The following is a 461,373-nucleotide window of genomic DNA, read 5'->3' as shown; positions in this document are numbered from 1 at the left end:
TAACGACAAATTAAGTAAACAAATTAATGAGCTTAATACGAAGTATCAAACTGAAAAAAAACAGCAAGAAATCGCATTATTAAACAATAAAAACCTCATCCAAGGGCTCGAATTAAACAAGTCGAAACTAGAAATTCAAAACCAAGAACTAGAGAACGAAAGAAATGTTTTCAAGATTGGTTCTCAAACATTATTACTTCAAAAAAATAAAATCCTTTTGGATAGAAAACAATTAGAAGCAAAGGCAAAAGCACAACAAATTAAGTTATTAGCCTCACAAAATAACGTTCAAAAACTAGAGTTATTGAAGAGAAACATCTTTCTTGGAATTATTGCAGGAGCATTGCTCATTACTATATTATTGAGCTATCTGTTTTACAATCGCTATAAGCTAAAGCAAGAAGCTCGTTTGCACGAGGAAGTAATTACTCAGCAAGATTTGGCTACAAAGGCAGTGTTAAATGCTGAAGAGAATGAACGGAAACGTATTTCTGGAGAGTTACATGATGGCTTAGGCCAAATGTTTTCTGCTGTTAAATTGAATTTATCTGCTTTAACAGATGGCTTAAGTTTTAAAGATGAGCACACGAAGGAAATGTTTGGTAAAACAATGAATTTGGTTGATGAAAGCTGTAAAGAAGTTAGGGTAATATCACACCAAATGGCACCTAATGTTTTGCTGAAATCGGGATTAGCAGCTGCGGTTAGAGATTTCATTAATAAGATTGATTCTCGCAAACTAAAGATTAATCTAGAAACCTTTGGTCTACTAGAGCGCCTAGACCAAAATATTGAAACCGTTCTATACAGGGTGATACAGGAAACAGTAAATAACGTGATTAAACATTCTGGAGCAAACGCCTTGGATATTCAATTAAATAAAGATGAAGAAGGTATAAACGCAATGATTGAAGATAATGGAAAAGGTTTTGAAGCCAATCAAATAGAAAAATTTGAAGGCATCGGACTGAAGAACATTCGTACTCGTGTTACGTTTTTAAAGGGTACCGTAGATTTTTCATCAAGCCCTGGCCAAGGAACTTTGATTGCAATTTTTATCCCTTTTTAGCCTCAAAAAATACCTACAAATGGGTATATGTACTGAAGCTAAATAAGCTACATTTGATTGCTTAATCATCCTTAATGAAATTTGCGCTCACTCTCTTATTGTTTTGCTTTACAATGCCTTATCAAGTAGGTGCTCAAAATCAAAAGGTTTTGGATAGCTTGGAAAACGTGTATCGTTCATCAAATGATGATAAACATAAACTTAAAATTTCTGGAGATTTATGCTGGAGTTATGGCAGTACTAATTTTGATAAAGCTCTTTTTTATGGTAAGGCAGAGTTGCAATTAGCAGAGAAATTGAAAGATAGTGCCTCAATAGCATTGGCCTATAGTGATATCGGCAATACCTATACAAGGGTTAACAACTTAAAAGAAGCTTTAGCTTATCATTTAAAATCGTATAATTTAAGAGAGAAATTAGGCTTAAAAGCAAAAGCGGCGGGCTCAATTTCAAATATTGCAATTATATATAAGCAAATGGGCAATTTTAAAGATGCCTTGGATTATATGCACCGTTCTCTTAAAATTTATGAGGCAGCTAATGATGAATTAAGACAAGCCTTAGTTTTAAGCAATATTGGTAATGTTTACATGAATTATGAAAAATATAGCGCAGCCAAAGAAAGCTATGATCGTGTAATTATTTTGGCAAAAAAGAACAATTCAAGTTCATCATTAGCTAGTGCTTATTCTGGACTAATGAAATACTATTTTCAGTTAAAGCAATATGATAAGGCTTTGCAAAACGGTTTATTGGCAGCAAGGTATTTAAAACAGCTTGATATGAAAGCAGATTTAGCAGCGGTAGAGAATACAATTGGACAGGTTTATTTCGAAAAGGGTAAATATGTTGAGGCAATGAAATATTATAGCAATTCATTAGAGTTTAGATTGTTTATGAAAGATAAATTGGGAATCGCTTCTTGCTATAAAAACATAGGTGCTTGTTATGCAGAGCTGAAAGATTTTCCAACAGCAGAGCAGTACGTAAATCAAAGTATTGTACTTTTTAAAGAATTAAACTCTAAAGATTATTTACGGGAAGCCTACGATATATTAGGAGATATTTATGAAGCAAAACAAGACTACATTACATCATTAAAGTTCTTTAAGGAAAGTGCTGCAATGAAAGATAGCATTTACAACAAACAGTCTACAGACAAAATAAATGAATTGCAAATTGCTTATCAAACCGAGAAGAAAATGCAGCAAATCGTGTTGCTTAACCAAGAAAATAAAATACAGAAATTAGTTTTATTTAAGAGGAATATATTTTTAGGGGTTGCTTTGGCTGCATTAGTTATCACTATTTTGTTAGGGTTTTTGCTATATAACAGCATAAAATTAAAACAAGCGGCAAGATTGCAAGCGGAAGTAATCAAGCAACAAGATATGGCAACTAAAGCGGTCCTTAATGCTGAAGAAAATGAAAGAAAACGAATTTCTGGTGAATTACATGATGGTCTCGGTCAAATGTTTTCAGCTGTAAAAATGAACCTTTCAGCACTAACAGAAGATTTGAGCTTTAAAAATGCACAAAGTGAGAAAATGTTTAGTAAGACTTTAAATCTAATAGATGAAAGTTGTAAAGAAGTAAGATCAATCTCGCACCAGATGGCGCCAAATGTTTTGTTAAAATCAGGGTTGGCGACAGCAATTAGAGATTTTATCAGTAAAATAGATTCGAGGAAATTGAAAATCAAACTTGAAACATTTGGGCTTCAAGAAAGATTGGACAAGAGCATAGAAACTGTTTTATACAGAGTGATACAAGAGACAGTTAATAATGTCATTAAACATGCTGGTGCAAACTCACTAGATATTCAATTAACCAAAGATGAAGAAGGAATTAATGCAATGATAGAGGATAATGGAAAGGGGTTTGATATTACACAGCTTGAGAAGTTTGAAGGCATTGGTTTAAAAAACATTAGGAGCAGGGTTGAATATCTGAAAGGAACTGTTGATTTCTCTTCTTCTCCTGGTTCTGGTACGCTTGTGGCAATCTATATTCCTTTATAAATTAATAAAATGGAAAAAACGTTCTTAACAAATTTGTTCATTGTAGACGATCATCAATTAGTTGTTGATGGTTTACGCTCATTGCTTAACAATGAAGAAAAATATTCCATTGTTGGCTGTAGTAACCAACCTAAGGAAGTATTAACAATGCTAGATGAACTGAAAGTTAACATTCTTTTAACCGATATCAATATGCCAGAAATGTCTGGTGTTGAGCTGACAAGAAATGTGAAGAAGAAATATCCAAATATTAAGGTTCTAGCTTTATCAATGTTTGGAGAAAGGCAAGTAATTAAGGAGATGATCGATGCAGGTATTTCGGGATATATCCTAAAAAATACAGGAAAACAAGAATTGTTAGAAGCATTGGATAAACTATCTAATGGTCAAACTTTTTATGGAGAAGAAGTAACAAAAGAATTAATGAAATCTTTTAAAAATGATGAAGGAGGATCTCATTTAACAAATAGAGAGGTTGAAATTATTCGCTTAATTGAGTGTGAACATAGCAATAAAAAAATTGCTGACATGCTGTTTATTAGTGAGCGTACAGTAGAAACTCACCGAAAGAATATATTTAGAAAAACAGGAACGCAAAGTATAGTAGGATTGTTAAAATATGCCTATGAACATAAGATAATCTAACCTTCTACCTGCTGTTGGGTAGATGAATATACCCTAGCTAAGGTATTGTAAGATGAGGTGCTTTTTTCAACATTTGTTTAGATAAAAGAAAAATCAAAATGAAAAAAATCACGACTATTTTATTGGCATTCACAATTTTAACTGCTGTATTTGTTTCTTGTAAAAAGGATGACGAAACGGTAAAAGCAACTGGCTCTGCAAGTGCACAATTAACAGTGGCAAGTGCTTCGGCAACTACTTGGACAGCAACATCGGCAACTGCTGTAAAAACTGGAACTAGTTATACGATTACAGCTCCAGGGCCAAATAGTACAAATCTTGTTATTAAAGTGGATAATGTTTCTGCTATTGGAACATTTACTTTAACAACAGCCACAAGAGCAGCGACTTTTACAACTGGAGGTAAAACTTATGCCACAACAAACAATGGAGGTGGCAATGTAATTATTACGGCAATTAGTGCAGATAAAATTGAGGGCACTTTTTTATGTGAAATGTTTGATGCTACTACGGCAGGTGCGTTGTACTGCAGCTTGGGGTCTGGGAAATTCTCAGCAACTTTTTAAATGAATTAAATTAATTAACAATCTCAAACCAAAACGCTATGGATATGAAAACAAGTACTAAAGTAATTGATATTTTAAGCAGGCGTGAGGTAGAGATCATCAAGCTTATTACTCAGGAGTTTAGTAACGAAGATATTGCTGCTCATTTAGCGATAAGCAAGCGTACAGTAGAAACCCACCGTAAAAATATATTTAAAAAAACAAAGGTGAAAAGCATTGTGGGCCTAGTTATGTTGGCTATTAAAAATAAGCTGGTTTCTTAATCGTATTAGTAACTTTACAAAATTTACAAAAAAGATACAGACTAAATCTGTATCTTTTTTGTTTATTTAAAAAAATGGTATCATATTGGATGATGATTTTGTAAGAATGAATTTTAAACAAGTAAAAGAGATGTTGAGAAGAGTATTGATGATTACGTTTACTGCCGCAGCGTTGGCATGTAGCGCTTCGCCAAAGGCCCAAAAAGTGGTTGATGGTGTTCAAAATATAAAACCAGATGATCAACAAAGTTTGGTTATTAGACAAGTTGTTTCTTTAATCGAAAACTATAATTATAAGAAGATTCCCCTTAATGACTCTATCTCATCTATTATTTTAGACAGGTACATTAAGGCTTTGGATCCTTCTAGATATTATTTTTTGGAAAGTGATATTAAAGAATTTGATAAAAGTAGAACCACATTAGATGACGATTTTAGGATTGGAGATTTAAGTGTTCCGTTTTACATTTTTAATGTTTACTTAAAAAGATATAATGAACGTGTAGACTATTCTATTTCTCAAATTAAAAACAAGTTTGATTTTAATCAGAATGACACTTACGTTTATGATAGAGAGAAAATGCCTTGGGTTACTTCTACAGCTGCCTTAGATAATATTTGGAAAAGTAGGGTTAAATACGAATTAGTGAACTTGAAAATTGCAGGAACTGATCAGACAAAAAATATAGAGACTTTAACTAAACGTTACCAAAGTTTAAAAACTCAAGCTGCTAAATTTAATAATCAAGATGTGTTCCAGATTATAATGGATTCTTTTACAGAAGCCATTGATCCACACACCAATTACTTCAATCCAAGAAATGCTGAAGTATTTAACCAAGAGATGTCTCGTTCTTTGGAAGGTATTGGAGCTACATTACAGTTAGATAATGAGGTAACTAAAATTGTAAATGTTATTCCTGGCGGACCAGCTTTTAAGAGCAAACAAATTAATGCTGGAGATAGAATTGTTGCTGTTGCTCAAGGGGTAAATGGAGAATTTGAAGATATAGTGGGTTGGAGAATTGATAATTCAGTTTCGAAAATTAAAGGTCCTAAAGGAACTACAGTAAGATTAAAAATTATCCCTGTTGGACAAGAGCTTTCTTCTAAACCGGTAATTATTACACTGGTTAGGGATAAAGTTATCTTGGCAGACCAATCTGCGAAAAAGACAGTAAAAACTATCCAATCTGATGGCAAACCGTATAAGATAGGAATAATTGATGTTCCAGCTTTTTATGCAGATTTTAAAGCCTATAATGCGGGTGATAAAAATTATAAAAGCACAACTCGTGATGTTCGTTTATTAATAGATACCCTAAAAAACATTGATAAGGTTGATGCTATTGTAATGGATTTAAGAGCTAACGGCGGTGGTTCATTAGTTGAAGCTATTGACCTAACAGGATTGTTTATAGACAATGGTCCAGTAGTGCAGGTTAAAGATATTAGAGGGAATGTAAATGTTGATGAAGACAAAGATGCTGGCTTAGCATGGAGTGGTCCTTTCGGTGTAATGATTGATCGTTTAAGTGCCTCAGCTTCTGAAATTTTTGCTGGTGCTATACAAGATTACGGTCGTGGTATTATCATGGGGACACAAACTTATGGTAAAGGAACTGTACAATCTACTATCGATTTAAATAGGATTGTAGAACCATCTATTTTACAAAAAATGATGTCTGTTTTAGCCGCTAACAAAACCAAAGTACAAGATACTAAAGTAACAATAAAGGATGGTAAACCAGTTCCTGCAAGCTCGGTGATAGTTGATAAAGATGGTGTGCCTCAATTAGGTCAAATCAACTTAACAATGGGCAAGTTTTACCGTGTAAATGGTAACAGTACACAACACAAAGGCGTAATACCAGATTTTAATTTCCCATCTATTTATCCATTAGATAAAATTGGGGAAGATACCGAGCCTTCGGCCTTGCCATTTGATATCATTAAATCATCAAACTACAATAAGGTTGCCGATTTAAGTGGCGTAAAAGCTAGCTTGATGAAATTACACGAGCAAAGAATGGCCAGTTCTTTAGATTATAAAGTGTTGCAACAAGATATCTTAGATTCTAAGAAACGTGATAATGAAACTGCAATTACTTTAAATGAAGCAAAGCTTAAAGCAGAGCGTGATGCTTTGGAAACGAAAGCATTAACTAGGTTAAATCAATTACGAGCTTCGAGAGGGTTAGCTCCACTTAAAAAAGGTGATAAAACCACTAAGGAAGACAACTTTGATTTTATACAAGATGAAAGTTTAAGAATTATGGTTGATTTGATGAAATTAACTGAAAGCACAAAGCTGACTAGTAACACATCAACATTTAATAAATAGAAATTATTAATGCATAAAAAAGTCCGGGCAAATTGTCCGGACTTTTTTTTAAATCTCAATGCCGTCACTCTGAATTTTTCAGAAGCTCCTATTGATTTTTTCTTCAAGAGAGCTACGCTGTTTATTTCAGGGTCTTTCTAACATTCCGAAATGTTTTTATTTCTTACTACTATTATTTTTCTCCATCTGCATAGACATCATTTCTTTCATTGTCTTGTTCATGCCTTCAGTACTTCCATCTAAGAAAATCACGTTTCCATCACTATTCTCAGCAAAATGTTTAATCGATTCTGTCCACATAGTGAATAAGATTACTGAAATATCAAGGTTTGCTTGTTCCATTTCTTGAGCAGCTTTAGTCATACCATGAGCTACCTCTGCACGGAATAAAGCGATACCTTGTCCACGTAATTGAGCAGCTTCACGCTCTGCTGCGGCAGCAATTTTTATGGCGTTACCATCAGCCTCTGCGCCTTTAGTTTTGGTAATTAATAAAGCCTGACCTTCATTTTCAGCTGCTGCTTTTAAATTATTAGAAGCAACAACTCTACTCATCGAACGCATAATTTCTTCATCAAAAGTAATATCATTCAATTGCAAATCTTGTAAATGATAACCCCAACTTTCTAAAACTTGGTCAATTTGATGTTTTACATGCTCTACAATCTCATTTCTTTGTGCCAATACGTTAGCCTGCTTTTGTGTAGCAACATAAGCTCTAATTGAACCTTCAATGGTACGAATTAAAGCTTGCATCAAGTTATTTGCATCAACAAATTTAAAGGCCACATTTTTAATGGTTTCTTCATCATGGTTTAATACCGAATAAAGTAACATGGCCTTAAAATATACATTGGCTTGGTCATGTGTTACTGCCTGGAACGAAAGTTCAACAGAACGATTTTGGATTGAAATTCTAGAGTGAATAACTTCTATTAGCGGAATTTTTAAGCTTAAACCTGGTCTAAGTTGTCTGCGGTATTTGCCAAAAATGGTTATTACTGCTATTGTACCTTGTTTAACGGTTACAAACGAGCTAAATAGAACTATCAGCCCGAAAAAAAGCAAAATGTATGGAATGTACATCATAGGTGTTTGGTTTTAATTATATATCAATATTACTATTAATTGTGATGAATAATAAATAATTATTTAGGCAAAATAAAAACGATGAACATAGCTGAATTTTGCGACTTAAAGTTTTAAACACAGCTTACTATTAAGGTTGCCAAACAAAAAGTATAATTCGCTGTTATATTCCTGTAAAATCTAAAACTATGAATGTAAAACGAATTTTTGGAACAATCTTAACCATATTAGGTATAGTAGGATTAATATATGCTGGTTGGGGTTTTGTACAGCAATCAGCTGGCACTCGCGGATTAGTGGTAGCTGCTATTATAGGCGTAATTTTCTTTGTTTCAGGGATTAGCCTAGTTAGGAATACAAAGGACGAAGCTTAACTATTTTAAACTTATCCTGCCATTACCTTCAAACTTTAACTGATTTTCGGGAATATCGAGGTTGGTTAAAGTTTCTATTTTTTTGAAAGCAGCAAAGCTTTCATCAATCGTTAGTCGATTAATTTTATCCTGTTTAACAGAAATAATATCCGCATAAAGGAAATCGCCTTTGGCATTTATTTTTAGTTGTAATAGAGGTGCAATACCATTTGGGCCTTTTAAACCAAACATTCCGTAAGTACAAAAATTGCCTAAACTATACGCGATGAATTTGTTTTTATAAACTTCCATTGCCCTGGTAACATGTGGGCCGTGGCCTAGAACTACATCTGCTCCTGCATCTATCACACCATGTGAAAAGGCATAAACGTTACCTCGGTTCTCTTTGTAAAACACTTCCGTTTTACGTGTAATGTGTTCAAATTTAGCGCCTTCTCCGCCACCGTGAAAAGATACGATGACTATATCAACTTGCTTTTTAAGCTCGGAAACCAACATTTTAGCACTATCGATATTTTTGATAGAAACAGTGTTGTCATTTGGTGCAAAAGCACAGAAAGCATATTTTACACTATCTTTTTCAAAAATGGCAAAGGGCTTAGATTGTAATCCTGCATATTCAATTTGTAGGGAATCTAATATAGAAGTAGTTTTTTTCCTTCCTTTTAAACCAAAATCGCCGATGTGATTATTAGCAACGCTCAATACATTAAAGCCAGCGTTTTTGTAAATGCCTGCATATCTTTCGGGCATTCTAAATGCAAAACAACTGGTGCTATTTGGGTCACTGCATTTGGTTGATTTCCCTTTGTCTAAAAAACAGCCTTCCAAATTCCCAAAAACGATATCGCCTTTTAAAAATTCCTCAACAGCTACAAAGCTATTAACAGCGTCATCTGGCGGAAGATTAACTTTGCTTGGATAAGCAGAGCCCAACATCATATCGCCAACAGCAACAATGCTAATCGTATCTTTTAGTTTCCTAATTGGAGTATCCAGCTTTGTTTGGTTAACAAATGCAACACTTTTATTTTGGCAACTTATTAAAAGATAAGCTACAACCACAGTTAAGAAAGCAATGCTGAGTATTTTCTTCATTTTATTTTAATAAAAAATCCCTCCCGATTTATCGGAAAGGATTATATGTTTTTGTGTTAACTGAAAACCGTTAACTTATTTATTCTTCTACAAAATCTTTTTTATCACCGTCAAGGATTCTTCCACCCTTGTAAAAATAACGGCTGTAATAAAGGTCGTTTAAGCTACTTATTTTAACCCCGCCAGAACTTGAGTGTGCAAAACGGTTGTCGCCTAAATAAACACCTACGTGAGAAATACTACGGCTTTTAATTTTAAAGAAAACCAAATCTCCTTCTTTTAACTCGTCTTTAGACACAGGGTCTACCATGCTAAAAATATCACGAGAATTACGTAAAATGGTTGTGTTAAAAACTTTCTCGTAAATGGTTTTTGCGAAGGCAGAACAATCAATTCCTTTTTTAGTGTTACCACCAAAACGGTAAGGAGTTCCAATCCACTCGTAAATAAACTTGTATAATTTTAAGTTAGCGGTTGCGTCTACAGCAACACCCATAACTTGAGAAAAATATTGTGAAGCTAAATTATCAGGGTCTTCAACGTTTGTTTCTTTAGTCTTCTTTTGGGCAAAAACAGCCGAGAAGCTGCAAAGAACGATTAAAGTAGAGAACAAAAACTTTTTTATCATGTTATACTGTTAAGTTTGGGTTAGATAATACTTACACTTAAACGTACACCACTACGGGCTTATTGTCAGGTCACAAAAGTATGTGATTTACAAATGTTATCCAAATGTTTTAACTTAATTGTAAAAGTTGTTAACATTTAAACTCAAAATCGGAGTAATTGTATTATTATTTTGGCTAAGAAATTCAACTTAATTTCTAAAAAAATCTCATTCTATTGCTGTTAGGGTAAACAAAATTTAATTTCTTCATTATTTTCTAAGGATGCTAAAATTTATTGCAGATTGTTAAAAGAAAAAAATATTAATAACGTGTTAAAGACGATTACAAGTTTAATTATAATAACAAATTAGAATTTGGCGAGTTGATATTGATTTAACAAGGATATTTTTACACTAAATCATATCATAAATTGCATAAAAAAAATTAGATTTGCTCTCGTAAAATAAAAATCAATACCTCAACATGAGTGCAGTAGAAATAAATAAGGATACCTATTTGAAGTGGTTTGAGTCGATGTTGCTAATGCGCAAATTCGAAGAAAAAACTGGGCAGTTATATGGACAGCAGAAAATTCGTGGATTTTGTCACTTATACATAGGACAGGAAGCGGTTGTTGCAGGTGCAATATCAGCTATGCAAAAAGGTGATTCGATGATTACAACTTATCGTGATCATGCACACGCCTTAGCTTTAGGTGTAAGTGCAAATAGCATCATGGCCGAAATGTATGGTAAAATTACAGGTTGCTCTAAAGGTAAAGGTGGTTCAATGCACATTTTCAGCAAAGAGCACAACTTTTATGGCGGTCATGGTATTGTTGGTGGTCAGATTCCTTTGGGTGCAGGTATTGCATTTGCAGAAAAATACAAAGGAACTGATAATGTAAATATCTGTTATATGGGCGATGGAGCTGTAAGACAAGGTGCTTTAAATGAGACCTTCAATATGGCGATGTTATGGAAATTACCAGTAATTTTTGTTTGTGAAAACAACGGTTATGCAATGGGAACTTCTGTAGAACGTACCACTAACATGAGCGATATCTATAAGATTGGTTTAGGTTTCGATATGCCATGTGCACCTGTTGATGGAATGGACCCAATTGCTGTACACAATGCAATGGATGAAGCAATTCAACGTGCTCGTAAAGGTGAAGGACCAACTTTCTTAGAAATGAGAACTTATCGTTATCGCGGTCACTCTATGTCTGACCCTGCTAAATACAGAACTAAAGACGAGTTAGAAACTTATAAAGCTAAAGACCCAATTGAGCAAGTTAGAGAAGTTATCTTGAAAGAGAAATATGCTGATGAAGCTTGGATTACTTCAATTGAAGAAAAAGTAAAAGAGATTGTTGATGAGTCAGTGAAATTTGCTGAAGAATCTCCATTCCCAGATGCATCTGAACTTTATAAAGATGTTTATGTGCAAACTGACTATCCTTACCAAGAAATTTAATCAAAACGCATTTCAATAGATATATATAAATGGCTGATATAGTAAAAATGCCCAAAATGAGCGATACCATGACCGAAGGGGTAATGGCGAAGTGGCATAAAAAAGTGGGCGATAAAGTTAAAAGCGGTGATGTTTTAGCCGAAGTAGAGACTGATAAAGCTACGATGGATTTAGAATCTTACTGGGATGGAACGTTATTATTTGTTGGCGTTGAAGAAGGTAAAGCTGTTCCAGTTGACGCTGTAATTGCCGTTATCGGTAAAGAAGGCGAAGATTACAAAGCTGCTTTGGAGGCTGAGTCGGGAAGTCAGAAGTCGGAAAGTCCGAAAGAAGAAGCGCCAAAAGAAGAAGCAAAAACTGAATCTCCTGCTCAAGGTGGTGGCTTAAGCGAAGAAGAATTGAGCAAAAAAGGTGTAACGGTAATCCGCATGCCTTTATTAAGTGATACAATGACTGAAGGCGTTATCGCCGAATGGCATAAAAAAGTTGGTGATAAAGTTAAAGACGATGACATTTTAGCTGACGTAGAAACCGATAAGGCAACTATGGAAGTGATGGGTTATGCTACTGGAACTTTATTGCACGTTGGTGTTAACAAAGGTGAGGCCGCAAAAGTAAACGGCATCATTGCTATTGTTGGTCCAGAAGGAACAGATATTTCTTCTATTTTAGCAAATGGTGATGCACCTGCAAAACCTACTGCTGATAAAAGCGCTGATGCTCCTGTAAAAGAAGCTAAAACTGAAGCTGCTCCAGCTCAAGAAGAAGCTCCTGCAACAACAAATTCAAATGGTGGTCGCATCATTGCATCGCCTTTGGCTAAGAAAATTGCAAAAGATAAAGGAATTGATTTAGCACAAGTTGCTGGTAGTGCAGAAGGTGGTCGTATCATTAAAAAGGATATCGAGAACTATAAACCTGCTGCAGCACCTGCAAAAACTGATGCTCCTGCAAGTTCTGAAAAACCTGCTGCTGCGGCTCCGGTAATTCCAACTTATGTTGGCGAAGTTAAATTTACTGAACAACCTGTTTCGCAAATGCGTAAAGTAATTGCAAAACGTTTGGCAGAAAGTTTATTTACAGCTCCACACTTTTACTTAACTGTAAGTATTGATATGGATGGCGCAATGGCTGCTCGTACAGCAATTAACGCAGTTGCTCCAGTTAAGGTTTCATTTAATGATATTGTAATCAAAGCGGTTGCTATTGCATTGAAAAAACACCCTGCTGTTAACTCTTCATGGGGTGGCGACAAAATTCGTTTCAACGAGCATACTAACATTGGTGTTGCTATGGCTGTTGAAGATGGTTTATTAGTGCCAGTTGTGCGTTTTGCAGATGGTAAATCTTTATCTCACATTTCTGCGGAAGTAAAAGATTTTGGCGCTAAAGCAAAAGCTAAGAAACTACAGCCAGCAGATTGGGAAGGAAGTACTTTCACAGTTTCTAATTTAGGTATGTTTGGTATTGATGAGTTTACATCAATCATCAACTCTCCTGATGGGGCAATCTTGTCTGTAGGTGCTATCCAAGCAGTTCCTGTAGTTAAAAATGGTGCTGTTGTTCCAGGTAACGTTATGAAATTAACTTTAGGTTGCGATCACCGTGTGGTTGATGGTGCAACCGGAGCACAATTCTTACAAACCTTAAAAGGACTACTAGAAGAGCCAATTAGATTATTAGCATAGTTAATTCCCCTCCCGTGGAGGGGTGCCTGAAAGGCGGGGTGGCTTATTGCTACTCTTATATTTTTATTAAAAGCTTCCCGATTTATCGGGAAGCTTTTTTGCTTTTTAATAACGTGGGCCAAAAATTTAAAAATTGACCCACGTTTTTTTATATGGACAAAAAACCACAAAGTTGGCCCACGTATATCTTAATAAAACTACCTCAAAAGGGAAGCTTTTTTGCTTTCTACTGGTTATCAATTTCTTAAAAATAATATATCTTTAGTTAAAAAATCAACTCTCAAAATGGTAACATCCCTAAATCAACCCATTCAACAAAACCAAAGAACTATAATTGTAGATGTATTGAGAGGTTGGGCGCTTTTAGGTGTTGTTTTAATGAACTATTTTGATTTTTTCACCCTAGGTAGAAATTGGGAAAGCTTTAAACCAGATACATTAACAAATGTGCTAATGTATATCACCAATATCTTTTTCTCCGCAAAATCTTGGACTTTATTAAGCCTATTGTTTGGTTATGGCTTCGCTGTTTTAATGGATAACGTTAAGGAAAAAGGACATAATCCCTATGGGTTTTTCGCAGGGCGGATGTTCTGGCTTTTGGTTTTAGCATTTATAAACAGTGCCTTATTCTTTGGCGATATCTTAAAAGACTATGCAGTAATGGGACTTTTATTGTTGATATTTTACCGTAGTTCTGCTAAAACCACCTTTATTACAAGCGTAGTTTTACTATTAGCCGTACCACCAATTGCTGCATTTGTGGGCGCTTTAAAAGATACCTCGTGGGATGAGGTTGTTAAATTATTTCCCCTCTATCAAAGTCGCAATTTACTTGACGTGCTAACTTTTGGTTTAAAGGCAACCTACTTTGGCGAAATGATTTTGAAAGGCTATTTGTACACCGTTCATTTGGTCATGTTCTGCTGTATGTTATGGGGTTTCACTTTATATAAAATTAATTTTTTCGGAAAGCTAACAAACAATAAAAAATATATTGTGCGTGCCTTCTGGATATCATTGGGCATTGTTGTTTTTTTAAATGTATTCTTTTTAGCTTATGCTAACCAGAAATGGGTGTTTTTAAAACATTTTAAATTAAGGTATTATATGGTGCTAAGTTCCATGATATGTATTGGAAGTGGTATTTGTTGGTTATTTATAGCTGGCAAATTGAAAACACTTTTTGAGCACTTCGCCATAATGGGTAAAATGACGTTGACAAATTACATGACCCAAAACTTAATAGGGTTGCTAGTTTTCTCTGGCTTTGGATTAGGGATTTGGAATACCAAGCCACTTTGGTTTTACTTGTTGTTAGCTTTGGTAGTTTATATTTTGCAGATTTTTGTTAGCAAATGGTGGTTATCAAAATACAATTATGGACCAGTTGAATGGATTTGGCGACAGTTAAGCTATAGGAAGAAATTACCGTTGAGAAATGTTTAAGATTTGAAAAGCAAAAGCAGCGAATTTATTAAAGGATAGTCCCGCTTTTTGTTTCAATCTTTTTTGTCCTTCGACTCCCGAAGAAGTCGGGACAGGTCCGCTCAGGATGACAAAAAGATTTCCACGCCAATCGGGTTTAGTTTACGCAGGTCTGTGCAACTATGAGCGGTTTTCTTGCACAAACTTAAGTTAATTAGCCCTGACAGGAGCGAGCACGAATCCCGAATTTTCGGGAGAGTAAAGCGGATGGCAGGACTGACATTGTGATTTGCAATAATTTGCGCTTCAAATAAATTTTCAACAGTTAAGCTTCTCCAACCTTCCGCCTTTAAACCTTTTACCTTTCAGCATAAATAAGTATTTTTGCGCCATGTCTATTACCAAGCCAAGTTTACCAAAAGGAACAAGAGATTTTTCGCCCCAAGAAATGGTGAAACGTAATTATATTTTTGATACTATTAAAACGGTTTTCAAGAAGTATGGTTATGCCGAAATACAAACACCAAGTATGGAAAACTTGCAAACCTTAACTGGTAAATATGGTGATGAAGGTGATAAACTGATTTTTAAAGTTTTAAACAGTGGAGATTATTTGAAAGAAGCTGAAAGAAGAAAGACTAAAGACCAAAGCTTTGAGTACAATGCTAAAAATCTGTTGACTCTAATTTCTGAAAAAGCACTTCGCTACGATTTAACTGTTCCGTTTGCTCGTTACGTGGTGATGCACCAAAGCGAGATTTCATTTCCTTTCAAGCGTTTCCAAGTGCAGCCAGTTTGGAGAGCAGACAGGCCTCAAAAAGGCCGTTACAGAGAGTTTTATCAATGTGATGCAGATGTAGTTGGTTCACCATCTTTATTAAATGAGGCAGAATTTATTTTAATTTATCACGAAGCTTTAACCAACTTAGGCTTAAAGGATTTTAATATTAAAATCAATAACCGTAAAATACTTTCTGGTATAGCCGAAATTATAGGTAAACCAGAATTGATTGTCGACATGACAGTTGCCATTGATAAACTAGATAAAATTGGTTTTGAAGGCGTAACTAAAGAATTGATTGAGCGTGGATTTACCAACGAAGACATTCAAAAATTGGAGCCTGTAATCATGTTGAAAGGTTCTAATGATGAAAAGTTGGAAAGTTTGAAAAACGTTCTAGCTAATTCAGAGATTGGCTTAAAGGGTGTAGCAGAAATCGAAAGAGTTTTTGATTATGTTGCTAAGCTTACATCTTCCATTTCACATCTTACATCTTCCATTGAGCTAGATATCACTCTGGCTCGTGGCTTAAACTATTACACAGGCTGTATTTTTGAGGTTAAAACAAATGAAGTTGCCATGGGAAGTATTGGTGGTGGCGGTCGTTATGATGATTTAACAGGAATGTTCGGATTGAAAGATTTAACAGGTGTTGGAATTTCTTTTGGTGCTGATAGAATTTACGACGTTTTAGAGGAGTTGAATTTATTTCCTGCTTCTGCAGCACAAGGTACAAAAGTGTTGATTAGTAATTTTGATGAAGCAGCAGAGTTGTATGCATTGCCAATTTTGCAACAATTAAGAACAGCAAATATATCAGCAGAATTATATCCATCATCTGCAAAGCTGAAAAAGCAAATGAGTTATGCAGATGATAAGAACATTCCTTTTGTGATTTTAATTGGTGGAGATGAAATTGAAAGTGGTTTGTTAACCTTAAAGAATATGCATAGTGGCAACCAGCAAAAATTGGATATTACAACGATAATAACGCAGCTTAAGCAAGCTTAATATTATTAAATGTCATTTGTCCTACTCCTGCGTAGAAGGAATCTATTATGATTAAAAAATAGATTCTTCGCTCCCGAAGAAGTCCTATCGTGTGGACACAAATATTGGTTTATTTTTTTGCCTCTATGCCGGCAGGCATCAAACTTTTGAAGCATCAAAAGTATGCAAAAATGCTTGTCAATCCCGCTAGGTGCCTTTTCACGGGCCCTTGCTCATCAAAAAAACAGGGGCACTTTGTTTTGTTCGTAACTGATAAATGAAAGTCAGTAAAAGAATGAGCACAAAACCACTGCGTTTGAGGTTTGTTAGTGCTGGTTTTTCTATTGTGCTACTGTTTTTTTGATTGGGCTGGCACTGGGGATTGACGGTCGTGCTTGGCTAGAGGCACCAGTATTATGAACGGAACCTTGCATAGTCCAAAAAGCAATGAGCAAAAAAGATGTCTCCACACGATAGGAAGAAGTCGGGACAGGTGCGCTACCGATGTGAAATCGGTACACGTCTGAATGACAAAAACTCTTAGACTTTCGCTTTCATAAACCCATCCAGATTTTTCATTGCCTGAGCGGTAACTTTCTTTCTCAAAAATGTTGTCCAACCTAAAAGGAAACCTTTGATTCCTAAAGCTTGTGTAGACCAAGTGTGGAAATCGAAAGTATCTGTATGTTTAACAATTTTTCCGTTTTCAATTTCAAAACGGGCATCAATATTATTAACTACTTTTTTGCCTGTGGCAGAGAAGGTATAGTACGCATCCCAATGTGCTTTTACATTATTCCCATCGGAAGAGATATTGCTAAATTCAATCCTTAAATCTTTTCCTTTTAAAATTAACATTTCCCACATTGCTTTTACTTGCTCGGAATTGAGGTTTTTAAAAACAGCATCATTAAAGGTTGCATTATCTGCATAACAAGCTTGCATTGCCTTGTAGTCCTTATTATTAAAACTGGTATAAAAATTATGGATAAGTTGTTCGTTATCTGTCATCACATCTGGTTTTGCATAAATGTATGCAAAAATTTAGAAGTTCTTTCCAGCAAGAATACCTTCGATTTTATCTAACAAATCATCAATGTCAAAAGGCTTTGCTAAAAATCCATTAGGCTTGTGTGCTGTGTTTTGTTGAATGGTTTCTGAAGTATATTTGGCAGAAATCATTAAAACAGGAATGTTTGCGGTTTTTTCATTGGAACGTAGTTGTCCTAACAATTCGCGACCATCACCATCGGGTAACATGATATCTAAAATCATTAAGTCGGGCTTGAAATCATCAATATGTTTCATCATATCAACACTTTTATTTAAGCCAGCAACTTTATATGCTTCGCTCTGCAATATCAAGGTAATTACGTCTAAAATAGCGTGATTATCTTCGATAACTAAAATGTTTTTAAACTTGGATTTATTTGCCAAAGGGATAATTTTTGTAACACAAATATATTTAATGTAATGATAATCTGTGTAAAAAATATTTATGTTGTTAAAGCTGTAAATTTATTGTCAGATATAGAGTTTTGCTAAACAATTTTGTCTTATTTTACATTAGTAATTAAAAAACAATTTTAACATGAAAAGAAATGCAACTGCCGTTTGGAATGGCACCGGAAAAGATGGAAAAGGAACATTGACCACACAAAGTGGAACATTAAGTAATACACAATATTCTTTCAAAAGTCGTTTTGAAGAAGGTGTGGGTACAAACCCTGAAGAGTTAATTGCTGCAGCACACTCGGGTTGCTTTACCATGAAGTTAAGCTTTAATATCTCTGCAGAAAATATTTCTCCAGAAGATATTACAACTAAAGCAACAGTAGATTTGAATCCTGAAAAAGGTGAAATTGTAGGTATTCATTTAGAAGTTAAAGTAAAGGCAGAAGGTTTATCAAAAGAGAAATTTGATGAATTAGTAGCAGATGCAAAAGCGAATTGCCCAATCTCTAAATTAATGAATGCGCCAATTACCATCGAAGCGGAGTTGTTATAAACGATAATCCTAATAGTTAAACGCCAATCACTCAAAATGATTGGCGTTTTTTATTTCACAATTTTTAACACTAAAGCGGTTTAAATAATATTAACTTTGATTCTCATCTTATGCGATGATTATAAATTTTATGAAGAAAGCCTTTTTAGTAATTGCCCTGCTTTTAGTTAGCACCGTTGGATTTTCACAAAACGTAATTAGCCTATTTAACAAAACGAATTCGTTTTTCATTTATATGGCTGAAGCAAAATACGATACTGCACATCTATTTTTTGATGAAGCTGAAAAGGCAAAAATTACACCAGATAACTTAAAAAAGCTTTGGGATAATATTACAACCAACTTAGGCAAGCCAGAAGTTTTAGATGCTATCTCAAGTAAAGTTCAGGGAGATTTTTACGCTGTTACTGTAGAGGGAAAATTTGAAAAAGCAGAGCAAAATTTTGTTTTAATGTTTAACAAAGGAGAGAAAATAGTAGGCTTATTTATGCCTCCAAAAGCTGCAGTGTATACAAAACCTGCTTATGCAGACACTGCTTTGTACACCGAAAAATCTGTCTATTTGCAAACTCCAGGGCACCAATTAGCAGCAATAATAACTACGCCGAAAAATAGGACAAACTTCCCAGTTGTGGTATTGGTTCATGGTTCTGGTCCTGGTGATATGGATGAAACAGTTGGGCCAAATAAGCCATTTAAGGATATTGCAACAGGCTTGGCTTCAAAAGGTATAGCAAGCATACGTTACGTAAAAAGGACTTTAGTATACGCTGGTGAATTTAATAAAGCTTTTACAGTTAAAGAAGAAGTAACCGATGATGCACTTGCTGCAATTGCAATGGCTAAAACTATAACAGGAGCAGATCCAAAGAGTATTTATGTTTTAGGACATAGTTTGGGCGGAATGTTAGCGCCACGTTTAGCAACACTTGCTCCTAGCTTAAAGGGAATTATTTTAGCTGCTGCACCAGCTAGGAAATTGGGTGATATTATTATAGACCAAAACAAATATATTGTTGAGCTTGCAAAAGATACAACCAAAGCAACACAGGTAAAATTAGCTGAGGCTATTAATGAAATTGGAGCTGCTAAATTGGTGAAGTTGGCGCCAAATATGAAACCTGATTCGGTTATCTTAGGTTTACCTGCTGCTTATTGGGTTGATTTAAATGTTTATGACCAGGTTGCTACAGCGAAAAAATTAAAACAACGCATTTTGGTTTTCCAAGGCGGAAATGATTTTCAAGTAGCCACAGCAGATTATGATATTTGGAATGCTGCCTTGGGCAAGTCGGCAAATGCAAAAGTGAAACTTTATCCAGAGTTAAACCATTTGTTAAGTCCGCAAACAGAAAAAGCATATACACAACAATATCAAGTTCCAGTAAACGTATCTGAGCAATTGATTAGCGATATTGCACTTTGGATAAGTGGTAAATAACTATTAGTTAACCTTCTATTAGAATTCTACTTATTTAATTGTACCTTTGCACAAAAATTGTTTCCCTGTGGTTTGCGTTTTAATTATTTGCAATCGTTTCATAAACAATAACATATAAAATAAGTTTATGAAGAAGGTTGGAGATTACAGAAAGACATTAGGCGTTACTAAAGCTACAGAGCTAAAAGAAATCAAGAGTATTTACAGGGGCTTGATGAAAGATTGGCATCCTGATAAGTTCAGTTCAGATGCTGAAAAGCACTTAGAAGCTGAAGAAAAAAGCAAGGAAATTATTGAGGCTTATAACTTTTTGTTAAGCATTGCGCCAGAAACTTTGGAGCACGCTAAAGATGAGTATATCCAAACTACAACTACATCTAACATTCAAGATTTTCAGTTTAAAGATGCAATTTTACGTATCGATTTCTTCGACGGTAGTGCTTACGAATATTTTGATGTGCCAAGAGCAATGTACATCAAATTGGTAAATGCTGATTCTCCAGGAAGATTTGCAAGAAGACACATTTTTAATGCATTTCCTTATCGTAACGTAGCAAAATTAGCTACAGCGTAAATATAGGTTCATTAGTTCAATGGTTCAATAGTTCATTGGACCAACCCTGCGTTTATAATATTAAAATCAAAAAAGATGTCATCCTGAGCGTAGCCGAAGGAATCTTTTTTGATTTTATTAGTTAACAGGTCTTCGACTCCCGAAGAAGTCGGGACAGGTTCGCTCAGACTGACAGAACTTAATGTTTAATCTCAGCATACTCCATCCAATTTTCAATCTTAAATTGGTAAGCTAAAAACCTAGCTACATTTTTACTTTCTACCTGCTTCCAGTCTAATAGCTCGTCTATAAATTCCGGCTTTTCGAAACCACTGGACAAACAAGCTTTAGTATAAAACTCTTCTCTAGAAGGATGGCTTGGCGTCACGCCATGGTAAATATTGCCAAAAGCTTTTTGCTCAATAATTGCTTTTGTGATGCCTATGCAATCATCTAAATGAATTAAATTGATTGGTGCTAAGCCATTGGCGATATCAGTTTTACCTGCAAAATATTTGGCTAAATTTCTTTCTGGCCCAATTAATCCCGCAAAGCGGATAATGGTTGTTGTTAAAGCTTGATTTTCTTTTAGAACTTTCTCTGCAGCTAATAATACTTCTCCTGCGGTTGTATTTGGTTCTGGAATGGTTTCATCATCAACTATAAAATTCCCATTTTGGAAAATACCAGTAGAGCTAATGAAAATGATTTGTTTAACATTCGCTTTTTCAGCAGCTAATGCGATGTTTTTAATCTTGTTTGGATAATCTGCCTGCACATTTCTTTTTGGAGGAATGCTAATGATTAAAACATCGCAGTTAAAGAAAGATTCATCGTAATTGACAGACTCCCCATTAAAATTTATAAGGTAAGGTTTTATATTAAGCTTTTTGAAGGTTTCTAGCTTCTCTTCGCTAGTGGTAGAACCATTAACATGATATCCATCAGCAACGAGCGCTTTTGCCATCGCTAATCCATACCAGCCACATCCTAAAATACTTATTGATTTGTTTTTCATCTATAAAAAAGCCCCGTAGGATTTAACCAACGAGGCTTGCTTAAGTTTTTTAATATTATTTAACAGCTACTGGAACTGAAACTTTATCCCATTCTAAGGCAAAACCTTTTTTCTCGATTTTGTAAACCAATCTTTCTTGAGTTTCTTTTAAAGCTTTTACTTTTACATCAACTCTTAATTGGTCTTTTGCTGCTTCGTACTTATAAGCTCCCCATTGTTTTGGTTCCTTGTTAAAAATAGCAGTCCAAGTACCACTTTCTTTTGGGATTAAAAAGAAGCTATATTTTCCAGCTGGCAAAGTTTTTCCCTCTACCTTAATGTCTTTATCCGTTTCAAAAGTAGTTGCATCATTTGCACCAGCACGCCAAACTACTTCATATTTTTCTAATCCACCCCAAATGGTACGACCTTTTACTGCAGGGCTACTGTAGTTGATAGTAATTGTTGCATCACCAATTTTTCCTGTAGCTGTAGCCGCAGGACTTGCTGGAGCTTTTTTTTCTTGTGCAAATGCACTTACTGAAATTGTAGCTACAAATAATAAAGTAGCGATTGATTTGATTGTCTTTTTCATTAGAATATAGGTTTTAATTATTATTTGGTTAACAGAATCTGATTGCTATAAATCTAAGCTTTTAGCTTTAGAAATTTCTATTTGCTTATATTTCTTTACATTCAGTTAGCGATTTGATGTTTAAATTTTTATTGTTGTAAATTTAGACCGAAAAATAAAATCAAACAAAATGAAATTTACGACCAAAACAATGCTATTGCTTTTAGTTGCTTTAGGCATAAACAATAGCCTAAGTGCGCAAGTAAAGCTACCTGCACCAAGTAGTACACAAACCATTATCCAAGAGTTTGGATTAGGAAAAATTACTTTAACCTATGCTAGACCAAGCGTTAAAGGGCGTAAAATATTTGGCGGAATGGAGCCAATGGACAAGGTTTGGAGAACAGGTGCAAATGCTGCTACCATTATTACTTTTACTGATGCGGTTAAAATAGAAGGTCAAGATTTGCCAGCGGGCGAATATGGTTTGTTCTCTATTCCTAATGCTAGCGAATGGACGGTTATTTTTAGTAAAACTGCTAAACAATGGGGCGCTTACACTTACGATCAAAAAGATGATGTGCTGCGTGTTAAAGTGAAAACCAATGTGTTAAAAGATAAAGTAGAAACGTTAACGATACAATTTGCAAACGTAACAGAGAGTAAAGCTCAATTGCAATTAACGTGGGAGAATATGTCTTTTGCTGTAAACATAACAACGGATGTTGATGCAAAAGCAATGGCAAATATTGCAGAAGCAATGAAAGGCGAGAAAAAACCTTATATGCAATCGGCGATTTATTATTTTACCAATGGGAAGGATTTAAAAACTGCTTTAGGTTGGATGGTAGAAGCTGATAAAGCTGAGCCAAAAATGCCATGGACCAAATTATGGCTAGGCAAAATGCAGTTAAAATCTGGAGATAAAGCTGGAGCTGCTGAAAGTGCTAAAGCGGGTATTGCCTTGGCAACTACAATGAAAAATGATGAATACATCAGATTAAACACTCAACTATTGGCAGAGACAAAGAAATAGTCTTGAGTCGTTAGTCTAAAGTCTTGAGTTATTTTATATTAAGCCGCTTCAACTTTGTTGGGGCGGTTTTTTGATATAATGAAATCAATTCTAACCTATTCTATTGTCTTCTGTATGCTAGGATATGAGGTTTTGACTTCTAAGTAAGATTCGTAAAAATGTTTTTCTCCATTTATTGAAGGAGTTGGGAATAATATGCTGGTCAGATAATACGATTCTTCATCAAAATCAATTTTATAATAATAGAAATCATTACAGATGTTAAGCCACCATGAACCTAAATAGAATGGGGGATTGGCTTTATGGAAGGAAAATCTTTTGATGTCAGTGAATTTCTTTTCTAGCTGTTTACCATCTTTTGAAATTGAAATGGTTTTTTGATGATAGTCGATTTCTATATGCTGATAGTTGGTTGCTTTGAGGTACTGTAAAAACAAGTTTAGCTGCGGAAAACAAAACAAGAACCAAATAAAAATGAAGATTAAAGTGGCTATGTTCCCTTTTTGCGATTCCATAAATATTGCAGTGACTAAAACAGGAATCAGAAAACATGAAAATAATATTACCCATTTCAGACTAAATATCTTGCCTTTAGTAGAGACTTTGTAAATCATTTTTTAAAACTAATCAATTGAATTATGTAAGCAAAAAACACCACCAATAAACAGCCAATTACATTTAGCCATAAATAAGCAACCCATTCGTTAAAACCAATAATACATACTAAAGCTTCTGTTAAAATGGCGGCATAAAAAACGGCTTTGCCACCTACATTTTTAATGTAGAAAGCAACTATAAAAACACCTAAAATTGTACCATAAATAAAGGAACCTAAAATATTAACCGCTTCTAACAAGTTGCCGATTTTGCTGGTAAATAAAGCCATCACAATACAAACTGCACCCCAAATTAAAGTTGCCCAACGGGAAGCTTTCACATATTGTTTATCGGTTGCTTCTTTGTTAACTAGTCTTTTGTAAATGTCTACCACACTTGTAGATGCTAAGGAGTTTAAGGCGCTTGCAGTAGAACCCATCGATGCTAAAAAGATAATGGCGATAAGTAAACCAATTAGTCCCTTTGGTAAATATTGCGTAACGAAGCTTAGAAAGACATAATTATTATCGTTTGTGCTTGCTTTTGCATCATTCTTTAACATCAACTCTGTTAAGCTTTTGCGAATGGTTTTGGTCTCTTCATCGGCTTTTTTAACGGCAGTTCTTTGCTGATTAATTAAGGTTTCATCTTTTGCTTCAAGCGCTTTATCAAGTTTAATTACTTCTTGTTGTTTGCTTTCGAATGCTGAATTATAATCGGCTTTTATTTTATTCAGCTCTGCTTTATACGGACTTGCCTCTAATTTGTTTAGCTCGTAACTATTAAAAAAGATAGGCGCTTTATTGTATTGGTAAAAGGTAAAAACCAAAACGCCGATTAACAAAATCAAGAATTGCATTGGTATTTTAACCAAGCCATTCATCAATAAGCCCAGTCTACTTTGACTAACAGATGAACCTGTTAAATACCTTCCAACCTGACTTTGGTCGGTACCGAAATAAGAAAGCTGCAAGAAAAACCCACCTATTAGTCCGCTCCAAACGGTGTAAGGATTATTCCAATCGAAACTAAAATCTATCACGTTGGTTCTTCCCATTTTTCCAGCAATGCTGATGGCTTTTGTAAAACCAACATCTCCTGGTAAGAGATGAACAACCATGATTCCGGCAGCAAAAAGACCGCAAAAAATAATACTCATTTGTAAAAGCTGGGTATATGAAACAGCTTTTGTTCCGCCATAAACGGTGTAGAACACCACTAAGCTGCCAATAAATAAAGTGGTGTAAGTGGTATCGATATTTAAGATGGTAGATAGAATAATCGATGGTGCATAAATGGTTATTCCAGTTGATAATCCACGTTGGATTAAAAATAAAAATGCAGTTAAAGCCCTCGTATTTAAATCGAATCGTTGCTCTAAATATTCGTAAGCGGTATAAACTTTTAATCGATGAAATATGGGTACGAAGGTGATGCACAGTACAATCATCGCCAATGGCAAGCCAAAGTAGAACTGAACGAAACTCATGCCAGATGTATAAGCTAAACCCGGCGCCGAAAGAAAGGTGATGGCGCTTGCCTGAGTGGCCATTACGGAAAGGCAAACCGTATACCATGGCAAACTTTGGTTGCCCAGTAAATAGGCTTGCATACTTTGCGCACCACGACTTTTATAAACGCCGTAGCCAACGATAGCTAATATCGTGGTGAATAAAACGGCCCAATCTATATAGCTCATTCGAAATATTTAGTAAAGGCGTAAAACAAAGCGATAAGCAAAATGAGCCAAAAGCCTAATAAAAAGTAAAACTGTTTCCAGGTTTTTACAAATGGGGGTAAATCCTTTTCTGTTTGTTTATTTTGCATTTCTGGGGGCCAATAAATTTGCGATTAAACGATAAGCGCCGGGCACACCAGCAGGTAATTCTCTAAAGAAAACCAAAGAAGTGTAAACGAATTTTCCTTTGCCATAATCGGCGATTAATAAAGAACCATCGCTTTCAGTTTCACCGGTATCTTTCATGCTTAAAACGGTTGTATATTTTGGGTCAATATCTGTTGCAAAATATAATCCTCTTTCTTGTATCCAGCCCTCAAAATCCTTTTCAGTTATTTTGTTTGGATAATTTAAAGCAGCGCTTTTAGGATTAATGAAGTTAACTTTTGCATCTTCTTCGGTTACTCTTTTGTTAGCTAACTTAAAAGGGTAAGGGCCAATGTTCGAATATTTTAAACCATTGTTTACGTTGTATTGAATTAACAATGTACCGCCATTTTGAACGTAAGCCAATAGTTTAGGTTGAACAATTTTTGCATCATCACTAATGTTGTAAAAACGAACGCCAACTACAATTGCATCAAAAGTAGACAGGTCGCTATTTAAAACTTGTGCAGAGTTTAGGTTAGTAACCTGATAGCCCATTTCTTTTAAGGCATCTGCTGTTAAATCTCCAGCACCATCTAAATAACCAATTTTTTTACCTGCAATTTTTAAGTCTATCTTTTCTAGTCGGGCAGTTGCTTGAGGGAAAATTGTAATTGTTGGGATATGCTCATAACTAATAACTTTTAAGCCCTTATCGTCTGTTTTTCCATCTGTATTAACTTGCAATGTGATATTTCCACTGTTTACATCGCTGCCAGAAGTAATGCTAAAACTTATGTTTTGCTCATCACCTTTTCTGGCTAAGTTAAAATCTATTTTTTCTGGATTACTTTTCCATCCTTTTGGTAGTTGTGGCGTTACAAAACCTGTGCTGTTATTGCGAAAGCTCTTTAGTTGAACAGTAATTGTTTTAGGAGTATTGCTGCTGAAAATATAAGCTTTTTCGCTCATCGTTGCAGTTACTACAGGTGCAATAACTATGGGTTGATAACGCTCGCCTTTTACCGGATTTGTATTTTTATATAAAATCGGAATATCGAAACTGATGTCAGTTCCGTTTATAGTAACTGTTCGGTGTAAAGCAAATGGCTTTGGGTTTTCAGGATAGCCAATATCTGTTTGGTTATCCACAATATAACTTCCTATCGGATGATTTTTTTCGAGATAATAAGGTTGTGAAATTGCATTTGCCTTAGCGCTCATACTTAAGCTTTGCATCTTATTATTTTCAAGCGCAAAAACATTATCTACTTTAATTGTTAAAGGGAAATTGGTTTTAGCCCTATAAATGGTGTTTACTGAAAACTTAACACTATCGCCTATGGCATAAGCATTTTCGTTCGTAACAGCTTCAGTCCAAAATCCCGCAGTTGCCAAAATCAATTCGTTTAAAAGTTGATGATTAAAATCTTTTGAATCGGTTAGTTTTTTGAGTTGAAGTAGTTTTGGCAAAATCGCCTCTGGCGTAGCTACATTATATTCCTTTTTTATCTCACCTAATAAAAGCTCAACTGCTTTGTCTTTTAAGTTTAAATCTATACCATCAAAAATTGAAGTTTTTGCAGGTTCGCCAGCAACCGGAGTGAAAAATTCAAATGATTCGCCACGTTGTAAGGTAGAACCAAAACCTTGGCTTTTATGATTTGTTCTGCTGATTGCAGCTATTTCGCCATAACTTTTTCCTAATAAGGGATTGTATAAACCCACATCTAATTTCAGTTGTTCTGGCGAAGTAGTATTAGTTCCCCCAAAATTAAATGTGTTCCATAATATTCTTTTCGCTTGCCAAACCTTTACATATTTCAATTGCTCAGGGAAACGAGTTTTATCAGCCGCTGCTACAAAAGCTTCCCTTGCTAAAATTGCCGAACCAGCATGATGCCCGTGACCAGCTCTTGCATCTTCGGGGAAACGAGTGATGATAACATCTGGTTGAAACTTACGAATTACCCAAACCACATCTGATAAAATCTGTTCCCTGCCCCAAATTTTAAAGCTTTCATCTGATGTTTTAGAAAAGCCAAAATCGTTTGCTCTTGTAAAAAACTGTTCGGCTCCATCGGTTCTTCGGGCTGCTAACAATTCTTGTGTTCTAATTAATCCTAAAAGCTCTGCTTGTTCGTTGCCAATTAAGTTTTGTCCGCCATCACCTCTGGTTAACGATAAATAACCAGTTCTTACTTTTGCTTCTTTTGCTAAATAAGCCAACAGGCGAGTATTTTCATCATCTGGATGCGCTGCGATGTACAAAACGCTACCTTTAACATTCAGTTTTGCAAGGCCCAAAGCAATTTCTGCAGCATTCATTTGTTGCATTTGTGCTTTTAAAAAAGTTGGAGCAATTAAAAAGGCAATAAGATAGATTACACGTTTCATACAAGGTTTTAAATCACTAAATTAATTAAAATTTAGTACAACCAAGGGTGATGAATCTTCAATTGCGTAACAATTTAACTAAGCAAAAATAGTTTTGGTACCATAGTTGATTATACCTTTGTGTTTAAATAACCGTTATAAAATGATGAATAGATTTTTTCTAGGTTGCCTGTTAGTTGTAGGATTATCGGCGTGTAGTGTGAACAAACAAGCACAACAAATTAAAGCATTAGAAAAGTGCGATTATAAGCTTTTAAACGCAACAAATATTACAGTTGCAGGTACTGATGTACAGAAATTAATTAAAGGTAACGATATTGATTTGAGCAGTTTGCCATCATTAGCTTTAGGTTATTTGAGAAAGGATATTCCTTTAAAGGCAAAATTGAACCTGCAAATTTCTAATCCTTCATCAACTTTAGCAGCGATTAATAACTTCGATTATATCATCTTAATTAACAAGCAAGAAATTGCTAATGGAACTGTTGACCAAAAGGTGAGTATCGATGCTGGTCAAACCACCAATGTACCTGTTCAGTTAAACGCCAATATTTATAAATTTTTGGCTGATGGAACGATGCTTTCAGATATTACAGATTTTGTAAAGGCAGCTAATTCTGGAAATGAAAAGAAAGGGATAGTTACTTTGAAAATACGTCCTTCTATTATGGTTGGCGGCGGCTTGGTTAAATATCCAGGTTACATTACAATTGATAAAGAAGTAAGTAGTAAGATTTTGTTGTAAGCGTAGTTATTAACCGCAAAGGACGCTGAGAAAGCGCAAAGAAAAAAATAGAAAGTTTAATAGGATAGGAAATATGGCTTTTTAACTTTGCGGAAACTTCGTGCTCTTTGCGTTAAAGGAACCAAGTTAATATCCGTTTAACACCGATTAATTTCTGATAAACCCTTTCATAATTATTCACTAAATTGGCTTGTCTTTTTTAACTGATATTCTTTATGAAAACCAGCCAATCACTTTCCAAAATCATTTACCTATTTGCATTTATTTTTCTTATTTCTTTATCCGCCAATGCGCAATTATTGGTAGAAAAAGAAAAATATGGCAGGGCCGATTCGCTTCGCGGTTATCTATCGCCAATGCGAACTTGTTATGATATCAACTATTATCACCTCGATTTGAAAATAGATATCGATAAAAAAGCAATCAGTGGTTCTAACGAATTTAAGTTTACGGCAACTAGAGATTTTACCAAATTACAATTCGATTTATTTGCCAATTTTAAAATAGAAAAGGTGGTTTATCAAGGTAAGCCATTAACTTTTAAAAGAGAGATTAATGCTGTTTTTGTGAACTTCCCCTTAGTAAAAAAAGGAAATAAAAATAGTTTCACGGTATATTATTCTGGTAATCCAACCATTGCAAAAAGAGCGCCTTGGGACGGAGGTTTTGTGTTTTCAAAAGATGCTGCGGGCAAACCATTTATAGCAACTGCTTGTCAGGGTGTAGGCGCAAGCATTTGGTGGCCAAATAAAGACCATCAGGCAGATGAAGTTGATAGTATGTTAATCAGTATTAGTGTGCCAAAGGGATTAAAAGACATTTCTAACGGGCGATTAAGAAAAACAACGGAACTTAAAGATGGGTATACCTGTTTCGATTGGTTTGTAGCAAATCCAATTAACAATTACGATGTAGCCCTTAACGTTGGCGACTTTGTTCATTTTGATGATGTTTACGAAGGAGAGAAAGGCAAGTTAACTTTAGATTATTGGGTATTGCCAGAGAATTTAGAGAAAGCCAAAGTTCAATTTGCAGCAAATGTAAAACCGATGTTAAAGTCTTTTGAATATTGGTTTGGTCCTTATCCATTTTATGAAGACGGTTATAAATTAGTGGAGAGTCCACATTTAGGAATGGAACATCAAAGCGCCGTAGCTTATGGCAATAAATACCAAAATGGTTATTTAGGTAGGGATATGTCTACAACTGGTGTTGGTTTAAAATGGGATTTCATCATTGTGCATGAAAGCGGTCACGAGTGGTTTGGGAACAACATTACCTCGAAAGATTTAGCTGACATGTGGATTCACGAGAGCTTTACCAATTACTCAGAATCATTATTTACAGAAAGTATGTTCGGTAAACAAGCAGGGCAAGAATATATAGAAGGTACCAGAAAGGCCATTCAAAACCAAGCGCCCGTTCAAGGTATTTATAATGTAAACAGAGAAGGTTCTGGAGATATGTATCCAAAGGGCGGAAATCTGTTGAATATGGTAAGAACCATCATTGATGACGATGAAAAATGGCGTTCGATTTTGAGAGGATTGAACAAGGAATTTTATCATTCTACAGTTAATGCCGAAGATGTAATCGGTTATATCAATAAACAATCTGGTAAAGATTTTACTAAAGTATTCGACCAATATTTGAAGTATACGAATTTACCAATTCTGGAGATTAGAGTGTTGGATGGCAAAGCTAGCGCTCGTTGGATTGCCGATGTTAAAGGATTTGATATGCCTGTTAGGTTGAAAGTTAAAGGAGGAGATTTTAAGTTCTATAATTTAACAACTGTATTTAAACCTATTGAATTAGCAGGAGCAACAAAGGATAATATCGAAGTAGATTTTAACTATTACATTGGAAAGTTGGTTTATTAGTTTTAATGATTTAATAAGTTTCGTCATTGCGAGGGTCGGTTCTTCACCGCCCGAAGCAATCTCATACATTGATTTATACTAATCTGCAAGGAGATTGCTTCGCAAAATTCGCAATGACGAACATTCTATTCTATCCCATTTTTTCCTGTATTCATCTTTACTAAAATAATGAGCCATTCTATCTACGAAGAGTTTCGTAACAAAACTGTTAATGCATTATTTTTATTAACTATTTTTTTAGGTTTGATGCAACATTGCAAAAAGAGTTGTGTCTTTTATTTGTTTTATCCCATTTTATGAAGAGAATCTTACTATCCATCGCATTCGTTTTAACTGCTAATTTGTTGTTTGCCCAAAAGGGCAGCTTAACAGGCATTCTATTAGATAGTGCCAATCACAAAACTACTTTAAACTATGCTACCGTTTCTGTTTTTAAAGGAGCAGATACCATTTTAAGCACTTATAAATTATCAGATGATAAAGGAGTTTTTAAAATTAATAACCTTGAGATTGGCACAAAATATAGATTAGTAATTAACGCTTGGATGTATAATATTTTAAGAAAAGAAATCACAATCACAGCAGCTGAACCTAATCTAAATTTGGGGAACGTATTGCTATCTGAAAAACGAAACAACTTAAATGAAGTAGTTATCCTCTCTGAGCGACCACCAGTTATTGTACGTAAAGATACCATTGAGTTTAATACAGAATCTTTCAAAACTCTGCCAACGGCAGTTGTAGAAGATTTATTGAAAAAATTACCTGGAGTTACAGTTGGTGCAGATGGCACCATACAAGTTAATGGTAAGCCAGTGAGTCGGATTTTAGTAGATGGAAAAGAGTTTTTTGGTGGCGACCAGCAAATGGCAACTAAAAATCTACCGTCAAATATTATAGATAAAGTTTCCATAAGTAATGATGCTGAAGCAACGCGAAGAGACCCCGATTTAGTGGCAGGAAATACACCTCAAGTGATTAATTTAAAGCTAAAAAAAGCTATAAAACAAGGTGCGTTTGGGAAATTATATGCAGGTTTGGGATTAGATAAACGTTTTGAATCTGGCGGGATAATGAACTTTTTTAGAGACACCACTCAGGTTAGTGTATTGGGTTACGGCAATAATATCAATAAGCCAGGTTTTAGTATTGGCGACGTTTCTCGCATAGGCGGTTTTAGCAGGGCAGGAATTAACCAAGTTAATATTAATGGCGATTCTTATAGTTTAAACGGTATTGGATTTGGCGGCTCTGCTACAGGCATACAAAAATCTGCAGGTAGTGGCGCAAATTTTAATACATTAACCAAAAAAGGAATTAAAATTAATGGAAAATACTTTTTCGGGTATGTAGATAATTTAACCGAACAATTTACCAGTAATGATCAAAATTTAGGTAACGATAAACTATATACGCTTGCTAACAACGATAAGCGAAATAGGGGAACGAACCATAACTTCGGCGCAAAATTAGATTGGAAAATAGATAGCTTAACAAGCTTTACTTTCGAACCTACCGTAACCCTTAATTTATTAAAAAATTTAGATTATGAAGTAACTGATAGTAAAAATGGCAGTAATCAACTGGTTAATTCGAGTGTTAACTCTTCTAATTTTAGGAGTGATAATGCAGATTATTCTTTGTTACTAAGCTTATGGAAAGACGGTAAAAAAGCAGGCAGGACATTTAATACAAGTGTCAGCGTTACCCAAAAAGATAACTTAAGTGATAATTTCAACAATTCAATTACCAACTTTTTTAATCCGTCATCAACCAATACTTTAGACCAACTTCGTGATAATAACATACGCAATTTTGGAGTTTTTTTAACGGCTAATTATACAGAACCAATCAGTAAGAAACTGAGTTTAAGATTTATTTTAAACGGTAATTACATTGATAATGAAAACGCATTATACACATTTTATAAAAACCCATTAAACCAAATTTATGACATTGCTATACCAACATTATCACAAACTGTACAACAATCTGGATACAAGGCCAATGGACGAATTAATTTACGGTGGAAGGCTACTAAGGATTTAATTATCCAGCCAGGTATAGTTTTAAATACAATTAATTTAGAAAATAGCTTTAGTAGTTTTCCATCATTTAAGCAAAATTTCCAATTTATTGCAGGTTCATTAACCATAAATTATAAAGCATATAGTTTTAGCTACACACCATCGTTTAGAGAGCCTAGTGTTTCTTATATCCAACCGGTAACTAATAATACAAATCCTTTATTGTTGCAATTGGGTAATTCAAATCTCTTGCCAGCACGTTCACATCAAATGAACCTCAATGTTTATAAATACGATACTAAGCGAAATATGAGCTACAACATAAATGCCAACGGTTCATTACAAAATGATGGTGTGATTATGGAGCGTACAATTGTAAACGGTGTGCAAACCAACAGGCCAATTAATGCAGACGGCATTTTACAGTTTCACACAAACGGGAGTATAAATAAAGACTTTAAAACTGCAAAGCGACAATTTACGCTTGGTGGTGGTTACTATTTTAACTACAATAGAAACATTGTTTCAGTTAATGGAAACAGCAGTTTTTCGCATATTTACCAAGGCGCACCAAGAATTAATGGGCGAATTAATTTAAACGATAAGTTAGAACTTGGGCAAAGTTATAGTTTGGGCTTTAACAAGAGTAATTATGAAAATTCATTTTTTAACGATATTAGTTTCTTCACACACAACAGCGAAACAGAGTTAATTGTAAGGTTGCCAAAAAAGATGGTTTGGGAAACAAATTTCCGCTATATGTATAGTACACAAGAAATTGGTGGAGTTAGTAATAATCAGAAACTATGGAACGCTGGATTAACCTTCCTATTTATGAAAAATGACAGGGCACAGCTTAAATTCACTGTAAACGATATCTTAAATCAAAATTTCAGAAGATACATTTATATCACAGAAAATGCTGTTCGCGATTTCCAAACAAATAATTTGGGACGTCATGCTTTAGTAACACTTACTTACAACATCCAAAACTTCGGACAAAAAGTTGGTGGCAAGGATACAATGTTTAGGTTTTAAAAACTCTGACACTGCTTTTTCTAATTGTTTGAAAAGCAAGGACAGGGTTTCAATTTATGTTTAGTCCTGCCATTCGTTTCAATCTTTTTGCGTCGCTGTCATACTGAGCCTGTCGAAGTACAGCGATACAAAAAGGATTTCCACTGCTGTCAGGTTTAATTTACGCAGGTTCTTTTGAACTATTTACGGTTGGCAGTGCAAGGCAACCCTAAATAGTTGCACAAGCCAATTTTAGTAAACCCGATAGCAGCGAACACGTAGGGGCAACCCTTGCGGTTGCCCACGAAGTAAAGCGAATAGCGGGACAGAACCAATCCGATTGACCACAATATTGCTTTTCAAAAATTAATTGAAGTGTGTCTGTTAAAAACTTTTAGAAACGTGAGGTTTAAAAGTATCTGTTTTTACGGTTGCTTTTAGCTCATTCAAAATATTGTACAAGCCAAAATTTGTACGGTTAATGTAGATGAAATGTTTTACACCACGGGCTTGTTTAAACTCAGGCATTTTAGCAATCTTTTCACCGTAGTTGTACAGACCTTCAAAAAATTCATTCTGACTAAAATCAAAAGTTGGGGTAATGTATGGCTTAGCAAAAAGGCTAATCATTTCCTTGTAGGCTGTATAATAGAACTCGATTTGTGCTGGCGTATCATTTGGCAAAATCATTTCCAGCTTTCTAAAAGCCTTTATGGTTTGTTCTTTGTCTTCGAATAAATCTGTAGAAGTTAGCGAGAAAAAGGGCTCATAAAAATCATCTGGCATTTCTTTAATACAGCCAAAATCTATGGCACCTAACTTTTCATCTTTGGTAATTAAGAAATTCCCTGGATGTGGGTCTGCATGAACCTTTCTTAATTCGTGTTGCTGAAAATTATAGAAATCCCACAAAGCCTGCCCTATTTTATTCTTTAATTCTTGCGAAGGATTGGTCTTTAAAAACTCTTTCAAATGCATTCCTTCAATCCAATCCATGGTAATAATTCTATTGCTAGAAAGTGCTGGATAATAATTAGGGAAAACCACATTATCTAAGTTTTTACAAGCTTCAGCAAATTCGATAGAGCTACGAACTTCACGTTCATAATCTGTCTCTTCTAGTAGGCGTTCTTCAACTTCCTTGATGTAGATGTTTAATTCCTTTTCGCTCATTCCTAATAAACGGAATGCAAAAGGTTTTACCAATTTCAGGTCTGATGAAATGCTATCGCCAACGCCAGGATATTGGATTTTAACAGCTAGCTTTTTGCCATCTAATTCAGCTTCGTGAACTTGCCCAATTGAGGCGGCGTGGGTTGATTTGATGTTAAATTTATCGAATATTTTCTCTGGCGTTTTACCGAAGCTTTTCGTGAAAGTGCGGACAATTAGCGGTCCTGATAATGGTGGTGCATTGTATTGAGATTGCGTAAATTTATCTACATAAGCTCTTGGCAGGATGTTTTTATCCATGCTGAGCATTTGTGCAATTTTTAATGCAGAACCTTTTAGTTCGCTTAAAGAATTGTAAATATCTGATGCATTATCTTCATTTAATTCATCGCGGCTAAGCTCTGGATTGAAGATTTTTTTTGAATAATGTTTAATGTAATTTCCGCCAATCTGAAATCCTGTTTTTACAAATTTTGCAGAGCGCTCCACCTTTGTGGTAGGCATTGTTTCTTGTGCTTTCATTCAGCTTAAAATCCCATCTTTTCTTTCAACTTTCCGTTTTGCGAAAGGAATTTTCCGTATTCGAAAAGGTTGTCTATTGGAGAGCGTTGAAATAAATCGAACGTAACTTGAATCCCACGTTCAATGGCTTCATCGGTTTTTTCAAATCCATTGCTGTCATCATTAACCCAAAAGTTTAAGATGAATGCATATTGCACCCAAAGTGCATCTTTATAACGTTTGCTAAAGAATTTGCGTTCGGCCAGTTCGCCGCTTTCCAAGCCTTCATTGATAATTTGCTCTGCGAAGTTTTCGAAAATCGGCTTAGCTCCAGATAAAACTTCAGGAGTTGATAACCTGATGCCGTGTTTTTTTAGACTATAAATTACAAAGCTTCTTTGGTTTTTCAGCAACTCGACATAGCTGTAAAAGAAGGAAAGCATTTTTTCTCTCGAAGAATATTGTTCCCAAAGTTCTTGTTTCTGAATCTCATCAATGGTTTCTACAGTAAGCTCAAACCAAATGTTCTTTTCGATGCTTTCAAATGATGCATAAAAAGCATAAAAATCAGCCTCTGTTATTTTTAGCTTCTTAACAAAACTATAAACTGATTTAGGTTGCTCATCGTGTGTTAAAACGTAATCGATATAACCTTTTTTGATTTGCGCTTGAGTTGCCATTTTCTTTTTATTTAAAAACGTAAAAAATGTTGGTTTGGTTTCCGAAACCACTCAAAATTAAGACTTTATTTATCACGAATTTGCAATAAAATAGAGATAGAATTATTCTAATTTAAGCCGTCAAATCTCTCCAATTCGTTTATTCAAATAATTCTTAAATCTGCTATGCTTAGCTTCTCCAATTACTTGTTTGCCATAAATTCCGGTAGGGCCCGAAAGTAAATAAGAAATGGTGCAGGCAATGGCAACGTACACTCCACATTCGCTGCCAAATAATTCCATCGCCATAATTGTACAGGCTAAAGGAGTGTTGGTTGCACCAGCAAAAACGGCAACAAAGCCCATTCCAGCTAAAAGCCCAACTGGTAAAGGCAAAAATAAAGACAAAGCACTGCCTAAGGTTGCACCAATAAAAAATAATGGAGTTACTTCGCCTCCCTTAAAACCAGCGGCTAAAGTGAGTATAGTTAATGCCATTTTAATGGCGAAACTATAAGTTGGTAATTGATGGTTAAATGATTCAACAATGGTCGGAATACCTAAACCAATGTATTTTGTAGTGCCTGATGAGTAAATAATAACGACTAAAATTAAACCACCAATTAATGGTCTAAGTGGAGGATATTTTATTTTCGATTTAAAGAAAGCGCCTACAAACTGCAAGGTTTTACTAAATGTAGCAGCACATAAGCCAAAAATAATGCCTGCAACTATTGCATAAATAAGGTTTAAGAAAGAAACATTCGGAACAAAGTTGATGTGATAAACGGTATGGTGTGTGTTCCATAGCTTGGTTACCAGATCTGCAATAATTGCCGATGCAAATGCAGGAAAAATCGAATTGTATTTTAACTTTCCAATTAAAAAGACTTCCATTCCGAAAATTGCACCAGCCAAGGGTGTTCCGAAAACAGAACCAAAACCTGCAGCAATTGCGGCAATAATTAAAATCTTTCTTTCTTCTGGAGTTAGCTTAAACGGTTTGGTCAGCTGGTCTGCAATTGCGCCTGCCATTTGTAAAGCAGTACCTTCTCTACCTGCAGAACCACCAAATAAATGTGTAGCCATTGTGCCTAAATAAACAAAAGGCATCATTTTAAATGGAATAGTTTGTTTGGGCTCGTGAATGGTATCAATCAATAAATTGTTGCCAGCTTCAACATCTTTGCCCCAATAATAATAGAGCAAGCCAATAAGCAAACCTGCAATTGGTAAAAAGCCAATTATCCATAAATGATTTTCGCGGAAATTGGTAACCCATTCTAAAGATTGCAAAAATCCGGCAGATGCTGTACCAATTAAACCTCCTACAATTAAACTGATAAACAGCCATTTTAAGATGTATGGAACAGCAGGATATTTCCTGAAAAAAACTAAAATATTAAGATTGATTTTTTTGCTGACTGATTTTTCTTTCTTTAATGACATAACTCCCTGATTAAATGTTTTTACATTCATAACCAGGCGTCATCAGCTTTTTAGGGCGGTTCAAATAGGAAGACACCATTTCCTTACAACAAACTTAATATTAAATTATTATTGGACAAAATTTTATGATAATCATCCGATGAATATCTGCAATTCGCTTTATATTCATCGGATGACTAATTAGTCTTTCAAACCCAACCTATGTTTTCTTAATGTATCTTTTGCAATATCATAACCAGCATCAGCGTGACGGATTACGCCCATTGCAGGGTCGTTATGTAATACACGCTTAATGCGAATTGCTGCATCTTCCGTTCCATCTGCAACGATAACCATACCAGCATGAATAGAATAACCAATGCCCACACCACCACCATGATGCAAAGAAACCCAACTTGCACCACCAGCTGTATTAATCAAAGCGTTTAATATCGGCCAATCTGCTACGGCGTCAGAACCATCAAGCATAGCTTCAGTTTCGCGATTTGGAGAAGCAACAGAACCTGTATCCAAATGGTCGCGACCAATAACAATAGGTGCTTTTACTTTTCCATCTGCTACCAATTTGTTAAATGCTAGACCAGCTTTTTCTCGTTCGCCTTGTCCTAACCAACAAATTCTGGCAGGTAATCCCTGAAAAGCTATTCGTTCTTGTGCCATTGTAATCCACTGACGTAAACTTTCATTTTCTGGAAAAAGTTCTAAAATCAATTTATCAGTTTCATATATATCTTGTGGGTCGCCGCTTAAAGCTGCCCATCTAAAAGGTCCTTTTCCTTCACAAAACAAGGGACGAATATAAGCAGGTACAAACCCTGGAAAATCGAAAGCGTTTTTAACACCTGCTTCTAAAGCTCTTCCTCGTAAGTTATTGCCATAATCAAAAGTAATAGCTCCACGTTTTTGTAACTCCAGCATTTGCTGAACGTGTTTTGCCATGGTGGCATAAGAACGCTTGGTATATTCATCAGGATTTTCTGTTCTTAAAACATTTGCTTCAGCAACACTCAATCCCTCTGGGAAATAACCAATCAATGGGTCGTGTGCAGAAGTTTGGTCGGTTAATGTATCTGGAACAATATTTCTATCAATCAATCTTTGTAAAAGCTCAACTGCGTTGCAAACTACACCAATTGAAAGTGCCTTGTTTTCGTTTTTGTATTGCAATGCTTTGTCGATTGCTTCATCAATATCATAAGCAATCTCATCAATATATCTGGTTTCTAAACGCTTTTTGATGCGCCATTCTTCAACATCCGCCGCTAGGCAAACCCCTTGGCTCATGGTGATTGCCAAAGGTTGTGCGCCGCCCATTCCGCCTAAACCAGCCGTAACATTTAAAGTTCCTTTTAAATTGCTTTGAAAATGTTTTTTTGCAAGAGCCGAGTAAGTTTCGTAAGTGCCTTGAACAATTCCCTGCGAGCCGATGTAAATCCAAGAACCAGCGGTCATTTGGCCGTACATCATTAAACCTTTATCCTCTAATTCATCAAAATGTTGCTGTGTTGCCCATTTTGGAACTAATTGCGAGTTAGAAATCAAAACCCTTGGCGCATCTTTATGAGTCCGTAAAACGCCTACAGGTTTACCCGATTGAATTAATAAGGTTTCGTCATCTTCTAAGTTTTTTAAAGCTTTAATGATTAATTCTAGCGCTTCTTTGTTACGAGCAGCTTTGCCTCTTCCTCCATAAACAATTAAATCTTCTGGTCGTTCGGCAACCTCAGGGTCTAGGTTATTTAACAGCATTCTCAACGCTGCTTCTTGTACCCAACCTTTACAGGTTAATGTATTTCCGGTTGGTGTGTTCTTAACTTTTAGGTTTAAACCTTCGTTTATATTTGTGGTCATATCAAGGCAATGTTACAAGCCAAATGTAGAAAATTATTGTTATTTGTTTAGGTTTGCCATAGAAATTGAAAAAGCGACGTTTACATATTCAACGAATTTTAACCTTGGTTATGCTTTGGGTATTTTCCCTTGCCATCACACCTTGGAGCGCTTTGCATCATCATGTAGAAGTTGCTGCTAATTCTGTCGAAAAAAACTGTACACATAAGGTTCACGTTAAAACAAACGCTGATACCTGTCTGATTTGTAAGGCTCATTTCGAGAAGAATTATACACTTTCAAGCGCAAATTTTATCACTTATTTAAACAGTAAGTTGATGTCTAAGAATTTGCCAATTGTAACCAGTTCATACACCGAACTGATTTCTACCTCGTTACGAGGACCTCCAGTTTTTTCGTAATATCTCTATTACTTTGACAAACTTGTCGACAGCTGCTATATAGTTTGTCAAAGTTTATCATTTTGAACTTTGACAAAATAAAGGCTAAACGCATAAAATTTTGTCAAAGTAGAATTACAAAATCTTTATTATCTAATCGTTTGATAAACGATGGCTTTAAGCTATTCAGTTTATACTTAAATATATTAATATGAAAAAGATACACCTATTACTGGTTGTACTACTTATTTTTTTTACCGTCCCAACTTTTGCCAATGTTTTAGCAGAGTTTAAAGGGAAAGTTACTGATGCTAATACCAAAGAGCCTCTTTCTGGCGCTACTGTATATATTTCCGATTTAAAAGCTACCACTACCACCAACTCAAATGGAGAGTTTACTTTTACCAATGTACCTGCAAAAGGTAAGTTTTTGGTTGAGGTTAGATACGTTGGTTACAAAACCACTTCTCAACAAGTAGATTTGAGTTCAAACGCGACAGTTACGTTTGCTTTGGAAGCTTCAGTTATTGAAAGTGCCGAAGTGGTAATTACGGGAACTCCATATAGCTCTAACAACAAAACCAACAGTTTGGCCGTAGTTTCTGTAAATCGAGAAAAATTAGCTCAATCGGCCGGAACAAATATTATTGATGCCGTTTCTAAAGTCCCTGGAATTTCTCAAGTTACCACTGGAGGAGCCATTTCAAAACCTTCAATTAGAGGCTTGGGATATAACCGAGTTTTAACTATCGTTGATGGAGCAAGGGAAGAAGCGCAACAATGGGGAGATGAACATGGAGTAGAGGTCGACCAGTTTTCTGCCAATAGAATTGAGATTTTAAAAGGGCCTGCAAGTTTACTTTACGGTTCTGATGCTTTAGGTGGCGTTATCAATATTATTGATGATTTGGTGCCACCAGCAGGAGATTTTAATGGAAATTTCACGACCAGTTATGGAACTAACAACGGTTTAACTGCATCGTCTTTAATGTTGCAGGGCAATACAAACGGTTTTGTGTATCGTGGTCGTGTTTCTTATAAAAATGCTTATGGTTTTAGTTATAAAGACCATACTGTACCGAACTCTGGATTTAATGAAACCAATTTTAACACCATGCTGGGTTTAAATAAAACTTGGGGTTATGCTCATTTAAGTCTATCGAGATTTAACACGAATGTTGGCTTAGTAGAGGAAGGTCCAGATGCCAACGGCGATTATTTGGATGAAGATGGAAACGTGATTTCTAATAGCGATGCTAAAAAAAGAAAATTAGGATTGCCTTTTCAAAACATTAATCATTATCGTGCTGCGATAAATAGTAACATCCTTTTAGGCGGTGGACAATTGAAAACTACTTTAGCTTTACAGAGAAATATCCGTAAAGAATTTGAAGAAAGTAAAGACGAACCTGGATTAAATTTAGGGTTGAATTCTTATACCTATGATGTGAAATATTCTTTCGCAAATAGCGGAACTTGGGAGCCAACAATCGGTGTACAAGGAATGCATCAAACCAATGTTAACACTGGCGATGAGTTTTTAATTCCAGATTATGTGAGTGATAACATTGGAGTTTTCGCCTATTTGAAACGTAACTTTAAAAATGGGGCATTAAATGCTGGTGTGCGTTACGACTATAAAAACATAGATGGTAAGGATTTGTTTGAAGATGGAAACCAAGTGTTTACTGCCTTTAACAATAACTTCTCTAATGTTTCTGGTTCGGTAGGTTTTGCTTTTGAATTAGCTAAAAATTTAAACCTAAAAGGAAATGTGGGTTCTGGCTTTAGGGCGCCAAACATTGCCGAGCTGGGTGCAAATGGTAAACATGAAGGTACTTTTAGATACGAGGTTGGAAACAGCAATTTAAAACAGGAAACAAGTTTGCAATTTGATTTAGGTTTAGAATATAATGCTGAAAAAGTAACCTTAGGGTTGAATGCATATAGCAACCGCATATATAACTATATCTATCCCGGTAATTTTAACAACGAAACCATTCCGTACGATGAAGAGGATGGAACAGTTAGCATTTTACCTTTATATCGCTTTGTACAAACTGATGCCCAGTTTTTAGGAGGAGAAGCTTCAGTAGATTTCCATTTGATTAAGTCGCTACACTTTGAAAATACATTTGCTTATGTAAGAGCAAAAAATCTGGCTGATAACTCTGCATTGCCATTTATACCTGCAGCTAGTTTAAATAACGAATTGCGTTTTGAACCTACGATTAAAGGATTAAAAGATAGTTTTATTAAAATTGGGGTAACAAACGTGTTTAAGCAAAACCGCTTTGATAGTTTTGAGACAGAAACTGATGGTTATACTTTACTAGATGCAGGCATTGGGACTTCACTAAAAGTAAAAAACGGTAAAATCAATATTTGGTTAACAGGACAAAATTTAACTGATAAACTTTATTACAATCACCAAAGTAGATATAAACCAGCTGGAATTTATAATGCTGGAAGAAACGTGAGTTTGGGAATTAGCGTTCCGCTTTTGTAGTTCATTGGTTCATTAGTTCAATTGTTTCCCAAGAAATCGGGATTTCACTTCGCTTAACATTGGTTGTATAGTCTGAAGTCTATCGGTTGGTGTCTCACCGACCGAAACAAATTGCTGGCCGCAGATTCGCAGATTATTAATCTGCGAATCTGCGGCTATTTTATGCCTTTTGAAAACATCAAGGCCAATTATCTATGGTCTATCAAACATCATCCAAAATTTTTTTTCACAAATAATTTGGTGGTTTCAAAAATAGCACATACTTTAGTGTATTATTTAACTAATACAGTAGAGAATGATTAAAATTAACAACCTAAATTTTGGTTACAGCAAACATCAACTGTTATTCAAAAACTTGAGCATGCAATTAAGCAATGGTCATATATATGGATTGCTTGGCAAGAACGGTGCTGGTAAATCAACCTTATTAAAAAACCTAGCAGGATTAGTTTACGCTGAAAGCGGAAGCATGGACGTGTTGGGTTTTAATCCTGCAAAGCGTCAACCTGCTTTATTAGAGCAAATCTGTTTTATACCAGAGGAGTTTTATTTGCCATCGGTTAAAATAGATGCTTATGTAAAAGCAAATGCAGCTTTTTATCCAAACTTCGACCATCCTTATTTTACTGCTTTGTTAGCCGAGTTTGACATTCCAGTAGGACAGAAATTAATTAATATGTCTTATGGTCAGAAGAAAAAGGTAATCATCGCCTTTGGCTTAGCCACAAATGCCAAATTAATTATAATGGATGAACCTACAAACGGTTTAGACATTCCTTCTAAGGCTCAGTTTCGTAAAATTATGGCATCCGCTTTAACAGAAGATAAATGCATCATTATCTCTACACACCAAGTAAGAGATTTAGATAATTTAATTGATACGGTAATCATGTTAGATGAAAATAGTGTTGCATTAAAAGCATCGGTAGAAGAGATTACCGACAAATTGGTGTTTAAGCGTGTAAAAGAAATAGATGATAAAGTAATTTATGCTGAGCCTTCTTTGGCAGGTTTCAATGCTGTAATGCCAAACTTTCATCAAGAAGACAGTAAGCTCGACCTAGAGTTGCTATTCAATGCGGTGTTGGCAGAGAAAAATAAATTAAAACCAATTTTTAACTAAATCTTAAACAGACATGAACAACACATTTAACATACAACGTTTTGGTCTTTTGTTGAAGAGACAATGGCTAGAATTTGGCAAAATTTATTTAATCAGCTTAGTGGTTGCCTTAGGTGTAATAGTAGCATTTTATGGCTTTGCATTATGGAAAGACTTTACGTATGCAGACTCATTTTCTCCAAATGACTTGAATTTTAGAGAGCCTCTATTTTTGATTTTTGGCTTCATATTCATCAGTATTATTGCAAGTAGTTATTTTGCGCACTTAGGTCAAAAACCAAAGGCGATTATTGATTTATTGATACCAGCCTCGACTTTTGAGAAATTTTTAACTGGACTTTTCTTCACCTCGATTTTATCAATTTTAAGTTTTATTTTCTTGTTTTACATTACAGATTTAGCGTTTGTATCAAAACTAAGAGGGATGTACACTAGTGTAGAGCAAATTACACCTTATGTTCATAACGGTAAGGAAGTAACAAGTGTCGATAACATAGCTTACTTGTTCAGCAAATATAGCGGTCACGAGAAATTTCTTCCATTGTATTTCTTCCCATTTTTTGTAACCAGCGTTTTCTTACTGGGTTCAATCTTCTTTAACAAATTCCACTATATCAAAACAGCAATTTGTGTAATGATTTTCTCAGGAATCTGGACAGCAATCGTTATTAAATCGGGCGAGTGGTTGTTCGATGGAAAAATCATAATTGACCAAGAAAATAGAAACATGAACCATATGTCGCAGAACACTGCTGAATGGTTAGGTGTACTATTAATTGTAGCACTTACTGCAATATTTTGGAGCATCACTTATGTGCGCCTTAAAGAAAAAGAGGTTTAATTTTAAACGGTATAGATATGGAATTTAGAGATAATAAGGCAATATACCTTCAGATAGCCGCTTACGTTTGCGAGCATATTTTGCTTGGCAAATGGAAAGTAGACGAAAAAGTTTCTTCGGTTAGAGAAATGGCAGTAGAGCTAGAGGTAAACCCAAATACAGTAATGCGTACTTACGAATTATTGCAGAATAAAAATATAATTAGCAACAAAAGAGGAATCGGGTTTTTCGTGGCCGAAGATGCCTTGAAAAATGTTAAAGACTACCTAAAAACACAATTTATTGAAGAAGAACTTCCTGTAGTTTTTAGAAATGTTTACCTGTTAAACATCGGGTTTGATGAATTAGAAACTCGCTACAACGCTTTTGTTAAAGAAACTTTTAATCCTTAAAGAGATGAAACTAAGTAATAAATTATTAATCGCTTTTGCAGCTTCACTTATTTTAATCCCTGTTTTAGGGATGGTGATTGTATCTGCAACAATGTACAAAACTGGAACTTATAAAGATGTAGCTTACAAAATTGAAAGTTTTAGCACACCTACTAAAAACATGGAAAGCTTAGCTGTTTCATCTGCATTTGAATCTGTTAAGATTGACGCTAAAGGAATGGAGTTAAATGTTCAGTTTGTTAAAGACGAAAAGTTTGGTGTTAAAATCCAAAATGATTTAAAAGGTATAGTCACTGCAACCGTTGATGCAACCGGCCAGTTACAAATCGGAATTAAAGATAAACCAAAATCGGAAGAAAATAGACACAGATATTATGTAAACATTTATGTTTATTCTCCAACTATAAAAAGTTTAAATGTGTCAAATGCAATGGGCTTAAACATAAGTGCTGCTACCGATACCTTAACGTTAGATATTAAAAATTCAACTGGTATTTCACTTGGTTCCGAAACACATATAAAACTACTGAACATAAAAGCAGAAAATGTATCGGCAGTTAATTTCAGAAATGATGATGTTAAATCAATTAACTTAGAATTAATTAATTCAAACTTAACAAGTGAAACGAATTCATTTGAGAATGTTTCAATTATTACTAGTGGAAAGTGTGAAATCGAGTTTTATGGAGACCGTGATGTTCAGAACAAATACACCATTAACAATTTGAACTTAATTACAAATGGCATAGCCGATGTAAAATTAGAAAATATTAAGGTTGCTAATTGTTCAGGTAAACTATCGGATGAAACACAGGTTCAGATGCCTGCTATTAATTTGAATCAGATGTATAAGAAGTAATAGTAGACTCGTCATTGCGAGTGAAGCGAAGCAATCTTTCTTGCTAGATAGATTGCTTCGTCCTGAAAGGACTCGCAATGACGTAGTTACTTTATACTTTCCTACTTCTCATAAACTCAATACTCACTTTAATATCAGTCGATAAAATTCTATCAGCCTCATTAAAGGAAACAACTTTACGATAATCACTCACTAATTTTTCAATTTTAACCGATGATTTTTCTGGTAATCTTAATTCTAGTGCTTGGCTTGCTGTTAGGAGTTCTATAGCCAAAATCCTTTCTAAATTATCGCAAACGCGAAGACATTTTGTGGCTGCATTTGCACCCATGCTAACGTGGTCTTCTTGGCCATTGCTACTCACAATGCTGTCTACAGAAGCAGGTGTACATAATTGTTTATTTTCACTCGCAATTGAAGCCGCGGTATATTGGCTAATCATTAATCCAGAATTTAATCCAGCATTTTTAACCAAGAAAGGTGGTAATCCTCTCGTTCCTGAAATCAATTGGAAAATTCTTCGCTCTGAAATAGAACCTAATTCGGCCAATGCCAAACACAAAAAATCTAAGGTTAAAGCTAATGGCTGTCCGTGGAAATTACCAGCCGAAATAATCAAATCCTCATCAGGAAAAACATTCGGATTATCAGTCACCGAATTCATCTCTGTTTCAAATACAGATTTAATGTAATTGATGCTATCCTTACTTGCTCCATGTACTTGTGGCACGCAACGGAAAGAATAAGGGTCTTGAGTTTGTTTTCCTTTTCTGGCAATTAACTCACTTCCTTCTAGCCAATTGTTAATAATAGCAGCAGTGGCAATTTGTCCTTGATGAGGCCTAATGATATGACTTAATGTTAAGAATGGGTCAATTCTACAGTCAAAAGCATCAATAGAAATGGCGGCAATTGCATCAGCCCAAGCAGAAAATTTCTGAGCTTTTAATAAACAGAAAGTTCCATAAGCACTCATGAACTGTGTTCCATTTATCAAGGCTAAGCCTTCTTTGCTTTGTAGCGTTAAACTTTGCCACCCTAAGTTTTGATAAAGCTGTTTAGTGGTAATTTTATTGCCTTGATAATAAACTTCTCCTTCGCCAATTAAAGGTAATGCCAAATGAGCAAGTGGAGCTAAATCGCCAGATGCACCTAGAGAACCTTGCGTATAAATTATAGGTAAAACATCGTGGTTATAAAAATCTACTAACCTTTGTACAGTTGTTAAGGCAATAGCCGAGTGACCGTAACTTAGCGATTGTATCTTTAACAAAAGCATTAATTTCACTACCTCATTTGGTACTTCTTGCCCTGTTCCGCAAGCGTGAGATAACAATAAGTTATGCTGAAGTTGAGTTAGGTTTTCAGCCTCAATTTTTACGTTTTGTAGGTAGCCAAATCCAGTATTGATACCGTAAATCGGGTCTTCGTTATTGCTTAATTTATCATCTAAGTATTTTCTGCATTTTTCAATGCGTTCTATTGCTTGAGTAGATAATTTTATAGTCGAATTTTCTTCAATTATTTGCTCAATAGTGGTCAATGATAATTGGCCAGAACCGATTTCGTAAACTTTCATGTATTTCTATTTGGTGGCGCAAAAGTATAAATAATGGTTTAAATTTAACACAATCAAGAATAATCATTGTTTTGTTTTATCAACGTTTTAAAATATGAAGCCACTTTTTTTAGCCATAGCCCTTTTGTTTTTTGGTGTTTTTGTTAAAGCTCAAAAACAAGATACTTTATCCATCACTTTAGAAAGTGTAAAATATGCTTATCCAATCAAGTATTTCAACATTCAAGCCGAAGGTCAAGATTTAAAAATGGCTTACATGGATGTTGCACCAACTGCAACCGCAAATGGAAGAACCGTTATCTTATTTCATGGTAAAAACTTTGGTGGGTATTATTGGACAAACGTAATCAAGACCTTAGCTGCAGGAGGTTTCAGGGTTATTGTACCCGACCAAATTGGCTTTGGTAAATCTTCAAAAGCTTTTATACATTACAGTTTCCATCAAATGGCAAAATGGAATCAACAACTGTTGGATACTTTGGGCGTTCAAAAAGTAGCAGTTATGGGGCATTCGATGGGAGGAATGTTAGCTACTCGTTTTGCATTACTTTTTCCAGAAAAAACAGAGAAGTTATTATTAGAAAATCCCATCGGATTGGAAGATTACAAAACATTTCTGCCTTACACCAATACAGCGCAACAATATAAAACAGAGTTGAAAGCAACTGCAGAAAGCATCAAGAAATATTATCAGAATTCTTATTTCACAAAGTGGAAACCGGAATACGATGAGTTAGTTCGTGTTGCTGCTGGACCAACTTTTAGTGCCGATTTTCCTCGATATGCGAAAGTTGCCGCAATGACTTTTACCATGATTGTTGAACAGCCTGTAGTTTATGAATTTGCCAATTTAAAAGTGCCAACCATTTTGTTTATTGGTAAGGAAGATAAAACAATTGTTGGTAAAGCTTTATTGAGCCCTGAACTACATGCTAAACACGGCCAGTATAAAATTTTAGGCAAGGAAACAGCCGCAAAGATTCCGAACGCAAAACTGATAGAATTTGAAAACTGTGGACATATTCCTCATCTAGAAGTACCAAATGAATTTTTAGCAGCGCTGATGAAGAATATGTAGTTAATAGTTAATGGCCCATAGTTGATTGCTATGGGCAATATGCAATCAACATAACTGGTTGTTGGTCGAGATTTGTAATCTCGTCTTTAGTTCCTGCGGATTTTTAATCCGCAAATTCAGCTTTGCAAAATCTGCAATTGTGTTAAAATATCTTCCTCAGTAATTGGATAAGGTTTATCGTTAACAATATTTTGATACACTGCTTCAAAAATCGCAGGATAATTTCCCTTTTCTGATGCTATAAATTCTGTCGTTCTTCCGCCGTCTTCAGTTACCAAAGTTAGTTTTCCCGCATCGGCTGGATTTTCTATTCCATAACCTTCTTCAGTTGGTTTCATTCCTTTTAGCAATTGCGCTTCCTGAACATCAGCATGGTTTTTACTAAACGAACCCATCATTCCATTTACCACAAATGCCGATTGAATATCTGCTACCAACATACTCGCTGTAAGAAACACGTTCAGTTCATTCGGATAAGTCAATTGAATAGCAAAATAATCATCCACCTTTGTGTTAACACGATTTTTGCTCAGTATTTTATTGAACTTTTCTGGCTTGCCAAATAATGCAATAGCTTGGTCTAATAAATGTGGACCTAAATCATATTGCAAGCCAGTAGCTTCTACTAGTTCTTCTTTAAAAGCTTTCGGGCTTATCTCATTTCTATATCTGTCATACCGAAAATAAACTTCCACCAACTTGCCTAATTTGCCACTTTCAATTACTTTTTTTACTGCATTAAAGCCGCTATCAAATCTTCTGTTTTGATAAACCAAAGCTTTTTTACCTACGCTTTTAGCTAAGGCGAATAATTCTTTTGCTTGGTCTGTTGTAGCTGTAAATGGTTTTTCTACCAAGATATGCTTGCCTGCTTTTAAAGCTTGTTTGGCATATTCATAGTGTGTATTGTTTGGGGTATTGATAATTACTAGATCAATAGAATCATCATTAATTAATTCATCAACACTGTTATAACTTATAATTTCTGGATAATCATCTTGAGCTATCTTACGATTTCGTTCTACAATACCCTTTAAATTAAAACCTGAATGCGTACTTACAAATGGAGCGTGAAATACTTTGCCAGACATGCCATAAGCCAATAGGCCAGTGTTGATTTTATTGTTCATAACACAAAGCTAAAAATTTGACTTATATGTGCATTAAACTGTTTGTCATAAAAGTATATTTGTACCATGAAGCCAGCAGAAATACACGCTAAATGGAAAGAGTTACAGACTAAAATTTCTGAAGAATTTGATTCTGATACACCAGATTTGAAAGTGATTCTGTTTCTAATCGGCGTTCAAGAGCTAGGCAAAGGTCCAGGTAAATACAGCAAAAGGCAAAAGGAAGAGCTAATGCATATTGCAACTTGCCGCTTGTTAAGTGAAATGGGCTTTTACGAATTGGAAGGATTGGACCAAGATGGGTGGCCACATTGGAAGTTGGTAAAACCAGTTCCATCTTATGCCTTAATGGAGCAAGAGTTATTGCTTAAAGGATTGGCAATAGCTTATTTCGAGGATATTTATTCTTAAACTTGTTAGTCACCCTGAGCGTAGTCGAAGGGTTTATTTTTCGATTAATAATTGGGCGTTTTAATCCCGAATGTTCGGGATCCGCTGTATCTTTTTGGCTGTCCTTCGACTACGCTCAGGATGACAGCTAAAAAGGATGTCGCTTCCATCATTAACGCTACATTTAAAATTAAAAAACCCTGAAGCAAATTAATGCGACAGGGCTTTTAAGTTTATATAGGTAAATATAAATTTTATTATTTGCCTTGAGCGGCAGCTTCTTTTTTCAATTGGTCGTTTGCAACGATTACAATCTCAACTCTACGATTTGCTGCTCTACCAGCATCAGTAGCATTATCGCCAATTGGCTCTGCAAAACCTTTACCAACAGTAATTAAACGTGAAGATGGAACTCCTTGAGAAACTGCATAAGCTTTAACAGCAGCAGCTCTTTTTTGAGAAAGTGTCATGTTATATTCTTCTGTACCACGGCTATCAGTATGTCCGATAACTTTAATATCAGTACCTGGATATTGATTTAATGAAGTAGCTAAAGATTGAATGTTAGTTTTAGCAGCATCTTTTAAGGCAAACTTATCGAAGTCGAATAAAATACCACTGTCAAATTTAACGATGATACCTTCGCCTTCACGGATTACCTCTGCATTTGGAATTGCATTTTGAATCTCAGCAGCTTGTTTATCCATTCTTTTGCCAATGAAACCACCAGCAGTACCACCAACAGCAGCACCAATAATTGCACCTACTGCAGTATTACCTGCTTTTTTACCAATTATACCACCAATTACACCACCAGCAGCAGCACCAATACCAGCACCTTTTTGAGTGTTTGTTAAGCTATCACAACCTTGAAACGTCATTGCTCCTACTGAAAGGGCAATACCTAATGTTGCTATTTTGAATTTTGAAGTCATCATTTTATTACAATTTAATTTAGTAATAAGCGTTATTCAAACCTAGTGCCAAGAAGGAGGCGAAATAGTTAATTGCTCTAGAAAAGCTTGTTTTTTACTGTTTTACAATGTTTTAAATAGCTGATTAATATTAATGACGTTTCAATAAATCAAAAAAAATGGCCAATCTAACACCTCAAATTGGGTATCCGATTGACCATAATTCTATACAATATCTATATCTCCTTCTTTTCTGGAAAGAGGTTACTCCGCAAAATAAGCTTCTAATTCCTTCAACGTGTTTTCATCCGTATGGATATCTTTAATGATTAACCCTTTTTCTAAAAGGATAATTCTATCGCAAACATCAGTTACATGATTTAAATCGTGACTAGATATTAAAGTAGTTAAACGATGTGTAGCCTTTAATGACTTAATCAAAGTTTTCAATCTAATTTGTGTTGTTGGGTCTAAATTTGCAAACGGCTCATCCAACACCAAAAGCTCAGGTTTTTGCATTAATGCAGCAGCAATACCAACTTTGTTCTGGTTTCCTTTAGAAAAATCTCTAATGTATTTACCGCGATTTAAAATCTCGCCGTTAAAAAACTCATCGTATTGTTTTAAATAATCAGAAACATCAGCTACGCTTAAATTATGTAAACCGCCAATAAAAATGAAATACTCTTCTGGTGTTAAATAATCTATCAAAAAGCCTTCATCTAAATAAGAAGCCGTATAATCTTTCCAATGGTCATTATTTGCTACATTTTGGTCTTTTGATAAAACTTCACCGCTATCGGGTCTAATTAAATCAAGCAACATTCTAAACATAGTCGTTTTTCCAGCGCCATTATTGCCTACTAAACCAACTGTTTCGCCTGCACGAATGTTCAGGCTTCTAATGTCAACTACAGTGCGACCACCGTATGATTTTTGTAATTGTCTAATCTCTAACATATTTTACTCTCTAAAGCCTTCAGCTATTTTATAACGTTGTTTTTCAAATCTTTTCACTAATAAGTTTATCCAGAAATTACGCATCAATAAGGTAATTAATCCAAAAATTGCAATGGCTGCTAAACCCCAATAAGGCTTGTTTAATATCCCGAAAGGTAAATAGATAAATACTGGAATTAAAATAAATGGTAAGCCTAAAATCCACTGCGTGGCGCCAACTCCTTGCCAATTAAAACTCGCACTCTTGGTAATGTCTAGTCTTTTATAGTTCATTGTAGCAAAATAGAGCACAATTACTGTGGCAAAGCCGATGTTATATAGATAGGCTGCTAAGTGCATCAATAAAAGTTTATAACTCATAAAGCCATAAAAGCTTGCCAACACGGTAATGATGGTACAACTAATGGTAAACAATAGAAATTTAGCTTTGATAAAATTCTTAAAATCAATCTTGTTAACCAACAGGCCATCAAAATGGGTACTTTGCCAAGCAAACATAAACTGTCCGTAAGAAATGATGGTAATGCCTGTCATAAATAGTGCAGCGAAAAGCATCTTACCAAACTCATTGTTCGCAATCATCGGTGCTTTGTAAAAGATAAAGCCATAAGCGAGAAAGGCAAATCCCATAAATATGGAACCCCGAGAACGTTTGTGTCGTAAAATCAATTTCAATTCTAATGCCGCTAATTCGCCAACTTTACCAAATTGGTTAAGGAAAGCATAATCTGTACTTACCTTTTTATCATCTTTTGTACTTAATTCTTCTGTATATAAATTAGTGCGTAGATAAGTAGAATTGACATAGAATATTGCTCCTGCCGCCAACGTAAATGCCAGTCCTAAGAATGGGTATTTTACAACGACCATAAAAATAAAGTTTGATGCCGCTCTGATAGAAACTATGTTGTAATAATCTAGGCCAGCAAATACAGCTACAAAACCGATAATTAAACCGAAATAAGCAATATTATTTATTGATTTTCTCTTTAAGTACAGTACCAAATAATTATTAAAAACCGTAAGTGAAAGAATAGATACGATATACATTATTCCTGTTATTGCGCCATAGGTTGTTCCTATTTTAATGATGCTAAAGGGAATAAAAATAAACAATGGCAATAGATTAAAGAATGAGAACAGCGATTTAATGTTCAAGAAATTTACGATCGTCTTTTTACTGATATTTAAATGCAAATACGGAATTACACTAAGAGTGGGCAGTTCTTGCATTTGCGTTCTCATGCCCAAATCAAACAGGAAGTAATACAGAATGAATCCATTAAAAACCAATATTACATCTTTACCAGGAAAGAATTCTTCGATGAGATAAGTCATTCCAAAACCAAGCCCAATAGCTACAGCCAAGAAATAAAGCATAAAAAAACCAAGTAGAATTTGAGCAGCAATACTGCCGGCTTTGTTTCGGCTACGCCAAAAATCTTTCCATTGATGGCTTAAAAAAAGTGATAGCATATATTTATTTAAAAGGATTAATAATGGTTAAGGTCTCATCGATAACAATTCCGTGGTGCATATCTTCGGAATATAAAATTTTAGCATTAGCATATAAAGCTCCAGCTATGATGATGGCATCGAAAAGCTGAAAATCGTATTTTTTGATTAATCTAATTGCATCTTTTATTGTATGCTCATTAATTTCTGCGCAGCTGCAATCATTTATCAAATCAGACCAAAGTAAGGTTATTTGTTGTTTAGAAAAGCCAAATTTTCTTTTGCATACATTTCCTACTTCTACTAAAACTTGAGCATTTAAGGTAGGCTTTGCCGAGAGTAGTTCTTGCACAATTAGGCGTTTTGGCTCATTTGTATCAAAGAGGTAAAGGACGATGTTTGAGTCTATGAAAATATTATTCAAAGTCATTGGCATCACTTCGATTAAATTTGAAATCCGACAAATCTATCTTAGGATATTTAGAATAAATCTGTTGAATACTTTTAGCATTGCTAGTTTTGTTTTCGATTTCGTTTTTTTCAATAATAGCGATAAGCCTAACATTTTCACCAATAAAACTCTCTGGTAAATTAATTGTAATTGACTTTTTTTTCGGAATTATTGTTTTCGTAAACATTGTATTTAATTTATCCTACCTATCAAATTTAATAAAATTTGCTAATAGTTGTATTTGTTTTTCCAATTCTGTTTCAATTTCTCTCTCAATTTTTCTTCTGCCGGATTTTTGCCCGGGTCGTATAATTTTGTTCCGCTTAACTGCTCTGGAAAATATTCCTGTTCAGAGAAATTACCTTCATAACCGTGAGCATATTGGTAATCTTTTCCGTAACCAATGTTCTTCATCAACTTTGTTGGCGCATTGCGAATATGTAATGGGACTGGCAAATTACCAGTTTGTTTCACCAATGCCTGCGCTTTATTTATCGCCTCATAACTTGCGTTACTCTTAGCGCTTGATGCCAAGTAAGTTACGCATTGCGATAAAATTATTCGTGACTCCGGAAAACCAATTACATTTACCGCGGTAAAACAATTATTGGCTAAAAGTAATGCATTTGGATTGGCATTGCCTATATCTTCTGAAGCTAGGATTAATAATCTTCGAGCTATAAACAAAGGGTCTTCACCACCTTCAATCATTCTTGCCAACCAATAGACAGCAGCATTTGGGTCACTACCACGAATAGATTTAATAAAAGCTGAAATGATATCGTAATGCTGTTCGCCAGCTTTGTCGTATAAGGCTAGATTTTGTTGTGCATGGGCGAGGACATTCTCGTTTGTCAGCTCAATTTTATTGCCGCCAATACCATTTACCGCAATTTCTAATACGTTTAATAGTTTACGGGCATCGCCACCAGATAAGCGAATCAAAGCTTCGTGTTCTTTAATTTTTATTTTCTTTTCCTTTAAAACAATGTCTTTTTCAACGGCTGTTTGTAATAAACTAGCCAATTCATCTTCTGTTAAAGCTTGTAAAATATAAACTTGGCATCTAGATAGCAAAGCGGAAATAACCTCGAAACTAGGATTTTCAGTTGTAGCGCCAATCAAAGTCACTAAGCCCCGTTCTACGGCGCCCAATAAACTATCTTGTTGCGATTTACTGAACCGATGAATTTCATCGATAAACAAAATGGGTAAACCTAAAAAACTGTCTTTTAAGGCTGCCGCTTTATCAATTACTTCGCGAATATCCTTAACACCAGAGTTAATGGCACTAAGGTTAAAAAATGGCCTATCTAAATTTTGAGAAATAATCGAGGCTAAAGTAGTTTTGCCAACTCCTGGCGGTCCCCAGAAAATCATTGAGGGTAATTGTCCGCTTTCTATCGCCTTGCGTAAAACTGCATCAGGGCCAACCAAATGCTTTTGACCAACATATTCGTCCAGATTTTGAGGGCGCATCCGTTCTGCTAATGGCGGTAGATTTTGCATAACTAAAGATAGTGATTTAAGGATTAACCGCAAAGAAGCAAACCTGCCTGCCGGACAGGCAGGGGGCACTGAGAAAAAGGAAAGAGTTTTAACATTAAGGAGTTAAGCTTATTTTTCTTAATTCCTTAATGTTGTTTTAAGGTTTGCTTACAATCTAGATATGCAATACTAATTACCCAACACTAGGTTTTGGCTTCTTCTTAAAAAACTTCTTTTTCTTAACGTAAGGTTTTTGCTCTGCACCAGCAGGTTCATCTTTTGGTGCTTCGCCTAAATGTTCCGGCAATTGTATACGCTCAATCTGACGCTCAATTAACTTCTCGATATTGGCCAATTTTCGTTTATCCTTATTGTTTACAAACGTAATTGCAGTTCCTGTTGTTGCAGCTCTTGCCGTTCTTCCAATTCTGTGAATGTAATCTTCAGGGTCTTGAGGAGCATCAAAATTAATAACCAAATCAATTCCAGTCACATCAATTCCTCTACTTAAAACATCGGTTCCAATTAAAACATCAAGCTTGCTATTTTTAAAATCTAGCATGATCGCTTCGCGGTCTTTTTGCTCTAAATCGCTATGAAAAGCGGCAACTTTTTGACCAAGCTTTTTAAAAACCTTACCAAGTTCTTTTACTTTCTCTTTTCGACCAGCGAAAACAATAATGCGTTTATAGGTAGCTGGTTTAAGAATGGAGGTTAACAAAGGTACTTTTTGGTCGTCGTGCACCAAGTAAATTTGCTGATTAATCCCTTCTGCAGGTTTAGAAATGGCAAGACTAATATTTTCAGGCTCTTTTAACAGCGTTGCTGCCAACGATCTAATTTTTGGAGGCATAGTTGCCGAAAACATTACCGTCTGACGTTCCTTAGGCAGGTAGCCAACAATCTTCATGATGTCTTCGTAAAAACCCATGTCCAACATTCTATCAGCTTCATCAAGCACTAAGTATTGCAACTTGTCCATTTTAAGCAAGCCGCTAGAAAGGTGTGCAATTAACCTTCCAGGTGTGGCAATTATAATGTCTACACCTTCACGCATCGAACGTTTTTGTTGTTCATAAGCAATGCCATCGCCACCACCAAAAACCGTTAATGAACTGATATTGGTGAAATAAGAAAGTGCTTCAACCTGTAAATCTATTTGTTGAGCTAATTCTCTCGTAGGTGTTAAAATTAAGGTTGTATTGTGCCTATCGTGATTTTCGGTAAGCATGTTCATAATGGGCAGTAAAAAGGCACCAGTTTTCCCAGTTCCAGTTTGTGCACAAGCAATTAAGTCTTTTTTAGCTAAAATTAGCGGAATGGCTTGTTGTTGTATAGGCGTTGCGTTCTTGAAACCCATTGCCAGTAAACCCTCTAAAAGTTCGGGGTTAAAATTAAAATCTTTAAAATCCAATTTATTGTGTTGTAAAATGCTGTGTAAATTACCTTAAATTACGGCTAATTGCAAATTAGGGGTTTAAGCTGTTGTTTTGAAGTAATTTTTTTTGAAAATCAGGGTTCGGTTCTTTTGGCAAGTTCAACCCCGCTCTCACTTCAATCTTTTTTGTGCTGTCACACTGAGCGGAGTCGAAGTGCTCAGCATAACAAAAAAGTATTTCCGTTAAATCGGGTTTATTATTGAGAGCGAGAGGTTTTTGGAAATTTTTACCTTCGATCGTTAGAAAGCCTCATTCTGTCAAAGCATGGTTAATACCTCTGTCTGTTCAATCCCGCTTCTTCAGGAGAGGGAAACATAGGAACTGCGTTTTCATAGTAGCTTTAATAGGGTGAGGTTCTTAAAACAATAAAGCCCCGAATAATATCGAAGCTTTATCTTTTAACTAGGTTAATTTATGGTGTGCCTGCCCTTCACGGATCGCCCGTTCACAGGACTTTTTTATCAAATTGTGGTTCCTTATTTTTGATAGAACAAGCTAGCAATTCTTTAGTTTTAATTAGATAAAATTTTATCCACAAATCCACATTTATGTTAGTTATTTCTTAGTGTCAGCATAACCGAATACCTTTTGTAATAATCCAGTAGTACGAGCACTAATGTTATCTCTAATTTTAAGTTCTTCTTGTGCTACTTGAATAAACATTCCGTCAATGGCTTTTTGAGCCACATAAGAAGCTAAATCAGTATTTACAGGTTTAACTAAAGGTATTTTATTGTAGGCCGTTGCTGCATCTCCCCAATATCTGGTTGCACCAACTTTGCTTAAACTGGTTGTAATTACCGGTCTAAATTTTTCCATCAGCTGTGCTGTAGTTACACGTTTAAAATATTCTGTAGCAGAATTTTTATTGCCTAATAAAATATTTGTCGCATCGGCAATGGTCATTTGTTTAATGGCAGAAACAAAAATCGGCTTTGCTTCTTTAGCAGCATCTTCTGCGGCACGATTAATACTTAAAATTACATTGTCAGCAAGAGAATTTAAACCTACACTTCGTAGGGTTTTCTCTACTTTTTGTGCCTCTGTTGGAAATAATATCTTAACGGCCAAATTTCCAAAAAAGCCATCTTTTGCAGAAAGTCTATCAGCGCCTGCTGTAGTCCCAAACTCTAAAGCTTGTTTTAAGCCTGAGCTTATCTCTAAAGTTGTTGGTGTGCCGCCAGTAGGAATTTGCTTTAATATGCCGCCAATTGCATTCTGACTTTGAACATCGCAGCTACTTAAGCCAAGGATAACTAATGCGATAAGGTATAAACTGATTTTTTTCATCATTTCCATTTTACATTTTTAAACGGAAAGAAATTAAACTTTATCGTTTATTTTCTTCAATACCGTTACTATTTGCAATAGTAAGCAAATCCTTTGCCATTAATTGTGTTGATTTTGCCAATCTTAAAAATTCTGAACGATAGCCATCTTTATCTTTACCTAAAGAACCTTCAGCTAACTGTATAACCTGTTCAAAATTACTTTGTTGCTTATAATCAGATTGGCGCAAAAGCATTCCGAATTCAGCCACCGCTGCAGAAAAGTTGAAGTTGCTACTCACGGATGACTTATCTTTTGTTGTATTATCAATAACGGTTTCTTGGATTAGCTTACTTGTACTTTCATCAGGTTCTTTATATCGTAATTTGATGGTTAACATCTCGTCACTTGCATTTTCTACTGCATTTTTCTTGGTTTTTTGATATTTCAAAGGATCAACCGACCCAATAAATTCACTTTGTATACCTACAGGAATAATTTCATAAAGTGCAGTAACCGTATGTCCAGAGCCAATTTCGCCAGCATCTTTTTTGTCATCATTAAAATCTTCGCTGTTTAACATTCTATTTTCATAACCGATCAAACGATAAGCCTGAACTTTAGTAGGATTAAATTCTAATTGAAACTTTACATCTTTTGCAACTGTAAAAAGAGTGCCTCCAAATTCATTAACCAGTACTTTTTTGGCTTCGGTAATGTTATCAATATAGGCATAATTTCCATTTCCTTTATCAGCTAGCGTCTCCATTTTGCTGTCTTTGTAATTTCCCATTCCGTATCCCAAAACGGTTAAAAACACCCCTGTTTTACGTTTTTCTTCAATTAATTTTTGCATATCTAAATCACTGCTTTGACCAACGTTAAAATCACCATCGGTTGCTAGAATTATTCTGTTGTTGCCACCTTTTATAAAGTTTTCTGTTGCTATTTTATATGCCAAAGTCAAACCAGCTCCGCCAGCCGTAGAACCACCTGCATTTAATCTGTTTAATGCTTCTTTTATGGCAATTTTATTGTCGCCAGCAGTTGAGGGTAAAGCCAAACCAGAACTTCCGGCATAAACTACAATAGCAACCTTATCTTTCTCCCTTAGTTGGTCGGTTAGTAATTTAAGAGACGAAACTAATAAGGGAAGTTTGTTTGCATCGCTCATTGAGCCAGAAACATCAATTAAAAATACAAGATTGGATGCTGGTAGTTTTTCAGTTGAAACAGTTTTTGCTTGTAAACCAATGTGCAATAGCCTATGCTTAGGGTTCCAAGGTGCTGGAGCAATTTCAGTAACAATATTTACAGGGTCTTTTGCTGTAGGTTGTGCATAATCGTAATCAAAATAATTTACCATTTCTTCAATACGAACTGCATCTTTTGGAGGCAAACCTCCATTATTAATAAAACGGCGAACATTGCTGTAAGCCGCAGCATCTACATCTATAGAAAATGTAGAAAGGGGGGCTTTATTTGCTTTGCGAAAACCGATTTCACTAATGGCGCTATAACTTTCTGTGTTGTTAATGATTTGAGTAGAACTATTACCTCTTATTTTTATTGAAGAATTTGATTTAGCAGATAGCCCTGCAACCTTACCGGTTAATGCGGAAGGTGCATAAAAAGATTTAGCTTGAGTTATTTCCTTTGCTACTATGCTAGTAGAGTGGCTGCTTAGTTCTCTTCTTTTAACTTGTACACCAGCTGCCGTTACAACAACTTGGTCAAGTGTTTTTCTATCGGTAACCATCTCGATTTTATAAGAGTTGTTTTTAGTTAGCTTTATAGTTTGCGCTTGATAACCTAAATAAGAGATAACAATAGCAGTATCTGTAATCGGAATTTTTAAGGAGAATTTACCAGTCACATCCACTACGGTAGCTTTATTACTTGGCAAACTTTTAACATCTGCACCAGTCATTTGCAGTCCATCTGCTTTGTCTGTTACTAAACCTGAAATTATTCTTTGGTTTGCGGCTTTAAATCCTACAAATAAGAAGAACGCTAAAATGATGGTCAATATTTTTTTCATGAGTTTGGGTTTTAACTATTGATGTAAGGTTTATGAGATTTCCATATCCTTATCGGAAAATATTTTTTATACTTGAACAACATTTAGCCGATAACCCAATTTGAAGTTTATAAAGACCACATCTAAGATTAATGAGCAGGACGATTTATCGCTCATAGCCACTTATCAGCAAAGTGGTGATTTAGAAGTGTTGGGTACGCTTTATAATAAGTATATGCACTTGGTTTTTGGGGTTTGCTTTAATTATTTTAAGGATGAAGAGCAAAGCAAGGATGCAGTAATGCAAATTTTTGAAGAGTTGGTAGTGAAATTGAAAGTTCATCAGGTTCAAAACTTTAAAAGTTGGTTACACGTTTTGTCAAGAAACCATTGTTTAATGGCCTTAAGAAAGTCTGCAAAAAATCCGACAGTAGCTATGGAAGATAATTTTGTGGAAAATGGAGATTTTGTGCATCTAGATATTGATGATACAAAAGAAACCCAGTTAACGGTGATGGAAAAGTGCATGGAAACGCTGCCAGAAGAGCAAAGGAAAAGTGTAGATTTGTTCTACTTACAGGAAAAATGTTATAAGGAAGTGGCGGATATTACCGGATACGATATGCTTAAAGTAAAGAGTTATATCCAAAACGGGAAAAGGAATTTGAAAATTTGTATCGAGAAAAACAGTGAGCTATAACGAGTGGTTAGATATAGATGTATTGGAAGATTACCTTGATGGTAAGCTTGATGCCAAAACTATGCATAAGGTGGAACGTATTTCACTCGAAGACCCTTTTGTGGCCGAAGCTTTAGCTGGATTAAGCCAATCTCCAAAACGTTCGCAATCTTTATCGTTATTACAAAAACAACTACAAGAAAGAGTTGCTCAAAAACCAATTGAGAAAAAACGTTGGACACTTACTTCACATAGACTAAGTATTGCTGCTGCGGCTGCTGTTCTTTTCATATCGGTTAGTGTTTTATTCTGGATGAAGGAAAATAACCGCAGACAATTTGAAGCTCAACAAGCTAAAAAGGTTGATGTAGATATTGCTGCACAAGTTGCTGAAACAAAAACTGTAAAACCTACTCCTCCTGTACCACCATCACCAAAAGTAGAGCTAGAAATAGATAAAGCACTCGCAAATTCGAAAGCTAACAGCATTGCAAAAATAAATGAGAAAGAGCCATTGGTGCAAGAGCCAGAACCAACAGTTATTACTGCACCGGCTAAACCAGTTGTTTCTGCAGCAAGAGTTCCTGTGGCTACTCAATCTGCCGTGGTAAATGAGGAAATAAAGATAAACGAAGCATTAGCTAAAAAGAAAGAAGTTAAGGCTTTAAATGAAGTTTTAGTAAGTAAGGCAGCGGGTATAAAGTTTAACCCAAATATTAATGGTAAAGTTGTTTCAAAATACGACGGAATGCCAATTCAAGGTGCTGATGTAATATTAGCGGGTGGTGATGTGAGTACAATTACGAATAATAAAGGTGAGTTCCATTTAAGAGCAGATACTACACAGAATCAACAATTAGCTATTGGTTATCCTGGCTTTGCGTCTCAAGTAGTAAAAGTAAACGGTAACCAATCTTTTAAGGTAGAGCTTGAAGCTAACAAAAACGCTCAAAATGAGAACGTAGTTGTTGGTTATGGAACATACAAAAATACAAGCCCAATACCTTTTGAAGGTTGGTCGAGTTTTTCGAAGTATTTAGCTGAAAATAATAAGTTGCTTAAAAACGGGACCACCGCTACGGGTAAATTAGTGAAATTGACTTTTAAGGTCCAGAAAAATGGACGGCCAAGTAGCATTAAAATACTTCAAGGTTTAACCAAAGCCGAAAATGATGAAGCTATTCGTTTAATTCAAGATGGCCCTAAATGGACTTTACCTTCAACCTCAACTAATACTGTAGAGCTTAGCATTAAGTTTTAATTTATTTTTTTGCAACTATCATCCATAGCGCCTGCCTACGGTAGGCAGGTAGTCGAAGGATTTGTTTTAATAATTAAATAGTCTTCGACTCCCGAAGAAGTCGGGACAGGTTCGCTAAGACTGACAATCCTCATTTATGTATAAAAATTCTCAATTTGAAGAAAAAGATGCCGATAAAGTTTTGGCATTTATGAAAGCTCATTCTTTTATAACTTTAATTGGCTACGACGGAGAATTTCCCGTTGCAACGCAAATACCTGTTCATGTTTATCAAGATGAAAATGGCATTCGTTTGGTAGGGCATATCATGAAGAAAACGGACCATCATCTAGCTTATGCTAAAAATGAAAATGTAATGGCGCTTTTTACTGGAGCGCACAGTTATGTGAGTGCTTCGGTTTATGAAAATCCAGCAGTTGCCTCTACTTGGAATTACAGCTCCGTACAATGCAAGGGCAAAATAAAATTGATGAATGAGGAGGAAACTAGAATGGTCATTAAACATTTAACGGATAGTTTCGAAGACCCTAAAACTAGCCCTGCAGCATTTCATAAAATGGATGATGCTTAATCGAAAACAATCTAAAAGCAATTGCAGGTTTTGAAATTAAAGTAGAATCCATTCATAATGTATTCAAGTTAAGTCAAAATCATAGCCATCAAAATCGTACAAACATAGTTGAGGACCTATCTAAAAACGATAATCCTGATGCTCAAGAAATTGCTAAACAAATGAAAGAAATGCTATAGGTCAGTTTGCAGTTAACAGTTTTCAGACGGCAGTTTGCAGTTCCTCAAATTCCTACTTAATGAATACGCTTAGTAAGTAATAAATTAAAGCTGCTAATGCTGCTGAAACAGGAATGGTTAATACCCAAGCCCAAATCAGTTTTACTGTAACACCCCATTTTACTGCAGAAACACCTTTTGTTAAACCAGAACCAATAATTGAACCTGTAATGGTATGAGTTGTACTTACAGGAATTTTTAAATGTTCTGTAAAATATAAAGTTAATGCACCAGCAGTTTCAGCGGTTACACCTTCAAATGGCGTTACTTTAGTGATTTTAGAACCCATTGTTTTCACAATTTTCCATCCACCACTTAAGGTTCCAGCGGCAATTGCCCCATAACAAGCTAATGGTATCCACGTAGGCATTTGATAAGGAATTTCTTCGCCGTTTGGCCCTTTTGATGGTAATGAGACATGTAGCCAACTTGGTAATGCATCCATAGATACGCCACTTGTATGTATGTAAACCACAACAGCTGCGGCAATAATTCCCATTACCTTTTGCGAATCATTACCACCATGACCCAAGCTAAATGAGGCTGATGATAATAGCTGCATTTTCCTTAACCAAGCTGTAGATTGAGTTTGATTTAAACTGCTGAAAATTAAACAGAAGAAACTAATTGATAGCACAATAAATGCTACAAGCAACCACTTAATGTTGTGTGGTTCGCACATAACACTAAAAAAGTGAGAATCAAATCTAGGTTTCTTAATCTCTGGGTACCATAACATTTGGCTATAAACATACCATATTGTTAACGCCATTAAGGTAAGCGTAAAAACCTTGGGCCAAATACTCTTTTTGGATGAATGTAAGAGCCAAATGGATATGAAATAGGATATAATTGCTCCAATAAAAGGTGCGATTACAATAAATCCAATAATCACTAAAACGCCAGTAGGCATTTCTCCAGCTTTACCTTCTTTGTACCAATTAACAGCACTTAAACCAGCATGGGCAATTGCTGCACCAGCAAAACCACCAATTAAGGTATGTGAAGAACTAGAAGGAATGCCAAACCACCAAGTAAATAAATTCCAAATAATAGCCGCAATAACGCCAGCCAAAATTACGGTAAGGTTAATTTCCATAGTATTGGCGGTTTTCGCAACCGTATCGGCTACGCCAAAACCAAATACCCAATAAGCTAAAAAGTTAAAAAATGCCGCCCAAACAACTGCTTGAAATGGAGATAAAACTTTGGTTGCTACAATAGTGGCAATGGCATTTGCAGCATCATGAAAACCATTGATGTAGTCAAAAACTAGCGCTAAACCAATAATAACAAAAAGAAGGGTTAAAGTCATATTTAAGCGTTTTTAACCAAAATAGATTCTAATACGTTAGCTGCATCTTCACATTTGTCTGTTGCAATTTCTAAAGTTTGTAAAATCTCTTTTTGTTTAATCAATTCTATTGCATTGGTTTCAAATTCGAATAAACGGGCGATTGCTAAATTACAAACGTAATCAGCTTGATTTTCTGCACTGTTAATTCTAACGCAAGCATCAGCAATAACTCTTATGTTTTTAAAGCTTCTTAATTCTTTAATCGCTTTTTCTAAATCGCCACACATTTCTACTAAAAGCTCTGCCAGTTTAACCATGGCATCGCCTATGTTAGTTACGTTGTATAACTCAATATTTCCTGCAGATGCGTGGATATAATCAGCAATATCATCAATAGCTGCTGCTAAAGAGTGAATATCTTCTCTATCAAAAGGAGTGATGAAGTTTTTGCTAAGTTCAATAAAAATTGTGTGGGTAATGTCATCTCCAACATGTTCCAAACGCTCAACTTCCTTGATGGCTTCTTTTCTTTTTTCTAAATCATTGGTAGTTACTGCAACTAATAATGCTTCAGAGATTTTTACAACATTTGATCCCGCTTGTTCAAAAAGTGGTTGAAATTTTTTGTCTTTTGGAGTAAAGAAGCTAAATATACTATTCATACTAAATTAAATATGGTGCAAAGCTAAAGTTAGTATGTTAAGTTAATGTTAACTCTTTCAACTATTTTAAATTAATGGTTAATTACTTTTTTGTAAGGTAAAGCCAAAAGTGGTCCCAATGTTTGGTGTGCTGCGAACAGAAATAGTTTGTTCATGTGCTTCCAAAATGTGTTTAACAATAGCTAAGCCCAGTCCTGTACCACCTTCTTTTCTAGAACGATGTGAATCTATCCTATAAAAACGTTCAAATAATCTAGTGAGGTGTTTTTCTTCAATCCCAATTCCATCATCTGTAACCTCGATTAAAAATTGGTCATGTAATTCAAAAATCTTAATCGCAGTAGATCCATTCTCGTTGCCATATTTAATAGAATTTTGCAACAGGTTAATTAATATCTGTCTTATCTTCTCTCTATCTGCATAAACCATGGTTGGTCCTGTGTACTTATCTTTAAAGAAAAGCTTTATTTTATGTATTTGTGCTGTATCATCAAGGCTATCCATCACTTCCTTCGCCAAAACAACAAAGTCGAACTTTTCAAAATTGATGGGCATTTCTCCAGTTTCTAGTTTAGATATAGCATCTAAATCGTTAATGAGGTAACTCAATCTTTCAATATTTTTTTCAGCTTTTTTTAAGAATTTCATTGCCATTTCGGGGTCGTCAAGCAAGCAGTCTTGTAAAGTTTCTACATAACCTTGTATGGCAAATAATGGGGTTTTAAATTCGTGAGATACGTTTGAAAGAAACTCTCTTCTAAATTGCTCTTGTTTTTTAAGTAGATCTATTTCTTTCTTTTTTGCGCCAGCCCATTCTTTCACTTCAGCTTCTACATCATTTATAGGGTCAGAACTTACGTATTCTCCTAAAGCTTCCTTTAAATCTTTACCTAGTTTTAGATTGTGAATCAGTTTATATATAAGTTTTATTTTGGTGTAGATATATTTCTCAAAAAGATAATAGAAAACCAAAAAGCTGGTTACAAACGAAATACCGAAAGAAACAGCCAAATAATAAAGATCATGCTGGAAATAGAAATTAACTAATCCAATAGAAAGTGCCACAGCTAAGGCTGTAATTAAAACAAGTACGCTAAGCTTCATGAAGCTAATTTACGGTTTTAAGGTTAAATAATTGTTAAGAAGGGGGGAATAGAGAATGGGGAATAGTAAATAGAATTATACAAGACAAACACTCAATCAAGATTTGTCTATTTCCCATTTCCTATTTACTAAAAAGCTAGCCTATTTGCTTCTCAGTTAAATATTTCCAATACCTTTTCGGCACATGCCTGATGTGAAGTTTTGTATTTTTCCGCGAAACGATATTGGTGCTTTTAAAATAGTCTTTCCATAAGTGAGCATATAATTCTTCTTTTTCATTTAGCTGATGAGGGGCTGGCTGTTTTAAAGCTTGAGTATTAATGTCCATCGTAATCTCTTCAACTATGTTTAAATCGTAGAACAAGCCATAATGCCGTTTTAAATCATAAATAATCCATTTTTGGTCTGCATAACGATTTTTAAAATGATTGAGAATTAATGGCAATACATTAAAATCTGGGTCAATTCCACAATAATAAATACCCTCAGTGGTATGCTGAAATCTGATGAAAGCTTCCATTCTATGTTTTTCTCTTTCTACACTTCTGGCAGCTTTTGACAATGTCAAAACGTGTTCATTTCCATAGTTTTTTTCAGCACCTGCTGGATTTTGGAAAATATAAATAGTGAAGAGAAAAAGAGAATTAAAAATTTCTGGAATTTCTGATAAGTAAGCACAGTAAAATTTACGCATCCATTCCTTACTTAATTTTTTTTGCAAGCCCAGCCAAACTCTATCAGCTTTTGCCCTGTCGTTTTGTATAGCAAGTGATTCAGTAAAAGCATCTGGCTGATAAATTTTTTCTAATGATAAAGTTACCTGTCCAGGTTTACGCTCGAACCATTCAAAAACGGCAGTTAACAATCCTTCTAAACTTCCATCAAATACATATATCATTTAAAAAGTATCAGTTGGTTTGTGGCTGTTTTTAAATATTTGCTTTGGCTTTCTGCTAAAATGAACGCTTTGATTTGAGTGGCTTGGAAATCTTTCATCTGAAAAGGAGTGTCAGCACATTTAATAAAATGTTTAGCTCTACTATAAGCCACTCCAATATTTTTCAATTGATAAATGTGTAATTTTCCAAATTGCCTAGCTTGAACAATTTTTTGTGCAGAGGTAACACCAATACCAGGAATTCTTAAAATCATTCGATAGGGAGCTGTGTTAATATCAACAGGAAAATGTTGCAAATTTCTTAAAGCCCAGCTTAATTTTGGGTCAATATCAATATCTAAATGCGGATTGGCATCATTTAAAATCTCTTGAACCTTGAATCCATAAAAACGCATTAACCAATCTGTTTGATAAAGTCTATTTTCTCGTAAAAGGGGTGGTTGAGTGCCTAAAACAGGCATTCGAGTATCGTTACTAATTGGAATATAACCAGAATAGTAAACCCTACGCAAGGCGAAGTTTTTATAAAAAGCATCAGCAGTGTACATAATTTCTTTATCAGTTTCTGGTGTGGCACCAACTACCATTTGTGTGCTTTGACCAGCCGGAACAAATTTTGGGACACTTTTAATTAATTTTTTCTCCTCCTTAAATTGTACAATCTGATTTTGAACAAAACCCAGTGGTTTAATCACATCCTTATGACTTTTATCAGGAGCGAGCAACTTCAATCCAGTTTCTGTTGGCATTTCTAAATTAATGCTCATTCTGTCGGCATACAAACCTGCTTCATGAATTAATTCGTCACTTGCACCAGGAATTGTTTTTAAATGAATGTAGCCGTTGTAGTTTTGCTCCAAGCGAAGCTTTTTCACAACCCTTAAAAGCCTTTCCATTGTATAATCTGCATTTTTAAAAATGCCAGAGCTTAAAAATAAACCTTCTATGAAATTTCTTCGATAGAAATTCATTGTCAGCTCAACCACTTCATCAACCGTAAAAGCTGCTCGTTGTATGTCGTTACTTTTTCTCGAAACGCAATAAGCACAGTCAAAGATGCAGTGATTTGTAAGTAAGATTTTTAGAAGTGAAACGCACCTTCCATCTTCCGTATAAGTGTGGCAAATACCCGAATGGTGTCCGTTGCCTACGCCTTTATTAGTATTTTTTCTATCACTTCCACTTGAGGAACAAGAAACATCATATTTGGCCGCATCAGCAAGGATACTTAACTTTTCTCTTAATCTCTCCGACATCTTAATCTAATTTGCTATCAAAAATAGCAAACAAAAACTAAAATATTTAGTAAATTAATAGAGCTTTTTTGTGTTTTTATAATAATTGCCAACCCAAATGCTACCAAAACAAAAAAGGGAAATTATACGCCACCAGTCTATGCTTTTATCTGTAGTAAAATAGATAATGGGTACTGCAATTACTAGTATATAAAATAGCCATGTTATCATTCTTGCCCAAGTACTTTCGTAAAAACTCTTAGAGCTAATTAGGGTATTAGGATTCGATAGATTATATAAATCCTGATAATAGGTTAATTCATCAAAAAACTTTTCTGCATTTTCTTCTTCACCTTTTATAGCGCTAAAGTTGGCAGTAAAACTTGGGTTTTTGAAAGTGATTTGATAAAAATTACCTTGTTCATTATATGCGGTATCTGAAATGTTAGTTACGTTTTCCCAGCCAGAAAAAAAGTCATTGTACTTATAGAAAACATTCTTTTGCTCAAACTTAAAGCTTATTCCAGTTTCATCAACAAAGGTTTTGCAAGGTATGTTTAGATATTTTTTAATGATAAGCAACAAAGAAAGAACCAATATAATTAAAAAGAAAACGATTAGAATATAGATTATTAAGTCTGGCAAATCTTTTGGCAGATTAAGTAAAATGGCAAACATAACGCCCATTCCAGAAATTGGAATGAGAACCATTGCTAAGATAAGTACTGTGTTTTTGCTATATAAAAGCCTATATGGTAACATTTTTTCTTTAAAATTACCCAAAGCATTTTCGTCTAGCAATACCTATTCATGGGTATTTTTTTAGCGTTTACCTTGCCATTCGCTGTAAAACTGTTCAAGATAATTGAGCATAAATTGATGGCGTTGCTCGGCTATTTCTTTTCCTGCTTCTGTTTTCATTAGATCTTTTAACAACAAAAGCTTTTCGTAAAAGTGATTTAAAGTAGGCGCAGTAGTGTTTTTGTATTCCTCTTTACTCATATTTAAGTTTGCTGGAATTGCAGGGTCGTATAAAACTCTGTTTTTATAGCCGCCATAAGTAAAAGCCCTAGCAATACCAATTGCGCCAATTGCATCTAATCTATCGGCATCTTGTACTACATCTAATTCTTTTGATTTAAAAGTTATTTTTCCTAAGCTAGCTTTGTAGGATAAATTTCTGATGACTTCTTGTACGTGCAAAATAATTTCATCACTTATACCAATGCTTTTTAAGAAATCTCCAGCTTTTTGAGGGCCTATCTCTTCATCACCACCGTTAAATTTGCTATCTGCAATATCATGTAAAAGTGCAGCTAATGCCACGATTAACTCATCACCTTTTTCTTTGGCATTAATGGTTTGCGCAGTTTTATAAACTCGCTCAATATGAAACCAATCGTGTCCGGTTTCTGCATTGGCGAGTGTAATTTTAACAAAGTTGATGGTTTGGTCGATGATAGCTTGCATTTTAGAATTTTTGTGCAAGTTATCTCGAAAAAAATTAAAAAGGGAGTTTGTTGAAAAGTTAAGCCTAAGCCTACTTTTCGAAATCTGCTTTATTGAAGTAAAGTAATTGTGTTACTTCTACTTCTAAAATGATGGCAATATGAAATAACCTATCTAAAGTAATTTTGCTATATCCCAGCTCTATTTTACTATAGGCATTTTGTGATATATCTAGCTTTGCGGCTAAATAATCTTGTGTATAATTTCGATATTCCCTCACCTTCCGGATGTTGCCGGCTACTACCTGCATCTCTGCTTTTACTTTATCTTTCATTTTTACTTAGGTTGATGTAACCTATAAACGAAAAAGGAGTACTAAGAGTTTTGATTATTTACAAGTAGGATATTTGGCTCAGTATAAGCCCCATTCATCATCAAAGTCATCTTTCTCAAAATGACTTACCCATTCTTTAAAAAGTTCGCGAAAGGTTGCAATTTCTTTTACGATAATATCTTTATCTATTTCCCTGCAATTTTCAAATAATGCAGTTGCTTTAACTTGCACTTCTAATTCTCTGGCATTTGGTCTAATAATAGAAGCATTTTCCATTCTAAGAATATACATATCGCCGCCTTCGGCTCCAACTATTTTAGGGCAAAGCATCATTGCGTTTTGCATGATTAGTTCTTTAGACATGTCTGCCATTTCTCCTGTTAAAGTCTCACAGAATAATGAAGCATATTTGTATACCTGTCTGGCTTGGTTATATAGATTTTTTGCTCGTTCTAATTTCGGATTGTTTTTCCATTCTTCACCCTCTTGATCCTCACCTCTTGAAAAATTGAAATGATTCCAATCGGGTATGTGGTTTATGTCATCAAAATCTTTCATCTAATCTCTTGGCTTAGGTCTTTCGTCTTCAGGTCTTCTGGTTCCGTCATACAATTCGTATTCTAACATTCTACAATCTAGTTTCCCGTTGTAAAACTCTATTTTTTTATCTGCTTTTAAACCAATTTTTTTGGCTAAATCTGGGTTTCCTGTAAAAATATACCCAAAATAACCTTTGCAATTTTTCTTCATGAAATCGCCAATACGTTTGTATGTCAATTCCAATTTGCTATGTACGCCTAAACGTTCTCCATATTCAGGGTTGAACATAACAACTCCTCTGCCACCTTCAGGAACAGGGGTTTCTTCAAAATCACAAACTTCGAAAGTAATTAAGGTATCTACGCCAGCTGTTTTTGCATTTCTACGCGTTACTTCAACTGCATCTTCTGAAATATCTGATGCTATAATCTGCAGGTCTACATTTTTAATTACTTGGTCTTTTAATATTCTTCGCTCTGCAAAAAACACTTCTTCATCATAACCCAAAATATGCATGAAACCATAGTTCATCCTAAATAAACCTGGTCGGCGATTAGTGGCTAACAATGCGGCCTCAATTGCCAAAGTTCCAGAACCACACATCGGGTTTACAAATGGAGATTTTTGGTCCCATTGTGTAGCCATAATTGTACTTGCTGCTAAAGCTTCTAGCATAGGTGCTTTTCCAGGTATTTTACGATAACCATGCTTTGCTAAAGTTTCACCGCTGGTATCTATAAAAATATCAGCTTCATCATCTTTCCAATATAAATGCACAACAGTTTTATTGGCGTCAGAACCAGAGTTAGGGCGAATGTTTTTCTTTTCCCTAAACCGGTCCACAATTGCATCTTTTACCTTTAAGTTAGCGAAAAGCGGAGTAGTTATAGTTGGATTATCTACATTAGATGTTACTGAAAAGTAGCCTGAAAAATCTATCAATTCTTCCCATTCTATGGCAAGTAGAGCCGTATATAATTCATCAGGCGTGTTTGCCTTAAAGCTGTTTATGCAATATAAAATCTGACTAGCACATCTTAAATTCAAATTCAGTTTTATACATTCGGTTAAGGTAATATTTAACTCAACACCTGTTGGAAAAGACCTTACAATTTCATAGCCTAAAGCTGTAACTTCATCTTGTAAATAAGGCGAAAGCCTTTTATTGCAGGTAATAATTACCTTGCTTTTAGTTTGGAAAACTTGCATCATATTAAGGGCAAAGTTACCAATAAAAAACAGAATTAATTTTAAAGGAGTTTTAGCATATCATATCTAACAAATTATCGTTATTATTTAATTACTTAACTATTAATTGTGTGGAAAACTTGATGCAGAATTATCAAGAAAATTTTAGAGATTTGATTTAGGAACAAATATTAGTATCGAAATGGAAATTAAAGGCAAGGTGCACGAAATAGGTGCTTTACAACAAGTGAGTGAGACGTTTAAAAAACGTGATTTAATTATAGAATACGCAGAAAACCCAACCTATCCTGAGTTCATTAGGTTTGAGGCAATACAAGATAAAACAGCTTTATTCGATTCTTTAAAACCAGGTGATGAAGTTGAAGTTTCTTTCAACTTACGCGGTCGCCCGTGGACAAATAAAGAAGGCGTTACAACTTATTTTAACAGTTTGATAGTTTGGCGCTTAACAACATTAACTAATACTGCAGCAGCTCCTGCAGCTGCACCGCAATATGCTGCTCCAGTAGATTTAAATGCTAAAGCAGGCGAGGAAGATGACCTTCCGTTCTAATAAAAATCTTTTTTAAGAAAACAGGTTAATTGAGCTCCCGAATTATTTCGGGAGCTTTTTTGCTTTAATACATTGGTTGTTACTGTGTTAAAAAGTGTTAAAACAAGGCCATTTGCTTATTTCTTGCTTATTTTTGAATAGTTTAAAAATGAAGAAGAAAAGCCTTTGGTTAATTACCGCTTTAATGACACTAGCATTGCTAGGTGTATTTGTAATGCAATTGTATTACATCAAGGAATCTTATAAACTAAATTCTAAGCTTTTCGAACAAAATGTTAATCAGGCATTAAATGCGGTGGTTAATAAGGTGCAAAAACGAAATGTTGTTGGGCACATTGATAAGAAGGATGCGGAAATCCGTTCGCAAAAAGAAGAAGATCTAAAAAGACAAACAGACTCGATAGTTGCATTTAAAGTTAGATTTAGAGAAAACGAAAATTTAAGGAAGCTTAAACAAAAGCAGCAAGAAATTGACTACTTAAATCTTCAAGACAGTGCGATTAGAGCGGATTTTGTTAGTCCATTAATGATAACTGAAGCGGAATTTAAAATTCTTTCTAATCCAAAAACGAATGCCAACAGTTTAGGCCTCGAAGTTGTGGATACGAAAGATATTAATGGGAATTTATTGAAGCGAAATATCATTCCTCGATTACCAGGTCTAAAAAGAGAATTACAGCAAGGGAAATTGCCTGATACAATCCGGTATTTGGCTTTTAGTCCTGAGAATTTCTTGCCAAGATTTATTGTCTTTCCAAGTAAAGACGCCGATTTAATTGCAAAATTCAAGATAGAAGATGCAAAAGCAAATCGTAGATATGAGATGGAATTAAATCGATTGTATTCGGATACTTTAAATATTTTTAGTCCGAATAGCATTAACCTTGTTCAAGATGTTGCAAAGGAGATGCAAAATAGAGATGTGCCATTAGAAAAAAGATTGCCTTCGAAAGACGTTTTGGATACTTTAATCTATAAAGAACTATTGGGCAAGAATATTAATATACCGTTTGATTATTGGATAACATCAACAAGGTCGAAAGGGAATATTATCTTTCAAAATATTTCTAATTCATTTCCAACATCTCCAGATAAAAGTACTTACAGCCATATTTTGTTTAGTAATGATGTCGCCACAAAGGATGCAGGAATCTTAAACATCAGGTTTCCAAACCAGAATTCGCTAATATTTAGCAATATGTTTGTCTCTATGGCATCATCCGTTGCTTTGTTACTAGTACTTATCTCGATTTTTGCTTATACAATTTATGCCATCATCAGGCAAAAGAAATTATCTGAGATGAAAACAGACTTCATTAACAACATGACACATGAGTTTAAAACTCCTGTTGCAACTATTATGATTGCTAGTGAAGCCTTAAAAGATCCAGAGGTTACGGAAGATAAGAATAGAATCAGCCGGTTGGCTAATATTATTTATGATGAAAACGTACGATTAGGTAATCATATTGAACGAGTTTTAAGTGTAGCAAGATTAGAGAAAAAAGAAATTAAACTTGAATCAAATCCCGTAAATGTACACGATTTGATTAGTGCTGTTGTAGATAGTATGAGTTTACAATTGCAAAAGAGGAATGCAGTTTTAACATTAGATCTTAACGCTGCAGAGGATGTAATTGTGGGAGATGAGTTACATTTATCGAACGTGATTTACAACTTGATTGATAATGCGAACAAGTATAGTGCAGATACACCAAAAATCCATATCAGCACTAAAAGTAACATCAAAAATTTGTATATTGAAATTAGCGATGAAGGTATTGGAATGACCAAGGAACAGACTAAGCGCATTTTTGATCAGTTCTATAGAGTGCCTACAGGGAATTTACATGACGTTAAAGGTTTTGGTTTAGGCTTAAACTATGTGCAAGATATTGTTAACGAGATGGATGGCTCTGTAAAAGTGCATAGTGAGAAAGATAAGGGAACAACATTTGAAGTGATATTACCATTTAAACAAAGCAATTAATTATGATGAAGAAAATATTATTGGTTGAAGATGACCCTAACTTGGGGATGTTACTACAAGATTATTTGCAGTTAAAAGGTAAGTTTGATGTGGTGCTTTGTACCGATGGTGATGAAGGATTGAAAGCCTTTAGCAAGCAAAGCTTTGATCTTTGCATTTTGGATGTAATGATGCCTAAAAAAGATGGCTTTACTTTGGGTAAAGACATCCGTAAGGTAAACCAAAATGTGCCAATTATTTTCGCCACTGCAAAAGCAATGATGGAAGATAAAGCTTCGGCTTATGATTTGGGTGGCGATGATTACATTACCAAACCTTTCCGCATAGAAGAGCTTTTGTTACGTATTAACGCTTTGCTTAAAAGAGTTTCGAGTAAAGAAACTGCTAGTGAACCTGCACAAACTCAATTTGAAATTGGAAACTACAAATTTGACTATACTACACAACTAATTCATTTTGATGGAAAACAACAAAAACTTTCTACTAAAGAAGCTGAGCTTTTACAATTACTCTGTTTAAAGAAAAATACTGTTTTAACAAGGGAAGAAGCTTTATTGAGCATCTGGCACGATGATAATTATTTTAATGGTAGAAGTATGGATGTTTTTTTGAGTAAGCTACGCAAATACCTTAAGGAGGATCCAAAGGTTGAAATTTTAAACGTTCATGGAAAAGGCTATAAATTATTGATTAATTAAGTGCCATAAGTGGTTATAATAAAAGGTCGTTATCCAATTGGGTAACGACCTTTTATATTTTAAATCTTAATGGTTTCTAGCGTTAAAGTAGAAAGGCTTTCAATGCATCCTGCCCCCATTCTCCCCAATCTTTTGTTGCGGCTTTAAGTATAGTAGTTAGTTGCTTGGTGTCTACTGGTTTTCCTTTAATAGGGGCTTTTAATTTATCGTCTGTAACAGGCTGATCCAAAACCGAAGTTGCAAACCAAGTAATGTGTTCATAGGGTAAAGCTACACCCAAAATCATTCCAGGTAAACCTGAAAAAGTTTCCGGTCCGCCAGATACTGGGATTTCTTCTGTGTAAAAAGCAACAACATAGATAGAATCCATTATCAGCGCATTTGCTCTGCGACAATCATATCCAGCTATATTTCTCATTTCATTGGTAATTTTCCAATTGATTTTACGTGTGCTGTCTTTTAGCAAATAGGTCTGTTCAAATACTTTTTTCTGGGCAACACTTGTTCCCGCCGCAGCATTAGTAGAAATTATATTATTTTGATCTGAACTTGCAAAATCAAAAAAACCATTTCCAACCACATCTTCCTCAATAGGTGTAAACAAGGTTTGATCTTTCGAAAATTTTAGGGTGCTTTTTAAAACTTTAAACTGAGGATTTTTTTTCTGATAATCCTCAAATGCTTGGGCATAATAACTCCTGTCGGCATTCTTTTTAACCTGATCTTTGATTAATGCATACATATTAATCTTTTTCTCATATTCTATTACACCCTGAGTTGTAAATCGAGCATTTTGAGCAAAACTTGCTTGTGATCCTAAAAATAAACAGGCAATTATTATTTGATATATTTTCATCTTCATTGTGATCAGGATTATTTTTTTACACCCATTTTATTGAAGTCCCATGTTACAGAGAACATAAAATAGCGTTTGATGTTATTAAATTTTGTTTGAGTAATGGTGTTTGAGCTAGCGTATCTACTAAAACCTCTATTCTGATTCAAGATATCATTACCAGAAACACTTAACTTAAGATTATCAGCCTTCAGGAATGTTTTGCTAATGGTAGAGTTAATGATCATTTGCTCAAAACTTTGATCGAACGAAGCTGTTGCGGCATTGTATTTATAATTTGCATCACTGCTTATCTGTACCTTTCCTGGTAAGTAAACAGTAAACGAACCATAGCCACTTGTTGCTAAACCATTACTATTTATGTTTTCGTTTAATGATGATTCTTGTGTTTCATAGCTTGGACTGAAACGCAGATTGAAACTGAATTTTTTCTCAACATATTTATTTACACCTATAGTAAAGCCATAGCTATTGCTTTTTGTTTTATTTAGCGTATTATTAACGTAACTATAAGATGTACTTCCATCTAAATTTAGCCCAAAGTTTCCACTAAAACCCAGTTTTTTTATCTTTCTAGAAAACTCCAGGTATCCATAGAAGTTGTATGGGCTTTTACCATTTAAGTTAATAAACTGATAAGAAGATTTTCCTGTAGTATTATCAAAAGTTGTATTATTTACAATTTGATTGTTCACAAAACTTAAGCTAGCATAACCATACATATATTGATCAGAGATAACTTTATAAGAGTTATAGTCAATACTAAAATTGTTGTTGTATGATGGCTTTAGGTTAGGATTTCCTATAGGAATGTTTAGCAAATCATCATTTACCTTAACAGGTTGTAATTGAGAAACACTCGGTTGACTTGTGCGGCCATTATACCCTAAGGACAAGGATTTGTATTGGGAGAACTTATATTGATACCTAGCTTGTGGCATCCAATTAAAGAAATTTCTTTGATAGCGCACATCATTATAAACATCAAGTTGATCAAAATTAATATTGTTAACTTTTAAACCACCACTTAAAACAGTCTTTTTGTTTTTATAGCTAAATGTTGCTCCGCCTTGATTAGATAGCTGATCTGTTGTAAAGTTATTGCTAAACTGTAAATCAAGCACATCGTATCTTCCCGGAATTGATTGATTAAAAGATTTACGATCTGCCTTGCCGCTATTTAAACTTAAGCCATAATTAAATACAAGAGAAAGTTTTTTGTTAATTGGCTCTGAGAATGTAAAGTTGGCAGCATATAAACCTGTTTCTATATTATTATCTTTCAATTGATCAGTAACAATAGATTCTTTTATAGACTTATCTAGATTGTAAGCCACATTTTCAGAATATAAAAAACCTTCAATATCAGTTTCTGTTCTTGCAGCACTTAGGTTTAGTGAATAATTACGGCCTAATTTTTTTAACTTTTTAGTATATAAGGCTGATAAATTAAATATTTTGTCATTGCCTTCACTATTGTTAGATCGTATTTCAGTATTCAATAAGCTATTATCTTCTCTTCTTCCAGTAGTGTTAAAAACGCTTTCGGTTTCATTATTTTTCAATGTTCCACTTGCAGTAACTTTTAAATTGCTAGTTGTATCTAGCTTAATTTGATAAGTTGCATCTAACTTCTGTCTAAATATGTAGTTTTCAGTTGTCTGGTCATTATTTCTATTTACAAAGTTGTCTGGAATGTTTTGCTGTGAAAGTGTGTTTTTAATAATATTCACTTTTAAAGAACCAACTTTATAATTAGTGTTAATAGATTCTTTATCCTTATTCCATTTTGTTTCATAATGTGCGCCACCATTCCTTGCAACAGGAATTCCCTCATCGCGATAGGTTCCTCCCCATGAATCTAACTCATCCCTTCCTCCGCTACTAATCATCATACCGCCATCTATAAACTGTACATCGCCACCACCGCTACTGCCATACTTATCGCTATCTTGCCAGCTTAATCCTGTTTTTCCATTATTGCTGGCTGTTCCATAAAATGAGAACTTTTCTTTGCCTTTAAATTTATTAAACAATAGTTGGGCAGTGTAAAAATCATCTGTTCCTCCACCTAGGTCTACTTTGCCGAAATAACCGTTTTTAGCATCTTCTTTCAGTTTAATGTTAATTGTTTGAGTCTTCTGACCATCATCAACACCTGTAAAAGCAGCTTGATCACTTGCTTTTTCAAATAGCTGAACCTTATCAACCATATCAGCTCTAATATTTTTGGTTACGAGAGTAGGGTCATCACCAAAAAACTCTTCTCCATCTACCAATACTTTAGGAACAGTTTTCCCTTGAGCAGTGATTTTTCCGTCTTTATCTACTTGTATGCCAGGCAGCTTTTTAAGTAAATCCTCAACCTTATCATTAGGTTGTATGGTATAACTTGCGGCATTAAATTCGGTAGTATCCCCTTTAATTTTAATGGCGGCACCTTGTCCTTTAATAATGACTTCATTAAGTAGTTTGGCCTTAGATTTCATATTAATATGTTTAAAATCAAAGCTGCGGTTAACAGAGTCTAATACAAACTGTGATACATAATCTGCATATTCAGGATAAGTGAGAAGGAGTATGAAATTACCTTTCCTCATTGGGCTAATTGCAAATGTTCCATCTGCTTTTGCTCTTGTAAATTTATAAAGTGTAGAATCTTTAGCATTTAAAATGCTAATAGTTGCGTTTTGAAGCTTAGCATTACTAGCAGTATCAGCAACAATTCCTTTAATAGTATAAGGGTTTTGAGCAAACAGCATAGTAGAAAAGCATAAGGATAGCACAATTGCCAGGCTTATAGATTTCATTATTAGGTTTGTTTTTTGGTATTCTAAATGTATAACTAAATCTTTAATACTAAACGTTTAGTTGTAATATTTTTACATTATTTAACATATTTAACATTTGGTTAACCACAGTTATACAAGTAGTTTTTGGTGCAAATAAAAATATTCTTTGCTCAAATCTAGTTACGCAACTAAGCTGAAACAACCTACAACTAGTATTTAGGCAATTTGGCTGTGTATTTGGAAATAATAAGCCATTTAACTGTAAACATTAGAAATGGAAAATGTATATTGTACAACCTGTGATTTATAGCATAAAATGTTACAACCAATAGAAGAACTACAACCTGCCCAACTTGCGGCAAAGTTTATAAATTTAACTTCGAGACATATTTTTTTAACTGGTAAGGCTGGTACTGGTAAAACGACATTCCTTCGAAGTCTCATTTCTTTAACCCATAAAAAGGCTGTAATTGTTGCACCAACAGGTATTGCTGCAATTAATGCTTCGGGCGTTACTATTCATTCACTTTTTCAACTGCCGTTTGGAACTTATTTGCCGAAAGTTGCACCTACCAATAATGTAACGGAATACCAGCATTATAATACGCCCAAATCTATTATCAAACATTTAAATATGAATGCGACCAAGCGACGTATTTTGTTAGATTTAGAATTGCTGATTATTGATGAAGTAAGTATGTTAAGGGCAGATTTGTTGGATGCCATTGATATGGTTTTGCGTTATATCCGCAAAAATAATTCGGCAAGTTTTGGTGGTGTGCAAGTATTATTTATTGGGGATCTGCATCAATTGCCACCAGTTGTTAAAAATAACGAATGGAACTTGTTAAGTACATTTTATAAAAGTGCCTTCTTTTTTGATGCTCAGGTTTTACAAAGTAGTCCACCAGTTTACATCGAATTAGAGAAAATCTATCGCCAGGCTGATGAGACTTTTATCCATCTATTAAATAACCTGCGTAATAATCAAGTAACCGAACATGATATTGCTCTGCTTAAAACTTATTACAAAGAGAACTATAAGCCGATATTAACTGATAATTACATCACTTTAACCACCCATAATAATAAGGCTGATGCGCTAAATAAAAACAGTTTAAATGAATTAGTGGGCAAATCTTATTTCTACAATGCAACAATAGATAAAGAATTTGCCGAAGGTTCTTATCCGGCAGAAAAAACTCTTGAGTTAAAGGTTGGTGCACAAGTAATGTTTATCAAAAATGACCCAACTGGCGAGCAACGATTTTTTAACGGGAAGATAGCAATTGTGAAAAAATTAAGTGACGAGGTGATTGAAGTAGAGGCAGATGGTTCAAAACAGAATATAATTATCGAAAAATATACTTGGAAAAACATCAAGTACACCGCTAATAAAGTAACCAATGAAATAGAGGAAGAAGTTGCTGGAACGTTTACTCAATTTCCACTAAAACTAGCTTGGGCAATTACGGTTCACAAAAGCCAGGGTTTAACTTTCGATAAAGCTATTGTAGATATTGGTGATGCCTTTGCGCCTGGGCAAATTTATGTAGCACTTTCTCGTTTACGTTCTATGGAGGGTTTGGTATTAACTTCTTTAATCTCTGGAAGAGGAATTAGGCAAGATCAGAACGTAACTTATTTTGCCAAAACAAAAGAGCAACAGGAAGACTTAACTATACAGATTAAAAAGGAGAGTGATGCATTTTTAAAACATTCCTTACTGCAAAGCTTTAATTTTTCTGTATTGGATGTTTATGTATTTGAGCACGTTTTTAGCTACACAAAGGATGAAAAGCGGTCTACAAAACAGACACATTTACCTTGGGCAGTAAAATTGCAACAAGATTTAATGGCTTTGAAGGTTAATGCAGATAAGTTTTTGAAACAAATTGAACGCCTATTTATAGCTGGCAATGCCGAAAGTTTAAATTTGCTTTTAGAAAGAACTGAGGCTGCGGAGAATTATTTTAATCCGCAATTAGCGAAAATGAGCGATTCTATTTTCGAACTCATTGAAGTGGTTAAAACTCAAAAACAAACCAAAGAATATTTAGCCGAATTATTAGAGATGGAGGCGATGTTTTACGAACAATATAAAAGGATTCGTAAGGCAAAAGCAATGCTTGCAGCAGCAAATCAAGGGGTAGAGCTCACAAAAGAAGATGTACAAGCTTTGCATAATAGCGCTAAAAGAGCAGAGCAAATTAAAACAGCTTATACTTTGCCAAATAAGGAAGAATTTAAGCCACCTGGCGAAGATGTTTATAGCAGAATTAGAGCTGCCAAAAAAGTTAAGGAGCCAAAAGAGCCAAAGGAAGATACAAAAGAAATTACGTTAGCTTTGTTTAAGCAAGGCAAAAACATAACCCAAATTGCCGCAGAGCGGAAAATGTCTATCGGTACCATCGAAGGTCATTTGGCACATTTTGTAGCGAGGCAAGAAGTAAAAGCAACCGAGCTTGTGCCTGCTAAACGATTGGAAGAAATTACCGATGCAATTACAAAACTAAAATCTATTAAGCTTAATGAAGTGCGTGATGCTTTGGGCAAAAGTTATGGTTTTGGTGAGATAAAAATCGGCATTGCTGTTTATTTAGCAGAAGGAAATTAAAGGAGATGGAAAAGGGAAGATGGAAAAGGGAAGAGGTGAGTTTTACTTAGGCGATGCAAGTAAACCATTCATAGTAGCACAAGCATTTGTTAAATAAACCCGATTAAACGAAAAGCCCAGAAACCAATTTTTATTGGTTGAGGACTTGAAGAGAAAGCGGGACTGACAATAATCTGATTACTGCTTTTGCTTTTCTAATAAATAAGATTTTTCAGTGCTTCAAGACTTTGCGCTCTTCGCTTCTTTGTGGTTATATCTCTGATATTCTTTCCCGAAGAAGACAGGCTGCTACGCTCTGAATGACAAATTTATAATGACAATGAACCCTCAAAAACCTTTTCTGCTGGTCCGCATAAAAATACGTTTGTAAACTTAGCGCCATCATAATCAAAATTGATTTGTAGTTTACCTCCTAAAACTTCAATTGGAGTTTCGATGTGGCCTGGTTGTTTTTGTTGGGCCATTGCCATGGCAACAGCGGTTACACCAGTTCCACAGGCATAAGTTTCATCTTCAACTCCACGCTCAAAAGTGCGCACAAACAGATGGTCGCCTTTATCCTCTACAAAGTTTACATTAATGCCGTTGGTTTTATAGTTATTGTTATTTCGAATATCTTTGCCTTCGTTAAAAACATCAAGCGATGCTAAATCTTTAACTTCAGTAACGTAGTGAGGCGAACCAGTATTTAAGACAAAAGCATCCCCATCTATATTGATCTTTTCAACATCAATCATTTGCAGCTCAACCCAATTGCCTTCTGCTGTAATTTTGGCATAATGTGGGCCATCAACTGCCAAAAAATTAGTTTCATTTGTTATCACACCTAGATGTTTGGCAAAGGCAACGATACATCGGCCTCCGTTGCCACACATGCTACCAACGTTGCCATCTGAATTGTAATATACCATCTCAAAATCGTAATCCTTGTGATTGATTAAAAACATCAAGCCATCAGCTCCAATGCCAAAACGACGGTCGCAAAGTTGCGCTACAAGGTTATTATCAATGTTTTTTAATTCATTAACGCGATGGTCAATTAAAATAAAATCGTTACCAGCACCTTGATATTTTGAGAATTTAATGTTCATTATTTCTTCATTTATGCATCTAATATTTGTTTGTTGAAAATGCTAAATCGTTTGTTAAATTTGATTTAACATTTTTTAACAAAAAAACAGATGTGTTTCGCATACAAATATCGTTTATATGGTATTAAATTTGAGTAAATCATTCGTAAAAAAGAATAATATAAATATATAGCAATGAAAAAAATAGGATTAATGCTGTTAACTGCATTTGTTGGAGGTGCGGTTGCAATTGGCGCTTATAAAGTTCTGGAGCGCAACAACGATGGCTATACATTAACTGAAAAGCAGAATATGATGTTTGCCAGTAACCCAATTAAAATATCATCGGCAGGTACGGTAGATTTTGTGCAAGCTGCAGCGGCTGTTTCACCTGCGGTTGTTCATATTAAAACTACTTACGGAACTAAAACAGCTAGTTCAGATGAAGGTGGCTCAAGTATGGAAGATATATTTGGACAGATGTTTGGCGGTGGCAGAAGAGTGCAACGTCAGCCAAGTGCTGCATCTGGTTCTGGCGTAATTTTAACAGCTGATGGTTATATTGTAACCAATAACCACGTAGTTGATAACGCTGATAAAATTGAAGTTATATTAGCTAACAGACGTAAAGTAACTGCTAAAGTAATTGGTAAAGATGCAAATACTGATTTAGCCTTAATTAAAATTGACGTGAATGGATTGCCTTTTGTAAAAATGGGTAACTCAGACAATGTTCAAGTAGGTGAGTGGGTTTTAGCTGTTGGTTTCCCTTTAGATTTACAAACTACTGTTACTGCTGGTATCGTAAGTGCAAAAGCTCGTAATATTGGAATTTTAGATAGACAAAATCAATCTATGACCCAAGAAGAGTGGATGGAAATGCAACGTACTGGTAAAAGACCTGAACGTCCACAAAATACTTCTATTGAATCTTATATTCAAACTGATGCGGCTATTAACCCAGGTAACAGTGGTGGTGCTTTGGTTAATGCAAATGGAGAATTAGTTGGAATTAATGCTGCAATTGCTTCAGAATCTGGAAGAAATGAAGGTTATGGTTTTGCAATTCCTGTAAACTTGGCTAAAAAGATTTTGGAAGACTTTAAACAATATGGCGCTGTTAAACGTGGTTATATTGGCGTTTCATTTAGGGCATTAGATGCTGATGCGGCTGAACAATTAAATATCAATGAAATTAATGGTTTATACGTGAATGAAGTAGTGCCGAACGGTGGTGCAGAAGCTGCAGGTATTAAACAAGGTGACATCATTAAAAAGGTAGAAGGTGTTGAAATTTATGATTCGCCAGATTTGCAAGAAAAAATTGGTCGTATGCGCCCTGGTGATAAAGTAGCATTAACAGTTTTAAAAACAGATGGTTCAACTAAAAACGTAACTGTAACTTTAAAGCCAGAAAGTAAGGTTGCCTTAGCTTCTACTGCTGGTAAACCTACTGGTGCCTCTATTGGTAAATTAGGTGCAAGTTTTGCACCAGCCTCTACAACCGTTAAAGCTAAATATGGTGTAAACAATGGCGTAGTGGTAACTAATGTAGAACAAGGAAAATTGTTTGACAATTATGATGTGCCTAAAGGAATGGTAATTACTAGTGTAAACGGTAAGCCTGTAAATAGTGCAGCTGATATAGAAAAATCATTGCCTTCATCAAAGGATGGGATAACAACCATAATTGGTGTGAGCGAAAGAGGGACTTATAAGTTCTCATTCAACGGAAATAATTAATAAATACCTGTTATAACTGAGGGGAGCGATTTAATAATTGCTCCCTTTTTTTGTGCTTAAATTTTTTCTTAACCACTTCATTAGCTGATATTTTAAAATGAAATTCTCGATTTTTTTTAGAATGTTTCTAAATAACCACTTTATTATGATTTTATAGAAACAGGTCCCGTTTTATTTCATATTTTAAATACTTTTGCATTAACTGAATAAAAAATAAAAGCTAATGGGTAGTATCGCAAATGCTTTTTCCTCGTCAATAGGAAAAAAACTAATAATGGGCCTAACAGGTCTTTTTCTAATCTCTTTTTTACTTGTGCATTGTTTCTTGAACTGTTTTGTGTTTTTTGACAAAACGGGAGTGTTGTTCAACGAAGGCGCTCATTTTATGGCAACCAATTGGATCATTAGAGCGATGGAGGTTGTTTTAATGTTAGGGTTGTTGTTGCACATTATACAGGGTGCGAGATTAACATTCGAAAATCAAGCTGCAAGGCCTGTAAAATATGCCTATAACGATGGTAATGCTAATAGTAAATGGTATTCTCGTTCAATGGGTTTGTTAGGTACTTTGTTGTTAATTTTCCTAATTGTTCACTTAACAGATTTCTGGTGGGTTTCTCGTTTTAGTGGAATTGAAGAATTTAATGGTGGAACACCACTAGACGCTGCTGGACACGAAGATTTATATGCAGTCATGTTTGTTAAATTCAGAGAACCGTGGCGTGTAATTTTATACGTTTTGGCCATGATTTCCTTAGCCTATCATTTATTACATGGTTTTGCATCAACGTTTCAAACCATGGGTTGGAACCACAAAAAATACACACCTATCATTAAATCTTTGGGTGTTGCTTTCTCTATCATCATTCCTTTGCTTTTTGCCTTAATGCCAATTGCAATTTATTTTGGTTGGGGTCTATAAATAATTTTGAACGAATAAAGCTAAAATATAATGTCAGCAATAAATTCAAATATACCAGAAGGAGAATTAACCACTAAATGGACGAAATTTAAATCGTCTGTGCCTTTGGTTAACCCTTCTAACAAAAGAAGTTTAGAAATAATTGTAGTTGGTTCTGGTTTAGCCGGAGCATCAGCAGCTGCAACTTTGGCAGAAATGGGTTACAAAGTGAAATGCTTTTGTTTCCAAGATTCACCACGTAGAGCGCACTCTATCGCTGCTCAAGGAGGTATCAATGCCGCAAAAAATTATCAAAATGATGGCGATAGTACTTATCGTTTATTTTATGATACCATTAAAGGTGGAGATTATCGTGCTCGTGAAGCAAACGTTCATCGTTTAGCCGAGGTTAGTGCAAACATCATCGATCAATGTGTGGCTCAAGGTGTTCCTTTGGCTCGCGAATATGGCGGTTTGTTAGATAATCGTTCATTTGGTGGTACACAAGTTCAAAGAACTTTTTACGCAGCTGGTCAAACTGGTCAACAGTTATTGTTAGGTGCATATTCTGCTTTAGAGCGTCAAATTGGAATGGGTAAAGTAGAAATGTTTACTCGCCATGAAATGCTTGAAGTTGTTAAAATTGATGGTAAAGCTCGTGGTATCATTGCTCGTAATTTAATTACTGGAGAATTAGAACGTCACTTTGGTCATGCTGTGGTTTTAGGAACAGGTGGTTACGGAAACGTATTCTATCTTTCTACCAATGCAATGGGAAGTAACGTAACTGCTGCTTGGAAAGCGAACAAACAAGGAGCATTTTTTGCAAATCCTTGTTATACTCAAATTCACCCAACTTGTATTCCAGTTTCTGGAGATCATCAATCTAAATTAACCTTAATGTCTGAGTCGTTACGTAACGATGGACGTATTTGGGTTCCTAAAAAGAAAGATGATACGCGTAAAGCTTCAGAAATTCCTGAAGATGAAAGAGATTATTATTTAGAGCGCCGTTACCCTGCTTTTGGTAACTTGGTTCCACGTGATGTGGCTTCTCGTGCTGCAAAAGAAAGATGTGATGCTGGTTATGGTGTAGGTGCATCTAAACTAGCTGTATACTTAGATTTTAAAGCAAATACTGAACGTTACGGTAAAATTGAAGCAGCCAAAGCTGGTATTCAAAATCCTGATAAGGAAACTTGCATGCGCTTAGGAACTGCGGTAGTTAAGGAAAAGTACGGTAACCTATTCGATATGTATGCACAGATTACTGGCGAGAATCCTTACGAAACACCAATGCGTATTTATCCGGCAGTTCACTATACAATGGGTGGTTTATGGGTAGATTATAACTTAATGACAACCGTACCAGGTTTATATTGTACTGGTGAGGCAAACTTCTCAGATCACGGTGCAAATCGTTTAGGTGCATCGGCTTTAATGCAAGGTTTGGCAGATGGTTATTTCGTTCTTCCATACACTATCGGACAATATTTATCGAAAGAAATTTCAGTTAAGGCAATTCCAACAGATCATCCAGCATTTGCTGAAGCAGAAGCTAAAGCAAAAGGGATATTAGATACATTAATTGGAATTAAAGGGACTAAATCTGTAGATCACTTCCACAAAAAACTAGGTTTAATCATGTGGGATAAATGTGGGATGGCTCGTAATGCTGAAGGTCTAAAATCTGCAATTGCAGAAATTCAACAATTGAAAAAAGATTTTTGGAGTGACGTTCGTGTTCCTGGATCGGCGGATGAGTACAACCCAGAATTAGAAAAAGCTGGTCGTGTTGCAGATTTCATCGAGTTAGGTGAGCTAATGTGTATTGATGCATTAAATCGTAATGAAAGCTGCGGTGGTCACTTCCGTGAAGAATATCAAACAGAAGAAGGAGAAGCATTACGTGATGACGAAGGTTACGCTTACGTAGCAGCTTGGGAAAATAAAGGTGACGGAAATTTCGAGCTTCATAAGGAAGAATTGAAATTCGAAAATATTAAAATAGCACAAAGAAGTTATAAATAGATGTGAGAGAGGAGATATGAGAAACTAGATTTGAGATATGAGATAAGGCGACGTCCTCGATTCTCACATCTCACATCTCACATCTCACATCTCAAATCTAAGTCTTAATCTCAACAGAAATGAGTACAGGAAATATGAACTTAACGCTAAAGGTTTGGCGTCAGAAGAACACAAAAGACAAAGGGAAAATGGTTGACTATAAAGTTGCCGATATTTCTCCTGATATGTCTTTTTTAGAAATGTTCGATGTTTTAAACGAAGATTTAATTACCAAAGGTGATGACCCAATTGTATTTGACCACGATTGTCGCGAAGGTATTTGCGGTATGTGTTCAATGTTTATCAATGGTCGCCCTCACGGTCCAAAAGATGCAGTAACTACTTGCCAGTTACACATGCGTTCATTTAAGGATGGAGATACTATTGTAGTTGAGCCTTGGAGAGCGAAAGCATTTCCGGTAATTAAGGATTTAACTGTAGATAGATCTGCATTTGATAGAGTTATTGCTGCAGGCGGATTTATTTCGGTAAATACGGGTAATGCGCAAGATGCTAACAACCTGCCAATTCCAAAGGCACAAGCAGATGCAGCATTCGAAGCAGCAGCTTGTATTGGTTGTGGTGCTTGTGTGGCTACTTGTAAAAATGCATCGGCAATGTTATTTGTATCTGCAAAAATCTCTCAATTAGCTTTATTGCCACAAGGACAACCAGAGCGTTACAAACGTGTACAAAATATGGTTGCGCAAATGGATGCTGAAGGTTTTGGTAACTGTACAAATACAGGTGCTTGCGAAGCAGAATGCCCTAAAGGAATTTCTTTAGAGAACATTGCTCGTATGAATAGAGATTACTATTCAGCTAAATTCATCAGCGAAGAAGAAGGCTAGTAAATTTGTCAGTCTGAGCGTAGTCGAAGACTTATTTAATCCAAATTGTGAATAAAGAATAACTTGTTTAAAATAAGGACTTTGAACAAATTTGTTTTTCTCCTATTAAATTACTAGATTTAAATGTCCGAGACAAAGGAGTTTAATAATCGAAAAACCCCGACCAATTTGGTTGGGGTTTTTTGTTGAGTATTAATCAGTTAATGAGAATTTAATTGGAATAGCAAGAGTTGTTGCAATCTTTTCACCGGTTATATTAACAGCAGGCTTCCATTTCTTACTTAATTTTAAGACTCTAATGGCTTCTTCATCAAGCCCAAATCCTAAAGAGTCAAGAACTTTAATGTTGCTTAATGAACCATCTTTTCCAATATTAAAGGATAGTCTTACATTTCCTTGTATATTGGTTTCAATTGCATCTATAGGATATTTGATATTCTCTTCTAAGAATTGATAAAATTTATTCATACCACCAATATATAATGCTGGATTTTTGATTAAATCACTATCATTCACACCAGAATATATTTCATCATTAACAAGTTCGACTGATGTTTCTTTCTTTTCATCAGCTTTGCAAGACACAAATGTTATAAGCGCGATTAGTATATATAATATATTTTTCAATGCTATTTTGCCAAGTTAAATGAGATTGGAATATTATACTTCACATTAACTGGTCGGCCATTTTCTAGTCCAGGCTCCCATTTTGGAGAAAGTTTTAAAACTCTTACAGCTTCTTCGTCTGTGCCAAATCCAAGTTTTCTCATCACTTTTATGTCGGCCAAGCTACCGTCTTTTTGTACAGTAAAGCTTGCCAATACTTTCCCTTGTATCTTGTTCTCTTTCGCCTCTGTAGGGTATTTAATATTCTCACCTAAGAATTTATAAAGTTTAGCTAACCCTCCAGGATATTTTGGTGGATTTACCATTGATACGAAGTTATATATGGTGTTATCCTCAACAACTTGGGTTGTTGAATTAGCTGCATTCGTAGGTCTAGCAGTATTTGTGTTGGTATTAGCTTTCACTCCTGGCAAAGCAAATTTAACAGGTATATTGTATTTAACTCTTACAGGTCTTGCATCTTCAATCCCAGGATTCCAGTTTCTTGATAGTTTTAATACCCTAATAGTTTCCTCATCGGTTCCAGAGCCAAGGCTACGTTCAATTTTAATATCAGACAACGAACCGTCTTTTTCAACTACAAAAGAGACCAGAACCGTACCTTGCACATTGTTTTTAGCGGCCATTTCAGGGTATTTAATATTAGCGCCTAAAAACTTGTAAAATGCTTGCAGACCTCCAGGATAAGTAGGTGGGTTTTTTATAGAAACAAAATTGTAAATCTTATCATCATCTTGTGCAATAGCAGATTTTTGGCAAAACGTTAGTAGTAACACCGCAATTAGCGATGAATAAATTAACTTTTTCATATAGTCTTAGTTTAAGTTTAGAGATTTATTTTACAGTGTTTTTTGGAATGTAGTCTTTGGTTTGAATTATAATTACACCATTTTTGCCTTCTTCTCCATATTTAAGTGTAGATGCAGCATCTTTTAGAATAGAAATGGACTGAATATTATTTGGATTAACTGTATTCATTAAAGAATATTCAATAGCCTCATCATTAACTATTATTAATGGACGTTTACCATCTGGATTTTGTAGTGAGCCATGTGTAAAATTAATTTTGAAGCCATTCTTAGAATTTGCAGTATCTATGGCTCCAACTTTATTAGCTCCATAACCCATCACTACTAGTTTCAATTCAGCATATCCTTTCGGGATAATATAATGCTCGTTTTTTATTGGGGATTTAGAGTCTGAGATTCTGAATGAAGTTATCAAGGCATAATTGCCATCTTGGTTTTTATTAAAAGGCTTATAGTTAAAAAGGTTTTTTACCACTTCTTCATCGAAACCTAACTCTGGGTTAGCATTATTAACAGTAAACTTTTTTATAGCTCCATTGGTTACGGTTAATAAAATTACGCTGTTCCCTTGGGCATCAAGCATTTTAGCTTTTTCAGGATACTTAACATTGCTGCCTAGATATTTGTAGAACTTATCCCAGTCTATACCATTAGCAACTTTTTTTTCTTGTGCTATTACCACCGTTGAGCAGATGCTTAACAACAAAAAGTAAATAATCCTTTTCATAAGCTTAATTTCTATTAGTTAGGGTAGCCGTAATTAATTTTTGTTTTGGTTTTTTGGTAGTTACCATGATAACCCCATTCTTTCCTTCTTTTCCATATAATGCTATTGCATTTGCATCTTTTACAATACTTACGCTTTCAATTGTATTGGCGTCTATGGTTTTTAAGAAGTCGTCATCTTTAGTATCTCCATCAACAATAACCATTGGAGATTCTCCACTGTTATAATTTTTTGTACGTATTGTTGCAAATGAGACTGATTTTGACTCTTTCTTACTTGGGTCTAGTGCAAAGCTGATGGGAATATTGTACTTAACCCTAACAGCCCTGCCATTCTGAATACCAGGGAACCACTTTTTACTGGTTTTTAAAACTCTAACAGCTTCTTCATCAGTGCCGAAACCTAGTTTTCGTTCTACTTTAATATCTGATAGTGAGCCATCTTTCTCAACCGTAAAAGAAACAAGCACCTTTCCTTGAACATCATTATCTGACGCGAATTGAGGATATCTTATGTTTTTACCTAAAAACTCATAAAACTTTGCGAGTCCGCCTGGGTAAGTTGGTGGGTTAGACATGGCAACGAAGTTGTAAACAGTTTGATCTGTTACCTCTTCTTTTGGTGCGTAAGCTGTAATGACCAAATTAGACATTGATGTTCTTTCGGCATCAGTAGATACATTTTCGTTTTTCATTTGAGCATCAGAACCTTCAAGTTTGAATGTTACTTTTAAGCTATAGTCGCCATCTTTCTGAAAGAAATCATCATAGTTTGTGATTTGTTCAATTACCTCTTCGTCGCATCCTGATCCAAGTTCGTTTTGAACTACAATATCCATCGCTTTGCCTCGTCTAACAGAAAAATTTATCACCGTATTTCCCTGTACTTTTTTCTTTACTGCTTCAGTTGGATATTTGATGCCGTCTCCTAAATATTTGTAAAATGCATTCCAAGAATTAGTGGTTTCTTTTTCGTTTATGCTATTGTAACTTGAAGGTTTTGTTTCTGTGTTATTAACAACAATTGCTTGAACCTGTACTTGATCTAGTTTTGTAGTTCTAGGTGCAAGATTAACAACACTTAAAGGTTGTTCTATTACCTGTGTAAAAACTTCATTAGCTTCATTGAGAGGTATTTTATCTGCAACTGCTAGAATTTGATTGTTTTTACGAATGGTAGCGGATGATAAAACTAAAGTAATTGCAAATAGAGGAACGAACAAGCCATATTTTAAAATTGCTGCTTTTTTAGAACGTTGTTTATGCAACATGAAAATCCTCTTTTTAATCATTGATTTTGTTAGAAAACCATTGGTTAAACTATTGGGTTTTACCCCGAAAGCATGGCTTAACAATAACAATGCATAGGTCTCTTTATCTCCCTGAAACTTTGCTGCTGCCTCGTCTGCTAGGTATTCATGAATGTTTTTAATAGATTTTTTATATAGATAAATAATCGGATTAAACCAAGTTAATATTCCTAATACCTCAAAGAAAATTACATCTAGCGTGTGAAATTGTTTTACGTGAATATCTTCATGCAAGTCTACAGTAGCTCTTTCTGGTAAATTTTCGGCAACAGATTTTCTATTCAAAAACGAAAATGCCGAATTTGAATCTGTTTTGCCAAAAAGCTGGTTAATTGCAAATAGTTGATAGGCAAAGTGAAGCAAGAAAATAAACGTACCCACGATGTATATCATAACAATTAACCTACCCCAATCATATTGCTCTTGTGTTTGCGGCATAATAGCATAATTGCTTACTATGGTATTAATTTCGCTAACGCTGATGTATAGTTTATCACTAACTGCCTTTTCACTAAACATTTCGAATCTTAAAAATGGAATAGCCAAGGAGAATAACCCTGATAAAACAAGATATAACCTATTTAAAACAAAATAAGTTTCTCTATCTAAAAGCAGTTTGTAAAAACAATAAAATATAACTAGGTAAATGTTTACCTGCAAGAGATAATGTGCCCAACTCATTTTGGCTTATTTTTAAATTTGTTAATCATCTTTAAAATTTCATCCACATCACTTAAATCCAATTTCTCTTCCTTCACAAAGAAAGAGAACATGCTTTCTACAGAGTTCTCAAAGTAATTTCCTAATAACTTTTCAGTTGCATGTCTTTTGTATTCTTCTCTACTAATTAAAGGATGATATTTATGAGCTTTTCCATAAGCTTCGTGTCCAATAAAGCCTTTAACTTCTAATATTCTAATAATTGTAGATACCGTATTGTACGCAGGCTTGGGCTCTGGTAAGTAATCCATTACTTCTTTTACGAATGAACTTTCCAGTTGCCATACAATTTGCATGATCTGTTCCTCTGCCTTCGTTAAATCTTTAATTTCCATGATAATTGTTGTTTATGTATATATTGTGAGCGTTAGAGATAATAATAATTGATAAATTTTTAAAATGTTCATTATTTTTACATAAACTTAAAACTAATATTATAGTTTACAAAGCTTTTTATCAATTATTTTCTTAATATTAAAAAATAAACAAAAAACATATTTGAATTGTCTTTCATGGAGCCGCCCATATTGTTTAGGGAGGCAAACATTTAATTACCTAAACTTATAACTAATATTTTAGTTTGCAAAATGTTTTATCAATTTTTTCTTAAATATTAAAAATAAACCAAATATATATGAAGATTGCCTTTCATGGCGCTGCCCGTAACGTTACAGGAAGCAAGCACTTAATTACATTAAACAACGGAACTAAAATATTATTAGACTGCGGCATGTTTCAGGGAATGGGGCAAGAAACAGATGAATTAAATAATGAGTTTGGTTTTAATGCTGCTGAGGTAAATTTCTTAATTCTTTCTCATGCACATATAGATCATAGCGGCTTAATTCCTCGACTAATTTCACAAGGTTTTAGAGGTGTAATTTTTGGAACCCAAGCTACAAAAGAGTTAAGCAAGATTTTATTGCTTGATTCTGCTAAAATTCAGGCTGGCGATTTGAAATATGAAAATAAGAAAAGACAACAAAGAGGTTTACCTTTAGAAAAGGCTTTATATGAAGAGGAAGATGTTTTAACTGCTATGGAATATTTCGTGGCGGTTGAATATCAAAATCCAACAAGGGTAACTGATGAAGTTACCTTAGAGTTTATAGATGCTGGCCATATTATTGGTAGTGCATCTGTTAATTTAACAATTGTTGAGGATGGAAAAACAACACAGTTATGTTTTAGTGGTGATGTTGGTCAGTATGGCGATTTACTTTTAAAATCTCCTCAAGAGTTTCCTCAAGCAGATTATATTTTGTTAGAATCTACCTATGGAGATCGCTTACATAAGGATGCGCAACCAACAGAAGAAGCTTTTTTGCAAGCAATTTTAAAAACGTGCGTAGAGAAAAAAGGCAAAGTAATTATACCTGCGTTTAGTGTTGGCAGAACACAAGAATTGCTGTACATCTTAAATAACCTAGATTTAGAAGGTAAATTGCCAGCTATAAAAGTTTATGTTGATAGTCCATTGTCGGCCAAAGCCACCAAAATAATAGAAGAACATGCAGAAGGATATAATGATGAAGTTTTAGATATTTTAAAAATAGATGATAATCCATTTGATTTTAATGGATTGCATTACATAGAAGATGCCAACGAGTCTAAAGCTTTAAACAATAAACCCGAACCTTGTATTATCATATCGGCATCTGGCATGGCCGAAGCTGGGAGGGTAAAGCATCACATTAAAAATAACATCAGCGATAGCAAAAATACTATTTTAATGGTGGGCTATTGTGAACCAAGATCTTTGGGTGGTCGATTAAAAAATGGCGAAAAAGAGGTAAGTATTTATGGAGAACAATATCAAGTTGTAGCAGAAGTGCAATCTATTCAATCTATGAGTGCACATGGTGATTATGAAGATTTATTGAAATTTATGTCTTGCCAGGATGCAAGCAAGGTTAAAAAGGTGTTTTTGGTACACGGAGAATATGATGTGCAACAGGTGTTTAAAGAAAAACTGATTGCCAAGGGATTTGTTAATGTAGAAATTCCAGATAGGCATCAGGAGTTTGAATTGTAATCAGCACACTAATTGCCACTTTTTAATCCTCTAACCTTTCTCCTGTAGTCGCACTAATATCCCTTAGTCGTGTATCCTGCATGTCTCGTTCCTTAAACTTTGCATTTTAACAAAGGAATATAGGAGGAAGCTAAGAGAAGGGACGAATGAGGGTCGAAGAAGAGGTAGACTTGACGCGGAATTGAGGTGCACTTGATGTGGACTTGGATTCTGATGGATTTGATGCTGAGGCTAAACGTTGGATAAAAGACATATCCTTTTGATAAACTAATATACGAAAATTATAGTCGTAGAAACGTATTGCTATAATAAAGGGATTAGTTAAAGGATTATAATCTAAATCACAATCATATTATTTTTAATGCCATAAACTACCAAACCAGTTCTTGATTTTATATTTAATTTGGCAAAAAGAGATTCGCGGTAATTATCTACAGTTCGTGGACTAATATTCATTTCTGATGCAATTTCTTTATAGGTTAATTCTGTACTGCAAAACTGCAAGAATATTAATTCCTTTTCGGAAAAGATTGGTTTGTTATGGTCGTGTTTTAAAGAGACTAAAAGCCTGCCTGAGACCAAATCATTAATATAAAAGCTTTTTTCTATGGTGGTTTTTATTGCAGTTAAAAGCTCTGAAGGCTTGGACTCTTTTAGCATGTAACCACCTGCTCCAGCTTTCAACATTCCGATAATAGCCTTTTCATCTTCGAACATACTCAATGCTAATATATGAATATGAGGTAGCGTATCTTTAAGCCATTTTGTAGTGGTATACCCATCCATGATTGGCATATTGATATCCATTAATACGAGTTGGGTATTTGGATAGTTTATGATTTTTTCTTGAAGATCAACTCCATTAGTTGCCTCAAAAACAACACTAATTTCATTGTATTCTGATAAAAGGCTAGCTAAACCAGAACGAAATAATGTATGGTCATCAACAATGGCAATGTTTATAATTTCATTTTCCATGGTTTTATGGATAGGGTATGTCTATAGCTATTAATGTTCCACTTGTAGGCGATGAGGTTATCAAAATTTCGCCATTGATTAAAGCTACTCTCTTAAAAATAGAATTTAACCCCATGCCAGATTTCTTCATTTTCACGTTTTCGATATCAAAACCAACCCCGTTATCTTGTATTTTTAAAAATATTTTTTCACTGATCATATAAATATTAAATTCTAACCGTGTGGCTTTTGAATGTTTTATAATATTATTGATGATTTCTTGAAGCAGACGTAAAATAATAAGATCCTTGTTTTGAGAGTGAATTTCAATATTAATGAGTTCATTTTTAACCTTTAACTCGTAGTTGCCTAGTTTCTTTAAACGATCTAGCTCGTGTTTAATGACATTTCCTAAACCAGTCTGTACAATAAGTTCTCCGTGCATCAGCTTTGCTAAACCTCTTAATTCCTTTATAGAGCTATTAACTAGATTTAAAGATTCTGCGACTTTCTTTTCAAGGCGCTGTGGTTCGTTTAAATTAATTGAATTTAATGTAAGTGCTGTTAAACTAAGTAATTGTCCAATATTGTCATGAAGATCCGATGCGATAGTTTGCATAGTCTGCTCTTGCACTTCAATTTGAGTTTTGAGAAGTTCTGATTCGAATTGGTGCTTCATCATTTGTTTCTCAATTAAATGCTTTTTTCTACGTTGATTGTAAATAACTACAAGAAAAATGAGCCCCAGCGCTACAATAAAAAAAATGAGTGTAATTAAAATGAATGCTATGAAGAGGCTTGAGTTTTGTGAAGACATATAAATGATTTAATCCAACATCCGTACATCATAATATTTAAAAAATTCATGATAACATACCTTAAAGGAAATTTAATTTGCTTGCTGTATTCTACAATTTCTTTAAAAAAGGCGTTTGCCACACTACTTGTTACATAGAAAATTAGGCAGCCTGAAACAAACCAAAAAGCAGGTTCGCTTAAAATATCTTTTGCCTCTTCTTGTTTAAATAAACTGTAATAATATAATATTGATAATAGAATAAGAGCCCCACTAAATATAGTATTAGTTGTAGAAAAATATTTCATAAAACCTATATTATAAAAATCCCAACTGTAGAATCCTAGTATGAGAAGTAGACAAATTATGCAAATATTCTTTACATACGGAATGTCTATTATTTTATAAAAAATATAAATATGAAATACCGTATAAATTAATAAGAAAACATTATAAAGCCATTGAGTATCCACATTTAAAAATAAATATCTATTAACAAAGAAGCTATAGCTTTCAATAATGACTGTAATAGCAAGATATGGAATAAAATATCTCCAGTATTTGCTGTAAGTATTTCTAAGAAATAGAATGGATGCGATTAAACACATCCATTCTACTATTAATGAAAAGGGGAATTTAGTTAACCACATTAAATTATCGATTAGGAATCACTTCCGATATCATAAATTTCCTCATCATTGTTTGGAAAAGGCGGACAAATTTCTGCTTGATCAAGGCCATCGCCTGGGTCTGTTGGGCTTTTCGGCCTTGCAGACGCTATTAAGAGGCATTTGTGGTCTTCTAACATATCTTTAAATCCTTTAAAATTTACTGATGAAATAGCGCTATTTGCAAGATCTGTATTGCAAATTATGGTTGTAGTCTTTTTTAGATATTCCTCTGGTTTTAATCTTCCATTAGGAGGACAAGTTTTTAATTCTTTATGTTTTCCTAAGTAAATCTTTACTCCATAATCTTTATTATGTTGCTGCACATCTAGATCATTTTCTAAAAGGTCAATAATTTTACTGTGTAATACTCCATTTTTTACAAATAAATCCAAAATATCCTCCAATCTAAAATGAGCATATTTCAACTTTTTGCTTAATGCCACACCTCCTCTATGGTATTTTACCATTTTCTTAATGTCTTTTTTCTTAATTGCCCCTCTGTCTTTGCTTTTTTCATCTAGTTGTACTAACATAATTTTAAATTTAGATTGTTTGCGTTTAATTTTTACTAAAAGTCATTAATTACTAGTGAATTAGCAAGCGTAAAATGATCTTTTGTGCTACCGTAAAAATACCCTGTTAAATAGGGCGATTAGGCGTTTAAATTCGAAAAAATACCAAGCTAAATTTGATTGTATTAAAAGTTTAAACATTAAATCACCCTAAAAAACAATCATTAAATTAAAAATTATGAAAAATTACGCTCTCAAAATTGCAATTCTATTTTGTGCAATAATTGTATTCACTAAATGTAAACCTGAAGAAGATGTAACATCTTCGGCCTGCACTTTTAGCGATGCAGAATCGAACGCCTATTATAACACAGCTATGAAGTTTGCAAATAGCCCAACAAAAGGTAACTGCAATGTTTTAAAACAGTCATCTTTAGATCTAATTAAGAAATTTGAAAAATGTGACGCGGCAACAAAATCACAGATTGCTCAATTAACACAACAATGGAAAAGCATTGATTGCAATGCTTTCTAAAATATCAACCGATTAATAAGGTAGTCGCTTTTGCATACAAAAACTAGTAAATAAAGGAACCATTGTTTCTGAAGAATAAAAACCCACTAAAAATAAGGCATTATAGGTGCTTATAAAGTTTAAGAAAATTTATTATGACCTTAGAAATATCTTACGAAGCGAAACAAATTAGCCAACGGGAGTTAGAAATCTTGCATTTGGTATGTATGGGGAACAATAGTAAGGAGATTAGCGATCGGCTATTTATCAGTGAGCTAACCGTTAACACACATCGCAGAAATATGGTAAAGAAATTGGGCTTTAAAAATTCACATCAATTAGTAGTTTGGGCTTTTAAGGAGCAGGTGTTTACGTTCTAAAAAGAAAGCCTCCAGATTTTTGTCTGGAGGCTTTCTTTGTATGTAGTTTTATATAATTATGGTCTTGCAGGCGCTGGAGTAGGCATTGCTTTACGAGGCAATTTCTCAGCTCTTTCTGAAGTATGGTAAACAAAAGAAGCTACAATAGTTGCAGATTTTTTTAAGTCCTCAACATCTAAACGATCAAATGTATCCATGTTAGAGTGGTGAGTACGAGTGTTATAATCCATTGGGTCTTGAATAAACTGGAAGCCAGGCAAGCCAACACCATCATAAGCTTGGTGATCAGTACCGCCAGTATTGCTAATGGTAATTGTTTTAGCGCCTAAATCTGCGAATGGAGTTAACCAAGCTTGAAAAATGTCTTTTACTGCAGCATTTCCTTGCAAATAAACACCTCTAATTGTTCCTGTTCCATTATCTAAGTTGTAATAAGCAGATAATTTTTCGTGCTCAGGTTTAGCTTTCATGTCAGCCGGATCTGCAAAATGTTGTTTTACATAACCTCTTGATCCGAATAAACCTTGCTCTTCAGAACTCCACAAAGCAATACGAATGGTACGTTTTGGTTTAAAGTCGATAGCTTTTAAAATACGCATTGCTTCAATCATAACCGCTGATCCTGCACCATTATCAGTTGCGCCTGTACCTGAATGCCATGAATCGTAGTGGCCACCTAACATTACAACTTCGTCTTTTAGTTTAGGGTCTGTACCAGGGATTTCTCCAATTACATTATATCCTTTTGGGTCTTTATCATAAAATGAAGTTTTAACTTCAGCTTCTATCTCCACTTTTTCGCCACCACGTAATAAACGTAAAATGTGTAAGTAATCTTCGCTGCTAACTTCTAATTCTGGATTTACTGCTTTAGCATCTAATTTATAAGAAGCACCATTGCTAGTAAAGAAAGTACCGTGACTTCCACGAGCATAAGTTAATTTTAATCCAATTCCTTCTGCTAATAATACGCTATCAATTGCAGCTCTCATACCCATCATTCTCATCATCATCGCTCTTTGGTTGTTACCTGCACCTGGAGCACCTTGACGATTTCCTTGGCCACCACCGCCAGCAGCTGGAGGAGTAGCAGCAGCCATCTTCTCTAAATCTTCCTCTGTATAACGAACGGCATCTGCTTTATAGGTATTCTTTAGAGGTTGTACCAATGCAGATTCAATCATTACAATTTTACCTTTTAACTTGCCTTTATATTTGGCTAAATCAGTTATTGTATCAGCTTTAATTAAAATTACCTCAGATTTAATTGGGCCATTTGTACTTGGCGTCCAAGCTTTTGGAGAAGCTATAATTGGACGATAGAAAGGTTTGGTTGTAGCAGCATAATACTTATCAACTTGCCATCCTTTACCAAAATCGCCCCAAGCCTCTAAATGAACATTCTTTAAGCCCATTTCATTGAAATATTTAACCGCCCAGTCTTGTGCTCTTTTTAAGCCCGGTGAGTTAGATAAACGTGGTCCTGCAACATCAGTAATCTGGTAAGCAATTTCAGATGCTTTAGATTTATCCAGTCCTTCTGTTCTAATTTTTGCAACAGCGGCCGAGTTTACTGGCTCTTGCGCAAATGCAGAAAAGCATAAGCCTAAAGCCAATGCGCTAAAAGTAATTTTTTTCATCATAATTTAAGTTGTTTTTTAGTTGAGATGAAGCTATCTATCGCATCTATGTTGTTTGATATTTGTATGCGCTAGATGGTTTCATCATAATTATAGTTTTAAATAGTTGTTAAGCGATTTTAAGTATCATTATTGTTGGTCAATTTACAGTTAATCATAAATAATTGTACCTTTCTATTCAGATTTTTACACGCCCTATTATGATTAGCATGAAATATTTTAGAATCACTGCGTTTTTTATCCTTTTAGCTTCTGGAAAGCTTTTTGCTCAGCAAACCATTAGTCGAGACCCAGCCATAAGTACGTTAGTTAATGAAGTTTCGGCTTCAAATTTAGAATCAGTAATTAAAAAGTTAGTTTCTTTTCAAACTCGTCATACTTTAAGCGACACTTTGAGTAAAACCACAGGTATCGGCGCTGCCAGAACCTGGATTAAAAGTGAGTTTGAAAAATATGGTGTCGCTGGAGGAAATAGACTTCAAGTTTCTTATGATACTTTTACTCAACCTGCAGATGGTAGAAGGATAACTGCACCTGTTGTACTTAAAAATGTAGTAGCCATTTTGCCAGGTACCGACCCGAATGATAAAAGGATGTTAATGGTCTCTGGACATTATGATTCACGTGTCACTGACGTGATGAATATTAAAGATTTCGCCCCTGGCGCAAATGATGATGCCTCTGGTGTTGCTGCGGTTATGGAAATGTGTAGGATAATGAGCAAACAAAAATTCAATTGTACTTTAGTTTTTGTGGCGATGGTGGGAGAGGAGCAAGGTCTATATGGTGCCACAAATCTGGCCAAAAGAGCAAAGGAAGAAGGTTGGAATGTTCACTTGTTGATGAACAATGACATAGTTGGAAATTCTTACGGAATGGAAACCGACATTAAGGACAATAAAAGTGTACGTGTATTTAGTGAAGGAGTGTCGCCTTTAGAAACACCAGCACAAGTGGCAGCAAGACAATCGGCTGGAACCGATAACGATGGAAAAGCGAGACAAGCTGCAAGATACATTAAAGAGGTTGCAGAGCGATATGTGGACCAATTAGAAGTAAAACTGATTTATAGAAGAGACCGCTTTTTACGTGGAGGAGATCATACACCATTTTCTCAACAAGGTTTTGCCGCAGTACGGATTACCGAGATGAATGAAGATTTTAATAGACAACATCAAGATGTGAGGACAGAAAATGGTTTTAAGTTTGGCGATTTGCCAGAATATGTAGATTATAACTACCTGCAAAAGGTAACCAGAATGAACCTTTCGGTGATGTCTAATTTAGCATTATCGGCTCAAGAACCTGAAAATGTGGTGGTACTTACCGCTGGCTTAACCAATAAAACTGCTTTAAAATGGGATGCACCAAAAGGCAAAACGCCAGCAGGCTATTATGTGTTGATGCGTGAAACAACAAGTCCATATTGGGAGAAGAAATTTTTCGTGAAAGAAAACGCAGCAACGTTAGCCTACTCAAAAGATAATTATTATTTCGGTGTGCAATCTGTAGATGAGAATGGGCACGAAAGTTTGGTAATTATACCGAGGGCAGGGCGATAAAAATGTTCTCCTCTAATCAGTTTTGTCATTCAGAGCGAAGCGAAGAATCTATGAAATAAATCATCTTTATAGATTCCTCCAAAGTCGGAATGACAAAATTAATTCCTATTTCCTGCTTTAGCTTGTCTTGCGCCTTGGTTTTCTTTTAAGTTTAATTTATACACAAACGTTAAGCGATATCTTGCTGCATTCGGACTGTTAACCTGAACAAGTGAATAATTGTTTCCCGTTGTTGTAGTTTCAAATTTTCTTAAATTAAATAGGTTAGCTACATCAAACAATAAGGTTGCTTTATCTTTAAGAAATGTTTTACCTGCTCCAACATCCACATTGTGAATGCTTGCAGTTCTACTTTGCGCATTGCTTTGCGCTCCTGTAAAATTATATCGCCCTTGAAAACTCAACTTTTTAGGTAACTTAATTTGTGTGCTTATCCTACTGGTTAAAATGTTGCCATTGTAATAAAAATCCTGATTCGCATAAAACCCTTTTTGCGTAAAGTGATAAGCATTAACCTCTATGCTAAATTGTAAAAAACGGTAAGGGTTGTACAACAAAGAGAGTTCTAGTCCACTCCGTGTTTCGCCATCAATATTTATGGGAGTTGTGATAAAAACGCCATTTGAGTTTCTGTAGGTATAATCTTGAGTAATATCTTTATTGTTTTGATAGTATATCGATGGATTGAAAGTGACTTTATTCCAATTGCTCAAAAAGCTCAATTCTATAACATCAGCATAAGATGGATTTAAATTTGGATTACCAACATATTGCGAATTAAAATCCGTTAGCTCATTAAAAGGGTATAAAGCAAAAAGCGATGGCCTGTTAATGCGTTTACTGTAACTAGCCTGAACGGTTGTTTTGGTATTAATCTGATAAGATAAGTTGAGCGTCGGAAAAAATCTAGTGTAGTTTTTATCGCTATTAAATGTTCCTGCCCTGTCCTCTAAACCAATTTTAGTTAACTCAGTTCTCATTCCAAGTTGATAAGCTATTTTATTCCACTTACTGCCAAATTGCACATAGGCACTTCCAATTAATTCATCGTAAATAAGCTCATTATTAATTCCATCTAATATTTCCCAATTGGTATTATTTTGTCGCTCTGCTTTAAAGTCGCTCGTTACGCTGCGTTTTTCGGCTTTAATGCCAAACTCTAAATTTGCAATGCTATCTAATGGATGCACATAGTCTGTTTGCAACATAAAATCCTTGCTGGCACCTATAGAACTTGTTTTAACACTTGGAAAATTTGTAGCGATAGGCAAGGTTTTTTGGGTAGATAGGTTCCAGTCTTTATCACTGTTCCAAAAATCATATTGCATATCTACAGTGTATTTTTGGTTAGGCTTATTAAACGTTTTGGTGTAATTAAACTCCAGCTGGTTGTAGTTTCTTTTTTCCCAAGACTCGCCTTCACGCAACAATGCGCTATCTAATGTATTTCCCTTTTTTGCATAATCATATTGCAAACTCGTTTTATCGTGGTCGTTTGTGGTTTTATTTAAAAATGCAGCCGTTATGGTGTTGTGGTTGTTAATTAGAAAATCGCCACCAAAATATAACATCTTAGCATCGTCATGTCTATCCTCATCTTGTCGTTTATGCAGCAAGTTTGTAGTTCCAGCATCATTGGTAGATTGGTCTGAAATGTAGAGTCCATCATAATCTGAATAACGGAGACCGAAGGTAGAGAACAAGTTAATCTTTGCTGATTTGTAGTTTAAACTGGGTGTAATTCTAGTCTCATTTGGCACACCACCTACTAAACTTAATTGTCCATTTAATCCAGATTTTTTATTTTTCTTTAATATGATATTGATGATTCCTGCCGAACCAGCTGCATCATATCTCGATGATGGATTGGTAATCACTTCCACTCTTTCTATTTGGTCGGCAGGTAATTGGTCAAGTGCATTTCCTTGCGTAAAACCAGAACGTCTCCCATCAATTAATATCAAGACATTGCTGTTTCCTCTTAAACTCACAGCTCCTGCTGGACTTACGCTTACAGACGGAACGCCATTTAATACATCCAAGGAAGAACCAGTTTGAGATAACACATCTTTACCAACCAGAAATACTTTTTTATCAAGCTTTAAGCTAATGGATGGTTGCTCGCCATTAACTGCCACTTCTTTTAATAGTGTAGCATCTGGCTGAAGAATGATAACTCCCAAATTTATTACCGAGTTTGATTTGCTTAACTGTTTAGTCAAAGTTTGATAACCCACCAAGGAAAACTCTACGGTTAAACTATCAGATGAAATTCCTTCTAGTTTAAAAATTCCCTTTTCGTCAGTAATTGCGGCAGATAATAATTTGGCTGATTTGTCTTTTATACGAACTGTAGCATAAGCAATGGGCGTTTTATCTTGTTCTTGCACAATTCCAGCAACGGATATTGCAGTTTTGCCCGCTTGTTGGGCGTTAACAAATAAACAATTACATAGAATGAAGAGGAGGAAATAGATTTGTTTCATGGTACAAGTTTACAAGCGATGAACCATCATCTAATAGAAAACTATGTCAACTGCTCTATATCCTTTTGAAATGCATTTTTATGAAGAATGTATAGCCTATCTTTGGTAAATGAAGAATTGCCTTTTTCTTTTAGTAGCTATCCTTTTCCTGTCTTCTTGCAGGCCAGCAACCGATTTTAAGGATTATCCCCCATTATATAAAATAGGCGATAACCAATTATGGGCAAAAAAAGATTTTAATGATGTTGGTTGGGCAAGTGAACGGGGAAATGCGAAAAACAATGTTTTTTGGGTGCGAACTAAGGTTGATTTGGTAAAAAAACCAGTAGGACAACTAGGCTTAAAAATAGAAGCGTTCGGTGCTTTCGATGTTTACTGGGATGGGCAGATTATAGGAAGCAATGGGCAAGTTATCGGTCCTCAAAGAGCAGAAATCGCGGGTACTTCTTCAACTTATTACAGCATTCCAGATTCACTAGCACAAACTGGAAGTCATCTAGTGGCCCTTCGTGCTTCACAATCTTATCTACAACATGTTGAGCGAGATATTGGCTTAGGTTTAAGCACTTATGAAAGCTTACTTAGGGCACCGTTAATTATTACCGCGTTTATGAATTTGATGGCAGGTGCATTTTTAATCGCAGCTATTTACTATCTATTTTTATACATCAACAGTCGCCAGAGACAATACACTGTTTTAATTTTTGCGCTCATTTGCTTTCTGTTTTTTGCATTGCTGATTTTAGAATACATTAAGTTTTACGTAGAAATACCATACACACATTTCTTCTGGCGACTAGAAACCATAGGCTGGTTAACTTTTGCGCTCGCTATGTTGGTTCCGTTGTATTTTACCATTCAATTTAAGTTTAAATGGAAGAAAACATTAATGGCTTTGCTCTTAGTCATATTGGTAGCTATCTATATTTTAAACTTTGGCCATTATGATATTACTGCCTTCCGATACAGCCAAGTATTGTGGTTAGGCTCCTTATTAGTAGTTTTTACTGCAATTTATCAAAAAGAAAAAGGAGCAATAATTGTGTTAATTGGGCTGCTTGTAAGTGAGGTAATTAACCAATATTTATTTTACGATTTTAGTTTATTCATCAGTTTTAGCTTCATCGTTTTATGTATGCTTTATCTGCATACCATTCAAATGAAAGTGATAGAAGAACAATATCAAAACTCATTATTGCTTTCTTCTAAACTGCAGTTGGAGCTTATTAAAAAGAATATTCAACCTCATTTTATAAAAAACACCTTAACTTCTTTAATGGATTGGGTAGAAGAATCTCCCAAAGAAGGTACAGCATTTATTCAGGCATTGGCCGATGAATTTGATATCATGAACAGCATAGCTGAACAAGCTTTAATACCAATTAGACAAGAGATCGAGTTGTGTAAAAAACACTTGTCGGTTATGCAATTTCGAAAAGAAATCAATTATCAATGGGAAGAAAATGGAATTGATGAAGATGAGTTTGTTCCGCCTGCTTTATTCCATACCATTTTAGAAAATGGAATTACACATAGCAGTCCACTTGACGATGGAAGTTTGAAATTTAAGCTTTCATTCTCATCAGGAATTGAATACAAACAATATACTTTTGAGACTTTTGCAACTAATAGGGTAAAAACTAATTCGCGTGATGGAGGAAATGGATTCGTTTATATCAAAGCACGACTGACCGAAAGTTACGGGGATAAATGGGAGTTTACATCAAATGAAAGTGCTCAAGGTTGGATAACCACAATTAAAATTTATACCAAATGAGAGTATTAATAATTGAAGATGAAGCTAGAATTGCCAAGCGATTGGATAGAATGGCAAGTAATTACTTTGAGCAAAATTCTACCATTTCAATTTGTGATTCTGTCCAGAAAGGAATGGCTCACATAGATAATAATGAAATTGATTTGTTGTTGTTAGACTTAAATTTAAATGGAGAAAATGGCTTTGACTTATTAGAATCTGTTGTTTCCAGATCTTTCCATACTATTATTGTTTCTGCTAATACAGATAAGGCGATAATGGCTTTTGAATATGGTGTATTAGATTTTGTGCCTAAACCATTTGATGAAATTAGGCTAGCTCAAGCTTTCAAAAGAATAAATTACAACGTAAAACCAAGCGATGAGGCTCTTAAATTTCTTGCTGTAAAGAAAGCTGGTAATATTAAATTGATACCTATTGAAGATTTGCTTTACATTAAAGGAGCTGGGATTTATACTGAACTACATTTACGTAATGGAAAACAAGAGCTACATGATAAATCACTAGAAAGTTTAGAACTTTTATTGCCAGACTCATTCGAACGTATTCATAAATCTTATTTGGTTTCTTTAGAACTGGCAGAAAAGATTCTAATTCAGCCTGGCAGTAAGTATAGCTTGTTACTTAGAAGTGGAGAGCAATTGCCTATTGGGAGGTCGAAGTACAAAGATTTAAAGAATAAGATTATTTAATTGTCTATACTTTGGCAAACCTCTAGACGATTGCAAATGGTTTGTCAAAGTTTAAAAATGAATAACCAACACATTAAGAATATTTAATCACTTTGTGTCATTGTGCCTTGGTGGTTTAAGTTTTGTTGATTAAAGTCCATAAAAAAAGGGGTAGCATCCACCAACCCCATTTTTAACTAAAAACTAAACTAAAATCTTTATTTGATATTTCTTTTGGTCAAAATATAATAACCAAGTATAAATAGTACTAATGCATATATTAAACTTACCCAAACCTCTTGAGTGAAAATTGGGAATTGTTCGATATCTGTTTTTTTACTTGCCTTGGTTAATTGTAATGCCAATGTAGGGTTACTATATGTAATTAGATAAGCCCATTTCCATCCAACATTGGCGGTAATAATACCCATAATGATACCTACAAACCCAATCCCCATTGGCTTTAAAAAGTCTGACCATATCAAGCTAAATACAAACTGTAATGATAATATACCCAATGAAGCAAAAAATAGTTTGCTGTAAAATCTTAGCAGAGCTGGGATAGGGTTATAATCGTTAAAAGTGTATTTTGGAACAAGTAATTGAAGAATATGGCCACTAACGTAGGTAAGCGTTGCGAATAATGTTAAACAGATAAATAATAAAGAAACTGCGAATAGATATTTTGCGGCATAAATTGAAAACTTGTTGAGTGGTTGGGCAAATAATGTTTTCCAGGTATCATTTTTATGTTCAATATTGTTTACAGAAAAAGCCATAAACATTACATAGAAAGGCAAAATTAGCACACCCATTACGCCTAGTGTTGCTCCACTGAATTGACCCCAAAGGACCATCCCAGGATAGTTGTTCTTCAATACATCTTTAGATCCGAAATAAAATCCGATCATGATCAATCCGCAAATGGCGATAGGTAAAATAATTGCAGCCCAAAATGCTAGCGTTTTTCGTGATTTAAAAAATTCTGATTGTAGTGATATGAATAATGAGCGCATGTTAATTTTTTGAAGTAATGTCTAAGAATAAATTTTCAAGGTCTTTTCTTTCCTTGCCAATAGAAAAAACGGTTACACCGTTTTGAACTAACAATGTATTCATTGTTCCCATATCTGCTTTTGTCTTAAAAGTAACCGATACGGTTTGCACATCTTGCTGAACAATTTCTGCACCTGCATTTGTTAAAATTTCAATAGCTTTTTCTTGGTCGTCAGTTTCAATTTTTACTGATGGCTTGCTCAAGTCATGCAGTTCATTAATTGTTCCTTGAAACAATAACTGGCCTTTGTTGATGATGCCAACGTGAGTTGCAGTTCTTTCAATCTCTGCTAATAAGTGGCTTGATACTAAAATGGTTTTGCCATGTTTAGCTGTCAATTCGATCATCAAGTTCCTAATCTCAATAATTCCATTTGGGTCTAAACCGTTCGTTGGCTCATCTAACAACAATAATTCAGGGTCTGAAATTAAAGCTAATGCGATGCCTAGACGTTGTTTCATCCCTAAAGAATATTTGCCAGCTTTTTTGTTTGCGGCATCTGTTAAGCCAACTAAACTTAACATTTCGGCACATTTACTTCTTTTAATTCCTAAAAGGATGCAACGATTAATTAGGTTTTCTTTTCCTGATAAGTGCGCATATATTGCAGGTTGTTCTACTAAAGCACCCATGCGTTTTAAGCTCGCAATGCGATTTGAATTGATCTCCTTGCCAAAAATAAATACTTGGTCTGATGGAGATTGTAAAAGATTTAAAAGAATCTTTATGGTGGTGGTTTTTCCAGCGCCATTAGGGCCTAAAAATCCGTATATACTTCCTTGCGGTACTTGTAGCGATAAATCTTTAACAACGGTTTGTGAACCGAAGTTATAAGTTAACCCTACTGTTTCTATTGCGAAATTGCTCATGCTTATTTTAAGATTGCTGCAGTAGCTTTAACAATTGTGTTTGAAGTTGGAGTTGCTGTTTTTACAACTGCTTCATCATCTTGAACGTTATTTGTGCTTGTAGCAAATGCAAATAACATCATCACAAATACTGGAAATAATAAAAGTAAGAATGGCGATACGTTTGATAACTTTTTCATAACTCGTTTTATTTTAAGGTTCTTTTTGTTAGGTTGTTTTGTTTTGTTGAACAAATAGAATAAATTAAAATATGCTGCTAAAATGTTTTAGACCAAGTGCATTTTATCCTAGATAAACGGTTAAAAAGGCTATTTTGCAACTTATTGGTAGTTTTAGCCTTTTGGTAGAAAAAAAATGCCAGTTCGTCGAAAGTAAGCTCATAAAATAAATGATATATTTACTTTGGATGTAGTTAAGGCATATAAATAAATTAAATATGAAGAGTAAAGGTGCTATAATATTGCATGTTATTTTTTGGGTGATCATGTTGGGAGGTGCATTCGCAACATTGTTTTTATGGGAACATACAACAAAAGATATTATCTATTCGTATGGACTATTCAGTGTTTTAAATCTATCTGGTTTTTACATTAACTATATATTCTTAATTCCTGAACTTATACAAAAAAGGAAAAAATATTGGTTATATGTACTTAGCTTTATCTTTGTTTTAGCTGCCAGCGTTCTAATAAAAACAACAATAGCAGTGCTAAACCCAGATGACGTACTTGTTTCTATTAGAGGGAAAGATGTACATCACATAGCGGTTAATGACTATGTACTTGTCTCAACTTTCTTCTCGGGCTTTGTATTAGTGAGTAGTTGTATCATTAAGTTCTCTGTAGATTGGTTTTCTAACGAGAAAATTCAACGTAATTTAGAAAGTGAGAAAAAAGATATGGAGCTTCAGTTCTTAAAATCTCAATTAAACCCTCACTTTTTGTTTAACTCTTTAAATAATATCTATTCACTAGCCTATCAAAAATCTGATAAAACAGCAGATGCAATTTTGAAACTTTCTGAAATTATGCGTTACATGATTTATGAAAGTAATGATAGCTGGGTAGATTTAAGTAAGGAAGTTGAATATGTGACCAGCTTTGTGGAGCTTCAAAAACTAAGGTTTAAAGACGGAGCTTCGGTTGTAATTTCCATTAATGGTGAAATTGACGGGCAGAAAATCGTGCCTTTAATATTGATTTCGTTTGTAGAAAATGCATTTAAACATGGGGTTGCTAATGAGCCCGAAGATCCAATTAAAATCAATATTATTGCCAACCAAAAAATACTTCACTTTAGTGTGAGCAATAAAAAAAGTAAAACCAATAAAGACGCCATGGGCGGTGTTGGTTTAAATAACGTTGAACGAAGGTTACAGTTGCTTTATCCCGATAGGTATAAATTAAATATTGTAAATTCGGCTACCCATTACACTACAGAATTGATGCTAGACTTATGATATTAAAATGTATTGCTGTTGACGATGAGCCATTAGCGCTCGATATAATTGAGGATTACGTTTCAAAAGTGCCATTTTTGCAACTGGTAAAACGTACCGAAAATGCCATTGAAGCTTTGCAGTTGGTACAAGCTGGAGGAATTGATTTAGTATTTCTAGATATCCAAATGCCAGATTTAACGGGTATACAATTCTTGAAAATTGCTAGCGGAAAATCGAACTATATTTTAACAACTGCTTATTCTCAATATGCATTGGAAAGTTATGATTTGAACGTATCTGATTACCTTTTAAAACCAATTGCTTTTGACCGCTTTTATAAGGCTGTAGAAAAAGTTCACAACCAATTATTAAAGTCTGAACCTGCTGCGGTTGTAGTGCCAGAACCTGTTGCGCCACAAAACAACAATCATAATAATGGACCAGTTCAAGATTTTATCTTTGTAAAAACAGAGCATAAAATTCAGAAAATTGAATTGGATGATATTTTGTATATCGAAGGCTTAAAGGATTACATTTCAATTTTCACTAAAACAGAACGGGTAATTACTTTGCAGAATATGAAAAAGATGGAAGAAACCTTGCCAAAAGGAGAGTTCATCAGGGTTCATAAGTCATACATCATTTCGCTTGATAAAATTGAAAGTATTGAGCGTAGTCGTATTTCAATTGCTTCTAAAATTATCCCAATAGGAGATACTTATAGAGATGAATTTTTTAAGTTGATAGACGGGAAGAATATCTAGGGAGTGGTTGATGGACTATGGTCAATGGCCCATAGCTTAGTAGGGAATGAAGTTTAACTAGCTAACTTTGGCTAGGAACTATTTACGACAATAAATGTTTAGAAAGGTTGATGGACTATGGCTAATTGTCTAATCAGCTAAGCCACCTACTTAAGGCGTTGTGGCAATGAACCATTAACTATCAGCCATTAACCAAAGAACTAATTCGTCGCCACAGGTTTAACCGTGTAACCTTTGGCTTGAAAACCCTTAATCAACCCATCTTTACCCACTAAATGCCCAGCGCCGATAGCAATAAATAAACTTTTGTTTTGCATTAAACTCGGCAGTTTTTCTACCCATTTTACATTTCGATTTTTTAATAACCTATCGTTTTCTTCAGGAGTAAAATCATCCAGTTTGGAGAACCTTTTTTCTATTGCTTTAACGTTCTGGGAAATATAATCATCGTAAAGTTTTTGGCTTTCAGTTTTGTTTTTCTCTGCCTCTTTAACGTATTTGACCAATACTTCCTTTTGCCTTTCTAAACTGCTTCCAAATAGAATTTGAGCCTGTTCTTCAAGTGTCTCCAAACCAATTACTTCCTTGTTATTCGCTTTGCCATAATCCTGAAAGTATTGGTCGATGGCTGGATTAGTTTCTGTAAAAGTTGTAGGAGAGGTCATTTGAATAATCATTGTTTGTACTGCCATCGGACTAAACATATTGAACATTTTAAGCTCATATTTCCCCAAGCTTTTCAAGTAGTCATCAACTAATTTATAATCTGAAACATCGAGCAATTTATCCAAAGAATTATTTTTCAAAATCATGTAAGGCATTAGCTTAACCGCCAGTTCCTTGTCGATGATTAACTCGCCAACCACCATATCTGCTGCGGCTAGTTTTTCGTTTACAACCTTCATTGTATCTACAAATCCTTTATCGGCGAAATGATAAGTGCCAAAAAGATAGGATGGTTTTGCCAATCCATTGCCAGAGATTTCCCAAAGCAATGTGTTTTCTGCAATTTTCTTTTGTGCATTTGCACTCAGGCTAAAGCTTAAAAAACCAATTAAAAGGTATTTGATGATTCTCATTATTAATTTATACTAAGTGTTGGCGAGGACGCCAACCTCGGAATTCTTCGTTGGCGTCCTCGCCAACGTTGATTACTTAAGACTTGTATTTGCATCTATGTCTAGCAAACGAGTTGGCTGATTTAATTTTTCTCTAATTGCATTTTCGGCTGCTAAAACTATTTCTTCAGCATTCTTATCTGTTTTGTCGATAGGTTTTAAAACAGTCCACTTAACTGGATTGCCAACGGTTAAGAAGAACTTTCCATAACGCACAATTTTCCAAGAATTTTCAATGGCAATTGGAACAATTAAAGCATCGGGCACAACTTTTAGCAAGGTTGCAATGCCGCCAACATTAAAGGGTTTTATTTGGCCGTCTTTGGCTCTAGTACCTTCGGCAAATATCACAGTGCTCCAAGTATTTTCCTTCATTCTACGACCTAGTTTTATCAACTCAGAAACTGATTGTTTACTATCTTTTCGGTTAATGTTAGCACCACCACCAACTCTTAGGTTATAAGAGATAGAAGGGATGTTTTTTGTTAATTCTATTTTAGAAATAAACTTAGGATGATGTTTTCTTAAGAACCAAATTATGCCAGGAATATCATACATACTTTGGTGGTTGGCTACAAAAATAATCGGTCTATCAGTATGCAGGTTTTGTCCGTTTTTAAAAGTTACCGAGTTAAATAAAACCCAATTGCTGTAGGTTAAAAATAAGTTCAAGATATCTACAGAAATCTTGTGTGCTTTGTAACCAAATAAACGAAAGCAAATCCATTGTATGGGATGGAAAATGCATAAAAATAAAAAGAATACGATGTTAAAAATAGGGCCAAATATGTAGCCTAAAAATTTACTCATTGGTTTAAATTTTACCTTCTTGTATTAATATTTTGGTTTTTAAAATAGCTGCAACGCTTATGCTATCGGTAATTTCTCCATTTAAAACCATTTGATAAGCAGCCTCAAACGGCATTTTTTTAATAACTAGTTGTTCTGTTTCTTCTGGAGATGATTCTCCTTCCGTCAAACCTTGAGCTAAATATATTATCGCATATTCATCAGAAACAGAGTTAGACAAATGCATGCGCTGAATTTCTGTGAAATTCGCTGCTGTTAAACCACTTTCTTCTGCGAGTTCGCGTTTAGCACTTTCAATTGGGTCAGCATCTAGAGGTCCGCCACCTTCTATAATTTCCCAGCTATAGGTTTTTGTTGGGAAACGAAATTGCCCCACCAGCCACGTATTAAGGTCTTCATCTAAAGGCAAAATGCCAATCGCGAAATTTTTAAAATGAACTTCACCATAAATTCCTGCACCCCCAGACGGATTTAAAACTTGATGTTCTGTCAACGAAATCCAGTTATTGTCGTATATTTTTTGACTGCTTAAAACTTTCCAAGGGTTATCCGTACTCATGAACGCAAGATACAGAGAATTATGAAGTCTTAGTTCTAGTTTTTAAATTTTGAAAAACAATGACAGTAGTTCTTGGCTGATAGAGTCCTGCTTTCCGCTTTACTTCGGGTAACCGCAAGGGTTACCCCTACGTGTTCGCTTTAATCAGGTTTATATTTTAACGGTAGTGGTTCTTGGCAAATGCAACCAGACATAGCTGCACAGGCCTAAGTTATCTAAACCCGATTGTATGAAGGCCACATTTTTTCGTGGCCGTAAGAAAAGCGGGGCAGAACCTATGATTGAAATGCTGAAACTGCTTTTCAAAAAAAGAATTATTTATAAGTGTTAAGCTTTATTGTTTCGGCGCTGGCGGAATAACAACTTTATTAACTTTCACTTTTGTAAAACGATAGTTTAAGCTAAAGTTTACATTGCTAGAGTTGTTGGTAGAAAAACTTTGAGAAACGAAGTTTAAACCTTGATTAAATGATTCGTTATTCTTGTTTCTGAATGGGTCTTGTGTACTAATTCTTACGCTCAATGTGTTTTTAAAGAAACTTTTTCTAGCACCAAAACTGCTGTTTATAGAACCTTTGTTACGCCCTTGGGCTGTGATGTTATTCGCATAGTTTAAGTTAGATTCGAAGGCGGTTTTATAAGGCAATTGCATCGAAATACCTATAGAACCTCGTAAACTTAAACCATCTCTATTCAATGATGAATTTAATGTAGAACTGTATTTACTTTGGATAACGCTGAAGTTTCCATTTGTAGAGATTTTATTGGTAGGGCGGAAGTTCCCGATTAACATTAAGGCAAAAGATTGGTTTGTACCCACATTATCAAAAGTGCTTTCTGAAATACCATTCGGATTTACAATTCTATATCTTTCGATAACACCGCTACTGGTTGAGTAAGAAATACGTGGGGTAAACGACCATTTTAATCCGAAAGCACCAAAACTCAAATCCATTTGATGGGTGTAAGACGGAGATAAATCTGGGTTTCCGTAAGAGATATTTAAGGTATCTGCATTGTTAACCTGTGGATTTAGGGCAAACTCCCTTGGTCGGTTGATCCGCACACTATAAGTTGCGCCAAAATTATATCTCTTTTTAAAAAATCGATTGACAGAAACGCTGGGAAAAGCACTTAAATATGGTTTAACATTGTAGCTGGCACCAGTAGACAAGTCGAAGTTTACGTTTGTATATTCGGTCCTTATGCCACCTTTTAAGCCCCAACCACCTTTTCGATAATTATAAGAGGCATAACCTGATAAGATGTTTTCGTTGTAAAAAAACTTGTTGGTTAGCTTTTGGTTGGTGATGTATTCTTGTGTTTGATAATTAAAATTCTGGACCAATAAATCGTTATCGTTCTTGCGATAATTATAGGCAAGTCCGAATTCTAGTTGGTCGCGTTTTTTAAAAACAGGTTTATCATAATCTAAGTTAAAAGTTAAGCCGTCGTTACCAACTTGATTGTTGTTTTGCTGTAAACTCGGGTTTAGATTTGCTGGGAAAGCGTAAGTTCTATTGTATGAACGCAAATCGTTATTCGAATTGGTGTTAACGGTAACGCCAATAGTCATTTTGCCACCAACAGTATCAAGTTGTAAATTATAATCTGCATTAAAGACGAAGTTATTGCTATTGCCATTGCCAAGGTTTTGCTGGTTGCGCAGGCGAGTAGCAATCTGTTCTTCATTTAAATAATAAAAGTCGTTTCCAGAAATGCTATTGTTACTATTAATGTTATAATTCGTAGAAAGCCGAAGGCTTTGTTTTGGCGTAATATCCCAATCAAAACCTACCCTAAAATTACCACCTTCGTTTTCATTTCTATTGTTGTTAAACTGATTGTAATAGAAAGTAGTGTCAGGAAAAATATTTGTTCTATAACTTTGGCTATTACCCTTTCCAATGTTCTGACGATAAGAGCCACCACCATTTATGTTGTAATTTTTACCACGATAAGAAGCAAAAGCATTGGTGTTTGTATTGCCTTGTAAACCAGCATTTACCCCAATGTTCCCATTAAAGCCCACTTTAAAGCCTTTTTTCATTACAATATTGAGGATACCTTCTCCGTCTCCAGAATATTTAGATGGTGGATTTGTCATCACTTCGATTTTCTCAATAGCATCTGATGGAAGCACATTTAATAGATCGGCAATGTTTGATGTCATGTAATCTGATGGTTTCCCGTCAATAAAAACCCTGGTACTTCTTTTACCAGAAATGGTGGCATTTCCATCTATATCAACTTGTACCATTGGCACATTTTTAAGCACATCTGTAGCTGTACTTCCTTCGGCTAAAACAGAAGAGCCAACATTATAGGTAATTACATCGGCACCAAATTCTACCAAAGGTTTTTGGGCAGTAATAACAACTTCATTTAAATTACTTTGTTCGCTGGCCAGTTTTAAATTTCCAAGGTTTTTGTCGAAATCTTTCTCAGTAATAATAATTTCATTTACAAAAAGATTGGTATAACCAACATAACTAACCTTTATTCGGTAAGTGCCAACTTTTAAATTACTGATTTTGAAGAAACCATTTTCATCACTCTGTGTAATGGAAAGCGTTTGTTCATTTGTGCCTTCGTATAAAGAAACTGCCGCATAAGGAATGGGTAATGCGCCCACTTCTTCAATAACTTTACCTCTAATAATACCTTTTTCGGCAGCATTAGTGCTGAAGGAAATTAAGCTAAAAAAGGCAAAGGCTAAAAAAAGTTGGGACAATCTCTTCAAGGTATCGCTAATATAAATGTTTAAAATGACTCTTCATCAGGACGAGAACCTTGTTCGTCGGCTTTTTTAGTTTTCTTGAAGCTAAAATCGGTTTTACCAAAGCGATAAGAGAACGTTAGATTTGCTTGGGTGCCACCAAATAAACGACTAAAATCTACAATAGAAGTTGACCCAGTAGTTTGCATTTGCCATTTTCTGCTTGCAAAAACATCTCTTACATTAAGACTTAAACTTGCCTTTTTATTCAAATCGTATTTAGCACCAGCATCCACACCGTACATCGCTTTTCTTATGCCTTGCGCCATTACTTCTCTAGAGCGATATTCGCCTCGAAGTTGAAGTGTTACGCCGTAAGGTAATACAAAGTTGTTGGTTAGGTTGGTGTTATAGCTAAAGCCCGAGTTTTCTACTATACCAAATGCAGGTACTCCTTTTATTTTGCTTTGGTAAAGATTAACGTTTGCTGTAAAGTTCCAAGATTTAAATAAGTCGAATTTTCCAATTAACTCTAAACCGCTGTTGATACTTCTGGTTAAGTTTTGCGGAGTTGTAATGGTAATTCCGTTTGCGTCTGGTTCAGTTCTTATGCGTTGGATTACATCATTAGTTTGGCGCATATAAACTGATGATATCAACGAAAACTTTGTCCAAAACTTGCTATGGCTAAACTCAAATGCGTGTACATCTTCAGGTAATAAATTTACATTTCCTTGTCTGTAATTTAACGGATTAGAAACATCTAAGAAAGGGTTAGTATCCCAACCTCTAGGTCTGTTTACTCTACGGCTATAACTCAATTGTAATTGGTGTTCGCCTTTTAATTTCTGAGTTAAAAAAACGCTAGGGTATAGACGTGTATAAGCTACTCTGCCTGGAATGTAGTTAAGGTTAGAGTTAATGTCATAAGCTCCCAAACGTGTATCCAAGGCTGCATCTTCTGCCCTTAAACCAACTTGATAACCGAAATTATTAATCTGATTTTGATAATTAACATAAGCCGCATGAACTTGGTCTTTATTGTTAAACTCATTGCTCAAAGCGTAATTAAAATTAAACTGACCATTAACTGGGCTTAATTCATCGGCGTAGGTAGAACTTTTTGAAATACGAACTTGACTACGTAAACCGGCTTCAATTTTACCTGATTTGCCTACTGGCAATGTATAATCTAATTGGGCATTGTAGTTTCTGTTAAAGTTTGATCTATCGGTTTGTTGTATGTCTATATTATTAACTGCTGTTCCGTTGGTATTATAGATGTTTGTATTGTAAATTTGAAAACTATCATTATTACCCTGTGAAAAGCCTAAATTAACTGTAAGTTCTTCTTTAGGTTTTTTGAATTTTTGGGAGAAATCTACGTTCAAGTCAACACTTTTTCCATCTCCGTTTTCAGCATTTCTTCTTCTGCTTAATTCAAGTGGGTTTTTTGCAGCGCCCAATTTATCAATGTTCAAAAACTCGTTTTCATCTTCATTTCTAAGGTTAAAACCAGTTGAAAAGCTGACAACACTTTTTTCTGCTAGATAATAATCAATGCCTGCTTTTAAATTATGACTTTTATTTAAATCTTTAGAGTTAGAAAGTTGGTCGGCAAAACCAGTAGGAATGGAATTGATTGGGTTAATGTAATCGATGTTGTTGTAACCACCACCTATACGATTTCCGTAACGATAGCCGTAATTTCCGTAAAGATTAATTTTACTGTTTTGGAAACTTAAGCTGGTGTTAGCATTATAATTATCACGATTTCCCGCTGATAAGGCAAGTGAACCATTAAACCCAAGTTTTTTGTTTTTCTTTAAAACAATGTTGATGATACCAGACTGCCCTTCAGCATCATATTTTGCTGATGGATTTGTAATCAGTTCTACACTTTCAATTGAACTAGCAGGAATTGATTGCAGGATTTGAGCAACATTACCGCCAGCAATTAATGATGGTTTACCGTCTATTAAAACCTTAACACCAGCAGAACCACGTAAACTTACATTGCCTTCTATGTCTGTTTGTACAGATGGAACATTTTGCAATAAATCTGATGCAGAACCGCCTTCACTTACTAAACTTTGGTCTACCGAAAAAACTTTTTTATCAATACCCAATTGCATTGTGGTTTTTGGAGCCGTAACCTGCACCTCATTCAATAAATTGCCTTTAGCAGGTTTCATTTTAATGGTGCCAAAATCTACTGTTTTAACAGCGTCTGATATAGAAACAGAGTCTCTAACCATCGTTTGAAAACCAACATAACTTGCTTTAAACGTGTAAGTGCCTTTTGGTATATTGGTTAAAATGAAATTACCATCGGCATCTGTTTGTACTCCTTTAACAATAACTTTTGTTTTTTTATCTAATAGTACAGCTCCCGCAAATGGGATAGCTTGATTTGTTTCGGCTTCAATAATTTTTCCGCTAATCTTACCTTCGCCTGTAGTTTGAGCGAATATTTTTACAGTGATTATACAAAATGCAAGTGCAAATAGCAGAACTTTGTTAGTAAAGTGTCTCATCTTAAATTTTTCTTTCCGTTTTCCTTATGAATTGACAAAGGTCGGCTTTGATGGTTTAAAAAAACGAGGCGTAACTATTTTATTACAGCTATTTTATGCTCAATTACAGTAATATTTTTGATAACGGAATGGATTATTCGAGTTATCGCGAACTAATCAACACACTATTTTTAGAAAACAAAACTACAGGTGATGACCATTCGCTTGGAATGTTGCATTATACCAAAATGAACATCCAAAGAATGAACAGAGTTGAAAAAACTACTGTTCTAAATCCTGATTTGCTGGAGGCAATCTCAAATGTAAAAGCAAGCTATAATTTCTTGGTGATTAGCGAAGGATGGTGTGGAGATGCCGCACAGATATTGCCTGTGATAGAAAAAATTGTTGCAGCCTCAAATGGAAAAATCTCTTTAAAGGTTGTGCTGAGGGACAAAAATTTAGAGTTGATGGATAATTACCTTACCAATGGTGGAAGGGCAATTCCTGTGCTTTTGGTATTGGATGAAAATAAATCCCCCGCTTTACCAAAATGGGGACCAAGGCCTCAAATTTTGCAAACTTTACTGAAACAATGGAAACTAGAAATTGAAGATGCTGGTTTAGTTGCTGAACAGTTACACGGTTGGTATGCGAAGGATAAAACGCAAGCTACACAAGTAGAGTTAACTGAGTTGTTAGGGAAGTTGGGTTAGTTTTTGGTTTTTTACCATTAGTCTATTCGGAGGAACTTAGGCTAAAGAAAATTAGTGACTTCAATTAAAGAAATTAAAATCAAAAATACGTACGTTTTTATTATATTTGTCCGTATAAATTTAATTATTATGGATTCGAAATTAACATTAAAGCTTAATGAAAACATAATTGAGCGAGCAAAGAAATATGCATCAAATAAAAATTTGAGCTTGTCACGATTAATTGAAAATTATCTTGATTCCTTAACACGCGAACAGAGTGATGATTTTGAAATCTCACCTTTTGTAAAAAGTATTTCAAGCGGGAAAAGCATTCCTGTGGAAGCTGAATATAAAAAGTTAAGAGAGGAGTACGTCGACTCTTTAGACACAAAACACCAATAAATGCAAAAGATTTTTTTAGACGTAAATATTGTGATTGATTTTTTGGGTGAAAGGGAAACTTATTACAAGCCCGCAGCTAAGGTTTTGACTTTGGCAGATAAAAAGAAAATCAAAATTTATACTTCTCCCACTTCAATTTCTACAACATATTACCTGCTTACTAAATACGAAAATGCAAAGGTTGCGTTAGAAAAAATTAGACGGTTTAAATTGTTGTGTTCAATTTCTGCGATGGATGATGAAGTTATCGAAAAAGCAATCAATTCTGATTTTAAAGATTTTGAGGATGCAATGCAATACTTTAGTGCAGTCGCATCTAATTGCGACTTGATCATTACCCGAAATGAAAAAGATTTTAAAAGTGCTTTAATTCCAGTGATGAATGCTGAAAGTTACTTGCAAACACTTAAAAAGTAATTAAAATTAGGGTACATAAACCAACTGAAAATCTCTTCGTAAGCCTTTATGATTACAAATTGCTAGAAAAATTGGGAGATTGTCTTTAAAATAAAGTCATCAACTATGCTCAGACTGATATTGTTATAATTTAATCAACAGAAACTGTTAATCCTTCTTGTTGTAAAATCTTTCTGTAAACTTCCATTTCTGTAAAAGAACCTTCTAGTACAGCGCATTTGCCTTTGTTGTGAACTTCCCAAGCAATTTTTTCAGCTTGAGACTCGTTGTAATCTAAGTATTTCATCATGCACCAAATCACATGTTCGAAAGTATTTACATCATCGTTCCATAATATTAAACGATGAACAGTTTTTAAAGAGGTTAAAATCTCTTCGAGTGTAAATGTTTCTTCCTTTGTTTCTGTTGACATGGTACAAAAATAAACAAATTTTTAGTAGTTAATAGCCCATAGTTGGTAGGCAATGGCAATAGTTCGTAAGCAATTTATCTATCGACCATTAACCATAGACTATGAACCAAAATAATTACATTTGTTATCCAAATTAAAACTTATGCAAAGTTCCAAAATCGCCGGCATTGGTTATTATGTTCCTAAGAATGTGTATACCAATAATGATTTATCTCGTTTCATGGAAACAAATGATGAATGGATCCAAGAACGTACCGGCATAAAGGAACGTCGCTTTGCGGATAGATTGGGAGAAACCACCACCACAATGGGGGTTGAGGCAGCAAAAATTGCAATAGAAAGGGCTGGCATTACCACACAAGATGTAGATTTCATCATTTTCGCCACTTTAAGTCCAGATTATTATTTCCCAGGTTGTGGTGTTTTATTGCAACGGGAAATGAAAATGAAGGAAATTGGAGCGCTTGATGTTCGCAACCAATGCTCTGGATTTTTATATGCCTTATCCATTGCCGATCAATTCATCAAAACTGGAATGTATAAAAACATTTTGGTAGTCGGTTCAGAGAAACACTCGTTTGCCATGGATTTTGAAACCCGTAGCCGCAATGTATCTGTAATTTTTGGAGACGGAGCAGGGGCAGTTGTCTTACAGCCAGCAAAAAAAGAAGGACAAGGAATTTTAAGTACACACCTGCATAGCGATGGCGCTGATGCAGAGATTTTGGCGATGTTTTATCCTGGTGCAGCTGCAAATAAATGGATGCCCGAAAAACCTGGTTATCCTGAGCAAGAATTGGGCGGGTTATTTATGACAACCGAACAATTAGAGGGTGGAGCCGCCTTGCCTTATATGGATGGCCCGGCGGTGTTTAAAAAAGCAGTGGTAAAATTTCCTGAAGTAATTAGGGAAGCGCTAGCTGCGAATAATTTAAAAGCTGAGGATATTGATCTATTGGTGCCACACCAAGCTAATTTGAGGATTAGCCAATATGTGCAACAACTGTTAGGCCTAAGCGACGATAAGGTTTTTAATAATATTCAAAAATATGGAAATACAACAGCTGCATCTGTACCCATTGCCTTATGTGAAGCTTGGGAAGCTGGTAAAATTAAGGAAGGCGATTTAGTTTGTCTTGCTGCTTTTGGCTCAGGGTTTACTTGGGCAAGCGCACTGATTAGATGGTAGACCAATTTGCAGTATACAACAATAAAGCAATTTAACAATAAGACAATTTATGTTCAAGCTAGGTGATTTTGTTCGTTTTGTAGACGAAAAGAGAGAAGGATATGTTACTCGTGTAATTGATGCGTTAACATTAGGTGTAACGGATACAGATGGATTCGAAATTCCAGTGGCGATAAGTAATTTAACCCACGTACACGGGCATAATTCAACGGTTGTTTCACAGGGTGATAATCAAAAGCCTGTAATTGTTGATGAAGAATTTAAAGAGATTGGCGTTTTTTTGGCAGTTGCCGAAGATTCAAAAGCAAGTGCGGTTGCCCATTTCACGTTGATAAATAATACCTCTTACCAGCTATTGCTAAGTTTAAAAACTGATAAGAAAGGGATTTATAAGGGTGAATTTGCAAGTACCATACAACCCAAAACGAGTACGCAACTATACAGTGCTAACTTGGGAGATTTAGAAGTTTGGCCAGAATTCATTTTTCAAGTTTTATATTTCTCAACGGCTAATATTAAGCCGAAAGATCCGATAAACCTAACCAGAAAATTTAAGGCAAAGGATTTTAGTGGTGCTAAAAAACAAGTCCCAGAAATTAATAAATACGCATGGCTGATACAATTAGATGAGCCAGTTCCGCTAATTGATGCACAAAAACTAAAAGAAAGTTTTTTCAAAGCTCCGTCTACCAAACCTGTTGTTGCACAACCAAAAACAGAAATAGATTTACATATCGAAAAGCTAAGGGACGATCATCAATTTTTAGGTCAGGCTGAAATTATTGATATTCAACTATCATATTTTCAACAAATGCTGGATGCTGCAATAGTCCATCAAATGCCCTCAATTGTATTTATACATGGCGTGGGGAATGGAACATTAAGGCATCACATTCACAAAACCATAAGCAAACATCCGCAGGTGCGAACTTTTATGGATGCGCAAAAAGAAAAGTTTGGCTTTGGCGCAACGGAGGTAATTTTTAAGAGTTAATTTTCGCTTTTTATTAAGATTGATTTCTTTTTGGTCAACTTGAATGTTTTTCCGTTTAAAGTATATGAGCAGTTTATTCTTTGCGTTTTGTTAACATTGCTCCCATCAGTATATTCATCATCCGATGTGCCATTAATGCCACAATTACATCCTTGTGTTAAATCACTGGTATAATATGATATATATTTATTCTCCTGAGTTTTTTATCATAATTAATAACTGACGTTTCGTCATCATAATCGCTATTAGGAATGTTTGTATTATTGCTTCGAGTTCCTACTGAATAATTAAAATCTTTTATGAACTTCCCATTGTTATAATGCACAAAGTCAACATAGCTTCCAATACATGTTGTACACCCAACAACACTGCCTATTAATAGATATTTGACACCTTGCTTGGTATGCAATGTATCTATTGTGCCATAACCATCGGGGTTAAAGACATCGTCCCCTTGTTCTTTCGAAACGAATAAAGGTTTAAATTTTTGTTCTCCCTTATCGATATTGTAATAAATAATACTCAACATACTTCTATATGTGCCACCTGTTCTTTCATCAAATGAAAAACTATATAATTTATTATCTGGAGATTTGGCTGTTATTAAATGATTTTTTAACAAAAGACTTAAATCATATTGGCTGACATTTTTCCAATTTAATATTCGCTCAATATTTGAAAGGATATGATTAGAAAGTATTGCTGTAATTTCAAAACCATCTACACTGTCTTTCTCTATTGTTTTAAGTTCATCAATTAGTTTTCTATTCAGCTTTAGTTGATTTATAGAATAATTTTTAGAAAGATTAATGGTATCGTAAGTTGTAAAAAGATCTTCCGTTCCTTTTACAATTTTAGCTAGCTGTGGGTCTGCAAAAATAAGTGTATCTGTTTTTTTAAGCTTACCACTCTTACTAAGTAACTTCCAAGCATTTAATTTTGATTCTGTATGCTCTGTATTTTTTTTCTGTTGGCAGGCAACAATAAAAAGTGTTAATAATATATAAATGGTAAGCTTAGAAAAGCCTTTTTTAAAAACAGCTTGCGTAGATTTTTTCATCAATTGAAAATTTGGCTTTGGCGCAACGGAGGTAATTTTTAAAGTTTAAACCCCAAACTGGCGCAAGTGGTGATCGGTATGTTTCCATAACAAAACATCCCACTGCTGTGTGCTCATTTTACCAAAAATTGGATGTTTAATGGCAAGGTTATCTTTTTGAGCATCGAACTTGTTAATTAAGTTGATGAGGTTTTGTTTTTCGGCCTCTAAATTTGGATCGTAGCTCACTATAAAACTTTTGTGAGTTGGCAGGTTTTTCTCAAAAGGTTCTTCCTTCATTATTTTCTTTTTAATGATGGGGCCTAAGATTAAAAAGATTAAGCTGCTACTTAATTTCAATTCGCCAATACCAACTTTTATTGGGGCTTGTGCATGTACTAACATTTGCGATGCCGACATTTTGCCCCATTCTCTTTCACTATCTTCGCTTAATGATGCAATGCGATCTATGATTTCTTGACGTTCTTGAGGGTTGAATAAAGATTTCATGCTATTTAGATTCCGTTTTGTTGATGACTTTAATGATACTCTTTTGATAACCAAATCTACCAAATAAATCAATGCCTTCAATTTTTATGGTATAAGTGCTCGGTTTATCGGCTGTATAAAAGGATACTTTTGCTTTGCCATTTTCATCAGTAACCACATTAGCATCCCAAAAAATGGTTGAACGGTAATCTGCTGTTGAGTTATTTTGACTTGTATATTTTGGACTATAAAATTCTTTTGAAATATATAAGGGTAATGGTCTAAATACATATACACCATTGGCAGTGATAATCCAAGGCCCTTTTCCACTACGCGTTTTAATGTCTAAAAAATAATAAGCACAACCTTTATAAATATTAATCTCTACAATATCTTGTGCACTTAATCGGTTAAATATATAGTTGTTAACCTCAAATACTTCAGGGTATTTACTTGTTTTACTTATGCCTGTAACATTATAATCATCTTCCAAATATTGCGTAAGCGCCAAGGTATTTACATTATCAACAATTACGTGAGAAATGAGTTTACCACCAACCAAGAAATTACTAAAATTATGACGACTGGAGCCTGTGTCACAAAAGTTTGCCCAAATAGTTCCAATTGTAAATCCATCAATTTTATCCTTTAGCAAGTCCATCAAAGATTTTCGAGGCATTTTTTTTAGTTCTTCCTCATCAATTTTTAATTTTAGATTGGCGTCCCAGGCACTCGTTTGCATGAACGCTTCTGTTTTTGCTTTGCCTTTTATGGTAACCTCTTTTAACATGTTTCCCTCTAATTGAAGCCTTTCTGGGGTTTTGGCATTTAATTTTTCTGAAACCTTGTAATAATTCAAAGTTGTGCTATCCGTATTAACATACCAAGGTTTTACATTGTTAAAAGTGGTAATATCTGCTGCTGGTATAAATTCATCAAGCGCAATATTGGCAGATGATGTTTTACCCTTAGCATTTTTTATCTTAATGGTGTAAGAAACGCTATCTACAAGAGGTAAGTCTTTGAAGATAAATTTTCCTTCAGAATTACTAACTGTATCCATCACCAAAATATTTCTACCTAAAGAAAGTAAAGTAAGGTTAATATTAGGTACAGGTTTTTTTACCAAGTTGGTTAATATTCCTTCTATTGTATTTCCCTTTTCTGCTTTAAAAGATGGTATTAAGTTCTGCTTTAATATTTCGGGCCAATTATAACCAACCCATGCCTGAGTTAACAATAGTTGATCTAGCGCTTGTAGTGTTGCAGGATCATTATTTTTAAAATACCACCCAGGTTCTTCTATTAACCCCTTGATATCACTTTGCAACAAAAAATGGCTAATTATATTGTTTTCATCTTCAATTTGTTTTACCTGCCCATTATCGGTTACTGTTATGGCGAAACTACCGCTTAAGGGTAATCCATCTTCTTTAGTGGTTAAAATCTCTAACGAAACACTATCTTTTTGAGTAAATGTGCCCTTGTTTGGTGTTATAGAAACATTTATTTTTTGATTTCTATTAATAAATACTTGTCGTTCATTTAAAGGTTGTTGATCTGGAGAGAATAAGGTAAAATGAATAATTCCGTCTGGAAAGTCTTTTTTTGGAACTTTAAAGGCAATAAAACCATTTTTTAAACTTAACGTAGTGGTCATTACGTTTTCATTGCCAGCTTGAGCCAATAATGTGTAATTTTCCACTCTTTTTGTCTCGCTTGCCTTGATATAGATGTATAGGGAATCTTTAATGGAAAATGGTTCAATTCTTAATGTAGTCCCTTCATCTCTCGCAATAGGTAGTAATTGTTTCTGTTCCTTACCAGACTGGCTATAGATTGCGAAATAACTTTCTCCTTTTTGTGGCAATAGATAAAAACTTCCCATTCCTTTATGTGAGGATTTTAATTCTGCTAACAATTCATTTTTGCTATTCACAATTTTACCCATGATATCTTTGCCAAAGCCATCAGCATTTATTGCCTTAAATGCAATCTTTCCAAATATATCATTAACCATATAGCCTCCTTCTGGCATAAATTGCAAATCAACCTGGTCAAGGTCTTGTATGATTAGTGGTAGTGTTAATTTTCTTGAATTATCTTTTTTATCAATGATGATGAAGCTATATTTCTCATTTAATTTATTATCACCTAATGGAATTTGTGTTTCAATTAATCCATCAATGCTCGTCTGAAAATCAGCTTTCATTAATCTTTTTTTTCCATTCATTAAATGAATCTCAACATCTTTTAGCCCAGCGGCCTCATTTTTAATATTTGTAATTCTTAATTTTAAATCTATTGTTGATTTTGATGTGGAGATATTCAGTTTTTGATATGAATCTAATAGCCAAGTTTTTTCATCGGCTTTGCCTATGTATAAACTTTTTTGAAAATAGTACCGACTACCAAAATTCTGTTGCCAATTGCTGTAAGCCCTAATGGTATAAGTGCCTTCCCTGAATTTTTTCTGTAGGGCAAAATCACCATAGCCCAAACCATTGTTTAAGGCAATCACCCTGCTTTCCACAAATACTAAACTATCATTAAATAGCTCTACATATATTTTATCGGTACGATTGTTTAGGGTATGATCTCCATTTAGCAAAAAGCTTTTAAACCAAAGTGTATCTCCGGTATTGTAGTACGGTTTATCAAAAGAGAGGTAAAGCTTTTCTATGGGCAATTTTTCACTATGTGATTTAATTTTTTCTAATAAGGGAACAGCCTGTTGAGCTTGTACGCCACTTATGATAGTTATTAAGATAATGAAGTTAATAAGGAGCGTTTTCATAAGAGCGGGTTTATAATTATTTTGAATCTGATTGATTGGCTATCTTAATGTTACTTTTTTGGTAGCCAAACCTGCCAAGCAAATCGGTCCCCTCAATTTTTATGGTGTAAGTGCTTGGTTTATCTGCTGCATAAAATGATATTGTGGCTTTTCCATTCTCACCCGTTACCACATTTGCATCCCAAAAAATGGTAGAGCGATAATCTGGAGTTGAAATGTTTTTATTTGCGGTATATTTCGGACTGTAAAAATCTTTTGCCCTGTAAATTGGTAGTGGTCTATGTACATAAATTCCTTGCGTGGTAACAATCCAAGGGCCCTTTCCACTTCTGGTTGTAATGTCTAAATAATAATTACTAGCACCTCTGTACACGTTGATGTGTTTAATGTCCTCTGCGCTTAAAGTATTAAATATGTGCTTGTTGGTGAAGAAGACCTCTGGATGAAGCGCAGTTCTACTTACTTGAAATTGATTTGACTGATAAGGGACATTACCGATTTGATCGTCTGTACCAATAGCGACAAAATGTGTGTTTATACCATCAATCATTACATGAGAAAGTAGGAATCCACCAATCATGTAATTATAAAATTCATGTCTACGTGGCCTAGAAGGTGGAGGATATTTCACTCCGTCTATTTCATATGGTTGAATTCCAAAAGGTCCGTCGGCATAGTAATTCCCAACCGTTAATGCTGGTATTTTCTCGTTTAGCAGATCCAGTAATGTTTTTCTTGGGATCTTTTTTAATTCTTCCTCAGTAATCTCTTTTATGAATTTTGAGTCCCATGCTGTTTTTTGCTTGAAAGCATTAAGTTTTAACTGTCCTTTTATTTCCACTTCCCTAAGCATATTACCTTCTAGTTTAAGCCTTTCATTTTTTGCGGGTGCGATTAATTTCTCTGCATTTTTGTAATAACGTAAAGTGGTACTGTCGGCATTTACATACCAAGGCTTTATTCTGTGTACGTAGGTAATGTCCTTTGCAGGTTCAAATTCTTGTACAACTATGTTAGCCAATGCAGTTTTGCCCTTTGCATTTTTTATCTTGATAGTGTAGGTTGCGCTGTCTAGGTAGGGAAGGTCTATGAATTTAAATATTCCATCGGCATTGCTGGTGGTATCCGTAACAAATATATTCTTGCCCAAAGACATGAGTGTGACGTTTATGTTGGGAACTGGGTTTTTTAGGAGATTGGTGAGGCTTCCTTCTATACTGTTTCCTTTTTCTGCCTTAAACTTTGGTTTTAAACTTGCCTTAGTTATGTCGTCCCATTGATAGCCAATCCACCCTTGTGCCAACAATAAATTATCAAGTGCTAACAGTGTTGATGGTTCTTCGTTACTGAAGTACCAAGCTGCATCCTCGATGTTTCCCTTGATGTCGCTTTGGAGAAGGAAATAACTTGCAATGTTTTCGCTATTTGTGTCTTTTATCTGCCCGTTGTCTGTAACCGAAACAGAGAAGCTGCCACTTACTGGGCTGCCATCCTCTTTTGTAGCAACTAGCTCTAGAGATACGCTGTCCCTTAGTGAATAGCTGCTTTTATTGGACTTTACCTGCAGGTTAATCTTCTGCTTCCTATTAATAAATACTTGTCTTTCATTTAAGGGTAGCTGATCGGGCGATATTAGCGTAAAATGGATAATCCCATCGGGGAAATCTATTTTTGCAAGTTTTAACAGCCCGAAGCCTAGCTTAAGGTTTATGGTTGCGGATATGATGGTTTCATTTCCTGCCATTGCTAATAATTGATAATTCTCAAGTCTTTTTTCTTCGCTTGCCTTTATGTAGATGTATATTGAATCCGGTTTAGAAAACCGGTCAATTCTTAATGTCGTTCCTTGAGATTTAACAGGTGGCAACTGTACTTTCTGCTCCTTTCCGTTTAGGTTAAACTGGGCGAAATAAGTTTCCCCTTTTTTGGGAAGTAAGTAGAAACTGCCCATACCCTTGTGTGTTGTGGTAAAGTCAGCGACAGCTTCATTTTTATCATTCGTGATTTTGCCAGAAATATTTTTTCCCAAGCCATCTGCACCGATAGATTTAAAAGCGACCCTGCCAAAAATATCATTAACCATAAAACCTCCTTCTGGCATAAACTGCAGATCTACTTGATCTACGTCTTGCAAGATGATTGGTAGCGCCGATTGAATGGATTTGTCTTTTTTGTTGATAATGAGAAAATTATAATTGCCCATTATCTTATTTTCTCCTAATGGGATTTGAGTTTCTATCACACCACTTACTGAAGTTTGAAGGTCGGCCTTCATTAGCCTTTTTTTATTGTTCATGAGGTAAACCTCCACATCCTTTAAGCCCGCTGCTTCATTCTTCGTATTTGTTATTCTTATCTTTAAATCAAGCGTTCTTTTAGCATTAGAGGTGTTTAGCTTCTGATAGGAGTCCAAAAGCCAAGTCTTGTCGCCAACATTGCCTATATAAAAGCTTTTTTGGAAGAAGTAGTCATTCCCAAAGTTCTGTTGCCAGTTGCTATAGGCTCTAATGATGTAGGTGCCGTCCGCTAATTTGTTGTTCAACGCAAAATCTCCATATCCAAGCCCGTTATTCAATGCAATTACTCTTTTTTCGATTAAAATTAGGCTGTCATTAAAAAGTTCTACATAGATCTTATCGGTTCTTTTGGTTGCATTTAAGTCGCCGTTAAGCAAAAAACTCTTGAACCAGAGTGTATCGCCAACGTTATAATAAGGTTTGTCAAAAGATAAATAAAGCTTTTCTGTTGCAAATATTTTTTGATATGCCTCAACCTTGTTAATAAAACTGTTTGATGCCTGTGTTTGACCTCTCAAGTTGATGGAGATAAAACCAAGCAAAATAAAACTGAAAAGATTGAAAGCTTTCATTCTAATTCAATTGAGTTAGCTCCCTTTAGCAGATCTTGTCATTTGTTCAAGCATATCCCACATTTCATTTGGAATGGCTTCCAGTCCATTCATTTGTCCTGCACCTTGTAACCATTCGCCACCATCAATAGTTATCACTTCACCATTAATATAGCCTGAAAAATCACTGATTAAAAATGCTGCTAAATTAGCTAGCTCTTGGTTATCTCCAACTCGTTTAAGTGGCACTCGGTTTTTAAAATCAAATTTCTCTGCCAAATCTCCAGGCAACAATCTATCCCAAGCGCCTTTTGTTGGAAAAGGACCTGGTGCAATTGCATTTGTTCTAATCCCATATTTACCCCATTCTACGGCTAAAGATCTGGTTAAAGCTAAGACTCCACCTTTTGCACAAGCAGAAGGAACTACATAGGCAGAACCAGTAAAGGCATAAGTTGTAACAATATTTAAAACAGTTGCAGGTTGTTTTTCTTTTATCCAATGTTTACCAAAAGCTAGGGTGCAATTAACAGTTCCTTTTAAAACGATATCTATTATACTAGAAAAAGCATTGGCTGATAAGCGTTCTGTCGGAGAAATAAAATTACCCGCAGCATTATTTAATAAACCATCAACTTTACCGAATTTTTCTAAAGTTTTTGCCAATACATTTTCAACTTGGTCATAATCCCTTACATCACATTGTACAGCTAAAACTTGTCCGCCAGTATTTGCCGCCATTTCATCAGCAGTTTTCTGCAATACTTCTAATTTTCTACTTGTGATAACCAAATTGGCACCAAGTTTTAGAAAATAAATACCCATTGCTTTTCCAAGCCCTGTACCACCACCAGTAATAACTATTGTTTTGCCTTTTAAAGCATCGTCTCTTAACATTGGTTGATTAAACATTTTAGTAAAAATTAGATTGAGATATGAGAATTGTGAACTGCAAATTGCCAACTGAAAACTATAAGTTGTTCTAAAAGCTTTTTATGAGTTTGTGGTTTTTCTTTGAAGACTATCGATTATGGTTTTTAGAATAGCTCTTGTGCTTGGCGACCACCATTGCTTAAGCATGATTTCTAGATCAGCGCTTTGATCAGCGCTTGTACTTGCAATTAATTCTTTGCGGATATTTAATTTGCTTTGTGACCAAGTATTGCTCTCATGAGCCATATATTTTCTGGCTTTTCGCTCGGCAGCGGTTAGGATACTTTCCGGTTTTACCAGCTCATCAACTAATCCGATTGTTAAAGCTTCCTCTGGATTAAACAATTTCCCTTCTAGCAAACTTCTTGTGGCATCGGCCTTACCCAACCAAAAAGAATAAAGATCGAAAATGCAAGTAGGCACAATTATGCCTACTGGAACTTCATTTAAACCTATGATGTATTTCCCTTCTGCCATTACTCGTGCGTCGCAAGCTAAGGCGATTACACAACCACCAGCAGGACTATGGCCATTTATTGCTGCTATTAAGGGTTTTTTGAATGCTGTTATTTTAGCAACAAAAGTTAAGAACAAATTCCAAAAGCTTTTGGCTTCTTCTTCATTGTAGTTATATATTTCTATAAGGTCTAAGCCAGCGGAGAAAAAATGATCTTTACCAGTTATCATTACTCCTGCAATATTTGAGTCAGCGTCAATGTTGGTTAGTATATCTGTTAATTCTGTAACCATTTCGCGGTTTAAAGAATTTGATTTTCCTCGATTTAAGGTAATTATTGCCAACCGATCTTTAATAGTTACTTCTATTGTTTTCATAAGTTTTGTTTTACTTGGTAAGTATATACTTTTCTGCCAATATTTCCATAAGTATCCATTCCTTCTACAGTAATTCTGTACGTGCCTGGTGTACTTGCGTTAAAGAAATTGAAAGTTGCTTTACCATTTCCATCTGTATTTAAATTAGGCTTCCAATAAATTGTACTACGTAAGTCTAGCATTTCTTGATTGGTTTTAGGATCATCATAATCAGGCGAATAAAACTCTTTAGTTGCAGTAAAACCGCGGTTGCTAATTTTAACCAAATTTGTTTGAACATTGGTTGAAGGTCCGCCCCCCATTTTAGTAGTAATATAAACAATACCCCAAGCTCCATCAGACCCGTAAACGGATAAATTAAACATAGAGGTTAAAACTTCTATCCCTGCTATATCTTGTGGATTCATTGCTTGTAATATGCCTGGAAAATCCCTTTGATTAATTTGAACGCCATCAATAATTAATAACATGGGCGGTTGGCTAGTTATGGACAATGATGATCTTCTAACCGCAGCTTGTTTAACCATATTATTTACCACCATTACACCAGGCACCCTAGTAAAAACAGAATATATATTTGTCTCGTATTTTAATTTATCACCACTAATTATATAGTCGGCGGCACCGCTTCTGTTTGCAGAGTTAGGTACATTAAGTAGCGGTTTTAGCGCCCTTTTACCGGTAATAATAACAGGCTTTAATAAAATGCCTTTATCTAGCTTATTAAACTTATTAAGTTCAAAAAACATCTCTTTGGTGCTTTGTAAATAAGGCAACATATTAATGGAGTTACCAATATACTGATGATTAATTATTGGAGCCCTGTCATTTACACTGATATTTATTCTCGGGTTATTTTTGCTTGATTTGCTATGTATGATAAATGTTGCGGTGTCTGGTATAGCTAGCTTGTCAAACACAAAATTCCCTTTCGCATCTGATAAGGTATCTAAGTTGAATCTATACGATGAACTGTTAGAAAACATAATTACTTTTGCATTTGATAAAGGCTTATTTCCCCATGATGTAATCTTACCGGCTATCTCCAATGATTTTTCTGGTCTGAAGTTCATTTCTGGCTCTTTTTGGTTGCTAATGTCATTCCAGTTGAATCTTCTCCAGCCTTGTGTTAACAATAAATTATCGAGTTGCTTATCTCTATTCTGATTTGCTGGATTGAAATAATAATTAGGTTTTTCTATAAACCCTTTTAGATCTGCGGTTAATAAGAGGTTTGACATAATCGTTATCTCTTCATCTTCGTTAACCTGTACTTTATCTGCATCGGTTACTGAAACTGAGAAATTACCATCGATAGGATTGTTGTTTGCATCAGTAACAAATAGACTTAAATCCACTTTCTTTTTAATGGTGCTAGCACTAGTATTATTTTTAACCTCAATTTTTAAGGCGTCATTGTTGTTTACAAAAATTAAGCGTTCTAGAATAGGTTTGCTTTCTGCATTAAATAAAGTAAACTGAACTATCCCAGTGGGGAAATTCTTTTTTGGGATATTAGCAGTAAATACAGCATTATCTATTTTAGTGGAAAATGAAGCATACATTACACCATTAGATTGGGCAACAACAAACATTTCTTTACCGTCTACTAAATCTTGGCTACATGAAATATTTAAATTGATATTTTCATCGACTGTGTTAATTGCTAAACCGTAACCACTTTCAGCAACTTCTGGAAAATTAAATGCTTTTAAATTTCCATCAGCCATTAGTACATAAGCTGTATAATGCTCTTTAGTTGAGGGCATTAATGCAAAAACACCCATACCCATATTTTCTGTAGTAAATTCTGCAACTTTTTCTTTGTTTCTATTTAAAACATATCCAGAAAGATTAGCTCCCAAGCCATCAGAAGTTATTGCCTTTACACCTACTTTGTTTCTAATGCCTGCAACTAAGTTTCCTCCTTCTGGGAAGAATTTAATGCTTAAGTCTTGTTTCTTCTCCTTTAATTTTGCAGTCGGAACTGGGTCTAATATATTTCCAATTTTTATAAACTTTTCAAAATAAAAATAATCGGCATAATTGCGCATGTAATTGGTGTAGGCACGAATGCGATAGGTACCAGAGGTTAATGAATCTATTAAACTTATGTTACCACTTGCCGTGCCATTCTCTACTGAAAGCGTAATTTTTTTCATCAACAGGTTTTGATTGTCAATTAAATCAACATACAGTACATTACTTAAAAATGAAGGTTCGTTTTTTTCTGCGGTTACCAGATAGGCTTTAAGCCAAATGTCTTCGCCGATAGCATAATAGGGTTTATCTAAGTGTAAGTGAACCTTTTCTTGAGGATAACTTGAAGTTATTTTGGCAAGGTGCTTCAATAATCTTTCGAGTGGAGTTTCATCAATTTTAAAGCCTAGTAAGAAAAAAGGCAAAACAAATAGAAACAAAAGTTTAATTCGGTAATGCATAAGCTATTTAATTAGGTTGACCAACTTTATAAGTAAGTACTTTTCTGCCAATATTCCCAAATGCATCCATCCCTTCTATGGTAACTCTATAAGTTGTGGGGCTGCTTGCATTAAAATAACTAAAGTTTGCAATCCCTTTGGCATCAGTATTTATATTTGGGTTCCAATATATTGTACTTCTTAAATCTAGCATTTGCTGATTGATTTTTGGATCATCATAGTTAGGCGAATAGAATTCTTTCTTAATTGTAAAGCCACGGTTTCTAACGCTTGTTGTATTGGTTGATGGCGGATTTACACCAGTACTTCCATTTTTTGTGGTAATAAAAACAATGCCCCAATAGCCATCCTCTCCATATACAGATGTATTATAATTACTTGTTAAAACTTCAATCCCTTCAATGTCAAGAGGATTAATTGAAGAAATAAACCCTGGCTGTTCTGCCTGTTTAACATATACTCCATCTAATATAACAAGCATAGGTTGAGGAGGTAGTGTCATAGAAACTGTTCTGCCTGATGCTCTATAAATCATCCCATTTTTCACCAAAACCCCGCCAATTTTACTAAAAGCATTTAAGATGTTAGTTTCATAGTTTAACTGATCGCTTTTTACTACCTTATCAGCGGCTCCACTAGCATTAGCAGAGTTTGGAATGTTAATTAATGGCTTCAGCGCTCTCTTGCCAACAATATTTACGGTGCTAAGCAAAATTCCCTTATCAAGTAAATTGAACTTATTGAGTTCATAAAACATTGCTTTTGTATTTTCTACGTATGTTGAAATGTCTATTGCATTGCCTATGTATTTATTGTTGTTTACAACAGGGTAAGGATTAACTTTTAGGTTGATGTTTTTGTTATCTTTCCCTTGTTTTGCTTGTAGAATGAATGCAGCGCTATCAGGAATATCTAACATATCAAAGACAAAATTTCCTTTAATGTCAGAAATCGTATCTAGTAAAAAAGTATAACCCTTAGTTTTAGAGAACATGATTACTTTTGCATTTGGCATTGGTTTGTTGCCAATTGAGGTTACCTTGCCTGCTATTTCCAAACTTTGCTCGGGTCTAAAAGTGATTTCTGGATCTTTTTCATTAATTACCTCTTGCCAAACAAAACGCCTCCAACCTTGTGTTAACAGCAAATTGTCTAAATGACTTTCTCTATCTGGGTTGGCAACATTAAAATAATAATTAGGCGCCTCTATAAAACCTTTTAAATCTGATGTTAATAAAAGATTTGATAGAATTGTCTTTTCTTCATCCTCATTTATCACAACCTTTGATACATCAGTTACAGCTACTGAAAAGCTTCCATCAACAGGATTTCCTGAGATATCAGTAGCTAAAATATCTATGGCAGATTTTTTTTTAACAATTGCATTCTCAGTATTCTTGATTTCAATGCGAAGTTCATCGTTGTGGTTTACAAAAATTAATCTTTCTGCAACAGGTTTGCTATTGGAATTAAAAAGCGTAACATGAACCATACCTGTTGGGAAATTCTTTTTCGGAATGCTTGCAGATAAAGAGGGCTTATCTACCTTGCTTGTAAATGAAGCATAAGTTATTCCATTTGCTTGTGCTACAACATAAACATCTTTCGAATCTACTAAGTCAACAGTGCTAGATATCCGAATGTTAATGTTTTCATTCGTTGTATTAACAGCTAAAGCATACCCAGTTTCCATAACTGCAGGCAGATCGAACGATTTACTTGTCCCATCGGCTAATGTTATAATCGCTGAATATTTTTCTAAAGCTTGTGGAATTAATGCAAATATGCCCATACCAGCGTGGGCAGTCGTAAATTCTGCAACCTTCTCCTTATTTCTATTGATAATATATCCAGAAAGATTAGCGCCTAATCCATCAGAAGTAACAGCTTTTACTCCAATTTTGCTTCTGATGCCTTTAATTAAATTTCCTCCCTCTGGAAAGAATTGAAGATCAAAATCTAACTTTTTTTCTTTTGTTTTATTAGTAATAATAGGGTCTAAGATATTTCCAATTGTAATAAATTTTTCAAAGAAGAATTGATCATCATAATTGCGCATATAATTGGTATATGCCCGTACCCTGTATGTGCCAGCACCAAGTGAGTCTATAAGGCTAAAATTTCCTGAACCGAAACCTTTATCAATTGAAATGGTAGCTTTTTTTAGAATTTGATTTTTGTTATTTATTAGATCGAGATAAAGAACTTTGCTGAGCAATGATGGTTCGTTTTTTTCTGCAGTTACAACATAAGCTTTAAACCAAATGTCTTCACCAATAACATAATAAGGTTTGTCGAAATGTAAGTGGACTTTTTCTTGAGGATAAGTAGAAGTTATTTTCGCTAGTTGTTTTAACAATTTTTCGAGTGGCGTTTCGTCAATTTTAAAGCCGAATATGATTATTGTTAGGAGGGAGAGTGCAATTAGATTAAATTTTGTTTTCATAGTGATTTATTATTGTTTGGATAGGTATATGTTTTTCTTCCTAAGTTGCCAAAGCTGTCCATCCCTTCTATTGTTACTTTATAACTTTTTGCGTTAGAACTAGGGAAGTTGATGGTCGCTTTTCCATTAACATCCGTGTTAACGTTTGGATTCCAATAGATTGTACTTCTTAATGTATATGCATTTGGTTCTTTATTATCCTTGTTTTTAGGATCAAATTTTGGAATGTAAAATTGTTTTGAAGCAGAGAACCCATAATTAGAAATCTCTGCTATATTATAAGTTTTAAAGGAAGGATCATTAATGATTGGTTCTACGGCACCAGATTTAGTTGTGATGAGAATTACCCCCCAATAACCATCATCATAAATTGCCGTATTATAATTTGAGATTAAAATTTCTATCCCTTCTACCGTTGAAGCGGGCATCCAACCTAGTGATTCCTGGGATGCAAGTGGCGAACCATCTAGAATAACCAACATTGGTTGCTGTTTACCTTTAAAGTTTGGTGCTATGGAGGTAGTATTTTTTATTGTTCTTATAATTTTACCTTCTTCTATTTTTACCCCAGGAACACCAAAGAATAGTTCGAACATCGTACCGCTTTTATCTTTGAAGCGTTCTTTTGGAACTACATAATCGGCACTTCCATTTCTACTCTTTGAATTGGGAATATTTATGATAGGTTTTAACTCCTTTTTTTTATTGATATTGACAGTTTTAAGCTTAATACCTTCAGGACTAAATTGGGATAATCCATTATATTGTTCTTTTGCATTATCAATGTAACTTTGAAAAGCGAGCTGACGATCAAAATGTTTTTTCACACTAATCGTCGGCTCTTCATCTAAAATAAGCTTCACATTTTTATCTCCTTTTCCCGATTTAGCTTGTACAATAAAGTTAATACTGTCTGGTATATCTAACCTATCAAATGAAAATCTACCCATACTGTTCGAGACAGTGTCTAAAATCAAATCGAAGCCATTTGTAGTAGACATTAATACTACTTTGGCATTGGCAATAGGATTATTTCTCAAATCTGTAATCAAACCAGAAATCTCTAGACTTCTTTCCACATTATAAGTTATACTTCGATCTTTATTATTAATAAGATCTCCCCAATTAAATCTTCTCCAACCTTGAGTAAGCAAAAGATTGTCTAATTGACGCTCTTTATCGTCATTTATATTGTTAAAATAGTAATTTGGTTGCTCAATAAATCCTTTTAAGTCTGAACTAAGTAACAGGTTAGAAAGTATTGTGTTTTCATCATCTTCATTAAATGAAACTTTGCTTTCATCAACAACAGAAACTGAAAAATTTCCATCTATTGGGTTGTTGTTAATATCAGTTGAGGTTAAGTTTAAAATGCTGTGATTATTTTGGATCTTAGTTTTTATTTCAGTAAGGTTAATCTTTATTTGATCTTTATGATTTATGAAAACCACACGCTCTGCAACAGGTTTTAAATTCTCAAATAAGGTAAACTGAATAATCCCAGTAGGAAACCTTGATTTTGCTATAGCAGCGGTAAAAATTGGACTATCAAAATTTGTTGTAGAGGTAAAATATGTTATTCCATTGCATTGTGCTGTCAGATTTAATTTTTGACCTTTAACTAAGTCTGAATTAGAAGCAATTTTTATTGTTAGATTCTCTGAAGAAGTATTTATGGACAGATTATAGCCCTGTTCCTCAATTTTTGGAAAATTAAAAGAAGATGTAGTGCCATCGACATTAACCAAAACAGCTTTGTAGTTTTTTCCTTTAACAGGGCTTAATGCAAATACGCCCATACCAGCATGTTCTGTTTCGAAGACTGCGACTTTTTGTTTTGTCTCATCAATAATATATCCAGTAACATTTTTTCCAAAACCTGTTTCGTCAACTGCTTTTACTCCAATTTTACTTCTTATACCATAAATCATATTTCCACCTTCTGGAAAAAACTGAAGATCTATAATGCTTTCATTGTTTTTAGTGGTTTTTGGTTTAATAGTTTCTGTTAGGTTTTGCAAGTTAATTTTTCTTTCAAAGAAAAAATCATTGTCAAAATTGCGCATATACTTAGTGTATGCCCTAATACGATAACTACCAGAAGCCAAGGAATCAGGAATGGTTAAATATCCAGAGGCCTTCCCACTATCAATATTTAAAATAAGTTTTTTAGCAACTTTATTATCAAAATCTAATAAGTCAATATGCAGTATCTTGCTAAGGTTAGAAGGTTCATTCTTTTCTGCGGTTACAACATACGCTTTTAGCCAAATATCTTCACCCATTACATAATAAGGTTTGTCTAAATGTAGATGAACTTTTTCTTGGGGAAATTTCTTTGTAAACTCTTCTAGCTTTTTAAGAAGCAGGGTTATTGGATCATCATCAGACATAAATGCTGAAAAACTCATTAAACTTAATGCGCTTAAGAAGCAAATGAGAATCCTTTTTTTCATATTAATTTACTTGATAAGTGATAACTTTTCTAGCCAAATTTCCTTCAACATCTATTCCTTCTATTACAATTCTATAATTTCCTGCTCTGTCTGTGTTATAGTAATTAATATTTGCCTTTCCATTAGCATCTGTTACAACATTTGGATTCCAATAAATAGTGGTGCGCAGATCAGGATTTTTATCAGTGCTTGTATCATACTTTGGAGAATAGAATTGTCTAACACTGTCGAAACCTTTTGGTGTAAAAATGGTAATGCCTGGGGCATTAATTTCAGACATTTTTCTTCCCTTTCCTTGTTTTGTTGTAATGATTAATATTCCGTAATAGGCATCTGTACCATAAATTGTAGATAATGAGATATCCGTTATAACTTCAATACTTTCAATGTCATCGGTATTAATTAAATCTGCCGAGAGTTTTTGTATAACTAAACCATCCATTGATATGGCCATGTAAGGTTGCTCTGGATCTTCAGGATCATCAGGGTTTTTTGGAGGTGTCCTCGGTCTAGTAAGCATCGGTATGTTATTAAATTCTGGATTAGTTCTTACAGTTACACCTGGTACCCTTCCAGATCTTAAATATTGGGCTAAATCAAAAGTGTTTTTTAAATCTTCTGCAGTTATAATGTGATTTGCCCTACCTCGACCATTCAAGTTTGAGGAGTTTGGCGCAGCTCTTTCCTCTTTGGTAACTTTTTGTACGATGTTTACGGTTTTGAGTTGATTTGTTCTATTCAAAAAGCCCTTTTTATATTGCTCATCAAAATATTCGCTGCTCTCAGTTAAGTATTTCATCATTGATGTATTTACATTAACCTCAATGTCTCCTGTGTTTACATTTCTATTTATGGTCTGTACAGGAAACTTGTCTAGGATAATTTTCACATCTTTTTTTCCTTCCTTATTACTGCCTTGCAATACAAATTTGATACTGTCACCGAAACTTACCTCATCAAAACTGAAACGGCCCAATTCATTTGTCACCGTGTTAGCCATTACCATGCCCTTTGAGGTAGATAGTAAGGTGATTTTTCCATTAGCTATCGGTTTATTGCCATTAGTTGTAACTAAACCACTAATGCTCATGTGTTTTTCTGCCGGAAAAGCAGTTTTAGGTAGCGATAAGTTATTTACTTCCTTCCAATCTATCTTTCTCCATCCTTGGGTAAGCAATAAGTTGTCAAGTTCTATTGCGGTTTTTGAATCGTTAGTTAAAAAATAGTAATTCGGCTTTTCAACAAATCCTTTAAGGTCTGAAGTAAGTAATAGGCTGGTTAAAATATTTGATTCATTGTTTGGGTCTGCAGCTATAATATCTGAATTTGTAACGGCAATAGAAAAACTTCCTTGAGCTGGCTGGTTATTGTTTGCGCCAACTATTTCAAAATTTACATTTCCTTTTTTGGCATACGTTTGCTTTAAATTATTAAGACTCACGTCGATCTTATCACTTGAGTTATTTACAAAAATTATCCTTTCGCTTACAGGTAAATTTTCTGGGGAGAACAGCGTAAGTTGGATTATCCCTGAGGGAAATTTGGCTTTCGGTAAAACAACTGTTGATATCTGTTTTGTTGTCGAAATTTTGGTTGTCGCTAGCACTTCTCCATTATGTTGAGCGATTAAACTCAATTCGCCCTTATTTAGTAGGTTTTCGGTGAGCATAATCCTTACGGTCGTTTTTGCAGTATCAATGTTGTTTACTAAGAAAGTGTAACCACTACTTTCTGCTACAGGAAGCTTAATTATTTTTTCATTGCCATTTGAGAGCTTTATTTTAGCAGTGTAGATTTTTCCTGCTGATGGGTTAAGAGAAAAAGAACCCATTCCCAAATAGGTAGACTCAAAAGTTAACACTTCAGCTCCATCGTTATCTGTAATTACTCCACTTACATTTTCTCCAATACCATTGCTATTAACAGCTTTAAATGCCACTTTGCAAGGTAGACCTTCAATCAATCTTCCTCCCTCAGGAAAAAACTGCACATCAACATCAGTTGAAAAAGATTTAATAGGAATTGCCTTTACAACTTTAGACCCATCAGCCATAGAAATGGTGGTTTTTATTAGTCCTGTCTTTTTAGTGTTGGGATCCTTGTTTAAGGTTTCGATGGTAATCTCTCCATTTGCATTGGTCATCGCATTACCCTTACTTCCAACTACATTATTTAACCGTGTTTCAAATGCAACATTAGCATTGTTATAAGGTTTTCCAGTTTTGTCTGTAAATTGAATCGTACTTTTTAGCTGCTCAATATTATTAACTAAACTGTATACATTATTGGTTTTAGTGAAAACCTTATTTGCCCAACCATTTCCAATTTTTATGGATTTATCAAAAAAGAACTCTGCACCAGCATTTCGCATCCACTGTGTATAGGCTCTTATTCTATAATTACCTTCGGCTAACGAATCTGAAAGTTTAAAATCACCCCAAGCAATTCCGGAAACCATTTGTAGCTTAAGTTGCTTGGTTAGGGAATCTTTTTCATTAATCAACTCAATGTATAAGATATTGCTAATTGAGGTTGGTGCAGCTGTTTTGCTGTCAACCACATAAGCCTTAAACCAAATATCATCGCCTATGGCATAATAAGGTTTATCTAAATGCAAATAGACTTTTTCTTGCGGGAATTTCTTTGTAAACTCTTCTAGCTTTTTAAGAAGGATGGTTATTGGATCATCATCAGCCATAAATGCTGAAAAACTAAATAAACTTAACACGCATATAAAGCAAATGACGATCCTTTTTTTCATGTTAATTAACTTTGTAAGTCACTACTTTTCTCGCTAAATTTCCTTCAGCATCTATCCCTTCAATTACAATTCTGTATGTACCTGCCTGATCTGTATTGAAATAATTTAGGTTTGCTTTTCCGGTTGGGTCAGTAACCAAATGTGGGTTCCAATAAACTGTAGACCTAAAATCTGGCTTAGGATCTGGTGTAGCAGTATATTTTGGAGAATAAAACTCTCTCATTGGATAGTAACCTTTTGGTGAATAAGTTACAATTCCAGGAGAATATCTACTGTAGTTACTTTCTGTTCCTGCACCTCTTTTTGTAGTAATAACTAATACACCACTGCCACCACTTGAGCCATAAATAGCAGTATTTGCACCTGGTTTTAAAACCTCTACCGATTCAATATCTGTTACTGGAATATCATCCATACTAAATTCACTACCCATATTCATTCCATCTAAAACAATAGCCATCGGGCTTCTACCGCCAGCTCTCATCGAAAACGCTTGGCCATTTGTTACCGTTACACCCGCAATTCTACCTTGTATGTACTGCGAAAGAGAAAAAGCAGTTTCCAAATCTTTGGCAGTTACTACATAATCAGCTCGTCCTGCACCATTTAAATTTGAAGAGTTTGGTGCTGGATTTTTCTTCTCCACAATCTTAACTTCGTCCAGTAAAATGGTGCGGTTTAATAAACCTCTTTTTACCTGTTCGTTAAAATATTTATCGCTCTGATTAAGGTATTCCATCATCGATTCATTAACATTAACTTCAATGTCTCCACTGTTTTTGTTAACGGTTACAATTTGTGCAGGCTGTACATCAAGATTTATTTCTACGTTTTTGTTCTCTTTGCTTGTTCGTGCCTGAACGATAAACTTTACGCTATCACCAAAAATGATATCTTTAAAGTTGAAACGGCCATTTGCATCACTAACTGTGTCTGTTGCAAAAAAACCTCCTGAATTAGAAAACAAAGCAACTTTACCATTAACTACTGGTTTGCCGCCCTTTGTAATTGTACCACTAATGTTCATGCCCTTTTCTGGTTGATAAGTGATAGCAGGAAATTGGCCGTTTGCCACGCTCTTCCAATTTATCTTTCTCCAACCCTGTGTGAGTAAAAGATTATCTAATTCTATCCTAGTTTTTAAATCATTAGTTAAAAAGTAATGGTTAGGTTTTTCTACGTAACCAACCAAGTCTGATGTTAATAACAATCCTGTTAAAATATTACTTTCGTTCTCTAAATCTGGGGTTACTGCTGCGGTATTGGTAACAGAAATGGAGAAGCTTCCTTGCAGAGGTTTCCCTGTATTAGTAGCTGTTAAATTAGCACTAACGTTTCCTCTTTTATCATAACTGGCATTCAAATTCTGAACATTAACATCAATTTTGTCAATAACGCTGTTAATGAAGGCCAAGCGTTCACAAACTGGTAAGTTCTCTGGTGAGAATAAGGTAATTTGAACAATGCCAGAAGGGAATTCATTTTTTGGGATTGAAACAGCAACCAATTGTTTTCCTGTTGGGATTTTGGTTGAAAAGTAAACATTTCCATTATGCTGGCCAACCAAAATTAGTTCACCTTTATTTATCAAATCTGGAGATAGGTATACCTTAACAGCGATTTTTGCCGTATCTGTATTGTTTACCGAAAGCACATATCCTGAAGTTGCTGGTTTAGGTAATGGAAAAGTTTTCTCATTACCATTATCAAATTTTACTTTGGCACTGTAAGTTTTTCCTGCTAATGGATTTATTATTAAAGAACCCATACCTAAATAAGTGGTTTCGAAACTTAAGATTTCGGTTCCTTCATTATCAATTATTTTACCTGTTATGTTTTGACCTAAGCCATTTGCATTAATAGCTTTGACAGCAATTTTGGTTGGTAAACCTTCAACCAATCCTCCACCTTCTGGAAAAAACTGAACATCAACAGTTGAAGATGTAGTTTTAATAGGGATTATTTTAACAATCTTTTTGTTGTTCTCTAAAGTTATTGTGGCTATTATTTTTCCAGATTTATAAACTTCTGGCTGATTGTTGGTGTAGTTTACAACAATCTCTCCTTTAGAGTTTGTAACTCCTTTACCTTTTGATACACTTCTATTGCTTAACTGAACCTCATAAGCTACATTAGAATTGATGTAAGGCACTCCATCCTTGCTTGTAAAAGATATTGTTGTGGCAACTTTTTCAGTATTTCCCTCAGTACTTAATACACTATTTGTTTTTGTGAATACCTTGTTTGCCCAAGAATTACCAATTTTGATGGTTTTATCATAAAAGAATTCAGTGCCAGCATTACGCATGTATTGTGTGTAAGCCCTAATTCTATAATTACCTTCGCTTAATGAATCTGTAAGTTTAAAATCTCCAGCGGCAATGCCACTTTCCATTGGTAATTTAAGTTGCTTTTTTACAGAATCTTTCTCGTTTATCAACTCAACATAAAGAATTTTGCTGAGTGTTGATGGTAGTGACGTTTTAGAATTAACAATGTAGGCTTTAAACCAGATGTTATCGCCTATGGCATAATAAGGCTTATCTATATGCAGGTAAACTTTTTCTTGCGCATATTTTGATGAAAATTCGTCAAGTTTCTTTAAAAGCGCTGTTATGGGGTCGTCTTCTATTATAAATGCAGAGAAACTAAGGATAGAGAGCAGGGCAATGGAAAGGATGATTAACTTTTTTTTCATTTGGCTATAATAATAAAGCCTTAAGTTACAAAAACCTAAGGCTTATTTATAATTTATGAATTAAAAAGTTAGTTGATTTTTTAAAAGCTGTTTTTAAACATCATACTTTCTACTGGTTTTGTTGTTTTATTGTTGTATTTGGCATCGCTTTTAGTATTATACATATTTTCGATGTTGCCATCAACTGCAAAATATATCAATTGGCCAATGGGCATTCCGGCATAAATACGAACAGGTTGTGCACATGATATTTCTAAAGTCCAAGTATTGCAAAAACCAACGTCGCCTTTTCCTGCAGTTGCATGGATATCTATTCCTAATCGACCAGTGCTACTTTTACCTTCTAAAAAGGGAACGTGTGCATGAGTTTCTGTGTATTCTAATGTTACGCCTAAATACAATGTTCCAGGTTGGAGTACAAATCCATCTTTTGGGATTTCGAAATGGTCTATCTTATTATGTGCTTTTGCGTCTAAAACCCGATCTTTATAAGTAGCTAAATATTTACCCAAATGTACATCGTAAGAGTTGGTGCCAAGGCATTCGATATTAAAAGGTTCTATGATGATAGTGCCCTTATCAATTTCATCGAGTATACGTTTATCAGAGAGGATCATTTTACGAAAATTTTGGACTAAATTATGATTAATTTAAGATACTTTTGTATTGATTTTCTAAATAAGAGATGCCAGTAGTTTTTAGTAAAAATATTGATGATCAGACCATGCTTTCTGTATGGAAGATTGAAGAGACTGAAGAACAATTACTTTCAGGTTTGCAATTAAAACAGCATGAATTGGATGTAATTGCTTCCTTAAGTAATGGTAAAAGAGCATTACATTGGCTAAGTACACGATTGTTATTGCGAACGATGTTAAATACTTCTGATTACATCGATTGCCAAATGGATGATCATGGCAAACCTTATTTGGTAAATTCTGATACCCACATTTCTTTAAGCCATTCTTTTGATTACGCTGCGGTTATTATCAGCAGGGATAAAAAAGTGGGAGTTGATATAGAGTTGATCAAGATGAAAATTAAAAGCATTAAGCATAAATTTTTGTCGGATGTAGAATTAGCGCAAAAACAGATTGGCGATAATACGAATGGTTTATACGTGAGTTGGTGTGCTAAAGAGGCCATTTATAAATGGTATGGAAAAAAAGGCCTAGAGTTTAAACAGCATATTCATATTAAACCATTTAAGTTAAAAGACGAAGGCTCTTTACAAGCCATGGTAGAATTACCAGAGGGAAGTAGGGAATTGACAGTAAATTATTTTAAAACTAGCGATGGTTACATGCTAGGTTATGTGGCGGCCCCCTAACCCCCAAAGGGGAAATAGCGAGGAGCAAAATGCATTTGTAAAAAAGATGAATAAAGAGGTTGAGTTTATAGATTGGGGTTTAACAGATTATCAGGAGGCTTGGAATAGGCAAGAGGAAATCTTGACTAAAACCGTAGCCATAAAAACTAAAAACAGAACTGAAAATTTAACGATTGAAACACCTAACTATCTCATTTTTAATGAGCATCCTCACGTTTATACTTTAGGCAAAAGTGGCCACCCAGAGAATTTATTATTGGATGAGCAAGGCTTAATAGAAAAAAAAGCCACTTATTATAAAATTAATCGAGGTGGCGATATTACTTATCACGGTCCTGGGCAAATTGTTGGTTACCCGATATTAGACCTTGACAATTTCTTTACAGATATCCATTTGTATTTAAGAACCCTTGAAGAAGCAGTAATTTTAACGTTAGCAGATTATGGCATAACAGCAGGTAGATATGAAGGTTATACTGGTGTTTGGCTAGATGCAGACAACGAAAAAGCTCGTAAAATTTGTGCAATGGGTGTTCGTTGTAGCAGATGGGTTACCATGCATGGCTTTGCATTTAACGTAAATGTAGATTTAGATTATTTCAAAAACATTGTGCCTTGCGGTATAGACGACAAAGACGTAACTTCTATGCAAAAAGAGTTAGGCAGAGAATTGGATATGGAAGAGGTGAAGGGCAAATTAAAAAATCATATTGCAGAACTCTTTAAAATGGAATTAATTTAGTTAATTGCAGTTCCCTATTGATAATTTATCTTTTATCAATTCTATTTTATGATGAAAATTTTTATGCTTCTTTTGATATGCCCTGTCTTATCATTTGCGCAACTTAAATTTAACGGCAAAATTATAGATGCCAAAACCAAGCAACCCATTCCTTTTGTTAACCTAGAAAATTTTAGAACAAAAACTGGAACGCAGAGCAATCAAGATGGTGTATTTTCATTAAATCTTCCAAATGGTAAGCAATCCGATACCTTGAAAATTTCTTGTGTTGGCTATTTGGAGAAATCTATTTCCAATTTAGCATCTGCTGAAAATGTGATTTACGAACTTAGTCCTGTAGTTTTTCAACTAAATGAAGTAAGTGTTGGAAATACAAAGTATGAGGAAAAAGAGGTTGGTATAATAAAAAGGAATGGAAGTAATATCACTTTCTTTAACCAAATGATACAGAGACCTGGTTTACAAAGAGCTGTTTATATGAAAAGTGATGGTGTTTCAATAGCTTTCATTAAAACAATATGGTTTTATATGGGTAATGATATGTTTGATGCCCCATTTAGAATAAGGATTTATGAAGATGAAAAAGGACTGCCGGGCAAGGATTTGTTAAACAAAAGTGTTGAGTTTAATGCACGTAAAAAAAATTCTTGGAATAGTTTTGATATATTATCTTACAATTTAATTGTTCCACCAAATGGATTTTGGGTTGCCGTAGAATGGATTAAAAATGACAAATATGCTGCGCAAAGTATTTCTTTTGATATTAAAAATGCTGATGGGACAAGGAAGAAAGGTAAAACTTTTACTTATTATGGCCCAGAGATTATTCAAAAATTTGATACTGATTATGGCTTAACTTATACTAAATATTTAGCTAGTAAATATTGGAATAAGGATTATTCAACAAAAGGAACAGGAGAGAATAAAAGACAAACAAATGTAGATTTGCTTATTAAGGCAACAATATTGGTTGCACAATGATTTCCTACATCTAATTTTAATCAGAACTCGTAAATTAAAAGATGAAATTTCAGTTTATTCTTTTGTCTTTATGCTTATTATTGGGTTGCGAAAAAAGTGCAACACAAAATATGACCAAACCCACTAACTCCACTTCTTTAACTTATCTCGCCCTTGGCGATTCATATACCATTGGAGAAGCGGTTACAGCCCAAGAATCCTTTCCTTATCAATTGGTCTCGCAATTAAAAGGACAAGGATTTAGTTTTGATGCGCCAAAAATTGTTGCCAAGACAGGCTGGACAACCGACGAGCTAAAGGCAGCCATTAAAGCAGAAAATATTACTCAAACTTTTGATGTGGTTACTTTGCTTATTGGAGTTAATAATCAGTATAGAGGATATTCGGAAACCACTTATCGCAAAGAATTTAAGGAGCTATTGCAAACAGCCTTGACTTTTGCAAGGGGAAATAAAAGTAGAGTCTTTGTAGTTTCTATACCCGATTGGGGAGTTACGCCATTCGGAAAGAATAGCGGTAAAGACATTAAAATAATTGCACAACAAATTGATGCATTTAACGCCATCAATAAAGAAGAAACTTTGGCAATGGGCGTTAGTTATACGGATATTACGGCAGGCTCAAGAGTCGCTTCGACAGATACTTCTTTGATAGCAAAAGACGGCTTGCATCCCTCTGGTAAAATGTATGGTGAGTGGGTATCCGCGTTACTGCCTTCAATAAAAAAAGCATTATAAATATTAAACTGCTCTGGAAGTGATATGACTATAATCGGTTATGATTGTCTTCAAGAAATCTAACTCATTCACTCCCTCTGGGATTGTTATACTTAACAAGCTAGAAACCTTACTTGCCATTTGATAAATTAAATCGGCATTATAAGTTTTGTAATAAGTATTTAAAACTTCGTGAATTAACTCAATATCTCTATCTGTTAATTGATAAACGTTATCAAAAGTAGTTTCATATTCATCAGCTACTGGATGAAATGCGATGTGACCAATATTTGTTCTTGGTACTGTTTTAATTAAGGTTGTACCCGCCACAATATCGCCGATACGTTGTTTGTTTTCGGTGACTGCTACACATATCAATGCACCAACTTGAGAGGTCAAGGTAAAATCAATAATCCTAAACAGCCATCGCATAAAATATTGCCCCAAGGTTGGTTGCGAGCCATCTAGGCTGATGACCTTAATTTTCAACAACCTTTTGCCAACGCTTTGGCCGTTCATGAAAATCTCACAAAGCAAATCGTAGAATACAAAACCTGCACCGTAAATAGAAATTAAAACTATCGTGGTTATTTCGTTTCCGCTTAGCACACCTGTCATAGAAAAGATAATTATAAAGGCAACAAGCACAAAAATTAGTAGGGCAAGGTCAATTAATCTAGCCCCAACACGTTCGCCCAATCCTGCTACTGGGTAATCTATATCTACATGCTGACTGGTATTTACTTTAACGGTTTCCATGGTCTCAATAATAAGGATTTTTTTTATTGACTAATAGAATTTTTGTTTTATTTTAACGGAAATTTAAATTGGGTAATTTATTTATGAGAGAGGCGCTGTTTGTGAAGCAGAATTCTGAAAAATGGAAGAGTTACGAAGCTTTACGTACTCCTGCCGGCCGGACAGGAGGGGAAAATCCTGATGAATTGGCCCATCGTTTTATAGACATTACCAATGATTTGGCTTACGCTAAAACTTTCTATCCTAAATCTCAAACTACGGCATACTTAAACGGAATTGCTTCAGTTCTACATCAAGCCATTTATAAAAACAAAAAAGAAGAAACTGGTCGTTTCATTAAATTTTGGAAGCATGAATTGCCTTTAGTTTTTTATAAATACAGAAAGCAACTTTTATATTCATTTATCTTTTTTATTATCTCGGCAAGTATTGGTGCCATTTCGGCAAAATACGATGATACCTTTTTACGATTAATCTTAGGCGACCGTTATGTAAACATGACCAATGATAATATTGCCAAAGGCGACCCATTTGGAGTTTACAAAAAACAAGGAGAATTAGAAATGTTCTTTTACATTGCAAGCAATAATGTTTGGGTAACATTACTTACTGTAGTTAGTGGTGCATTATTTTCTATCGGCCCGGTTTTTATGATGTTGAGAAACGGCATTATGCTTGGCGCTTTCGAATATTATTTCTTCAGCAAGGGTTTGGGTGCACAATCAATTTTAGTGATTTGGATACACGGAACCCTAGAAATTCTTTCTATTATCATTGCTGGAGGTGCTGGTTTGGTTTTAGGCCACGGTTTACTTTTTCCTAGAACATACACAAGGCTCGCTGCTTTTAGAAATAGTGCGAAAGATGCCACTAAGATCGCTATTGGCATTGTGCCTATTATTTTATTAGCTGCTTTTTTTGAAAGCTACATAACAAGACATACAGAAATGCCTATATATTTAAGCATTGCCATACTTGCCAGCTCCTTAATTTTTATGGTTTGGTATGTCATCATCTACCCAATGCAATTGCATAAACGCACTCAAAACATCTAAAATGGAAAACAAAGTAGAGTTTAAAAAAAGAAGAGAATTCGGAGAAATTATAAGTGATACTTTTTTATTTATCAAGCAGAATTTTAAGCCACTAATGACAGCGGTTTTATACCTGTGTGGTCTTTTTCTGATTGCGGGATTAATCAGTTCAATTATGGCGCAATTACAACTAGTTGGCGCTATGGAAGGCGTAAGAAGAGGGACGATAAATAGTCCGCTAGCTATGATTTACAATTTTAGTTTTGGCTATTTACTGGTTATCATATTTATGGTGTGCAGTTATACCTCATTTTATGTAACCGTAATAAGTTATATCTCTATTTATATTCAAAAGGGAAATATTGCACCAACGGTAGATGAAGTTTGGGCCTATTACAAATATTACTTTTTTAGAGTGATGGGAAGTGGAATTTTAATGACAGCCTTTTTAGTTGTTTGTTTTATGTTATGTCTGGTTCCAGGTATTTGGGTTTTTCCAGCAGTTTCGCTTTTTTATCCAATCATGGTGATAGAAAACGCAGGTTTAGGTTATTCTTTTAATCGTTGTTTTAAATTAGTAGCTGATGAATGGTGGATTACAGCAGCCACAATGATTGTAATAAGCATTATAATGGTAGCTTGTTCTTATGTTATTCAAATACCTGCAATGATTATTGCCATGGCAAGTGCATTTACTAATGTAGAGCAGCCAATTACTAAAACTTATGCCATCGTTACTTCATTGGCGCAACAACTTTCACAAGTTTTTATGGTTATTCCAATCATAGGCACTACGTTTATTTATTTCAACTTGGTAGAACGTAAAGAAAACACTGGATTATTGAGCAGAATAGAAAGTTTAGGTCAAACCGCAGCCCCAGAAAACTCAACTCCAGAAGAATATTAAGATGCGTTTACTGCTGGTTTTTTTCTTGCTTTTAACAGGGACATTTAATGCCCAAGCTACGGCTTTACAAAAACCAGTTGCTGCCACAACTGTTAGCAAACCTAAAGTAATTAAGAAACCTTTGGTATTAAAAATTGATAGCTCAAAGGTTGAGTTAAGAGCTATAGACGAGCAAGCTGTTAATAATTACAGCAAACAAAAAGAGTTTATTTACGATGATGTTGCACCCGCAAGTATGAGTATGTGGGATAAATTTTGGCGTTGGTTTTGGCGATTGATAAGCAAGTTATTGAATGGAGATGTTTCTGGTGGAATTATTAAATATGTGTTAATCGCTTTGCTGGTTGTTGGGGTTGTCTATGGGGTCATCAAAATAATTGGCTTGGATTTGAAACTGCTAACCAAAAAATCTAAAGGAGTTGAAGTTCCTTATGAAGAGAGCTTGGAGAATATCCACGAAATAGATTTTGATAGTCAATTGGAACAGGCTATTGAAAATGGCAATTACCGTTTGGCGGTGAGGCTTCTTTATTTAAGAACTTTAAAACACTTAACGGATAGAAATTTAATCGATTGGAAATTAGAAAAAACCAATCAAGCTTATGTAGCTGAGCTAACCAACGAAAAATATAAGGGCGAATTCACCAACCTAACCAATCAATTCGAATACATTTGGTACGGCGAATTTTTCATCGATAAGCATACTTTCGAGCCAATTAACGAATCTTTTCAATCTTTTAATCAATCAGCGAAATGAAAGGATTTAGAAAGTATTTAGTTTTTGGGAGTGTTTTATTGGTCGTTTATTTTGTAGCGCAATATTTTAAACCAAAACCAACTGATTGGTCGCCGTCTTATTTAAGTGCAGATAAAATTCCATTTGGCACCTACATTCTACGTCAAAGAATTACCGATTTATTTCCTGGTGTTCAAGTAAGAACTGTAGATAACGATGTTTACAGCAACATTAAAGAAAAGCCAGAAGGAAAATCTAACTATTTCATTATCGCCTCAAACTTAAAAATAGATAAGCTCGATTACCAAGAGATGGTAAAATATATGCAAGGTGGCAATAACATTTTCATTGCAGCTTCAAATATTCAAGGGATGTTGGTCGATACTTTGAAAATCAACATTACTTCTAATTTTAACTTTCAGAATAAGAGGAAATATCCCATCAACTTTGTTAATCCAAATTTAAAAAGAGAATATGATTATTATTTTGATAAGGGAATTAGTGAGCAGTATTTTTACGAAGTAGATTCATCAAAAGCTATCGTTTTGGGGCAAAAAGAAAAGAAATTTGCCAATTTTATTCAATATAAATATGGCAGCGGGTCATTATTTATTTTACCAAATCCAGAGCTATTAACTAATTATAGCTTACTCAGAGAGGATGGTTTGGATTATGCTTCAAAGGCACTTTCGTATTTGCCAAAAGCGAAAAATTTAATTTGGGATGAACATTTTACTCGTCCTGCTGCTCAAAATAAATCAGTTTTACGAGTATTTTTTGAATACGACCAATTGCGTTGGGCATATTACATCGCTTTGCTAAGTTTAGTTGTATTTGTACTTTTTGAAATTAAGAGGCGCCAAAGAGTTATTCCGGTAATTGATAGACTAAAAAATACATCAGTAGAATTTGTAAATGTTGTGGGTAGGGTTTATTATCAGCAACGAAATAATAGAGATATTGCGGAGAAAAAGGTAATCTATTTGATGGAATACATTCGTAGTAAATACAGGTTAAAAACCATCAATATCAACCAAGAATTTAAAGAAACATTAATTAGGGTTTCAGGAGCAACCGAGGAAGTGATAGAAGAACTTTTTACTGAAATAATTTACCTTAACGCAGGGGGTATGGTTAGAGACCAACAACTGATCACGTTAAATAAAATAATTGAACAATTTTATAAACAAGACCAATAGATATGGAACAGGAAATGTTTAACCAAAGAACCGATTTAACGCAATTGAATGCTGCTGTAGAGCAAATTAAGCAATCGTTGGGGAAAGTTATTGTTGGTCAGAAAGATACGATCGACTTGCTAATTGCTGGTTTACTAGCAGACGGTCACTTATTGTTGGAAGGTGTACCAGGAGTTGCAAAAACGTTAAGTGCCAAGTTGGTTGCAAAATGTATCTCAGCAACGTTTTCAAGGATACAGTTTACACCAGATTTAATGCCTTCGGATGTTTTGGGAACAGCGGTTTTTAGTCCGAAAACAGCAGAATTTCAGTTTAGGCAAGGACCGATTTTCGGCAATATCATTTTGGTAGATGAGATTAATCGTGCGCCAGCAAAAACACAATCTGCATTGTTTGAGGCAATGGAAGAACGCCAAATTACGGTGGACGGAAATACCTATGTTTTGGAAGAACCTTTTATGGTTTTGGCTACTCAAAACCCGATTGAACAGGAGGGAACTTACCGTTTGCCTGAAGCGCAATTAGACCGCTTTCTGTTCAAGATTGAAGTTAAATATCCCTCATTGGAAGAAGAAGTTGAAATTTTAACTAATCAGCACCAGCTAAAAACTGTCGACCAATTAAATGAGATAACAGCGGTTTTATCAATTGAGCAAATCAAATCGTTGAGGGCAACAATTAAAGCATTATTTGTAGAGCCTAAATTATTGGCTTATGCGGCGCAGATTACTCACGAAACACGTAACAATAAATCTTTGTATTTAGGTGCCTCACCAAGAGCTTCTCTAGCAATGATTAATGGTGCAAAAGCAATTGCTGCAATGGCTGGTCGCGATTTTGTAACGCCAGACGACATTATTAAAGTTGCTGCCCCAGTTTTAGCACACAGAATTATGCTAAGTCCTGAAAAGGAAATGGAAGGTTTAACGACCAGCGATGTTGTAGCGCAGATTATTAAAAAGATAGAGGTACCGAGGTAAATCAGTTGGCAGTTGTGAGTTTTCAGTTTGGAGATGCAAATCGGTGAAATCCCTATCATCAGTGAAATAATCGCAAGGCGAAAATAGATATCTCGTCACTAAGCTCTGTCGATATGACGAAAAACATGAGAAATGAAGAACTTTTTTAGAAAATATTATACAGACCTGTTTTTAGGCACACGATTATTCATCGCCATTGGTGTATGCGTAACGTTGTTTTTATTTTCTTTCTTTATTCCAATTCTAGGCGATTTACCTTATTTCGTTTTTGCGGTTTTAATGGCTTTGGTTATTGTTGATTTATTGCTTTTATACCGAACTGAAAGAGGTGTTTTTTTAAGGCGAGAAATACCGGAGCGTTTAAGCAATGGCGATGATAACGAACTTAAAATCTACCTCGAAAATTTCTATAGCTTTCCTGTAAGCATTGGGATTATTGATGAAATTCCCTTCCAATTCCAAAAACGTGATTTATGGTTTACTACCAATTTAGCCAGTCGTGAGCAAAAATCCATCAGTTATTTATTGAGACCAACCAAACGTGGTGAGTATGATTTCGGTTTAACGCGATTATATGTTCAATCGCCATTAAAACTATTGAGCCGAAGATTTAATGTTGCTGGTGATAAAATTGTTCCAGTTTATCCGTCTTTTTTAAAGATGAGGCAGTACGAATTGATGGCTGTTTCCAATCGTTTAACCGATATCGGGATTAAAAAAATGAGAAGGGTTGGTCATAGCATGGAATTTGACCAGGTTAAAAATTATGTTCCAGGAGATGATTATCGAACCATCAATTGGAAAGCGACAGCTCGCAAAGGCGATTTAATGGTTAACTCTTATACCGACGAAAAAGCGCAACACGTTTATTGTGTAATTGATAAATCGAGGGCAATGAAAATGCCTTTTGAAGGTTTAAGCCTGCTCGATTATGCCATTAATGCCAGTTTAATTTTAAGCAGCGTAGCACTAATTAAAGAAGATAAAGCAGGGCTGATAACTATTGCGGAAAAAACTGGAAGTATTGTGCCAGCCGACCGCCGACCAATGCAACTAAACAAAATTATGGATGTGTTGTACAAAGAAAAAACCCGTTACCTGGAAGCAGATATGGAAGCTTTGTACATTAGCATTAGAGCAACTCTAAAACAGAGAAGTTTAGTGGTTTTCTTTACCAACTTCGAAAGTATGAGTGCTTTAGAAAGACAATTGCCGTTTTTAAAACGTATTGCTAAGTTCCACCTATTACTGGTTGTATTTTTTGAGAATACCACTTTAAAATCTTTAAGCGAAAAACCAGCAGAAAATGTAGAAGGTATTTACATTAAAACCATCGCAGAAAAATTCGCTTTCGAAAAGAAATTGATGGTTAAAGAATTAGCAAAACATGGTATTTTAAGTATGTTAACTCCACCACAAAATTTAACCGTAAATGTGGTAAATAGATATTTGGCTATAAAGGCTAGACAACAGATTTAAGAAAGGCGCAAGGAGATAAGGTTGAGGGTGGAAGGCATTGAGATATCTACAAAACTTTGTCATTCCGAGGCACGAGGAATCTGTTCGATGGATTCTTAAAATAAGATCTCAAAGCTTCTCTCTGGATGATTTACCCTATATTTGCCGATGATATGGCAAATTTTATTCTTATAGGTTTATGCATTATTGCAGGGATTCTTTTCAGGAAAAATAAAATCTTACCAAAAGATGCGCATAAAGGGATAAATGCTTGGATTATTTACATAGCATTGCCAGCAGTATCGTTTAAATATTTACCACATATTACTTTCACAAAAGAATTGCTGCTGCCAATACTTGCACCTATTTGTGTTTGGGTTTTTGGTTGGCTATACATCACATTTTATAAAAGGATAAATCCTAAAATGAGCTTGGCAACAGCCGGAGGAATGAAGTTAACTAGTTCATTGAGTAATACTTCATTTATTGGGTTTCCATTAATTATGGCCTATTTTAGTGAAAAGGAGTTAGCAATTGCCATCATTTGTGATCAGATTACTTTCACCTTACTTTCTACAATTGGTATTATTGTAGCCATAAAATCCTCGCAAGATCAGAAACTAAATGTTCGGCTTGTGGTAAAAAAAGTACTGACTTTTCCTCCGTTTATAGGCTGTGTGTTAGCTTTAGTTTTACCCAGATTTATTAATTTATCACCATTAGATACTTTGTTTGATAAGCTTGCTGGAACAGTTGGTCCGTTGGCATTATTCTCTATCGGTTTACAGTTAAAATTTGGCGGCTGGTTTTCTGAGTTAAAATACATCAGCATTGCTTTAATATACAAGTTAATACTTGCGCCGATGCTTATTCTAATTATAGCATTGATATTTGGCTTAACAGGCATAATTACAAAAATTACCATTTTTGAGATGGCAATGCCCACGTTATTAACTGCAGGAGTTGTTGCAGATCAGTATAACCTCAATCCAAAAGTATCTAATTTAGTGGTTGGAATTGGTATTGTATTATCCTTTTTAACTACCGGAATTTGGTGGCTAGTTTTAACTTATTCGGGATTGGTTTAATAGAACTAGCGAAAGGAATACAAGAAGAAAAAGTTCTGTCATTCCGACTTTGCAGGAATCTGCTGCTAAGAGAGTTCTAAGTATAGATTCTTCGCTTCGCTCTGAATGACAAATGCGTTCAGAATGACAAGATTGGATTGCTTATGCTAATGAACTATTGAACCAATGAACCAATGAACCAAACTAACACTCTGGCAAACTCAATGGTATATTTGTTGCCAAGCCACCGTCAGAAGTTTCTTTGTATTTAGAATTCATATCTAAGGCAGTTTCCCACATTGTATTTACCACTGCATCTAAACTTACTTTTGCCTTATCAGGATTACTTTGTAACGCCAACTGACTAGCAGTTATCGCCTTGATGGCACCCATTGTATTACGTTCTATGCAAGGGATTTGAACTAATCCACCAATTGGGTCACAGGTTAAACCTAAATGATGCTCCATTGCAATTTCTGCAGCCATTAAAACTTGGCGTTGCGAGCCGCCTAAAACTTCCGTTAATGCTGCGGCAGCCATTGCAGATGAAACGCCAATCTCTGCCTGACAACCACCCATTGCTGCAGAAATCGTAGCACCTTTTTTAAATATACTGCCAACTTCAGAAGCGCAAGCGATAAACTGGATGATCTTGTCTTCATCATAACCATCGCAAAAGGTAATGAAATACTGTAAAACAGCAGGAATCACACCAGCAGCACCATTTGTCGGCGCTGTAACCACTCTTCCAAAGGCGGCATTTTCTTCATTAACTGCCAAGGCAAAACAACTTACCCAATCTAAAATATAATTGAAACCGTTACCTCCATTTCTAATTGCGGCAACCCATGAATCGTAATCTGTATAAGTTTGTCCTTTAATTAAACGCTGATTTAATTTTAATGCTCTTCGGGCAACATCCAATCCGCCAGGTAAAAAACCACCTGTATGACTGCCGCGATAAATACATTCCTTTATCACTTGAAAATGTTTTAATATGCCCTTTTTTGTTTCAGCTTCTGGTCGCCAAGCAGCTTCGTTTTCCATTACTACTTCGCTAACTTTCAGTCCAGTAGATAAACACCAATGTAAAAGTTCGCTAGCTTTTTCGACAGGAAATGGTAGGTCTACCTGTTCTTTTTCACTTCCATTTTCTCCATCCTTAACTACAAAACCACCGCCAATTGAATAATAGGTTTCAGAAAAAGCTTTGCCAGTATTTAAAAAAGCTTGAAAAGTAACAGCATTTGGGTGAAAAGGTAGACTTTCCATAAAGAGAAAGATCAAATCATCGTTATAGGAGAAATTGATATTTTGTTCGCCGCCTAATAATAATTTCTGACTAGTTTTTATTTCTTCAACTGTACTGTCAATTGCATTTACATCAAAAGTTACAGGGTCACCGCCAGCTAAACCTAATAAAATAGCAATATCAGTTCCGTGTCCTTTACCGGTTTTAGCTAAAGAACCATAAAGCAATATTTTTACCTGTTCAACCTCATTTAATAATCCTTCTCTTTTTAGAAATGATGTAAATTGTTGTGCGGCTCTCCAAGGTCCCAAAGTATGCGAGCTTGATGGGCCAATTCCTATTTTAAAAATATCGAAAACTGAAATCTGTTCATTTGGCATAGGCACAAAGCTATATACTTTTAACGATATTTGTGTATTTTGTGATACGAAGTTTAAAACATTCAGATGAAGAAAATAGTTGTTGTATTTTGTCTTGTTTTTATCAGTTTTTTTGCTGTTTCTCAAACCTACAAAGCACCTGCTGATGGAAAAGTAGCGGCTAAATTATCCCAATGGGGAGAGAAAAAATTTGGCCTATTTATGCATTGGGGTATTTACGCCATTCCAGGAATTGTAGAATCATGGAGCATAAATTCTGAAGATGCAAGTTGGATTCCTCGCGATAGCACCAAAAATTACGAAGAATACAAAAAATGGTATTTCGACATCAGTAAACAATTTAATCCTGTAAAGTTTGATCCTACCATTTGGGCTAGCTATGCTAAAAAAGCAGGAATGCAGTATGTGGTTTTTACAACCAAACACCATGATGGTTTTGCAATGTTCGATACTAAACAATCTACTTATAAAATTACTGGGAGCGATGTTCCTTTTGCCACAAATTCTAAAGCAAACATAGCTAAAGAAGTGTTTTCGGCTTTTAGAAAAGAAGGATTTATGATTGGCGCTTATTTCTCTAAACCAGATTGGCACAATGAAAATTATTGGTGGCCAAGATATGCGACGCCAGATCGGAATAACAACTATGATATTCGCTTGCATCCTCAACGCTGGGATAACTTTAAGAAATTTACCTATAACCAAATCGAAGAGTTAATGAGCGATTATGGCTCAGTTGATATTTTATGGTTAGATGGAGGCTGGGTTAGGCCAAAAGCTACTGTTAATGAAGAGGTTTTATCTTGGGGTGCACCAATTCCCGCCTGGGACCAAGATATAAATATGCCAAACATCGCCAAGATGGCTAGAGAAAAACAACCTGGGTTAATCATAGTAGATAGAACTGTTCATGGCGAATACGAAAACTACCAAACACCAGAGCAAAAGATTCCCGAAAAACCATTAAATTATCCTTGGGAAACCTGTATGACAATGGGCGATGCTTGGGGGTATGTGCCAAATGATAATTATAAAAGTACCAATACCTTAATCCACTTGTTAGTGGATGTAGTTGCAAAAGGTGGAAACTTTTTATTGGACGTTGGTCCGAAGCCTGATGGAACTTTCCCAGAACCTGTTTTGCAAAGGTTAACCGAGATAGGGAATTGGATGGATATTAATAAGGAAGCCATCTACGCTACACGGCCAATTGCGCCCTTTAAAACTGAAAATGTTTGTTTTACTGAATCGAAAACAGGGATTCTATATGCGCTTTATTTGATAGATGAGAAAAGTGTTGCTCCGTTAAAAATTAGAATTAAATCGCCACCAAAAATGCCTAAAAAAGTAACATTGTTCGGATTAAAATCTACCTTGAAATGGAAGCAGATTGGAGATGATTTAGAAATCGTGTTGCCTATTGGTGCGAAGGATTTAAAACACGCTTTGGTTTTTAAGATGGAGTAACATCGCACATTGCTTCATACCCAACTTGATTGGGTATATTAATGATGCAGGTAGGTTAAGTCTTAATCATTATTTTGAAAATGAATGTGAGTAGCTTTTCGCAAAACCAGTCCCGCTTTTCTCTTCAAGCTTAATGAAGAATTAAGCTTTCCGTTTCAATCGGGTTTATATTACTGAGCCAGTTTTTCATGGCATATTTTTCTTCCCAAATCGTTATTGAGAACTTAAAAATCAAACGCAATAATCTTTTTGTCCTGCAACATTCTGTCTACAAATTTTTGATGGTTTTTAGGGCTGCCAACTGCTGTCCAACTGCCGCTGATGATGCCGTTTGCTAACTCTTGTTTGCCTCTGCTTAGTTTTAGTTTCGAATTTCTAATGTATTCCTCATAATCGTCTAAACTTTCGTTTTCATATCTTTTTACAATGCGATAGGTTCTTTTGGTAAAACGACGTTCTACAAAATTCTCTACATAAGGGAATATCAAAAGTGCCAATAAAACTACAAATGTAACCCCGATGGCTTGCTCATAATAATCGCTTCCTACAGCCATTCCAATTGCGGCAACTATCCATATTACACAGGCAGTGGTTAAGCCCTTAACTTGATTGTCTTCTTTAAAAATAACACCAGCGCCTAAAAAACCAATTCCGGTTACAATGTTTGAAGCAATTCTGTCTTGACTATTTAAACCAATCTTGACAGATAAAATGGTAAACAGGGTAGAGCCCAAACCAATCATGATCATTGTTTTTAGTCCGGCTTGTTTACTTCTAAACTCACGTTCTAGACCAATTAATCCGCAAAGTAATGTGGCAATCAGAAATTTATTGACTTCGCTCTGCGTAAGAAAATGACTGTTTTGTAAAATGTTATCCATAAATAGGTAAAACTCGAGTTGGAAACAAGTTCGAAATTAATATTTAAATAACGTGTAGGTTAGGTGTAAAGTTTTAAGGATGTATGAAATAATGGGGGATTGAAAATCTACAGATAGTAGTTTCGAGATTGCAAATCTCGAACAGCGAGCTAATTGTTTATTGCTTTTTATTTAGAAATTTATTCCACTCCTCTAAGGAAATTAAATATGATGTTTGAAAATCATTATCAAAAAACAGTGCTTTGTTTTTTCGAGAAATCGTATCCACATTATAGGTCATAATTTTATATTTACCTTGATAAAAAGATAGTTTATAATGCGTTCTTGGGCAACAACTATATCCTCCATTTTTGATCGAATTAAAGAGATGGTCAAACTGTTTTAATTCATTAAAATTTACAATTGAGTTTGACCAAATTGCTTTAGATGTATCTTCCATCATATTACTATGTTCATCAATATTGTAAAGTTTGATAACTATTCTAGTACTGCTATCTCTAACTTTTTTAAAATTATCACGAACTATCTTGGTCTTGTTTAAGGCTTTTTTTGATGTATCATGTTCATCGTGATAACAACTTGATGTAATCAGAATAAAACATAAGAAGATAAATTTTTTAAGTTTTATTTGGTTCATTTTGTAAGTGCAAATTTGGAACAGAAATTTTTATGTAATCTTAAACCCTCAGCGAACCACGAAATCCTCTTGCCGCGTAATAAGATTCTGCCCCGTTATGGTAAACAAAAACGGTATCATAACGTCTATCAGCGAAAAGCGCTCCTTTAAGTTTCCTAATTGCAGGAGGCGTTATTATCCAACTAGATGTTTTCAAGTCAAAATTTCCCAGTTGTTGCAATGCTCTATATTGTTTTTCTGTTAAAAGCTCAATTCCCATTTCCGCAGCCATATTTATAGCACTGTTTTCAGGTTTATGTTCTTTCCTTGCTTCCAGAGCTACGTGGTCGTAACAAATACTCCTGCGACCTTTTGGGCTTTCTGCTGAACAATCATAAAAAATATACTCATTAGTTTTTTCATCATAATCAACAACATCGGGTTCGCCACCAGTAGTTTCCATTTCATCTAGCGACCACATTTTTTCAGGACTTGCATCTAATTTAGCTTGTACTTTATCCCACACAAGGTTCTGGTGACGATTCATGTTTTTTTCAAAGCGGACTTTTAATATGCTGATAAGTTCTGTATGTTGCTCTGTTGATAATTGCTTTTTCATAATATGATAATTTATTCAAATACTATTGATTAGACACACTTTTATATTCTGATTCAAGCCTTCACTGGCTTAATCATCTAATCCTTTTCCATTCAATATTTTTGGTATGTATTTCTCCACTCTAGATTCTCTAGTTTTTGATTGTTTAGGCTGAGAAAAATGTAATAGATAAGCCCTTTGCCTACCGGGTGTTAGTGCCTCAAAAGCAGTTTTCAAAGCTGATATTGTATTTAGTTTATGTTGAAATTCATCGGCAACTGCAAAGGCTTTAGTCTTTTTCAAAGGCACTTTTATTCCGGTTTTTTCTACTTCGATGGCTTCAAAAATATAAGCTTGCAAGGTATTTTGGAGTTCTATTATTTCTAAAAGATTGGTAAAGCGAATTTGCCTAGCAACCTGCACATTTTCTGTTTGTTGAATTAAAATGCCTATGCTATCCTTTAATAAAACACCTTTAAAAAAAAGAAAAGCACAATACTCCTTAAACTCGTGTATCAGTACAATGTTATTGTTTTGGAGCGTGTAGCAAGGACAACCCCATTTCAATTCTTCGGTAAGACCACAATCGAGCGCAATTGCTCTTAATTGTGTTAATTCTTGCTGCCACTTAGATTTATTGAAGTAAAAATCAACCTTAGGATTCATGTTCTTTTATTGGTTAATTGAAATGGTTTTTCTATCAGCAGGTCTGAAATACCAAGATACTAAAATCAAGATTAACAATAATGTTGGTCCAAAAAAATCTTTGGCACCATCACCAATAGCTAAATGAGAGAAGATAGCACCAGACATGGTAAAGGAAAAACCAGCGTATGTCCATTCTTTTAACAAAGGAAATTTAGGGATAAGTATGGCTATAACACCCAAGATTTTCCAAATGCCTAGCAAAGTCAGAAAATATAATGGATAACCTAAATGAGCCATCATATCTGCTTCTTCTTTCATTTTAATTAATTGTACAATTCCAGTAGATAGCATTCCTAGTGCCAGCCAAATTGTAGCTACCCAATAGATAATTTTGTTTCTCTTTGTCATATCTTATATTAATTTGTTAACTACTTCTTGTAATCGATTATGTGCCATATTTAAACCTTGTGCAAATGGTAAGCCTAACATTTGGTTCCTAAACTCAACTGATTTATAGATGATATGTATGGTTAGTTTGCTTGTGTTTTCGGTTAGTTTTTCAAATTCTAAAAACTCTAGCTGAGTTGGGAACGGTGTGTTTTCCATTTCAAAAGTTCGAGTGATTTTTTGATTAGGAATAAATTCATGGATTACGCCATTGGCTTTAAATACAACAATTCCTTGAGGGTTTGATGTTTCAAATTGCCAGGCTCCATGTTTTTTACTTTCTAGTTTTAATACTTTCGTACCCATCCACTGCTCAACGATTTCTGGTTCTACGTAAGCTTTAAAAAGCAATTCCAACGGTAAATCAAATTCTCTGGTAATTACGATTTCTTGCTTGCCATCTTCAGCGTGGATTTTTGTTTTTAGTTCCATATGTCTATTTTCCTGATTGATAGTTTTTCATTACGGCTTCTAATTTATTGAATTTATCATCCCACATTTTTGCAAATGGGAGCAACCACTCTGCTATCTCTTTCATTTTATTTGGGTTAAAGTGATATGAAATTTCTCTTCCTTTTTGCTCTTGACGCAAAAGTTCGCATTCTGTTAAAATTTGAATGTGTTTGGAAATGGTTGGTCTGGCTGTATCAAAATTAGCTGCTATTGCGCCAGCTGTCATTGATTGGGATGCCAATAGCAGTAAAATTGCCCTTCTGGTTGGATCTGCTATGGCTTGAAAGATATCTCTTCTTAAATTCATTATGTAGCTATTTGACTACAAATATATATGAAGTCATTTGACTACGCAAATTTATTTGGAAATTTTTTAAAGCTCCACGCTTTTGGAACGCTGCCTTTGTTATTTAAACCCGACATAAGGGGAAATACTTTTGTTTTTTGCCTTATGGATTAGTGAGTTAATAACGACTAACGCACAGATTTCTCCTTACGTCGAAATGACGGATAACAAAAGATTGTAGCGTTTGGCGGGGCTTCAGTAGCTAGGAAATGCTGCCATTGTTTTTCAAATCGATAACCAACATTAGTAAAATGCAGAACACCTTAAGCCGTTATACTTTTTAGTTCTCGTACTGTTTGCCCAATATTTTTCGTAGCCGATGCTACCTTCTGTTGTACCGCTTGTATTGGTATAATTGATTTTAGAAGTAGTAGCATCATGACTTACGCCAAATCTTATTTTCTCGGTATCCCTGCGTTGGAGGAACACATCTACAATGAGCGAAAGCACAAAGGCATCTGAACCACCTTGTTGGTTGGTCCTGTACCAAGCGCCAGCATTAAAACCCCTGTATTTAAATTGCGCACCTGCACTGATTGAGCTAACGTTACCTTGTTTGTAATAAACCACTGAAGGTATTAAGAAAGCGCCTTCGTCTTCCATATAGTTGTAATTATAACTTAATGGCATTTTAAAACTAGCATTAATTACAAATCTGGCTGGTAGCCTTGCTTGTGTACCGCTAAAAGATTCGTCTGGTCTATTAATGTGATAAACTGATGCCCCAAGCATCGCATTGCGATAAACAAAGTTTACTCCAGCTGCAGGGTCAAAGAAAAAACGGTTAGAAACTTCTGGTAGTTGTGCAGAAGAAATCACACTTGGATCGTAACCTATTCTCCTATCTAATTGATCACTAAATACCAGTTTTCGCCAATCTATGCTTCTATTGGTAAAACCAGCCTGTATCCCAAAAGAGGCTAAAAATTCATCGTCACCAACACTATAAGAATAAGTGGCGGCAACGTTGTTTTTTGTAAGATAGGCTACTCCTTCGCTACTTCTATTAAAGGATAGACCAACACCACCAGCAAGTTTGGGTACAGCAACATCAACAGATGCATTGATGTAGGAAAGATCTCCTCCTAACGAACTCCATTGGTTTCGATAAATCATATTCAATCTTAAATCGCCGTCAAATTGGCCAGTAAGCGATGGGTTTAGATAGATAGGAGCGTTAAAAAATTGAGAAAATACATGGTCTTGAGCCTTAGTAATTAAAAACCCAAAGCTCAAGCAAAAAACAAAAATCGCCGCTAAAATCCTTTTCATCATCTAATTAAATATATTTCGCCCGTTCGCTTTGGAGCTGATTTGCCAAAAGTCATACCTTTCCACTCTGTTCCGTTGACAAGCACTACATCAATTTTCCAGAAATAAATTCCCTGCGGTTGTGGAACGCCTTTATAATTTCCATCCCAACCCTCAACTGGTTTGCCATCGTTTAGTTTAGTAGTTTCCCAAAGTACTTGTCCCCATTTATTGAACACCTGCATTTTCCAACTCTTAATTCCAGAGCCAAGAGCAGTGAAAGTTTGCAATTCGGAGCTTGTTCCTCCTGGGATGAATGAATTTGGCACATAGACATAACCTGGAACACCTACAATTTGTACATATTTCTGAAGACTATCTACACAACCATATTCATTGTAAGTTCTCATGGTAACCAAATAGGTTCCTGTATCTCGATAAGTATGTGAAGGATCCCTTTGTGAAGAAATATCACCGTCGCCAAAGCTCCATTTATAGGTTTGGGGTTCATTGGTGCTCTCGTCCGTAAACTTGAATGTATAATTTGGTATACTGGTTACAGCTGCAGGGGAAATTGCAAATGCTGCATTGGGTGGATCTACAATTGTAATGTAATTTGGCAGCCTTAATACAGTTGGGCAACCTAAACTATTAAAAGCAGTTAAGGTTACATCATATCGTCCTGCAGGACTATTATAAATATAGGTTGGTTCGGCAGCGTTTGAAGTATTGCCATCTCCAAAGTCCCAGAGATAACTTACGGCATCAGTACTGGTTTTGGTAAATTTAACAGTTAATCCCTTGCAACCAGAGGTGATGTCTCCCTTAAATGAAATGGTAGGTTGTGGATCTACAACTATGGTAACTTGGGCAGATGCCGATGAACAGCCATTATCTGCAACCATTGTTACGGTATAAGTTCCTGCCTTGATAAATGTATATGGCCTAACTTCAGTTTGTACGGTGTTAGCTACAACCACAACTCCAGGTTCAAATGTATAAGTAAACCTACTTGCACCTTTAGTATTATTAATGAAGTCTACCGTAAAAGGAGCACAGCCTCGTAGTTGATTTCCGTTTACAATTAGTGCTGGTGTAATTGTATTTGGTGAAACCCTAATGACGATGCTTCTCACATCTGTTCCGCATTCATTTGTTGCAGTCATTTTTACGGTAAAATCTCTAACTACATCTGTAATGAAAGTATGGCTTACATCTGCTTTGCTTGTTGTAGCAGGAGATGTTGTGCCATCATCAAAATCATAACTATAAAATGTATTAGAGCCAGGTGAGGTGTTTTTGAAGACTATAGCAAGAGGAGAACAGCCAATTGTTGTAGAAGGTAAAAATGCTGCAACTGGTCTTGGTCTAACTGTTACGGTTGAAGTTGCGGTATTAGAACCACAAGGTGTTGTAACTTTTAAACTGATGTTATATACTTTATCTTCGCCGGCTGGATCTGCTTGAAATGTTAGTGTACCTGGATCTGCTGTAGTGGAAACAATCGTATTGTCTATTCTCCATTCAAATGTAAATCCAGCTGTTATAGCTGTGGTATTTGTAAATGTAACAGCTAATGGACCGCAACCTTGAGCAGTAGATTGCGTATAAGATGCCGCAACATTTGGCCTAGTTGTAAATGTATGGCTCATTTCATCTGAGAGACAACCAAGGCTACTAGTGGTAACCAATCTTATCACTACACTTGAATTGCCTGTAGCAATTGTATACCCTGGGAAAGTTATTCCCGTACCAATAATTACGCCATTTGCATACCAAGTATAGGTAGCATTTTGAGCAGGGTAAGGAATGGCTTTGATATTATTATCATCTATTAAATAAGGATTACAACCTAGATCATTGGTATAGGTAAACTCGGCTCTGGCATTTAAGTTAACTGTTATTCTAACAGAATTACTTATGCTTTGTGATGAACCAGAACAAACTGAACTGGCAATTAAGCGACGGTATAATGTAGTTTGGGTAATAGCTGGTGGACTATAAGTTTGCGTATTAATACTCGGTACAACGGACCAAGTATTCCCATTATCAGTACTTTGCTCCCAACTATAAGTATAATTAGTTCCATCTCCACCAGTTGGTTGTGAACCTGTTATTGTATTTGGAGTTGCTGTTAAACAAATGGTTTGGTCTGCGGCAATGGTATTATTAGCAATAGGAGGTAAGGCAATTATGGTGATGATGTTACTTGTTGTTGAACACACACCACTGCTTACAATTCTTTGGTACGATAAATTTGAAGAAACAGTAATATTTAAATCACGAGTAGTTTGTCCTGCTATGGTTGTCCAAGGTGCAGCGCCTGTTGGGCTGCTTTGCCAAATATAAGTATAAGTTCCGCTTCCGCCAGTTGGCAAACTTCCTGTTAAGGTAATTGCCTGACCAGTACAATTAGTAGTGGCTGTGGTATTTATGGTGTTACTTTGCAGTGCAGATAAATTGTTAACTATAACATCATCGCTGCTAGCAGGGCATGGTGCGACACCAGAAATTGTCCAGCGGAAGATATAAGTTTGACCACCAACTAATCCATTAACTGCGGTGTTGAATTGACTAGCATTGGCAAATGTAACGCCTGTTTGTCCTGATATTAAAGTCCAAGATCCAGTATTCATTAAAGGATCATTTCCAGCTAAAATAGTTGATGTTACATTACATAGATCTTGATCTGGACCTGCTATTGCGGCGACAGCACCTTGGTTTACGGTTACTGTAGCTGTTGTTGAAAGTGCCTCTCCGCAACTTCCATTTTTTACTACTGCTCGGTATTGGGTGGTTAATGTCAGATTTGTATAGTTAATAAAAGGTTGCGTAGTATTAATTATTGTAACCGTAGCAAAATTATCAGTTGAACTTTCCCATCTCACCACGCTTCCAACCTGTCCACTTACTGTAATTTGACCATTGCTATTACCAGCGCAAACTGATGTACTCCCAACTGTTGTACCCCCACTTGAAGGAAGATCAATCTTAATATCTACATCATCACTACTTGCAGGACAAGGGGTTAAGCCGGAAACTGTCCAGCGGAAAGTATAAGTCTGACCTGCAACTAAGCCATTAACTGCGGTGTTAAACTGACTTGCATTAACAATGGTAACGCCTGCTTGTCCAGAGGTTAAAGTCCATGACCCTGTATTTGTTAAGGGGTCATTTCCTGAGAGAATAGTTGAAGTTACATTACATAAGTTTTGATCTAAACCTGCATTTGCAGCTACAGCACCTTGATTTACAGTTACTGTTGCAACAGTGGAAAGTGCTTCGGCACAACTTCCATTTTGTACTACAGCTCGGTACTGAGTTGTTGTTGTTAAATTTGTATAGGTTATGAAAGGTTGTGTTGTATTGATGATTGTAACAGTAGCAAAATTATCTGTAGAGCTTTCCCATCTTACAATGTTTCCAACTTGCCCGCTTACTGTAATTTGAGCATTGCTATTACCCGCACAAACTGAGGTGCTACCAGCTGTTGCGCCACCGCTTGATGGGAGATCGATCTTAATTGCTACATCATCACTACTTGGTGGGCAGGGAGCCAGACCAGAAATTGTCCAACGGAAAGTATAAGTCTGACCTGCAACTAAGCCGTTAACCATTGTGTTAGGCAAAGCGGCATTAACAAAAGTAACACCAGTTTGTCCAGAGGTTAATGTCCATAAGCCTGTATTGGTAGCCGTTGGTAAATTACCGTTTAGTGTGGCTGTTGTAGAGCTACATAAAACTTGATCTAGCCCCGCGTTTGACGCATTTACTGGTTGGTTTACATTGATAATTGATGGGGTAGAGTTAGCAGTAGCGCAAGCTCCACTTTGTACAACTGCTCTAAAATAAGTGGTGGTTGTAAGATTGGTATACGTTAAAGATGTTGTGGCATTATTGATTATATCAGGATAGGTTACGCCGCCATCAGTAGAACTTTCCCATCTTAATACATTGCCAGTTTGCCCACTCAAAGTAATAACACCAGTATTGCCATCTGCACAAACTGTGGTTGATCCTGCTGTTGTACCGCCTATGGAAATTGGATTGATGGTAATAGAAACATCATCAGTTTTTGGAGTACAACTAGCAGCCCCAGTAATTGTCCATCTAAAAATGTAAGTGTTACCAGCGATTAAGCCATTCGCCGTCCCGTTATACTGATTCGGATTGGTGAAAGTTACGCCAGGGAATGTAGTTACTTGTGTCCAAAGTCCAGTACCAATTGCAGGTTGATTCCCTTTAAATGTGAAACTTGTTGCATTACAGATATTTTCATCTATCCCTGCATCTGGTGCAGTTGGCTCAGGTTCGACAGTAATTGTTATCGTTACTGGAGTTCCAGGACATCCTTCATTAGAAATTGGGGTAATCGTATAATCGACAGTTCCTGAAGTAGTTGTGTTATTGACAAGGATGTCATTAATGGTAAATGATGCGGTGGGTGTGGCATTATTGCTATTCCCTGAAACTCCAACAGAATTAATGCTTGTCCAAGTGTATCTTGTGTTTGGTAAATTCGATGTTAAGGTAATACCAGCACTTTGACCACTACAAATGTTAAGGTTGGCGGCGGTTGGCGTAACAATAGGATTTGGCGTAACAGTAACTGTAAAGGTAAATGGAACTCCTAAACAGCCATTGCCTGTTGGTGTAATTGTATAAGTAACTGTTGCATTTAAGGTAGGGCTACTATTTGTTAAAACATCATTAATATTCCCACTTCCATTGGCTGTAAAACCTCCAGCATTAGCTGAGCCTGTTGCGGTCCAAGCATAGGTAGCACCAGCAGTTGCTGAAGTAGGGGTATAGGCAACATTGGTTCCTGTGCAAATAGATTTTGTGTTTACACTATTAACTGTAACCTGGGGTTTTATCGTGATGATAATATTATCGTCTATAACATCACAGGGTGCTGGCAAGGAAGTGGTTGCCCTTAAGGTTAGGGTTACTTGTCCTGCCGCTTTCTCTGCTGCAGTTGGTGTATAGGTAGCATTTAAATCATTTCTATTTGGACTAAAAATTCCTGAACCACCCACCCAAACTCTTGTTAGAGGTGTTCCTGTTACCGAACCGTTTAGGTTAACTATATCATTGAAACAAATAGGCTGGTCTGCTCCTGCATTAACTGTTGGGGCAGGAGTAAATGAGATTGTTTGATTTACAGTAACAGTTCCACAACTATTGGTGTGAGTTACTGAAACCGTATAGGTTGTATAATCCAGAAATTGTATGGAAGGATATTTGGTGTTCTGATTAGTGCCTCCAGTAAATGTATAATTTCCACCAGTAATTGTCCAAGTATAGGTATTTGCTAATTCAAATGATGTTCCAGAGAAAGAAGTTCGTGTAGGTCCTGGTGTTGTGGGGTTAAAATCATAAGTGTTAACACTGCACAACGCCGCATTTGGAGATAAAGTGGCTGTTGGAGCTTGATTAACCACAACTCTTTGAGACAAAGTACTAACGGCCCCACACGAAGGTGTGCTTATGGTTAAGGTAACTTGATAAACACCTGTATTACCAAAAATAAATTCGGGTTGTTGGCTTGATGAGCTTGTTCCACCTCCATAGGTAACTCCAGTAGCAGGGGATACCGACCAAGAGTACGTAGCGGTATTACTGCAAGTATTATCAACGATAGAGGTATTTGTTGGGGTAACAGATCCGCCAATACAAATTGTTGATATCGGAAGATTGAACGATGGCTTTGGGGGATCTTGAATACAGATAATCATATCAAATGGGTCAGCATCGCAAGTGCCAGAACTTACCGACTCTAATCTAACCGTATGGGAGCCATTGGTAGTAAATGTGTAAACTAAATTATCAGATATTGGTCTATTTGCCCAAACTAATACCCCGTCTACAAACCAATTATAAAATACAGTATTTGGTGTACAACCCGCTGAATTTGTATTGGGATCCTCACCCTGTATAGATGTGTTAACAAATGTTACTGCTGTATTGGTACAAGAAGGGGTTGTTGTTGTAAACGAGTTTACAGGTTTAGCAATAACCTTGGCAGTTGACGAAATTGCTGAACCAACTTTTCCACAAAAAGGATTCTCTACGCTAATATTTACTGCAAATACATTGTATTCTGTTCCAGATGATCCGCTGAAAACATTACCACAAGACGATTGAGTATAGACATGTGAAACCTTTCCGCCATTTTGGATAATATCACATAACGTATAGGTAGTTGTTGTTAAATCACCCCAGTTTACAACATATGTGTCTCCAGGGAAGTTTTTTTGAATACCAGCTATGCCAGTATAATCTACACTAAATTCCAGTGCTCCTTGAGGAAGACATACCACATTGTTTCCACTGGTTGAAAACGCGGTAACAGTCTGGTTATTAATAATGAAATATGCTTTGGTAGCAACTCTTCCATCTCCCATTAAGGCTTTTGTTACAACGGTGTAATGTGCTAATCCTGCATTAAAAATTTGATTTTGAGTTGGGAATGCCAAAACAGTAGGCGCACCTCCCGAAATTTCATTAGTAATTGTTGCGCTTACTATACTACCAGCAGTAGATTCATTAGTTAATGCAAAATTATTATTGTTTTTACCTGCACATAAGCCAAATGTCTCCGTATTGGTTGCGCTTATGGGGGCTGAAGTAATTTTTGCCTCTACAGCACCACCAATTCCAATTATAAAAGAGTTAGAAACTGTTGAGGTTAAAGATGGAGACGAAGATTCTATCCTTAATTTATAGCCAATACCTGGGAGTGTGCCAGCAGGAATTATCCCATTTACAAACGTACTATAGAAAGAATTATAGGTTCCTATCACGATCCCCGGGGCAAAGTTTCCACTTGCATCCGATAGCCTAAGCCTAAAAACATTGCCTTGCGCTATACAGGTAGATGGATTAATAGAGAATGTAGCAGCAATTGTACTACCTGGTGAATAAGGGCCTGGGTCTACTGTACCAATGGTTAGCTGAGCAAACGAAGGGAATGCCACAGCACATAACATGCTCAAGAACAGGAGGCGAAAAATTTTCACGGTAAAACAATAGGTAACCAAATATAGCCATTTATCTCCTGAAATTTAAGTTTGAGTTAGTGAAATTGTCGTTAAAAGCAAAATCCCCCAAAACGTATAGTTCTGAGGGATTTTTTAAAGGGAAAAGACTAAAGTAAAAAGCTTAAAGCTCAGTTAAGGCACTTTTCTCTTTCAGCTTTGGTCTTTAGGCTTGAATTACATCATTCCGCCCATGCCACCGCCACCCATTGGAGGATGTGCACCAGCACCAGCTTCTTCTTGCTCATCTGCTAAAACAACTTCTGTTGTTAATAACATTGCTGCAATAGATGCTGCGTTTTCTAATGCTACACGAGAAACTTTAGTTGGGTCGATAACACCAGCACCAATTAAGTTTTCGTAAACATCAGTACGAGCATTGTAACCGAAATCTGCTGAACCTTCTTTTACTTTTTGTACAACGATAGAACCTTCAATACCTGCGTTTTCACAGATTTGACGTAATGGCTCTTCGATAGCACGACGAATGATTTGGATACCAGTATTTTCGTCTTCGTTAATACCTTTTAAGTTAGCTAAAGCAGCAACTGCACGAATAAATGCAACACCACCACCAGCAACAATACCTTCTTCTACAGCTGCACGAGTTGCATGTAAAGCATCATCAACACGGTCTTTTTTCTCTTTCATCTCTACTTCACTTGCAGCACCTACATAAAGTACGGCAACACCACCAGAAAGTTTAGCTAAACGCTCTTGTAATTTTTCTTTATCGTAATCTGAAGTAGTAGTTTCTATTTGAGCTTTGATTTGACCAACACGAGCTTTAATATCTTCAGATTGACCAGCACCATTGATTACAGTTGTATTGTCTTTATCTACCACAACTTTCTCAGCAGAACCTAAATAAGTTAAATCAGCGTTTTCTAATTTATAACCTCTTTCTTCAGAGATAACAATGCCGCCAGTTAAGATAGCGATGTCTTCTAACATTGCTTTTCTTCTATCACCAAAACCTGGAGCTTTAACAGCAACAACTTTCAGAGAACCACGGATTTTGTTTACTACCAAAGTAGCTAAAGCTTCGCCATCTAAATCTTCAGAAATGATAACCAATGGTTTACCAGTTTGAACAGTTTTTTCTAAAACTGGCAACAATTCTTTCATGTTGCTGATTTTTTTGTCGTAGATTAAAATGTAAGGGCTTTCTAATTCCGCTTCCATTTTATCAGCATTAGTTACAAAATATGGAGATAAATAACCTCTATCAAATTGCATACCTTCAACTGTTTTAACTTCAGTTTCTGTACCTTTTGCTTCTTCAACAGTAATTACACCGTCTTTACCAACTTTGCTCATCGCTTCTGCAATTAATGAACCAATAACATCATCGTTATTAGCAGAAATAGAAGCAACTTGTTTAATTTTATTGTTGTCGTCACCAACAGCTTGAGATTGCTCTTTTAAGTTAGAAACAACTGCCGAAACAGCTTTATCGATACCACGTTTCAAATCCATCGGATTTGCACCAGCAGCAACGTTTTTAATACCTGTAGTAATAATTGCTTGAGCTAAAACAGTAGCAGTTGTAGTTCCATCACCCGCAATGTCTGCAGTTTTAGAAGCCACTTCTTTAACCATTTGAGCACCCATGTTTTCAATTGGGTCTTTTAATTCGATTTCTTTAGCAACAGTTACACCATCTTTAGTGATAGCTGGTGAACCAAATTTTTTGTCGATAATTACGTTACGACCTTTTGGACCTAAAGTTACTTTTACTGCATTCGCTAAAATGTCAACACCTCTTTTCAGGGCGTCACGTGCTTCAACGTTATATTTTACTTGTTTTGCCATTGTTTTATTAAGATTTGAGATATGAGTATTGAGATTTGAGACATTGTCCTAGCTCAAAACATACCTAATTTTAAATGATTTATATTTGGTTTAAAGAGTTCCTAGGATGTCAGAATCTCTCATGATTAAATATTCTTTTCCTTCGATGGTTACTTCAGTGCCACCATATTTGCTGTATAAAACTTGATCACCAACTTTTACGCTTAAAGGAATCAAACTTCCGGTTTGGTCTGCATATCTACCAGGTCCAACTGCAACTACAACACCTTGTTGTGGTTTTTCTTTAGCGGTATCAGGAATATAGATACCTGAAGCTGTTTTTTCTTCTGCAGCAGCAGTTTCAACAACTACTCTGTCTGCATTAGGTTTAAAGTTTAAAGCCATAAATACTTTTATTTTTAGTTTTTGTAATTGAATTAGTTCGCAATATAATACGATGAATTGGATTAATCAGTTTTTGTGCCAAGACTGTTTTGCTTGTCAAATTTGCATTTGCTGTCAGTTAATGGTTTTAGTAAAATAATTTCAAGTGTCAGACTGGCAGAATTGGAAAAACTACTTAGCAGTTAAATAGAGAGTTTACCATTGCCGTCATGCTCAGCTCGTCCCGATAGCTATCGGGAGGGCATCGTAATGCGACAGTTGGTTTCACTTGTGGTTGGTGTTATCACCAATCCACCACTAATTTTTCTACCAGTAAAGCTAGTTCGTGATAACCCAAGTAGTGGTTCAACCATGGCAAAGAGAATTTTCAGAAAATTAATGTCATCGCTTTTCTGCAATTGTAGTCCTTTTTTCCACTGCCTGCCTGCCGCAGGCAGGTATCTTTTCGCTGCGCTCAAAGGATGCCGTTGCAATAAGGTTTATGTAATAGATGCTTGTGGTTCTTTTGTGGGGACAGTTGCTGTGCAGGTAGCAGAAAGAAAAATCAAGGCCGGTAATGACAAAACACGGGTCTACTCATTGCCGTCATGCCCAGTTCGACTGGGCATCGTAATGCGATAGTAGGTTTTGGGCAATTAAAAAGTCGGTTTATCTCATTAAGATTCCCGTTTTAACAGGAATGACGAGTAACTTCCGAACAGCAACTACAGGTGAATTATCACGTTAAAACTATTAATAGAATTAGTTAGCGGGATTACCCATATCTTTGCCGCAATTATGGGTTACACAAAAGAAAGAGTAAAGCTTGAAAAGCTATTGGTTAAACTAAATGGAGTTAATGTTTACAATGAAAAGAGTCTTGATATACTGTCGAATATTTATGAAGAGTATTCTCATACCATTAGGATTTTGAAAAATAAGGAACCAGAAGTATTCATGAGTCATTATACTGATGACTTACAGGCCGTGAAATTGGCTAAGAAAACGTTGAAAGAAAGTGATTCAGATGAAAGCAAAGAACAAAATTTCAACGCGTATAAAGAGGTTATAATTACTGCGCTACAGAAAACAATTAGTACAGCTTTAGCGATTTTGTAATGTTGGGCTATAAAAATCTGGTTGGTGATAACACCAACCAGAGGTTGAGCAAAATTTCAACGCCTATAAAGAGGTTATAATTACAGCCTTGCAGAAAACTATTGACACAGCATTAGCGATTGTATAAAGCATAATATCTGTTTATAGTTAGAAAGTCTGGTTGTTGATTTTCCAATATGGGATTACAAATCTCATTGATAAGAAGTTCGAGATGCATTTCATAACATCTCGAACAGCTTGCGTTTGCATTACTTAATGTTACCAATTTCATAGACTATAGGATTCATAGTTGTAGCTTCCCAAAATGCCTCCTCTTTAAATACCTTATTTTGTTGATATAGTCTATGTAATAAATTTAAGTTTGCATTGTGTAAATTGTTGAATTTAGAAGGGCTATATAAGGAATAAGCTGCATTCGCAGCAGATTCTAGGTTTATTAAAGGTCTTCCTTCACTGTCCAAATGTTTTTTTTCCCCAGATGAGCTGCCATAGATTAAAATTGGAATAATCAATCTAATTTTCTTTCTGCCATTCATTAACGAAGTAAAATTTATAGACTTTAATTTTTTGTATGATGGGAATAAAGTAAATGCAAGGCTATCGTTTGCCGTAATTTGATTAACTAATGTCTTTTCTCCATTTTTGATTATCTCAAGTTGAAAGTTGAGGGCGTAAATAATTAAGCTATCCTTTATTTTTATATTGCTTTCAAACAATACATTATAAATAGAGGTTGACAAATCTACCTGTTTGGTTTTTTGACAAAATGTTAAGGTAGACATAAAGCTTAAGAAGCCTATTAAAAAAGGGAATTTTTTCATCCGAGTATTATTTAAAAGGTTTGTTTTTTAATGATGATAACATAATATGATTTATGTTCTTCTTTAATTTTGATGATTTAAAATTGACTTTTGATTTTGTTATGGACATTTTGTGCCTTGAAAGCCTGGCTTAGAGGTATTTAATTCCTGCTGTAAAATAGTCCATTGTGCATTGTTTAACGGTAATATTCCCGCTACTGCTAATGCCGAGGCTCTAGTAGAGCCGAAGTTAGGGTTAAATGCAAGAATTACATCTCTAATGCCATTTACAAACCTAGTATATCCCATTGGCCAATGATCAGGGTCTTGAACTCCTATAAGCCTTCCTCCATTTACTAACATACCACTAAATTGAGTATTAAACTCCGTTTCACTAAGCTCAATTTTCTTTTGAGCAAGATAGGCATGCAAAGCTTCATGATATAATACTGATATTATATACTCCTTACTTGCTTTAGTTAGCATATCAGGATTTAAATTAATATTATAAAAGACTTATCACCAGATTTATTGACACCAGTATACTGACCATCTATAGCTGTCCCTGCAAGATTCATTCCTGGTTTGAAGACTAAATTTGTTTTATCATTTTTGTTAAATGCTTGATTAATCAAATTTGAAATATCACTATTTAATGAAGACATTTGGTTAACAAGTGCTTTTGCACAAGGGAAGCTGTCAAGTTGATTTTTGATGTCAGCACAAGCAGTTATCCCAGTATTACCCCCAATGCAAGTTTGGCAATCTGTATTCCAAGTAGCAGTTCCATTTATTGCATAATTACAATCTATGGTATAAGTATAATCTTCTGGACCTCCACCTCCTCCTTCACTACTTCCATAGGTTTTTTGTGTTTCTCCATTATTAGCTGTGCCAGAGCAAAAACTTTCTGAGCCTAGCAATTGTTGAGGTCCGTTATACCCACCAACACGAATATACCCATAATGGTTAATGGTAAAACAATATTCCCTTCGTTTATATGCAATCTTCTTAAAAATTTGTTCACCTGATGGTTCAATAGAGAAAATCTCTTCATCATCTCCAATAGCATATCCTCGCTTAAATTTGCCATTCCATTGCTCAATAATCAAAGTGCCAACGAATTTTTTGCCATTTGATGTGGCTGTTGGCAAAAGGGTTACCCATTCAGCCTGCATTTTTTGTTCCTTGTCCCTGTATAGCATTAGGTAGCTGGTTTTTTCCAATTCCTTCTCGTCTTTACTATCTTCATAACCAATCTTTATTTTTTGCTCATAACTAATGGGTACAATTACGGCATCTCCAATAGAAATTTTTCTGGTACTTGCCTTGTCCCATAAAGGAGTCTTGTCCAACGAGTGCCTTAAATTGTTGTCATTAAGTTGAGGTAGATTTACAATTTCATCCTTGAAATAACTTTGAGCTTCTGCGATTAATTCTGTTTTAGATAAGGGTAGGTTTTGGCTTTTATCTTTTCTGCAAGAATTGACAAGAAGCAGCATAGATAAGCTTAAAATTAACCAAAAGTTAAATTTTTTGAGGGGGGGGTAAAAAGTTTCTTCATAGTTTATGTTTGTTTTTAGGTTATTAATTATACAAAAAATTAAACCTAACCACAAGTTTTAAGGATGAACACTATCAAATTCTATTCGAAAGGTATCGTTTTCTATATGAAACCTTATTCGTTTAATAATCCATTGAGCTGATGCCTTAGATGGAATACTAAATAAGAACTTCTGGACTATTTTGTGAGTGTGGCAAACCTAAATTTAGTGGCAGCAAATTGCATGCTGTGTACTATGGCTCCTGAATTTTAGAAACGACGGGCCAGATTTCTAGTATTTCCAATTAAGCCTGCCACAGCATTACGATTGCCAGTCGAGCTGGCAATGACGTATTAATTTAAGAATTGCAAAAAATGAGGCTTCCGATAGATTTCTCTTGTTGTCGAAATGACGAACTACTCTAAAACAAAAAAACTCCTAAGCTTTCGCTTAAGAGTTTTCAATATCTCGTGTTTAAGAAATTACTTTTTAGTTGTATCTCCAGCTTTTGCAGGAGTTGCAGCTGGTGGAGCAGTTTTATTGCCACCGCCTAAAATAGATGGATTAGCCTGTTTGCTAATTTTATCGTCAATTTTAGAAGCGCCTGCAGATGCACCACTACCAGATTTACCAACAGTGGTAATTGCTAATGAACAAACTACAATTAAGGTTAACAATACCCATGTTCCTTTTTCTAAAACGTCACCAGTACGTTGTACACCAAACATGTTACTACCAGAACCGCCAGTAGCCAAACCACCACCTTTTGGGTTTTGTATTAAAACAAATCCACCTAATGCGATGCAAAAAATAATTAATAAAATGATTAAAAAGGTTACCATGGTATTTTATGTTGTTAAATTTTCTTTTCTAAAGATTGAATAAGGTCGGCAAAGTAACGGCTTTTTTCTGGAAATTTCAAACTTAATTTTTCATAAGTATCTATAGCCTTGTGATAAAGCGTTTGCTCGATATAAATTGCCGCCAAAGTTTCTGAAACTAAATCATTATGATCTTCAGCACTTTTCTTTGCCTTGTTCTCATTATTAATTTGCTCGGCCTTTGGTGGTCTTATTTGTGGTTCGTTTTTAATGAACGAATCTATAATATCTGCTCCTTTATGTGCAACTTGTTTATTTAACGGACCTTTGCTTGCTTCATCGGCAACGTTAAATGGCGTTTGCAAATGGAAGATATGCTCTACATATTGTTGCTGTAATTCACCCGTAGCAGCAGGTGTGTTACTGCCTTTTTTTGGCGTAACATAAGGTTGAAAAATCTGCTCATGCTCCTTACGTGTTTTTGCTAACCACCATAAAAAAGTATAAGGCAGTTTATCATCATCATATTTACTAACCGTTTGCGCTTCTGCTTCTTGGTCGTACTCTTCTGGATGCGTAAATACTTTAGTCTCGTTTTTCGGTGTTTCAGAAATTTCAGTAGTAAAGCTCTTCTCGAATGCAAAAAAGTCTGACGCTACAATGCTTTCAATGGCTAATTCATCAGGTAAAGTTTCTTCTACGATCTCGTTATTGGTTTTAACCTCATCCTCAACCTTAGGCTCTATAGGAGCAAAAGCAATGGTATCAACCTCAGCTATTTCATCAAAAACTTCTTCTTCTTTTTCAGTTTCTACTGCTGCAGGGATGTTTAATTCTGCAATCTCTTCATAAACTTCATCTTCATCCTCAACCTTGCTCTCAATCTCAGCCTTGTTGTCAACCTCAATCTCAGCAATTTCCTCGAAAGTTTCTTGCTCATCCGTTAAAGTTTCGGTCGCTTCTAAATCTTCAGCGCTTTCTATTTGCTCGTAGGTTTGGTTTTCATCCGCCTTGATGGCGCCAACAGCAAAATTTAATTTACTGCTCACTAAACCTTCTGGCTGATGAATTACTTGATGCAACAGAGCACCTCCATTGTATAAAGCTGCAGTGGCTAAGGTTGAATCGTTCTCGTTGGCTTTCGCTAACAATAAATGTAACGGCTGATAATAAGGATATTTTTTAACTAAATCTGACAACAAATCAGCATCTGCTGACGAAACCATTGCTGGTTTTGCCAATAAATTTGCGAGGTGTTGTTTTGTATGTAGATTTAGCTCCATGCCGCTAAGTTAATAATTGAAATGTGATATTGTTACCATTGTGCGAAAGCACGATTAAATATATTTTCGGTAAGCTTTACGTTTACTTCCTTAATCAATTTATCTTGAATGGATTGCAAAGATTGACCTGCCAACGAAAAATCTGTAAAGGCTGTAAAACTTTCATCAAAGCCTTCTTTTTCATGGTCTTTAATGTTATTGATATATTTAACCCTGACAGTTATGGTTAAACGGTTGGCACCAGCAACTGGTCTGGTATTGTCCTGAATTGAAATAGGCTTTATGTCATAACCTGTAATTTCACCACTAAAGCTTGCATCTGCCTCTTGCTGTTGTGTAGTAGTTAAACTACTTTGATTACGGATGTATAATTTCAAGGATTCGGTAAAATCATTACTTAAAGTTGGGATAACTAGAGGAGCTTTATTTTCGAAAAGTGTAATATTAACGGTTTTCATTTCAGGTGGAATAGAAGCCCCTTTAAATGTATAACATCCGCTTAGTGAAATAACAACTGCTAAAAACAATATGATTTTCTTCATGGTTTTTTATAGGTTAAGCTCTTTTATTTTGCGATAAAGCGTACGTTCTGAAATGCCCAATTCTTGTGCTGCAAATTTGCGTTTGCCTTTATGTTTTTTGAGTGCTTTTTTAATTAAATCAGATTCTTTATCAATTAATGATAATGATTCTTCAACTTCCTCGGCATCATGTGCATAGTTGTATTCTGTTGGTGCATTTTGCGATGGATGTTTAATTGTTAAGGTCGGCTCATTATTATTAGGCATATCAGCTTCTTGATATAGCTGATTAATAAATTGAGGATTATCTGCCATGATATGCGATGTATTACCACCATTTTGAATAATCTCTGCTACCAATTTTTTTAACTCCATCATGTCCTTTTTCATGTCAAAAAGAACCTTGTACAAAATATCTCTTTCAGAAAAATCTTCCTTGCTGTTTCCATTAAGCGTCATCGGTAAATTACTTCCTTGCTCGTTTGGAATATAATTTAACAAAGCCTGTCCGCTAACATTTCTATCTTTCTCTAAAACGCAAATTTGCTCTGCAATATTTTTCAGCTGCCTCACATTTCCTGGCCAGCTGTAATTACTTAAAATCTGAATAGCTTCTGGTTCTAACTGAATGCCAGGACTGCGGTATTTATCGCTAAAATCTGCAGAGAACTTACGGAACAACAAATAAATATCTTCTTTACGCTCGTGCAAAGCAGGAATGCGCAAAGGCACAGTGTTTAGCCTGTAGTATAAATCTTCGCGAAATTTGCCAGATTTTACGCGGTTATAAACGTCAACATTTGTTGCTGCAATAATACGTACATCTGTTTTTTGAACTTTAGAAGAACCTACACGTAAATACTCACCACTTTCTAAAATACGTAACAAACGAGCTTGTGTTCCTAGTGGTAATTCTGCCACCTCATCCAAAAATATCGTTCCGCCATTAGCAACTTCAAAGTAACCTTTACGAGCTTCATGTGCGCCAGTAAAAGAGCCTTTTTCATGTCCAAATAATTCTGAATCTATAGTTCCTTCTGGAATTGCACCACAGTTTACCGCGATAAAAGCACCGTGTTTACGAGTGCTCATTTGATGGATGATGTGAGAAAAAACTTCCTTACCACTACCACTTTCTCCAGTAATTAATACCGACATATCGGTAGGGGCAACTTGTCTGGCAGTATCTATAGCACGGTTTAACAGCGGCGAACCACCAATTATCCCGAACCTATTTTTTATATCTTGTATATCCATTTTTTGGTATTGAGTATTGAGATGTGGGTATTGAGATGTGAGATTTTAAACCTTCCACCTTTTAACCCTCTACCTTCAACCTTAATTAAACAATTTTTCCCAACAAAGTAGCCGATGTACACCTCTCCACATAAACATTTGCATAGTCTCCTGGTTTTACCAAATCTGAAACAGGGAAAACAACCATTGCATTTTCGTCATTACGGCCTCTATATTCCTTGTCTGACTTTTTAGAGTAACCTTCAATTAAAACCTTAACTGTTTTGCCAACAAAATCTTCTAAACAAGCCAGTGAGTCTTCTTGTTGTTTCTTGAATATTTCTGCCAATCTACGGGCTTTAACATCTTCTGGAACATCATCTGTATATTTACGTGCAGCTAAAGTTCCTGGGCGTTCTGAGTAAGAGAAAGTATAAGCAAAATTGTATCTCGCATAATCCATAATGCTCAACGTATCTTGGTGTTCCTCTTCTGTTTCGGTGCAGAAACCTGCGATGATATCCGCCGAGATGGCACAACCTGGAATAATTCTGCGGATGGCATCAATTCTGTTCATGTACCATTCGCGGGTATAAGTACGATTCATTAGAGCCAAAATCCTCGAATTACCAGATTGAACAGGCAAGTGAATGTAATTGCAAATGTTATCGTATTTAGCTATGGTATATAAAACTTCATCAGTAATGTCTTTTGGATGCGATGTAGAAAAACGCACTCGTAATTCTGGACTAATCTCTGCTACTAAAGCTAATAATTGTGCAAAATTCATAGAGCCTTCTTCTGCAATTGCATTTTCATCTCTGCGTGTTCCTGGTAAATCTGTTTTATTAGTTAAAGCTTCTAATAAAGCATCTCCAGTTAAGGTGTTCATTTCATCGGCCAAATCATTGGCTACAGCTTGGTCAGCTTTTGGCTTTGTCCAATGGTAAGAATCTACGTTTTGACCTAACAAAGTAACTTCGCGATAGCCATTTTCGAACAAATCTCTACATTCGTTAATGATAGAAAATGGGTCTCTACTACGCTCACGACCACGTGTAAATGGCACAACACAGAAAGAACACATGTTATCGCAACCACGCATAATGGTTACAAAAGCAGTAATGCCGTTGCTGTTTAAACGAACCGGACTAACATCTGCATACGTTTCTTCACGAGATAAAATTACGTTTACGGCTTTATGCCCTTCTTCTACCTGACTAATTAAGCCTGGCAAATCGCGATATGCATCTGGACCAACAACCACATCAACTAATTTTTCTTCTTCTAAAAATTTAGCTTTTAAACGTTCGGCCATGCAGCCTAAAACACCAACAATTAATTTCGGATTTCTTCTTTTCTCTACGCCGAATTGCGATAAGCGATTACGAACACGAGTTTCGGCGTTTTCGCGAATAGAACAAGTATTGATGAAGATAACATCTGCTTGATGATAATCTCCAGTAGTTTCAAAACCTGTATCTGCTAAAATAGATGCAACGATTTCACTATCTGCAAAATTCATTTGGCAACCATAACTTTCAATGTACAGTTTTCTACCGTCGCTTTTTTTTAGGTTTTCTAAAACTAAAGCCTCTCCTTGGCGCTCTTCATCGTGTTTCTTATCCGTAAGCTGTAAATCAATCATATTAAGTTGTGAGTTATGAGTTTTGAGTTAAGAGAACAAGTCTAAAACCTGTAAACTCCCAACCTTCCACTCATCTAAATTGGGTTTCAAAAATACAAAATATAATTTATAAATGACAAATTGTCAGCATCAAAAATAACTCTCCTTACAAAATTCAAACAATAGAACTGGTTTTCTCGTTATTACGTAAATCATCTTATGCCAGCTAAAAAACGCAACACAAAAAAAATACTTACTCGGGCAGGAGGTATTTTGTTAACGCTTATTCTTTTAATTGGAGGAGTTGCCATTTACTTTAGTGCCAAATGGAAACCGCTGCTAACAGAAAAAATTAAGGAAGGCGTTTATGAAGGTTCTAATCATTTATATAAAATTGATTTCCAAGATATTCATTTGAATCTTGTTACAGGAACAGTTGTTTTAGATAGCATTAAATTAACACCAGATACTTCAGTTTTTAATCAGCTAAAAGCGATAAAAAGAGCGCCAACACATTTATTTAGAATTAAGTTAGCCCATTTAAACTTGAAACGAGTAAGTGTTTTGAAGGCATATCTCAATAAAGAAATCATCATGAATGATATTATTTTGGATAATCCATCCATTGATATGGTTTATCATAAAGTGCCTAAAAGAACGGATACGGTTAAAGATGATAGAACTTTGTACCAGCAAATTTCAAAGTCATTAAAATCCATTCGGGTTTTAAATATCAAAGTAATTGATGCTGATTTTGATTACTATAACGGTCCAAAAAAGTTGAATGCTGTTAAACATTTGAGTATAAATGTGAAAGATGTCTTGATAGATTCACTAGCTCAATTTGATACAACAAGGGTCTTTCACGCTAAAGATATTGCTTTTGCGATGGCCGATTATCGTTCGCTAACAGCAGATAAAATGTACACCATCAAGGTGGATACCGTAAGAGGTTCCTTAAATAAAAAAACATTGAGAGTTGTTGGTGTTCAACTTATTCCGATGTATCCAGACTTGGCTTTTAGTAGGAAATATAATACTCAAAAAGACCGTTACGATTTAAAATTTGATGAATTGAGCTTTAGTGGAATTGACTTTATCTCTTTAAATAATGATGGAAATTTACACGCTAAAAGATTGAACATTGGTCCTGCAAAGGTTGCTGTATTTTTAAACAGGCAATTGCCACCTGCGAGTTTTGATAAAGGGAGAAATTATCCGCACAATGCATTAAAAAGATTAGGTATTGAAACTTTGATTGATACCTTGACCTTAAATAAAGTTGATATTGCTTATACAGAATATAATCCACAAACTAAGGAACTTGGTACTTTACGCTTGGAGAATTTGAGTGGAAAAATTTTGAATATCACCAATGATTCTTTGAGGCTTTCTAAAAAGAATCACGCTTATGCAGATTTAACTACTTACGTGATGGGAACAGGAAAATTGAATGTTAAAATCGATTTTAATTTAACTGCTAAAGATGCTGCATTTAGCTATGTTGGACACGTAAGTCCGTTTAATTTGAAAGTGTTAAATCCACTTTCTAGGTCGTTGGGTTTGGTTTCTATTAATACAGGAAGCGTTAAAAGTGTTGATTTTACAATAAATGCCAATGAAAGAGGTAGCGCTGGCGTTGTAAAATTTGCCTATAACGATTTAAAAGTAAATCTTTTAAAAGAAGATGAAAACGGGGTAAAGGAGAAGAAAGGTTTATTATCATTTTTAGCAAATACGATTTTAATTAAAAATGATAATCCTACAAAAGACGAACCGTTAAGAGTGGCTAATATTACTTTCACTAGAGTTCCGCAAGCCTCATTTTTTAACCTGATGTGGAAGAGTGTTTTTATAGGCATAAGGGAAACCGTAGGATTAGGTATTGTTCCAGTAAAACCGATGAAAGAGCCTATATCTAGTAAAAAAGCTGAACGAATTAAAAAACGAGCTGAAAGAAAGGCAGAGAAGGATAAGGACCAATAGTTGCTTTTACCATCTAAGAAATCTAAGTTAATCTAAGATTTTCTTAGCTGTCTTAGATGGTTCAAAAATCGCTATATTTTACTATATTGGAACACATAAACAGATGTTCACAATATGGCTGAAAAGGCACCAAGAAAATTTAGAGTTTTAAAATGGGTTTTAGGAATATTATTATTCATTGCTGTAAGTTTAGTCGGCGCTTCTTGGTACATCAGCATAAAGTTTAAACCCTTAATTAAGGCAGAGTTAAAGGAGTTGGTTCAAAAATCAACTAATGGTTTGTACAGTGTAGATTTTTCTGAAATTCATACCAATTTCATCACAGGTTCTGCAACTATAAGCGATGTGAAAATCATTCCAGATACCAATGTTTTTAAGCTTTTAATAGCAGCGAAAAAAGCACCAAATAATCTTTATTACATCAAATTAAAGGAACTGGCCATTAAAAAATTCCATCCCTTTAATATCTATTTCAATAAAAAGGTAGATGTAGATTTGTTGCTGTTTGATAAGCCAGACATTACAATGGTTAACAAACATTTCGATTTTAATGATAACCGACCTCCGCGACCAAGGGTTTCTCCTTACGATTACATCAAAAAAATGTTTAAATCGTTAAGAGTAGAGGTGGTAGATTTTAGAAATGCTAGATTTAAATATGTAAATAACAATGGACCAATTGCCGATACAGATTCTGTGGCAAACATCAGTATTACGCTAAATGATTGGTTAATTGACTCACTTTCTGCCCAAGATAAAACAAGACTCTATTTGCTAAAAGACATTAATGTAAATGTGGTAAACTATGCTTATGCAACACCAGATAGTATGTACCACATTAATGTTAATCAATTAGATTTTACCGCATCTAGCGGAAAAGTGAATATAAAAGAATTTGGATTAGTGCCTCGTTATAGCGAAACTGAATTCGCCAAAGTAGCCGGTTATGCTCGGGATAGGTTTAATATCCAGCTCAATAACATCAGCCTTGATGGCTTAGATTTACCCGCATACATACGCAAAAGAGAATTAATTGCCAGCCAAATGACCATTACAGATGGAAGTGTAAATGTGTTTAATAATAATACATTTCCTAAGCTGATTAAAGATAAAACAGGAAGATTCCCGCATCAATTGTTGCAACAGTTAAACGCACAATTGACCATCAAAAAAATTAAACTCAATAATATCGATGTGAGTTATGCCGAGTTCGACAAGAAGAGTTTACAACGAGGAAAAATTAATTTTCAAAGAACTTCAGGCACCATTACAAATGCTACCAATGCAGTAAAGGTAAAAGACGTTAACCCAGTTATGCAGGCAGATTTGGAGAGTTATGTAATGGGGCAAGGGAAATTAGACATCAACTTTAAATTCTATTTAACATCGCCAATTGGGGCTTTTGATTATAAGGGAGCAATTACCAATTTGGATGGCAGGAAACTAAATCAAATCGTTAAGCCATTAGGAATGGTTCAGGTAAATAAAGGAGATATTAAAAGTTTGGCATTTGATATTAAGGCAAATCAGGATGTTGCAAAAGGAAAGGTAGATTTTAAATTTAACGATTTATCTGTAGCGCTCTTAAAAAAGCAAGAAGGCAGGCAACGATTAGTTAAGAAGGGTTTGCTTTCTATCTTGGCAAATGCCTTGGTTTTATACTCAGATAATCCCACAGCAGACGGAAAATATACCTCGGCAACTATTAATTTTAAACGCGAACCAACAGCTTCATTCTTTAGTTTCATTTGGAAAACCTTATTTCAAGGTGTAAAGTATAGTGTGGGTGTAACACCACAAAAAGAAGCCGAAATTAAAGCCCAAGTTGCCAAATTCGAAAAGATGAAAGATGATAGAGATGAACGTAGAAGACGCAGGGAAATTAGAATAGAGAAAAAGGAACAACAACAGCGACGCCGCTAAAAACAAAACCGCCTTATATGTTTTGCATATAAGGCGGTTAATTATTTGTTGAGCTAACTGCTAGCTGTTAATTGAAAACTGTTAAACAATCCAGTTCCAACCAAATCTATCTTCAGTTAATCCGTTTCTGATATCGTTTAATTCTTTTGCAAGGCTAGTAGAAATGGTACGAGTACTTGCGTCACTTAATTTATAAAGTTCGCCTTGATAACCAATCTCACCAATTTGAGTAACAGTAGCTGCGGTACCAACTGCAAAAGCTTCGGTTAATTTTCCATTTTTAGCGCCTTCAACAATTTCTGCGATGGTTACTTTTCTTTCCTCAACAGTAATTCCTCTGTCTTTTGCTAAAGCAATAATGGTATCACGAGTTACGCCATTTAAAATAGTTTCGCTTACTGCAGCAGTAATTAATTTGCCATCTAAAACAAACATTACGTTAGCTGCACCAGATTCTTCAATTAAAGTATGGGTTGCAGAATCTGTCCAAAGTAATTGGTCGAAACCTTCTTTTTGCGCTTCTGCAAAAGGATATAAAGAGCGAGCATAATTACCAGCAGTTTTAGCATAACCAACACCACCTTCATTTGCACGGGTATATTTAGTTTCTATTTTAACTTTTAAAGCATTCGTATAATATGGTCCGGTTGGTGTAGCCAACAAAACAAATTTATAAGTATCACTTGCTTTTACGCCAAGAGCTGAGTCTGTTGCAAACATTACGGGTCTTAAGTACAACGAGTAATTTTCTTGCGTAGGTACCCAACCTTTATCGATATTAATTAAGGTAGAAATAGCTTGCATAAAAATCTCTTCCGGAATAGTTGGCATTGCAATTCTATCAGCAGAAATATTAAAACGTTCAAAGTTTTTATCAGCTCTAAAAACACTTACTTCGCCATTTGGCAAACGATAAGCTTTCATTCCTTCAAAAATTGCCTGACCATAATGTAAAGCAGAAATTGCAGGGCTCATTGGAATTGGTCCGTAAGGTAAAATCTGCAAATTCTTCCATTCTCCATCTTCAAAATCGGCCATAAACATATGGTCTGTAAAAATTTTTCCGAATGGGATATCTTTAAATTCTGTTTCAGCTAATCTCGGATTGCTGCTTTCTGTAATCTTAATTTGTAAAGTATCTATCACTGCCTTAAGTATTAATATGATGCAAAAGTATGAAAAAATGGCTTTAAACCCAATTTAATTTCATTTTCGAAGTGTTTGTAATACACTAAGCACCCATCCTTTACCCCATTCTTCCATTTGTTCTTCGGTCCATAAAAAGGGATAAAAAATTCGCTTTTGAAAACGCGGAGGCAAATATTTCTGCCAATTCGTTCCGCCGGTGGCAGCAATATCTACAGGGTCTTTTTCTAAATAACGCACAGCTGATTTATAATGAGATAAAGGCCACTCTACGTTTACATAAAGGTCTAGTTTTCGTAATTCTTCAGCCAATTGGCTTACATCTTCCCCTTTTTCTTTTAGCTGATGATATAAAGCAGAAAAGTTGGTGTGTTCTCGTTCTTTGGCTAAAGCTAGAAATTGTGCTGCGTATTTTTTAATGAACTGTTTTAAGGTTAAGGTTTGCTTGCCACTCGATAATTCTGTAGCACCAAACTTCCAATAAATGTGTTCAAATTTCTCTTCGATGGTATTGTTTCTTAGCGCTTCTCGCTGACTTTTATCAACCAATTGGGTAAAGTCTGTGGCACTAATTTCTATCATTCGGTATTGGCCAGATTGAAAACCGCTTGCAGGCAATAAAGACATTCTGAACTTTAAAAATTGCTCTTTCTCCATTCCATTAACCATTACTTCAAAAGAAGTGGTTAAGGCATTAAAATAAGCATTAATCCGTTTTACACGTTCTGTGAAAAATTGAGCAGTTAATTCAGAGTGTTCTGCAATTTGCCTGCATTCGTGTAAAGAAAGTTTAAAATACAATTCCGTAATCTGATGATACATGATAAAAATCTCTTCATCAGGGAAAGGAGTTTTGGGGCTTTGTAAACTCAGTAAAGTATCTAAATGGATATAATCCCAATAGGTTAAAAAATCTGCATATAACAAACCGTCTAGGTAAGATGCCATATCCTGACCCATCGCTTCGTACTTTTCTTGAAGCTTGTCTAGTTTGTCTTTTATTTGTGGTGTAAAATCCATGGTTTAATTAAAATTAGTAATAATGAAAATAATGGTCGCAAATAAATGCAACAATAAACTATTTACTAATCAATTAACTTGGTCTGGCTATAATCACACTAATGAATGAAGCCCATTTCCAAGTTTTAAAATCCATGTTAAATTTCATAGCTAGTTAATACAACACCCTAAACTTAATGGTGTTCTCAATCTTCTTTAACGATTTAAACAATTGTTTATCATATTCGGCATTAATATCTGTTATGGCGTAACCTAAAGTTGGATTTGTCATTAGAAATTGTCCAACAATGTTGATGTTGTGTTTGGCAAATATCGTATTGATTTGCGCCATAATTCCAGGAACGTTTTTGTGGATGTGAATTAAACGGTGCGATTTATCAATAGCTGGTAATTGTAAATTAGGGAAGTTGCTGCTCATATAAGTGGTACCCTTATTCATAAAATCAATTACACGTTTCGGAATAAAAGAGGCACTTCTTGGATTGCTTTTTGGGTCGTCGAAAACCACAATTCCCATATCAGTACAAGTTTGAAAAGAAAGCTTGTTTTTAGCGCTTCCCAAATAACCGATGGTTTTTAGCTTAACAGCACGTTCTAATTTTTCTTGTTCAATTTTTTCGCCATCGGCTAATAAAATCATACCTACATCGGCAACATATTTTTCCTCGAAAGAGGTTTTATGTCTAATTGAAAATCCATCTTTTTTCAGAAGGTCGATACTTTCTTTTGGAATATCTCCAACAACCAAGCAAAGAATTCTGTTCTTAGGATATGATATCGCCCTTGGCAAATTATTTACATACAAAAACTCATCAAAACTTGGTGTAACATGGTCGGCTTTTGAAACGATGCTTTCCCTTGCAATGTTTTCTGTAAAAGCATAGAATTTTTTTATCAACCCACTTTCACGAAGTTGATAATCTGAATACCCATCTCCAATACCATACAATTCGCCCTGTAAACCCATCTGGCCAATTAGTTTTACTTTTCCGCCTTCTTCACTTAAAGGATTTGAGTGGTCGTAATCTATAATTTTTCCATCACCTGTGGTTACGAAAGTGTTGGCATAAATGTTCTCTTTTTTAATGTGATACTGACTTACAACTGGCGTGATGAATTCTTTAAATCCGCCAGAAACTATTAAAACTTCATCAGCGTGTTTTTTAAAGAATGCCGCATTACGAGAAAAGGAAGCCGAAACTTTCTTCTTTAAACGGGTAATCAGTTGCTTTAAATGGTCTTCATTTGCCTCTAATAATTGTACGCGTTTTGCCAAGCTTTCAGAAAATGAAAGTTTTCCTTCCATTGCTAAATTGGTATAATCTTCAATTTTTTTAAAGATTGCTTCCTTGTCAGGATGTTTATTTAAGGAGATACGGGCCAGTTCATCTAAAGCTTCTACTTGTGTAAAGGTGCTGTCAAAATCAATGATGTAGTAGTTTTGTTGTTTCATGTAATTTATTTCAAAGCTTTGCAAACTTCAGCTATGCTTTGTTTAAGAGGTTTAAATTCAATTCCGATGGCAGTTCTAATTTTTTCATTGCTGTAATAGCTCAAATTAAAACTGCTTCGAGCGGCATCTCTGGTTAGGGCTGGGGCTTTTCTGGTAAAAATAGAAGCTATTTTTGCAGCTCTCCAAGCAATGCCCAGCATCCAAGGTTTAGCTTCTGTACTTGGTTTTTTAATTCCAAAACCATCGGCAATTTCGGCAAAAAAATCTTTATAATTCAGGTTATCAGCAGATAAAGTATATCGCTCTGCGGTAATTTCGCTGTTCATTAAGGCAATCATGCTTTTGGCAACATCTGCTACATCAACAATTCCTGTTGCGCCATCGGTATAAAATTTCAAGCCATCTTTTACCAATTTAAAAATTGCACCACTTCCTTCGAAACCTGCATTTTTACCAATAATTACTGCCGGATTTACAATAACAGCGTCTAATCCTTCGGCAATGCCACGCCAAACTTCCATTTCACCTTCATATTTCGAAATGGCATAAGCGTGAACTTTCGAATCGTATTCCCAAAAATCTTTCTCGGTAATTTGTGCTCCTTTTTTGGCGTTTCCTAATGCGGCAATGGAGCTTACGTGAACTAATCGAACATTAAAATCGGCGCAAAGATTTACAATATTTGAAGTTCCTTCGATGTTTACTTTTAACAATTTTGCTTTGTCTTTTGGGTCGAAGGAAATAAAAGCTGCACAGTGGTAAACCTGATTTACATTTTCAAAAGCGTCAGATAAGGTTTCGGGTTCATTTATATCAGCAACAAACCATTCAATAAGCGAGTTATCTTTTAATAAATCTGGAATTTTAGAAGTCTCTCTTTTTAACGCTCTTACCTTTAAATTTTGAGCAGTTAATTGATGAATTAATTCTGCACCTAAAAATCCTGTAGCGCCGGTTACCAGTATCATTGTATTTTTTTTAGATAGCTCATTAATATATGCGCCCAAAAATAGATATTTGATGCCAAACATTTATACCGCTTTTATGTCTTTATCAGATTTTTTTTCGCCAATTAACCCAGAAAAGTTTAGTCCCAAGCAGGGATTTTTAACTAGCCAACTAGGGTTAAAGGCAAATTTTTATACCGAACGTTTCCCAGAATTGGAAGATAAAGCGTTTGATATTGCCATTTTTGGTGTAAATGATGATAGGGGTGCGGTAAATAATAACGGTTGTGCGTTAGGTGCCGACCATTTTAGAGAGCAATTTTACGCCTTAAACGAAGGTACTTTTAACAGTAAAATAATCGATTTAGGAAATATCATTGCTGGCAAAGAAGTTTCAGATACTTATTTCGCTGTTAAAACAGTTGTAGCAGAGCTGATAAAATTGAATATTCTGCCTGTAATTATTGGCGGCGGTCAAGATTTAACCTATGCGCAATACATGGCGTATGAAAGTTTGGAGCAAAAAGTTGATTTAGTAGTTGTAGATTCTAGATTTGACTTAGATGAAGATAAAGATGAAGGAGTTGCAACAACTTCAAATTCGTACTTAAGCAAGATTTTCCTTCATCAACCTAACTATTTGTTTAACTATAGTAATATTGGTTATCAAACTTATTTTGTAAATCAAGATAGTTTGAGAGTAATGGATAAGCTTTATTTTGATGTTCATCGTTTAGGAGAGTTTTTGCCAGACATTACCTTAACTGAGCCAATTCTTCGCAATGCGAATATGATTAGCTTCGATTTAGGCGCTATTCGTTCTGGCGATGCTGGTGCTAATATTAATTCTGGTCCGAATGGATTTTATGGTGAGGATGCTTGCAGAATTACCCGTTATGCAGGAATGAATGATAAATTAACATCTATCGGTTTTTATGAATTTAATCCGGCATACGATAGAAACGGACAGACAGCTATGTTATTAGCGCAAATGGTTTGGTATTTTATTGATGGATTTTATAACCGTAAACAAGATTTTCCACTGACCCCTAAATCTCAATATATCATTTACAGGGCAAGCTTAAAGGATGGTTCTGGCGAAATGAATTTTGTGAAAAGTAAACGTTCAGACCGTTGGTGGATGCAAGTTCCATATCCGACAGGTATTTCAAAAAATGAAAGATATCACCTTGTGCCATGCAGATATGATGATTATAACACCGCTGTTAATGGAGAAATGCCCGATTTATGGTGGCGAACCTACCAAAAGTTATCTTAATCTTTTGTGTAATTTCAAAGTTAATGTTGTGTAATTTCAAAGTTAATGTTGTGTAATTTCAAAATTTATCTTGTGTAATTTAAAAATTGGCGTTGTGAATATTCAAAATTGTATTAACTTTGTAAGAGGTTAAATTGCTATGCAAGAAACAATTAAAAGAAATATCACTAAGCATATAACAATTCAAAAGAACAAGTTTCCTATTGTGGCGGTAACGGGGCCAAGGCAATCAGGAAAGACCACCTTGCTTAAAGGTATATTTGATGATTATCGTTATATTTCACTGGAAAACCCAGATTTAAGAGCTTTTGCTTTAGAAGACCCTAATGCTTTTTTAAAAGAATATGATGATAAAGTAATTTTTGATGAAGTACAACGTGCACCTCAGCTTTTTTCTTATTTGCAAGGCATTGTTGATGAATCGAAAAAAATGGGACAATTTATTTTGTCTGGCTCGCAAAATTTTCACTTAATGCAAGGTATAACTCAGAGTTTAGCTGGAAGGGTTGCTTTGTTTAAGTTACTTCCATTTGATTTTGATGAACTCACAGCCAACGGCTTATTGGAAGAAAAATATGAGGATGCTTGTGTAAAGGGCTTTTATCCAGCTATATATGATAGAGGCATAAAGCCGAATGTATATTTTGCTAATTATATTCAAACTTACATAGAGAAAGATGTAACCGAACTTTTGAGCATTCGTGATATGCGAGCTTTTAGAACCTTTATTGCTTTATGTGCAAATCAAGCGGGACAACTGCTTAACTTAAGTGCATTGGCAAATGCATGTAATATATCTCAGCCTACCGCTAAAAACTGGCTATCAGTTTTAGAGAGTAGTTACATTATTTTCCTTTTACAACCTTATTATGAAAACTTTAATAAGCGACAGGTAAAAACTCCCAAATTGTATTTCTATGATACAGGCTTACTTTGTCACCTTTTGAAAATTAAAAGTGGTGATGGCTTGACTTTAAACAGATTAAAAGGGAGCATTTTTGAAAATATGATTGTGACCGAATTCATGAAGAAAAGCAATCATAATTATTTAAACGATGAATATTATTTTTGGCAAGATAGCCATGCCAATGAAGTTGATTTGCTTGAGCCTACAGCAGATGGCTTTTCTGTGTTTGAAATTAAGGCAACACAAACTATAAATGCCGATTTGTTTAAAAATCTAGATAAATTTGAGATAAATGCTAGCCCAAAACCCGTGGAAAAAACATTGATTTATGGAGGTTCTGAAAATCAGAAAAGAAGTAAGCATAAGGTTTTAAGTTGGAAAAGCATAGGTTGATTTGTTTGTAGCGAAGCAAAGCCTACCAAAAGCTATCATAATTTTACATTTAAAGCATCTTTTTAAAGTGCAGATTTTTTATATTTGCTTATAATCTAAGCCCCTAAACCCTAATTAAATACATAATGAAAAAATTAATTTTATCTGCTTTTTGCCTTTTACCACTAGGCTTAATGGCACAGCAAGCTTTTACCATTCAAGGTAAAGTTGGCTCTTTAAATGAACCTGCAAAAGCATTTTTAGTTTATAAAGTAGGCACAAATAGCATTACAGATTCTGCAACATTAAAAAATGGTGCATTTGAATTCAAAGGTTCTGTTGATGGTGTAACTTCTGCATCCATTAGAGTTAAACATGACGCAACACCCGTTGACCCCAAAAAACGTGTCCCATCAGATTTAATTACTGTATTTCTTGAAAAAGCAACTATAAAAGTTGAAGCAGCTGATTCTATCAAATATGCAAAAATTACTGGCTCTAAGGTGAATGACGATAATGCAAAATATATCGCATTGTTTAAACCAATGAATGATAATGTAAATGCATTAATGAAAGAATATAATACATATACACCAGAACAGAAAAAAGATACAACTTTTATGAAACCTTTTATGGCTAAGTACACTGCTGCCAATAAGGATAGAGAACCTTTAACTAAGAAATTTGCTGAAGAAAACTTGAACTCTTATATGGGCTTAGTTGCTTTCAGAGCTATAATGGGATATGATATTGATCCAAAAATTGTAGAGCCTCAGTTTTTAAAATATGCTGCTGAATATAGAGCATCTGCTTTAGGAAAGAATATTGCGAACACAATTGAAGGTGCTAAAAAAACCGCAATTGGCGTAATAGCGCCAGATTTTGCGCAACATGATCCTGAAGGTAAAGTAGTGAAGCTGTCAGATTTTAAAGGGAAATATGTGTTGGTTGATTTTTGGGCAGCTTGGTGTGGCCCTTGTAGAGCTGAAAATCCAAATGTAGTTGCTGCTTTTAATAAATTCAAAGATAAAAACTTTACCGTTTTCGGTGTATCTTTTGATGGAGGTTCTACAGGAACCACCAAAGAACAGTGGTTAGAAGCAGTTGAAAAGGACAAATTAACTTGGACGCATGTTTCTGAATTAAAAGGATGGGAGAATGACGCTAGATACCAATATGGTATTCAAGGTATCCCTGCAAACTTCTTAATTGACCCTACTGGCAAAATTGTAGGAAAGAGTTTAAGAGGTGAAGCTTTACACAAAAAATTAGAGGAACTTTTAGCTGTTAAATCAAAATAGGTACTTCTTAAAATAAACAGAAAGGCTTCGAGATTCTCGAAGCCTTTGTTGTTATATAAAGCCGTAATTTCGGCCTTTGGGCGGAATCTAGAAAATAAAACATATAGATATCTCCTATCGTCGATATGACGATTCCGTTTACATCAAGTCAAAACCGATATCTTCTCTGAAATATTTGCCATCAAAATAAATACGGCCAGCATCTCCTGTTGCACATTGCAATGCTGTAAATTGGTCGTCTTGTAAACTTGTAATTGCAATTACCCTACCGCCGTTAGTTTTAACTATTCCGCCTTCTAAAGCTGTGCCTGCGTGAAAAGCTAATGAATTGCGTAAATTCTCAATTCCAGAAATTGATTTTCCTTTTTCGTAATCTCCAGGATAACCGCCAGCAACAATCATTACAGTAGCGGCGTTTTTAGGACTAATCGATAATTGATAGCTGTCTAACTTTTTATCTGCACAAGCAACGAATAACTCTACTAAATCACTTTCTATTCTAGGGATTACACTTTCCGTTTCTGGGTCGCCCATACGGCAATTGTATTCAATTACGTAAGGTTTATCTCCAACTTTAATTAAGCCAAAGAAAATAAAACCAGTATAATCAATGTTGTCTTTTAATAAACCATCAATAGTTGGCTGAATGATGTCTCTTTTTACTTCTGCCATGAAAGTGTCGTTAGCAAAAGGAACTGGAGAAACTGAACCCATTCCACCAGTATTCAAACCAGTATCGCCTTGCCCAATTCTTTTGTAATCCTTCGCTTCTGGTAAAATCACATAATTTTTACCATCGCTCAAAACGAATACTGAAAGTTCAATTCCAGTTAAAAATTCTTCAATAACAACTGTGCTTCCGGCATTGCCGAACTTACCACCTAACATTAGTTTTAATTCTTCTTGCGCTTCTGCAACGTTATCTAAAATTAAAACACCTTTACCAGCAGCTAAGCCATCAGCTTTTAATACGATTGGTGTAGCGTGATTTTGTAAATAAGCTAAGCCTTCCGCTAAGTTTTCGTTTGTAAAAGATTTTGATGCTGCGGTAGGAATGCCATGACGTTCCATGAATTGTTTAGAGAAATCTTTACTTCCTTCTAAAATTGCACCTTCTTTTTTAGGCCCAATAACTGGAATGTTTGCTAATGCATCATCATTTGCAAAAAAATCATGAATTCCATTTACTAAAGGCTCTTCTGGACCAACCACTAAAAGTTCAATACCTTCTTTTAAGGCAAATGCTTTTACGGCTTCAAAATCATTCGGATTGATGTTTACATTTTTGCCATAAGCACCTGTGCCTGCATTACCAGGAGCGATAAATAATTTTGAGCATTGAGCAGATTGGCTCATTTTCCAAGCAAAAGCACACTCTCTTCCGCCAGAACCTAACAATAGAATATTCATGAAGGCAAAGATAATAATATGCTCATACCGTTTAGGATGATTTTCAGATTAATATCAGTTTTTGAATTTTGATATAGAATTGTTTAGCCGCAGATTCGCAGATTTTTTATTCGGAGTTGAGTGAAATCTTTATACTCGATGCTTAAACTTTATACTAATTAAGCTCTATCACCAAAATAACAGCATTGTTGCTCAGTGCTTCCATTTCAACTTCTTCGGTAGCCCAAAGTGCTAAACCATCTTTCTCATGCAATAATCTTCCATCAATTTCAAAAGCACCAGCTATAACAAAAGCATATAGTTTAGCAGATTTATTTAGGCTGTATCTAGCTTCTTTTCGACCATCAAATCTTCCAATATTTAGTGCAAATGGAACTTCGCTAGCCTTAATTTTAATGAGCTGATTTTGAATAGATAAATCAAAATTACAGAACTGTGGATTGTTCTCCATTGGTTCATCAGCTTTTATACCGATGCATAAATAATTTACGATATCACTTTCAAAAGGATTACTCAAAGTGATGTTTGCACCTTGCTCTACGTAAACGATAACAGCTTCTTCAACATCAACATCAGTTTCATTTTCGCTGTCGTCTAAATAATTAACTGCTCCGGTAATTGGTAAAATGATGATATAACTATCCCTATCTACTTCAAAACAAGTTTTTTGATAGCCAGTCAACATCTCATCATTTAACATATAAAGTTCATCAACTGATGTTTTATCTGGATTTTTAAAGCCTTCAAAATTGAAAGTGCTAAACCTTCTCACTTTATTAGTTTCTTTTAAGCCTCTTTGTTCTGCAAGAAATATCTTGCCTTGAGATACAGATTTTATCATTTTATGGAATGTATGGTTAAAAAGGGCTGAATTGCGAACATATCGGTCAATACATCGCCCTCTGTTGCAATAATTGGAGAAGTTAATAAGTAAGCTGCAATTGTATCATGCCAAATTAATGGCTCTGAATAAAAATTGATAGCAATAATATGTTTATCTATATTTCTTAAATCAGAATTGATAATTTCAAACTTGAAATGCTTAAAAGTTAAAAATGGCTTGCCTAGGTTATTTGCAATATCTGGAATAATATCATTTAGCTTTCTTAGATAATCTATAATTGCACCACTTACCAAAAAATGCAATTTTTCTGAGCCCTTCACATTGTGGATAAGCTCCGAAAAAGTGTTATATTTTTTATCTTGATTATAAAATTGAGCTTGTAATTTGAACTCCTTGTACGAATCTTCAAACATTAACTTATCCCAAGCTTTTGGGCTATTTATATCAATTATTTTTCTGTAACACAGTGTGATGATACGTTTTTCCATATCGTAATTAATTGAAAAAGATGCTGGAATGAGAACCAACACCTTTAACTAACCAAACAAATATATTTTTAAGCAGGAACGCTAATTTGCATATTCAATACAAATCCTGCAGTAGTAGAGCCTGTAACTGTTGCAATTTCAATTCCCGAACTATCATCACTAAAAACGTTATCAGATTTGTTGTAAGTATAACCACTCATTCCTTTTGAGTATCCATTTACAGCTGCAACTGCAGAACTTGTACCTTCTGGAAATGCAATTTGAGTAACTTTTAAAGAAGTGCCTGCAGCATTATAAACGTGAACGTGAATATGTGTTGCCCTACCTGTATACCAACCTGGGAAAATAGAAGTAAAAGTTACTAATCCATTTGCATCTGTAGTTTGTCTTCCCCTTAAAAAATGTACAGATTGATAATTGGTAGCTTGCATTCCACTACCGCCATATTCAGAGTAATTTCCATCAGCATCACAATGCCAAATATCTACAATCGCATTAGCTAAGGGATTGCAGTTGCTGTTACTATTGCCAATAACGATTTTTGCCGTTAATTTATATCCACTTTTACCATCTGTTATATCGCCACGGACATAAGAAGTAGGTGTATGTGTTGGAAATGGACCTTCAGTTTCTGTTGGCGCTACAACACATGAACCTGTGGATGAACCTCCAGTTGGAGTTGTTGTTGTACCAATTTCACTCGATGAACTTGATTTTTTACAAGCTTCTAAGATTGCAGGAGCGGAAACTGCACCAATTACCAAGCTCCTTAAAAAGTTTTTTCTTTCCATTTTTACAGATTTAAAATTTGATTCACTCAAAGATGAATCCTTTATTAAACTGTATCAAAAATGTCTCGATAAGCGCCCTGTTTGTATCGGTAAATAATTGAGTTGTTAATTTTTGTTAAAATGTTTTAAATGAGTTTATTACTGATTCTTCCATTCATTAATAAAATCTACATAGGTATCACTTATCGGAAGTTCTTGACCTGTACTAAGTTTAGCTTTCCTATTTAATACCGATTTTACATTAGCTACTGATACCACAAAACTTCTATGAATGCGCTTAAATTTATCATGTGGTAATTTCTCTATCATTTTTTTTAAAGGCATTAAGGTTAAAATCAATGTGCCATCCACCATGTGTATTTTAACATAATCTTCTAAGCTTTCTAGGTACAATATGTTCTTCAAGTTTATCTTAACCAATTTATACTCTGAATGCACAAAAATACTTTCGTCAGCATCTACTTCTATTTTGTTTTGATGTTGATAATATTCAAAAGCTTTATTTACAGCTTTCTTAAAACGGATGTAATCAATCGGTTTTAGCAGATAATCTATTGCATTTAATTCAAAACCATCATAAGCGTAATTTTTATAGGCAGTAGTAAATATCACCATTGGTTTATCTGTTAAAGACCGATATAAATCTATTCCAGAAATATCTGGCATATTGATATCTAGAAAGAGTAAATCAACTTTGTGTAGGTTTAAATATTCTGCTGCGGCAATGGCATCTTCAAAATCATTTAGATAAGTTAATTGGGGAGAAACCTCGATATAACTTTTAATTAATGCTATGGCTAATGGCTCATCGTCTACCACAACGCAACGTAATGTTTTGTTCATTATAAATGGATGGTTAGTTTAACGGTAAACAATTTATTGTCATCCTTAATTTCTAGAATATGTTTGTTGGGATAAATGTAATCCAATCGTTTTTTGGTGTTTGTTAAACCTATACCACTTCTTTCAGTGTTTTTCTTATCAGGATAAATTGAATTTTCACAAAATAAACTTAAAATATTGTCCTCAATGGCTAATTTGATAATTAACTTATTGCTGCTATGGTTACTAACGCCATATTTAAAAACATTTTCTACAAAGGCCATTAATATTAAGGGCGCTATTTTTCTCTCAACCTCAAAAGAACCTTTTAATTCATAATTAAGTGTTGTTTTTTTTCCCAATCTTAATTCATGAAGGGCGATGAAATCTTCAATGCAATCAATTTCATTTCTAAGGCATACAAGCTCATTACCCGCTTCATCTGTAATATAACGCATAATGTTCGACAGCTTCATGATAGATGGAGCCGTATTCTCATCTTTAATAATGGCAAGTGTGTAAATGTTATTTAGCGTATTAAACAAGAAATGTGGATTAACCTGTGCTTTTAAAAAAGAAAGTTCAGCTTCTGTTTTTTGTGCTTCGGCACTTAATGCTCTTTGTGTGGTTAAACTTAATTGCTTGTTTGTTTCTATAATTACCTCAATAGTAATGATGATTAAAAAAAGGAATACGCTTAAAACATCAACTTTTGGCCCACTTCTTCTATCATTTCCCATCGGTGGTCTATTTTCAGTTGAGTTTGGTAGTTCTCTTCTTGGTGCATCTATTTGGTTAGGTTTTGGCCTTAATTCAAACATTAATCGGTCAAATGGTCTTGTAAAAATTAATGCAGCCAAAATTAATAATAGACTAGTAAAGTATAAGATTGTCTTTCGCCTTGCATAAAGCTTTGGGAATATTAAATAACGATGTAGAAAATGAATAGATAAAAAAATAAAGCAGAAAACGGAATATTTAATTACAGCATTAGTACTGATAATGCTAGCTAAACCTTCTTCGCTAATTAACAGGGGCAATATTAAAAGCGATGCAACGATTAATAATTGTAAGGATTGAAAAAATCGCTGGGTTTTAAACATCATACAATTTAGGGATAAATTTTAAATGCCCAAATTCTCCTAAAATAGTGTCCAATTCAAAAAAGTGTCGGTTAATAATGTGAATGTGTCGATAGGTTTGTTTAAATATTTCATCGTTTTGCCTTAGCTTGTTGCAAAACACCTTAGCTAGGAGCACAAGCCGCTGTATTTTAAACCTGCCTGTCCGGCAGGCAGGCGGGATTTAGTGGAAATCCTTTTTGCATAGCCTGCAAGGCGCAAAAAGATTGAAACGAGAGCCCGACTGCCTTTAATAGTAGAATTGCAATTGCTTTTCAAAAAACTAATTATCCATAAAAATTGGATAGATTTTTGATATTACCATTATTAAATCACATCATATTTCTGTTTGTAAAAGATTAAAATTAGATTTGCCGCAAGAATGAAGCACGTTGTAGCCATATCGCTAGTATTTTTTAGCCTTACCCATCTCGCAAAAGCGGAAGATGTTGGTAGGTTAAAACTATTAACAGAGCGTTATTGCAATAAAACAGAAATCGATTCACATGTTGTAAGCGTTGATGCTAATCAGCATAACGACCAAAGAAATCCATTCTTCTTATCATACAGTGAATTGACTTTAATCGGCATCATGCCAGAAATTAAAGTTTCAAAACACATCGCATATAACCACATCGTTGCAGATTTAACGATAAGGAAAAAGCCAAAAAACAATAGTCCGTAGTAGTTCCTCATTCATCATATAAATCCCCATCAATCTGATGAGGGAAAGGAATTTTTATTCCTTAACTGCCAAGTTGACTTAGTATTAAGCAATGGCTTGGTTGTTGCAAATTGTACATTTTTAAATAATATAAACACAAGCATAAAAACATGTTAGGATTTTTAGCCAAGATATTTGGAAGCAAATCAGAAAGAGATATTAAAGCACTACAGCCTTTAGTACAACAAATAAATGAAGAGTACGCAAAACTTTCATCGTTAAGTAATGATGAATTACGTGCAAAAACAACTGAATTTAAAGCAACAATTACTGATGCATTAGCAGAAATTGATACTAAAATAGCGGATATTAAAACTGCCGCAGAAAACCAAGAATTATCATTGCAAGAAAAAACAGCAATGTATGATGAGGTTGACGCTTTAGGTAAACAACGTGATGTGGAGTTAGAAAAAGTGTTGTTGCAGATTATGCCATCAGCCTTTGCTACCATTAAAGAAACTTCTCGCCGTTTAAGCGAAAATGAGCAATTAGAAGTTACCGCAACACAATTTGATAGAGATTATGCAGCTCGCAAAAGCAATGTGAAAATTGTTGGCGATAAAGCACTTTGGGCTAACAAATGGGATGCATCTGGAACAGAAGTTCTTTGGAACATGGTGCATTACGATGTACAGTTAATTGGTGGTATGGTTTTAAATAGCGGTAAAATCGCCGAGATGGCAACTGGTGAGGGTAAAACTTTAGTAAGTACATTGCCTGCTTATTTAAATGCTTTAGCTGGTCAAGGTGTTCACATTGTAACCGTGAATGATTACCTAGCTCGTCGTGATAGTGAGTGGAATGGTCCTTTATTTGAGTTCCATGGTTTAAAGGTAGATTGTATCGATAAACACGAACCTAACTCACAACAACGTAGAGATGCTTATTTAGCAGATATTACTTACGGAACAAATAACGAATTTGGTTTCGATTATTTACGTGATAACATGTCTCAAACGCCAGACCAATTGGTGCAACGTAAATTGCACTTTGCAATGGTAGATGAGGTCGATTCGGTATTAATTGATGATGCTCGTACACCATTGATTATTTCTGGTCCAGTTCCTTTTGGAGACCAACACGAGTTTCACGAATTAAAACCTCGTATCGAGCGTTTGGTTAATGCACAAAAAACTTATGTTTCATCAGCATTAAATGAAGCGAAAAAATTAATTAACGATGGTAAAACTGGAACCGAAGAAGGTGAAGGTGGTTTAGCATTATTACGTGCTCATCGTGGTTTACCAAAGAGCAAAGCCTTAATTAAGTTTTTAAGTGAAGGAAGTGTTAGACAGACTTTATTGAAAACAGAAAATCATTACATGGCAGACCAATCTAAGAATATGCCTAAGGTAGATTCGGAGTTGTTCTTCTATATCGATGAAAAAAATAACCAAGTTGAGTTAACAGAAAAAGGTATTGAGTTAATTACCCAACAGGGTGAAGATGCGAATTTCTTTATTTTGCCAGATGTAGGTACAGCGATCGCAGAAATTGAAAAATCTGATTTAAGCAGCGAAGAGAAAATTGCTCAAAAAGATGCTTTAATGCGTGATTATTCTGTAAAGGCAGAACGTATTCACTCGGTAAATCAATTGTTAAAAGCTTACACTTTATTCGAAATCGATGTAGAATATATCATCGACGAAGGTAAAATTAAAATTGTAGATGAGCAGACTGGCCGTATCATGGATGGTCGTCGTTACTCAGATGGTTTGCACCAAGCAATTGAGGCTAAAGAGAATGTAAAGGTAGAAGACGCATCACAAACTTACGCGACGGTTACTTTGCAAAACTTCTTCCGTATGTACCACAAACTTTGCGGTATGACGGGTACAGCAACTACGGAAGCTGGTGAGTTTTGGTCTATTTACAAGTTAGACGTGGTAGAAATTCCTACTAATCGTGTAATGGCTCGTAAAGATGAGCAAGATTATGTTTATCGTACCATTCGCGAAAAATACAATGCAGTTGCAGAAGAAATCGTAAAACTAACAGAAGCTGGTCGCCCAGTTTTGGTAGGTACAACATCTGTTGAGATTTCTGAATTGTTAAGCCGTATGCTTAAACTTCGTGGTATTAAACACAATGTGTTAAACGCGAAAATGCACCAGAAAGAGGCAGACATTGTTGCAGAAGCTGGTCAGGCAGGAACAGTGACCATTGCAACCAACATGGCTGGTCGTGGTACGGATATTAAGTTAGGCCCAGGTGTTAAAGAAGCTGGAGGTTTAGCAATTGTAGGTACCGAACGTCATGAATCTCGTCGTGTTGATAGACAGTTACGTGGTCGTGCGGGTCGTCAAGGTGACCCAGGAACTTCGCAGTTCTTTGTTTCATTAGAAGATAACTTGATGCGTTTATTTGGTTCAGAGCGTATTTCTAATATCATGGTTAAAATGGGTATCGAAGATGGAGAAGTAATTCAACATTCTATGATTACCAATTCTATCGAGCGTGCTCAGAAAAAAGTAGAAGAAAACAACTTTGGTGTTCGTAAACGTTTGTTAGAGTATGATGATGTAATGAACTCGCAACGTACGGTTATTTATGCAAAACGTAGAAATGCATTGTTCGGCGACCGTTTAGATGTTGACATGAACAACATGGTGTTTGATGTTGCTGAAGATATCGTAACTGAATATAAAGAGCAAAGCAACTATGAAGGTTTCAAATTAGAAGTAATTAAAAACTTCTCTTCAGATACTTCAATTACAGAAAACGATTTTAACGGTAAAAACATCCATACCTTGACTGATATTTTATTCGAGGAAGTTACAGCATTCTACGCTCGTAAATCTGAAGGTATCATTAATCAGTCTATGCAAGTTTTAAAGCAAGTTTACGCAGAGCGAGGACAACAAATTGAACAAGTTGTTGTTCCATTTAGCGATGGAATTAGACACATTCAAGTTCCTGTTAACTTACAAAAAGCAATTGATAACAATGGTCGTGAGGTAACCAAAGCTTTCGAAAAAACCATCATCTTAGCTTTAATAGATGACAGCTGGAAAGAGCATTTACGCGAAATGGACGAGTTAAAACAGTCTGTACAAAACGCTGTTTATGAGCAGAAAGACCCATTAATTATTTATAAAATGGAAGCTTTCAACTTATTTAAAAGCATGTTAAATGTGGTGAATAAGGAAGTGGTGAGTTTCTTATATAAAGGAGGGATTCCTGTTCAGCAAGATGCTGAAGATGTAAGAGAAGTGCAAGCACCAAAGCGTACACAAAGCAAGTTGCAAATGTCTAAACCAGAGTTTGCACAATCTAGCAGTAGTGCAATGCCGATGGAAGATACGAGAGAAGCAGTTCCTCAACAACCTATCCGTAAGGAAGTAACCATTGGTCGTAACGAACCTTGCCCATGTGGAAGCGGTAAGAAATTTAAAAATTGTCACGGTGCAAACGCATAATTTGTAATACAAGATAAGAATGCCGAATTTTGCAAAAAGTTCGGCATTCTTTTTATACTATTATCCTGTCATGAAGAGAGAACGATTGACAATCTAGCGAGTGATTATGATGAGAATTTTTCTATCTATACTTTTTCTAATATGCTTTCAGCAATCCTTTGCTCAAACAAAAGGAGAGGTTACAGTTATTAAAGATCCGTTAATTGATAGTTTAATCGCAAAGCGGATTGAATTAAACATCAAAAGACCAACCGCTACAAATCCTACTGGCCCTGTAATATTTAATGGAATGGGATATCGAGTTCAAGTATTTTATGGATCAGATAGAAAGGAAGCTTTTAATGAGCAGTCAAGATTTAGAGCCCTCTACCCTAAAATAATGACCTACATTAGCTACAAAGAGCCTAATTATTATTTAAGAGTAGGAGATTTTAGAACAAGAATGGAAGCTCAAAAATTATTAACGGAGTTAAGAGCAAATTTTCCAACATTGTTCATCTTTAGAGAAAAAATTAATGCTCCAGATTTAGAAGAGCCCAATAAATAGTTTAACTGTTTAAATCGGTTAATCTAATTATCAAATGAACCGCTTAACCAAAAGCACAATGAAACAAAAAATACAAGAATTAGCTGCTAAAATATATAATGATGTTGTTGCTTATCGTCAACATCTTCACGCTAATCCAGAACTTTCTTTTAAAGAATTTCAAACTTCACTGTTTGTTAAAGAACATCTAACCAAATGGGGAATTGAATATTCGGATATGGCAAATACAGGTGTTGTTGGGCTAATTAAGGGCAACATTCCATCAGATAATGTCATCGCTTTGCGTGCTGATATGGATGCATTGCCAATTCATGAAGCAAATGACAAACCATATCGCTCAAAAAATCAAGGTGTTATGCATGCCTGTGGCCATGATGCGCACACTTCATCACTTTTAGGAACGGCTTATATTTTAAACCAATTAAAAGATGAATTTGCAGGTACAATAAAATTGATTTTTCAACCTGCTGAAGAGTTATTGCCAGGTGGTGCAAGTATCATGATTAAAGAAGGCGTTTTAGAAAACCCTAAACCTCAATCTATCGTTGGTCAACATGTAATGCCTTTAATTGATGCTGGTAAGGTGGGTTTCCGTTCTGGTATTTATATGGCATCAACCGATGAATTATATGTAACTGTTCACGGTAAAGGTGGTCATGGCGCACAGCCTCATCAAAATATCGACCCTGTTTTAATTACAGCACATATTATTGTGGCTTTACAACAAATTGTTAGTCGTAATGCCGACCCACGTTTACCATCTGTACTTTCGTTTGGAAAGGTAAATGCAAATGGTGCAACTAATATCATTCCAAATGAAGTGAAATTAGAAGGAACTTTTAGAACTCTAAATGAAGAGTGGAGAAATGAAGCACATAAGCTGATGAAAAAAATGGCTGAAGGCATTGCTGAAAGTATGGGCGGCAGTTGCACTTTTGATATTCATAGAGGTTATCCATTTTTAATTAACGAGGAAAAAGTAACTGCAAATGCTCGTGCTTGCGCAGAGGAATATTTAGGTGCAGAAAACGTTATAGACTTGGATATTTGGATGGCAGCTGAGGATTTTGCTTATTATTCTCAAGTAACTGATGCTTGTTTTTATCGCTTAGGAACTGGAAACGTAGAGAAAGGAACTACTTATTCTGTTCATACACCAAACTTTGATATTGATGAGGATGCACTTAAAACCTCTACTGGTTTAATGGCATATATTGCTTTAAAACAACTTGGGAACTAGATATACTCAACAATAAAGCAATTTAACAATACAACAATTTTTTCCATACAATGAAAAAACTAATTCTACTTATAGCTTTAACGTCTCTCCTGCTAAATGCTAAAAGTCAGCAAATAGATAGATTTAACCCCGATACCATTAAAACTATTCAATTAGATTCTGTAGTTGTAATTAAAGGTCAACGGTTAAATATCGAAACTTTTATTAACGCGGTGATTAACGATACCAGTTTTTATGCCGCATTTCGCAACATGAAAAAGTATACATTCATCGCAGAAAATCGCATCTTTTCTTATGATAAAAAGAACAAAGTTGATGGAAAAGTTTATCGCAAAATAAAACACAATAACGATGGTCCTTATAAAATGGAATATTTGGTAAAGGAAAGTAGTGGCAATGTTTTTAAAAAGAATGGCAAATATCAGTTGTATACTATAGAGATGTTCGATTACATTTTTATGAATGCCTACAATACAGATTTTGTTCCAAATGCGCCGTCGGCTGATGGAAAAGGAGGGACAAATGAAAGCTATAAAAACAAGCTTAAAACTTTAATCTTTAATCCTGGTAGGCCCATTAAAAATCTACCTTTTATTGGAAGTAAAACGGAAATATTCACAGCAAATATGCGCCAATATTACGATTATACTTTTTACAGCGGAACCTATTTAGATTCTATTCCTGTATATCGTTTTAAAGTTTCTGTAAAACCAGATATCAGCAGTTGGACAAAAGATGGCTTGATGATTAAAGAATTGGTAACCATTTTTGATAAGCGGAATTTCCAGATTTTGGGTCGTTACGTGGACATGAAATACAGTAACATGCTTTTTGATTTTGATGTGCAAATGAACATTGAAATGAGTTATTTCGATGAAGTTAAATTGCCAACAAAAATCACTTATCAAGGTAATTGGGATTATCCATTTAAAAAAGAAGAACGGGCTAGCTTTTTAATCGTTCACAAAGATTATAAGTTAGGTAAAGGTAAGTAATAGCCTTGTTTCATAACTACCAAAAACCTAAAAGATTATTATCTTTAAACGTTTAAACAAATCCAAATTATGCATTCATTTTATCCTATTAAAGCCAAATGGTTTTTGGTTATTGCATTGTTATCTACAGTTAGCCTAAAGGCGCAAGTTTTAACATCAAAACAAATAGACAGCATAGCTGAAAAAGCCTTAGCTACTTTTAATGTGCCTGGTATTGCTATTGCGGTTATTAAAGATGGCAAAGTAATTCACGCTAAAGGTTATGGTGTTCGTTCAATTAAAACTAATTTAAAGGTTGATGAAAATACATTATTTGGAGTAGCATCAAATACCAAAGCATTTACCGCTGCGGCATTGGGAATGTTGGTAGATGAGAAAAAAATAACTTGGGATACAAAAGTAACAGATGTAATTCCTGAGTTTAAAATGTACGACCCTTATGTAACCAACGAGTTTACCATAAGAGATTTGTTAACGCATAGAAGTGGTTTGGGTTTAGGTGCTGGTGATTTAATGATTTGGCCAGATTCATCAACAGTTGATAAGAAGCAATTGATACATAATCTGCGTTATTTGAAACCTGTTTCGTCTTTCCGTACCAAATATGATTATGATAATTTACTATACATCGTTGCAGGTGATGTAGTAGCAAGGGTTTCAGGTATTACTTATGAAGATTTTATTGAAACTAGAATCATCAAACCTTTGGGGATGAATAAAACGGCTGCTTCTTGGTATCGCTTAAAAGATAAATCAAATGTAATTGATGGTCACGCTCCCTATGAGGATAAATTATTGCCTGTAGGTTTAAGCTTTGGAGAAGTAGCCAATGCCGCAGGAGGAATTTATTCTAGCGTAACTGACATGAGCAAATGGGTTACAGCTATGATAAATGGCGGAAAATACGGCGACAATTCAGATAAAAAATTATTCAGTCCTGCAGTTGCAAAAGAACTGTGGACACCGCAAACGATTATAAATGGCGGTGGCGCTCAAGGTGCTTTCAATAGTTATGGCTTGGGTTGGTTTCTAAGTAATGTGAAAGGTAAATTTCAAGCAACTCATACTGGCGGACTATCAGGAATTGTAACTCAAGTAACCATCCTTCCAGAATTGAAATTAGGAATTATCGTTCTAACAAATCAACAATCTGGAGCTGCGTTCAACTCGATAACTAGTTCTATTAGAGATGGTTATTTAGATACAAAAATGACTGATAGAATTAAACTCTATAACGATAACAGATTGGCTAATGAAAAACAAGCTAAACAAATTGTAGATAAAACTTGGGCAGATATTGCAGCTATTCAAAAAGTAAATACATCAAAACCAGACGTTAAAAAATATTTAGGCACGTTTAAAGATGCTTGGTTTGGTGATGTGACGATAAGTGAAGTAAATGGTAAAATGCACTTTCAAGCCAAAAATTCGCCAAAACTAAAAGGTGACATGACCTATTACAAAGGAAATACATTTATAGTCAAATGGTATGATAGAAGCTTGGATGCAGATGCCTTTGTGAATTTCAGTTTGGATAATACCGCAACTGCGGATGGATTTAAGATGGAAGCCATTTCTCCTTTGACAGATTTTAGTTTCGATTTTCAAGATTTAGATTTTAAAATAACCAAATAAAATGATGAATAAATACATTAAATCAGGCACTTTAATAGCTGCAATTGCTGTTTTATTTTTAAGTATCGCTATGAAGCCAAAACCTAAAAAAGTAATCTTCTTTGGTGATTCTATCACACAACAAGGGATGAAAGCAAATGGTTACATCAGCCTCCTTAAAAAACAAGTTGATTCTACAAAGTTCGAATTAATTGGAGCTGGTATAGGAGGTAATAAAGTATATGATCTTTACCTTAGAATGGAAGATGATGTACTAAACAAAAAACCAGATTTAGTTTTCATCTACGTTGGTATAAATGATGTTTGGCATAAATTAGGCGCTAAAACAGGCACAGATTACGATAAATATTTAAAGTTTTATCAAGCACTAATTAATAAAATTCAGGCTAAAGGAAGTAAAGTTGTGCTTTGTACACCTTCGGTAATTGGTGAAAAGAAAAATGGCACTAATGAAATTGATGGTGATTTAGATAAATATGCGGCAGGTATTAGAGACTTAGCTACAAAAAATAATCTTCCGCTATGCGATTTGAGAAAAGCATTTATAGATTATGAAGCTGCAAATAACACAGAAGATAAAGACAGAGGTATTTTAACAACTGATAAAGTACACTTAAACGAGGCTGGAAATAAATTTGTAGCAGAGCAGATGTTACCTTTTATTAAATAATGGAAAAAGTAAGATGTAAGATGGAAAATGTGACAATCAGTCTTTATACCTTATACTAAAAGTTTATACTTAAAAGTGATAAACCGTGAAACCATAGACAAAATAATGGATACCGCCCGCATTGAAGAGGTGGTAGGCGATTTTGTGCATTTAAAAAAACGTGGGACAAGCCTTATCGGCAATTGCCCATTTCACGGAGAGAAAACACCTTCATTTCACGTTTCTGTTACTAAAGGAATTTACAAATGTTTTGGTTGTGGTAAAGGTGGAGATTCTGTTCGCTTTATCATGGAGCATGAGAAATACTCCTATCCCGAAGCGCTTAAGTTTTTAGCCAATAAATACAATATTGAGGTTGAAGAAACGGTAGAATCCGTTCAAGATGTTGAAGCTCAAAATGCAAGAGAGAGTTTATACATTGTTTCTCAATTTGCTGCTAATTATTTCGAAGACCAAATGTGGAATAGCCAAGAGGGTAAAACTATTGGTTTGAGCTATTTTAAGGAACGTGGTTTTAGAGAAGATATCCTTAAGAAGTTTAACCTCGGTTATTCACCTGATGTTTGGGATGCATTAACTCAAGATGCCGTTAAAAACAAACATGCAGAAGAATTTTTAGAGAAAACAGGCCTAGCCATCAGAAATGATAAGGGCAAGTTATACGATAGATTTAGAGGTCGGGTCATGTTTCCTATCCATAACTTTACTGGTAGAGTTATAGGATTTGGTGGCAGAACTTTAAAGACTGATAAAAATGTTCCGAAATATGTAAACTCACCAGAAAGTGAGATTTACCATAAATCGAATGTGCTTTATGGTTTGTTCCATGCTAAAAAAGCCATCCGCGACCAAGATAATTGTTATTTGGTAGAAGGTTACGCCGATGTGCTTTCTGTACATCAAGCTAATATTGAAAATGTTGTTGCCTCATCAGGAACATCCCTAACAATTGAGCAGATTAGGTTAATTGGTCGTTTTACCCAAAATGTAACCATTCTTTATGATGGAGATGCAGCAGGTATAAAAGCATCTTTACGAGGCTTGGATATGATTTTGGAGGAAGGATTGAACGTTAAAGTTGTTTCTTTCCCAGCTGGGGATGATCCCGATTCTTACATGCACAAAGTTGGAGCTGGTGCATTTAAAACGTATATAGAAGATAATCGTAAAGATTTCATTTTATACAAAGCCAATATACTTTTAGCTGAAGCTGGGAATGACCCTATTAAACGAGCAGGTATCATTCGTGATATTGTAGAGAGCATCGCTAAAATTCCAGACAATATTAAAGCTTCGGTATTTATCCGTGAGTGTAGCAGTTTGCTTCAAATCGAAGAAAGGGTTTTGCTAAGCGAGCTCAATACCATGAGGGCAGCAAAGCTGAAAAAGGCTTCCGCTCCGCAAGGCAGACAGCAATATCAGCAACATCCAGATATGCCGCCTGCAGATTTTTTAGCCGATGACTATGAGCCAATTGTAGAAATTCCAACTTCTGATGAAGATAAAGAACAAGAAATGGAAATTTTGCGGTTATTAATAGCTTATGGACATGAATTGGTTTATTGGGATGAAACTGACAATATGTATATTGGTTCTTTTATCATGCAAAACCTTACCGATGTGGTATTCAAAAGTGGGTTACTTGATAGAATAATTAAGCATTACTGGGATAGCATAGAGAAAGGTAGTTTACCTACAATAAACACTTTTATACACAATGAGGATAAAGATGTAGCAAATGTTTCAATAAATGTTACCACATCGCCATATGAACTAAGCCCAAACTGGGAAAATAGGCATAATATTTATGTGAGGCACGAATCAGGGCATTTGAAAAAAACTATTCTTGATGGTATCTATTACCTTAAGAAAAAGAAGATTGGAGAAATAAAGAAAAAAGTTGTTAATGAGCTTAAAACCGAAACTGACCCTGTAAATATTGATATTATTCTAAACAAATGTATTTTAATTAAACGAGTAGAAATGTCAATCGCTAGTTATTTAGGGAATGTCATCTTAGAATAAATCCAATTACTCTTTACTAAAATGGCTCAACACAACGATTTAGGTTTTAAAGGCGAAGCTATTGCAAAACAATACCTAGAGCAATTAGGTTATGAAATATTAGATGAAAATTGGGTTCATGGCAAAGCTGAAGTTGATTTAATTGCATATATCAATAAACAAATCATCTTTGTAGAAGTAAAAACAAGAAGCTCCGTTTCATTTGGCTTACCAGAAGATTTTGTAAGTCTGGCTAAACAGAAACAAATGGATTTAGCAGCAAATGAATACATAGAATTGATGAATCATCAAGGAGAAATCCGATTTGATATCGTTTCAGTTCTTTTTAATAAACAAAATAATTATACCATAAAACATATTGAAGATGCATTTTGGCCTTCCTAAAAAATCATTTTTATCCCAGTGGGGAATAATTTTCAGCTTTGCTATTTTAGCTTGTATCACCATTGGATGTAAGGATGAAAAAGAGATGTCCTTATCATTTAGCGCTCCAGACCAAGGTCAGAATTTTAAAGTAGGCGATGAAATTAACATCAAGCTTGATGCGCCAAAAGATGCAAAAATAAGCTCGGTAGTTTATTTATTGGATAGTACTGTTATTTCTACCAAAAGTAATGCAGATTCTGTTCTACTACCTACAAAAGGATTGCCTTTGGGTTACAGAATGATAAGTGCAATTGTAACACAGGGTGAGAAAAAAGATACCATTTCGACCAACATTGTTTTAAAATCAAACAAAGCGCCGGTTAAATTAAGCTATAAAGTGGTAAACTCATTTCCACATGATACTACGGCTTACACAGAAGGGTTAGCCTATGTCGATGGTAAATTATTAGAAAGCACTGGAGAAAAAGGTGCGTCAGAATTGAAATGGGTCGATTTAAAATCGGGTAAAACACTACAAAGAACAAAATTAGAACCGCAATATTTTGGTGAAGGTTCTTTAAAAATAGGTGATAAAATTATCATGCTTACTTGGCAAGAAAGTATCGGTTTTATTTTCGATGCAAAAACTTTTAAGCAAATTGGAACATTCCCCTACGGAAGCAGTAGAGAGGGTTGGGGCTTAACATTTGATGGCAAACAAATTCTTAGAACAGACGGAACAAATCGCATCTGGAAAATGAATGCGAATACGTTTAAGGAAGAAGGATATTTAGAGGTTTATAACGAGAATGGACCGGTAGAAAGCTTAAATGAATTAGAATATATAAACGGGAAAATTTATGCCAACGTTTATTTAACTAGTAAAATTGTAATAATTGACCCGCTTACTGGTATGGTTGAAGCAGAATTAGATTTATCATCATTAGTGCCTCAAAATTTCTTTAAAACAGATGATGAGAAACAGAATAACGTTTTAAACGGGATAGCTTGGGATGCAAAAGGCAAACGCTTATTTGTAGGAGGAAAAAAATGGCCGAAGCTTTACGAGATTAAACTCGATAATATTTTGGCCAAATAAGATTAGCTTTTATCCTTTTTAGGCTCGCTTAAATATCCGTTATAAGAAATAGATTGTTTGTCATTGCTTATAACGCTAAGCGTGCCGTAACCGTTTTCACTTATATTCAAGGTCATCCTCACATTGTTTCTCACATCTTGTGTTGAAATTTGTATATCCCAGCCACCTTTTTTGCGTTTTTTAGTTTCGTATGTAAATTTCTTCGACTTAAAACGATAACCATTATCGTCATTATTCATAGATACAGAGTACGCTCTTCCATAATACGGCAGATAAACGACCAAGCTATCTGAAGATACTGCAACATCATAATTTCCGCCAGTAAGTGAAATATTTCCACCATTATTACCTCCAGGCATTTTATTCAAAATGTTATTAATGTCGGTGCTATTTAAAGGCATTGCATTTGTCGCGACAAAAACATAATTTTTATCGTCTACTATGCGGCTTGTGGTAGCTTTATCAGTTTGTGCGCTTGCGTTAAATGCGAGAACGCTTAAAGCAATAAGTCCTAATTTTTGTATTAATTTCATAAAATGAATGATATAATGATTAACAATTTAGCCAATTAATAGTTTAACTAAAACGTTGACTTGCACTAATGATTATAAAATCATTCGGAATCCATAAATGAAATTAAAAAAGGTTAACCTGCAAGAAAATAGCAATCTCGTAGATTAACCTTAAAACTATGAAATTGTTGCTGTTAATGTGGTTCCAGATACAGCCAGTGCATATACTTTTAGTGCAGAGGTAGTTCCTCCATCATTTGGCTGCGCTACAATGCTACCAGTGGTTGTATATTTAGAGCTGTGCAAACTACATTGAATAACATTGCTAGCCTGCACCCAGTTCAGCGTACCTCCTTGATGTGGGCATAAAGCTTGCGTGGCCACAAAAGAGCTTGAAGAGTTACCAGTTGCTGTTCTGATAAATAAAACACCTCCAGAAGCCACAAATGCACCTACCGTTAATAATTGAGAACCTAAATCTATATTAACCTTTGTGCCAGCCGAGCCACCGCCACCTCCCCCACCACCAGGTGATGGAGTAGGGTCTTCGCCTTTACTTCCGCATCCAGTCATGCAACTTCCAGTGCATACCAATGCAATCCCAAGTCCTAGCGACTTGATAAATTCATTACGTTCCATAAAATTTTAGTTTTAGTAAATAGTTGATTTTGTATTAGGGTCCTTATTCTTAGATTTAAATAAGCTGAAATTTCTAGAGATGGTGAAACCGAATCGAACTCCACCTTCGGTCCATGATTTTTTAGTATTAGCTATAAAATTATTTTCAGTTATAAACTCAGAATTCATGAAGTTGAGAGAGAAAATATGTCCACCTGTTTCAATCTCTAAACCCACACCTAGTGGATTGTACAACGGCGTTACCAAATTTTCTTTTCTTGATAAACCATTAATGAGTGTATAATCTGCTACAAATGACAGGCGTTTGGTTAGCTTAAATCTCCCAGCAAATCCCACAGAAAATAAATTGTTCGGGTCATTGGGCTCGGCACTTACCGAACGAATTAAATAAGATGGCATAACTTGTAAAGAAATTCTTGAAGAGAACTTTCTTGAGATAATGGGCTGAATTAAATAAGTTAACCTATCGCTATAATTTGCAAATTCTGTTGAGGCAAAAGGTTCTCTCGCCACTAAGCCAACCTGCGCTAAAAATGTTAAGTTAAATGGTAATCCGCCATCTTTTTGTTGCTCTATCAATTTTTGTTTGATGTATAAATCTAAAAGCTCATCGTGTTTACTTCTTCCAAAGCCAATCGTTAGTTTATCACTCACGCCATAATCTAATCCAATAAATAAATCTGTCGCAACATCTAATCCATAAAGTGTATGTGCACTTCCAAATTCACCTCCAATATCGCCGAAATGATGGCGAATTCTTAAATCTAAATCGTGTTTCTTTTGTGTTTCTGTAGAATGTGATAATACAATATGTGTCGCCTTAAAAGTCGATTCAACTTTGTTGAACTTTTTTGAGTTATCCAAAGTGTTTAGTAGTGAATCTGCAGATTGGGCACTAGCTCTAACCACTAGAAACAGCAATACTAAAAAGAGGTAAATAAATAATTTAGACTTGTTCATACTCATTTATTTAGAGGGTTTAACGTTCCTTGGATTGTAACTTTAATTACTTCGGCTATTTTAGTGAAAACCAAACTTGGTATTTTAATTTGATGGGCAGCGCAAGCCACATCAAAGCTTGAATAGAGATTAACAACACCATTTTTTATGCTCAATTTTCCAGTTATGCTTCTCACTTGGTCTTCTCCATGCACATTTAATGTTCCTTTGGCTGTAACGTTATATTCACCATCCTTTGTCCAATCAATTTTCGGGCTTATTATACCTTTAAATTTTGCAGTAGGATATTTGTCACTCTCCATGTAGTTTTCATTAAAGTGTTCCTGCATTAACTTTTTATCAAACTCTAAACTTTTGATGTTTACCTGTACTGCAAGTTCTTGCTTTTGAGCAATTAACACAGCTGCTCCACTAGAACTAGCTGCTTTAATATCTTCAACAGGTGTGGATGAAAAAATGTTAACCTTGATGTTCTTTCCTACAAATGTTTGTGCACTTGCAGCATAGATAAATGCGAAGTAAAAAAGCACCAAGAGTAAGTACTTACTGTTTTTTATTGAAATCATAACGCAGTTTTAAGGATACACCACTGGACTTTAAAGGCACGTTTCCTTCGCCAATCCCAGTTATTGGAATTTTAACGTAAGGCTCTATACCAAAGGCAAGACTTTTATTTTTTAGTTTGATGTTATAAGTAGCTGACAATTCCACCACACTTAAATAGTGCTGATTGGCATTGGCCACATCGGTAATTCTATCCGCTCTGTTTGATTCTTTTGTGTATTTGAAAACATAGTTTTCTTTCACCATCAAATAGCTCGAGAGGCCAGCATTTAATTCAATGCTTCTTTTCTGGTTCTCACTAATATTATAAGATGCCTTTAAAGGAATTTCCACTACCTCACAAGCAGCGTCTATCCCCGTAAACGATGTTTTGTTAATGTTGGCATTCGGAAAAGTATATTTATAAGCACTACTGGTATAGTTTTTACTGCCATAACTTATTCCGGTTTGTATGCTTAATTTCTTTGTTAAGCCCACAGCAACCATCGCACCAATGCTTACACCCGTTTTGCCACCAATCAAAGAGCTGGTAGAACTAAAATCTGGGCCAGCTACAATTGCTACGCTAATCGGAATTTTCCTCTTTATTTTTGTCCGAATATTGTTTTTCGATTTAACTAAGCCAGTATCAGTTTGAGTGATATTTGCATCTGGATTAACAACTGCATTTTGTATTATTTGATCTGCTGGTTGCTGTATTTTGATTATGGCGCCCTGTGTTTTTGTATTGATGGTATTTGATGGATTTTGAGCAACAAAACTTTCCATGGGATTGAATTTTTCATTCTTAATAGGAACAATGCTAGTTGATCTATTTTCAAAAAAATGTCTTTTTAAATTAGGTGTTTGATTAGAACTTTCAATTGATTTTTTATCGTTGTGGGCGGTTTTTAAGTCTTCAGATGTAGTTAATGGTTTAACCACATTTTTGTTCTCTTTGCCATTCCCTTTTTTATAAACGATAGAATCAGCTTTGTTTTCTGAGTTTAATAAATAAAAGCCCATTCCAAATGAAAGTAATACCAATAAGATACTAGCATACCTATAATAAATAAATTGCTCCCTTTTGCGCAATTTCTTCTCCATCTTTAACCATGATTCTTCCTCAAACTCAGGTAACTCTTCTGTTATCCTAGTTTTAAAAGCTTTATCAAAGTCTTTATCGTTTAACTCTTTCATTTTAATAGTTAATTTTTTGTAAGCTTGGGTTCGGCGTTTCTGTTAACATCTTTTTTAAATTTTCCCTAGCCTTAAATAAGTTTGATTTAGAGGTGCCAACAGAAATTGATAACATTTCTGAAATCTCTTCATGAGAAAAACCATCAATAGCAAATAGATTAAAAACTGTTCTGTAAGCATAAGAGAGTTTTTGAACCAGCTTAATTAGGTCCTCATAATTTAAATGGGAAAGAATGTTCTCACTATCTTCCACCTCGTGCTTAGCATTTAGCTCTTCCATCTCTATTTTTCTAATTCTACTCCTGTAATAATCAATTGAAGTGTTAATCATGATGGTGCTAATCCAAGCATTAAATGAGCGTTGCTTGTCGTACTTATGCATATTCATAAATACCTTCATAAATCCATCATTGACTATTTCAACCGCCTCATCTTTATTCTTTGCATATCTTAAACATATCCTCATCGAATAGCCATAATAAAGTCGATAGAGGTCCTTCTGACTTCTTCTGTCTTTATTGATACAACCATTGATTAGTTCGGGTGTTAGCAAAATATTTTCAATTAGGGTTTGTTTGATATTTGCAGTTACGCCAGCTTTTTAAAAAAGGTTGCTAGCATATAAAGAAATTTAAGAATAAAAATTTCTTATAAAGAAAAATCGCCATTCAATTGAATAAAATCAACTAAATGGCGATTGCATATTAGGCTCTTTGGTTATTGAACTAATGAACCAATGACTAATGAACTATTACTTTCTCCAATTCTTATACTGATTAATTAATCCATTTGTAGAGGAGTCATGTGAAGTAACTTTTGCATCATCTTTTAATTCTGGTTGAATTTTTTGAGCCAACTGTTTACCCAATTCAACTCCCCACTGGTCAAAACTAAAGATGTTCCAAATAATGCCTTGTACAAATATTTTGTGCTCATACAGTGCAATCAGGCTTCCTAGAGAATAAGGCGTTACCTTTTTCAATAAAATTGAATTGGTTGGTCTGTTGCCATCAAATACTTTAAATGGCGCTAATTCCTTCACCTGACTTTCGGACTTTCCGGACTCTCTTAGCTCTTTTTCCACTTCTTCTTGGCTTTTGCCATTCATCAAAGCTTCAGTTTGAGCAAAATAATTAGACAATAAAATTGGATGATGATCTCCTAATGGGTTTAAACTTTGAGCAGGAGCGATGAAATCACAAGGAATTAATTTTGTGCCCTGATGAATTAATTGATAAAAAGCATGCTGCCCATTCGTTCCTGGTTCGCCCCAAATAACTGGTCCAGTTTCATAATCAACAACATTACCGTTTCTGTCTACGTGTTTACCATTGCTCTCCATATCTCCCTGTTGGAAGTATGCCGCAAATCGATGCATATATTGGTCGTAAGGTAAAATGGCCTGTGTTTCTGCTCCAAAAAAGTTGATATACCAAATACCCAATAAGCCTAAAATTATAGGAACATTTTGCTCAAACGGAGTGTGTTGGAAATGTTCATCACTTGCGTGTGCACCAGCTAACAATTGTTTGAAATTATCAAATCCAATGCCTAATGAGATTGACAAACCGATAGCGCTCCAAAGCGAATAACGACCGCCAACCCAATCCCAAAATTCAAACATATTTTCGGTATCAATGCCAAAAGCAGATACATCTTTTGCATTGGTAGAAAGCGCAGCGAAATGTTTAGCTATATCTTCGGTTTTTGCCCCACTTTTTAAGAACCATTCTCTTGCACTGTGTGCATTAGTCATTGTTTCTTGCGTAGTGAATGTTTTAGAGGCTACCAAAAATAAAGTCGTTTCGGGATCTACCTCTTTCAATGTTTCCGCAAGATGCGTACCATCTATATTGGAAACAAAATGTAAGTTTAATCTCGTTTTATAAGCTTTTAAAGCCTCAGTTACCATTACTGGACCTAAATCTGAACCGCCAATACCTATGTTTACAATATCTGTAATTGCTTTGCCAGTATAGCCCTTCCATTCTTCAGAAATAATAGCATTGCTGAATTTTTCCATCTTGGCTAAAACAGCATTTACATCAGGCATTACATCTTTGCCTTCAACTAAAATTGCTTTGTTACCTTGGTTACGTAGGGCGATGTGTAAAACCTGTCTATCTTCAGTCTGATTGATTTTATCGCCACTATACATCGCCTTAATGGCTTCATCTAGCTTACACTCATGAGCCAACTGAATAAGTAGGGCAAGTGTGGTATCATTAATTCTATTTTTAGAAAAATCGATTAAAATATCCTCAAATAAAATAGAGAATTTCTCAAACCGTTCAGGATCTTGCACAAATAATGCTTTTAAATCCGTTTCGGTAATATCAATGAAGTGATCTGCTAAGTACTTGTAAGCGTTTGTTGTTGTAAAATCTATTTTTGGAAGCATAACTGAATGTTTATACTGTAAATCTACAAAATGTTAAATAACTAGGTGAGATAAATGTGTTATAAAACATATATTTAAGCTTTAAATAAATTTTCATGAAAAAAATACTACTCCTTGCATTATTAGCCAGTCCTTTATTTGTTTGTGCTCAAAATAATCCTCAAAAAGCAGAAGTTGGTAAACGAGCTGATGCCTTAGCAGAAAAAGTAATCAATTGGCGTAGAGATTTTCACGAACATCCAGAATTAGGAAATAACGAAGTACGCACAGCGGAAATCATAGCTAAACATTTAAAAAACTTAGGAATAGAAGTTAAAACAGGGGTTGCTAAAACAGGAGTAGTTGGTGTTTTAGTTGGTGGCAAACCTGGCCCAGTTGTAGCTTTAAGAGCAGATATGGATGCCTTACCCGTAACAGAAAGACAGCCATTACCTTTTGCATCTAAAGTTAAAACAACTTATAACGGACAAGAAGTTGGCGTAATGCATGCTTGTGGACACGATAGCCACATGGCCATTTTAATGGGCGTTGCTGAGGTTTTAGCAGGAATGAAAAAAGACATTACTGGAACTGTTAAATTTATTTTCCAACCTGCAGAAGAGGGTGCGCCCGTTGGTGAAGAAGGTGGTGCAGAGTTAATGGTTAAAGAAGGAGTTTTACAAAATCCAAAAGTAGATGTTGTTTTTGGTCTGCATATCAATTCTCAAACGCCCGTTGGTCAAATTACCTATCGCCCAGGTGGTACAATGGCAGCTGTTAACGATATGAAAATTACGGTAACAGGTAAACAGGCACATGGAGCTTACCCTTGGAGTAGTGTAGATCCAATTGTGGTTTCTGCACAAATCATTAATAGCTTGCAAACCATTGTAAGCAGAAACTTAAATGTTACTGAAAACCCTGGTGTTGTAACCATTGGCTCTATTCAAGGTGGAGTAAGGTCTAACATCATACCTGAAAAAGTAGAAATGTTAGGTACAGTAAGAAACTTCACACCTGAGGACGAAAAAATGTTTATTGAACGTATTAAAACTATTGCGGTAAAAACTGGTGAAGCAGCAGGTGCAAAAGTTGAAGTACTTATTCCTTACAGTGCACACTATCCAGTAACATTTAATGATATTGCCTTAACTGAAAAAATGTTACCGAGTTTACAATCTACTGCTGGTGCTGCCAACGTAAAATTAAAAGGGCCAGTTACAGGCGCCGAAGATTTCTCGTTTTATCAAGAAAAAGTGCCTGGATTGTTTTTCTTCTTAGGCGGAATGCCGAAAGACCAAGATCATTTGAAAGCACCATCTCATCATACACCAGATTTCTTTTTAGATGAAAGTGGGTTTACATTAGGCGTAAAAGCTTTGTGCAATTTGACATTGGACTATATGGGGATGAAAAAGTAATTGTTATAAACGTTGGTATGCTCTTCAACAATTAAGCAATTAACCAATTAAACAATTCTTTATATTTGCCATTATGACTAAAGAACAAGTACAGGATTTAAGGGACAGGGTAACGTCGCTGAGGAGGTATCTTTGACGTTGAAGAGAAATTAGAAGATATTCGTATTGAGCAAGAACTCACCTTGCAACCAAATTTTTGGGACGACCCGAAAAAAGCTGAAAAACATATTGCAGCAATTAATGCAAAAAAAATATGGACTGATGGATGGCAAAAAGCCAATGCAGCTGTAGAAGATGCTGAGGTGCTTTTCGACTTTTTCCAAAATGGCGACGCCACGGAGCAAGAATTACAAGAACAATTTGATTTAAGTTTAAAGGAAGTTGAAGACTTGGAGTTGAAAAATATGCTCAAAACCAAGCAAGATTCTTTAAATGCCGTAGTTCAAATTACGGCTGGTGCTGGCGGAACAGAAAGTTGCGATTGGGCTTATATGCTAATGCGAATGTACTTAATGTGGGCAGAGAAAAATGGTTACAAAGTAACAGAGCAAGATTATAACGAAGGCGAAGTTGCTGGTATTAAATCGGTAACGATAGAAATTGCTGGCGAGTTTGCTTATGGTTACCTTAAAGGAGAAAATGGTGTACATCGTTTAGTAAGGATTTCTCCATTCGATTCTAACGCTCGCCGACATACTTCTTTTGCATCGGTTTATGTTTATCCCTTGGTTGATGATACCATTAACATTGACATTAATCCTGCTGATGTAGAATTTGAAACCTTTAGGGCTGGTGGTGCAGGTGGACAAAACGTAAACAAAGTAGAAACTGCTGTTCGTTTATATCACAAACCTTCTGGTATCATCATAAAGAATCAAGAATCGAGGTCGCAGTTACAGAATAAAGAAAATGCATTACGTTTACTGAAATCGCAACTTTATGAAATTGAACAAAGAAAACGTGATGAAGAAACTGCTTTAATTGAAGGTTCTAAAAAGAAAATTGAATGGGGCTCGCAAATTAGAAGTTATGTATTAGATGATAGGAGAGTAAAAGACCATAGGACTAATTTTCAAACATCTAACCCACAAGCAGTTTTAGATGGTGATATTAATGATTTCCTGAAGGCTTATTTGATGGAGTTTTAAGAGAGATGTGCGTATTGAGATGTGAGATTTGAGAAAGGGTGACAAACAATATAACAATAAAGTAGTTTAACAATTATTCATCGATCCTAAATCCGTAGTTTAGGATATCTAAAATCAAAGTTTAATTTGCTTATATTTGTTAATAGACTTTGAATATCATATTATGGATACTTTAGTTATTGAATTAACCAATCAAAAAGCTTACAAGCTAATTAAAGAACTGGAAGAATTACATCTTATAAGGGTTGTTAAAAAACATACCAAGCTATCTTTTTTGCGTGATAAAATCAAAACGCCAATGGAAAGCGAAGTTATTGACGAGCAATTGAATAAACTTCGAGAAGAATGGCAGAGAGATATTTAATAAATACTTCTGCTGTTATAAAATATCTAAATGGCTCATTAACTGACATAGGCTTAAAACTTATGGATGGTATTGTGGATGAGGAAAGTACTTTGTCATTCGTATCTCAAATAGAATTGCAGGTTTGGAAGCCTCAAAATCCTGATGATATGGAAGTATATCAAGAATTTGTTGCTAATTCTATTGTACTAGGTATCGACGATGAAATTATTGCAGAAACCATTAGAATAAGAAAGTCATTTAATCTTAAATTACCTGACGCAATTATTGCAGCAACTTGTTTAATACATAAACTGGTTCTTATTGCCGATAATGATAAAGATTTTCAGAAAGTCGATTTTTTAAAGACCTTAAATCCAAACAAACTAAAATAATTTATTGAATGAAAAAATTGGTTTTTCTTATACTTTTTCTTTTTGTAGTGATGGAAGCAAACGCTCAACAAGTTATTCCGCTTTATAAAGGAGCAATTCCTGGGGCTAAAACTCCACCTGCCGATTATGTTGAGGCTACTGTTAACGGAACTGATGGTGTTGCAAGAGTAAGTAAGGTAGTAACGCCAACACTAACGGCATATTTGCCTTCAAAACCAAACGGTACAGCTGTTATCATTTGTCCAGGAGGAGGTTATTCTATTTTAGCTTTTGATAAGGAAGGTACTTTGGTAGCAAAAAGATTTAGCGATTTAGGCATAACTGCCTTCGTCTTAAAATATCGTTTGCCAAGTGATGCCATTATGGAAGATAAATCTATGGGCCCATTGCAAGATGCATTACAGGCCATTTATTTAATTCGTAAAAATGCGAGTGTATGGAATGTTGACCCTGCTAAGATAGGCATCATGGGCTTTTCGGCAGGTGGTCACGTTGCTTCAAGTTTAAGTGTTCATTATAACGATGTTAAAGTGCAAAATCAAGAGGGGATTAGCTTACGCCCAGATTTTTCTGTGTTAATTTATCCGGTAATTAATTTTGGGTCATATACTCACGCAGGTTCGGTTAAAAACTTATTGGGTGAAAATCCTACAGACGCACAAAGAAGATATTTTTCGGGAGAATTGCATATCAATGCACAAACGCCACCAGCATTTTTAGTTCACGCAAATAATGATGGAGCTGTACCTGTTAAAAACAGCTTAGCTTATGATGAAGCGTTAGCAAAAAACAAAGTTCCCGCGGAGATGCACATTTACCAAGGTGGCGGACACGGTTTTGGAATGTACAATAAAACCACAAAAGACGATTGGTTTGAAAGTTTAAAAAACTGGATGACTGCTAATAAGTGGTTGTAACTCAATACGTCGTCATTGAGAGGAACAAAGCCTGCCTACGGCAGGGAGGAAATCTTAAAGCGTATTGTATATTTAGTTTTTAGCACTTGCTTAAGTTCCTAAACCCGATTGAAGTGTAAATACTTTTTTGGAAAATCTTATAGGTTTGATGGAAAAAGATTGAAACGAAAAGCGGGATTTACGTTCCCAAGAACTACTGCCACTGCTTTTCAAAAACCTTAAATCGTATTCTCAGCCAGAATCTCTTGCAACTGTTTTAACTCTTCAACTTTATCTGCAGCACCTAAATTTTCATAAGCAGAAATTAAATTGCGAATAATACGACGAATGATTTCTGTGTTGCTGCAAGGCGAATAAAATCCTGGTTGAGGTTCTAAATTTAATTGACGTAAAAATTGGTCGACATCATGTTTACCGAAAATAGCGCCTTTATTGAAAGCATTGATGTAAAACAAAACGCCATATTCTTTTTCAGCATTGCTCTCATCTATGTATCCCAAAATAAAATGCTGCGGTAAATTAACACCATAAACAGGAATGTCTAGTTTTTGAGCAAGCGTGGCATATATAATAGCCAATGAGATTTGATTTCCTTTTTTGCTTTCTAAAACCTGATTTAGATACGAATTTTGTGGGTCGTGATGGTTTTTGGTGTTGCCGCTAAATCCATATTGGTTATAAAAAACGTGGTTAATGAGTTTAATCTTCTCAATAGAACTCATTTCGTGTTGCATGCCAATCCAAATCTCACGTTTAATATCTTCAATCTGATTAATGATAGCTTGTTCATCCAAATCAGGATATTGATAGCGGTTAATTACCAAAGCGCCTTGCAAAAGGTCGAACGCACCGCTTTGATACCATAAGTTTAAATCTTCCTTAACGTTATTAAATTGAATAGTGTGAACAATATTTTCTATACGCTCTTGTAATAAAGTATCTAAAGATTGTTCCCAGGCACTTTCTAAATAAATGATAACCTCATTGCCATATTCTAACAGGCGCTGTTGCACATGCTGATAGATTTCTTCATCAGGATCGTCTAATAATTTAACTAAGGCACTAATTTCTGCAAGATTTTCCATTAAAAATGCATATTACAATTTTCAGTTTAGCTATTTTTGCGGCTATGGTTTTTCAATTTGCTATCGATTATCTAAAGCATCGCCTCACTGCAAACAGTAGACACGGAACGCACTCGCCGTTTGTATATAAGTTAACTGATGAGGTAATTTACGACTTTTTTGAGAAAAAAGTATATGAGGCTATTGAGGCACAGCGAAAAAAACTTTTAAATGACGATAAGTTAATTACAGTTACCGATTTGGGTGCTGGGTCTCACCTGAATAAAAACCGTACAAAAAAAGTAAGCCAGATAGCAAAAAATGCTTTAAAAGCGCCACGTTTAGCACAGCTGATTTATCGTTTGGCGGAAAACCAGCATCCATCAAATATGATTGAGCTAGGAACTTGTTTGGGTATTACAAGTGCGTATTTAGCGAAGGCGCAACCAACAGCAAAAGTATTAACCATTGAAGGTTGCCCAGAAACTGCTGCAGTTGCTAGCCAAAATTTTGCTGATTTGAACCTAACAAATATCGAATTACAGGTTGGAAATTTTAACGATTTGTTGCCAAAGGCGATAACAAACTCTGAGACACTCGATTTTGTATATGTAGATGGAAACCATACTAAAGAAGCTACTTTAAACTATTTCAATTGGTGTCTGCCTAAAATCCACGAAAACTCACTACTGATATTTGATGATATTTATTGGAGTGAAGGAATGAAAGAAGCTTGGCAAGAAATCAAAAACCATCCTCATGTTACGGTTACCGTAGATTTGTTTTGGATTGGTTTAGTCTATTTCAAAAAAGGCCAAGCTAAAGAGCATTTCAAGATTAAGTTTTAAGTTCGTTTTTCGTTAATCGTCTATCGTCATATTGAAGGTCTACCGACCGAGATATCTACATTAAACCGCATACGGTTTAACTGTGCTAAGCACCATCTTTCATCCTTTGTCATTTCGAGGTACGAGGAATCTCTATGAAGAATTTAGATTATTAGATTTTTTTAGATTCGCAATAACAAAATTACTAGCGATTATTAAATTATTTTACTGATAATCAGCTATATAGCTTATTATAACTGTTTTTTCAATTATATAACGTAAGAACCAGTTGTAAAACTGAATGTTTAGTTATATCTTTAGTTTATGGAAGAATTAACTAAAGCTGAAGAACGCATCATGCAAGTTTTGTGGAAACTGCAAAATGCATTTGTTAAAGATATCATTGATGAGTTAGAGGAAGAGCCCAAACCTCCTTATAATACCATTTCCTCCATTGTTAGGCTTTTAGAAAAGAAAGGCTACGTAAGTTACAAAGCTTATGGAAAAACCTATGAGTATTTTCCAGCCATTACAAAAGAAGACTATACCAAAACAACCTTCTCTAAACTATTTGCAGGTTATTTCGATAATTCGCCCAGCAGCTTATTGTCATTTATGGTAAAAGAAGAAAAATTAAGTGAGAAAGATATAGAAGAGTTAAAAGCATTAATCAATAAACAATCCTGATTATGGAACTATTATATTACTTCTTAAAGGTTAGTACTTGCACGATGTTGTTTTTTGGGTTCTATCTTGTGGTGCTAAGAAAACTCACCTTCTTCAAGATCAATCGCTTTTATCTGTTATTTACATTGATGATTAGTTTCATCATTCCTACCTTACATTTTACAGTAGAGCGTGAGTTGTCACAAGCACCTATTATCAGTACGGCCCAGTTCCCTTTAGACACAGAGATTTCAGAAGTAGGCTACCAAACACCAATTATTGTAGGCAATGTACAAGCTTTGGAAGAAAAATTTGATTATTATTCGCTGTTACCATACCTGTACTTATCTATAGTTATTGGGTTGTTACTTTTTGCCAGCTGGCGATTGTTGCAATTGGTTAAACACACGAGGAACAGCGTTGAGGAAATCAATGGGTTGAAGATTGTTCCAAAGGCAAAAGGCTTTACCAACTGCTCATTTTTCAACTATGTTTTCATCGATGAAAAAAGTCTGACAGAAACCGAACTCAACATCCTGCTTAAGCACGAAGAGGTACATGCCAAACAGCTCCATTCTATTGACAAAATTATTTTGATGATTATAAAAGCAGTTTTATGGTTTAACCCGATAGTTTATTTGTATGACAAAGCATTGGAAGAAGCACACGAATACGAGGCTGATGATGCCACTTCACAGAACTTTGGCACATCTGAATATGCTGGGCTATTATTAAGGCTGGCCATAAGCAAAAGCGAAATGCCATTAGTGCACAACTTTGTGAAAAGTCCAATTAAGGAAAGAATAAAGATGTTGTTTAATTCAAAATCAAAGAATATGAAAAAACTAATGTACTTGTTGGCATTACCTATCGGATTAGGTTTGTTATGGGGTTTTACGGTTGATGTTGTTGATGTTTTACCCATAGCCAAAACTGACGATAAAACATTTACCCTTGTGTTAGATGCCAGCCATGGAGGCAAAAATTTAGGCGCAACAGCAGGTGGTTTTACTGAAAAGGACATAACCCTAGTTATGGCAAAAAAGATAAAAGTAATTGCTGAGGCAAAAGGCTTAAAAGTCGTACTAACAAGAAATACTGATGAATATATAAGTATAAATGATAGAGCAAAAGCTGAAGGTACTATACTACTTTCATTACACGTAAACTCATCGCCTAAAGCGACAGCGAATGGAATTGAGATGATAACATCGGGAAGCTATAATAACGATTTAAAGCTCCCAAAATCAAACAGTATTACCTATTATTTATACAAGGAGTTAAAAAATATAACAGGGATTAAAGTCAATAACAAACCAAAGCTTAGCAATATTCTATTGCTTAATCAATCGCCAATTCCAGGTATCCTATTAGAAATGGGTTATTTAACTAATAAAAGTGATTTTGATTTCATTACTAACGAAAAGAAACAAGATGAACTGGCAAAATTAATTGTAACAGGTATTTTGGTTTACAAAGAAAGCCTACCAGCCGCGGAAGAGATGCGAGCTAAATTTCAAAAATCTCATGAGGAGTTTAATGTTAAATATACAACATGGAAAAATTCTGAATTATATAAGAAATTAACAGCTGAGTCTAAAAAATTTAAAGCACAAACATTAATAGGAACTATTAATTCATTGAATTATGTGCAAATTGGCGGTACGCCAACCTTAGACGGATTTATCTTAAAATCTAATAATAAGTTGTATCGCATTTATACTGGTAGGAATGAAGTACAATCTCTTTCAATTAAAACTGGCGACGAAGTAAGTTTGTATGCACCAAAAGCAGAAGTTTGGTTTGATTCTGAATACCCAGCAATTAAACCTAAAAATTTAACTGTTTTAAAAAGCGTTGGTGTAACTCCTGCAAAGTTAGAATCCAAACCAAAACTAATATCCTCCGCAACAATGAATGTCGACACAAAAAATGACATCACTTACATTAAAAAAGGGGTTATGGAGATTGGAGATGCCAAGTTAGAAGCAGAAGATATAACTTGGGATACGAATAATGGGATAATTACAGCAAAAAGTGCAACCTTAACCTCAAAAAATGGAGATAAGCTTGTGTCTAAATCTATCATCTATGATGTAAATAAAGGAACTTATAAAGCGATTGCTGCGACTGGGAATAGTGGATTAAAATCATCGCCTTATGTGGTTAACAAATCACCAGAAGTTGAAAATCCAACTTTTTCTATTGCCTATCAGTTACTAAAAGGATTAAAAACTAATAACGATTCTTTAAAAATCAATATTATGCTGGATAAAATTTTATTAGTAAGTGGTAAAGTAAGCATAAACGTAGATGGATATTCTTTAACAGGAAGGGTAATGCAAGCGGAAAAAGGCTCTAATCTTATTACTGCTCATCTAGCAACTCTTACAGATAAAAATAGCGTTAAAGTAAGTGGGGATGTAATAGAATTTGACTTGATTTCTAAGAATTATAAGGTAACTAAACCAATTGGTACTGCTTATATGTTTATGAAGAACTAGCTTTTTGCCTCATGGGCAAATAGAATAATTCATTATTGTCTATGTGGCTATGTGGCTGTCGTTTACTGCCCAGGTTGATAACTTCTCTCCACGTGTTTCAAAACATCTTCTTTATAAAACAATACATCTTTAAACTCACCTTTAGTGTACATTAAAGCTTGGTCTGTAGAATGTTTGGAGTTAGGGTCTCCGCTATTTCCGCCAGCTAAAATAGATTTCGCTTTTATTCTTTTTCCAAATTCAACAACACAAACAAAGCTATTGCCACTATAACCATAACGTTTGTTGGTTTTAAACGGGTTACTAATATAAGAACCTAACTGACCCCACATTGCAGAGCCAAATCCAACTGGTAAACTTGGTGCATTATCATCATATTTTTCTCTAATTGCACCAGTCAACCGTTGAAATCTATTCACCTCTCCCCAAGCAATTTGCCACTTACCAAAACGTTTGGTTAAATCTGCCATTGTTACCTTCAAAGGATCTAATAAATCATTTGGTCTGGCGCTTTTAGCAAATTCTGTTGTTGCCTCCACCTGGTCTTTATCTCCTGGATTAATGTAAACTTTGCGAATTGCCGAGTTTAATCTTGGAGCCCACTCCATCGCCAAAGTGGTAGCTTCAGATAACTCACCTGAGCGATAATCCCAATTTTTAAGAAGAGAAATAGGTGCTTTTAATTCTTCAATTAAAGGATCGCTTTGAGGTAATTGAGCATAAGCTTTTAATAACGCTGGCACTAAAACTTCAAAACCCGGCATATAAGGGTCATAACCAGTTGCAATAACCTTTTCTAATGTATATTTCATTGGCCTGCTTAGCAATTTAACGGCTGCAACTCCTCTAAAGTTCTCTCCATCTGGAGCCATATAAGTCGGGTAGTTTGCTTTTATAGGACTGTTTTTTCCTGCTGAGCTAAACGGGGTTGAATTACAGTTTTGTAACCAACCATTTGTAGGATTATAAACATGCACCATATCTTTCACATTGTGCAAGCCTTTCCAAGCAGTGGCTGATGTAGAACCATCAACAACATCACTCCAGTTATATTTTGTATCTCTTATTGGAATAAAGTTGCCGTGCCAAAAGGCGATGTTCCCTTGAGCATCTGCGTAAACCGTATTGTTAGAGGCATTAGCTTTTAAATCCATCGCTTTTTGATATTCCTCAAAACTCTTTGCCTTTGTGCGTATCCAACTTTGAACCAAGCTTTGGGCATTTCTGTTTTTTGCTTTTAAACTGATCCATTTGCCTTCTCTCATCGCCATAACCGGACCATTATTGGTAAAGTAGGTGGTAAAGGTTTTGGTTTTTAATGTTGTGCCTTCCAAGTAATGAATGTTTATCTTTTTCTGTGTTACAGGAAACTTCTTTTTATCATATTCATAGAAAAAACCTTTATCAGTTTTAGAAATTTTCTCTGCGTACATATCAGCAATGTCAACATTGTTTGAGGTATGCATCCAACCCAAGTTTTCATTAAAACCTTGGTAAACAAAAAACTGGCCCCAAGTTACCGCACCATAAGCGTTCAAGCCTTCTTCGCTTTGCATTTGTACTTCTGGCCTAAAATAAAAGGTAGTATGCGGATTGATATATAAAATGGAATTTCCAGACTCTGTCATGCTAGGCGCAAAAGCAAAGCCATTTGATCCGCTATGCTGGTCTTTAATTACAGGTACATAAGCAGTTGGAGAGTGGTCGCCTGTGTAAAATTTCTTTAATTCCTCAATTGTTAAGTCTGCAGTATTAATAGCGCCAATACTTCCGTCGGTCCACATTAAAGGAAACCAAGGCTTAAACCTAGTTAGCAATGCAGGTTTAACTTTTGGATTTTTATATAAGTAATAGTTGATGCCAGCGGCATAAGCATCTAACAATTTTTTAAAGGAAGGTTGTGCCTTGGCATAATCCGCTTTTGCTTCTGTGCTATCAAATAACAATCGAATTTGTAAATCATTAAACACATCTTTTTCACCGTTTACCTCAGCAAGCCGACCTAATTTTTCGATATAGTTTAACTCCACACGCTTAAAATCATCTTCACATTGTGCGTATAACAAGCCGAAAACCGCGTCTGCATCCGTTTTACCATAAACGTGAGGTATACCCCATTTATCTCTTATAATATTTACCTTTTTAGCTTGTGCTTGGTAAACTGCAATTTCTGCGGGTGTAAATTTTTGGGCAAAAAGCTGGAGCGGTAATAAGAGTAAAAGGAATAATTTTTTCATATAAATGATAATTGAGCACAGCTGATTAAAGCCAAATGCGAATAAGGCTAAATTGTAAAAATTTTCTAAGAGTGACGAATTAATCTTTAGAGATTTTGTCATTCAGAGCGCAGCGAAGAATCTATTGATTAGAATTCCATTTAAGAGATTCCTCCGAAGTCGGAATGACAAAACGCGTTAGGTATTCAACTTATCAGCATCAATTTCATTTTGCTAAGCCCTCCCTTTTGGGGAGGGTTGGGTGGGACCTTAAAAAGCTTCCGCTAAACTAATATACATTCCACTTTGGCGTTTTTCACCAGCTTTTTTCTCGCCAACACCATAATCTAAACGAACACTTAAACCTTTAGCGGTATCAAAGAAATACCTTCCACCAAAACCATAATCAGGTTTTAAATCATGTAAAGAGAAATTTCCATTGGCGAAAACTTTCCCTCCGCCAGCAAAAGCAACAATGCCAAACCTGTTCATAAAGCGATAACGTAGCTCAGCTTGGGCAGCGATTAAATTCTCATCGCGGTAGCGACCAGTATAATAACCACGCATCATTTCATCATTACCCAATTGAGGTAATAAATAGAAAGGTGTTTTGGTTCCTTGAACTGTTTGATATAATCCCTGAACAGCGAAAACTACTTTTGGCGCTAACGACCAGAAATTACGCACATTAACTTTTATCTGACTTCCTGTAAAATTACTTCCCTCATAAATGTCTGGTGCATATTGATAGGTTACTCTTCCAAAAAAGCCTTTTGTCGGGTAATTGTTAGAGTTTCTTGTATCGTAACTTTGAGATACGCCTAAATACATTACCGTACCACCTGCCCTATCATATAAAATAGGAGAAGTACTGTAAATTCCGCCAGCAACCTTATCTGTGAAATTGTAATCTTCAAAACCTACTGAAACACCAGTGTACGCATTCTTAATAAATGTTTTCTCAGCATCAAGCTGGATTTTCATCAACTGTTGCACCAATCTATCTTCATCTTTTTGATTGGTATTATTCCCTAAACCATAAAAGTTAAATGGCGTTTTTCTAAACTTAACTTCTCCAATAAAATGATATTTATTACCTGGAGTCCAAGCATCGCCTTTTAAAGTTAGGTTATACGTTTTTTTGGTTGAGTAAGATGCCGTTCCAGAAAAGTTAGAACTACGGTTAGTTGTGTCCTTCCTATCCATGTAGAATGAATAAAGTGCACCAAGGCCGAACTCGAAGCCTGTTTCTTGTGCATAACCCAAAACAGGTATAGGCATAAAACTAGCTTTACGTGTAGTATCCTTTTCGTTAGATAATAACTTTTGAATTAATTTTTTTTGTGCCCAAAGCGGATTGGACAATATAATAAGAGATAAGAATAGTAATATTTTTTTCATTGCTACAAATGTAGAATAATTTTACTTTGACAATCTTTTTTTAGATTGTCAAAGTTTGATGCGGTCCATTTGTAAACTTTGTCAATCTGTAGAAGATTGACAAAGTAGATGTTCATTTTTTTTGCAATTGCAATGTGCGTTAACGATTGAAGCGGCATCCTTTTTGGCTGTCATCCTGAGCGCCTGCCTGCGGTAGGCAGGTAGTCGAAGGACAGCCAAAAAGATACAGCGGAAAGCGTGTTAAAACGCCCAAATTCAGTTTCCAGTTTCGCCAGATGAACTAATGATACTAATGAACCAATGAAACCAAATGAACCAATGATACTAATGAACCAATGAACTTTTGCAGTTAACCTAAAAACTGTACTTTTGCAGCCGAACAATAAAAATATAGAAATGAGTACGACAAGAGGACCGATATCGAAATTTATGGAGACTAACTATCTTCATTTTAACGCTGCGGCGATGATGGATGCAGCTAAAGGTTACGAAACCCATTTAGATGAAGGTGGAAAAATGATGATTACCCTTGCGGGTGCAATGAGTACGGCAGAATTGGGTATTTCTTTGGCAGAAATGATTAGACAAGATAAAGTTGCTATCATTTCATGTACAGGTGCAAACTTAGAAGAAGACATCATGAACTTGGTGGCACATTCACATTATAAACGTGTTCCAAACTACCGTGATTTAAGTCCGCAGGATGAATGGGATTTATTAGAAAACCATTACAACCGTGTAACTGATACTTGTATTCCTGAGGAAGAAGCATTCCGTCGTTTACAAAAACATATCCATAAAATATGGAAAGATGCAGATACAGCAGGCGAAAGATACTTTCCACATGAGTTCATGTATAAAATGTTATTGAGTAGCGATTTGGAGCAATACTATGAAATTGACCCAAAAAATTCTTGGATGTTGGCAGCTGCCGAAAAGAATTTACCAATCGTTGTTCCAGGATGGGAAGATTCTACGATGGGAAATATCTTCGCATCTTATGTAATGAAAAGCGAGTTAAAAGCAACCACAATGAAAAGTGGTATCGAATATATGGGTTGGTTGGCAGATTGGTATATCGCAAACTCTGCAGGTAAAGGCATTGGCTTTTTCCAAATTGGTGGCGGTATTGCAGGAGATTTCCCAATTTGCGTCGTACCAATGTTATATCAAGATATGGAAATGGAAAATATTCCTTTCTGGAGCTATTTCTGTCAGATATCTGATTCTACAACTTCTTATGGTTCTTACTCTGGCGCAGTGCCAAATGAGAAAATCACTTGGGGTAAATTAGATATCCATACACCAAAATTCATAGTAGAATCTGATGCAACAATTGTAGCGCCATTGATTTTTGCTTGGATATTGAAGATGTAATAGTCTGGATAATGGTCTATAGTCCATAGCTTGTGGCTATTAACTATTGGCAAATTAAGTTCCAAATTTTTTTGCAAATGATAAGCTTAAGAAAATCAACAGTTTTTAAAAATTGTTGGTTTTTTTACGTTTAAAGCTGAAATTTCAATAATTTAGAATGATTATAAATTGTATTTCACTGTCATTAATATGTCATTGGTAACTTAATAAATTTTACTTTTGTTCAAATCTTTAAGAGCGATACCAGTCACAACATCGTCTAGATTTAAAATTTATTTCAATAAAAAGCATAAAACACTCATTATGAGGAATATCTCATTATTTTTTAAGAAAGTTTCAAAGTCGGCATTGGTTTTTGCTGCTTTATCTTTTTTAATAGTAGCTGGAGCGCAAGCTCAAACTGACCTAGTGGAAGGCAAGACTTTATTTAAAAGTAAATGTGCTTCTTGTCACGCATTAGATCATGACGGAACAGGCCCAGCGTTAACAGAATTGGTAAAAACACTTGATGATTCGTTTTTAATTCCTTGGATTAAAAATAATCAAGCTTTAATTGCGTCTGGCAATAAACAAGCGATCGAAGCGGCAAAGTTAAAGCCATCAGAAATGACAGCTTTCCCAACTTTAACAGATGCACAGGTTTTAAACATCGTAGCTTATGTTAAAGAAGGTGAGCCAAAAGTGGCAGTAGTTCCTGGCGCAGAGGTTAAAGACGAAGGTACTTCAGCTCTTTCTATCTTGGGTATCGTTGCAATTATCGTACTATCTATTATTGTATTGGTTGTTTTAGGCCGTGCAGTAAAAATGTTAGAACGTTTAATTCTAGAAAAACAAGGTATTGTAGTTGTTGAAGAAGAAAACGTTTCTTTAGCCGTAGGTGTTAAAGGATTATTCAAAAACAAGAAGTTTGTATTCTTTTTTGTATTGTGTTTGGTAATGGTATTGGGTTCATTCGGTTGGATGGGCATGTGGGAAACAGGTGTTCACACAGGTTATCAGCCAGTACAGCCAATTAAATTCTCTCACGAATTACACGCTGGTATCAATCAAATCGATTGTCAATATTGCCACACTGGTGCGTTTAAATCTAAGAACTCAACTATTCCTTCTTTAAACGTTTGTATGAACTGTCACAAAAACGTACAGGCTAGAAAAGAAGATGGTCAGATTTCTCCAGAGATCATGAAGATTTACAATGCTTTAGGTTACGATGCTGATAAACAGACATACGATAAAACTAAAGAAAAACCAATTGAGTGGGTACGTGTACACAACTTGCCAGATTTCGCTTACTTCAACCACTCTCAACACGTAGTAGTTGGTGAAGCAGCTATCCGTAAAGAAAAAGGCCTTAACCCTAAAGATCCAGTTTGTTTCGCTTGTCATGGTCCAGTTAACACAATGGAAGAAATTTATCAGTATTCGCCATTAACAATGAAATGGTGTATCAACTGTCACAAAGACGCTGATATTTCTGATAAAAAAGATGATGCCTTCTATACCAAAATCATTGAGGCACACGAGAAAATCAAAAAAGGAGAAAAAATCACCCCAGCAATGCTAGGTGGTTTAGAGTGTGGTAAGTGCCATTATTAATTAATAGAGTTTAGTAAGAACGTTCGATAAACAGTAATATAGCTTAAATGGAAAGCAATAAAAAATACTGGAAAGGCTTAGAGGAGTATAAAAACACTCCCGATTTTGTTGAAAACAACAAAAACGAATTTGCAGAGCCACTTCCAATAGAAGATGTTTTAAGTGAGGCAGGATTAAGTACAGTTACACCACGCCGAGACTTTTTAAAAGCCTTAGGCTTTGGGTTGGGTGCAGTAACTTTAGCCGCTTGCCAAACAGCACCTGTAACAAAATCAATTCCTTATTTAATTAGACCAGAAGAGGTTGTTCCAGGTATTCCAAACTTCTACGTTTCGACTTTCAAAGGTCAAAGCGTATTGGTAAAAACAGTAGTTGGTCGCCCTATTAAAATTGAGGTTAATCCAAATGCAGGTGTATTTAGTACTGGTACTGATGCACAAGCACAAGCTTCTGTTTTAGATTTATATGATGTATCTAAATTAAAAAATCCTTTACTTAAAAAGGAAGAAAAGACTTCATGGTCTGATATAGATACTTTTGTTAAAGGCGAATTAAATAAGGCACAAGCTTCTGGTAAAAAGATTCGTATTGTTTCTTCTAGCTTAAATAGCCCATCGGCTAAAGGAGTTGTTGCAGATTTTGCTGTTAAATATCCTACTACAAAATTAGTACAATACGATGCGGTATCTTATACAGGTATCATCAAAGCAAATGAAAATAGCTTTGGTAAAGCAGTATTGCCAAAATATAACTTCGATAAAGCAGACCTTATTGTAAGTTTCGGTGCAGATTTCTTAGGAACTTGGATCAGCGGAGAAGAATTTACTGCTCAATACGTTGCTAATAGAAATTACAAGTCACTAGAGAAAAAGAAAATGTCTCGCCACTTCCAATTTGAAGCTGGAATGAGTCTAACAGGTACAAATGCTGATACCCGAGTTCCAATTAAATTATCGGAAGAAGGACCAGCATTAATTACCTTATATAATGCAATTACAGGCGCAAGTTTGGCGGGCGGTTCATTAGGTAACAATGTAACAGCAGATAAAGCTTTAAAACTAGTTGCAAAAGAACTATTACAGAACAAAGGAAAATCTTTAGTGGTTTCTGGTTCTAATGATGTTTCTACTCAGATTTTAGTAAACGCCATTAACTCGGCTATCGGCAGTTATGGTACTACAATTGATTTAGATAATGCTTGCAAACGTTATGAAGGTAATGATGCAGAATTTGCTGAATTGATCAATGAAATGAATAGAGGCGAGGTTGCAGCTGTTTTCTTCTTAAATTCAAACCCAGCTTACGATGCAATTGACAGCAAAGCATTTACTGATGCATTAGCAAAAGTTGCCTTAAAAGTATCTTTCTCAGATAGAGATGATGAAACTGCTGGTCTTTGTGATGTTGTTGCGATTACACCTAACTATTTAGAGTCATGGGGCGATGCAAATACTTACGAAGGATTTTACTCAATCGTTCAGCCAACCATCAATCCAGTATTTAACTCTCGTCAAGCAGAACAAAGCTTATTAATTTGGTCTGACGCAGCTGTTCAAGATTACTATCAATATGTACGTAACAATTGGGAGAAAAACATTTTACCAGTTGTAGGCAAAACTTGGAACGATTTATTACAAACAGGTGTATTTAGTGCTACTGCTAAAACTGCAGGTGCTTATACATTCAGTATGTCTTTAGATGCTGTTGCTTCATCAATCGTTGCAAGTAGCAAAGCTTTAGCGGCAAAAGGTAATGACGGATTAGAATTGCAAGTTTACGAAAGCATTCCAATGCGTGATGGTAAACATGCCAACAATGCATTTTTACAAGAATTACCAGATCCAGTTTCAAAAGTAACTTGGGATAACTATATCGCTCTTGCTCCTAAACAAGCAGAGAAATTAGGATACAAAGAATTTGATATCTTAACTGTTAAAGGCGAAAAAGGATACACAATTGATCTTCCAATTTTAATTCAACCAGGTCAAGCAATGGGAACTGCTTCTATTGCCTTGGGTTATGGACGTACTAAAACTGGTAAAGCTGGTAACAACGTAGGTAAAAACGCTTTCCCATTTGCAAGTTTCAGTAATGGCACATTAAAATATGCTACTACAGTTACTTTATCATCAACTGGCGGAAGAGAAGAATTAGCTCAAACACAAACTCACTATTCTTTTGAAGGAAGAAATATCATTCGTGAAACTACTTTAAAAGATTACTTAAAGGATCCTGCTGCAGGTTCTGGTAACCACCATAAACATAAAGTTTACGATTTATGGACTACCGATAAATATGAGAAATTAGGTAATGACTGGGTAATGGCAATCGATTTGAATGCTTGTACTGGTTGTGGTTCTTGTATTGTTGCTTGTAACGTAGAAAATAACATCCCTGTTGTAGGTAAAGATGAGGTTCGTAGACGTAGAGAGATGCACTGGTTGCGTATCGATCGTTATTACAGCTATAACCAGGAGCCTGCTGCACACGCAGAAGCTGCTCACGGCGGTCACGAAGAAGGTTCTAATGCAGTAACTAAAGAGAAAGAAATTGCGCATTTGGAAGAAAATCAAATGAACAATGTATCTGTAGTTCACCAACCAATGATGTGTCAACACTGTGATCACGCTCCTTGTGAAACAGTTTGTCCGGTATTGGCTACAGTACACTCATCAGATGGTTTAAATCACATGGCTTATAACCGTTGTGTAGGTACACGTTATTGCGCAAACAACTGTCCATATAAAGTTCGTCGTTTCAACTGGTTTAACTACTGGAATGATTCACGTTTCGATAACTATTTAAATAATGAGTTTACACAATTAGTGTTAAATCCAGATGTTACTACTCGTTCTAGAGGGGTAATGGAAAAATGCTCTATGTGTATTCAACGTATCCAAGCTGGTAAATTAACAGCTAAAATGGAGAAACGTGCTTTAAAAGATGGAGATATCAAAATGGCTTGTCAGCAAGCTTGTTCTGCTAACGCAATTATCTTTGGAGATAAAAATGATCCAAATTCAGAAGTTGCAAAAGCATTGAAGAGCGAACGTATCTACTATGTTTTAGAGGAAATTAACGTACAACCAGGTATTGGTTATATGACAAAAGTTAGAAATATAGATTCAGAAACTAAAGAAGTACACGCGTAAGCAGTACTTAGCAATATAAATTATGTCAGGACATAACGAATCAATTTTAAGAGAACCATTAATTACTGGTAAAAACATCACGTACGCACAAATGACGGATGAAATTTTACTGCCAGTAGAAAACAAGCCGAACAGGGCTTGGTGGATTGGATTCATAGTAGCACTTTGTGGTGCAACACTTTGGGTAGTTGCAGTAAGTTATACCTTCTGGTTCGGTATCGGAGCATGGGGATTAAATAAAACAGTGGGTTGGGCTTGGGATATTACCGGTTTCGTATGGTGGGTAGGTATTGGTCACGCAGGAACACTAATCTCTGCTGTATTATTGCTCTTCCGTCAGAATTGGCGTAACTCAATTAACCGTTCAGCAGAGGCGATGACCATTTTCGCCGTTATCTGTGCCGCAACTTACGTAGTATCTCACATGGGTAGACCATGGTTGGCTTATTGGGTATTACCATTGCCAAATCAATTCGGTTCACTTTGGGTTAACTTTAACTCTCCATTGGTATGGGATATGTTTGCAATCTCAACCTATTTCTCTGTATCATTATTATTCTGGTACACAGGTTTATTACCAGATATTGCAACAATTAGAGATAGAGCTGCAGGTGTACGTAAAAAAGTTTATACTATTCTTTCTTTCGGATGGAATGGTAACGTTAAAACTTGGCAACGTTTTGAAGCAGTATCATTAATTTTAGCAGGTATTTCAACTCCACTGGTACTTTCGGTGCACACTATTGTATCAATGGACTTTGCAACCTCGGTAATTCCGGGATGGCATACAACCATTTTCCCTCCATATTTTGTGGCAGGTGCAATTTTCTCAGGCTTTGCGATGGTATTAACCTTATTATTGGTTGTACGTAAAGTATTAGGTCTAGAGAATTATATTACCATGTTCCACATCGAATCGATGAATAAAATTATCATCTTAACAGGTTCAATTGTAGGTGTGGCTTATTTAACCGAGTTCTTTATCGCTTGGTATTCTGGTTCAGAATATGAGCAATATGCTTTCATTAATCGTTCAACAGGGCCATTCTGGTGGGCTTATTGGATGATGATGACATGTAACGTAATCTCTCCACAACTTTTATGGTTCAAGAAAATCCGTACAAATATTGCAGCTACCTGGATTTTATCAATCGTAGTAAACATCGGTATGTGGTTCGAGCGTTTTGTAATTATCGTAACCTCATTACACCGTGATTATTTGCCATCAAGCTGGACAGACTTTACGCCAACTTGGGTTGACGTGAGTGTATTTGTTGGTTCAATTGGTGTATTCTTTACTTTGTTCTTATTATTCTTAAGGGTATTACCATCTATCGCAATTGCAGAGGTAAAATTATTATTAAAGAGTGCAAGTGAGCAAGCTAAGAAAGAATTGATTGAAGAAGGACACTTAGATAAAGAGCAAGTTGCAGACTATGTAGAGTCTTTAGAAAAGTTTGATAGTGTTAACCTAGAAGATTACGCAAAAAAATAACAATGAGTAATATCAAATATATTTTAGGCAGTTTTGGTGATCCTGACGAGATGATGCATGGCATCGATAAGTTACAGGAGAACAACATCAAAATACATGATGTATATACGCCTATGCCTATTCACGGCATCGAAGCAAAATTGGGAGTTAAAAGATCTAGATTAGATATAGCCGCATTCTTTTTCGGAATTACCGGAACAATAACAATGTTAAGCTGTGTTTTTCTAGCAACAACTGTAGATTGGCCAATTAACATTGGTGGTAAAACCCACTTTGCATTACCAGATTTTATTCCAATTACTTTTGAGTTAACTATTCTATTTTGTGCTTTTGGCCTTGTAGGATCGTACTATGCATCAACCCACTTGTTTCCGGGAAGAGCACCAAGAGTGATGGATTTGCGTGCAACAAACGATCGTTTTATCATCGCTATTGATGCTAAGGAAAATGCGGAACACGCAAAAATTGACGAACTATTAAAAGGCGCAGGTGCTTTAGAAGTAAAGCATAATGAAAGGAAGTATATCAGTTATGAATAAGAAATATATAGTTTACGCTACATTAATCGTACTTGTTTCTGTTGTTATGCTTTCGGCATGCAGCGATAAAAGAAGTACTGGTTTAGAGTACGCAAGAAATATGTATGATCCGATTGCTTATAATCAAGATCAACCAAACAAAAACTTTGCAAACGGAGCAACGGCTCAAACTCCACCAGCTAACACAGATCCAATTGGGTTTGTGAAATATGAACTGGCTAATACTAAAGAAGGTTATGAAGCTTCTGCAGCGTTAGTTAATCCACTACAATTAACAGAGCGTAATTTAGTAGAAGGCAAGCACTTCTATACTGTATTCTGTTCTCCCTGCCATGGAGAGAAAGGTGATGGTCAAGGTCATATCGTAAAATTGGATAAAGGTATTTCTGGAGTTCCATCTTACCACGCTGCTGATGCAGTATCGTCTCGTGGTGGAGTAATGAACACTATGCCAGCTGGAAAAATCTATCATACTATTATGTATGGTTTAAATGCAATGGGATCTCATGCTTCACAACTAACTCCAACTGAAAGATGGAAAGTGGTGATGTATGTTCAACAATTACAAAAAATAAAATAAGAAAAGCAAATTAAATGGGAACTCATCATTATAATTTAAGTGAACAATTTGAGTTTACAGGAAAGGTTAAAGCCTTAAGCATTATCGGTATCCTTGTGGGTATTGGTGCTATTGCTTATGGTTTTATGGGAGATGAAGTAAGTCACGAACGTACTTTTGCCAACCTGTTACTTATGGCATATTATTTTGCCTGTGTATGTATGTCTGGAGCTTTCTTCTTAGCTGTTCAATTCGTTGCACAAGCAGGATGGTCTGCCTCTATTCTTCGCGTACCTCAAGCAATGGCTAAAACTTTGCCAATTGCTGTAATCATTTTATTGGTTGTTGTAGGCTTAGGCTTGTACACTCATAACTTGTATCATCACTGGAATGCACCAGGATTAACTGACCCTAATTCTCCACATTACGACAAGTTAATCGATGGTAAATCTGCATTTTTAAATGTGCCATTCTTTATGGGAAGACAAGTAGTTTTCTTAGGTGCATATAGCTTATTTGCTTATTTTGTTACTAAATGGTCTTATAATGAAGACTTAAATGGAGGATTAACTTCTTACCAAAAGAGCTTTAAATACTCATGTATATTCTTAGTTATCTACGGATTTACTACGCCGATATTTGCATTCGATACGATCATGTCACTAGAAGCTCACTGGTTCTCAACCATGTTTGGTTGGTATAACTTCGCTGCAATGTGGGTAAGTAGTTTAGCTACAATTGCTGTAATCATTATCTTGTTAAGAAAAGCTGGTTATATGAGTTGGGTTAATAATAGCCACTTGCACAACTTAGGACAGTTTATCTTTGGTTTCTCTATTTTCTGGACTTATGTATGGTTTGCTCAATTCTTATTGATTTACTATGCAAACATGTCTGAAGAGACTGTATATTTCTACAAACGTTTCAATAACTACGAAGCTTGGTTCTATATTAACTTAATCATGAACTTCTTATCACCATTATTATTGTTAATGGATCGTGACAATAAGCGAAGTGAGAATGTTTTATTGGCAGTATGTATTGTTGTTCTTTGTGGTCACTGGGTAGATTATTACCAAATGATCATGCCAGGTGTATTTGAGTTTGGGACTAAAGATGGTGCTGGTTTCGGTATCATTGAAATTGGAACTGCTTTAGGGTTTGTTGGTTTGTTTACGTTTACTGTATTAACTGCTTTAAGCAAAAAACCATTGATTGCTAAAAATCATCCGTTTTTACAAGAAAGTTTAAACCACCATTTGTAATAGATAGGTTTAAGATTATATAATTTAATATTAAAAAAGTACCACGTACTAATTTAAGAAAATGAGTTTAAAAAAATTAATAGGTAATAAAACAATGGCGGCTTTAGCAGTATTAATTACTGTGTTTGCAAATACCAGTGCTTTCGCTCAAGAAGCAGCCGCTGCCGCTACGGCTAAACCAGTAGATATGGGACCGATCTATAAATCGACCTTATTCTATATATTGCTGTTCTTGTTGTTGTGTTTGTTCATTGCAATAGTTGGTAAGGCATTAAGAGTTTATGAATTAACGCAAGAAACCCAAGGCAAACAATCAATTAACTGGGACAAAGTTAATGGAATACTTTTCGCCGTATTTTTAGTAGTAGGTTTATACGGTGTATATTGGGAATATACAGTGCATGGTGATATGCTTTTACCTGAGGCAGCATCAGAACATGGCGAGAAGATTGATCAAATGTTTAACATCACATTGATTATTACAACTATTGTATTTATTTTAACTCACATTGCATTATTTGCTTTTGCATATTTCTACAAAAGTGATTCAAAAAGAAAAGCTTATTACTACCCTCATAATAATTTAATTGAAAAAATCTGGACATTTGTTCCTGCTGTTGTATTGACAGTATTGGTATTAATGGGTTTCTTAACATGGAGATCAATATTCTATAAAATTGAAGATCCAAAAAACAAACCTTTAAGCATTGAAGTAACTTCTTCTCAATTCCAATGGGACATTCGCTATCCTGGAGCTGATGGTATTGTAGGTAAAAAGAGCTACAAAAAAATAACAGCTATTAACGCTTTAGGTATTGATTTTGCAGATAAGAACAGTTTGGATGATCAAATTGGTGATGAGATTGTTTTACCAGTGAATAAGGCAGTACGTTTTATTCTAACTAGTAAAGATGTATTACATAGTTTTTACATGCCTCATTTTAGAGTGCAATTAAATACTGTTCCAGGTATGACTTCTTATTTCGAATTCACGCCAACCATCACTACAGAACAAATGAAGGTTAAAACAAACGACCCTAGTTTTAAATATTTATTGCTTTGTGCTAAAATTTGCGGAACAAACCACTATAATATGCAGAAACCTGTAAGAGTTGTTACTCAAGCAGAGTATGATGCTTGGGTTATTAAACAAACCCCTTACCTAACAAATGATTTAAGAAAAGCATTTAATCTTCCTGTAATTGCTGAACCAGTTGCAGCACCAGCAAAAGCTGATACAACTGCAAAGGATACTGTAAAAACAAATCAAATCGCTTTAAAAAAATAATAATACTGGAGAGCCCTTATTATGTCAACTATATCACTACAAGATACACACCACCACGATAGTCACGATGATCACGGTCATCACCACGAAACGTTCTTAACTAAATACGTATTTAGTCAGGATCACAAAATGATTGCTAAACAGTTTTTAATAACTGGTATCATAATGGCAGTTATTGCAATGGGATTATCTATATTATTTAGACTTCAATTGGCTTGGCCAGATAAAAGTTTCCCTCTTTTAGAAACATTTTTAGGCAAATGGGCTGAAGGTGGTAGAATTAAACCAGACTTTTATTTAGCCTTAGTAACGATTCACGGTACCATCATGGTATTCTTTGTGTTAACAGCAGGGTTAAGTGGTACTTTTAGTAACTTGTTAATACCCTTGCAAGTAGGAGCTAGAGATATGGCTTCACCATTTTTGAATATGCTTTCTTACTGGTTCTTCTTCAGTGCTTGTGTAATCATGATGGCTTCATTCTTTATACAAACGGGTCCTGCAAGTGCGGGTTGGACAATTTATCCACCACTATCAGCTGTTCCTACTGCAATTCCGGGTTCTGGAATGGGTATGACGCTATGGTTAGTTAGCATGGTATTGTTTGTAGCATCATCATTAATGGGTGGTATCAACTACGTTACTACAGTATTAAACATGCGTACTAAAGGTATGGATCTTTGGAAAATGCCTTTAACAATCTGGGCATTCTTTTTAACAGCTATCTTAGGTATTTTATCATTCCCAGTATTAGTTGCTGGTGTTGTGTTATTAATCTTCGACCGTAGTTTCGGTACAAGTTTCTACTTATCAGATATCGTAATGGGTACTCAAGTACTTCCAAACGAGGGTGGTTCTCCAATTTTATGGCAACATTTATTTTGGTTCTTAGGTCACCCTGAGGTATATATTGTAATCATGCCAGCTTTGGGTATTTCATCTGAGATTATCTCGGTAAACTCAAGGAAACCAATCTTTGGTTACCATGCGATGATTTATTCATTGATTGGTATTACAACTTTATCATTCATCGTTTGGGGTCACCATATGTTTGTTACAGGTATGAATCCTTTACTAGGTGGTGTATTCATGATCACAACCTTGATTATCGCGGTTCCTTCAGCTGTTAAGACCTTTAACTACTTAGCTACTTTATGGAGAGGTAATATTAGATTTACACCAGCAATGTTATTTGCTATTGGTTTAGTTTCATTCTTTATCTCAGGTGGTTTAACTGGTATTTTCTTAGGTAATGCTGCATTAGATATTAACTTACACGATACTTACTTTGTAGTTGCCCACTTCCACTTGGTAATGGGTTCAGCAGCGATTTTTGGTATGCTTGCAGGTGTTTATCACTGGTTCCCTAAAATGTTTGGAAAAATGATGAATGCCAAATTGGGTTATTTACATTTTTGGTTAACATTTATCTGTGCCTACTTGGTATTCTTCCCGCTACACTTTTTAGGTTTAGATGGTGTGCCTCGTCGTTACTATGCGTTTACAGAGTTTGAATTCATGAACAAATGGTTAACAGTTAACGTATTTGTAACTTGGGCTGCAATTGTTGCTGCTTTAGCACAAGTAGCTTTCTTGTTTAACTTTTTCTATTCGATATTTAAAGGCAAAAAAGCACCTCAAAATCCTTGGGAAGCTAATACTTTAGAATGGACTACACCTGTAGAACATTTACATGGAAACTGGCCAGGAGAAATCCCAACAGTATATCGTTGGCCATATGATTATAGCAAGCCAGGTGCAGAACAAGATTTCATTCCGCAAACAGTTCCTTTCTCTCAAACAATGAGTTCTAATTTACCTCATGACTTTGAAGGAAACGCTGAAGCAGAAAAAGTTCAAAAAGATTGGGAAGCTGTTAATAAGCCAACTCAAGAAGAAGCAGAATAAGCAAGTTAAACTTGTTTATAATATAGAATAAGGTATCTGCTGAAGTTAAAAATAGCTTGCAACAGATACCTTGTTTTTTTAAATCCATCACACCCAATGATTGCTAAATCTGAAAATAGATTTATAAGATTAAACTTCATTACTATTATTGTAACGCTACTGGTTATTTTGGCTGGTGGTATAGTTCGCAGTACTGGTTCTGGAATGGGATGTCCTGATTGGCCTAAATGTTTTGATCAATATATACCACCAACTTCGGTTAAAGATTTACCAGCTGATTATAAAGAGAAATATGTTGCGGGTAGAATTAAAAAGAATGAAAAGTTTGCTAAATACTTAGAAAGTATGGGCAAAACTGAGTTGGCAAATAGCATTAGACACGATCAAAGCATTATTGTGCCAGAAGAATTTAATCCAGCTAAAACCTGGACTGAATATGCTAATAGGTTGGTGGGTGCAATTTTGGGTATATTTTTAATATTAGTAGCGATTTACTCTTTTGTTTATAAAAAGACAGCAAAGCGAATTGTAGTATTAAGTTTACTGAATATATTAATTGTGGGTTACCAAGGCTGGTTAGGTTCAATAGTGGTGTCTACTAATTTAACGCAATGGGTGGTAACAGTACACATGTTATTAGCTTTAGTTATTTTAGCAATATTGATATACACTTACAATTATGCTAAGCAATTGCATAAAGAAAGAAGTGTGATCATGTATCGTATTTTGTGGCTCAAAGGATTTTTAGCTTTTACAATAATTATTACCATTGGGCAAATAGTTTTAGGAACTGAAGTTAGAGAAAGCATAGATACAATTGCAAAATCTTTAAATTTTGGAGCAAGGAACACTTGGGTTAATAGAGTTGGTTCTGTTTTTTCATGGCATAGAGATTTAGCCATTTTGGTAGCGGTTTGTAATTTTATAGTTTATAAAATGGTGATTGATAGATTTAGCGGTAAAGCTTGGCCTTTAATGACGGCTAATTATATCATGGTTATTTTAATTATACAAATAGCTGCTGGGTTTATACTTTCTTATTTATCATTACCACCTTACGCACAAGCCATACATATTTTATTTGCAACCATATTATTTAGCCTACAATATTATTTATACTTATTAGTTTACCGTACGGCAACTTACAAACCTTCCCGATAGCTTCGGGATTAACCAATTAAAAAATTGAAACAGTTTTTTTCAGACTTCTCGAAATTGATCAAATTCAGACTAACATTTTTAGTCGTGTTTTCTGCTTCAGTTACTTTTTTAATTGGATCTAAAATACAGATTGACAGAGGAATCGCAGCTGGAATTAACTGGGATAATTGGTTGATATTAATTGTAGGGGGATTTTTAGTTACTGGTGCAGCTAACTGTTTTAACGAAATCATTGAAGTAGATTTAGATAAATTGATGACCAGAACCAAAGACCGTCCGATGCCAGCTGGTAGAATGACGACTGGTCAGGGCTTGGTTTTGGGATTGATTATGGGCATTGCAGGTACTTGGTTACTAGGTAAACTTAATTTAGAAACAGGGCTTATTTCTGTGTTTTCTATTTTACTTTATGCTTTTGCATATACCCCATTAAAGCAAAAATCCCCAATTTCGGTTTTTGTAGGCGCAATTCCAGGTGCTCTACCTCCGCTTATTGGTTACATTGCTGCTATTGGCGGCCAGTCTGAAATTGGTTATGTACCTGTAGATTATCAAATAGCAATTATTTTATTCCTGATACAATTTGTTTGGCAGTTTCCTCATTTTTGGGCCATTGCTTGGGTATTGGATGATGACTATAAAAAGGCAGGATTTAGGTTATTACCTACTAAAAAAAGAGATAAAACGAGTGCTGTATTTACATTTGTCAGTACACTGATTTTAATACCTGTAAGTTTATTGCCAACATTTTTGGGTTTTGGTGGATATTATATAGCAGGAGTATCAATAATAGCAGGTTTGCTATTTAGTTATTTTGCTTACCAGATGATGATAAAGATGGATTTGCCAAGTGCTAGAAAAGTGATGTTCTGTTCTTTCTTTTACATCCCTTTGGTACAATTGGTTTTATTATTTGATTTAATTGTTTAACAATACTTAAATGGAGCTTGCTTTGCAACAACAAGAGATAAAATTTGACGCTAAAGCCAAAAAGTTTGTGGTTTGGTTATTCGTTGTTTCATCAACTATTATGTTTGGTGGATGGACAAGTTATTACATCGTTTTCTCGGCCTCTAAAGGCAAGGGACATGGATTGGTATTGCCAGATGCATTTATTTATAGTACGGCAGTATTAGTAGCGAGCAGTATTACACTTTATTTGGCTTCAAGAGCACTTAGGAATGGTAATAAGGCAAGTCAACAATTATTTTTATGGATTACCTTAATACTAGGTCTTGTATTCGGGGCTCTGCAGTTTGACGCTTGGAATACACTTAAAGCAACGGGAGCGTTTTTTATCAATAACAACGCTGCTATTTCAATGATATATGTGTTATCATTATTTCATGTTTTTCACATATTTGCAGGGATTTGCTTCATATTAAATAGCTTGGTTGGTTCCTATAAGAACATTCCAACAGAGAAAGCGGTTTATCGTCAAGAAATTACTTCGATTTTTTGGCATTTTATAGATATATTATGGATATATCTGTATGTTTTTTTACTTTTGAACAGTTAGATTTTTTAACAAACTATTATACTATTACTAAATGGATTCATTATCGAAATTAGACCAAGTTAAAACTACTCCATGGGCAGGCGGACGTTCGCCATGGTCGGTAGAATATGGTAAAATAATGATGTGGTTTTTCTTATTATCAGATGCCTTCACATTCTCATCATTATTGGTTTATTATGGTGCACAACGTTTCACTAAATTTACTTGGCCATCGCCAGATTTGGTTTTTCAATCTATACCTGGCATAGCAGATCACGGTTACCCTTTGGTTTTTGTAGGTATCATGACTTTTATTTTGATCATGAGTTCTGTAACTATGGTTTTGGCGGTAGAAGCTGGACATAGAAGAGCTAAGAAAGAAGTAATATGGTGGATGGTAGCTACCATTATTGGTGGTTTCATGTTCTTAGGCTGTCAAGCAATAGAATGGACTCATTTACATCATGAAGGCTTTTGGTGGGGAACCATCCCTGCTGCTGAAGAATTAACTCATTTCTTTACTGGACCTGTTTCTACAGTTGCAGCACAACAATTTGCAAATTTGTTCTTTACTATCACAGGTTTTCACGGTTTTCACGTATTTAGTGGTGTAATTATTAATATCATCATTTTATGTATGACTATTAATGGAACATTCGAGAAACGTGGTCATTATTTAATGGTAGAAAAAGTTGGTTTATACTGGCACTTTGTAGATTTAGTTTGGGTGTTTGTATTTACATTCTTCTATTTAGTTTAATTATAATTCTTTTAAAATATTATCATGTCAGAACATAACGTACATACAACAGAAGATCACGGTCATGGTGACCACGAGGGAATGACTAAAGGTAGAATCTGGAAAGTATTTTTTATCCTGTTATTCATTACTGTTATTGAGTTTATCATTGCATTATGGATTAAACCAGCTGGTTACTTTGGAGATCATGCAATTTTAATCGGTAACTCACTTTATATTGCTTTAACATTATTGAAAGCTTTTTATATTGTGGCTTATTTTATGCACTTAAAATTTGAGAAACTTGGATTGCAATTGGCATTATCGGTTTCTTTTATATTTATTATTTATTTCATTGTTTTAATGCTGATTGAAGGTGGTTATATCCATGACCATATGCCTCAACTGCCATAAGCTAGATGAAATATAATCCAATTAAAAAGATATTAATCCTGGTAACCATTTTAGCGGTACCGGGATTTTTATATTATTTACTACAAGAAAAAGGCAAAAATAGATATAAACCATTAGCTATTTATGGCCCTAAAAAAGTAGCGCCAACCTTTCATACAGTTAGAGGTAAACAAATTCCAGATACAGTTTATCATGTTATTGAAGATTTCAAATTAGTAAATCAAAAAGCTGACACATTAACTTGGGATAACTATAAAGGGAAAATAGTATTGTTAAATCTATTTTATACTAATGGAGCTAGTGGTGTAGAATTTGCAAATAAAGCGATGGCTACCTTTGCTAGTGTGTATGAAAAAAACACCATGGTTCATTTTATAGGATTAAGTATAGATTCCCAGTATGATACGCCGACAGTTTTAAGCGAATATGCTAAAAGGATATCAGCAAATCCTGGGAAATGGGATTTGTTAACAGGTGATAGCGCTCAAGTAAACAACCTTATCAAAAATGGATTGCTATTAGATGCCTTAAAGGTAGTTGAAAGTGGCAAAGCCAAATTTACCTTTAGTAATATGTTCGTATTATTAGATTCGCAACATAGGGTAAGGGGTTATTATGAAGCAACAAATCAAGAAGCACTATCAAAACTAGATGATGAAATAAAAGTGTTAGTTGCTGAGGAATTGAGAAATATGAGGGACGGGCGATAGTTAATAGTTAATAGTCAATAGTCAATAGTCAATAGTCAATAGTCAATAGTCAATAGTCAATAGTCAATGAAATTTGGCTAAACAAGTTAAGCTAATTAATATGAATACTCCAGTAGAGCAAAAATATAATAAATGGATCATTACTTTATCCATCGCAATCCCCTTGGTTGTAGCATTATTATTTGGTGTTAATTTAAGGAAGCTTGGTTATGACGTAAAGCCATTGTCTTTTTTGCCTCCCATTTACGCAACAATTAATGGATTAACTGCAATAGTACTGGTTATCGCTGTTGTTGCCATTAAGAATGGGAAAAGAAAACTTCATGAAAACTTAATGAAGTTTGCCATTTTGCTATCGGTATTATTTCTAGGTATGTATGTTGCTTACCACATGACGTCAGATTCTACAAAATTTGGGGGAGAGGGCACGATTAAATACGTTTATTATTTTATCCTGATTACCCATATTTGCTTATCTGTAATTATTATACCTTTTGTATTGATCACATATGTAAGGGCCTTAGCCGAAAGATTTGATAAGCATAAAAAAATAGCTAAAATCACTTTCCCGATGTGGTTATATGTAGCAGTTACTGGTGTTATTGTATACCTAATGATTGCTCCATATTATAATTATTAGCCGTATATCTTCGAAGTAAAACTCTTTTTACTTAAAGCTGTTTTATTCCTATATTAGGCAGGGATAAATTTAGTGTTACGTGATAAATATAAAAACAGGAACGGATTTATATGTAGTTATCAATGAAAACCAAGTGCCGGCTTTCACTAATTTTTATACGCAGTTTTTTCAAAAACTATTGTTAACTAGTGATAAATATGTTGAGGATGTTTTCATTGCAGAAGAAATTGTACAAGATGTTTTCTTAAAGATTTGGGAAGACCCTGAAGGGCTCAACGAAATTAAATCCATCAATTCTTATTTATATAGGTCAGTTATCAATGCGTCTATAAATTATCTAAATAGACAGAAAAACATAGAACGTCATCATCTAAAAATTGCATCTAATTATTCTGAAGAATCGCTAGTCGAACTTGATGAAGAGAATGAGCTAATTGTGCTCATTAATAATGAAATTGAAAAACTTCCCGCCCAATGTAAAAAAGTGTTTAAATTAAGCAGATTTGAACACTTAAAATATAAAGAGATAGCAAATTTGCTTGATATCTCTGAGCGTACCGTGGAAAATCATATAGCTAATGCTTTAAAGTTACTAAGGGTTGAGCTTTTGGGTAGAAAAACAATCAAAAACAAGCTGCAGAATAAGAAGTTTTTAATTTTTTTAAATTTTCTGCTAATTAGCTAGGGGTTTTTTCAAGGTTAATTGTCTTTAGAGTATAACTAACAAAATTTTATGCTCTCAAACCCTGAATTTTTAGATTTAATTTCTAGGCATTTAAACAATCCTTCTGATTTGGAAATGCAATTGGAAGTTGAAAAATATAGAGCTGAGTCTACTGAAAATGACACATTCTTCTTAGAAATAAAAAACTTATGGGAGCTTTCTGGCAAGGCATCTAGGATTAATGAAGTAGATGCTGATCAAGCAATTCAAAAGTTTAAGGGCCATTTAATTAAGGAATCGCCTAAGAAAAAAACTTTTTGGTTAACAAGAATTGCAGCCTCCATCTTATTATTCTCTATTGGTTATCTAATCTATAACCAAAGTACAAAAACCGTTTTTACTGTAAAATCGACAAATGAAAATCAAGTTGATTCTGTAAGATTAGCTGATGGTTCTGTAGTTATTCTTGCAGAAAATAGCGAAGTAAGGTATCCTGATAAGTTTGACGCGATAAGAGAAATTTCTTTGTTAAAGGGACAAGCTTTTTTCAAAATCCATAAAGATCCTAATCATCCTTTCAAGGTTATCATGAATAAATCTAACGTAGTAGTGTTAGGTACTTCTTTCAATATTAAAATGTCTAAATCTAAGATTGATTTAGGCGTAATAACCGGAAAAGTAATATTTACACCTTACCAAAATGGTACAACATCTATATTAACAGCTGGGCAGGCACTTACTTATGATGTAACTAAAAAAGAATTTTTAACCAAAACAGCTCAAAATTCTGATTCATGGCTAACAAAGGAGTTGATCTTTGTGGATACACCATTAGAGGAAGTGTGTAAACAATTAACAGAGTATTACGGTGCAAATATTAAACTAAAAAATGACAAACATGCTGAGAAAAAGCTAAATGCAACTTTCAAGTATCAAACCTTGGATCAAGTTTTAGAGATATTGAATAAAACCTATAATATTAGAATTAGTAAAGAAAACAACCAAATAAATTTAATAACACCCTAAACAACCACAAACAAATTATTAAACAAACAAACTATGGAGAAAAATTTCTACAAAAGAAAAGCTGGAATAAGTTTGTACCAAACGGTACTGCTTGTTTGTGCAATCTTTTGGTCGTCTTTAGCCCATGCAGAATTGCAACAAGGAAAAGCAAAACCAGAAAGACTTGACACGTATTTAAAGAAGATGGAACAGACTTATAAAATAAGTTTTGTTTATGATGCATCAGAGATTAGTAAATCTATGATATTGGAAGTGCCTGAGAAACTTGGGACTGTGCAAGAATCGTTAGACCAATTGAAACAAAAAAATATAGGTTATCGACAAGTTGGTAGTCAAGTAATTTTGAAAGTTCAATCCCCATTACCAGTTGTTCACAGAGATATTGTGGTAAAGGGTGTGGTAAAGGACAAAAAAGATGGGCAACCTGTACCAGGTGTGAGTGTTTTTGTTAAAGGAACAGGAACCGTTGTTTCAACCAATGAAAAAGGAGAGTATACTATTTCAGTTAAAGATGAGACAGCTGTTTTGGTATTTAGATACCTAGGTTATAAAACAGAAGAATTTGCTGTTGGCAATAAAACAAAAATCGACATTAGTCTTGATGAAGATGCCAATCAGTTAAAAGAGGTAAATATTGTTTCAACTGGTTACCAAAAACTAGATAGAAAACTTTTTACTGGGTCTTCTACACAGGTTAAGGCAGAAGATGCTCAACGTAATGGTGTTCCTGATATTAGCCGTATGTTAGAAGGACAGGTAGCAGGTGTATCTGTTCAGAATGTTTCGGGTACTTTTGGTGCCGCTCCTAAAATCCGTGTTCGTGGTGCTACATCTATTTCAGGAGATAATAAACCATTATGGGTTGTTGATGGTATTATTTTAGAAGATGTTGTAAATATCTCTAATGATGCACTATCTACAGGTGATGCGAATACTTTAATTGGGTCATCAGTTGCTGGGTTGAATCCGGATGATATTGAGAGTTTTAATATTTTAAAGGATGCTGCTGCAACAGCGATGTATGGTGCTCGTGCAATGAATGGGGTAATTGTAGTGACTACTAAAAAAGGTCGTCAAACAGAAGGTACGCCAAGAATTAACTATACAGGTAACTTTACCACTTATTTAAAACCAACTTATTCACAATTCGATATATTAAACTCTGCAGATCAAATGTCGATTATGCTTGAGCTTGAAAATAAAGGATATTTTCAACAGACATCGACTAAAGGTGCAAACATTGGTCCTTTTGGTAAAATGTATAATGCATTGTACAACTATGATCCTGCTACAAATACCTATGAATTGAAAAATGATGTAATCAGTCGTACTAAATATTTAGAACGTTACGCCAATGCTAATACAGATTGGTTTGATATCTTATTTAAGAACTCATTACTTCAAGAGCATTCTTTAAGTATTACCTCTGGAACTGAAAAATTCCAAACTTATGCATCTACTTCATATTTACATGATAATGGTCAAACTATAGGGAATGAGGTAGATCGTTTTACAGGAAATTTCAGAATTAACTTTAAAATGAGTCCTAAATTAAGTGGAGAGTTATTGGTTAATGGGTCTGTTAGGGATCAACGTGCTCCTGGTACATTAACCAGAAATTCTGATCCAGTATATGGAACATTTTCAAGAGATTTTGATATTAACCCATATTCTTATGCTTTAAATACAAGTAGAGCAGTTACGGCTTATAATGCAGATGGAAGTAGAGAGTTTTTTACTAGAAACTATGCTCCATTTAATATTTTAAGCGAACTAGAGAATAACTATTTAACATTAGGGCAAATAGACTTTAAAGTACAAGGGGGTGTTAGGTATAAAATCATTCCAAGTTTAACTTACTCGATTGATGGTGCTTATCGTTATGCCAAAACTGATCGTCAACATTATATCAAGGAAAATTCTAATATGGCACAAGCTTTTAGAGCAGGTGCAAATGACCCAACAGTATTAGGTAATAATCCTTTCTTGTATCAGAATCCTGATGATTTATCAGCTTATCCAATCGTAATTTTACCTCAAGGTGGTTTTTATAATGTAAATTATGATAATCTAAAAAACTATTATTTTAGACAGAATTTAGAATTCGACAAAACCATTGCTACAGATCATAAGTTAAATGTGTTCGGGTCTATGGAAGTTCGTTACATCGACAGACAAACATCAAGATTTGATGGAGTTGGTTATCAATATGAAAATGGCGGTATCGTAAATGCGAACTATAATTACTTTAAAAAAGGTCAAGAATCTGGAGCTCCTTATTATGCAATGAGCACAGGAGCGGATCGTTTTGCAGCATTTGCCTTAAGAGCAGCTTATGCCTATAAAGACAAGTATAGTTTTAATGCGACAACTCGTTATGATGGGTCTAACTTAATGGGAAAAAGTAGGACTGCTAGATGGTTGCCAACTTGGAATGTTTCTGGAGCTTGGAATATAGATCAAGAAAGTTTTTGGCCTAAAAACGATTACCTTACTTCTGCAAGAGTTAGAGGTACCTATGGCTTAGTAGCCAATATCGGAAATGCAAATAACTCAGCTGCTGTATACTATAACCAACTTTCGAGAAGACCTTATGAGAATGAAAAAGAAACGGTTACTTACATTTCTAGCTTAGCTAACAATGAATTAACTTGGGAGAAATTGAAGGAAGCAAACATTGGGCTTGATTTAACATTTTTGAAAGATAGAATTAATTTAACCGTAGATTTATATAAGAGAGATATTTATGACTTAATTGGTAGGATTAACACCTCTGGTATTGGTGGCGAGTTTACCAAAACAGCTAATTACGGAAAAATGAAGGCTAAAGGTATAGAGTTTACTATAGCAGGTAATGCGATTAACAATGATGAATTTAGATGGAGAACTCAATTTAATTTTGCCTTCAATAAAAACGAAATCACTAGTTTAGAAGTTAGTCCAAGAATTTTTGATTTAGTAGATGATAATGGGGGAGCTTTAGTTGGGCATGCTCAAAGTGGTTTATATTCTATCCAATTTGCAGGTTTAGATCATGATTACGGCTATCCATATTATATTGATCAAGCTGGAGTTAAAAATACTTATGTGAATTTGCAAAGTACAAATATCAATTACCTAAAATATGAAGGCCCAATAGATCCTACTTTTACTGGTGGTTTTTACAATCAATTTAAATATAAAGGGTTTAGTTTCTCAGCATTATTTACTTTTGCTGCTGGTAATTATATCCGTTTGGCACAAACGTTTTCATCAAACTATCCAGATCTTTACTCCATGTCTAAGAGTATGTTAAATAGATGGATTCAACCTGGTGATGAGGCATTTACTAATGTACCTGCAATGCTAGATGGATTTACATCTGCTAGGATTATTAAACAAGCTAATGGTGCTATTCTTGATGCACGTTATCCATACAACTTATATAATTTCTCTAGTGAACGTGTAGCAAAAGGTGACTTTATCAGGTTTAAACAAGTTTCATTAGGCTATGATATACCAAAAAGAATAACTTCGAAATTACACGTAGCAAATGCTACTGTATCTCTAATTGGCAATAACATCGCTTTATTATATTCAGATAAGCGCTTAAATGGACAAGATCCTGAATTTTTTGGGAATGGAGGAGTTGCATTGCCTATTCCACAGCAATATACATTATCATTAAAGGTTGGATTCTAAAAATAAAATATCATGAAATTAAATACAAAACATTTTTTATTATTTGGGTTGCCACTCTTATTTACCGCACAATCGTGTAATAAATATTTAGATCAAGAGCCTGATAATAGAACTCAAATTAATAGCGTGTCTAAGGTTGCTCAATTGGTTGCAACAGCTTATCCACAATATGATTATTATACTTTTACTGAAGCAGCATCAGACAATGCAGAAGACAAAGGAAATGGAGTTGGTACAACTGCTGATGTGTCTACCCTGCCATATTTCTGGAAAGATGTTGTGGGTGCCGGAACCGGAACTTCAACCAATTATTGGAATGGTTGTTATTCAGGTATCGCAGCGGCTAATCAAGCATTGGAATCAATCCAACAGAATGATTTCGGCAATGCAGTTTTACCTTATAAAGGAGAAGCCTTGGTAGCAAGAGCTTATGCTCATTTTATGTTGGTTACATTTTTCGCTAAGGAATATACAATTGGTGGTGCTAATGATTCACCAGGTATTCCCTATGTAACTGTTCCTGAAACGAAAGTTATTCAACAGTATGATAGAGGCACTGTTAAATCTACCTATGAGCAAATCGAAAAAGATTTAACGGAAGGTATCGCCTTATTATCTGCTTCTGCTTACTCGGTGCCAAAATATCACTTTACTCCAGCAGCTGCACACGCCTTTGCTGCTCGGTTTTATCTATTTAAAGGTGAATATCAAAAAGTGATTGACCACGCTAACGCAGTTGTTGCTGGTGGTGATTATACTGGTCAAGTTAGGCCATTTAACTCTAGCCTAGCTGCAATGAGCACAGCTGATTATCAAGCGGCGCTTACAAAATCAGATCAAAAGCACATTCTCTTATTAGCTAATCAATACTCGGCTTATCAAAGGTTAACTAGCCCGAGATATGGTTATGGTCAAAATTTGGTGAAAATGTTTGCCGCCGGTGGTTCATCTGGGAACATTACAGGAAAAGCATATCAAAATAAAATTCTGTCTTATGGAGTTCCAAATTATACAGCTTATAAATATCGTGAGTATTTTTATGTAACGGATCAAGTTGCTAATATTGGATTTCCATATATTATGGCTCCATTGTTAATAACAGATGAAGCTTTATTGAACAGAGGCGAAGCTTACGCTAAATTAGGACAGTATGAAAATGCACTAAAGGATGCAAACCTTATTCTCGCAAATACTGTAGCTAATTACAATCCGGCAGCAGATGCAGCTACACAAGCAAAAGTAGCTACATTTTATGGTGTCGCAGATCCTAAGGAAGGTATAGTAAAATTGATTTTAGACATTAAAAAGGCCCAATTTCTACAAGAAGGAATGAGATGGATGGATATCTTAAGAAATCATTTGCCTGTTAAGCATAACATTTACGATGCAAACGGCGTAGAAACCTTTGTTACATTAGAGGCCGGTGATAATCGTCGTGTTTTCCAAATTCCTGAAGAAGCTAAACTTTCTGGTGTTCCTTTAAATCCTAGATAATAGAAATTATGAAAAAGAATATATTTAAAACGCTAAGTTTTATTGTTCTTCTTACCATGATGATTTCATGCCGTAATGAAGAAAAATTAAATGTTGATTTAACGAAATATAATATAGACAATCCTGTTGCTAACACAGAATTGGATGCTTGGTTAAAAGCAACGTTTTTAGATGAATATAACATGGATGTAATTTATCGTTACAGTAGATATTTCTACGATAATGATAAAAATGTTGCTCCTAGTAATACAGCAAGTGTAAGACCGCAAATGCAAACTGTATTGGACGGGTTCATTTTACCTTACAGGAAAGTTGCCGGTGTTACTTTTATCAAAAAGAATGTTCCTAAAGAGTGGGTAATGTACGGTTCTGGTGCTTATCAAACTGATGGTTCAATGATTCTAGCCACAGCATCTGCTGGTAGACGTGTAACTATTTATGATATCAATAATTTCGATGCGACAAACTCTTCTTTGGTTGTTGGTAAATTAAAAACGATACATCATGAATTTACGCACATTTTAAATCAATTGGTGCCTATGCCAGCAGATTTTCAAAACATCACTAAAGCTACTTACAACGCAACATGGACAACTGTAGCTGATGCTACGGCTCGTGATAATGGCTATGTTACACCTTATGCTTCAAGTGAAGCTGTGGAAGATTTTGCAGAAACAACATCACATTTGTTGGTGTTTGGACAAGCTTGGTTTGATGCTCGTGCCAATGCTTCTACAGTAGCTGGTAAAGCTGCTTTAAAAGCAAAAGAGGCGAGTGTGGTACAGTATTTTACGGTGAACTTAGGTGTTGATTTTAGAAAACTGCAACAAGAAATCCAAAATGTAGTAAGAAATCAATATAAATATGCCCAAGCAAGCTTTCCTTATTGGATGGGCCAAAATTTGTTTAAAACCATGACTACTAATTTAGAAGATGGTTTGTACACTGCAAATGGGATTTCTACTGAATATGCAACTGCATATAATAATCTAAAAGCAGCTATTTTGGCTTATAGTGCTACTCAGAAATATCATTTAGATTATGTACAAATGCGCTTTGAATCTACTACCATTTTAACTGTACGTGCTGCATTCTCAAATGCTACTACACAGTATTTTGGAGATTATTCATTTACATATACGATTAACCCAACTACTGGAGCCGTAGTGTTTACAAAAGTAGCTAATGGTACTGGTACAACATTTACTAATGGAGCTCTTTTTACAGTTCCTTTTACCAATACGATTCAAGCCTATTTGACAGGAAACAACTTTACAGCAGCCTGGTTGCCAGCCACTATTAATGCTGATAATTTTAATAATTTTGGTGGCTTTTATGTAACGAGTACACCAGCAAATTACTTTTATGGATCATTAGGTCAAACTCTTTAGATTATGAAAAAGTTATTTTATTTATTATTCTTCGCCGCAATTGTATTTGTAGGCTGTAAGAAATCTTCATTTGAGTCGGTTTTTGATAAAAACCCAGAAGAAAGAATGGCAGATGCCATTAGTTTAGTGAATACATCGCTAACTTCATCGCCAAATGGTTGGATAGCAACTTTACCTACATCAGCTGGTGGTGGTTATGGCTTCTATATGAGCTTTGATGCCAATCAAAATGTAATTATGTACAGTGATATTTCAGATGCCGCTTCAACTACACCTGCCACATCAACATATAGAGTTACCACAGGCTTGGGAGCGATGTTGGCATTTGATACTTATAACTACATATCAGTTCTTCAAGACCCGAAAGCAAGCGTTTATGGTGGAACTCAAGGTAGTGGTTTTTCATCAGATGTAGAATTTACTTATGTAAGGCAAAACGCAGATAGCTTATTTTTTGTAGGGCGTCAATACCGTCAACCGCTTGTAATGGTAAAAGCAACAGCAGCTCAAAAGGCTTCGTATGTTGCAAGTGCTTATAAGACGACAATAGATAAGTTAAAGAGTTTCTTTACAACTAATAAAAACCCTTTTATAGAAATTGTTTCTGGTACCAACACATTAAAGGTAGGTGTTACACCAAATCTAACTAATACGCTAAGTGCTGGAAAAAGACTTGACCTTACAGGGGTTTTAGCAGATGGAAATACAGTGGTTTCAAGTGGACAGAAAATTGCATCGAATATAGATGGCATAGATATACTTGGCACTGGATTGATATGGCAAGGAATAAAATTTGTGCGTTTACGTTGGAAGGATGCAACTACACTTGTTTTAATTGATGGTAGTGGAAAAGAATATATAATTAAAAATTCAGCTACACCTTTAGTCCCTCTTTATCAATTGTGGGGCACAAAATATACTGGTATGTTATCTGAATATAAAACAATATATCCAGGGACATCAGCCAATGGTGCTGTAATATTGAATTATTATCATAATGGTTTAGTACCACCAACCCAACCTTATACATTTAACTACGGTCGTATCAACTTTGTGTGGAATACTGTAAATAAACGCTTAACAGTTAATGGATTTAGTAGTCAAAATGGTGGTACATCGGGATGGGTGACAGCTACTGTTTATAGTTATACAGTTGATGGTGCAGGAGTATATAAGTTTACTTCTAATGCTATTGCCTCTGGTGGATATGTTGCAATACCTTTATCTAAGTTAGATACATTTTTACTGCAGAATCGTGTAACTTTTGATTACCATGTAGATGGAGCTAACGTTTATGCTAAGGTTACGAGTGTTGAAGATCCTTCAACGGTTATGACATTTGTACTTCAATAATTGATTTATTATTTCTTTTTAACCCCCACTATAAATGTGGGGGTTTTTTTATGACATAAATTTTAAAACTCACCTTAGAATTTATCATTATCTTTGTATCAATGTTTAAGAAAATTAGTTTCATCTTATTTATTCTCGTGGCAACAACATTCGTTGCGCCACAAGTAAAAGCACAATGTTCCATGTGTACCATTAGCGCCGAACAGGGGACTAAAAATGGCAATACACAAGGAAAAGGATTAAACTCTGGTATTATTTACTTGTTGGCAATTCCTTATATCTTAATTGCAGGAATTGGCGTACTATGGTACAAAAACTACCGTAAAAAAGCGATTTCTGCTTCAAACAATTAATCTTTTATTTTTCTAATATGGGCAACGACTTAAAGAAAACAAGTAAGTTTTATGCCCTTGTTAAAGGTAAATGTCCTCAATGCAGAAGGGGGGCTATTTTTACAGGGAATATTTATGGTTTTAATATTCAACGTACCAATTATAGTTGTTCGCACTGCAACCTAAGGTTTGAGATAGAACCAGGTTATTTCTATGCAGCGATGTATGTAAGCTATGCCATGAACATGATAGAAATGATTTCCACGGGATTCGCTACTTATTATTTATCTGGTGGTAGACTTGATTTTGATTCACTCTGGTTGTATGTTGGTGTAATTTTTTTAGGTTCACTTTTGTTATCGCCCTTAAATTATCGATATTCACGTATCATATTATTACATTGGTTATCTCCCAAAATAAAGTATAAAGTAGATTATGATAATTAGTCCATGGCCTATAGTCCATTGGCCATTTACCTAATAAATTCATCAAAGATGTTAAACAAAAAAACTTTCGATTTCCTTAACGCTTTAACGGAAAATAATAATCGCGAATGGTTTGCAGAGAACAAATATTTGTATGAAGAAGCCAAAGAAGATTTATTCCCGTTTATAGCAAAGTTGATAAAAGAACTAGCAGCAATAGACCCAGCATATTCTGCAAGTACTGAGCCTAAAAAAGCATTAATGCGTATTTACAGGGATGTTCGTTTTAGCAAGAATAAAGATCCTTACAAAAAGAACTACGGAATTGCATTTGATGTAAAAGGATATGGACCACGTACTCCTAGCTACTATTTGCATTTACAACCAGACAATTGTTTTTTTGGCGTAGGGTTTTGGCAGCCAGAAGCGCCAGTTTTAAAAAGCATTAGAGAAGAAATAGACTACAGTACTTCAGAATTTTTGGATATAATTAACGCTAAGGATTTCAAGAGTATCTACAAATTAAGTAAAGAAGACACCTTAAAAAATGCACCTAAAGGTTATGACATTGATCACCCACAAATTGATTTTTTGAAACTAAAAAGCTTTATTACCATTTATAAAATTAAGGACGAAGAATTTTTTAAAACAGAAATCGTTAATAAGTTAATAACTGCTTTTAAAACTATTCAGCCTTTTGTTCTATTTTTGAGAAAAGCCACTGATATTGGTTAGTGAAGATTTTTCACAATCATTCAGTTAACCAATTCAAACATTTAACCAATTCAACAATAATGAAGAATACCTTTTTAGCTCTTGCCATACTTTTAATTGCATCAACTATTAGTTCGTGTGTCATTTTATCACCTAAAAAATATAAAGCCTTATTGGCAAAACAAGATTCGTTAAGTTCAACCTTAACTGAAGCTCAATTAAACGGCGAAAGTTTAGAACAACGCATTACTCGTCTGAGAAAAGATACAGCAGATTTAAATGGTCAATTGGCTGATTTAAGAGCTCAGCATAATGAAATGGAAGCTAATTATGCAAAACTGCGTAACAACAGCTCTGCCGAAATTAATAAGCTTTCTGGCAATCTAAATAAATTGTCTGATGATTTGAAAAAACGTGAGCAACGCTTAAAAGAAGTGGAGGAGATTCTTCGTAAGAGAGATGAAGCTACTAATCAGCTTAAAGCTAAATTACAAGAAGCTTTATTAGGCTTCACCAAAAACGGTTTAACTGTTGAAATTAAAAATGGTAAAGTATATGTTTCATTAACGGATAAATTATTGTTTCCTTCTGGAAGTATCATCATTGATGAAAAAGGAAAACAAGCTTTAACGCAATTGGCTACAGTATTGAAACAACAACCAGAAATTAATATCGCGGTTGAAGGTCATACAGATTCGCAGAAGATAAATAACTTAGGTCAGATTAAAGATAATTGGGATTTAAGTGTGCTTCGTTCTACATCAGTAGTTCGCTTTTTAACGGAAGAGCAAAAGGTAGAAAGTGTGAGAATGACTGCCACAGGTAAAGGACAATATCAACCTTTAAATCCTAATACCACTGCAGAAAACCGTAGTAAAAACCGTAGAATTGAAATTGTACTTTCACCTAAATTGGATGAGTTGTACGATTTGATTAAACAATAAAGCTATTTGTAATTCAGAGCGCAGCGAAGAATCTATTTTATAGAATTCTGTATATTAGATTCCTCGAAACTCGGAATGACAAAATATTACACAAACTCCATCAAGGTACGAAAAGCAACAAATCTATTTTCGAACTTACTTTGTAAATCTGCTTGTAAAGCAGGAGCATAGTTTGCTTGATAATCGTCATATTCTGCTAAATTTTCAGCTACATATTGGGTGCAATAGGTAACGCCTTCGTTAGGAGAATCTAAAACTTTTAAGAGGCGATTGGAAACAAATTTTCCAGTTGCCATTACTTCTGGGATATGGATTTCTTGCATCCATTGCAACCACTCCTCAGCAGCCGAATCTTCTATCATTACTGTAACGTTGTATAATAACATAGGGCAAAGATAATAAATGTTTAGTTGTGGATGCGTGGAGTTGTTAAGTTGAATTTACAACTCAACAAATTACCGCCTCAACTTTTAAGTCCCTACATTATCGCCTCGTATATTTCTGAAACGCTTTCTGGCTTCTGCATTGAACATACTGCCTGGATAATCATTCATCAATTGTTGGAAGAGTTTTTTAGCTTCTTCCTGATTATTCAATTTTTTATCATATAAATCACCCAAAATAAACAAGGCGTCGTCTGTCCAAATGCTATCGTGATGATTAGCGATAATTTCCTTTAGCATAGTTTCTGCTTTTGATATATCACTTGTCTTGATAAATATTTTTGCTTTAGCCATCAAAATATCATCAGCTAAGCTATTATTTGAATAAGCAATATTGATGCTGTCGAGTTTAATTAAAGATTGGTCAGGCTTGTTCATAAACTGTAGCATTTCAGCATCAGCATACATTTTAAGTGCAAGGCTATCGTTTGTGCTTTGTAAATTATCGTTTATTAAAAGGCTTAAATTTAAAGCATCGTTGGCAATTAGTTGTGATGTTGAAGCCTTTAAAACATCCGCTTGTGATTTGGCGTAATTAAAATCACCTACATAGAAGAAAATTCTAGCTGAACGAAATTTGGCTTCATTACCTAATGGTTGATTGTCGAATTGTTTAGAAACCTGTTCATACGCCAAGATGGCTTCCCAAGGCTGTTTAGTTAAGACATAGATATCACCTAAATCCATTTTTATTTGAGCTACATCACTTTGTGAAATGCCTGAAGTTTGTAAGGCACTTTCTAAGGTTAATTCTGCCTTTTTTAAATCGTTAAGATAATAAGCCTGTAGATTTGCTAGTTTCCTTAGCGCCACTAATCCTTGTCCGCTTCTTCCATACTTTGCCAAAACTTCCAAGTATTCATCAGCCAAGGCTTGAATTGCCACTTTCTCATATTTTCCAGATATGGCTAATTCATATTTGGCATTAATTAAAGCAACTTTGGCGGCAAGATAAAGTTCGTTTTCATCGCCTTTGGTTAAAATGTATTCGTAAGCTTTAATGGCAGTTGTGTAAGCCTTGTTTGAAACGAAAGTATAGGCTGTGCTAAACAATAAATTTCCATCACCTTTGGTTCGTTTGTCTTGAGCAATTAATTGTCGCAAAGCCATTTCATATTGCTGTTGCTGAATGTATTGCCAGGTTAATAATTCAGTATAAACCTCAGTTTGTGGGTCTTTTTGAATTTTCTTTAACAACGCATTTTGCAATAATTGATAATCTGCATTGTCTTCAAATACAGAAGCTAATACACCTTGAGCCTGAGGTAGTAATTGAGGCGTACTTGCCAATACATTAATGTATTCCTGTATCAGCATTTGTTTGTCTTTTTTAAAACGATAAATGCTTAAAAGCTCAAATTGGAACATCTGTTCGTCGCCAAAAATCTTTCTTCCTTGTAAAAAGGCAGAAATTGCCATATCGTAAGCCTCGAATCTATAGAATGCATTAGCCATTTCCCTAAATTTGTTTTCGTCTTTAGGCGTGTTATTAATGGCTTCTTGAAATATTTTGTTAGCATCAGCAGTGCGGCCATTTTCTTGATAAACCCTACCTAATGCAATTGCATATTGCGATTTTTGAGGGTATTGTTTAATTAATTTTTTAAGAATGGTTTCTGCTTCAGTATATTTTTTAACCTTAATAAGAGATGAAAAATATAAATCAAAATAGCTGTCGTTTTTAGTTTTATTAAATAGTTTTTCTAATAAAACGGCAGCCTTTTCAAACTCTCCTTGCTGGTAATATTGATAGGCTAATGCCTCATCCATATTGTCTTGAGCGCTCAAAAGAAGGAATGAAAAACTAAAAAATATAATTAAAACTAATTTCTTCATTAGAAATGGATGATTTACCAATGCTTAAATTTAATGATTTACACTAGCATTTAAACGTTTTTATTAAAATAACGAAAATTGTTAATGCGTATTCTAAATGTTACTTATAAAATTATTTGAATAAAAGCAATGTTACTACATTGAGAACCCAATGCTAATTTCTGGAAGTAACAATCTTAATGATAACTACCATCAGCAAGTAGGGTTGTGTATTTTTGTACGGTACTATAACTATGACGATTACTAAGAAATTTCTATTTATGATGCTGAGCGCATTCCTTTTTGCCTGTAATAGGGAAGAAAAGGTTGCGGTTATTCCTGTTAATGATTTTTTTAAATCGCAAGATAGGGCTACCTATCGCATATCGCCAGATGGCAAAAGCATTTCTTATTTGAAATTGGAAAATAAGAAACAAAATCTTTTTGTTGAGGATATTTCTACTGGTAAAATAGTACAATTGACCCATCTAAAAGAGAAAAACATTAGCTTCTACTCTTGGGTTAGTAACAATGAATTGATTTATTACAAAGAAAAAGCAGGCGAGAAATTTCAATCAGACCTATTTATTATTGATAAACAGGGAGCAAACGAAAGGCAGTTAAATTCTAATGCAAAAAGCAGGATTAGGGTTTTAGAGGACCAATTGATAGACGATAAATTTTTATTGATTCTTTCCAATCAGCGAGATTCTACTGTATCTGATGTTTATCGCTTAAATGTAAGGGATGGAAATATGTCTATGGCGGCTCAAAATCCGGGTAATATTACTAATTGGATGACCGATTCAAAAGGTAAATTAAGGATGGCCGTTTCAAGCGATGGTGTAAATCAAACTTTGTGGTATCGTGAGAATGAATTCCAAAAATTTAAGGACATACTTACCATCAACTTTAAAACCACGTTAATGCCTGTTGCATTTGCAGAGGACAAACCAAACATTATTTATGCAATATCTGATGTGAACAGGGATAAAAGTGCTTTGGTAGAATTAGATTGTATTACGGGTAAGGAGAACAGCATACTGTTTGCAAATGATACCTTGAACGTTGTTGATGCTCAATACTCAAGACAAAAGGGTAAAATGGCCTATGTGGTTTGCGAAACTTGGAAAAAGGAGAAACACTATTTAGATAATGAGGCAAAGCCCCTTTACCAAAAGATAGATCAATTACTACCCAATACAGAATCTAGAATTTTAGATAGAGATAAAAGCGAAAACGTATTTGTAATTAGAACCTTTACCGATCGTAATCCTGGATCGTACTATTTATACATTGCAAGTACAGGTAAAATAAAAAAACTAAGTGATATAAATTCTTCAATTAAGGAAGAACAAATGTGCAAAATGAAACCAATTAGTTATTCTACTAGAGATGGGATGAAGATTAATGGGTACCTTACCTTACCTTTAAAAAAGGCTGCGAAGAATTTGCCAATTGTTGTTATGCCGCATAACGGCCCTGGACTGCGAAATACTTGGGGTTACAATGCAGAAGTGCAGTTTTTTGCAAATAGAGGTTATGCCGTTTTGCAAATTAACTACAGAGGTTCTGCTGGTTATGGAAAGAATTTTTATGCTGCGGGTTTTAAACAATGGGGTGGCAAAATACAAGATGATATTGATGATGGGGTGAAATGGTTAATCAGTGAAAAAATTGCTGATCCTCAGAAAATTGCTATCTATGGAAATGGTTTTGGTGGGTTTATTGCCTTAAATAGTGCGATACAAAGCCCGAAATTATACAAATGTGCAGCATCAAATTCTGGAGTGCTTAACTTACTGAGTTATATTAAATCAATACCTCCATTTTTGAAATCTAACTTACAGATGTACTACGATATAGTGGGTAATCCTGATACTGAGTTTGATTACATGAGGCAGGCATCGCCAGTTTTTCATGCAGATAAGGTTAATATCCCTATCTTTATTACTCAAAACATTAAAGACCATAGAATTAATTCGAATGATGCTATACAGTTTGTAAAAGAATTAAAGAAACGTAAGGTTAATGTAACTTATCTTGAAAAAGATGATGCTCCGTTCTCAGCAAACAGGGAAGAAAGTAGACAGAAGGTTTATACCGCTTTAGAACAATTCTTGGAGAGTAATTTGAAAAAGAAATAACCTTTAAACTAAAATGGTTTCAGAAAAAGACAGTGGTTATCGCAAGAATTTTTCGTTGATAGCAACCTTTATTGGCTTAATTTCTATCATTTTTGTGCTTTCTCTGTTTTTGGCTTATAACTTCAGCAAAAAGAATATCGAAAATGATTTTGTATCAGCTAAAGCCAATGTTTTAGAGGAAAGCATTAAACCTTACAACGATTTCTTTTTCAACAAACTTCCAGAAATTTCTTATTACAATGGTTTTTTGGATTCAGCAACGGCATCAAAATTTACAGACACTATCTTATTACAATATCCATTTGTTAGAAAAGTTGTTTTTTATGATGCTCAAGTAAAAAATCTCAACTATGAGGAGAATGGAATAAGTTATGGAGATTGTTCTATTGGTACAAAGAGTGTGTTCCAGTTTGCCCGTTCCTTACCAAAGGATTCAATTAAACTTTTTAGCGAAAATCAAGTTATTAATAATGCAGACATTGATGATTTTAACAAGCTTTCGTTAAAATTAATTACTTATGTTCAAAAGTTAGATACTGCAAAAATCCCAACTCAAGAGCAACTTTCTAGCAACTTTACAAACATTAGGTCTAACCATATAGATTATTTCAATATTCCAAATTTTGAGGATTTGAAGGTTTATAAGAAGATGATTGCAGGCAAATTAGCAACGGACCCAGTTTATCAACAAGATATGCTTTCTTTTGAGTTAGACCCAAATAAAATAAAGATTAAAAATACTAGGCCATTGCTATATGAAAAAATAAGTGTTGTCCCCGTTACTTACGACCCTTTAGATACATCCTCTGATTATATAACGGGTGAAATTACCCTCGGAGGTGCCTTTTCAGATTATAAACTCTATTTTATCTCAGCTAAATCATTCGTAAAAAGGGAGATTTTTAGTTATTTCTTGCCAATTGCAGCTTTATTATTGTTGTTTTATGGTGTTTTGGTTTTGGTCGCTTTTCTAATTTATAGAAACTTAAATATTAACCATAAGATGTTTAAGTTGCAGTATGATTTTGTGACGAACTTAACCCACGAGTTTAAAACCCCAGTAAGCGTTATTAAAATTGCAGGAAATAATATTAAAAGTTCTTCGGGCTTGTCTGAAAGAGAACAACAAATGTATGGCAGGATTTTGGATGAAGAGGCTGATAAGTTGAATGGTTTAATGAATAAACTTTTAGCGTTTACGCAGATTGAGAATAAAGCTATTACTTTAAATCAAGATGAAATTAACATTGTTGATTTTATTGAGAGTACAATAGAAGTTCATACGCTAAAACATCCAGATTTTGATATTAGCTATGAAACGTCAGGTTTTACAACCTTTATTACAGATCCGGTTTTGCTAGGCAGTTTATTCGATAACTTGGCTGAAAATGCCTATAAATATTCGCCCCCAAATAAAAAGAAATTACATATTTCTGCCCGAATGATTAAGGATAGAGTGGTGTTAAGATTTAAGGATACCGGTATTGGTATTCCATCATCAGAAATAAATAATATCTTTAAGAAGTTTTACCGCATTCAAAACCGATATAACCAAAATGGGAGTGTTGGTTTAGGTTTGGCTTTCTGTAAAGAACTCGTTAATTTTATGGACGGGGAAATCACTGTAAAGAGTGTTGTAGATAAAGGAACAGAATTTAAAATTGTACTACCCTATAATAATTAATTGAAATGTTGGAATGTTAGAATGTTGGAACGTTAGTATTAACCTTTCAACCTTTCAACTTTACAACCTTAAAACAAAAACAAATGTCGAAAGGAATTAAAATACTCATAGTTGAAGATGATGAAAACTTACGTTTTTTAGTAGTTCATCGTTTACAAGCAGAAGGATATACAGTGTTAGAGAATAGTGATGGTGCTACCGCTGTTGATACCATTATGTCTGAAAAGCCAGATATTGTTTTATTAGACTGGATGCTTCCTGGTAAAGAAGGAGCTGAAGTTTGTGAAGAAGTTCGTAAAGCTGGCTATGAAGGTTTAGTAATCATGATGACGGCTAAAGCTCAAGATGTAGATAAGATTGATGCTTACAATTTTGGCGCATCAGACTATGTGACAAAACCTTTTAATATGGATGTTTTAGTAGCGATGTTGGATAACAAGGTTAAGTTCTTAATTAACAACGACCGCTCTGAGATTCATCGTTTTGGAAACATGGAACATCATCCAAATATTCATACATTATTCCGTGATGGCAAAAAGATAGAGTTAACCATATTAGAGAATAGAATATTGTTATACTTCTTGCGTAACCCTAATAAGGTAATTAATCGTGATGAGTTGATGTTGGTAGTTTGGGGTTATAACTCAGATGTAAATACCCGTACACTTGACATGCACATTGTAAGATTGCGTAAAAAGATAGAGCTTAATCCAGATAATCCGCAGTTGTTACAAACGGTTAGAGGTATTGGATATCGATTTAATGCAGGATAAAGAAAGGTGGAAGGATGAGGGTGATAAGGTGGAAGGATGGATAACTAGCTTACAACAATCCAAATTTAATCAAAAGACCATTGCCCAAAACGTGTGTTAAATATAAGATGAAGAACTGCAAAATCATTGTTCCATCTAAAAAGAAGAAATAATAATATTCGTTTCTTTTTAAGTTTGATTTAAAGATTAGCCATCCCGTTAGGATAATAGTTAAGGCCAAACCGATAACATCTAAATTGATGCTTTTTGTAAAGAGAATGAGTAAAATTAAATATAGACCTAACAAAGCTTGGCAGAAAATCCAGGCTTTTTTTTCGCCCAAAATAACTGGGATTGTTTTTAAGGCATATAATTTATCTTGATATAAATCACGAATGTCGAAAGGAATGGTAATGGCACAAATGAATAAAAAACGTTTGGCTACTAATAATAAAGTTTCGCTCAAAGAAACAGCAATTCCATAATTGCTTTCTACTTGAACAATTGGTAATAATACACAACTAGTGGACCAAACAAAGGCAATTAAAAATAATTTAATGCCTGGGATATTTCTTAGACCAATCTTTTTATCATCTAACTTTAAGAAAGGAAAATTATAAGCAAGGGCCAAAATTCCCACAAAACCCATTAATAATTGAGATTGAATACTTAGATACCATAAGCCAATAGGGATGATGCAAAGTGCTGCGATTAGCGTAATGGATATCGTTAGTCGATGATGTGAGAAAATCCATCTAACTCTTTTAAAAGGTGATTTGTGAGGTTCTTTTGGCTTAGCTAACAGCATACTCAAATTATAGATTAATATTGTTGAGCAGAAGACAAACATTAAAACATATTTATCTACAGGAACCTTGAGTAAGTAATAGGTAACCAAACCTTGGGCTACAGCCCCAAAAGCAATAAAAAGATTGCTAAAAAGCAGGAAATCTAGGGTAGAAAAGAATGCTTTTTTAATCATTGGTAGGCGGATAGCTAAGCTCGTTTCAATTCAAATATCGTAATTTCTGGTAAAACTCCTACACGGCCAGGATAACCTAAAAATCCGTAACCTACATTTACGTAAAGTTGTTGATGTTTTTCTTGGTAAAGCCCCGCCCATTCTTTATAAATGTATTGTACAGGACTCCATTGCATTTCATTTAAGCGAACTCCAAATTGCATCCCATGTGTATGCCCGCTAAACATCGTGTCTATATCTGGATACTTTTCTAAAACTTCTCCACGCCAATGAGAAGGGTCGTGCGAAAGCAGTAGCTTAACAGGCAAATCTTCCGTGTTTTTTACAGCTTCTTCCATCTTACCATATTTTGGAAAGCGGCCTGTTCCCCAGTTCTCGATACCTAAAATTCCTATTTCTTCACCGTCAACCTTTAAACGTCTATTCTCATTCATCAATAAATCATAACCCATTATTTGATGAACCTTAATCATGTCTTGCAGGTTTTTTACCTTGGCAGGAGAATTCTCCTTTCCAAAATAATAATCGCCATAATCATGATTACCCAATGATGAGTACACGCCAAGAGGTGCCTTTACTTTTGAAAAAATATCTTGATAATCTTTTACTTCATTAGTTAAGTTATTTACCAAATCACCTGTAAAAAAGATGAAGTCTGGTTTTTCTTTTAATAACATTTCTACTCCACCCTTAACAGCAGTTTTATTGTAAAAACTTCCAGAGTGGATATCGGAAATTTGCCCCATTTTAATACCATCAAAAGCTTTAGGTAAATTGGGTAAAATCAGTTTTACGTGTCTAACTTGATAATCGTAAGCGCCAGAAATAATACCCCAGCTTAATGAGCTCAAAGGAACTGCGGCGCTGACTAAACCAGCCTTTACTAAAAAAGAAGAACGACTAATCGGTTCGCCAGCAATTGCTTCTTTATTGCTTCTGTTTGGTGTTTTACTCTTTTTCAGTTTTATCAATAATCTTCTTATATCATCTATCAATAAAAATGGCAGCATACAAACCTTGCAAACAAAGGTTAAGAAAAACGCAACTAAAATGATTGATTTAAGCGATAGAAATAAAACAGTTTTAAAATAAACCGAGCAAAAAACACCTATAATTAACAAGATGGTATAAGTCCAATAAGTTATTTTGAAAAAGTTTTTTGTTGATGGCTTCCAATTTTTAAAAACTGAAATTATAGCATTATAACAGTAAAAGTCAAATGCTAAAAGCAGTACCGTAATAATGGATAGCGTAAGGAAAACAGTCATTTAGAAATAAATATCAGTGAAAAATTTAGCAATTATACGATTATTCAATTAACCAAATTAATCGATTATAACTTTAATCATTTACCTAAAATCGTCTTCATCCTCGTCTTCTAAATCAACATTAAATAAACTATCAAACATATCGGCAAAACCAAAACCACTATTTAAGTAATTTTTGCTTACTTGAGAGAATTCTGCTAATCCATGTAATACAAATTCCATCAATAGGTAAGTTTGGTTTTCGCTTAACTTGGGATGAAATTTTTGAACTAATGCGTGTAATCCATCAACTCCCATTAAAGCATCTTTATATTGCTCTAATTTTAAATCATCAGCTATTTCTATGGTATTTCCTTCTGTAAACCATTCTGTAATTTTGGTATAAGGATTGGCAGTTTTGCTTTTCTTAGCTCTTTCTGGGTCTGGGAAATACCTTGCGAATAAATGTTTAATAGCTTTTCCAATTAAAGTATGCGCCACTTTTGCAGGGCCTTCTAATTCCCCTTCGTAAACTAATTCTATTTTACCAGTTACTGCCGGAATGATACCACTCAAATCTGCCAATCTCACAAAAGTAGATTGTTCATTGTTGATTAACATTCTTCGCTCTGCATTACTAATTAAATTCTCATAAGCAGAAATAGTTAAACGAGCAGATACGCCAGATTTTTGGTCGATAAATTCACTCTTCCTAGCTTCAAAAGCAATTTGCTCTATTAAGTCTTTCACCAAACCATCGGCCTCAATTAATTTTTGCTCGGCAGTTAACTTAGCTTCCTGGAAAGTAATTTGTCTAGAGATATCAATCGTTTTAGGATAATGAGTTAAAATCTGACTTTCAATTCTATCTTTTAGTGGCGTTACAATGCTACCACGATTGGTGTAATCTTCTGGATTAGCTGTAAATACAAATTGAATATCCAAAGGTAAACGCAATTTAAAACCACGAATTTGGATATCTTTTTCTTGCAACATATTAAACAAAGCTACTTGGATACGAGCTTGTAAATCTGGCAACTCATTAATCACGAAAATGCTGCGGTGTGCTCTCGGTATCAAACCAAAATGAATAACACGCTCATCATTATAAGTTAATTTTAGTGTAGCGGCCTTAATCGGGTCAACATCGCCAATTAAATCTGCAACAGTAACATCTGGTGTAGCTAATTTTTCAGTATAACGTTCACTGCGGTGTTGCCATGAAATTGGTGTATCATCACCTTTGGTTGCAATTTCATTTTTTGCATACCATGAAATGGGATTTAAAGGGTCATCAAAAACCTCACTTCCAGTTACATAAGGAATATACTCATCCAATAAGTTAACCATTAAACGAGCAATTCTTGTTTTGGCTTGTCCGCGTAAACCCAATAACAAAACATTATGACGAGATAAAATTGCCGTTTGTAATTCAGGTATAACAGTTTCGTCGTAACCTAAAATTCCTTCAAAGCCTGCCTCTTTATTTTGTAATTGTGTAATTAAGTTCTTTCTTAATTCGTCTTTTACACTTAGTGATTTATAATTGCTGGCCTTTAGTTGACCTAGTGTTGTTGCTTGCATATATCTTTTTTAGTCGGTAAGTCCGTAAAGTCCGGAAGTCCGAGGTTAGAACGTTTTTATTTTATATCTTCCGACTTTCGGACAAATGACTTTCGGACTTTCTCTAATTTCCTCTAAATGTTTTTCTTCTATTCTTAATATAATCTTCAAAGATGTATTCGCCTAATCCAGTTAGCGAACTGTAAAATGCCCTGCCACCATTAACTTGGGTAAATTGCCTTACAAACTGCTGTAAATAGGGGTCTTGTGCAATCATAAAAGTGGTAATGGGAATATTTAAGCGTTTACATTGAGCCGCCATATTTAAGGTTTTTCCAATAACCTTTCTATCTAAACCCATGCTGTTTTTATAATAACGACCATTCTCTTTCAAGCAAGTTGGCTTACCATCGGTTATCATAAAAATTTGCTTGTTATGAGTTTTTCTTCTTCGCAGTAAATCTGTTGCCAATTCTAAACCAGCTAAAGTGTTGGTATGATATGGACCAACCTGTAAATAAGGCAAATCTTTAATGGTTATTGGCCAAGCATCATTTCCAAAAACCACAATGTCTAAGGTGTCTTTTGGGTATTTTGTTTTAATCAGCTCTGCTAAAGCCATCGCCGTTTTTTTGGCAGGCGTAATTCTATCCTCGCCGTATAAAATCATAGAGTGTGAAATATCAATCATCAACACTGTTGAAGTAAGTGTTTTATAATCCTTTTCTTCAACCTCTAAATCTCTGTCGGTTAAGGTAAAATCGCCAATGCCATGGTTAATTTGTGCATTTTGAATAGAGGCGGTCATGTCAATCTGGTCTAAACTATCCCCAAATGAATACTCTCTTCTGTCTGCATTTTTCTCTTCACCAATTCCCGAAATGTTGCTATTGTGATTTCCTTTGCCTGCTTTTTTAAGCTTGCCAAAAATTTCTTCTAGTGCAGATTTACGAATGGTTTGCTCTGTTTTAGCCGTGATTTTTACTTCGCCATTCTCCTCTTTCAGATATCCCTTGTCTTTCAAGTCGTCAATAAAATCACCCATCCCGTATTCGTTATTGGTAAATTTATATTGCTTGTCAAGTTCATTCATCCAAGCTAGGGTTTCTCCAGCATCACCCGCGGTATAATTTAGTAGTTCGGTGAAAAGCTTCAGCAATTCATCAAAACCACCTCTCGGCAATTTATTAGGTAAGAATTTAGAAAATTGGAATCCTCTCATGTTTATAATAAACGATATTCCGAAGTTAAAAGTTTGGCGTTAGAGTATTTTAAGCCTGATGTCATATTTAGGGAGACCAAAGCTAAAAACTGAAAGACCAAAGCGAACTGCAAACCGCCAACTGAAAATTGAGAACTGCCAACTGAAAACTGAATTGGGCGTTCCCCAAGCTGCGCAAGGGTCGGGCTTTTCAGGGCTTCGCTTCGCTGCGGTGCCGAAAAGGCACTAAACCCTTACAATCCCTAACGCGAAACCGTAGTTCAAGTTTAAAGTCGGCTAATTAAAAACTTCGTCTCCATAAACTGGATTAGCACCAATTTGAGACGCTACAAATGCACCAACTTTGCAAGCCCTATCTAATATTGTGTCCATTGGATAACCGTTTAAGTAACTTGAGACAAAGGTAGCGAGGAAAGAATCGCCTGCGCCAACCGTATCAGCAACCTTTACCTGATACCCTTTGTGATGATAAAGTTTGTCGTGATGTAAAACATAAGCACCTTTTTCGCCGACAGTTAAACAAATAATTTCGATTTGGTATAAGTTGCTCAATTGTTTTAAAAGCTGTTCGTCAGTATTCCCTGATAACTTCAAATCAGATTTTAAATAAAGCAATTCGTGTTCATTCACTTTTAAAATATCAGCTTTGCTTAACAACAGTTTAAGTGTTTCTATGGTATAAAAAGGTTCTCGCAGATTGACATCAAAAATCTTCAGCTTCGCATATTGCAGTAGGGATAAAACAGTGTTTTTACTTTTTTCATTGCGACAAGTTAGACTGCAATAAACAAATGTATCCGCTGCTTGAACTGTAGAGATTAAGTTCTTCGAAAGTTCAATGGAATCCCAGGCTACAGGTTCTTTGATTTTGTAGTTTGCTTGATGTTGTTCGTCTAACTCTACTTCAACCGTACTTGTAGGAAGGTTGTTAACTTGGATTAAGTCAATTGGAAAATTGTTTTCGGCAAGAAATTCGATTAGCTCGGTGCCGTTTTTATCATCGCCTATGGCACTAATAAACTTTGTATTTAAACCTTGTTTGTGTAGATGGAGCGCCACATTCATAGATGAACCACCAGCCTTTTTACCTTCTGGAAAAACATCCCATAAAATTTCCCCAATCGTAACAACGGTTTTCTTCATATAGATTAAATGTATAAATTTAGCTATGAAACCATCATAATTTTGCAAAAAAACTTACAACAATGAATAAATTATGATAGCTTCATCACAATTAAAAACAAAATCATACTGATGAAAACAACCATATTTTTTGTCTTACTGGCATTTTCAATTGTAGCAAAGGCTCAAAAGCCAACAGAAAAACAAGCCATACTTAATGTTTTAGAAAAGCAACGTGCAGATTGGAACAAAGGCGATGTGGAAGCTTATATGCAAGGTTATTGGAAAAACGATAGTCTTTTGTTTGTTGGTAAAAGCGGACCGACTTATGGTTGGCAAAAGACTTTGGAAAATTATAAAAAAGGGTATCCAGATAAAGCAACAATGGGATATTTAACTTTCGGCATTAAAAAGGTAGAATTTTTAACGAAAGATAAAGCTTTTGTTTTGGGCAGTTGGAATGTAAAGCAAGAAAAAGCAGAGCTGAAAGGTTATTTTACTTTGTTGCTGCGTAAAATTAACGGCGTTTGGAAAGTGGTGGTAGACCATTCTAGTTAGAAAATTAAGACCTCAGAGAGGTCGCATATTTATAGATGTGCATAATGAGAAGATGTGCGACCCCAGCTGGGGTCGAATATTTCTCTAAACCAATAGCTATAAATATTTTATCCCCCGAAGATTCGGGGCAGGCTCTCTGGGATAATCTGTGAGCAAATAAATTGCTCTAGATATGATTTTTTATCCGTCAGCTTAATGGAAATATCTTACTCTTGATAACTTTTAATGAATTAAAAACTATGGCAAATACTTATTCACAAATCTATATTCAAATTGTATTTGCAGTTCAAAACCGTGATGCATTAATTGATTATTTTTGGGAAGATGAATTATACAAGTACATTACTGGAATCGTACAAAACAAAGAGCAAAAACTAATTGCAATAAATGGAATGCCAGACCATATTCATATTTTAATTGCGATGAGGCCAACTTGTAATCTTTCTGATTTAGTTAGAGAGATAAAAAAATCGTCTAATACTTTTATTAACGAGAAACAATTTTCAAAGTTTAGCTTTAAATGGCAAGAAGGTTTTGGAGCATTTTCATACAGCCATAGTCAATTGGGTAATGTAGTAAGCTATATTCAAAATCAGAAACAACATCATCAAAAAATATCATTTAAAGATGAATATTTAGAGTTTTTGGAGAAATTTGAAATCGAATTTGATGGAGACTATTTATTTAAATGGGTTTAGGAACTCATACAATTATATTCAGATTATGCTATTTTCATTTTCCGGTATTTTTTAGCAAAATAATATAAAGAATACAGTGTTAAAATGCTACCAATAATAGAAAGTAGCACCACACTTTGCGAGAAAAAATCGACCCAATTTAGTTTTATTTTGAAGAACTCTTTACTTACTAAAACGCCAATACTGCCAACATACGCAAATGAATCAGTGATGTAAATTAAGAACCCAACATTGCTTGCGTACTTAAATGTTGCTATGAGTCTATCGAAAAATATAGCATTGAAAGGAATGTAAACCATATAAAGCCCTAGTCCTACAGAAGTCATCCACCAAATAGGGGAGATGTAATTTTGTTTAAATAATACTGTGCAAGTTCCTGCTAGCAAAAATCCGCTGAGTATAAATATGTGAGCAATTTTTAAGGCTAAGAAATTGTTTTTAATCAGTACCATACTTCCAATGAGTAAAAGCACAATTAATGTGATGGGCGTTTCTGTTTTAGAAAATATTGCTGCTTGATTGAAATAGCCCATTTCTTTCCACATCTCTGCTCCAAAATTGTCTCTAATATCTCTAAAAATAGTTGCGAAGCAGTAAATAATTACACAAGCAACTAAGCCGCCTAAAAATTCCTTAATAAATTTTTTGCGGTCAATGGCAGACATTGGAATTCGGTTAGCCCTATGATTGATGTCATCTGCACTGGGAGCAGGTATTTTTTCCATTAAATAAACAAAAACTATTAATGGGATAGAAAATACAAGTCCAGTGTAAAAAGGAACCCAAAACTCAGAAATGTTATAGGTAATCATTAGCCAAGCGCCTACAGACTTTACAAAACCAGAGGCGAAAATAAAACTAACGGCTAAGGTTGCACCTATGAAATCAGTACTTCTTCGGCCTTCCACATAAGAAAATACTACACCCCAAAGTATGCCCAATGGGAAACCATTAATGAAAAGAAAGATGATGTTATAAGGCAAAGGCGTAATGGCAAAAAATAACCAGCTCAACCAAGCAATCGCAGTAAGCATTAGGATAATTTTGCCTCTACCAGTTCTTTCTAACTCAGAAATATATTTAATGCCATAGAACTTGGCTAATAAATAACCCAGCATTTGGCTAATCACCAAAACGGTTTTATAGCTGTAGCCAGCGATGGTTAAACCGTCAAACGTGGCGACTGTAAACGACTTTCTGAAACCAAAAATCATTGTATATGCTAAAAACACAACAATGGCAGCATATAAACCTGTTTTAACTTGTTGATTAATTTTAATGCTTTTAGCCATTCAGTTTTCTTGTTTAAGAACTGAAATATACAAATAATAAGTTACGTGTTAGATTGCAGGTTTAATGGAAAATGAGGGACAGCAAACTTTAATAGTAGCAAAGGCTTTAGTAAAATAAACCCGATTGCCGTGGAAAGATTTTTGTTTTGCCAATTTAGTCATCCGATGAATATTGCAGACTGGCGATATTCATCGGATGACTTTTAAAGTGCACAAAAAGCTTGAAACAAAAAGCGGGGCTATCCTGTAAGATGCCCCGCTTCAATTGCTTTTCTAGCTCCTAATTACCCAAAAGGGACTTTCGTGCTTTTCTAATTATTTTGGAAGTCCTTTTCTTAATGCTTTCTCTGCAATTTGAACGGCTTTCTTTTCACGCCAATCTGAATAAGACTTTTTGAAAACCATTTTAATTAAGCTGTCTACGCCACCTTTTATGGCTAAATTAAACACACTGGCTGCTTTTCTAGATAAAGATGCATCCCAAGCTCTTAAGCTTAAAGAGAATGAACCGTCAACATATTTCATCCAATGCCACATTCCTGTTGGCATAAATAAAGTATCGCCATGTTCTAAGAAAACCTCATAACCTTCAACTCCTTTTAAAGCAGGGAACTTCTCGAAATCTGGATTTGCAACATCATAATCTTCCAAAGCATAGGTAGCATTTGGCAAACAATATAAACGTTCTTTCCATTTGTTGTCAAACAGAATGATGTGTTTTCTTCCGCCAAAATGCGTATGGAAAAGATGCGGTAAATCTATATCGTAATGTAAAAAAGTAACAGAGTTAGAGCCACCAAAAAACATGGCAGGCATGCTTTCTATAAAACCGCCCATTAAATCTTTAGGGATTTTAATATCGTTGATTAAGCTTGGCACATGTTTAAACAAGTTGAAAAAGAAAATACGAAGTTCAGTAGGTTCTCTTTTAATCAAATCTAAATATTCACCAAACTTCATGCTTGCTATAGAAGCGTTAATTGGCTTGGTTGGGTCTGCTTTAGAATTGTCAACCAAATTCACCTCAATGTCGCCACCAATTTCTTTTAAATAATCGGTTGTCCATTTCTCACGAGCTGGCCAATCTTTAGTTAATCCTTTAATAATTAATGGTTTCCTAGCATCCAGATAGTTCTTTTTAAAATCTTCTGGGCTAATGGTTTCAACGGTGTCAACAGGTTTTAAAATAAAGCTCATGATGTGCAATAAAGTAAATTTTTGGCTAAAACAATGGTTTAATTATTTCACCTACACAAAAGTGTAAATTAAAATTTAAAAAAAATATGATTAATCTCACAAATGTTAAGCCTATGATAATTCGATGTAAATTCTAATAATATAAAAGAGCGTCTCAACCAACAGGTAGAAACGCTCTTTTATTAACAGATAAATTAAAATGCTTAATTGCTTATTTTGGCATTAAAACAGTATCAACAACGTGAATAACGCCATTACTTTGAAAAACGTCTGCAATAGTTACTTTACTCATGCCGCCTTTTTCATCTTTAAGCATTAAAGCTTTGCCTTCCATCCAAGCCCATAATTTTCCGCCTTGTACAGTTGTTAATTCTGCTTTACCGCCACCAGCCTTAATTGCTGCAGCAATTTCTTTGCTTCCCATTTTACCAGCAACAACGTGGTAAGTTAAAATAGTAGTTAAAGTAGCTTTGTTTTCAGGTTTCACTAACATATCTACAGTTCCTGCAGGCAATTTATCAAATGCTGCGTTGGTTGGTGCAAAAACAGTAAATGGTCCTGCACTTTTTAATGTTTCTACAAGTCCAGCTGCTTTTACTGCCGCAACTAATGTAGTGTGGTCTTTAGAGTTTACCGCATTGTCTACAATATCTTTATTGGCATACATTGCTGCACCACCAACCATAGGATTTTTTTGTGCGTAAACTTCGCTTGAAAATGCCATAGCTGCTATGACAAATAGGGATAGGAATATTCTTTTCATATTATTTAGTTTTGATATGAAGCACTTACGGAGAATAAAATCTTATGGATTAAAAAAAGTAAAATTTATTTTTAAATATTTGATTTATAGTTATTTAAAAACAATTCTAGCTTAGGTCACTTTTGCTTTTCGGATAATTTTAGAAAATAATTTAGGAAAGAACCTTTTAAGTAAAACCCCTTTTGTCTCTTTGCCACCGATATAAACTTCTTCCTTTTTAGCATTGATGGCTTTTATCATTTGCTTGGCACATACAGCTGGAGACATTCCATTTTCTTGGGCATCATCCATTGTACCTTGCGTTGAGCCGTCAGCTGTTAAAGCATTGATAGTAACATTTGTTCTAATGAAACCAGGACAGGCTAGCATGATATGAATGTTTGAATTATCAAGCTCGATGCGAAGTGAGTCAAAATAACCATGTAAGGCGTGTTTGGAAGCAGCGTATGCAGAGCGATATCTAGTGCCGAACTTGCCAACTAAACTGCTTACACAAACGATGCTTCCACTATTTTGGGCTAACATTTGAGGTAAAACTGCTTTACTTAAAATGACTGTTCCCCAAAAATTTATATCGAGAAAGCGTTGTTCCGTCTTTAAATCTGTCTCGAGCGCTAAACTTCTTTGGCTAATCCCACCGCTATTAATTAAGATATCTATTCTTCCAAAAATGCGAATTGCATCTTCAGCTTTGCTGGATAGAGAATCGCTATCTTTTAAGTCTAATGGTAATATATGGACTTCAAAATTATTATTACAGTTAGATTTTACTCTAGAAAGTTCATCCTGATTACGTGAAGATATAATCAGCCTTGCACCTGCAGCGTTATATGCATAAACCAAGGCTTCGCCAATTCCTGATGATGCACCAGTAATCCAAACAATTTTATCTTTCATAACGTAAATTACGATTAATCTATGTTTTCTGCGAAAAGTTCAGCAGCAATACCATCTGCAAATAATTTTCCAGCATCTGTTAATTTTATGATGTTATCAGCCAAAGCTAAATGACCTTTAGCCAGAAATGGTTTAATGTCTTTTTGAACTTGGGCTGAAAATTGTTTGCCAAAATCAGCAGCTATTTTATTCAAATCTGTTCCCCACATGGTGCGAAGAGAAGTCATAATGTATTCATTAAATCTATCCGTTTCAGTCAATTCTTCAACGGTTTCTGCTAGCTTTTTATCAGCTAGTTGATTTAAGTATTTTGCATTGTTTGCTATGTTTATGTATCTGTTAAAACCATCAAATCCATGTGCTGATGGACCGATACCTAAATAAGGAATGCCTTTCCAATAATTTGTATTATGAACGGCATATCGTCCTGTTAAGCTGTAGTTAGAGATTTCATAGTGCTCAAAATTTGCCTTAGCCAGCTTTTCAGTTAGTATTAAAAACTGAGATGCACTTTGCTCGTCATTTAAGCCCGTTTGTTTCCCTTTTTGAATGGCATTTGCCAAAGCAGTTTTAACTTCGACAGTTAGTGAATAAGCAGAAATATGTGGCGTTTGTAATTCTATTGCCTGGTTTATATTTGCAAGCCATTTTTCATCAGTTAGTAAAGGATAGCCATAGATTAAATCGATGCTTAAATTTTCAAAACCTGCATCCTGACTTCTTTTTATGCAAGTTTCTGCTTCATCGGCATTATGTGCTCGGTTCATCCAGACCAAATCCTCATTAAAAAAAGATTGAATACCAATGCTAAATCTGTTGATAGGTAATTGGCGCAATTCACTAATCTTTCTTATATCTAAGTCATCTGGATTAGCTTCAATCGTAATTTCAGCATCGGTTGATATAGAGAAACAATCGATAAGTGTATTAAAAATTTTTGCTAAAGAAGCCGAAGTTAAAACAGATGGCGTGCCACCACCAAAATAAATACTTCCTACTTGTTGACCGTTTAGCCTATCTTTTTTTAGCCTTATTTCCGTGCAAATGGCATCAGTCATTTCGTCCACATATTTAAGTGAAGTAGTAAAATGAAAATCGCAATAAGTACATGCTTTTTTGCAGAAAGGGATGTGGATATAAATACCGGCCATTGCGCAAAGATAAATTAATTTAAGCCCTACTTAAAACAAAAGATAAAGCGTAAATTTGCGTTTTAGAAAAGGTATTGGTTTCGTAATCATTAGAATGTATAAAAGGATAATGTTGCTTGTTTTTTTTGTTTTAGGAGGATTTGTATTGCTCCTTAATGCACAACAAACTCCTTTACAAATCGATTCATTACAACAAAATGCGCTTTATACCGATAGTCTAGATTCTGCAATAGTTGCTCCGATAGATACCGTTACGCCACAAAATTTACGACCATTAGACTCGCTAACTAAAGTGCAAATTGCAGATAGCCTAAGCATGGGTTATGGATATGAAACTGGTGATTTTAAAACTTTAGTAGAAAAATTTCTTCAAAGCACCATTAGTAAAGACCCTCGCCAAAAAGGAGAATTGTTGCCAAGAGGCGAAATATGGGTATTAGGTATCGTAGCTTTCTTATTGGTAATGTTTGCAGTTTTAAAAAATGCATTTTCAAAACAGCTCATGGCCATTGTGCAGTCTTTTTTTAGCAATAGAGCATTAGGTAACTTAAATAAAGAAGATAATCTCTTTAATTCCTGGCCATTTTTACTTCTTTTTATACAGTTTGGCTTTACTATCGGGATGTTTTTTTACTTGGTAGCTCAATATCAAGGCTTGGAATATGCTAAGAGTGGATTTCAGTTTTTTATTACGGTTTCTGTTCTTATCATAGTTTTATATGTGTTAAAAATTGTCTTGTTAAGATTGTTAGGGTTTATTTTTGATATCCAAAAGCCAGTTGGAGAATATGTATCTATATTATATTTAAGTTACTTTAATACGTCTTTATTGTTTATTCCGCTAGTTGTCGCTTTTGCCTTATCCCCATTAAAAAGTGGGCAGATATACATCGCAATTGCGATTATTTTAATCACAGTTATATTCATTTTTCAGTTTATTAGGGTGGGGATAAATATTTTATCTAATTATAGGTTTTCAAAAGTGTATTTAATTTTGTACTTTTGCACCCTCGAAATTTGCCCTATATTAATATTAATCAAGGCAATAGGATTTTAAGAGGTAATTAGTTAAAATGCAGGAAAAGAACGAAGATAGGTTACGTAAAGTAAAAAGTATACTGATCACTTTACCAAAACCCGAAACAGAGAAGTCGCCCTATTTTGATCTGGCAAAAAAATATAATGTGAAGATAGATTTTAGGTCTTTTATTCATGTTGAAGGTGTTCCTGCCAGAGATTTCAGAAAAGATAAAATCAATTTGGCTGATTTTACAGCAGTTGTTTTTACTAGCCGTAATGCTGTTGATCATTTCTTTAGAATTTGTGAAGAAATGAGATACGATGTGCCAGCTGAACTGAAATATTTTTGTATTTCTGAATCAACGGCTTTATATCTTCAAAAATATATCCAATACAGAAAACGTAAGATATTTTTCGGTAAACAAACCGCATCTGATTTAGCTGAAGTTTTGAAGAAACACGCTGCAGAAAAATTCTTGTACCCATGCTCTGATGTTGCTACAGAAGATACGATGAACTTTTTGCAAAAAAACGGATATGACTTTGTTAAGGCAGTTTTGTTTAAAACAGTTGTTAGTGATTTATCTGATTTGGCAGAGGTTTTTTATGATGTAATAGGTTTCTTTAGCCCTTCAAGTATCCAATCATTATATATTAATTTTCCAGACTTTAAGCAAAACAATACAAGGATTGCTGCTTTTGGATTGAATACAACCAAAGCCGCTACTGATGCTGGCTTAATTGTAGATATTGCAGCCCCTAGTCCTGCAGCTCCATCTATGATTATGGCGATAGAAAATTATATAAAAAAATCAAATAAGTAATTTTTTGAAAATTCAAACGTTACTTAACAGTCTTTTATAATAAAATGTGCTTAAAAGGCACATTTTCTTTTTTACGAAAAAATTTAATAATTGATTTATTTTCAATAACTTGTTATAAAGTTTTGATCGAGAAAGTATTTTGAATAAAATGGTTGAGGTTTTATTTGACCAAATAATTGTTTATATCAAGGATATTCGATAAAATTGCTATTAAAATAATAAGATATTGCTTTAACTGATTTTATGAGAAAGATATACCTTCTAAGTTTTTTTATTGTATGTGGTTTTCTGGCTAGCTGTGGCGGTGGTACGCAAGGTGAGCTAGTTGGCGCATTTAATAGAAAGTTCAAGAATAAAACTATTCCTTTGGGTATGGTTTTTATTCCTCAAGGAAGAACATTAATAGGCACATCTGATGAGGATATGAGTTTCTATTCAGGAAATCAAGCCAGAATGACATCGTTCAGCGCTTTTTATATGGATCAAACTGAGATTACAAATGCAGAATACAGGCAGTTTGTAAATTGGGTTAGAGACTCTGTAGCTGTTTATTCGTTAGGCCCATCTGGTGCGCCAACACTTTTTAAACCTGTTCCTGCAGCCGCTGCCGGCGGACCTGCCGTGACAACATCACAGCAGGATATTAACTGGAGAACTGTTGGCAATGGGAATGTGCTTTGGGGCAGAAATAGTGCATTTAAAGCTAGACTACAAAATATGTATTATGCTGGTAATGATGCACTGCCAGGTAAAAATGAAATTGATGTTAGGAAGTTAAAATATGCTTACAGCTATTTAGATAAGGACTTGGCTTTAGCTGGAGAAAATGATCCAACAAAAAGCAGACAAGATTTTATCCAAACTTACACAGATAATCCTACTCCTGGAAAAGCAAATCAACATCCTTCAATAAGTGTTTATCCGGATACTATGGTTTGGAAGAGAGATTATTCTTATTCACAAAATGACCCTATGGTTGAGGCTTACTTTAATCACCCATCTTACGATCGTTATCCTGTAGTAGGGGTAACTTGGGATCAAGCAACAGCGTTTTGTAATTGGAGAACAAGATTGTATAGTAATGTTGCTGCTGCAAGAAAACTTCCTGAAAACAGTAGATTAAAATACAGGCTTCCAACCGATCAAGAATTTGAATATGCAGCTAGAGGAGGAAGAACTAAAACTAAATATCCTTGGGGCGGTCCTTATATCATGAATACAAAAGGATGTTTACAGGCAAACTTCAAAGTTGGTAGAGGTAACTTGTCTGACGATGGAGGTATGTATACTGTTGATGCCCGTGCTTACCTTCCAAATGACTATGGTTTATATAATATGGCTGGTAATGTTGCTGAGTGGACCGTTACTGCTTATAACAAATCGGCAACTGCTTTGTTATTAGATTTTAATCCAAATTATACAAGTACAGCAAAGGGTGCGAAAGTAGTAAGAGGTGGTTCATGGAAAGACATGAGTATATTCTTACAAAACTCTGTTGGTACTTACGAATATCAAGATAAAGCTAGGTCATACATCGGTTTCCGTTGTGTGTCTGATTTTCCTGGTAATTCTTTAAACTAAAATTCAACTCAATAAAATAAAACAAACTTTTTAAAAGATTATGGCGGCAAAAAAACAACCAGGCTGGTTACACGTAGCAATTTCATGGGGTGCGAGTATCGTAATTATTGGAGCTTTAGCGAAAATCCTTCACTTGGGCGGCCCACTAGCTAACTGGTTCATTGGAATTGGATTAGGAGTTGAAGCAATATTATTCTTTTTAACAGGATTTTTCCCGCCAGAACCAGAATTACCTTGGGAAAAAGTATATCCAGAATTAGGTGATGGCGTTGAGCCTAATAAAGTTGTTAAACAACAACAAGTGGCCTCTTCGGGTTTTTCATCTACTGGAGCATTGGATAAAATGCTGTCAGATGCGAAAATAGGCCCTGAATTGATAGAAAGCTTAGGTACTGGTTTGCGTACTTTTGGTGACAAAGTGGCGACAATATCTAATGTAACAGATGCTGCGGTAGCAACCAACGAATTTACAGGGAAAGTTAAAACTGCTTCTGCAAGCTTTGATGATTTAAGCTCAGCTTTTGGTAAAGCAACTGCTCAATTAGTTGAGATGGGTGAAAGTAATGTTGATTCTAAAGCTTACCACGATCAAGTAAATAATTTAGCTAAAAATCTATCTGCTTTAAATGCGGTATATGAATTAGAATTACAAGATTCTAGCGCACACTTAAAATCGATGAACAAATTCTATCAAAACCTTGCTTTAACTATGGGCAACTTTAACGAGTCTATGGAAGACTCAAAACAATTCAAGGAAGAAGTTGGCAAATTAGCTAAGAATCTAGCATCATTAAACGCAATTTATGGCAATATGTTAACTGCCATGAACCAACCTCGTATTTAATTAATTTAAATTATATTAACCGTAAACGCAAAATTAATTAAACATGGCTGGAGGAAAAGAAACGACAAGGCAGAAGATGATCAATATCATGTATTTGGTATTGTTGGCTATGCTTGCCTTAAACGTTTCAGATACAATTTTGAATGCTTTTAAGAACATTAACGATAGTTTAGATGCCTCTAAAACTAATGTAAGCTCTAGCTTAGATCAGCTTTTTAACTCATTCAGAGATACTGAATTAAAGAATAAGCCTGAACGTGCTCAACCTCTTTGGGATAAGGCACAAAAAGCTAAAAACTATGCTGATGAATTGAATAAGAACATTCAACGATTAAAAGATGAGTTTTTGGACAAAGGTGAAGGGATAAACCCTGAAACTGGCGACTTAATGTTGAGAGATAATATGGATATTGCTCAGCAAATTATGATTAATCAAAAAGAAGGAGAAAAGCTAAAGGCTAAAATTAATGAAACAAGAGCAAAGTTAATTGCTTTGCTTGACCCAAAAGACAGGGGAAATGTTTCGTTCTCATTAGATGCAACAGATCCTAAAAAAGCCGTTAGCGGAAAAAGCAAATGGGAAGATATTAATTTTGGTGAGGGAACACCATTAACAGCTGCTAATACTATTTTAACTAAAATTCAAGCTGATTTGCAAAATGCTGAAGCCGAGGTTGTTAAAAAAATATTTGGTGAGCTAAATCCTACTCAAATGACTCTTGATAGATTTAAGGCGGTTGCGGTTCCATCTGGTAGTTATGTAATTCAAGGACAACCTTACAAAGCTGAAGTGTTTTTAACTGCAAGTGATTCTAAATCTAATCCAAGTATTACTGTAGGTGGAAGTGCTCTAGCTGTAAAGGATGGAGTAGGAACATATACAGGTGGTACAGGAAGTGTTGGGTCATTTACCTGGAAAGGTACAATTAGGGTTAAGCAAGCCGATGGAGAAGTTAAAACTTATGATACAGAGCCTATTACTTATCAAGTAGCTAAACCTTCTGCAACGGTGTCATCTAAAAACTTAAATGTTATTTATGCAGGTATTCCAAATCCATTTTCTGTTTCAGCTCCTGGATTTTCTTTGGAAAGCATTAAAGCTGGTATAAGTGGTGGTTCAATGTCTGGAGGTGCTGGTAATTATATAGTAAACGTTCCTGGCAGCATGGTTGGGCAACAAGTAACCATTAATGTATCAGGAACCGTAGATGGGAAAACATTGAGTTTAGGTAGCAATGCATTTAGAGTTAAGCCAATCCCTAATCCGGTAGCTAAATTTGCTGGAAAAATGGGTGGTATTATCTCAGGAAATAAAATTGGAGATGGTCAAGTTACAGCAGTATTAGAAAATTTTGAGTTTGATATTAAGGTAAGGGTAACAAGATTTAATGTAGTAATTGTAAAACCACGTCAAGATCCTCAATCTTTTGCTTGTCAAGGAGATTCCTTTAGTGGAGCAGCAAAAGCAGCTTTGGCTGCTTTACCTTACAAATCGGTTGTTTATATTGAGAACATACAAGCAGCTATGCCAGATGGGCGTACTCCATCATTAAACTCGATGGTATTTACCATAAATTAGAAAACTATGAAAAAAATATTTTTTCTATCCATATTTAGTTTGGCAACAGTTATTACTTTTGCTCAAACACCTGGTAACCCACCAGCAGGTAACACGGTTGTTCCAAAGAAAAAGCTTCCAAAAAAGGATGGCTTTATCTTTAGAGAAGAAAATGTAGCTGATACTGTTGTGCCTTATTCTGTAGTTAATAAAGAAGATGTTTATTTTACTAAAAGAGTGTGGCGTGAGATTGACCTTCGCGACCGTGGTAACGAAATAATGGCATCTCCAAAAGTAAATCTAATTGGTGTAATTTATAAAGCGCTTAGTAATGGTGAGCTAGACTTATATGCACCAGCGGATGAAGATTTTCAAGGTGAGCCAATCAGTCAGAAAAAGGACGCTACAGCAAAAACAAATTCTTATTCTGCTGTTGATAGTGCATTCTTAGGTGAGAATCAAGCTACAAAAGAATTAAATAGAGCAGATAATGAATTTTTTAAGGAACGCTTTATCGCTCTGAGAATTAAAGAAGATTGGATTTTGGACATCAGAAGAGGAATTTTTGAACCACGCATTGTTGGTATTGCTCCAGTTATTATGCAATTGAGTTTCCCTCAAGATAACAATGGAAATCCACTTTTAGATCCAGTTTCTGGAAAACCTAGAGTTGATACATTGGGAACACCAGCAGTTGGTTGGCTATATTTTGATGATTTAAGGCATATTTTGGTTAAAACCAAAGTGGCTAACAATAACAATGACAACTCTGGAATTAACTTTGATGATGTGTTTGTAAGACGATTGTTCTTTAGCAATATCACTAAGGTTTCTAATACAGCTGATGAAAGATTTAAAGATTACTTAGCAAACTCAAAAGACCAGTTGTTAGAATCAGAGCGATGGAAGAAATACATCGCAGATTTTGAGCAAGGTCTCTGGGAATACTAGCCATTAAGATATTTGTTAGCCCAATGTGAAAACATTGGGTTTTTTTATGCCTTGAAATAATCGTGTAAGGCGATGATTTGTTTTTTGTTGAGAACTTGAGCCAACTCTTCTTCTTTGGCTTCCTTAATTCTTTTAACAGACTTAAATTTGACTAAAAGTTTGTCGGCGGTAGTTTTTCCAATGCCTGGAATAATTTCCAATTCAGTTTTAAGTGTGCCTTGGTCTCTTTTTTTCCTGTGAAATGTAATCCCGAAACGGTGAGCTTCATCACGCAACTGCTGGATAACTTTTAAGGTCTCCGATTTCTTATCTAAATATAAAGGAAAGCTATCTCCTGGGTAATACAATTCTTCCAATCTTTTGGCAATGCCGATGACTGTTACTTTCTTATCAATCCCTAGTTTTTTTAAGCTGCTAACTGCCGAAGATAATTGACCTTTACCCCCATCAATTATAATCAATTGGGGCAATGTACCCTCTTCTTCCAACATTCGTTTATAGCGCCTGTAAACAGCTTCTTCCATTGTGGCAAAATCATTTGGACCTTCAACGGTTTTAACATTAAAATGGCGATAGTCTTTTTTACTGGGTTTAGCATCCTTAAATACTACAATTGCAGAAACTGGATATTTACCTTGAAAGTTAGAGTTATCAAAACATTCTATATGCTGTGGTAATTGAGTTAACCTTAAGTCTTTTTGCATCTGACTTAAGATTCGGTCAGTTCTTAAATCAGGATTTAGCTTTTCATATTGATTTAATTTCTCTTTTTTAAAGAACAATACATTCTTTTGTGAAAGCTCTAAAAGTTTCTTTTTCTCACCCAATTTAGGAACAATCAATTTCAAGTTTTCATCAACCAACAAAATTGGAAATGGGACTACTATCTCTTTTGACGTGCTTTTAAACTTAGTTCTAAATTCAGTAATGGCAATAGTTAAAAGTTCTTCATCAGTTTCATCCAAACGTTTTTTTATTTCAATAGTTTGGGTTTGAATAATGCTTCCATTCATCACTTTTAGGTAATTCACAAAAGCATATCGCTCATCTGATGCAATGCTTACCACATCAATATTTGTAATGGCGCTATTAACCACGGTAGATTTACTTTGATATTTTTCTAACACACCCAACTTTCGCTGGTAGGAATGAGCCAATTCAAAGTTTAAATCTTCAGATGCAGTTTTAATAACTTGGTTAACACTACGAATTACATTCCCAATTTTACCATTCAGTATGTCTTTTATCTCCTCTATATTTTGGTCGTAATCTTCTTTTGTTTGATAATTTTGGCAAGGACCCTTACAGTTTCCAATTTGATATTCTAAGCAAACCTTAAACTTGCCATCGTTTATGTTTTGTGGTGTTAACGGCAGATTGCAGGTTCTTAAGGTATAAGTCTCTTTGATTAAATCAAGGATGGTGTGCATCATTCCTACAGAGGCGTAGGGCCCAAAATAAGTAGAGCCATCTTTTATATATTTTCTAGTCCAATAGATTCTTGGAAACTGTTCTTTTTTAATGATAATCCATGGGTATGTTTTATCATCTTTTAACATGATATTGTAGCGTGGCTGATGCTTTTTAATTAAGCTATTTTCTAAAAGCCAAGCATCAATCTCGGTATCAACTATAGTGAAACTTATTCTTCTGATTTTGGAAACAAGAACACGCGTTTTTCCATTAAACTGACTGTCTTGATTAAAATAAGAGCCAACTCTATTCCGCAAGTCCTTAGCCTTACCTATGTAAATAAGCAAGTCATCCGTATCAAAATACTGGTAAACACCAGGTTTATGCGGAATATCGGCCAATGCCTTTTTATAATCGAAAGCACTCATTAAAGGATGATTAAATGAATTAGGACGATTTTAAAAGCCTAGTTTTTTATCAAGCTCTGTCGTACCTTGTTCTGGTTGAAGGTATTGATTGCAATCATAAACTATAGAGACACCGCTTTTTGGTGGCTCAAAATCAGCTTTGCTTATTTTTAAACTTGGATTTGCGTAAACTCTTTTCATAAAGCCAGCATAAATTGGTAAGGCAGAATTAGCGCCCTCACCATCTCTTGTACTCGTAAAATGAAATGCCCTATCTTCGCAACCAGTCCAAACGCCAGCCACTAAATCAGGTGTGATTGCCATGAACCAACCGTCAGAGTTGTTTTGTGTTGTTCCTGTTTTTCCACCAGTTGGTGCATTCACCCCATATTTATAACTTAACCTTGAACCTGTACCTCCAGTAATTACGCCCTTTAGCATTCTAGTCATTACATAAGCAACTTCTTCGTTCATAACTACCTTGATAACAGGCTTACTATCATATAAAACCACACCATTTTTATCTTCTATTTTTAGAATATAGGTAGGTTGTGTCCAAGCACCTCTGTTGGCAAAAACCCCATAAGCACCTACCATATCATAAATTGAAGCATCAAAAGAACCTAAACATATAGACGGTACAACGGGCACATCAGAAGTGATGCCCATTTTTACAATTTGTTTTGCTACTGCGGGTGCGCCCACCTGTTGCATTAAGTAAGCGGCAATGTAATTCTGAGAGTAAGCCAAAGCTTTTTGCAAGGTAATAGAGCCAGGCAAGGTTCCCGAAGAACGTGGTGTCCAATCTTCGCTACCAGGATTTGAAATGGTTACTGGCACATTTGGAACTGTTAGGCAAGGAGATATTCCATTCTCTACAGCTACAGTGTAGGTAAATGGTTTAGCGGTAGAACCAACTTGACGTGTTCCCATTTTAACTTGGTCGTATTTAAAATGTTCGAAGTTTATGCCGCCAACCCAAGCTTTAATGTAGCCTGTTTTTGGGTCCATTGCCATCATCGCATTGCGCAATAATAGTTTGTAATATTTAACAGAGTCGATTGGTTTCATCAACGTGTCAATATTCCCTTTCCAAGTAAAAATGGAAAGCATACTTTTTGTATTAAAATCTTCTTTAATTTCTTCTTCAGATTTTCCTTCTAGCTTTAAGGCTTTGTAACGATCAGATCGTTTTATGCCTTGCTCAATCTGTAGCTCCATTCCTTTAAATGGATTGCGACCTTTCCAGCTTCTTGCAAATTGAGCTTGAAGAATCTTCATATACTCTTTTTGAGCTTCTTCTGCATAAACCTGCATATCATAATTAATAGTGGTAGTGATTTTCAGCCCATCTCTATCTAAATCATACGATACCCCATTTTTTGTTATAGAACGTTCTTCTAAAATTTTCTTTACTTCAGATTTTAGAACAGACCTAAAATAAGGCGCAATTCCTTCATTCGTTGTCGCTGCATTAAAGTGTAAATCTAAGGGTCTGTCTTTTACAGCGTCGAAATCTGCTTGTGTTAATAAATCAGCTTTAACCATTAATGCCATCACGGTATTACGTCTAGCTAATGCCCTTACTGGATTCCTGGTCGGCGAATACCTTGTTACACCTTTTTGAATGGCAACCAAAACTGCGGCTTGAGGCACCGTTAATTTATCTGGTGTTGTATTGAAATAAACTCTGGCCGCAGATTTAATTCCGTATGCCTGGTTTCCAAAATCAACTGTGTTTAAATACATAGTAATGATTTCTTCCTTCGTATAGTTTCTTTCCAGTTTTACTGCAATTACCCATTCTTGAAACTTTTGAATAACTCTTTTTAAGTAATTCTTTTGCCTTCCTTCATCAGAAAATAAGTTTAGCGCCAATTGCTGGGTTATCGTACTTCCACCTTGTTTTTTGCCGATTAAGATATATGCAAAAATGGTAAAGGTTCTTTTAAAATCTATTCCAGAATGTGAAAGGAAACGGACATCTTCAGTTGCAATTAACGCATTAATCACATTCGGTGAGATTTGACTGTAATTTACATTAGAGCGATTTTTAACAAAATAGGTTCCTAAAACTTTGCCATCTTCCGAAAAGATTTCGGTTGCTTCGTTACTTTTGGGATGCTCAATCGCTCTAAAAGATGGAATCTCGCCAAAAAGACCGAAACCTATCAGCACAATAAATAGGGCAAAAAATAGCAGTCCGCCGATAAGCAATTTCCAAAGCCTACGGTTATATTTCTTTATATCTTCTGGTGATAGAGGTTGTTTACGCATTTTCTGTATTAATAATTAACCTTGAAAAACTCAAGATATCTATTTAATGTTTCTCTGTTTTTTATTTTATCGAAGTTCTCTTTAGTAATATAAAAACCTTTATAGGTACTAGCAGGAACTTTCATGATTCTTGTTAATTGCGTTGTTATACCTTCAGCATAGGTTTTTACTTCACTTAACGTATTAAAATTTCCAACATATATAAGTTGGTCGTCTTGTAGTTCTTGTAATTGATGTTTTAATCCAGTGCCAGAATAATTTCCCCTATTAAACTGTCCAACTCCAAAACGAGATGAACTTACACTTAAGCTCATGTCATTTACAGCAATTACATAATAATAAATATTCGATTCAGCTTTGCTGAACAAATCATCTACTACAACTTGTTTAGCAGGCTCGTTAACTGGGTTAGTTTGAACTGGTACTTGCTGTACAGGCGGATTGTTAATTGGTGGGTTATTTACAACTATTTCTTTTTTTGGCTCGACAATAACTGGTTGCACCACAGGACTTGTTGGCTCTGTTTTAACAGGCTGTGCTTGAGGTTTCTGAACAGCGACGTTACTTTGCTGAGCTATAAATCGAGGTTCAGACGGGTCAAAATCTATTAAAGCAATTTTTCTTGCTTTAAACACACCTATGTTTGCCTCAATGTATTTTAAATGGTCTTTTACCAAAGGATTAATCAATTGGTCATTTGGGTACTTAACTAAAATGTTATTAAAAGCTAGTAATAAACTATCTACATTTTGTGTTCTGCCAATGGCGATTGCCTTCAAATAATCATACTGTGCCTGTAAGGAGTTTCCAGGGAAACGAGCATTTGTTTCATTAACGGCATTAATTACAGTGTTAAATTCTTTTTTCTCGTAATTGGCGAATACGGTATTATAAACTTTATTTACTTCTGCATCAAGTGCGTTTTGTTTTGCAGAAAAATTAGGGTCTAAAATAGTTTTCGCATATACCGAACCAGGGAATTTAGCCAGCACTAGGTTTTTAAAACTTTCTGATTTTGCTGGATAATTGTCTTTATAGCCAAGGTATAAGCTATAATAAACAGCATCTAAGTGATTATTTTGTGGGTAACGGGCTAACAAAGTTTCATAAACCTTAATCGCTTCTTGCTCATCACCCAATACTTGCTGATAAAATGCGGCAATCTCAAAATAAGCGTCAATAATTTGCTGGTCGGATTTCTGTAGTAAATCTGTTGTAAGGGGTAGCTTAGCTGTGTAAGCAGCAACCTTTGCACCTATTCCATCATTAGCAACCTGACCATTTCCTGTGGCTTGGTTATTATCAATTACATTAGCTTGGTTTTGCTGATTAACTTGCTGTGAAGATTTAATGCTTTGGCGCCAATTATCTTCTAGTGGTCTATTTCCCCAGCGTTTCTTAAAATCGGTAAATCCTCTACTAACGGCAGAAATATTATTGAAATAGAAAGTGCCACTTTTTTGGGATTTATCATCCTCATCCTTAACGTCTCTATTATTTACCTTAATATTTGCATTTGGAATAACCTTTGGCTCAAAAATCTCGTTAATTCTCTTTTCACGAGCTTGTTGTGGCAAACGAGCAATCATCTGCAAGGTGTCTTGCTCTGCAATTAACTGGTAACGCTGTGTTAGGTATTCTAAATTCTGACTGATTTTTAGAATTGCCTCATAACTTGGATATGTTTTAGGCAAAGTAGTTGCTGCACTATCATAATATAGTTTCGCATTCACATAATTCCCTAAATTTTTAAAGTTAAGTTCAGCCAGCTTTAAATACGACAATCCTTTTTGATATTGATTTCTGGTGCTTTTTCTAGCAGACAACTTATAATATTCTTCAGCCTTTGCAAAGTCTTTATCACCAAAATAATCTTCGGCTACCTCATAATAAATCTGGTCGGTGTAGTCGAAGTTTTTATCATCCTTTAATAACTTTAATAAAGCTTGCTTTCTGTTAGATGACTGGTCGTTCAGTAAATCGTTAATTCTAATTTTACTCAACTTGGCATTAAAGTACATTTCAAAAGGCGCATTGCTATTCTCAACCTTGGTGTAGTTTTTTAAGCTGGCATCATATTCTTTCTCACTTTCATAAAGTTGAGCTAAAATATATGGCCACCTCGTTCTACTATCCATTTTATTCGTTTCCCTAATTGCTTCTTCTAAGTAACCAATTGCATCTTTATACTTGTTTTGGTAAATGCTCATTTGAGCTAAGGTTGCCAGTGGCTCGGCTTTTTCGTTTTTTACTGAATCTAAATGTAATTTAACGGTATCTAAAACCTTGGCAGCTAGTTCGAAATTTTTAAGCTGCATTAAGCTTCTCGCTTTCCAAGTCATTGCGGCCAAGTAAACCTTTTTGTCTTTCTTGTATGCCTTAGCTGTATAATCAAAATATTCTGTAGCGGTAAAATAACTTCCCTTGTAAAAATTCGTTTTGGCCAACAGCATATAAGCTTCATCCACATAATTGCTCAAGCCTTTTTCGGCGATAATCATTTGCGCCTTTTGAGTAATTTCATCTAATGCCTTAACATTCCCTACAGGAGCGGTTGTAGTGATAAAATCGGCAGTGGTTGGTGCTATATAAACAGATAAAAACTCATCAAATTTGTCTTGATAGCTCGAAGAAAGCTCATCCTGATAAGTGTTTAATAAAACATTTGAGTTATAGATATAGTTATACCTAGCAGATAGATTTTGTAAACCCCTATTTGTTGGATTATCTTTTTGCGTAGAACAAGCATACAAAGCAGTAATGCTTAGACAGGCCAAAAAGAATTTAAAACTAATTTTCGAAAGTTTGTTCAAGAATCTATAGTTTGTGTATGAATACAATATAACAAAATGTATGCAAAAATATTTTATTCGCCCATTAATTCTTAATAAATAGGTATATTTTTATACAGATAATTTAATATGATGAACCCGAAAGACAGTGAGCCAAAAAAACAAGCGACTAATTTTGCAAAGTATTCTGGTATTGCTTTTCAAATGTTGGCAACAATTGGCTTATTTTCCTTTATTGGTTATAAAATTGATGAACATAGGGGAGGTAGTAAATTTATCTTTACCGCTATTTTGGGTTTGGTAGGTGTTATTATTTCTTTGTATCAAGTGGTGCGCTCCCTAAATAAAGACAGCAATTAAATTTCATTGAAAAAGAATGTGTAGAGCTTTTGGCAATTATAGCCCTTCTTTGCGCTGCAAGTCCCTAGAAAAAAGGGAGCTTTCCGCTTCAATAAGGTTTATATTACAGCGGCAGTGGTTCTTGGCAAAATCTTGTAAGTTTCAAAAAGCACAACGATTTAAATATTACCTTTGCTAAAATTTAAGGGTTTGGGTTTACAACGATTCATTTTATATTACGTTTTATACACGGCATTGCTTGCTGGTATTGCTTTATCATTACCTCATCTATTTACTGACGTTAAACTTTTAGCCGACAAGTTTTGGTTGGTTTTTAGCTTTTTGGGTGGATTGACTTTTGTGGCTTTTATTTTAGCTTTTTTAGGTATCAAACGTAATCCCGAAACTGGGGTTTTAGCAATTATGGGGTCAATTGCAGTGAAGATGCTTTTCTCTATGGCTTTCGTGTTGATATACAGTCTAAATACAAGAAAAAAAGTCCTAATTAGTGGCGTAAATACTGATGAAAAGGACTTGGTTTTCATTTTCAACTTTTTTTCTTTATATTTATTGTTCACCTTCTTTGAAATATACGGTTTGTTACGTAACTTGCGCCACCAAAATAAATAGTAAAAATCTGCGAGTAAATGGATTGTAGCCACGTTTTTGAGTTTAAGTTTAGAAGGTTAATTGTTGTTTTTACGCTTTTTTCGGCGTTTTTGATGGTTTCGCTTGGTGCAAAAGCACAAGTTGATACTGCTCATAAAGCTGAGGAAACTCATGCTGAAACATCAGAGAAGAAAAAGTTTGAGATTGGTAAGTTTGCCTTACATCACATCGCTGATTCTCATAGTTGGCATGTAATTGGTGAAACCTATATTGGTTTACCAATTATTCTATATGCAAACGGCAAAGTTGTAACCTTTAATGATAGTGATTTTCATCATGATGATGATGCTAAAGTTGTAGTTGAAAGAAACGGAGAGCGTTTCGTTAAAATGCATGAGAAAATTTATTTGGCTTCTGCAACTGCAAATGAGCACGGTCAATATGTAGAGTTGGATGAAAAACATCATGCAAAAAATGCTCGTCCTTTAGATTTTTCATTAACTAAAAACACTTGTACGTTATTACTTTCGGTAGTTTTATTGTTGGTGGTGTTTATCAGCGTTGCTAACGGATACAAAAAACGTCAAGGTAAATCTCCAAAAGGATTACAGTCTTGGTTAGAGCCAATCATTCTTTTCGTTCGTGACGATATTGCTAAGCCAAACTTAGGTCATAAACATGAGCGTTTCATGCCATATCTATTAACTGTTTTCTTTTTCATCTGGTTTAATAACATGTTAGGATTAGTTCCTTTCTTACCAGGTGGTGCAAACTTAACAGGAAACATTGCGGTAACTATGGTTCTAGCGGTTACTACTTTCTTAATCACGATATTTAATGGTAACAAGCACTACTGGAAACACATCTTTTGGATGCCAGGTGTGCCAGTTCCAATGAAGATATTTTTAATGCCATTAGAATTGATTGGTATTTTTACTAAGCCAATTGCATTAATGATACGTTTGTTTGCAAACATTACAGCGGGTCACATTTTGGTGCTTTCGTTAATTTGCCTAATCTTCGTCTTCAACAGTATTTGGGTTTCTGCAGCTTCTATTCCGTTCGCCATCTTTATTGGAGGAATTGAATTAATGGTTGCATTTATTCAAGCGTTTATATTTACAATTCTATCTGCCTTATTTATTGGAATGGCAGTAGAAGAACACCACCACTAATTAGAATATTTTTTAAAAACAATTAATATATAAAATCATGATTACAGGAAGTATTGCTGCAGTAGGTGCAGGATTAGCTGCGATTGGCGCTGGTCTAGGTATCGGTCGTATTGGTGGTTCTGCTATGGACGGTATCGCTCGTCAACCAGAAGCTGCCTCAAAAATTCAAACTGCGATGTTAATCGCTGCTGCCTTCGTTGAGGCGGTTGCTTTATTCGCGGTTGTTGTTGCGTTAATGTAATAACACCCTTAACCATTCTGTAGAAGATTGTTTTACAGAATGGTTATTATTTGAAACAAGAAAAAATTATAATATATACAGAAATGGATTTATTAATACCTGAAGTTGGTTTAGTTGTATTTCAAACAATAGCATTTTTATTGTTAATGTTCCTTTTAGGCAAGTTTGCTTGGAAACCAGTATTGGCTGCTATTAAAGAACGTGAGCAATCTATTGATGACGCGTTAAACAAAGCTGAATTAGCTAAGCAAGAAATGGCTCGTTTAACTTCTCAGAATGAAGAGTTAATGAAACAAGCCCGTGCAGAACGCGATGAGATTTTAAAAGAAGCTAAAATTCTTAAAGATAGCATTGTTAACGAAGCAAAAACTTCAGCTCAAACTGAAGGTGCTAAATTGATTGAAAAAGCTCGTATCGAGATTGAAAATCAAAAGAAAGCAGCATTGGCTGAATTAAAAGGACAGGTGTCTACTTTATCGTTAGATATTGCAGAACGCGTTTTACGTAGCCAGTTAGATGATAAAGCAAAACAACAGGATTTGGTTAACAGCCTGTTGAAAGATGTGGAGTTAAACTAAGTTAGATTTGAGACACTAGATATGAGATGTGAGACTGGTATAGATAGAGAAGCATTTCTCAAATCTCAAATCTCAAATCTCAAATCTCAAAATAAAAAATATGTCAAGTAAAGCAGCAAGCAGATACGCAAAATCATTAATCGACCTTTCTACAGAGCAAAACGCTTTGCAGGATATGATGAATGATATGGTGTTATTTGAAGAGGTTGTAGATAACAACAGCGAACTAGAAGCGATTTTAAAAAATCCAATTGTGCCTTTAGATAAAAAAGCAGGTATTTTGAATGATGTTTTTGGTAACAAGGTTCATCAAATTACCCAAAGCTTTTTAAAACTTGTAGTTAATAAAGGTAGAGCTGGAATTTTATTTGAAACTTCTAAACAGTTCATCAGTCAATATAATTTTATTAAAGGTATTGTAACTGCTGAAGTAACATCTGCAATTGCATTAAATGATGCTACTAAAGCTGAAATTGTTGCCTTGGTTAAAAAAGAAATGGGTGCTAATGAAGTTATCGTTAAAGAAAAAGTTGACGAAAAATTAATTGGTGGCTTTATTTTAAAAGTTGGCGACAAACAATTTGATGCTAGTATTTCTAGCGGCTTAAATAAGTTGAAAAAAGAATTTGCGCAAGGTGTTTACTAGTTGCTATTAAAAGCGAGCTAAGAACTACTGAACGTAAAATATAAACCCGATTGAAGCGGACACGAAGTAAAGCGGAAAGAGGGACAGGAATAACAAAAGAGTACAAGATTTACATTTTCAAAAAGAAATCAAAATAAAAATTATGGTAGAGGTAAGACCAGACGAAGTTTCGGCAATTATCAGACAACAATTGTCAGGCTTTAAATCAGAAGCTGAACTTGAAGAAGTTGGTACCGTATTACAAGTGGGTGATGGTATTGCTCGTGTTTACGGCTTAACTAAAGTTCAAAGTGGCGAGTTAGTTGAGTTTGCTAACGGGTTGCAAGGTATTGTATTGAACCTTGAAGAGGATAACGTGGGTGTGGTTTTGTTAGGCCCATCAGACGAAATCAAAGAAGGTGATACTATTAAACGTACTAAAAAAATTGCCTCTATTAAAGTTGGTGAAGGTATGTTAGGTCGTGTTGTAAACACACTTGGCGAGCCTATCGATGGTAAAGGACCAATCTTAGGTCAAACTTACGAAATGCCTTTGGAGCGTAAAGCACCAGGTGTAATTTATCGTCAGCCAGTTACTGAGCCTTTACAAACAGGTATAAAAGCAATTGATGCAATGATTCCAATTGGTCGTGGTCAACGTGAGTTGGTTATTGGTGACCGTCAGATTGGTAAAACTGCTGTTTGTATTGATACTATCATCAATCAAAAAGAATTTTATGAAGCAGGTAACCCTGTATTCTGTATATATGTAGCTTGTGGTCAGAAAGCAAGTACTGTTGCAAACGTTGTTCGTACTTTAGAAGAAAACGGTGCAATGGCTTATACAGTTGTTGTTGCTGCTTCTGCTGCTGAACCTGCTCCATTGCAATTTTATGCTCCATTTGCTGGTGCTGCAATTGGTGAGTTTTTCCGTGATACTGGTCGCCCAGCTTTAATTGTTTATGATGATTTGTCAAAACAAGCTGTTGCTTACCGTGAGGTGTCGTTATTGTTACGTCGTCCTCCAGGTCGTGAGGCTTATCCAGGTGACGTTTTCTATCTTCACAGTCGTTTATTAGAGCGTGCTGCTAAAATCAACTCTAACGATGAGATTGCACAAGCAATGAATGATTTACCAGAATCATTAAAAGGGATTGTTAAAGGTGGTGGTTCATTAACTGCTTTACCAATTATCGAAACTCAAGCTGGTGACGTTTCTGCATATATTCCAACTAACGTAATTTCGATTACTGATGGTCAGATATTCCTAGAATCTAACTTGTTTAACTCAGGTATTCGTCCAGCTATTAACGTAGGTATCTCGGTATCACGTGTGGGTGGTAATGCTCAAATTAAATCAATGAAAAAAGTAGCTGGTACTTTAAAATTAGATCAGGCACAATACCGTGAATTAGAGGCTTTCTCTAAATTCGGTTCTGATTTAGATGCGGCTACAAAATCTGTTTTAGATAAAGGTGCTCGTAACGTTGAGATGTTAAAACAAGCTCAGTTTACTCCATTTACTGTAGAGAAACAAGTTGCTATCGTTTACTTAGGTACTAAAAACTTAATGCGTTCTGTTCCTGTAAACAAGGTAAAAGAATTTGAAGCAGAGTTTTTACAAGCGTTAGAATTACGTCATCCAGAAGCTTTAGCTTCTTTAAAAGCTGGTAAGTTAGATGATGCAGTAAACGTTTTAGAAACTGTCGCAAAAGAGATTTCAAGTAAATACTAATAAGTATCGAGTAGTAAGTATCAAGTATCAAGACAGGTTATGCCCAAATCTTGATACTTGATACTCAAATCTTGATACTCACTTAATAGAAAATGGCTAATTTAAAAGAAGTAAGAATTCGTATATCATCGGTACAATCTACCCAGCAGATTACCAAAGCTATGAAAATGGTTTCGGCTGCGAAGTTAAAACGTGCTACCAATGCTATTGTTCAGTTACGCCCGTATGCTACTAAACTGAAAGAGATTTTAGGAAATCTTTCTGCAAGTTTAGAAGGTTCATCTTCTCCTTATATTCAGGAACGTGAGCCTAATAAAGTATTGGTGGTGGTGGTATCATCAAACCGTGGTTTGGCAGGTGCTTTTAACATGAACGTAATTAAAACCGCGAATAATTTAATTGCCGAAAAATATAGTGAGCAACTTAAGAATGGCAACGTAAGTATTGTTGCAATTGGTAAAAAAGCTCAGGATTTTTATGAGAAGCGTAATTACAACATTATTGGGAACAATAATGAGGTTTATTCTGCTTTGAACTTTGATAACGTTAGCAAAATTACCGACGCTATCATGACAGGTTTTGCTAAAGGCGAATTCGATAAAGTAGAATTGGTTTACAACAGATTTAAAAATGCTGCGGTACAAATTTTAACTTCAGAACAGTTGTTGCCTTTGCCAAAAGCCGAGCCAGTTGCAGATGCTAAAACTACAAACGTTGATTATATTTTAGAGCCGAACCAAGAAGAGATTGTAACTCAATTGATTCCTAAGTCGATAAAAATTCAATTATATAAAGCGGTTTTAGATTCTCATGCTTCAGAACATGGTGCTCGTATGACATCTATGGATAAAGCAACAGAAAATGCTGGTGATTTAATTAAAGCATTAAAATTAGCTTATAACCAAGCTCGTCAGGCTGCAATTACAACAGAGTTGACAGAGATTGTGAGTGGTGCTGCTGCATTGAATGGATAAAATTGTTCATTAGTTCAATTGTTCATTGGACGAAGTTCAAAATATATTTAAACCCTTATCTTAATTTGATAAGGGTTTTTTGTTTTAAGACATTTGTAAGCTTTATCTTTGATTAAATTAAAAACCCTTATGAAAAAATACCTTTTAATTTGGATGTTGGGCATTCTTCCCATCTTATCTTTTGCACAAGCGCTAACTCCAGCAAGGGATTATACAAATGCAGTGCTGTGGCAGCAGTTTAGTGGCGAGTATAGAGCTTTGGCTTTTCAGGCTTACAACTTTGCTAGATTGTCTTTAAAAGAAGCCTTATGGAACCAAGCGAATGCTAAACTAAATTGCGTAATTGTAGATGCTGATGAAACCATTTTAGACAATTCAGTTTTTCAAGGTCATGAAATTAAAAAAGGAGTAAGTTACTTGCCTGGTGATTGGACAGAATGGACGGCTTTAGCACAGGCAGATACTGTTCCTGGAGCGCTAGCATTTTTGAAGTTTGCCGCCAGCAAGAATGTTGAAACCTTTTATGTAACAAATAGAGACAAAGCCGATTATGAAGGGACTTTAAAGAACCTACAGAAATTTGGGTTTCCAAACGCTGATGAAGCTCATTTGTTAGTTAAAACTACCACATCAGATAAAGAACCTCGTCGCCAAAAAATATTAGAGAAGTATAATGTTTTATTGCTATGTGGCGATAATTTAAGTGATTTCTCTAATGTGTTTTATCGCGAAGGAAAAGATACCAAAGAGCAAGTTAATGCAATGCAAGGCTTATTTGGAACGAAGTTTATCGTTTTGCCTAATCCTATGTATGGAGACTGGGAAAAACTTCTGTACAAGAGTGATAAACTGAATGAAGCTGATAAAGGAAAACAACGATTAGATAAATTGAAAACTTATTAATTTGTTGTAATTTTTAGTTTATAAATCTTATTTTTGCGCATACAATTTTAAAAAGAAAAGACGATGAATCAATCTGAAAGAGAAGAAAGCATGAAAGCCGCTAACGAAACATCAATTTACAAGTTATTGTTAGTTGGTATTATTATCAGTATGATTGGAGTATATGCCCGTTTTGCTTTCGATTCTACTGCACTTTCTATTGCATCTTGGGTAGTATTGTTTATAGGCTCTTGGATATGCTGCAAGGCAGTTTTTAAGATGTTGAATACCAAATAAAATATACCATTTTATACGTAGAGGTCTACATTAGTTTTTAACTGGTGTAGACTTTTTTATTTTGTAGTATTTCTGTTACAAGCGAAGAACTAAGGTTACTTCTGCATCATATTGGCATTAAGCAATACCGGCCGGTACAATAAATAAAATCAATTTTTATTCCTGAAACAACTATGGGTATACTATGTCTTTTTACGTAGTTGCAGATAGTGGTTTTATAACCAAAAAACTATAGAGTATGAAAAAGTATTTATTTTGTATCGCCATCATTGTTTTAATGTTTGGCTGTAACGCAGAGAAAAAAGATTACGCTGCTGATGAATCAGTTAGTAAAGAAGTGGTAATATCAGCTGATGCTGTTGACACAACCGCAACCCCTAAGATTATTAAAACAGCAGATATGCGTTTTAGGGTTAAAGATGTTCAACAAACCAAAGAACAATTAAGTGCTACCATCAAGGCACAAGGTGGAACAGTGATGGAATTCTCCATCAATAGTTCAATTCAAGAAAGTGATAAGGTAAAATATTCTGCAGATTCGTTAAAAGAAATTACAGCTTACAGAAAAGAAGGATTGGTGATTGCTAAAATTCCTTCCGAGAAACTGGATGATTTTACGAATACTGTAGCAAAAATGGCTGTTTTTGTAGATAACCAAACCATGAAAATGGATGACCAGAGCATTACTTATCTTGCTAATAAATTAAAAGCACAAAACAGAGTTGATGCTGTAAATACAATCAATAAAACTGCTAAAAGACAAGGCAACAACGTAGAAACATCTCTATACATTAAAGATGATTATATTGACAAGAAAATTGAGAATATGAATATTGATAGCAGGGTGAAGTTTAGTACAATAACCTTGAACTTCTATCAAGATAATACAGTGAAATCACTGATTGTTAGTAATGATAATTTATATGACTATCGCCCAGGTTTCTTCCAAAGATTAGGTTTGAGCATTGTAGCAGGCTGGTCTTTTCTTAAAGAATTTATTTTAGGTGTATCTACCTTATGGCCTTTCTTGGCAATTGGATTAGGATTGTTTTTTGGGATTAAAGCTTATTTGAGAAGGAAAAAAGTATAAGACTTATAATTAAGAGGGACGAATGCAGAATACTTTAAGATGCTTCGTTCCTCGAATTATGGTTAAGAATTACTTAACTCTCTTTTTATTATCCTTTGCAAAAGCATCCCACCCAGAATACGATTTCCCAGTATTGCTGGTACTAATTCGTTGAAACGAGTGACAAACTGCCACAGCTAGACCATCAGTTGCATCTAAAAATTCAGGTGTTTCTTTAAAGTTTAATAATCTTTGTAGCATCGCAGCAACTTGTTCTTTACTTGCTGTACCTTTTCCGGTAATGGATTGTTTAATTTTTCTCGGGGCATATTCAGTTACTGAAATATTTCTTGATAAAGCAGCTGCCATTGCAATACCTTGAGCCCTACCTAGTTTCAGCATTACTTGAATGTTTTTGCCATAAAATGGAGCCTCGATAGCTAAAACATCTGGTTTATATTCGTCAATTAAGGCAATTGTTTTTTCAAATATGCGTTGAAGCTTTAAAAAATGATCATCCAAATGATCCATTCTCACAATGCCCAAACTTATTAGTTCTATTTTTGTTCCTTTCTCTAGAACGATACCATAACCCATAATTGCTGTACCTGGATCGATACCCATTATTATGCGTTCCTTTTTTTCAGCCAACATAAAACAATATTAAGCATATTTGCAGATACAAAAAGTAAAAATTTGACAGCTCAGTACAAAAAAATATTTTCCATCCTTCTTAAAATCTCGATTGTAATTTTTGCATTTTGGTTTATCTATGTAAAACTTATTGCAAATAACGATTTAAAGAAATTTGTGTCGTTATTAAATTCAATGCCTAAGGCTCAGATCTGGACAATTATATCCACAGTTGTGGGATTGATGTTACTAAACTGGGGGCTTGAGGCTGTTAAATGGAAAAGGTTAATTAAACAGGTTGAGCCGATTAGTTTATGGTTGTCCATAGAATCTGTGTTTTGTGGATTAACGTGGGCAGTTTTTACACCAAACCGAATTGGCGAATATGGAGGAAGGGTATTTTTCCTTTCGCCGAAAAGAAGAATTGTAGGTGTGGTGGCAATGACCGTTGGTCAAATCGGTCAGTTGGTTTTAACAAACGTCTTTGGGGCAATTGCTGTAACTGTTTTCATTTATAGATTTACACCAATTGATTATAGATTATTTTTAGCTGTCTGTGCAATTTCAGTAGGTTTCTGTTTGTCCTTTATTATATTCTTCTTTAATATTAGATGGCTAAATGGAATATTACTTTCCATCCGTTTTACTCGGAAATACAAGAAATTTTATTCGATTCTAGCTCGGTATAAAAAGAGGGAATTATTAAGAATATTGTTGTTTTGTTTAGCTAGATATTTAGTTTTTAGCACCCAGTACTACATTATGTTTGAATGGTTAATTCCAGAATTACATATATTGGATGTGATGATGTTGGTTAGTATTTTATTTTTTGTTCAATCATCATTGCCCTCATTAGATTTATTTGATGTTGGCATTAGAAGTTTTACGGCATCTTATTTTTTTGGCTTTGTAACTTCAAATATTGTGGCAGTAATTGCAGTAACTGCTAGTATTTGGTTTATCAATCTTATTATTCCTGCTATATTAGGTTCATATTTTGTTTTTAAATTAAAATTCTTTGGAAGTAGTCAGCGCACTTAGTTATTTTACCGTTTTTTTAACCTTAATTTATGTATTTGTAGTAGGTACGTTTATTAGAGGATGGGCTAAAATTCCATATTTTAAGTGGAATGAAGGCAAGGCTACAACAAAGGTTTCTATATTAATTGCTGCACGTAACGAAGAAGATAAAATCGGCAAAACCATTGATGATATCTTAGCACAAGATTATGATAAAAATCTAGTTGAAGTTATTATTATAGATGACCATTCTACCGATGAAACCTCAGCTATTATTTCATCTTATGCCAATCAAGGTATTCAATTGATACAACTTAATGAGGCCAATGCACTAAACTCGTATAAGAAAAAGGCAATTCAAACCGCAATAGGTCAAGCGACAGGGCAATTAATTATTACTACAGATGCTGATTGCAGGATGGGTAAAAACTGGTTAAAAACCATCGTTAATTGTTATGAAGTTAATGGGTATAAAATGATCTCATCACCTGTGGCCTATTTCGAAGAAAAGAACTTATTTGAAAACTTACAAACTTTAGAGTTTTCTTATTTAATTGGTTTGGGCGCTTCTACAATTGGTAATAATAACCCTAGCACTTGTAATGGGGCTAACCTCGCTTATGAACGTGAAGCTTTTTTTGCAGTTGGTGGTTTTAAAGGAATTGATGATTTAGCGTCTGGAGATGATGAATTATTGCTGCACAAAATGGCTGCACTTTATGAGGGCAAGATAGGCTTCTTAAAAAATAGTGAAGCAATAGTTTATACCCATGCAAAACCAAATGTTAAAGAATTTTTGCAACAACGTAAACGTTGGGCCTCTAAAACGACTCGTTATAAAGACAAATTGGTTATTGCCCTGGGGTTAAGTATTTGGTTATTTAATGTGAGCATTATAGTAAATTCTATCATGGCATTTATCTTCACTGATATATGTCTAAAATTTCTGTTATTTCAACTAATTTGTAAGCTAACTATCGAGCTTATCTTTTTGTATAGTGTTACTGGTTTCTTTAAAAGAAGATTATTATTATTTTTATTGCCATTGCTTAATCCAATGCATGTAGTTTATTTTGTATACATTGGTTTGGCAGGTAATTCTGGAAAGTATAATTGGAAAGGCCGAATGGTTAAATAATAAAAAATGAATAACAGTCCTTCGAAAAAAATATGGAATAGATTTAAACGTAATAAGTTTGCGTTTGGAGGATTGGTTTTTATTTCATTGATGATGGTAATTGGAATTTTAGGTTATCTAATTACGCCAGACCAAACCCCTTATGCTAGTACTATCAATCTAGCCCTAAACAAAAAGAAACCTGGCAGATCATTTCAGTTTTTAATCATTAGTAAAAATGATAAAATAAAGCAGGTTAATGTATTTGAGAAAATGCTCTTTGGTCAGCCTGCAAATTTTAAGAGCATACCAATTACAGGTTATCGAATTGTAGGTGATAAGGTTTTGGTTCAGGAGTATATTGGAGATGATGAAAGGCCAAAGGAAACACAATATGAACTAAAGTCTCTATGTCCAAAATGTTTGATGCCATCTAAAATGGGAACTCAACAAGCAGTTTTTGAAGAAAGTAATATCTACAAACAAACTTTTTATTTAGGTACAGACCCTTATGGTAGAGATTATTTGAGTAGGTTAATTTTAGGCATTCGTGTTTCTCTATCAGTAGGATTAATAGCTGTTTTAATCTCTTTACTTATTGGTGTTAGTTTGGGTGCAGCTGCTGGGTATTTTGGAGGTAAAACCGATGCCATTATTAGTTGGTTCATGAATGTGACTTGGTCGCTACCTTCATTGCTATTGATTATAGCTATTTCATTTGCATTAGGGAAAGGGTTTTGGCAAATTTTCATCGCCGTTGGCTTGTCTACTTGGGTAGATGTAGCTCGTTTAGTTCGTGGTCAAGTATTGGCCTTAAAAGAAGTAGAGTATGTAGAGGCGGCAAATGCATTAGGATTTTCGACTTTCAGGACCATAACCAAGCATATTTTACCTAATCTTGCTGGTCCAATTTTAGTAGTTGCGTCAGCCAATTTTGCTTCTGCTATTTTATTAGAAACAGGACTTAGTTTTTTAGGTTTTGGCGCACAACCACCTATGCCAAGCTGGGGCACCATGATTAAGGAGCATTATGGTTATATCATTATGGATGCAGCTTACCTTGCTGTTTTGCCAGGATTAGCGATTATGCTTACCGTTTATGCTTTTAATTTGTTGGCAATAGGATTACGTGATGCCTTTGACGTAAAAGGGCAAAATGTAACGGTTTAAATTGTTGGATTGGTAAATTGCTTAATTGTTGGGTTATTTCTTCTTCTTTGATGCTTTGGCGAGTGGATTAAAAGCTAAAGCTAAATCAATCCAAAACTTTAAATCTTCGTTTTTTACTAGAACATCTTCAGCAACTTGTATGTAGCTTTTCATTGGCTTTTTGCCCATTACCATTTGTCGCCAACCGTCTATGTCTGCAATTTCATCAAATGAAGCGGGATTTATTCTAACCATTAATTCATTTTTTGAAACGCCGACGCACATTTTGCCATTCACCATAAAGACTAAACCACTAAACATTTCTTTCTCTTCAACATCTGTTAAATGGGAGAGTAGTTCGCTAACTCGATAGGCTAATTCTTCATTGTAGCGCATTCCTTAATTAGTTTTTGAAATGGAATTATAGGTGTTCGTTGCTGATTTTTCTTGTGGAGATGGACCCATCACTACAAATTTATAATTTCCAGCTTCTAGGTTATTTAATATTACTTCGCCATTTGTATTAGAAGCTACTGTAAACATTTGGCCGCCTGGATTTTTACCTCCCTTAACTATTATTCCTCCAATTGGACCACCGGCTTGTCGGGCATTTGGATTATTAGTTGGTAAAGAAATAACAAATTTATAGTTTCCAGTTGTTGGGTTATTAAATTCTACTTCTCCATTGTCGTTCGTTACCACATTTAAATTTCCCCCAGGATTTCTACCACCTTTAACTATAATTCCACCAATTGGTTGTCCTGCAGTAAAAGAAATTTTGCCAGCGGCATCTACTTTACCTTTTATTGCTTTCATGATACAAGGGAAATGAGATTCGGGATAGTTCATCTTACAGTAACTACAGTAATGGCCTTCTGGAGCAGCTTGTTTTGTAACAGAACCAGTCGTTTCTTTAACAGAGGTGTTGGTTTGTTGGTTTGCAGATTTATTGGACTGAGCTATTGTTAGTGTTGCAAATGCTAATATTATTGCAATGGTGATTGATATTCTTTTCATGGGTAGCTGTTTATGGGTTGACAATGATTAATTTATAAATCCCAGGTTCTAATTTGGTTAATTCAATTTCTCCTTTACTATTACTAACAACAGAAACTGTTTGGCCACTAGCATTTCGGCCACCTTTAACAACAATTCCACCAATTGGTTCTCCTGCTACACGTGAACCACCTTTAACAGTCCCATCCCAGCCTTTTCTTTCTGATGTAGACGCTACTTCTTCATTTTTTCGACCACCTGTATAAGTTCTAGTGTCCTTACTGGCAGCTTGTTCAGTAGTTGGTTGAGGTGCAGTAATTGTAAATTTATAATTGCCAGCCTCTAAAATGTTAAGTACAATTTCTCCCTTTTCATTTGTAGTCGTGGTCATCATTTGGCCGCCAGGATTTTTACCCCCTTTAACAATAATGCCACCAATTGGTGTGCCTGGTCTGTTTGCCTGTGCGAATACAGCTAGTGTACAAAAAATAAAGGCTAATGTTATTGATAATTTTTTCATGATATTATAGTTAATATTTTAAATGTTTAATTATCTATATATAAACTTACTTAAAATTTGTTACCCCTAAATTTTTATAATTGATAAACCTTAACTTTATAGCGTGTTATTAAACTGTTATCATATAGAATTAATAGAGGCCGGTTGCGATGAAGCTGGGAGAGGCTGTTTGGCCGGGCCAGTATCTGCAGCAGCGGTAATTTTACCTAAGGATTTTTATTTAGAAGGCTTAGATGATTCGAAAAAGTTAACACACGAACAACGAGATAAGTTAAGGCCAATTATAGAGAAGGAAGCATTGGCTTGGGCAGTTGCTTTTGTAGACCATGAAGAAATAGACCAGATTAACATTTTAAATGCCTCTTTTTTAGCCATGCACAGGGCGATAGAAAAACTGATGATTATTCCACAGCATTTAGTAATTGATGGCAATCGTTTTAAAAAATATACTGATATTCCGCATTGTTGTGTGGTTAAGGGCGACGGGAAATATTTAAATATCGCAGCGGCTTCTATTTTAGCAAAAACGCATCGCGATGAATACATGGCAAACCTTCACCAAGATTATCCGCATTATAACTGGAAACAAAATAAAGGCTATCCAACTATTGAGCATAGAAATGCTGTTATAGCAACAGGGTTGTCACCTTTCCATCGTAAAACTTTTAATGTAAGCGACCCTCAATTAACTCTTTCTTTTCAGGAAGAAGTTTAATTTGTAATTTCACAATGTGAAAATCCTTTTTTTAACCAGTCGTGTTCCTTTTCCGCCAAATAGCGGATATCCTATTGTGGTTTATAATACCGTGAAGGGCTTGTTAAAATTGGATGCTGATATTTCATTGTTCAGCATTAATCCTACCAAAGACAAGGTCGATGTAGATGATATTTACGACCCAGTTTTCGATAAAATAAATTTCCATTCTTATAGTATTGATACTGAAGTGAATATTTGGGGCGCTTTTTTTAATATATTTTCCAATCAATCTTATAATGTATCTCGTTATTTCGATGATGAGGCTGCTAAACTTTTGGAGAATTTATTACGTGAACAAGAATTTGATATCATTCAATTTGAGGGATTATTTGTAGTTCCATATTTAGATATAGTTAAGGCAAATAGTAAAGCAAAACTGATTTACAGAGCACACAATATAGAATTTGATGTTTGGGAAAGGCTAGCTGCAAGGGAACAATTTAAACCTAGAAAGAAGTATCTAGAATTTCTTTCGAGGAGGTTAAAGGTTTATGAAACAGAACAAATCAATCGTTTTCATCAAGTGTTTTCTATAAGTGAGCCTGATAGACAGAATATTTTATTGATGGGATGCCAGACTAGGTTGGATGTTTTTCCAGTTGCGATTGATTTTGAAAAATACAATGTTGATGTAACTAAAACTAGTTTCCCGACTTTGTTTCATTTAGGGGCAATGGATTGGCGACCAAATAAGGAAGGACTTGAATGGTTTCTGGATGAGATTTGGCCTGATATAGAAAAGCTAAGTGGCGAGCTTCGCTTCTACATTGCTGGAAGAAACATGCAAAAGCAGTTTTTTGATTATGACTCTGAAAACTTAATTGTGGAGGGAGAAATTTTTGATGCTGTTGAGTTTATGAATTCTAAAGCAATTATGATTGTTCCCTTGCTTTCTGGAAGTGGGATGCGAGTGAAGATTATTGAGGGTATGGCGATGCAGAAATGTATTATCGCTACGAGTATGGCTGCAGAGGGGATTAATTGCAAAAACGGCAAGGATATTTTAATTGCGGATACACCTGATGAGTTTTATCGCTCTATTTTAAAATGTATTACACAGCCCGACAAGTGGCGAGAAATTGGCGTAAACGCTCGAAAAACCGTAGAGAGAGACCACGAGATTAATAGCAACGCAAAGCGGATGTTAGCTATTTATGAGGTGTTGATGAAGGGGTAATTGTTAGCCACAGATTCGTGGATTATAGGTGTATTAGTGATAACACCAACCCCAAGGGAATCCAATGATACGAATTCCAGATTACAAATCTGGAATGGCAGGATGGGATAGTGCCAAATATAACGAAGCTTGCAAGGTTAACACCTATCTCGTCATTGCGAGGGTCGATTTTTCATCGCCCGAAGCAATCTCATTGCCATTGAACTGCAATAGTGAGATTGCTTCGGTCATTGCCGATGAAGAATCGGAGAATGAACCTCGCAATGACGATATCAACGAAATGCTGTGTGATACGTGGAGTCTCAGCCAGCCAAGAACTACAACCCTTTATTCTCTAAACCCGATTGCAGTGGAAATACTTTTTGCATTGCTGACACTTCGACTCCCGAAGAAGTCGGGACAGGTTCGCTCAGTGTGACAGCAAAAAGATTGCAACGAAAAGCGGGGCTGATGCTACTATGGAAAAGAGGCTTTAGTTTTCTAAAAGTCAATAGAATATAACACATAAATTCTTCGCTGCGCTACCGATGTAAAATCGGTACAAGTCTGAAATGACAAAACGGCTAAAAAGACAAAACGCTGAGAATAACAAAAAGGTAAAAAACATTGCGCTATTCTTAGTATTTTTGGCGCTTATTCAGTTTCCAGTTAACAATTAGCAGTTAACGGTTATAAAAAAAATTTAAATGAAGAATACCGCATTAACAGAGAAACACATTTCATTAGGTGCTAAAATGGTGCCTTTTGCTGGTTATAATATGCCCGTACAATATGAGGGCATTAATGTAGAACACGCTACGGTTAGAAACGCAGTTGGTGTTTTTGATGTGAGCCACATGGGCGAGTTCATTTTAAAAGGCGAAAATGCATTGGATTTGATACAAAGGGTAACGAGTAATGATGCATCGAAATTACACGATGGCAAGGTTCAATATTCTTGCTTGCCAAACAATGATGGTGGTATTGTTGATGATTTATTGGTTTATCGCATTGATGAGAAAACCTATATGTTAGTGGTTAATGCTAGCAACATTGAGAAAGATTGGAATTGGATACAAGAGTTTAACACTGCTGGTGTTGAAATGCATAACATTTCTGACAAGACTTCTTTATTGGCTATTCAAGGTCCGAAAGCAGCTGATGCTTTGCAAAGTTTAACCGATATCGATTTAGCATCGATGGAATATTACACCTTTAAAAAAGGAACTTTTGCAGGTGTTGAAAATGTTGTGGTTTCTGCAACTGGTTACACTGGTGCAGGTGGTTTCGAGATTTATTTTGACAATGAACACGCAGATAGAATTTGGGATGCAGTTTTTGCAGCTGGTGCTGAATATGGCATTAAACCAATTGGTTTAGCTGCTCGTGATACCTTACGTTTAGAAATGGGTTTCTGTTTGTATGGCAATGATATTGATGACACGACATCACCAATTGAAGCTGGTTTAGGTTGGATTACCAAATTCACTAAACCTTTCACAAATGCTGAAGCTTTGCAAGCTCAAAAAGAAGCTGGTGTTACCCGTAAGCTAATTGGTTTTGAAATGATTGATAGAGGTATTCCTCGTCACGATTACCCTATTGTAGATGCAGAAGGTAATGTGATTGGTAAGGTTACTTCTGGTACGCAATCTCCATCTTTACAAAAAGCTATTGGTATGGGTTATGTAACTAAAGAACTGGCTAAAGAGGGCACAGAAATCTTTATAGACATTAGAAATAGCAAGATTAAAGCTAAAGTAGTTAAGTTTCCATTTTATAAATAGATTTGAGACATTAGATATGAGATTTGAGACTTTGCGAGCTTAAATCTCACATCTCACATCTCACATCTCACATCTCTCGAAATGTCTAGAACCATTGAAGTTTGTCTAACACCGGCTTTATTACATTTATATAATATTGAAAACAGTATTGTTGTTGTGATTGATATTTTAAGGGCAACATCGTCTATTACTTACGGCATTGATAATGGTGCTGAAGCGATTATACCGGTTGCTCATGTAGAAGATTGTTTGGCTTATGCGGACAAGGGTTTTTTATTAGCTGCAGAGCGAAATGGTGAAGTGGTTGTTGGTTACGATTTTGGTAATTCGCCATTTTCTTACACTAAAGAAAAGGTTGGTGGTAAAACGGTGGTGTTAACTACAACCAATGGAACTAAGGCCATGCACATGGCGCAAGAACGTGCACATAAAGTTGTTGTGGGTTCTTTCTTAAACTTGACTTCGCTTTGCGATTATTTAAAATCTCAAGATAAAAACGTGTTGCTGCTTTGCTCTGGCTGGAAGGATAATTTTAACCTAGAGGATACTTTGTTTGCTGGCGCTGTGGTAAATGTTTTACGCAATGATTTTACGCATAGTGATGATGCTTGTGTTGTTGCGGAGGATATGTATTTAATGGCCAAAAGTGATTTGAGGACTTATTTGCATAAATCGTCTCACAGCCACAGATTGGCAGCCTTGAATATTGAAGAGGATGTACAGTTTTGTTTGAGATTAGATTTGTGTAAAGCGATACCAGTTTTGGAGGGAGAGAGACTGGTCGCTCTAGCCCCCTAAAGGGGGAATAAGCAAAGTGTGAATGTATTGTTTTGTTCAACGTCATATCGAACGAAACGCAGCGAGGAGATAGCTGTTCCTTTAGACCACTGAAAAGATGTTTAGCTTGTGCTGTTAACTAACAGATTTAGCTTCGCTGAGCACTTCGTGGTTCTCAATCGCGAAGAGCTCATTTCGAAATGACGGTAAATGAGTGAAGGTTTTTAATTCTTCAACAACTCCTGAAAACTCTCGCTGTTTTTAATTGCTCTTAGCGCTTCTTCATGGGCTAACCAGTAAATAGTTTCGGCTTTTTTCATGTCGAAGGTGCTGATTTCTCCCATTCCTTTTGGTTCTATCATTAAATCGCAGAACTTGGCTTTACGCTCCATGTCATGATTAATAGACATGATACCTGCTCTTTGCATTAAATGTGCAATTTTGGTAATTTTTTCTACTGGTTTTAAGTGGTTACACGATGAACCGATAATGTAATCACAATTGTTAAGTAGGGGTTCTACAGGGAAGTTATTTAAAATCCCGCCATCTACGTACATGTGATTGTCTATCATGATTGGCTTAAAAATGCCAGGAATACAACTCGATGCTAAAACTGCTTGAATTAATGGCCCTTTTGTGAAATAAGCTAAAGTGCCTTCACTAAAATTGGTAGCGCAGATAGTTAAAGGAATTTTAAGGTCTTCGATTTTATCATGAGGGAAATAGTCTTTTAAAACGTCCCGAACGTTCTCAATATTGATGAGTCCTAATGAGCCTAACGCAGGGCGGATAAATCTCAATAACCTTGTTTTAATGAAGATATTTAAGCCTTCTTCTGGGTCGATACCTGCAGCATAAAATGAGCCAGCAATGGAGCCTGCACTTGTTCCACTAACGTGACTAAACTCTATACCTAGATTTGTAAAGGCTTTTAATATTCCTAAATGAGCAATACCTCTAATGCCACCTCCAGATAAGACGATTCCGATTTTCTTTTTTTCTTTAACTAGTTTCATTGGTATCATTAGTTCATTAGTGTCATTGGTTTCCCGAAGTATCGGGATTTCGCTACGCTCAACATTGTTAGGATTATTCTATTGTTGGATTGCTAAATTGTTGCATTGTTACTTGCAAACTGTCCTTCAACAGACTACTGACTCTCTTTAGGTTTATACTTCGCTTTGGTTAATATCTTTTGTGCATCTTGGTCGGCCATTAATTGTTGTAGGGTAATATCTGGATTGGCTTCCATGTATTTTTTTACAATTTGCCAGCCAATGAAAACACCTAATTTAGGAGCAGAAAAACCTTTCTCACCAATTCCGGCTGTAAAAGGACCATCATTTAAATAATTCTGAATTTTTTGCGGGTCTGTTTGGTAGATTAAATCACTTTCTAAAAATAGCGCCCATATATTTCCTTCAAATTGCTTAGCCCAAGTTAACTGTTTTTCAGTGTAGCCGATTTTAACAGTATCGCCAGCTGTTTCTGGTAAAACCTTGTCTAAGAAATACAGGATTTTACCTTCGTAAATCATCTTTGATAATAAGGTTTGGTCTTCACGATTAGCAAGGAAAAGTTCTTGTTTAGCATACTCTTCAGTAACTCTAGGTACAATGTATGCAGGCGTAAATCGTCTTGATAAATACCTGGGCGAACTTGCTACAATAGCTTTATAAAACTTACTATCTGCACCCAAAAACATATCTAAACCTATACCAATATAATTATCACCTACCGGAATTTGATAAGCAAAACCTGATATAAAAGAAATGAAACGTGGAACTTTTGCTTTTGGATAATAGAATTTGATGTATTTAAAGCTCTCCGTTAAATCTTTTTCTACCTGCGTTAGTTTAGGAAATACGCTGTCAACTTCTTTGTTTACATCAGCATAAGGTTGACTTTTGTATAAGCCTTCTATAATGGCTGCATTGGGTAAATTTGGATTGCCGACCATTCTTTGCGTATAATCATCGTAAAAAAAACCATATTTCTTATGTAAGAAACTATTGATTTGGTTAATGTCTTTATTTTTTCCTTGGTATAAATCTTTGTCGAAACGTTGTATTTTTATATCCAACTTGATGTTGCTAACGTCTGGCTTTTTGCTTTGTTTGCAAGAAATTGCAGATAGGCAAAGAAAAAATAGATAAATTTGAAGATATTTTACGTTATAGCTCATTGATATCAAATATATAAATACACCATTAAAATAAACTACTTAAAGATGAAAAAAGCAGCAATCGCCATACTATTCTTACTTTTTACTGTTAATTTATTTGCCCAAGAAAATAGGGTTGGCAATTATGGTTTTAGGTTAGGTTTAACCGCACATCCAAACTTTGGATTTATTAAAGCTGAAGGTGGAAAAGGCAATGGTGTAAACTTGGGCTTTTCTTATGGCTTGATTGGTGATTTTAATTTTGCTGAAAATTATAGCTTCTCTACGGGCTTAACCATTACCACTATAAATGGTAAAAGCACCGAGGTTAATTCTGCTCAATATCAATTAGGAAATACTGCTGCGGTGGATATTAAATATATGATGCAATATGTTGAGTTGCCTTTAACCATAAAATTGAAGACTGGAGATTATAACGGAGTTAGATGGTATGGACAATTCGGCTTATCGAACGATGTGAGGATTAGTGCCAGACAAGATGCAAAATCTGGAAACAATGTTTTGGCAAATGATGTTAACTCATCAGACTGGACTAAATTTTATAGAGCTGGTTTAATTATAGGGGCGGGTGGCGAATTTAATGTTGGTAATAAAACAAGTATCATGGCAGGCTTAACTTTAAATAACGGTTTTACTAATATTTCTGATAATAGTTATAGCGTTAAGAACCATTTTGTAGCTATTAACTTAGGCGTTTTCTTTTAGCAACTTGTCTCAAATCTCATATCTCAGTACGCAAATCCAATGAAAATAGCACTAGCCCAATTAAATTATCACATCGGTAACTTCGAGAATAACACTAAACACATTATCGAGAATATTTCTCTAGCTAAGGAGAAAGGAGCAGAAATTATAGTTTTTGCAGAACTGGCAATTTGTGGCTATCCTGCTCGGGATTTTTTAGAGTACACGGATTTCATCACCCTGTGTGAAAATGCGGCACAAGAAATTGCTAAACATTGTGTTGATATAGCCTGTATTGTTGGGTTGCCAATTAAAAATCCTTTGATTGAAGGAAAGGATTTGTATAACGCAGCCTATTTTATAGCTGATGGAAAAATTCAGAACATCGTTAAAAAAGCACTGTTGCCAACTTATGATGTATTTGATGAGTACAGATATTTTGAGCCCAATACGAAATTTGAATGTGTTAACTATAAAGGAAAGAAGATTGCTTTAACTATTTGCGAAGACCTTTGGAACATTAATGATAATCCGTTATATGTTTCTTGTCCGATGGATGAATTGATTAAAGAATCGCCAGATGTGATGATAAACATTGCTGCTTCTCCTTTCAATTATCGCCATGACGAAGACCGTATTCAGGTATTAGCTGATAACGCGAAAAAGTATAAACTTCCACTTTTTTATGTAAACCAAGTTGGCGCACAAACAGAGATTATTTTTGATGGCGGTTCTTTAGTTTTTGATGAGGCTGGAGAAGTAAAGGCAGAAATGAAATATTTTGAGGAAGACCTTCAGGTATTTGACTTAGATGAAATTCAAAATGTAAAAAATAAATATCCTGCAGCAGAAAGAGCAAGTGATATTAGTCAGATTCATGATGGATTGATTTTGGGCATTCAAGATTACTTCAAAAAATCTGGTTTTAGTAAAGCAGTTTTAGGTTTGTCTGGCGGAATTGATTCTGCTATAGTTTGTGCCTTGGCTTGCAGAGCATTGGGTGCAGAAAATGTAACGGCTGTTTTAATGCCTTCAAAATATTCGTCAGACCATTCTGTAAAAGATGCTTTGGATTTGGTTAAAAACATTGGCTGTAAACACGAAATTATCGAGATAAAAGAAGCTGCAAATGCTTTTGATAATATGCTGGCAAAACCATTTACTGGCTTAGCACAAAATTTAACAGAAGAGAATATCCAAGCCCGTTGCCGAGGAATTATCTTAATGGCAATGTCAAACAAATTCGGCTACATCTTATTAAATACTTCAAACAAAAGTGAGTGTGCTGTTGGTTATGGCACTTTATATGGCGATATGTGTGGTGCAATTGGGGTAATTGGCGATGTATATAAAACTCAGATTTTTGAGATGGCTAGGTACATTAACAAGGATGGCGAGATTATTCCAGAAAATACAATTGTTAAACCACCATCGGCTGAATTAAGACCAGACCAAAAAGATTCTGATTCGCTACCTGATTACGATATTCTAGATAAAATCTTATTTCAGCATATAGAAATGCAAAAAGGTTCTAAAGCCATTATTGCTCAAGGATTTGACGAAGCTTTAGTGAAACGAATCTTGAAAATGGTAAACCTAGCAGAATTTAAAAGGTACCAAACTCCACCAATTTTGAGGGTATCTCCAAAGGCGTTTGGTATGGGTAGGAGAATGCCAATTGTAGGGAAATATATGGATTAAGGGCAGACACGTGACGCTGAGATTAATTTTCAGCATCACTAATGCAAGTCAGACCCTGAAATAAATTCAGGGTGACGAAGAGACATTAGCCTACATCTTCAACCTTAGCCGGAACTTTTCTTAGAACTGAATTAACTAATAAAATTCCTATACCAATCATTATGGAAACATCAGCGAGGTTAAAGATTCCTGTTCTAAATAAGCCAAAATCTATATGAAGGAAGTCTGTTACCGAACCGTAGATAATTCGGTCGTAAACGTTGCCAATTCCTCCGCCAATTAAAAAGCACATTCCAATTTGTATAGTTCTTGGCAAATTGATTTTATAAAGCAAGTAGAACAAAGCATAGCCCAAAACAATAATGGGTAAAATACTTAGCAGGATGAATCTAACCGCATCTGGTAAGTTGTTGCCAGCACTCAAAAATGCACCAGTGTTTTCTACCTTGGTAATAATAAAATGGTCTTTGATGATATTGATGTTCTCATTGTAATCAACTTTATTTCTTATGATAGACTTTGATACCTGGTCGCAACCGATATTTAAAGCAATCATTGCAAGCAGTAAAACTATTCTTAAATTCTTTTTATTCTTCATCTGCTTAGTTCATAGTTCTATTAGATTTTGGTATTACTAGCTTAGAACTAATTTCAGGAAACATTTTTCTTAATTCTGTTTCTTGTGTAGTTCCTGTATCTAAGAAATACCAGTTTTTACCAGCATCATAAGAAATGCAAAATAAATAACTATTAGAGTGAATTGTTTTCCCTCCAAATTTCATATCTAATATTTGCGGTACAATAGCTTGAATGTCTTTTGGAGATTTGATAGTTTGAACAACCTTTCCTATGTTTATTTTATCAAATTGCAAGCCTTGCTGCTTCATTCCAACCATTGTTTGTTTAAGCGTGGATATAGCTTTTTCATTGCCACCCATCATTTTAACAATTTTTGGATGCGTGTATTTCATTAATGTCTTATAATCTCCTTTTGATACTGAAACAGCCATTTCATTAGCTTGTTTATAGAGAATATCTAAATAGACTTGAGCTTTTAAGTTGGCGGTTAATCCAATTAGTAAGCAGATGAAAATTAATTTTTTACCCATTTTTTGTAAGGAATAATTAGTGCTAATAAAACTGCCAATATCGAGCAAATTTTTGCCAAGATATCGCCACTATTAACGTAAGTAGTTATGTTATCGTTTAAGTTGATGTTTTCTTTTAAAGCAGTTCTTGTCCACCAAGTAGATTTTTGAGTGATATCTCCCCGCTGATTGATAAAACCAGAAATACCAGTATTTGCCGAGCGAACTACCCATCTACGAGTTTCAATTGCCCTTAATTTGGCATACAATAAATGTTGGTCTTTGCCTGATGTATTTCCCCACCAACCATCATTGGTGATGATGGCAATAAATTGAGCGCCGTTTTTAACAGATTCGCCAATCCAACTTCCCCAAAGGGATTCATAACAAACTACAGGAGCAACGCCAATTCCACTTTGTGAATAAAATACACCGGGTTTTTCTTGCCAACCCCAACCAGAAACGCTACCACCTAAACCTTCAAAAACTGGTGCTAAGAATGAGAATATTTTCGGAAAAGGCATCTTCTCTACACCAGGAACCAGTTTAGATTTATGGTAAAACTCAACTTCGGCAGAATTCTCTACCTGCATTGCTGTATTATAATTGTCGAAGTACATTCCATTTTCAGGATGTTTTTTTGCAGAAACAGTAGCTTTATCATTATACCATTTTACACTTTCTATTCCGGTGATTAATGTTCCGTTTTTGTACTTACTTAAAAATTGCTGTGCATTTAAAAAATCTGGATTGCTACGAATTTTATCTTCATCGGCATATCGTGGTATGGCTGTTTCTGGCCAGATAAAATATTCGGTATTTACTTGCGCTACAGAATCTGATAAATGAGTTAGTATTTGCAGTTGTTCATTAGTAGAAACGGAGCCATACTTATCATAAGGGTCAATGTTTGGCTGAACCACCACCACGTTTACAGGAACAGATTTTTCTTTGTATTGGTTATATTGATATAAAGAAAATCCGATAGGTAGAATAATTACCAGGGCCCAGCTTGCAGTTAGTTTAACTTTTGTAATTGAATTTCTTTTTAATGCTTTATAAGTTTCAAAAGCTAAAATGTTGCTTAGTAAAATCCAGATAGAACCACCATAAACACCTGTATACTCATACCATTGCGCTAGTTGATGCATTCCTGCAAAACCGTTACCTAAAGTCATCCAAGGGAAGGCTAAATCCCAACTTTGGTGTAAGTATTCCATCGAAATGTAAAAGCAGATTAGGCCTACATAAGCTATAGTCGGATTTATTTTAGTTCTCAATTGATAATAAAGCCAAAAGGCGAATGTCATTAATAAAGCGCCTAATCCGAATGGAATTAATGAAACTGGAATAGCGATTAACCAACCATTGTATGCTTTTATTGCATTATAAACCCAATAGATACTTGCTGTGTTCCATACCAAAAAAGCTAGACCAGCAGTTAAGAAAACTTTTTTGCCAGTTTTCTTTTCTTTTAAGTCGATTACATTATCCAATGCAATAAACAGTGGAACTAAGCCTACTAAAAGTAATGGTGCGAACCAAATATGAGGGGGCCAAGCTAGCCACATTAAAAATGCGCTAAGTAAGGCTAAGAGATAGTTTTTCTTGTTCATGTACATTATGCGTCATTGCGAGTCACGACTTCTCGTGACGAAGCAATCTTTCATTCAATAGGTTTTGTTAATTTTAATTGCAAGAAAGATTGCTTCGTCGTTCCTCCTCGCAATGACGATTTTTTGCTACAAACTATCTAAAATAGCCGATTTTTTGCTTTCGTATTCTTCCTGAGTAATCAATTGTTTGTCGTAAAGTGTTTTTAATTTTCTCAGTTTTAAAGTAGTTTCATCTTCTGCTTCTTCAATTTGAGGTTGAGGAATAACAACCGCTTCTTCAATTTCAATTGGTGCTTCGAATATACCTTGAGCAGGAGGAATGTTTATCGCTGAAGCTGTAGCACGATTCTCCTCTAGTTTCTGTTGCCTAGTTAATTCTTTTAAAGCTTCTAACTGCTCATTTGCTGCTTGATGCAATTTTCTAGCTTGAACTTTCGGGATAAACTCAGTAACAATGTTTTCGCCATGCTGAGGCACACAGATAAATTTAGAGCCGAAAAACTCTTCTTTAAACGAAACCTCTTTTATGTTTTTCCAAGAAATATCTTTAAAGTTCATGGTTAAACCTAAATTCCCTGGCTCACAATAAAAAATACGTTTGTTACTAATGGCGATGCTATCTGGCAACAAGTTTACAGCAGGTTTCTTTTGTACCGCTAAGTATAAAAGCTCTTCACCTGTGGTTAATAAATCATTTAATTTCCCAATTACCTTTTCTACAGCCTTTGGGTCTTGCTCGTCACTTAAAAATCTATCTATTTGGTTCATTATTTTTCTTGTTTGTATTTGTCTTTATTCTTTGATTTTTCTTTACTCACTTCTCTACCAGCAACACAAATTACGAATTCTCCTTTTAATATATTGTTTTCGAAATGTGATTTTATTTCTATTACTGTACCTCGAACAGTTTCCTCATAAATTTTAGTGAGTTCTCTACTCACAGATGCCTGTCTATCTTCTCCTAAAAACTCAGCAAATTCCTCCAATGTTTTTAATAACCGATGCGGACTCTCATAAAAAATCATCGTTCTTTCTTCATTTGCCAACAACTTTAAACGTGTTTGTCTACCTTTCTTAACGGGAAGGAATCCCTCAAAAACAAATTGATCGCTAGGTAAGCCAGAGTTAACCAAAGCAGGCACAAAAGCTGTTGCTCCTGGCAAACAATTTACTTCTATTTCATTTTTTAAAGCTTCTCTCACTAGAAAAAAACCTGGGTCGGAGATAGCTGGAGTTCCTGCATCTGATACTAACGCCACATTTTTACCTTCCTTTAAAAATTTAATAATTTCAGAAGTAGCCTTGTGTTCATTATGCTGATGATGTGAATAAGCCTTTTTATCGATGCCAAAATGTTTAAGCATCGGGGCGCTTGTTCGAGTATCTTCAGCCAAAATCACATCCGCCTCTTTTAAAATACGAATAGCCCTAAAGGTCATGTCCTCTAAGTTTCCAATTGGCGTAGGTACTAGATATAATTTACCTTGCATAAGTTGTGAGTTGAGAGTTGTGAGTTGTGAGTGAGTTTTTCCAAACTCAATGCTCCGAACTCCAAACTCTTGGTTATCTTTGTAAAAAAATAAAATAATGCTGCAAGTTAACTATATCCGCGAAAATAGAGAGAAAGTTTTAGAGCGCCTTAATGTGCGTAATTTTAAACAACCCGAATTGGTAGACCAAATCATTTCCATAGATGAAGAACGTCGCCAAACTCAAAATTCGTTAGATAACCTTTCGGCAGAAGCAAATAGCGCTGCAAAACAGATTGGCGAATTAATGCGCAATGGAAAAAAGGAAGAAGCGGAAGCAATAAAAGCTAAAACAGCTTCTAATAAGGATAGCATTAAAACACTTGGTGATAAGTTAACCGAATTGGAACAAAACCAGTTTAATTTACTTGTTCAGTTGCCAAATTTACCTCACGACTTAGTAAAACCAGGTACTACACCAGAAGAGAATGAAATTGTTTTGGTACACGGTGAGCCTGCAAAATTACCGGCAGATGCAAAACCTCATTGGGAGTTAACGGCTAAATACGATATCATCGATTTTGAGTTGGGCGTTAAAATTACTGGAGCTGGTTTCCCTGTTTATAAAGGAAAAGGAGCTCGTTTACAACGTGCATTAATTAACTTTTTCTTAGACGAAGCAATTGCTGCTGGATATAAAGAAATGCAAGTTCCGCATTTGGTAAATGCCGCATCTGGTTTTGGTACAGGACAGTTGCCAGATAAAGAAGGACAAATGTATCATTCGACTGTTGATGATTTGTATCTTATTCCAACTGCAGAAGTTCCAGTTACCAACCTTTACCGTGATGTGATTTTAAAAGAAGAAGATTTACCAATTAAAAACACGGCATATACACCATGTTTTCGTCGTGAGGCAGGTTCTTACGGTTCACATGTTCGTGGCTTAAATCGTTTACACCAATTTGATAAGGTAGAACTTGTTCAAGTTACTCATCCCGACCGCTCTTACGAAACGCTTGAAGAAATGAGTACTTATGTACAAGGTTTATTGCAGAAGTTAGGTTTACATTATCGTGTATTGCGTTTGTGTGGTGGCGATATGGGCTTTGGTTCTGCCATGACTTATGATATGGAAACATGGAGCGCATCTCAAGAACGTTGGTTAGAAGTTTCTTCGGTTTCAAATGTGGAGACTTTCCAAAGTAACCGTTCAAAAATTCGTTTCAAAGGCAAGGAAGGTAAAACGCAATTAGCGCATACCTTAAATGGAAGTGCATTAGCTTTACCAAGAATTGTGGCTTCAATTTTAGAAAACTATCAAACTGAGAATGGGATTGTTATTCCTGAGGTATTGAGAAGATATACTGGGTTTGATATTATAGATTAATCTGAATCGTCATTGCGAGGCACAGCCAGTCCCGACTTTTCGGGAAAGCAATCTTAAAGCGCTGTGCCGTAAAAAGATTTTTCAAGTGAGATTGCTTCACGCTGTGAAAAACAGATGCTCGCAATGACGAAATCTCTAAAAACTAAAAAGACTTCCGATGTAAAATCGGAAGCCTTTTTCTATATGATAGGATTGTGTTTTTATTACAAGATTAGAATCAACAATAAGATAATGATTATAATTGCACCAACCGAAAGGTAAACGCCGCCAGACATTGCACGAGCTTTATCTTTCATTTCTCTTAACTCTTTACGCAACGCTTTTTTCTCATCTCTAGTTAAGTTAGATTTATCCATTTTACGGATTTCCTCAACTCTGTTTACAATTTTATCAAACTGAACTTTTTGCTCAGCCGTCAGTTCTGTTTTTGGTTCTTTTTTGTTGTTTGCTGCCGAAACATTTGTTGTACTAACTGCTAACGTAAAAACTAGTACTAGGGAGTAAATAAATTTTTTCATGATTATAATTTTTAAGGTTTGTATTTCAATATAAACAAAAAACCTACCAAATTGATTTGGTAGGTCTCTCTTTTTTTTAAAATCGCCTTAATTTTAATGCTATTAAGCTTTTGATAAAACCACAATTATTATATTCTTAATAGTTGTCTAGTGAATTGGGCAGTTACTTAATTTCAAAAACTGTATTTACTACATAATTCAGTTTAATTTTTTTGAAATCTAATTCAGGAGCTGCAGCCCCGCTAGCATCTTCAGCTTTCATCATCATAACATTTGCTCTGTACATGGGCTGAGGATATGACTCATTATTTACTTCCTGAATATCAATTACCCCACCTAATTTCTCTCCTAAAGCTTCAACCATGTATTGCGCTTTTTCTTTGGCAGCTTGCAAAGCTTTAATTTTCAACTCTTTTTTAAGCGCTGTAATTTTCGAATAGTCATAACTTTCAATACTGGTCGATGAAATTCCTTTTGGGTCAACAGCACCAATAATTTCATTCCATTTATTCAAGTCGCTTACTTTTAAACGGTATTGTTTGCTCGCTAAAAAATCAGGGTTTTTCTTTTTCTCCGTTACATAATTGTAGCTCGACACATTATTTACCATTAAATCTTCTTTCGCAATACCTGCTTTTAAAACCGCATTGTAAAGCTGATTTTCCAATTCAGTAATCTCTACTCTTTTTTTGCTATTGTTATCTTTTAAATACTCCTTCAAAGAAATACTTAAATAAATAATGTCTGGCGTAACTTCAGTTTCTGCAGAACCACTAACGGTTATCTTCTTTCTTAAATCTACTTGTTGTGCCATTACACTCATACTAAATAAGGCAACGATGGCTAATGTTATTAAACGTTTCATAATTATTCTTTTTGTGTGTTTAGGTTAGATGTAAAAATCATACCAATTCCACATAGCAAATTTCATTTTTGATTTAATGTGCACATTTTCAAAAGCTTAGTTTGTAATAAAATTTTTATATTTTTTGAAAAGCAGGGTTGGTGCTGCTATTTAAGAATAGTCCTACTGTCCGTTTTACTTCGCTAGCAACCGAAAAGGTTGCTGCTGCGTGCTCACTTCCATCAGGTTTATGAAACTTAGGTTTTTGCTACTATGAAGGGCTTTCTTGCACTGTCCTTAAATTCTAGACCCGACAGCAGTGTAAATCCTTTTATCCCTAAGTTACTCAGTGGGGTAGGGATAAAAGATTGGAACGCCCGCCTGCCGGACGGGCAGGAATGGCGGGACTAACATTAATTGGTGCACTGTAATTGCTCTTCTATAATAGAGAATCAATTTATTTCGGCTTTGAGAACTCCTGCCGAGCAGCAAGGAGATTGCCATAGCCGATGAAGAATCGGCTTCGCAATGACGCTGAAATACTAAGCGGGCTTATCTACTTGATAAACAAAATTAGTTTTAACAGGTTCGCCATAATAGGCGACGTCAAGTGTGCCAGTCTTTTTAGCGCCAAGTTTTTCTGTAGCTTTTTGAGAGCGAAAATTGGTTTCTCCAATGTGTAAAATAATTTTGTCTACAAATTGAAAAGCATAATCGAACATTAATTTTTTTAGTGCTTTGTTATGCCCTTTGCCCCAGTAATCCCTGCCAATAAAAGTATAGCCAACGGCAACAGAATTATTTTCTTCATCTAATTCATAGTATCTCGAACTGCCTATTACATTTCCCGTTTCTTTTTCTGTGACTAAAAAAGCACCTTTCGATTCCATAGCTCCCTTAAAGAAATTCTGAAAGACTTCTCTTTGGTACCTGTTTTTATTTGGATGCTGCTCCCAAACCAATGGGTCAGACGCTACTTTATATAATTTCTCAAAATCATCTTCCTGCAAAGGAACAATTTTTATCAATTCATTTTCAAGCGTTAGTTGTAAGTCGAAATTCATCTTAAATTTATTTTGTTAAACACCCCGGTCTTCGACCACCCCTCTAGAAGAGGGGAATTAAGTACGCCATTCCCCTCCTTTGGAGGGGTGCCCATAGGGCGGGGTGGTTATTGAATTAAAGTAACTTGTTTATAATTTGATTACTCACTATTAATTATAATTATTTACTCAACTTTTTAATCGGTTTCAACATTAATTTTTTGAACTCAACTTCAGAACCTTCGGCTTGTAAGGCAATCTGACCTTTATCTACAGTACAGTTTGTTCCTTCGTTAACTAAAACACCATTTACCCAAACTTTTACACTGTTTTTATAACATTCAATCACCATAGTATTCCATTCGCCTAATGGTTTTTCTGTGCCATCAGTTAGGTTTTTAATTCTTCTGGCCTTATTTCCGTTAACTCCCCAAGTGTCTTTTGGTCCGCGACGAGCTTCCATATCAGGCACAGTAATGTCTTCTTCAATACACCAAAAATCTCCAGCATCTTGGTGTTGCATTTGTACTTCTAATGATTTCGGAAACATTCCGTATAAAGCTCTTGGAGTCGAAGCGTGAACCAATACACCGCAATTACCTGGTTTTCCTGCAAAACGATATTCAACCTCTAAACGATAGTTTTGATAAACTGCATCAGTAATTAAATGGCCTCTTGGGTCACCTAAGCTTACCAGCATTCCATCACGAATTATAAAGGAAGGTTTAATATTTGGGTCTTTATCCTTTGCTGGAACATCGCTGTGCCAGCCAGCCAATGATTTGCCGTCAAATAAGCTTTTTTGTGCAAAGGTTAAGGAAGTGCTAATTAAAATGAATAGTGTAAGAATTAGGATTGATTTCTTCATCAGTTTTAGATTTGGTTATAAATCAAATATAATCATCTAAAACAAAAAAGCCATCCCGAATAATCAGGATGGCTAAAAAAATTAAAATTATTTGTTCTAATCTTCTACGGTTTCATTATTAATTCCAATTTCATCTTTGACCTCTTCCTTAAAATAACTTTTTTGGAAGATTAAAATAGCAATCACACCAACAGAAATCGCTGCGTCTGCTAGGTTAAATACCGGACGGAAAAATTCAAATGGTTCATTTGCCCAAAATGGAAACCAAGATGGAAATGTACCTTTTATGATAGGAAAATAAAGCATGTCAACTACTTGACCATGCAGCCAACCAGCGTAGCCATAAATTTTGCCATAAAATACAGAATCGATGATGTTTCCAACGGCACCTGCAAAAATTAAGGCAACGTTTAAAATTAACCCACGGTGGTATTTGTGTTTAATTAGATGGTGTAAACCGTATCCGATACCAGCAACAGCAAAAACTCTAAATAAAGAAAGTGCTAGCTTACCAAATTCGCCACCAAATTCTAATCCAAATGCCATACCGTTATTTTCGGTAAAGTGGATGATGAACCAGTCGCCTATAATTTTAAACTCTTGTTGCAGGCTCATATTGGTTTTAACCCAAGTTTTTGAAGCCTGATCAGCAATAAGTACTAAAATTATAAGTATTAAGGGTTTAGTATAGCCTTTCATTAACCTTGTTTCAATTTAGCTTCCATGCTTAACGTTGCATGAGGTACAGCACGTAAGCGTTCTTTCTGGATTAATTTTCCAGTCTCTCTGCAAATTCCGTAAGTTTTATTTTCGATACGTACTAAAGCTGCCTCTAGGTTATCGATAAATTTCTTCTGACGAGCAGCTAGCTGATTGATTTGTTCTTTTTCTAATGTTGCAGAACCATCTTCTAAGGTTTTGTAAGCACCAGAAGTATCTTCAGTTCCATGAGAATTTGGACTGCTTAATGACGAAGTAAGTGAAAGAAACTCTTCTCTTGAACTTTTTAATTTTCCTTGGATTAGCTCTTTAAATTCTTGTAGTTCACTGTCTGAATAGCGGGTTTTTTCAGTTTTTTCCATTTTATTAATAATTTTCTTTTCGGTCTTAGTTTATACATGATGATTTATCCACTAAGTACAAATCATTTGGTTCCTTACTTTATTGTTTAGCAATCAAAAGTTGTAGTTCAACATCTTCGATTACGATTTTGTTTCCATTATCTATTGTGTCTGACAATATAATATCATCCGCTAAAATTTCTGCGCAAATGTAGGCTTTGTTTTGCGCTACTGCATCTGCTATTAAATTATCATACTGTAAATTTACAGTAATGCGGTCTGTTACCTCAAAATTTAACTCTTTTCTGAAATTCTGAATTCTATTAATCAACTCTCTCGATAATCCTTCCTGTTTCAACTCTGTTGTAATGCTAATATCTAAAGCCACTGTTAAGTTGCCCATATTAGTCACTTGCCAGCCTGGAATATCTTCTGCGATTATCTCAACGTCACTTAACAGTATTGAGTATTGGGTATTGAGTATTGCGATTGAACCTTCTTTTTCAAACTTTGCTAAATCTTCTTGGGAAATATTGTTAATCGCTTCTGCTACCAATTTCATATCCTTACCAACTTTAGCACCTAAAGCTTTAAAGTTTGGTTTTACTTTTTTCTTGATAAAACCAGCGGTATCTTTTATGAAATCTATTTCTTTGATATTGGTTTCTGATAGGATTAAATCTTTAACCAAATCAACTTTAACTTGGAAATTATCGTCTAAAACTGGGATTAAAACCTTCGCCAATGGCTGACGAACATTGATGCCCATTTTCTTTCTCAACGATAAAACCATCGAAGAAATGTTCTGCGCTAATTCCATTCTCTCATTTAAATCGTAGTCGATTAACGTTTCATCAACTTCGTTCCAAATAGTTAAGTGAACAGATTTTGCAGTATGAACGTCTGGATTTGCTTCTGTTAATCTGATGTACAACCAATCTGCAAAGAATGGAGCAACTGGGCTCATGATTTGAGAAATGGTCATTAAACAAGTGAACAGAGTTTCGTAAGCGGCTTTTTTATCTTCCGTCATTTCGCCTTTCCAGAAACGACGACGAGACAAACGGATGTACCAGTTACTTAAGTGTTCATCAACAAAAGTTTGAATAGCCCTAGCGGCCTTTGTAGGCTCGTAAGCTTCGTAACTTTCATCAACTTCTTTTATTAATGTTTGCAATAAAGATAAAATCCAACGGTCTAATTCGCTTCTTTGAGCAATTGGTGTTTGATTTTCTAAGTCGATTTCAAACTTGTCGATATTTGCATAAAGTGCAAAGAAAGAGTAGGTATTATAAAGCGTTCCGAAGAATTTACGACGAACTTCATCTAATCCATCAAGGCTAAACTTCAAGTTATCCCAAGGTGATGCATTAGAAATCATGTACCAACGCGTAGCATCGGCACTATAAGTATCAATTGTGCTGAAAGGGTCAACAGCATTGCCTAAACGTTTAGACATTTTGTTGCCGTTTTTATCTAACACTAATCCGTTAGAAACCACATTTTTATAAGCAACACCTAAGTTATTTACGTGTTTGTTAATGGCTTTAATTTCATCGCTACTTTCGCTTAACATTACAGCGATGGCGTGCAAAGTAAAGAACCAACCACGAGTTTGGTCAACACCTTCAGCTATAAAATCTGCTGGGTAAGCATTTTCAAATTCTGCTGCATTTTCAAAAGGGAAGTGCCATTGTGCATAAGGCATTGCCCCACTATCAAACCAAACATCAATAAGATCTAGTTCGCGAGTCATTTTTTCGCCTTTGGTTGAGGTTAAAATCACATCATCAACATAAGGACGGTGCATATCTTTTAGCTCAAAACCAGCAGGCATAAAACCAGCATCAATTGATTTTTGGATTTCTGCATTCAGCTCTGCTATAGAACCAATACATTTTTCTTCCAAGCCATCTGCTGTGCGCCAAATTGGTAATGGCGTACCCCAATAACGAGAACGAGATAAATTCCAGTCAACCAAGTTTTCTAGCCAGTTGCCAAAACGACCAGTTCCAGTAGCTTCAGGTTTCCAGTTAATGGTTTTATTCAGTTCCACCATTTTCTCCTTAACAGCTGTTGTTTTGATAAACCAACTATCCAATGGATAATATAAAACTGGTTTATCTGTACGCCAGCAATGCGGGTAAGTGTGAACGTATTTCTCTACCTTAAAGGCTTTGTTTTCTTCTTTTAATTGGATGGCTAACTCAACATCAACAGATTTTTCTGGGGCATCTCCATCTGCATAATATTCGTTTTTAACGTATTTACCGCCATAATTACCACCCAAAGCCGCGATGAATTTTCCTTGTAAATCTACCAAAGGAACGGCGTTACCTTTGTCATCTAACACCAACATTGGTGGAACTTCTGGCGTTGCCAATTTTGCTACTCTAGCATCATCTGCACCAAAAGTAGGAGCAGTGTGAACAATACCGGTACCATCTTCCGTAGTTACGAAATCTCCAGAGATTACTCTAAAAGCATTTTCTGGATTTTGGTATGGTAATGCATAAGGCAATAATTGTTCGTATTTGATGCCCGCTAAATCTGCGCCAACAAATTCGCCTAATATTTGATAAGGGATTTTTTTGTCTTCAGCTTTGTAGTTGGTGAAATCTTCATCAGCTTCTGCTAAAAAGTATTTACCAGCAAACTGCTTGCCTACTAAAGCTTTTGCCAAGATTACTTGGATGGGCTCAAAAGTATATTGATTGAAAGTTTTAACTAAAACATAATCAATTTTTGGGCCTACTGTTAAAGCAGTATTACTTGGTAAGGTCCAAGGTGTGGTTGTCCAAGCTAAAAAGTGAACCGTTCCGAATGCTTTTAAAGCTGCAGGTAAGGTTTCATCAATTGCTTTGAATTGGGCAACGATAGTAGTGTCGCTTACATCACGATAAGTTCCAGGTTGGTTTAGTTCGTGAGAACTTAACCCAGTTCCTGCAGCAGGCGAGTAAGGTTGTACAGTATATCCCTTGTATAAATATCCTTTTTCGTAGAACGATTTTAAAATCCACCAAAGTGTTTCGATATATTCATTGTGGTAAGTAACGTAAGGGTTTTGCAAATCAACCCAATAACCCATCTTTTCGGTTAAGTCGTTCCAAACATCAGTATAGCGCATTACCTCCTCTTTACAAGCAGAGTTGTATTCTTCGACTGAGATTTTCTTGCCTATATCGTCTTTGGTAATGCCTAATTTTTTCTCAACTGCAAGTTCAATTGGAAGACCGTGAGTATCCCATCCGCCTTTGCGTTTAACTTGATAGCCTTTAAGGGTTTTGTAACGGCAAAAAATATCTTTAATAGCACGAGCCATAACGTGATGAATGCCAGGCATTCCGTTTGCAGAAGGCGGACCTTCATAAAAAGTAAAAGGCTTAGCTTTTGAGCGAGTTGAAATGCTTTTTTCAAATATCATTTCATCTTTCCAAAACTTAAGTATTTCTTCTCCTATTTTAGCTAGTTCTAAAGTTTTAAATTCCCTATACATCAATCAAGTATCTTCAAAAATTAAAGGATGCAAAGCTAAGGTTTTAGAATGAATTTTGGTAGTTTTGAAGTCAATTTGTTTCATGGAAAAACGACTAAAAATCGGACTTATTTTTATGGTTGCCGCAGTGTTATTAATGCCTGTAGCAATTTTGCTTAAAAACACCTCAGAATCGCTAACAATCGGGGTGCTTATTTTTACAATGTTATTAGAACTTATTGGGTTAATCTTTGTTATTATGAGCATATTAAAGAGAAAGAAAATCTAAAAGCTCAAGATTATGATAAAGGTTTTAAGGCTAAGGAAAGGTGTTATTGCGATAGTTTTAGGAATTATTTTTCTTATTGCTGCACAAATTATGAGCAGCAAGCATATTGATGGTAGTAATATTGTGCTTGGTTTTTCTGGAGGATTTTTAATCTTGGGTTCTCTAATATTCCTATATCCTATTTTATTTGCTAAGAAAATAGATAATGAAGGTGAGGAGGTAGAATTAAAACCCGCAGCTAAAGAACCATTAGATGGCGAAAATGTAGCCTAATTAGTTTTATTTTCGTTTACTTTTTTCCAATCATTAGCTGTCATCTCAAATTTCACTTCCCCTTTTCCGTGTGTTCCAATTACCTTCCAACCTGCTTTTTTGTAGAATTGTTCGGCTCTAGTATTTGGTGAAGTGCCAAGCCAAACATTGGCGTTGGTTTGATTGAAATACCAATCTAGCATAATGTCGTGAAGTTTTCTTCCAAATCCTTGCCCTTCAAATTTAGGAGATAAAAATAATGCCCAGATGTTGTTTTCTTTTAAATCTACTATTGAAAAACCTACTATTTCATTCTGTGTTTCACATACCCAACCTTTACCACGATTTAAGATATAATCTTCTACGTCTGCGTCTGGCACTAAATTAGGGTCGGATAAAGTGTTTTCCTTAACCGAATTTCTTACGATTTGAATCTGTTTAATGTCTTCTACAGTTGCTTCCCTAAAAATCATTTTAATTTAGTGGTCAATTAAATCTTCATTTTTAGCTGCTTCTTCTGCAGGAATTAATTTGCGAGTTTTCTTTTTATCCAACCAAAGCATTAAAGCTGGCAATAAAGTTAAATTGAAAATCAAGGCAACAAATAAGGTTATCGACAATAATAATCCTAAAACTACTGTTCCTCCAAAGGTAGACGCAGTGAAAATCCCAAAGCCAAAAAATAAGATTAAGGCAATGTGGGTCATACTTACTCCAGTTTCTCTAATGGTATCTGAAACAACTTTTGTAACACTGTAATTGGTTAAAGTTAGCTCTTGTTGATACCTAGTTAGGAAATATATTGTCTGGTCAGAAGCCAAGCCAAAGGCGATGGTAAATATCAATATTGTTGAAGGTTTCAAAGGGATATTGAAAAAACCCATCAGCCCTGCTGTAATAACTAAAGGCACAATGTTTGGTAACAAGGATATAAACATAATGCCCAAACTTTTAAATTGAGCTAAGCGTAAAAGCGAAATTAATATGATGGCAAGGCCGATACTTTCAAACAGGTGTTTTAATAAATAATCAGTTCCTTTAGAGAATATAATACTTGAACCAGTTAATTGAACATCAAATCTTTTTGGAGTAAGTATAGAATCGATACGAGGTTTTAGTTCTAGTAATATCGCATCAAGTCTCTTCGAGCCAATATCAGCCATTTGGAAACTTACACGAGCTGTTTGTTTATCCTTGTCTACAAAGTTCGTTAGCATATTGCCATTGCCTTTTCCGGAGTTGGCAGCATATGCTAAAATGAAATTTTTCTCAATATCTGTTGGCAGGCGATAGAATGCAGAATCGCCATTATAAAATGCTTGAGACGCATATTTCAATCCAGTATTTAATGAAATTGAGCGAGAAAACTCTGGATAAGATGCAATCATCCTTTCCATTTTATCAATTTTATTGAGGGTAGAAATGCTTAAAATTCCGTTTTTCTTTTTGGTATCAACACTGATTTCCAGTGGTAAAATACCTTCAAAATTCTTCTCGAAAAATTTTAAATCCGTTAAAATTTGAGAGTTTTTTGGTAAGTCATCAACGACGTAACCATTGATGTTAATCTTGTAAATACCAATAAATGAAACTAGAGAAATAATAAATGTAAGCACATAAATAAGCACGCTCTTATTTTGAACAAGCAAATCTGTTTTTTCTAATAGCTTATCTAAGAAATTAGGAACGTGAGGCGTATTTGCCTTTCCTTTTGGCATTGGCAAATAACTAAAAATGATTGGGATTAAACACAAGCACATTAGCCAAGTAAACATCACATTTAGTGCTGCAACGCTTCCAAATTGCATTAATAATTCGCTTCCTGTAAAGTATAAAACGCCAAAACCAATGGCAGCAGTAACGTTTGCTATTAACGTGGTTACAGCAATTCTTTCAATGGTAATGCTTAATGCTTTTTGTTTATCGCCGTGTTTTTTTAGCTCTCCATGATATTTGTTCAATAGCAAAATACTATTCGGAATACCTATAATTACAATCAATGGTGGTATTAGTCCTGTTAAAATAGTAATCTCATAGCCAAACAAAACTAAAGTGCCAATGCTCCAAATTACACCCATTATTACAACTAGGATAGGGAAGAATACAGCATAAAAGCTTCTAAAGAAAATTAATAATATTAATGCTGAAACTAAGATGGATAAGCCTAAGAAAAGTACAAATTCATTAGAAACAAGCTTACTTGTGGCAGTTCTGATAAATGGTAAACCAGATTTATGAATTGGGATATTGGTGTTTTTAGCAAAAGCATCTGCCTTTTCTTCAATCTCTTTTAATATGGGATTTCTGTTAACAGAGTTTAATATTTTTGGGTCGAAAGTGATGGCCATTAAAGTAGCATTACTTTCCTTGTTAAATAATAAGCCATTGTAAAATGGCATTCCTTGTATTTTTTGCTTTATCGAATCCATTTCTGTATCCGATTTTACAAATCCACTTGGAATTGGGCTAACTACAAACTTCTGGTTAACGGTGTCTTTTTGTAATTCGAATAACTTACCGATAGACAATACACCTTTTATTCCTTTTAATTTTTGGATATCATCCGTTAGTTGAATCCATTTATTGTAGTTGTCTTTTTTATAAATATCGGCACTTTGAACACCTAATACCATTACACTTCCATCTTCGCCAAATGTTTTCTTGAAGGCATTATATTTAATAAAGACAGAATCTGTTAAGGGTAAGATTTTCGCCCCCGAATAAGATAGTTTCAGGTTTTTGGCGTGGTAAGCCATAAATACGGTGGCAATTAGGAAAAAAAGTACGAGAAGTATTCGGTTTTGAAGTATAGCTCTAGAGAGTTTAGCCCACATAATCAACTGCTGTTTAAAAAAGTAAAGAAACTATAAAAATGGCTGATTGCAAAATCTATGTCTTAATTTGTGTTAAATTAAACACTAAACGAGGATTATTGTTTGTTCAGTAATAAATGAACAATATTCGATTTAATTATTTTGATGTATTTTAGCCTTAAATGAAGAAGTTTTTCAAAGGTTTTGTTTATTCTTTTCAGGGCTTAGCCTATGCTTTTAGAACTCAATTAAACTTTAGGGTTCATTGTGTAGCAACAGTTTTGGTGGTGCTTTTAGGTTTGTACTTTAAGCTTAGTTCAAATGAATGGTTATGGATAACTACTGCGATTGCTGTTGTTGTCATTTTAGAATTGGTAAATACTGCCATAGAAGTTTTAGTTGATTTAGTTTCTCCCGAGCAAAATCCTAAAGCTGGTGCAATAAAAGATGTAGCTTCTGCTGCGGTTTTAATTGGCGGATTGATGGCATTGATAATTGGGTTAATTATTTTTGTGCCGAAACTTGTTTAGTAATGCTGCATAAAACCCGAGGAATTGTTTTAAAAACTACACTGTATAGCGAAAGTAGTGTGGTTGTTCAGGTTTTTACTGATAAGTTTGGTATCCAATCTTATTTAATAAATGGGGTAAAAAAGCCAAAGGCGAAAATACCAATGAATATATTGCAACCATTACATTTATTGGATATGGTTGTTTATCATAAAATGAATACTCAAATACAACGCATAGCAGAAGCAAGACCTTCGCCTGTATTTCGTTCTATTCCTTATCACGTGATTAAGAATACCATTGTTCAGTTCTTGAATGAAGTATTGTATAAAAGCATCCGTCAGCAGAACGCGGATGAAAATCTATTTGATTTTATTTACAATGCCATTAGCTGGTTCGATGAAACCGATGAGCCTAGTGTGAATTTTCATTTAGCATTTCTATTAAAGCTATCTAGGTTTTTGGGTTTCGCACCTCATTCGCAAACTCGAAACGACCAAAAATACTTCGATTTACAAGAAGGAGACTTTACTTCGGTGATGCCAATTCATCCATGTTTTATGGACAAAGTAGATGCGGATTGGTTTTTGTTGCTATTTAATACGCCATTTGAAAAAATATTTGAAATAAAATTAGACAATATAACTCGTCGCTTTTTATTAGATAAAATATTGGTTTACTATACTTTACATACGGCTTCGTTCGGACAAATTAAATCCCATCAGGTGTTAGAAGATGTTCTTTCTTAAAAAAAGTGAAAATATTTTTGCAAAACAGATAGAAGACACTATATTTGCATTCCCAAAACGAAGGAAGGATTTCATTTTGCAAGGGAAAGAAAAAAGGGAGCTTAGCTCAGCTGGTTCAGAGCACCTCGTTTACACCGAGGGGGTCGGGGGTTCGAACCCCTCAGCTCCCACTTAAGTTAAAAGCCTTTCATTGCAAAATGGAAGGCTTTTTTTATGCTCAAAAAAGCTATATTTAGGTATGTTCTACCTTTATATCTTGTATTCAAAAACCCGCGATAAATACTATGTTGGCTCAACTGCTGATTTGGAGGATAGGTTGAGAACACACGACTCAAACCATTCTGGTTTTACTGGTCACACTGGAGACTGGGTCATTGTTTATAAAGAACTCTTTGAAAACAGGGAAGAATCGTATGCTAGAGAAAGAGCAATTAAGAAATGGAAAAGCAGGAAGTTAATTGAAAAGCTGATTAGCTCAGATTGTTCATAGCATCCCGACATTTCAGTCGGGAGTGTCGGGGGTTCGAACCCCTCAGCTCCCACTTAAGTTAAAAGCCTTCCATTGCAAAATGGAAGGCTTTTTTTATTCCTAAAATACTTAACTACCTATTTCTTAATAGTTGATTTTTATTCGAAGCGCAAATCTTGTGCATTACTTTAAACGGCAGTCCTGCTTTTCGCTTTACTTCGCTACGCTTCGTGTTCGCTGCAATCAGGGCTGAAATTAAAGCTAATGCAAGTAAACCGTAAATAGTTCCATAAACCCTGCGTAAAATAAACCTGATAGAACGAATGCTGTTTTTCACAGCAGCAGAGATAGCAGGGCTAACCCTTAGCTATGGGCAGCTGAATTTGCTTTTCAGAAAAGTATAGTTATCAAGAACTCTTTGATCGCAGGAACGCAGCTTATTAAAAAAGAAAAGAGCAGGAAATACAGTTAGATTGTATTTTACCAAAGCTTTTTTGCATTTTTAAAAGATCAAAATCAATCAAGCTTAATGTTAAAGAGGATATTTCAATTATTCGTTATTTTTATTAGTATAAATTGCTTTCAGTTGGTTAAGGCACAAAAATCAATTGAACAACAGCCAAAGGCGATGCGAGAATTTAGGGCTGCGTGGATTGCTTCTGTGGCTAATATTAATTGGCCAAGTAAACCTGGTTTAAGTAGCACAGAGCAACAAAAAGAAGCCATTGTGTTATTAGATTTATTACAAAGTTTAAATTTTAATGCGGCTATATTACAAATTAGACCTCAGGCAGATGCCTTATATAAAAGTGATTTAGAGCCGTGGTCTTATTTTTTAACTGGTGAACAAGGAAAAGCACCAAATCCGTACTATGATCCTTTAGAATTTTGGGTCGAAGCAGCACATGATAGAGGTTTGGAATTACATGTCTGGTTAAATCCTTATAGGGCCCACCACCTTTCTGGCAGTGAAGAGAGCGCTGGTTCGGTTGTAAAATCGAAACCCGAATTAGTATTGAAATTAAAAGACGGGCAATATTGGATGGACCCATCATTAAAGGGCGTTCAAGATCAGTCGGCTGCAGTAGTGAGAGATATTGTTAAACGTTACGATATTGATGGTGTTCATTTCGACGATTATTTTTATCCTTACGATTCATATAACGGTGGTGAAGATTTTCCAGATAGTTTAAGTTGGGCAGCTTACCAACAAAGTGGAGGTAAATTAACTAGAGCTGATTGGAGAAGGGAAAGTGTAAATACTTTCATAGAACGCATTTATAAAGAGATTAAGGCAGAGAAAAAGCATGTCAAATTTGGATTAAGTCCATTTGGGATTTGGAGACCTGGTTATCCAGCATCTGTTGAGGGTTATGACCAATACGAAAAACTTTATGCTGATGCAAAATTGTGGTTAAATAAAGGATGGATAGACTATTTTACACCTCAATTGTACTGGAAAGTAAATGACATACCACATAGTTTTCCAGTGTTGTTGGGTTGGTGGCAAAGCGAAAATATAAAAAACAGGCATTTATGGCCAGGTATGAATGTGGGTTTAGGTGGCGATGATAAAAATACTGATGAAATCATAAACCAAATTATGGTAACAAGGGGTATGTTGCCTCAAAGCCCTGGAGCTGTACATTGGAGCATTGCTGCATTAGTTAAACATCCGCTTTTGCGCAGCGCATTAAAAAGTGGACCCTACAGAAACCAGGCTTTAGTCCCATCTAGCGAATGGCTAGATCGTAAGGCACCAGAAAAACCTATCATAACAGTTGTTCCAAAAGGAAAATTATTGGAAGTTAGATGGAATCACCCAGAAAAGAATGATGTTTTTAAATGGGTAGTTTACTTTAAATATGGCAATAAATGGAATTATAAAATTATGAATAGAAAGGATGATAGTTTGGATTTATTGGCCTCGGTAGAAGGTAGTTCAAAAGGCATCAGCCAAACATTAATAAGTTCTTTTGCTGTAACTGCCATAGATAGAACAGGCAATGAAAGTGAATTTGTTGAACATCAAATTGGAGGGGTAAATTAATTGATGAAACTGCACTCAAAAGAATTAGTAGAAGCTACGGCTAATGCAATAAAGGATCATTTTATTCCAAAAAAAGCAAATGAAAAATCATTTAGCTTTCACTTTACCATACCACCAAGTTCAAATTATAAAGCTAGTTATGAAAAAGATGGAAAAGGAGACTGGATTTTTGTTGGCTTTGAGATAGATGAAAGCAAAGCATAGTTAGAAACAAAAAAAGAGTTTATTTCTAACTGGAGCTAGGTTAAAATAATAGCCTACAGAAATTTCATGTGAGCCAAAGCCATAACTGCCGAGCTTATTTAAGCTATAATCGAATCCATAACCAACTCTAAAACGTTCCTTAACCAGAAAATCAGTCATTATTCCAACGGCACTTTTCTTCAGTAGATTATTCTGAATGGCTGGCCTTGGAAATAGATTTAACGAGGTTCTATATACTGCCCCAATAGAAAACTTATCTTTAAATATTAGAAATGAATTAATGTCTAAAGAGGTAGGTCCATGTAAATCATCCTTAAGTAGAAATGATGGTTTAAAATTAATATCTCTTTGTATAGGAAGCATCATGGCTGCGGTAAAATAGATATGTTCTTGGGTATTTAAATTAGCAAAAAAGTCATTATCGGTGGTTAGCCTTTTTGCAAAAAGATTATTAGCAGAAAAACCTATAAAAAAGGTTTCGGTAGATAGTTGTGCACCAACTCTTAAACTTGGCATTGTCCTGCTTTCAAAACCTACAGGAATTTTGGCGTCACCAACTTCCTCTGCAGTTAACAAGCTGCCATTCAAGCCAGTTTGCATGACCCCAACACCTATTCCGAATGCCAGCACATTGAATACGTTATGATTTAACCTCAAGCGATAGGCTAAATTAGCATAGGCATTCAATGTGCTTTGTGCACCGATTTTATCTTTTGTTACTATGCCACCAACAGCGATATCTTTATCTGGAATTGGGGCATCAAATGCGATAGATAAACTTTGTGGAGCACCCTTTAAGCCCGTCCATTGCGCCCTATAAATTGCTTGAACAAACATTGCCTCTTTATATCCAGCATATGCTGGATTTACATAAAGCCCGTTATAGATATATTGCCCATACTGCGTTTCTTGTTGCGCAAACAAGGGAAATAACATCAAATAAAATAATCCCGTTAAAATAATCTTTTTCATATCCATTTTATTTTATCGTACTACAGTAATATAACCTGTAAGCTCTTGCCAAGCGGATGTAGCTGTTTTAACTCTCAATACATAGAAATAAGTGCCATCGCTAAGACCATTTGCTGTCCAATCATTTTGATATCCTTTTTTTTCATACACTGTGCTTTGCCATCTATTTATGATGGTTAGCTCATTTGATGTGTAATATTCTAACCCAGTAATTTTGAAGAAATCATTCTTACCATCGTTATTTGGTGTAAACACATTAGGTATTAGCAGTCCAATAATTGGCTTAAAGTCAATGGAGGTATTGTTAGCTACCTTGGGGTCTGTTTCTACGGCATAAGCCATTGCGATATTCTTAACTAACCCCGGCTGGCTTGCCATCACCTTGATCTTTAGATCTGCAGTTTCTCCAGTTATTACCTTTGGTATATCCCAAGTAATGGTTCGCGTACTTTCACTATAACTTGCTGTTCCGATTGAAGGATTTATCAATTGAGAAAAGGTAAGCTCCTTTGGTAAGGCATCAGTTACTTTTATCACTGTGGCATCACTCGGACCATTGTTCTTCACTTTCAGGTTATATTCAAAAACTTCGTTGACGGAGATTGCCCTGGCTTCAGATGTTTTGGTTATCATTAAATCTGCAGTCTTTGGTGCGGCATCTACCGTAACAATTATAGGGTCTGAGATGTCAGAAACACAACCTGCTATGTTATATGACATTACTGTATAAGTTCCAGCATTTCCAGTGGTATAAGATTGAGCAATTTCTCCTGGAATAGGGCTTCCATTCTTTAACCATTGATATTTTATTCCATCAGTAGAATTGGCCTTAAAGGTCACAGTTTTCCCATTGGCAATATTTACTGTTTGTGGAACAGAAGATTGCGCAAAGCTTACCGTTGCAAAAAGCAACAGCAAACCTATTAGGAAACCTATGGTTTTGTTAAACATCTGATGGAATGGCTCGAATTACCTAGTTTAGTTAGCAGTAATTACAATTGTTGGTTGGGCAGGTGCTGCAATTACTTCAACTGTTTGAGTTGTAGCGCCAGTAACAGGGCAACCAGAAGTACTAATTAGCGCATTGGTAAAGCCAGCTTTCTGTTTGTATTTAACACTACCAGTAATTACATAAGTACCTATTACGGTGGTTGTTAAAGTGTAAACTCCAGTAGTAGCATTGATAGTTCCTACAGTGGTTCCATTAACAGCTGATCCACCATCTTTTACAACACTGTAACTATATTCGGCTTCTAAATCATCGGTGTAAGGCGTGCCAGTTGGAAACCCAGTAAAGGTTGGTGTGATTACTGAATTTGCATTGGCACCTGCCGAAGTACAATATTGTGCATTGCTTGGCGCTGATGCTAAATTAAATGCTAATGGAGGTAATACAATGAAATCATTTACTACATCTGCAGGCGCACAAATAGCAGGATTACTTGATGTAGAACGCATCGTAACCGTATACGTGCCAGGAGTAGAAGAAGCCGTTATGCTATAAACTCCAGCCACGGGTGTTATAGCATTAAATCCTGCTCCTTCTACATCCCAAGTATAGGAAATGTTTGCAATTGTTTGTGGCGTGAAATTTAAAGTAGCACCAGCACATACATAATAGGTTGCAGCAAATGCTGAGCTTGAGATTAATGTAAATAATGCCACTAGCATCATTTTTTTTAGGTTTTTGATTGTTGTTTTCATGTCGCTTGTTATTTATTGTTTATGAGTTAATTAATTTAATTTGAAGTAATAGTTATGCTTGGTGATGTTAATTTTGGATTAATGATTACGTTGAAATTGACAGGGTCACTTATACATCCATTTGCATTTTTTACGGTTATCGTTCCTGCATATGTTGATGCTGGCGTAGAAACATGGATAGGAATGCTTATTGGGCTGCTTGCTGGAAACGCCGCATCAACTATGTTTGTTAATGGACTACCACCAGCCCAAGTTATGCTGTAAGATGTTGGGTTTTCTGTTGTTGCTGTAAAAGGTAATAATGCTGTTAAAGTCTCCACACAAATTGATGGGTCTGTTCCTAAGGTTATGCTTGGTAATGAATTGATTTTTATATTAACAGGGATTCTTCCAGATGTTTCTGTACAATTGTTTCGAACAGATTCTACATAAAAAATATGGTCGCCTGGCGTTAATAAACTTACATCAGGGGTGTAGCTAACACCAGTATGTAAAATTGTGCCGCCAATTGCAGTGTTGTACCAATTGTAAGTGGTGCAATCCTGGGCTGTACCAATAGTTAAAGTAGATGTATTTCCAGAACACAAAGTGATAAGGTTTGAAACTAAATCTGTACTTGAAATTTTTGGTTTAGCAATAATTCTCTGTATCTCATATACCCTAAGCCCATTTAGTAGCGAAGCTAATCCTCCGGCTGTAGCTATTTGAACCTTATCAAAAGCATTGGTTATAGGTATAGTTATTGTGTACTTTGTAGTCGAACCATGTAGTAGATTTAGATTCAAAAAAGGAGAATTTCCTGCAACGTCCATCACTTGAGTGTTTCCACTAAAGCCTCTAACATGAAAGTCACTTGCTAAAATAGTTGCGTTTAGTAATGCTAAATTATCAGACTCAATTATAATTCTAATAGAATCTCCAACAACAGAATGAGCAGGATATACAGCTGTTAAATAAGTTTCGTTAAGAGCACTTACTGTAGAGTTTATTTTGGCATAAAGACCTAGATTTCCATCTATTGATCTAAGAGGATTTTCAACAGCTGTTAATGAACTAGCAATTGTTCCTGTAGACCCACTTAAAACCTCTATTGGAGAAACACATGCTATAGTAGCGCTGGGCTTGTTAAAGTAGGCATAATAAAGATCTACTGAGGTTCCCACGTCTAATAGGGGATTAATGATTACCCTAACCCCGTCATATTTTGCTCCTGGGGTAAATGTGATAATGTTTTCACCTTGTCCGCTTAGTAGGCCAAGTAGCGAAGCTCCTGAGTAAGCTGTGCCAACAGGCACGCCACTAAGTGTAGCTTGAATGGTAACATTGTTTAAAACATTAAGTATGGTAGAACCAGTTGCCAGCTTAACTGAAACTGGTACACTACCGTTATCACCAGCTGGTAATTCTGCAGCAGGAAATTTTAAATTTTGCCAAGCTGTTCCCAAACCCAACAAGCCGACATATGTGGATAGAGTAGAATGCGTATATAATGAGCCATCTACGGCGTTGGGTTTATTAATAACCTCGGCTAATGTAACAAAGAGTACTGAAACATCTGAGCTACTGGTTTGGCTATCGGCATATACACGTTCATTTGGTGTGCAATCTTGTCCCCTCACTTCTCCCAATGAGAAAAATAAAATTGCTACAGATAGCAACCTCAATAATAGGGGATATGGTTTTCTAAAAGAGAGCACGATGAGGGGATAATTTAGTTTAAAACCTGCTTTAGATCTCTCTAAGTGCAGATTTCTCTATAAACATAGATTATTTATCAACATGGTAAGCCGTTCATTTTATACAGTGTTTTACGACTTAACACTGAGATTAGCTTAAATGAACAAAGTTTGTTCAGAAAATGAACAAGAATGATTTTTCCTGAACAATAAGAAAGGAATCAATTTAGAAATAATGAATGAATCGTGGCAGACTAAAAGGGGTATTTAAGCTGTAATGCCTTCTCTTTTAAGGATATAATCGAAAATCCCTTCAATTGGTTTTTGCAGAATTTTACCAACCTTAATGCCATTCTCTGCAAAAACTGATTTAAGTGCATCTTGGTAGTAATAAGAAATAGAGCCAACGAAATTGCACTCCAATGTTTTGTAGGCTTTATAATCTTTCACGTTGGTATCAATAAATTCTTGAAAGCCTTCTTTAAGTATTTGCTGAATAAAAGGATGTTCTTTGTGGGCTATCATGAACCTGCTAAATGTAGCTAAGTAAGAGTTTGGGAAAGGCTTTTGATAGATATTGGTAATAATGGTATCTCTATCAACCTCAAAATTTTTAGCAAATTCTAGTCTTAATTCTTCAGGCATTTTATTGTGTAGATAACTAACCAATATTTTCCTTCCAAAATAAGTTCCAGAACCCTCATCTCCTAAAACATAACCTAATCCATGATTACTTCTATGGACTTCAGTTCCATCATAATAAGCGATGTTAGATCCTGTTCCTAAAATGCAAGTTAAACCTTTCTTATCTCCACAGGTGGCATAGGCAGATCCAATTAAATCATGATCAACACTTATAAATGCATTGGTGAAAAAAGTAGAAAGACCATTTGAAATAATTTCATGTTTATCTGGTGAAGAACATCCCGAACCAAAAAAATACACTTCTTTAATAGCAGTTGCATAAGCCGATAAATCTCTATTCTTAGATAAGATTTTAACAACGTCGAAGGCATTTACAAAATAAGGATTAATGCCTTGTGTACTAAATGTTAACGTCTTATTTGGACTATAAGCCATCCAGTCTGTTTTCGAAGATCCGCTATCCGCAACTAAAATCATACACTAAAAATAGCAAATTATTGAATATTTAAAGTCCCACTCAGTTCTTTTAATGCAATTTCTGCCAATTTAGCCTGATATTGTATTTCAAGGTATCTATTATTGGCATCTAATGCATTTCTTTGAGCCTCTCTTAACTCTAACGGAGCTATACTTCCAAGTCGGTATTTCTCTAAAGTAATGTCTAAATTTTGCTTTGCGATATCTACATTTCCTCGCTCTAGTTTAATCAACTCAAGGTAAGTGCTATAATTTTGGTAGGCAGAAGTTAGTTGAGCAATAATTCCCTGTCTGGTTTTTTCTAAAGTCAATTCAGATGAATTGATTTCAATTTTAGCATTACGCTCATTTTGCCTTTGTAAGAAACCATTAAAGATTGGTACACTTGCAGTTAAGCCATACGTATATCCATTTGACCTTGACTTTGTGCTAAAACCTGTTGGATTTGCATTTCTATTAAAATCATAACCTGTGTTTAAGCTAACTCTCGGATAACGATTTCCCTTAATCTGCTTTAGGTTTAATTCTGCAATCTTTTTGCTGATAAATGCATTTTGCAAATCAGGATTAAGGTTTTGTGTTTGGGTAGCTAATTCAGCATAGCTTAAATTTTGATCAATAACCATTTGATTATCGGCAACAAATTTAATATTAGCATCTCTTGCCATTAACAGATTAAGGTTAACCATATAATTATTAAGCAAGTTTTTTTGCTGTAAATAATTCGATGTATCTGTATTATAATCGACTTTTGCAGAAAGCACATCTAATTTAGAACCACGTCCAATTTCTAATTTATTGTTGGCAATTTTAAGCCTATAAGTAGAAACATCAATAGCACTATCTGCTGCTAAAACCAGTTGTTGTTGTTTAACTACATTAAAATACGCATTAATCACATCAGACACGGTAGTTAAAATTTGTCCTTTAGCAACAATATTTCCTTGTTGTTCCAAGGCTTTCAACCTATCATAGTTGGCAAACATGGTAAAGCCATCAAAAACTGTCCAGTCTAAGCCTACCCCGTAAGACATATTTGTACTTCTTGCACCATCTACAATTCTTTGTGTTCCTGTAGATTGTGTTTGAACAGTGTTTTGTCTACTTCCGCCAGTATTAAATGTGCCAACAGCAACAGGCAATATTCCTGCATTACCTAAATTAACATTGTTTTTAGCTATTGCCACATTGTTGCTTACTAGCTTTATATCGTAATTATTCTTTAACGCAATGCTGATAGCATCTTGCAAGCTCAATTTTTCTTGAGCAAAAACATTTTGGTTAGCATTTGCTAGCCATAGGGCGATAAAAAATATAATATACTTTAATTTCATTCTAGTCATTATTTTTTGATGCCTTTTCATCAGCTTCTGCTGCCGCCAACGATGCTGTTAAATCTTTATTTTCTTTGTGTTCTTTTGACCAAGCAGAGTAAATTGCAGGAATTACAAATAGTGTTAAAATCAATGAGAATAATGTCCCACCAATAATAACTGTTCCCATACTCATTCTGCTTTTTGCAGCAGCTCCTAATGCCATTGCAATAGGTAAAGCACCAATAGCAATTGCCATACTGGTCATTAAAATTGGTCTTAACCTCGAAACAGCAGCTTCTCTAATTGCATCATGTACCGTTGCGCCTTTTTCTTTTAATTGATTAGCAAATTCGACAATTAAAATACCATTTTTAGTCACCAAGCCAATTAACATGATTGTACCAATCTGACTAAATATATTCCAGCTCTGACCGCATAACCAAAGCGATAAAAATGCTCCAGCAACAGCCATCGGTACAGTTAAGATAATAATGATTGGGTCTTTGAAACTTTCGAATTGAGCGGAAAGAATTAGGTAAACCAATAATAAAGCTAGGCCAAAGGCGAATAAAGTGTTCGATGAACTTTCTTGAAAATCTCTTGATTCACCACTTAAGTCAGTAGAAAAACTATCATCCAATACTTTCGCCTTAATTTTGTCCATTGCTTCAATTCCGTCTCCAATACTTTTACCAGGAGCTAAACCAGCAGAAACACTCGCAGAAATAAAACGGTTGTTTCTATACAATTGCGGTGGACTGCTTTCTTCTTTTGCAGTTACCAAATTGTCCAATTGAATCAATTGCCCTTTGTTATTTCTAACATAAACTGAACTTAAATCTAAAGGGTCTTTTCTGTCGCTTACATCAAACTGTCCTATAACTTGATATTGTTTTCCATTCATAAAGAAATAAGAAAAACGCTGCCCACTTAAGCCTAGTTGCAAAGTCTGAGCAATATCTACAATAGAAACACCTAGGTTATTAGCCTTCTCCCTATCAATGGTTAGATTAATCTCTGGCTTATTAAATTTAAGGTTAACGTCTGAAGTAGAAAACGTAGGGTCTTTGGCAACCTCTTCCATAAACAATGGCACTTTTTCTCTTAATTTCTCAAAGTTTTGTGCTTGTAAAATGTAGCTAATTGGCAAACCGCCTCTTCGTCCAACAGAAATAGTTGGCTGTTGTGTAACCGTAACTTTTCCTTCAGTATATTTTCGGGTAATTTTGGTTAACCTATCTGCGATTTCTTTTTGAGACTTCTCTCTGTCTTCGGGATCAGTTAAGCCCATACGTATGAAGCCCGAATTCGTAGCTCCAGCACCACCAAAACCTGGAGAAGTAATGGTGATGAGCACTTTTTTCTCAGGGACTGAATCAGTAACCATTTGAGCAACCTTATTCATGAATTTATCAGTATAAGCAAAAGAAGAACCTTCTGGTGTACTTAAATTCATATTAATTGCACTTCTATCGTCATAAGGTGCAGTTTCTTTTGGTAATAAATTCCAAAACAGCGCAATTAATCCAATACATATAATGATGATAGGAGCAGCTATCCATCGTCTACTTAAAAATTTCTCTAGGTTATCTTTATAAGATTCGTTCAATTTAACAAAATATGGTTCTGTAAAATTGTAAAACCTCGATGGCTTATGGCCACCTTTTTTCATTAAATAAGCGTTTAACATTGGGGTTAATGTTAAAGAAACAAAGGCAGAAATTAATACCGCTGCACCTATAACAACTCCAAACTCTCGAAAGAGCCGCCCGACAAATCCCTGCAAGAAAATTACTGGTAAAAATACCGCTGCAAGGGTAATTGAAATGGAAATTACAGCAAAAAATATCTCGTTAGAACCTTTAATTGCCGCTTCGATAGGAGAATAACCTTCCTCTACTTTCTTAAATATGTTTTCTGTTACAACAATACCATCATCCACCACTAAACCTGTTGCCAAAACTATAGCTAATAAGGTTAATACATTTATTGAAAACCCAAAAATGTACATGATAAAAAAGGTAGCAATTAAGGAAACAGGAATATCAATTAATGGCCTAAATGCAATTGCCCAATCTCTAAAAAACAGGTAAATGATTAGAATTACCAGCACCAATGATATCAAAATTGTTTCAGCAACTTCTGTTACAGACCTCTTAATAAATAAAGTGCTATCTAGAGAAACTTTTAGCTTGATATCAGTTGGCATATCAGCCTTTAAATCTTCAAAACGTTTGTAAAATTCATTACTTATTTCTAAATAATTAGCACCAGGCTGAGGGATAATTCCAACAGCAACCATCGGTATCCCAGATTCACGTAAAACCGTCTCTTCGTTTTCTGAACCAAGATCTATTTGAGCAACGTCTTGTAGTTTAACAACATTTAAACTATCATTTTTAATGATAAGGTTATTAAATTGTTCAGCTGTAGTTAATTTCCCTAATGTCTTTACCGTTAATTCAGTATTTGCTCCAGTTAATTTTCCAGAGGGAAGCTCAACATTTTCATTGTTTAAAGCTGTTACAATGTCTTGAGAGGTTAAGCCATAAGATGATAGCTTATTGGGGTCTATGCGAATTCGCATAGCATACTTTCTTTGCCCTTGAATTTGTACACTACTAACACCAGGGATAGTCTGAATCCTATCTGCAATAACGTTTTCTGCAAAATCACTTAAATCAGTTACACCACGTTTATCACTCTGTACAGTCATAGAAATAATAGCATCAGAGTTAGCGTCAGCTTTGGTAACTGTTGGTAAACCTTCTATGTCTTTTGGTAAGTTACGTGCAGCTTGAGAAACTTTGTCCCGTACATCATTCGCAGCCTCATCTATGTTTTTTCCTAAATTAAATTCTATGGTAATGTTGCTTGAGCCCTGATTACTTGAAGATGAGATATTTCTAATCCCATCAATTGAGTTAATAGATTTCTCTAAAGGTTCTGTAATTTGAGATTCAATAATATCTGAGTTTGCTCCTGGATAAGAAGTTCTAACAGAAACTACTGTTGGGTCAATAGATGGGTATTCTCTTATTCCTAAAAAATTATAGCCAATTACCCCAAAAAGGATAATAACCAGATTCATTACAATGGCAAGAACCGGTCGTTTTATACTGGTGGTTGAAATGCTCATTGCTTAGTTTTTGCTAATTTTACTTTCACAGGTGCATCTGGTTTTAATGACATGGCGCCTGTTGTTAAAACAGTATCACCAACGTTTAAACCAGAGGTGATTACAACACTTTCGGCTGTTCTAGTACCAGCTTCAACATTAACTTGTTTTGCCTTACCATCTTTACTTATGTAAACAATTTTCCCTTTTAATACTGGAATTACTGCTTCAGTAGGAATGAGAATAGCATTATCTAGGGTTTTTAGTGCCAGTTTGATTTTAGCAAATGCACCTGGCAAAAGTTCTCCGTTAGGGTTTTGAGCCAATGCTTTTATTTGTAATGTTCTAGTTTGTTGATTAATGCCTGGTTCGATTGCGAAAACCTTTCCTGTATAAGTTTTTCCAGAGGCGTCTGTAGTAAATGTAATGCTAGAATTTAAAGAGATTTGGCCAACATATTTTTCTGGAACAGAGAAGCTAATTTTTACAGGATTAATGCTAGATAAATTAGCTATTGTTGTAGAAGGTGTTAGATACTCTCCAACAGAAATTGATCTTAAACCAATTTTTCCGCTAAATGGAGCTATAACAGAAGTTTTAGCCAGTTGGGCTCTAATTAATTGTGCCTGTGCCTTTAACGTTTGTAAATCGGCCAAAGCCGTATCATATTCTGCTTGACTAATAGCACCTTTTTGTAAAAGTTGTTTAGCTCTATTTTCATTAGTAGCTGATAAATTTTGTTTAGATAAAGCCTCTCTCAATTGCGCTTGAATATCTCTGTCATTTACTTTAACCAAAACGCTACCCTTGCTTACATTGCTCCCTTCTTTAAAGTAAATTCCAGTCACCAAGCCCGCAACTTCACTTCTTAACACAACAGATTCATTGGCTTCAATACTACCAGAAACCTCTAATCTGTTATCAAAAGAAACAGTTTTTACTATAATACCTTCCACAGAGATACCTGGACCGCTAGGTCCGCCTTTTCCACCAGGCCCACCTTTACCTTCCTTTCCAGCGGCACCTCCTTTTGGCCCTCCTTCTCCAGCAATTTTTTTGTTTTCAGAAATTCTATAGTAAACTAGATAGGCAAGCCCTAATAGTAAGAGTGTGTAAATGATATATCTAACTTTCATGTATGTGTGTGTTGATTAGGGTAACGCACAAAATTATTTAATTGTTTGTGTTATCATTTGATGTACTTAATATGTTACACCTTAATTTTTAAATACCAATCAAAAAAATAAATAAATTATATTTTTGTAGTCAAATATTTCAACTATGAATATAAAAAAATCAATTTTAGGAATAGTAGCATTACTATCAATTACCATGGCAGCTAAATCTCAAGTTAAAATAGGTTTCGAAGTAAGCTTTAAAGAACCACAAGCACATTATGCAGAAGTGGAGATGAATATCTCTGGCATTGCCACAAAAGCATATGTTGATGTAAAAATGCCTGTTTGGACACCAGGTTCTTACCTTGTTCGTGAGTTTGCTAAAAGTGTAGAAGGCTTTGGAGCAACATCAAATGGCAAAGCAGTTAAAGTAGAAAAAGTAAACAAAAATACTTGGAGAGTTTTTAATGCTAAAACAAATGCAGTAAAAATTAATTACCGTGTTTATGCTTTTGAAATTTCAGTTCGTACAGCATTTATAGATGCTTCACATGCATTTCTTTCTTCTGCAAGTATTTTTATGTACCCAGCAGGGATGATTAAAACACCTAGTACGGTAAAAATTGTTCCTTTTGGAAATTGGGATAAAGTAAGTACGGGTTTAGAGCCAGTTGCAGGACAGAAATTTACTTATACAGCTTCAGATTTTGATATCCTATTTGATAGCCCTATTGAAGTAGGTACACAAGATGTATTTGAATTTAATGCCGCTGGAGTTAGGCATGAAGTTGCCATGTATGGTGGCGGAAACTATGACAAAGAACGTTTAAAAGTTGATATGGCTAAAATTGTAGAACAAGAAACTGCAATTTTTGGCGAAAACCCGAATAAGCATTATACATTTATTGTACATAATTACGCACAAGGTGGGGGTGGATTAGAGCATTTAAATTCTACTGTTTTAGGCGCAAGTAGAAATGCCTATGGTAGTGAAAGAGGTTATCAAGGGTTTTTAGGCTTAGTTGCTCATGAGTATTTCCATTTATGGAATGTGAAAAGATTACGCCCTATAGCATTAGGTCCATTTGATTATGATAATGAAAATTATACAACTAATCTTTGGATTGCAGAAGGTTTCACTTCTTATTACCCAATAAAGGTGATGCTAAGAGCAGGTTTTGCTAATCCAGAAGCCTTTGTAAATAGTAATTTAGGCACAATTGGAACAGTGATGAATACACCAGGTGCAAAAATCAATTCTGCAGCAGAATCTAGTTTTAACGCTTGGATTAATCCAGCTTATCGTCCATCAGAAAACGGAAATAATACGTTTATTTCTTATTATACAAAAGGTCAAGTGATTGGTAATTTGATGGATTTAGAAATCATTAATGCTACGAAGGGCGCAAAAAGCTTAGACGATGTCATGAAAGCAATGTATTTACAATGCAAAACTTTAAAACGTGGTTATACCGATGCAGAATTTAAAGCAATGGTTGAAAAGATTAGTGGCATTAGCTTTACAAGTTTTTGGGATAAATATGTAACAGGAACAGCTCCGGTAGAATATGCTAAATATTTTGCGTACGCTGGTATTGATGTAGTTAATGAAAACGAAGGTAAAAGTGTTCCATATTTTGGTGCATCAACAGGCAGGATGGCAGCTGCAGGTGGTGCTAAAGTAGTTATCGGTTCAGTTGCCCGTGGTTCTGGAGCTTGGAATGGTGGCGTAAACGTAAATGATGAAATTGTTTCTATTGATGATGTCCCAGCAGAAGCAAGCATCGAAAGAATGGCTGTGATAACCAATAAAAAAGTTGGTGATGCAGTAAAAGTCAGCATCATTAGAGATGGCCTTAAAAAAGAGTTGAATGTTATTTTAACTGCTAATGAAAGTGTAAGGTTTAAAGCAACTTTCAATGAAAGTGCAACACCTCAGCAATTGGCTGTTCGCAAAAAGTGGATGGGAATTTAGACGATTTTATTTCACGCATTATAAAAAAAAAGTCCCAGTAATTCTGCTGGGACTTTTTTGTGCTCACTATGTTGAGCAAATAAGATTTGATAGCTTAGAAAGTAAAACGAACACCTAAACCAATATCACCGCTGTAAAAATCAGTGTCAGGAGTTAATCTTAAAGTTGGTATCCAATCTAGAGATAAGTTAATGGGAGCACCATTAAATTTATAATCTAAACCTAAAACGCCATTTACGCCTAAGTAAACGTCGCTTTCATCAATAAATTTATTTTTAACAGAACCAATACTTGCACCAGCACCATAGTACCATTTTAATCCAGGTGCGCCACCAATTGGATTGTATACTTCATATAAGCCTGTTACTTGTGCCCAACTAAAATTTTTGTTACTTCTAAAGTTGCCAATAAGTTCTAACATTGCTCCTTTGTTAAGGCCTGTTTTAAAGGTAATACCATTGTAGCTTCCAAAACGGCCACCAATAGCATTTTTGTAATCTTGAGCTTTAGCATTTGTAATGCTCATTGTAGTTAGTGTTGCAATAGCAACAAGAGTAAAAAGTAGTTTTTTCATAATCATATGTACTTGTTTTTTTTGTTATGAACCTATTAACAACTTTTGTGCCGTTATAGTTAATTTACAGATTTTACTTCAGCCATAAGGAAAACACAAAAATTAACGCAAAAAAAAAGAGAGCAAATAGTTGTATTGAAAAAGATATGATTTTTTAATAACTTTCATCTTATCAACAGCTTATAATATGATAATTCTAATTTATAGTAAAAAATATGTGTTATAACATATATTTTTATATCCATAAGTTAAACTTCTATTGTAAATAGCAATTCATTATTTATATTTACATTAATGATTAACGTTACGCCCTAGTGAGACTAAATTTTAAAGATTATCTAGCCAAAAAGAAAAAGATTTTAATAGTTGAAGATGAGCCTATGAGTGTAAGGTTAATTCAACATTTATTAAAAGATTATCAATTTGAATTAGTTGTTGCTGTAGATGGTTTTGAAGCCATTGAGAAGTTTAAAAAAACATCTTTTAGCTTAGTGATTATGGATTTGTACATGCCAGTGATGGATGGTTTTGAAGCTTCAAGAAGAATGAAGGAGATTTCAAAAGATACACCTATAATTGTTATTTCTACAACTTCAATTCCAGAAGAAAATCTAAAAAGAGATATTGGTATAGATTATTTCTTAGCAAAACCTCTAAACACAGTAAAATTTAGAGATTTTATTCATATGCTTTTATTGGCATAGAAAAATCCATCAAGCTAATGCCTGATGGATTTCTGCAAATAATAAACCGCTCCCACCACCATAATGTTTAACAATTGGTAAGCTAGGCTTCAGTTCATTTAAATAAGCTTTTAATTGTAATTCTTCTTTATCTGTAAGTCCAGCACCAATTAGTGCTAGCTTAAAATCCTTGCTCAAACAGACTTTGCAAGCATCATCAAAAGAAAAACTCACTGTTGCTTTCCAAGTTCCCTCTTTATCAATTAGCCTAGCAATGGTTTCCATTATAGGTTGGTTAGTTCCAACAATTAATATTTCAATTACATCCATACTATTTACAAATTATCAAATCCACTAATGAACTATTTACTATTGAACTAATGAGCCAACTAGAATTCCATAGGCACTTCCATCAATAAAAATTGAGCATCAGCAATTGCTTTCACTTCAAAATTTTCTGTGTCCCATATTCCTAAACCATCTCTCTCATCTAATTCTTCTCCGTTAACTTCAACTTGTCCTTTCAATACAAAAACATAAACGCCATTTCCTTTTTTATTTAGCGTATAATTTTTAGTGTTTCCTGCATCAAAACGAGCTAAATTAAACCAAGCATCTTGGTAAATCCATACGCCAGCATCGTCAGCATTAGGCGATAAAACCTGTACAAACTCATTTTTTTTATCGGTATTGTTTAATAAAATCTGGTCGTACCTTGGCGTTACATTCCTCTTGTTTGGAAACAACCAAATCTGCAAAAACTTAGCAGGATTTTTAGGGTCTGAATTGTATTCTGAGTGATAAATTCCTGTCCCAGCACTCATTACCTGTATTTCACCAGCTTTAATGGTTGCAGTATTTCCCATGCTATCTTTATGTTGTAGTTCTCCTTCTAACGGAATAGAGATGATTTCCATATTATCATGAGGATGTTCACCGAAACCCATTCCACCTGTTACGATATCATCATTAAGAACTCTTAAAGCCCCAAAATTAATTCGCTCTGGGTTGTAATATCCAGCAAAGCTGAAACTTTGATAACTTTTTAACCAGCCATGATTTGCCACTCCTCGAGTGTTGGCTTTGTGCAATACTGTTTGTGCCATAACTATTTGTTATTTATTAATACAAAGATAAGGTCGGTCAAAATCCAATTCATTGATGTAGGATAAGAAGTTTGTTTGAAGTCAGAAAAAGTCAGTAAGACCGAAAGACCGAAGTTTTTTGTTTTGAAAATGAACGGAATTGGTTTTTGGGATAGGAAAGTCCCGCCATCTACTACAATCTTTTTGTCTTGTCACCCTGAGCGTAGTCGAAGGTCCTTCTGAGACAAAAAGTATTTCCGTTTTTGTCGGGTTTAAAATTAAAAGACTGTGCCATAAAACCATTCATAGTTCAGTTAGCAATTGCCAATTTACAGTTAACAATAGAACAGTTTAACAATAAAACAATTTTTTCACCCATTTATACATTTTACTTTAATCCAACTTTTCAGAATAAACAAAACACTTAACTTAGTAAAATGGTAAACCGAGCAACTTATCAGGCTGCAAAACTTGTAGCACCAAGAATCGAAGCACACTTCGCCAAACATTTAGCAGAAGCTAATGCCAAAGGCGAATTGGATTTGGCACCGCAACCTCCTGCAAGGGTAATTGAGGCAATTTTGGATTCTGCATTTTGGGCAAGTCTACGCAAAGAAGAAGGCCATTCCCCAAAAATATCGATTGCTTTTTTACCGCCAGAACAAGCGGGTAAACCTTTGATTTTTAATCATACCTTACCACTTAATCCTAATGTTTTAACCAAAATGGCACCAGGAGTAGAGCGTGGCGGTATCCATATTGGGGTTTGGCATGATGGTTACAACTTGCATGTTTGGGGTACAACTTTAAATATTCCCAACTATTGTTTTGTGGTCGATGTATCAGAGCCAGGTCTGTTGGTCATCAAACATCGCAGAATTTATGGCTTCGGAAAATATACCAACGTTGCTGTTTTAAAAGGCGACCAAATCAAAATCGTAGAAGAGAAAAGTGCTTCAAATGCAGATTGCCCATCAATGTTACTTTCGCTTTTAGATTTAACGGCACATTCTTACTGGAACGATTCGGCAAATATTTTAATCCAGTTGGCAGTTTCAATGAGGGCACATGGACGTGGCGGAGCAGTTTTGGTGGTTCCGCATGGTTCGGCTGATTGGAAACAATCCATTATTCATCCAATTAGTTATGCTTTAGAACCTAGCTTTAGGGGTTTGGCAGATTTAGTAAAGAAAGACACAAACTCTAGTGAGATTTTTTGGCAAAGTGCATTAAAAAGAGAGGTTGACCACTTAGCTGGATTAACTGCTATTGACGGTGCAACTTTAATAACAGATGAGTACGAACTTTTAGCTTTTGGCGCAAAAACTGGAAGAGCAAATAGTAGTGGCCATATTCAAGAATTGTCTTATTCTGAGCCAATTAGCGGTGGTGATGCAATTGTTGTTCATCCAGCAAAAATAGGAGGGACAAGGCATCTATCTGCTGCCCAATTTATATACGACCAAAGAAACGCACAAGCATTAGTTGCTTCACAAGATGGGCATTTTACTATTTTTAGTTGGTCACCTAACTTAAATATGGTACAAGCGCACAGAATAGATACGCTTCTTTTGTAAGATTCTATACAAAGGCAATAGCTAGTGTAATCATAATGAGCATCATAATAGTCATTACTATTCTGTCTGCTTTTATTTTCTCTTTAAGCGTTAAAGGCTTATGAACTCTTGCCTCCTTATGCCTTGCATAAGAAAAGTGAATAGGTAATTTAATAATCATAGGTAGATGTTTTAGGGTAGATATTTTTTCTACATCAAAACTTAAGCCAATGATTTATAAGTTGTTAAATTATTCTTAGTTTGTGTTTTTTTGCCTAAAATTAATCTTATACACACTTTTTTATTGATAAAATTTGTGGTTTATCTAAATTTCGCAAATTTTAGTCTGGAAAATCATACAGCCATTAATTTTTTATATGCAGGGCATAAGCCTGTAATGTATAATTGTTGTGTTACCAAAATGGGTTTACTGAGTAATTAAATTTCTGCAGTTAAATTCAAACGATGTTGACCTATAAAATCTATGAATTTTTTATCCAAACGTAGAAACCTTTGCCCATATCTGATTCAGTCAAAATCTAAATCATATTCTTTCAAAAAGATATAAACTAAGAAACTTTACCTCCAAAATCTTCAAGTAGGCTTAAGTCAGCTAACATTTAAGTTGTTGGCAACACAAAAAGAGCTTAGCTAAATAATCTTTTTGTGAAACATGGAGTTAAAATTGAAATGTAGGTGATGATAGCGATTAAACTAGAACTTGGCTGGGTTACCATAACATAAATAGGTATACGTTATTTTTTTGATTGCCATCAATAAAAAACTATGCCAAAATGCAAATAACCTTAAACTATACTTATACCCAAGATCAGCTAAAAATGGCTTATCGTTTCAATGTTTTTCCCACACCTAAGGCGAAGTATTTTATGCTCCTTTTTAGTTGCTTTATTTTTGGCTTAGGTGGTTTATTTTGGCTCTTATTGAAACCCAATGAAAGCAATGCACAAGTATTAAATATATTGCAGTTTATATTGATGATGAGTTGGATATTTTGGAGCCTGATGTTAATGGTAGCTGCGATAAACTACTATTGCCTACCTATTTATGCATTTAGGAAAAGCCCGTTTTATAAAGGCAATTTTACGGTTAATTTAATAACCCAAGGACTAGCTTACAAACAACAGCTTAGTGAACAAAACAGCAGAAGCGAACGAGATGGCTTTGTTTATTGGGGAGCATTTGCCAAAAAAGCTGAAAACGATGAGTTTATCTTTTTATTTATCAATAAAAAACATTATATCCTTCCAAAGGCATCATTTAAGAATAATGAAGAACTTGAAGAATTTAGATTGTTTTTAACAAAGCAGAAGCATATCATGACAAAAAGATTTAATGGAACCGAAATTTGGAATCACACCTAACTTCTCAATCTTTAATAACCAAACCTATGAAACTAATAAAAATATGCATGGTGTTTATCGCACTAGCTACCAGTTGCGACGCCAAACCGAAGCAGGCAATATCACCTAAAACTCAGGTTAAAAATGTATCAAATTTTGATACATCAACCAAAACAATCCATGTTTTTGTGGCGCTTTGTGATAATAAATACCAGGGCATCGTTCCTGTTCCAAAAGCGATAGGCAATGGTCAAGATCCTGATAATAATTTGTATTGGGGTTATCAATTTACGAACAACACTGAACATACTTTTCAAATTAACCTTTGGTTTACTGAGAAATGTTTAGAAGGCGAACTTAGAATAAATACTGAGCTCGATTATGCTTATCACATCGAGGAAAAAATCATCAGTTTCTAAAGATTGAAAATCAGTTTTATCGAAAAAACGAAATCTGGAGAGATAAAATATTAAAATTTGAAGGTGGCAGGGTTGTTGCCTCTGAACTTATAATGAAAAACTTCGCAAGAGTTACTTATACGCCTGCTGAATTTATAAATAGTTCTAAGGAATAAATATCATGCTAAAGCTACAAACAAATAAACTTGACGTATGAAGAACAAAATTTTTATCCTTTTACTTTTCATAGTAACTAACTCGGCCTTTGCTCAAGAAAAACTAGTTAAAGACATCGATTTTGATGGAAAAAACGATACGGTTTACATCGACCAAAAAGAGTTTAAAATAGTTTGTCGTTTATCAACCCAAAACTTTAAAAAGTTAAAAAGTAAAACGCTTGAAATGTCAAGCGACAATACCTATTTCAAACCTACCCGAAACGGATTTGAATTAAGGGTAAGTTGGATGAGAAATGGCTATGCTTGTCAGTTTAGGTACGAGAAATTAGAAAAGCGCATTCGAGTAATTGGAATAACAGATTACGCATTTGGTAATGCCGCTAATGATGGTAGTGGCGAAGCAAGCGCAAACCTACTAACGGGAGATTATATTGGCAATTGGAATTATTTTGACCATTTGGCAAATAACGAGAAAGGCGAATTGGTAAAAATTTCGACTATAAAAACTAAGCTGAAGTTCAAAAAAATCTATCTTATTGATTTTGACAGCGATAGCTATTATTCATTTTCTGATCAGGTTAGGCCTTTAATTGACAAATATGAGGCCCTAGAAAGGAAAAGACGAAGTGCAGGTTGATGAAAGCGAAAAATTCACCTTTGAGGCACTACCTTTTATAGCTTATATCATAATGAGATTTCTGATAAGGTGGAGGCCATATTTTGCCTGGTTGGTATTATAGAGATGTGAATAGATAGAAAACAGTTAATTAAATAATTATGGCCTTACCATTTGTGGTTTTCATACTACCAATTTTGCTAATCGTAATGATTTTTTTAGTGAGATATACAATTAAAAAAGCACAACAAAATGTTAATGTCATTAAGCATATTCGATTACGAATATTGATATTATTCGCGGGTATTGCTCTTCTATTTTTAATATGTTATATAAGTTGGGGCGGATCTGGAATTCTCGCTGCCATATACACCAGTGCCTGTTTTACATGTTTATGGTTATTGTATTTGCTAATCGAAGCCATTTGCTTAATTGTTGTAAAACAAAATGCATTGGCTAAAAGGAACTTAGCAATCTCTGGGGTTTTTGCAGCCATTATTTTCTTGGTTTTTTTAAAATATTGGATAATTGGATAATGAAAATTAAAGACAAATCGCAATCAAACTAAGATGAAAAGCTGTTTTTCTCACATCTTCGTTTGGTTAGTAATAGGAACTATCGTGACTATTTTTACTTTGGTTTTTTCTAACCGATATATTGTTCCGGTTTTTCCTTTAATAGTTTTGGCAATAGTATTTTTTTTAACTAAAACACAAAGAACGTTCATTAATAAAAAACCAAAACCTATTTATGAACTTGAAGAAGGAATAGTAAAAATTGAAGGAACTATTAATGCGCCAAAAAATTTCGAAACCCCGTATTTTAAACAAGATTGTATTGCCTATGTATACGAGGAGGGAAACATTACCTACGATAGCGACACAGGTTCAGAACATATAAACAGCACACTCAATAAAACAGAATTTCAGGATTTTTATTTAAGTGATGCAACTGGAAAAATAAAAGTATTCATCACGCAGCTAAACTTAGCCTTTCTACCTGCCAAAACAGACACTTTACATAGCATAAAATACGCTGTAGATGATATCCGTTATACCGAAAGAACTTTAAAAAATGGCGATTTGATTAGTATTTTGGGCTATGCGGTTAAAAATGATAACCACCAATTTGAGTTAAGAGAACAAAACGATAAGCCACTGGTAATTGGTACGCCAGATTTCGAAGACAAGACACGTAAATCATTCAAGGTTTTTAAATTCTTAATGCCTTACTTCATTTTAATGTATGTTGGCGTAAATTATTTCCTGTTTGCACCTATAAAAATCCACATCGTGGAAAGTGCAATTTTTCCTTATTTCGCCATTTTTGGGATGCCAATTTCAGCTATTATTTTAGGTTTAATGGGGAATAGGTTTGAGGGTTTTGCGAAAACTTTTCTCTCTTTTTTGGCAGGAACCTGTTTCAGTGTATTATTCTTATCCTTTCCTTTAATCTGTCTATTTTATATGATTAAACTAGAATTCACTCGAATTATTTGCATTTGGATAACCGTTTTTGCTTGTACTACGCTTGCATTTATAATGAACCAAAAAAGGTTGGAAGGGATTTTTGAAAAAGACACAAAAATTCTATAATAACAATCCTTAACAAATTAATTATAATTGAAATAAAATGTCGTTGCCAAATCTATTCAAAATGAAAAAACTTAAAAAGTTCATACTAGCCTTAATCATTTTATGTTTAACAGCTATTGCCATAATTTTAATAAGCAATTACATCGTTAATTCTAAAACAGAAAACGTTATTTATACTAAAATAGATGATTTGCCTAAGACCAAAGTTGCCATTATTTTTGGAGCTGGAATAAATGGAGATAAACCAAGTAGGTATTTAAAAGACAGGTTAGACGCTGGCATTTTGCTCTATAAAAACAACAAAGTTGATAAAATTCTACTTTCTGGAGATAATGGTAGAGATGAACATGACGAGCTTACGGTAATGAAACTGTACTGCTATGAAAATGGAGTTGATACCAATAAAATTTATATTGACTATGCAGGTTTCGATAGTTATTCTACCATGTACCGAGCAAAACATATTTTTAAAGTTGATATGGCAGTTCTGGTTTCGCAACAATATCACTTAAATAGGTGTATTTATATCGGAGATAGATTAGGTGTAAAATCTTATGGTTACAGCGCAAATCAAGGCATTTATCCAGGCTACAAATATTATACATTTAGAGAGAAACTATCTATTACAAAAGCTGTTTTTGATGTAATGAGGAATAGAAAACCAAAATATCTTGGTGAAACAGTTGATGTAAATGGAGCTAGTAATTACGCTAAAGAGTTAGCTACTAAATGATGAACATTATTAAAAAAAAGTAATAGCATAATAAATAATTAAACCTATTACTATTTTAATAACAGAAGCTGTAGTGTAGCCCAAAAAAACGCCGAAAAAACCTTTTATGTAATTCTGAATTTTTTTTTCGTTAAAAAATTGTCCAATAGCAAGTGCAGGATAAAACCAAGCAATTATAAAGGCTAAGCTTTGTAAAGCATAATAATTAAAGATGTTATAAAAGGGTATTAAAAAAATATAAAAAACAAACATTTCTCCCGCTAGAAAGCACATTAAAGTTATTATTTCGTAAAAACTATAATTATGTTTTCTGAAAAACAATTTTATCCAAGCAGCAGCAAAAAAAGATATAGATAAGTAGTTATAATTAATATGTGAGCCAAACCAATTTTCTATAGCTTTTACATAAGAATTTGTATACGGCCAATATAGTGGAAGGCCTTTTGGCTCTGGATTGAAATACCTACCTATTAAACTAAGCAATACAGTGGTTATAGCCAAAAAAGCTATTGGTTTCATGTGCTTAGTTCGGTCTTCCCTTAAAAAAATCCTTACAGTTTCTCCAGGCCTAATGAATAATTCTTTTATCGTAAAAAATATTCCCTTTTCAAAATGTATTAGATGTTGTATTTCATGCGAAATATAATGCTTGTCAATTTGTTTAAGTTGTGCAGCATGGCCACATTGAGCACAATAGTTATGTTCAATTTGAAAATTACAATTTTTACAGTTTGTCATTATTACAATAATTTGTTGGTCTTTGCTGAGTTTAAAGACATTTTTATATTAAAATAATTGCAATAGGGAGGAGCTGTAAAGCTAAAAAATATTATTTAACCTGATAAAAATTAAATAGTAGTTTCAGCAATTAATTTAAATTGTGAAAAATGTATTCAAAGAAATAGATACATCAATACTATTGTAAACCGTTGATTAATTTATATTACCGAAATTTTAATAGTGTTTAGGTATTATTCTAAATTCTAACTTGTCCATTTCCTTGGACAATCCATTTATAGCTCGTTAATTCTTCTAAACCCATTGGTCCACGAGCGTGGAGTTTTTGTGTGCTAATTCCTATTTCTGCACCTAAACCAAATTGAGCACCATCCGTAAAAGCTGTAGAGGTATTGGCGTAAACTGCTGCGGCATCTACTTGGTTCAAAAATTGAGCAATATGTTTGGCATCTTCAGAAATAATGGCCTCACTATGTTTAGAGCTATAATTTGCAATGTGATCTAGAGCCTCATCTAAATCTCTAACAACTTTTACAGCCATTTTTAAGGATAAAAACTCAGTTCCGAAATGTTCTGGCAAAGCTCGATTTAACAGCGTCGATGGATAACTTGCTTTTAAAATATCATAACTTCTTTCGTCCGCAAAAAGCTCGACTTCTTTGTCGGCCAATGGCGATAAAAGCTCAGCAATGTCACTCAGTCTATCTTCATTTATCAATACACAGTCTAGGGCGTTACAAACACTTACTCTTCTGGTTTTTGCATTTAGAATAATTGCTTTTCCTTTTTCCAAATCTCCTGTTTCATCAAAATAAGTGTGTACGATGCCAGCACCAGTTTCTATTACAGGAATTTTGCTGTGCTCTCTCACATAATTAATTAGCGATTGACTTCCCCTTGGAATTAGTACATCTACAAATCCCCTAGCATTTAATAAAGCTTCTGTTGCAGCCCTTTCTGCGGGTAATAAAGTCAAAACATCGATATTAATTTGATGCTTTTCTAATACTTGATGGATAATTTTTGTAATGGCAATATTTGAAAATTCTGCATCACTACCGCCTTTTAAAACGGCTACATTTCCAGTTTTAAAGCAGAGCGAAAATACATCGGCAGTAACATTTGGTCTCGCCTCGTAAATTACACCAACAACGCCTAATGGGACTCTTACTTTTTGTATATGGAGTTGGTTTTCTAATCTTTTTGCAGAAAGTACATCTCCTAATGGACTATTTAATTTGGCAACATTTTCTATGTCTTTTGCAATGCCTTCAATTCTTTCTGTCGTTAGTTTTAACCTATCGTATTTTGGGTCTTCGATAGGCATTTTAGCTAAATCCTTTGCATTTGCAATTAGTATTTCATCAGCATTGCTAACTAAAGCTAAGCCTAAATCGAATAAAATAGAATCTATTTTTTCTTTAGCTAAACCTGTTATGGTGCGACTTGCTTGTTGTGCTTTCTCGAAGTATATGTTGTAATCCATTATAGTAGTATCAAGTAGTAAGTATCAGGTATCAAGTCCTGTAAACCTTTGGTCTTTATGCTTTAGTCTTTTAGCTCAAATACAAATAATCGTAGTGTACCAAAGCCTTTTGTTTTTTCTGTCCAATTCTTTCTCTTGCCTTGTCTGAACCGTATTCTGCTATTCCTAAACCAATTAGGTTATCATCTTCATCAACAATTTTAATGATATCACCTTTTAGGAAGTCTGATTTAATTTCAATAATTCCGATAGGTAATAAACTGGTTGCCTTGCCAGAAGTTAAAACCTCTTTTGCGCCATTGTTCAATTGAACAATCCCTTTTGCATTGGTTTCTGAATGAGCAATCCATTTTTTCTTTCCAGATTTACTTTTCTCTGGAACAAAACGAGTATGAACTAATTTTTCATTTAACAATGTCGTTAAAACATTGTCAGTTGTGCCGTTGGCGATGTGTACTGTTATGCCCAATTTAGCTACTTTTTGCGCCATGGTAGATTTGGTAACCATTCCACCTCTACCAAATTGCGATTTTCCAGTGCTAATAAATGAGGCTAAATTTGTGATAGAACCTTTAATTTCTTCAATAACTTTAGAACCCTCTACTTTTGGGTCGCCATTGTAAATGCCATTCACGTTTGATAAAATAATCAGCGCATCGGCATTTAACATCGAAGCAATTAATCCAGCTAATTCGTCATTATCAGTAAACATCAACTCTGTTACCGAAACTACATCGTTTTCATTTACCACAGGAATTACATTGTGCTGCAACAAAATTTGCATACAATTTTTCATATTCAGGTAATGGGCCCTGTCTCTAAAATCTTCTTTGGTAACTAAAACTTGAGCACATTTGATAGCATGTTCGGCAAAAAAATTAGCATAAGTATTAATCAATTTTACTTGGCCAATTGCAGCTAATAATTGCCTTGTGGTTACGGCATCTTGCTTTTCGGCTATTTGAATTAAGCTTCTGCCAGATGCAACCGCACCAGAAGAAACCAAAATAACCTCTATACCTTGCTTTTTGATAGTCGCTAATTGATTAACCAAGTGATTTATCCTATGCTCATCTGGCAAACCATTAGCTTGTGTAATTACATTAGAACCAACCTTAACAACTATCTTTTTGTAGCCTAAACTCATCTCGAAATTAAAAACCTAAATGTAGTAATTCTATAGATTTAATAGAGAATTATTCGATGTATTTTAACAAGTTTTGGAATAAATCGTTGTTTCTTAGAATTTTAAGTAAAAATTATTACACTGTAAATCAGCAATTTGAATAATAAATCAATAAAAATATAGTACTATGTATTGCATAATACTATACGAAACATATATCTTTGTTTTATGATAGCAGAAAATACGCAAACGCAAATGCGAAAAGGCATACTCGAATATTGTGTGCTTTTAATTATATCTAGGGGAGAGATTTACGCTTCAGATATTATCGCAGAATTAAAGCAAGCAAAACTACTTGTGGTAGAAGGAACATTATATCCCTTGCTTACTCGATTAAAGAATAATGGGTTGTTAAGTTATAACTGGGTCGAGTCTACTTCTGGTCCGCCACGTAAATATTATGTGCTTACTGCAGAAGGAACTCAATTTTTAAAACAATTGGATACCACTTGGCAAGAATTGGCTTATGCCATTACCACTTCTCAAAATGGTGCTCAAAAATTAGCTGACACTCAAAATTAAAGAAACATGAAAAAGACACTCATCATAAATATAGGCAATTCCATCATTCACATTGAAGAGGGTGCATATGAGATTTTAATGACCTATTTAAATGAAATTAAAATGCATTTCACTAAAAATGCAGATGATTTCGAAATAGTAACCGATATAGAAAATCGCATTGCGGAAATGTTTGCTGAAATATTAATAGCGGGCCAAAAGCAAGTGATTGAATTAGCCGATGTAGAAGGCGTAATGGCACAAATGGGTCGTGTTCAAGATTTTCAGACAGAGGAAGATGAAGAAGAAGCACCAAAAGCTACCAAATCATCAGCTTATGAAGGTGAAAAGAAATTGTATCGTGATACAGATGAAGGGATGATTGCAGGGGTATGTGCGGGTTTAGGTTATTACCTTAATACTGAAGCTCGATGGATTAGATTATTTGCATTACTATCAATTCTTTTAAGTGGAGCAGGTATTTTGGCTTACATCATTTTATGGGTAGTTATGCCAAGGGCGATAACAAGGTCTGAAAAGATGGCAATGAAAGGCGAGGCTACTAATCTTTATGGTTACAAGAAAAGTTTCGAAGAGGAATTAGCAGCATTTAACGAAAAAATGAAGGCGGCTAACGAACACTTTCAACCATTGATGAGGAATTCGGGAAATTTTATAACAGAGCTTTTAAGGGTTATAGGAACTTTTATAACGGTTTCGGGTAAAATAATTATGAAATTTATAGCAGGAGTTTTAATAGTTAGCGGTTTTGTTGCCTTGCTTGCTTTAATTATTTGCCTAGCAGGATTTCTTGGTTTCTGGGATGAAGATATGTACCGATTCCCTTTTTCTATAATTAATGATGGCTTTAGAACAGAAATTTTAGTCGGAGCATTTATCACCATATTTATCCCAGTTTTAGCATTGGTTTTATTTGCCATTAGAGTCGCTTTTAACAAAAAAGCAATCAACAAAACTGTTTCATTTGCCTTATTGATTATTTGGTTGTTCGGTGTTTCTTCTACTGTATATTTTGCTACTAAAATTTCAGCAGAGTTTCAGGAACACGCAGAATTGGTACAATCTAATGAGTTAAAAACTTATCCAACTTATGTAATTGATGTGGATAAAGGAATGGAATTTAGCAAAGAGGATAGCTTAGCTTATAATATCAAGGAACTTGATTTTGGAAATCGTGTTATCGTAGATGATAATGATGACCATCCTTTTAGAGTTCCAAGAAATGTAAGGATTGAAATTGAAAAAAGTGAGAATGGAAAAACTTCAATGGTGCAGACTTACGAATCGCAAGGTAAAACATTCCCAATCGCTTTGCGTAATGCTCAAAACATAGATTACAAATACACTCAGAAAGATTCATTGTTAACCTTAAGCCCTAGGTTGCGATTGAAAAGAGAAAGTATCTGGAGAAATCAGGAAGTACATATTTCATTAAAAGTACCAGTAGGTACAAGGTTGTTATTAAACAATAATATTTACAATTATCTTAATTTCTACTATTACCGATGCAGTACCGATGATAATAGAGAAAGCAATTACAGGGAGTGGATAATGACAGAAGATGGCTTAAAATGTAAAAGCGAATTAGATAAACCAGCAACAGAGAATCCTTAAAGAAACTCATCATAAGCAAAGCGAAGAATTTCTATTCGCTTTGCTCTATTGATAGCTCAACACCGAAATCATGAAAAACATAATTGTGCTAATTACATGCCTTCTGGTGTGTGGGATTTGTTTTGCCCAAAAAACGGCTAAAATAACAGGGAAAATTGTTGATGAAAAGGCAACTGCTGTACCTTATGCATTGGTTAAGTTGTTAAATTATCCAGATACATCATTTGTTAAAAGTATACAGACAGATTTTGACGGTCTCTATAATTTCGACCAAGTTAAAGCTGGTGAATATATCCTAGCAGTAAATATGGTAGGCTTTAAAGGCGCCAAATCAGTAAAGTTTACAATTGCTGAAACTGATGTTCAAGTGCCTAACATCAAAATTGAAAGTGTAACCAAAAACTTAAAGGAAGTATCTATTACAGGGATAAAACCTTATGTAGAACGCAAGGTTGATAAAACTGTTTTGAATGTGGAGAGCAGCATTAATTCATCTGGTAATAGCGCATTGGAACTTTTGGAGAAAGCGCCAGGCGTAACAGTCGATAGGCAAAACGACCAGATTAGATTGAATAATAAATCTGGTATTACGGTAATGATTGATGGAAAAACAAACTTTTTATCTGGCACAGATGTAACCACGTTATTGAGTAACATGAGTAGCGACCAAATTGCTACAATAGAATTGATTACTAATCCTTCCTCAAAATACGATGCTGCAGGTGCTGCTGGAATTATCAATATTAAACTAAAACGCAATAAAGCATTTGGTACAAACGGAAATTTGTCTTTAAACACCGGACAGGCAATTCAGCCTAATTTTCCTAAAGATATGTATCGAGTTGGTCTAAGTTTAACGCTTAACAACAGGGTTGATAAATGGAATATTTATGGAACAGCGGCTTTTAACAGGAAAGTCGGTTTTAACAACATCAACGTTTTACGAAATACCTTAACAAGTAGTTTGGCAAGTTCTTTCAATCAGAATTTTGCTAGGCGTTCAAAAGGCGAAGCTTATATGGGTAAGTTGGGAGCGGACTATTATGTATCTGATAAAACGGTTATCGGTGTAATGGTTGATGGAAATAAGATAAATTCAGCTATGGATAATGTTAGTCAGACAAGCATTAAGGAGGTGCAAGGTGGCGCTGAGACGAAAAATTCAGTTAATCAATTGGCATTATCTGATTCTCCAGTTGGAAACCTTACCGCCAATTTTAACGTTAAACACGATTTTAGCAAAGAAGGAACTAACTTAACTTTTGATGCTGATTATTCTGGTTTTAGCAATGAAAAGAACGATAATTTTGATGCAAAATATCTTAACAATGCTGGCAACTTAACCAAAACTACAGCTTTAAGGAACTTTACCGATGCAAAGATTGATGTTTTGGCGGCTAAAACAGATTTTACTTGGGCGGTTAATAAAACAGTAAGAATAGAAGCTGGGTTAAAAAGCAGCTTTGTAGTTACCCATAACGAATTAATATCTGAACAACTTTCCGCTGGGACTTGGCAGAATATTGCTGGCCAATCTAATAATTTTATTTACAAGGAAAACATAAATTCCGCTTATACTAACTACGCAAAAGAATGGAAGAAATGGCAACTGCAATTAGGGTTAAGGACAGAGTATACCCATTCTAATGGTAACTCGGTAACAAGTAATAAAGTGGTGGATAGGAATTATCTCTCTTTATTTCCAACTGTATTCGTACAGCAAACATTAAATAAGAATAATAGCATCAATTATTCATTTAGTAGGAGAGTAGATAGACCTAACTACCAACAGTTAAATCCGTTTGTATTTTATATGGACCCTTACGCTTTGGATGAAGGAAATCCATACCTAAAACCTCAATTTACGTATAATTTTGAGATTGGATATAGTTATAAAGAGGCTTCCTTATCCTTCAATTATGCTGATACTAAGGATATGATTACTCAAATAAGTCAACAAAATGAGGTAACTAGAATTATTAACGTAATTCGCAAAAACTTAGGTAGAGCACAGACTTTTTCTGCGAATTTATATGTTCCTGTTAAGGTGGCCAAGTTTTGGAGAATGCAGAATAATGTAAGTGCTTTTTTATCCAAATTTAATGATGGGAACTTAGAAGGTGCAAAATACCAAGCTAGTAAAGTAGCCTTCAATTTTAACACCAATAACTCACTTACGTTACCTCAAAATTTTTCAGTAGAACTCGGCTTTTGGTTAAATTCTCCAAGATTAAACGGGGTTGAGGAAACTACAATTACTCAATATGCTTTAAACGCAGGAATTCAGAAAAGCCTGATGAATAAAAAGTTGAAAATCAGGTTGAGTATGGATGATATCTTCTTAACCAACCATTGGGAAGGAAGATTACAATATCAAAATGTAAACCTAAACGTGGTAAACCATTATATGAGCAGAAGAGCAGCATTTACGGTGAACTATAACTTTGGAAATCAGAACGTGAAATCCGCAAGGAATAGAAATACTGCAACTGATGATATTAAAGGCAGGGCAGGAAGTAATTAACGGAGTTTTGTCATTCTTGTTGATTTGTCATTCTGAGCATCGCGAAGAATCTCAAAGTTGAATTTTCAAAAGAGATCCTTCACTGCGTTCTGGATGACAATCCTTTAAAAAAATATTAACTCAAAAAACAACAACATGAAAAAAACATATTATTTAATCGCACTTATCCCAGCTCTATTAGTTAGCTGCAACTTTAATGGAAACAACGATAACGTTTCTATAAGCGTTAGGAGTACAGATGCTGGCTATAGCTTGGATGCATCTTATCCTGAGCAGAAAACAGAAAAAGTAACTAAATATTTAGAGGAGACATTGGGAGACGATAAAATCTTTACAGCTCCTAGCGATATTAAAGATGAGGAAGTTGCCTTGGGAGATAGTGTTAGATTCTATTTGAAATCATCGTCAGGAAACATAGAGATAGATTTTAAAAAGCAGCATAATTCTGAAGCTTCTTATAAAAAGTTGGTAGAGATGTGTAAAGGTGTTAAAGAGGTTTTAAAATAAAATAGTTGTCGGTCTGAGCGTAGTCGAAGACCTTTCGACGGTCAAAAACAAAAGTAATTTGTCCTTCGACTACGCTCAGGATGACAAATTACTTTAGTTTTTCTTAACTCAATGACATTGTCGCGTTGGGAGAAACTCGCCTGCCTGCCGGACAGGCAGGGAATGACAATTTAATCAATTATTACTTAACCGTATACCTATAAACAGCCCTTCCAATATTTCCATTTTTATCAAAGCCTTCTATAACCACACGATAAGCACCTCTTCCATCAGCATTGAAAAATTCAAAACTAATATTGCCTTTATCATCAGTAATTAATTTAGGATTCCAGTAAATAGTAGTTCTTAAATCGCTGCTTGTTGGAATAGCATTGGGTATATATTTAGGAGAATAAAACTCACGCTCTTTTGCATAGCCCATTGGTGTAAAATTCACAATGTTGTTTTTTGGCAACATATTCATCAATTCTTCTTTGGTTATTTTTTTACCAACTGGAGCTTTTTTGGTGTTGATTACTAATACACCTTTGGTACCGTATGCACGGTCTACAGTTCCTAAATCGTCTTTCAAAAATACTTCTACAGATTCTAGGTCTGCAACATTTACAGAGTTAATGTCTCTTGCATCAACTGGGTTTCCATTGATAAACACTTGCACTGGTGTTCTCCCACCTTGGTTAAAATCTCTTGATACGTAAAAATTTTCCGTGTCAAATGTCATTCCAGTAGCCATTGTTTTTAAACATTCTAGAAGGAAGTTACACCCACCAACAAACCTGTCAGCACTTAATAAATGATCTGGCATCATACTTAAGCTAGATAATGTACTATGATCTGCATGACTAGGTTTTTTAATTGCAGCCCCTTTAATTTCTACCGTTTTAAGGGTTTTCATATACCTGTACTGTTTTTGGCTGTTGTTTAAGTAAGAAGATAAAACAGTATCGATATTCGCAACTTCGTCTGCAACATTAATGTTTTTGCCAGCCATTGGACTAGGATTCCCATCCAGCATAATCATTAGATTTGCAGCATTTGCATTGTATTTTGCACTAACAACCACTTCCGATGAATCTGGCAGGTTTAGATTTTGAAACCTGAAAACACCCATATTAGTTGTAATTGTTTCAGCAGAAATAGGTTTACCAGGAACCATTAATCGCATGGCACCTTTTCTAATTGGCATACCTGTACGGTCTCTTAAAGTTCCTGTGATACTAATTCCTTCTTCAGGAGCAATAGTAACTACTGGATATTTATTTGCCAATATATCTTTATAAGTAAACCTACGGTAACCTTGAGTAATCATTAACTTATCTAAATCAGCTAATTTCTTTTCATCTGTTTTGGTGAAATAATAATTAGGTTTTTCTATGTATCCCTTTAAATCTGATGTCAGTAATAAAGAACTTAGTATAGTAGTTTCGCTATTTTCATCAACCGGAACTTTTTGCTCATCAATTACTGAAACAGAAAAATTTCCTAAAGTTGGCAAGCCAGCACTTTTGGCATCTAAAGTAATTTTAACTTTCTGACGAGGCTTGTAAATCGGCAAGTCAGATTTAACAGCTAAACTCATCGCTTCCTGATGCAAAACAAAACTCAACCTTTCACTAATTGGTTCTCCTTTATCATTAAATAAAGTAATCTGAACAATACCGGATGGAAAATTCTTTTTTGGCATTTTGGTAGTAATGACTTGATTTTTCAGCTCTGCTTTTGCTGCATAATAAACCACATTTGTACTTTGAGCAACAATAAAAAACCCTTTGTCTTTATTGGCTTCAAAATATGGGCTGTTTGCCAATACTTTCAAATTGATAAATTCTGCGTTCGAATTGGTGATTTGTAAGGTTATGCCAGCATCAACTGCTTTCGGTAAATCGAATGTTTTTACGCTTCCATCTTTAAATGTGATTTTAGCCTTGTAAGTTTTTCCTGTTTCAGGGGTCATGAATAATGAGCCCATACCTGCATAAGATGAGGTAAAAGTAGTTAGTTCATTACCTGACTCATCTACCAAACTTCCTTTAAAATCTATACTTAAACCAGAAGTTTTAACGCCTTTAAATCCTACTTGATTTGGTATGCCATTAATTAATTGACCTCCCTCTGGGAAAAATTGAACATCAAAATCGTTTGCTGTTTGCTTTAGTTTAAAACTGGCAGTCGCTGTTTCTTTTTCAGCAATGCTGATGTCGGTAATAATATCACCTTTGGTAATTATCTCTCCAGCTTTACTGGTAACTACTACCGTTAATATCCCGTTTTGGTCTGTTGTTCCCTTACCTTTTGTGTAAATATCATAATTAGAAAGCACCCGCCAATTAACCGTTTTATTGGACAATGCCTTTTTAGACATATCTCTAAATTGTATTTTGGCAGTTGTCTTTAAGCCTTTATCGCTTGGCTCGGTATTAAAAGAAATATTGGTAATCACTTGTTTATCAATTGCTTCGCCTATCGGGATGGTCTTAGTAAAAAAGTAGGCATCGCTAAAATTCAACATCCATAAGGTGTATGCCCTCACATAATAATTGCCTTGTTTATAATTTTGCATGTTAAGGGCAATATTTCCATTGGCCACACTGTTTTTTAAGGGCAACCTTTGGGTTTGCATTAAGGAATCTTGTGCATTATAAACTTCTACATATACAATTTTGCTCCAAGGAGATGGTAAATTTTGCTCTGTAGTTACATAAGCTTTAAACCACATCGTATCAGCTACTGCATAATAAGGCTTGTCAAAATGTAAGTAAACTTTTTCTACTGGCTGTTCTTCTGCTAGTCTTTTTGTTTTGGTGAGGATGTTATTTAAAACTACACTGTCTTGTGCAAAGGCAGATTGGTTTAAAAAAGCTGAAAAAATAACGATTGCAAAAAGTATTCTTGTAAATCTCATCAATTAAATTATAGTGGTAGATTGTTTGCTAATATATTGATTATTGATTGATGGATATGCATTGTAACCAATCTTTAACATATTTTTACAATTAAAAAGACATAAAAAAACGGATGCCTTATTGCAGGGCACCCGTTATAGATTTTGTTTTTTCTATTTGAACTCGATAATGAATTCTGATTTCGGCTGACGAACTTTTTTCAAGTTTACTAACCAGTCGCCAGTTTCATCACGATAACCCAAAGGCATAATTGCAACACTTTTTAAACCTTTTTCTGTCAATCCTAAAATTTTATCGTATTCAGCATTGTTAAATCCCTCCATAGGTGTGGCATCAACTTTTTGGATAGCCGCTTCTGCTAATGCCATTCCAAATCCAATGTAAGCTTGACGGGCTGCGTGGTTAAAATTCACTTCTTCAGTTCTTGGTACATAATTACCAACTAACATTTTTTGATAATCTGTGGTGCTTTCTGGTGGTGTTCCACGTTCGTTATGTGTGCGTGTGAAAACATCATTAATTCTGTCTTCTGTGTAAGTGTCCCAAGCGGCAAAAACCAACAGGTGAGACGAATCTATAATTTGCGATTGGTTAAATGAATGTGCTAAAAGTGTTTGTTTTAAGTCCGGATTAGTAATTACAATCACCTTATAAGGTTGTAGACCCGAAGAAGTTGGTGCCAAACGAGCAGCTTCTAAAATTAAATCTACTTTATCTTGAGGAACAGCCTGGCCGTTCATTTTCTTAGTGGCATAACGCCAGTTTAGGGCTTCTATTAAACTCATTTTGTTTATATCAATTTATAAAACAAAAGTCACTATTATAAATTAACGATGCATTGATGTATGATAAGTAAATTGTCATTTTAGGCGTAATGACAATTAAATTGCGAATGAAAGTTTGGTCGTCATTGCGAAGGTCGGTTCTTTACCGCCTGAAGCCTGCCTACCGCAGGCAGGCAATCTGCTAAGAGTGGTTGGCTTTCTGAGTTTTGCAACCCAAAAAGATTGCTTCGCTTCTAAACGCTCAAGCCATTACTTCAGCTCTCAATGACGTAATTATTAATGTTTCAGCTTTGCTTTAAACAATTTTTCCAGTTTTTCCATTTTGGGTAAAATCACTAATCTGCAATAAGGTAATTCGCCGTTTTTAATAAAATAATCTTGATGATAATTTTCGGCAACATAAAAAGGCTTAGCTTTTTCAATAACAGTTACTACTGGATTGTCAAAGGTCTTTGTTTTATTTAATTCAGCTTTATACTTAGTTGCAATTTCTTTTTGTTCATCAGAGTGATAAAAAATAATCGAACGATATTGCGTACCCACATCCGCACCTTGTCTATTTAATGTAGTTGGGTCATGGCTCTTCCAAAAAACTTCCAATAGTTCATCATAACTAATTTTTGCAGGGTCATAAGTTATCTCCGTAACTTCAGCATGGTTAGTAGTTCCAGTACACACATCTTCATAAGATGGATTTACAACATCGCCACCTTCATAACCTGATTTAACACTTGTTACCCCATTCAAACGTTCAAAAAGAGCTTCAGTACACCAAAAACAACCCATTCCGAAAGTAGCTTTTTGTAATTTTTGCTTTTGCGCATCGGCATTTTGCATAAACAGTAGGGTTAAGATTGTTATTAGAATATATCTTTTCATTTTTATAATGCGTTTTCTAAGTAATGATACGCAAAACGAAACAGTAAAGTTTTGCGAATTTAAAAACGGACTTATCCTTGACAATTTGACTTGAAATTGAGATTTATTATTATTGTTAATAACTTAACAAATTGTTTTGTAAATTGTTAGACAAGTAAAATTTATCAAACCAATGTTTATTAACATATCTTTTATAAATTTAAATAACATTTAAAATAAATAACATGTCTACACCTTATATTCCTTGCCTTGATTTAGGCACTTACATTAATGGTAATGAAGAGCAACGCAAAAATTTTTCTGACGAATTAGGAAGAGCTTTTAATGATTCTGGTTTTGTAACCATCACCAATCATGGCGTTAGTCAAGAGTTAATTGATAAATTGTATGCAAACATTAAGGCTGTTTTTGCTTTGCCTGTAGAAACTAAACGTAAATACGAAAAACCAGAATTGGCTGGTCAACGTGGGTATACGAGTGCGGGAAAAGAAACTGCAAAAGGAGCTAAAACTGCAGATTTAAAGGAGTTTTGGCAAATAGGTAATGAGGTTACGGATGGCGACCCAATTAAAAGCGAATATCCTGATAATGAAGTTTTGGAAGAAATTGCAGAATTTAATCCAGTTACCAGGGAGATTTATCAGAAACTAGAAGAAAACGGCAAGCATTTATTGCGTGCCATTGCAACTTATCTAGAACTGCCAATCGATTATTTCGATAAACACGTTCATAACGGAAACTCAATTTTAAGAGGTATACACTATTTCCCAATTGAAAATCCAGAAGCCTTGCCAGATGACGCAGTTCGTGCTGGTGCCCATGAAGACATTAACTTAATTACATTGCTAATTGGCGCAAGTGCAGATGGCTTAGAGGTTTTAACTCGTAGTAACGAATGGTTGCCCATTAAAGCACATCATACAGATATCGTGGTAAACGTTGGAGACATGTTGCAAAGATTAACCAATAACAAATTAAGGTCTACTACGCACAGAGTGGTAAATCCGCCAGTTGAACTGATGAAAACTTCACGTTTTTCTGTTCCGTTTTTCTTGCACCCACGTTCAGATATGGATTTAACAAGTTTGCCTTCAACAATTGATGCAGAACATCCAAAAGTTTATAGCGACATGACTGCAGGCGAATATTTAGATGAAAGATTGAGAGAGATTGGATTGAAGAAATAGTTCAGTTTACGGTGGGCAGTTTACAGTTGGTAAATCGCAACTGCTAATTGAAAACTGAGAACTGATTTGGGCGTGCCCCCAAGCTACGCAAGGGGTCGGGCTTTTTGCTACAAGTCCTCGCTCAGCTGAAAAAGCTTTCGCTGTGGGCTTTTCGCTTCAATCCCTCACGCAACCTACAAATCGTTAATATAAAGCGCTACCTATTTAGCGCTTTAGTTGTTTACCTATCGGTCGGTGTCTCACCGACCGAAATAGCAAGAATGAATAAAGAATTAAGAGTTTATGCTACAATAAAAGGAATTGGTTCTGCCTCAGGATTACTCTTGAAAGGCAATTTATTATATGTAATTGGCGATAACAGTGCTTATTTGTACGAGTATAATATCAAAAGTAAAACCGTAAATAAAATTGAATTATTAAAAGGCTTAAATGTTTTAGAGAATATTCCAAAAGCAAAAAAGCGAGATTTTGAGGCGCTTTGTAATTTTAAAAACACACTTTATGTTTTAGGTTCTGGTTCTACACCAAACAGAAATGTAATGATAACCTATGACTTAGATTCTAAAAAGGTTGCCCAACAAGATTTATCATCATTATATGCTAAAGTTAAAAGTAGCTGTAAAATAGATGATGACAATTTGAATATTGAAGGAGCTATTTTTAATGGAGTAGACTGGTTTCTGTTTAACAGAGGAAATGGAAATGCAAAGAAAAATGGTGTTATTAAAATCTACGGAAGTGATTTAACAAAAGTCACAAAAATTGAATTTACTTCCATCGTTTTGCTAAAAACTGACCAAAAGTTAGTTTCATTTACCGATGCCGTTTTGCATAAAAATAGAATCTATTTCATCGCAGCTGCGGAAAACACAACCTCAACTTACCATGATGGCGAAATTTTGGGAAGTTACCTTGGTAGCTTAAATGCAGAAACGCTAAGTTTAAATTTCATTAAACAGATATCTGCCAACCAAAAGTTTGAAGGCATTTCCTTTTTTAAAGAAAACACCTCCAACTTGGAGTTCTTGCTTTGTGAAGATAGAGATACAGAAAATTTAGAGACTGTAATTTATAAGTTGGTTATATAAAAAGAGGTTTCAATTTGACCTATCGGTCGGTGTCTCACCGACCGAAATAACAACTATGTAAATTTTTTAGGGAGTGAAACTAATAGTGCATTCGTGTCTAAAACAACTATCATCAATTATTTATTTCTTTCTTAAGTGTTCTGATGCCCAAGCTTTCATGGTTTCATTATCCCACTTATTTTCTTCCCACAGCTTATCCATTTCTGTGGTAGCAGAATTGGCGAAATATTTTGCCAACATATTTTTAATTTCAGCCAATTGATTCTCTGGTAAATTGTATTGAAACAATTTTAAAAGCTCTATTTGCAGATTTGTTAACTTTCCAACAGCTTCCATGAGTGTAATTTTTATTATTCTGTGTATATCAAAAATACATAAAACCACTTGAATAAACAATATTACCGATTTGCGCATTACGGTTTATTTGTTGAGATTTTTCTAAATACTCAGATGACAAAAACTAAAAAAATGGAGCAGCCCGATTGCAAAAACTGCTCCAATAACGAATATGTAAAAAACCATATCGTTTAAGCAACCCAAGCGTGATTGGTTTGCAAAATTTTAATTAACTGTTTAGCCATTAATTTGTTGTTTAAGCTTCTCAATCTTATCATCTCTTCTTTTAAGCTTGGCTTCTAATTCTTCAATTCGGTTTTGCTGTTGATTGATAGTGTTTTGTAAGAGTTCTAACTCAGTTAAATTGATATAAACCTTTTGCTCGCTTTTTAGTTGCTCATTATATTTTTCCTTTTGCAAGAATGCCTCAATTGGTTTGCCCAAAATTTTAGCAATTTGTTCTAAGCGTTCAATTGTAATTTTAACAGCACCAGCTTCAATTTTATAATAAGCACTTTGTGTGATACCTAGTTGATTAGCCATTTGCTCTTGGCTATAGCACACTTCATCCCTGTATTTTCTTATATCATTGCCATAAACATTCTTCTGTTCGGCTCTGGTTAATTCTTTGGCACCTTCAAATCCCTTAAATAACATAGTGGTAAATTATAACTAATATCTTGATTATTTAGGAATAAATTTATTCCCAAGTAGAATTAATTCATTCTTAAAATAATCGCTTTTGTAAATAGGTGAAGCTAATTTTACCTAGTTATTTATATAGCAACGAGCATTAACGGTTATTGGTGCTGCCATATTTTGCCTGGCATGGAAGGGCAAAAAAATTATTTAAACAAAAACAAAAAACTAAGTATGAAAAAACTAACTTTAAACACAACGGCCTTTGCTGGTGCAAAAGAGCTAACTAGAGCTGAGATGAAAAATGTAATGGGAGGTAATATGTCAGGAAGTGGGGTGTGTGATGGATGGATGACTAATCCCGATGCAGGAGTGTGTTATAATTGTTGTTATGGTATATTGGGAGATATAGCTGTTTCTGAAGAAGAGAATTATCATTATATGGATTTTTGTATGGAGAGTTGCAATTTATAACTAACACTTATCAAGATGTTCTTAGTCCAATTAATAATATGCTAAATTATAAAAGACACATTTTTGTTATATTGATTTCTATAATTGCGTTGGCAAGTTCTGCGCAAACAATTAAGTATAATGTGAGAGGAAATATTGCTAAAGTTGGTTTAAACAGTTATGCATACCTTATCATCCATGCTAAGCCTTTTAAACTAATGTCAGTTCCTATAAAAAATGGAATTTTTGAGTTTAATGGGGAAATGGCTCTGGATTCGAATCTTTACCATACCGCTTCTATATTTGTTGATGTTTCTAATAAAATTACAGTTGCAGAGGTGCAAGAAAAATATAACAAGAAGGAATTTCGTTTTGGTGTTGATGGATTAAATTTTATGGTATTGGAGACTATTGAATTATCTATTGATACTGGTGCAAAAATGTCTCAAGCTAAGATTGTTGCGGGTGGTGTTTTAACCAAGGAGCATCAAGAATTCAGAAAAATTTATAATAATCCCGAATTAACATTAGCTTTTATTAAGAGTCATCCTGATTCACCTATACCATTAAGTCTATTTTCATCTTTTATTAATATTAATCATATGGTATTTTCAAATCAATCCGATGAATCGAAGAAATTTCAATTAAATAAAATGTATGATTTATTCTCTGATAGATTGAAAAAAACCAAAAAGGGAAAAGATATTAAATCTATACTAGAATCTGAAAAGTAATTAAAGTTTTTTGCTCGGAATCTTGGACATATAAAAGCTCTTTTACCTATCGGTCGGTGTCTCACCGACCGAAATTACAAGAATGAATAAAGAATTACAAGTTTATGCCAACATAAAAGGAATTGGTTCTGCCTCAGGATTACTCTTGAAAGGCAATTTATTATATGTAATTGGCGATAACAGTGCTTATTTGTATGAATACAATATCATAAGTAAAACCTTAAATAAGATTGAATTATTAAAAGGGATAAAGGTTTTAGAGAATATTCCAAAAGCAAAAAAGCGAGATTTTGAGGTGCTTTGTAACTATAAGAACACGCTTTATGTTTTAGGCTCTGGTTCTACGCCAAACAGAAATTTAATGATTACCTATTACTTAGATTCTAAAAAAGTTGTTAAGCAAGACTTGTCATCATTATATGCCAAAGTTAAAAGTAGCTGTAAGATAGACGATGACAACTTGAATATTGAAGGAGCTGTTTTTAATGGGGTAAACTGGTTTTTGTTTAATAGAGGAAATGGAAATGCAAAGAAAAATGGTGTTATTAAAATCTACGGAAGCGATTTAACAAAAGCCACAAAAATTGAATTTACTTCAATCGTTTTACTAAAAACCGACCAAAAGTTAGTGTCATTTACCGATGCAGTTTTATATAAAAATCAAATCTATTTCATCGCAGCAGCGGAAGATACAACTTCAACTTACCATGATGGCGAAATTTTAGGAAGTTACATTGGAAGCCTCAATGCAGAAACGCTAAGTTTAAATTTCATTAAACAGATATCTGCCAACCAAAAGTTTGAAGGCATTTCCTTTTTTAAGGAAAACACGTCCAACTTAGAGTTCTTGCTTTGTGAAGATAGAGATACAGAAATTTTGGAGACTGTGATTTATAAGTTGGTGATATAAAAGCCAAACATACAATTTAACCTACAGGTAGGTGTCTCACCGACCGAAATAACCGCTATCGAGGAGGGTTTTAAAACAAACGTTAGAACAGAGGAAAATCTCTTGAATTATTTTCTTAGAAATTCCTACACAGTTGGAAGGGAAAAAACTAAAAAAATGGAGCAGCCCGCTTGCAACCAGACTGCCCCAATAACGAATATGTAAAAAACCATATCGTTTAAGCAAGCCAAGGGTGATTGGTTTACAAAGTTTTAATTTCTGGAGTTAAACTGTAATTTGTTGTTTAAGCTTCTCAATCTTATCATCTCTTCTTTTAAGCTTGGCTTCTAATTCTTCAATTCGCTTTTGCTGTTGATTGATAGTGTTTTGTAAGAGTTCTAACTCAGTTAAATTGATATAAACCTTTTGCTCGCTTTTTAGTTGCTCATTATATTTTTCCTTTTGCAAGAATGCCTCAATTGGTTTGCCCAAAATTTTAGCAATTTGTTCTAAGCGTTCAATTGTAATTTTAACAGCACCAGCTTCAATTTTATAATAAGCACTTTGTGTTATGCCTAATTGATTAGCCATTTGCTCTTGGCTATAGCACACTTCATCCCTGTATTTTCTTATATCATCGCCATAAACATTCTTCTGTTCGGCTCTGGTTAATTCTTTGGCACCTTCAAATCCCTTAAATAACATAGTGGTAAATTATAACTAATATCTTGATTATTTAGGAATAGATTTATTCCCAAGTAGAATTAATTCATTCTTAAAATAATCGCTTTTGCAAATAGGTAAGGCTAAGTTTAGCTAAGTATTTATATAGCAACGAGCATTAACGTTTATTGCTGCTGCCGTGTGTAGTCCAGTATAAAAGGGCATAAAATTTATTTAAACAAAAACAAAAAATTAAGTATGAAAAAACTAACTTTAAACAAAACAGCCTTTGCAGATGCAAAAGAGCTAACTAGAGCAGAGATGAAAAATGTAATGGGTGGGGGTTGTCCTGCTTGGTATCAAGCGCAATGTATTGCCACCGCTGCTAACGCAGCCTCAGAAGCTGATAGTGGTGATGAGGATGCAGTTTATAATATGATAATGAGTATCTGTATGAGTGAATACACATCTATGCCAGATAACCCTTAGAAGAAAAATCATTTAAGACACATTAACTGCACGGCAATTAATGTGTCTTAAATCTATGTCGAAAAAATGAAAATATTACATAAAAATATAATAGATTTAAAATTAACATTGAAAAATATAATTTTCTTTATTTTTTTATTATCAACTAATCGTATAAATGCTCAATCAAATATCTCAAGGATTATTGGATTTGTAAAAGAACCAGATTATAAATATGCATTTTTACTATTGCCTGAAAGGAAAATGACCATTAAAACTTCCATAATAGAAGGGAAATTTGATTTCGAAATTGATAAGTCTCAGGACTTTGAAATGGGCACAATTTATTTTGGCATTGACTCTAACAGAACCTATAAGGATGTAAATGAAAAAAGAAATGAAGGAATAAATGAGACTAAAAGTATAGTTTTAGATGATTCGGTAAAAATATATGTTGAAGATAACGTTAATGAGGCAGAGCTGATTGGTGGTAATGATACAAAAGCCTTAAATGCCATGAACGAAGCAATTAAAACAAGAAAGTATACTGGTTTCTTTGAGGCATTTCCTGAATCTCCAATAACTGTTTTTTTATTGAAGATAATGTTGAGTGTAGAGAAAAAAACAAGTTATAGAATGTTTGTTGATTATGAAAAAATCTACTCTAATTTACCATTAAGATTAAAGGAATCGAAAAGAGGATTGGAAGTAAAAGCTCTCTTGGAAAAATGATATTTTAGCTTAAAGGGAATTTTAAAGCTCAAAAGGTATAATCTCTAATAGAGAGTTTTCTGCTTAAATAAAGAAGCGATATTTTGATTTTCTATCGCTTCAAGTATTTATTTCCTCCCCTTATCAATCGCTCTATTTATCGCATCTTGTATTCTTGGTCTAATGTTCATTCTCCCTAAGTTTTCACTAACAGTAGGATTAACTCGATTAGATAAAAAGATATATACTAATCCCCTAGATGGGTCTACCCACACGCCAATTCCTGTATAACCTGTATGCCCAAAAGTTTGAGAAGAAGCCAATTCTGACGGGTATTTTTTGCTAGCATCTGGGTCCCAACGGTCAAAACCTAAACCTCTTCTGCTCACATTACTTTGTTTGGTGGTAAACATTTCTACCGTTTCTGGTTTGAAATATTGCTCGCCACCATAAGTTCCTTTATTCAGCATTAGTTGATAATAGATTGCCAAATCGTTAGCACTACCAAACAAACCTGCGTGACCAGCAACACCGCCTTTTAAGGCCGCACCTTGGTCATGAACATAACCTTCTAACAATGTTTTTCTAAAAATTTGGTCGTCTTCTGTAGGTACAATTTGTTCTTTTGCAAAGCGATTTCTTGGTAAATAACCTGTGCTATGCATTCCCAGCGGACTGTAAAAATTATCTATTACATATTGCTCTTCAGGTTTTTGAGAAATATGTTCTACAATATCTTGCATGACGTACATACTGATGTCGCTATAAACATAAGAACCACGAGTTTTAATCGGCGAATTCAGCATCTTTGGCCACATGAAATCGCTAAAAAATCCTTTTTTGATGTAGTATCTATCGGCAACCTTTGTAGGGAAAGCGGCAGAAGAATCTCTACTGTAATCTCCTTCTTTAACAAAATTATGAAAAGGAATATATGGTATAAATCCAGCTTGATGCAACATCACCTCACGAACATTGATATTGTTCATTGGCGTATTTCGAGCTTTTGGGATGTAATAGCCAATGTTCGTGTCAAGCTTTAATTTTCCTTGCTCTACTAATCTCATTACTGTTGGGGTTGTTGCCGTAACTTTAGTAACTGAAGCCAAATCGAATATGTCGGTTACTTTATCTGCTATAGTATTATCGTAAGTGTGAGAGCCAAAAGCTTTATTATAAATTACTTTGCCGTCTTTTGCTACTAAAACTACAACACCTGGAGTAGCTTTTCCAGCTATTGCTTCTTTTGCAATTTTATCTACTTCCAATAAATCTTCTGTGTTTACACCAGCGTCTTCAGGTACAGTATATTTTAAACGAGTTACAGCAGTTTTATAACCAGAACCAACCGTATATTTTCCAGAATACCCTTTGCTTAATGTTTGTTGAGCAGCAATTCCACCAAAAATAATTTGCGGAACAACCATTGCCGCCTCTTCCGTATTTTGTGCACTCCAAACTATGGGAGCACTTAAATTATCGAAAGAATTTAAAGCTTTTCCATTCCCAAAAACTGCTAAAATTACCTGTTTGTGTTTGGCAACATCATTAATAAAATTTAAGGTTTTCCCATCATTTGCCAGTTGGTCGGTAATGGTAATGATTATTGTTGTGTAATATTTTAAATCATCTGCTAAATCATTGTAGGTTGATGAATCAGCATATTTTTTTGCGCTTAATGATTTTACATCAGCGTATTTATTTAGCAAACTGTCAAAAGAAACTTGATAATCGAAACCTAAATTAATGGAAGCGAATTTTTTCTCTGCCAATTTAGTAACTGGAATAAACCAATCTTGATTATTTAATAAAACAGAACTATTTACAACAGAGTTAATGTTTTTTAGTCGATTTTCATTTTGTTTATGGTCTTGCGCACAAGCACTCATTGTAAAAATAGCAGTTACACATAAGGCTATAATCCCTGTCAGTTTATTTTTGTTCATATACTTTTTCTCCATTTAAATACGTCTTTAGTACTTTGTTATTCAAAATTTGTTGTCCAGTTGCTTTCATGATATCATTATCTAAAATCACAAAATCTGCAAATTTGCCAACTTCTAAACTTCCTTTTTCTTTTTCTTCAAAATTGGCTTTTGCAGCCCAAATTGTCATTCCTCTTAACGCTTGCTCTGGTGTTAAAGCATTCTCCATTTGAAATCCATCTTTTGGGAATTCTTTAGAATCTTTTCTTGCCGTTGCGGCATAAAAAGTTAACATCGGGTTGATTTGCTCAACAGGGAAATCAGTTCCTAAAGGTATCCAACCATTTTGGTTCATCAATTGTTTGTAGGCATACGCACCTTTTACTCTTTCATTACCTAAACGGTCTGCTGCCCAGTACATATCAGAAGTTGCGTGAGTTGGTTGCACGGACGGCACAACGCTAGATTTTCCAAATAACCCGAAATCGCTTTGCGCCACAACTTGAGCGTGTTCTATTCTCCAACGTTTATCATTTTTTCCTTTTAAAACTTTATCATAAATCTTTAAAATGCTTCGGTTGGCAGAATCGCCGATGGCGTGGGTACACATCTGAAAATTGTGCGAATTAATCTTGTCGGCTACTTCTTCAAAATGTTTTATATCGCTTAATAAAAAACCAGACGTATTTGGCATATCGCTATATGGATGCAATAAACAAGCGCCACGAGAACCTAAAGCACCATCAGCATAAACTTTAAAAGCCCTAACGTTTAGCCTGTCCGTTTTAATCGCACCTCTTTTAAATAAGTAATCGAAGTTTTTTTCTGCATCAGAAAGCATTACATATAAACGCATTTTAAGGCTTTTATCACTTTGCATTTTTTCTATAAATTCTACAGCTTCAAAGTCTAAACCGCAATCGTCTATGGTTGTTAAGCCAACAGCAAAACAGTTTTTTTGTGCGTCTAATAATATTTTGGTTGCTTTTTTTTCATCTGGACCAGGTACTTTATTTGAAACTAATTCTACCGCATTATCAATTAACAAGCCAGTTAACTTCCCATCTTTTTCTACAATATCTCCGCCAGTTAATGTAAATGATTTTGTGATGCCGGCGGCATTTAAGGCACTCTGATTTGCTATGGAAGCGTGTCCATCTACTCTTTCCAATAAAACTGGTCTGTTTGGAAATAGTTCATCTAGTTTTTCTTTAGAGGGGAACTGCTTGTCGGCCCAATCATTTTGGTCCCAACCTCTGCCTGTTAACCAGCCATCTGGATGCGTTTTTGCAAATTCAGTAATTCTTTTCAACACATCTTCCCAGCTTGTTGTTCCTCTTAAATCGGCACTTTGCAAGCTTTCGCCATAACCATAAAAGTGTGCATGGGCATCTATAAAACCAGGGTAGACTGCTTTTCCATTTGCATCTACTTCCTCTTTTGCGCCAAATTTTTCGCGAACATCAGCGTTGCTACCTACGGCTAAAATTTTCCCGTCCTTAACTGCTATGGCTTCGGCAATATCAAATTTGTCGTTAACGGTATAAATTTTTGCGTTGTAAATAATCAAGTCTGCTTGTGGTTTGCCGCAACCAAAAAGCATAATAAGCAAGGCAAATAGGGGGAGAAATCGTTTCATGTTTTAAAGATAGAAATCAGTTTGGAGTTTTTGGGTAACAAAATTAACCACAGATAAAAATGATGAAGAAAGAAGAAATAAAATCTATGATTAGAGGTGTTTAATTTGTTTTAAATTTTCAGAAAAGCAATGCCTGTAGTTCTTTGGATAAGCTAGTCCCGCTCTCTGCTTAATACCATGAAGAATGGTATAACGCTGCCGGTCGGGTTTAGGGAACGATGGTTTTTGCTGCTATCAGGGGTTTTCCTTGCACAAGCCTTTCCATTTAAACCCCTGCCTGCGGCAGGCAGGCGACAGAAGTGAAAATCCTTTTTTCAGTCCCAAGCGCAGCGAAGGGCAAAAAGATTGTAACAATGGCGGGACTTGCTTTAATTGAAATACTGCCTGTGCTTTTCTAGTAAAAGGAAAATACATTTTATGCCTAAAAGCAATAACTCTTGGGCTTAATTTGACAATTAAACAATCAATTTTTGTAACCTAGATTAGCCTTATTTTCGCTAAATTAGCAGCCTTACAAAAAAGAATAAATGTCTGATATTATACAACTTTTACCCGATAGTGTTGCCAATCAAATTGCAGCCGGAGAGGTGGTGCAAAGACCTGCATCAGCGGTAAAAGAATTACTAGAGAATGCAATAGACGCAGGTGCGGATAAGATACAATTGATTGTTAAAGATGCTGGAAAAGCATTGATACAAGTTATAGATAACGGTTGCGGTATGACCATAACCGATGCAAGAATGTGTTTCGAACGGCACGCAACTTCTAAAGTTCGCAAGGCTGAAGATTTATTTACCATCCGCACCATGGGTTTTAGGGGAGAGGCGATGGCTTCAATTGCCGCTATTTCTCAGGTAGAAATGAAAACCAAACGCCATGAGGATGAGGTTGGTACACTGATAGAAATTGAAGGTGCAACTTTTATAAAACAAGAACCTGTTGGAACACCTAACGGGACTAGCATTTGCATAAAAAACCTTTTTTATAATACACCAGCTAGAAGAAATTTTTTGAAAAGCAATCCTGCCGAGATGCGTCATATTATAGACGAATTTCAAAGAGTTGCTTTGGCAAAACCACACATCGCTTTTAGCTTACACCACGATGGATTAGAAGTTTATCGTTTGCCATCATCAGCAATGAAACAACGCATTGTTCATTTATTTGGCAATAATTATAATGAGAGGCTGATTCCAGTAGAGGAAGAAACAACTATCATCAATTTAAAAGGATTTATAGGCAAGCCGGAGTTTGCTAAAAAAACCAGAGGCGAGCAATTCTTTTTTGTAAACGATAGGTTCATCAAAGATGCTTATTTAAATCATGCAGTTAATAAAGCTTATCAAGAATTATTGCCTGATGATAATTTTCCATTGTATGTTTTGTTCATCGACATCGACCCTTCAAAAATCGATGTAAATGTTCATCCAACTAAAACGGAGATTAAATATTTAGATGAAAAGTCTATTTATGCAATTATCCATTCGGCTGTTAAAAGGTCTTTAGGCAGATTTAATATTAGTCCGACTATAGATTTTAATCAGGAAACTGGTTTTAGCAATATGATTAGTCAAATGGCGCCAGAAGATATAGTGCCACCAAGTATTGCTTTTAACCCAGATTTTAATCCTTTTGGCGCTACAAAAACCACCACAAAAGAAATTCCGTTTCTAAGAAATGAGAGTAGGGGCAGCAGTATGGCGCCGAGTAAAAATTGGGGTTCTTTGTATGAGGTTACTAATCACCATGTGCCAGAGCAAGCATCAATTGATTTGGGGGAACCAAAAGACCTGCAATTTGAACCAGTGCAAAAGCAATTTATGCAGATACATAATCGTTATATTGTTTCTCAGATTAAATCTGGTGTAATGATTATAGACCAACAAGCTGCTCACGAAAGAATTTTGTACGAAAGATTTTTGCTGCATTTAGAAGATAGAAAGGGTGCATCACAACAAAGTCTTTTCCCACAAACGGTAACGCTTAGTCCGAACGATTATGAGTTGGCAAAAAGCTTGTTAGATGATATTAAAAGTTTAGGTTTTGAAGTAAGGGAGTTTGGTAAAAATACATTGGTTATTGAAGGTATTCCTGTAGATTTAGGAAGTACAAATATTAACGAAACACAATTATTTGAACATTTAATTGAGGGTTTTAAAAACTCGCAACAAGATTTAAAATTAGATAAACGAGATGCTTTAGCCAGAAGTATGGCAAAAAACAGTGCCATTAAGGGAGGAACAAGTTTGGGTCAGCAGGAAATGAATACCCTGATTGAAGAACTTTTTGCTTGTAAAACACCTAATTTTAGCATTAGTGGTAAACCAGTGGTACAAACCATCCCATTGACAGAAATCGCTCAAAAATTTGATAAATAAGGAAAGCTATAATCTTTTAAACGATAGCAAACTAAAACCCATGAAATCACTTTAATAGGTGTAATCATAACAATATGAATAATATAAATATACCACCAGTTGTAAAGAATTTAATCATTATTAATATAATATTTTATGCTGCAACTTGGGTGTTTAAAGCACAAGGACTTGATTTAGCTGATTTATTGGGAGCGCATTATTTTGATTCTCCAAAATTTCAAGTTTGGCAACCAATTACATATATGTTTATGCACTCTGATAAGGACATAATGCATATCATATTTAATATGTTTGGTCTCTATATGTTCGGAAGTATTTTAGAAAATCATTATGGAGCAAAGAGATTCATTAACTTTTATTTAATAACAGGACTGGGGGCAATATTTTTACAGTGGGTGGTACAAGCATTTGAATTATATCAGATTACTGGTTCAATTGTAGATAATGGAAGAATGCAACTAGATTTACTTGCAAAGGGTCAATATAATCCAGAAGTATTTTCTAACGCTCAAGCATCTAACATTAGTTCTGTGTACTTTGGGACAATGGTAGGTGCTTCTGGGGCAGTATTTGGTGTAATGACAGCCTTTGCGGTTCTTTATCCTAACTTGGAACTGATGTTGATGTTTATTCCATTCCCAGTAAAAGCTAAATATTTTATTCCTGGATATATTGTGCTAGAATTATACTTAGGAGTTAGTCGCATTGAAGGCGATACTGTAGCGCATTTTGCTCACCTCGGTGGTGCATTAATTGGTTATATTTTAGTCAAACTTTGGAAAAATAAAAATACCTACTACGATTACTATGACTAATAACATTTGGAACGATTTAAAGCTTAAATTTTTTAAGTCTGGCAATCCAGTTATGCTTTATATTGGTATTAACGCTGCAATTTTTGTGGTTGTTTCTTTGTTGTCTGTTATATTTTATTTTTTAGGTCAAGAAAGAGTTATATACGATTTTGTTAAAAGTTATTTGGCATTTCCATCTGCCTCAAACCTATGGCTAACTCGTTTTTATACAGTCTTAACCTATCAATTTTTCCACGCCGACTTTTTCCACATCCTTTTCAATTTGTTATGGTTGTACTGGATGGGGCAAATATTTTTAGATTTTGTAAAGCCTCGTCAATTCCACTTTGTGTATTTAGGAGGAGGGATTCTTGGGGCTATATTTTTTGCCTTAATATTTAATTTGGTGCCAGTTTATCAGCCTTCGGTTGGCGAAGCTACACTCAAAGGCTCATCGGCAGCTGTAATGGCAGTTTTCACGGCTGCGGCAACATTGGTCCCTAATTATAGCTTGCGTTTGATGTTTTTTGGGGAAGTGAAAATCAAATACCTTTTATTTGTTTATATATTCTTAGACTTCATAGGAGTAAAAGAAGCAAATGCAGGAGGAAGTTTAGCCCATTTAGGTGGTGCTTTATTTGGTTTTACTTATGTTAAACTATTACAAAGTGGAACAGATTTAAGTGCCATTTTTAAGAAAAAGCCAAAATTGAGAGTGGTTAAAAACGATGCACCTAAAAAATCTCAAAGTATGGTGAATCAAAAGGAAGTTGATGCGATTTTAGATAAAATATCTAAAACAGGTTACGATAAATTAACTAAAGAAGAAAAAGATACCTTATTTAAGGCAAGTAAGAATTAATGAAAAAAAGCAAAATAACTTTTTTCGATAAATTGATGATTTTTATAGCCATTGTCCTAGCTATAGGCTTAATCTGTGGTATTCTTGCTGGTAAAAGCGATCCCCGTGAGCATATTTATTTAGCTTTTGCAGGCTTGGCGTATCCATTTTTTCTAGTTGCCAATGCCATTTTGTTATTATGGTGGTTTTTGCGTAAAAAATGGCTTTTAGCATTTTTAACTATCGTGATTATTTGCTCTGGTTGGCATACCTTAATTGCTACTTTCGGTTTATTTGGTAATTCAGGAAAAGATAAAAAAGCTGAAGATGAATTACTGCGAATGATGACCTATAATGTTCATGCTTTTAAGCCCTATGGTGATGAATTAAATGAGACGGTTAAGGAAAATATGTTTGATGTTATAGAAACTCAAAATCCTGATGTGATCTGCATTCAGGAATTCTATACGCAGTATAAAGGACTTTATAATACTGTCGATAGCCTAAAGGAAATATTAAACACCAAGTATTATTATTTTCAACCTACTATGAAAAGCCAGTCTGAGGCATTTGGCTTGGCTATTTTCTCAAAATACCCTATAAAAGACAGGGGTAAGATTGTATTTGAAGAAGGGGCGGGAAATGAATGTATTTATCTGGATTTGGAGGTTAAGGGAAGTCCTTTAAGAATTTATAATGTTCATTTGCAATCTATTTCTTTTAAAGGTCAAGATTATGACTATTTGGATAAAGTTAAGGAAATGGACCCTGAGGTAGGCTCCTCTAAACGCATTGCTAGTATGTTAAAAAGAGCATTTACAAAAAGAAGTGCACAGGTAGATTTAATGAAAGCCCACATGAGAACTTGTGAAATTCCTTATATAGTTGCAGGAGATTTCAATGATACCCCAGCGTCTTATGCCGTTACTAAAATGACAGACTCTTTAAACAATGCTTTCATTAAAAAAGGAAGAGGATTTGGGAGGACCTATAATGGCAAATTCCCTAATTTTCAAATCGATTATATTGCGACAACAAAAGATATAGAGGTAACTAATTATCATATCATAGAAGCGAAACTGTCAGACCACTTTCCAGTACGTAGCGATTTACATCTTAAAACAAAACCTTAAGTGGCTTTCTCATCACAAAGCAATTAAGCTTTTTATTTACATTTGCACAATGAAACAAAACCTACAATTATACAATACTATTTCACGAAAAAAAGAAATTTTTGAGCCTTTAAATGCGCCTCACGTAGGTATGTACGTGTGTGGTCCAACGGTTTACAGTGATGTACATTTGGGTAATTGCCGTACTTTTATTTCATTTGATTTAATCTTTAGGTACCTAAAATATAGCGGCTATAAAGTTCGCTATGTAAGAAACATTACTGATGCTGGCCATTTAGAGGGAGATAGGGATGAAGGGGATGATAAATTTGCAAAAAGAGCAAAATTGGAGCAGTTAGAGCCCATGGAAATAGTGCAGAAGTATACTTTGGGTTTCCGCGAAGTAATGGGAATGTTTAACACTTTGCCGCCAAGCATCGAGCCAACTGCAACTGGACATATCATTGAGCAAATTGAAATGATTAAAACTATTATGGCCAATGGTTATGCTTATGAAGTTGATGGTACAATTTACTTCGATGTAGAAAAATATAGTAAAAAATATAACTATACCATTTTAACCAACCGTAATCTGGAAGATATGTTGGCCAATACCAGAGAGTTGGGAGGTCAAGATGATAAACGTGGCAGATTGGATTTTGCATTATGGATTAAGGCGAAGCCAGAAACTTTAATGCAATGGGTTTCACCTTGGGGTATGGGTTTCCCTGGTTGGCATATCGAATGTTCTGCAATGAGCGCTAAGTATTTAGGGCAAGAATTTGATATTCATGGAGGAGGAATGGATTTAGCGGCAACGCACCATACCAATGAGATTGCGCAATCTGAAGCTTGCAGTCACCATCAACCTGCTAAATATTGGATGCATACCAATATGTTAACAGTTAACGGCACACGTATGTCAAAATCGGCTGGAAATGGGTTCTTACCAGGTGAGTTGTTTACAGGAAATCATCCGCTGTTGCGTAAAGGATATAGCCCGATGACAGTTAAATTTTTTATGTTACAGGCTCATTATCGCAGTACATTAGATTTTTCTAACGATGCTTTAGATGCTTCTGAAAAAGGTTTTAGAAGGTTGATGAATGCCCTAAGTTTATTACCGAAGTTAGTGTCAAGTGAACAAGGTGATGTAGAAATTGACCCGATTCATATCAATTGCGAAAATGCAATGAATGATGATTTCAACAGTCCTGTTGTTATTGCCGAACTTTTTGAGGCGGCTCGTATCATCAACACTGTTTATGACGGTTCAACTAAAATTACTTCAACAGAGTTGGATAAATTAAAAACCTTAATGAATGATTTTGTGGTTGATGTATTCGGTTTAAAAGACGAAGATACAAGCAATGCAGAATTGAATGATGTTTTAGATATGGTTATCGCCCTGCGAAAAGAAGCTAAAGAAAATAAAGATTATACTACTTCAGACTTAATTAGAGTTGGATTGCAAAATATTGGCATTCAATTAAAAGATAGTAAGGAAGGTACAACTTGGAGTAAATCTTAGTAAGATGAATAAAATTTTTATAATCCCCCTAATTGTATTGTGCAGCTTTATTGCTTGTACAAATGATAAAAAGACGAGTGAAGAAACACTAGTTGTTAAATTATCTTCGCCAGAATTTAATGCAGATAGTGCATTTGCCTATACAAAAGCTCAAGTAGATTTCGGACCAAGAATCCCATCGACCGAAGCACATACTAATTGTTTAAGCTATTTGGTTAAAAAGTTCAAATCTTTTGGAGGAGAAGTTTTTGTACAACAAGGAGCAGCTAAAACTTATGATAGTAAAAATCATCAATTAAAGAACATTATTGCTGCTTTTAGCCCAGAGAAAACACAACGAGTTTTAATTACTGCCCATTGGGATGCTCGCCCATTTTCTGATCAAGATGCGGACCCTAAAATGAAAGATAGACCTTTCGACGCAGCTAATGACGGCGCAAGTGGTGTTGCCATTATGTTGGAAATGGCTCGTCAAATTCAACAGAAACAACCAAATGTTGGTGTAGACTTTATTTTATGGGACATAGAAGATTATGGTAGCTCTAATGATGAATCTACAGATGATACTACATGGTGCATAGGTTCTCAATATTGGGCTAAAAACCCACCAGTAAAAGGGTATAAGCCCATGTATGCCATTAACTTAGATATGGTGGGTGGTAGTAATGCACAATTTACACAAGATGAGGTTTCTAGAAAGTATGCACCAGAAATAGTTCAAAAGGTTTGGAGCATTGGCAATGAAATTGGGTATTCTGCTTATTTTGTCAGTGATATTTCGCCTAGCTTAATCGACGATCACTATTGGGTAAATAAAGCTGGAATACCTTGTATTGATATTATTGATTATTCTGCTAATGGTGTTTTTTATAAAAATTGGCATACTCAGTTGGATAACTTAAATAATATCGATAGAAATACTTTAAAAGCTGTTGGTCAAACTGTGCTTGAGGTTATCTTTAGAGAAAAACCTGCAGCCTAATGTTTAATTGTTAATTTCTTTTTAGCTGATATAATCTTTCAAATCATATATTCGCAACACCATTTTTATTTTAAACGATGAAGAAAATAATTTACTCCCTTTTAATAGCAGCGATTAGTGTAAGCGCTTATGCACAAAAAGCAGATGGTACAACAAAATCATTAGTAAATGCAGAAAAAGCATTTGCAGAAGATGCTGCTAAAGACGGAGCCAATGCGGCTTTTACAAAGTATGCCGCCAACGATGCTTTAGTTTTTAGACCAAATCCCGTTAATGCTAAAAAGTTTTACGGCACTGCTCCAGATATGAAAAACTTAAGCTGGACAGCTAATTATGCTCGAGTTTCTAGAAGTGGAGATTTAGGATTTACGATTGGAAGCTATGTAGTTGACGGAGAGAAAAAATCTTACGGACACTATCTTTCTGTTTGGAGAGTGAATAATGGCAAATGGGAATTCATTTTAGATTTAGGAGCAGAGACCAATAAACCATTAAAAAAGGCTACTCAAACTTATATTGAACCTAAAGATCATGTTTCGCCGAAATTTGCAAATGATAAAGAGTTAAAGGCTAGTAAGGAAATCATTAACTCAACGGAAAAAACTTTAAATGCAACTTTGAAATCTTACGGACCAAGCGCCTTTGCTGGTTTCTTGAACAAGGATGCTCAATTGTTTTTCCCAGGAACAGAGGTGTTAATCGGTAAAGAAAACATTCAAGCGTTTAACAACAGAATGATTGAAAAAATCAATTTAAAAACAACTTCATTTGATAAAGCGTTAGGTGCTGATATTGGTTACACTTATGGTGTAGCAACAATTGATTATAAAACTGATTTACGTGAAACTTTTCACTATATTTATATCTGGGAACGCCAAACTGATGGAAACTGGAACATCATGTCTCAAATTTATACCTTGGCAGAACGCTAACCATCCCTGATAGCTATCGGGAACAACCAAATATAAACCTTAGGATTTCGGCATTGCCGAAATCCTTTTTTTGTTTAGAAATAGTCATTGCGAGAGTCGGTTTTTCACCGCTCGAAGCAATCTGCTCTGGAGGTGGCATTAGTTTTCCCTTCGCTCTTAGCAGATTGCTTCTTCGTTTTACTCCTCTCAATAACAACTTAAACTTTGGCGTTATTATTGATTACAAATCAACCATGAAAAAACTCCTACTTTTAACCTTATTTCTTTCTTTGTTTTTAACAACTTGGGCACAAAAGAAATTCGATGTTCAAGGACACCGAGGCGCTCGAGGTATTATGCCAGAAAATACTATCGCAGGAATGATTAAAGCCATAGATTTAGGAGCCACTACCATAGAAATGGATATTGTAATTTCTAAAGATAAACAAGCTGTGGTCTCACAAGAACCCTATTTTAATCACGAATATAGTTTAACGCCAGCAGGAAAGCCAATTTCGTTAAAAGACGAAAAGAAATACAATATCTTTAAAATGGATTATGAAGAAGTGAAGAAGTTTGATGTTGGTAGCAAAGTTCACCCTCGCTTTTTAGGACAACAGAAGTTTAAAGCTCATAAGCCATTATTAGGAGAGTTAATAGACTCGGTAGAAGCTTATGTGAAACTGCACAAATTGACAAAGCCCGACTATAATATCGAAACCAAACTAATTCGTAAAGGTGATGGGGAGTTTCAACCTAGTCCAGAAGAATATGTAGAAATTATAATGGAAATAGTAAAAAAGAAAAAACTTGAAAAACGTGTGATTATTCAATCTTTTGATATCAGAACTTTGCAATATCTACATCAAAAATATCCTAAAATGAAAACTTCTTTAGGGATTGATGAAAAGGAAGATTTTGAAAATAACATAGCAGATTTAGGCTTTACACCGACAATTTATAGCCCATATTCGGTTTTGGTTGGGAAAAACCTAGTTGATAAATGCCACAAAGCTGGTGTAAAAATTATCCCGTGGACAGTAAACTCTGTAAAGGATATCGAATACATGATGAACCTAGGTGTTGATGGAATTATAACGGATTACCCAAACTTAATGGGGCAAATTAATAAGGGTAATTGATAAAATCAATTACCCTTGGTAAGCATAAATCATATACTGATTAGCATTTTGCTTATCAGAAATACGTTTCAAGTGTTCTTGAATTTGACTATGCTCATTTTGGCTTGCCGTAGCTAATGCAGCCTTTTTATACTGTTCTTTTGCGTCAACAAAATTTTGTTCTTCTTCCGCAAATAAACCCAAGCTTTCGTAAATATTTGCTTTACAAACCCCTGGTACAGTTAATGCTTTACTAGCAATTTGATGAACCATCTTTTTCATTTTAAGTGTTATTACCAACTTTAAGTAGTGTTCGTAAACATCAGGAAACGCAGGGTCTAAGTCAGCGCAATTTTTATAATAGTAGCCTGCAGTTTGATAATCTTTAAATTGGTAATGATAACAACAACCTAATTGATAATGCGCTCTTGCATAATCAGTATCGCTGTTAATTATTTCCTTAAATAGGTGAAGTGCTTTTGGCAATTCACCATAGTGTAATTCTTCTATTGCCTGTAAATATTTTTCTTCTACAGTGTATAATATGTCCATAAGGATATGTTTTTTGTTAGGCAATAAGGCCAACAATAATTGTGTAATAATAAAATTGATTTGTTTTTAACCTTTAAAGCTATTAGCTAAAGGCAAATTGCAGGGGAAGGAAACTAAAGTTCATACCCGAGCCTATTAGCCAACTAGACTGGCTAAAGCTATTTTTTTGGATATGTTGATTCAGTTTCATTGCTTTATTTTTTTACAAATGTAGATAAAAAAATAAAATATGAAGTTTTATTTTTTGAAAGAGGGACAATTGAATTATAATAACAACTAATAATTTGTATTAGATTTTCTTTGCTAATAAGGTTAAACCTGGTTCTTTAATGGTTAATGAGCTTACTTTCTCCTTGTCAAATTGGAAGGTAATCTCAACAGACGGAGCTCCATTATATGTAAATTTATTTTCACTTGTTTTTAATAACGTACCTCCAAACTTTCCAATTACACCAATTGACACTAACTTTCTCATGTTAAGTCTAATTGTAAAACCATCGGTAGGGCCTTCGCCATATTTATAATCACCTAAATATTGCTCTTTGTCAGACTCGGCAATTACATCATACTTTATGCCATCTGCATCTCCAAGTTTCAGTAAATAATCAAGTAATTTATTAGCTTCTGTAGCGCTCCCAGTTTTAGCCTCAATTCCATTTTTAACATGTTGCATTAAGCTTATGCCATGAGGGCCTAAGGTTCTTTGTAAGCCTGGTACAAATTCAATCATTGTTCTTACGGTGTCAAAAGAACCCAAAGTAGCAAAGGTAAAAATGTCTGGCCTAGCACCTTTTGAAAGTAAAAAATCTATGATATCCTTTCTTCCGACATGGGATGCGGCACCAATTGCTGATTCCCAATCTCCGAAACCCCAATCCCAAGTTGCCCTAGCAAGCTCTGGACGAGCATTTACCAATACCTTTAATTTTTCTAAATCAAAATGAGAAAGTCCAACTACTTCTGAAACTACAGATTCAGCTATGGCTGGATATCGCTTGTTGTCTATTAACGTATGGTTTAGGTTTACGATTTCCTTTGAATATAAAATATGAGGAATGGAAGCGAATAATGCTCCAAAAACAGTGCTTTTGACTGCTAATCTTCTTGAAATAGAATTATCCATAAATTACAATTAATTAAATATAGTGATAAGTTCTATCTAATTTACTTAACTAAAAGCTTACAATTTTATCAAAGATGCAAAAACACCATCAATTACTTTTGACATTCGAGCAATATCTAAGGTTTCCATTGTATCGGTAGGCTTGTGGTAGTTTTTATTTCTAAAAAAAGAAGTATCGGTGAGCATTAATGCACTAAAGCCAAAATTCCAATAGTTTAAATGGTCTGAAAAATCAATTCCTGGCAATGCTGGCGGACCAGCAAACTTTTTTGTCCTTATCGTTTTGGCCGACTTAAATGTTCTACAAAATTTTCTAGTGAATTGCCCAGCACCAAATTTTTTAATTAAGGTGATGTAATTTCCTTTATTGCCATAAATTAATGAAAGCAAACCAAGTGGATAGCTTTGCGATTTCTTCTCATCCTTAAAGTAACCAATCATTTCTAAGGAAATCATTCCGTAAACCTCTGTTTTGTTATCTATTAATGATTTGGCATGAACATAACTACCCATAAATTCTGTTCTGAAAAATGGTGGTTCTTCTAATGAAAAGGCCACTAAATCTATCCGTTGGTTTAGCTTTTGGCCTTTTAACATTCTAGCCAATTCTAATAAACCAACTACGCCACTTGCATTGTCATCTGCACCTTCTTGGTCGCCGCAACTATCATAATGTGCACCAACAATAATTCTTTTTTTATTGGCAGTGCCAAAAGAGCAAATCACATTTTTATAGGTCTGTCCGTTTACTTCATATTCTTGAAAATAAACACTGTCTGCATATTTCTCAAAAACACTTTTAATGTAGTTGGCAGTTTGGTTGAGCTGGTCTACGTTTTGATAAGTGCGAAACTTAGGTGTTTTGGTAAGGACTGTTAGATGAGATTTGATGAGTGTCGTATCTGAGTTGTTGGATGCAAAACAGAAATTGCTCAGTAAGAGAAGAATGATGATTGATATGAGTCTTAATTGATTCATCCTATGTAATTTTTGAATTATTCCTTACACACTATAATTTTTTTAATATGGTAAAACTTTTCTCCATATTCTAACTGAATTTCACCGTCAAATTGTCTTCCCAAATCTTTCATAATAACGGTCCTCTTAGTCAATGTCTTTTTTTCGATATTCGTTAATTCTATATTCCTATCTCTTAAATTAGAGAATTTATAGTAGACTGAAATATAACCACCATGGTGCGCTAATTCTATCTTTTCAAAGTTATTTGAAATTCTTTTTAAAGTGTCATTCTGAATTAACTCATGATGATTAATGGCTCGTCCTTTTGTTTTTATTAGTTGCTCTTGTATCAAATTAGCTAGAACTAATACATCTTTATTGTTATCAGCAATTGGATTTGTAGCAGATACTTCTGATTTGATTCCGCAACCGAATATAAAAATTGTTAGTGCGATTAGAATGACTTTCCTTATTAAAGGACCTTTCATATTATAATTTGAATTTTCTATTTGCCAAGCAATGTTTACTAACTTTTGTATTTTCCAAGCCTTTCAAATTATTTATAAATGGAATATAAACCGTATAATTCCTATGCATTTAGTTCTTAATTCGTAGCACAACCCTTACTTCTCTAAACCTGATAGTAATGGAAAGCCCACATCCCGATTTTACATCGGGAGAGGACTTGTAATGAATGAGCAGGACTAACAATAATTGGAATGCTGTCTTTGCTTTTCGAATTCTTAAAAATTTTAACTAAAGCTCTTCGACAAGCTCAGAGTGACAACATTATTAGAAGACAAAACTAATTAAAACAAATCCTTAATGATTTTTTCTATTGACAAACCTTCGGCCTCTGCTCTGTAATTACGAACAATTCTATGGCGTAAAATGGGCTCTGCAACTGCTTGTACATCTTCAATATCTGGCGCATATTTCCCTGAAATAGCTGCGTGACATTTAGCACCTAATACCAAAAACTGAGAAGCTCTTGGTCCAGCGCCCCAAGAAACATAATTGTTAATTGCTTCTGATGCAAGTTCGGTATTTGGACGAGTTTTGGCAGCTAACTTAACAGCGTATTCTAGTACATTATCAGTAACAGGAATATTTCTGATTAGCTTTTGGAAATATTGAATTTCATCAGCACTGATGATTTTCTCTAATTTAACTTCCCTATTGCTCGTTGTGTTTTTCACAATGGTTAACTCATCAGCAAATGCTGGATAATCTAACTTAATGTTAAACATGAAACGGTCTAATTGCGCTTCGGGAAGTGGATAAGTACCTTCTTGCTCAATTGGATTTTGTGTAGCCAATACAAAGAAAGGTTGAGGTAATTTATGTGTGTGACCAGCCGCTGTAACCGCTTTCTCTTGCATGGCTTCTAATAAAGCTGCCTGTGTTTTTGGAGGTGTACGGTTAATCTCATCGGCCAAAATAATGTTAGAAAAGATTGGACCTTTTATAAATTTAAAATGACGGTCTTCACCTAAAATCTCAGCACCAATTATATCGCTTGGCATTAAATCTGGCGTAAACTGAATTCTGTTAAAATTGAGGTCTAAAACGCTAGCAACAGTTTGAACCAACAAGGTTTTTGCCAAGCCAGGTACGCCAACTAATAAACAGTGCCCGTTGCTAAAAATAGCAATGAGCACAGCTTTTATTATTTCATCCTGACCAATTACAACTTTGCCTATTTCGGCTTTTATTTTGTTGAAGGATTGGTTCAGCGCATCTACGGCTTCTACCTCGTTTTTAAACTGCATTTATTGTTTCTTGTCTGTTTTAACCCAAAGTTTCATTTCATCACAAGTAGCAAACTCGTCATCGACCCTAATATAGGTAGTTTCTTTGCGTTTTTCAAACCACTCGCTCATGATCTTAGCTTCTTTTTCTTTTTGAGCTCTTTCCTTAAACTTTGGGTAATCTTGATCTAAGTTTCCTTTGTGAGGTGGGATCTTAGATTTCAACAAGAAAATTTTATAACCTTCCTTTCCATCTTGTGCATTGTTAAAGGCTACGGGCTTAGATATAGACCCAACTTTCATTGTATCTACAACCACGAATATAGTAGGATCTAATTTTTCTACGGGAATAAATGTTGTTCTAGCTGTTACATTATCTGCATATAACATCATACCTCCATTGTATTGTGTTTCTTTGTTGTCTGAGTATAAAGATGCAGCAGCTGAAAACGGTATCTTTTTAGCTACAATGTCTTTATAGATGCTATCTGCCTTTAATTTAACACGCTCTAAACTTGCTAAGGTTGTAACAGGCTTAATTAAGATATGTCTTACATGGGCTTGTTCACCTCTGCGCTCTATCACTTGCACAATGTGATAACCAAATTCGGTTTCAAATACTGGTGACATTTCTCCGGCTTTTAATTTAAATGCCCAAGCAGTAAATTCTTTTACCATTGTAGTCCTGTCGATAAACCCATAATCACCACCTTCAGATGCTGAACCTGGATCTTCAGAATAAGTTTTAGCTAAGAAACCAAAATCTTCTCCACTTTTAATACGTAATCTAATGGCATCAAGTTTATCGTAATATTTTTGCTTTTCGGCTTTTGTTAATTTTGGATATAAAGAAATCTCACCAATTTCTAGTTCTGTACCAATATCTGGCAAGCTATCTTTTTTGTATCCTTCAAAGTATTGTTTAACCTCTAATGGTGTAACCGTAGCATTTTCGGTTATTTTTTGTTGCATTTTCTCTGCAATAAGACCTTCTTTAATGTCAGGTCTCATTTCGTCTTTATACTGTAGTACAGACTTTTGCAAAAATTGCTCTAATTTTTCTTGTCCACCCATGCGTTGTATTTGGTAACGCATACGTTTATCTAAGGCATCATCAACTTGAGTGTCTTCAACCATGATCGAGTCAATCTCTGCTTGTTGTTTCAATAATTTTTGAACCAACATTTGCTGCAAGAAATAACATTTAGCTTTTTCATCTGCCGGATTACCTTGATTAAGGTAAATGGCGTACTGCTGATTTAAATCTGATAATAGAATAATATTACTTCCAACTACGGCAACAACTTTATCTATATTCGTTTTTTGTGCATTTACATTTAAAAACAGACACATTAAACCGCCTGCTATTAATAAAAATTTCTTCATTCTATTTTTGTTCAATTGTATTTCTATTGCAAAGTTAATATTTCAAATTACAAAGCTTTTAAGGCTTGGCTAGCTTTTTAATTTCGTCTTCGTTTACCTTAACATTATATTTTGTCCTTAAGGTTTTTATCCACTCGTTTTCTAGATGCTGCTGATAATCTGCAATCACTTGTCCACGTACTTCGTCAAAAGTTTTGCCTGTATAAAGCGAGGCATTTTTGTTGTAGAAGTCTAAAATTTGAGTGTCGTTGTCTTGTACCTTGCTCCAAATCTTTTTTTCAGATACGTTAAACATCAAAACCCCTTCTCTGTACTCATTCATGATAAAGTTGTACTCAATATTTTTAGGAGAAGTCTTTTTTTGTGATTTTAAGGCGCTTTCGTAACCATTAATTTCTTTTTTGTAAGCAGTATCTGCATCTAAATTCATTGCTTTTGCATCAACTACCTTTAACTTGAAGTTAATGTAAAGGTTTAGGTATGCGTTTAATTCTTGATAAGAAGCATTCGCTACACCCGCATGGTTTTTTTTATATACCCACATAAATTCCTTCGTACTTATGGATTTCCCATTAACAGAAGCAACATTTTGCGCAAATGTAACGTGGATAAAAAAACATGAAATAAAAATGCAACAGACTTTTCTCACAAAAGACAACAGCTATATAATTTTAATGGATAAAAGTAACAATTTAAGGCACTATAATAAGATATTTAACTAATTTTAACAGAAAATAATTTCATTAAAAATTGAAGATGGCCAATCAACTTACTAGTAACGCCGAAGCTTTGCGTTTATTTTTTACCGAGGATGTTTATTTGGTAAAAGACGATTCTCAAAATGCTTTTGTTGAGCCTGTTACAGTAAAAGCTGAATTGGTAAGTCATATTCCAGCAATTAAACCTATTACTAAGGAAGAAACTCCTAGTTTGCCAATTGTAGAAGAGCCAAAACCTAAAATGCAAAAAGAATGGAATTTTGAGTTTTTGGGTAAGAATCAAAAAGGCATTTTAATTCTAGTAAATGATGCAGCAAATAAAGTAAGCTCACCACAAGGAACAGAATTGTTAAGGAAGTTGGTGAAAGCTATAGAGTTAACAAATAATGATTTTGCGCTGGTTAACTATGCCAATTACCTTGATGCTACGTTTGATGATTTGAATCGAGTTTTTTCTTGTCAATTGTTAATTTCATTTGGTGTAGGAGCCAAAACATTAGGTTTGGCAGAACAGGCTTTACATCAAATGTCTAAGGCTGAGCAAACTAGAATGATTTTTACGGCAAATTTACACGATTTAGATGCCGACCAAGCTAGTAAAAAACTGCTATGGGCTACCTTACAACAACTAAAATAATGGCTAATAGATTAGTTTTCGCTACCAACAACCAACATAAAACAAGTGAAGTTCGTGAGCTATTAAAACCTAATTACGAGGTTTTAAACCTTACAGATATTGGTTGCGAATATGATATTCCCGAAACTGGAGAGACATTCGCTGAAAACGCTGCCTTGAAAAGTACATACGTGGTTGAAAATTACCATATCGATTGTTTTGCAGACGATAGCGGATTGGAAGTGGAAGCCTTAAATAATGAGCCTGGAATTTATTCTGCAAGATATAGCGGGAAAAGGGGCGATGCAGAGAATTTACATTTTCTTTTGCAAAAAATGGAAGGCATGACTAATAGAAAGGCTCGTTTTAAAACTGTAATTTCTTTGATTAAAGATGGGCAAAATTATTTTTTTGAAGGAGTGATTGAAGGAACTTTAAGAACTGAGCCAACTGGCGAAAAAGGTTTTGGTTACGACCCAATATTTGAACCAAACGGCTATAACATTACTTTTGCTGAAATGGAAATGGGAGAGAAGAATCAAATTAGTCATAGAGCATTAGCTATGCAAAAACTAATTACTTTTTTGCAGCAATCAGTTTAATTTTTTTCATCAATTCTTTTTTAAAGTATCAATTTTCAGCTCAGGAGTAATTTCCTTTTTCAAAGAATCCGTAGTTTTTTCTTCTTTTACAAGAGGTTTTACTTCGGTTTTTTTAACTGGTAATATTGGTTTTATGCCTGATGAATCTTTTCCTTTTACTGAAGGAGCGGTTTTCGGTTTACTGGTTGGCTTAGGTTTTACTGGCGCTTTTTTAGCTGGTAATCCTTTTATGATATCAGCTTTGCTAGTAGGCCTTAATTCTGGTTTCCATATAAAACCAGTTAACAATGTTTCTTTAGGTAATTTATCAATTGGATGCGTTACACCCTCATCGCCTTTCACGTAGGTAATGTCGGTAAGTTCCTTGTCATCAAATTTAAAACGAATTCTACCGCTAACAGATTGAGACATGTTTTGATAAACGCCTTTATCGTCTCTGTTATAATAAATACTTTCGGCATTGCCGTCTACATAAACATCTCGCACATTTCCATTGCTAAAAAATCCTGTAATCAGCTTTCCTTTAACTTGGTTAAACTTGGTAGAGTCTGTCTCAACGTTTACGATAAATCCATTTTGTATCACCTGAAAACTGTGGATTTTATCGTTTTTAAAGAATACGTGAATAGTGTCTCCGGTTTGCTGTGTTCCTTCCGACCATAGCATGGGGTTTTTATACCAACGTAAAGTAGAATCGGCAGCGGTATAGAATAAGGAATCGGCTGTTGCCTGCATATTTGTTTTAAAGACTCTCACATTGTGATAAGCCCTAATTGCCCTTGTTCTAACCGTATCTGCAGGATTAAACGCCACAACACTATCTTTTTTGGTTGAAGGTGTTGCGCCTAGCTTAGCTTTTGTTGCTGGAGTATTAATTGCAGGTTTATTTTTTTCTGCAACCCTAGTATTAGTTTTTTTGTCAACTTTTACGGTATCTTTTTTCGCAGTAATGATTGGTTTAGCTACCACAATTTTTCGCAACAAGCTATCAGCTTTTAAGCTATCTGTTCGTATACTATCACTTACAAATTTTAGCCTATCAATTTGCTTTTGTGTTGGTGGATTGTCCTTTAAGTCTTTTGCTTTCTGTTCAGCTAGTTTTCTTTCTTTTTTACTTAATTTTTTGGTGCTGCTGGTCTCAACTGGTGCTGCTTTCTTAATTTTAGCCTCTTCGGCAAGTTGCTTTCTGGCCTCTGCCTTCTCTTTTTCTTTTGCTTCTTTTTCCTTCTCTTCATCAGCACCAACCTGATTGTTTTTTTGAACAATTGGCCTATTTAAAACTTTTAATGATTTGAGTAATACTCTTTGGGTTTCTAAAGTATCTGCTCCCAAGAACAAGGAATCGGGTATTTTCTTTTGGCCAACGGTAATAGAATCCTTCGTCCCCATAGCAAAATAAGCGTTTTTGGTTACTACAACTCGTTCGTCAGCTTTGTAATATTCTCCCAATTGACCTTTTAATAAAGTTTTGTCTTGAGTATCCATAAAAATGATATTCTTTACAGCTTTACCATAGCCTTTTTTGCCATCATAATATAAACTATCACCTTTTAATGATTTTGAGCCTTGTGTATACAAATTCTTCTTGCCGAAATAAGCGTTTTCACTTGCCGTATTGTAAGCTCCGTTTTCAGTGTACAAGTTATCATCCTTTCCCTTAATATTTGTTGGGCCATAAAAATAGGTCCAATTGCTAAAGGTATTGTAACGCATCGTGTCTGTTTTGATAGTAGATTGTGGAGTTACCGTTACCACATTATATCTAAAAAAGGCATCTTTAGTGTTGGCAAAATACCAACCTCTTTTACTTGTTAAGATTACATCTTTATTTACAATTTTACCTCCATCATAATATTGGCCAATTCTTGTTCCAGTATTATAATCAAGTAAGTTTGTAGTTAACTCTGTAGGTGTTTTGTCTACTAAACGAACCTTGCCGGTTAAATGCGCATTCTTGGTATTGCCATCGTAATTTAAAAAATCAGAATAGATGTTTAGTGTATCACCTTGGTTAATATGAACATTACTAAAAAACTCGACATAATTTCTTTCCGTGAAAAAGTAAGCACTATCACTACTTAATATGGAATTGTCATGTAAAAAGACAGGGCTTTTCAGTTTAGTAACTTTTGCCTTGGTGTCAACATTCATTACATTAAAGCTCTGCAAAATAATTTTAGTACGCTGTTGCGCAAATAAAATACTTGGAAAGAGTAAAAAGATTAAGAAAAAGCGTAATTTCTTCACTTTGCAAAGTTAGGTTTTTATTTTAAATTAAATATTTTTAAGCATTTTTGAACCATGTTGCCACTGGAACAGTTTACATCTTACATCAAAAAAAATGCCCTTTTTGCTACGTCTGATAAAATCTTATTAGCGGTAAGTGGTGGCAAGGATTCTGTTTTGATGGCTCAGCTATTTAAACTCTCTAACTATAACTTTAGTATTGCGCATTGCAACTTTAATTTGCGAGACGATGAAGCCCAAAGAGATGAGGCCTTTGTAAAGCTATTGGCGGCAACATTAGGTGTTCCATTTTATGTAACTCATTTTGATACAAAAGGATATGCAAATGAACATCAAATCTCAACGCAAATGGCTGCAAGAGATTTGCGTTACCAGTGGTTTGAAAAAATTAGAGAAGAGGGCAGTTATAATTACATCGCCTTAGCTCATCATCAAAATGACGTGATAGAAACCTTATTGCTAAACTTAACTAGAGGTACTGGAATAAGTGGTTTACATGGCATTTTGCCTAAAAGGGATAAATTAATAAGACCATTGTTGTTTTTATCTCGACAACAAATAGATGAGCTAATTGAAAGTGATAACATTGCCTTTGTTGAGGATAGTTCTAACGAAACAACAAAGTATGCCCGTAATAAAATAAGATTAAATGTTATTCCGCAACTGCGGGATATTAACCCAAACTTAGAACAAACCTTTGCTCAAAATATTAAACGATTTGCAGAAACTGAGGAAGTTTTACGACAAGTAGTTGAACAGAAAAGAGATGAAATTACTAGAGAAGAAAATGGGGCTATCTGCTTTTCTATCGAGCAAATCAAGAAACTTCATCCTCAAAAGTTATTGTTGTTTGAGTTGTTAAGTCCTTATCATTTTACAGATTCAGTTGTTGATGAAGTTTTAGAATCCCTAACTAAACAAAGCGGAACCTCATTTTATAGCAATTCACATCGAGCAACTATCAATAGAGATGATTTGATGATATCGGCCTTGCCCAAAGAGGTGGTTTTTGAACATCATTTTATGCACCCACAAGATGAGTTTGTGAAAGTTGAAAGCCAAAAAATCTCACTTTATTATACTGAATCTAACTTGGTGGAAGATAACCGCAACAAAGCTTTTGTAGACTTTGATAAATTGATTTTTCCATTGATTATCCGTTTTAGACAGGATGGCGATCGTTTTATGCCTTTGGGGATGAAACAGTTTAAAAAGCTAAGTGATTTTTTAATAGGCAATAAAATACCATTGCCTCAAAAAGAAAAAATTCCCTTGTTAATTAATGGAAATGGAGAAATTATTTGGGTGGCAGGCCTAAGGCAAGACAATAGATATAAAGTAAATGCAACAACAAAAAAAGTTGCTATATTCGAACTGTCAAACTGAATGGAACAGAAACATATTTATATCGAAAAACAGTATATCGGCAGGGATTACATCCGCATTGCGATTAGGCTAATTATGGCTGCTTTCTGTTTTGCTGCGTATGTTTACGAGCGTGACCGCGATAATACAGTTGATTTGTTTTTGGTGGTTGGTTTTGGCATTATTGGTGTTTCAATTATATTATTATTCCTTATTCAATATAGCATCCGCATAGAAAATAAAAGTGTGATTATTGATGGTTTATGGACAGCCAAAAAAGTGAAAATAGATTTGAATAGCATTGTTAGTGTACGCAAAGCAACGTATAGTAATTATATTTTCAATAATCCGGTATATAACTTACATAGAAATGGAAGTATCCGTTTTTATTCTTCTGGTAAAGATGCCATTGTTTTAACGGATAGGGATGGTTTAGAGTATTTTATTGGCACTCAACGTCCAAATGAAATGTATTTGGTTATCCAAGCAGAAATGAAGGGCTAGTTTTTACTGGGAATTATTTCCCCAAAAATCAATATTTTCATTATTCGAAAAATCTAAAATCAGCTTTTTTATAGTTCTTAAAGCCTATTTGGCACGAGGCATTGTAATTGTATTTCTTTCTGAAATCTATTACCATGAAAAAGAACATTAAAATTTATTTATCAATTGCGGCCGCTGTTTTATTCAGTATAAGCGCTAAAGCACAAACCTATACGCCGAAGGTTTCGAAGGATTCAGTTGGAATATTAAATGCAAGGCTAGAAGCGCTAAAAGCAAGTGCAAAAGTACAAGAGTTAAAAATAAAGGAATCTGAAGAAGAGGATGAAGTGGAGAAATTACGGATTAAACTTCTCGAAGCCAATGCCAATGCAAAAAACTCTGCAGCACAGAATAGCAACCTTTCAGAGAAACTAAAATCAGCAACTGTTGATTCAAAGGCAATTGAGAAAGCTGCCAAAAAAGCTAAAAATGATACTGCCGATGCACAAAAAGCTTTAGAAAGATACAATAAGCAAATCCAAAAAGTAGAAGATATTAGAACGCAAATACAAGGCGAAGAGCGAAAGTTAACTTATAAAAAACCATGGCTGGTTTATGATTATAAATAATGAAAATGGCTGTCGATAAGGTGGCCATTTTTGTTTTGTAGATTATCAATTTTATTACCAAGAGATAACACAAATTACACAAGATATAAGTTAATTTGTCATATTGATTTATTCAAATCAAAAAGCAAATTAAATATTAATGAAAATAGGAATTGTTTGTTATCCTACCTTTGGCGGTAGCGGTGTTGTTGCTACAGAATTAGGTAAAGCATTAGCTAATCAAGGTCACCAAGTTCATTTTATAACTTATAGCCAACCTGCAAGGTTAGATTTTTTCTCAGCAAACTTATTCTATCACGAAGTTTCCGTTAGGGATTATCCATTATTCGATTATGCACCTTACGAATCTGCGTTGGCTAGTAAATTGGTAGATGTTGTGCGTTTTGAGCAATTGGATATTTTACATGTTCACTATGCCATTCCCCATGCATCGGCAGCATTTATGGCAAAGCAGATATTAGCAACTTATGGTATTAATATTCCTTTTGTAACTACTTTGCACGGCACAGATATCACCTTGGTAGGGAAGGATGCAACTTATAAACCTGTGGTAACTTTCTCAATTAACCAAAGCGATGGTATAACTACGGTTTCTCAAGACTTAAAAGAAGATACCTATAAACACTTCGAAATCCAAAAGGAAATTAAGGTTATTCCGAATTTTATTGATTTTACGCGTTTTAGCTTACAGCCAAAAGACCATTTTAAAAAAGCAATTGCGCCTAATAATGAGCGCATTCTAATTCATACTTCAAACTTCAGAAAAGTTAAGCGAACGCAGGATGTGATTTACATGTTCCAAAAAGTGTTGGAAAAAATTCCTTCTAAATTATTGATGGTAGGTGATGGACCTGAACGTAACTCAAACGAACAACTTTGCAGAGAACTAGGTATTAGCGACCACGTAAGATTTTTGGGAAAACAAGATGCGGTTGAAGAAATTTTATCAGTTTCTGATTTATTTATCATGCCATCTGAATCAGAGAGTTTTGGATTGGCAGCTTTAGAGGCAATGGCTTGTAAAGTGCCAGTAATTACTTCTAATGCAGGTGGTTTGCCAGAACTTAACATTGATGACTTTTGCGGTTACATGTGCGATGTTGGCGATATTGATGACATGGCGAATAAAGCAATTACCATTTTAAGTAACGAAGAAACTTTAAAATATTTTAAAGAAAATGCTTTAATAAGAGCTCAAGATTTCGATTTGAAAAAGATATTACCGATGTATATTGATTATTACAATGAAGTTTTGCAACAATCTTTAATTGCTAAATAGGACTTGCATTGTAAAAAAGATAATCATTAATAGATCCCTTGCCTTTTTATTTTGCTCTCTTATAAGTTGTTATGGTTGTGGCCTTTGGTCCATTAGCATAAGTTATGTACTTAACTTTCAAAGTGGTGGCATCCATTTGTAAAACATCTGCATCCAGAGTGGTTATTCCGGCAGCATTAGGAACTGTGGTAGCCAAGGTTAATACTTTCTTATCACTAGATAATTTCCATGTCCCATTTGTTACGGTTTGCGGTCCCGTTGGGTCACATTTATCAATTCCTTGATCATCGGTTGCAGTTCCATTTGCATTAAAAATATGGATGTCGTCTATTGCGCATTTTGCAAACAGAGCGAAAAGATCAGCTTCGAATATTGTTCCCCCATAATCTATACTCGTTGTGGATGCAGTTAAATTCCATCTTGTTCCAGATAATGTAAATACTTCGGAATTAGGTTTAGTACCAGTTCCTGAACCAGATTCGTCAGGAAAAACAATATCTTTTTGGCAGGAAGTAAGTAGTAATAATGTGGCAATAAAAAGGATTAAATTTTTTTTCATTTTGAGCGTAAGATTTGATTGAAATTAAATAATTACTTGCTAAATAACAAACACACGGGAGTACCTACACTTATTCTTATGCCACTATCAATTAATTTACCGGTTGTTTTATCGCGTTTGAAAATCACCACATCATTGGTGTATTGATGAGCAACTAATAAAAAGTCCCCACTTGGATCTATGCTAAAATTTCTTGGGCCTTTGCCTAAGGTGCTTACAGTTTCAATGAAAGTTAATGTTCCATCTGTCGCAATAGCAAATAATGAGATTGAATTTGAATCACCTCTATTGGTTTCATATAGGAATTTGCCATCGGGAGTTACATGTATGTCGGCACCGTCAATTTTTCCGTCAAAATCTTTAGCTACAGTGTTAATTTCTTGAAGTTTATGTAAATCGCCTTTGGCATAAGAGAATGTCGTAATTGTGCCCGTAAACTCGTGAGCTAAATATGCGAACTTTCCATTGGGGGTAAAAGCTAAATGTCTCGGGCCTGAACCTGGAGTGGTTTTTATTACACTTTTAAGAGTTAATTCTCTAGCGTGCGTTTTGGCAATCTTGTAAATGTAAATTTGGTCTTCTCCTAAATCTGTTGCTATTAAGTACTTTTTGTCAGGCGTAACTTGTACCTGATGCACATGTGCACTTAATTGTCTTTTGGTGTCGATACTTTTGCCTGTATGTTGTAAAACCTGCTTTGGCTTCAAGAACTTTCCTTGAATATCTGTGTAAAAAGTGGCTAAACTTCCTCCTGAATAATTAGCAACTAAAATCTGATTGCCATTTGTAGTAATGAAACAAGGGTCAGCGCCTTCAGAATCCTTCTTGTCCAAAAAAGATAAATTCCCACTTTGCGAGTTAAAACTAAATGAGCTTATCGTGCTATTTTTCCCATCTTCATTTACACTATAGATAAATTTCTTGTCTTTAGAAATAGCCAAATAACTCGGGTTAATTGTTTTTGTAGTGCTTTTTAGCTTTGTTTCTGCAGTTATAGTGTTGTAATCATATACATAAATTCCTTCGCTATTGCCTTTGTTGGTATAAGTGCCAATGATTAAATTATAGTTTTGAGCTTGGGCTATGTTAACTGAAAAAAGGAAGAGTAAGGGGATTAACGTCTTTTTCATTTTATGCGGTGTTATTTAACCGCAAAGTACGCAAAGAAAAACCGCAAAGTAAAAGAGTTATTTAAAACACAAAAGTCGCTAGTAATTTACTTAGCGACTTTTGTGTTATCAGACTGACATTGTTTTATTATTTAATCAGATGCTTAATCTGGATTAATTCATGTTCTTCTAAAAATCTCCATCTACCTCTTGGTAAATCTTTTTTAGTTAAGTTACCATAAACTACACGGTCAAGTTTTACCACATCGTATCCTAAATGTTCGAAAATTCTACGAACAATTCTGTTTTTACCACTGTGAATTTGAATGCCAACTTCTTTTTTACTTGCCCCAGCAACGTAAGAAATGTTGTCAGGTTTAATTAAACCATCTTCCAATTCTAAACCGAATTCTATTTTATTAAAATCACCTTGTGATAAGTTTTTGCTTAACTCAACATGATAGATTTTGGTAATACCATTTTTAGGGTGAGATAATTTATCAGCTAAATCACCATCATTGGTCATTAAAATTAATCCTGTAGTATTTCTATCTAAACGGCCAACTGGGTAAATACGCTCGCGACTAGCTTTTTCTACTAATTGCATAACCGTTTTACGTTCTTGTGGGTCGTCTGTTGTAGTGATGTAATCTTTAGGCTTGTTTAACAAAACGTAAACTTTCTTTTCACGTTTTAACAACTCGCCATTGTATCGAACTTCATCTTTAGCAGGGTCTACTTTGTGACCAAGCTCGGTAACTGGAATATTATTTACTGAAACTACGCCAGCTTCGATTAATTCGTCCGCCTTGCGACGAGAACAAATACCTGAATTGGCGATGTAACGGTTTAAACGGATTAAGCCATCATCTTTTGGTTCTGGCGTTTTTCTTGCTCTAGTTGCGGGAGAAACTCGTTCACCTCTATCTTCTTTACCTCTATAGCCACCTTCATCGCGTTTTCTGTAAGGACGGCTATCTGTACTTCTAGATGTGCCACTTCCTTTTTTATCAGCGAATTTAGATTTATCTCCGTCGGTTATATAGTTATCTTTTTTAACGTAGCTACGTTTCCCTTCTGATGAATCGTCACGTGAGCTACCTTCTTTAAAAGCTTTTGGTTTGTAGCCAGAATTGCCACTTTCTTTCTTTTCCCAAGGTTTAAAACCGCCTTTGTCGTTTCCTTCAGTTCTTGGTTTGTAAGCTCTTGGCTCCCTATCACCCTCAGTTCTAGGTTTGTAATCCCTACTTCCAGTTGCTGGTCTTGGAGAATATGGTTTAGAATCCCCATCTCTATCAGTTCTCGGTTTAAAATCCCTGCTACCAGTTGATGGTCTTGACGAATACGGTTTTGAATCTCCGTCTCTAGTTGTTCTTGGTTTGTAATCTCTTGATGAGTTATCTCTGTCAGTTCTCGGTTTAAAATCTTTTCCTGAAGCTGCTCTTGGGGTGTATGGCTTAGAATCGCCATCTCTTGATGTTCTTGGTTTGTAAGCAGGTCTGTCGCCCGTTGCAAAACCAGCTTTGCGTTTGTCTTTATCGTCTTTGTCAAATCCAGAATCTCTTCCTTCTTTATCACTGTATTTTCCTTTGGGTTTATCTGTTCCGGCAGGTCTTCTGCTTGTACTCTTGTCGCCCGATTTGGACTTGTCATCCCGACTGTTCCTTTTGTTGTCTTTCATTTGATACGCTTTAACTCACATAAAATATGCGGGTGCAAAGATAATAAAAATGAAGCAATGTATTTTGTAAATTTTAGGGTAAAATAGTGTTTTTAAAATCAGCGTTTACGATACTTTAAAGCTAGATTTTGAGAGAAAAATACGTAACTATTTGATAATTAGGTATATGAATTGTATCTTTGCAAAACCAATTATATTTGTTCACCAAAAAAAGGAGGAAGATGATAAAGAAACACATCATTCCATGTGCGGTAATTTTAACATTACTGGTTATGGCGCAAGTGTTTGCTTACACACTACCAACAGTAAAAAAAGATCTAAAGAACAACAATCTCACCACCATAAAAAAAGAAGCTGAAGAGCCAGCATTTACCTTAGCTCAATTAGAATTTGCAGAAGAGACTTTGCCATTGGGCGATACTCGTATCAATAGCAAAATGAAGAGAATTTTAGCTTCATACGGTTACGAGAATCTGCAAACAAATCGTTTACACCGAAAAGCGGCAGAGTGGTTTCCTATAATAGAACCAATTTTAGCGGCTTATGGTATCCCGAACGATTTTAAATATGTTCCCTTAGTTGAGTCTGGGTTACAAGGTGGTACATCTCCAAAAGGTGCGTCTGGTTATTGGCAATTTATGCCTGGCACAGCTCGTATGTATGGATTAAAAGTTAACGGTAGAGTAGATGAGCGTAAAAACTTAAAAAAATCTACTATCGCTGCCTGTAAGTACATTAAAGAATTGTATGGTATTTTTGATAGCTGGACTTTAGTTGCAGCTGCCTACAATGTTGGCGATGTACACATGAAAAGGCAAATTAACAAGCAAAATCAAGACAACTATTTCAAAATGAAATTAAACCGTGAAACAGGTGGATATGTTTACAAGTTAATTTCAATGAAAGAAATTTTAGAAAATCCTGCTCGTAATGGTTACAAGAGCCAAAAAGCATTTATTGCTTATGTTGCTCCAACAGCTGCTACGGTAGAGTAGTCTTTGAGATCTTAAATTTACTGTAAGCCATTTCGAGCAATCGGAATGGCTTTTTTTGTTCTAAGTTTTGTCATCCTGAACGCAGTGAAGGATCTCAAAGTAAGAATTCTCAAAGTAGATTCTTCGCTGCGCTCTGAATGACAAACTTGCTTAATGACAAGGTTTTCTGTTTCGCAAATTTAATCTGCGAATCTGCGGCTTATTCTTTAATTTTAGGCGCAATATGTCTTTGCAAAAACTCCGAGTAATTTCTGTAACCAAACAACCAACCGAAGTCATTAAAATTGATTTTGAAACGGTAAATGGTATAAAACTGAATTACAAAGCTGGACAATTTTTATCCCTCGTTTTTCAAGTGAATGGAAAAGAGCTAAGGCGTTCTTATTCTTTTTATAGTTCGCCAGCTATAGATGAGCCATTATCAATTGCGGTTAAGTTAGTTGAAAATGGAGAGATTTCTAGGTTTATCCACCATCAATTAACCATAGGCGATGAAATGGAGATGGCAGAACCAAATGGACAATTCATTTATCAGCCAGATGCAAAAGAAAAAACAATTTTTCTATTTGCAGCAGGAGTAGGGATAACACCACTTTTATCAATTTTAAAAACAGCTTTAGTTACTGAAACAAAATCTAAAATTGTGCTGATTTATAGCAGTCGCTCGGCTGATGAAACGTTATTCTTAGAGGAAATAGCCGCATGGCAAATTAAGTATCCCGAAAGATTTAAAGTGATACATCTTTTTAGCAACTCTAAGAATTTAATGAGAGCAAGGCTGAATGGATTTCTTATCAACCAGTTGGTTAAAGAAAATTTGGCTTTTGATAAGGAAGATGCCTTATGTTACACCTGCGGACCAGTAGATTATATGGACGTGTGTAGAATTACGCTGTTGGGAAGTGGATTTAAACCACATCAAGTAAAGAGAGAAACTTTCGTTTTGCCAGAAGATGAGGTGGATGAAGATGACGAAACAGAAAAAATAGTCGATAAAAACACTTATGCTATCATTTTACATTTTAAAGGAAATGTTCATCATTTATCTGTGCCTTGGCCTAAAAGGATTTTAGATGTTGCGCTTGAAAACAAAATCAATATTCCTTATAGCTGTAGCGGTGGTGTTTGTAGCACTTGCACCGCAACCTGTACTGCAGGCGCAGTTAGAATGGATTATAACGAAGTTTTAACAGACGATGAAGTTGCCAATGGTAGGGTTTTGGTTTGTACAGGGCACCCAACAGAAAATGGAACAACCATTACTTGGGATTAAGACAACCACATAGACACATAGAGAACATAGCTTGGGTAATAGATATTTATTTTTTAATCTCCCGTCGGCGACCAACCCTCTGAAAGAGGGAAATACGGACGCCATTCCCCTCCTTTGTAGGGGTGCCCAAAGGGCGGGGTGGTGAACGCTGAATAAAAAATTCGAAACTGTAGGCGCCTACCTATTAAAATTAAAGACGTCTCTCAGGCAAAGGCACAAAATCAGTTTCTCCCGGCACAGGTTCAAATTCTTGATGTAGCCATTTTGTTTTCGCGGCTTCAATTAATTCTTTGCTCGTTGCTACAAAGTTCCAATAGATAAAACGCTCTTCGTGAAAAGGCTCACCACCAAAAATGTAAATGCTTGTATTTTCTAACATTGTAAACTCACAAAGTGAATTCTCTTTTGCTACTAACAATTGTTTTGGTGTAAACGTATTTTCTTCACTTTCAATTCCGCCTTCTAAAATGTAGATAGCACTTTCGCCAAAAAGTCGGTCGCCAATTTTAATGTTTGTTTTGGTTGTGCTTTTTAATTCCAATAAATAGAGTGGACTATAAACAGGAATTGGCGATTTATGCCCCAAAACTTCTCCAGCAACTAATTTATATTGAATGCCATTTTCTTCCCAAGTAGGAATTTCATCCGCATCTGCGTGAAAAAACTCTGGCTCCATTTGCTCTAAATCTTTAGGAAGTGCAACCCATATCTGCAAGCCGTGCAACATTTTGTTAGTATGACGAAGGTATTCTGGCGTTCTTTCAGAATGCGCAATACCTTTTCCAGATGTCATCCAGTTTACTTGGCCTGGCTGAACTTCTACCTCAGTGCCCAAACTATCCTTGTGCATGATACTTCCCTCAAAAAGATAAGTTAAAGTAGATAAGCCAATATGTGGATGGGGAGGGATGTCTAAATTTTGATAATCGCTCATTAACGTCGGCCCCATGTGGTCTATAAAAGAAAACGGTCCAACCATTCTTTTTTCACGGAATGGCAATAATCTACCAACCATAAAGTTGCCAATATCACTTGGCCTTTCTTCAATAATGAGCTTAATATTCGACATCAGATTTTTTATTTAAAGATAATAATTTGATTTGTATAAATCTTTATCGTAATATTGCAATATTAAAATACAGTAGTATGGGCGCATCAAAAACAGAACACTTTACAGCTAAGCAAAATGAGATAGCTTCAATCATGAAAGCATTAGGTCATCCAGCTAGGATAGCAATTATTGATTATTTGCTAAAAGTGGAAACTTGTATTTGCGGAGATATAGTAAATGAATTGCCTTTGGCACAACCAACTGTTTCTCAGCATTTAAAAGAGTTAAAAAACGCAGGATTAATAAAAGGAAATATTGAAGGTAACGCGATTTGCTACTGTATTGATGAAGAGACGTTTGCTAAATTCCAAAATTTCCTTTCAGAAGTTTTTGGAAAAATTCAAGTTAAAAAAAGTAATTGTTGTTAAATCTAATCTATAAGAAAATGAACTTATCAGAAATCAAAAACATTTTAAATACAGTGGAGGCTGTAAATTTTAAACTAGAAGACGGTACAATGGTGCCAGAACATTTTCACGTAACCGAAATAGGTGTGGTGAATAAACATTTCATTGATTGTGGCGGTGTAGTAAGAAAAGAGAATAAAGCCAATTTTCAATTATGGGATGCAAATGATTTCGAACATCGTTTAAAACCTGGGAAGCTATTAAGCATTATCAGTTTATCTGAAAAGGTTTTAGGTTTAGAAGATTTAGAAATTGAAGTAGAATATCAAAGTACAACCATTGGTAAGTATAGCTTAGCATTTGATGGAAAAGATTTTGTATTAGTAAACATGCAAACTGCTTGTTTGGCAAGTGACGCTTGTGGGATTCCAGCAGAAAAACAAAAGGTGAAATTAACTCAATTGCCGGTAGCAAATGCTTGTACACCTGGAGGAGGTTGTTGCTAAAGTCCTACCTATGGTGTATTAATAACAACCCATTTTATTTGAAAAAACCACCCCGCCTTTTAGGCACCCCTCCAACGGAGGGGAATGGAAGTTGCAATTCCCCTCTTTTAGAGGGGTGGTCGAAGACCGGGGTGTTTATTAAATCAACATTCTAAGTAGTAATATGAAAAAAATATTAGTGCTCTGCACTGGCAATAGTTGCCGAAGCCAGATTGCCGAAGGGTATTTGAGATATTTTGCAAATGGCAAAGCTGAAATTTACAGTGCAGGTATAGAAACACATGGCGTAAACCCGAGGGCTATAGAAACGATGGCGGCAGATGGTATTGATATCTCCAATCATACCTCCAACAACATTGATGAATACACAAACATGGATTTCGATTATGTAATTACTGTTTGTGATCATGCAAAAGAGAATTGCCCATATTTTCCAACAAAAGCAATTAAACTACATTATAACTTTCCAGATCCTGCAAAGGCTACGGGAAACGAGGAGGAAATTAAAGCTCAGTTTGCAAGCGTAAGAAATATGATTAAAGCTTACTGTCAGGACTTTTTTCAGCATATTTAAGAACATCCCTTTTTGAAACATTTTTCTAGCTTTGCCTAATGAGCTACCTCAACCTATTCGATTTTAAGCAGAAGATAAATTATAAAACAGAAATCTTAGCAGGCTTAACCGTTGCAATGACAATGATTCCCGAATCGCTTTCATTTGCTATTCTTGCAGGTTTTCCGCCTTTAGCCGGATTATATGCTGCTTTTATCATGGGTTTGGTGACTGCCGTTTTTGGTGGTCGACCAGGTTTAGTTTCTGGGGGAGCAGGAGCTACGGTAATTGTGCTTATTGCTCTAATGAAATCTAATGGAATAGAATATGTTTTTGCTGCGGTTGCATTAGCTGGTGTCATTCAGATTTTGGTGGGCATTTTTAAGTTCGGAAAATTTATTCGGCTGGTGCCGCAACCTGTAATGTTTGGCTTTGTAAACGGGTTGGCGATAGTGATTTTCATGTCGCAGATTAGCCAATTTAAAATACAAGGTACAGAAACTTGGCTTTCTGGTTCTGCTTTATACATCATGTTAGGCTTAGTAGCACTTACCATCGCTATCGTTATTGGATTTCCAAAAATCACAAAAGCAATCCCAGCATCATTGGTAGCTATTTTTGTGGTGTTCGCCATAGTGGCTGGTTTTGGCATCCATACTAAAACGGTAAGCGATATTGCTTCAGTTGCTGGCGGATTTCCTCCTTTTCACATCCCAAAAATCCCTTTAAATTTTGAGACACTAAAAATCATTTTTCCCTATGGTTTAATCATGGCATCCGTAGGTTTAACAGAAGGTTTGTTAACCTTAAACTTGGTTGATGAAATTACAGGTACAAAAGGAAATGGAAATAGGGAATGTATAGCACAAGGAAGTGCCAATATATTAAATGGATTTTTCTTCGGAATGGGTGGTTGCCCAATGATAGCCCAAACTTTGGTCAACCTATCAGCGGGTTCAAGAGCTCGTTTATCAGGAATTGTAGCAGCGCTGACCATTTTGTTAATTGTTCTATATGGAGCACCAGTTATTGGTAAATTGCCAATGGCCGCATTGGTAGGAGTGATGATTATGGTGGCAATTGGCACTTTTGAGTGGGCTAGTTTTAAAATCATTAATAAAATGCCAAAGCATGATATTTTCGTTGGCATTTTAGTAGCTGCAATCACCGTTTTGCTTCATAATTTAGCCTTAGCCGTTTTAATTGGTGTAATTGTTTCTGCATTGGTATTTGCTTGGGAAAGTGCAAAACGCATTCGGGCAAAAAAATACATTGATGAAAATGGCATAAAACATTATGAGATTTTCGGCCCCCTGTTTTTTGGTTCTACAGCTGCATTTGCAGAAAAGTTTGATGTAACCAATGACCCAGAACAAATCATCATCGATTTTAAGGAAAGTAGAATAAATGACATGAGCGCAATCGACGCGGTAAATAAAATTACAGAGCGTTATGCAAAATTAAACAAGACCGTAAAATTATATCATCTTAGTGCAGATTGTAGGACTTTGCTTCAAAATGCCGAAGAAGTAATTGAGGTAAATATCTTGGAAGACCCAACTTACAAGGTTGCCAATCGTTAGTGCTTAACAAAAAAGCCTCATCCAAAATTAATTGAATGAGGCTTTTTATAAGATTAATCTATTCTCTATTTCCTATTACCCATTTCCACTAAGCTTCAACCAAACCAGGCACTTTAACCACTTCATTTACATCAGCAGTGTAATCTACACCTGCTACTTGGAAACCAAATAAGTTAAAGAAATCAGTTTTATAGCCAGCTAAATCGCCAATATTTGGTAAATCTTCAGTTGTTGCTTCAGCCCATAATTTTGCAACTTGTGCTTGTACATCCTCACGCATTTCCCAATCGTCAATTCTAATTCTTCCTTTTTCATCTAAAGGAACCGCGTCTCCAGTGTATAATCTGTTTTGGAACAAACGCTGAATTTGCTCAATACATCCTTCGTGGATGCCTTCTTCCTTCATGATTTTATACAAAATAGAGATGTATAATGGAATAACAGGAATAGCAGAACTTGCTTGAGTTACCAAAGCTTTATTAACCGAAACGTAAGCTTTCCCATTTAGGACGGCTAATTTATCAGTAATTGTAAATGCAGTTGCTTCTAAATGGTCTTTTGCCATACCAATTGTTCCCTTGCGGTATACCGCTTCGGTTACAGCAGGGCCGATATAAGAATATGCAACGGTTGTAAAACCATCAGCTAACAAGTTTTCTGCCTTTAAAGCATCAATCCACATTTCCCAATCTTCACCACCCATTACAGCAATTGTATTTTGAATCTCGTCTTCATTTGCAGGCTCAATTGATACTGTAGAAACAACTCCTGTATGAAAATCTACTGTTTTATTAGAGAAAGAACCACCAATTGGCTTTAAAACCGAACGGTGCGTAATGCCTGTTTTAGGATTAGTTCTAATCGGCGAAGCTAAACTGTAAATCACTAAATCTATCTGACCTAAATCAGCTTTAATCAAGTCGATAGTTTGTTGTTTAACTTCATTAGAAAAAGCATCGCCGTTAATACTTTTTGCATATAAACCTGCTTTGTTAGCCTCTGTCTCAAAAGCTGCAGTATTATACCAGCCTGGAGAAGCAGTTTTTCCTTCTTGAGGTGGCTTTTCAAAATAAACGCCAATTGTAGCAGCGTCAGAGCCAAAAGCACTTGTAATTCTCGATGCCAAACCAAAACCAGTTGAAGCGCCAATTACCAACACTTTTTTAGGGCCATTAATGGCACCTTGAGATTTGATATAGTTAATTTGATTAATTACGTTTTGCTCACAGCCTTTCGGATGCGCAGTTAAACAGATAAATCCTCGTACTCTAGGTTCAATAATCATATTTTTCTTGCTAGTATTTTAATATACGTGGTTTTTGTTGCCCACGTTTTCAAATCAAAATTATCCTTATTTTCTTTCCATTCCAAATATATATTAGTTTCCCGATAAATCGGGATTTCGCTTCACTCAACATTAGTTCAAGGTCACTGGTTCATTAGTTCATTTGTCATTAGTTCATTTGTACATGCAAATTGCGTTTTTCAACTGGATTTGTTGTACGTCATGCTCAGCTCGACTGGGCATCTTAATGCATTACGTATTAATCTATCTATTGATATCTTCATCAACCGAAATGATAAACTGAAAATTATTTGAAAAACAATGGCAGCATTTCATAGGAAAAAGCAGTCCCGCCCTCGCTTCTGCCGTAGAGAACGGCATCTCGCTATCCCGATAGCTATCGGGACGGGTTTAGATAACAAAAGCTTTTGCAATTAGTGAGAGTTGCGGAGCTGCCCAATGCAAGCGAGCTTTCCAGGTTCATTGCCGTTGGCTTTAGCCAACGGTATTCAAAAGTATTCCGTCAGTTAAAACTGACGGCAATGAATATTATTACTCCAATGTATTCTTTATCGCCAACGCTATTGCTTTAGCTAACAATGGCGGTACCGCATTTCCAATCTGTACCATTTGTTTAGCCTTCGGGCCTTTAAAAATATAATCATCTGGAAAAGATTGCAATCTGGCCATTTCCCTTACTGTAATTACTCTTGGTTCAATGGGATGGATATTAACGCCACCATGGTTTTCCTTAATGGTACAACTCGCTTCGTTCCAAGGGCATTTTTTCCAAGAATCAGAATAGTTGCTATATAAACTTTTTCCTTCTGGAACAAGGGCCAAACGTTTGCTCATGTCATCACTATGTTTTGTTCTCACATGGTTGAAATCCTCGTCATCTTTTAAGTCAATTAAATCGGCGATAGCTTCTTTTGTGGTTACATAGGAGCCAGGTTCTAGCAAAGGAGTGGGGTGCTGATTAACCTTATTAATTCTATTCGCAATAAAAATTACCCTTTCCCTTTTTTGCGGAACATAATAATCTGCAGAGTTTAAAACAGTCACATTTACTTCGTAACCTAGTTCTCTAATATCCGCCTTAATCTTATCTTCTACCTTGCCTTTAAGCATAGAACGTAAACCTTTTACATTTTCTGCAACAATAAATTGAGGTTGTAATTCTCGGATGATTTCAAGCATATCCTTATAAAGAGAATTACGTTGGTCTTCAATTATACGGCTGCCCGACATGCTAAAACCCTGACAAGGGAATCCCCCAGAAAGAACGGTTAAACTTTTGCCTTTTAGTTGTTTTTTAACTGTATTGATGAATTGGTCTTTGATATTCCTTTGGGTAATGTCTCCTTCAACTAATGGATGGGAAAGGTTAGCACGATAAGTTTCACCAGCTTCTTTAAACCAATCTAAACCACAAAGTTGTTTAAAACCTGCCATTTCAAAACCTTTAGCCATTCCGCCGGCGCCACAAAATAAATCAGCAGAAGTGAAATCGGTTTTAACTGGACTATCCCAGTCATCTGAAATGTCAATCCAATTGATTACATCGGTTTTGGTAGATTTTCGTTTAGCTTTTTCTCCTGACGGTTCGGCAGGCAGGTCTTCTTGAGGAACTACGTTTGCATAAACAGATAGATTGATGAAGTGCTGTAAATCATTTTCTTCTACCCTGTGTAAACCACCAATTTTACTCGATTTTATTTTGCCAGAATGGATGTGTCTTCTAACTGTCTTTTGCGAAACGTTTAATTTTTCAGCTACATCTTCAATTCTAAGAAATTGTTTGTTGTCCATGTTTGTCCCTAATTGTCCAAAGATAAAAAATTTAACCACACCTGCCTGCCGGCAGGCAGGGATAAAAAGAATGAACACAGATAAAAATCAGAATACTAAAGTTTAAAAACTATGTATAAATACAATGAAACAAAGAAATCTAAATCCGTGTTTATCTGTGTGCATCTGTGCTTAAAACTTCTGTTAGAATGACAAACAAACTACATTTTAAGGTTTGAAAATCAATAGCTTTTCTGCTTAAAATTCGTTATTTTTGCAGGCTGTTTTTTAATACAGAAAACTAATAAATTTATGAGCGAAAAGAACATTGACCTAGGCGAGCAAAAAGATGTAGAAGTGTATGGTGCTAGGGTGCATAATCTTAAAAATATTGATGTTAGTTTCCCTCGAAATCAACTGGTTGTAATTACTGGTTTAAGTGGCAGCGGTAAATCATCTTTAGCTTTTGACACCATTTATGCCGAAGGACAAAGACGCTACATGGAAACATTTAGCGCTTACTCTCGTCAGTTTATGGGAGGTATGGAACGTCCAGATGTTGATAAGGTTTCTGGCTTAAGTCCCGTTATTGCCATTGAGCAAAAAACAACTAGTAAAAACCCTCGTTCTACAGTAGGTACCATTACCGAAATTTACGATTTCATGCGTTTGCTTTACGCTCGTGTTGGCGATGCTTTTTCTTACAATACTGGTGAGAAAATGGAACGCATGAGTGAAGACCAAATCCTTAAAAATATCTACAAAAAGTTCGACACAATGCCAGTGAATATCTTGGCGCCAGTTGTTAAAGGTCGTAAAGGCCATTACAGGGAATTGTTTGAGCAGATTCGTAAACAAGGTTATGTTAAAGTTCGTGTAGATGGCGACATAAAAGACATTACAGCGAAAATGCAGGTGGACCGCTACAAAATTCACGATATTGAAATTGTAGTGGACCGATTAATCGTTGACGATAAAGACCACAAACGTTTATTAGACAGCATTCAAACTGCCATGCGTTTGGGTAAAGGCATTATCAAAATAAGCGATAAGGATAACAATGTGGCGCATTTCAGTAAATTCTTGATGTGCCCAACTACAGGAATTTCTTATGATGAACCGCAACCAAATAGTTTTTCCTTCAACTCGCCTTATGGTGCTTGTGAGCGTTGCGATGGTTTAGGATATATTTTTGTTGTCGACAAGGAATCGGTAATGCCAAATATGAAGTTGAGCATTATCAATGGCGGTTTAGCCCCTTTAGGTGAATATCGCGATGTTTGGATGTTCCAAGTTTTAAAAGCCTTGGGTAAAAAATATAATTTCTCACTTTCTACACCTTTGGAGAAATTGGGAGATGAAAATATAGACATCATCTTAAATGGAACACATGACCTTTTAAGTGTTGCCGTTGAGTACAATAAATGGAACGTTCAGAATTATCAAATCACATTTGATGGTATTATTAAATTGTTGGAAGAACAACAAGATAAGAGAAGTGATACCGAGAATGCGAATGACATGGATAGTTTCCGTAAGTTAAAAACTTGCCCAGTTTGTCATGGCGCTCGTTTAAAAAAGGAAAGTCTTCACTTTAAGGTTGATGGTAAAAACATCTTCGAGCTTGCCGAAATGGATATTTTCAGTTTAAAAACTTGGTTCGCTGAAGTTGAAGCTCGTTTAAATGAAAGACAGAATACCATCGCCAAAGAAATTCTTAAAGAAATTAGAGCTCGTATTGGTTTCTTGACTGATGTAGGCTTAAATTATCTATCGTTAGACAGAACTGCTCGTACCCTCTCTGGTGGCGAGGCACAACGTATTCGTTTAGCTACTCAAATTGGTTCTCAATTGATGAATGTAATGTACATTTTGGATGAACCAAGTATTGGTTTGCACCAAAGAGACAACGAACGTTTAATTGGCGCTTTGAAAAATCTACGCGATTTGGGCAATACCGTTTTGGTGGTTGAACACGATAAGGACATGATTTTAGAAGCTGACCACGTGATAGATGTTGGTCCGGCTGCGGGTGTACATGGCGGACAAATTGTTGCACAAGGAACGCCAGCAGAGATTTTAAAATCTGGAACTTTAACGGCTTCTTATTTGAATGGCGAAAAGGGAATTCAAGTTCCTAAAAAACGTAGAAAAGGAAATGGCTATAAATTATCTATCATTAAAGCAACTGGACATAACTTAAAAGAAGTGTCAGTTGATTTCCCTTTGGGTAAATTTATTGCGGTTACAGGTGTTTCAGGTAGTGGAAAGTCGAGTTTAATCACTGAAACCCTATATCCAATTCTAAATCATCATTTCTTTAGGGCTAAAAAACATCCGCTTCCTTACGAGAAAATTAACGGTTTAAAGGAGATAGACAAGGTAATTGAAATTGACCAAGCACCAATAGGTCGTACACCAAGGTCAAATCCGTCTACTTATACTGGCGTTTTTTCAGATATTAGAAACTTGTATGTAATGTTGCCAGAGGCGAAGATTAGAGGTTACAAACCTGGTCGTTTCTCGTTTAATGTTAAAGGTGGAAGATGCGAAACTTGCCAAGGTGCAGGAATGAAAGTTATCGAGATGAATTTCTTGCCAGATGTTTCTGTTCCTTGTGAAGAATGTGGCGGTAGAAGATATAATCGCGAAACTTTAGAAGTTCGTTATAGAGGCAAATCTATTAGCGATGTTTTAGACATGAGCATTGAAGAAGCTTGTGAGTTCTTCGAGAATATGCCAGCTATTTATCGTAAAATTAAAACTCTAAATGATGTTGGTTTAGGCTATATCCGCCTCGGACAATCTTCTACAACTTTATCTGGTGGTGAAGCACAACGTGTTAAACTGGCTACCGAACTTTCTAAAAAAGACACAGGTAAAACCTTCTATATTTTAGATGAGCCTACTACAGGTTTGCATTTTGAAGACATCAATGTGCTGTTGGGTGTGTTGAATGAATTGGTTGAAAAAGGAAATACAGTTTTAGTAATCGAGCATAATTTAGATGTGGTAAAAGTTGCCGACTGGGTGATTGATTTAGGAGAAGAAGGTGGAGCAGGAGGTGGTAGAATTATCTTCGAAGGTACGCCAGAGGGATTAATTCAAAACCCAATAAGCTTAACTGGTAAGTTCTTGAAAAAGGAAATGGGAGGGTAATTCACTAATCGTCATTGCGAGGCGCGAAGCAATCTTAAAGCGATGTTACTGGACAGAAATGCTCTTTTCGCAATTTAGAACAGCGAGGGTTAGCCGATTCGTCTTTGCCAGCTCGACTGGCAATCGTAATGCGTTTTGTTGTAAAAATAAACATTAGTAAATAAAATACAGAAGCCTGATTATTGTTAGTCGGGCTTTTTGCTGCAATCTTTTTGTGCTTCGACAGGCTCAGCATGACAAAAAGGATTTTCGCTTCAATCCCGTTTAGTTAACAAAGGTTTGTGCTTAGAACTTAAAGAGCAATCTGGGTAATCTATTGATAGTAAGTTTGAAATTGTAAATCTCAGAACATAATTTCACTATTACTTCAGAACAAACTTAATTGGAAGAATGTATAAAACAGCAACTTTTTTGCCATTACATATGCCAGCATTCCATCGAGGCAAATAATCTAGAACTTTAAGCGCCTCTTTGTTAGGGGAACAAAAATCATTATCCTTAAAAGGGCTTTTTTGAATTTTTTTATTAGAAAGTCTGCCATTTGACTCGACAATAAATGAAACATAAACTGTTCCCTGAATGCAACATTCTGCATTTGGCCACTTTAGATTTTTTGCAATTATTCTAAACATAACACCTTCCCCTTCTTGGAAGAATGGCATTTTATCAGCCATAATATAATAATTCCTATTTAGAAGGGTGTCAAATTTTGTGACACATTCTATTTTTTCGGTTGTTTTACTAACTAATTTTGACTGCCCTAGAGCATTTATAGATGTTGTTAGGATTGCTATTGTTGCAACCAATATGTAAGTAAGATATGTTCTCAAATCCAGTTTTAGTTTCAAGATGCTATTTTCTGAAAAAATCCATAATAATCATCTATTGAGTAGTAATATCAGAAACAACCGACAAATATCTCCCATGATGGCTAACAGAAGCAAAATGACTTTTTCCATTCGTTTTATCAACTATACTTGGAATACCATTTGCATCTTTCTCTAAAGTATAATGCTCGGATTTCGAATTAAAATCTGATAGGTAATCATCGGCATTTGCTAAGAAAGAAGATTGAATATGATTTAGATTTTCAGCCTTTGCAGCTGCGATAGTATGAATTAAATTATCCTTAATCTCACTTTTAGTATAAAATGTTTTGCCTTCAAAGGTCACAATGCCATCATTTCCATAGCTTGTAACATTAAACTTTTTAGGACTATAAAATCGCTCTTTGGTTTCGCGATTAACGATTTTGTAAGCTGCTTCTTTCATACTCCAAAATAGCCAAACCATTGTTTCTGGATTTGAAGAGTTCAGAATCTCTTGTTGTTCTTGAGAAGAGAAAAGCTTGTCTAAATAACCTTTTCTCCGCCAGTTACTTTGTGTAGTGGCTAATTTAAGGTCAACAATGTCATTACCCAGCATTAGCTGCTAACTTTTCTTTGATAACTGCAATGGTTTCTTTCACATTTATCATTTTTGTCATCGAATCATTATCTATCTCAATACCAAATTTCTCCTCAATATCTAAAATGATATCAACCAAGTTTGCAGAGTTAATTTTTAAATCGATTAACAAATCGGTGTTTTCAGTTAAAGTTTCTAAAGCTTCTTTATGATCGGTATATGGGGTAATTATTTCTTTTAAATCGTTAATTATTTGATCGTTATTCATTATTATATTTTTTAAAAATGATACAGGCATTTACATCGCCAAAGCCAAAATTTGCTTTCGCTAATGTCGATATTTTTTTATTTATTAAGGTTGTTGGGATGCGACTTTTGTCAATTAATTCTTCAATTTCTGGGTGTAAATCTTCGCAATTGATATTTGGAAAGATAAAGTCTTGGTCAATTTGTAAAACAGATGCCACACATTCAATACTTCCAGTTCCGCTTAAAGAATGACCAATCATAGATTTTACCGTATTGATGTAAGGAAAATCATTGCCGTATCTATTTAATGCTTTTGCCCAGTTCTCTATTTCTAAAGAATCCTTTGAAGTTGCTGTTAAGTGACCATTTATTGTGTCAATTTCTTCAGGTTTGATGCCTGCACTTTTCATCGCTTCAGTAATACATCTTTGTACAGCTACAGGGTTTGGCGCAGTCATAGAACCTAAACCACGTTGACCGCCAGAATTGATATTGCCACCTAATATCTCAGCATAAATTTTAGCGCCTCTTTTTAAGGCGCTATCCAAAGATTCTAAAACTAAGGCACCAGCACCAACACTAGGTACAAATCCACTAGCGGATGCACTCATTGGTCTACTGCCTTTTTCTGGCTCCTCGTTATGCTTGTAGGTGCAAACCCGCATTGCATCAAATCCGCCCCAAATGTAAGGGCCTTTATCGCTTGTACTTCCTGCTAACATTCTTTCTGCCTGCCCGTTTTTAATACGTTCATAAGCCAAAATAACAGCCTCTGTACCAGTAGAACAAGCAGACGAATTAGTAGTTACCATATTCCCTAAACCTAGTTTGCCACCTAAGAAAGCACTAACCCCACTTGCCATGGTTTGCACTACGGTTCCACTTCCTAGTTTTCTAACTTGTCCATTATCAATTATATCTATACCTATTCTAAATTTATCAACACCAGATGTTCCAGTGCCGAAAATGGTACCGCTGTCCCAATCAGGCTCATCTTCAGTTGGCAGCTCTAATCCTGCATCTTTCCAGGCATCTAGGCCAGCAATTACGCCATATTCAATTCCTGAGCTTTTTAAGTTTCTTAACTCAAGAGGAGTAAAGTAATTTAATAAATAGCCTTCAGGTATTTGCGGCTCGCCAACAATCTGACAAGAAAAATTCAAATCTTTTAGCTCTTGGTCGTGCCTAATTCCCGATATACCATTTTTTATAGCATGTGTAAAATCAGCTACATTTATTCCATTTGGAGAAACAACTCCTAATCCTGTAATTACTACTCTTCTATCCATGTGGTTTTACCATTGACATACCAGCAATTTCACCTTTACAAACAACTTCTCCAGCTTCATTTTCCATAACGACATTACAGCTTAATTTATTGAATCTGTAATAGTTTTTTTTACTCGTTACGGTTACCTTTTCTGATGGAAAGACTGGTCTTAAAAAATCTATTTTACTTGAAGTCATCATCACTACAAGCTCTGATGGAGCCATTAAATAAGCACCTAAACAAGCCAAGCCAATTTGTGCCATGGTCTCCGTTAAAATCACCCCTGGTGTAACTGGATAATCCTTAAAATGACCTTCATAAAAATATAAATCCTTGTGAAAAGTGAAGGTGCCTTTTATGCTATTTTCATCAACTTCTAGAATTTCATCTACAAACAGAAAAGGTTTTTGATAAGGGAGATGCGTTAAAATTTCTTGTTTCGTCATGTTACCACTGCAATAAAATCCGCTGTGCGGAGAAGCCTGGACCAAAGCTAAGCATTAAACCTGTATCTCCAACATTTGGTTTTAAATCGATAAATCTTTCTAACACATATAAAATAGTGGCGCTAGACATGTTGCCGTATAACCTTAAAACCTCTTTAGTTTCGTTAATGTTTTTACCTAAATCAGCAAATAATTCCTCTACAATTTGTACAATTTTTTTACCACCCGGATGAAAAATTAAATGGTCGATATCCTTAATTTCTAAGCCGTGTTTTGCCAAAAAGGGATGAATGATATTTGGAAAATTCTCTGCTATGGTTTCAGGTACCTTCTGGTCTAAAACCATTTGTAAACCTGTATTCGTCATCTTAAAACCCATCATTTCTTCAGCATTGTAAAAGTGATACATTTCCTCCGCTATTATTGCTGGACCTTCATCTTCATCATAAGAACTCATCAAAACACAAGCAGCTCCATCGCCAAAAATGGCAGCACTAACAATGTTTGCCATCGAATAATCTTTCAGTTGAAAAGTGGCTGATGGAGATTCTACCGCAACAACGGCAGCTCGTTTGTTAGGGTTAGACCTTAAAAAATTCTTGGCATAAATCATTCCAGATACACCAGCCGCACAACCCATTTCTGTAACAGGTAACCTTACTATATCTTGGCGTAAATTAAGTTCATTAATTAAATACGCATCAAGGGATGGAATCATAATTCCAGTGCAACTTACCGTGATGATATAATCTAAATCTTCAGCCTTCCAATTTGCCTTTTCCAATGCGGAGGTTAAACATTCAGCGCCATATTTGATGCCTTCCCTGATATAGATTTCGTTTCGTTCCTCGAAACTTAAATCGCTAAAAACTTCTTCTGGAGATAAAAAAGCGTAACGTCTATCAACACCAGCATTTTCAAATATCTTTAATACTTTTCTTACAAACCGAGGCTCTTGTCCTTTTAACCAAACGTCAAAAAATGGCATCAACTCTTCCTTAGACCTTGAATATTTAGGCAATGCCTTGCTTATCGCTTTAACTTTTACGCTCATGCTGTTTTAATTATCCATTGGTAACGGAAAGCCCACTTCCATTTAATAGAAAAGTATTTTGGTTTCAAGGCTTTTGAGTAAGCCAATAAATCAGCTTTTTTAAATCCTCTAAGTATCGAAACTAACCCATCTTCTCTAGACATATCGTTTAATCCAAACGCGAAACATAAGGCTTTAAATAGATAATAAGCCATTTTGTTCCTATTCAAATCATTAATTACTATACCAACCTTTGCCAGTTGCATATAGTTTTTCAAAAAGTTTAAAATTTCTTCATCCTTAAAATGATGTAAGGTTAAAGTGCAAAGCATAATGTCACATTCTTCATTTTCATCATTAAAAATATCTTTGCATTCGTAACTAATGTTCTCATGATTAGCAGATAGTTTCCTTGCGTAATCTATCGTAAAACCATTAGCATCAATTCCCTTCAACAAAAATTTAAGCTGATGTTTTTTAGCATAATCTGCCAAAGCCCTTAACATATCGCCGCTGCCGCAACCTATATCTGTAATACGAATAATTTGCTCTTTAGGTTTCTTTTTAGTTAACGATTTCACGCCATCTAACGTCACCTTATTTCCGCCCAACAGCCTGTTAATGCTTGCAATTTTGTCTAATGCATCTCTTAATATTTCCCCTTCCATATTAAAATCATCCATTATTTCGGGGGCATCGCTTCTGTATTTGGTATCAATCATTGCCTAGTAAAGGTTTGCCGTGGGTTCGTTTAATAATTTGCTTTAATAACCAAGGCATTTTTGTAATCACGTTAATTAAAAAGTCGGTGAGTATTTCTCTTTGCAGCAAGCTAGACAAAATACTTCCAGTCTTTAACCTTGAGTTAAATGTTTTGTTCCAGATTTTGGTATATTTTTTTTCAAGCTTAGCTCTGGATTTTATATCTCCGTTAAGGTAAGCTATTAAAGTCTCCGAAACTATTTTGGCGCCGTGAAAAGCCATCGCCATTCCATTTCCACAAAGTGGATGAATGAGACCTGCTGCATCTCCAACCATTAAAACGTGATTGGTAACGGCTTCTTTAGCTCCAAAAGATAGCTGACTAATAGTTATTGGTGTTTCAAACAATAGCTCACTGCGTTCTAAAATATCCTTTAAAACTTTGTTCTTCATCAACACATATTGCTGATAGGACTCTATATTTTTGTGCTTTTTAAACGTTTCATAATCGGCTAAGTAGCAGATGTTTATTTTATCATCTTCTACTTTTGAAACGCCACAATAACCTCCTTTAAAATTATGCAGAGCGACAATATCATCTGGGAAAACACCGTTATAATGTGCTTTGATTGCCAAAAATGGAGCTTTTTTCTTGATAAAGGGCCTATCCAATTTAATGTCTAATGATGAGCGTTTCCCGTAGGCGCCAATTACTTGGTTAGCAGTAAAGGTGATGTTGTTTGTGGTTTTAACTGTAAATAATTCTTCATCAAATTGAACATCGGTTACGCTTTCTAGAAATACTTTAACACCTCTATTCAACAATAATTGATACAAATAATTATCAAGCGTAAATCGGCTGATGCCAAAACCACCTAATGGTAAATTTGTATAAGTGCTTTTTCCAGATTGAGTGGTTAAATGAAGTTTGTTAATATGAGTTGGGTTTAAACTTTCTACATCAACTCCCAGCCATTTTAAATAGGGTAAAACTTCATTAGATATGTATTCGCCGCAAACTTTATGATTTGGGTAAGCATTTTTCTCAATTAAAATAACATCTAAACCCGCTTTGTGAAGATGTAAAGCTGCCGTTAATCCAGCTAAACCACCTCCAATTATCAAAATATCTGATTTAAAATGCATTAATTATTTTCTTGAAAAACAATTATATGCAGAAAAGGTGTTGATTTCTTTATGCATATTAAAAATTGTTGCTAAAAGGAATATTTGTTTAAATTAGAGAAACCAAATTAACCATCTCTTTTTTCATGGCTCTCCAACAGTTACCATTTATTAAATGTAAAGTCTTAGCCATTGTATTTTTGGTTTTTTCATTGAGCTCAATAGCTTTTGCTCAAAGCGCCAAAACTAATGCACAAACTTCAAATATAGATTCATTAATAGCACAAGTGCCGGGTTTAATGAGGAGCGATAAAAAATTGGCGCTTCAAAAGATGCAGCAAATCCAAGTCTTATCAACAAAGGCGAATTACAAACATGGATTAATTGAAAGCGCATTTTTTCGCTCGTGGTTAACCTACAGATATGGTTCTGCAGATGCCTGTATTAAATCGATAGACAGTGCCATTAAAAACATTCCGAATATTTCAAGTGATGCAGCCGAAGTTAAATTTTACATTTTAAAAGGGCAGTGTTATGTAAAAAAGACACAGTTTGACCAAGCGGTAAATAACTTCAGCACTGCTATAAAAATAGCCGAACGCAAAAAAGATTTTGCCAGCAAAACAGGAGCCTTAATAAGCGTGGGTTGGGCTTATATGGAAGATTCGAAACCTAAAGAGGCGATTGGGTTTTTTACTGAAGTTTTAAGCATAAATCCAGAAAAAACATACAGTAACAGAGCTTTGGTTCTTTGCAATATTGCAGCTTGTTATAACATGTTATCCAATTACGCTGCTGCAGAAAAATATGCTTTGCAAGGGATTGAGGCCGCAAGAGCTTCTGGTAGTATGGTAGACTTAGCTAATGGATTAAATATTTTAGCAAGAAGTAATTACCAACGGGGGAAATTTGATAAAGCAATTATCTACTTAAAGGAGGCGAGCAAGGCAAGGGAAAAGGTAGAAGACCCAGCTATGTTGGCATCCGATTATTTAGAGCTAGCAGATGTGTACCTTAAAACAAAACAAGCTGATCAAGCTATTTTATATGCAAAAAAAGCGGAAGCGATTAGTTATGTGAATAAAATAGATTTAAAACTTGCGAATTCATACGAAGCTCTAGCTGGTGGTTTTACAGCCATCGGCGATTATAAAAACGCAGCTCGTTATTACCAAAAATTGTTGGCTCATAAAGATAGTACTGGTACAGGTAATTACAGCAAAGCGCTGGCCGAACTACAAGTAAAATTTGCCACTGAAAAGAAAGTGACAGAAAACCTAAAGCTAAAAAAGGAAAACCTAGAAAGTAAACTAAGCATTAGCAACAAACAAAAATGGCTAACTATATTAATAGCAGGCTTGCTAGGAGTAGTTGCTACCGCACTTTACATTTTTTACCTAACCAGAAGTAAATACAGGACCCAACGAGCATTAGAACAACTAAACGAGCAAAGAAATAAGACACTTGCCGTTATGCAAACTGAAGAAAGTGAGCGAAGAAGGATTGCTGGAGATTTACATGATGGGGTTTGCCAAATGTTGGTTGCCGCTTCGTTACAGTTAAAAAATGCCAAGGGCGATGAAGAGAAGTTAGCTAAAATTGATGATTTGTTAGACCAAGCAACTGCAGAAGTAAGGGCCGTTTCGCATCAAATGACTCCAGAATTGTTATTGCATTATGGATTATTAATGGCTGTGCAGCAGGGAATTGAGCGTTTAAATGATGCGCAAAATAAATGTAAATTTACTTTATTTGAGCACGTGGAGTTTGAAGATGTTGATGAAATGTTGGCAGTGGTAATGTACAGGGCATTTCAAGAATTAACCAATAATGTATTGAAACATGCAAATGCCACCGAAGTTAGTGTACACCTGATTATTAATGAGGAAGAAGCATTGTTGATGATTGAAGACAATGGGGAGGGATTTGATAGCAAAACCAATAAATTTGGATTGGGATTAAAGAATTTGGAAAGCAGGATAAAATTATACGGTGGTAGTTTAAATATTGATACGATGTTGGGAAAAGGAACAACCTCAATACTTAAGTTTACATCGCCTACGCGTAAAAATGTATTAGTTTAAAAAAACAAATTTGGAAAAGGTTAAAGTTTTTTTAGTAGATGACCACGATATCTTAATGGATGGCATTGAAGCTATTTTAAAAGATGCTGATGATATTGTTGTGGTTGGCAAGGCAAATTCTGTTGAGATGGCCGAACAATACATTAAGGTTAAACAACCTGATGTAGTGTTAACGGACATCAGTATGGGTAAAAAATCGGGATTGGATTTAACCAAGTTTCTTCAGCAACACTACCCTAAAATTAAAGTTGTTATTCTTTCTATGCATGATGATTACTTTAATATCTCGACCTTAATTAAAGCTGGAGCCTCAGGTTATTTACTTAAAAATGTAAAGAACGAAGAACTGCACAAGGCTATTGCAAAAGTAATGAACAATGAAACTTACATTCAGCAATCTATAGCTTCTAAATTTGTGAATGGATATGTAAGGGATTCACAAACCGAGAAAATAAACAATTTATCTCCTCGTGAAATAGAAATAATTAGGCTTATCGTAGAAGAAAACACCACAATTGAGATAAGTAAAAGGCTTTTCATCTCTGAACATACAGTAGAAACCCATCGTAAAAATATCTGGCGTAAAACTGGCGCTAAATCTATCATCGGTCTGATTAATTATGCAAAAGAGCATCAATTAATAGGCTAAACTTTAAATACCTACCAAAGGGGATTTTAATCATATCAATAGGTGCTAAATTTATTGATAATGAAACAATTTAAGATATACCTCATTTTATGCCTTGTTGCGATAAGCTTTAGTGCTTTTAGTCAGAAAAAATTTGTTGGCACTTTTTCAAATGGATTTAAAGGCGCTAAACTTTCTTTTACCTTATCAGCTGATGGAAAGCAATTGCAAAACTTTACTTTTGATGGTTATTGGCGATGTGGCGGTTCAACCGAGCACATTAAAGCTGGTCCAGAAAAAAGCTTTCCCGTAATCAATGGCAAAATTCAAGGTGTAATCCTAGACCCAGAGAATGGAGGTGCATCTGCCTTTCGCTTTAACTTAGAAGGAGCTGTAAATGGCAAACAAGCAAATGGCACTTTCAGGATGAGTATTACGGGCTTGAGTTGCGATACTTATAAGTTAAATTGGACAGCCGTAGCGATTTAGAATTTTCCAGTTTTTAAGCCAAGCCCTTTTAAATAACCATCATTCGTTGTACAATTTGAAAATTTGCATTGCTCCAACAAATGATCTAGAGCTTTTTCAATAACAGTCCTATCTGTCGGTGCATATTTTCTTAAATCGGCAAAACTATTTTTAGGCTGGTCGGCATATTTAATAATAAGATTATAGTTTTCTGGAATTGGAAAAGTAACAATTCCTGCTTTGGCATCCATCTTTTTATATGGCCAAAAATGCCAGCTAATGTTGTGTTTTTCCATTAATGTTCTAAACTCTAAAATCCATTGGTCTTTGTTTTCACCAGTTTCGCCAACATAAATAGGCACATTGTATTTATCTCTAAAATCTAAATAATCTTGTATCACATCTTGTGTAGTGGCCGTCCAATATTTATGAAAAGTATAGACTAGTTTATTGTCAAATGGCTGATTGAAAATTTTAAAGTTTGAATCCCATTGTGCTCCTCCCAGAAATATCAAATGGTTTTTGTCGACCTTTCTCACTTCAGCTGTTATGCTTTTATATAACGGTTCTAAATATGGATTTAACTTTTTGATGTCGAAATAATGCGCAATTGGTTCATTCAATAAATCGTATCCAATAACTGTAGTTTCATCCTTATAATGCAAGGCGATTCTTTTCCAAATGCTTTTAGTTAATTCCTGACTGGCTGGATTTTCAAATAAGAAAGGATAACCATCACTGTCATCAATATTATCTCCTGTTTGCCCACCTGGTGCACAATGCATATCTAATATTACAGGCAAATTCTCTTCCTTGCACCACTTAATTACTTTGTCCATTAATTCAAATCCACGATTTGGGTTGTTAGAACCTAGGTAACTCTCGGTGGTAAACATTTTATAGTGAAAAGGAATCCTAATTGAGTTCATCCCAGTAGATTTCAAATAATGAATATCTTCCTTTGTGATATAGTTATCTAAATATTTTTTCCAAAATGCTGCGGTTTTATCTGGGCCAATCAGTTCAGTAAAAACTTGGTTAATCATTCTTGGTGAGCCAACATCCTTAAATTTAAACATGTAACCCTCTGGGATTAGCCAGTTGCCTAAATTGGTTCCCGTTAACACAATCACTTTGCCATTAGGGGCGATGATATCCTTTCCTTTAACATTAAAAAAACGATTGCTTTGTGCGCTAAGTGATAACGGCAAGAAAAATATAAGGACAAATTTAAATAGAGCTTTCATTGAAATGTTATGTTTGGTAGCCCTAAATTACTGCTATTAAACAACTATTTTTCAAGAGTTTACGCAAAGGTTTGCACATAAAAAAGCCACCTTGCTATAGGCAAGATGGCTGTAAGTAATTCAGAATTAATTAATCTAAATTTTGTGTTCTGTTAAAGATTTGGCTATCTCTAGTGTTTTTTTGCACCGTGATAGCGCCAAATAAAGCAAGTAAGAAAGCAAAGGCATAAAATCCTTTTTCACTGGGCAAAATGTCTGCATTCCATAATCCAATAATTAACAAAGTGATTGTTAATAGGGTAGAAAACCAACTTATTCCATAGTAAATTTCGGTTACTGGAATGCCTTCTAATTTATCTCTTACTGCTTTTTGTAAAGATATAACGGCAAAAAGGCCGAACATCAATACGGTAAAATAATAACCTTTTTCGTTTAGTAGCATATCGGAGCGCCAAAGCCCTACAATAAAGCCAATCATGCCAATTCCAAGTGCTATCCATGCGGCTGCTATGAACGCGTTTGATGGTTTTTGATTCATCGTTTTTAAATTTGGTTAGCGATTTAATTATTGATAATGAGATGCTGATGAACCGAAAATGTTACGAACTCAAACAAAAGCGACCATAATTGTATTTAGTTAGTAATTAATTAACTTAGTTAAATGCAAAATCTAATAACCGCAAATCAAATGCATGAGGCTGATAATTATGTAATTATCAATCAGCCTATCTCTTCAATTAATTTAATGGAAAATGCATCAAAAGCCTTTTGTAAATGTTTTAAAAAAGAGGTCGTAGACAAAGATGCACAGATATCTATTTTATGTGGACAAGGAAATAATGGGGGAGATGGTTTGGCTATTGCTAGGTTATTGCACAACGATAAGTACAAAAATATTTCGGTGTATGTAATTAAATTCACTGACAACCAAAGTGAAGATAACAAGCAAAATGTAAAGCGCCTATTGAAGGTAAAGGTTCCGGTTACTATTGTAAAAACCGCAGAAAGATTAAGAGAACTTAAAGCAGATATTATAATCGACGCAATGCTTGGCTCGGGCCTAAATAAACCATTAAAAGATGATTATGCAGATTTAGTTGCTTTGATAAACGCTTCAAAGGCGAGAATTATTTCTGTTGATGTACCTACTGGATTTCCTACGGAAGGAGAAATACCCGAAAACTATAATGGCATTAAAGCTGATTTAGTTATCTCCTTTCAGCGCCCGAAAATTAATTTTTTCTTTCCTGAATCTGCCAAGGCATTTGATAGCTGTAAAATAGTAGATATTGGTCTTGATGAAAATTTTATTCAATCACTACCAAGCAATTGGAAATTGTTAGAAAAATCGGATATAAAAAAGCTTATTAAACAAAGAGCAAACTTTAGTCACAAAGGTACTTATGGCCACGCTTTGCTAGTTGCGGGAAATACGACAACAATGGGTGCAGCAATTTTAACTGCATGTGCTTGTTTAAATGCAGGAGCAGGTTTAACCACAATTTGTATACCACAAAGTGGATTAACGGCACTTAATACTGCGCTGCCAGAGGCGATGACTTTACCACGAAATGAACATTTAGCCATTGAAGATTTTGAGCAATATAATGTAATTGGCATTGGCTCTGGTTTGGGCCTAGAACCAGAAAATGAGGAATTGTTCGACAAGATTATCAATTTGAACAAACCTATAATTGTGGATGCAGATGGACTAACAATTTTAAGCAAACGAAAAGACTTACTAGACAAATTATCAGCTCAAAGTATTTTAACGCCACACATGAAAGAGTTCGACCGTTTGTTTGGTGAACATAAAAGCTGGTGGGCTAGAATTAAAACGGCTCAAAAAGAAGCGAAGGGAAGGGATTTGGTAATTGTGTTAAAAAACCAATATACGTTTATCTGTTTGCCAACTGGCGAAGTAAGAATCAATCCAACTGGTAACCCAGCTATGGCTTCTGGCGGAATGGGAGATGTATTAACGGGAATCATAACTGCGTTTGTAGCGCAAGGATATTCAGCTGAAGATGCTGCAACAATGGCCGTTTATTTACACGGAAGAGCTGGAGACAAATTAGCAGAAAATAGATTTGTTGTAAGTGCTCATCAAGTTGCTTTGGAAATTCCAAAAACGATGAAGAGTATCTTAAGAAGCTAAAATGGGTTATGCAATTGCATAGAAACCTTAGTTAATAGCACAGACTTGGCTAAATAGACCTGATAGCAGCGAACACGAATCCCGATTTTTCTTCGGGAGAGTAAAGCGAATAGCAGGACAAGCCTTAATAGTTGCATTAATTTGCTCTTCCAAAAATAATTGAGATTCTTCCCTGCCTGTCCGGCAGGCAGGCTTCGTCAGAAGGACAAAAGATTATATGCTTACACCACCCATTACCACCATTTTCTCCATGGTCGGATTAACACTACCACCAGTAGGTTCAATTGTAACGGCAAATGCTTGTGCTCTTGGTATAGTCTCCATTTGTTGAACAGCGTCTTTGGCATTGTCGCCAAATACACCTAAACTAACAGGTTTTCCATCAACCAAAGCCCATAGTTGGTATTCGTGAGCTTTATCTGTTTTAGGCAAATCCATCGCCGAATGGTTAATCAATATATTTTTATTCTTTTTATTCCAATAAACCAACATTTTAGCCTTTGGAGAGTTTGCCACACCAGCCAATTTAACAGTTGCCCACTCGGTGGTTTCTGTCATGTCTATTTGGTTTTGCATACCAGCATTGTCAAACTGAAGCTTACTAACTGTGCTTGCAAATTTATCTTTCTCAGAACTCAAGCTAACGATTTGATTATTAGCCAATTTTAGTTCGTTATAAACAGAGAATAATGCCGCAACACTAATTACTAATAAAGCAACGCAAGCAACTAAAGCGTAACGTAAGGTTTTAATCCTCACATCATTTTTAACTTCATAAAGAGGAACTACTTTAGGTTCGGCTTTAGTTTCGGTAAATTGTGATAAAATTTTATCCTCTAATGCTGCAGAAGGGGCAATTGCATTTTCGAGTGCATAAGCCTCCATCGCAAGTTCTATCGCAGTAATTTCTGCTCTAACCTCCGCATGTTTGCTGGCCATTGCTTCAACTTCAATACATTCTGTTGCAGTTAACTGCCCTAAAACGTAAAGTTCAAGTATGCCTGATTCGATATATGCTTTTACTTCTTCCACTTCCACCTCAATTAAATTTTTTCCTCAATTCTAAAATAGCCATTCTTACACGAGTTTTCACAGTACCCAAAGGTAAATTTAATTCTTCTGCTGTTTCTACGTGTGTATAGCCCTTAAAATAAACCATATCTAACACATCCTTAAATTCAGGTTTAAGTAATGTTACCATATCTTTTAAACCTAAAACATCAGAATTAAAACTAACCTTCTTCTGCTCGTCGATAAAATCTACGTTATTTTCAATGTCTTGGTTTTTATTAGAATTTTTAAAATCTTTCGAACGTAACTTATCTATAGAAAGATTACGGGCAATATTCATCATCCAAGTAAATAAACGACCTTTTGACGAGTCATAACCACCTGCAGAATTCCATATTTTAACGAAAGTTTCTTGTAAAAGGTCTTCAGCAACCTCAGTATGTAGAACAATACGTGATATTACGCCTAACAAAGCACCGGAATACATATCATACAATGCTTTAATTGCGATAGTATCTTGTCTTTTAAGGGCGTTAACCAGTTCTTCTTCTGAGAGGGATATTTTTTTTGCTAGTGCCAAGGGTGCTAATATACAGAAAGTATAACAACGTAAAACATATTTTTGTTTAAGTTAAAACCTAAAGCTCTAAAAATCAAATAAATGTTTTTCTGCGTGATAAGAAGAACGAACCAAAGGACCGCTCTCTACATACCTTAAACCTTTTGCTAAGCCAATTTCCTTGTATTTTGCAAATTGCTCTGGGTGTATCCAATCTACCACAGGATGATGGTTTCTTGTTGGCTGTAAATATTGCCCTAAAGTTAAAATATGAACACCATTAGCAACTAAATCATCCATAGATTCTAAAACATCATCTTCAGTTTCGCCTAAACCAAGCATGATACCTGTTTTAGTTCTCAAACCAAATTCTGAAATTCTCTTTAGCGCTTCTAAACTTCTATCATATTTAGCTTGGATGCGAACCTGTTTTGTTAAACGTCTTACCGTTTCCACGTTGTGGCTCATTACTTCTGGTCTTTCTTCTAAAACGCGGTATAAATTATCCCACTGCCCTTTAAAATCTGGAATCAAGGTTTCTAATGTAGTTTGTGGACTTTCGCGTCTGATTGCTTGTAAAGTTTCAGCCCAAATAATAGAGCCACCATCTTTTAAATCATCGCGGTCTACCGAAGTAATTACGCAATGTTTAACATTCATCAGTTTTACTGAATTTGCAATACGATTTGGTTCGTCTGTGTCTACAGCTAATGGTCGGCCAGTAGCAACAGCGCAAAATGAACACGAACGTGTACAGATATTACCTAAAATCATAAATGTAGCCGTACCTGCGCCCCAACATTCGCCCATATTAGGGCAATTGCCACTCTCGCAAATGGTATGCAATTTATGTGTGTCTACAAGGCTTCTCACTTGCGCATATTCCTTGCCAACAGGTAATTTAACCCTTAACCAATCTGGCTTACGAGCTTTTTCTGTAACAGCAGCAACTACAGGAAGTTCAATCATGATACAAAGTTACATAATAGGATTGAAATGTTGCAACCTTGCAATGTTGAAAGGTTGTAATGTTTTTTAGATATCAATATTTTGAAAAGCAGTTTCAGTGGTTATTTTAAAGTCAGCCCTTCTTTACGTTTCAATTTTTGAAGCTTCAACACAAAAAGATTTTCACTTCAATAAGGTTTAGATAATAAAGGTCTGTGCAACTACCAAAAAATCATACCAATTTCAATACAAATTTTTATATTTGTTTACTCTATCCAAATAGTAAATTTGTAGCTCGGAAAATTAATAATTAGCACCCTTTTTAAAACACAATGGCATTATAAGTGCTTTTGAAAAAGGTTTATAAGTATAGTAATGAGCAAAAAGAAAAAGACGGTTGTTGAAACCGACGCAGATGTTATTTTAATTGGTGCTGGTATCATGAGCGCCACTTTAGGTTTACTTTTAAAAGAATTAGATCCAAGTTTAAGCATTGAGATTTACGAGCGCTTAGATATTGCGGCGGCCGAAAGTTCTGATGCTTGGAACAATGCAGGTACTGGTCACTCGGCATTTTGCGAATTAAACTACACACCGCAAAAGAAAGATGGTTCTGTAGATATTAAAAAAGCAGTTCAAATTGCTGAATCTTTTGAAGTGTCTAAACAGTTTTGGGCTTATTTTGTAGAGAAAAATATCCTTTCTGACCCTTATCTTTTTATTAGAAATATTCCTCACCTAAGCTTTGTTTGGGGCAAAAAAAATGTGGAGTTCCTTAAAACAAGATTTACTTCTTTGCAGCAATGTAATTTGTTCAAGGATATGGAATATACAGAGGAATCAGCTGTTATTCAGGAATGGTCGCCTTTGGTGATGGAAGGCAGGTCTAAAAAGGATAAAGTTGCCGCAACAAAAATGGATTTAGGTACCGATGTAAATTTCGGTTCTCTTACCCGTGAAATGTTTAGCTATTTGAGCAAACAATCAAATGTAACCTTGCACTTTAATCACGAAATACGTGAGTTAGATAAAGTGGATAATGGAGATTGGAAAGTAACCGTTAAGGATTTAGAATCTAGAAAGAAACGTAATCGCTGCGCTAAGTTTGTATTTATTGGCGCTGGCGGCGGTTCATTACCTTTATTAGAGAAATCTGATATCCCAGAGGGAAAAGGTTTTGGTGGTTTCCCTGTTAGTGGGCAATGGTTAAAATGTACAAATGAAGAAGTAATTGCTCGTCACCACGCAAAGGTATATGGAAAAGCAGCCGTAGGTGCTCCACCAATGTCTGTTCCCCATTTAGATACGAGAATTATCAACGGCAAACAAGCTTTGTTATTTGGTCCGTATGCAGGTTTCTCTACTAAGTTCTTAAAAAATGGATCGTTTCTAGATTTACCATTATCTATTAAATTCAATAATATCCGTCCAATGGTTTCTGCTGGACTAAAAAATATCGATTTAACAAAGTATTTGATTGAGCAAATTCGCCAATCGCCTGAAGATAGATTTGAGGCTTTAAAAGAATACCTGCCAAGTGCAGAATTTAAGGATTGGGAATTAGAGTACGCTGGACAAAGAGTACAGGTGATTAAAAAGAAAAAAAGCGGGGGAGGAATTTTAGAATTTGGGACAGAGGTAGTTAGTGCTGCTGATGGTTCAATTGCTGCTTTGTTAGGCGCTTCACCAGGTGCATCAACTGCGGTTTCTATCATGCTAGATTTATTAGACCGTTGCTTTAAAGACCAATTGCAAACTCCAGAGTGGCAGGCTAAAATAAAAGCGATGATACCGACCTACGGCCAAAATTTAGCAGAGAATAATGAGCTTTGTGAGCAAACTAGAAAACATACATCAGCTGTACTAAAATTAAATAGCTTGGTAGAAAGTTAATCTAGTAAGTTGTCAATCTGAGCGAACCTGTTCCGACTTCTTCGGGAGTCGAAGATTATATTTCATTATAAAATGATTGGCTTGTTTTTATTACATTTAACTAATGAATAAATGGAAGCTACTTTTTATAATTCCTATAACCTATATCATTTGCACAATTGTTGTTAACGTAATTGGGGTAAATAGAGAACTAATTATCCCTGTTAAAGCTGCAAGTTCTAAAAATTGGGATCTAAAAAGTTATTGGTACTACCCATGGGGTGTTTCAGGAATTCATAAAGGCATTGATATTTTTGCGCCACAGAGAACCCCAATCTTAAGCCCTGTAAATGGTTTCATTACTTCTTCTGGTTATAGTAATAATGGTGGAAATTATGTTAATATTATAAGTGCAGACTTTCGGTTGTATTATTTTGCACACCTAAATACATCAGGAATTAGTCAATTTAGATTCGTTAAAAAGGGACAGCAGATTGGGGCGGTTGGAAATTCTGGAAACGCAGTTAGTAAACCATATCATCTACATTTTTCTGTTTTTTCTTTTATTCCAATACTGTTAATTCGTTAAAAGATTATGATTGCGCAACAAAATATATGTATAATCATTTTGACAATAAAAATAAAGCATTTGGTTTTTGTATAAGTTCTGGAACTGGTTCAGGTACATATAGCCCTACTAACGAAGGTTTTAATTTTACTTCTGACGCTGCTGCTGCCAATATGTATGTTATGGAACATGAGTTTATTCATGCTTTTCAAGATGATACATACACTGGGGGTACAGAACAATATGGCCTTGGTCCTAATGGCCCACAAGATGGCTTTGTAAATATCGAGTTTGAACAGGCATTGATGAATGATATGATAAATTACGGAAATACAACCGCATTTGACCTTAGTAGTGCCACGCAAGCGCAAAAGGATGCTTATCTGTTATGGATTAATCAAGTAACAAGTAATGGTACAACGTATCCTAAATTAAAGCCTAATGGTACATCTGCTGAAATTGCTGATTATAATGCTTTTATGAGTTCTTATAATTCTTTTTTGGCGGCATATAATGCATTGTCAGGTAACTTAAATCATAGCGTAGCATTAAATCTATCACCGCAAGCCCTTATTAAACTTTTTAATAATATTAATAGAAATTGTCCATGAAAAATTTAATTTTTATACTCCTAACGTTTGTGTTTTGCTCGAGTTGTTTCGCTCAAAATACTTTAAAAGATGGTAAATACACACAAGATGGTAAGGTCTTTAAGGTAACAAAGAGTACTTACCAAAATAAAATTTCATTTTCTGTAAGTGTTATTGGTAGATTTTGGGATAAACCATCTCCTCCTCCAAAAGACCCAAATGGTTTTCGTACAAATAAGAAAGATATTCATTTCGATATAGCCAACGTTCAAAAGATAATTAATGATATATTGATTGATAAGAGAGAAGGTTTGCAACAAAACAAAGATAGAATAGATTTATCGTTTACTTTTTTGCAAGAGAGTGGAATTATAGAAAATATATCTTATTTTTTTAATGGGAGCACAATGATTAATTTAAAAGATATTGCAAAAATAGATAAACAACTTAAGAAAAATATTAAGGCAACTTTTACTGGTAATGAATATAAAAATTTCTATTTAATACCTTATGGGATGGTCAGTATTACTTTTTAGAGAATTTTTAATTATAAAATGATTTAATTTCTTCTCAATATTTTATAAGGCTTTATTATGTCATTCAAAAAAAATGCTTTAGTTTTTTTTATTTCTGTTGTTGCCTATAATTATGGCTTTGCTCAAAAAATAGGTGATACAGTTACCACATTAACCGATACCATAAATATTTATGGAAAAGTGATTGATGAAAAAGGTGAAGCCTTAGTTGGTGCTAATATTATCTCCAGAACTGTAGATGAAAAATATAATAACAGGACAGCAAAAACGGATATCAATGGCTTTTTTTTTCTAAAAGGCATCAAACCGATTGATACATTAATATTTTATTATGGTATAGATGATAAAATCATTATAAATAAGGGCAGTAGGTATTTATTAGTAAAAATTGTAAGTCAAACAAGAACATATAAAGTTGGAGAAGAGCTTTCCATTTCGGCTAAAAAACAATCTTCAAATCCAAAACTTCTAATTAAGAGAATTGTAAAGGAACCTACGTCTTATTTCGATGGAGTTTATAGTCCAATTCCAGCATTATACAATCACGGTATGAATAAGTTATATCAATTTTTAAATAATGCTATGGTATATCCTAAAGCGGCTATCGAAAATAATATTGAAGGAGTAGTTGAAGTTGAATTTACTATTGATGAGGATGGGTCCGCTAAAGATTTTTTAATTATAAGGGATATAGGTTATGGGTGCTCAGTAGAAGTGGTAAGAGTTCTCAAAACGATGAAAAAGTGGATTCCAGCTATGAATGAAGGTAAATATTATCCGCAACGAATTTCATTGGAAATACCCTTCAAATTAATAAAATAAGAGAGCTAATGAAATCTATAAATTAAATCTTATGCTGTTATAGATTCCGCAATTTCTTCTGCAGAAATATCACTATGCGACGAATCTAAAATGCATTCACCATCTTTAATTAATAGCGTTTGTGGCGATTCATGATGAACCTGAAAAGTTTCGGCAATTGCTGCAGAAACATCTCGATGACTAATCAAATCTAAAAAGTAAAGTTGTGTATCTGCTGGGATGGCTTCCCAGTCTAATTCGAAATTTCTTTTCGCCATTAAGCTAATTGAACAACGGGTACTGTGCTTAAAAATAACACTGTACCCATTAGTATTTTTAATGGTATTAACCTGTTCAAGGTCATTAAGACTTATCCACTGCATTTTTTATCTCCTTCTTTTTCCCTCTGGGTAAGAGCTATAAGCAGGACATAGGCGAGAAGAGCATGATTCTAATACTGCGATAGCGCAGAACACAAATAATAATAGAATAGCTACTTTTTTCATCGATGATTGTTTTAAGAATTCCTTTTTATAACTCTAAATTACAAAATTTTATGAATAACAAGCAAGCTTGTTAAATTGTTGCAGAAAAATGGGCCATTTTTAAAGCAGTTATTGCCGCCTCATCTCCCTTATTTCCATGTTTGCCACCAGCCCTATCTATAGCTTGTTGCTCATCATTAGTAGTTAAAACTCCAAAGATAACTGGCTTACTGTGTTTAATACCAACATTTGTAATTCCATTAGCTACAGCTTCACAAATAAAATCAAAATGTTTAGTGTCTCCTTGTATCACGCAACCCAAACAAATAACTGCATCTAACTTTTTCTTTTTGGTTAATAAGATTTCTGCAGCTCCTGTTAACTCAAAGCTTCCTGGTACTGCCATAGAAATGATATTCTTTTTATCAACACCATGCTTAATTAAAGTATCATAAGCACCTTGATACAGTGCACCAGTAATTTTTGCATTCCATTCTGCTACAACTATAGCAATTTTAAAATTTGCACCGCCCGGAATGGTGGTATGAGAAAAATCTGATAGATTTTTAAGATGTGAAGCCATGGTACAAAGATAAATTTATTGTTGAATAAGTTGAGGAGGTTTATGTCGTAATTTCGTCATTGATACATGCTAATAATTCTCTTAAATAAATTCTAGAATGAGATTGCTTCGGGCGATGAAAAATCGACCCTCGCAATGACGATAAAGAGCACAAAAAAAAAGACCCTGAGTTAACAGAGTCTTTTAAATCCGCTTTGCGGAAAATTAGTTTGTTTGTGCTTGTACGCGAGCTAGATACTCATCTATCATTGTTGCCTCTTGGCTATCTGGATATTGAGATTTGATTTTTTCATAAGCTTCTTCAGCACCTTTAAAATCTTTTAAAGTTTCATTCACTAAACCTAATTTTTTAAGGAACATTGGAGAAGTAAATTTGTTGCTCGCTTTATCAGCTGCTTTTTTGTAATAAGTAGCTGCTTGTTTGTAGTCTTTTAATTCACTATAAGCATCGCCTAATAAGCCTAAAGCCAATGGGTCTGCAACCGGACTGCCAGTAGCTGTATATTTACCTAATGCCTCAGTAGCTTTTTTGTACTCGCCTTTACGTAAATAAATACCGCCTAAATAAAGGTTAGCTAAGTTAGCAGATTTAGTATTGTCATATTCTTCAGCAATTTTTTCTAAACCATAATTGCCACCTTCGCCATTAATTGCTTTGTTAGCTAAAGAATCTACACCTACATATTGCTCTGATTTGAACATTTTAGCAGCTGCTTCATCTGCTCTGCTTGGCAAATAAGACGCGAAATAATATAGAGCAATTGCTCCTAAAGCAAGTATAGCTACTGCTATAAATAACAAACTTTTACCGTTCTCCTCAAGGAAAGTTCCTTTTCTCACTGGTTGTGTTGTTGTAGTATCTGTTGTAGACATTTGTTTTTTAAAAAAAATTGAGATTGCAAAAATACGTTTTTAGATGAAAGTATCAACCCCTTTTTTAACTATTTAATTAAACTTTAGTCGATTAGGAACAACAAAAAAAGTAAATTGCGGCGTATATTTTATGTGGTTAAAAAACATTACTCTTCTCAACTTTAAAAATTACTCATCTGCAGAGCTAACTTTTGCAAAAACAGTAAATGCTTTTGTAGGAAATAACGGCGCTGGCAAGACCAATTTGCTTGATGCTATACATTATTTATGCCTGTGCAAGAGTTATTTTAATCCGATAGATAGTCAGCAAATTAAAACAAATGAAGACCTTTTTTTAATACAAGGTGATTTTGACCGAAAAGAAAAAAACGAAAAGATAACCTGTGGTTTAAAACGAAATCAGAAAAAGAGTTTTAAACGAAATAAAAAAGAGTACGATAAATTGGCAAATCATATCGGGCTTTTCCCGTTGGTGATGATTTCTCCATATGATGTGAATTTAATCATGGATGGGAGTGAAGAACGTAGAAGGTTTATTGATAATGTAATTTCACAAACAGACGCCAATTATTTGGATGAGCTCATTATTTATAATAAACATCTTTTAAATAGAAATGCTTTGCTAAAACAAGTTGCAGCAACAAGAAAGTTAGATGTAACATTATTGCAAATCTTAGATGAGCAATTGATTTTGTCAGGAAATAAAATTTATGAGAAGAGAAAACAATTCTTGTCTGATTTTATTCCACTTTTTAATAAACACTACAGTTATATCACAGATGATGCTGAACAAGTTTCTTTAAACTATCAATCTCAATTAAATGAGCAATCTTTTGATAGTTTATTAGCCAATTCTATAGAAAAAGATAGGGTTTTAGAAAGAACTACAACTGGTATTCATAAAGATGAACTTTTGTTTACCATCGGCGATATGCCTTTGAAAAAGTTCGGCTCTCAAGGACAGCAAAAATCATTTTTAATAGCATTAAAACTTGCTCAGTATAGCTATTTGCAAAAATTTAAGGGATTTAAACCTTTGTTATTATTGGATGATATTTTTGATAAATTGGATGATTTGCGAGTACATAAATTAATGGAAATGGTTTCTCATCATGACTTTGGGCAGCTATTTATTACTGATACTGGAAAAGAAAGAGTGCTTTCTGTTTTTAATGAAATTAAAGTTGATGTAACTTTGTTTGAAGTTGACAATGGAATAATTAAACATGCGTAAACCAAACGACATATCATTAAAAGATGCGATAACAAAAATGTTATCGGTTTATCGTTTGCGTGGTAAATATGATGAAACTGGAATTGTGGTACACTGGCCAGAATTAATGGGTACAGCAGTGGCAAATAGAACAACTCAAATTTATGTTAGTCAGGGCAAATTATTTGTTCGCATCGAATCATCAGTTATTAAAAACGAATTATTGATGGTGCGAACTGGAATAATTGATAAGTTAAATGAACGAGCAGGTTCTAAAGTGATTTCGGAGATTGTTTTTCTGTAAAGATGCCGTTTCAGAAATCTTTATCGAAGAATAATATTGAGAGGTCGTCATTCCCGTGAATCCCGATAGCTATCGGGAGGGAATCGTAATGCTTATGAAAGGTTAAAATTATTTCTTAACAGACGCATTAAGATGCCCACTCACTTGTACCGAATTTACTTCGGTAAGCTGAGCATGACGAAACCGCCAAATTGATTCTTAATACATCGCTTTAGCTTTTTCCACCGCCAAAAACTTTAGAAACTAACCAAATTATTAAGGCTAATACGATAACAACTATTATTACGCCAGACCAAACTCCAGCTTTAAAGATTCCTTCAACTAATTCACAACTACTTAATGTGGTTGCTAATAAGGCAACAATTGCCAAGGCGCTATATTTTCTCATGATGTTTTGTTTTAATGTGGAGATAAAACAGAGAAAATGGCGAATAGTTTTAATTATGCAGGATTTACTTGCTATGGAATGCTGTCTGTGTAAACTAAACCCTATTGAAACGAGCACGTAGCGGTAAGCCTTTTCGGTTACCACGAAGTAAAGTGGAAAGAGGGGCTGCATTAGCCATAAAAAAAAGACCCATCTTTTTCAAATGAGTCTTAAATTTTTAAGCAGTGGTTTTATTGACCTACCTTGATTAATTCTACTTCAAATATTAAAGTGCTAAACGGAGGAATGCTGCCATCTGGAGTAGCTCTACCGCCATAACCTAAATTATAAGGTACAAAGAAACGATATTTTGATCCTTCTTGCATTAACTGTAAACCTTCTGTCCAACCAGAAATAACTTGATTTAAACCAAATGTTGCAGGCTCATTTCTTTTGTAAGAACTGTCAAATTCAGTTCCATTTAATAAAGTGCCTTTATAATTTACAGTAACTTGGTCTGTTGCGCCAGGTTTTGCGCCTGCTCCTTGTGTAATAACTTCATATTGCAAACCACTTGCGGTTGTTTTAATGCCTGGTTTTACCTTGTTTGCTGCTAAGAATTGATTGCCAGCATTAACATTTGGCATGTATTTTTGCTTGTCTTCTTCTTCTTTTTGTTTGCTAAAACTGGTGAAAAGATTATTGATAACTTCTTGACATTGTTGTTGGCTTAATGTTGGGTTAGCTTTTGAGAAAACATCACGTAATCCTTTATTAAATAATTCATAGTTTATGGTTTTTAAACCACCTGATTGAAAGCTGCTACCTACATTTATCCCTAATGCATAACTTGCCGAATCTAAAGTGTTTTTAAATAATGGAACTTTATTCGCAACAACCTTCGATACGCTTTTTACGGCAGTTGTAGGTTTTTTTACTGTTGTAGTTTTTTTAGCAACTGTTTGGGCATTTACGGTCAAACCCGCTACAGCTATCATTCCTGTTAATAATATTCTTTTCATTCTCTTATTTTAAGGTCGAAATATAAATAAAAAAATAAGCACCTTAAATTAATGAGGTGCTTATGTATGTAATTTAACTGATAGTTTGCTTAGAAACGTTCGTCAGCAGTAAAGAAGAAATCTCCTTCAATTTGAGCATTTTCATCAGAATCAGAACCGTGAACTGCATTTGCATCAATAGATTTTGCATATTTCTGACGGATAGTTCCTTCAGCAGCTTCAGCAGGGTTAGTTGCACCAATTAAAGTTCTAAATTCTTCAATAGCGTTGTCTTTTTCTAAAATAGCCGCAACTATAGGTCCAGAAGACATAAAGCTCACTAAATCATTATAAAAAGGACGAGCACTGTGAACTGCATAAAATTCACCAGCTTGTTCTGGCGTTAATTTTGTGTATTTCAAAGCGATGATTTTAAAACCAGCTGCAGTGATGTCGTTTATGATAGCGCCAATGTGCCCGTTTGCAACACCATCAGGCTTAATCATTGTAAATGTTCTATTTGTACTCATTGTATATTTAATCAAAATTTTTTGCAAAAGTACAAATCTTTAACTTAATATTAAAGGTTACTGAATTAAAGCACTCAATTAAACCTAAAATTATTAGCTTTGCAGGCGAAAAATTATGATATCAATCTCTGAACTAAAGACATTATTGGTTACGCCACAAAAGATTGTGATTACTACACATCACAAACCAGATGGAGATGCAATGGGCTCATCGTTGGGTTTATATGCCTTTTTAATTCAAAAAGGACATCATGTAAACGTAATTACACCAACAGATTATCCAGATTTTTTACATTGGATGCCCAATAATTCTGATGTAATCATTTACACAGAGGCACAAGAAAAGTCTATAGAATTGGTTAATCAAGCAGATTTAATTTTTTGCTGCGACTTTAATACCTTAAGTAGAATAAATGAATTAGGTGAGCATATTCGTGAGGCACCAGGTTTAAAATTGATGATTGACCATCACTTAGAGCCAGAAGATTTTGATGATTATCGCCACTGGAATATTAATGCCTGTGCTGCTGCTCAATTAGTTTATGACTTTATAGTAAATGAACTTAATGAAGCCGAGTTGATTAATAAAGATGTAGCTAGTTGTCTTTATACAGGCATCATGACAGATTCTGGCTCGTTCCGTTTTCCATCTGCAACATCAACTGTGTATCGAATTGCAGCGGATTTAATTGATTTAGGAGCAGAACATTGGAGAATCCACCAGTTGGTGTATGATAATGCATCTGAAAACCGTTTGCGCTTTTTAGGTCATTGTTTGACTAACAAATTAGAGATTTTAAGGGATTTTAATACAGCTATAATTACAGTATCTGCAGATGAGCTAAAAAATTATGATATTGCAACTGGAGATACAGAAGGTATTGTAAATTACGCCTTGTCTATTAACGGAATTAAGTTAGCTGCATTTATTATTGAAAGAACTGATAAAGTTAAATTATCTTTGCGTTCTACAGGCGATTTTCCAGCCAACGAAATCTGTAAAAAATACTTTGCAGGCGGTGGGCACAGAAATGCAGCAGGTGGGGCATCTGATAAAAACTTATCAGATACAATAGCAGAATTTAAATCGATATTACCAGAATATAAAACTCAATTATTACAATAAAAAAGATGAGCAGAAAGCTCTTCAAACCAAATTAAAAACAGATAAAATATAATGAAAAAAAGTTTAGTAATTCTTTTAGCGGCTACATTAGGCTTAGCTTCTTGCAACAGAGAGAAAAAAGGTCCAGGAGGTTTGTTGTATACAATTCATCATTCTGAAGGAAAAGAAAAAATTAAAGTAGGTGATGCAATTAAAATGAACTTTGTTCAGAAAAACGATAAAGATTCGGTTTTAGCTAGTACTTATGAGAATGAAATGGCTCAGATATTCCCAGTTCAGGCAAAAACTTATGCTGGTGATATTAATGATGTTTTATTAATGTTTGGTGAAGGTGATAGCGCAACTTTTAAAGTGAACTTGGATACCATGGCTTTCTATACTAAAAACCCTAAGCCAGAACAGTTTAAAAATGATAAATACATCACTTTTACAGTTAAAATTGAAAAAGTAATCGCTAAAAAAGCAGGTGAGGCAGATTCGGTTTTCCAAAAAAGAGCTGGTGAATTTTTCCAAGCAGATTACAAAACTACAATGGAAAAAATTAAAGGGGCTGAAGAAGGCAAAATCAAAACTTACATTGCCGATAACAACCTTAAAGTTACAACTGCTCCAAGTGGTTTAAATTACGTAATTACTGCTCCGGGTAGTGCTGATAGACCAGCAATGGGTGATACAGTATTATTAAACTACACTGGAACTTTAACTAAAAAAGATGCTAAAGGAAAATACAAGTTATTTGACACTAGCGATGAGAAAAAAGCTAAAGAAGCAGGTAAATTACAGCCAGGTAAACCTTATGGGCCAACTAAAATGGTACAAGGACAAACTGTTCCAGGTTTTACAGAAGCTTTAACTTTAATTGGTAAAGGTGGTAAAATCACAGTTGTTATCCCTTCTAAATTGGGATGGGGAGAACAAGGTAGTCCACAAGGGGGTATTGGTCCGTATGCACCAGTTGTTTTTGATGTAGAAGTAGTAAACATCATCAAAGGTCAGCCTGCTCCTCCTGCTCCAACTGCACCAGCAGGAGCAACACAACCATAATTAAGTTAATCAAAATATTAAACCCTGTTCTTAATTGAGCAGGGTTTTTTTATGCCTATTTTTCAGCAATGCTGAGAAATAAAAATACCTTTGTATATGCTTTTAACAGATACGCACACCCATTTATATTACGAAACCGATTTAGAAAAACAAGCATTACTAATGGATAGGTGTTTTGCCTTTGATGTAAAACGGCTCTTCCTTCCCAACGTAGATGCGAAATCTATTGAGATGATTGATAATTTGGTTGCAAAATACCCTGAAAATTGTTTTGCGATGGCTGGTTTGCATCCTTGTGATGTGAAGGAAGATTATTTAACGCAATTGCCTTTAATTTATAATAGCATAGCTGATAGAAAAATTTATGCCATAGGTGAAATTGGAATCGATTTGCATTGGGATAAAACAACTTTAGCTATACAACAGGATGCTTTTAAACAACAAATCAACTGGGCTAAAGATTTAGGTTTGCCAATTGTTATCCACTGTCGTGAAGCTTTTGATGAAACTTTCGAAGTGCTAGATGAAATGAAAGATGAAAAATTGAGAGGTATTTTCCATTGTTTTACAGGAGATTTAACGCAAGCAAAAATAGCAATTGATTTGGGTTTTTATTTAGGTATTGGCGGTGTGGTTACTTACAAAAAAGCTGGATTGGATTTAGTGTTGGAAGATATTCCACTAACTAATATTGTATTAGAAACTGATTCGCCATATCTAGCTCCGGTTCCATTTCGTGGTAAGCCAAATGAAAGTAGTTATTTAATTCACATCGCACAAAAAGTAGCTGATATTTATAAAGTAAGCTTAGAAGAGGTGGCAGAGCTTACTACGGAGAACTCGAGGAAGATATTTGGAGTTTAGGTTGTTTAACCGCAAAGACACAAAGATTTCGCAAAGAAAGTGAAGTTAAAAGAAATTTTGTTAAGTATTAGTTAATTTAAATTATTTATAATCAGATAGTTATATTTGATTAAATTAGATAATGGATGAAAATGAATTGTCAAACGAAATTATTGGGATTGCAATTGGAGTACATACTTCATTGGGAGCAGGTCTTCTAGAAAAATGTTTATAAGGAATGTCTTTTTTATAAAATCAATCAATTGGGATTTTATGTAGAAAAGGAAAGAGTTATGCCAGTTGTTTATGAAGATGTTAGGCTTGATTGTGGATATAAGATAGATATTCTGATTGAACGGAAATTAGTACTTGAACTAAAAAGTGTAGAAGCGTTGAATAACGTTCATTTAGCGCAGACGCTAACCTATCTAAAATTAGGAAATTATAGATTAGGCTTACTTATGAACTTTAATACATTTAGATTAAAGGATGGATTGAAACCAGTAGTTAATCAGCTCTAGGTTCTTTTTTTTATTCTTTGCGAAAAACTTAGCGTTCTTTGCGGTTATCTCACTCTAAATTCTCCTTTTCTCTGCGGTAAAAATCCATATCTTTGAGTTGTATGACCAAAATTCTCATCATCTATACTGGCGGTACCATCGGGATGGTTAACGATGCCAAAACAGGCACTTTAATTCCGTTTGATTTTGAACAAATTCAAGATAATGTGCCAGAATTAGCCAGATTAGATTACCAACTTTCTGTTCACTCTTTCGACCCAATTCTAGATTCATCAAATATGAATCCAGATGTTTGGGCAGAACTAGCAGAGCTGATTAAAGAAAAGTATGATGCCTTTGATGGATTTGTGATTTTACATGGCTCAGATACCATGTCATTCACTGCATCTGCCTTGAGTTTCATGCTGCAAAACTTGGCTAAGCCTGTTATTTTAACGGGCTCTCAATTGCCAATCGGGGAGATTAGGACAGATGCTAAAGAGAATTTAATCACTGCTTTAGAAATAGCTGCAACTAAAAAGGATGGCAAAGCGATGGTTCCAGAAGTATGCATTTATTTTGATTATCAGCTTTTTAGAGGAAATCGTTCCATTAAATACAACTCAGAAAAATTTGAAGCTTTTGCATCGCCAAACTATCCTATTTTAGCAGAAGCAGGGGTGAATTTGGATTTTTATCCAAACTATATTTTACCAATTCCAACTGAACCTTTTCAAATTCATACATCATTCAATGCAAATATAGGGGTGTTGAAAATGTATCCAGGCATAACAGAGAATGCAGTTAGGGCAATAACAGAATCTAATGCAGAAGCCATCATTTTAGAGGCATTTGGCTCAGGGAATACAACAACAGCACCTTGGTTTATCACTTGTTTAAAAGAGGCTATTGAAGCCAACAAAATCATATTGGATATTTCTCAATGTAAAGGAGGTTCTGTTCAATTAGGTTTGTATGAAACCAGTAGAAAACTACAAAAAATGGGGATTTTAAGTGGTTCTGATTTAACTTTTGAATCGGCGGTTACTAAGTTGATGTATTTGTTGGGGCAAGATTTGAGCATAGAAGAAGTAAAGAGATTGTTAGAGATTTCTATTGCTGGAGAATTAACAGACTAATAATATTGTTGAATTGTAAGATTGCTTTATTGTTTAGTTCTCAAATCTCACATCTAACTTCTCACATCTATCAAAAGTAAAATTGCTGCAATTATGATTAAAATCATTCTGCTTCTAAATTTATAACCTTATTTTTGCCTTAGATTTGAAGATGTTCTCATATCGCAAATCTCAATACTCAGATCTAAAGGAATGAAAATAGAGCAAATATATACGGGATGTTTAGCCGAAGCGGCTTATTATATAGAAAGTAATGGCGAAGCTGCTATTATCGACCCGCTACGTGAAATAAATCCTTATTTAAAAAAAGCGGCTCAAAATGGAGCGACTATTAAATATATATTTGAAACTCATTTTCACGCAGATTTTGTTTCTGGTCACGTAGATTTAGCAGAAAAATCTGGAGCAACAATTGTTTATGGACCAACTGCAAAAACAGATTTTCCATCGCATATAGCAAAAGATGGAGAACAATTTAAAATTGGCGATTTAACGATTACAACCATACATACACCTGGTCATACGCTAGAATCTACTACTTATTTACTAACTGATGCAAACGGAAAAGACCATTGTATTTTCTCAGGAGATACACTTTTTATTGGTGATGTTGGTAGACCAGATTTAGCTCAAAAAGGAGATTTAACGATGGATGATTTAGCAGGTATGCTTTATGATTCTTTAACTACCAAAATTAAACCTTTGGCAGATGATGTAATTGTTTATCCTGCCCATGGTGCTGGTTCTGCTTGTGGCAAAAGTATGAGCAAGGAAACTTTCGATACTTTAGGTAACCAGAAAGAAGTTAATTACGCTTTAAAAGCGAGTTCTAAAGAACAGTTTATTAAAGAAGTAACCGACGGGATTTTACCTCCTCCGCAATATTTTGCTAAAAATGTAGCGATGAATAAAGGTGGTTATGAAAGTATTGATGAAGTTTACGAAAAAGGTTTAGTTGCTTTATCACCAAAAGAATTTGAAACTGTAGCCAATTTAACTGGCGCTTTGATATTAGATACGAGGGACCCGCAAGTTTTTGCTCAGGCATTTATACCAAATTCAATAAACATTGGTTTAAACGGACAGTTTGCGCCTTGGGTTGGTGCTTTAATTAGCGACTTGAAACAAGAGTTGTTATTAGTTACAGAAGAAGGCAAGGCCGAAGAAGCGATTACCAGATTAGCAAGAGTTGGATATGATAATACCATCGGTTATTTAGAAGGCGGAATTACTGCTTGGCAAGCCGCAGGAAAAGAAACTGATGAAATCAAATCAATCTCTGCTGCAGAATTTGAAGCAGTCTTAAATGCAGATGAGGTTATCAATGCCTTAGATGTTCGCAAGCCTGGAGAGTATGAATCGGAACATTTAGAAGCTACATTAGCTCGTCCTTTAGATTATATTAACGATTGGACAAGTGAAATTAATCCTGAGGAAACTTATTACATTCACTGTGCTGGTGGTTATCGTTCTATGATTGCGGCTTCGATTTTAAAAGCTCGTGGTATAGAAAAAGTAATTGACATTGCTGGAGGTTATAGTGCCCTTAAAGAAACTGAGTTAAAAAGAACTGATTTTGCTTGTCCGAGCAAAGCGATGAAGGTTTAATCGGAATGCCGTCATTGCGATATGGAACTGCTTGTCCCGAACTTTCGGGAACGAAGCAATCTTTCCTATAATATTTTTCTAAAACTAAAGAAACACATTAGGAAGAAAGGTATTGACAAAAATATTAAATAATTGATTTTTTTGGATAGGTACTCATTAAATTCGGCTAACTTTTCTGCTTTTGCTTGAAGTATTCTTGAAGCTTCATTTGTTCCACAAAACATTACAATATAATTTTCTTCCTTAACATTACGCTGGGGAGGATAATATGCAACCCAAATATTATTCTTATCCATTAGAGGATTAAGACTTTCAACTTGACAAACATCTACCGCTTTAACAAAATTCCAATATTTAGCTTTCTCAGTAAACTTGAAATGCACTCCTGTAATAGTGTCTTTAGATCTGATTAAGTTTTTGATTTTTACCTTTGCATATTCAAGTATGATGTTGTCATCTTTTTCATTGCCATTAAATTCAATTTCAATATAATTCCTTGATGAAATTAACTCTTTAAAAGACTGTGAATTGCTAGATTCATCTAACTCATTATGATAAAAGTACGCAACTTCTAAAACGCCAATTTTTTCAAAAGCGTTTTGTTCATTTAGATTCCAAATACAAAGAATGGGTAAAAGAATGAGGCTAATTAATCCAGCTGGATAAAATATTTTATTTCTATTTCTCATCATATATGATGGATGATAAGAAAACTATAATTCCATATTTCAGAACAAAAAAGGCATTCTTAATTAAGGTATCCTCGCATTTTTATCCTTGTTTTTAAGCTGTTCAATTAACTTATTGATGTTTTTCATCATTGTTTCTTCAGTTTTTATAAAGCTTAAATATTTGAGGACGTCTTTTTTTCTGGCTTCGCTTAGTGCGTTAAAATCATCATTTAGCTTTTCCTTTTCAAGTATGGATGAAAGTATTTTTGGCATTGCATACATTTTAACCAGTTCTACTTCGTTTTGTTCTATAGCAAAAGAAGCAACTTCACCTAAGGCAGTTTTGCCACCTTTCATCATGATGAGGTTTACGAACAATCTGTAAAGTGAATTTTTTACTGGAACCAAAGTTTGGATAAAATCGAAATCATTGATTTGACCTTTAATTCTGATGTAACCTTTTTCTGGTTTTAATTGAGCGGTTATATCAGCAGGAACATCAACTGCCCAATTGATTCCTATTTTATAGATTTTTGCTTCAAAATGGTGTTTCATTGTTTATGGATCTGGCTTCTTCCTTTGTTTTCTAAACCCGACAGTAACGAAAATACTTTTACCAAGTCCCCTTCAGGGGATTTAGGGGTAAAAGATTGTAGTGTATGGCGGGACTATCCTGCGGTTTGAAATGCTGACCTTGTTTTTCTAAAATTAACAGCAAAGACACAAAAAGGCAAAGTAATGTTGTTATTTATATCTAACGAATAGATGAAAAAATATTATCCCAAAACATGATGTGCCAATACATTTTGCACCTCATAAACATTAACAGATTTATTGAATTTCTTTTTGATACTTGGCATGGTTTCGCTCGAAATCCATATTTTTAACTCAGCTTCTAAGTCGAAAGTTCCCGCAGTTTCTACACTAAATTTAGAGATGCTTTTATAAGCTACAGATAGATATTCTGTTTTACTCCCAGTTAAACCTTGTACATCTATTAGAATTAAACGCCTATTGGTAAAAATGAAAGTGTCTCTAATTAGTTTAAAGCCAAGTTCAATTTCCTCACCGTTTATTAGCAACTGACCATAATTTTTTTGTAATTCTTCTGGGCTAACTGCTCCCGCATTGCCCATTAACGATGAAAATAATCCCATTTTTCTATTTAAATTTTAAGTTAATCCTTGTGCTTTAGTCTTACGGCTATAAAACCATCCATTGCGTGCTCTACGCCTAAAATATCTTTAGATGTAATAGCTGAGCCGATTACATGATTGCCTGCATTAGGAACTGCAATTTTTTGTTTTAAAGCAGAAGGAGTTCCTAGTTCATCGAACATTTTTAACATGGCATCTACTTTTACAACAGGATCTTGTTCAGTTTCACTTTTGTAATAGTACAACATTAAAACTGGTTGTTTCACTTTAGCAAAAAGTTCTGGTGTCATGCTGCTTTCAATCATTTCCTCAAGCTCTACCAAAGACTCTAAACGATAATTTGTATACCAAAATTTTTTGTAAATAGGGTCTTTTCCTTCTACAATTCTTTCATCACCACCCGTTACTTGCCTCGCAATTTGCAAACCCCAAGGGTTATTCAATAACCAAGCTTTATCGTCATTAATGGCAATATTTGGTGACATTAACACCAGACTATTAATTTCTGGATATGCTGCTGCTAACTGTAAAGCTAAGGTTCCACCTGTTGATGTGCCAACTAGAATTACTTTTTTACCTAGCTTTTTGCCAATAGCATAAGCCTTTTTGCCACTTTCCCAAAGTCGGTCCGCAGTAAAATATTGCATCGGTGCAACGGTATCTAAACCATGGTCGGCCAAACGAGCTAAATATAAATTGGCGTGTAAAGCTTTAGCCAAATAATCATAAGCCGGATTTCCTTCTTGTTTTGAAGCAGAAAAGCCATGCAAATAGACTATTGCATATTCAGTTTGCTGTTTAGAGGTGTCTGCCCAAATAATTTCGGCCTCATTACCTGGTTTAATTTTAAATTTAGCTTCTTGCTTGGCAACATAATTTGGCAATGCCGATAATGTAGGAATGCTTGGTAGTTTAGTGCTGTAATTTGGCCTAAGAGGTTTTGGACCAACAAAATAAACGATTACCAATATCAAAACGATGACAGATAGTATGCTTAAGAATAATTTCATCTATATAAGTTTGATTAAAAATACTGTTTTAATGGAATTTAAGTAAGTTTGCAAACACATTTTTAGCTGAATGCCCGGAATAAATCAGATAAAACAACCTATTGCCGCAGAGATTGATGCTTTTGAAGCCAAATTTAAGGATTCCATGCACAGCGATGCGCCTTTATTAAATCGCATTACCCATTACATTGTAAAAAGAAAAGGCAAGCAGATGCGACCAATGTTCGTGTTTTTTGCGGCGAAATTATGTGGTGGCATTATCGAATCGACTCATAGGGGTGCAGCTCTGGTAGAGCTTTTACATACGGCAACTTTGGTGCATGATGATGTAGTTGATAATGCTTACGAGCGTAGAGGCTTTTTTTCTATTAATGCTTTATGGAAAAATAAGATAGCCGTTTTAGTAGGTGATTATTTATTGGCAAAAGGTCTGTTGCTTTCGGTAAACAATAGCGAGTTTGCTTTGTTGAAGATAGTATCTACTGCTGTACAGCAAATGAGTGAGGGTGAGTTGTTGCAGATTGAGAAGGTAAGAAGGATGGACATTAGCGAGGAATTATATTTCGATGTAATTCGCCAGAAAACAGCTTCTTTAATTGCTTCTTGTTGTGCTTGTGGTGCCGCTTCGGCAGGTGCCGATGAGGAAACAGTTGAGAAAATGCGCTTGTTTGGAGAAAAAGTGGGTATCGCTTTTCAAATTAAGGATGATACTTTCGATTTTGGAACTGATGATGTTGGTAAACCATTAGGGATAGACATTAAAGAGAAAAAAGTAACCTTACCATTAATCTATGCTTTAAATAGTGTAGAAAAACCAGAAAGAAAACGAATTATCAATTTGGTGAAAAACCATCAAGATGACCCGAAAAAAATACAAGAGATAATCGATTTCGTTAATAGCAAAGATGGGGTTCATTACGCCAATCAGAAAATGCTCGAATACCAAAAAGAAGCTTTTGATATTTTGTATCAATTTGAAGAAAGCGATGCAAGAACTGGATTAGAACAACTGGTAAGATATACAACAGAACGTAAAAAATAATGTCGAACGAATTATTATTCATTGGTGGTTTCCTAGTTTTTATTGTGCTTATTTTGGCACTAGATTTAGGTTTATTTAGTAAAAAAGACCACATCATAAGCTTAAAGCAAGCGGGTATCATGAGTTTCATTATGGTCACGCTTGCTTTGGGCTTCTATTTCTTGCTGATTTTAGAAGGACAAGAACTACACGGCATTAGGAATTTTGCACAACTGCAGCAAATCGTCAAAGCACATCAACATCAAATCACATTAATTCCAGGTAATTTTGAAGAGAGCCTTAAGCTTTATAACCAGAATTTAGGGATAGAGTTTTTAACGGGCTATGTAATTGAGTATGCGCTTTCAGTTGATAATATCTTTGTTATTGTACTGATTTTCTCAGCCTTTGCTGTACCAGAAAAATATTACCATAGGGTTTTATTTTGGGGTATTTTGGGTGCCATTATCATGCGTTTCATTTTCATTTTTTTAGGAGCTGCCTTGATTAATGAATTTGCTTGGATATTATATGTTTTTGGGGCTTTCTTGATTTTTACTGGACTAAAAATGTTTTTCTCTAAAGACGGCGATGATAAAATTGATACAGAAAAACATCCAGTAGTTAAATTTGCTTCTAAATTTTTTGCTATTCACCCACGTTATGAAGGGAATAATTTCTTCCATAAAGTAAATGGTAAAAGACTTTTAACACCATTGTTTTTAGTGTTGTTAATTGTGGAGTTTACAGATTTAATTTTTGCAGTAGACTCCATTCCTGCAATTTTTGCCGTTACAAAGGACGCTTACATTGTATTCTTCTCTAACATATTCGCCATTATGGGTTTAAGGTCGATGTTCTTCTTGCTAGTTAACATCATTCATAAATTCCATTACCTAAAAACTGGTTTGGCATTTTTGTTGACTTTTATCGGCGTAAAAATGTTGGCTCATCATTATTTAAAAGAGTGGGGTTTTACAACAGAACATTCTTTGTTAATCATCTTGTTTATTTTAACGGCCAGCATTGTGGCATCATTGGTATTTCCTAAAAAGACTATACAGGTTAAGTAATTACAAATCGCTATATTTGAGTATGGAAACACTTGTTATACACACAGAAGGACCATCTCAAACAAAGAAGGTAAAGGATTTTCTTAAAGCCTTAAATATTAAAGTTGAGGTAGTGCCTCAACAGACTTTGGTTGAAGAAGAACTTCCAACCTATGTGTCTAAGTTGATGAATAAAGCTTTGTCTGAAGCAGATGAAAAGAAGTTTACCAATAATGATGAGTTTTTGAAATCTATAAAAGATAAGTATAAAGGATAATTGGCATTAACCGTTTTATGGACCAAAACAGCCAAAGAGACCTACTTATATACTTTAGAATATCTTAATGAGTTTTGGGGTTTAAAGCACGTAAATAATTTTATTAATAGAACAGAGAAAATCCTAAAACTAATTTCAAATAATCCATTAATATTTAAGTCTGTTTTAGAAAATTCAAGTGTTAGAAAAGGAATTCTTCATCAAAACTGCTCTTTTTTATATCGTGTAATAGAAGATAGGATAGAGTTATTGGTTTTCTGGGACACAAGACAAGAGCCTTTTTTGTAAAAATTCAAATAGTTAATTTCCTTTGCCATCAAAAAAGCTTATTTTCATCAAAAAATAATAATGATGAGAAAATTCTTTTTATTGGCACTTACTAGCCTTTGTTTATCTGCAACAGCACAAGATAATTTCGGTCCGGTTTTTAAAAAAATAAATACCGAAGTTCAATCTAACTCAAAAGCTTATAGCACTTTAAAAGATGCATCATTAACAATTGGCCATAGGTTAACTGGTTCTGCAAATGGTGCAAAAGCTGAAGAATATGCTTATAACTTATTAAAATCTTATGGTTGTGATGTAAAATATCAACCATTTGAAGTAGAAAGTTGGGACAGAAAAACTATTTCTGTTAAAATTGGAAGTACGGCAAACGATTTAGCTCCAATAAAAGCAGTAACTCTAGCTCACTCTCCAGTCGCAGCAAATGTAACAGCACATATAATTGATGTTGGCAATGGATTAGAAGCAGATTATCAACCATTGGGCGATAAAGTTAAAGGGAAAATAGCTTTGATTTATTTAGGTGTTTTACCTGGCTCTCCAAAAGGAACAGGTTCATTGCATCGTTCTGAAAAGACTGCAATTGCAACTTCACATGGAGCGATTGGTGTAATTATCATCAATACGGTTAAAGATGGCGTTCTATTAACAGGAACAGCTTCTGTAACAGGTAAATTAATTCCAATTCCTGCAGTATGTATAGGTTTAGAAAGCGGAATGGCATTAAAGGAAAAATTAAAAGCAGGAAACCAAATTGCTTCCATTGCAATGACTAATTTCTCTGGCCTTATTAAAGCTCGTAACGTAATCGCAACATTCAAAGGCACAGAATTTCCAAAAGAGAAAATAGTTGTTGGTGGTCACTTGGATAGCTGGGATTTAGCAACAGGCGCTATAGATAATGGAATAGGTTCATTCTCGATTTTAGATATGGCTCGTACTTTTAAAAAGTTAAACTTAACCACCAAAAGAACTGTCGAATTTGTATTGTTTATGGGCGAGGAACAAGGTTTATTAGGTTCTAAAGCTTACGTAGCACAAGCTAAAAAAGACAAAACTATAGACCAGATTAGTTACATGTTAAATTATGACATGACTAATGACCCTAAAGGATTTTCGACCACAAGAAAAGAAATGGAGCCTTTGTTAAGAGGATGGGGAGAGCAAATTACAAAGATTGATACTGCATATAAAAACTTAATACAATCTGGTGCTGGTTTGCATAGCGACCATCAACCATTTATGTTAGAAGGAATAACAACAGGCGGTGGAGCAGGTG

420 protein-coding genes, 1 tRNA gene and 1 riboswitch (2 of these 422 running past the window's edge) are annotated in these 461,373 nt (G+C 35.0%); of the genes, 214 read left to right on the top strand and 207 right to left on the bottom strand.

Translation table 11 applies throughout. From position 1 onward, the window contains the following. The 6 genes from R2Q59_RS13125 to R2Q59_RS13100 all read left to right on the top strand — a co-directional run. A protein-coding gene (locus R2Q59_RS13125; protein WP_316785813.1) for a sensor histidine kinase crosses the window boundary here: on the top strand, nt 1-1,069 show its final stretch. The gene continues 1,205 nt to the left of window position 1, outside the view; 1,069 of the gene's 2,274 nt are visible here — the last part of the coding sequence; the start codon falls outside the window, past its left edge; it ends in the stop codon at nt 1,067-1,069. Between the two features lie 74 nt (nt 1,070-1,143). Next, nucleotides 1,144-3,090, top strand: a complete 1,947-nt coding sequence (locus R2Q59_RS13120) for a sensor histidine kinase (RefSeq protein ID WP_316769672.1) — start codon at nt 1,144-1,146, stop codon at nt 3,088-3,090. Nucleotides 3,091-3,099: 9 nt separating this feature from the next. Then, nucleotides 3,100-3,735 carry a response regulator transcription factor gene (locus R2Q59_RS13115; RefSeq protein ID WP_316785812.1) on the top strand — a complete coding sequence of 212 codons (636 nt, stop codon included), beginning with the start codon at nt 3,100-3,102 and terminating at the stop codon, nt 3,733-3,735. Nucleotides 3,736-3,833: 98 nt separating this feature from the next. Next, on the top strand, nt 3,834-4,301 hold the full coding sequence (locus R2Q59_RS13110; RefSeq protein WP_316785811.1) for a DUF6252 family protein: 468 nt from the start codon (nt 3,834-3,836) through the stop codon (nt 4,299-4,301). Between the two features lie 44 nt (nt 4,302-4,345). Further along, nucleotides 4,346-4,564 (top strand): response regulator transcription factor, encoded by a 219-nt coding sequence (locus tag R2Q59_RS13105; RefSeq protein ID WP_316769665.1) that lies wholly within the window; start codon nt 4,346-4,348, stop codon nt 4,562-4,564. A 106-nt stretch (nt 4,565-4,670) separates the two neighbouring features. Next, complete coding sequence (locus tag R2Q59_RS13100) at nt 4,671-6,908, top strand: carboxy terminal-processing peptidase (protein ID WP_316785810.1); 2,238 nt, start codon at nt 4,671-4,673, stop codon at nt 6,906-6,908. Nucleotides 6,909-7,064: 156 nt separating this feature from the next. Here R2Q59_RS13100 and R2Q59_RS13095 read toward each other — a convergent pair whose 3' ends face one another. After that, nucleotides 7,065-7,997 (bottom strand): SPFH domain-containing protein, encoded by a 933-nt coding sequence (locus R2Q59_RS13095; RefSeq protein WP_316785809.1) that lies wholly within the window; start codon nt 7,995-7,997, stop codon nt 7,065-7,067. Between the two features lie 188 nt (nt 7,998-8,185). On the opposite strand from R2Q59_RS13095, the gene R2Q59_RS13090 reads away from it, so the two are divergent. Then, entirely contained in the window at nt 8,186-8,371 is a 186-nt protein-coding gene (locus tag R2Q59_RS13090) for a hypothetical protein (protein WP_316785808.1), read from the top strand. Here R2Q59_RS13090 and R2Q59_RS13085 read toward each other — a convergent pair whose 3' ends face one another. Both R2Q59_RS13085 and R2Q59_RS13080 read right to left on the bottom strand, forming a co-directional pair. Next, complete coding sequence (locus R2Q59_RS13085) at nt 8,372-9,469, bottom strand: CapA family protein (RefSeq protein WP_316785807.1); 1,098 nt, start codon at nt 9,467-9,469, stop codon at nt 8,372-8,374. 79 nt (nt 9,470-9,548) lie between these two features. Next, nucleotides 9,549-10,097 carry a C40 family peptidase gene (locus tag R2Q59_RS13080; protein WP_131551362.1) on the bottom strand — a complete coding sequence of 183 codons (549 nt, stop codon included), beginning with the start codon at nt 10,095-10,097 and terminating at the stop codon, nt 9,549-9,551. Nucleotides 10,098-10,560: 463 nt separating this feature from the next. Between R2Q59_RS13080 and pdhA the strand changes: the two genes are divergently transcribed. The 4 genes from pdhA (at nt 10,561) to hisS (ending at nt 16,464) form a co-directional block, all read left to right on the top strand. Further along, the gene (pdhA, locus tag R2Q59_RS13075; RefSeq protein ID WP_131551361.1) at nt 10,561-11,556 is read left to right on the top strand and encodes a pyruvate dehydrogenase (acetyl-transferring) E1 component subunit alpha; all 996 of its coding nucleotides are present in this window, start codon (nt 10,561-10,563) and stop codon (nt 11,554-11,556) included. A 29-nt stretch (nt 11,557-11,585) separates the two neighbouring features. Continuing rightward, complete coding sequence (locus R2Q59_RS13070; protein ID WP_316785806.1) at nt 11,586-13,244, top strand: 2-oxo acid dehydrogenase subunit E2; 1,659 nt, start codon at nt 11,586-11,588, stop codon at nt 13,242-13,244. Nucleotides 13,245-13,529: 285 nt separating this feature from the next. After that, nucleotides 13,530-14,693 carry a DUF418 domain-containing protein gene (locus tag R2Q59_RS13065; RefSeq protein ID WP_316785805.1) on the top strand — a complete coding sequence of 388 codons (1,164 nt, stop codon included), beginning with the start codon at nt 13,530-13,532 and terminating at the stop codon, nt 14,691-14,693. A 370-nt stretch (nt 14,694-15,063) separates the two neighbouring features. Beyond that, nucleotides 15,064-16,464 (top strand): histidine--tRNA ligase, encoded by a 1,401-nt coding sequence (gene hisS / locus R2Q59_RS13060; RefSeq protein WP_316785804.1) that lies wholly within the window; start codon nt 15,064-15,066, stop codon nt 16,462-16,464. 519 nt (nt 16,465-16,983) lie between these two features. Here hisS and R2Q59_RS13055 read toward each other — a convergent pair. After that, on the bottom strand, nt 16,984-17,454 hold the full coding sequence (locus R2Q59_RS13055; protein ID WP_316785803.1) for a nuclear transport factor 2 family protein: 471 nt from the start codon (nt 17,452-17,454) through the stop codon (nt 16,984-16,986). 33 nt (nt 17,455-17,487) lie between these two features. Further along, nucleotides 17,488-17,880 (bottom strand): response regulator, encoded by a 393-nt coding sequence (locus tag R2Q59_RS13050; protein ID WP_316769651.1) that lies wholly within the window; start codon nt 17,878-17,880, stop codon nt 17,488-17,490. 154 nt (nt 17,881-18,034) lie between these two features. Here R2Q59_RS13050 and R2Q59_RS13045 point away from each other — a divergent pair, with 154 nt between their 5' ends. The 3 genes from R2Q59_RS13045 (at nt 18,035) to R2Q59_RS13035 (ending at nt 20,466) form a co-directional block, all read left to right on the top strand. Beyond that, nucleotides 18,035-18,451, top strand: coding sequence for an OsmC family protein (locus tag R2Q59_RS13045; RefSeq protein ID WP_316785802.1), 417 nt, complete (start codon nt 18,035-18,037; stop codon nt 18,449-18,451). Nucleotides 18,452-18,581: 130 nt separating this feature from the next. Next, nucleotides 18,582-19,892: a DUF3887 domain-containing protein gene (locus tag R2Q59_RS13040; protein WP_316785801.1), complete on the top strand. Its 1,311-nt coding sequence runs from the start codon at nt 18,582-18,584 to the stop codon at nt 19,890-19,892. A gap of 127 nt (nt 19,893-20,019) precedes the next feature. After that, nucleotides 20,020-20,466, top strand: coding sequence for a KTSC domain-containing protein (locus tag R2Q59_RS13035; protein WP_131551353.1), 447 nt, complete (start codon nt 20,020-20,022; stop codon nt 20,464-20,466). A 178-nt stretch (nt 20,467-20,644) separates the two neighbouring features. Here the strand turns inward: R2Q59_RS13035 and R2Q59_RS13030 are convergent, their stop codons facing one another. Beyond that, nucleotides 20,645-21,463, bottom strand: a complete 819-nt coding sequence (locus tag R2Q59_RS13030) for an NAD(P)H-binding protein (RefSeq protein WP_316785800.1) — start codon at nt 21,461-21,463, stop codon at nt 20,645-20,647. A gap of 55 nt (nt 21,464-21,518) precedes the next feature. Next, on the bottom strand, nt 21,519-22,037 hold the full coding sequence (locus R2Q59_RS13025) for a DUF2911 domain-containing protein (protein WP_316785799.1): 519 nt from the start codon (nt 22,035-22,037) through the stop codon (nt 21,519-21,521). 169 nt (nt 22,038-22,206) lie between these two features. On the opposite strand from R2Q59_RS13025, the gene R2Q59_RS13020 reads away from it, so the two are divergent. Beyond that, entirely contained in the window at nt 22,207-23,052 is an 846-nt protein-coding gene (locus R2Q59_RS13020; protein ID WP_316785798.1) for a DUF2911 domain-containing protein, read from the top strand. Between the two features lie 95 nt (nt 23,053-23,147). Here R2Q59_RS13020 and R2Q59_RS13015 read toward each other — a convergent pair whose 3' ends face one another. The 3 genes from R2Q59_RS13015 to R2Q59_RS13005 form a co-directional block, all read right to left on the bottom strand. Beyond that, entirely contained in the window at nt 23,148-23,567 is a 420-nt protein-coding gene (locus R2Q59_RS13015; protein ID WP_316785797.1) for a hypothetical protein, read from the bottom strand. Between the two features lie 95 nt (nt 23,568-23,662). Continuing rightward, entirely contained in the window at nt 23,663-25,348 is a 1,686-nt protein-coding gene (locus tag R2Q59_RS13010) for a sodium:solute symporter (protein WP_316785796.1), read from the bottom strand. 117 nt (nt 25,349-25,465) lie between these two features. Continuing rightward, the gene (locus tag R2Q59_RS13005; RefSeq protein ID WP_316785795.1) at nt 25,466-27,871 is read right to left on the bottom strand and encodes a PIG-L family deacetylase; all 2,406 of its coding nucleotides are present in this window, start codon (nt 27,869-27,871) and stop codon (nt 25,466-25,468) included. Between the two features lie 142 nt (nt 27,872-28,013). Between R2Q59_RS13005 and R2Q59_RS13000 the strand changes: the two genes are divergently transcribed. The 3 genes from R2Q59_RS13000 to R2Q59_RS12990 all read left to right on the top strand — a co-directional run bounded on the left by R2Q59_RS13000 (nt 28,014) and on the right by R2Q59_RS12990 (nt 33,564). Beyond that, complete coding sequence (locus R2Q59_RS13000; RefSeq protein ID WP_316785794.1) at nt 28,014-28,616, top strand: hypothetical protein; 603 nt, start codon at nt 28,014-28,016, stop codon at nt 28,614-28,616. A 215-nt stretch (nt 28,617-28,831) separates the two neighbouring features. Next, the gene (locus R2Q59_RS12995) at nt 28,832-30,499 is read left to right on the top strand and encodes a M1 family metallopeptidase (protein ID WP_316785793.1); all 1,668 of its coding nucleotides are present in this window, start codon (nt 28,832-28,834) and stop codon (nt 30,497-30,499) included. A gap of 296 nt (nt 30,500-30,795) precedes the next feature. Beyond that, nucleotides 30,796-33,564: an outer membrane beta-barrel protein gene (locus R2Q59_RS12990; protein ID WP_316785792.1), complete on the top strand. Its 2,769-nt coding sequence runs from the start codon at nt 30,796-30,798 to the stop codon at nt 33,562-33,564. A gap of 363 nt (nt 33,565-33,927) precedes the next feature. Here the strand turns inward: R2Q59_RS12990 and R2Q59_RS12985 are convergent, their stop codons facing one another. From R2Q59_RS12985 to hutU, 4 genes are all read right to left on the bottom strand, one after another. Next, a complete protein-coding gene (locus tag R2Q59_RS12985; RefSeq protein WP_316785791.1) occupies nt 33,928-35,238 on the bottom strand; it encodes an AarF/ABC1/UbiB kinase family protein in 1,311 nt (436 codons plus the stop codon). Nucleotides 35,239-35,243: 5 nt separating this feature from the next. Further along, on the bottom strand, nt 35,244-35,897 hold the full coding sequence (locus tag R2Q59_RS12980; RefSeq protein ID WP_316785790.1) for a TetR family transcriptional regulator C-terminal domain-containing protein: 654 nt from the start codon (nt 35,895-35,897) through the stop codon (nt 35,244-35,246). 120 nt (nt 35,898-36,017) lie between these two features. After that, a complete protein-coding gene (locus R2Q59_RS12975) occupies nt 36,018-37,325 on the bottom strand; it encodes a voltage-gated chloride channel family protein (protein ID WP_316785789.1) in 1,308 nt (435 codons plus the stop codon). Nucleotides 37,326-37,351: 26 nt separating this feature from the next. Next, nucleotides 37,352-37,417, bottom strand: a riboswitch (Fluoride riboswitch). An 88-nt stretch (nt 37,418-37,505) separates the two neighbouring features. After that, complete coding sequence (gene hutU / locus R2Q59_RS12970) at nt 37,506-39,176, bottom strand: urocanate hydratase (protein ID WP_316785788.1); 1,671 nt, start codon at nt 39,174-39,176, stop codon at nt 37,506-37,508. Nucleotides 39,177-39,286: 110 nt separating this feature from the next. On the opposite strand from hutU, the gene R2Q59_RS12965 reads away from it, so the two are divergent. From R2Q59_RS12965 to R2Q59_RS12940, 6 genes are all read left to right on the top strand, one after another. After that, entirely contained in the window at nt 39,287-39,577 is a 291-nt protein-coding gene (locus R2Q59_RS12965) for a hypothetical protein (RefSeq protein ID WP_316785787.1), read from the top strand. Between the two features lie 190 nt (nt 39,578-39,767). Then, a complete protein-coding gene (locus tag R2Q59_RS12960) occupies nt 39,768-42,065 on the top strand; it encodes a TonB-dependent receptor (RefSeq protein ID WP_316785786.1) in 2,298 nt (765 codons plus the stop codon). A 295-nt stretch (nt 42,066-42,360) separates the two neighbouring features. After that, nucleotides 42,361-43,188 (top strand): ABC transporter ATP-binding protein, encoded by an 828-nt coding sequence (locus R2Q59_RS12955; protein ID WP_316785785.1) that lies wholly within the window; start codon nt 42,361-42,363, stop codon nt 43,186-43,188. Between the two features lie 13 nt (nt 43,189-43,201). After that, nucleotides 43,202-44,029 carry a hypothetical protein gene (locus R2Q59_RS12950; protein WP_316785784.1) on the top strand — a complete coding sequence of 276 codons (828 nt, stop codon included), beginning with the start codon at nt 43,202-43,204 and terminating at the stop codon, nt 44,027-44,029. 17 nt (nt 44,030-44,046) lie between these two features. Beyond that, the gene (locus R2Q59_RS12945; protein ID WP_316769606.1) at nt 44,047-44,421 is read left to right on the top strand and encodes a GntR family transcriptional regulator; all 375 of its coding nucleotides are present in this window, start codon (nt 44,047-44,049) and stop codon (nt 44,419-44,421) included. 4 nt (nt 44,422-44,425) lie between these two features. After that, nucleotides 44,426-45,280, top strand: a complete 855-nt coding sequence (locus R2Q59_RS12940) for a hypothetical protein (RefSeq protein ID WP_316785783.1) — start codon at nt 44,426-44,428, stop codon at nt 45,278-45,280. 91 nt (nt 45,281-45,371) lie between these two features. On the opposite strand, the gene hutH is transcribed toward R2Q59_RS12940, so the two are convergent. Further along, on the bottom strand, nt 45,372-46,859 hold the full coding sequence (gene hutH / locus R2Q59_RS12935) for a histidine ammonia-lyase (protein WP_316785782.1): 1,488 nt from the start codon (nt 46,857-46,859) through the stop codon (nt 45,372-45,374). 94 nt (nt 46,860-46,953) lie between these two features. Between hutH and R2Q59_RS12930 the strand changes: the two genes are divergently transcribed. After that, nucleotides 46,954-47,937 carry an alpha/beta hydrolase gene (locus R2Q59_RS12930; RefSeq protein WP_316785781.1) on the top strand — a complete coding sequence of 328 codons (984 nt, stop codon included), beginning with the start codon at nt 46,954-46,956 and terminating at the stop codon, nt 47,935-47,937. Between the two features lie 116 nt (nt 47,938-48,053). Here R2Q59_RS12930 and R2Q59_RS12925 read toward each other — a convergent pair whose 3' ends face one another. After that, nucleotides 48,054-49,067, bottom strand: a complete 1,014-nt coding sequence (locus R2Q59_RS12925) for a Gfo/Idh/MocA family oxidoreductase (protein WP_316785780.1) — start codon at nt 49,065-49,067, stop codon at nt 48,054-48,056. 66 nt (nt 49,068-49,133) lie between these two features. Here R2Q59_RS12925 and R2Q59_RS12920 point away from each other — a divergent pair, with 66 nt between their 5' ends. After that, complete coding sequence (locus tag R2Q59_RS12920) at nt 49,134-49,478, top strand: hypothetical protein (protein ID WP_316769596.1); 345 nt, start codon at nt 49,134-49,136, stop codon at nt 49,476-49,478. Nucleotides 49,479-49,714: 236 nt separating this feature from the next. On the opposite strand, the gene R2Q59_RS12915 is transcribed toward R2Q59_RS12920, so the two are convergent. From R2Q59_RS12915 to R2Q59_RS12875, 9 genes are all read right to left on the bottom strand, one after another. Continuing rightward, nucleotides 49,715-50,395, bottom strand: a complete 681-nt coding sequence (locus tag R2Q59_RS12915; RefSeq protein ID WP_316769594.1) for an OmpA family protein — start codon at nt 50,393-50,395, stop codon at nt 49,715-49,717. Between the two features lie 240 nt (nt 50,396-50,635). Beyond that, nucleotides 50,636-51,331, bottom strand: coding sequence for an ABC transporter ATP-binding protein (locus tag R2Q59_RS12910; protein WP_316769593.1), 696 nt, complete (start codon nt 51,329-51,331; stop codon nt 50,636-50,638). Nucleotides 51,332-51,334: 3 nt separating this feature from the next. Next, nucleotides 51,335-52,807 carry a DUF5687 family protein gene (locus R2Q59_RS12905; RefSeq protein WP_316769590.1) on the bottom strand — a complete coding sequence of 491 codons (1,473 nt, stop codon included), beginning with the start codon at nt 52,805-52,807 and terminating at the stop codon, nt 51,335-51,337. Nucleotides 52,808-52,811: 4 nt separating this feature from the next. Next, nucleotides 52,812-53,216 (bottom strand): PIN domain-containing protein, encoded by a 405-nt coding sequence (locus tag R2Q59_RS12900; protein ID WP_316769588.1) that lies wholly within the window; start codon nt 53,214-53,216, stop codon nt 52,812-52,814. Then, nucleotides 53,203-53,424, bottom strand: a complete 222-nt coding sequence (locus tag R2Q59_RS12895; protein WP_316769586.1) for a hypothetical protein — start codon at nt 53,422-53,424, stop codon at nt 53,203-53,205. Before R2Q59_RS12895 ends, R2Q59_RS12900 begins: the two co-directional genes overlap by 14 nt. A gap of 41 nt (nt 53,425-53,465) precedes the next feature. Next, complete coding sequence (locus R2Q59_RS12890) at nt 53,466-54,746, bottom strand: replication-associated recombination protein A (protein WP_316769584.1); 1,281 nt, start codon at nt 54,744-54,746, stop codon at nt 53,466-53,468. A gap of 172 nt (nt 54,747-54,918) precedes the next feature. Further along, nucleotides 54,919-56,139: a DEAD/DEAH box helicase gene (locus tag R2Q59_RS12885; RefSeq protein WP_316785779.1), complete on the bottom strand. Its 1,221-nt coding sequence runs from the start codon at nt 56,137-56,139 to the stop codon at nt 54,919-54,921. 580 nt (nt 56,140-56,719) lie between these two features. Further along, the gene (locus tag R2Q59_RS12880; RefSeq protein ID WP_316787303.1) at nt 56,720-57,454 is read right to left on the bottom strand and encodes a DUF4197 domain-containing protein; all 735 of its coding nucleotides are present in this window, start codon (nt 57,452-57,454) and stop codon (nt 56,720-56,722) included. A gap of 40 nt (nt 57,455-57,494) precedes the next feature. Further along, nucleotides 57,495-59,474 carry a vWA domain-containing protein gene (locus R2Q59_RS12875; RefSeq protein WP_316785778.1) on the bottom strand — a complete coding sequence of 660 codons (1,980 nt, stop codon included), beginning with the start codon at nt 59,472-59,474 and terminating at the stop codon, nt 57,495-57,497. Between the two features lie 100 nt (nt 59,475-59,574). Between R2Q59_RS12875 and R2Q59_RS12870 the strand changes: the two genes are divergently transcribed. The 3 genes from R2Q59_RS12870 (at nt 59,575) to R2Q59_RS12860 (ending at nt 61,964) form a co-directional block, all read left to right on the top strand. After that, nucleotides 59,575-60,153: a sigma-70 family RNA polymerase sigma factor gene (locus tag R2Q59_RS12870; protein ID WP_316769571.1), complete on the top strand. Its 579-nt coding sequence runs from the start codon at nt 59,575-59,577 to the stop codon at nt 60,151-60,153. After that, entirely contained in the window at nt 60,143-61,393 is a 1,251-nt protein-coding gene (locus R2Q59_RS12865; RefSeq protein WP_316785777.1) for a carboxypeptidase-like regulatory domain-containing protein, read from the top strand. The genes R2Q59_RS12870 and R2Q59_RS12865 overlap by 11 nt, the downstream gene beginning before the upstream one ends. A 136-nt stretch (nt 61,394-61,529) precedes the next feature. After that, a complete protein-coding gene (locus tag R2Q59_RS12860; protein WP_316785776.1) occupies nt 61,530-61,964 on the top strand; it encodes an FMN-binding negative transcriptional regulator in 435 nt (144 codons plus the stop codon). Between the two features lie 231 nt (nt 61,965-62,195). Here R2Q59_RS12860 and R2Q59_RS12855 read toward each other — a convergent pair whose 3' ends face one another. The 10 genes from R2Q59_RS12855 to R2Q59_RS12810 form a co-directional block, all read right to left on the bottom strand. Continuing rightward, entirely contained in the window at nt 62,196-63,497 is a 1,302-nt protein-coding gene (locus R2Q59_RS12855) for an inorganic phosphate transporter (RefSeq protein WP_316769565.1), read from the bottom strand. 2 nt (nt 63,498-63,499) lie between these two features. Beyond that, nucleotides 63,500-64,141 carry a DUF47 domain-containing protein gene (locus tag R2Q59_RS12850; protein ID WP_316769563.1) on the bottom strand — a complete coding sequence of 214 codons (642 nt, stop codon included), beginning with the start codon at nt 64,139-64,141 and terminating at the stop codon, nt 63,500-63,502. Nucleotides 64,142-64,219: 78 nt separating this feature from the next. Continuing rightward, on the bottom strand, nt 64,220-65,245 hold the full coding sequence (locus tag R2Q59_RS12845; protein ID WP_316769561.1) for a sensor histidine kinase: 1,026 nt from the start codon (nt 65,243-65,245) through the stop codon (nt 64,220-64,222). 136 nt (nt 65,246-65,381) lie between these two features. Then, nucleotides 65,382-66,143 carry a TIGR03915 family putative DNA repair protein gene (locus tag R2Q59_RS12840; RefSeq protein WP_316785775.1) on the bottom strand — a complete coding sequence of 254 codons (762 nt, stop codon included), beginning with the start codon at nt 66,141-66,143 and terminating at the stop codon, nt 65,382-65,384. Continuing rightward, nucleotides 66,140-67,399: a putative DNA modification/repair radical SAM protein gene (locus R2Q59_RS12835; RefSeq protein WP_316769557.1), complete on the bottom strand. Its 1,260-nt coding sequence runs from the start codon at nt 67,397-67,399 to the stop codon at nt 66,140-66,142. Before R2Q59_RS12835 ends, R2Q59_RS12840 begins: the two co-directional genes overlap by 4 nt. A gap of 54 nt (nt 67,400-67,453) precedes the next feature. Then, on the bottom strand, nt 67,454-68,140 hold the full coding sequence (locus tag R2Q59_RS12830) for a hypothetical protein (protein WP_316769555.1): 687 nt from the start codon (nt 68,138-68,140) through the stop codon (nt 67,454-67,456). A gap of 60 nt (nt 68,141-68,200) precedes the next feature. Continuing rightward, on the bottom strand, nt 68,201-68,848 hold the full coding sequence (locus tag R2Q59_RS12825; RefSeq protein ID WP_316769554.1) for an HD domain-containing protein: 648 nt from the start codon (nt 68,846-68,848) through the stop codon (nt 68,201-68,203). 70 nt (nt 68,849-68,918) lie between these two features. After that, entirely contained in the window at nt 68,919-69,161 is a 243-nt protein-coding gene (locus tag R2Q59_RS12820) for a helix-turn-helix transcriptional regulator (protein WP_316769552.1), read from the bottom strand. A gap of 78 nt (nt 69,162-69,239) precedes the next feature. Beyond that, a complete protein-coding gene (locus R2Q59_RS12815) occupies nt 69,240-69,719 on the bottom strand; it encodes a hypothetical protein (protein ID WP_316785774.1) in 480 nt (159 codons plus the stop codon). Continuing rightward, a complete protein-coding gene (locus R2Q59_RS12810) occupies nt 69,720-70,910 on the bottom strand; it encodes a class I SAM-dependent RNA methyltransferase (RefSeq protein ID WP_316787301.1) in 1,191 nt (396 codons plus the stop codon). Between the two features lie 181 nt (nt 70,911-71,091). Here R2Q59_RS12810 and R2Q59_RS12805 point away from each other — a divergent pair, with 181 nt between their 5' ends. From R2Q59_RS12805 to R2Q59_RS12795, 3 genes are all read left to right on the top strand, one after another. Next, entirely contained in the window at nt 71,092-71,463 is a 372-nt protein-coding gene (locus tag R2Q59_RS12805) for a DUF3127 domain-containing protein (protein ID WP_316769547.1), read from the top strand. Nucleotides 71,464-71,611: 148 nt separating this feature from the next. Continuing rightward, the gene (locus R2Q59_RS12800; protein WP_316785773.1) at nt 71,612-73,453 is read left to right on the top strand and encodes a HAMP domain-containing sensor histidine kinase; all 1,842 of its coding nucleotides are present in this window, start codon (nt 71,612-71,614) and stop codon (nt 73,451-73,453) included. Nucleotides 73,454-73,458: 5 nt separating this feature from the next. Further along, on the top strand, nt 73,459-74,151 hold the full coding sequence (locus R2Q59_RS12795; protein ID WP_316772551.1) for a response regulator transcription factor: 693 nt from the start codon (nt 73,459-73,461) through the stop codon (nt 74,149-74,151). An 82-nt stretch (nt 74,152-74,233) separates the two neighbouring features. On the opposite strand, the gene R2Q59_RS12790 is transcribed toward R2Q59_RS12795, so the two are convergent. Together R2Q59_RS12790 and R2Q59_RS12785 are read right to left on the bottom strand one after the other, a co-directional pair. After that, entirely contained in the window at nt 74,234-75,013 is a 780-nt protein-coding gene (locus tag R2Q59_RS12790; RefSeq protein WP_316785772.1) for a GLPGLI family protein, read from the bottom strand. An 11-nt stretch (nt 75,014-75,024) separates the two neighbouring features. Next, nucleotides 75,025-77,817, bottom strand: a complete 2,793-nt coding sequence (locus tag R2Q59_RS12785) for an outer membrane beta-barrel family protein (protein ID WP_316769540.1) — start codon at nt 77,815-77,817, stop codon at nt 75,025-75,027. Between the two features lie 298 nt (nt 77,818-78,115). On the opposite strand from R2Q59_RS12785, the gene R2Q59_RS12780 reads away from it, so the two are divergent. Beyond that, nucleotides 78,116-80,416, top strand: coding sequence for a helix-turn-helix domain-containing protein (locus R2Q59_RS12780; protein ID WP_316769538.1), 2,301 nt, complete (start codon nt 78,116-78,118; stop codon nt 80,414-80,416). Between the two features lie 308 nt (nt 80,417-80,724). On the opposite strand, the gene dapF is transcribed toward R2Q59_RS12780, so the two are convergent. Beyond that, nucleotides 80,725-81,507: a diaminopimelate epimerase gene (dapF, locus tag R2Q59_RS12775; RefSeq protein ID WP_316785771.1), complete on the bottom strand. Its 783-nt coding sequence runs from the start codon at nt 81,505-81,507 to the stop codon at nt 80,725-80,727. A gap of 174 nt (nt 81,508-81,681) precedes the next feature. Here dapF and R2Q59_RS12770 point away from each other — a divergent pair, with 174 nt between their 5' ends. The 4 genes from R2Q59_RS12770 (at nt 81,682) to R2Q59_RS12755 (ending at nt 87,051) form a co-directional block, all read left to right on the top strand. Further along, nucleotides 81,682-83,229 (top strand): S1C family serine protease, encoded by a 1,548-nt coding sequence (locus tag R2Q59_RS12770; RefSeq protein WP_316769534.1) that lies wholly within the window; start codon nt 81,682-81,684, stop codon nt 83,227-83,229. Between the two features lie 223 nt (nt 83,230-83,452). After that, nucleotides 83,453-84,151: a succinate dehydrogenase cytochrome b subunit gene (locus tag R2Q59_RS12765; RefSeq protein ID WP_316785770.1), complete on the top strand. Its 699-nt coding sequence runs from the start codon at nt 83,453-83,455 to the stop codon at nt 84,149-84,151. A gap of 30 nt (nt 84,152-84,181) precedes the next feature. Next, complete coding sequence (locus R2Q59_RS12760; protein WP_316785769.1) at nt 84,182-86,161, top strand: fumarate reductase/succinate dehydrogenase flavoprotein subunit; 1,980 nt, start codon at nt 84,182-84,184, stop codon at nt 86,159-86,161. A gap of 119 nt (nt 86,162-86,280) precedes the next feature. Beyond that, nucleotides 86,281-87,051 carry a succinate dehydrogenase/fumarate reductase iron-sulfur subunit gene (locus R2Q59_RS12755; protein ID WP_131551306.1) on the top strand — a complete coding sequence of 257 codons (771 nt, stop codon included), beginning with the start codon at nt 86,281-86,283 and terminating at the stop codon, nt 87,049-87,051. 192 nt (nt 87,052-87,243) lie between these two features. Here the strand turns inward: R2Q59_RS12755 and R2Q59_RS12750 are convergent, their stop codons facing one another. The 5 genes from R2Q59_RS12750 to R2Q59_RS12730 are packed head-to-tail and all read right to left on the bottom strand — an operon-like array spanning nt 87,244 to nt 91,578. Further along, nucleotides 87,244-87,678, bottom strand: coding sequence for an energy transducer TonB (locus R2Q59_RS12750; RefSeq protein WP_316769527.1), 435 nt, complete (start codon nt 87,676-87,678; stop codon nt 87,244-87,246). Nucleotides 87,679-87,680: 2 nt separating this feature from the next. Continuing rightward, nucleotides 87,681-88,487, bottom strand: coding sequence for an energy transducer TonB (locus R2Q59_RS12745; protein WP_316769525.1), 807 nt, complete (start codon nt 88,485-88,487; stop codon nt 87,681-87,683). Between the two features lie 25 nt (nt 88,488-88,512). Continuing rightward, the gene (locus R2Q59_RS12740; RefSeq protein ID WP_316769523.1) at nt 88,513-89,214 is read right to left on the bottom strand and encodes a TonB-dependent receptor plug domain-containing protein; all 702 of its coding nucleotides are present in this window, start codon (nt 89,212-89,214) and stop codon (nt 88,513-88,515) included. 4 nt (nt 89,215-89,218) lie between these two features. After that, the gene (locus R2Q59_RS12735) at nt 89,219-91,204 is read right to left on the bottom strand and encodes a TonB family protein (RefSeq protein ID WP_316785768.1); all 1,986 of its coding nucleotides are present in this window, start codon (nt 91,202-91,204) and stop codon (nt 89,219-89,221) included. After that, nucleotides 91,201-91,578 carry a BlaI/MecI/CopY family transcriptional regulator gene (locus R2Q59_RS12730; RefSeq protein WP_131551302.1) on the bottom strand — a complete coding sequence of 126 codons (378 nt, stop codon included), beginning with the start codon at nt 91,576-91,578 and terminating at the stop codon, nt 91,201-91,203. The genes R2Q59_RS12735 and R2Q59_RS12730 overlap by 4 nt, the downstream gene beginning before the upstream one ends. 299 nt (nt 91,579-91,877) lie before the next feature. On the opposite strand from R2Q59_RS12730, the gene R2Q59_RS12725 reads away from it, so the two are divergent. Then, nucleotides 91,878-93,278, top strand: a complete 1,401-nt coding sequence (locus R2Q59_RS12725) for an MBL fold metallo-hydrolase (protein ID WP_316785767.1) — start codon at nt 91,878-91,880, stop codon at nt 93,276-93,278. A gap of 336 nt (nt 93,279-93,614) precedes the next feature. Here R2Q59_RS12725 and R2Q59_RS12720 read toward each other — a convergent pair whose 3' ends face one another. The 4 genes from R2Q59_RS12720 to R2Q59_RS12705 all read right to left on the bottom strand — a co-directional run bounded on the left by R2Q59_RS12720 (nt 93,615) and on the right by R2Q59_RS12705 (nt 96,235). Continuing rightward, a complete protein-coding gene (locus R2Q59_RS12720) occupies nt 93,615-94,256 on the bottom strand; it encodes a response regulator transcription factor (RefSeq protein ID WP_316785766.1) in 642 nt (213 codons plus the stop codon). Nucleotides 94,257-94,260: 4 nt separating this feature from the next. Further along, entirely contained in the window at nt 94,261-95,052 is a 792-nt protein-coding gene (locus R2Q59_RS12715; protein ID WP_316785765.1) for a sensor histidine kinase, read from the bottom strand. Then, nucleotides 95,022-95,339, bottom strand: coding sequence for a hypothetical protein (locus R2Q59_RS12710; RefSeq protein WP_316785764.1), 318 nt, complete (start codon nt 95,337-95,339; stop codon nt 95,022-95,024). Before R2Q59_RS12710 ends, R2Q59_RS12715 begins: the two co-directional genes overlap by 31 nt. A 353-nt stretch (nt 95,340-95,692) precedes the next feature. Next, nucleotides 95,693-96,235 (bottom strand): hypothetical protein, encoded by a 543-nt coding sequence (locus R2Q59_RS12705; protein WP_316769509.1) that lies wholly within the window; start codon nt 96,233-96,235, stop codon nt 95,693-95,695. Nucleotides 96,236-96,452: 217 nt separating this feature from the next. Between R2Q59_RS12705 and R2Q59_RS12700 the strand changes: the two genes are divergently transcribed. Further along, nucleotides 96,453-96,749 (top strand): hypothetical protein, encoded by a 297-nt coding sequence (locus tag R2Q59_RS12700; RefSeq protein WP_316769507.1) that lies wholly within the window; start codon nt 96,453-96,455, stop codon nt 96,747-96,749. Between the two features lie 134 nt (nt 96,750-96,883). Then, the gene (locus R2Q59_RS12695; RefSeq protein WP_316769505.1) at nt 96,884-97,108 is read left to right on the top strand and encodes a helix-turn-helix transcriptional regulator; all 225 of its coding nucleotides are present in this window, start codon (nt 96,884-96,886) and stop codon (nt 97,106-97,108) included. A gap of 56 nt (nt 97,109-97,164) precedes the next feature. Here R2Q59_RS12695 and R2Q59_RS12690 read toward each other — a convergent pair whose 3' ends face one another. Beyond that, entirely contained in the window at nt 97,165-98,751 is a 1,587-nt protein-coding gene (locus R2Q59_RS12690; protein WP_316785763.1) for a M28 family metallopeptidase, read from the bottom strand. A gap of 206 nt (nt 98,752-98,957) precedes the next feature. Between R2Q59_RS12690 and R2Q59_RS12685 the strand changes: the two genes are divergently transcribed. Beyond that, nucleotides 98,958-100,310, top strand: coding sequence for a M20/M25/M40 family metallo-hydrolase (locus R2Q59_RS12685; protein WP_316785762.1), 1,353 nt, complete (start codon nt 98,958-98,960; stop codon nt 100,308-100,310). 98 nt (nt 100,311-100,408) lie between these two features. Here R2Q59_RS12685 and R2Q59_RS12680 read toward each other — a convergent pair whose 3' ends face one another. Then, nucleotides 100,409-102,796, bottom strand: a complete 2,388-nt coding sequence (locus R2Q59_RS12680; RefSeq protein ID WP_316785761.1) for a TonB-dependent receptor domain-containing protein — start codon at nt 102,794-102,796, stop codon at nt 100,409-100,411. A 109-nt stretch (nt 102,797-102,905) separates the two neighbouring features. Here R2Q59_RS12680 and R2Q59_RS12675 point away from each other — a divergent pair, with 109 nt between their 5' ends. Together R2Q59_RS12675 and R2Q59_RS12670 are read left to right on the top strand one after the other, a co-directional pair. Next, nucleotides 102,906-104,573 carry a histidine kinase gene (locus tag R2Q59_RS12675; RefSeq protein ID WP_316769499.1) on the top strand — a complete coding sequence of 556 codons (1,668 nt, stop codon included), beginning with the start codon at nt 102,906-102,908 and terminating at the stop codon, nt 104,571-104,573. Further along, nucleotides 104,570-105,265: a LytR/AlgR family response regulator transcription factor gene (locus R2Q59_RS12670; protein ID WP_316785760.1), complete on the top strand. Its 696-nt coding sequence runs from the start codon at nt 104,570-104,572 to the stop codon at nt 105,263-105,265. The genes R2Q59_RS12675 and R2Q59_RS12670 overlap by 4 nt, the downstream gene beginning before the upstream one ends. A gap of 197 nt (nt 105,266-105,462) precedes the next feature. Here R2Q59_RS12670 and R2Q59_RS12665 read toward each other — a convergent pair whose 3' ends face one another. Genes R2Q59_RS12665 through R2Q59_RS12655 form a run of 3 tightly spaced genes read right to left on the bottom strand, consistent with a single transcriptional unit; the run spans nt 105,463 to nt 107,349 of the window. Next, the gene (locus R2Q59_RS12665) at nt 105,463-106,260 is read right to left on the bottom strand and encodes an ABC transporter permease (RefSeq protein WP_316769497.1); all 798 of its coding nucleotides are present in this window, start codon (nt 106,258-106,260) and stop codon (nt 105,463-105,465) included. 1 nt (nt 106,261) lies between these two features. After that, nucleotides 106,262-107,170 (bottom strand): ABC transporter ATP-binding protein, encoded by a 909-nt coding sequence (locus R2Q59_RS12660; protein ID WP_316769495.1) that lies wholly within the window; start codon nt 107,168-107,170, stop codon nt 106,262-106,264. A 2-nt stretch (nt 107,171-107,172) separates the two neighbouring features. Beyond that, nucleotides 107,173-107,349, bottom strand: a complete 177-nt coding sequence (locus R2Q59_RS12655; protein ID WP_316769494.1) for a hypothetical protein — start codon at nt 107,347-107,349, stop codon at nt 107,173-107,175. Between the two features lie 257 nt (nt 107,350-107,606). Between R2Q59_RS12655 and R2Q59_RS12650 the strand changes: the two genes are divergently transcribed. Both R2Q59_RS12650 and R2Q59_RS12645 read left to right on the top strand, forming a co-directional pair. Continuing rightward, nucleotides 107,607-108,629 carry a sensor histidine kinase gene (locus R2Q59_RS12650; RefSeq protein WP_316785759.1) on the top strand — a complete coding sequence of 341 codons (1,023 nt, stop codon included), beginning with the start codon at nt 107,607-107,609 and terminating at the stop codon, nt 108,627-108,629. Beyond that, the gene (locus R2Q59_RS12645; protein WP_131551285.1) at nt 108,626-109,375 is read left to right on the top strand and encodes a LytR/AlgR family response regulator transcription factor; all 750 of its coding nucleotides are present in this window, start codon (nt 108,626-108,628) and stop codon (nt 109,373-109,375) included. Before R2Q59_RS12650 ends, R2Q59_RS12645 begins: the two co-directional genes overlap by 4 nt. Nucleotides 109,376-109,575: 200 nt before the next feature. On the opposite strand, the gene R2Q59_RS12640 is transcribed toward R2Q59_RS12645, so the two are convergent. The 5 genes from R2Q59_RS12640 to R2Q59_RS12620 all read right to left on the bottom strand — a co-directional run bounded on the left by R2Q59_RS12640 (nt 109,576) and on the right by R2Q59_RS12620 (nt 117,118). Next, nucleotides 109,576-110,454 carry a TraB/GumN family protein gene (locus R2Q59_RS12640; RefSeq protein WP_316785758.1) on the bottom strand — a complete coding sequence of 293 codons (879 nt, stop codon included), beginning with the start codon at nt 110,452-110,454 and terminating at the stop codon, nt 109,576-109,578. 72 nt (nt 110,455-110,526) lie between these two features. Then, the gene (locus tag R2Q59_RS12635) at nt 110,527-111,303 is read right to left on the bottom strand and encodes a lysophospholipid acyltransferase family protein (RefSeq protein ID WP_316785757.1); all 777 of its coding nucleotides are present in this window, start codon (nt 111,301-111,303) and stop codon (nt 110,527-110,529) included. A 4-nt stretch (nt 111,304-111,307) separates the two neighbouring features. Next, nucleotides 111,308-111,862 carry an NUDIX hydrolase gene (locus tag R2Q59_RS12630; RefSeq protein ID WP_316785756.1) on the bottom strand — a complete coding sequence of 185 codons (555 nt, stop codon included), beginning with the start codon at nt 111,860-111,862 and terminating at the stop codon, nt 111,308-111,310. Between the two features lie 334 nt (nt 111,863-112,196). After that, entirely contained in the window at nt 112,197-114,605 is a 2,409-nt protein-coding gene (locus R2Q59_RS12625; protein ID WP_316785755.1) for an outer membrane beta-barrel protein, read from the bottom strand. A gap of 20 nt (nt 114,606-114,625) precedes the next feature. After that, nucleotides 114,626-117,118 carry an outer membrane beta-barrel protein gene (locus tag R2Q59_RS12620; RefSeq protein ID WP_316785754.1) on the bottom strand — a complete coding sequence of 831 codons (2,493 nt, stop codon included), beginning with the start codon at nt 117,116-117,118 and terminating at the stop codon, nt 114,626-114,628. Between the two features lie 95 nt (nt 117,119-117,213). Here R2Q59_RS12620 and R2Q59_RS12615 point away from each other — a divergent pair, with 95 nt between their 5' ends. The 3 genes from R2Q59_RS12615 (at nt 117,214) to R2Q59_RS12605 (ending at nt 118,614) form a co-directional block, all read left to right on the top strand. Further along, complete coding sequence (locus tag R2Q59_RS12615; protein WP_316785753.1) at nt 117,214-117,813, top strand: thioredoxin family protein; 600 nt, start codon at nt 117,214-117,216, stop codon at nt 117,811-117,813. Nucleotides 117,814-117,942: 129 nt separating this feature from the next. Then, nucleotides 117,943-118,197: a DUF6364 family protein gene (locus R2Q59_RS12610; protein ID WP_316785752.1), complete on the top strand. Its 255-nt coding sequence runs from the start codon at nt 117,943-117,945 to the stop codon at nt 118,195-118,197. Then, the gene (locus tag R2Q59_RS12605; protein ID WP_316769474.1) at nt 118,198-118,614 is read left to right on the top strand and encodes a PIN domain-containing protein; all 417 of its coding nucleotides are present in this window, start codon (nt 118,198-118,200) and stop codon (nt 118,612-118,614) included. It begins immediately after the preceding gene. Nucleotides 118,615-118,744: 130 nt separating this feature from the next. On the opposite strand, the gene R2Q59_RS12600 is transcribed toward R2Q59_RS12605, so the two are convergent. Beyond that, nucleotides 118,745-119,026, bottom strand: coding sequence for an ATP-dependent Clp protease adaptor ClpS (locus R2Q59_RS12600; protein WP_316769472.1), 282 nt, complete (start codon nt 119,024-119,026; stop codon nt 118,745-118,747). A gap of 142 nt (nt 119,027-119,168) precedes the next feature. Between R2Q59_RS12600 and R2Q59_RS12595 the strand changes: the two genes are divergently transcribed. Together R2Q59_RS12595 and R2Q59_RS12590 are read left to right on the top strand one after the other, a co-directional pair. Further along, complete coding sequence (locus tag R2Q59_RS12595; protein ID WP_316785751.1) at nt 119,169-120,215, top strand: beta-ketoacyl-ACP synthase III; 1,047 nt, start codon at nt 119,169-119,171, stop codon at nt 120,213-120,215. Nucleotides 120,216-120,264: 49 nt separating this feature from the next. Beyond that, the gene (locus tag R2Q59_RS12590) at nt 120,265-121,209 is read left to right on the top strand and encodes a Smr/MutS family protein (RefSeq protein ID WP_316785750.1); all 945 of its coding nucleotides are present in this window, start codon (nt 120,265-120,267) and stop codon (nt 121,207-121,209) included. Nucleotides 121,210-121,366: 157 nt separating this feature from the next. Here the strand turns inward: R2Q59_RS12590 and R2Q59_RS12585 are convergent, their stop codons facing one another. The 12 genes from R2Q59_RS12585 to dcd all read right to left on the bottom strand — a co-directional run bounded on the left by R2Q59_RS12585 (nt 121,367) and on the right by dcd (nt 143,568). Continuing rightward, nucleotides 121,367-122,269, bottom strand: coding sequence for a hypothetical protein (locus R2Q59_RS12585; RefSeq protein ID WP_316785749.1), 903 nt, complete (start codon nt 122,267-122,269; stop codon nt 121,367-121,369). Nucleotides 122,270-122,314: 45 nt separating this feature from the next. Then, entirely contained in the window at nt 122,315-122,758 is a 444-nt protein-coding gene (locus R2Q59_RS12580) for a DUF1569 domain-containing protein (RefSeq protein WP_316785748.1), read from the bottom strand. 1 nt (nt 122,759) lies between these two features. Next, complete coding sequence (locus R2Q59_RS12575; protein ID WP_316785747.1) at nt 122,760-125,534, bottom strand: hypothetical protein; 2,775 nt, start codon at nt 125,532-125,534, stop codon at nt 122,760-122,762. A 16-nt stretch (nt 125,535-125,550) separates the two neighbouring features. Beyond that, complete coding sequence (locus R2Q59_RS12570; RefSeq protein WP_316785746.1) at nt 125,551-128,403, bottom strand: hypothetical protein; 2,853 nt, start codon at nt 128,401-128,403, stop codon at nt 125,551-125,553. A gap of 15 nt (nt 128,404-128,418) precedes the next feature. After that, nucleotides 128,419-129,294 carry an SDR family oxidoreductase gene (locus R2Q59_RS12565; RefSeq protein ID WP_316785745.1) on the bottom strand — a complete coding sequence of 292 codons (876 nt, stop codon included), beginning with the start codon at nt 129,292-129,294 and terminating at the stop codon, nt 128,419-128,421. 81 nt (nt 129,295-129,375) lie between these two features. Further along, on the bottom strand, nt 129,376-130,149 hold the full coding sequence (locus R2Q59_RS12560) for an enoyl-CoA hydratase/isomerase family protein (RefSeq protein ID WP_316785744.1): 774 nt from the start codon (nt 130,147-130,149) through the stop codon (nt 129,376-129,378). Then, nucleotides 130,146-132,590, bottom strand: coding sequence for a TonB-dependent receptor (locus R2Q59_RS12555; protein WP_316769449.1), 2,445 nt, complete (start codon nt 132,588-132,590; stop codon nt 130,146-130,148). Before R2Q59_RS12555 ends, R2Q59_RS12560 begins: the two co-directional genes overlap by 4 nt. Nucleotides 132,591-132,597: 7 nt before the next feature. Beyond that, nucleotides 132,598-135,036, bottom strand: a complete 2,439-nt coding sequence (locus tag R2Q59_RS12550) for a TonB-dependent receptor plug domain-containing protein (protein ID WP_316785743.1) — start codon at nt 135,034-135,036, stop codon at nt 132,598-132,600. Then, complete coding sequence (locus R2Q59_RS12545; protein WP_316785742.1) at nt 135,033-137,492, bottom strand: carboxypeptidase-like regulatory domain-containing protein; 2,460 nt, start codon at nt 137,490-137,492, stop codon at nt 135,033-135,035. Before R2Q59_RS12545 ends, R2Q59_RS12550 begins: the two co-directional genes overlap by 4 nt. A 1-nt stretch (nt 137,493) precedes the next feature. Next, on the bottom strand, nt 137,494-140,253 hold the full coding sequence (locus tag R2Q59_RS12540) for a TonB-dependent receptor (RefSeq protein ID WP_316785741.1): 2,760 nt from the start codon (nt 140,251-140,253) through the stop codon (nt 137,494-137,496). Between the two features lies 1 nt (nt 140,254). Then, entirely contained in the window at nt 140,255-142,951 is a 2,697-nt protein-coding gene (locus R2Q59_RS12535) for a TonB-dependent receptor plug domain-containing protein (RefSeq protein ID WP_316769440.1), read from the bottom strand. Between the two features lie 80 nt (nt 142,952-143,031). Next, nucleotides 143,032-143,568: a dCTP deaminase gene (dcd, locus tag R2Q59_RS12530; RefSeq protein ID WP_131551265.1), complete on the bottom strand. Its 537-nt coding sequence runs from the start codon at nt 143,566-143,568 to the stop codon at nt 143,032-143,034. 68 nt (nt 143,569-143,636) lie between these two features. Between dcd and R2Q59_RS12525 the strand changes: the two genes are divergently transcribed. From R2Q59_RS12525 to R2Q59_RS12510, 4 genes are read left to right on the top strand one after another with little or no spacing between them, the layout of a single operon-like run. Then, the gene (locus tag R2Q59_RS12525) at nt 143,637-144,281 is read left to right on the top strand and encodes a 4'-phosphopantetheinyl transferase family protein (protein WP_316785740.1); all 645 of its coding nucleotides are present in this window, start codon (nt 143,637-143,639) and stop codon (nt 144,279-144,281) included. Further along, a complete protein-coding gene (gene lipB / locus R2Q59_RS12520) occupies nt 144,265-145,023 on the top strand; it encodes a lipoyl(octanoyl) transferase LipB (protein ID WP_316785739.1) in 759 nt (252 codons plus the stop codon). The genes R2Q59_RS12525 and lipB overlap by 17 nt, the downstream gene beginning before the upstream one ends. Nucleotides 145,024-145,071: 48 nt before the next feature. Next, entirely contained in the window at nt 145,072-146,004 is a 933-nt protein-coding gene (locus R2Q59_RS12515) for a carboxypeptidase-like regulatory domain-containing protein (RefSeq protein WP_316785738.1), read from the top strand. A 41-nt stretch (nt 146,005-146,045) separates the two neighbouring features. After that, nucleotides 146,046-146,741: an SGNH/GDSL hydrolase family protein gene (locus tag R2Q59_RS12510; RefSeq protein ID WP_316785737.1), complete on the top strand. Its 696-nt coding sequence runs from the start codon at nt 146,046-146,048 to the stop codon at nt 146,739-146,741. 3 nt (nt 146,742-146,744) lie between these two features. Here the strand turns inward: R2Q59_RS12510 and R2Q59_RS12505 are convergent, their stop codons facing one another. After that, nucleotides 146,745-147,479, bottom strand: a complete 735-nt coding sequence (locus tag R2Q59_RS12505) for an RDD family protein (protein ID WP_316785736.1) — start codon at nt 147,477-147,479, stop codon at nt 146,745-146,747. A gap of 83 nt (nt 147,480-147,562) precedes the next feature. On the opposite strand from R2Q59_RS12505, the gene R2Q59_RS12500 reads away from it, so the two are divergent. From R2Q59_RS12500 to R2Q59_RS12470, 7 genes are all read left to right on the top strand, one after another. Continuing rightward, nucleotides 147,563-148,534 (top strand): stage II sporulation protein M, encoded by a 972-nt coding sequence (locus R2Q59_RS12500; protein WP_316785735.1) that lies wholly within the window; start codon nt 147,563-147,565, stop codon nt 148,532-148,534. A 1-nt stretch (nt 148,535) separates the two neighbouring features. Then, a complete protein-coding gene (locus tag R2Q59_RS12495; RefSeq protein ID WP_316769418.1) occupies nt 148,536-149,420 on the top strand; it encodes a hypothetical protein in 885 nt (294 codons plus the stop codon). Between the two features lies 1 nt (nt 149,421). After that, on the top strand, nt 149,422-150,177 hold the full coding sequence (locus tag R2Q59_RS12490) for a DUF4129 domain-containing protein (protein ID WP_316785734.1): 756 nt from the start codon (nt 149,422-149,424) through the stop codon (nt 150,175-150,177). Continuing rightward, a complete protein-coding gene (locus R2Q59_RS12485; RefSeq protein ID WP_316769414.1) occupies nt 150,174-151,355 on the top strand; it encodes a DUF4350 domain-containing protein in 1,182 nt (393 codons plus the stop codon). The genes R2Q59_RS12490 and R2Q59_RS12485 overlap by 4 nt, the downstream gene beginning before the upstream one ends. A gap of 2 nt (nt 151,356-151,357) precedes the next feature. Continuing rightward, complete coding sequence (locus R2Q59_RS12480; protein WP_316769412.1) at nt 151,358-152,335, top strand: MoxR family ATPase; 978 nt, start codon at nt 151,358-151,360, stop codon at nt 152,333-152,335. Nucleotides 152,336-152,467: 132 nt separating this feature from the next. Beyond that, entirely contained in the window at nt 152,468-153,814 is a 1,347-nt protein-coding gene (locus R2Q59_RS12475; protein ID WP_316785733.1) for a DUF58 domain-containing protein, read from the top strand. 152 nt (nt 153,815-153,966) lie between these two features. Next, on the top strand, nt 153,967-154,881 hold the full coding sequence (locus R2Q59_RS12470) for an AEC family transporter (protein ID WP_316769407.1): 915 nt from the start codon (nt 153,967-153,969) through the stop codon (nt 154,879-154,881). Between the two features lie 183 nt (nt 154,882-155,064). Here the strand turns inward: R2Q59_RS12470 and R2Q59_RS12465 are convergent, their stop codons facing one another. Further along, nucleotides 155,065-156,492 (bottom strand): L-serine ammonia-lyase, encoded by a 1,428-nt coding sequence (locus R2Q59_RS12465; protein ID WP_316785732.1) that lies wholly within the window; start codon nt 156,490-156,492, stop codon nt 155,065-155,067. Nucleotides 156,493-156,558: 66 nt separating this feature from the next. Here R2Q59_RS12465 and R2Q59_RS12460 point away from each other — a divergent pair, with 66 nt between their 5' ends. Further along, nucleotides 156,559-157,959 (top strand): alpha-L-fucosidase, encoded by a 1,401-nt coding sequence (locus R2Q59_RS12460; RefSeq protein WP_316785731.1) that lies wholly within the window; start codon nt 156,559-156,561, stop codon nt 157,957-157,959. 224 nt (nt 157,960-158,183) lie between these two features. Here R2Q59_RS12460 and R2Q59_RS12455 read toward each other — a convergent pair whose 3' ends face one another. The 11 genes from R2Q59_RS12455 to groES form a co-directional block, all read right to left on the bottom strand. Further along, nucleotides 158,184-158,840 (bottom strand): MgtC/SapB family protein, encoded by a 657-nt coding sequence (locus tag R2Q59_RS12455; protein ID WP_316785730.1) that lies wholly within the window; start codon nt 158,838-158,840, stop codon nt 158,184-158,186. Nucleotides 158,841-158,997: 157 nt separating this feature from the next. Continuing rightward, nucleotides 158,998-159,477, bottom strand: a complete 480-nt coding sequence (locus R2Q59_RS12450) for a hypothetical protein (protein ID WP_316785729.1) — start codon at nt 159,475-159,477, stop codon at nt 158,998-159,000. Between the two features lie 40 nt (nt 159,478-159,517). After that, nucleotides 159,518-160,075, bottom strand: a complete 558-nt coding sequence (locus R2Q59_RS12445) for a DUF4256 domain-containing protein (protein WP_316785728.1) — start codon at nt 160,073-160,075, stop codon at nt 159,518-159,520. Nucleotides 160,076-160,144: 69 nt separating this feature from the next. Beyond that, a complete protein-coding gene (locus tag R2Q59_RS12440) occupies nt 160,145-160,720 on the bottom strand; it encodes a YdeI/OmpD-associated family protein (RefSeq protein ID WP_316785727.1) in 576 nt (191 codons plus the stop codon). Between the two features lie 6 nt (nt 160,721-160,726). Continuing rightward, nucleotides 160,727-161,110 (bottom strand): DoxX family protein, encoded by a 384-nt coding sequence (locus R2Q59_RS12435; protein ID WP_316785726.1) that lies wholly within the window; start codon nt 161,108-161,110, stop codon nt 160,727-160,729. Nucleotides 161,111-161,113: 3 nt separating this feature from the next. Beyond that, entirely contained in the window at nt 161,114-161,581 is a 468-nt protein-coding gene (locus R2Q59_RS12430; protein WP_316785725.1) for an SRPBCC domain-containing protein, read from the bottom strand. A gap of 4 nt (nt 161,582-161,585) precedes the next feature. Continuing rightward, a complete protein-coding gene (locus tag R2Q59_RS12425; RefSeq protein ID WP_316785724.1) occupies nt 161,586-161,909 on the bottom strand; it encodes a metalloregulator ArsR/SmtB family transcription factor in 324 nt (107 codons plus the stop codon). Between the two features lie 282 nt (nt 161,910-162,191). Beyond that, complete coding sequence (locus R2Q59_RS12420) at nt 162,192-163,223, bottom strand: PorP/SprF family type IX secretion system membrane protein (RefSeq protein WP_316785723.1); 1,032 nt, start codon at nt 163,221-163,223, stop codon at nt 162,192-162,194. Further along, complete coding sequence (locus R2Q59_RS12415; protein WP_316785722.1) at nt 163,220-170,221, bottom strand: PKD domain-containing protein; 7,002 nt, start codon at nt 170,219-170,221, stop codon at nt 163,220-163,222. The genes R2Q59_RS12420 and R2Q59_RS12415 overlap by 4 nt, the downstream gene beginning before the upstream one ends. Before the next feature lie 195 nt (nt 170,222-170,416). Next, nucleotides 170,417-172,054, bottom strand: coding sequence for a chaperonin GroEL (groL, locus tag R2Q59_RS12410; RefSeq protein ID WP_316785721.1), 1,638 nt, complete (start codon nt 172,052-172,054; stop codon nt 170,417-170,419). Nucleotides 172,055-172,144: 90 nt separating this feature from the next. Beyond that, on the bottom strand, nt 172,145-172,438 hold the full coding sequence (gene groES, locus R2Q59_RS12405) for a co-chaperone GroES (RefSeq protein ID WP_316769383.1): 294 nt from the start codon (nt 172,436-172,438) through the stop codon (nt 172,145-172,147). A 777-nt stretch (nt 172,439-173,215) separates the two neighbouring features. Between groES and R2Q59_RS12400 the strand changes: the two genes are divergently transcribed. Then, the gene (locus tag R2Q59_RS12400) at nt 173,216-173,536 is read left to right on the top strand and encodes a hypothetical protein (RefSeq protein WP_316785720.1); all 321 of its coding nucleotides are present in this window, start codon (nt 173,216-173,218) and stop codon (nt 173,534-173,536) included. A gap of 248 nt (nt 173,537-173,784) precedes the next feature. On the opposite strand, the gene R2Q59_RS12395 is transcribed toward R2Q59_RS12400, so the two are convergent. The 8 genes from R2Q59_RS12395 to R2Q59_RS12360 form a co-directional block, all read right to left on the bottom strand. Then, on the bottom strand, nt 173,785-174,357 hold the full coding sequence (locus tag R2Q59_RS12395; RefSeq protein WP_316785719.1) for a hypothetical protein: 573 nt from the start codon (nt 174,355-174,357) through the stop codon (nt 173,785-173,787). A 99-nt stretch (nt 174,358-174,456) separates the two neighbouring features. Then, nucleotides 174,457-174,822: a hypothetical protein gene (locus R2Q59_RS12390; RefSeq protein ID WP_316785718.1), complete on the bottom strand. Its 366-nt coding sequence runs from the start codon at nt 174,820-174,822 to the stop codon at nt 174,457-174,459. A gap of 8 nt (nt 174,823-174,830) precedes the next feature. Further along, nucleotides 174,831-175,838 carry a hypothetical protein gene (locus tag R2Q59_RS12385; RefSeq protein ID WP_316785717.1) on the bottom strand — a complete coding sequence of 336 codons (1,008 nt, stop codon included), beginning with the start codon at nt 175,836-175,838 and terminating at the stop codon, nt 174,831-174,833. 524 nt (nt 175,839-176,362) lie between these two features. After that, nucleotides 176,363-176,722, bottom strand: a complete 360-nt coding sequence (gene secG / locus R2Q59_RS12380; RefSeq protein WP_316769373.1) for a preprotein translocase subunit SecG — start codon at nt 176,720-176,722, stop codon at nt 176,363-176,365. A gap of 14 nt (nt 176,723-176,736) precedes the next feature. After that, nucleotides 176,737-177,984 carry a hypothetical protein gene (locus R2Q59_RS12375; protein WP_316769371.1) on the bottom strand — a complete coding sequence of 416 codons (1,248 nt, stop codon included), beginning with the start codon at nt 177,982-177,984 and terminating at the stop codon, nt 176,737-176,739. Nucleotides 177,985-178,016: 32 nt separating this feature from the next. Further along, nucleotides 178,017-178,526, bottom strand: coding sequence for an LptE family protein (locus R2Q59_RS12370; RefSeq protein ID WP_316769369.1), 510 nt, complete (start codon nt 178,524-178,526; stop codon nt 178,017-178,019). 6 nt (nt 178,527-178,532) lie between these two features. Further along, nucleotides 178,533-179,762, bottom strand: a complete 1,230-nt coding sequence (locus tag R2Q59_RS12365; protein ID WP_316785716.1) for a sigma-54 interaction domain-containing protein — start codon at nt 179,760-179,762, stop codon at nt 178,533-178,535. An 85-nt stretch (nt 179,763-179,847) separates the two neighbouring features. After that, nucleotides 179,848-181,389 carry a MiaB/RimO family radical SAM methylthiotransferase gene (locus R2Q59_RS12360; RefSeq protein ID WP_316785715.1) on the bottom strand — a complete coding sequence of 514 codons (1,542 nt, stop codon included), beginning with the start codon at nt 181,387-181,389 and terminating at the stop codon, nt 179,848-179,850. Nucleotides 181,390-181,587: 198 nt separating this feature from the next. Here R2Q59_RS12360 and R2Q59_RS12355 point away from each other — a divergent pair, with 198 nt between their 5' ends. Both R2Q59_RS12355 and R2Q59_RS12350 read left to right on the top strand, forming a co-directional pair. Further along, complete coding sequence (locus tag R2Q59_RS12355; protein WP_316785714.1) at nt 181,588-183,354, top strand: hypothetical protein; 1,767 nt, start codon at nt 181,588-181,590, stop codon at nt 183,352-183,354. 114 nt (nt 183,355-183,468) lie between these two features. Continuing rightward, entirely contained in the window at nt 183,469-185,277 is a 1,809-nt protein-coding gene (locus R2Q59_RS12350) for a hypothetical protein (RefSeq protein ID WP_316785713.1), read from the top strand. Between the two features lie 81 nt (nt 185,278-185,358). Here R2Q59_RS12350 and R2Q59_RS12345 read toward each other — a convergent pair whose 3' ends face one another. The 4 genes from R2Q59_RS12345 to R2Q59_RS12330 all read right to left on the bottom strand — a co-directional run bounded on the left by R2Q59_RS12345 (nt 185,359) and on the right by R2Q59_RS12330 (nt 189,864). Beyond that, complete coding sequence (locus R2Q59_RS12345; RefSeq protein ID WP_316785712.1) at nt 185,359-186,423, bottom strand: branched-chain amino acid aminotransferase; 1,065 nt, start codon at nt 186,421-186,423, stop codon at nt 185,359-185,361. Between the two features lie 60 nt (nt 186,424-186,483). Beyond that, the gene (locus R2Q59_RS12340; protein ID WP_316785711.1) at nt 186,484-187,443 is read right to left on the bottom strand and encodes a tryptophan 2,3-dioxygenase family protein; all 960 of its coding nucleotides are present in this window, start codon (nt 187,441-187,443) and stop codon (nt 186,484-186,486) included. A 154-nt stretch (nt 187,444-187,597) separates the two neighbouring features. Further along, nucleotides 187,598-188,896, bottom strand: a complete 1,299-nt coding sequence (locus tag R2Q59_RS12335; RefSeq protein ID WP_316785710.1) for an HAD-IB family phosphatase — start codon at nt 188,894-188,896, stop codon at nt 187,598-187,600. A 5-nt stretch (nt 188,897-188,901) separates the two neighbouring features. Then, entirely contained in the window at nt 188,902-189,864 is a 963-nt protein-coding gene (locus R2Q59_RS12330) for an NAD-dependent epimerase/dehydratase family protein (RefSeq protein ID WP_316785709.1), read from the bottom strand. Nucleotides 189,865-189,940: 76 nt separating this feature from the next. Here R2Q59_RS12330 and R2Q59_RS12325 point away from each other — a divergent pair, with 76 nt between their 5' ends. The 3 genes from R2Q59_RS12325 to R2Q59_RS12315 all read left to right on the top strand — a co-directional run bounded on the left by R2Q59_RS12325 (nt 189,941) and on the right by R2Q59_RS12315 (nt 193,702). After that, nucleotides 189,941-191,122: a formimidoylglutamase gene (locus R2Q59_RS12325; RefSeq protein WP_316787299.1), complete on the top strand. Its 1,182-nt coding sequence runs from the start codon at nt 189,941-189,943 to the stop codon at nt 191,120-191,122. 139 nt (nt 191,123-191,261) lie between these two features. Beyond that, complete coding sequence (locus R2Q59_RS12320) at nt 191,262-192,422, top strand: ATP-binding protein (protein ID WP_316785708.1); 1,161 nt, start codon at nt 191,262-191,264, stop codon at nt 192,420-192,422. Nucleotides 192,423-192,547: 125 nt separating this feature from the next. Then, a complete protein-coding gene (locus tag R2Q59_RS12315) occupies nt 192,548-193,702 on the top strand; it encodes a TlpA disulfide reductase family protein (protein ID WP_316769347.1) in 1,155 nt (384 codons plus the stop codon). Nucleotides 193,703-193,840: 138 nt separating this feature from the next. Here the strand turns inward: R2Q59_RS12315 and purD are convergent, their stop codons facing one another. From purD to R2Q59_RS12285, 6 genes are all read right to left on the bottom strand, one after another. After that, nucleotides 193,841-195,112, bottom strand: a complete 1,272-nt coding sequence (gene purD / locus R2Q59_RS12310; RefSeq protein ID WP_316785707.1) for a phosphoribosylamine--glycine ligase — start codon at nt 195,110-195,112, stop codon at nt 193,841-193,843. Nucleotides 195,113-195,266: 154 nt separating this feature from the next. After that, on the bottom strand, nt 195,267-195,953 hold the full coding sequence (locus R2Q59_RS12305; RefSeq protein ID WP_316769343.1) for a hypothetical protein: 687 nt from the start codon (nt 195,951-195,953) through the stop codon (nt 195,267-195,269). Continuing rightward, the gene (locus R2Q59_RS12300) at nt 195,950-196,444 is read right to left on the bottom strand and encodes a hypothetical protein (RefSeq protein WP_316769341.1); all 495 of its coding nucleotides are present in this window, start codon (nt 196,442-196,444) and stop codon (nt 195,950-195,952) included. The genes R2Q59_RS12305 and R2Q59_RS12300 overlap by 4 nt, the downstream gene beginning before the upstream one ends. Before the next feature lie 68 nt (nt 196,445-196,512). After that, nucleotides 196,513-197,235: an intradiol ring-cleavage dioxygenase gene (locus R2Q59_RS12295; RefSeq protein WP_316785706.1), complete on the bottom strand. Its 723-nt coding sequence runs from the start codon at nt 197,233-197,235 to the stop codon at nt 196,513-196,515. Nucleotides 197,236-197,373: 138 nt separating this feature from the next. Beyond that, the gene (locus R2Q59_RS12290; protein WP_316785705.1) at nt 197,374-198,078 is read right to left on the bottom strand and encodes a LytTR family DNA-binding domain-containing protein; all 705 of its coding nucleotides are present in this window, start codon (nt 198,076-198,078) and stop codon (nt 197,374-197,376) included. Continuing rightward, complete coding sequence (locus R2Q59_RS12285; RefSeq protein WP_316785704.1) at nt 198,078-198,917, bottom strand: sensor histidine kinase; 840 nt, start codon at nt 198,915-198,917, stop codon at nt 198,078-198,080. Before R2Q59_RS12285 ends, R2Q59_RS12290 begins: the two co-directional genes overlap by 1 nt. Nucleotides 198,918-199,560: 643 nt before the next feature. On the opposite strand from R2Q59_RS12285, the gene R2Q59_RS12280 reads away from it, so the two are divergent. From R2Q59_RS12280 to R2Q59_RS12235, 10 genes are all read left to right on the top strand, one after another. After that, entirely contained in the window at nt 199,561-199,863 is a 303-nt protein-coding gene (locus R2Q59_RS12280; RefSeq protein WP_316769336.1) for a hypothetical protein, read from the top strand. Between the two features lie 149 nt (nt 199,864-200,012). Next, nucleotides 200,013-203,321 carry a preprotein translocase subunit SecA gene (gene secA / locus R2Q59_RS12275; protein ID WP_316785703.1) on the top strand — a complete coding sequence of 1,103 codons (3,309 nt, stop codon included), beginning with the start codon at nt 200,013-200,015 and terminating at the stop codon, nt 203,319-203,321. A gap of 106 nt (nt 203,322-203,427) precedes the next feature. Then, on the top strand, nt 203,428-203,868 hold the full coding sequence (locus tag R2Q59_RS12270) for an SPOR domain-containing protein (protein WP_316785702.1): 441 nt from the start codon (nt 203,428-203,430) through the stop codon (nt 203,866-203,868). 58 nt (nt 203,869-203,926) lie between these two features. Continuing rightward, nucleotides 203,927-205,108 (top strand): M20 family metallopeptidase, encoded by a 1,182-nt coding sequence (locus R2Q59_RS12265; protein ID WP_316785701.1) that lies wholly within the window; start codon nt 203,927-203,929, stop codon nt 205,106-205,108. A 50-nt stretch (nt 205,109-205,158) separates the two neighbouring features. Then, nucleotides 205,159-206,103 (top strand): hypothetical protein, encoded by a 945-nt coding sequence (locus R2Q59_RS12260; protein ID WP_316785700.1) that lies wholly within the window; start codon nt 205,159-205,161, stop codon nt 206,101-206,103. A 69-nt stretch (nt 206,104-206,172) separates the two neighbouring features. Next, on the top strand, nt 206,173-207,738 hold the full coding sequence (locus R2Q59_RS12255; RefSeq protein ID WP_316769326.1) for a serine hydrolase: 1,566 nt from the start codon (nt 206,173-206,175) through the stop codon (nt 207,736-207,738). A gap of 1 nt (nt 207,739) precedes the next feature. Next, a complete protein-coding gene (locus R2Q59_RS12250) occupies nt 207,740-208,408 on the top strand; it encodes an SGNH/GDSL hydrolase family protein (protein ID WP_316785699.1) in 669 nt (222 codons plus the stop codon). Between the two features lie 75 nt (nt 208,409-208,483). Beyond that, nucleotides 208,484-210,433: a DNA primase gene (gene dnaG / locus R2Q59_RS12245; protein ID WP_316785698.1), complete on the top strand. Its 1,950-nt coding sequence runs from the start codon at nt 208,484-208,486 to the stop codon at nt 210,431-210,433. Between the two features lie 21 nt (nt 210,434-210,454). Further along, nucleotides 210,455-210,817 carry a YraN family protein gene (locus tag R2Q59_RS12240; protein WP_316785697.1) on the top strand — a complete coding sequence of 121 codons (363 nt, stop codon included), beginning with the start codon at nt 210,455-210,457 and terminating at the stop codon, nt 210,815-210,817. Continuing rightward, a complete protein-coding gene (locus R2Q59_RS12235; RefSeq protein ID WP_316785696.1) occupies nt 210,798-211,898 on the top strand; it encodes a glutaminyl-peptide cyclotransferase in 1,101 nt (366 codons plus the stop codon). Before R2Q59_RS12240 ends, R2Q59_RS12235 begins: the two co-directional genes overlap by 20 nt. A gap of 2 nt (nt 211,899-211,900) precedes the next feature. Here the strand turns inward: R2Q59_RS12235 and R2Q59_RS12230 are convergent, their stop codons facing one another. The 7 genes from R2Q59_RS12230 to pgi all read right to left on the bottom strand — a co-directional run bounded on the left by R2Q59_RS12230 (nt 211,901) and on the right by pgi (nt 218,153). Continuing rightward, the gene (locus R2Q59_RS12230) at nt 211,901-212,431 is read right to left on the bottom strand and encodes a DUF4251 domain-containing protein (protein ID WP_316785695.1); all 531 of its coding nucleotides are present in this window, start codon (nt 212,429-212,431) and stop codon (nt 211,901-211,903) included. Between the two features lie 156 nt (nt 212,432-212,587). Then, nucleotides 212,588-213,049, bottom strand: a complete 462-nt coding sequence (locus R2Q59_RS12225; protein ID WP_316785694.1) for a ubiquinol-cytochrome c reductase iron-sulfur subunit — start codon at nt 213,047-213,049, stop codon at nt 212,588-212,590. A gap of 12 nt (nt 213,050-213,061) precedes the next feature. Then, nucleotides 213,062-214,009, bottom strand: coding sequence for a DUF5777 family beta-barrel protein (locus tag R2Q59_RS12220; protein ID WP_316785693.1), 948 nt, complete (start codon nt 214,007-214,009; stop codon nt 213,062-213,064). A gap of 2 nt (nt 214,010-214,011) precedes the next feature. Beyond that, a complete protein-coding gene (locus tag R2Q59_RS12215; RefSeq protein ID WP_316785692.1) occupies nt 214,012-214,575 on the bottom strand; it encodes a YceI family protein in 564 nt (187 codons plus the stop codon). Beyond that, nucleotides 214,553-215,752 carry a hypothetical protein gene (locus R2Q59_RS12210; RefSeq protein ID WP_316785691.1) on the bottom strand — a complete coding sequence of 400 codons (1,200 nt, stop codon included), beginning with the start codon at nt 215,750-215,752 and terminating at the stop codon, nt 214,553-214,555. The genes R2Q59_RS12215 and R2Q59_RS12210 overlap by 23 nt, the downstream gene beginning before the upstream one ends. Nucleotide 215,753: 1 nt before the next feature. Next, the gene (locus R2Q59_RS12205; protein ID WP_316769307.1) at nt 215,754-216,305 is read right to left on the bottom strand and encodes an RNA polymerase sigma factor; all 552 of its coding nucleotides are present in this window, start codon (nt 216,303-216,305) and stop codon (nt 215,754-215,756) included. Nucleotides 216,306-216,503: 198 nt separating this feature from the next. Next, complete coding sequence (pgi, locus tag R2Q59_RS12200) at nt 216,504-218,153, bottom strand: glucose-6-phosphate isomerase (RefSeq protein ID WP_316785690.1); 1,650 nt, start codon at nt 218,151-218,153, stop codon at nt 216,504-216,506. Nucleotides 218,154-218,248: 95 nt separating this feature from the next. Here pgi and R2Q59_RS12195 point away from each other — a divergent pair, with 95 nt between their 5' ends. The 5 genes from R2Q59_RS12195 (at nt 218,249) to R2Q59_RS12175 (ending at nt 222,356) form a co-directional block, all read left to right on the top strand. Next, complete coding sequence (locus tag R2Q59_RS12195; protein ID WP_316785689.1) at nt 218,249-219,553, top strand: amidohydrolase; 1,305 nt, start codon at nt 218,249-218,251, stop codon at nt 219,551-219,553. A 73-nt stretch (nt 219,554-219,626) separates the two neighbouring features. Further along, nucleotides 219,627-220,701, top strand: a protein-coding gene (prfB, locus tag R2Q59_RS12190; protein ID WP_316785688.1) for a peptide chain release factor 2 whose coding sequence is annotated in 2 segments (ribosomal slippage) — nt 219,627-219,686 and nt 219,688-220,701 — 1,074 coding nt in all. Because the reading frame shifts where the segments join, the coding sequence is not laid out codon by codon here. Nucleotides 220,702-220,864: 163 nt separating this feature from the next. Further along, entirely contained in the window at nt 220,865-221,065 is a 201-nt protein-coding gene (locus R2Q59_RS12185) for a hypothetical protein (RefSeq protein ID WP_316769301.1), read from the top strand. Further along, complete coding sequence (locus R2Q59_RS12180; RefSeq protein ID WP_316785687.1) at nt 221,047-221,439, top strand: type II toxin-antitoxin system VapC family toxin; 393 nt, start codon at nt 221,047-221,049, stop codon at nt 221,437-221,439. The genes R2Q59_RS12185 and R2Q59_RS12180 overlap by 19 nt, the downstream gene beginning before the upstream one ends. An 8-nt stretch (nt 221,440-221,447) precedes the next feature. Then, nucleotides 221,448-222,356, top strand: a complete 909-nt coding sequence (locus tag R2Q59_RS12175) for an alpha/beta hydrolase (RefSeq protein ID WP_316769297.1) — start codon at nt 221,448-221,450, stop codon at nt 222,354-222,356. A gap of 218 nt (nt 222,357-222,574) precedes the next feature. Here the strand turns inward: R2Q59_RS12175 and R2Q59_RS12170 are convergent, their stop codons facing one another. After that, the gene (locus tag R2Q59_RS12170; RefSeq protein ID WP_316769296.1) at nt 222,575-223,441 is read right to left on the bottom strand and encodes a transglutaminase-like domain-containing protein; all 867 of its coding nucleotides are present in this window, start codon (nt 223,439-223,441) and stop codon (nt 222,575-222,577) included. 44 nt (nt 223,442-223,485) lie between these two features. Here R2Q59_RS12170 and R2Q59_RS12165 point away from each other — a divergent pair, with 44 nt between their 5' ends. The 3 genes from R2Q59_RS12165 (at nt 223,486) to R2Q59_RS12155 (ending at nt 227,417) form a co-directional block, all read left to right on the top strand. After that, complete coding sequence (locus tag R2Q59_RS12165; RefSeq protein WP_410478929.1) at nt 223,486-224,268, top strand: O-methyltransferase; 783 nt, start codon at nt 223,486-223,488, stop codon at nt 224,266-224,268. Nucleotides 224,269-224,571: 303 nt separating this feature from the next. Then, the gene (locus tag R2Q59_RS12160) at nt 224,572-224,934 is read left to right on the top strand and encodes a BlaI/MecI/CopY family transcriptional regulator (protein ID WP_316769292.1); all 363 of its coding nucleotides are present in this window, start codon (nt 224,572-224,574) and stop codon (nt 224,932-224,934) included. A 2-nt stretch (nt 224,935-224,936) separates the two neighbouring features. After that, entirely contained in the window at nt 224,937-227,417 is a 2,481-nt protein-coding gene (locus R2Q59_RS12155) for an N-acetylmuramoyl-L-alanine amidase (protein WP_316785685.1), read from the top strand. A gap of 62 nt (nt 227,418-227,479) precedes the next feature. Here R2Q59_RS12155 and R2Q59_RS12150 read toward each other — a convergent pair whose 3' ends face one another. Both R2Q59_RS12150 and R2Q59_RS12145 read right to left on the bottom strand, forming a co-directional pair. Then, a complete protein-coding gene (locus R2Q59_RS12150; protein ID WP_316785684.1) occupies nt 227,480-229,654 on the bottom strand; it encodes a penicillin acylase family protein in 2,175 nt (724 codons plus the stop codon). Nucleotides 229,655-229,903: 249 nt separating this feature from the next. After that, nucleotides 229,904-231,034 carry a BamA/TamA family outer membrane protein gene (locus R2Q59_RS12145; RefSeq protein WP_316785683.1) on the bottom strand — a complete coding sequence of 377 codons (1,131 nt, stop codon included), beginning with the start codon at nt 231,032-231,034 and terminating at the stop codon, nt 229,904-229,906. Between the two features lie 396 nt (nt 231,035-231,430). Between R2Q59_RS12145 and R2Q59_RS12140 the strand changes: the two genes are divergently transcribed. The 26 genes from R2Q59_RS12140 (at nt 231,431) to R2Q59_RS12015 (ending at nt 261,399) form a co-directional block, all read left to right on the top strand. Beyond that, nucleotides 231,431-232,411 (top strand): deoxyhypusine synthase family protein, encoded by a 981-nt coding sequence (locus R2Q59_RS12140; RefSeq protein ID WP_316785682.1) that lies wholly within the window; start codon nt 231,431-231,433, stop codon nt 232,409-232,411. Between the two features lie 303 nt (nt 232,412-232,714). Next, on the top strand, nt 232,715-234,007 hold the full coding sequence (locus R2Q59_RS12135) for a c-type cytochrome (RefSeq protein WP_316769280.1): 1,293 nt from the start codon (nt 232,715-232,717) through the stop codon (nt 234,005-234,007). A 47-nt stretch (nt 234,008-234,054) separates the two neighbouring features. Further along, on the top strand, nt 234,055-237,159 hold the full coding sequence (locus tag R2Q59_RS12130; protein ID WP_316785681.1) for a TAT-variant-translocated molybdopterin oxidoreductase: 3,105 nt from the start codon (nt 234,055-234,057) through the stop codon (nt 237,157-237,159). Nucleotides 237,160-237,181: 22 nt separating this feature from the next. Continuing rightward, the gene (nrfD, locus tag R2Q59_RS12125; protein ID WP_316785680.1) at nt 237,182-238,654 is read left to right on the top strand and encodes an NrfD/PsrC family molybdoenzyme membrane anchor subunit; all 1,473 of its coding nucleotides are present in this window, start codon (nt 237,182-237,184) and stop codon (nt 238,652-238,654) included. Nucleotides 238,655-238,656: 2 nt separating this feature from the next. Next, nucleotides 238,657-239,193 carry a DUF3341 domain-containing protein gene (locus tag R2Q59_RS12120; RefSeq protein ID WP_131551188.1) on the top strand — a complete coding sequence of 179 codons (537 nt, stop codon included), beginning with the start codon at nt 238,657-238,659 and terminating at the stop codon, nt 239,191-239,193. After that, nucleotides 239,186-239,773, top strand: coding sequence for a cytochrome c (locus R2Q59_RS12115; RefSeq protein ID WP_316785679.1), 588 nt, complete (start codon nt 239,186-239,188; stop codon nt 239,771-239,773). Before R2Q59_RS12120 ends, R2Q59_RS12115 begins: the two co-directional genes overlap by 8 nt. A gap of 14 nt (nt 239,774-239,787) precedes the next feature. Next, nucleotides 239,788-241,017, top strand: coding sequence for a quinol:cytochrome C oxidoreductase (locus tag R2Q59_RS12110; RefSeq protein ID WP_316769264.1), 1,230 nt, complete (start codon nt 239,788-239,790; stop codon nt 241,015-241,017). Nucleotides 241,018-241,078: 61 nt separating this feature from the next. Continuing rightward, on the top strand, nt 241,079-242,305 hold the full coding sequence (locus tag R2Q59_RS12105) for a cytochrome c oxidase subunit II (RefSeq protein ID WP_316785678.1): 1,227 nt from the start codon (nt 241,079-241,081) through the stop codon (nt 242,303-242,305). 21 nt (nt 242,306-242,326) lie between these two features. Next, complete coding sequence (locus tag R2Q59_RS12100; RefSeq protein WP_316769260.1) at nt 242,327-244,213, top strand: cbb3-type cytochrome c oxidase subunit I; 1,887 nt, start codon at nt 242,327-242,329, stop codon at nt 244,211-244,213. A gap of 96 nt (nt 244,214-244,309) precedes the next feature. Next, nucleotides 244,310-245,374 (top strand): COX15/CtaA family protein, encoded by a 1,065-nt coding sequence (locus tag R2Q59_RS12095; protein WP_316785677.1) that lies wholly within the window; start codon nt 244,310-244,312, stop codon nt 245,372-245,374. A 24-nt stretch (nt 245,375-245,398) separates the two neighbouring features. After that, nucleotides 245,399-246,304: a heme o synthase gene (gene cyoE / locus R2Q59_RS12090; protein WP_316785676.1), complete on the top strand. Its 906-nt coding sequence runs from the start codon at nt 245,399-245,401 to the stop codon at nt 246,302-246,304. A gap of 10 nt (nt 246,305-246,314) precedes the next feature. Next, a complete protein-coding gene (locus tag R2Q59_RS12085; protein WP_316785675.1) occupies nt 246,315-246,893 on the top strand; it encodes a cytochrome c oxidase subunit 3 in 579 nt (192 codons plus the stop codon). Between the two features lie 31 nt (nt 246,894-246,924). After that, complete coding sequence (locus tag R2Q59_RS12080) at nt 246,925-247,632, top strand: cytochrome c oxidase subunit 3 (protein ID WP_316785674.1); 708 nt, start codon at nt 246,925-246,927, stop codon at nt 247,630-247,632. A 24-nt stretch (nt 247,633-247,656) separates the two neighbouring features. Beyond that, nucleotides 247,657-248,025 (top strand): cytochrome C oxidase subunit IV family protein, encoded by a 369-nt coding sequence (locus tag R2Q59_RS12075; RefSeq protein ID WP_316785673.1) that lies wholly within the window; start codon nt 247,657-247,659, stop codon nt 248,023-248,025. A gap of 5 nt (nt 248,026-248,030) precedes the next feature. Then, nucleotides 248,031-248,735, top strand: a complete 705-nt coding sequence (locus tag R2Q59_RS12070) for an SCO family protein (protein WP_316785672.1) — start codon at nt 248,031-248,033, stop codon at nt 248,733-248,735. Nucleotides 248,736-248,835: 100 nt separating this feature from the next. Further along, nucleotides 248,836-249,375 (top strand): DUF420 domain-containing protein, encoded by a 540-nt coding sequence (locus R2Q59_RS12065; protein ID WP_316785671.1) that lies wholly within the window; start codon nt 248,836-248,838, stop codon nt 249,373-249,375. Between the two features lie 79 nt (nt 249,376-249,454). Continuing rightward, nucleotides 249,455-250,060 (top strand): RNA polymerase sigma-70 factor, encoded by a 606-nt coding sequence (locus tag R2Q59_RS12060; protein ID WP_316785670.1) that lies wholly within the window; start codon nt 249,455-249,457, stop codon nt 250,058-250,060. A gap of 48 nt (nt 250,061-250,108) precedes the next feature. After that, nucleotides 250,109-251,065, top strand: coding sequence for a FecR family protein (locus R2Q59_RS12055; RefSeq protein WP_316785669.1), 957 nt, complete (start codon nt 250,109-250,111; stop codon nt 251,063-251,065). A 33-nt stretch (nt 251,066-251,098) separates the two neighbouring features. Then, the gene (locus R2Q59_RS12050) at nt 251,099-254,746 is read left to right on the top strand and encodes a SusC/RagA family TonB-linked outer membrane protein (protein WP_316785668.1); all 3,648 of its coding nucleotides are present in this window, start codon (nt 251,099-251,101) and stop codon (nt 254,744-254,746) included. Between the two features lie 12 nt (nt 254,747-254,758). Continuing rightward, on the top strand, nt 254,759-256,240 hold the full coding sequence (locus tag R2Q59_RS12045) for a RagB/SusD family nutrient uptake outer membrane protein (RefSeq protein ID WP_316785667.1): 1,482 nt from the start codon (nt 254,759-254,761) through the stop codon (nt 256,238-256,240). An 8-nt stretch (nt 256,241-256,248) separates the two neighbouring features. After that, the gene (locus R2Q59_RS12040) at nt 256,249-257,631 is read left to right on the top strand and encodes a substrate import-associated zinc metallohydrolase lipoprotein (RefSeq protein WP_316785666.1); all 1,383 of its coding nucleotides are present in this window, start codon (nt 256,249-256,251) and stop codon (nt 257,629-257,631) included. Nucleotides 257,632-257,634: 3 nt separating this feature from the next. Further along, nucleotides 257,635-258,984, top strand: coding sequence for a DUF4302 domain-containing protein (locus R2Q59_RS12035; protein ID WP_316785665.1), 1,350 nt, complete (start codon nt 257,635-257,637; stop codon nt 258,982-258,984). A 101-nt stretch (nt 258,985-259,085) separates the two neighbouring features. Continuing rightward, nucleotides 259,086-259,337 carry a hypothetical protein gene (locus R2Q59_RS12030; RefSeq protein ID WP_316785664.1) on the top strand — a complete coding sequence of 84 codons (252 nt, stop codon included), beginning with the start codon at nt 259,086-259,088 and terminating at the stop codon, nt 259,335-259,337. A 17-nt stretch (nt 259,338-259,354) separates the two neighbouring features. Further along, the gene (locus R2Q59_RS12025; protein ID WP_316785663.1) at nt 259,355-259,762 is read left to right on the top strand and encodes a DUF983 domain-containing protein; all 408 of its coding nucleotides are present in this window, start codon (nt 259,355-259,357) and stop codon (nt 259,760-259,762) included. Between the two features lie 48 nt (nt 259,763-259,810). Beyond that, a complete protein-coding gene (locus R2Q59_RS12020) occupies nt 259,811-260,476 on the top strand; it encodes a DUF2461 domain-containing protein (RefSeq protein ID WP_316769223.1) in 666 nt (221 codons plus the stop codon). A 59-nt stretch (nt 260,477-260,535) separates the two neighbouring features. Beyond that, the gene (locus R2Q59_RS12015; RefSeq protein ID WP_316769221.1) at nt 260,536-261,399 is read left to right on the top strand and encodes a flagellar motor protein MotB; all 864 of its coding nucleotides are present in this window, start codon (nt 260,536-260,538) and stop codon (nt 261,397-261,399) included. A gap of 86 nt (nt 261,400-261,485) precedes the next feature. On the opposite strand, the gene R2Q59_RS12010 is transcribed toward R2Q59_RS12015, so the two are convergent. Continuing rightward, nucleotides 261,486-261,785: a DUF4286 family protein gene (locus tag R2Q59_RS12010; protein ID WP_316785662.1), complete on the bottom strand. Its 300-nt coding sequence runs from the start codon at nt 261,783-261,785 to the stop codon at nt 261,486-261,488. 84 nt (nt 261,786-261,869) lie between these two features. Then, on the bottom strand, nt 261,870-263,678 hold the full coding sequence (locus tag R2Q59_RS12005; protein WP_316785661.1) for a tetratricopeptide repeat protein: 1,809 nt from the start codon (nt 263,676-263,678) through the stop codon (nt 261,870-261,872). Nucleotides 263,679-263,938: 260 nt separating this feature from the next. Between R2Q59_RS12005 and R2Q59_RS12000 the strand changes: the two genes are divergently transcribed. From R2Q59_RS12000 to R2Q59_RS11990, 3 genes are all read left to right on the top strand, one after another. Further along, the gene (locus R2Q59_RS12000; RefSeq protein ID WP_316785660.1) at nt 263,939-265,804 is read left to right on the top strand and encodes a S9 family peptidase; all 1,866 of its coding nucleotides are present in this window, start codon (nt 263,939-263,941) and stop codon (nt 265,802-265,804) included. Between the two features lie 13 nt (nt 265,805-265,817). Further along, entirely contained in the window at nt 265,818-267,488 is a 1,671-nt protein-coding gene (locus R2Q59_RS11995; RefSeq protein ID WP_316785659.1) for a HAMP domain-containing sensor histidine kinase, read from the top strand. Nucleotides 267,489-267,571: 83 nt separating this feature from the next. After that, a complete protein-coding gene (locus R2Q59_RS11990; protein WP_316785657.1) occupies nt 267,572-268,261 on the top strand; it encodes a response regulator transcription factor in 690 nt (229 codons plus the stop codon). Nucleotides 268,262-268,310: 49 nt separating this feature from the next. Here the strand turns inward: R2Q59_RS11990 and R2Q59_RS11985 are convergent, their stop codons facing one another. The 5 genes from R2Q59_RS11985 to R2Q59_RS11965 all read right to left on the bottom strand — a co-directional run bounded on the left by R2Q59_RS11985 (nt 268,311) and on the right by R2Q59_RS11965 (nt 274,397). Next, nucleotides 268,311-269,222 carry a hypothetical protein gene (locus R2Q59_RS11985; RefSeq protein ID WP_316785656.1) on the bottom strand — a complete coding sequence of 304 codons (912 nt, stop codon included), beginning with the start codon at nt 269,220-269,222 and terminating at the stop codon, nt 268,311-268,313. Between the two features lie 14 nt (nt 269,223-269,236). After that, the gene (locus R2Q59_RS11980) at nt 269,237-270,490 is read right to left on the bottom strand and encodes a metallophosphoesterase (RefSeq protein ID WP_316785655.1); all 1,254 of its coding nucleotides are present in this window, start codon (nt 270,488-270,490) and stop codon (nt 269,237-269,239) included. Nucleotides 270,491-270,571: 81 nt separating this feature from the next. Further along, entirely contained in the window at nt 270,572-272,053 is a 1,482-nt protein-coding gene (locus tag R2Q59_RS11975) for a sigma 54-interacting transcriptional regulator (protein ID WP_316769204.1), read from the bottom strand. A 103-nt stretch (nt 272,054-272,156) separates the two neighbouring features. Then, entirely contained in the window at nt 272,157-273,254 is a 1,098-nt protein-coding gene (locus tag R2Q59_RS11970; protein ID WP_316769203.1) for a vWA domain-containing protein, read from the bottom strand. 276 nt (nt 273,255-273,530) lie between these two features. Further along, on the bottom strand, nt 273,531-274,397 hold the full coding sequence (locus R2Q59_RS11965) for a carbohydrate kinase (protein ID WP_316785654.1): 867 nt from the start codon (nt 274,395-274,397) through the stop codon (nt 273,531-273,533). Nucleotides 274,398-274,508: 111 nt separating this feature from the next. Between R2Q59_RS11965 and R2Q59_RS11960 the strand changes: the two genes are divergently transcribed. Together R2Q59_RS11960 and tnpA are read left to right on the top strand one after the other, a co-directional pair. Continuing rightward, a complete protein-coding gene (locus R2Q59_RS11960; protein WP_316785653.1) occupies nt 274,509-274,934 on the top strand; it encodes a YybH family protein in 426 nt (141 codons plus the stop codon). A 239-nt stretch (nt 274,935-275,173) separates the two neighbouring features. Next, nucleotides 275,174-275,632 (top strand): IS200/IS605 family transposase, encoded by a 459-nt coding sequence (gene tnpA, locus R2Q59_RS11955; RefSeq protein ID WP_316769197.1) that lies wholly within the window; start codon nt 275,174-275,176, stop codon nt 275,630-275,632. Nucleotides 275,633-275,655: 23 nt separating this feature from the next. Here tnpA and R2Q59_RS11950 read toward each other — a convergent pair whose 3' ends face one another. The 5 genes from R2Q59_RS11950 to hemW all read right to left on the bottom strand — a co-directional run bounded on the left by R2Q59_RS11950 (nt 275,656) and on the right by hemW (nt 280,932). Next, nucleotides 275,656-276,924, bottom strand: coding sequence for a DUF5690 family protein (locus R2Q59_RS11950; protein WP_316785652.1), 1,269 nt, complete (start codon nt 276,922-276,924; stop codon nt 275,656-275,658). A gap of 315 nt (nt 276,925-277,239) precedes the next feature. Then, complete coding sequence (locus R2Q59_RS11945) at nt 277,240-278,121, bottom strand: cupin-like domain-containing protein (RefSeq protein WP_316769193.1); 882 nt, start codon at nt 278,119-278,121, stop codon at nt 277,240-277,242. Nucleotides 278,122-278,332: 211 nt separating this feature from the next. Then, entirely contained in the window at nt 278,333-278,884 is a 552-nt protein-coding gene (locus R2Q59_RS11940; RefSeq protein WP_316769191.1) for a fasciclin domain-containing protein, read from the bottom strand. Between the two features lie 111 nt (nt 278,885-278,995). Then, nucleotides 278,996-279,781 (bottom strand): SDR family oxidoreductase, encoded by a 786-nt coding sequence (locus R2Q59_RS11935; RefSeq protein WP_316785651.1) that lies wholly within the window; start codon nt 279,779-279,781, stop codon nt 278,996-278,998. Nucleotides 279,782-279,795: 14 nt separating this feature from the next. Further along, a complete protein-coding gene (hemW, locus tag R2Q59_RS11930; RefSeq protein WP_316769186.1) occupies nt 279,796-280,932 on the bottom strand; it encodes a radical SAM family heme chaperone HemW in 1,137 nt (378 codons plus the stop codon). Between the two features lie 94 nt (nt 280,933-281,026). On the opposite strand from hemW, the gene R2Q59_RS11925 reads away from it, so the two are divergent. The 6 genes from R2Q59_RS11925 to gldN all read left to right on the top strand — a co-directional run bounded on the left by R2Q59_RS11925 (nt 281,027) and on the right by gldN (nt 287,710). Further along, on the top strand, nt 281,027-281,989 hold the full coding sequence (locus tag R2Q59_RS11925) for a DUF4271 domain-containing protein (RefSeq protein WP_316785650.1): 963 nt from the start codon (nt 281,027-281,029) through the stop codon (nt 281,987-281,989). A 16-nt stretch (nt 281,990-282,005) separates the two neighbouring features. After that, nucleotides 282,006-282,776 carry a uroporphyrinogen-III synthase gene (locus R2Q59_RS11920; protein WP_316769182.1) on the top strand — a complete coding sequence of 257 codons (771 nt, stop codon included), beginning with the start codon at nt 282,006-282,008 and terminating at the stop codon, nt 282,774-282,776. A 243-nt stretch (nt 282,777-283,019) separates the two neighbouring features. Continuing rightward, complete coding sequence (locus R2Q59_RS11915; RefSeq protein WP_316769180.1) at nt 283,020-284,357, top strand: SUMF1/EgtB/PvdO family nonheme iron enzyme; 1,338 nt, start codon at nt 283,020-283,022, stop codon at nt 284,355-284,357. Nucleotides 284,358-284,397: 40 nt separating this feature from the next. Beyond that, nucleotides 284,398-285,201 carry a gliding motility protein GldL gene (gene gldL, locus R2Q59_RS11910; RefSeq protein WP_316769178.1) on the top strand — a complete coding sequence of 268 codons (804 nt, stop codon included), beginning with the start codon at nt 284,398-284,400 and terminating at the stop codon, nt 285,199-285,201. A gap of 43 nt (nt 285,202-285,244) precedes the next feature. Next, the gene (gene gldM, locus R2Q59_RS11905) at nt 285,245-286,780 is read left to right on the top strand and encodes a gliding motility protein GldM (protein ID WP_316769176.1); all 1,536 of its coding nucleotides are present in this window, start codon (nt 285,245-285,247) and stop codon (nt 286,778-286,780) included. 6 nt (nt 286,781-286,786) lie between these two features. Continuing rightward, a complete protein-coding gene (gldN, locus tag R2Q59_RS11900) occupies nt 286,787-287,710 on the top strand; it encodes a gliding motility protein GldN (protein ID WP_316769173.1) in 924 nt (307 codons plus the stop codon). A gap of 44 nt (nt 287,711-287,754) precedes the next feature. Here gldN and uvrC read toward each other — a convergent pair whose 3' ends face one another. Genes uvrC through R2Q59_RS11885 form a run of 3 tightly spaced genes read right to left on the bottom strand, consistent with a single transcriptional unit; the run spans nt 287,755 to nt 294,620 of the window. Beyond that, on the bottom strand, nt 287,755-289,551 hold the full coding sequence (uvrC, locus tag R2Q59_RS11895; protein ID WP_316785649.1) for an excinuclease ABC subunit UvrC: 1,797 nt from the start codon (nt 289,549-289,551) through the stop codon (nt 287,755-287,757). A 30-nt stretch (nt 289,552-289,581) separates the two neighbouring features. After that, nucleotides 289,582-291,807 carry a transglycosylase domain-containing protein gene (locus tag R2Q59_RS11890; protein WP_316785648.1) on the bottom strand — a complete coding sequence of 742 codons (2,226 nt, stop codon included), beginning with the start codon at nt 291,805-291,807 and terminating at the stop codon, nt 289,582-289,584. An 8-nt stretch (nt 291,808-291,815) separates the two neighbouring features. Beyond that, a complete protein-coding gene (locus R2Q59_RS11885) occupies nt 291,816-294,620 on the bottom strand; it encodes a gliding motility protein (protein WP_316785647.1) in 2,805 nt (934 codons plus the stop codon). Nucleotides 294,621-294,728: 108 nt separating this feature from the next. Here R2Q59_RS11885 and R2Q59_RS11880 point away from each other — a divergent pair, with 108 nt between their 5' ends. From R2Q59_RS11880 to R2Q59_RS11830, 11 genes are all read left to right on the top strand, one after another. Then, entirely contained in the window at nt 294,729-294,959 is a 231-nt protein-coding gene (locus R2Q59_RS11880) for an AtpZ/AtpI family protein (protein ID WP_316769164.1), read from the top strand. Nucleotides 294,960-295,130: 171 nt separating this feature from the next. Then, the gene (locus R2Q59_RS11875) at nt 295,131-295,568 is read left to right on the top strand and encodes a hypothetical protein (RefSeq protein ID WP_316785646.1); all 438 of its coding nucleotides are present in this window, start codon (nt 295,131-295,133) and stop codon (nt 295,566-295,568) included. A gap of 17 nt (nt 295,569-295,585) precedes the next feature. Beyond that, nucleotides 295,586-296,722, top strand: coding sequence for a F0F1 ATP synthase subunit A (gene atpB / locus R2Q59_RS11870; RefSeq protein ID WP_316769160.1), 1,137 nt, complete (start codon nt 295,586-295,588; stop codon nt 296,720-296,722). Between the two features lie 40 nt (nt 296,723-296,762). Beyond that, on the top strand, nt 296,763-296,963 hold the full coding sequence (gene atpE / locus R2Q59_RS11865) for an ATP synthase F0 subunit C (RefSeq protein ID WP_055132568.1): 201 nt from the start codon (nt 296,763-296,765) through the stop codon (nt 296,961-296,963). Nucleotides 296,964-297,046: 83 nt separating this feature from the next. Beyond that, on the top strand, nt 297,047-297,541 hold the full coding sequence (locus R2Q59_RS11860) for a F0F1 ATP synthase subunit B (protein ID WP_316769158.1): 495 nt from the start codon (nt 297,047-297,049) through the stop codon (nt 297,539-297,541). Between the two features lie 100 nt (nt 297,542-297,641). Beyond that, nucleotides 297,642-298,187, top strand: coding sequence for an ATP synthase F1 subunit delta (gene atpH / locus R2Q59_RS11855; protein WP_316785645.1), 546 nt, complete (start codon nt 297,642-297,644; stop codon nt 298,185-298,187). Nucleotides 298,188-298,329: 142 nt separating this feature from the next. Next, complete coding sequence (atpA, locus tag R2Q59_RS11850) at nt 298,330-299,901, top strand: F0F1 ATP synthase subunit alpha (protein WP_316769154.1); 1,572 nt, start codon at nt 298,330-298,332, stop codon at nt 299,899-299,901. A 92-nt stretch (nt 299,902-299,993) separates the two neighbouring features. Then, a complete protein-coding gene (gene atpG / locus R2Q59_RS11845; protein ID WP_316769152.1) occupies nt 299,994-300,875 on the top strand; it encodes an ATP synthase F1 subunit gamma in 882 nt (293 codons plus the stop codon). A gap of 129 nt (nt 300,876-301,004) precedes the next feature. Continuing rightward, nucleotides 301,005-301,778 (top strand): 5'-nucleotidase, lipoprotein e(P4) family, encoded by a 774-nt coding sequence (locus tag R2Q59_RS11840; RefSeq protein WP_316785644.1) that lies wholly within the window; start codon nt 301,005-301,007, stop codon nt 301,776-301,778. Nucleotides 301,779-301,841: 63 nt separating this feature from the next. Then, a complete protein-coding gene (locus R2Q59_RS11835; protein ID WP_316769145.1) occupies nt 301,842-302,054 on the top strand; it encodes a hypothetical protein in 213 nt (70 codons plus the stop codon). A 238-nt stretch (nt 302,055-302,292) separates the two neighbouring features. Next, entirely contained in the window at nt 302,293-303,144 is an 852-nt protein-coding gene (locus R2Q59_RS11830; RefSeq protein ID WP_316785643.1) for a DUF4349 domain-containing protein, read from the top strand. A 69-nt stretch (nt 303,145-303,213) separates the two neighbouring features. On the opposite strand, the gene ruvC is transcribed toward R2Q59_RS11830, so the two are convergent. Further along, nucleotides 303,214-303,777, bottom strand: a complete 564-nt coding sequence (ruvC, locus tag R2Q59_RS11825) for a crossover junction endodeoxyribonuclease RuvC (RefSeq protein ID WP_316769141.1) — start codon at nt 303,775-303,777, stop codon at nt 303,214-303,216. 42 nt (nt 303,778-303,819) lie between these two features. Here ruvC and R2Q59_RS11820 point away from each other — a divergent pair, with 42 nt between their 5' ends. Genes R2Q59_RS11820 through R2Q59_RS11810 form a run of 3 tightly spaced genes read left to right on the top strand, consistent with a single transcriptional unit; the run spans nt 303,820 to nt 307,063 of the window. Beyond that, a complete protein-coding gene (locus R2Q59_RS11820; RefSeq protein WP_410478279.1) occupies nt 303,820-304,797 on the top strand; it encodes a hypothetical protein in 978 nt (325 codons plus the stop codon). Further along, on the top strand, nt 304,775-305,914 hold the full coding sequence (locus R2Q59_RS11815) for a glycosyltransferase family 2 protein (RefSeq protein WP_316785642.1): 1,140 nt from the start codon (nt 304,775-304,777) through the stop codon (nt 305,912-305,914). The genes R2Q59_RS11820 and R2Q59_RS11815 overlap by 23 nt, the downstream gene beginning before the upstream one ends. A gap of 6 nt (nt 305,915-305,920) precedes the next feature. Next, nucleotides 305,921-307,063, top strand: coding sequence for an ABC transporter permease (locus R2Q59_RS11810; RefSeq protein WP_316785641.1), 1,143 nt, complete (start codon nt 305,921-305,923; stop codon nt 307,061-307,063). 33 nt (nt 307,064-307,096) lie between these two features. On the opposite strand, the gene R2Q59_RS11805 is transcribed toward R2Q59_RS11810, so the two are convergent. The 3 genes from R2Q59_RS11805 to R2Q59_RS11795 are packed head-to-tail and all read right to left on the bottom strand — an operon-like array spanning nt 307,097 to nt 308,558. Beyond that, nucleotides 307,097-307,438, bottom strand: coding sequence for a TfoX/Sxy family protein (locus R2Q59_RS11805; protein ID WP_316785640.1), 342 nt, complete (start codon nt 307,436-307,438; stop codon nt 307,097-307,099). Between the two features lie 3 nt (nt 307,439-307,441). After that, complete coding sequence (locus tag R2Q59_RS11800) at nt 307,442-308,059, bottom strand: hypothetical protein (protein ID WP_316785639.1); 618 nt, start codon at nt 308,057-308,059, stop codon at nt 307,442-307,444. Nucleotides 308,060-308,069: 10 nt separating this feature from the next. Continuing rightward, nucleotides 308,070-308,558: a carboxypeptidase regulatory-like domain-containing protein gene (locus R2Q59_RS11795; RefSeq protein ID WP_316785638.1), complete on the bottom strand. Its 489-nt coding sequence runs from the start codon at nt 308,556-308,558 to the stop codon at nt 308,070-308,072. Between the two features lie 103 nt (nt 308,559-308,661). On the opposite strand from R2Q59_RS11795, the gene R2Q59_RS11790 reads away from it, so the two are divergent. The 5 genes from R2Q59_RS11790 to R2Q59_RS11770 all read left to right on the top strand — a co-directional run bounded on the left by R2Q59_RS11790 (nt 308,662) and on the right by R2Q59_RS11770 (nt 313,056). Further along, nucleotides 308,662-309,273, top strand: a complete 612-nt coding sequence (locus R2Q59_RS11790; RefSeq protein WP_316785637.1) for a ribonuclease HII — start codon at nt 308,662-308,664, stop codon at nt 309,271-309,273. A 16-nt stretch (nt 309,274-309,289) separates the two neighbouring features. After that, nucleotides 309,290-310,492 carry a glycosyltransferase family 4 protein gene (locus R2Q59_RS11785; protein WP_316785636.1) on the top strand — a complete coding sequence of 401 codons (1,203 nt, stop codon included), beginning with the start codon at nt 309,290-309,292 and terminating at the stop codon, nt 310,490-310,492. A 64-nt stretch (nt 310,493-310,556) separates the two neighbouring features. Then, nucleotides 310,557-310,910 (top strand): hypothetical protein, encoded by a 354-nt coding sequence (locus R2Q59_RS11780; RefSeq protein ID WP_316769121.1) that lies wholly within the window; start codon nt 310,557-310,559, stop codon nt 310,908-310,910. A gap of 268 nt (nt 310,911-311,178) precedes the next feature. Then, nucleotides 311,179-312,258 carry a glycine cleavage system aminomethyltransferase GcvT gene (gcvT, locus tag R2Q59_RS11775; RefSeq protein ID WP_316785635.1) on the top strand — a complete coding sequence of 360 codons (1,080 nt, stop codon included), beginning with the start codon at nt 311,179-311,181 and terminating at the stop codon, nt 312,256-312,258. Between the two features lie 81 nt (nt 312,259-312,339). Beyond that, complete coding sequence (locus R2Q59_RS11770) at nt 312,340-313,056, top strand: 2-phosphosulfolactate phosphatase (protein ID WP_316785634.1); 717 nt, start codon at nt 312,340-312,342, stop codon at nt 313,054-313,056. 203 nt (nt 313,057-313,259) lie between these two features. Here the strand turns inward: R2Q59_RS11770 and R2Q59_RS11765 are convergent, their stop codons facing one another. Beyond that, nucleotides 313,260-314,051, bottom strand: a complete 792-nt coding sequence (locus tag R2Q59_RS11765; protein WP_316785633.1) for a patatin-like phospholipase family protein — start codon at nt 314,049-314,051, stop codon at nt 313,260-313,262. Between the two features lie 134 nt (nt 314,052-314,185). Continuing rightward, nucleotides 314,186-315,220, bottom strand: coding sequence for a gliding motility lipoprotein GldB (gene gldB / locus R2Q59_RS11760; RefSeq protein WP_316785632.1), 1,035 nt, complete (start codon nt 315,218-315,220; stop codon nt 314,186-314,188). A 45-nt stretch (nt 315,221-315,265) separates the two neighbouring features. Here gldB and R2Q59_RS11755 point away from each other — a divergent pair, with 45 nt between their 5' ends. Together R2Q59_RS11755 and R2Q59_RS11750 are read left to right on the top strand one after the other, a co-directional pair. Next, nucleotides 315,266-315,925 (top strand): porin family protein, encoded by a 660-nt coding sequence (locus R2Q59_RS11755; RefSeq protein ID WP_316785631.1) that lies wholly within the window; start codon nt 315,266-315,268, stop codon nt 315,923-315,925. A 39-nt stretch (nt 315,926-315,964) separates the two neighbouring features. After that, entirely contained in the window at nt 315,965-317,605 is a 1,641-nt protein-coding gene (locus R2Q59_RS11750) for an NAD+ synthase (protein WP_316785630.1), read from the top strand. 85 nt (nt 317,606-317,690) lie between these two features. On the opposite strand, the gene lspA is transcribed toward R2Q59_RS11750, so the two are convergent. The 5 genes from lspA to rsmI form a co-directional block, all read right to left on the bottom strand. Further along, a complete protein-coding gene (gene lspA, locus R2Q59_RS11745; RefSeq protein ID WP_316785629.1) occupies nt 317,691-318,203 on the bottom strand; it encodes a signal peptidase II in 513 nt (170 codons plus the stop codon). Nucleotides 318,204-318,207: 4 nt separating this feature from the next. Beyond that, complete coding sequence (locus R2Q59_RS11740; protein ID WP_316785628.1) at nt 318,208-318,714, bottom strand: hypothetical protein; 507 nt, start codon at nt 318,712-318,714, stop codon at nt 318,208-318,210. Beyond that, nucleotides 318,699-320,309, bottom strand: coding sequence for an apolipoprotein N-acyltransferase (gene lnt, locus R2Q59_RS11735; protein WP_316769099.1), 1,611 nt, complete (start codon nt 320,307-320,309; stop codon nt 318,699-318,701). The genes R2Q59_RS11740 and lnt overlap by 16 nt, the downstream gene beginning before the upstream one ends. Nucleotides 320,310-320,435: 126 nt before the next feature. After that, the gene (locus R2Q59_RS11730) at nt 320,436-321,077 is read right to left on the bottom strand and encodes a PH domain-containing protein (RefSeq protein WP_316769097.1); all 642 of its coding nucleotides are present in this window, start codon (nt 321,075-321,077) and stop codon (nt 320,436-320,438) included. Further along, nucleotides 321,077-321,799, bottom strand: a complete 723-nt coding sequence (rsmI, locus tag R2Q59_RS11725) for a 16S rRNA (cytidine(1402)-2'-O)-methyltransferase (protein WP_316769095.1) — start codon at nt 321,797-321,799, stop codon at nt 321,077-321,079. The genes R2Q59_RS11730 and rsmI overlap by 1 nt, the downstream gene beginning before the upstream one ends. Nucleotides 321,800-321,896: 97 nt before the next feature. Between rsmI and serS the strand changes: the two genes are divergently transcribed. Next, nucleotides 321,897-323,168: a serine--tRNA ligase gene (serS, locus tag R2Q59_RS11720; protein WP_316769093.1), complete on the top strand. Its 1,272-nt coding sequence runs from the start codon at nt 321,897-321,899 to the stop codon at nt 323,166-323,168. 203 nt (nt 323,169-323,371) lie between these two features. Here serS and R2Q59_RS11715 read toward each other — a convergent pair whose 3' ends face one another. The 8 genes from R2Q59_RS11715 to R2Q59_RS11680 all read right to left on the bottom strand — a co-directional run bounded on the left by R2Q59_RS11715 (nt 323,372) and on the right by R2Q59_RS11680 (nt 331,244). After that, the gene (locus tag R2Q59_RS11715) at nt 323,372-323,686 is read right to left on the bottom strand and encodes a hypothetical protein (protein WP_316769090.1); all 315 of its coding nucleotides are present in this window, start codon (nt 323,684-323,686) and stop codon (nt 323,372-323,374) included. 163 nt (nt 323,687-323,849) lie between these two features. After that, the gene (locus R2Q59_RS11710; RefSeq protein WP_316785627.1) at nt 323,850-324,551 is read right to left on the bottom strand and encodes an SIMPL domain-containing protein; all 702 of its coding nucleotides are present in this window, start codon (nt 324,549-324,551) and stop codon (nt 323,850-323,852) included. Between the two features lie 521 nt (nt 324,552-325,072). Next, nucleotides 325,073-325,594 carry a GNAT family N-acetyltransferase gene (locus tag R2Q59_RS11705; RefSeq protein WP_316769086.1) on the bottom strand — a complete coding sequence of 174 codons (522 nt, stop codon included), beginning with the start codon at nt 325,592-325,594 and terminating at the stop codon, nt 325,073-325,075. A 160-nt stretch (nt 325,595-325,754) separates the two neighbouring features. Further along, entirely contained in the window at nt 325,755-326,441 is a 687-nt protein-coding gene (locus R2Q59_RS11700) for a DUF1080 domain-containing protein (RefSeq protein WP_316785626.1), read from the bottom strand. Nucleotides 326,442-326,537: 96 nt separating this feature from the next. Then, entirely contained in the window at nt 326,538-327,140 is a 603-nt protein-coding gene (locus R2Q59_RS11695; RefSeq protein ID WP_316769082.1) for a lipoprotein signal peptidase, read from the bottom strand. After that, nucleotides 327,140-327,523 carry a TraR/DksA family transcriptional regulator gene (locus R2Q59_RS11690; protein ID WP_131551110.1) on the bottom strand — a complete coding sequence of 128 codons (384 nt, stop codon included), beginning with the start codon at nt 327,521-327,523 and terminating at the stop codon, nt 327,140-327,142. The genes R2Q59_RS11695 and R2Q59_RS11690 overlap by 1 nt, the downstream gene beginning before the upstream one ends. Nucleotides 327,524-327,602: 79 nt before the next feature. Beyond that, complete coding sequence (gene ileS / locus R2Q59_RS11685; protein ID WP_316785625.1) at nt 327,603-330,998, bottom strand: isoleucine--tRNA ligase; 3,396 nt, start codon at nt 330,996-330,998, stop codon at nt 327,603-327,605. A gap of 3 nt (nt 330,999-331,001) precedes the next feature. Then, entirely contained in the window at nt 331,002-331,244 is a 243-nt protein-coding gene (locus tag R2Q59_RS11680) for a hypothetical protein (RefSeq protein WP_316785624.1), read from the bottom strand. A 34-nt stretch (nt 331,245-331,278) separates the two neighbouring features. On the opposite strand from R2Q59_RS11680, the gene R2Q59_RS11675 reads away from it, so the two are divergent. After that, nucleotides 331,279-331,539 (top strand): isoleucyl-tRNA synthetase, encoded by a 261-nt coding sequence (locus R2Q59_RS11675; protein WP_316769074.1) that lies wholly within the window; start codon nt 331,279-331,281, stop codon nt 331,537-331,539. On the opposite strand, the gene R2Q59_RS11670 is transcribed toward R2Q59_RS11675, so the two are convergent. Together R2Q59_RS11670 and R2Q59_RS11665 are read right to left on the bottom strand one after the other, a co-directional pair. Continuing rightward, nucleotides 331,536-331,991, bottom strand: coding sequence for a GNAT family N-acetyltransferase (locus tag R2Q59_RS11670; protein WP_316769072.1), 456 nt, complete (start codon nt 331,989-331,991; stop codon nt 331,536-331,538). The two genes, R2Q59_RS11675 and R2Q59_RS11670, sit on opposite strands and share 4 nt — an antisense overlap. A 6-nt stretch (nt 331,992-331,997) precedes the next feature. Beyond that, entirely contained in the window at nt 331,998-334,352 is a 2,355-nt protein-coding gene (locus R2Q59_RS11665) for an efflux RND transporter permease subunit (protein ID WP_316785623.1), read from the bottom strand. A 161-nt stretch (nt 334,353-334,513) separates the two neighbouring features. Here R2Q59_RS11665 and R2Q59_RS11660 point away from each other — a divergent pair, with 161 nt between their 5' ends. From R2Q59_RS11660 to R2Q59_RS11635, 6 genes are all read left to right on the top strand, one after another. Further along, entirely contained in the window at nt 334,514-334,861 is a 348-nt protein-coding gene (locus tag R2Q59_RS11660; protein ID WP_316769068.1) for a diacylglycerol kinase family protein, read from the top strand. A 2-nt stretch (nt 334,862-334,863) separates the two neighbouring features. Beyond that, nucleotides 334,864-335,589 carry a DNA repair protein RecO gene (recO, locus tag R2Q59_RS11655; RefSeq protein WP_316785622.1) on the top strand — a complete coding sequence of 242 codons (726 nt, stop codon included), beginning with the start codon at nt 334,864-334,866 and terminating at the stop codon, nt 335,587-335,589. Nucleotides 335,590-335,684: 95 nt separating this feature from the next. After that, nucleotides 335,685-335,759, top strand: a tRNA-Val gene (locus R2Q59_RS11650). A 68-nt stretch (nt 335,760-335,827) separates the two neighbouring features. Beyond that, the gene (locus R2Q59_RS11645; RefSeq protein ID WP_316785621.1) at nt 335,828-336,079 is read left to right on the top strand and encodes a GIY-YIG nuclease family protein; all 252 of its coding nucleotides are present in this window, start codon (nt 335,828-335,830) and stop codon (nt 336,077-336,079) included. Between the two features lie 508 nt (nt 336,080-336,587). Beyond that, nucleotides 336,588-338,108, top strand: coding sequence for a glycoside hydrolase family 10 protein (locus R2Q59_RS11640; RefSeq protein WP_316785620.1), 1,521 nt, complete (start codon nt 336,588-336,590; stop codon nt 338,106-338,108). Between the two features lie 3 nt (nt 338,109-338,111). Further along, nucleotides 338,112-338,312, top strand: coding sequence for a hypothetical protein (locus R2Q59_RS11635; protein ID WP_316769060.1), 201 nt, complete (start codon nt 338,112-338,114; stop codon nt 338,310-338,312). On the opposite strand, the gene R2Q59_RS11630 is transcribed toward R2Q59_RS11635, so the two are convergent. The 8 genes from R2Q59_RS11630 to R2Q59_RS11595 form a co-directional block, all read right to left on the bottom strand. Then, nucleotides 338,313-339,284 carry a type IX secretion system membrane protein PorP/SprF gene (locus R2Q59_RS11630; protein ID WP_316785619.1) on the bottom strand — a complete coding sequence of 324 codons (972 nt, stop codon included), beginning with the start codon at nt 339,282-339,284 and terminating at the stop codon, nt 338,313-338,315. It lies immediately after the preceding gene. A gap of 12 nt (nt 339,285-339,296) precedes the next feature. Then, nucleotides 339,297-340,235 carry a gliding motility-associated C-terminal domain-containing protein gene (locus R2Q59_RS11625; RefSeq protein WP_316785618.1) on the bottom strand — a complete coding sequence of 313 codons (939 nt, stop codon included), beginning with the start codon at nt 340,233-340,235 and terminating at the stop codon, nt 339,297-339,299. A gap of 27 nt (nt 340,236-340,262) precedes the next feature. Then, a complete protein-coding gene (locus R2Q59_RS11620) occupies nt 340,263-340,988 on the bottom strand; it encodes a hypothetical protein (protein WP_316769054.1) in 726 nt (241 codons plus the stop codon). Nucleotides 340,989-341,023: 35 nt separating this feature from the next. Next, complete coding sequence (locus tag R2Q59_RS11615; RefSeq protein WP_316785617.1) at nt 341,024-342,652, bottom strand: hypothetical protein; 1,629 nt, start codon at nt 342,650-342,652, stop codon at nt 341,024-341,026. A 279-nt stretch (nt 342,653-342,931) separates the two neighbouring features. Next, complete coding sequence (locus tag R2Q59_RS11610) at nt 342,932-343,786, bottom strand: N-acetylglucosamine kinase (RefSeq protein ID WP_316769050.1); 855 nt, start codon at nt 343,784-343,786, stop codon at nt 342,932-342,934. 17 nt (nt 343,787-343,803) lie between these two features. Continuing rightward, nucleotides 343,804-345,120 carry a TolC family protein gene (locus tag R2Q59_RS11605; protein ID WP_316785616.1) on the bottom strand — a complete coding sequence of 439 codons (1,317 nt, stop codon included), beginning with the start codon at nt 345,118-345,120 and terminating at the stop codon, nt 343,804-343,806. Nucleotide 345,121: 1 nt separating this feature from the next. After that, a complete protein-coding gene (locus tag R2Q59_RS11600) occupies nt 345,122-348,241 on the bottom strand; it encodes an efflux RND transporter permease subunit (protein WP_316769046.1) in 3,120 nt (1,039 codons plus the stop codon). Next, nucleotides 348,238-349,356 carry an efflux RND transporter periplasmic adaptor subunit gene (locus tag R2Q59_RS11595; RefSeq protein WP_316769043.1) on the bottom strand — a complete coding sequence of 373 codons (1,119 nt, stop codon included), beginning with the start codon at nt 349,354-349,356 and terminating at the stop codon, nt 348,238-348,240. The genes R2Q59_RS11600 and R2Q59_RS11595 overlap by 4 nt, the downstream gene beginning before the upstream one ends. 145 nt (nt 349,357-349,501) lie before the next feature. Between R2Q59_RS11595 and R2Q59_RS11590 the strand changes: the two genes are divergently transcribed. Next, on the top strand, nt 349,502-351,313 hold the full coding sequence (locus R2Q59_RS11590; protein WP_316785615.1) for a M61 family metallopeptidase: 1,812 nt from the start codon (nt 349,502-349,504) through the stop codon (nt 351,311-351,313). A gap of 94 nt (nt 351,314-351,407) precedes the next feature. Here the strand turns inward: R2Q59_RS11590 and R2Q59_RS11585 are convergent, their stop codons facing one another. Then, nucleotides 351,408-351,887, bottom strand: a complete 480-nt coding sequence (locus R2Q59_RS11585) for a hypothetical protein (protein WP_316769038.1) — start codon at nt 351,885-351,887, stop codon at nt 351,408-351,410. A 314-nt stretch (nt 351,888-352,201) separates the two neighbouring features. Between R2Q59_RS11585 and R2Q59_RS11580 the strand changes: the two genes are divergently transcribed. Further along, nucleotides 352,202-352,591, top strand: a complete 390-nt coding sequence (locus R2Q59_RS11580) for a response regulator (RefSeq protein WP_316769036.1) — start codon at nt 352,202-352,204, stop codon at nt 352,589-352,591. A gap of 9 nt (nt 352,592-352,600) precedes the next feature. On the opposite strand, the gene R2Q59_RS11575 is transcribed toward R2Q59_RS11580, so the two are convergent. Beyond that, nucleotides 352,601-352,900, bottom strand: a complete 300-nt coding sequence (locus R2Q59_RS11575) for a hypothetical protein (RefSeq protein WP_316785614.1) — start codon at nt 352,898-352,900, stop codon at nt 352,601-352,603. A gap of 59 nt (nt 352,901-352,959) precedes the next feature. After that, nucleotides 352,960-353,676: a pirin family protein gene (locus R2Q59_RS11570; RefSeq protein ID WP_316785613.1), complete on the bottom strand. Its 717-nt coding sequence runs from the start codon at nt 353,674-353,676 to the stop codon at nt 352,960-352,962. A gap of 416 nt (nt 353,677-354,092) precedes the next feature. On the opposite strand from R2Q59_RS11570, the gene R2Q59_RS11565 reads away from it, so the two are divergent. Then, nucleotides 354,093-355,232 (top strand): putative sensor domain DACNV-containing protein, encoded by a 1,140-nt coding sequence (locus R2Q59_RS11565; RefSeq protein WP_316769029.1) that lies wholly within the window; start codon nt 354,093-354,095, stop codon nt 355,230-355,232. A 4-nt stretch (nt 355,233-355,236) separates the two neighbouring features. On the opposite strand, the gene R2Q59_RS11560 is transcribed toward R2Q59_RS11565, so the two are convergent. Continuing rightward, the gene (locus R2Q59_RS11560; RefSeq protein WP_316769026.1) at nt 355,237-355,392 is read right to left on the bottom strand and encodes a hypothetical protein; all 156 of its coding nucleotides are present in this window, start codon (nt 355,390-355,392) and stop codon (nt 355,237-355,239) included. Between the two features lie 613 nt (nt 355,393-356,005). Between R2Q59_RS11560 and R2Q59_RS11555 the strand changes: the two genes are divergently transcribed. From R2Q59_RS11555 to R2Q59_RS11535, 5 genes are all read left to right on the top strand, one after another. Beyond that, nucleotides 356,006-356,593: a YcxB family protein gene (locus R2Q59_RS11555; RefSeq protein ID WP_316769024.1), complete on the top strand. Its 588-nt coding sequence runs from the start codon at nt 356,006-356,008 to the stop codon at nt 356,591-356,593. A gap of 26 nt (nt 356,594-356,619) precedes the next feature. Then, nucleotides 356,620-356,991 carry a hypothetical protein gene (locus R2Q59_RS11550; RefSeq protein ID WP_316785612.1) on the top strand — a complete coding sequence of 124 codons (372 nt, stop codon included), beginning with the start codon at nt 356,620-356,622 and terminating at the stop codon, nt 356,989-356,991. A 192-nt stretch (nt 356,992-357,183) separates the two neighbouring features. Next, on the top strand, nt 357,184-357,786 hold the full coding sequence (locus tag R2Q59_RS11545) for a hypothetical protein (protein ID WP_316785611.1): 603 nt from the start codon (nt 357,184-357,186) through the stop codon (nt 357,784-357,786). Between the two features lie 662 nt (nt 357,787-358,448). Next, a complete protein-coding gene (locus R2Q59_RS11540) occupies nt 358,449-359,360 on the top strand; it encodes a hypothetical protein (RefSeq protein ID WP_316785610.1) in 912 nt (303 codons plus the stop codon). A gap of 61 nt (nt 359,361-359,421) precedes the next feature. Continuing rightward, nucleotides 359,422-360,093, top strand: a complete 672-nt coding sequence (locus R2Q59_RS11535; RefSeq protein ID WP_316785609.1) for a vancomycin high temperature exclusion protein — start codon at nt 359,422-359,424, stop codon at nt 360,091-360,093. 9 nt (nt 360,094-360,102) lie between these two features. Here the strand turns inward: R2Q59_RS11535 and R2Q59_RS11530 are convergent, their stop codons facing one another. The 3 genes from R2Q59_RS11530 to proB all read right to left on the bottom strand — a co-directional run bounded on the left by R2Q59_RS11530 (nt 360,103) and on the right by proB (nt 363,464). Continuing rightward, nucleotides 360,103-360,831, bottom strand: a complete 729-nt coding sequence (locus R2Q59_RS11530; protein WP_316785608.1) for a DUF3667 domain-containing protein — start codon at nt 360,829-360,831, stop codon at nt 360,103-360,105. Between the two features lie 238 nt (nt 360,832-361,069). Beyond that, complete coding sequence (locus R2Q59_RS11525) at nt 361,070-362,317, bottom strand: glutamate-5-semialdehyde dehydrogenase (protein ID WP_316769016.1); 1,248 nt, start codon at nt 362,315-362,317, stop codon at nt 361,070-361,072. Nucleotides 362,318-362,387: 70 nt separating this feature from the next. Further along, entirely contained in the window at nt 362,388-363,464 is a 1,077-nt protein-coding gene (gene proB, locus R2Q59_RS11520) for a glutamate 5-kinase (protein ID WP_316769015.1), read from the bottom strand. 207 nt (nt 363,465-363,671) lie between these two features. On the opposite strand from proB, the gene R2Q59_RS11515 reads away from it, so the two are divergent. From R2Q59_RS11515 to R2Q59_RS11500, 4 genes are all read left to right on the top strand, one after another. Further along, a complete protein-coding gene (locus R2Q59_RS11515; RefSeq protein ID WP_316769014.1) occupies nt 363,672-364,025 on the top strand; it encodes a PadR family transcriptional regulator in 354 nt (117 codons plus the stop codon). A 6-nt stretch (nt 364,026-364,031) separates the two neighbouring features. Next, nucleotides 364,032-365,639 carry a PspC domain-containing protein gene (locus R2Q59_RS11510; RefSeq protein WP_316785607.1) on the top strand — a complete coding sequence of 536 codons (1,608 nt, stop codon included), beginning with the start codon at nt 364,032-364,034 and terminating at the stop codon, nt 365,637-365,639. A 70-nt stretch (nt 365,640-365,709) separates the two neighbouring features. Next, entirely contained in the window at nt 365,710-368,163 is a 2,454-nt protein-coding gene (locus R2Q59_RS11505; RefSeq protein ID WP_316785606.1) for a TonB-dependent receptor domain-containing protein, read from the top strand. A 135-nt stretch (nt 368,164-368,298) separates the two neighbouring features. Then, nucleotides 368,299-368,670 (top strand): hypothetical protein, encoded by a 372-nt coding sequence (locus R2Q59_RS11500; RefSeq protein ID WP_316769010.1) that lies wholly within the window; start codon nt 368,299-368,301, stop codon nt 368,668-368,670. A gap of 181 nt (nt 368,671-368,851) precedes the next feature. On the opposite strand, the gene R2Q59_RS11495 is transcribed toward R2Q59_RS11500, so the two are convergent. The 3 genes from R2Q59_RS11495 to msrA form a co-directional block, all read right to left on the bottom strand. Continuing rightward, a complete protein-coding gene (locus R2Q59_RS11495; protein WP_316785605.1) occupies nt 368,852-371,572 on the bottom strand; it encodes a carboxypeptidase regulatory-like domain-containing protein in 2,721 nt (906 codons plus the stop codon). Nucleotides 371,573-371,725: 153 nt separating this feature from the next. Beyond that, nucleotides 371,726-372,358: an NAD(P)H-dependent oxidoreductase gene (locus R2Q59_RS11490; protein ID WP_316785604.1), complete on the bottom strand. Its 633-nt coding sequence runs from the start codon at nt 372,356-372,358 to the stop codon at nt 371,726-371,728. A gap of 276 nt (nt 372,359-372,634) precedes the next feature. Next, nucleotides 372,635-373,237, bottom strand: coding sequence for a peptide-methionine (S)-S-oxide reductase MsrA (gene msrA, locus R2Q59_RS11485; RefSeq protein WP_316785603.1), 603 nt, complete (start codon nt 373,235-373,237; stop codon nt 372,635-372,637). A gap of 224 nt (nt 373,238-373,461) precedes the next feature. Here msrA and R2Q59_RS11480 point away from each other — a divergent pair, with 224 nt between their 5' ends. Both R2Q59_RS11480 and R2Q59_RS11475 read left to right on the top strand, forming a co-directional pair. Beyond that, on the top strand, nt 373,462-374,424 hold the full coding sequence (locus R2Q59_RS11480; protein ID WP_316785602.1) for an isopenicillin N synthase family dioxygenase: 963 nt from the start codon (nt 373,462-373,464) through the stop codon (nt 374,422-374,424). A 260-nt stretch (nt 374,425-374,684) separates the two neighbouring features. Further along, nucleotides 374,685-375,512 (top strand): DUF6929 family protein, encoded by an 828-nt coding sequence (locus tag R2Q59_RS11475; RefSeq protein WP_316785601.1) that lies wholly within the window; start codon nt 374,685-374,687, stop codon nt 375,510-375,512. 120 nt (nt 375,513-375,632) lie between these two features. Here R2Q59_RS11475 and R2Q59_RS11470 read toward each other — a convergent pair whose 3' ends face one another. After that, nucleotides 375,633-375,848, bottom strand: coding sequence for a hypothetical protein (locus R2Q59_RS11470; protein WP_316769000.1), 216 nt, complete (start codon nt 375,846-375,848; stop codon nt 375,633-375,635). 237 nt (nt 375,849-376,085) lie between these two features. After that, nucleotides 376,086-376,505 (bottom strand): helix-turn-helix domain-containing protein, encoded by a 420-nt coding sequence (locus R2Q59_RS11465; protein WP_316768999.1) that lies wholly within the window; start codon nt 376,503-376,505, stop codon nt 376,086-376,088. 216 nt (nt 376,506-376,721) lie between these two features. Here R2Q59_RS11465 and R2Q59_RS11460 point away from each other — a divergent pair, with 216 nt between their 5' ends. The 3 genes from R2Q59_RS11460 to R2Q59_RS11450 all read left to right on the top strand — a co-directional run bounded on the left by R2Q59_RS11460 (nt 376,722) and on the right by R2Q59_RS11450 (nt 378,584). After that, entirely contained in the window at nt 376,722-376,961 is a 240-nt protein-coding gene (locus tag R2Q59_RS11460) for a hypothetical protein (RefSeq protein WP_316785600.1), read from the top strand. 38 nt (nt 376,962-376,999) lie between these two features. Next, nucleotides 377,000-377,674, top strand: coding sequence for a hypothetical protein (locus R2Q59_RS11455; RefSeq protein ID WP_316768996.1), 675 nt, complete (start codon nt 377,000-377,002; stop codon nt 377,672-377,674). An 82-nt stretch (nt 377,675-377,756) separates the two neighbouring features. Continuing rightward, nucleotides 377,757-378,584: a DUF6929 family protein gene (locus tag R2Q59_RS11450; RefSeq protein ID WP_316768994.1), complete on the top strand. Its 828-nt coding sequence runs from the start codon at nt 377,757-377,759 to the stop codon at nt 378,582-378,584. A 264-nt stretch (nt 378,585-378,848) separates the two neighbouring features. On the opposite strand, the gene R2Q59_RS11445 is transcribed toward R2Q59_RS11450, so the two are convergent. Then, on the bottom strand, nt 378,849-379,268 hold the full coding sequence (locus R2Q59_RS11445) for a helix-turn-helix domain-containing protein (protein ID WP_316768991.1): 420 nt from the start codon (nt 379,266-379,268) through the stop codon (nt 378,849-378,851). Between the two features lie 216 nt (nt 379,269-379,484). On the opposite strand from R2Q59_RS11445, the gene R2Q59_RS11440 reads away from it, so the two are divergent. After that, nucleotides 379,485-379,715: a hypothetical protein gene (locus R2Q59_RS11440; protein WP_316768989.1), complete on the top strand. Its 231-nt coding sequence runs from the start codon at nt 379,485-379,487 to the stop codon at nt 379,713-379,715. A 66-nt stretch (nt 379,716-379,781) separates the two neighbouring features. Beyond that, entirely contained in the window at nt 379,782-380,426 is a 645-nt protein-coding gene (locus R2Q59_RS11435) for a hypothetical protein (protein ID WP_316785599.1), read from the top strand. Between the two features lie 107 nt (nt 380,427-380,533). On the opposite strand, the gene R2Q59_RS11430 is transcribed toward R2Q59_RS11435, so the two are convergent. Beyond that, nucleotides 380,534-382,351, bottom strand: coding sequence for a serine hydrolase domain-containing protein (locus tag R2Q59_RS11430; RefSeq protein ID WP_316768987.1), 1,818 nt, complete (start codon nt 382,349-382,351; stop codon nt 380,534-380,536). Then, the gene (locus R2Q59_RS11425; protein ID WP_316785598.1) at nt 382,338-383,969 is read right to left on the bottom strand and encodes an amidohydrolase; all 1,632 of its coding nucleotides are present in this window, start codon (nt 383,967-383,969) and stop codon (nt 382,338-382,340) included. The genes R2Q59_RS11430 and R2Q59_RS11425 overlap by 14 nt, the downstream gene beginning before the upstream one ends. 527 nt (nt 383,970-384,496) lie before the next feature. Here R2Q59_RS11425 and mutL point away from each other — a divergent pair. The 8 genes from mutL (at nt 384,497) to R2Q59_RS11385 (ending at nt 393,660) form a co-directional block, all read left to right on the top strand. After that, nucleotides 384,497-386,347, top strand: coding sequence for a DNA mismatch repair endonuclease MutL (gene mutL / locus R2Q59_RS11420; RefSeq protein WP_316785597.1), 1,851 nt, complete (start codon nt 384,497-384,499; stop codon nt 386,345-386,347). A 74-nt stretch (nt 386,348-386,421) separates the two neighbouring features. Further along, the gene (locus R2Q59_RS11415) at nt 386,422-387,162 is read left to right on the top strand and encodes a rhomboid family intramembrane serine protease (protein WP_316768982.1); all 741 of its coding nucleotides are present in this window, start codon (nt 386,422-386,424) and stop codon (nt 387,160-387,162) included. Then, nucleotides 387,155-388,003, top strand: coding sequence for a rhomboid family intramembrane serine protease (locus R2Q59_RS11410; RefSeq protein ID WP_316785596.1), 849 nt, complete (start codon nt 387,155-387,157; stop codon nt 388,001-388,003). Before R2Q59_RS11415 ends, R2Q59_RS11410 begins: the two co-directional genes overlap by 8 nt. Beyond that, nucleotides 388,003-389,115 carry an endonuclease/exonuclease/phosphatase family protein gene (locus R2Q59_RS11405; protein WP_316785595.1) on the top strand — a complete coding sequence of 371 codons (1,113 nt, stop codon included), beginning with the start codon at nt 388,003-388,005 and terminating at the stop codon, nt 389,113-389,115. Before R2Q59_RS11410 ends, R2Q59_RS11405 begins: the two co-directional genes overlap by 1 nt. A 49-nt stretch (nt 389,116-389,164) precedes the next feature. Then, nucleotides 389,165-390,625, top strand: coding sequence for a cysteine--tRNA ligase (gene cysS / locus R2Q59_RS11400; protein WP_316785594.1), 1,461 nt, complete (start codon nt 389,165-389,167; stop codon nt 390,623-390,625). 4 nt (nt 390,626-390,629) lie between these two features. Further along, complete coding sequence (locus R2Q59_RS11395) at nt 390,630-391,607, top strand: M28 family peptidase (RefSeq protein WP_316785593.1); 978 nt, start codon at nt 390,630-390,632, stop codon at nt 391,605-391,607. A 77-nt stretch (nt 391,608-391,684) separates the two neighbouring features. Further along, a complete protein-coding gene (locus tag R2Q59_RS11390; RefSeq protein ID WP_316785592.1) occupies nt 391,685-392,539 on the top strand; it encodes a DUF4440 domain-containing protein in 855 nt (284 codons plus the stop codon). Nucleotides 392,540-392,772: 233 nt separating this feature from the next. Beyond that, nucleotides 392,773-393,660 carry a glycerophosphodiester phosphodiesterase family protein gene (locus tag R2Q59_RS11385; RefSeq protein WP_316768971.1) on the top strand — a complete coding sequence of 296 codons (888 nt, stop codon included), beginning with the start codon at nt 392,773-392,775 and terminating at the stop codon, nt 393,658-393,660. Nucleotides 393,661-393,669: 9 nt separating this feature from the next. On the opposite strand, the gene R2Q59_RS11380 is transcribed toward R2Q59_RS11385, so the two are convergent. The 7 genes from R2Q59_RS11380 to R2Q59_RS11350 all read right to left on the bottom strand — a co-directional run bounded on the left by R2Q59_RS11380 (nt 393,670) and on the right by R2Q59_RS11350 (nt 399,955). Beyond that, the gene (locus R2Q59_RS11380) at nt 393,670-394,191 is read right to left on the bottom strand and encodes a hypothetical protein (RefSeq protein ID WP_316785591.1); all 522 of its coding nucleotides are present in this window, start codon (nt 394,189-394,191) and stop codon (nt 393,670-393,672) included. Between the two features lie 289 nt (nt 394,192-394,480). After that, entirely contained in the window at nt 394,481-395,314 is an 834-nt protein-coding gene (locus tag R2Q59_RS11375; RefSeq protein WP_316785590.1) for a hypothetical protein, read from the bottom strand. A gap of 57 nt (nt 395,315-395,371) precedes the next feature. After that, complete coding sequence (locus R2Q59_RS11370) at nt 395,372-396,292, bottom strand: M28 family peptidase (protein ID WP_316785589.1); 921 nt, start codon at nt 396,290-396,292, stop codon at nt 395,372-395,374. Between the two features lie 17 nt (nt 396,293-396,309). Then, entirely contained in the window at nt 396,310-396,762 is a 453-nt protein-coding gene (locus R2Q59_RS11365; protein WP_316785588.1) for a hypothetical protein, read from the bottom strand. 321 nt (nt 396,763-397,083) lie between these two features. Next, nucleotides 397,084-398,046 carry a MoxR family ATPase gene (locus R2Q59_RS11360; RefSeq protein ID WP_316785587.1) on the bottom strand — a complete coding sequence of 321 codons (963 nt, stop codon included), beginning with the start codon at nt 398,044-398,046 and terminating at the stop codon, nt 397,084-397,086. Further along, nucleotides 398,047-399,411 (bottom strand): peptidylprolyl isomerase, encoded by a 1,365-nt coding sequence (locus R2Q59_RS11355; protein WP_316768962.1) that lies wholly within the window; start codon nt 399,409-399,411, stop codon nt 398,047-398,049. Between the two features lie 58 nt (nt 399,412-399,469). After that, entirely contained in the window at nt 399,470-399,955 is a 486-nt protein-coding gene (locus R2Q59_RS11350) for a hypothetical protein (RefSeq protein ID WP_316768960.1), read from the bottom strand. A gap of 212 nt (nt 399,956-400,167) precedes the next feature. Here R2Q59_RS11350 and R2Q59_RS11345 point away from each other — a divergent pair, with 212 nt between their 5' ends. Further along, nucleotides 400,168-400,767 (top strand): hypothetical protein, encoded by a 600-nt coding sequence (locus tag R2Q59_RS11345; RefSeq protein WP_316785586.1) that lies wholly within the window; start codon nt 400,168-400,170, stop codon nt 400,765-400,767. Further along, nucleotides 400,767-401,348 carry a non-canonical purine NTP diphosphatase gene (locus R2Q59_RS11340; RefSeq protein ID WP_316785585.1) on the top strand — a complete coding sequence of 194 codons (582 nt, stop codon included), beginning with the start codon at nt 400,767-400,769 and terminating at the stop codon, nt 401,346-401,348. The genes R2Q59_RS11345 and R2Q59_RS11340 overlap by 1 nt, the downstream gene beginning before the upstream one ends. Nucleotides 401,349-401,357: 9 nt before the next feature. On the opposite strand, the gene R2Q59_RS11335 is transcribed toward R2Q59_RS11340, so the two are convergent. Next, on the bottom strand, nt 401,358-403,595 hold the full coding sequence (locus R2Q59_RS11335) for an OstA-like protein (RefSeq protein ID WP_316785584.1): 2,238 nt from the start codon (nt 403,593-403,595) through the stop codon (nt 401,358-401,360). 54 nt (nt 403,596-403,649) lie between these two features. On the opposite strand from R2Q59_RS11335, the gene tilS reads away from it, so the two are divergent. The 4 genes from tilS to bshA all read left to right on the top strand — a co-directional run bounded on the left by tilS (nt 403,650) and on the right by bshA (nt 407,351). Then, nucleotides 403,650-404,981, top strand: a complete 1,332-nt coding sequence (gene tilS, locus R2Q59_RS11330; protein ID WP_316785583.1) for a tRNA lysidine(34) synthetase TilS — start codon at nt 403,650-403,652, stop codon at nt 404,979-404,981. Then, a complete protein-coding gene (locus tag R2Q59_RS11325; RefSeq protein WP_316768951.1) occupies nt 404,982-405,464 on the top strand; it encodes a hypothetical protein in 483 nt (160 codons plus the stop codon). Nucleotides 405,465-405,598: 134 nt separating this feature from the next. Beyond that, a complete protein-coding gene (locus R2Q59_RS11320) occupies nt 405,599-406,072 on the top strand; it encodes a hypothetical protein (RefSeq protein ID WP_316768950.1) in 474 nt (157 codons plus the stop codon). Between the two features lie 139 nt (nt 406,073-406,211). Beyond that, a complete protein-coding gene (gene bshA / locus R2Q59_RS11315; RefSeq protein WP_316785582.1) occupies nt 406,212-407,351 on the top strand; it encodes an N-acetyl-alpha-D-glucosaminyl L-malate synthase BshA in 1,140 nt (379 codons plus the stop codon). 46 nt (nt 407,352-407,397) lie between these two features. Here the strand turns inward: bshA and R2Q59_RS11310 are convergent, their stop codons facing one another. From R2Q59_RS11310 to R2Q59_RS11300, 3 genes are all read right to left on the bottom strand, one after another. After that, nucleotides 407,398-407,910 (bottom strand): hypothetical protein, encoded by a 513-nt coding sequence (locus R2Q59_RS11310; RefSeq protein ID WP_316768947.1) that lies wholly within the window; start codon nt 407,908-407,910, stop codon nt 407,398-407,400. Between the two features lie 32 nt (nt 407,911-407,942). After that, nucleotides 407,943-409,040 carry a lactonase family protein gene (locus tag R2Q59_RS11305; RefSeq protein WP_316785581.1) on the bottom strand — a complete coding sequence of 366 codons (1,098 nt, stop codon included), beginning with the start codon at nt 409,038-409,040 and terminating at the stop codon, nt 407,943-407,945. A 127-nt stretch (nt 409,041-409,167) separates the two neighbouring features. Then, nucleotides 409,168-410,700 (bottom strand): pseudouridine synthase, encoded by a 1,533-nt coding sequence (locus tag R2Q59_RS11300; protein ID WP_316768943.1) that lies wholly within the window; start codon nt 410,698-410,700, stop codon nt 409,168-409,170. 221 nt (nt 410,701-410,921) lie between these two features. Between R2Q59_RS11300 and R2Q59_RS11295 the strand changes: the two genes are divergently transcribed. Further along, nucleotides 410,922-411,695, top strand: coding sequence for a lytic transglycosylase domain-containing protein (locus R2Q59_RS11295; protein WP_316785580.1), 774 nt, complete (start codon nt 410,922-410,924; stop codon nt 411,693-411,695). 223 nt (nt 411,696-411,918) lie between these two features. Further along, entirely contained in the window at nt 411,919-412,968 is a 1,050-nt protein-coding gene (locus R2Q59_RS11290; protein WP_316785579.1) for a ferredoxin--NADP reductase, read from the top strand. 190 nt (nt 412,969-413,158) lie between these two features. Here the strand turns inward: R2Q59_RS11290 and R2Q59_RS11285 are convergent, their stop codons facing one another. Next, a complete protein-coding gene (locus R2Q59_RS11285; RefSeq protein WP_316785578.1) occupies nt 413,159-414,037 on the bottom strand; it encodes a pirin family protein in 879 nt (292 codons plus the stop codon). A gap of 77 nt (nt 414,038-414,114) precedes the next feature. On the opposite strand from R2Q59_RS11285, the gene R2Q59_RS11280 reads away from it, so the two are divergent. The 4 genes from R2Q59_RS11280 (at nt 414,115) to R2Q59_RS11265 (ending at nt 417,068) form a co-directional block, all read left to right on the top strand. After that, nucleotides 414,115-414,447 (top strand): metalloregulator ArsR/SmtB family transcription factor, encoded by a 333-nt coding sequence (locus tag R2Q59_RS11280; RefSeq protein WP_316785577.1) that lies wholly within the window; start codon nt 414,115-414,117, stop codon nt 414,445-414,447. Nucleotides 414,448-414,464: 17 nt separating this feature from the next. Then, nucleotides 414,465-414,932, top strand: a complete 468-nt coding sequence (locus R2Q59_RS11275; RefSeq protein WP_316785576.1) for a DUF6428 family protein — start codon at nt 414,465-414,467, stop codon at nt 414,930-414,932. Between the two features lie 163 nt (nt 414,933-415,095). After that, complete coding sequence (locus tag R2Q59_RS11270) at nt 415,096-415,506, top strand: arsenate reductase ArsC (RefSeq protein ID WP_316785575.1); 411 nt, start codon at nt 415,096-415,098, stop codon at nt 415,504-415,506. Between the two features lie 38 nt (nt 415,507-415,544). After that, entirely contained in the window at nt 415,545-417,068 is a 1,524-nt protein-coding gene (locus tag R2Q59_RS11265) for a SulP family inorganic anion transporter (protein ID WP_316785574.1), read from the top strand. 88 nt (nt 417,069-417,156) lie between these two features. On the opposite strand, the gene fabV is transcribed toward R2Q59_RS11265, so the two are convergent. Beyond that, nucleotides 417,157-418,353, bottom strand: coding sequence for an enoyl-ACP reductase FabV (gene fabV / locus R2Q59_RS11260; protein WP_316785573.1), 1,197 nt, complete (start codon nt 418,351-418,353; stop codon nt 417,157-417,159). A gap of 552 nt (nt 418,354-418,905) precedes the next feature. Next, nucleotides 418,906-420,165, bottom strand: a complete 1,260-nt coding sequence (locus tag R2Q59_RS11255) for a DNA cytosine methyltransferase (RefSeq protein WP_316785572.1) — start codon at nt 420,163-420,165, stop codon at nt 418,906-418,908. Between the two features lie 291 nt (nt 420,166-420,456). Between R2Q59_RS11255 and uvrA the strand changes: the two genes are divergently transcribed. After that, on the top strand, nt 420,457-423,303 hold the full coding sequence (gene uvrA, locus R2Q59_RS11250) for an excinuclease ABC subunit UvrA (RefSeq protein WP_316785571.1): 2,847 nt from the start codon (nt 420,457-420,459) through the stop codon (nt 423,301-423,303). Between the two features lie 362 nt (nt 423,304-423,665). On the opposite strand, the gene R2Q59_RS11245 is transcribed toward uvrA, so the two are convergent. Genes R2Q59_RS11245 through R2Q59_RS11210 form a run of 8 tightly spaced genes read right to left on the bottom strand, consistent with a single transcriptional unit; the run spans nt 423,666 to nt 429,556 of the window. Further along, entirely contained in the window at nt 423,666-424,151 is a 486-nt protein-coding gene (locus R2Q59_RS11245) for an energy transducer TonB (RefSeq protein ID WP_316785570.1), read from the bottom strand. Nucleotides 424,152-424,185: 34 nt separating this feature from the next. Further along, on the bottom strand, nt 424,186-424,728 hold the full coding sequence (locus R2Q59_RS11240; protein WP_316785569.1) for a 4'-phosphopantetheinyl transferase superfamily protein: 543 nt from the start codon (nt 424,726-424,728) through the stop codon (nt 424,186-424,188). After that, on the bottom strand, nt 424,718-424,978 hold the full coding sequence (locus R2Q59_RS11235; protein ID WP_316785568.1) for an acyl carrier protein: 261 nt from the start codon (nt 424,976-424,978) through the stop codon (nt 424,718-424,720). Before R2Q59_RS11235 ends, R2Q59_RS11240 begins: the two co-directional genes overlap by 11 nt. Continuing rightward, nucleotides 424,971-426,248 carry a beta-ketoacyl-[acyl-carrier-protein] synthase family protein gene (locus tag R2Q59_RS11230; protein ID WP_316785567.1) on the bottom strand — a complete coding sequence of 426 codons (1,278 nt, stop codon included), beginning with the start codon at nt 426,246-426,248 and terminating at the stop codon, nt 424,971-424,973. The genes R2Q59_RS11235 and R2Q59_RS11230 overlap by 8 nt, the downstream gene beginning before the upstream one ends. Continuing rightward, complete coding sequence (locus tag R2Q59_RS11225) at nt 426,241-426,675, bottom strand: 3-hydroxyacyl-ACP dehydratase FabZ family protein (protein WP_316785566.1); 435 nt, start codon at nt 426,673-426,675, stop codon at nt 426,241-426,243. Before R2Q59_RS11225 ends, R2Q59_RS11230 begins: the two co-directional genes overlap by 8 nt. 1 nt (nt 426,676) lies before the next feature. Further along, complete coding sequence (locus R2Q59_RS11220) at nt 426,677-427,729, bottom strand: type III polyketide synthase (RefSeq protein ID WP_316785564.1); 1,053 nt, start codon at nt 427,727-427,729, stop codon at nt 426,677-426,679. After that, a complete protein-coding gene (locus R2Q59_RS11215) occupies nt 427,726-428,430 on the bottom strand; it encodes a methyltransferase domain-containing protein (RefSeq protein WP_316785563.1) in 705 nt (234 codons plus the stop codon). The genes R2Q59_RS11220 and R2Q59_RS11215 overlap by 4 nt, the downstream gene beginning before the upstream one ends. Beyond that, nucleotides 428,423-429,556, bottom strand: coding sequence for an NAD(P)/FAD-dependent oxidoreductase (locus tag R2Q59_RS11210; protein WP_316785562.1), 1,134 nt, complete (start codon nt 429,554-429,556; stop codon nt 428,423-428,425). Before R2Q59_RS11210 ends, R2Q59_RS11215 begins: the two co-directional genes overlap by 8 nt. Before the next feature lie 125 nt (nt 429,557-429,681). Here R2Q59_RS11210 and R2Q59_RS11205 point away from each other — a divergent pair, with 125 nt between their 5' ends. Genes R2Q59_RS11205 through R2Q59_RS11195 form a run of 3 tightly spaced genes read left to right on the top strand, consistent with a single transcriptional unit; the run spans nt 429,682 to nt 432,736 of the window. Continuing rightward, a complete protein-coding gene (locus R2Q59_RS11205) occupies nt 429,682-431,619 on the top strand; it encodes a sensor histidine kinase (RefSeq protein ID WP_316785561.1) in 1,938 nt (645 codons plus the stop codon). A gap of 10 nt (nt 431,620-431,629) precedes the next feature. Then, nucleotides 431,630-432,268 (top strand): response regulator transcription factor, encoded by a 639-nt coding sequence (locus tag R2Q59_RS11200; RefSeq protein WP_316768906.1) that lies wholly within the window; start codon nt 431,630-431,632, stop codon nt 432,266-432,268. Between the two features lie 60 nt (nt 432,269-432,328). Then, a complete protein-coding gene (locus R2Q59_RS11195; protein ID WP_316785560.1) occupies nt 432,329-432,736 on the top strand; it encodes a hypothetical protein in 408 nt (135 codons plus the stop codon). On the opposite strand, the gene R2Q59_RS11190 is transcribed toward R2Q59_RS11195, so the two are convergent. Beyond that, nucleotides 432,733-433,962 carry a glycoside hydrolase family 5 protein gene (locus R2Q59_RS11190; RefSeq protein ID WP_316768902.1) on the bottom strand — a complete coding sequence of 410 codons (1,230 nt, stop codon included), beginning with the start codon at nt 433,960-433,962 and terminating at the stop codon, nt 432,733-432,735. The two genes, R2Q59_RS11195 and R2Q59_RS11190, sit on opposite strands and share 4 nt — an antisense overlap. 130 nt (nt 433,963-434,092) lie before the next feature. Continuing rightward, the gene (gene yiaA, locus R2Q59_RS11185; RefSeq protein ID WP_316768901.1) at nt 434,093-434,500 is read right to left on the bottom strand and encodes an inner membrane protein YiaA; all 408 of its coding nucleotides are present in this window, start codon (nt 434,498-434,500) and stop codon (nt 434,093-434,095) included. 123 nt (nt 434,501-434,623) lie between these two features. Between yiaA and R2Q59_RS11180 the strand changes: the two genes are divergently transcribed. After that, nucleotides 434,624-436,120, top strand: coding sequence for an NAD(P)H-hydrate dehydratase (locus tag R2Q59_RS11180; protein ID WP_316785559.1), 1,497 nt, complete (start codon nt 434,624-434,626; stop codon nt 436,118-436,120). Nucleotides 436,121-436,333: 213 nt separating this feature from the next. Here the strand turns inward: R2Q59_RS11180 and R2Q59_RS11175 are convergent, their stop codons facing one another. The 3 genes from R2Q59_RS11175 to lipA all read right to left on the bottom strand — a co-directional run bounded on the left by R2Q59_RS11175 (nt 436,334) and on the right by lipA (nt 438,659). Further along, the gene (locus R2Q59_RS11175) at nt 436,334-437,152 is read right to left on the bottom strand and encodes an anti-sigma factor (RefSeq protein WP_316768897.1); all 819 of its coding nucleotides are present in this window, start codon (nt 437,150-437,152) and stop codon (nt 436,334-436,336) included. 7 nt (nt 437,153-437,159) lie between these two features. Continuing rightward, the gene (locus tag R2Q59_RS11170) at nt 437,160-437,711 is read right to left on the bottom strand and encodes an RNA polymerase sigma factor (RefSeq protein WP_131552280.1); all 552 of its coding nucleotides are present in this window, start codon (nt 437,709-437,711) and stop codon (nt 437,160-437,162) included. A gap of 66 nt (nt 437,712-437,777) precedes the next feature. Beyond that, nucleotides 437,778-438,659 carry a lipoyl synthase gene (lipA, locus tag R2Q59_RS11165; RefSeq protein WP_316768894.1) on the bottom strand — a complete coding sequence of 294 codons (882 nt, stop codon included), beginning with the start codon at nt 438,657-438,659 and terminating at the stop codon, nt 437,778-437,780. Between the two features lie 354 nt (nt 438,660-439,013). On the opposite strand from lipA, the gene R2Q59_RS11160 reads away from it, so the two are divergent. From R2Q59_RS11160 to R2Q59_RS11140, 5 genes are all read left to right on the top strand, one after another. Beyond that, the gene (locus R2Q59_RS11160; protein WP_316785558.1) at nt 439,014-440,531 is read left to right on the top strand and encodes a malate:quinone oxidoreductase; all 1,518 of its coding nucleotides are present in this window, start codon (nt 439,014-439,016) and stop codon (nt 440,529-440,531) included. 103 nt (nt 440,532-440,634) lie between these two features. Next, nucleotides 440,635-441,099 carry a M23 family metallopeptidase gene (locus R2Q59_RS11155; protein ID WP_316785556.1) on the top strand — a complete coding sequence of 155 codons (465 nt, stop codon included), beginning with the start codon at nt 440,635-440,637 and terminating at the stop codon, nt 441,097-441,099. Between the two features lie 26 nt (nt 441,100-441,125). Further along, on the top strand, nt 441,126-441,689 hold the full coding sequence (locus tag R2Q59_RS11150) for a hypothetical protein (RefSeq protein ID WP_316785555.1): 564 nt from the start codon (nt 441,126-441,128) through the stop codon (nt 441,687-441,689). Next, on the top strand, nt 441,686-442,204 hold the full coding sequence (locus R2Q59_RS11145; protein WP_316785554.1) for a hypothetical protein: 519 nt from the start codon (nt 441,686-441,688) through the stop codon (nt 442,202-442,204). The genes R2Q59_RS11150 and R2Q59_RS11145 overlap by 4 nt, the downstream gene beginning before the upstream one ends. Before the next feature lie 57 nt (nt 442,205-442,261). Further along, on the top strand, nt 442,262-443,026 hold the full coding sequence (locus R2Q59_RS11140; RefSeq protein WP_316785553.1) for a TonB family protein: 765 nt from the start codon (nt 442,262-442,264) through the stop codon (nt 443,024-443,026). A 29-nt stretch (nt 443,027-443,055) separates the two neighbouring features. On the opposite strand, the gene ytxJ is transcribed toward R2Q59_RS11140, so the two are convergent. The 3 genes from ytxJ to R2Q59_RS11125 form a co-directional block, all read right to left on the bottom strand. After that, complete coding sequence (ytxJ, locus tag R2Q59_RS11135) at nt 443,056-443,388, bottom strand: bacillithiol system redox-active protein YtxJ (RefSeq protein ID WP_316785552.1); 333 nt, start codon at nt 443,386-443,388, stop codon at nt 443,056-443,058. A gap of 193 nt (nt 443,389-443,581) precedes the next feature. Next, complete coding sequence (ribH, locus tag R2Q59_RS11130; RefSeq protein ID WP_316785551.1) at nt 443,582-444,073, bottom strand: 6,7-dimethyl-8-ribityllumazine synthase; 492 nt, start codon at nt 444,071-444,073, stop codon at nt 443,582-443,584. Between the two features lie 204 nt (nt 444,074-444,277). Continuing rightward, nucleotides 444,278-444,946 carry a tetratricopeptide repeat protein gene (locus tag R2Q59_RS11125; protein WP_316768885.1) on the bottom strand — a complete coding sequence of 223 codons (669 nt, stop codon included), beginning with the start codon at nt 444,944-444,946 and terminating at the stop codon, nt 444,278-444,280. A gap of 130 nt (nt 444,947-445,076) precedes the next feature. Between R2Q59_RS11125 and recF the strand changes: the two genes are divergently transcribed. Next, nucleotides 445,077-446,180, top strand: coding sequence for a DNA replication/repair protein RecF (gene recF, locus R2Q59_RS11120; RefSeq protein ID WP_316768883.1), 1,104 nt, complete (start codon nt 445,077-445,079; stop codon nt 446,178-446,180). Further along, nucleotides 446,173-446,463 (top strand): DUF721 domain-containing protein, encoded by a 291-nt coding sequence (locus R2Q59_RS11115; RefSeq protein WP_316768882.1) that lies wholly within the window; start codon nt 446,173-446,175, stop codon nt 446,461-446,463. Before recF ends, R2Q59_RS11115 begins: the two co-directional genes overlap by 8 nt. A 211-nt stretch (nt 446,464-446,674) precedes the next feature. Here R2Q59_RS11115 and R2Q59_RS11110 read toward each other — a convergent pair whose 3' ends face one another. The 3 genes from R2Q59_RS11110 to R2Q59_RS11100 form a co-directional block, all read right to left on the bottom strand. Further along, nucleotides 446,675-446,851: a hypothetical protein gene (locus tag R2Q59_RS11110; protein ID WP_316785550.1), complete on the bottom strand. Its 177-nt coding sequence runs from the start codon at nt 446,849-446,851 to the stop codon at nt 446,675-446,677. A gap of 230 nt (nt 446,852-447,081) precedes the next feature. Continuing rightward, on the bottom strand, nt 447,082-447,852 hold the full coding sequence (locus R2Q59_RS11105; protein ID WP_316768878.1) for an FKBP-type peptidyl-prolyl cis-trans isomerase: 771 nt from the start codon (nt 447,850-447,852) through the stop codon (nt 447,082-447,084). Between the two features lie 89 nt (nt 447,853-447,941). Then, nucleotides 447,942-448,361, bottom strand: a complete 420-nt coding sequence (locus R2Q59_RS11100) for a nucleoside-diphosphate kinase (RefSeq protein WP_316785549.1) — start codon at nt 448,359-448,361, stop codon at nt 447,942-447,944. Between the two features lie 115 nt (nt 448,362-448,476). Here R2Q59_RS11100 and R2Q59_RS11095 point away from each other — a divergent pair, with 115 nt between their 5' ends. From R2Q59_RS11095 to R2Q59_RS11070, 6 genes are all read left to right on the top strand, one after another. Next, the gene (locus R2Q59_RS11095) at nt 448,477-449,487 is read left to right on the top strand and encodes a DHH family phosphoesterase (RefSeq protein WP_316785548.1); all 1,011 of its coding nucleotides are present in this window, start codon (nt 448,477-448,479) and stop codon (nt 449,485-449,487) included. A 51-nt stretch (nt 449,488-449,538) separates the two neighbouring features. Next, complete coding sequence (locus R2Q59_RS11090; RefSeq protein ID WP_316768871.1) at nt 449,539-450,531, top strand: FKBP-type peptidyl-prolyl cis-trans isomerase; 993 nt, start codon at nt 449,539-449,541, stop codon at nt 450,529-450,531. A gap of 96 nt (nt 450,532-450,627) precedes the next feature. After that, nucleotides 450,628-451,395 carry a TatD family hydrolase gene (locus R2Q59_RS11085; RefSeq protein ID WP_316768870.1) on the top strand — a complete coding sequence of 256 codons (768 nt, stop codon included), beginning with the start codon at nt 450,628-450,630 and terminating at the stop codon, nt 451,393-451,395. Nucleotides 451,396-451,637: 242 nt separating this feature from the next. After that, nucleotides 451,638-451,895, top strand: a complete 258-nt coding sequence (locus R2Q59_RS11080; RefSeq protein ID WP_316785547.1) for a GxxExxY protein — start codon at nt 451,638-451,640, stop codon at nt 451,893-451,895. A 101-nt stretch (nt 451,896-451,996) separates the two neighbouring features. After that, entirely contained in the window at nt 451,997-453,013 is a 1,017-nt protein-coding gene (locus R2Q59_RS11075) for a type I asparaginase (protein ID WP_316785546.1), read from the top strand. Between the two features lie 192 nt (nt 453,014-453,205). Then, nucleotides 453,206-454,621, top strand: a complete 1,416-nt coding sequence (locus R2Q59_RS11070) for an MBL fold metallo-hydrolase (RefSeq protein ID WP_316785545.1) — start codon at nt 453,206-453,208, stop codon at nt 454,619-454,621. Between the two features lie 65 nt (nt 454,622-454,686). Here R2Q59_RS11070 and R2Q59_RS11065 read toward each other — a convergent pair whose 3' ends face one another. From R2Q59_RS11065 to R2Q59_RS11050, 4 genes are all read right to left on the bottom strand, one after another. Next, nucleotides 454,687-455,313 carry a hypothetical protein gene (locus tag R2Q59_RS11065; RefSeq protein WP_316768860.1) on the bottom strand — a complete coding sequence of 209 codons (627 nt, stop codon included), beginning with the start codon at nt 455,311-455,313 and terminating at the stop codon, nt 454,687-454,689. Between the two features lie 60 nt (nt 455,314-455,373). Next, a complete protein-coding gene (locus R2Q59_RS11060) occupies nt 455,374-455,847 on the bottom strand; it encodes a YdeI/OmpD-associated family protein (RefSeq protein WP_316768859.1) in 474 nt (157 codons plus the stop codon). Between the two features lie 221 nt (nt 455,848-456,068). Beyond that, the gene (locus tag R2Q59_RS11055) at nt 456,069-456,449 is read right to left on the bottom strand and encodes a PH domain-containing protein (RefSeq protein ID WP_316768857.1); all 381 of its coding nucleotides are present in this window, start codon (nt 456,447-456,449) and stop codon (nt 456,069-456,071) included. 20 nt (nt 456,450-456,469) lie between these two features. Beyond that, on the bottom strand, nt 456,470-457,459 hold the full coding sequence (locus R2Q59_RS11050; RefSeq protein ID WP_316785544.1) for an alpha/beta hydrolase: 990 nt from the start codon (nt 457,457-457,459) through the stop codon (nt 456,470-456,472). A gap of 70 nt (nt 457,460-457,529) precedes the next feature. On the opposite strand from R2Q59_RS11050, the gene R2Q59_RS11045 reads away from it, so the two are divergent. The 5 genes in view from R2Q59_RS11045 to R2Q59_RS11025 are tightly spaced (at most 60 nt apart) and all read left to right on the top strand, a layout consistent with a single transcriptional unit that may run on beyond the window. After that, nucleotides 457,530-458,501: a polyprenyl synthetase family protein gene (locus R2Q59_RS11045; protein ID WP_316768854.1), complete on the top strand. Its 972-nt coding sequence runs from the start codon at nt 457,530-457,532 to the stop codon at nt 458,499-458,501. After that, complete coding sequence (locus R2Q59_RS11040; RefSeq protein ID WP_316768852.1) at nt 458,501-459,553, top strand: TerC/Alx family metal homeostasis membrane protein; 1,053 nt, start codon at nt 458,501-458,503, stop codon at nt 459,551-459,553. The genes R2Q59_RS11045 and R2Q59_RS11040 overlap by 1 nt, the downstream gene beginning before the upstream one ends. Nucleotides 459,554-459,575: 22 nt before the next feature. Then, nucleotides 459,576-459,809 (top strand): DUF2683 family protein, encoded by a 234-nt coding sequence (locus R2Q59_RS11035; protein WP_316785543.1) that lies wholly within the window; start codon nt 459,576-459,578, stop codon nt 459,807-459,809. After that, nucleotides 459,810-460,097, top strand: a complete 288-nt coding sequence (locus R2Q59_RS11030) for a hypothetical protein (RefSeq protein WP_316785542.1) — start codon at nt 459,810-459,812, stop codon at nt 460,095-460,097. A gap of 60 nt (nt 460,098-460,157) precedes the next feature. Further along, a protein-coding gene (locus R2Q59_RS11025) for a M20/M25/M40 family metallo-hydrolase (protein WP_316785541.1) crosses the window boundary here: on the top strand, nt 460,158-461,373 show its 5' portion. 239 nt of this gene lie beyond the right edge of the window; only the first 1,216 of its 1,455 coding nucleotides appear in the window; it begins with the start codon at nt 460,158-460,160; the stop codon falls past the right edge of the window.

Source organism: Pedobacter frigiditerrae, assembly GCF_032678705.1.
Lineage (GTDB): Bacteria > Bacteroidota > Bacteroidia > Sphingobacteriales > Sphingobacteriaceae > Pedobacter > Pedobacter frigiditerrae_A.
This window is presented reverse-complemented; position numbering and strand designations above follow the sequence as displayed.

Bases quoted from the DNA above. Each gene is read 5' to 3' on its own strand.
- R2Q59_RS11275 (WP_316785576.1), top strand. From the start codon at position 414,465: ATGAACTTATCAGAAATCAAAAACATTTTAAATACAGTGGAGGCTGTA.
- R2Q59_RS11980 (WP_316785655.1), bottom strand. From the start codon at position 270,490: ATGACTGTTTTCCTTACGCTATCCATTATTACGGTACTGCTTTTAGCA.
- R2Q59_RS12145 (WP_316785683.1), bottom strand. From the start codon at position 231,034: ATGAAAAAAATATTACTATTCTTATCTCTTATTATATTGTCCAATCCG.
- R2Q59_RS12035 (WP_316785665.1), top strand. From the start codon at position 257,635: ATGAAAAAGTTATTTTATTTATTATTCTTCGCCGCAATTGTATTTGTA.
- gldN (WP_316769173.1), top strand. From the start codon at position 286,787: ATGAAAAAAATATTTTTTCTATCCATATTTAGTTTGGCAACAGTTATT.
- R2Q59_RS12080 (WP_316785674.1), top strand. From the start codon at position 246,925: ATGGATTCATTATCGAAATTAGACCAAGTTAAAACTACTCCATGGGCA.
- R2Q59_RS12770 (WP_316769534.1), top strand. From the start codon at position 81,682: ATGAAAAAAATAGGATTAATGCTGTTAACTGCATTTGTTGGAGGTGCG.
- R2Q59_RS11600 (WP_316769046.1), bottom strand. From the start codon at position 348,241: ATGAGCATTTCAACCACCAGTATAAAACGACCGGTTCTTGCCATTGTA.
- R2Q59_RS12500 (WP_316785735.1), top strand. From the start codon at position 147,563: ATGAGAGAGGCGCTGTTTGTGAAGCAGAATTCTGAAAAATGGAAGAGT.
- R2Q59_RS11730 (WP_316769097.1), bottom strand. From the start codon at position 321,077: ATGAACCAAATAGATAGATTTTTAAGTGACGAGCAAGACCCAAAGGCT.
- R2Q59_RS12590 (WP_316785750.1), top strand. From the start codon at position 120,265: ATGTTCAAGCTAGGTGATTTTGTTCGTTTTGTAGACGAAAAGAGAGAA.
- R2Q59_RS12455 (WP_316785730.1), bottom strand. From the start codon at position 158,840: ATGGATAACATTTTACAAAACAGTCATTTTCTTACGCAGAGCGAAGTC.
- R2Q59_RS12535 (WP_316769440.1), bottom strand. From the start codon at position 142,951: ATGAAAAAAAAGTTAATCATCCTTTCCATTGCCCTGCTCTCTATCCTT.
- R2Q59_RS11555 (WP_316769024.1), top strand. From the start codon at position 356,006: ATGCAAATAACCTTAAACTATACTTATACCCAAGATCAGCTAAAAATG.
- R2Q59_RS11705 (WP_316769086.1), bottom strand. From the start codon at position 325,594: ATGAATTTCGACTTACAACTAACGCTTGAAAATGAATTGATAAAAATT.
- R2Q59_RS11225 (WP_316785566.1), bottom strand. From the start codon at position 426,675: ATGACGAAACAAGAAATTTTAACGCATCTCCCTTATCAAAAACCTTTT.
- R2Q59_RS11630 (WP_316785619.1), bottom strand. From the start codon at position 339,284: ATGAAAAAGATTATTTTAACGGGATTATTTTATTTGATGTTATTTCCC.
- R2Q59_RS12545 (WP_316785742.1), bottom strand. From the start codon at position 137,492: ATGAAAAAAAGGATTCTCATTTGCTTCTTAAGCGCATTAAGTTTAATG.
- R2Q59_RS12370 (WP_316769369.1), bottom strand. From the start codon at position 178,526: ATGAAGAAAATCATATTGTTTTTAGCAGTTGTTATTTCACTAAGCGGA.
- lnt (WP_316769099.1), bottom strand. From the start codon at position 320,309: ATGAACAAGAAAAACTATCTCTTAGCCTTACTTAGCGCATTTTTAATG.
- yiaA (WP_316768901.1), bottom strand. From the start codon at position 434,500: ATGAATCAAAAACCATCAAACGCGTTCATAGCAGCCGCATGGATAGCA.
- R2Q59_RS11635 (WP_316769060.1), top strand. From the start codon at position 338,112: ATGAAACTGCACTCAAAAGAATTAGTAGAAGCTACGGCTAATGCAATA.
- R2Q59_RS12975 (WP_316785789.1), bottom strand. From the start codon at position 37,325: ATGTCATTAAAGAAAGAAAAATCAGTCAGCAAAAAAATCAATCTTAAT.
- R2Q59_RS12915 (WP_316769594.1), bottom strand. From the start codon at position 50,395: ATGATGACTTCAAAATTCAAAATAGCAACATTAGGTATTGCCCTTTCA.
- R2Q59_RS12185 (WP_316769301.1), top strand. From the start codon at position 220,865: ATGGATACTTTAGTTATTGAATTAACCAATCAAAAAGCTTACAAGCTA.
- R2Q59_RS12555 (WP_316769449.1), bottom strand. From the start codon at position 132,590: ATGCATTACCGAATTAAACTTTTGTTTCTATTTGTTTTGCCTTTTTTC.
- bshA (WP_316785582.1), top strand. From the start codon at position 406,212: ATGAAAATAGGAATTGTTTGTTATCCTACCTTTGGCGGTAGCGGTGTT.
- R2Q59_RS12895 (WP_316769586.1), bottom strand. From the start codon at position 53,424: ATGTTTACGAAAACAATAATTCCGAAAAAAAAGTCAATTACAATTAAT.
- R2Q59_RS11570 (WP_316785613.1), bottom strand. From the start codon at position 353,676: ATGGCACAAACAGTATTGCACAAAGCCAACACTCGAGGAGTGGCAAAT.
- R2Q59_RS11960 (WP_316785653.1), top strand. From the start codon at position 274,509: ATGAAAACAACCATATTTTTTGTCTTACTGGCATTTTCAATTGTAGCA.
- R2Q59_RS11565 (WP_316769029.1), top strand. From the start codon at position 354,093: ATGGTAAACCGAGCAACTTATCAGGCTGCAAAACTTGTAGCACCAAGA.
- R2Q59_RS12135 (WP_316769280.1), top strand. From the start codon at position 232,715: ATGAGGAATATCTCATTATTTTTTAAGAAAGTTTCAAAGTCGGCATTG.
- R2Q59_RS11095 (WP_316785548.1), top strand. From the start codon at position 448,477: ATGATATCAATCTCTGAACTAAAGACATTATTGGTTACGCCACAAAAG.
- R2Q59_RS12765 (WP_316785770.1), top strand. From the start codon at position 83,453: ATGGGTAGTATCGCAAATGCTTTTTCCTCGTCAATAGGAAAAAAACTA.
- R2Q59_RS11945 (WP_316769193.1), bottom strand. From the start codon at position 278,121: ATGAGCTTTATTTTAAAACCTGTTGACACCGTTGAAACCATTAGCCCA.
- R2Q59_RS12085 (WP_316785675.1), top strand. From the start codon at position 246,315: ATGGAGCTTGCTTTGCAACAACAAGAGATAAAATTTGACGCTAAAGCC.
- R2Q59_RS11450 (WP_316768994.1), top strand. From the start codon at position 377,757: ATGAATAAAGAATTACAAGTTTATGCCAACATAAAAGGAATTGGTTCT.
- R2Q59_RS12375 (WP_316769371.1), bottom strand. From the start codon at position 177,984: ATGGAGCTAAATCTACATACAAAACAACACCTCGCAAATTTATTGGCA.
- R2Q59_RS12550 (WP_316785743.1), bottom strand. From the start codon at position 135,036: ATGAAAACAAAATTTAATCTAATTGCACTCTCCCTCCTAACAATAATC.
- R2Q59_RS12215 (WP_316785692.1), bottom strand. From the start codon at position 214,575: ATGATTTCAATAAAAAACAGTAAGTACTTACTCTTGGTGCTTTTTTAC.
- ruvC (WP_316769141.1), bottom strand. From the start codon at position 303,777: ATGTTGGCTGAAAAAAAGGAACGCATAATAATGGGTATCGATCCAGGT.
- R2Q59_RS11235 (WP_316785568.1), bottom strand. From the start codon at position 424,978: ATGAATAACGATCAAATAATTAACGATTTAAAAGAAATAATTACCCCA.
- gcvT (WP_316785635.1), top strand. From the start codon at position 311,179: ATGAAGAATACCGCATTAACAGAGAAACACATTTCATTAGGTGCTAAA.
- R2Q59_RS12390 (WP_316785718.1), bottom strand. From the start codon at position 174,822: ATGCTAACTAAAGCAAGTAAGGAGTATATAATATCAGTATTATATCAT.
- R2Q59_RS12075 (WP_316785673.1), top strand. From the start codon at position 247,657: ATGTCAGAACATAACGTACATACAACAGAAGATCACGGTCATGGTGAC.
- R2Q59_RS11800 (WP_316785639.1), bottom strand. From the start codon at position 308,059: ATGAAAAGAATATCAATCACCATTGCAATAATATTAGCATTTGCAACA.
- R2Q59_RS12940 (WP_316785783.1), top strand. From the start codon at position 44,426: ATGAAACTAAGTAATAAATTATTAATCGCTTTTGCAGCTTCACTTATT.
- R2Q59_RS12635 (WP_316785757.1), bottom strand. From the start codon at position 111,303: ATGAGTAAATTTTTAGGCTACATATTTGGCCCTATTTTTAACATCGTA.
- R2Q59_RS12785 (WP_316769540.1), bottom strand. From the start codon at position 77,817: ATGAAATCTATAAGCCTGGCAATTGTGCTATCCTTATGCTTTTCTACT.
- R2Q59_RS12595 (WP_316785751.1), top strand. From the start codon at position 119,169: ATGCAAAGTTCCAAAATCGCCGGCATTGGTTATTATGTTCCTAAGAAT.
- R2Q59_RS12005 (WP_316785661.1), bottom strand. From the start codon at position 263,678: ATGAAGAAATTAGTTTTAATTATATTTTTTAGTTTTTCATTCCTTCTT.
- R2Q59_RS11345 (WP_316785586.1), top strand. From the start codon at position 400,168: ATGGCCAATCAACTTACTAGTAACGCCGAAGCTTTGCGTTTATTTTTT.
- R2Q59_RS12485 (WP_316769414.1), top strand. From the start codon at position 150,174: ATGAAAGGATTTAGAAAGTATTTAGTTTTTGGGAGTGTTTTATTGGTC.
- R2Q59_RS12875 (WP_316785778.1), bottom strand. From the start codon at position 59,474: ATGAAAAAAATATTGACCATCATTTTAGCGTTCTTCTTATTTGTAGGA.
- R2Q59_RS11750 (WP_316785630.1), top strand. From the start codon at position 315,965: ATGAAAATAGCACTAGCCCAATTAAATTATCACATCGGTAACTTCGAG.
- R2Q59_RS12845 (WP_316769561.1), bottom strand. From the start codon at position 65,245: ATGAAGCTTAGCGTACTTGTTTTAATTACAGCCTTAGCTGTGGCACTT.
- R2Q59_RS12650 (WP_316785759.1), top strand. From the start codon at position 107,607: ATGAAGAGTAAAGGTGCTATAATATTGCATGTTATTTTTTGGGTGATC.
- R2Q59_RS13105 (WP_316769665.1), top strand. From the start codon at position 4,346: ATGAAAACAAGTACTAAAGTAATTGATATTTTAAGCAGGCGTGAGGTA.
- R2Q59_RS12395 (WP_316785719.1), bottom strand. From the start codon at position 174,357: ATGAAAAAATTCCCTTTTTTAATAGGCTTCTTAAGCTTTATGTCTACC.
- pgi (WP_316785690.1), bottom strand. From the start codon at position 218,153: ATGCTTCCAAAAATAGATTTTACAACAACAAACGCTTACAAGTACTTA.
- R2Q59_RS12225 (WP_316785694.1), bottom strand. From the start codon at position 213,049: ATGGAACGTAATGAATTTATCAAGTCGCTAGGACTTGGGATTGCATTG.
- R2Q59_RS11640 (WP_316785620.1), top strand. From the start codon at position 336,588: ATGTTAAAGAGGATATTTCAATTATTCGTTATTTTTATTAGTATAAAT.
- R2Q59_RS12660 (WP_316769495.1), bottom strand. From the start codon at position 107,170: ATGAGCAATTTCGCAATAGAAACAGTAGGGTTAACTTATAACTTCGGT.
- R2Q59_RS12620 (WP_316785754.1), bottom strand. From the start codon at position 117,118: ATGAGACACTTTACTAACAAAGTTCTGCTATTTGCACTTGCATTTTGT.
- R2Q59_RS12250 (WP_316785699.1), top strand. From the start codon at position 207,740: ATGATGAATAAATACATTAAATCAGGCACTTTAATAGCTGCAATTGCT.
- R2Q59_RS12240 (WP_316785697.1), top strand. From the start codon at position 210,455: ATGGCTCAACACAACGATTTAGGTTTTAAAGGCGAAGCTATTGCAAAA.
- R2Q59_RS12330 (WP_316785709.1), bottom strand. From the start codon at position 189,864: ATGATACTGGTAACCGGCGCTACAGGATTTTTAGGTGCAGAATTAATT.
- R2Q59_RS12015 (WP_316769221.1), top strand. From the start codon at position 260,536: ATGAAGAATACCTTTTTAGCTCTTGCCATACTTTTAATTGCATCAACT.
- R2Q59_RS11180 (WP_316785559.1), top strand. From the start codon at position 434,624: ATGCAAAATCTAATAACCGCAAATCAAATGCATGAGGCTGATAATTAT.
- R2Q59_RS11715 (WP_316769090.1), bottom strand. From the start codon at position 323,686: ATGAAAAAATTTATTTACTCCCTAGTACTAGTTTTTACGTTAGCAGTT.
- R2Q59_RS11935 (WP_316785651.1), bottom strand. From the start codon at position 279,781: ATGAAAGATAAAATTGTTTGGATTACTGGTGCATCATCAGGAATTGGC.
- atpB (WP_316769160.1), top strand. From the start codon at position 295,586: ATGGATTGTAGCCACGTTTTTGAGTTTAAGTTTAGAAGGTTAATTGTT.
- R2Q59_RS12695 (WP_316769505.1), top strand. From the start codon at position 96,884: ATGACCTTAGAAATATCTTACGAAGCGAAACAAATTAGCCAACGGGAG.
- R2Q59_RS13030 (WP_316785800.1), bottom strand. From the start codon at position 21,463: ATGAAAAACAAATCAATAAGTATTTTAGGATGTGGCTGGTATGGATTA.
- R2Q59_RS13100 (WP_316785810.1), top strand. From the start codon at position 4,671: ATGAATTTTAAACAAGTAAAAGAGATGTTGAGAAGAGTATTGATGATT.
- R2Q59_RS11160 (WP_316785558.1), top strand. From the start codon at position 439,014: ATGAGCAAAAAGAAAAAGACGGTTGTTGAAACCGACGCAGATGTTATT.
- R2Q59_RS11490 (WP_316785604.1), bottom strand. From the start codon at position 372,358: ATGAGTTTAATAGAAGCCCTAAACTGGCGTTATGCCACTAAGAAAATG.
- R2Q59_RS12580 (WP_316785748.1), bottom strand. From the start codon at position 122,758: ATGAAATCTTTATTCAACCCTCAAGAACGTCAAGAAATCATAGATCGC.
- R2Q59_RS11585 (WP_316769038.1), bottom strand. From the start codon at position 351,887: ATGAAAAAACTACTTTTTACTCTTGTTGCTATTGCAACACTAACTACA.
- R2Q59_RS13085 (WP_316785807.1), bottom strand. From the start codon at position 9,469: ATGAAGAAAATACTCAGCATTGCTTTCTTAACTGTGGTTGTAGCTTAT.
- R2Q59_RS11105 (WP_316768878.1), bottom strand. From the start codon at position 447,852: ATGAAAAGAATATTATTAACAGGAATGATAGCTGTAGCGGGTTTGACC.
- hutU (WP_316785788.1), bottom strand. From the start codon at position 39,176: ATGACCACAAATATAAACGAAGGTTTAAACCTAAAAGTTAAGAACACA.
- R2Q59_RS11145 (WP_316785554.1), top strand. From the start codon at position 441,686: ATGAAAAATTTAATTTTTATACTCCTAACGTTTGTGTTTTGCTCGAGT.
- R2Q59_RS12945 (WP_316769606.1), top strand. From the start codon at position 44,047: ATGGAATTTAGAGATAATAAGGCAATATACCTTCAGATAGCCGCTTAC.
- R2Q59_RS12920 (WP_316769596.1), top strand. From the start codon at position 49,134: ATGAAGCCAGCAGAAATACACGCTAAATGGAAAGAGTTACAGACTAAA.
- R2Q59_RS11700 (WP_316785626.1), bottom strand. From the start codon at position 326,441: ATGAAGAAATCAATCCTAATTCTTACACTATTCATTTTAATTAGCACT.
- R2Q59_RS11055 (WP_316768857.1), bottom strand. From the start codon at position 456,449: ATGGGATTATTTTCATCGTTAATGGGCAATGCGGGAGCAGTTAGCCCA.
- mutL (WP_316785597.1), top strand. From the start codon at position 384,497: ATGTCTGATATTATACAACTTTTACCCGATAGTGTTGCCAATCAAATT.
- R2Q59_RS11320 (WP_316768950.1), top strand. From the start codon at position 405,599: ATGAAAAAGAACATTAAAATTTATTTATCAATTGCGGCCGCTGTTTTA.
- R2Q59_RS11440 (WP_316768989.1), top strand. From the start codon at position 379,485: ATGAAAAAACTAACTTTAAACAAAACAGCCTTTGCAGATGCAAAAGAG.
- R2Q59_RS11835 (WP_316769145.1), top strand. From the start codon at position 301,842: ATGAATCAATCTGAAAGAGAAGAAAGCATGAAAGCCGCTAACGAAACA.
- R2Q59_RS12715 (WP_316785765.1), bottom strand. From the start codon at position 95,052: ATGTCTTCACAAAACTCAAGCCTCTTCATAGCATTCATTTTAATTACA.
- R2Q59_RS11150 (WP_316785555.1), top strand. From the start codon at position 441,126: ATGTATAATCATTTTGACAATAAAAATAAAGCATTTGGTTTTTGTATA.
- R2Q59_RS11590 (WP_316785615.1), top strand. From the start codon at position 349,502: ATGAATATAAAAAAATCAATTTTAGGAATAGTAGCATTACTATCAATT.
- R2Q59_RS12175 (WP_316769297.1), top strand. From the start codon at position 221,448: ATGAAAAAATTGGTTTTTCTTATACTTTTTCTTTTTGTAGTGATGGAA.
- R2Q59_RS12490 (WP_316785734.1), top strand. From the start codon at position 149,422: ATGCGTTTACTGCTGGTTTTTTTCTTGCTTTTAACAGGGACATTTAAT.
- R2Q59_RS12640 (WP_316785758.1), bottom strand. From the start codon at position 110,454: ATGAGAATCATCAAATACCTTTTAATTGGTTTTTTAAGCTTTAGCCTG.
- R2Q59_RS11410 (WP_316785596.1), top strand. From the start codon at position 387,155: ATGACTAATAACATTTGGAACGATTTAAAGCTTAAATTTTTTAAGTCT.
- R2Q59_RS12860 (WP_316785776.1), top strand. From the start codon at position 61,530: ATGTATAAAAATTCTCAATTTGAAGAAAAAGATGCCGATAAAGTTTTG.
- R2Q59_RS12420 (WP_316785723.1), bottom strand. From the start codon at position 163,223: ATGATGAAAAGGATTTTAGCGGCGATTTTTGTTTTTTGCTTGAGCTTT.
- R2Q59_RS12335 (WP_316785710.1), bottom strand. From the start codon at position 188,896: ATGAAACAACAAAACTACTACATCATTGATTTTGACAGCACCTTTACA.
- R2Q59_RS12670 (WP_316785760.1), top strand. From the start codon at position 104,570: ATGAGAGTATTAATAATTGAAGATGAAGCTAGAATTGCCAAGCGATTG.
- R2Q59_RS12655 (WP_316769494.1), bottom strand. From the start codon at position 107,349: ATGAAAAAGTTATCAAACGTATCGCCATTCTTACTTTTATTATTTCCA.
- R2Q59_RS12675 (WP_316769499.1), top strand. From the start codon at position 102,906: ATGAAGAATTGCCTTTTTCTTTTAGTAGCTATCCTTTTCCTGTCTTCT.
- R2Q59_RS12320 (WP_316785708.1), top strand. From the start codon at position 191,262: ATGCAAGAAACAATTAAAAGAAATATCACTAAGCATATAACAATTCAA.
- R2Q59_RS11795 (WP_316785638.1), bottom strand. From the start codon at position 308,558: ATGAAAAAATTATCAATAACATTAGCCTTTATTTTTTGTACACTAGCT.
- R2Q59_RS11840 (WP_316785644.1), top strand. From the start codon at position 301,005: ATGAAAAAATACCTTTTAATTTGGATGTTGGGCATTCTTCCCATCTTA.
- R2Q59_RS12050 (WP_316785668.1), top strand. From the start codon at position 251,099: ATGGAGAAAAATTTCTACAAAAGAAAAGCTGGAATAAGTTTGTACCAA.
- R2Q59_RS13025 (WP_316785799.1), bottom strand. From the start codon at position 22,037: ATGAAAAAGACAATCAAATCAATCGCTACTTTATTATTTGTAGCTACA.
- R2Q59_RS11070 (WP_316785545.1), top strand. From the start codon at position 453,206: ATGAAAATAGAGCAAATATATACGGGATGTTTAGCCGAAGCGGCTTAT.
- R2Q59_RS12095 (WP_316785677.1), top strand. From the start codon at position 244,310: ATGATTGCTAAATCTGAAAATAGATTTATAAGATTAAACTTCATTACT.
- R2Q59_RS11065 (WP_316768860.1), bottom strand. From the start codon at position 455,313: ATGATGAGAAATAGAAATAAAATATTTTATCCAGCTGGATTAATTAGC.
- R2Q59_RS12825 (WP_316769554.1), bottom strand. From the start codon at position 68,848: ATGCAAGCTATCATCGACCAAACCATCAACTTTGTTAAAATTACACTC.
- fabV (WP_316785573.1), bottom strand. From the start codon at position 418,353: ATGATTATTGAACCTAGAGTACGAGGATTTATCTGTTTAACTGCGCAT.
- R2Q59_RS12730 (WP_131551302.1), bottom strand. From the start codon at position 91,578: ATGGAAATTAAAGATTTAACGAAGGCAGAGGAACAGATCATGCAAATT.
- R2Q59_RS12505 (WP_316785736.1), bottom strand. From the start codon at position 147,479: ATGGAAACCGTTAAAGTAAATACCAGTCAGCATGTAGATATAGATTAC.
- R2Q59_RS11090 (WP_316768871.1), top strand. From the start codon at position 449,539: ATGAAAAAAAGTTTAGTAATTCTTTTAGCGGCTACATTAGGCTTAGCT.
- R2Q59_RS11230 (WP_316785567.1), bottom strand. From the start codon at position 426,248: ATGGATAGAAGAGTAGTAATTACAGGATTAGGAGTTGTTTCTCCAAAT.
- R2Q59_RS13090 (WP_316785808.1), top strand. From the start codon at position 8,186: ATGAATGTAAAACGAATTTTTGGAACAATCTTAACCATATTAGGTATA.
- R2Q59_RS12290 (WP_316785705.1), bottom strand. From the start codon at position 198,078: ATGAACAAAACATTACGTTGCGTTGTGGTAGACGATGAGCCATTAGCC.
- R2Q59_RS11110 (WP_316785550.1), bottom strand. From the start codon at position 446,851: ATGAGAAAATATAGCGCCTTGGCAATTGTTGCCTTATTAGCAACCACA.
- R2Q59_RS11195 (WP_316785560.1), top strand. From the start codon at position 432,329: ATGAAACAATTTAAGATATACCTCATTTTATGCCTTGTTGCGATAAGC.
- R2Q59_RS11920 (WP_316769182.1), top strand. From the start codon at position 282,006: ATGCAGGAAAAGAACGAAGATAGGTTACGTAAAGTAAAAAGTATACTG.
- R2Q59_RS11325 (WP_316768951.1), top strand. From the start codon at position 404,982: ATGGAACAGAAACATATTTATATCGAAAAACAGTATATCGGCAGGGAT.
- R2Q59_RS12740 (WP_316769523.1), bottom strand. From the start codon at position 89,214: ATGAAAAGGATTATTTACTTTTTGTTGTTAAGCATCTGCTCAACGGTG.
- R2Q59_RS12680 (WP_316785761.1), bottom strand. From the start codon at position 102,796: ATGAAACAAATCTATTTCCTCCTCTTCATTCTATGTAATTGTTTATTT.
- R2Q59_RS12800 (WP_316785773.1), top strand. From the start codon at position 71,612: ATGAAGAAGAAAAGCCTTTGGTTAATTACCGCTTTAATGACACTAGCA.
- R2Q59_RS12465 (WP_316785732.1), bottom strand. From the start codon at position 156,492: ATGCCAAATGAACAGATTTCAGTTTTCGATATTTTTAAAATAGGAATT.
- R2Q59_RS11515 (WP_316769014.1), top strand. From the start codon at position 363,672: ATGATAGCAGAAAATACGCAAACGCAAATGCGAAAAGGCATACTCGAA.
- R2Q59_RS11140 (WP_316785553.1), top strand. From the start codon at position 442,262: ATGTCATTCAAAAAAAATGCTTTAGTTTTTTTTATTTCTGTTGTTGCC.
- R2Q59_RS12325 (WP_316787299.1), top strand. From the start codon at position 189,941: ATGTCTTTATCAGATTTTTTTTCGCCAATTAACCCAGAAAAGTTTAGT.
- R2Q59_RS12180 (WP_316785687.1), top strand. From the start codon at position 221,047: ATGGCAGAGAGATATTTAATAAATACTTCTGCTGTTATAAAATATCTA.
- secA (WP_316785703.1), top strand. From the start codon at position 200,013: ATGTTAGGATTTTTAGCCAAGATATTTGGAAGCAAATCAGAAAGAGAT.
- nrfD (WP_316785680.1), top strand. From the start codon at position 237,182: ATGTCAGGACATAACGAATCAATTTTAAGAGAACCATTAATTACTGGT.
- R2Q59_RS12600 (WP_316769472.1), bottom strand. From the start codon at position 119,026: ATGTCAACAGAAACAAAGGAAGAAACATTTACACTCGAAGAGATTTTA.
- R2Q59_RS12130 (WP_316785681.1), top strand. From the start codon at position 234,055: ATGGAAAGCAATAAAAAATACTGGAAAGGCTTAGAGGAGTATAAAAAC.
- R2Q59_RS11435 (WP_316785599.1), top strand. From the start codon at position 379,782: ATGAAAATATTACATAAAAATATAATAGATTTAAAATTAACATTGAAA.
- R2Q59_RS12210 (WP_316785691.1), bottom strand. From the start codon at position 215,752: ATGAAAGAGTTAAACGATAAAGACTTTGATAAAGCTTTTAAAACTAGG.
- hemW (WP_316769186.1), bottom strand. From the start codon at position 280,932: ATGGCCGGTATTTATATCCACATCCCTTTCTGCAAAAAAGCATGTACT.
- R2Q59_RS11770 (WP_316785634.1), top strand. From the start codon at position 312,340: ATGTCTAGAACCATTGAAGTTTGTCTAACACCGGCTTTATTACATTTA.
- R2Q59_RS11365 (WP_316785588.1), bottom strand. From the start codon at position 396,762: ATGAAAGGTCCTTTAATAAGGAAAGTCATTCTAATCGCACTAACAATT.
- R2Q59_RS11475 (WP_316785601.1), top strand. From the start codon at position 374,685: ATGAATAAAGAATTAAGAGTTTATGCTACAATAAAAGGAATTGGTTCT.
- R2Q59_RS11115 (WP_316768882.1), top strand. From the start codon at position 446,173: ATGCGTAAACCAAACGACATATCATTAAAAGATGCGATAACAAAAATG.
- R2Q59_RS12830 (WP_316769555.1), bottom strand. From the start codon at position 68,140: ATGTTACCATATAGGCTTTTATATAGCAAAAACACAGTACTTATCTTA.
- R2Q59_RS12705 (WP_316769509.1), bottom strand. From the start codon at position 96,235: ATGTTAGTACAACTAGATGAAAAAAGCAAAGACAGAGGGGCAATTAAG.
- R2Q59_RS13070 (WP_316785806.1), top strand. From the start codon at position 11,586: ATGGCTGATATAGTAAAAATGCCCAAAATGAGCGATACCATGACCGAA.
- groES (WP_316769383.1), bottom strand. From the start codon at position 172,438: ATGGCTTTAAACTTTAAACCTAATGCAGACAGAGTAGTTGTTGAAACT.
- R2Q59_RS12515 (WP_316785738.1), top strand. From the start codon at position 145,072: ATGATGAAAATTTTTATGCTTCTTTTGATATGCCCTGTCTTATCATTT.
- R2Q59_RS12270 (WP_316785702.1), top strand. From the start codon at position 203,428: ATGATGAGAATTTTTCTATCTATACTTTTTCTAATATGCTTTCAGCAA.
- R2Q59_RS12430 (WP_316785725.1), bottom strand. From the start codon at position 161,581: ATGGAACTAAAAACAAAAATCCACGCTGAAGATGGCAAGCAAGAAATC.
- R2Q59_RS12140 (WP_316785682.1), top strand. From the start codon at position 231,431: ATGAGTACGACAAGAGGACCGATATCGAAATTTATGGAGACTAACTAT.
- R2Q59_RS11220 (WP_316785564.1), bottom strand. From the start codon at position 427,729: ATGAGCGTAAAAGTTAAAGCGATAAGCAAGGCATTGCCTAAATATTCA.
- R2Q59_RS12305 (WP_316769343.1), bottom strand. From the start codon at position 195,953: ATGATAAAATCTGTATCTCAAGGCAAGATATTTCTTGCAGAACAAAGA.
- R2Q59_RS11940 (WP_316769191.1), bottom strand. From the start codon at position 278,884: ATGAAAAGAATATTCCTATCCCTATTTGTCATAGCAGCTATGGCATTT.
- R2Q59_RS11295 (WP_316785580.1), top strand. From the start codon at position 410,922: ATGATAAAGAAACACATCATTCCATGTGCGGTAATTTTAACATTACTG.
- R2Q59_RS12585 (WP_316785749.1), bottom strand. From the start codon at position 122,269: ATGAAAAAATCTACGCAAGCTGTTTTTAAAAAAGGCTTTTCTAAGCTT.
- R2Q59_RS12350 (WP_316785713.1), top strand. From the start codon at position 183,469: ATGGCTGAAAAGGCACCAAGAAAATTTAGAGTTTTAAAATGGGTTTTA.
- ribH (WP_316785551.1), bottom strand. From the start codon at position 444,073: ATGGCTTCACATCTTAAAAATCTATCAGATTTTTCTCATACCACCATT.
- R2Q59_RS11495 (WP_316785605.1), bottom strand. From the start codon at position 371,572: ATGAGATTTACAAGAATACTTTTTGCAATCGTTATTTTTTCAGCTTTT.
- R2Q59_RS11370 (WP_316785589.1), bottom strand. From the start codon at position 396,292: ATGAATCAATTAAGACTCATATCAATCATCATTCTTCTCTTACTGAGC.
- R2Q59_RS12790 (WP_316785772.1), bottom strand. From the start codon at position 75,013: ATGAAGATGAAAATATATCAAATAATAATTGCCTGTTTATTTTTAGGA.
- uvrA (WP_316785571.1), top strand. From the start codon at position 420,457: ATGAGCGAAAAGAACATTGACCTAGGCGAGCAAAAAGATGTAGAAGTG.
- R2Q59_RS11505 (WP_316785606.1), top strand. From the start codon at position 365,710: ATGAAAAACATAATTGTGCTAATTACATGCCTTCTGGTGTGTGGGATT.
- R2Q59_RS11525 (WP_316769016.1), bottom strand. From the start codon at position 362,317: ATGGATTACAACATATACTTCGAGAAAGCACAACAAGCAAGTCGCACC.
- R2Q59_RS11270 (WP_316785575.1), top strand. From the start codon at position 415,096: ATGAAAAAAATATTAGTGCTCTGCACTGGCAATAGTTGCCGAAGCCAG.
- R2Q59_RS13065 (WP_316785805.1), top strand. From the start codon at position 13,530: ATGGTAACATCCCTAAATCAACCCATTCAACAAAACCAAAGAACTATA.
- R2Q59_RS11265 (WP_316785574.1), top strand. From the start codon at position 415,545: ATGAGCTACCTCAACCTATTCGATTTTAAGCAGAAGATAAATTATAAA.
- gldM (WP_316769176.1), top strand. From the start codon at position 285,245: ATGGCTGGAGGAAAAGAAACGACAAGGCAGAAGATGATCAATATCATG.
- R2Q59_RS12735 (WP_316785768.1), bottom strand. From the start codon at position 91,204: ATGAGTTGGGCACATTATCTCTTGCAGGTAAACATTTACCTAGTTATA.
- R2Q59_RS12105 (WP_316785678.1), top strand. From the start codon at position 241,079: ATGAGTTTAAAAAAATTAATAGGTAATAAAACAATGGCGGCTTTAGCA.
- R2Q59_RS11995 (WP_316785659.1), top strand. From the start codon at position 265,818: ATGGTTTCAGAAAAAGACAGTGGTTATCGCAAGAATTTTTCGTTGATA.
- R2Q59_RS12630 (WP_316785756.1), bottom strand. From the start codon at position 111,862: ATGAGTACGGATAACCCTTGGAAAGTTTTAAGCAGTCAAAAAATATAC.
- R2Q59_RS11340 (WP_316785585.1), top strand. From the start codon at position 400,767: ATGGCTAATAGATTAGTTTTCGCTACCAACAACCAACATAAAACAAGT.
- R2Q59_RS11285 (WP_316785578.1), bottom strand. From the start codon at position 414,037: ATGTCGAATATTAAGCTCATTATTGAAGAAAGGCCAAGTGATATTGGC.
- R2Q59_RS11310 (WP_316768947.1), bottom strand. From the start codon at position 407,910: ATGAAAAAAAATTTAATCCTTTTTATTGCCACATTATTACTACTTACT.
- R2Q59_RS11190 (WP_316768902.1), bottom strand. From the start codon at position 433,962: ATGAAAGCTCTATTTAAATTTGTCCTTATATTTTTCTTGCCGTTATCA.
- R2Q59_RS12780 (WP_316769538.1), top strand. From the start codon at position 78,116: ATGTTACAACCAATAGAAGAACTACAACCTGCCCAACTTGCGGCAAAG.
- R2Q59_RS13020 (WP_316785798.1), top strand. From the start codon at position 22,207: ATGAAATTTACGACCAAAACAATGCTATTGCTTTTAGTTGCTTTAGGC.
- R2Q59_RS11390 (WP_316785592.1), top strand. From the start codon at position 391,685: ATGAAGAAAATAATTTACTCCCTTTTAATAGCAGCGATTAGTGTAAGC.
- R2Q59_RS11740 (WP_316785628.1), bottom strand. From the start codon at position 318,714: ATGGGTAAAAAATTAATTTTCATCTGCTTACTAATTGGATTAACCGCC.
- R2Q59_RS11430 (WP_316768987.1), bottom strand. From the start codon at position 382,351: ATGAACAAAAATAAACTGACAGGGATTATAGCCTTATGTGTAACTGCT.
- R2Q59_RS12495 (WP_316769418.1), top strand. From the start codon at position 148,536: ATGGAAAACAAAGTAGAGTTTAAAAAAAGAAGAGAATTCGGAGAAATT.
- R2Q59_RS12120 (WP_131551188.1), top strand. From the start codon at position 238,657: ATGAGTAATATCAAATATATTTTAGGCAGTTTTGGTGATCCTGACGAG.
- R2Q59_RS12010 (WP_316785662.1), bottom strand. From the start codon at position 261,785: ATGTTATTATACAACGTTACAGTAATGATAGAAGATTCGGCTGCTGAG.
- R2Q59_RS11415 (WP_316768982.1), top strand. From the start codon at position 386,422: ATGAATAATATAAATATACCACCAGTTGTAAAGAATTTAATCATTATT.
- R2Q59_RS11880 (WP_316769164.1), top strand. From the start codon at position 294,729: ATGATGAACCCGAAAGACAGTGAGCCAAAAAAACAAGCGACTAATTTT.
- R2Q59_RS12665 (WP_316769497.1), bottom strand. From the start codon at position 106,260: ATGCGCTCATTATTCATATCACTACAATCAGAATTTTTTAAATCACGA.
- R2Q59_RS11810 (WP_316785641.1), top strand. From the start codon at position 305,921: ATGAATAACAGTCCTTCGAAAAAAATATGGAATAGATTTAAACGTAAT.
- R2Q59_RS11620 (WP_316769054.1), bottom strand. From the start codon at position 340,988: ATGAAAACAACAATCAAAAACCTAAAAAAAATGATGCTAGTGGCATTA.
- R2Q59_RS12165 (WP_410478929.1), top strand. From the start codon at position 223,486: ATGGTTTTTCAATTTGCTATCGATTATCTAAAGCATCGCCTCACTGCA.
- R2Q59_RS12510 (WP_316785737.1), top strand. From the start codon at position 146,046: ATGAAATTTCAGTTTATTCTTTTGTCTTTATGCTTATTATTGGGTTGC.
- R2Q59_RS12575 (WP_316785747.1), bottom strand. From the start codon at position 125,534: ATGAAAACGCTCCTTATTAACTTCATTATCTTAATAACTATCATAAGT.
- groL (WP_316785721.1), bottom strand. From the start codon at position 172,054: ATGGCAAAACAAGTAAAATATAACGTTGAAGCACGTGACGCCCTGAAA.
- R2Q59_RS11100 (WP_316785549.1), bottom strand. From the start codon at position 448,361: ATGAGTACAAATAGAACATTTACAATGATTAAGCCTGATGGTGTTGCA.
- R2Q59_RS12930 (WP_316785781.1), top strand. From the start codon at position 46,954: ATGAAGCCACTTTTTTTAGCCATAGCCCTTTTGTTTTTTGGTGTTTTT.
- R2Q59_RS13110 (WP_316785811.1), top strand. From the start codon at position 3,834: ATGAAAAAAATCACGACTATTTTATTGGCATTCACAATTTTAACTGCT.
- R2Q59_RS11215 (WP_316785563.1), bottom strand. From the start codon at position 428,430: ATGATTGATACCAAATACAGAAGCGATGCCCCCGAAATAATGGATGAT.
- R2Q59_RS11155 (WP_316785556.1), top strand. From the start codon at position 440,635: ATGAATAAATGGAAGCTACTTTTTATAATTCCTATAACCTATATCATT.
- R2Q59_RS12340 (WP_316785711.1), bottom strand. From the start codon at position 187,443: ATGGATTTTACACCACAAATAAAAGACAAACTAGACAAGCTTCAAGAA.
- R2Q59_RS12725 (WP_316785767.1), top strand. From the start codon at position 91,878: ATGAAGATTGCCTTTCATGGCGCTGCCCGTAACGTTACAGGAAGCAAG.
- R2Q59_RS12100 (WP_316769260.1), top strand. From the start codon at position 242,327: ATGTCAACTATATCACTACAAGATACACACCACCACGATAGTCACGAT.
- R2Q59_RS13115 (WP_316785812.1), top strand. From the start codon at position 3,100: ATGGAAAAAACGTTCTTAACAAATTTGTTCATTGTAGACGATCATCAA.
- R2Q59_RS12030 (WP_316785664.1), top strand. From the start codon at position 259,086: ATGTTTAAGAAAATTAGTTTCATCTTATTTATTCTCGTGGCAACAACA.
- R2Q59_RS13080 (WP_131551362.1), bottom strand. From the start codon at position 10,097: ATGATAAAAAAGTTTTTGTTCTCTACTTTAATCGTTCTTTGCAGCTTC.
- R2Q59_RS12170 (WP_316769296.1), bottom strand. From the start codon at position 223,441: ATGGAAAATCTTGCAGAAATTAGTGCCTTAGTTAAATTATTAGACGAT.
- R2Q59_RS12720 (WP_316785766.1), bottom strand. From the start codon at position 94,256: ATGGAAAATGAAATTATAAACATTGCCATTGTTGATGACCATACATTA.
- R2Q59_RS11990 (WP_316785657.1), top strand. From the start codon at position 267,572: ATGTCGAAAGGAATTAAAATACTCATAGTTGAAGATGATGAAAACTTA.
- R2Q59_RS12700 (WP_316769507.1), top strand. From the start codon at position 96,453: ATGAAAAATTACGCTCTCAAAATTGCAATTCTATTTTGTGCAATAATT.
- tnpA (WP_316769197.1), top strand. From the start codon at position 275,174: ATGGCAAATACTTATTCACAAATCTATATTCAAATTGTATTTGCAGTT.
- R2Q59_RS12925 (WP_316785780.1), bottom strand. From the start codon at position 49,067: ATGAACAATAAAATCAACACTGGCCTATTGGCTTATGGCATGTCTGGC.
- R2Q59_RS11755 (WP_316785631.1), top strand. From the start codon at position 315,266: ATGAAAAAAGCAGCAATCGCCATACTATTCTTACTTTTTACTGTTAAT.
- R2Q59_RS11035 (WP_316785543.1), top strand. From the start codon at position 459,576: ATGGAAACACTTGTTATACACACAGAAGGACCATCTCAAACAAAGAAG.
- R2Q59_RS11605 (WP_316785616.1), bottom strand. From the start codon at position 345,120: ATGAAATTAAAGTATATTATATTTTTTATCGCCCTATGGCTAGCAAAT.
- R2Q59_RS12280 (WP_316769336.1), top strand. From the start codon at position 199,561: ATGAAGCACGTTGTAGCCATATCGCTAGTATTTTTTAGCCTTACCCAT.
- R2Q59_RS12960 (WP_316785786.1), top strand. From the start codon at position 39,768: ATGAAAAAGATACACCTATTACTGGTTGTACTACTTATTTTTTTTACC.
- R2Q59_RS12980 (WP_316785790.1), bottom strand. From the start codon at position 35,897: ATGGCAACTCAAGCGCAAATCAAAAAAGGTTATATCGATTACGTTTTA.
- R2Q59_RS12570 (WP_316785746.1), bottom strand. From the start codon at position 128,403: ATGAAAGCTTTCAATCTTTTCAGTTTTATTTTGCTTGGTTTTATCTCC.
- R2Q59_RS11665 (WP_316785623.1), bottom strand. From the start codon at position 334,352: ATGTGGGCTAAACTCTCTAGAGCTATACTTCAAAACCGAATACTTCTC.
- R2Q59_RS12850 (WP_316769563.1), bottom strand. From the start codon at position 64,141: ATGAATAGTATATTTAGCTTCTTTACTCCAAAAGACAAAAAATTTCAA.
- R2Q59_RS12460 (WP_316785731.1), top strand. From the start codon at position 156,559: ATGAAGAAAATAGTTGTTGTATTTTGTCTTGTTTTTATCAGTTTTTTT.
- R2Q59_RS11535 (WP_316785609.1), top strand. From the start codon at position 359,422: ATGAAAAAACTTAAAAAGTTCATACTAGCCTTAATCATTTTATGTTTA.
- R2Q59_RS12360 (WP_316785715.1), bottom strand. From the start codon at position 181,389: ATGATTGATTTACAGCTTACGGATAAGAAACACGATGAAGAGCGCCAA.
- R2Q59_RS12890 (WP_316769584.1), bottom strand. From the start codon at position 54,746: ATGCAAAATCTACCGCCATTAGCAGAACGGATGCGCCCTCAAAATCTG.
- R2Q59_RS12435 (WP_316785726.1), bottom strand. From the start codon at position 161,110: ATGACAAAGAGAAACAAAATTATCTATTGGGTAGCTACAATTTGGCTG.
- R2Q59_RS12810 (WP_316787301.1), bottom strand. From the start codon at position 70,910: ATGCAAGTTTTCCAAACTAAAAGCAAGGTAATTATTACCTGCAATAAA.
- R2Q59_RS12055 (WP_316785669.1), top strand. From the start codon at position 250,109: ATGCTCTCAAACCCTGAATTTTTAGATTTAATTTCTAGGCATTTAAAC.
- R2Q59_RS12605 (WP_316769474.1), top strand. From the start codon at position 118,198: ATGCAAAAGATTTTTTTAGACGTAAATATTGTGATTGATTTTTTGGGT.
- R2Q59_RS12195 (WP_316785689.1), top strand. From the start codon at position 218,249: ATGAAAAAAATACTACTCCTTGCATTATTAGCCAGTCCTTTATTTGTT.
- hutH (WP_316785782.1), bottom strand. From the start codon at position 46,859: ATGAAAGTTTACGAAATCGGTTCTGGCCAATTATCATTGACCACTATT.
- R2Q59_RS12645 (WP_131551285.1), top strand. From the start codon at position 108,626: ATGATATTAAAATGTATTGCTGTTGACGATGAGCCATTAGCGCTCGAT.
- R2Q59_RS12795 (WP_316772551.1), top strand. From the start codon at position 73,459: ATGAAGAAAATATTATTGGTTGAAGATGACCCTAACTTGGGGATGTTA.
- R2Q59_RS12470 (WP_316769407.1), top strand. From the start codon at position 153,967: ATGGCAAATTTTATTCTTATAGGTTTATGCATTATTGCAGGGATTCTT.
- R2Q59_RS12155 (WP_316785685.1), top strand. From the start codon at position 224,937: ATGGAACTATTATATTACTTCTTAAAGGTTAGTACTTGCACGATGTTG.
- R2Q59_RS12880 (WP_316787303.1), bottom strand. From the start codon at position 57,454: ATGAAAAAAATCAGTTTATACCTTATCGCATTAGTTATCCTTGGCTTA.
- R2Q59_RS12815 (WP_316785774.1), bottom strand. From the start codon at position 69,719: ATGAAAGATTTTGATGACATAAACCACATACCCGATTGGAATCATTTC.
- R2Q59_RS12835 (WP_316769557.1), bottom strand. From the start codon at position 67,399: ATGTCGGAGAGATTAAGAGAAAAGTTAAGTATCCTTGCTGATGCGGCC.
- rsmI (WP_316769095.1), bottom strand. From the start codon at position 321,799: ATGCAAGGTAAATTATATCTAGTACCTACGCCAATTGGAAACTTAGAG.
- R2Q59_RS11460 (WP_316785600.1), top strand. From the start codon at position 376,722: ATGAAAAAACTAACTTTAAACACAACGGCCTTTGCTGGTGCAAAAGAG.
- R2Q59_RS11455 (WP_316768996.1), top strand. From the start codon at position 377,000: ATGCTAAATTATAAAAGACACATTTTTGTTATATTGATTTCTATAATT.
- secG (WP_316769373.1), bottom strand. From the start codon at position 176,722: ATGGTAACCTTTTTAATCATTTTATTAATTATTTTTTGCATCGCATTA.
- R2Q59_RS13005 (WP_316785795.1), bottom strand. From the start codon at position 27,871: ATGAAACGTGTAATCTATCTTATTGCCTTTTTAATTGCTCCAACTTTT.
- R2Q59_RS12045 (WP_316785667.1), top strand. From the start codon at position 254,759: ATGAAATTAAATACAAAACATTTTTTATTATTTGGGTTGCCACTCTTA.
- R2Q59_RS11355 (WP_316768962.1), bottom strand. From the start codon at position 399,411: ATGAAGAAATTTTTATTAATAGCAGGCGGTTTAATGTGTCTGTTTTTA.
- R2Q59_RS12610 (WP_316785752.1), top strand. From the start codon at position 117,943: ATGGATTCGAAATTAACATTAAAGCTTAATGAAAACATAATTGAGCGA.
- R2Q59_RS12355 (WP_316785714.1), top strand. From the start codon at position 181,588: ATGCCAGCTAAAAAACGCAACACAAAAAAAATACTTACTCGGGCAGGA.
- ileS (WP_316785625.1), bottom strand. From the start codon at position 330,998: ATGTATAGGGAATTTAAAACTTTAGAACTAGCTAAAATAGGAGAAGAA.
- R2Q59_RS12110 (WP_316769264.1), top strand. From the start codon at position 239,788: ATGGGAACTCATCATTATAATTTAAGTGAACAATTTGAGTTTACAGGA.
- lipA (WP_316768894.1), bottom strand. From the start codon at position 438,659: ATGATTGAACTTCCTGTAGTTGCTGCTGTTACAGAAAAAGCTCGTAAG.
- R2Q59_RS11575 (WP_316785614.1), bottom strand. From the start codon at position 352,900: ATGGATGTAATTGAAATATTAATTGTTGGAACTAACCAACCTATAATG.
- R2Q59_RS12000 (WP_316785660.1), top strand. From the start codon at position 263,939: ATGATGCTGAGCGCATTCCTTTTTGCCTGTAATAGGGAAGAAAAGGTT.
- R2Q59_RS12265 (WP_316785701.1), top strand. From the start codon at position 203,927: ATGAAACAAAAAATACAAGAATTAGCTGCTAAAATATATAATGATGTT.
- R2Q59_RS11890 (WP_316785648.1), bottom strand. From the start codon at position 291,807: ATGCGTAAACAACCTCTATCACCAGAAGATATAAAGAAATATAACCGT.
- proB (WP_316769015.1), bottom strand. From the start codon at position 363,464: ATGAGTTTAGGCTACAAAAAGATAGTTGTTAAGGTTGGTTCTAATGTA.
- R2Q59_RS11950 (WP_316785652.1), bottom strand. From the start codon at position 276,924: ATGGCTAAAAGCATTAAAATTAATCAACAAGTTAAAACAGGTTTATAT.
- R2Q59_RS11210 (WP_316785562.1), bottom strand. From the start codon at position 429,556: ATGCATTTTAAATCAGATATTTTGATAATTGGAGGTGGTTTAGCTGGA.
- R2Q59_RS12040 (WP_316785666.1), top strand. From the start codon at position 256,249: ATGAAAAAGAATATATTTAAAACGCTAAGTTTTATTGTTCTTCTTACC.
- R2Q59_RS11050 (WP_316785544.1), bottom strand. From the start codon at position 457,459: ATGAAATTATTCTTAAGCATACTATCTGTCATCGTTTTGATATTGGTA.
- lspA (WP_316785629.1), bottom strand. From the start codon at position 318,203: ATGAAGAATAAAAAGAATTTAAGAATAGTTTTACTGCTTGCAATGATT.
- R2Q59_RS11690 (WP_131551110.1), bottom strand. From the start codon at position 327,523: ATGGAAAAAACTGAAAAAACCCGCTATTCAGACAGTGAACTACAAGAA.
- R2Q59_RS12295 (WP_316785706.1), bottom strand. From the start codon at position 197,235: ATGGAAAGAAAAAACTTTTTAAGGAGCTTGGTAATTGGTGCAGTTTCC.
- R2Q59_RS11060 (WP_316768859.1), bottom strand. From the start codon at position 455,847: ATGAAACACCATTTTGAAGCAAAAATCTATAAAATAGGAATCAATTGG.
- R2Q59_RS11255 (WP_316785572.1), bottom strand. From the start codon at position 420,165: ATGGACAACAAACAATTTCTTAGAATTGAAGATGTAGCTGAAAAATTA.
- R2Q59_RS12150 (WP_316785684.1), bottom strand. From the start codon at position 229,654: ATGAAAAAATTATTCCTTTTACTCTTATTACCGCTCCAGCTTTTTGCC.
- R2Q59_RS12020 (WP_316769223.1), top strand. From the start codon at position 259,811: ATGTTAAACAAAAAAACTTTCGATTTCCTTAACGCTTTAACGGAAAAT.
- R2Q59_RS11300 (WP_316768943.1), bottom strand. From the start codon at position 410,700: ATGAAAGACAACAAAAGGAACAGTCGGGATGACAAGTCCAAATCGGGC.
- ytxJ (WP_316785552.1), bottom strand. From the start codon at position 443,388: ATGCAGTGGATAAGTCTTAATGACCTTGAACAGGTTAATACCATTAAA.
- R2Q59_RS11765 (WP_316785633.1), bottom strand. From the start codon at position 314,051: ATGAAACTAGTTAAAGAAAAAAAGAAAATCGGAATCGTCTTATCTGGA.
- R2Q59_RS12220 (WP_316785693.1), bottom strand. From the start codon at position 214,009: ATGAACAAGTCTAAATTATTTATTTACCTCTTTTTAGTATTGCTGTTT.
- R2Q59_RS12480 (WP_316769412.1), top strand. From the start codon at position 151,358: ATGGAACAGGAAATGTTTAACCAAAGAACCGATTTAACGCAATTGAAT.
- R2Q59_RS11780 (WP_316769121.1), top strand. From the start codon at position 310,557: ATGATACGAATTCCAGATTACAAATCTGGAATGGCAGGATGGGATAGT.
- serS (WP_316769093.1), top strand. From the start codon at position 321,897: ATGCTGCAAGTTAACTATATCCGCGAAAATAGAGAGAAAGTTTTAGAG.
- R2Q59_RS11360 (WP_316785587.1), bottom strand. From the start codon at position 398,046: ATGCAGTTTAAAAACGAGGTAGAAGCCGTAGATGCGCTGAACCAATCC.
- R2Q59_RS11985 (WP_316785656.1), bottom strand. From the start codon at position 269,222: ATGATTAAAAAAGCATTCTTTTCTACCCTAGATTTCCTGCTTTTTAGC.
- R2Q59_RS13035 (WP_131551353.1), top strand. From the start codon at position 20,020: ATGAAGAAGGTTGGAGATTACAGAAAGACATTAGGCGTTACTAAAGCT.
- R2Q59_RS12260 (WP_316785700.1), top strand. From the start codon at position 205,159: ATGAAAAAACTAATTCTACTTATAGCTTTAACGTCTCTCCTGCTAAAT.
- R2Q59_RS11395 (WP_316785593.1), top strand. From the start codon at position 390,630: ATGAATAAAATTTTTATAATCCCCCTAATTGTATTGTGCAGCTTTATT.
- R2Q59_RS11610 (WP_316769050.1), bottom strand. From the start codon at position 343,786: ATGATTTTAGTTGCGGATAGCGGATCTTCGAAAACAGACTGGATGGCT.
- hisS (WP_316785804.1), top strand. From the start codon at position 15,064: ATGTCTATTACCAAGCCAAGTTTACCAAAAGGAACAAGAGATTTTTCG.
- R2Q59_RS13040 (WP_316785801.1), top strand. From the start codon at position 18,582: ATGAAGAAAGCCTTTTTAGTAATTGCCCTGCTTTTAGTTAGCACCGTT.
- R2Q59_RS11305 (WP_316785581.1), bottom strand. From the start codon at position 409,040: ATGAAAAAGACGTTAATCCCCTTACTCTTCCTTTTTTCAGTTAACATA.
- R2Q59_RS12955 (WP_316785785.1), top strand. From the start codon at position 42,361: ATGATTAAAATTAACAACCTAAATTTTGGTTACAGCAAACATCAACTG.
- uvrC (WP_316785649.1), bottom strand. From the start codon at position 289,551: ATGAGTGCTTTCGATTATAAAAAGGCATTGGCCGATATTCCGCATAAA.
- R2Q59_RS12560 (WP_316785744.1), bottom strand. From the start codon at position 130,149: ATGAAAACAATAGAAGTAACTATTAAAGATCGGTTGGCAATAATTACC.
- R2Q59_RS11125 (WP_316768885.1), bottom strand. From the start codon at position 444,946: ATGTCTACAACAGATACTACAACAACACAACCAGTGAGAAAAGGAACT.
- atpH (WP_316785645.1), top strand. From the start codon at position 297,642: ATGTCAAGTAAAGCAGCAAGCAGATACGCAAAATCATTAATCGACCTT.
- R2Q59_RS11445 (WP_316768991.1), bottom strand. From the start codon at position 379,268: ATGTTATTTAAGGGATTTGAAGGTGCCAAAGAATTAACCAGAGCCGAA.
- R2Q59_RS12315 (WP_316769347.1), top strand. From the start codon at position 192,548: ATGAAAAAATTAATTTTATCTGCTTTTTGCCTTTTACCACTAGGCTTA.
- R2Q59_RS11240 (WP_316785569.1), bottom strand. From the start codon at position 424,728: ATGCTGGGTAATGACATTGTTGACCTTAAATTAGCCACTACACAAAGT.
- R2Q59_RS11695 (WP_316769082.1), bottom strand. From the start codon at position 327,140: ATGAAAGGCTATACTAAACCCTTAATACTTATAATTTTAGTACTTATT.
- R2Q59_RS11975 (WP_316769204.1), bottom strand. From the start codon at position 272,053: ATGCAAGCAACAACACTAGGTCAACTAAAGGCCAGCAATTATAAATCA.
- R2Q59_RS12365 (WP_316785716.1), bottom strand. From the start codon at position 179,762: ATGGATATACAAGATATAAAAAATAGGTTCGGGATAATTGGTGGTTCG.
- R2Q59_RS11860 (WP_316769158.1), top strand. From the start codon at position 297,047: ATGGATTTATTAATACCTGAAGTTGGTTTAGTTGTATTTCAAACAATA.
- R2Q59_RS12805 (WP_316769547.1), top strand. From the start codon at position 71,092: ATGGAAATTAAAGGCAAGGTGCACGAAATAGGTGCTTTACAACAAGTG.
- R2Q59_RS13045 (WP_316785802.1), top strand. From the start codon at position 18,035: ATGAAAAGAAATGCAACTGCCGTTTGGAATGGCACCGGAAAAGATGGA.
- atpA (WP_316769154.1), top strand. From the start codon at position 298,330: ATGGTAGAGGTAAGACCAGACGAAGTTTCGGCAATTATCAGACAACAA.
- R2Q59_RS12710 (WP_316785764.1), bottom strand. From the start codon at position 95,339: ATGAAATATTTTTCTACAACTAATACTATATTTAGTGGGGCTCTTATT.
- R2Q59_RS12745 (WP_316769525.1), bottom strand. From the start codon at position 88,487: ATGAAAAAGTTAATTTATTCATCGCTAATTGCGGTGTTACTACTAACG.
- R2Q59_RS11040 (WP_316768852.1), top strand. From the start codon at position 458,501: ATGTCGAACGAATTATTATTCATTGGTGGTTTCCTAGTTTTTATTGTG.
- R2Q59_RS11625 (WP_316785618.1), bottom strand. From the start codon at position 340,235: ATGTTTAACAAAACCATAGGTTTCCTAATAGGTTTGCTGTTGCTTTTT.
- R2Q59_RS12160 (WP_316769292.1), top strand. From the start codon at position 224,572: ATGGAAGAATTAACTAAAGCTGAAGAACGCATCATGCAAGTTTTGTGG.
- R2Q59_RS12400 (WP_316785720.1), top strand. From the start codon at position 173,216: ATGGGTTACACAAAAGAAAGAGTAAAGCTTGAAAAGCTATTGGTTAAA.
- R2Q59_RS12565 (WP_316785745.1), bottom strand. From the start codon at position 129,294: ATGTTTAATCAACCAATGTTAAGAGACGATGCTTTAAAAGGCAAAACA.
- R2Q59_RS12475 (WP_316785733.1), top strand. From the start codon at position 152,468: ATGAAGAACTTTTTTAGAAAATATTATACAGACCTGTTTTTAGGCACA.
- R2Q59_RS12450 (WP_316785729.1), bottom strand. From the start codon at position 159,477: ATGAACCAAATAAAACTTAAAAAATTTATCTTCTTATGTTTTATTCTG.
- R2Q59_RS11380 (WP_316785591.1), bottom strand. From the start codon at position 394,191: ATGGACATATTATACACTGTAGAAGAAAAATATTTACAGGCAATAGAA.
- R2Q59_RS12425 (WP_316785724.1), bottom strand. From the start codon at position 161,909: ATGAATTTAAGAAGAGATATCTTTCAAGCCATAGCAGATCCAACCAGA.
- R2Q59_RS12910 (WP_316769593.1), bottom strand. From the start codon at position 51,331: ATGTTAGAGATTAGACAATTACAAAAATCATACGGTGGTCGCACTGTA.
- purD (WP_316785707.1), bottom strand. From the start codon at position 195,112: ATGAATATTCTATTGTTAGGTTCTGGCGGAAGAGAGTGTGCTTTTGCT.
- R2Q59_RS11075 (WP_316785546.1), top strand. From the start codon at position 451,997: ATGACCAAAATTCTCATCATCTATACTGGCGGTACCATCGGGATGGTT.
- R2Q59_RS12820 (WP_316769552.1), bottom strand. From the start codon at position 69,161: ATGAAAGATAAAGTAAAAGCAGAGATGCAGGTAGTAGCCGGCAACATC.
- R2Q59_RS11830 (WP_316785643.1), top strand. From the start codon at position 302,293: ATGAAAAAGTATTTATTTTGTATCGCCATCATTGTTTTAATGTTTGGC.
- R2Q59_RS11560 (WP_316769026.1), bottom strand. From the start codon at position 355,392: ATGATTATTAAATTACCTATTCACTTTTCTTATGCAAGGCATAAGGAG.
- R2Q59_RS12905 (WP_316769590.1), bottom strand. From the start codon at position 52,807: ATGCTATCACTTTTTTTAAGCCATCAATGGAAAGATTTTTGGCGTAGC.
- R2Q59_RS12760 (WP_316785769.1), top strand. From the start codon at position 84,182: ATGTCAGCAATAAATTCAAATATACCAGAAGGAGAATTAACCACTAAA.
- R2Q59_RS12615 (WP_316785753.1), top strand. From the start codon at position 117,214: ATGCTCAATTACAGTAATATTTTTGATAACGGAATGGATTATTCGAGT.
- R2Q59_RS11290 (WP_316785579.1), top strand. From the start codon at position 411,919: ATGTCTTTGCAAAAACTCCGAGTAATTTCTGTAACCAAACAACCAACC.
- R2Q59_RS12255 (WP_316769326.1), top strand. From the start codon at position 206,173: ATGCATTCATTTTATCCTATTAAAGCCAAATGGTTTTTGGTTATTGCA.
- R2Q59_RS12965 (WP_316785787.1), top strand. From the start codon at position 39,287: ATGCTTTGGGTATTTTCCCTTGCCATCACACCTTGGAGCGCTTTGCAT.
- R2Q59_RS11045 (WP_316768854.1), top strand. From the start codon at position 457,530: ATGCCCGGAATAAATCAGATAAAACAACCTATTGCCGCAGAGATTGAT.
- R2Q59_RS12440 (WP_316785727.1), bottom strand. From the start codon at position 160,720: ATGAATCCTAAGGTTGATTTTTACTTCAATAAATCTAAGTGGCAGCAA.
- cysS (WP_316785594.1), top strand. From the start codon at position 389,165: ATGAAACAAAACCTACAATTATACAATACTATTTCACGAAAAAAAGAA.
- R2Q59_RS11595 (WP_316769043.1), bottom strand. From the start codon at position 349,356: ATGAAAGTTAGATATATCATTTACACACTCTTACTATTAGGGCTTGCC.
- R2Q59_RS12230 (WP_316785695.1), bottom strand. From the start codon at position 212,431: ATGAAATTAATACAAAAATTAGGACTTATTGCTTTAAGCGTTCTCGCA.
- R2Q59_RS11470 (WP_316769000.1), bottom strand. From the start codon at position 375,848: ATGGAAGCTGTTGGAAAGTTAACAAATCTGCAAATAGAGCTTTTAAAA.
- R2Q59_RS11480 (WP_316785602.1), top strand. From the start codon at position 373,462: ATGTCTACACCTTATATTCCTTGCCTTGATTTAGGCACTTACATTAAT.
- gldB (WP_316785632.1), bottom strand. From the start codon at position 315,220: ATGAGCTATAACGTAAAATATCTTCAAATTTATCTATTTTTTCTTTGC.
- msrA (WP_316785603.1), bottom strand. From the start codon at position 373,237: ATGAAAAGATATATTCTAATAACAATCTTAACCCTACTGTTTATGCAA.
- lipB (WP_316785739.1), top strand. From the start codon at position 144,265: ATGTGGCGGCCCCCTAACCCCCAAAGGGGAAATAGCGAGGAGCAAAAT.
- dapF (WP_316785771.1), bottom strand. From the start codon at position 81,507: ATGAACATTAAATTCTCAAAATATCAAGGTGCTGGTAACGATTTTATT.
- R2Q59_RS12445 (WP_316785728.1), bottom strand. From the start codon at position 160,075: ATGAAAAAGCAATTATCAACAGAGCAACATACAGAACTTATCAGCATA.
- R2Q59_RS13015 (WP_316785797.1), bottom strand. From the start codon at position 23,567: ATGGAATCGCAAAAAGGGAACATAGCCACTTTAATCTTCATTTTTATT.
- R2Q59_RS12065 (WP_316785671.1), top strand. From the start codon at position 248,836: ATGAATACTCCAGTAGAGCAAAAATATAATAAATGGATCATTACTTTA.
- R2Q59_RS11680 (WP_316785624.1), bottom strand. From the start codon at position 331,244: ATGCTCATAATAACAAAGATTAACCCAATAAGTTCTAATAACATTGTA.
- R2Q59_RS12685 (WP_316785762.1), top strand. From the start codon at position 98,958: ATGAAATATTTTAGAATCACTGCGTTTTTTATCCTTTTAGCTTCTGGA.
- R2Q59_RS12115 (WP_316785679.1), top strand. From the start codon at position 239,186: ATGAATAAGAAATATATAGTTTACGCTACATTAATCGTACTTGTTTCT.
- R2Q59_RS11510 (WP_316785607.1), top strand. From the start codon at position 364,032: ATGAAAAAGACACTCATCATAAATATAGGCAATTCCATCATTCACATT.
- R2Q59_RS12755 (WP_131551306.1), top strand. From the start codon at position 86,281: ATGAGTACAGGAAATATGAACTTAACGCTAAAGGTTTGGCGTCAGAAG.
- R2Q59_RS13120 (WP_316769672.1), top strand. From the start codon at position 1,144: ATGAAATTTGCGCTCACTCTCTTATTGTTTTGCTTTACAATGCCTTAT.
- R2Q59_RS11965 (WP_316785654.1), bottom strand. From the start codon at position 274,397: ATGAAGAAAACCGTTGTTACGATTGGGGAAATTTTATGGGATGTTTTT.
- R2Q59_RS13000 (WP_316785794.1), top strand. From the start codon at position 28,014: ATGATGAATAGATTTTTTCTAGGTTGCCTGTTAGTTGTAGGATTATCG.
- R2Q59_RS13010 (WP_316785796.1), bottom strand. From the start codon at position 25,348: ATGAGCTATATAGATTGGGCCGTTTTATTCACCACGATATTAGCTATC.
- R2Q59_RS12690 (WP_316785763.1), bottom strand. From the start codon at position 98,751: ATGATGAAAAAAATTACTTTTAGCGCATTGGCTTTAGGCTTATGCTTT.
- R2Q59_RS12990 (WP_316785792.1), top strand. From the start codon at position 30,796: ATGAAGAGAATCTTACTATCCATCGCATTCGTTTTAACTGCTAATTTG.
- R2Q59_RS11350 (WP_316768960.1), bottom strand. From the start codon at position 399,955: ATGTGGGTATATAAAAAAAACCATGCGGGTGTAGCGAATGCTTCTTAT.
- R2Q59_RS12540 (WP_316785741.1), bottom strand. From the start codon at position 140,253: ATGAAAAAAAGGATCGTCATTTGCTTTATATGCGTGTTAAGTTTATTT.
- recO (WP_316785622.1), top strand. From the start codon at position 334,864: ATGCTGCATAAAACCCGAGGAATTGTTTTAAAAACTACACTGTATAGC.
- pdhA (WP_131551361.1), top strand. From the start codon at position 10,561: ATGAGTGCAGTAGAAATAAATAAGGATACCTATTTGAAGTGGTTTGAG.
- dcd (WP_131551265.1), bottom strand. From the start codon at position 143,568: ATGATCCTCTCTGATAAACGTATACTCGATGAAATTGATAAGGGCACT.
- R2Q59_RS11925 (WP_316785650.1), top strand. From the start codon at position 281,027: ATGTATAAAAGGATAATGTTGCTTGTTTTTTTTGTTTTAGGAGGATTT.
- R2Q59_RS11660 (WP_316769068.1), top strand. From the start codon at position 334,514: ATGAAGAAGTTTTTCAAAGGTTTTGTTTATTCTTTTCAGGGCTTAGCC.
- R2Q59_RS12985 (WP_316785791.1), bottom strand. From the start codon at position 35,238: ATGAAAGCACAAGAAACAATGCCTACCACAAAGGTGGAGCGCTCTGCA.
- gldL (WP_316769178.1), top strand. From the start codon at position 284,398: ATGGCGGCAAAAAAACAACCAGGCTGGTTACACGTAGCAATTTCATGG.
- tilS (WP_316785583.1), top strand. From the start codon at position 403,650: ATGTTGCCACTGGAACAGTTTACATCTTACATCAAAAAAAATGCCCTT.
- R2Q59_RS11405 (WP_316785595.1), top strand. From the start codon at position 388,003: ATGAAAAAAAGCAAAATAACTTTTTTCGATAAATTGATGATTTTTATA.
- R2Q59_RS11385 (WP_316768971.1), top strand. From the start codon at position 392,773: ATGAAAAAACTCCTACTTTTAACCTTATTTCTTTCTTTGTTTTTAACA.
- R2Q59_RS11205 (WP_316785561.1), top strand. From the start codon at position 429,682: ATGGCTCTCCAACAGTTACCATTTATTAAATGTAAAGTCTTAGCCATT.
- R2Q59_RS13055 (WP_316785803.1), bottom strand. From the start codon at position 17,454: ATGACAGATAACGAACAACTTATCCATAATTTTTATACCAGTTTTAAT.
- R2Q59_RS12900 (WP_316769588.1), bottom strand. From the start codon at position 53,216: ATGACTTTGAATAATATTTTCATAGACTCAAACATCGTCCTTTACCTC.
- R2Q59_RS11670 (WP_316769072.1), bottom strand. From the start codon at position 331,991: ATGATTTTTAGGGAAGCAACTGTAGAAGACATTAAACAGATTCAAATC.
- R2Q59_RS12525 (WP_316785740.1), top strand. From the start codon at position 143,637: ATGCCAGTAGTTTTTAGTAAAAATATTGATGATCAGACCATGCTTTCT.
- R2Q59_RS11970 (WP_316769203.1), bottom strand. From the start codon at position 273,254: ATGAGAGGATTCCAATTTTCTAAATTCTTACCTAATAAATTGCCGAGA.
- R2Q59_RS11675 (WP_316769074.1), top strand. From the start codon at position 331,279: ATGATAAAGGTTTTAAGGCTAAGGAAAGGTGTTATTGCGATAGTTTTA.
- R2Q59_RS12855 (WP_316769565.1), bottom strand. From the start codon at position 63,497: ATGACTTTAACCCTTCTTTTTGTTATTATTGGTTTAGCGCTAGTTTTT.
- R2Q59_RS11530 (WP_316785608.1), bottom strand. From the start codon at position 360,831: ATGACAAACTGTAAAAATTGTAATTTTCAAATTGAACATAACTATTGT.
- atpG (WP_316769152.1), top strand. From the start codon at position 299,994: ATGGCTAATTTAAAAGAAGTAAGAATTCGTATATCATCGGTACAATCT.
- R2Q59_RS12300 (WP_316769341.1), bottom strand. From the start codon at position 196,444: ATGGAAAAACGTATCATCACACTGTGTTACAGAAAAATAATTGATATA.
- R2Q59_RS12235 (WP_316785696.1), top strand. From the start codon at position 210,798: ATGCATTTTGGCCTTCCTAAAAAATCATTTTTATCCCAGTGGGGAATA.
- R2Q59_RS12070 (WP_316785672.1), top strand. From the start codon at position 248,031: ATGAAATATAATCCAATTAAAAAGATATTAATCCTGGTAACCATTTTA.
- R2Q59_RS11280 (WP_316785577.1), top strand. From the start codon at position 414,115: ATGGGCGCATCAAAAACAGAACACTTTACAGCTAAGCAAAATGAGATA.
- R2Q59_RS11805 (WP_316785640.1), bottom strand. From the start codon at position 307,438: ATGCGCTACAATGAAGAATTAGCCTATCGAGTTAGCGAACTACTCTCC.
- R2Q59_RS11375 (WP_316785590.1), bottom strand. From the start codon at position 395,314: ATGGATAATTCTATTTCAAGAAGATTAGCAGTCAAAAGCACTGTTTTT.
- R2Q59_RS11645 (WP_316785621.1), top strand. From the start codon at position 335,828: ATGTTCTACCTTTATATCTTGTATTCAAAAACCCGCGATAAATACTAT.
- R2Q59_RS11710 (WP_316785627.1), bottom strand. From the start codon at position 324,551: ATGAAACGTTTAATAACATTAGCCATCGTTGCCTTATTTAGTATGAGT.
- R2Q59_RS11915 (WP_316769180.1), top strand. From the start codon at position 283,020: ATGAGAAAGATATACCTTCTAAGTTTTTTTATTGTATGTGGTTTTCTG.
- R2Q59_RS11500 (WP_316769010.1), top strand. From the start codon at position 368,299: ATGAAAAAAACATATTATTTAATCGCACTTATCCCAGCTCTATTAGTT.
- R2Q59_RS12840 (WP_316785775.1), bottom strand. From the start codon at position 66,143: ATGATATATGTATTTGATGGAAGTTTAGAAGGATTGTTAACTGCCGTT.
- R2Q59_RS11085 (WP_316768870.1), top strand. From the start codon at position 450,628: ATGCTTTTAACAGATACGCACACCCATTTATATTACGAAACCGATTTA.
- R2Q59_RS13095 (WP_316785809.1), bottom strand. From the start codon at position 7,997: ATGATGTACATTCCATACATTTTGCTTTTTTTCGGGCTGATAGTTCTA.
- recF (WP_316768883.1), top strand. From the start codon at position 445,077: ATGTGGTTAAAAAACATTACTCTTCTCAACTTTAAAAATTACTCATCT.
- R2Q59_RS11550 (WP_316785612.1), top strand. From the start codon at position 356,620: ATGAAACTAATAAAAATATGCATGGTGTTTATCGCACTAGCTACCAGT.
- R2Q59_RS11465 (WP_316768999.1), bottom strand. From the start codon at position 376,505: ATGTTATTTAAGGGATTTGAAGGTGCCAAAGAATTAACCAGAGCCGAA.
- R2Q59_RS12950 (WP_316785784.1), top strand. From the start codon at position 43,202: ATGAACAACACATTTAACATACAACGTTTTGGTCTTTTGTTGAAGAGA.
- R2Q59_RS11425 (WP_316785598.1), bottom strand. From the start codon at position 383,969: ATGAAACGATTTCTCCCCCTATTTGCCTTGCTTATTATGCTTTTTGGT.
- R2Q59_RS12995 (WP_316785793.1), top strand. From the start codon at position 28,832: ATGAAAACCAGCCAATCACTTTCCAAAATCATTTACCTATTTGCATTT.
- R2Q59_RS11545 (WP_316785611.1), top strand. From the start codon at position 357,184: ATGAAGAACAAAATTTTTATCCTTTTACTTTTCATAGTAACTAACTCG.
- R2Q59_RS12025 (WP_316785663.1), top strand. From the start codon at position 259,355: ATGGGCAACGACTTAAAGAAAACAAGTAAGTTTTATGCCCTTGTTAAA.
- R2Q59_RS12385 (WP_316785717.1), bottom strand. From the start codon at position 175,838: ATGCTGCTTCTTGTCAATTCTTGCAGAAAAGATAAAAGCCAAAACCTA.